A 374,262-nucleotide genomic window follows, 5' to 3' on the forward strand; every position below is an offset into this window, starting at 1 on the left:
TTTTTTTATTTAAGTATTTTCAACTATTCCAATTCTATTGTAATATCAGAATTTAAGTAATTTGGTACAGAGACTCCATTTACCATTGTTGAAGGTACTACTAGAGTGTGTAATGTATACGTTCCATCTAGCTCCGCCTCGATACTAATAAAAATTTCATCTGCTGCTGCATTAGCTGTAAAATAAGCTTTGGCTTCTGCTTTAGTCATGAATTGATTTGTACCATCATCCTCATATTCTTTTTGTTGAACTTCATCTCTAGTTAGCACACCATCACCATCGTCATCATTATCTATAAAGTTTACTAATAAATCACCATCTATATTATCTTCTTCTCCTGTAATATCTCCATCCGGATGCTCTATGTGTGATGGTACTCCATCTAAATCATAATCCGTATTACTTCTCGAAATAACTCTTAAATTAAAAATTAAAGGGTTATATTGAGCTATAACAGTCGACGCTGGTGAAGCAAAATAACCTAAACCTGAAGGCATTATTACAGTACCAATACCATGCCCATTATAAACCAAAGAACCATCTCCATTTTCTGTGTATCCTGTAGATGTTTTAAACTCTATAATACCTTCCCTAAATCCAGAAACTACTCCTCCCGCTGTCCCTACAGCTGTTAAACTAAAAGGTTGACCTACTCCTATTGAAACCTGACTATCAAACACTGTCCCATCAAGTATCATTCCTTCATATAACACAGCTGCTAAATCTAAAGGATTAATAGAATCTCCATCTCCTTCTCTAATTTTTAATGTATATAAATTGTAATCTACATCATCACCTATATCGACTACTTTAACTTCTAGTCTTGGATAAACACCATCTGCTTGATTAAAGTAATTAGAAATGGGTGTTTTATCCTGAGTACCGTTGATTGCTGATATTGTATCTAAAACAATAATAAATTCGTCATTAGCAGGGTTTGAAGCATCTGCAAAGTCGAAATCTTCATAATTAAAAAAATGAGTATCTAAATATGTAAGAATTTCTTCATCATTCTCATCTGAAACTTCTTGCGAATCTCTAATTTCAGCTACTAAAATATCACCATCATCATCATCTTTACAAGAGAAAGCGATAAAAAACAACGATAAAATTGGGATTAAAAATTTTCTTAAATTCATTTTTGCTTATTTTTGGGTGCAAGATAAACTATATAATAACTTTGCACAATATCATTAACGTAGAATTAAGTTAAATTATATGCGGATTGACAAGTATTTATGGTGTGTTAGATATTTTAAAACAAGAAATATCGCTACAACAGCATGCAAAAAAGGACATATTAAGGTTAATGGCCAAGTTGCCAAACCAAGTAGAGAGGTGTACCCAACGGATAAAGTTGAGTTAAGAAAAAATCAAATTAATTACACTATTTCTATTTTAGATGTACCACCAAACCGTGTAGGAGCTAAACTAGTTGACATTTACAGAGTGGATACAACTCCTAAGTCAGCCTTTGAATCTCAGGAATTACTTAAATACGCAAAAGATTATTATAGAAAAAAAGGCACAGGAAGACCTACTAAGAAAGATCGAAGAAACATTGACGATGTTTACAGAGAAAATGAGGAAGAAGAATAATTACTCCTTTAAATTATATAAAAAATTATGACTACTTTAAAAAACCGCATTCTTTCTCACGACGAGATAACTCATAAAATAAGAAGAATTGCATATCAAATTTATGAAGTAAATAGTAATGAAACTGAAGTGATTTTAGCTGGAATAGATTCTAATGGCTACATTTTAGCAAAAAAACTAAAATCTGTTTTAAGTAAGATATCACCATTGGAACCTATCTTATGTAAAGTAATTATTGACAAAAAAAATCCATTAGAAACTATAAGAACATCCATACCAAAGGAAGAATACAAAAATAAATCGGTTATCCTTATTGATGATGTTCTAAACTCAGGCACTACACTTATTTATGGTGTAAAACACTTTTTAGATGTACCATTAAAGAATTTTAAAACAGCTGTACTAGTTAATAGAAACCATAAAAAATATCCTGTTAAGGCCGATTTTAAAGGCATCTCTCTTTCGACATCTTTAAAGGAACATGTTGAAGTAATATTAGAAGGCAAAAAGTATGAAGTAAATTTAAAATAATTGGAGTATAAGATCTTCAACAATATCTTTCACTTTTCCATTGGCATTAATTTTAACTTCCGATTTATTATAAAAAGAAGCTCTTTCGAAAAGATGTTTTCCAATAAACTCTGCTAATAAGTCATCTGTCTTTATATGAGATATTAATGGTCTTTTAGATTTTTCGTTATTAAGTCTATTTACTAATACAGGAATACTAACATTTAGATATACTGTTTTTAAACTAGTATTAGCTAACAAACTATCCATGGTATCAAAATAACATGGCGTACCACCTCCAAGCGAAATAACGGAGCTAGTAGAGTCCTTGATTAGAGATTCTAAATATTCTTTTTCTTTTTTTCTGAAATACAATTCACCAGAATCTCTAAAAATCTCACTTATACTCTTCTTTTCTCCTTTTTCGATTACATGATCTAAATCTTTGAAGGTGTAATTTAACTTTTTTGATAGCTCGATACCTATTTTAGATTTTCCAGATGCCATGTATCCAATTAAAACAATATTCATTTTGGGTCTTATTATTTGATTATTAAATAAGTAGAATTTAAGAAGACAAAAAAACAAAAAAAAAATAGAATACACTTGGAATACTAATAAAAGGTTCTATATTTGCACCCGAATAACGAATGACCTGGTAGCTCAGTTGGTAGAGCATCTCCCTTTTAAGGAGAGGGTCCTGGGTTCGAGCCCCAGCCCGGTCACTAAGAAGTTAAGCCTAGCTTAACTTTTTTTATTATTTTTTTTAGTAAGCATACTTTATGCATATTATAAAAAATGACTGAAAATAAACATTCGAATATTAAAATGACCTGGTAGCTCAGTTGGTAGAGCATCTCCCTTTTAAGGAGAGGGTCCTGGGTTCGAGCCCCAGCCCGGTCACTAAAAAAAAGTTAAGCTTCGCTTAACATTTTTTTTTATTTAAATTTTAAATGCGCACGTGGCGGAATTGGTAGACGTGCTGGCTTGAGGGGCCAGTGATCTATTAGATCGTGGAAGTTCGAGTCTTCTCGTGCGCACATTAAAAAGATCTTCTTAAATAAAAACACTTCTCTATTTTTAATTTAATAATCAATAAATACTTTCATTAAGGTTATTATTTTGTTTTGTTTGACTATTTTAGCAATAAGATGAACAAAATAAAAACAAAATTTAGTATTAAAGACCTAGAAAATCTATCTGGAGTCAAAGCGCACACTATTCGAATTTGGGAAAAGAGATACATGCTCCTTGAACCTAATAGATCTGATACTAATATTAGGAACTATAACCTTGAAAGCCTTCAAAAGCTATTAAACATAACGTACCTCAATAATAATGGTATAAAAATATCGAAAATAGCTAAGCTTAATGCGGAAGATATATTAGAAAAAGTCAAAGAGATTGCGCTAATACAGAAAACTGAAGATAACGTAATAAACGATTTAAAGATTTCAATGTTAAATTTTGACCAAGTATTATTCAACAATACTTACAATGACCAATTAGCTCTAAAACCTTTTAATACGCTTTTCTACTCTATTTTTATACCACTATTTAATGATATTGGTTTATTATGGCAAACTAATACGATAATGCCAGCTCATGAGAATTTTATTTCCACTCTTATAAAGCAGAAAGTACTAATTAATATAGAAAAATTAGGAACTATTGAACCTGATAATGATACCAAAACATTTGTTTTATTCTTACCTGAGAATGAAATTCATGATATTGGTTTATTATTTGTTAATTACGAATTAAAAAGAAGAGGCTTCCATACCATATACTTAGGAGCAAGTGTTCCTATAGATAATTTAAGTAATCTTAAAACCCTATTTAAAGATATTACGTTTATAACTTACTTTACTGTTGAACCCGACAATAAAGAGATCTATTCTTATATAAATGATTTCAATGAAAAGATTACAAATAATAAAGGCGTAAGTCTTTCCATTTTAGGTTACAAAACACATATTATTGATAAAGAAAAGTTACCAGAGAACATTTCCAAATTCAACTCTATTGAACACTTATTAGAGTCAATTTAAATAAATAATTAATTATGTTTAATTATTCTGTATATTTGTTAAACAAATGAATAAAACTATACATATTATCGGTTCAGGATTCTCCTCATTATCTGCTGCATGCTATTTAGCACAATCAGGTAATAAAGTAACCCTATTTGAAAAAAACAAAACTATTGGAGGTCGTGCTAGACAGCTAAAGAGAGACGGATTCACTTTTGACATTGGACCAACATGGTATTGGATGCCTGATGTTTTTGAGCGCTTCTTTTCAGATTTCAATACCAAACCTTCAGATTTTTACACATTAGAAAAACTAAACCCTGCCTACAGCGTCTATTTTGGTAAAGATGATTACATAACCATTGAAGATACAATAGAAAAAATATATTCAGCTTTTGAAAAAGAAGAACCAGGAAGTTCTAAAAAGCTAAAGAAACTTATTGATAATGCACAAAACAACTATGATGTTGCTATTAAAGATTTAGTTTACAGGCCGGGAGTTTCGCCTTTAGAATTAGTGACTCCTGTAACTATAAAAAAGATAAGTCAGTTTTTAAGTACAATAAAACGAGACGTAAGGAAGGAATTTAAAAATGATCGATTAGCACAAATACTGGAATTCCCTGTTCTATTTCTAGGCGCTAAACCAAGTAAGACACCTTCATTTTATAACTTTATGAACTATGCCGATTTTGGTATCGGGACGTTTCATCCTAAAAAAGGAATGTATCAGGTAGTACTTGCAATGGAGTCTTTAGCAAAATCATTAGGTGTCATTATTAAAACCGATAGCCCAATTGATAAAATTATTGTAGATAATGGAAAAGCTACTGGTATTATTTCAAACGGAGAAACACATAATGCAGATATAATTTTAAGTGGTGCAGATTACCACCACAGTGAAACCTTACTTGATATAAAGTATAGGCAATACTCTGAAAAATATTGGAGTAAAAAAACATTCGCTCCGTCTTCTCTATTATTTTATGTTGGTTTCAATAAAAAATTAAAAAACGTTAATCATCATACTTTGTTTTTCGATGTAGATTTCGATGTTCATGCCCAAGATATTTACGACAATCCTAAATGGCCTGAGAACCCATTGTTTTATGCAAGTTTCCCGAGTATTACAGATGAAAGCTCTGCTCCTACAGATAAAGAAGCTGGAATATTTTTAATACCACTAGCTCCTGGGATTGAAGATACAGAAGCATTAAGAGCTCTCTATTTTGAAAAAATTCTAAAAAGATTTGAAAATTTAACTTCACAAGATGTTAGAGAATCAATTATCTTTAAGGAATCATTTTGTGTAAATGATTTTTTAAAGGATTATAATTCTTACAAAGGTAATGCATATGGTATGGCCAACACCTTAATGCAAACTGCCTTTTTAAGACCTAATTTAAAGAGCAATAAAGTAGAGAATTTATATTTTACTGGACAATTAACAGTTCCTGGTCCCGGAGTTCCTCCAGCCCTAATATCTGGAAAATTAGTTGCAGGATTAATTAAAAAACACCATAATTAATTTATGAAGGCATTATTCGATACGGTTTCAAATAGCTGCAGTAAGATTGTTACGCAATCTTACAGTACCTCTTTTTCTATGGCCACCAAAATGCTTGCTACTTCTATAAGACAAGATATTTACAATATTTACGGTTTTGTAAGATTTGCAGATGAGATTGTAGATTCGTTTCATGACTATGATAAAGACACATTATTTAAAAGATTTGAAGCCGATTTAGAAGCTTCTTTATTAGATAAAATTAGCCTAAATCCTATTCTAAATGCTTTTCAACATACATATCATAAATATAATATAGAAAAACATATGGTCGATTCGTTCATGCAAAGTATGAGACTTGACCTTTCTAAAACCACTTATTTAACGGAAAACGAATACAATGATTATATTTATGGCTCTGCAGATGTTGTTGGACTTATGTGCTTAAAAGTATTTGTTAATGGAGACAATGATAAATATAATGAATTAAAAGCATCTGCTATGTCCTTGGGATCTGCTTTTCAAAAAGTAAATTTTCTTAGAGATTTAAAAGCAGATTTTGATGTTCTTGAACGTACTTATTTTCCAAATACAGATTTAAATAACCTTGATGAAGGTGCTAAGGAGTTAATTATAAAAGATATTGAAAGCGATTTTTCAAAAGGATTAGAAGGTATTAAACTATTACCAATAGAAGCAAAATTTGGTGTTTTTATGGCTTATCGCTATTACAATCAATTATTAAAAAAATTAAAAAAGACACCCGCTTTAGAAATAAAAAACACCCGTGTAAGAGTTCCAAACTATAAAAAAGTAGAGCTTTTAACTAGGAGTTATGTAAAATATCAATTAAATTTATTGTAATGCAAATTCTATTCTGGATACTCGTTTTTTTAGCTACATTTAGCGCCATGGAATTTATGGCGTGGTTTACACATAAGTATATAATGCATGGATTTTTATGGTCTTTACATAAAGATCATCACCATAAAGAACATGATAGTTGGTTTGAACGTAATGATGCTTTTTTTATTTTTTACGCTATAGTTAGTATGACCTGTTTTTATCTTTGGAGCTATGAAGGCGTTTGGTATTGTCTACCAATAGCCTTAGGAATAATGGCTTATGGTGCTTCCTATTTTATTGTCCATGATATTTTTATTCACCAACGTTTTAAATTATTAAGAAATTCTAATAACTGGTACGCCAAAGGCTTGAGACGTGCTCATAAAATGCATCACAAACATTTAGGAAAAGGTGATGGCGAATGTTTTGGAATGTTATTTGTTCCTTTTAAATATTTTAAGCGCTAAACTAAATGCCTAATAACAAGTCTTTTGATTATATTATTATTGGTAACGGTCTTGCTGGTTTACAATTAGCTTTAGCATTAGCAAAAGATTCTTTTTTTGTTGGAAAACAGATTGCTTTAATAGATAAGTCTACTAAATCTACAAACGATAAAACGTGGAGTTTTTGGGAGAAAGGCATCGGGAAATGGGATAATATCGTTGAAAAATCTTGGAATAAAGCCCTATTTTACTCTTCTAAAAAACAACTTACACTAAACCTAAGTCCTTATACTTACAAAACGGTACGTGCTTTAGATTTTTATTCTGAAGCTAAGCGAATACTTTCTAAAAACCCCAATGTTCATTTTATTATAGACAATGTTATTTCGATTGAAGACTCTACGAAACCATTAATAAAAACAGAATCGAACTCCTACTCTGCGCATCATATTTTCGATAGTAGAATTACTGAAGACTACTCTTCAGAATTAAATAATTACACAAAAATTACTCAGCATTTTAAAGGTCTAATTATTGAAACAGAAAATCCGGTTTTTAATCCGAAGCAATTTACTATGATGGATTATAGGCTTAAAGATGGAGAACAAACTACGTTTACTTATGTTTTGCCTTTCTCTAGGACTAAAGCACTTATAGAGTTTACGTATTTTACTCCTAATTTGGTAGATGAGGCAACCTACGACGCTTTTATAAAGAAATATGTAAATGATATTTTAAAAATTGAAAATTATAAAATATTAGAAACTGAAAGCGGAAGTATCCCAATGACGAATTTTCCTTTCGAAAATTATTCGACTAAAACCATTACAAAAATTGGTACCGGTGGTGGTTGGATTAAAGGTTCTACAGGTTATTCGTTTAAAAACACAGAAAAGAAGGTCACCAAGATTATTGAGAATTTAAAGCAAAAGAAACAGCCATCTTATGGGTTATTTAAGAAAAAATATAAATTCTACGATAAAATATTTCTAAAAGTTTTACTTGACGAAAATGACAAAGGAGAGTGGATTTTCGAGCAGTTTTATGCTAAGAACTCAATAGAAACTATGTTTCGGTTTTTAGATGAGGACTCTTCATTTTTAGAAGAATTTAAGATTATGAAGTCTTTATTCTCTTTAGCATTTATAAAAGCATTTTTTAAGACCTTGTAATTTTTAAATCTTTAGTAATTCATCTATAGTATTACGAACAGTTTCACTATTCCAATTCGCAGCACCAGACTCATCAATAATAATATTTCCGTCTCGATCTAGCAAAAAAGTTCTAGGGATACTTTTTACATTAAATGTTTCAGGAGCTTCTGTTAATGGCGAATACGTTTTTAAATTATAATTCTTTTCCTTAAAAAAAGCTTTTATAACTTTCTCCTCTTCATTAGATACTAAAACAAATTCAATTTTATCCTTATAATCGTTGTATAATGCTTGAAGTGAAGGCATCTCGGCAATACAAGGAGGACACCATGTTGCCCACATATTCACGAGTGTTACTTTTCCTTTTGCTTGATCTAATTGAAAGCTATTTCCTTCTAAATCCTGTAATTGCCAATTATAGCTACTAACCTGTTCTAAATCATCTTCCTGCTCTACTTTAGGGCTCATTTTTGCCATTACAGTATGTAATGCTATTTGAATTTGCTGACGTGTTTGCGGAATAACTAACAGAGCTATAATTATTATAAAAATAATATTTTTAGTTGAAATTTTTCTTTTTGCCATAACCTATATCAATATTTAATTTTACTTTAACTTTCCTTAAAATAATGAAGCGCTAACCTTTCGATTAACGCTTCAAATCTAATAAAAACAAACTATACTATAGTACCTTATAAACTCTATTTATAGAGGGAGATATAGTATTCTGAAATATTTTATCTCGTTACTGTTCCTGTTGGTAAAGAACTTAAATTTAGTCCTAAATCATGTGTTGTTGGTGCCGTTTCTGTTCCAGCTACTCCTAACAATGGCTTCATAGCAAATGGCGCAGGAGAATCGTCTGGAAAAGGCTCAATAGAAATTACAGCTGTGCGTCCTCTAACATCTAATGGAAAAGTAACACCTACTGGTGCGTTTAAGAAAAAATCTTCACCTGGAATTGGAGGTCCTACATTACTCTCTATTCCACTAAAATTATTAGAATCATCTACTTCTGTTAAACCTGTAAACGTTCCTGTTGATATTGGACCAACTCCATCGACAACTACCCATCCTTCATATTTCCAACCTGGAGCTAATGTAGGTAAACCTAAACCTGCTGTTGGCGGAGCTCCTGGAGTTCCAAACCAAATACCATTTTCATCGTTTCCATTATTAGTTCCCGTCTCATCCGTAGGTGTTCTTAAAAAGAATCTTCCCCATGAGTCTGTAAACATATCTGCATTTACTGTTACTGGCGCAACCCAAACACTAGCAGAGTTGCCAGAGAAATCGCCTGCTAATACTTTAGTATCTGCTGGTGTAGGATCTGGATCTACTGCTGGTTCTATTGATAATACAAATTTTGTCGCTGCCTCTAATTGCACTGTATTTACTTGAAATGTTTGTGATTCTACAGAAGTAAACGTTCCTGTAGACACAGGAGAACCATCCACTATTATCCATCCTTCGTATACAAAATCGGCTCCTAATTCTTCTAAACCATTAAACTCTACTGTTAAAGGTGAAGTTGTTGATACTGCCGTGGCAGCGTCGTCATCATTACTACAAGAGGTGGCAAAAAAACCTAATGCCAAGGCTCCTAAAATCATTTTTTTAATCATTGTTTTGTTTTTTAAGTTTGTATTTGTTAATACAAAATTAAGAGACTCACTTCTTATGAAATGTTAGCTAGCTAACATAACTTGATTTTTATAAAAAAAATTATTCCTATGGATTAAAATAAAAAAACCATAGTAAAGACTATGGTTAAAGTTTGCGCTCCTATATTTAAATAAATATAATTAGTATGACTAAGCTATTCGTTTGTACATTCTAATTTCATTTCTATTAAAATCTAAAATTTTATCCTCTTTAAGTTCATTAATTAAAATGTTTAAAGTTGGTCTAGAAGTACCAATTAAGGAAGCTATATCTTTTTGAGTATAAGGATGATTAACAACATGATCTCCAGTATTTGGGCAGTCGTATCCATAATCTGTACATAATTCGTCTAAAAAATCTAACAATCTTGTTTTAGTATCTTTAAACATTAAAAGCTGAAGACGTCTTTCTAGTTTTTTAAATTTAAACCCAATAAACTTATAAACCTTAAAACTAAACGTTTGGTTATCTCTCATAAGCTCATGCATTGTATCAACACTTATTGGACAAATTGAAGTACTATTATCTATTGATTGTGCAAACTCATCTCGTTTTAACTCACCTAAAATCGCTTTTTCTCCAAACAATTGTCCTTTTGATAATATAGCTTTAACTACCTCTTTTCCATTTTCACTATAATAGCCCACCTTAACTTTACCTTGTTCTATTAGGTAAACTTTATTCGCTGAATCTTCAGTAAAATAAATATAATCCTTCTTTTTATAAGCATCAAAATCGTGATTTTTCTTGTATGCTTTAAACTTGTGAGGGCACAATACTTTAAAAAGATTAGTGTCTTCGAAAAACCAAAGTGAATTCATTTTATATGAAGTTATTATTAATGAAATTTATTAGTCGAATAAATTATAATCTCCTTACTAAACTTTATAAATGAAAATGAGATGATTGAATATTGATAAAAACACTTACACAAATGTATTTCGTCGAATAAATATGGTTTTAAACTATTAATTAGTAATTATTATTATATTTACAATGCTATTTCCAATTAAGTTAATTGAAGTGTTGTTTTTTTCAAAAAAGAAACTAAACACCATGAAGTTAACCATTTTATTATTTTCATTACTAAGTATTACTGCCTACTCACAAGTAGGAATCGGAACAGACACTCCAACCGCTACGTTAGACGTAAATGGTAGCTTAAGAGTAAGATCTATTATTCACGAAACTAATGAAGACACAATTAGTGACTCAATATTAGTTATTTCAAACCTTGGTACTATTAAAAGAGTTGAAGCTGCACAAATTATACATAGCGTAATTAAGTCTGCCGTTAAAGGAAAGTTCTCTTCCGCAAGTTTAGTTAATTTAACTTTAGTTTCAGGTTTGGCTACTATGCCTTTTGATAGTGAAGATTTTGATTTAAATGACGAATATGATACTACAACACATTCTTTTACTGCTAAGCAAGATGGCATCTATAGTTTGCATGCACAAATAAAAGCGAGCTCGGCTATTTCAGTTAGTACAGACTTCGGCATTTCTATTTACAAAAATAACGTATTAGAGTGCAAAAATAGTTTTGCCAATATTGGTATACTATCTATTAACGCAACACCTCCAATTAGATCGGTAAAAACTTTAGTTAGCTTAACCGCTGGAGATATAATTACATTTAAAGCTACTAGCTCGTTAGTAAATCTAAATATTATTGGAAATACTGCCGAAAGTTATTTTACAATACTACAAGTAAGATAACTAGAATTACTACTCTCTTTTATTTAGCTCCCAATCCTAATCATAGAAGTAAACACAATATTATTAATAATTGTTCAACTATAAATTCTGTTTCAAAATAATTTAACCTACTTATTAATCTCTAAATTTTAACACCATGAAAAAACAATTACTACTTATCTTAACCTTGAGTATTAGCGTAGCCTACTCTCAAGATGGCAACTCGATTAGCAACCCTATTATGATTGATGGTACAGACATGGCCACAAATGTACTAGACTACAATTCTGCAACGGCTTCGGGCTTAACACCGGCCTGCTCTACAAACGAAGACGTGTTTTACAAACATATTGTAGCGCCTGGAAACAATAAAATGACTGTTGGTATGATTAGCGCTGGCACGTCGTTATTTACGAATGTACAATACCAGCTTTTTAAAGCTCCTAATGACGATATGAACTTATTGGAAGAAATGGTTTGTGACTCTTATCCTGTTATAATATTTGTTGGCGGAAATTTTGAATTGAAAATTAGTGAAGTAAACTCTGCAGATACTTATTATCTAAGAGTATATAAAACTAATGGGCTGGGAGGAGCATTGACTAACTTACTAAATAATACAGCGGTAACTATGAGAAGTGAATTTGACTCTACATTATCAACCATTAGTACTGATTTAAAAGATATTAAATATACTATTGATAGTGAGAACATTAAATTTATAAATCAGAATGAAGACTTACACTACAAAATATACGGTATGGATGGTAAGCTAATAGAGACTAATAAAAGACCTACTAAAGTAGAATCTGTAGACATTTCAGCATTAAGCAATGGGATATATATTTTAACTCTATCAAATAATAACGCAAATGAATCTTTTAAATTTATTAAACATTAATACTATTTATTAATATTTTAAAACTAAAAAAACTCTAGATGATATACTCAAGAGTTTTTTATTATAAACGAGTAATGTAACAATTACATGTTTTCTTTCTTTATTAAATTTAATGCAGAACCTTCGTTATACCAATCTATTTGAGGTTGGTTATACGTATGATTTAACATAATTACATCTTTACTTCCATCTGCATGAACAGCCTCTAAAGTTAATTGTTTTTCTGGTGCAAAATCGGCCATATCAACAAAGTTAAAAGTATCATCTTCCTGAATTAAATCGTAATCACTTTCAGTTGCAAATGTTAAGCCTAACATACCTTGTTTTTTAAGGTTTGTTTCATGGATACGTGCAAAAGATTTTACAATTACAGCTGCAACACCTAAATGTCTTGGCTCCATAGCTGCATGTTCTCTTGAAGAGCCTTCACCATAGTTATGATCCCCAACAACAACAGTATTTATACCTGCTGCTTTATATGCACGCGCTGTATCTGGTACGCCTCCAAACTCTCCTGTTAATTGGTTTTTAACAAAGTTTGTTTTCTTACCGAAAGCGTTAACTGCACCAATTAAACAATTGTTTGATATATTATCTAAATGTCCACGGAAACGTAACCATGGTCCTGCCATAGAAATATGATCTGTAGTACATTTACCAAACGCTTTTATAAGTAATTTAAGTCCGTTTAATTCATTACCTAAAGGTGTAAATGGCGTTAATAATTGTAAACGCTCTGATGTTGGGCTAACAACAACTTCAACACCACTTCCATCTGCCATAGGTTCTAAGTAACCATTATCTTTAACTTCGAAACCTTTTGGAGGTAACTCCCATCCTGTAGGCTCATCGAACATGACTTCTTCTCCGTTTTCGTTAATTAACTTATCGGTTAACGGATTAAAATCTAATCGACCTGCAATTGCAATTGCAGCAGTTATTTCTGGAGATGCTACAAAGGCGTGTGTGTTTGGATTACCATCGGCACGTTTAGCAAAGTTTCTATTAAAAGAGTGTACAATACTATTTTTAGGTGCGTTTTTAGGATCGCTATATCTTGCCCATTGCCCAATACATGGTCCACAAGCATTTGTAAATATTTTAGCGTCTAATTTTTCGAATATTCCAAGAATACCATCTCTATCGGCAGTATATCTTACTTTTTCTGAACCAGGATTAATTCCTAATTCTGATTTCATTTTTAAACCTTTGTCTATAGCTTGTTGTGCAATAGAAGAAGCACGAGATAAATCTTCGTAAGAAGAGTTTGTACAAGACCCTATTAATCCCCATTCTACATTTATTGGCCAATCGTTTGCTTTTGCAGCCGCCCCCATATCTTTACCAATTTGAGTTGATAAATCTGGTGTAAAAGGTCCGTTTAGTAATGGTCCTAATTCTGATAAGTTAATTTCTATAACTTGATCGAAGTATTGTTCTGGATTAGCATAAACTTCAGCATCAGCAGTTAAATATGGTCTAATTTTATTTGCTTCATCTGCAACATCTGCTCTATCTGTGGCACGTAAATAACGTTCCATTGAATCATCGTAACCAAAAGTGGACGTTGTTGCTCCTATTTCGGCTCCCATATTACAAATGGTTCCTTTTCCTGTACAAGACATAGAAATTGCGCCTTCTCCAAAGTACTCAACTATAGCTCCAGTTCCTCCTTTAGCAGATACAATTCCTGCTACTTTTAATATCACATCTTTTGGAGCTGTCCAACCAGATAATTTACCTGTTAGCTTAACACCTATTAGTTTTGGAAATTTAAGTTCCCAGGCCATTCCTGCCATAACATCTACAGCATCTGCTCCACCAACACCAATTGCAACCATTCCTAGTCCACCAGCATTAACGGTGTGCGAATCTGTTCCAATCATCATTCCTCCTGGAAATGCATAATTTTCTAAAACTACTTGGTGAATAATTCCTGCTCCTGGTTTCCAGAAACCTAAACCATATTTATTTGATACGGATTCTAAAAAATTAAAAACTTCACTAGACACATCGTTAGCATGTTTTAAATCTGTAGAAGCACCGTCTTTTGCTTGGATTAAGTGATCGCAATGTGCAGTCGTTGGCACAGCCACTTTGGTTTTTCCTGCTTGCATGAATTGCAATAAAGCCATTTGAGCAGTAGCATCTTGTAATGCAATACGATCTGGCGAAAAATCTACATAGTCTTTTCCTCTAGTAAAAGCTTTCGTTGCTTTACCATCCCAAAGGTGATTATATAAAATTTTCTCTGAAAGTGTTAATGGTTTACCAACAACTTCACGAGCTGCATCAACGCGTTCTGCCATTTGGCTGTAAACCTTCTTAATCATGTCAATATCGAATGCCATACTATTTATTTTTTTAAATTTTATTCTACTAATATACAAAATAGAGATTGGCTTTAAAAGCTGCAAAGCTATTATAGATTGATTCTAAAATAGGTTTTTTCTATACCTGAATAACCTGAGGTTAAAAATGGTTTAATTAACGTTAATTGAATATAGTTTTGAAGCGTGTTGGACATTACTCACTTATTTTATTAAATAGGTATTCGTGAGTGTTTCACAATTGTAGTGGCACCCTTTTTTCAGGAATAAAAGACACTAAATTATATTAAAAAAGGTATTTGAAAAGATGGATTACCTCTTAGCCTTTTTTATGACGTTAAAAAAGATATAGCGAAGAACCCGACCCTTCTGCCAACGCCCAACTTCTCGATACATCCCAATTTAAATATGGACTACTAGAAGTGACATATAAAAAAATCCCAAGCCTAAGGCTCGGGATTTTGAATTATTATAATGTAATCTATTTATTATCTAACTAATTGCTTTGTAGAAGGTTTGAATTTTGTTAAAACAATACCATCTACTGCTGCTTCGTATTCTGCCATAGTAGGCGTTCTACCTAAAATTGTAGATAATACTACTACTGGTGTAGATGATAATAATGACTCCCCTTTTTTCTCACCAGAATCTTTTACAACTCTACCTTGGAATAAACGTGTTGAAGTCGCCATAACAGTATCTCCTGGTGCAGCTTTTTCTTGGTTACCCATACATAAGTTACAACCTGGACGCTCTAAGTATAACATGTTTTCGTATCCTGTACGTGCTTCTCCTTTAGGCGCATTGTCATCGAACTCGAAACCTGAGTATCTTACTAAAACTTCCCAATCGCCTTCTGCTTTTAACTCATCTACAATATTGTATGTAGGAGGAGCAACTATTAAAGGTGCTTTAAATTCTACTTTACCATATTGAGCTTCTACGTTTTTCAACATTTGAGCTAATATTTTCATATCTCCTTTGTGAACCATACAAGATCCTACGAACCCTAAATCTACTTTTTTAGTTCCGCCGTAGTAAGATAATGGTCTAATATTATCGTGTGTGTAACGCTTAGAAACATCATCGTTATTTACATCTGGATCAGCAATCATTGGTTCAACAATTTCATCTAAATCGATAATAACTTCTGCATGATATTTAGCGTTGGCATCTGGTCTTAAAGAAGGTTTCATACCTGTTTTAAGCTCTATAATTCTAGTTTCTGCTTTATCTACTAAACCTTTAAGCACTTGTTTAGCATTATCCATTCCTTTTTCAATCATGATTTGGATACGACCTTTTGCAATCTCTAAAGATTCAATTAGCGTATCGTCTTCAGAAATACAAATAGATGCTTTAGCTTTCATTTCTGCCGTCCAATCTGTAAATGTAAAGGCTTCATCTGCAGTAAGCGTACCAATGTGTACTTCGATAACACGACCTTGGAATACGTTTTCACCACCAAATTGCTTTAACATTTGAGATTGTGTTGCATGAACAACATCACGGAAATCCATATAAGCTTTCATTTGTCCTTTAAAGGTTACTTTAACCGATTCTGGAATTGGCATTGAAGCCTCACCTGTAGCAAGTGCTAATGCAACAGTTCCTGAATCTGCTCCAAAAGCAACACCTTTAGACATACGTGTGTGTGAATCTCCACCAATAATGATGTCCCAATCACCAACTGTAATATCGTTAAGTACTTTATGGATAACATCAGTCATTGGAAAGTAATTTCCTTTAGGATCACGACCAGTAATTAATCCAAAGTCGTTCATGAAGCTCATTAATCTTGGAATGTTAGCTTTAGACTTATCATCCCAAACTGAAGCTGTATGACAACCAGATTGGTATGCACCATCAACAATTGGAGAAATAACTGTAGCAGCCATCATCTCTAATTCTTGAGACGTCATTAATCCTGTAGTATCCTGAGAACCAACAATATTAACTTCTGCTCGCACATAAGAACCAGCATGTAAAATTGCTCCTGAAGTTCCAACAGCATTTTTATTAAATATTTTTTCTACAGCCGTTAAACCTTGTCCTTCAATAGTTATTTCTTTTGAAGTTGCATATACTTGAGGTGCTTCAACACCTAAAGCTTTAGCAGCAAATGTTTGTAGTTTTTTACCAAAAACAACTGCATAAGAACCACCGGCTTTCATAAACTCCATTTTTTGTGGCGTAAATGCTGCAGAGATATCTTTAAGTTCTTTATCTCCGTTATATAATTTTTTCTCTTTTGTATTAATTGTAAGAATTGTACCTGTAGCTACAGAGTACGTTTCTTTTAATATTGGCTCTCCATCTTCATCTCTAACTGTATTTCCTTCAGCATCTTTTTGCTGTACCCAGTTTTTAAGATCTAAACCAATACCACCTGTTACACCAACTGTTGTTAAGAAAATTGGAGCAATACCATTAGTACCAGCAATTACTGGTGCAAAATTAATAAAAGGTACATATTTGCTAAAAGGAACACCTGTCCATAAAGCCACGTTATTTACACCAGACATTCTAGAAGAACCAACTCCCATTGTTCCTTTTTCGGCAATTAGCATGACGCGCTTATCTGGATATTGTTTTTTTAAAGCTAATAATTCGTTTTGCATGTCTTTGTTATGCTCAAACATACATTGACCATGTAACTCACGATCCGACCTTGAATGCGCATCGCCACCTGGAGATAATAAATCTGTAGAAATATCACCAACTCCGGCAACATAAGTTACAACATCGATTTTTTCATCTATTTCAGGAAGCTTTGTAAAAAATTCTGCTTTCGCGTAACTTTCTATAATATCTTTAGCGACGCTATTTCCGCTTTTAAGCGCTTCTTCTAAACGCGCTGTATCTGCTTCGTAAAGGAAGACTTGTGTTTTTAAAACATCTGATGCTGATTTTGCTAAATCTGCATCTGTACCTAAAGCGATATCTAGAAGAACTTCTACTGATGGTCCTCCTTTCATATGAGACAACTGTTCGAAAGCAAATGCAGGTGTAATTTCTTTTACTACTGATTCACCAAGAATAATTTCCTTTAAAAATTTTGCTTTAACACCTGCAGCACTAGTAGTACCAGGTAAAACATTATAGATAAAAAAGTTTAGAGACTCTTCTCTCTCTGTGTTATCTATATCTTTAATTTGCTCAATGATTTTGCTAAGTAATTCTGCACCATCAATTGGCTGTGGATGAAGCCCTTGTTCTTTTCGGTTCTCGATCTGCTTAAGGTAGTCGTTATAAATGTTCATATAATAGAATTAGTTCTGTTTTTATGCAGCTTTAAAGGCTGTGTTAGTAAGCTTTGGTGTTTTCCATATTCTAAATATATTTAATGTTTAAATAACATTAAATGTTTGATTAAAATTGGAACTCAAAAGTACGAAATATTGAAGAATTTAAAAATTTGTAACGCTTTTCAGAAATGTTTACGAATTATTTAATAAAATGAAATCATTAAGATAAATACATGTCAAAATGATATTTTTTTAGACAAAAAAAGAACAAATTAATAAGTGTGCACTAATTATTTCTTCAAGTAACAAAAGTCTAAAAGATAATATTTTGCTATTTGATAATAATAAATAGTTATTTTACAATCAAAAGACAATTAAGCTATGCCTATTAAATGTGAAATATCTAATTGTTTTTAATTTTGAATCTAATTTATATTTCTATATTTTTACTAAGCTTTAAAATTTTACTCAAAACATAAAAAAACCTTCTATTGACAGTAAAACATACAAAAAAAAGATTCCCAATTGTATCTTATGAAGATGCGGATTCACGAGTAAAAGCTATTTACGACGACTCGAAAAAAACATTTCAACTCCCGTATGTAATGAATTGGTTTAAATGTCAAGGTAATAATGCTATTTTATTAGAAGGTAATTGGGCAAAATTAAAGGCTACTTTAATACAAGGAAATATTCCGAATGTACTAAAGCAACTTATTATATATAATGTTTCTAAAGAAAGAGGCTGCGATTATTGCTCTGTAGCTCACGGTCTTTTTGCAGATAATATGAGTGAAATATTTTCAAAAAATGAAGGTTTTAAAGTCACAGAAAACTTAGATTCCACTCTTATTCCTGAAAGCTATAGAATTGCAATTAAAGTAGTAACAAAAGCTGCATTACATCATTCTGAAATAACTGATTTAGATTTTAAATCTTTAGAAGATGCTGGTTTTGATGATGCTGAAATACAAGAGTTAATGGCTCAAGCAGATTTAGTAAATATGCTTAATACTATTGCTGATATTTCTGGAATAACAATAGATAAAGAATTGATGGAGTAAGAAACTAATTAAAACATATAAATATTGAATCTTTTAACAAGTAAATATCGAATTACATATGAAGCTTTTTCTAAATTATCAGGAAGCATTAGTAAAGCGTTTGATACTAAAGAATTGGTCTCTGTTACCAGTAAAAACTTAAAATATTTAATAGATTCTCGTCTTTTAAGAATATCAATTTTAATGAATGACGATTCGTATTCGTTCACGTTTTCTTCTAATGGTGGCTCAAATATAGAGTCTAATAAACTATATGATTTTGAAACTAGACTTTTAGACGAGAAAGTGCCCATAATTAATTCTGACATACCACAAGAACTCGACCAATACATAGACCTAAATGCATTAACAAACCCTCTTCATTGGGGATGGTTGTTTGAGCGTGCAAATATTAAAATTTGTGTTTCAATTTTATCTGATGACAAAAAATTATTTACAAAAACTGATATTAATATTCTACACTTACTTGTAGATAGTTTTACAACTAAATTTCAACAATTACATTTATCGAATCTATTATTAGAAAAAAATAAAAACCTCGAAAATGCCTTGAAGTTAATTGCTAAAAAAAATAAAGAAATTGAGAAAATATTAGAGTACCAACAGGATATTATTAGTAATAAAACTAAAGAGGTAAAATTAAAAAACAGTGAACTCCTTGAAATATCAAAAATAAACGCTCATGATTTAAGAGAACCCTTAACTAGGATTCTTGGTTTGATTGAGATTTCTCAATTTTATAAGCCGGAGCAATTAAATGATGCTATATTTGTGCATTTAAAAACCTCTGCTATGGATCTCGACCTCGTACTTAAACAAGTTGTTAAAGTAAGTACTAGCTCAATTAACGCTCCATTAAAAACATAAGATGGAGAAAAAGACATCACATATTAAAATTTTTTTAGTGGATGATCAAGCCATTACAAATTTAATATCTAAAAAACTTATTGAGGTTTCTGGGTTGAGTGATTGTGTTTACGACTTTATATGTCCTAAAAAGGCCCTTAACGCTATATCAGAATATCATCCAGATCTTATTCTTCTTGATTTAAACATGCCCGAAATTGATGGTTGGGAATTTATAAAGCGTTTAAATACCATAACACATAAGTCTAAAATTGTTATAGTTACTTCAAGCACAAGTATTATGGATAAGCAAATGGCAAAAAAAGAGAAAAATGTTATAGATTTTTATAGTAAACCTTTAAATCTTAAAAGCATGAAAGAAATATTTAATAAATTAGCTTTAGACTAAAGCTTTTAGATTAAATAATCCTTACTTGGGAGTCTACTTTATTGATAAGAATTTACTTCTTAAAAAAGTATTTTATTAAAATCACCATTAATACTACTAAACTAACAACTTCGATTAAGACACCTAAAGTTAGTAATTCTGGCGCAAAAGGCCAATGTTGAATTTTAAACAAAGCACCAAGTATATTAAATATCACTCCAAATATGAAAATAACTAATGGAAGAATAAACTGTTTAGCTTTCATTTAAAACAGACTTTTAATAATCTGTTCTTCGCTTACGCCTTCAGCTTCAGCTTTATAGTTCTTAATAATTCTATGTCTTAAAATGCTAGTTGCCACAGCTTGTACGTTTTCAATATCTGGAGAAAACTTACCATTAATCGCTGCATGCGTTTTTGCTGCTAAAATTAAGTTTTGAGAGGCTCTAGGTCCTGCTCCCCAATCTATATACTGCTTTACTAAATCTGCAGCTGTATCTTTATTTGGTCGTGTTTTAGCAACCATTTTAACAGCATATTCTATAACATTATCTGCTACAGGAATACGACGAATTAATTGCTGAAAATCTATAATTTCTTGTGCATTAAACAATGCGTTTACAGTTGGTTTAGCATCGCTTGTTGTTGCTTTTACAACTTGTACTTCTTCATCAAACGTTGGGTAGTCTAAATTAATAGCAAACATAAAACGGTCTAATTGTGCTTCTGGTAAAGGATAAGTTCCTTCTTGCTCAATTGGGTTTTGAGTTGCTAAAACAAAGTATGGTAAATCTAATTTGTAATTATGTCCTGCAACCGTTACTGATCTTTCTTGCATGGCCTCTAATAAGGCTGCTTGCGTTTTAGGTGGTGTACGGTTTATTTCATCTGCTAAAATAATATTAGCGAATATTGGACCTTTAATAAATTTAAAGTTTCTGCTTTCGTCTAGAATTTCACTACCCAAAATATCACTAGGCATTAAATCTGGTGTAAATTGAATACGTTTAAAATCTAATCCTAAAGTTTGTGCAATGGTATTTACCATTAACGTTTTTGCTAAACCTGGTACACCTATTAATAAGGCGTGACCTCCCGAAAAAATGGAAATTAATATTTGATTTACAACATCATCTTGACCTACAATTACTTTTGCAATCTCTTGTCTTAATCCGTTATACTTTTTTACTAATTGATTTATAGCTGCTACGTCTGACATTCTTTTATTCTATATTATTTTTTAAGCCAATTGTTAGTAAAATCACAATCTCTATAATCTCCACTTATTTTAATGTAAGTATCTAATATTTTCTCTTCTTGCCATTTACCAATAGCATCTAAACGTTTTTCGTTAAGCGCTAATTCTTTTATTTTAAGATAATCACGAGAGTAATTTGCCTCATGTTCATCAATTCTATCTGTAACTGTTAATATCTTGAATTGTACATTTCCAATTTCATCTCTATCTACAAGAACATCAGATACTGTATTGTTATCCAAATCCTGAATTTTAACATAGATTTCAGTATCTATTTTAGTTAATTCAAAATTATAATCTTGGGTTGCAGGATTAATTAATTGACCACCTTGAAACTTAGTTTCAATTTCGTCACTAACTTCTCTTGCTGCATCTGCGAAAGTAATACTACCCTCTTCAATGTTTTTCTTAGTCTCTTCAATTTTCTCCTTTGCTGCTTTTACAGAACTTTCTGCTACTTCTGGAATCATTAAAATGTGTCTTACATCATATTCTTGACCTCTAATTTTCTCAAGTAATATAATATGGTAACCATATTGTGTTTTAAAAGGTTCTGAAATCTCACCTTCCTGCAAAGAAAAAGCAACTTCTCTAAATTCTTTAACCATTCTTGGTCTAGAGCGATTCATTGGAGGTAATGCACCTCCATTTTTCTTAGAACCTGGATCGTCTGAATTAAATAAAGCCTTAGATCTAAAATTGGCTCCATTTTCTTCAACATCTCTCTTTATTGCTTTAAGCTTATCAAGTACATTATCTATTTCTATTTGTGTTGGCTCTGGCTTAAGTACTATTTGCGCAACTTTAAGTTCTGTACCAAAAGTTGGACGTTGATCTTTAGGAATTTTATTAAAGAACTGACGTACCTCTTCTGGAGTTACTTCAATCTCGTCAATAATTTTACGTTGCATTTCCGAACCTAATTTCTGAGACTTATTAATTTCGAACATTTCGTCTCTTAAACTCTCCTCATCTGCTTTCTTATAAAAGTCTAAAACATCTTGCATGTTTCCACCAACCTGCTGCTTAATTTGCTCTAATTGCTGACTAACATAAGAACGAATTTCGGCATCATTAACAACAATACTATCTTGTATTGCATGGTGAGCATATAACTTATCTTCTAAAAGCTTTCCAAATAATTGACATCTAGAAATAGCAGATGGATCTCCACCTTGTGCTTTTAACTGTAGCAATGTTTTATCGATATCAGATTCTAAAATAATATAATCTCCCACTACTGCAGACACACCATCTACTTTTATATTTGTTGTTGGTTTAATACTGTCTACAACTTTTTCAGCTTTAGGTGTTTCATCAATAATCTCTTGAGCTAATATTCCATTAGCTACAAAAAGTGTTAAGCAAACTGCTATTATGTGTTTCAAATTAATTGTAAATTTCAAATTGTTTATTTTTAATTGCATCTTTTGTAATATCCTTTTCTAGTTGTCTTACCAGTTCTAACTTACGTTTATTTACTACTATCTGCTTAATTGTTGGTCGCACATACTCTAAAGGAGCCTCTGCATTTCTAAGTAAGACGTCGTTAATTTGCATCAAATATAGTCCTAATGAATCTTTGCTTTGTATAAAATTAGATTTTTTTAACAGTTCATTTTTATTATCTGTAGTAACTGTTGGTATTTTTGTAATTACTTGATCTAATCTTATCCAAACTGAATCGTTTAATGAATAGGACTTAAATTGAATTGCTATGGCATTTAACTCATGTTTATCCTTAGCATTAAAACGTTTAAACTTTTCCTTAACCTCACTAAAATCGAGTCTATTTTCATCTATATTAATATATCTAAATTTCACCAGGTCTTCATTAAGTTTAAAAGCCTGCTTATTTTTTTCGTAATACTTAGTCGCCTCAATTGTTGAAACAACAGTATCTAAGTTTTTATACACTAAAGCCTCTAAATAAGCTTTACTATACAAATCGTTTTTGTATTGCTCTATTAAAAGCTTAAATTCTTCCTGAGTCCTATCTTCTAAATTTAAAGTAGCACCTTGAACTAATAATTGTTCTGTAGCCCAATTATTAATAAAATTATTAACTATAACAGTACTATCCTGTTTTGTATAGTTTTCTGGGAGTATAGTTTTTATATCCTCTTTATACAAGTAAGTTTCATTTACTCTAGCAATTGCATCTTCAGTTTCAACTTGCCTAAAATATTCGCAAGAAGAAAAAGTAAAACCAATAATTACACAAAATACAATTCGCTTTAACATATTAGTTTTTTAAAGTTTGTTTTATACTCTTTAGCACCTCTGGATTAACTTTTACCAAATATTTATCTTGCAACTCTTTAAGCCAGTTCTCTTCTTTAAAAATTTGGTAATCGCTTGTTACAAGTCCTTTAGCTTCTTCAAACGTTTTTGGTCTTTTAGGTAAAACCTTACTAACATTAACAACTACAAAAGCATCATTGTGCTTATAAACTTTAGAAACTCCTATTTTAAAGCTAAAATCTTCTGGTAACGCTTGATGCTTTTTATCCATTTCTCCTGAAGAAAAACTAACATTCACCTGACCTTTAGTATTTACTAAGTTTTTCATGCCTTCAATATCGACATCTTTCTCCATTAATTTTGCGATTTTTTTTACAATATTTTTTTTAACTGAAGAAGCCACTACTGCGTTTATACGCTCTGGAAAGAAATAACTACTTTCATGCGTACTATAGTAGTTCTCTAGTGCCACAGAATCGTTTTTGGCAACATTCCATATTTCGGTTTCCATTAAATCGAACAACAACAAACCGTCTCTATATTCACCAACAATTTGGGCATAGTCTATGTTTTCGATTATGAGATTATCTTCTTGATATTTTTGTAGTTCGTTTTCTAAGAAACTTTCATAAGCACTATCTACAACATTAGCTATTTCAGTGATCTTATTATAATAATTGCGTTGGTTTTTGATTAAAAACTCTCCAAAATCATTATAAGTTAATATACGTTCTTGAATCTTAAAAAATGTTTTTTCTGCTTCAAATTTTAAAGGCAGGCTCCAGCTATTATTAAAATAGTCTTGACTTACAATCTCTTTAAAGTAGTTTAAATCATTAGTGTTTTCTGTTATTGTATATCTTTCTTTTAACCCTTTTATTCTAGAATCGTTAATTACTTTAGATCTTGAATCGCGTTTAATTTTTGATTCTAACTGTTGCTTCATTTCTTCAAAAGATGCAATTCCTTTTTTTGCCTTCAGTTTAACTATATGCCATCCAAACTGAGTTTTAAAAGGCTTAGAAACATCATCAATATTTTCTAATCCGAATGCTACTTCCTCGAATTCCGAAGCACTAATCTCTCCGCTAGAAAACGGATTTAACATTCCTCCTTTACTTGAAGTACTTTTATCTTCAGATAATTGTTTCGCTAAAGCATCGAATGCTTCACCTTGTTGGATGCGTTTATAGATTTCTTTAATTTTAGTTTCACTTTCTTTATCATTCTTCTTATCTGTCTTAATCATAATATGTGCTACAGACACTTCTCCTCTAGCTTCACGCTTATTAAAAACGTTTACTACGTGGTATCCAAAACGTGTTCTAAAAGGCTGAGACACTTCACCTACATTAGTATTAAACGCCGCATTTTCGAAAGGGTAAACCATTTTAAATGCTGAAAAATAACCTAAATCTTCAGCAAAGATTGTTTTGCCATTATGTACCTCTTTTTGTACAGCCTTATAACCTTCATTTAAAACACGATCGCGTAATTTTAAAATTTGATTGTATGCTATTAAGGTATCTTTAGGACTCGCACTTGGCTCAATTCTTACTAGTACATGACTTGCATTAACTTCCGTTTTTAATCTATTATGTGCTTCCTTAATCAAAGCATCCGTTACTTTATTATCTGTTAAATAATTTGCAGCTAATTGTTTTTTATAACTTTCAAATTCTCTTAAATAACTTGTTTTTTTATCTAATTCTAAACGCTTTGCTTCTTTTAGCTTTAGCTTATAATTTATAAAGAGTTTTAAATAGCCATCAATATCTTTTTGAGATTCGTCCTTTACTAAATCTAGATTTTTATTATAAACCCTAATAAAATCCGAAGCATAAACCTGCTCATCATCAATTGTAAAAAGCACGTCTTGAGTTTGAGCTTGAGCTTGAACTAAGGAAATTGACGTGAAAATAAAAGTAAAAAAGAATGATAGGTATCTAATTTTCATAATTGTATATAAATATTATAAAGTGATGCAAAAATAACAATATTAGCCTATAAAGCAAGCACAATACCAAACGATAGATGAAGAATATTTATTGTAGAAAAAATGTTTGTTTATTATGTAAATTACTTTAGATGCTAGTAAAGACGATCCTTTTAACGAATAAAAAAATCATTTAGCGACACTTTAATAACTGCTGCTATTAAATTGTATAATTTTGCTGTATTAACTTTTACATAAAATGAAATACACTTCGCAGATAATTATAGAAGTTCCTCTTGAACACTTTATAAAAAAATTCGATAGTCATGAAAACATGAAACATTGGCAACGTGGGTTAGAGAGTTTTGAACACGTTACTGGAGATCCTGGAGAAATTGGTGCAAAAATGAGGTTAAATTATAATTTTGGAAAGCGTAAAATAATACTGTTAGAAACCATTACCGAAAGCCAACTTCCTAAAAAGTTACACATGCACTACGACACAAAGGGCATGCACAACATACAACAAAACTATTTTGAACAAACTCCTGAAGGTTTTACTAAGTGGGTGTGCAAAAGTGAATTTATACCTACAAATTTCTTCATGCATTTTATGATGGTATTAGCTCCAAATTCTTTAAAAAAACAATCTATTACCTACCTTAACGATTTTAAAAATTTTGCCGAAAAAGGCATTTCTGTAAAACATGCGTAAACTAAAATTAATATGGGATTTTAGAGGCCCTGATGGCTTAAAAATAGCCCAACATCACGAAATTCATTTAAAAGAATACATTTCTATTGAAAACCTGACTTTAAACGTTACTGGTTTTGAAATTATTAGTGATTTACACGCCATTGCTTTTATGGTAGTAAATGAAGATGAAATGAAACCCGTTAGAGATGCTTTAAAACCTCATCGCGGTCAAATTTATAATGCCGACTTATTACAATAGAATACAATGATTAGAGTGCCATAAATATTTAGGTTTAAAATGGCTCCATGAAAACTCCTCTGTGCGGTAACTCTAATTCAATTATTTTATATAAAATACTATATACTAAATAGTTAGAATACACTTTAACGAGAAACAATAAGCACTCATTCATATTTATCTTTTAATCTATTAAAACTACTTTTTAACGAGTTTAAGTACTCTTAATAGAAAACATTCGCTTTTACATCCTTAATATTAGCGTTTTAACCGTGTTTAATGTATTTTTACCGAGCTATTCAAATATATTACACCTAAATCCTATGATAAAATTATCTACATTTTTGACGCTATTTTGTATCCTAAATCTTAATGCTACATCCACAACATTAGAAAATACATCCGCAAGTTTTGAAATTAACGACTCCACTAATAACCACACCAATCCTGTATTAGTTCACAATGCTAACGTTGGAATATTTCCTGGAGAATCTAATAATGGAAGAAAATTTGTACCTAAAACAAGGTTTTTATCTCTAAATCAAGATGTTATTGTTTCAGGTATAAAAAAAGCTAGCCATGGTAAAAAAATATTAGTTGTTGCAACTAATGGCTCTATTACATTTTTACATAACAGTAGTGGCTCTTCCAATTCAAATAGAATTGCTTATAGTTCGAATATGACTATTGCACAAGGAGATGCTTTTGAATTAACATATAATGCTAATATTGGTAAATGGGTCATCACAAATACAAACCCATAATACTAAAAAGCTTTACTAACAGAAAAAACCAAGCCATATAGCTTGGTTTTTTTTTGTTTAATAGTCACTTTTCTAATCTCTTATCTAAACAGTTTATAAACACATCACTTTAACTGAAAACCTCCGCAAAATCAACACATTAAAGTCTCAGAATGTTTTTACTATAATTTTTACCTGAATTAAATTTAGAGATTATGATCTACACATTCTCCTTGATATTTTAAATACAAATTTCTACGTAAGAAACTTTTACAAGAAATTATGAATCTCAATTAAGAAGTCTTTAAATATGTTTTAAAATAGTTTCTACGAAAACAACTTCGTCATAAGGTTTTATAATAATGTCACATATTGTCGAATTTTGAATGCTTTCTCGCATTTCTTCAATTTCCACTGCAGTAAGCGCAATAATAGGAACATTTTTATTGAAAGTCCTAATGGCCTCAGTAGCCTCTAGTCCGTCCATACCTGGCATGTTAATATCCATTAAAATAAGATCGACAGCTTTCTCTTTCACTAGTTTTATAGCTTCAATTCCGCCTTCTGCAACTAAAGGATTTGCCTTATATTTTTCAAGCATTTTTCTGGTAACGATTCTATTAATTCTATTATCGTCTACAACTAAAATCGTTTTATTATTTATAGAAATTTTAGACTCCAACTTAATGTCCTGTTCCACCTCATAGCTTTCTTTAGCTATATCATAAGCAATTTCAAAACTAATCTCCGTGCCTTTGCCTTCCTCACTAATAAGATTTATTTCAGATTTATGTATCTCTAAAAGTTTCCTTACAATAGGAAGTCCTAATCCTGTTCCTTGGTATTCTCCTCCTTCATTTTTTACTTGAGCAAACTCATCGAATATTATTTGTTGTTTATTTTTAGCGATACCAATACCAGAATCTTTAATCTTAAAATTAAGATTAACACGCTCATTTTCTATTAAAACAGCTTCAACATCTAACACAATGGTTCCGTTTTCTGTAAATTTACAAGCGTTACCAATAACATTAATTAGTATCTGAGATAACTTTACATCATCTCCTATTAAGATGCTAGGTATGTCTTCAGAAATCTTAACATTAAAGGTATTCATATTCTGAACTTTCAAAAATTCAAAAGATTTCATTATCCCAAAAACAAGCTCCTTTAAGTTAAAAGCAACCTTGTTTAGACTGTTTTCCTGTTTAGAATCTAATTTGCTAATTTGTAATACGTCGTTAATTAATGATAAAAGATAGTCTGCAGAAAATTTTAACGATTTAACATCTTCCTTATGTTTATCTAAAGCCTTATCATCCATTAAAATAGATGAAAGTCCTATAATTCCATAAAGCGGCGTTCTTAACTCGTGACTGATATTTGAAAAAAACAAACTTTTTGCATTTGCAAGTTCTTCACTTTTTTCTTTTGCCACTAGGTATTTAACATTCTCTTCTTTAAGATCGTTAAGTAGTTTCTTTCTTTTATAATAGGAATATAATAACGATAATAACAACAGAAGTAATCCCGAAGACCCAACCGAAACTCCTATCAATCTATTTTCATTTCTCTTTGCCTCTTGCTCAATTAGTCTATTTTCTAGTTCCTTCCTTTTTATGTCTTGCTTATATTGTTTTATATTAAATTTCGCAGTGACTGTTTCTACTGCATTTATTTTATCCTTATTATATTTTTTTTCATTATAGAAATCTACCTGCTGCTGTAACTTATAAGCCTCCTCAAATTCGCCAAGATCTGCGCTAGCCAATGCATGATATTTAGAGCCTTTAATTAAAACTTCGGTATAATTTATTGGTTTTGAAATTTCAATCGCTTTTTTTAAGTGCTCGATTGCTTCCTTAGGTTTATTTTGAAGATATAATAACCTCCCAGCGTTTAACTGGTAACCTGCGTGATAATGAGCCGCCTTAAGTCCTTCTATATATTTTTCTGTTTCGGATAAATAATAAACCGCATTAGCCTCTGATTTTTTATCTAGGTAAAGCTCTGAGATATTACAATTTAAAATAAATAAACGTATTGTATCTTTAGATTTCTTTGCATAAGGTATTACAGACTTAAATGATGAAATTGCCTTATCGTTTTCTCCTTGATAAAAATAAATATTTGCTAAATCGATACTTGCTCCCAAAAAGTTAGCCGAATCTTTTCTTACTTCTGCTTGCTCTAACTGGTCCTTAATAATTTTTATTGCAGAAATAGTATCCTTTAACTGCATAAAAGTGTTTCCTAAAATACTAGAAACTGTATATTCACCAGTGGAATATTCGGACGCCACAGCTTGTTTTATTATCGCATTAGCATCATCAATTGTCTTTACGAAGTCTTTAGCATAGTAACGATCTCTCAAACCTTTAATTAAAGTATCTATATCTTTATGAGCTTGAGGCTTAACCTTCTTTTTATTAATAGACTGAGATGACTCTTTACTAGATTGAGCATTAATATTTACGAACTGAAAAAATAGCACCAGTATAAGTAAAACAGTTTTATTCAAGGTATAGACTTTATAAGTAGGTTGATTTTAGTATTACAATAATAATAAGATATTTTGAAACTAACTAAAATATAGATAGGTAAAATATCGTAAAAAAACTTTAGAACTTCAGTATTTAAAAGAAAAAGAGCAACATCTAATTCCCTTTTAATGTTAAAGTATTTAGCTTAAAAGTTAAATGGTTTGCTATTGTATTATTATCTATTATCTTAAAAGTAAGATGAAATTTAAACTAATTATTTTACTATTAATGACTAACACTCTCTACGCACAATCAACTATACCCGAATCTATAAAGGAAGAAATTGAAATCGCGCTGTCTTATTACCCAGATTTAAAAAACACTCCAATAAATTTTGAATTTAAAAAGAAGATTAAAAAATCTACAATGCAAGCGCAACCTTCAATTGGTAGCTTTTTTAGAAAAAAGGGAAACCGTTCTTATAATATTTATATAAGTGAAACTGTTAATATTTCTGGAGAAGTACTCTTTACTAAAAACATGCCAAGAGACGTTTTAATTGGCTGGATTGGTCATGAACTTGGCCATGTAATGGACTATCGAAATAGGAGCAATTTAAACCTAATATGGTTTGGATTTAAGTACTTATTGTCAGACAACCATATTGCTGAAGCAGAACGATCTGCAGATACTTTTGCCGTAAAATCAGGAATGGAAAAGTATATTTTAATAACGAAAGACTTTATTTTAAGCCAAGCGAACATCGACAAAAAATATATTGCTCGTATTAAAAAGTACTACTTATCTCCAGAGGAAATTATGGATATTATAAATAAAAGAGATTCAGAATTATCTAAGTCTTAATGGGCGTTTGCAAAAGCTTCCCATTCCTTAAATTTATCTTCTCCCATAACGCGTTCCATTTTAACTTGACCGCCTTTCTTCTTGCTAGCACCACTCCAGTCTGTAAAAACATCAGGCGCTGTAACCTCAACCTTTACACCTTCTAAAGCTTTACCTCTGGCAACATTATAGTTTTTGTTGGCATTTTTTAAGAAATTATCTAAAGCATCCACAATAGTTTTATTATCTTCTTTTAAACCTGTAGAACCTAAATACCAACTGTGGTAAAAACCATCATCAAATCGTTTTGCACACAATGTGTATTCTGGAATTGTAGTATTAAATTTCTCTTCCAAATGACTTATAGCATCATCTAATTTATTAACCGATAATTGAGAACCAACAGTGTTTAAAAAGAACTTAGTACGACCGGTTATTTTTATTTCTGCTCTTTCAATATCTGTAAACTCAATAGTATCACCTATTAAATAACGCCAAGTACCACTAACAGTACTTATAATTAAAACATAATCTTGATTTAGCTCAACATCTTTTAATGTCATGCTTGGCGCATTATCTTTTAAAGAACCATCTTCATTAATGTACTCTGGTTTAAATGGTACAAATTCGAAATAAATACCACCATCTGTCACCAATTGCATAGCATCAGTTTCTGGCCTTGCTTGAAACGCTACGAATCCTTCGGAAGCTAAATACGTATCGATAACTGTAACAGGTTTACCTAGCAAGGCATTAAAACTCTTCTTATAAGGCCCAAAAGCCACACCTCCAGAAGTAAACACTTGTAAGTTTGGCCAGACATCGTGTATATTTTCTACATTATGGTATGCTATAACTTCCTTTAGCATTAACTCCATCCACGATGGTATGCCGCTTAGTGCTCCAATATCCCATTGTTTTGCTCGTTTTGCAATTGTTGCTACACGTTTATCCCAATCATCTATTTTAGCAATATCTTCTCCCGGCTTATAAAAACCTTTAAACCATGATGGAATGTTGCTAGCTGTAATACCGCTAATCTCGCCTTCTAAATGATCATCCTTTTCAATTAAATCTGTAGAGCTACCTAACATCATTGCTTCTTTACTAAAGAAATCTGCAGGCAAGTTAAAGTTGCTTAATGCGGTAACTTGATCTATTCCTGCTTGTTTTATAGCGTCTAACATTGCATCTGTTACAGGAATTCGCTTACTAGTCTTTCCGGTTGTACCAGAGCTTAATGCAAAGTAAGACGGATTTCCTGGCCAAGTTACATTCTCTTCTCCAGCGTGTAGTTTACTCCACCATTTAGCGTTGATTTCGTTATAGTCGAAATAAGGAATATTTTTAGAAAATAAAACAGAAGGATTTTCGGCTTTCAAAATAGCTTCAAAATTATAATGTTTACCAAACAACGTGTCTTTAGCCGTTTCTAACAAGCTATTTAGGACTTTTTCTTGTGCTTCAATTGGTTTAATTTCTGGTGTTAAAGCATCTTTTAAGTTAATAGCTCCTTTTATAATATTTCCTATAATTTCCATGTAATTTGGTTTTGATGTTTTTCTGAATTAGTAATTAAAAGTTATTACGTTTTAAAATAACCAATAGCTCCAATTTAATTCTTGGTTTAAAATAAAAAAAAATCATAAGTATTTTGGACTCTTTAGAATAATATTAACACTCTTTACATAAGGAAACTTAGACTTGACTTTGTAAAAAAAATCTGCTAACTTCGAAAATAATATAACGTTGAATATAATTCATTGAAACGGAATCATATTCTAGTGACATTACAAATAATACAAACCAAAATATAGAAAAATAAGTTTATTCTTAATTATAAAACTAATAAGTGCTTTTTCCATCAGTTATGACAGCGATCTTTGCGATGATGAATATACTCAACTAGATAATGGAATACGGCCTCCTGATTCTGTTGTTGAAATAGAAAAGAGTACTAACCTAGTAAGTGTTTTTACCATTCTGAATATGGTGCTATTACATACAAAAATGATAATTGGTATGATGAAAACAATTAATGATTGAAAATATAAAGAACTAGATATTATGAAGAATATTTTTTTAATTATTATAATCTTTTCGTGTTCATTAGCTAATGCACAATTCAACAAGGGAACTGTTTTTTTTAAAGACTCTACTGATCAAAAAGGTCTAGTCCGAATTAAAATATTTGGTGGAATTAAGTTTAAGACTGAAAAAGATTCTAAATCTACATTTTATGATTACAACAAAATTATTGGATTTGATACTGATGGCAACAAATATAGATATGTAAAAAATCAAGACGGATTTCCACCCAAATTATTTAAGGAAAATATAAAAGGGAAGATTTCTTTATATAGTAAGGAAGTATCTAATCCCGGAGTCCCAAACGGTTTTGGAGGAGGCGGAATGACTTTTGGTGGTGGTTCTGCAACAATTTATTATATTCTTGTAAAAGACAAACTTATAAGGGTTGGAACTAGAATAAAAAAGAAACATTTAAAGATTTTAAAAAATTGTACAACCTTAATTGAGAAAATTAAAAGAAAAGATTTTAAAAAAAGAGATGTGTTTGACATCATCAATTATTACAATAATAGTTGCGATTAATAAAATAGTATTTTTAATACCGTATATAATTTATTGCTTGTTCTCACCTACTTATGAAAATCCGTGAGAATTTCCTATTCGTTTTGACGTTTTTCTGAATTAGTAATTAAAAGTATTTTAGACTCTTTATAATAACATTAACACGCTTTACATAAGGAAACTTAAACTTGACTTTTAAAAAAAAATCTGCTAACTTCGAAAATAATATAACGTTGAATATAATGCATTGATACGGAACCATATGCGAGTGACATCAACTATAATAATGAAAAACTGTTCTGAATTCAATAACTTAACACAATAATTTATTTCCCTTCTATGACACACATGCCAAAATTTATCTCAGTTCTAATATTACTATATTGCCTTACAAATCCAAGTCAAATTGTATCGCAAAACGAATTCATTACCACATGGAAAACTGATAATTCAGGAACTTCAAGCGATGTTCAAATAACAATCCCAACTTTTGGTGAAGGGTATAATTACGACATAGATTGGGAAAATGATGGAGTATTTGATGATTTTAGTGTTACGGGAAACATAACACACACTTATGCCAGTGCTGGAACATACACAGTAGCTATACAAGGTGATTTTCCTTTTATTCACTTTAATGATGAGGGAGACAAAGATAAAATACTAAGCATAGACCAATGGGGAATGCAACAATGGCTTAGCATGAGAGATAGTTTTAAAGGCTGTAGTAATCTACTAATTAATGCAACTGACGTACCGAATTTATCAATAGTTACTACAATGAGTCATATGTTTCATAATGCGGTAAATTTTAATGGAGATATTAGCACTTGGGATGTGAGTAATGTAAGTGATATGAGTTGGATGTTTGACAATGCAAATGGCTTTAACCAAGATATAAGCTCTTGGGATGTGAGCAATGTAACTGATATGAGATTTATGTTTCATGACGCTTGGTCCTTTAACCAACCTATTGGAGTTTGGAACGTTAGTAGTGTAATCAATATGGAATCAACGTTTAATCGTGCTTGGGCTTTTAACCAACCTATTGAAGCTTGGAATGTCAGTAATGTAACTAATATGGAATCCATGTTCGGAACTACAGGCTTTTTTAATCAACCTATTGAAGCTTGGGATGTAAGCAATGTAACTAATATGCATGAAATGTTTACAGCTTCTTATGCTTTTAATCAACCTATTGGAGGTTGGGATGTAAGTAGTGTAACAGATATGTCCTTTATGTTTGCATCGCAAGTATTTAATCAACCTATTGGTGATTGGGATGTTAGCAGTGTTACAAATATGACTCAAATGTTTAGTGGAGCTATAATGTTTAATCAACCTATTGGCAGTTGGGATGTAAGTAGTGTTACAGAAATGCACGGAATGTTTAGTGGTGCAAAAATATTTGATCAACCTATCGGAAATTGGGATGTTGGCAATGTAACTACAATGGTCTTTATGTTTGATGGTGCAAAAATATTTAACCAAGATATAGGGAATTGGGATGTGAGCAATGTTATTAATATGAATGGCATGTTTTTACGTACAGATAATTTTAATCAGGACATTGGCAATTGGGATGTAAGCAATGTTTTTTACTTAGGCGTAATGTTTTATAAAGCTAATGTATTTAATCAAGATATTGGTTCTTGGGACGTTAGTAGTGCAATTAATACAAAGTACATGTTTCGTGAGGCACCAAATTTCAATCAAGACATAGGATCTTGGGACGTGAGTAACGTAGCAAACATGGAATTTATGTTCACAGATGCTACCTCATTTAATCAAGATTTAGGTAATTGGAATGTTAGCAACGTCACAACAATGGAAGAAATGTTTAACGGGGCTGCATTATCTATTGAAAATTATGATAGTTTATTAATTAATTGGTCTGCTTTACCATTAAACAGTAATATCAATTTTCATGCTGGCAATAGTAACTATTGCAATGGAGAAGATGAAAAGCAGATTATAATAAATAATTTTAATTGGACCATAACAGACAATGGGTTAGACTGCTCAACGCTTAGTAATTCTTCAAATAGTATACAAGATAAAATAGTTTATCCAAACCCAACTACTGGAAAGATTACTATTCAAGGATTAGATGGTGTGAATTCAAGTATTAAAATATTAAATATACATGGTCAGGAGATCAAAGAAATAAGCGATTATATTAATGGAACTTATATTGATTTGACGAACTTTAGTAACGGAATGTATTTTATTAAAATCAACTCAAAGCATTCAATTACAACAAAAAAATAGTTAAGATTAATTAGTTTTTCTTACTAAACCTTACTAAAGTCAGCAGTAAGTGATTACTCAAGTATAAAAAAAATTTGTATCATTCTTTGACTTATGATGATGTTCTAAATACACGTTCACCATTTTATCTGAATGTGCAGGTTGTAAAAACTGAAAAGAAGAATTCTCAAAATTTATAGCGGTATTTAAGCCATCTGATTTTCTGATTATTGATGATGACAAATCTCAAAACGGTTTGGAAAGTGGAATAAAAGAAAAACTAATTCTAACTGATTTAATAAAAGGCCTTGACTTAGAAAAGCTAAGTGGATTAAATTAAAAACTAAATAATCATGAAAAAAATTATATGTTTTTTATTGATATTAACAATATCAAGTTGTGTTAAAGAACTTGAAATATATTCTACACAATATATTGTTTAAAACGAGACTGAAACTCCAATAAAACTAAAGTTTTATCTAACGTCTACTAATGAATTAGTAGATGTTTAAACAAAAAATAATACTCTACAAGGAAAATTATTTAGAAGAGGCTCTACATCTCCTTTAGATTATTCAGATGATAGTTTCGCGAGAAGCGAATTTAGTGTTGGAGATTCTTTAGTAGTTATCTTGAATAACGAAAAACAAATGACAATGCAAGTAGGTTCTAATGGTTATTCTGAACCTAATAATAGAAATATATACAGATATGGAAGCTATAATTATATTGGAAATGATCAATTCCTTTACACATTTAGTAAAGAAGACTACAATAACGCAGAAGATTGTAATGGAGGTTGTGAATAAACACAATTGCCAACCACGTATATAAAAACGTTATATTATTTTCGAAAACATAAAAAAAGCACAACCAATGGTTGTGCTTTTTCAATATTATATAAACCTATAATTCTATCTAGAATAATTAGGAGATTCTTTAGTAATAGTAACATCATGTGGATGACTTTCATTAATTCCAGAAGCTGTAATTTTTACAAATCTTCCAGTTTCTTTTAGTGTTGCTACATCTTTAGCACCACAATAACCCATTCCTGCTCTTAAGCCTCCAATAAATTGGTGGATACTTTCATCTAAATCACCTTTATATGGTACACGACCAACAATACCTTCTGGTACTAATTTTTTAATATCATCTTCTACATCTTGGAAATAACGGTCTTTACTACCTTGTTTCATAGCTTCTACAGAACCCATTCCACGGTAAGACTTAAATTTACGTCCTTCGTAAATAATTGTTTCTCCTGGAGATTCTTTTGTTCCTGCTAATAAAGAACCTAACATTACTGTATCTGCTCCTGCTGCAATTGCTTTAGGTATATCTCCTGTGTATCTAATACCTCCATCTGCAATTACTGGAACTCCAGAGCCTTTAATAGCTGCTGCAACTTCTAATACTGCCGAAAACTGAGGAAAACCAACACCTGCAACTACACGAGTTGTACAAATAGAACCTGGACCAATACCAACTTTTACAGCATCTGCTCCTGCTGCTACTAAATATTTTGCTGCTTCTGCTGTTGCTATATTACCAACAACAACATCTAAATCTGGAAATTTAGCTTTTACTTCTTTTAAAACGTTAACCACACCTTTTGTGTGACCGTGCGCTGTATCTATAATTATAGCATCTACTCCTGCATTTACTAAAGCTTCTGCTCTATCTACTGCATCTCCTGTTACTCCAATTGCTGCTGCAACACGTAATCTACCGTAAGTATCTTTATTTGCGATTGGCTTCTGAGTTACTTTAGTTATATCTCTAAACGTAATTAAACCAACAAGAATTTCATCTTTAACTATTAAAAGTTTTTCGATTTTATTTTTCTGAAGAATAGTCTCTGCACCTTTTAAACTTGTTCCTTCTGGAGCAGTTATTAGGTTTTCACTTGTCATTACCTCAACAATAGGTCTATTGTTTTCATGTTCGAAACGTAAATCTCTATTGGTAACAATTCCCTTTAATTTACCATTATCATCTACAATTGGAATACCTCCAATACTATGCTCACGCATGGCATTTTTAGCATCTGAAACCACAGCCGTAAGTGGTAATGTAACAGGATCGATAATCATACCGCTTTCTGCACGTTTTACTTTACGCACTTTCGCCGCTTGCTCTTCGATAGTCATGTTTTTATGCAAAACACCTATTCCGCCTTCGCGAGCCATAGCAATTGCCATTCTACTTTCTGTAACTGTATCCATCGCTGCAGATACAATAGGAACGTTAATGGTAATGTTACGTGTAAATTTTGTTTGAATATTGACTTCTCTTGGAAGAACTTCAGAAAAAGCTGGGACTAATAATACGTCATCGTAAGTTAAACCTTCACCTACTATTTTATTTTCGTGTGCTGTCATTGCAATTGGAATTAATTGCGAGTAAAGATATATATAATTATATAATAAATACTGTTTTTCAATTTAGAATGTAAAATAAATAGTATATAATTAGATTACTTTAACACTTAGCGTTTAAATATGAATGCAACGTTAAAAAATTACTTGTCATTATTAAAACTAGAAAACAAAAAAGACCACTTAAAAAGTGGTCATTTTTTATTTAAACTATTATTAAAATTAAGCTTGAGCATTTTGTGGAGCCCATTGCGAACATAACATTCCTGGTGCTGCTTTTTGTGGGTTTGCACAGTTTGAAGATTCAAAACGTGCACAAGAACTACAATTAGGATCATTTTTTAAAGAAGCCTTCATTTCAAAACTATCACAAGTATAATTATCACTTACTTTTACGGCATGTACTTTACAAACTTCGTTAGCAGTTAAACTCTGACAATTAACACAACTATTTCCTATTCTTATCGACATAATTTCTTGTTTTAAAGGTTAATACTTCTTAAATATAAGAAAATCACATCTCAAAAACACTTAAAACACACTGAAAGTCAATAGTTTGTATTTAGACTGTTTTAAAATAAGCTCGGTTTTAGAATTTAATCTCTAACGTTGTATAAAAGTTTCTGTTAGCTGATGGTATAATTCCTGGTCCTGGATATCCTGTTGCACGTCTAGTAAAATACGCAGTGTCTAAAAGGTTGTTTACACCTGCTTCTAGCTTAAACTTCTTGTATTTATAAGATAGTGATACATCTAGAATATTGTAAGCAGGAATCTCTCCAATAACTCCGCTTAAATTACCTTCGACAGCATTTGTGGCATCTGTAAATTGAGACGACAAGTATGTATATTGAATATTAGATAAGAAGTCTTTATAACCAAGTCTTATTCCTGTTTTTATGTTATAATTAGGTATAAATTCTACTTTATTACCTTCTACTCCATTCTCATCAGACTTAGTGTATTCTGAGTCTACAAAAGAGGCATTAACAAAGTAATTAAAGATATAATCTTTATTATTAAGGAATAAACTTTCTAAATTAAATTCTACTAAACTCTCTACACCATATAAAACAGCATCACCAACATTACCACGTTCGCTCTTTACACTTGTATCTGAACCTACACGTTGTACAAATCCAATTCTATCGTTATAAAAAAGACTAAAGGCACTAACATCATAAGATATTTTATTGTTTAACTTTCCTCTAATCCCGGCATCTAAGGTTAAACCATTTTCATCATCAATATCTGGATTAATGGTAAATGCAGGATTAACAATACTAATATCGGAAAACGTAACAGAACGGTAGTTTTGAGACACGTTTCCGTATAACTCAAAATTAGTTCCTGGTTTGTAACTTAGTCCTAAACCTAATAACACAAAAGAACGCTCTCTAGTTAATGCATCTTCATTTTTTTCATTTAAAATAACATTACCAGCTGCATCTGTATTTATTTGTCTAAAAAAACCATCACTTTGCGTGTTTATATATTCAAATCTAAAACCTGGTGTAACCGATAATTTATCGTTTAAATAGATAATATTCTCACCAAAAACAGCAACATTTAAATTAGGATACGTAAAGTCTGACTGATTACTATAGTTCGGAAACGTATCGTATTGAAAATCGAAATTAGGATCTGAGCCAGCACTTCCCGGACCTTGTTCCGATGTGTTTTCTGCCTTGTAAAACTTAGCACCAATTAATCCAATTGACTTTTTATTAAAAAGACTGTAATTGGTTAGTAATCGTGTTTCGAATCCATAATTATTAAACTCTCCTTTTATTAAATCTCTTACACCATTAGCATCTGGTTGGTCTACACGGTTACTTCTAAAACCTAAAGCATTTCTAGAGGCATTCAATCCGAAGGCATTAAAAGTAAAATTAGTATCCTCAGAGAATTGGTGAGATAATTTTAAATTATACAACAACCAATCTACTTGAAACCAGTTACGTTCTCTGTTACTTTGGTAGGGATCTTCTTCAAATTGAGAATCGTTTAATCCTCCACCTTGTTTTGCTAAATATCTTAAATAAGAAACTTCACCTTCTACCTTAGTTTTATCATTAAACTGATAGCCTAAATGTGCAAATACATTTTTAGATTCGAAGTTAGAATTATCTCTAAATCCATCTCCTTTTTTGTAATTAAAATAAGTGTAATAACTAAACTTTCCTTTTGTGCCACTCGCACTAGTAAAGTTAGTATACAAGCCATTACTACCAATAGTATTTCTTGTAATTACCTCTAAAGGCTTTTTAGTATTTGGTGTTTTTGTTTTAAAATTAACCAAACCTCCAAACTGTGTTCCGTATTGCAAAGAAGCCGCACCTCTAACAATTTGAATTTCTTGTAAAGCTTCCGCTGGTGGAGAATAATAACTCTCTGGGTATCCTAAAACATCGGCACTAATATCGTAACCATTTTGGCGTGTATTAAAATTAGCTGTTCTATTAGGATCTAAACCACGACCACCAATATTTAACTGCAAACCAGCATCGTCGTTTTGGTAAATATTTAAACCTGCTACTTGGCTGTATAATTGTCTTGCATTGTTTGTACCTAAACTGGCCATAGACTGGTCTATTAAAACCACCTCTGTTTTTTTACCAGCATAAATAGCAGTCTCTTCTACATCTTTTAAGCGTTTTAAACTAAATGCTTGTGCTTTTCTAGAGGTTAATTCTACTTCAGATAGTGTTGTTTCAGCAAAAGGCAATAACGTGATTTTTACATTCTTATTTTCGCCAACATTAATGGTTTGCTCAAGTACATTGTATTCATATGTAAAAAAAGTTAAAACAATGCTTTCTTCTTCTGTTTCAACTTTAAAAAATCCATTAGCATCAGACTTTGCTAAAAGGCCTAAGTTTTTACTGTAAACCTCAACGTCTTTAAGTTTCTCTCCTTGCTCATTTACTATCACACCTGTAATTTGCTCTTGAGCAAGTGTTACAAAAGTGATAAGTAATGTTATAATTAGTAAGCTATAGTCCTTTAATTTCATCTGTAAATGGTAAAATCCAATGTTTATGTTTAAACGATTCTTTTTCTTGGTACAAATCTACGCTTTCATCAATAAATAATTGACTTAATCTGCCGTTTAAAGCCACATAACTTTTAGCATATACTTCTACGCCTTTGTGACCTTGTTTGGTAAAATGATTGCCTAAATAATGTGCATACTCTAAAATAAAATCAGGTTGAAAACTCATTTGTTTTTCCTGTAAAGGCGTTAAAAAATCTGAGTTATTAACTAGAAACGCGTTGCCTTCTTCATCTTTTATTTTAAAAGTAGTGTTACCCATTTTCTCCATTAGCATTACACGCCAAGACAAACGGTAACCTTCTTCTGTCCAAAACAATTCGCCAGGATATAACAGGTATCTAAACGGAAACACCAATTGCACCACAAAAAACAATCCTAGCATTGGTAGCAATAACTTGCTATACCTTACTTTGTAAACGGTTTTATAGTCTATTTTTTTCGCTTTCGCGGAAGTAAATGCCAGTAACGACTTGATTTTGCTTAATATTTTATGATGAAATGAAGCATCAAAAAAGATTAATGCACTAACAATCATTACAAACGGAAACATCCCGATTGGAAACAATATTCGTGTAAACACATGAAAAAAGATAACCATTACAAAGGCTGCAACTCTAGTACGTTTATACAATAAGAAAAACGGAATCAATAAATCATACAACATACCTGTCCAACTCATAGCATAATAAAACCATTCTTGTTGCATTAGCGTATCGCCTATAAGTGGTAAATCGTATTTAGAAGGCAACCATATTTTTAAAGGCTGTGCTTTTAGTAACCAATCGCTATTTATCTTAGCTAATCCTGCGTAAAAATAAACGATGCCTAAAAGTAGTTTTATACCATCAATAGTCCATCTCGGAATAGTTTTATAACTAATCTTTGAAGTATAATTGTCTAGTGAGAAAGTGGCATTCGCTGGTAAAAAAATCATTAAAAAGCTAAGTATGCTTATAAAGTAATAATGATTTAAATACGTGGTTTTATCCATGAGCTCTATATACGTAAAGCTGATGAAAAAGGTAATAATTGCTAATCTATATTTATAACCTATAGCTACAAAGAAAGCAGACAAGCCACAGATTAAAAACAGCAAATAAGTATAATCGCCTAAGGTTTTAACCCATTCGAATCCGTAGTATTTAAAATGAAATTTTGGTTGAATGTAAATGGTGTCAATCCATCCTTTTAACCAATAACGAATCATGCCGTAACACATCATTAATCCAAAACCAATCCTGAACACAGCTAAAGGCGCTGCATCTGTAGTTTTATTTAAATATGTTTTTATGCTAAAATCCATAATGCAAAAAAAAGGTTGATTTATAAAATCAACCTTTAATAAAATTAGTGTTCCTTAAAATTAATCTCCATCAGCATCTACGTAATCTACGCTTACATTAAATGCTTGTAGCATATCTACCTTAAAAGATATTACTACTAGTTGTAATGCATCGTAAGCTTCAGTCATTTTTGTATTATCTGTTTCAACCTGCGTTTTTAAATCTGCATTTAAAACTTGTATTTTTTGTCTAGCATTATTAATTCTTGTATTAATTAATGTTGCTAAATCTGCTCTATCCAATTCAATTAAATAGTTATAAAAACCTTCTCCTGTTGGAGACGTACTTGTTGCTTTACCATTAAAGATATTTTGCACATTATCCAATGCTATAATAGATAAATCTCTAGAGATTGTTCCGTTATAAACAGCTTCAGCTTTATCTGCTAAAGGATTTGTAGAAAACACACCTGCAGGAATACCGAATTTATTCGCTCTTAATCCTTTTTCGTAATAAAAAATATAATCGTTTATAAACTTATTTACTGCGCTAGATACAGTATTACTTGTACTGCTAATAAAAACAGCTCTGTAATTAGTTGTCCAATCTGTTAACACAGTTTGTGTTAAGCTATTCATTTGTGCAATTAAATCTGTTAAGTAAGCTGCGTAATTTGAAGTTGCATACTTATTTAAGATTTCAGTATCTGTAGCAGCGATACCGTGTAACATATAATCTACAGCAGGAAAACCTACAGCATCATTATTACCTACTGCTGTTAAATCGTAAGTACCATTAGCAATATTTGCTTCAATGTCTGCAGTAGTTGTAGGATACACATTCATTTGAAAACTGTATTGTAGCACTTCGGCTTGACCGATATTAAAAGGCTCTACTAATTGCCAATCTTTATATGCATTAACAAAAGCAGCTCTTAAATTATCTAAATTAGTTTGGTTTGGTGTTGCTGTAAAAGTATCACCAAGAGTAGCTAAAGTTTCTAATCCAGTTTTTAAATCTTGATATCTTGGAATAATTATATTATCTGCCAAGTTAGTTTGCATAGCAGCTCTATTGTAATTATCCGGAGTACTGCCACTGCCATTGTCAGAATCATCAGACCCAGAACAAGCCGCAACTATTAGCATTAAAGTAAAAATGTAAGCTAACTTTTTCATAAATATTTTTTTCTTTTTCAGTGTGCAAAAATAAGAATAGTAGACGTTTATAACAAACGTCTACTATTTTAAAACTTATAAGTTATTAACTACCAGCTTGTGCTGTAGTAAAACTAAACTCTGCAGAAATTGTATCTGAGATTGTATCTAATGTCGCTGGTGTAATATCCCAGAAACCATTTCCTGTCATTAACTGGTCTGTTAATAATAGTACTTCGTCTTTTGTTAAGTAAGGCTCTGTAGTACCAGGCTTTCTTGTAAACTGTAAGCTATAAACAAAACCGTAAGCTTCAGATAATGCATGAAATGCTGATGCCATATCTGTACCTAAATTCGCTTTACCTTGTTGTAAATAGTAAATACCTCTTACAGCTATTACTTGAGAAATTTTAGCTCTAATAATTTCAGCTTGAGCATCACGTACATCATAATCTTTAGCTACAATTGCAGCACGACCTAATTTAAAAGCATTGAAAACATCTAAAGCAATACCTGAAAAATCATCATCTCCATCTACTTTTGCTAAGTATTCACTTAAAAACTTATCTGCTTCTAATACAGGAACAGCAGGATTATCTTCGTTACCATATAAGTAACCAAAAGCCTCATCCCATTTGTGCTCCATAGTTGTGTAATTATTAGTACCATCTAAAACGTCTGCATTGTTATTTGCAACGTTATCTCCTGCATCTAAAACAGCAGTACTTAAGTAGTTGTTTAAAATTTGATCAACCATTAAGGCTCCTATTAAACTTTTAGCAAATGCTTGGTTATACTCTAAACCTTTTGCATTTACATAACGTGTAGAACCTCCACCTGCTTGTTGTATTTGTCCTGCAACACCAGAAGTTGCTGTAGTTGCCCAATTTGGGAATACATTATTTACTTGATCTTGTATGTATAAATCGAATGTTGATTTAATAACACTAGCGTCTGTAGTATTAGCTGCAAAATAATCTGTTGATGCTGCTACTTTACTTCTTACACTTTTATCTGAAGCATTAAGAGCTGCATCACTAAAATCGTTAGCGTTTTCAACGTGAGCAAACATATTATCTAAAGTTAACTCCGTGTTCGCAGTATTAACTAATCCTGAAACAATTTCTTGAGCCATTTGGATACGTGTTGTTTGTCCTCCAAAACTAACTGTACTTGCTGCATCTCTTTCAAACACATAAGTATCTGGAGCTGTTACATTGTTTGTTACTACAGGTGTTCCTCCATCGTCGTCACTGTTACAAGATGTGAATCCTAATGTTGCTAAAGTGGCTAATCCTAATACGAATTTCTTCATTTTAATTTCTTTATTATTATTTAGACTAATTACAAATAGACTTGTAATTCGACTGCAAAAATAAAAATGAAAAGTAATTTAAACAAGTTTATTTAGACTAAATTTAAATAAAAAATGAAATAAATTTTAACGGACTATTGCACAAGTAGTTACGCGCATTGTTTTTTAATGATATTTAGTAAAAATCTTTGTCGCTTCATTATAAGAGCTCTCAAATGACATTGCATTTAAGTTTGAAGCCTTCTTTGTCGTTAGGTAAGACAGTACTTTTTCTGTAGGCATATTACCCGTTAAATCATCTTTTGCCATTGGGCAACCACCAAAACCTTGGATGGCTCCATCGAATCTTCGGCATCCTGCATTATAAGCAGCATCTACCTTCTCAAACCATGTAGTTGGCGTAGTATGTAAATGTGCACCAAATTCTATATCCTTATATGCAGGAATTAAATTAGAGAAGAGATAATCTATATTTTCTGGGTCCGAAGTACCAACAGTATCGCTTAAACTCAAAATCTTAACACCCATTTTACTTAAGCGCTCTGTCCACTCTCCTACTATTTCTACACTCCATGGATCTCCATAAGGATTACCAAAGCCCATAGAAATATAAACCACAACCTCTTTATTTACTTGGTCTGCTCGGTTTAAAATCTCTTGTAACGTTACTACAGACTGCGCTATCGTTTTGTGCGTATTACGCATTTGAAAATTCTCTGATATAGAAAACGGATAACCCAAATAATCTATTTCTGGGTGTTTACAAGCATCTTCTGCTCCACGAGTATTAGCAATAATAGCTAGTAGTTTACTCGTTGTTTTACTTAAATCTAATTGAGATAACACCTCTCTTGTATCTACCATTTGCGGTATTGCCTTTGGAGATACAAAGCTTCCAAAGTCGATAGTATCGAAACCTACGCGAAGTAAAGATTGAATGTATTGTACCTTCTTTTCCGTGGGAATAAAAGTTTTTATGCCTTGCATGGCATCTCTTGGACATTCTATAACTTTAACGTGGTCTTTCATATTAAATTCAAAGATAAAAAAGATTAGTCGTTTACAAATCTTTATTCTTTATAGATTATGGTAAAATTAACGCGCCTAAAAAGCCAAACCAAATAGAAAACACTAAATTAGAGACTATTAACCCATAAATTATAAGACTCTATTTTTCCGAAAATAAAATAAAAACTGCAATCCCTACAAACACAATTATTTGTAACCATTTTAAAACAACGCCTATGTTTTTATGAGATTTTAAATATGAAGAGATTGAACCTGCTAAGATTGCTATTATTGAAAAAATTATAAATGACGTTGCCATAAACAATAAGCCTAAAACATAAAACTGTTTTACAGAACTTGTAGTTTCAGAATATAAAAAACCTGGAAAAAAAGCCAAAAAGAAAATGGAAACTTTAGGGTTAAGCACATTCATAATTACACCTTGCTTAAACAATTGCAACATGCTTTTTTTGGGCACTGCATCACTATTTAAATCAACTTTGGCATCACTTTTATATACCTTATAGGCTAAGTATAACAAGTAACCAGCGCCAAAAGCTTTAATAATAAAAAACAAGGTATCGTTTTCTTTTAATATTGCAGACACTCCAAAGGCTACTAAAGTGGTATGAAACAAACATCCAAAAATAAGTCCGCAAACAGTTGCTAGACCATACTTAGTTCCGTTTACAATGCTTTGCATTAAAACATAAATATTATCTGGTCCTGGCGATAATGATAATACGGAAGTTGCTATTATAAACGCTATGAGTGTATCGTAATTCACTTAATAAATTTTGATAAAAATAGCTTTTTATTGATGTATAATAATATTATGTAAGTTTTATTTTTCTTTACGACCAACTAAATATTAATCAATGACATATGAAAAAAACTACTCTATTAACATATTTAGCATTCAGTCTTGTTATACTTTTTAGTATTAACAGTCATTCACAAAGTTCTGCTATCTACGATGTTACTTTTAATAGTACTTGGAATGCTAGCGAACACACTTCTATTCCAGCAAACGATCACTATTCTAATTTGGTTGGAGCGACACATAAAAATGAAAATGAATATTTAGAGCTAGGTCAAAATGCCTCTACAGGTATTAAAAACATGGCTGAGTTAGGAAATAATGGTACTTTTATGAATGAGGTACAGAGTTCTACAAACACAAAAGAATGGCTTGATAGTGCTTTCTCTCCAAACAATGCTGAAAACGGAAGTGCCACAATTACTAATATTGAAGTAACTGAAGAACACCATTTATTAACTTTGGTCTCTATGATTGCACCAAGTCCAGATTGGTTTATAGCCATAAATAGTTTAGATCTTAGAAATGATTTAAATACAGACTGGAAACCATCTTTTACACTAGATGTTTTCGTGTATGATTCTGGTACAGATAGTGGAAGCAACTATAATTCTGCCAATGCACCAACAAATCCAGCAGTAGCTATTTCCATGATTACTGCCGCACCATTTAATAGCAATAAGGTTGGCGAATTGGTTATAACTTTTAAATCTTCGACTTTAAGTACTCCAGAATTTGAAAGCGTAGAAAAACTAAAATTATTTCCTAATCCGTCTTACGGTAACGTTAGTATTTTAGGCAGCTCAATTGCTAAATTAAAATCTGTAGAAATCTATAATATTCTTGGGAGTAAAGTTAAAGACATCTCTATTTCTACTTCTAATAATCGTTTTGAACTGAATACCTCAGACTTAAATAAAGGTGTTTATTTAGTTAAAATGAATGATAATAAAGGAAACTCTAAAACTCAGAAATTAGTCTTACAATAAGGCCTTATTAATGCGTTTTACAAGCGAAGGTCCTTCGTATATAAAACCTGTATAAATTTGTACTAAATCTGCACCTGCTTCAATTTTTGCTAAGGCATCTTCTGCAGAGTGTATGCCTCCTACTCCAATAATTGGAAAGGATTTTTTACTCTTATCAGATAAATATTTAATAACCTGTGTAGACTTTTCTAAAACTGGTTGTCCGCTTAAACCTCCGTTTCCTATTTCAGTAAGTCTTTCTTCAGATGCTTTTAAACCTGATCTATCGTTAGAAGTGTTACTGGCAATTACACCATCAAGACTTGTCTCGGCAACTAATTCTATAATTTCATCTAACTGTCCGTTATTTAAATCTGGAGCGATTTTTAAAAGTATTGGTCTTTGTTTATCGAATGTTTTATTCGCAGCTTGCACTGCACCAATCAATTCTAACAAATAATCTTTATCATTTAATTTTGCATGACTCCCAACATTTGGGCAACTTACATTCAATACAAAGTAATCTACGTACGGATGTAAAGCGTTAAAACACTCTAGGTAATCTTTAGTATAATCTTCTGGTTTTGTCTGCGTGTTTTTACCAATGTTTCCACCAATAATTAGCTTGCCTTTATTATTTTTAAGTTGTGTTATAGCAGCTTGGAGTCCTTCATTGTTAAAACCCATTCTATTAATAATCCCTTTATCGTCTTTAAGTCTAAACAAACGCTTTTTAGGATTCCCTGCTTGTCCTTTTGGTGTTACTGTACCTATTTCTATAAAACCGAAACCAAAGTTTGCTAATTCGTTATACAAAACCGCATTTTTATCGAAACCTGCTGCTAATCCTACTGGGTTTTTAAAGGTTAAACCGAAGAGTTTACGTTCTAGTTTAGCATCTTCAATAAGAAACATGCTTCTATACAAAGCTGCTACTCCAGGAATTTTTGAAGTGAATTTTATTAAAGAAAAAGTAAAATAATGAACCTTCTCGGGATCGAAAAGAAAAAATAATGGGCGTAGTAATAATTTGTACATCTAATAATGTTTGCACAAAAGTACTTCTAAAAAAAAAGATGAACAATTCAAAAGCCAAAAAACTTAATATTTGTAACTTTGAAACTTAGAGGATTATTAAGTTTACTCACTCGAATTCATAAAATAAAACATTGATAAAATGATTTCAAAACAAGATATAATAAAACGCTTTGTAGGTTACGTAACAGTTGATACAGAATCGGATCCAGAAAGCGACACAACACCAAGTACTGCAAAACAATGGGATTTAGCAAACATATTAGTAGACGAGCTAAAGGCTATTGGCATGAGCGATGTAACCATAGACGAGAACGCTTATATTATGGCAACTTTACCTAGTAATGTTGACCACGACACACCAACTATTGGTTTTATTTCGCATTTTGATACAACTCCCGATTTTACAGGAGCCAACGTAAAACCTCAAATTATTGAGAGTTACGATGGTAAGGACATTATGCTTAACGAAGCTGAAAACATTGTGTTGTCTCCAGACTATTTTGACGATTTATTATTATACAAAGGTCAGACCCTAATTACTACGGACGGTACTACGCTTTTAGGAGCAGATGATAAAGCTGGAATTACAGAGATTATTTCTGCAATGGAATATCTTATTGCTAATCCGCAAATAAAACATGGAGACGTTAAAGTTGGCTTTACACCAGACGAAGAAATTGGTCGTGGTGCACATAAATTTGATGTTAAGAAATTTGGTGCAGATTGGGCTTACACAATGGATGGTAGCCAAATTGGAGAACTAGAATACGAAAACTTTAATGCTGCAGGAGCTGTTGTTACAGTAAAAGGTAAAATAGTACATCCTGGTTACGCTAAAGGTAAAATGGTAAACTCTATGTACATTGCTACAGAGTTTATAAACTCTTTACCACGCATGGAAACACCAGAACATACAGAAGGTTACGAAGGTTTCTTTCACTTATATTCTATTAAAGGAGAAGTTGAAGACACTAAATTAGAATACATTATTCGTGATCATGATCTAGGACATTTTGAAGCACGAAAGGAAGTGATGCAAAAATTAACTAATGAATTAAATACGCAATACGGCAGAGAGGTTATTGAAATAGAGATTAAAGATCAATATTTTAATATGAAAGAAAAAGTAGAGCCTGTAATGCATATTGTTGATATTGCCGAAGAAGCCATGAAACAAGTAGGTATTAAGCCATTAATTAAAGCCATTCGTGGTGGAACAGATGGTTCTCAATTAAGTTATATGGGTTTACCTTGTCCTAATATTTTTGCTGGCGGACATAATTTTCATGGACGTTACGAGTACGTTCCAGTAGAAAGTATGATTAAAGCGACCGAAGTTATTTGCAAAATTTGTGAGCTTACTGCAGAGAAAAAATAAACAGAATTTTATTACTATAAATTTAACAGCCAAGACATATTTTGTTTTGGCTGTTTTTGGTTTTTACGAACTTGACTTTGTAAAATAAATAGTCGAACTTCGTTTAACGTACGATATAAAACATTGAAACGCTTTTATATTAGAGAGACATTAAACGAACCTCTTCAAAAATTATAAAACATTAATTCTGAAGAAAAAAAGTAAAACCAAACAATAGCCAAAGCATATTTTGTTTTGGCTGTTTTGGTTTTACGAACTTGACTTTGTAAAAGAAATAGTCGAACTTCGTTTAACGTATGATTTAAAACAATGAAATGCTTTTATATCAACGAGACTTTGCAACAATATGAGAACAGTACTTATTTTAATGTTTATTTTAAGCTTCAACGTAGGTTTCGGTCAAGAAATTTTTGATTTTGAAAAAGAAATTGATTCATTAGAAAATTATCATTCTCAAGAGATTAATTTTCTTGATACAAAAGAAAATATTAAATTAAGTGGAACCTTAATAACTCCTAAAACAAATTTCTCTAAAATAGTAATTATAGCACCAGGAAGTGGAAAAGATACAAGACATTCGCATTACGTTATGGCTGAGAGATTTTTGAAAAACGGAATTGCTGTATATAGATATGATGATAGAGGAATTGGGAAATCTGAAGGTAAATATAAACGAAACATAAAACAGAATATTTCCGATTTATATTATGCATTCAGAAAGCTAAGGCAAGTTGATTCTTTATCTAACAAAACTATTGGGATACTTGGTCATAGTAATGGTGGTTATGCAAGTGTAAATGCTTTGCAAAAAGGATTGAAAATTGACTTTTTAATTTTAATGTCAACACCAATTGAAAAAAAAGGAGAATTTTTAAATCATAAATTTAAAACTAAAAAAGGAAAAACAACTTTTAAAGAAGTTTATGAAAGTTTAAAAATTCCTGTTTTATTTATTACAGGAACTAATGATACAGTAGTTAATAGTGTAAACACATACAAACTTTTAAAAGAATTAAACAATCCGAAAATTGAAATACAAATTTTGGAAGGCTTAAATCATTTTTTAAGAATTGGAATTGATAACTTTTATAAAACTAAAGATTATAATTCACTTTATGAAATTGATGAAAATGCTTTGAATATTATAATCAAATGGACAACAAATACTGTTGCCAACACTGTATAAAAATAATGCTTAAATTAGTGCTTAATTAAAGGTTAGTGCTCTTTTGTTACGTCTGATTTTCCTTCGGAAAATCCTCGCACACAAAACCGCACTATTCTTATACAACAACGTAAAACGAATCTCTTCAAAAATTATAAAACATTAATTCTGAAGAAAAAAAATAAAACCAAACAATAGCCAAAGCATATTTTGTTTTGGCTGTTTTGGTTTTACGAACTTGACTTTGTAAAATAAATAGTCGAACTTCGTTTAACGTATGATATAAAACATTGAAACGCTTTTATATCAGCGAGACATTAAAAACGAAAATCTACAAATGAAACGTACACTATTCTTTTTATTATTGTTTTTTATAATGAATACTTTGAGCGCTCAAATTCAAAAGACATATTACGAAAATGGTCAAATAAAGCAAGTTGGAGAATATTTAAATGGAAAACAAGTAGGGATTTGGAAAGCTTATTCTGACAATGGAAAACTAAATGTATTCGCTCAATTTGAAAATGGCAAACCAACAAACGAATGGAAGTTCTATCATTATAATGGAGCATTAAAAGAAATTGGAAAATTCCATAACGGATTGAAAATTGGAGAATGGAAAAGCTTTTATGATAATGGCAAACTAAAAGAAATCGGAAAATTTAAAGATGGAAAGTTTCAAGATAAATGGAAAGTATTTTATAAAAATAGTATTTTAAAAGAAGTTGGGAATTATAAAAATGGTGAACCAATTGGCAAATGGAAAGAATATCATACTAATGGAAAAATAAAAAGTGTAGGGGAATTTATAAACGGTAAAACTTCAGGTGAATGGAAAGGTTATTACGATAATGGAAAATTGTCTTCAATTGGAAAATATGATAATGGAAATAGAAATGGAAAGTGGGTATTATATTATGAAAATGGAAAAATAAAGGAGACTGCAACATTTGAAAATGGCACAATGATAGAAAGCTCTGAAAACAACTAACGTTTGCTAACAAAGCATATAACTTATTGCTAGTTCTACCTTGCTTACGAAAATCCTCGCAATTAACCATAAACTAAACGTTAAACGAACCTCTTCAAAAATTTTAAAACATTAATTCTGAAGAAAAAAAGGAATCCCAAACAATAGCCAGAATACATTTTGTTTTGGCTGTTTTGGTTTTTAGAAACTTGACTTTGTAAGATAAATAGTCGAACTTCGTTTAACGTATGATATAGAATATTGAAACGCTTTTATACCAACGAAACATTAGCACAAATATGAAAAAACGCATCCTGACAATATTAACTTTTCTGATTTCAGCTATAACTTTTGCTTGTAGTTGCGATATACCAAAGCCGATTCTTGAATTTGAATCTGCTGAATATGTTTTTGAAGGTAAAGTTGTCTCTAAAGTTTATGCGATTGACTCTTTGACTTACACCGTTACTTTTGAAATTTCAAAGCACTATAAAGAAAGTGATAAGCCAAAAATAATGGAATTCACTTTCAAATCTGAAGGAAAATATACTGGCGAATGGACTTCGTGTGATTGGAGTGTAAATCAAGACGAAAACTGGCTTGTGTATGCAAACTATTGGAATGAAAAACTGACTTTTGGCTACAATTGTTCAAATTCAAAACCTTTATGCAGAAGAACTATTTCAAAAAGTGAGCAGAAAATTTTAGACAATGGAAATTCTTTCAAATTGGAAAATTACATTTATCAATTTGAACACGATTTTAATTACACAAAACCGATTTCTAATATTGATTCTATATTAAAAACTGGAAAAATTAAAGATTACGAAAGACCTTTTACTTGGTTAAAATTATTTGTTGATAAAAACGGTAATCTAAATTCGGTAACTACACACATTGGTTATCAACTTAAAACAGATTCAATATTCAACCTTCCAACTGAATTTAAAATAAAGTTAAGAAAACCACTAACTGAATTTGAGAAAGACGCAATTGAATTAGTGAAAAAAATCCCGAAATGGGAAATAAAAAAGCATAAAAAAACGAATGTTCCTGTTCCTTATATTCGACATTTAGCGATTGAATTTAATAAAGAAAAAAAGGAATGGAAATACGAATTATAAAATACTTGTGCTAACACCGTGTATAATTAATGGCTTGTTTTAAGCCTACTTACGAACATTCCTGCGGAATATTCTATCTGTGATTTATTTGCTAACTTAGTTGCCTAAATCACGCAACCAATCATACACAACAACGTTAAACGAACCTTTCCAAAATCAAAGAAAACATACGAAACTCAAATCAATAACCTTAAAGGTTTTTATTGAAAACTACAATCCCAAAAAGAACAGTTTTAATGCAACATTTGTAATAAATGTTACAATAAAATCGCTCTATCTGTCGTATTTTTATAGTCTAAATCAAGGCTATGGAAGACATGCTCTTTTACGATAGATTGCAATTCGCATTTACTATCACTTTTCATTATATATTTCCACAATTAACCATGGGATTATCTTTATTGATAGTCTATTTTAAATGGAAATACCTTAGAAATAACCTTGAAAAATATAACAACGCTGCAAAATTTTTCATGAAAATTTTTGCTATCAATTTTACAATGGGCGTTGTAACAGGTATTCCTATGGAATTTCAGTTCGGTACTAATTGGGCTAAATTTTCTGAATTAACCGGTGGTATTATTGGCCAGACTCTAGCTATGGAAGGCATGTTCTCTTTCTTTTTAGAATCTTCTTTTTTAGCACTCTTTATTTTTGGTGAAAAACTAATGGGACAAAAACTACATTTTTTAACCGGATTTTTAGTCTTTTTAGGCTCTTGGGCAAGTGGATGGTTTATTCTAGCAACCAATGCTTGGATGCAACATCCAGTAGGTTACGAAATTTTAGACAATGGTAAATTTGTATTACAAAACTTTTCGGCATTATTTACAAACCCGTGGCTTTTGCCAGCTTTTCTGCATAACCAACTAGCCTCTGTTGTAACGTCTTCTTTTGTAGTAGCTAGTATAGGTGCTTTTTATGTTTTAAGAAATAAACAAACAGAATACGGACAATTATTTTTAAAAACCGGAGTTGTTTTTGGATTAGTTTCTAGTATTTTATTAGCTTTTCCGACGGGAGATTGGAATGCTAAAAATGTAGCAAAGTACCAACCTGCATCTTTTGCAGCTATGGAAGGAATTTTTGAAACCGAGGACGCAGGAGCCGAAATTGTATTGGTTGGGCAGCCAAATATGGTAGAAAAGAAGCTTGATAATAAAATTGCTGTACCTAATGTATTAAGTTTTTTAACGCACCAAGAATGGGATAAACAAATTCCAGGAATGGATCAATTTAAAGAAGACGAATTACCAGACAATATTCCTGCGCTTTATTACTCCTATCATATTATGGTTGGTTTAGGCACTATATTTATTGGCGTAATGGCACTAGCACTTTTCTTTTTATGGCGAAAAAAACTCTATAGTTCTAAAACGCTCCTATGGACTATTATGTTTTTGGTTCCGTTTCCATACATCGCCAATATTACTGGTTGGTATGTTGCAGAATTAGGTAGACAGCCTTATTTAGTTTATGGCTTATTAAGAACAAGCGACGGTATTTCTCCAACAGTTTCTTCTGGTAACACCTTATTTACATTACTTGGCTTTGTTGCTTTATACATGTTACTAGGCTTATTATTTTTAGTCTTGGTTGGTAAAACTATTAACCAAGGTCCTAAACCTCAAACACATTAAATCATGGAAGTATTTTGGTACATAATAATCGCAACTGTTTTAGCCATGTTTTTTATTCTAGATGGCTACGATTTTGGAACAGGAATTATTCATTTATTCTTTGCCAAAAAAGAAGAAGACAAAGAAGTTATTGCAAAATCCGCAGGTTTGTTTTGGGATTCTAACGAAGTATGGCTAGTGGCTGCCGGAGGAATGCTATTTATGGCTTTCCCTACGTTTTATGCCTCCGTTTTTAGTGGTTTTTACCTGCCACTAATAATAGTATTGTGGCTAATTATTTTTAGAGCTATTGGCTTAGAATTTAGAGGTCAGTTTCATTATCAAATGTGGAAAGATATTTGGGACAAATCCTTTGGAGTAGCAAGTTTATTATTAGCCTTATTTTTTGGTATTGCATTAGGCAACATTGTTAGAGGTGTAAATTTAGGTGGTGTAGAAAACGGAGTCTCTGTTTACGAAGGTCATTATTTTTTCCTACCCTTATGGGATAGTACATTTAGTCCATTAAGCAAAACTCCTGGGATTATAGATTGGTTCACAATTATTATAGGCTTAATATCTGTTGTAACTTTAGCAATACATGGTGCTAACTGGATTATATTAAAAACAAATTCCTCTATAAACAACAAACTTAAAGGTGTTATTTTTAAACTAAACATTGTTTTAGTTATACTCACACTATTTTCTATAATTGTATGGCAGATAGTGAACCCAAATGCCTTAGATAATTTTATTAATAGACCTTATTTAATCATTTTTCCGATTATTTATATTACTGGATTAGTTGGGTTGTTTTTTATTAAGAAACTTAAAAAAGATATTTATGGTTTTACCTTCTCAACCTTATTAGTGTTAGGTGGTATAACCTCCTCTTTGGCTTCATTATTTCCAGTAATTTTACCATCAATTAATAATATTAATGAGTCTTTAACTATATATAATACTTCGGCGTCAGAATATGGTTTATCGGTAGCCCTAAATTGGGGAATTATAGGTTTTATTCTTCTTTTTGTCTACATGATTATTCAAAAAAGATTAATGGGTGGAAAAGTAGATAAAATGGATTATGGACATTAGTAAAAAGATACTGTTATGACAGATACTTTAATTTCTCTAATTAGCATTCTTATAGGTATAATTGGCTCTAATAGTGCTGGTTATATTCTAAAAAAATATTCCTTTGGTTTAATCGGTAATACAATTGCTGGTGTTTTTGGGAGCATATTCTTAATTAAGACCTTAGGAAGGTTCGGTTTTAATCCGTTCTCTATAATGGCAGATGGAATGTTTCATGTTTGGCTATTTATTATCAATTGTATTGTCTCTCTTTTAGGAGGTGCTTTAGCTGTTATTCTTATAAAAAAGTTAAAGAATAAAATGAATAACAATAATAAAGTGTAAATTTAAATTCTATTAGTTAACCTATTCTATTATATAAGACCTTAAACTTGAAAGCACCAAATTCTGAAAACACCTATATAGAAACCAACACCATTGAAGCTTCTGAAGAAGACTATCTCTACATTAAGCTTTCGCAAATACAAAATGCGGGTAACGGATTATATACTGCCATAAATATTTATAAAAACGAAGTAATAACTATATTTAAAGGAGAAATTTTAAATGCTAAAGAAGCAGAAGAAAGGACGCAACAAAATAACGACAAGTATTTTATTAATCTATTAGATGGCACCATTTTGGACAGCATGCATATAGATTGTTTTGCAAAATATGCGAACGATACTAAAGGCTTAAGTGATAGTCCTTTTAAAAATAATGCAAAAATAACTCTAGACGATGATAATAATGTTTGCATAAAAGCAACTAAAAAAATTAAATCTAGAGAAGAAATATTTTGTGGTTATGGTAAAGCGTATTGGAAAAGGCATGGCTAATAATTAACGAAAATATTAAGAGGTAAAAATAATTATAATGTAAATTTTACCTAAAGCTGCTCTATAAAATATATCTATTTATTACAAATTATTGGCAATAACAACTCCTTATAGACTAGAGAGTTGTTTCTCTTAAATTTAAAGAAAAATCTATTGTTCGAATAACCGTATCTGTAGGTTCTTTAGACTCTAAACGGTTCACTAATATTTGTACAGAAGCTTCGCCTATAGCATCACTATGTTGTGCCACTGTAGACAATTTAGGACTTGTAAAAGGCAACACATTATCATCACTAAAACCAATGATAGACATCTCTTTAGGAATAATGTAACCTTTCTTTTTAGCCGAATTTAAAGCAACAACACCAGATATATTGTCGATTGCTACAATTCCATCTATTGTTTTATGAGTATTTAAAAATGCTTCAATTTCAGCTTCTAAACATGAAATTTTAGCTATTTTCATTTCAATTAAACTACTGTCATAATGTTTAGCATCTTCTATAGCTTTATAACAACCTTTAGCTCTAAGTTTTCCTACACTAAGTCCATCTATATTATTTATCAAAAGAATATTTTTCCGCCCTTCTTTTATAAGCTGCATTGTTGCATCATAAGCAACTTGAAAGTCATTCATAATAACTTTATCACAATCAATTTCATCTGCAACACGATCGAACATTAGAATAGGAATTTTTTGGTCTAGAATATCCTTGAAATGATCGGTTTTCTTTTTAATTTGGGTTTCTTCAGCAATAGACATAATAAAACCGTCTACACTACCATTAGCTAAAAGCTCAAGACTATTTGCTTCTTTTTCATATAACTCATTAGAGAGGCATGTAATTATATTATAACCTTGCTTTGCAGATTCCTTTTCAATACCATATAGGACTTTAGCAAAATAGTGATTTAAGATATCTGGAATAATTACACCAATAGTTTTTGTCTTACTATTTTTAAGACTTAAAGCCACACGATTAGGCTTATAATTATACATTTTAGCTGTTTCCTTAACGCGTGCTACTGTTGCTTCACCAATTTCATTACTTCCGTTTAAGGCTTTTGAAACTGTTGAGATAGAAACATTTAGTTTTTCGGCTAATTCTTTTAGTGTAATCATATTGCGTATGAATGATAAGTAGAACAAGATAGAAAATATACTTATTAAAGTATAATAGAATGCTTATTTCCTTTTAAAATGAAGTAAATTCTCAAGATTCCACGTTAAACACCATCAAATGCATATTTTGATACGTTATGCGCTCACACTTCTATTTTAGATAATAGTTTTCCTGTTTTAGGATATAAATCTTACTACACTATTACCATTCCATAAATCAACACAAAGCATATCTTCTTCCTCTATTGAAAAACCATCGCCAAATCCCATACTATTAGATATTTCTACTGCTACGCGTTCGTTACTTATTCTTGCATTACTATTATCGAAATCGAAAGCCTTAATTTTTCCTGTTAGTGTATCTATATAATACATGGTAGATTTATCTTTAGCCCAAACAATACCATTAAAAAGACTAATACCATCTAACCTTTATTTTACATTACCTGCTTTATCTATTTTATATAAACTATCCTTGTTCTTTTTTTTGATTAAGATGCATAGAGCCAACCCAAAGATTTCCTAATGGATCGCATTTACCATCGTTAAATCTATTTTCTATAAGTTTTGATTCGACATTAGATAATACCGAAAAAATACTTGCTGTTAAATCTAATTTACAGACATCATGTTCTAATGCTACAACAACTTCTTCTTTTGTAAAAGGCTCTACCATAACAATCTACGATGGTGTTTGAAATGCAATTTTAGTTTTTGTTTTTGACTCCTAAATTAGGAAAGACTTTTCCTATAATATCAATCAAAAAAACTCATATATTTTATAATTCCAAAGTGCACCTTCCACAAGTGCCAGTCCAGCTCAATATTCCAATTTAGCAACATGAGGATTATTACTTACTTATTTATTTAGTAGTCACTCTTTTTGAAGACTCTTGAGCTGCTAGTTTTCCGTTAAATTAAATACAAAGTCATAGTATTAGGTTACTAGCAACAATTAGGCGGTTTTAAGCACATAGCCCTCTATATTTAGAATTGATGGTAAAATATAGTGGGTTAAAAATAAAAAAAACAATACTATAAGTTAGAGCAAAAAAAAACCTCAAGCATAAGCTTGAGGTTTTAAATATGTAATTAAATAGAATTACTTTTTTATTTTTGCTGGTGCATTTAATGCTCTACTGCTTTCCATTGAAATGGCAGCACGATCGAACTTTAGCTTTCCAGACATAGTTTCTATAATGCAACTACTATCTTTTTCGTTAAGCTCTGCAATTTTACCATGCATACCGCTTTTAGTAATTACTTTATCTCCTCGTTTTAATTCTGAAGCGAACTTTTTTTCATTTTTAGCACGTTTCATCTGCGGTGCAATCATAAAGAAATACACTACAGCAAACATCGCTACTATAGGTAGCATACTCATAAGATCTCCCATTACTTAATAACTGGAGATAATGGAGTTGCTTTTGCTGGTGCGTTAGGATCTGGCTTAATAAAAGCAGAAATTTTAACAACTTCTCTACCTTTTTCTGTGTTAGCAGTTACTGTAATTGCTTTAGATATCTTGTTGTTTCCTTTACCATTAAATTTAACTGTAAACTTTCCTTCTGCTCCAGGAGCTAAAGGTTCTCTAGACCAATCTTTAGGAATAGTACAACCACAAGAACTCTTTACATCTGTAATTACTAATGGAGACTCTCCTGTATTTTTGTATGTAAATACTGTTTCAACTGGAGTACCGTTAATAATTTCACCAAAATCGTGCTCTGGTCTATCAAATTGAATTACAGGAAATTTAGATGCCGCTTGATCTCTTACTGCTGCTGCTGCAACCTTTGTATCGTCTACTGCGTTTGTTGCATCTTCTTTACATGAAGTTAATGCTATCATGCATAATGCGCTGAATAATAATACTACTTTTTTCATAATTTAATTTTTTAAATATTTTGGTATTTCAATGCAAAAATAAGAATATTTTTGAACTACATCAAGCCACGACCAATTTTATTTAGTTTTCCTTCAGTTTGATATTCTTTAACAAGTTTATCTAAAATACCGTTAATAAAAACGCTACTTTTTGGTGTTGAATATTCTTTAGAAACTTCTAAATATTCGTTAATAGTTACTTTTGTAGGTATCGATGGAAAACTTTGAATCTCACAAATTCCCATTTTAAGCAACATAAGATCTATACTTGCAATACGATCACTATCCCAATTGGTAGTTTTCTTAGAAATCTCTTCGGTTAAAGCAGTTTGATTTAACAACGTTTTTTTAAACAACTTAATTGCAAACTCTTTATCCTCTATATCCTTATACAATTTTGGTAAAAAATGAAACGCACTAGAATCTTTCTTAACTTTACGTAATAACTTAAGTATAGTCGTGTTAACGGTAGGCAAATCGTCTAACCAAGTTAAATGTTTGTCTTCTAAATAATTATAAAGTTTGTCGTTAGGTGCAACTATTTCTTTAAATACATCTACAATAAAATTACGATCTGTATTAAAAGTTGTTGTTGTTGTTTCTAGATATTCTTTATAAATATCGCTAGCTAACAATTCTTTAAAAATAACATCTACGTACTCTGTATCAAGCTCCCAATTATTAATATGGTTCGCTTCAAATTTTGCCTGCAATTGCTCATTGTTTTTAAGCATTGCGAGTACTTCGTTATTTACAAATTTACGATTTGGATTTTTTTCTTCCGCTGTAGCTAAATGCTTTTGCGTAGTTTTCTCTAAATGACTTTCGGCACGTTTTTGTACCTCTATCATTAAAGAGAGCATTAGTAAATATAGATTGTACATATTATCTATACTATTTAACAAAAATCTTTGATCTTTTGAAAAATCATCACTTTCACTACCACTAAAGGCATAAAGTACTTGCATTACTTTTATTCTAATGTGTCTTCTACTTAGCATCTTTACAAAGAACTTAAAAAAATTAGAGCGAAAGTGATGGTCACTTTCGCTCTGCAAAAATAGTATATTTTATGAATACTAATACCAATTATTAATTAATATTAATTGCTAGAATTTTCTTTTTTTCTTGCATCAATTCTTCCTTGTGCAATATTTAATGCTGCTTGATGTGTTGTAAGGTTATTTAAATCAGCATTATTTAATATTTCTAAAGTGGTATTATAGATATTTTCGGTTTTACGCATAATTTCAGTTTTGCCATAATTCTCTAATTCTGCGTAAACATTAATAATTCCGCCGGCATTAATTAAGAAATCTGGAGCATAAACAATACCATTACCTTGCAGTATTTTACCATGAATATTTTCGTTTTCCAATTGGTTGTTTGCAGCTCCTGCTATTATTTTTGCTCGTATTTTATTAACAGTTTGATCATTAATAGTCGCTCCTAATGCACAAGGTGCATAAATATCTACATCTTCAGAATAAATATCGTTTCCTCTATAAATTTGTGCTCCATATTTTGAGCTTACCTCGTTAAGGCGTTCTTCATTTATATCTGTAATAATAACTTTTGCTCCTTCATTTGTTAAATGCTCTACAAGTGTTTCGCCAACATGTCCAATACCTTGAACGATTACGCTTCTATCTTCTAAAACATCCGTTCCAAACTTATACTTTGCGGCAGCTTTCATTCCCATAAAAACACCATAAGCAGTAATTGGAGAAGGATTTCCTGCTCCTCCTTTACTTTCCGATATTCCTGTAACATAAGGTGTAACCTCACGAACTAGATCCATATCGCTCGTTTCCATACCTACATCCTCTGCAGTAATGTATTTTCCGCTTAAGGAATGAACAAATTCACCAAAACGCCTCATTAATTCTGGCGTTTTTTGGGTTTTAGCATCACCAATAATTACAGCTTTTCCGCCTCCAAGGTTTAATCCTGTAATGGCTGCTTTAAAACTCATACCACGAGAGAGACGCAGGACATCGTTTAATGCTTCCCATTCGTTATTATATTGCCACATTCTTGTTCCTCCCAAGGCAGGACCTAATACAGTATTATGTATACCAATTATTGCTTTTAATCCACTATCTTTGTCGTTGCAAAAAACTATTTGTTCGTGATTATCGAATGATAATTGTCCAAATACTGGATCGATTTTATGTAATTCGTTTGTGTTTAAAACTTCTGAAACCATAGATTATTCGTTTAATTAATTTAGGTTACATTTTACAGATTCCATAAAATGAACACGCTAAAATAACAAATATTGATATTATTGCAAAAATAAAGCGATTAAATTATGTATTTCATAATTGAACTTATAACACCAAAACTGTAAATGAAAGAATTACAGCATCTTAATAAATATTTCTTAAAATATAAAACGCAATTATTAATTGGAATTGCAATTACAATTATCTCAATTCTCTTTAAGGTATATGTGCCAAAACTAATTGGGTCTATTATAGACATTGTAAATAACCAATTACAACATCCTGAAAATTCGCTTGTAGATTTCAAGAGCCAGTTACTAAATAATATTTTGCTTATTATAGGTACTGCAATTATAGCAGGCGTATTAACTTTTTTTATGCGCCAATACATTATAAATGTATCGCGTTATATAGAGTTTGATTTAAAGAATGAAATCTACCAACAATATCAAAAACTCTCTCTAAACTTCTACAAAAAAAATAGAACTGGAGATTTAATGAATAGAATTAGTGAAGATGTTGGGCAAGTAAGAATGTATGCAGGACCAGCAATTATGTATAGTATAAATACCATTACTTTATTTGTTGTTGCTTTAGTTTTTATGTTTAAACAAGCTCCAATACTTACGCTTTATACTATTATTCCATTACCTATTTTATCTGTTTTAATCTATTTAATTAGTAAAGAAATCCACAAACGTAGCACAGTTGTACAAGAATATTTATCTAAACTTTCAACCTTTACTCAAGAAGCGTTTAGTGGTATTTCTGTTATTAAAGCTTATGGTATTGAACCACAAACACAAGCCGATTTTAATACACTAGCCAAGACCAGTAAAGAGAAACAATTAAGTTTGGTTCGTGTGCAGTCGTTCTTTTTTCCAATGATGTTGCTACTTATTGGTATTAGTAACATTATAGTTATCTATATTGGAGGTAAACAATATATTAATGGTGAAATCTCCCTTGGAAACATTATTGAATTTATAATTTATGTAAATATGCTAACTTGGCCGGTAGCAACTGTAGGCTGGGTAACATCTATTGTTCAGCGCGCTGAAGCATCCCAGAAACGTATAAACGAGTTTCTAAAAATTGAACCTGAAATAAAAAACAATAGTCCTGAGCCCTCTCTAATAACAGGTAACATTGAGTTTAAAGATGTCCATTTTACTTACGACGACACTAATATTAAAGCCTTACAAGGCGTTAGTTTTAAAGTGAATTCTGGTGAAACACTTGCTATAATCGGTAAGACCGGTTCTGGAAAATCGACTGTACTAGATCTAATTGGAAGACTTTACGATATTGATAAAGGTGAATTATTAATCGATAATAAACCAATCGATAAACTTAACCTTACAAGCTTAAGAGATGCTATTGGTTATGTGCCGCAAGATGCCTTTTTATTTAGTGACACTATAAACAATAATATAAAATTTGGTAAAGAAAATGCGTCTAACGACGAGGTGATTGCTGCTGCAAAAAATGCACAAGTCCATAAAAATATTGCAAAATTCACTAATGGTTACGAAACCATTTTAGGAGAACGTGGTATTACTTTATCTGGCGGACAAAAACAACGTGTTTCTATCGCTAGAGCAATTATTAAAGAACCAAAAATACTATTATTTGATGATTGCCTTTCAGCTGTAGATACAGAAACCGAAGAAAAAATTCTAAACAATCTTAAAAATATATCGACTGGAAAAACGAGTATAATTGTAAGTCACAGAATCTCTTCAGCTAAAAATGCAGACCATATTATAGTATTAGACGATGGCAAAATTGTACAGAACGGAACACATAACCAACTTATTGACAGCGATGGCTACTATAAAGACCTTTACTTAAAGCAATTGAGTGAAAGCGCTTCTATTTAGGTAATAAATCTATTAAAAGAAAAACCTTAAAATGTTGCGTGGTTTTATTTTTTTTATATTTTTGAAACACAATAACAACAAACTACAATTATGCATAATAACGAGATGATGGAGAAAGAGGAGATTTACTCTAAGGTTTTAAGAGCTGGAAGGCGTACTTATTTTTTTGACGTTCGAGCTACTAAAGCTGGAGATTACTACTTAACAATTACGGAAAGTAAAAAGTTTACAAATGATGATGGCTCGTTTCACTACAAGAAGCATAAAATTTACCTATACAAAGAAGATTTTAAAGAGTTCAATACTATTTTACAAGAAATGACAGATTATGTTATTGCTGAAAAAGGTGATGAAGTCATTAGTGATCGCCATCAAAAAGATTTCAAAAAAGAGTACGATACTCCAACTGAAACAATTACACCTGATGCTGCCGAAGAAGGAACCTCTGCAGAAAGTAGATTTACAGATGTAGATTTTGACGATATATAAAACAAACCAATAGCCTTGGCTACTAATTTTAAAAACACTGTTTCTTACGAAATGGTGTTTTTTTTTTACTTAAAGTTTAACTGCCAATAGAGCTATTATTAATACTGAAATAATAAAACAAACAGCAATACCTACAGAGAAGAAAACAGACACCACGATAGCTAATAACGCTATCCATAATGGTGCAAGCGTAATAGCAATGGCAAACCTAAAAGTACCTGTAAACTCTATCTCTTTAATTTTTGGTTGCGCAACATATTTCCAAATAAAATAAGGAACAATACAAACAGTTTTTAAAAACAGTATAAAAAACAACTTTAGGAAACCAAAGCTTTTTTTCTTTTTAGGTTGGCAAGATTTAAAATTTGATGCTACACACTTATTAACCTCTTCTGGCTCTAGAAAATCAACATTTAAACGCTCTAAATTTAAAAGCACCTTATTATAATTCTCCGTTTCAATATGGGTTGTTAAGCTTGTTAATTCCTTATAGACATCTTCCTTTAACATTTTTACAGCTTCGTTTTCAGTACTAAAATTATATTTTGAAACTGGAATAGGTTCCCCAAACCAAATTAATGCTTCATCGGCAAATGAAGTCGCATTTAGATAGTTAAAACCTACAGGAACTAATAGTAGTTTAGTACTTGGGTTTTCATTTAAGACACCTAAAACAATTCTTGTAAAACCTTTACTTAAGGGTCTAACCGTACGCTTTAAATTATGACTTCCTTCTGGAAAAATAGTAACCGCATCGTTAGCGTTTAATAACGATACACATTGTTTAAAAATAGCGTTATTCTGCTTAATACTCTGCCAACCATCGCGTACACGATATACCGGTATTAGTTGCAATACTTTTAAAATTTTACTGACTAAAGGTTTTTTAAAAACTTGAGCTCGCGTTAAAAAATGAGTGTATCTTCCAGATGTTATTGCTAGCAACAAAGGATCTAATAAAGCATTTTGGTGATTTCCTAGAAATAAAACAGGTGCACTTTTAGGAATATTTAATGGTTTTCTAACTTCAATTTTTTTGAAATAGAAAAACAGGCCAATACTTATATACGTTTTAACACAAAAAAGTAAAAGTGATTGCAAGAAGTCGGTTTTAGTTAGCTTTTAATTAGAATTTCGAGACCAATATAAGGATAAAATTAGACCTGATACAATATGCCAAATTCCCCAAAAAGCCGCAATTATTGCCATACCTCCCAATCCATCAAAAAAAGTAAAAATTAACAGTAATCCTAAACCCGAATTTTGAATACCTGTTTCTATCATTATCGTCTTTTGATCTTTAAGCGATAAGCTGAATAATTTTGAAACGAAAAAGCCTAAGAGTAATGCTATTATATTATGAATTATTCCAATACTAGCCACATGCTTTACATAGTCCATAAATACATCTAAATTTTTATAAAACGCAATACACACTATAGCAATAAAAACAATTATAGATAAAGGCTTTAATAGTTTTGAAAGCTTAATAGCTAAAACTTCGTATTTATTTCTAACCAGCATACCAAGTAATAAAGGCACACCTAATATAAGAGACACTAGTTTTAATAACTCTAAAAAACTAATATTTACAGTTTGTAATAAATTTGCTGTTGGCTGATATAAATTGCCATACAATTCGAAGTTTAATGGTGTTAAAAACACAGCTAAAACAGTAGCAAAAGCAGTTAAACTAATGGATAATGCAGTATTGCCTTTTGCTAAATGTGTCATAAAATTAGAGATATTCCCACCAGGACAAGCTGCGACCATAAACAATCCTAAAGCAATACTTGGTTCCGGTTCTATTACTAAAACAAAAAGAAAAGTTACAAAAGGTAAAAGTATAAATTGAGATAAAACGCCAGCAATTAGTAATTTTGGCTCTTTTAAAAGCAATTTAAAATCTGTTATTGTGATATTTAAAGCTACACCAAACATAACTACTGCCAATGCAATATTTAAAACCCAAAGGCCATTGGCATCAAAGTTTATGGACACGCTATCTAAGTCTTGCATCCTTAAGAAACCGTGCTTCCGTTTTTAACTGGGATTTCCGGATTTAGTAAGATTACATCTTTCCCATCTACTGCTCCAAGAACCAAACACTCACTCATAAATTTACCAATTTGCTTTTTAGGAAAGTTTACTACTGCCAGAATTTGCCTGTTTAGTAAGTCTTCTTTTTTATAAAGCGTTGTTATTTGTGCAGATGTTTTTTTAACGCCCAAATCTCCAAAGTCTATTACTAATTGATATGCTGGATTTCTAGCTTCCGGAAAATCATTAACTTCTGTTATTGTACCTAAACGTATATCTACTTTAGTAAAGTCGTCGAATTGAATGGTTTTGCTCATGAGTTAAAGATAATGAAGTTGAATTGCTCCAACAAACTCAAAAAGTAAAAACATATATTTGTTACTTTATTTATAACAATTAAGTCACAAACTAACATGAAACAATTACAAGGAAAAATAGTTTTAATTACAGGTGGAGCATCTGGAATTGGCAAAATTCTAGCGCGCTTGTTTCTTGAAAGACACGCAACGGTTATTATTTGGGATATTAATGAAGAAAGTCTAACCGAAACCGTTTCAAAGTTCTCTTTAATAGGGAAAATTGTAGGCCAGAAAGTAGATATTTCTAATAGTGAAGAAATTAAAAATACAGCTAAAAAAGTAAGACAAGACTATGGTAATATTGATATTTTAATAAATAACGCAGGAATTATTGTTGGTAAATATTTTCATGAACATAGCACATTAGACATTACTAAAACAATGGATATTAATGCCAATGCACCAATGCTTATTACCCATGAGTTTTTGGAAGGCATGATAACCAAAAACTCTGGACAGATATGTAATATTGCATCTTCTGGCGGATTAATATCTAATCCAAAAATGTCGGTTTACGCAGCAAGTAAATGGGCTTTAATTGGTTGGTCGGACAGTTTAAGATTAGAAATGAAAAAACTAAAAAAAGACATTTACATTACCACCATAATGCCTTACTACATAAATACAGGAATGTTTGACGGTGTAAAATCCAAACTACCAATACTTGAACCTGAAGCCGCGGCACTCACCATTTTAAAGGCTATTGAAAAAAAGAAGAGAATGGTTACTATTCCTGGATATATGTACAGATTAGCAAGAATAGGACAAGCTCTTTTTTCTGTTAATTTTTTCGATTGGTTTGCTGGTAGCTTTTTAGGTATTTATGATACTATGGAAGCATTTATTGGACGTAAAAAACAGTAGTTTACAATAGAATAAATTGAAATTCCTAAAACAGTATTAACTTGACTTTGTCATCAAAAACAACTAACTTCGAAATTACTATAACGTTGAATATAATTCATTGAAACGGAATGATATTCTAGTGACAGTATAGTAATTTTAAAATTTCAATTGAAATAGAAGCAATTCAACAACTACCAATTCTCTCTTTCCATCAACTGCTCTATATGTGTAAAATGATGATTAGAATGCCAAGCATAAATACCTAAGTTTTCGTTTAAAGCTACAACTTCATTACCATCTGGATGAATAAACGTACGTTTTAAGTCTTGAAAAGAAAGACCTTTTACAAAGTGTACCAATTTAGCATGTATTACTTTAATGTGTAATAGTGAGTTTTCAATTGGCTCATTATAATCATGCTGTTGTGCCCAAGCATTTTCATTGTAAGCTTTTATTAGAGGATTATCTTCTGTCATTGCCCATTTAAAGCGTGTGTAACTATTATGATGACTATCACTAATATGATGTACAACTTGCCGTATTATCCAGCCTTCTGGTCTATATGGTGTGTCCAGTTGTGTAGTGTTTAGATTCTTAACCAAGGCTTCTAAACGGTTTGGAAGTTGCTCTAAAATAGAAATCCATTCTTTAATATGAGTTTCAGTTATTTCCACAGGACAATCGAATTTTCCTATAGGGTATTTTAGAGATTCTAGTTCTTGGTTTGTCATTTGTTAAATATATAGTTATTATTCATGAGGAGATAACCTCGCAAAAAAGCGCATTGTATGTCTATTACTTTTTATTGTAAGCAGCAATAAAACTTTTAGCACGTCTATTTCCTGTATTATACTTTAGGGCTTTTTTATAATTCTCTAAAGCTTGTAGACTATCTCCACTTTTTGCATAAGCTTCGGCTAAGCTATCGTAAACATTATCACTTGTTGGATGTAATGCTGAATTTAATTTAAAAACCGCAATAGCATCTGTATAATCTTCATCATTAAGAAACTGATAACCAAGCCTATTAAAATCATATTGATTTAAAAAAGCACTTGTAGAATCTTCTTTTTGGATGGCTAAATAACCTTCTAATGCCTTATCATATTCTTTGTTTTTTAAATAAGTACTTGGTACTTGAACAGAGTCTGGTAATTTTTTATAGTTATAAGTTGTTTCTGCTTTTTCTTCTTCAGAAATTTGAGAAATATAAAACACTTCGGTTTCAGGATGCTTCAAAAATTGAATCTTCTTATTCATTTCTTTAATAAAATAGGTGTTTTCATCTAAATACATAGGCTCTATTTTATCTGCTCCTCTCCATTTTAAAAACATCTCGTTGTTTTTAAAATAAACCTCTATCACTTCATTTGCATTAAACAAATAGCGTCCAGTGGTATTTTTAACAAATTCTGGAGAGTACTCAGCAGACTTACCGCAGGCAAATATTATTGTAAATAGTATGGTGTAAATAAAGAATTTGGCTTTCATGGTTAGTTGTTTTGGTTAATAGACTCTACTTTAAAATATTAAATATGGCGCATAAAAAAACGCCTCATATATATGAGACGTTTTAGAATTATATTTGTTACTAAATAATGTTACTTATTTAACATTCATTAACTCTACATCGAAAATTAAAGTTGCATCTGGTGGTATTGCTCCTCCTGCTCCTCTAGATCCATATCCTAAATCGCTTGGTATAACAAAACGTGCTTTATCTCCTACTTTTAGTAAGCTAACACCTTCGTCCCAACCTGCTATAACCTGTCCCATTCCAAGAGCAAAATCAATTGGTTCGTTACGTTTGTAAGAAGAATCGAAAACAGTTCCATCTGTTAAACTCCCTTTATAATGTACAGAAACTGTTTTACCTTTTTCTGCTTGAGCTCCAGTTCCTTTTTGAATAATTTGGTAACGTAAACCACTTTCTGTTTGTTCGAAACCTTCCGAATACTTATTTAATTCTGCTGCTTTTGCTTCTCTTTCTGCTGCTACTCTTTTTTCACGAGAACCTTCAAAAGTTCTAAATGCTTCAATAGCATTAAACTTTTCTGCTGCTTCACCAACTCTTACTATTTCCATCGTTTCAATAGAATCTCCTTGGGCGATAGCATCAACTATATCTTGTCCTTCTATTACATTACCAAACACAGTGTGGTTACCATCTAACCAATCTGTAGCGATGTGTGTTATAAAAAACTGACTTCCGTTAGTTCCAGGTCCTGAATTTGCCATAGACAATATTCCAGGTCCACTATGTTTTAAATCTGGATGAAACTCATCGTCAAATTTATAACCTGGATTTCCTGTTCCTGCTCCTTGTGGACAACCACCTTGAACCATAAAATCTGCAATTACTCTATGAAATTTTAAACCATCGTAATAAGGAGTTCCTTGAGGCTTAGCCGTGTTCTCCATGTTCCCTTCTGCTAAAGCAACAAAATTACCTACTGTTCCAGGAGTTTTTTCAAATTCTAGATTTACTAAAATAGTACCTTTATTCGTGTTAAATTTTGCGTATAAACCGTCTTGCATTGTCTTGTTTTTTAATGAGCTGCAAAGATAGGAAATGATTTGAGATTTACGAATGATGAATAACGATTTTTGATTCTAGGTGTTACACAGAGACTCGTGGAGGTTGCGCTGAGATATACTAAAGTATTACTTTAATGCTTTTTTTTGACACGGATTTCACAGATTTACACTGATTCTGTGGTGTGTGATTATTACCAATTACAAAAGTTATTGCGCTTAGACGTGCAGCCTTATCGAAAAGATGTACTGCGATGATTACTCTTATTTGATTATTAGAAACACTAATACTAGTAGTTTCTTTCACATACTGAAGGAAGATTGTTTTACTTTATTGAAATAAGAAGGCTTAACGAAAAAGACGAAGCTCTTATATTAAATGCATATAAATTTTAGTAGCTTTGAATTCAATTTAAAATTATAATATGGGTGTTTTTGGAAAGTTATTTGGTACAAAACAAAATGATAATACAATAGAAAACGAAAAATATATTGAAACTATAATTGAATCTAGTGATGATGAGCCTTTAGGCATTTCTAGCAGTAACGTAATGTATGCTGGATATAACGAACTTGGTGGTTATTATTATTTACAAACGTTTATTATTGGACGTTTAAAAATAAAAACAAAAGACGGTGCAAAACTATTAATTGAAGGTAATGATTATACTTTAGAATTAAATTCTGATATGCCGGAATTAGAGTCTGATGCTACAAGTCCTCTAAAAGGTTATGCTACAAAAATTGATTTTGAAATTGAAAAGTCTGCTGTTGAAAAATTAAAAAAATCTACAATGAAGCAGGTTACGCTTTGCATAAAAAAACAGAAGATTGTTTTTAATATTCACAAAACAGATATTTAAATATGAAAAAAAACCTTCTATTAATTTTAATTATTTTTACGCAACAATTATTTGCTAATAATTGTTTAGATCTGGATGAGAAAGAATTTTTAACCGACCTTATTGCTCAAAACCCAAGTAGATTAATTGAATTAGGATGGTCTTTCGATAATGATATAAAGCAATGGAAAGGTATTAAATTTAAAAACTGCTCAATTATAGAGATTGATCTTACCGATATTTATATTAACAACATACCCAACTCTATAATTTATGCTAAAAATTTAAAAGTATTAAAAGTAAAGATTGGAAGGAAGATTTCTAGAAATCTATTTAATCTTCAGTACTTAGAAACACTTCATATTAACGATTTTTACAGCATAGAAGATATTTTTCCTTTTTTCGAGCGGTTACAAAGTCTTAAAGAGTTAAAACTTAATACTCACTTATCTCAATTTCCCAACGCTATTTTTAAATTAAAGAATTTAGAGTATTTAGATTTAGCTCATAATAATATTAAGGACATGCCAGAAGATATTACGCGCCTTAAAAACCTTAAACATTTAGATATATCTGATAATGAATATTTAAAAGGCAGATTAGACGATTTTTATGAATTTGAAGACTTAAATTATTTGAATATTGAAAACACTAAGCTATCAGGAAATCTTATCACTAATTCTGAAAACTTAAATTACCTAAATGCTTCAAATGTAAACTTAAATTATAGCACAGTTAATATCTCTAAATCTAGTAACCTCGAAATAATTAAACTTAAAGACTCTAAACTAAAAGAGTTAGTTGGTCTTAAAAACCAGAGCGCTTTAAAGGTTATAGATTTTACAAACAACTTATTTAATACTAATGAGAGCTTTACATTCAAGAATTGCAAAACATTAGACTCTGTCAATCTTAGTAAAAATAGTTTAATAGCTATTCCCGAATTTGGCAATTACCCTAACTATGTCAACCTTTCCTCTAATCCAATATTCGATTTAACAACTGAAGATTTTAAAAAACTATCTGGTGTAAAATCTGTAGATTTATCTTTTTTAGTAATGGAGCGTGTTTCAAAAGATATTATCTATTTAAAAAATTGTGAAGTTTTAAGTTTAGAAAGCAATAAGTTAGAAACATTACCTGAAGAAATTGCGAAGTTAAAGACGCTTTTAAACTTGAATTTAAACAATAACAATTTAAAAGCATTACCTAAAGTTATTAATCAATTACAGTCACTTTCTATTCTAAATGTACAAGGAAATAACCTTTCAGAATTTTTAATGGAGTCTTCAAATTTAAAAGAACTTAATTTAATTGAAAATAATTTTTCTAAAATACCAGAAACTATATATGGTAATACCAACTTAGAAGTATTTTACATCAATAATTTTGAACTGAATAAAGTGCCTCAAGAATTTTTAAATTTTAAAAATCTTAGAGCACTATATTTACCATTTGAAGGCTATACAGATCCCGTACTTTGCGCTCTTGAAAAAAGAAACGTAAATATTGAGCAAATGTATATTGAATGCAAAAACTAATTAAAATGAAACTTAAAGCTTTAATATTTGCCTTTTTTATATGCTATTTCGGCAATGCCCAAACTGAAATAACTCTAAAAAGAAATCCATACTCAGATCAAAATCATAAACTTACACTTTTAAGAGAAGGTTCTCAAGAAGCTAATGGTGATTACTACGATATAAAGTCGAAAAAAAGGATTGAACATTATAAAAGTGTTAAGATTTCTATAGTAGATTTTAAATCTTTAATAATTGATAAAAATTCTTTAACAATTAAATTAGATGCAGACGGCATATTAGCACTCGACAAGATATCTAGCGATTATATAGACGGTACTTTAGCGTTTGTTTTTAATGATACTATATACCAAACTAAAAAAATAAAAGAGCCTATATATAATGGCCTTTTTAAGATTGAAAATATTAGTAAGAAGCAACAAAATAATATTGTTAATTATTACAAGAGCTTGCCTTCTTACGATTTGCAAAAAGAATTATATAGCGCTATAAGTTCTGGGAAATTAAAAAAAATTGATTCTCTCTTAGACAAAGGTGCCCAACTCGTTGATGGTGGTTACAAAGTAGGACCCAATAATTTTAAACATGTAATTTATGACGTGTTTAAAAATAAAAATTCGGAATATGAAAAATATCCAAATACAGTTGCTCTTCTTTTAAAGAGAGGTTTTGTGCCCAATCCAAAAAACATTTATCAAGCAATTGCTTTTGAAGATGAAGCTTACGTAAAAAAATTCTTCTTGAAAGAGAAAAACATAGCAAACAGACAAAAGCTGTTGAGAAAATATGTTCGTGAAATACTAGAAAAAGGTTCGTTAGATTTATTACTGCTCGTAGAGGATTTAGGTTTAAACCTAGAGCAGGTAAAATTTGGAAAACACAACCTATTACGTAAAGCTATTTTAGTAGGAAATGATGAAATGATAGGCTACTTATTAACTAAAGATATACCGTTTGAAAAAGCTAGTTTGATGACGTATGCTACGATGTATAATAAAATTGAAACCCTAGACGTAATCCTACAAAGTGGCGTTGATATTAATTCGTTATATACTGATAAATCTAACATTGCTCAAGGCATTATAGAAATAGAGTTTAGCGACGATTATTTTATGGGAAATATTTCTTTAAAAAAGATTCCCTTACTTATAGAACGACATTTAAATGTAAATAATACAGACAATAAAAATGAAACTGTTTTACACGCTATTTCCTATAATCTAAAACATTATTTAACGTTTAGGTCTGGAGTTTATGCTATTTACGACCCAAGTAAAATAGCTAAAGAAATTATAACACTGGTGTCTTTATTAAAATCTAAAGGTATTGATACAAGCATTAAAGACAACAAAGGTTTTACTGCTTACGATTATGCTTTAAAAGATGCTGAGATATATAAAATTGAACCAGAAGAATTAAAAGAGCTTTTAGCTGCTTTTAAATAAGCAATCTACTTTCCTGGTATTAACTTTATAGTTTTATTAACTGTAATAGTATTTTCTGCTTCAAAAACAGTAATATATTCTATTGGCTTTTCAAAATAATAAACTTCACTATCATTTTTAACATCACCAAAAACACCATCATAAAGAAAATTATCTCTTTTAAAATAGTTTTCTTTTAAATAAGGTATTCTATCTTTTATATCTGAAGAAAAAGTATTCAACTCAATTTTACTTATTGGCACTATTTGGCCATCAGCATCGTAAAAAATTTTATTATATAATTGCGCTTTTGTTTCTATTGTATTCGTTTTCCAAGCAATAATACCTTCTTTATCTTCTTTCTGTATTTTCCTCTTTTTTACAGATCCATAACCCGAGTTTAACTCAACCTCAATTTCTATATAGTCTATAGAAAAATCACAAAGTTGACTATGAATAGGAAAAACTATAGGCTCACGAAAGTCGAAAAGCACTAATTTGTTATTTATAAAATTTCGAGAATAAACAATGTTATTATTATGATACGCTATAATTTTATTTATGGATAAAAAAACCGGCTTTTTAGAAGAAGAAATATCAACATCTATACCTAAGCAATTTCTATACGCATCAAGACTAAATGGATTAAGAGATTTTAAATAAATTTGGGCGTCTGTTTTAGATTTGAAATTTTCTTTAATCACTCTTAAGTTTAAGGTGTCTATATTTGGTTCTAATATTGTTAACGGCATATTTAATTCAAAACTACTTTTCTCAAAGTCCGCATTCAATCTATTATTAAGATATTTAGATAAATTAGGTTTCGGACTCCCTTTAATCTGCTGGCTTACAAACTGTTTTACAGAATTATTTTCGTAAACCATTCGCATACTTAAAGGCATACCGTCATCCATAGTGACTGCTAATACAACGTCTAAAAAGTTTTTCTCTTTATCAACAATTTCTCTTTGCCTATTTCTAATTGGTGTATAAAACTCAGTGTATAATCTAAATATTGCCTTATTATTTTCAATTGCTATTAGTTTACCTTCGAGCTTAGGTGCTAAATTAAATAACGCTGATTTTTTTGTATCAATTATAAACTCTTCATTTAGAACAAAGGTTCTATTATTAAAAAAATTTACGGTATTAACATTTAAATTATTAATATACTCCTTAATAATGGCCATTCTGCGCTCACTTATATAAGGAGACTTAATAAAAAAATCGGTTTCATTTTTAATAAAATTCCCATTCTTATCTAAATGAGAAATAATATCTTTTCGAGATAACAACTTTTTAAGGTAATGTAATCTATAAGATTTAGCAGAATCGACCTCTTGATTTAAAGAAAACGTAAGTTTATTTTTATTTATAAACTCCGCTTCTTTAAATTCTTGATGTACTTTAAAACCATTATCTGTAGGATAAAATGTAAGTTCTGAGGTTGCTTCAGATTTCATTTTATCAAAATCGTTGTCTATATAAAACTGCGTTTCATAAACATATTTTTGATTAATTTTTGGCTGAAATTTAATTTCAATTTCTTCTTGACTAAAAGCAGAGAAAGAAAAGAAAGTAATAAAAAAAGTATAAACGTATACTAGTTTCGACATGTTAAAAATCAATAATAATTTATAAAATCTAATTAGCGACCTCACTAATAAATTTAATACGGTACAAGCGTAATTCCTCATCATCATAATCACCATCAAACTCATCTATCGCTACATCTATTTTATCGGTTTCAGATTCCATAAAATAATCATGAAGTTCTTCTTGCTGATCTTCATCTAACAAATCGTCAAGCCAATAATTAATATTAAGTTTCGTTCCAGAAAAAACAATAGCTTCCATTTCTTTAATAAAATCCGTCATTTGCATTCCTTTTGCCGAAGAAATATCTGTAAGTGGTAATTTTCTATCCACATTCTGGATAATATATAATTTTAATCCAGAATTTGTACCAGTAGATTTAACGATAAAATCGTCTGGTCTCATGATATCGTTTTCTTTAACGTACTTATCTATAAAAGCAACAAAATCTTTACCATATTTTTTAGCTTTCCCTTCTCCAACACCATGAACATTAGAAAGTTCTGCTACAGTAATCGGGTATTTTAAAGCCATATCCTCCAAAGAAGGATCTTGAAATATAACAAAAGGAGGAACACCAAGTTTTTTAGCATTCGTTTTTCTTAAATCTTTTAGCATTTTCATTAGCGCCACATCCACTACTGCTCCAGCTCCTTTTTCTGCTGTAATAATATGGTCGTCATGTGAGCTATCGAACGTATGATCTTCAGTCATCATAAACGAAACAGGTTTTTTAATATAAGCCTTACCTAAATCTGTTAATTTAACAACTCCATAAGTTTCAATATCCTTTTTAAGATAACCTGCAACTAAAGCTTGACGTAACAATGCCATCCAATACTTATTATTTCTATGACTTCCTCTTCCAAAAAATGGTTGGTTATCCGTTTTATGCGAGCTTATCATTGCATTAGAAACACCTGTAATAACGCATACCAAATCTTTAGATTTATATTTTTCGTTTGTAGATTGCACCACTTCTAAAAGTATAGCTGCATCCTCTTGTGCCTCATTTTGCTTTTTTGGATGACGCATATTATCATCCATATCACCACCACCTCCGGTTTCGTTGTCAAATTCTTCTCCAAAATAATGAAGAATAAATTTTCTTCTAGAAATAGATGTTTCGCAATACGCTACAACTTCTTGTAATAAAGCGTGACCAATTTCTTGTTCGGCTACTGGCTTTCCAGACATAAACTTTTCAAGTTTTTCTATGTCCTTATATGCATAATAAGCTAAACAATGTCCTTCGCCTCCATCTCGTCCTGCACGTCCTGTTTCTTGATAATAGCTTTCTATACTTTTTGGAATATCATGATGAATCACAAAACGCACATCTGGTTTATCTATTCCCATTCCAAATGCAATGGTAGCCACAATAACATCTACATCTTCCATTAAGAACATATCTTGATGTTTCGCTCTTGTTTTTGCATCTAATCCCGCATGATAAGGCAGTGCTTTAATACCATTAACCTGTAAAACTTGTGCTAATTCTGTAACACGTTTTCTACTTAAACAGTAAACAATTCCTGTTTTACCTTCGTTTTGTTTTACAAAACGAATAATATCTGCATCGACATTTTTAGTCTTCGGGCGAATTTCGTAATACAGATTAGGTCTATTAAATGACGCTTTAAAAGTTGTAGCGTCAGGCATTCCTAAATTCTTAAGTATATCTTCTTGAACTTTTGGAGTTGCAGTAGCTGTAAGACCTATAATTGGAATATTATCTCCAATACGCTGAATTATAGTACGCAAATTTCTATACTCCGGCCTAAAGTCATGTCCCCATTCACTAATACAATGGGCTTCATCAACAGCCATGAAAGAAATTTTTACAGTACGTAAAAACTCTACATTTTCTTCTTTTGTTAACGATTCTGGTGCTACATAGAGCAACTTTGTAATTCCGTTTGTAATATCTTCTTTTACTTGTTTTATTTCCGTTTTATTTAAAGACGAATTTAAAACATGAGCAACACCATGATCATCTGAAATACCACGAATGGCATCCACTTGATTTTTCATTAATGCAATTAAAGGAGAAACCACAATAGCTGTTCCTTCTTGCATAAGAGCAGGAAGTTGATAGCATAAGGATTTTCCGCCTCCAGTTGGCATAATAACGAATGTGTTATTTTGAGATAGAATACTTTCGATAACGGTTTCTTGTAATCCTTTGAATTCACTAAAACCGAAATACTTTTTTAGGGCAGCACGTATTTGACTTTTCACTTTACATTTTAAGCTATTAATTATTTACACAAATGTTTTAGGTAAAACAACTTCTAAAATCGACACTAATAGTACGAAGAATTAAAGCTTTACTTTTAATTTTTCGCTAAATTTGTCGAGATTATCAACAATCACGAAATCGAAGTTATTTTACGCAACTTTTTAAAGATAACAAAATCTTTTCAATTGCTACCTAATCTTAAAATGATAAATTTTGAAAACTAAGGATTCTATACTAAAAATCGCTAAAGAAACCATAGCATTGGAAAGTGCTTCTATTAGCAATTTAGCCACTTTAATTGACGAGGACTTCGCTGATGCTGTGCAACTTATATACAAATCTAAGGGTAGAGTTATTATCACAGGAATTGGCAAAAGTGCTATAATTGCAACAAAAATTGTAGCTACAATGAATTCTACAGGAACACCTGCTGTTTTTATGCATGCTGCAGACGCAATTCATGGAGATTTAGGCTTAATTCTCGAAGATGATGTTGTTATTTGCATTTCTAAAAGTGGTAATACTCCTGAAATTAAGGTACTTGTGCCCTTAATAAAAAATGCAAAAAATAAAATGATTGCCATTACTGGTAATAAAGACTCTTTTTTAGGAACTCAAGCAGATTATGTATTAAATGCATATGTAGCGAAAGAGGCCTGCCCAAATAATTTAGCACCAACAACAAGTACAACTGCTCAATTAGTAATTGGAGATGCTTTAGCTGTTTGCTTATTAGAAATTAGAGGTTTCTCTAGTAAAGATTTTGCAAAATATCATCCAGGAGGTGCATTAGGGAAAAAATTATATTTACGTGTACACGATTTATCATCGGTAAATAACAAACCACAAGTACAAATAGATACAGATGTAAAGAAAGTGATTATAGAAATCTCAGAAAGCATGCTTGGTGTTACTGCTGTAGTTGATAATAACAAGATTATTGGTATTATTACAGATGGAGATTTAAGACGTATGCTTACTAAGGTTGATAATTTTTCAGGCTTAACTGCTAAAGATATTATGAGTAGCAATCCTAAAACCATAAATGAAGATGCAATGGCTGTAGATGCTATGGAACTTATGGAAACAAATGGTATTTCTCAATTATTAGTAGAAAACAATGGCGATTATGCGGGTGTTGTACATATTCATAACTTAATAAAAGAAGGTATTCTTTAATGGCAAAAACAGATGTAAACAGCATGTCGTTTTTAGATCACCTTGAGGATTTAAGATGGCATTTAATTAGAATTTTTATAGCCATCGTACTTTGCGGTATTGTGGCCTTCATTTTTGGCACCTTTATAATGGACAACATTATAATGTGGCCAAAAAAAATGACGTTTCCAACCTACCAATGGTTATGTAGTATGTCTACTTTTTTTGGTATTGAAGACACTACATTTTGCCAAGCAGAATTCCCTTTTATTATTCAGAATAGAACGATGGCAGGACAGTTTTCGGCACATATATGGACGTCTTTTTATGCCGGGTTTATTGTTGCATTTCCATATATAATTTATCAGCTTTGGCATTTTATAAGTCCTGGAATGAAAACAAATGAGCGTAAAACCTCTAAAGGCTTCATTATTATTTCGTCACTTCTATTCTTTATTGGCGTACTATTTGGTTATTTTATTATTATCCCACTATCTATTAATTTCCTAGCTAATTACATAGTAAGTACAGAGATTTTAAATGAAATAGATATTAGTTCATACATTTCCTTAATTAGATCTTCTTCTTTAGCCGCAGGTTTTGTATTCGAGCTTCCTATTATTATATACTTTTTAACCAAAGTTGGTTTAGTAACACCCGAAATATTAAAAAAATACAGAAAATTTGCACTTGTAATTGTGCTTATTCTTTCTGCAATTATAACACCTCCCGATATTGCTAGTCAGATTATTGTAGCAATACCAATATTGATATTATACCAAGCTAGTATTTTTATATCTAGAATGGTAGTAAAAAAACAGAATAAGAAAAATAAAAAAGATGTCAGAGTCAGTTAAAGAATTTAATGATTATCGTACTAAAATGAACGATAAAATATTATCAGGAAATAATAAAGTAATAAAACGTATCTTTAATTTAGATACTAATGCATTTGCTGAAGGTGCTTTAGATGTTCCCACAAAAGAACTTTTAGGCCTAGTTGCCTCTACAGTTTTACGTTGTGACGATTGTATAAAATACCATTTAGAATCTTGCTACAAAGCTGGATTATCTAAAGAAAAAGTAGAAGAAACACTTAGTATAGCAACCTTAGTAGGTGGAACAATTGTTATTCCTCACCTAAGAAAAGCTTATGAATACTGGGATGAATTAGAATCTCAAAGTTAACTGTATTTGGAATATTAGTTTTTTTTAATGAACTTTACCTTAATACAACTCTATTATGGACACACTTAAAAGCATAAAAAACAGGTTGATAGATCAGATTTTAACAACCAAAAATGAAGCATTATTAAAGGCTATTGATTCTATTTTTACTTCAACTCAAACGGAAGAAAAAATATTAACACTTAGCTCTGAACAAATAGAAATGCTTTTAATGAGTGAAAAAGACATTAAACAAAATAACATAGTAGCAGAATCTGATTTAGACACATTACTTTCTGATTACTTATAATGAATATTGTTTGGACAGATACAGCAGTAAAACAATTAAAAAGCATTTTTAGTTACTGGAATAATAGAAATAAGAGTAGAAACTACTCTCAAAAATTATATATCGCTATACAAGAACGCGTGCAAGTTCTTAAAATCAATCCTAAAATTGGTGTTTATACAAATTTTAAAAACACTCAAGCATTATCTTTAAAACACTATAGTATTATATATAAAATTGAAGATAACACTATATTTATAACAGCTTTCTGGGACAACAGACAGAATCCAAAAAAGCTGTTAAAGTTTTTAAAATCAGAATAAAAAATACGTTATTGAGCATATGAAATTAAAAGCCGAACATTTAATGAAGTCCTACAGCGGACGAAAAGTTGTAAAAGACGTTTCTCTAGAAGTAAATACTGGAGAAATTGTTGGATTACTAGGACCTAATGGTGCAGGAAAAACAACGTCTTTTTACATGATTGTTGGCTTAATTAAACCTAATGGTGGTAATATTTTTTTAGAAGGCACAAACATTACTAAATACCCAATGTACAAGCGTGCTCAAAATGGTATTGGCTACTTGGCACAAGAAGCTTCGGTTTTTAGAAAACTAAGTATTGAAGATAACATTTTAAGTGTTTTACAATTAACAAAACTGAGTAAGAAAGAGCAATTACATAAAATGGAATCGCTTATAGACGAGTTTAGTTTGGGACATATTAGAAAAAGTCGTGGCGATTTATTATCTGGTGGTGAACGTAGAAGAACAGAGATTGCTCGTGCCTTAGCAACCGATCCTAATTTTATTTTATTAGATGAACCTTTTGCTGGGGTCGATCCTGTCGCAGTAGAAGACATTCAGCGTATTATTGCGCGTTTAGCTAAAAAAGACATTGGTATTCTTATTACCGATCACAACGTACAAGAAACTTTAGCTATTACAGATAGAACCTATTTAATGTTTGAAGGTGGTATTCTAAAAGCTGGTGAACCAGAAGAACTTGCCGCAGACGAAATGGTGCGTAAAGTATATTTAGGACAGAATTTTGAACTGCGAAAAACTAAGATTGATTTTTAACAGCCTAAGGTCGTCAAGCACATTTGGCATTTTCTCACTCTTAATTAAATGCTATATGACTTAATTATAAAATGCTAATCCCTCTTATTTTTATATTCCAATATTTCACAATTCTCTTTCCATAACTCCAATGACTTTAGTAGGATTATTCGGCTTTTTTAGAGTATCAGAGGTAAACGTATCAAAACTAAATGGATAATCGTAATATCTTAATTCTACAAAATTCTCAGAATTAAAATGAATTATGTACTCTATTCTTCGGTTAAATCGAACTTTCCAATCTATTTTTAGAATACCATTCTCACAATTGCATTCTCCGTGATCTGCAACTACTCCATTTGGATTATAATATTTAATTGAATCTTCATTTATTGTATACCATCTACTAGACATTCCTCCTCCAAAAACACCTTCATCCATCAAATTCTTATGTAATCTTGATTTGATTTTTAACTTGCCAATAATTTTATTACAAGCTTCATTGGAAGGGTAAAACGATGCAGAGTCTATACCGTTATTATCTCTCCATTCTGAAAATTGTTCATTGTTTGATTGCTTAACATTTCCGCAATTAAAAAATAAAAACATAATAGAGATACTTAAAAACATGATTATTTTCATTTCTACTTGTTTTTAAATTCACTTTCAACTTCTGTTTCAATTTCAAATTCCTAACCTCTTCGTCTTTCCAATAGAACCATCATCATTAAACTAAGCATAATACGATCGTCGTCATCATTATCTATTGGTTTAACTAGTTCTACTTTAAACTCTTTTCCAAAGAAAGAAGGCTCTTTTTTTAACTGTACAATAACCTCACCTCTTAAGTTTGTTACGTTATAGGTAGGATGAAACAAATAACCTGTAAAGAAACCTAAAACAGGAATTTCGCCTAAAATAGAGTCTAATACTTTTACCCAAGGATTTTTTTCTTTTATATGGTATTGTAATTTCTCATGCTGATCTATAATTTCGTAATTGGCTTTCCAAATTGAAGCCCAACCTTTTCTAGCCACTTTACCAATTATTGAACCATCTGCATCCTTTAATGCATAGGCTGCAGAAAAATCTAACCATTGGTTCGCCGCAATAGTATAAGCAACCTCTTTTTTACTACTATCTGAATATATAGTAATTGCTTCTTTAAGCTTAAACATTTTCTGTTTTACGTAAGCAACTGTACTTCCTCCCGCATCTTTTGCTGTGAAATCGTTAGACAACGTACCTATATTGAAACTAAAATGTATTGGAAATTTTAAATCTTTCATATTATAAATTATGTTTAGCTTATTATTTTTTTGAAACCGTATTCTCCTTTAAAAGTTTCTTTTGATAACGTCCTTGCACTACATCAACAATAACAAGAATAGCAATTACAAAATAAAATGTTGTTTTACTCATAGGTACAATTTCGTTTCCAAAGAAATATAAATGAGCCAAATGCCCTCCTTCGGTAATCAACATAATGCCAACTATAAATAAAATGAATAAACCCAAGACTTCGTACATTCTATTTTTAGATAAAAAACTAGAAATCTTATCTGCCATAAATAGCATTAATAATCCACTTGCAACAATAGCAATGGCCATAACTATAAAAGCTACTGTAGAATCTTCAATCTCTCTTGTTAAACCAATGGCTGCCAAAATTGAATCGAAAGAAAATACCAAATTCATAATCACAATACTCGTAATTGCTGCTTTTGCGGTTTTTGTACCACGCTCTGCATCTTCCACTTCATGGCTGTTTTCTTGAAGCGAAATCATGTGCCAGATTTCTTTTATAGCAGTATAAACAATGAAAGCTCCACCAACAAGTACAATAATACTGTGACCGTTAAATGAAAACTTTACAATATCTTCTATTTCTCCTGTTAGCCAAGAAAAAGGTTCTTGAAAGAAGACGATAACTTTTACTAACACAAATAATAATATTATCCTTAGAACAATAGCGATTAAAATTCCTTTTTTACGCACACTTTTTTGTTCGGATAGTGGTGCTTTTTTAGACTCTAAAGAAATGTATAATAAGTTATCGAAACCTAAAACAGCTTGTAAAGCCACTAGCATAATAAGTGTAAAAATAATTTGACCCATTAGTTTTTGTTATTTTGAATTAAAGAAAGTAAAATGTATAATAATATGATTACTGGTATTGCAGCAAAATGAAGCACAATTAACAATACCAAACTTAGTATAATAAAAACATAGCGCATTGCATTATTTTTAAAACTATAGTCTTTAAATTTTAAAGCGAATAGTTTTATACCCGAATTAAGTAAGTAACAACTTAAAAGTGCAATCCCTATTAAAAACCATTTATTTAGTATAATAGCATTAATAGCATCGTTATGTTGAAACTCCATAATTAATGGTAACGACATAATAAGCAATGTGTTTGCTGGTGTTGGTAAACCTTTAAAATAAGTTTGCTGGTCTTCGTCTAAATTAAATGTTGCTAATCTATAAGCTGATGCTAAAGTAACAAACAAGCCAATAACAGGAATAAAAGACATTGAAAAACCAGACCAATGTAAAGACCACTCGTTCGATGCTGCCATTGGAGGAGCATCCACTGCGATTGCTATAAGTTTGTATAATATAATTCCTGGTACTAAACCACTAGTAACCATGTCTGCCAAAGAATCTAATTGCAAACCTAGTTCACTTTGCACATTTAACTTACGAGCCAACAGCCCATCGAAAAAATCGAAAAATATACCTAGAAACACAAATAATGCCGATGTAACAAAAAGGTTGTTAACTGCAAATATTACAGCTATACTTCCACATAACAGATTAAGAAGTGTTATAAAGTTTGGAATGAATTTTTTAATTTGCATTGGTTAGTTTTTGGTAAAAATAGTAAAGAATTTTAATTAAAAATAACACTATACAATATAGTATTAAATTTGAAGTTTAATATATAGAAAAAATATACCATCTTTGTAAAAAAATTGACCTTGAAACTACAATTAACACTTGCGCTAACCATAGTGTCGTTCTCACTTTTCGCTCAAACTAAATATTCTAACGAATTTATGAATATTGGTGTAGATGCTGCTGCTCTAGGAATGAGTAATGCTGTGTCTGCGACTACTAGCGATGTTAATGCCGGTTATTGGAATCCTGCTGGGTTAGTTAACGTTAAGGATAACGAATTAGCACTTATGCACTCTAGCTATTTTGCAAATATTGCTAACTACGATTATGCCGCTTTTGCAATGCCTCTAGATGATAGGAGCACTATTGGATTCTCGTTAATTCGTTTTGCAGTAGATGATATTTTAGATACCACACAATTAATAGACGATCAAGGAAATGTAAATTACGATCGTATTAGTTTATTCTCAACTGCAGATTATGGTTTTACTTTTTCTTATGCTAGAAAATTGCCTATTCAAGGTTTAAATTATGGTATAAATGCCAAAGTTATACGTCGTATTATTGGTGATTTTGCTAATTCTTGGGGATTTGGATTCGATGCAGGAATACAATTTGAAAGTCAAAACAATTGGAAGTTTGGTTTAATGGCTCGAGACATAACAACAACTTTTAATTCGTGGAGTTACGATGAAGAAGCGTTTGCACGAGTACAAGGCGCTGTAGAAGGTCAAAATCAAGAATTACCAGAATCTTCTGAAATTACTATACCTAAATTACAAATTGGTATTGCTAAAAGTTATGTTTTTCACTATGATTATAGTTTAAAAGCTGAATTTGATTTGAATGTCCGTTTCGAGCAGAATAACGATGTTATTTCAACATCTTTTGCAAGTGTAAATCCTGCTTTAGGTTTTGAGTTTGGCTATATTGATATGATATACTTAAGAACTGGAGTTGGTAATTTTCAAAATGAATTACAAATTGATAATTCTGAAAGCTTAAGTTTCCAACCTAGTTTTGGTCTTGGTTTTAAATACAGAGGTATCCATGTAGATTATGCCTTTACAGATATTGGAGACCAAAGTGCTGCATTGTACTCTAATGTATTTTCTTTAAAATTAGATTTTAGTGCTTTTAGATAAAAAAGCATTTTATATATGAAACAATTTTTACTTACTTCACTACTACTCTCTTTTTTTACATCGTTTTCTCAAGTACCTCAACTTACAGAAAATACAGAAATTAGTATTATCACTATTGGACCAGGAAACAATTTAAACGATAGTTTTGGCCATAATGGTTTTAGAGTAAAAAACGAATATCTTGATGTTGTTTACGACTATGGAAGATACCCTTTTAATGACCCAGATTTTTATCTCAATTTTGCTCAAGGTAAATTAAAATATTTGATGGGAGCTGCTAATACCAGAGATATAGTCGGCTTATACAAACAACAAAACAGGACTATAAAAGAACAAGTACTTAATTTAAACCAAGATCAAAAAGAAGTGCTTTTAAATTATCTTGGCAATAATTACAAACCAGAAAACAGACCATATCTCTATGACTTTTTCTACGATAATTGTGCAACAAAAATGCGTGACGTTTCTGAAACTGTTTTAAATGGAGATATTGAATATAAAACATCTAAAATTTATAAAAAAGAAACGTTTAGAGACCTTATTCAGAATAAATTATATTGGAATTCTTGGGGAAGTTTTGGTATTGACATTGCCTTAGGTTCTGTTATCGACAAAACAGCAAACCCAAGAGAGTATATGTTTTTACCCGAAAACATCTTTATCTTTTTTGAAGAAGCTTATTTTAAAAGTTCCAATAAACCTGTTATAAAAGAATCTAAAATACTTTACACACAAGAAGGTGATTTTGAAAAAGGTAGTTTTTTTACGAGTCCCATTTTTATACTATCAATTGTAAGTTTAGGTATTCTATTTGTCACTTTTAAAGATAATAAAAGCGATAAACGTACTAAATGGTTAGACGCTGTATTGTTTACATTAACCGGTGCCATTGGTTTACTATTACTGTTACTTTGGTTTGCTACAGATCATTCTGCTACTGCATACAATTACAATTTACTTTGGGCTTGCCCAATTAGTTTAATTGCATTATTTCAAGTATTAAAAAAGGCTCCTAAACGTTGGTTTATTAGTTATTTAAAGTTTCTTGTGATTTTGTTATGCTTAATGACGCTTCATTGGTTTATTGGAGTACAAGTCTATGCTTACGGACTTATCCCTCTACTTATTGCATTAGCTGTAAGGTATGTGTATTTAATTCGCTTTTTTGGACGTGTAGATTTAGAAAGATAGAAGATAGAAGATAGAAATTCTAGTGTCAACTTAAGCTATTATTTTTACTTTAAACCTTTTAACCATTCTACTGACCTCTAAAGAAAATAACCGTACTAAAGGTCTTTACAATAATATTAAAATCCATCAAAAAACTACGGTGTTTTATGTAGAACAAATCGTATTCTAACTTTACAAGACTATCGTCAATACTAGATCCATAACGTGCCTTTACTTGAGCCCAACCTGTTAAGCCTGGTTTTACAATATGCCTAGTATGATAGAATGGTATAACTTGAGATAACTCGTTTACAAACATAGGTCGTTCTGGCCTTGGACCAATAATACTCATATCTCCTTTAATTATATTAATTAGTTGTGGTAGTTCATCTAAACGTGTCGTTCTTAAAAAGCGTCCAAAAGCAGTGACTCTAGCATCATTTTTCTGTGCCCAAACTGCTCCTCCAGCTTCAGCATTAGTAACCATACTTCTAAATTTAAAAATTTTAAAAGGCTTTCCATTTTTCCCAACGCGTACTTGAGAATATAATAATGGGCCTCTATTTCCAATAATATTTCCTATTACTATAAATGGCAATACTAAGAGAGAGCACATTATTCCAAAGACCGATAATAAGAGATCAAAAGTACGTCTATAAGCTAGATATAGCTTATTCTTATTGTTTCGGCTAAACGGAAAATACTTATAAAAATCTTTCCCAATAAACTGTACAGGTACTCTGTAAGACATCTCTTCATAGACCTGTGTATATTCTCTAATTGGGTAACCTCGTTCTAAAAGTGTAATTAAATCTACATACAATAAGGATGAAATAGTTTCAGAACTATAACTAGCCATAACAACTTCCGAAATATTTTCGTCTACAATAATTTGATGAATTTTATTTGCCTCGTATTCTGTTATCCCTTTAAATATTATAGGCTCTTCTTTCTCTTCTTCACAATTAATAAATCCGATAACTTGATAATTTGGATCAGCTTTCTTTAAAGATAGCACTATGGCTTCAATACTCGATACTTCACCAACTAACAATGCTCTTTTATAAAAGCGAGGAGAAGCAATAAAGGTAATATAAGCAAGTCTCCAAATAAATAGCGGTAATAATATTGCCAAATAGAAGTATAGAATTTGAATACGCTTTTCGGGTAATATAGGTGTGTAATACGGTGTTAAAAGGTATACTAACACTGTAATAGAAGTTGTAAGTATTATTGCACTTGTAACGGTCTCTATTTTACTAGATTTTTTTAAATCGTAGAGTTCGAAAACTGTTCCAAATCCCATAATATAAATAGCTAGAACAACTAACCATCTCCAATGTGTCTCATCTATTTTAATGTAATCGAATCCTGAAAAATAACTAAAACCATATAAGGATAGACCAATAGATAAAACATCGAAGAGTCTTAATAAGACTTTTCTTTCAGACATTTCAAAATGAATACTAGACTGTTTAGTCATGAATTAGTTGGAGTGGTTTTTGGTAAAGATAATAAGTAATCTATTGATTGCAAGATTTAAACTAAAATTGAATTCCATTTCTCTTTAATTACCTGCCAACTAAACTGTTCTGCTTTTTTTCTCGCTTGGTATGTTAAGTCTATTATTGTCTGCTCATTCTTTGCTAGAGATAAAATCTCACTAACAAAAACATCTGCATTATTTGGAGGGACTAATAAGCCATCTTCGTTATTCTCTATTAAAAAAGGTAAGCCTCCAACATTTGTTGAAATAACAGGTAATCCTAAAGCCATCGCTTCAATTACGCTTACTGGCATGTTATCAAAATTGGTTGTATTTATAAAGACATTGTAATCTTTAGAACGTTCAATCCATTCTTTTTTCGATAATTTTCCAGTAAAATCAACTTTTACATTTAAAGATTTTGCGAATGCTTTGGCATCACTTAAACTACCATCGTTATCTGGACCAACCATTGTTAAGCTCGCCTCAAGACCTTTATCTTTAAGTGCTTTTAAAATAGAAACTGCTAATTTAGGGTTGTAAATATTTGAAAATGAACGCACCCAAAGTAATCTAACATCTACTATTGCTCTTTGCTTAAATGGATAGTTTTCTATGTCTATAGCATTAGCTATTATTATAATATTCTTATACCCAAAACTTTCGAAATTAGATTTTAAATATCCAGAAGGCGATACATTTATATATGCATTTTTAAAGATTGATTTACTAAGATTTGGGCTATACTTAAGACGATTAGGTAAATTACCTCCATGGAGAATTGGAATATATTTAAGTTTAAAAAAACGACATAATCCACTTGTTAAATAGGCATAATAAAAGTTTTGAGTACTATAAGTATCTATTAAAACATAATCTGCCCAATTTTTATTTTTAAGTATTGACCATAACATGTCTAACAACCTAAACACTTTATGCTCCTTGTTAGATACTGCTTTTACAGTATAACCTTCAGTAGAAAACGCGTTACCAAGCGTATCGATTGTTGTAGCCGTTTTACCTTTAGTTGATAATTTATTTCCTATGTAGAGGAGGTTTTTCATTGCAATTTGTACAATTTTAAATCACCTTCTCTATGAATAACCTCTAAAGGAAAGTCACGTTTAGTCACGATATAATTAATTTCTAAACTTTTTAAAACACTTAATTTTTCTTCAATTGTAGTGGCCTCAGCAAGTTTCGTTTGGTCTTTTTTCCATTGAATAAATTGAGAAGGATTACCTTCAATAATCATCGATGCGCCTTTAGAATCAAGAACTACAGATCGTTTTGAAGCTCCCCTAAAATGATGCCCTCCAAAAATTACTGCATTTTCATTTGTGTTTTCTAAGATATAGTTAGCCATTTTATCTATCGCTAATATCTTTGAGTTCTCCTGACCTCCTATACTTAAATTATTTGGTAATATAAGTCTTGACACGTCATCGCCAACAAATGGAATACCATTACATGATGGCGATTTACTAACGATTAAAATCAAAAAATATACTGAAAAAAGTGTCGGTAAAAAATACTGTTTATTGATTTTTGTGTTAATATACTCCAGGACATAAGCCAATGCAAAAAAGGAAGGGATGATTGCTACTTTTTGAGCTCTAATAAGCTGAAATGATAATCTTAAATTTAAATCAAGAATCGAGTTAATAAACGTCTCAACATAGACACTAACCGATGGTAAAATTATCAACAGTAATGTTAATGTGATTATTAATTTAGCACGCTTAAAGTGAGTTTTATCTTTTTTAGATATAAAAAAATAAGCTGCAATTGGAATTATATATAAGAGTGTTTTAAAATGTAACCAGTCTTTTAAATATAGTAATGGTTGCGTAAAAAACTGAGGTATCCTTGCATTAAACGCTTCATTAAAAGCATCCATATTATAATTAATACTACTTGAGGTTTTTCCAAAGTAGGTTAACACAAAAGGTAACATACCTAGTAATAAAGCCAAAATCACAAATAGTATGTTTTTTGTACTTACAAGGCCTTTCATTTTGAAAAAAACCACCATTAATATCAAGAAAACTACATATAACAAAACACCACCTAATCCAGTAATAGGATGAAAATTAAAAACCAAACCTATAAAAAACGAAGATAAAACAAGACCTTTAAAGCTTTTATTTAGCAATAAAAAGGGTACAGGAAATAAAGTAATATATAATGTTCGTGGCATCATTGCCCAAAGATCTGCAATACCCCAAATCTCGAATCCTGGCAACCACACAATACCTCTCACTAAAAACGAAACGAGTAATGCTATCCAAAATTTTGGAACAAATCGATACATTAAAAGAAACCATAGAACCCCAAATAATAGATGACAAACAGTATTCATTACGTTAACTGCTTGCACATAGTGTCCATTCGTAAATTTAGCTATAAACCTAAGCGATTGTACATAAAAAGGTGTGTAATATTTTACATTATTTATATCGTTTAAATATAAATCTTTTTTAAATAATTCTGGATTATCAAATTTTTGAGCGACAGGAATAATATTTTGAATATCTGAAGACAACTCACTATAATTAGCGTCTAAATTACCAATATAATAAGCAAAAGCTATAATTATGTTTAGTGCATAAACGATATAAAATTTCCGATTTATAGTTTTAAACATCTAGAGTCCTTTTGGCGCTTTCGTAATATCGTAATGTACAGCTTGTAATAATAATTGAAAACCAATAATAATAGTTAAAGTCACTAACATAATGGTTCCTGTAGGTGCAAATAATGCTTGACTAGAATAAAACCACCAAGTATAGATACCGTATATTAAACCAAATAAAAACAAAGGCGTACCTATTAAAATATAGATTGACGACATATTAAAATCGTAAACAAAATAGGATTTAAACAGCCTATTAAAAAATGTTTTTACCAGTTTTGGAAAAAAAACAAATGGCATTTTCCAAACATTCATACTTGATTTTTCATCACCATAAATTGCTGGCATTGGCACATCTTTTATCACAGCATCTTGAAAATATAACTGTGAAATTAAAGATGTTTCAAAATAATAACGATTAGAAATTTCTTCAAAATCCAAGCGCTTTAATGTTTCTATTTTTATAGCAAAAAAACCATTGGTAGGATCAAAATTATTCCAATAACCAGTAGCTGCTTTAGTAAGAAAAGACAACCCTAAATTCCCTATTTTTCTAGTAAAAGGCATTTTTTTTAATGCTTTAAAATCTCTAAAACGATTACCCTTAGCATAGCTAGCTTCTCCATTTATTAAAGGATTAATAAGCGCTTTAATATAAGTTGTATCCATTTGGTCGTCTGCATCTACTTTAACCACAATATCCATCTTATCTTCTATAGCCTTAGAGAATCCTGTTTTTGTTGCACCTCCAACTCCTAAATTACTAATGTTTTTTATATACACCACATTTAAGAATCTAGACAAGACTTCTTTAGGTAGTACTTCTGGGCTACAATCGTCCACAATGTAAACTTTAGTTACCAAAGCAGGTAGTTTACTTAAAACGCTCTCAATGTGTTTAGCTGCATTATAATACGGTATTACAACTGCTATTTTATTTTCGTTTTGCATTATTAAAATAATATCGTGGGACTATAAGTAAAATAGTTATGAGTATAAAATATCCTAAGATAGTAAATACAGAACGGTAAAGGTACAAATGCTCTCCAAAATACAAGGTCACCAACATGGCAAATACAAGTCCGTTAAGCACCATTTTTAAGGAACTCATTTTTCCAAATTTAAGATATAAAAAGGAAGTCAGCCATTTTAAATATAAAAATAAACCAACCAAACCTACTTCGTTTATTAAACTCAAATAGATGTTATGAGCAGAAGACCCTATAAGCAATCTATTGTTTACACCTATTCCAAAAGGAATTACGTAAGGATTTCTTGCAATATAATCAAGGTACATCAATACAATCCTATCTCTACCTGCACCAAGATCTTGATAAAGCTGTTCTACATCAACGTTTGCACTCGCTGGATTAAAAGCTTCCGGATTACTTACCTTATTAATAACTCTATTTTCAATTGTGGTTACAATCGTATCTATAAGTTCTAAATTAAAAAAGAAAGCAACAATTACCGCTAAAGAGAGCAATATTGATAGAGCTATAAATTTTCTTGTTTTCATTATAAAAAGGTAACAGAGAAAAATAAGTAATGCTAAATAGGTTGTTCTAGAACCAGAAATTCCGATAATAGCTAGACTCATTAACATAGCCACTATTATTAAAATCTTATTCACTTTTATTTGGCTTTGCATAAATAAACCTATAGCGTAAACCAAGCTAATAAACATGGTCATGCCTAAACATATTTTGTTTGGACCTAAAGTTCCAGACAAGAAACCACCATAAGCTTCTTCGTAAACAGAGTTCCATAGAAAAGGAACATACCCATAATGCTGGATAAACACAAGAACAGATTCTAATATTGTAAATATTAGGACTAAATGTGCTACTAATTTATAGCGCTTTTTATCTCGCAAATACATAGCCATTAATACTCCTGTATAAAAGAATGCGAGCATGTGATAATAGTATAATAGCGATTTAATAAACCACAATGGTCTTCCCATAAAAACACTAAATAACAACGTAAAAATTAAAGTAACAGCACACCACATTACAAAATTATTCATCGTATTTAAATACGTTTTAGAACGTATAAAAAATAACACTATAGGTTTATTTATATAGATAATGTAAAGTATTACAAGTCCAGCGATATCGAACAAACGAAACTCATTATCACCTTGAACGCTATACTTTAAAACCGGCAAATTATAAAAATAAGACACAACCATTAATAACAAAGCCACTCTTACGTATACGGGCTTGAATATTAATGCTAGACGCTTATTTAAGTAATCGGTATTTGTCATTTAATTTAGAATACGCTTATAATCGGCAACAAGTACTTTCGCTATTGCTTCTACTGAAAAATTTACTAATACGTGAGATTTCAAATGCTCTCCTTTGCATTTAGCCTTTTCCATATTGCTAATATAATTTATTAAAGCTTGAGTTACCGATGATGCACTTTCCGACGGAATTAACTGTCCTAAAGTTTCATTAGCAATCACCAAATTACAATTCCCAACATTTGTTGCTATCGCAGGTAAACTAGCTAATCCATATTCTAATAAAGCAATTGGTAAACCTTCAGATTTCGAAGATAAAACAGCAATATCTGCTTGACTTAGTATGTTAGAAACATCAGACTTACTTCCATAAAAAAAGACATTTTGCTCTAATTGCAATGTTTTTATTTCTTGCTTTATAGCTATCGAATAGTCATCATTAAAATCCTTACCTACACAATGCAAAGTCCATTTTGGAAATTGTTTCTTTACCTCACTAAATCCTTTAAGTAAAGTAAAATGGTCTTTCTGTGCTCTTAAATTTGCTAAATGAACAATGCGATTATTTAGAAGTCCTTTTAACTCTGTTTTTCCTTCATTTACATTTTCTATTGCAAAATTTGGAAGGTAACTTACATTTTTACAATTTAGATTTATAATTGCCCAATCTTGTAATTCTTTATTTACACTATAAATTTTAGAAAAATACTTGGAGCATTTTTTCAACATCTTATAAGAACGTCCCTCTAAAAACGCACTGTTCCCATAATGATCGTGCCAAACAATTTTAACTTTTTTATTTAACTTTTTTATTATTGTTGCAAGAAAAAATGATGTAGAATGTGCATGAATAATACTAATATCATTACGTTTAACGAAACTATTTATTCTCTTTATAGCTTTAAAATCTATTGTTTTCTTTTTATCTAAAAAAAGGTAATTAACACGAGTGTCTATACTTTCTTTTAACAAACCTTCTTCACGCGTAGCACACAAGTAAGATACTTCTACTTTAGAGACTAAAGCATTAGCTATATTTACAGCTACGCGCTCTGCTCCTCCTGTTTGTAAAGAATCTATTAGTTGTAAAACTTTCATTTATACTTTTAATAATTTACATATTTCATTTTCGAATACATCTAAAGTGTAGTTTTGAGACCATTGCAATGCCGCCTCAGATTGTAATTGTAAAGTTTCTCTACTTTCTAAAGCCGTAATTATTTTATTAGTTGCAGACCGTAAATCTGGTTCTATTAAAATACCTCTAGTGCCATAATCTAACATAAAAGGGACACAAGAAATTTTAGTAACCACAGGTATGCAACCAAAAAACATGGCTTCTGCAATCGCCTTTGGCCAACCTTCAGATTGAGATGGTAATATAGAAAAATGAGCCGTTTTTAAAGCTTTTTTTACTACTTCCTTTTTTTGATTACCATGAATTTTTATAATATGTTCTATCTTTTTTTCTGAAACATATTGCATTAACTCCTCTTTTAAAATACCATCACCAAATAGCTCAAGACTAACATTAAATCCTTTTAGTGTTAAGTCTTCTATAATTTGAATCGCTAGTAAAGGCCTTTTCCCAATCACTAAACTACCTATAAATACAAATTCTAACTTCGATCTATAATCACGTTTATTTACTTTTTCAATTTCAGAACTTCTATAAGTCGCTGTAAAAAATGGTTTAATATTCTTAGTTTGATTATCCCAATCTCCATAAACCAAAACCTGCATGTTTTTAGTTAAAGTTGTATTGCTTAATATCCATTTCTGTATACGATAACTTAGAGGTTGTTTAGAAGCTGGATCCCAATTACCGGCATACTTTGCGGTTTTTGTTTTCTCCGGAAAAAATAGTTGCACAAAACAGCCTAATAAACCTATATTTCCAGGGCATCTTAAATGAATGTGGTCTGCCCAAAACATCCCTCTAAATAGTTTAAAGATTATTACTGGTGTTAAAATAAAACTAATGAACGCAGAAAGTACACTCGAAAAATTTAAGCTAGGAATAGAATCAACAATTGGTTGTTTTTTAAAGGATATTGTTAATAGTGGTTGATTATACTTGGTTGGCGAAATTATTTTAAAATCTTGAACATAATCACTCCAAATATCCATTTCTCTAACATAAGGCGCATACGCCTTATAGCAATTATCTTCTAGTAATGTTGGAGCATTTGTTACAACTAAAAACTTCATTATATATAGTCTTTAGAGCTATTGTAATTAATAATTTCACAAGGAACACCAACGACTACCGCATTGTCTTCTATAGATTTAGTTACTAAAGAATTAGCCGCAATAACACAATTATCGCCTATTGTTATTGGTCCAGCAACGACTGCATTAACTCCTATATAAACGTTATTTCCAATAGTTGGAACACCTCGTTTTTCTCCTCTTCCACTTATGCCAATAGTCACACCTTGAGAAATATTACAATTGTCTCCAATTTTTACTTTTGAATTAATAATAATGTTTCCAAAATGTCCGATATAAAAACGCTCTCCAATATCTACAGCATATGGAATGCTAATACCAGTAATGATTTCAATCCATTTTTGATTGATTACTGCAAAGCCTAATAAAATTGTCTTTAAAGGTTTTAGCAAAGAACTCTTATATATTTTATTAGAAATTCTATATACTGTTAAAGCCCATAAGCCTTGCTGAGTGCATAGTAAAATCAATGAAGACTTATTACCACTATATTTTTTATATTTTATGAAATCGGACTTTAAACTCAAAACAGTTATACTTCTTTAGGTTTGTTAAAGATAAGGGAAAACCATCCAATAGTACGACCAATGGATTCAGTTAGCGCTTCTTTTCGTTCGTTAGTAGTTATTACATTTGTAAACCGAATACAAGTTAATAAAAATGCAGTGGCATGCCATTTAAACCGGGCTTTAAATGTAGGATTAGCATACTTAACACGCCAAACATACCAACCATTTCTAACGACCATTTTACCATAATTGTATTGGTTTGGTCGTCCAGAACCATCATGATAATGGCACAATTGCGCATTCGTGTTTATATACAATTTTCCAATTTTGGCTAAACGTAATGAAAAATCGGCATCTTCATACAGGCCATAACCTTCAAAATAAGTAGAAAAACTTATGGTTTTAAATACTGAAGCTTTATAAGAAGAAACACCTCCCATCAGTTGCTCTACCTCATAAATTTTACGTGATGGCGGTAAAAAACCAATAGAACGACCATGAGAAAATGTAGGTAAAAAACCAGGAGCTGTATCAGGTTGTAAACCAAATACTTTACGGAGTTTAAAACGTGAGGATTCTGTACGTTGCCAACCATCGCAATAGAATTTAGAACTATCATTACTAGATTCAGTTTTCTCCCATTGTGCTTCATTTGTTATATAACCACCAACGGCTAAAGCTTCTGGAAAAGTAGTATAGGTTTCTATTAATTTTTCAAAATATTTAGGATCTAAGACGGTATCGTCATCTAGAAAACAAATAATTTCTGATGTTTTAGCAGCTTTGCTTATTCCGAAATTACGTTGCTTTGTAAGCCCTCTATTTGTTTCATCTACTTTAAAATAATCTAAATTATCAAAAATATTCTCACTTAAAACAGATTCCGTTTTAGCATCTGTAGAACCATCAATAATTAAAATTTGGTTTGGATAAAGTGTTTGTTTATTTACAGACTTTAACAACGTCAACAAAGGTTGCGAACGCATATATGTGCATATTATTAATGAAAATGATTTAGGCATTTGCTTTCCTTTTATTAATAAAATCATCATGAATAGCAATAAAATACTGATGTCGTTTAAGTGTGCTTTCCCATAATAATCTATTATTTTTTTGAAGCTTAAAAAACTGACCTTCGTCTTTAGAATTATGGAATTTTAAAATGGTTTCAGCCATTTTATTAATTTCCTTTTCTTCAATAATAACACAATGTTTCGTCCAATCTATAGTATCACTTAATGGCAACCTACAATCGGTATTTAATAAAACAGGAATGCGTCCCATGGCTAAAGTTTCATAAAAACGCACAGAAAAATTACCAACACCTCGACTGCAAAAAGTATACGCATTAGCATACATATTGTTGTAAAACTCTAAAGTAGTTTCCGCTTTTGCTTTCTCTGTCGTTATTCCTGCTCTATAATTATCTCTAAAAATAAAATTGGTGTTTAAGCCATCGGCTTTAGACAGTATATTTAGGTAATTTATACGGTTTACACTTGACGGATAAAAACTTTGTTTGTCTGCTAAATCTTTTCTGTATTCTCTTTTAAAATGACTAAATAATTCTTTACCATACTTAGCTAGACCTGACTTTGCATGACCTACAAAACCAATACTTGGTTGTTTTTCTTTATTTAGTGCTAAAAAATCTTTTTTTAACGTCTCATAAGGATCATTAATAAATGAAGGAACAATAAAAGTAGAATCACTTAATTCACTATCAAAACCTCCTAGTCTAAAAGTAGAACTGTTAGGTATATAATTAGTAAAACCAAAATCACCAGAACTATAAATCCATAGCAGTTTGTTATTACTTTTTGCTTCAGCTAATAGGTTTTTAAAGGCCTCTTTATGTTTATAAAAAGAAGTATAATCTATTGGAAGAATTACAATATCTGAAGCTTCTGCACTATCTACCAAATTAAAATGCTGTTTCAACTTAACAGTCTTTAGAAAATGGATGTCGAACAACAACGGAAATACTTCGCGACGATGTGTTTCGGTTAAAAATTGTGTATCTGTATATATCTTAAGCATTATTTTTTTTCTTTAACTCGTTACTCCAAAACACACTTTGGTTCCATTGTTTAGCAAACTGACTCTTAAATAAAAATGGTTTCTTATAACCAAAAGCCTTAAACTGTTTTAAAAACAATAATAATTGATAACCTTGTAATTGTCTTTTTGTATAATAGGTTTGATACAGTAATTGTATTGTTGGCGATGGTTTTGGTTGTATAACCTCATCTTGCCAAAGCTGTTTTATTTTTGTTCTGTAACCTCCAAAAGGCGCTTTTAAATGCGTTATTTTAAGATTTGGAATAAAAACAACATCTTCTCCTTTGTGTCTTAATTGCATTCCAAACTCTGAATCTTCACCAAAACCAAACTCGTAAGCTGTATTAAACTGTAAGTTCTTTAAAGCACTAGATTTTACAAGACTTGAACCAGAACCAAAAATAGTGGTTTGATGCATCTTAAAATAGGTTTGTTTTTGATGTGGCTGTAAACATAGATAATTTAAAACCGAGATTCCATTTTTTTTAATAACACTTAAAGAAGCTTCAAAAAAATCAGTATCAAATCGTATATCATCATCTGCTAAAAACGCCCATTCACTTTCAATTTTAGCCAATGCGATATTTCTAGCATTACAAACACCTGCTTGTTTTGTAAACTCGTGTTTAATAATAAATGGCCAAGTTTCAGTAATTAAATAATCTAACTCAGAAACAGAATTTGGTTGTGGATTTTGCTCCACAATAATTACATTTTTTGGCAAATGTGTTTGCTTAGCCAAATCTTTTAAAACGTCGTATAAGTATTTTTTTCTTCCTATGGTGGGAATAATAACATCTATACTTCCTTCTTTAATTTGCGCTTTTGTAGATTGTATTGTTATTGTTTCCAAATCAACACATTGCCTTAACTGTTTATAAAACAAACTTTTAATTAAACTAAAAACAGCTGTTTTTTTCTCATAAATAGCATAACACCAAGCCATAAAAAATACCCAAACCCATTTGTAGTGTTGTTTTACAAACTTAAATAGTTCGTGTTTTGAGGCTTGCAATTCTTGAATATCTCTAACAGATTGCGTTGTTAGCAATCTTGGATCTGAATAACAAAACAAACCTTCTGTTATATTCTGTTTTGCTAAAGACGTTAAAAAATAATCGAAACTTACCTTATAATTTAAACTTGTATTTAGCGCTTGTAAAACCTGTGAATGTATACCGCCAACATAACTACTCATTAGCCAAGTTGGAAAAACAACCTCCTTTTTAGTTTTAAAAAAAAATGAGCGTTCTACATAACCCAATTGTTTTTGAAAATAATAAGAATCTGTTGGATTAAAGCTTGCTAAAATACGTTTATGATGAAAAATCTTAGAAAACGAATCTGTTTTTAAATGTGGTACTAAAGCGTTGTAACACCATACTAATAAGCCATCAAAATCACTATTAACAACATTTTGTATGGTTGTAGTAATGTTTTGACCAAGCGTAACCGTTTGAATTGGCTTTAGTGTTTTATCTAAAACCGAAGTAACCTTAAAACCATTATGTACTAAAATCAACATTTAATCTGTAATGGTTTTAAATGGTGTGTTTCCAACAATAGCAGCGTATTTACTAAAACTACTATGATACATTTTACCTACTTTTAAAAAATAAACAGTATCACTTTCTGAAAGCATAAAGAAATCTAATAATGTTTTTAAGTGGCCTTCTAACGAAGCATTAGTATCGAAATTATCCATATGAAACGGATTACCTTCTACAAGACAAATAGGTTCTTTCTCTTTTATTGTGTTTAAAAACTTAATACTATCTGAAAAGCCATAACATTTTGTGTCATTATTTCGCAAAATTGATTGTATTTTTTTCTGTAACTGAAGTATTAGAGCTTCTTTTTCATCCTTAGGTAGCACTAACGCTGTGGTATCTTTAAAATCTCCCATTAAAGTTGTAAATCGTGTATGAAATGCAATATATTTATCGTTCTCAACACCTTTTAAACTTGACTCTAATAAGTCTGTTTTTTTAAACAACGCATTAAAACTTGTTCTCCATTTAGATTCTAAATCTGTTGCAGTTATTTCTGGATGAATTTTATTTAAATAATCGATATTGGCATACACCAAAAAAGTATCGGCTTTAGACTCTTTTATCAGCGTTAACGGATTTACATTAAAATTATTAATAACGTAAACTAACTTTGTGCTTTTAGAATTATAAGTTACATCTTCGTCTTTTATTTGCCACTGTACTTTATTAGGCTCTAAAAAAGTATCTAGTGCAAACGGATTATTAAACTGAATAAAAAAATCATAATCCAACACTTTTGCAATTTCATAAAAAGACACAATACCTTTTAATCTATCTACCAGTCCTCCATGAGGTATTTGTCCATTAAAACAGATAATAATGCGTTTTTTATCAAAACGTTTATTACTTTTTTGCTTAGCATGAAAACGTAACAATTTTAATTGTTTCACTTTCTTACCTGCCCTTTTCTTAATGCTTTTTAAAATACTCAACGTTTATTGTTTATCTATTATTTGCGTATAATATGCTATATTTTTATCGGCTTGTTTATCAATATTAAAATCGTTTTCAACTTTTAACCGTGCTGCTTTTCCTATACTTTTACACAAGGCTTTATCATTTAAAAGCAGATTGATTTTTTCTGCATACAACTCTATATTTTTCGGATGCACCAAATAACCATTTACACCATTATCTATTAACTCTTGTGCCCAACCAATATTTGTATTTACAACAGGTTTTTGTAACGCCATAGATTCTATGGTAACCATGCCCAAAGTTTCTGCAAACGATGGAAAGACACAAATATGTGCTTGTTCTATTTGTGTTTTTACTTCGGTATAAGGTATTTTACCAATATAACTTACTTTGTTTTTTGCTGTTTTAGAAAATAAACCTTCCATTAACTTGTAAGTAGATGTACTTCCTGTTTTAATATCAGGCGCATCTGCTCCTATTAATATTAATTTAGCTTCCGGATTAGCTTCTACTACTTTATTAAAAATTTCAGCTAATTCTAAAACACCTTTTTTTCTAATAATTGTACCAATATAAAGAATGGTATTGGCATTATATTGCTCTACCGTTTTATTAATAAAATGCTCTAATTGTAAACCATAATGTATAGTTTTAATTTTATTTTTATCTAAACCAAAAATCTTTTGTGTTTCTAAACCTGCAAATGTTGTTGGAGCAATATAAGCTACTGCTCTTTTTAAGGCCTTTTTCTCGAATACAAAGTTTTTAAATTTTTGTTTTCTTTTATCTAATTTACAGAAGTATGCATCACTTCCATGAAACCTAATAACTAAAGGAACTTTAAACCTAATAAAGGCAGTAATCCCTGTCCAATCGGGTGCTTCCAGTAAATCAATACTATTATTTTTCACAACAGTATTAATATAATATTGCAAGTGTTTTCTGTATAAATACCACCCAAATACTCGATACGTTCTCTTTTGTATTAAATGTATAGTAACACCTTGATCTTCTATAATTACATTTTTATTTTGATGGTAAACAAACACAGTAACCTGTACACCTTTTTTCACTAAAGTAATTGCTAAATTTTTTACGCTAGTCGCGATACCCGCAGCATGTAATACTTTTGGGTGTGGATATTCTGATGTTATTAAACCTATGTGCATGTTAATTTACGGCATCGCCATTTAGTTTTAGTATAATACGTTTTCCTAAATTCATAAAAGGTTTTTCAACCAAAGTAAATGTAGCATATGAAATAATAACAGTAAAAAACAAAACGATTAAGAATCTAATTAATAAATTTATCAAGGAGTCTACTTGCGTAGTTATTTCAAAATAATCTACTAAATTATATTTTTTTAACCAAAACAAAACCGCAAAGTGTACCAAATATGCACTATAACTTATTTTCCCTATAAATTGAGTTATTTTATTTACAAAAAATAGAAAAGGATATTTAGCTATAAAACAAATAAAGATTAAAAAAAACACACTAATTAATATGTGCCCAGGAATGTACTGTTTCAATAAAAACTGACTTAAAAACATCAAGCTAATTAATATAATATTTAATGTAGATAATGTTTTTTGTTTTTCAATAACAATATAATAAGCAATCATTCCTAAACCGAAAACAGGAAGTTGACTAGGGAAAAATAGGAATAAAAATTCTTCCCATAATCTTGAAGATGAAATTAATGGATTCCCAACTAAAAAGAATTTAATAAGAAACAAAAAGAGAAGGCTTAATATTGTAAAGTTTAAAGCCGAACTTAATGATTTTATTCTAAGCATGAGAATAGGAAACAAGGCGTAAAAAAACATTTCTACGGTTATAGACCAACCGCCAGGAACTAGGCTTGTTATCCAATATGGGTTAACACCATGCACAAATAAAATATTTGCCAAAATATTACTGAATGTTATTTCTGACACATCAGCTAACCAATATCTTGGACCTAGACCATTTTGAAAAATATAATATACTATTCCTAAATAATACATTGGAGCTATTCTAAAAAAGCGACGAATAAAAAAATTCCTAGTAGCTTGTTTTTCTTTACCTTTTCTATAATTATATGATAATAGTAAAGTAAAAGCGCTTGCCATATAAAAAAGTTGAACACCTCTTGCTCCTTGACCTAAAACTAATCCTATTGTACTATTATATAAACTTTTACCATATTGCGAGGTATGCACTATAATCACCATAATTATTGCAATTCCTCTTAATGCATCTATGTATTTTAGTTTCATCTATAAAATAGTAAGTACTAAAGTCTCTCAAGACTAATTTCGATACACTTAGGTTGCCCGTTTAAAAAACCTCCTGCAGGATTAATGTTTAAGTGTACCATTTTAAAATTACTACTACAATCCTTTAAGAAATTCAAAACCAATTCGTGTTTTTCATCTAAATCATGAAACTCGAAAACCATAGCTTTAAACGCTTTTTGGTTATTTACTATTTCATCGATAAGATCATACTCACCTCCTTCTATATCTAATTTTAAAAGTATGTTTTTTTCTATCTTAAAATTTGTTTTCAATAAACTAAAAATAGACTGCTCTTTATTTAACCATAATTTTAAATGCGTACAACGTTCTGTTCTCACCAAATAATTAAATAATAGGGCATTAAAAATATATCTTATTTTATCTCTTTTCTTGAAAAATAGTCTTGCAAAACCTTTGATTAAAAGTTTAGATCCTGAAATAGTAGGATCCACCATTACTATTTTAATATTTGGATTAAAACGAAACGCATCGTATTCAAACTCTAGGTTTGAAGAAATACCGCCACTAAACAATACTTCTGCATTTTTAAGTGTTTTTGGTTTTAAAAAGTAGCCGCCATCTTCAATACTTCCAAATCTAAATAAATCTTGATCTTCAACTAGAAAATCATTTTTCAATTTTTGATAATAATCAACTGTATTGTTTTTCATTTAATTATTATTTTAAAATTCTATACACATTATAACCTCCTATATTTACCTCTAAACCAATTTTATTGTTTTTTACAAACTCTAAAACCTTCACATTCTCTTTAGCTGTCTTATTTGGTCTCATTTTATTGTAAACTCTTGAAACTAGATAATTAGATTTATTAAAAGAATTATCTAGTTTATACAAATGAATGTTTCCAATAAAATAATTATCTGTAAAAATATTAAAATTATCAATAGCCTTCTTCGTATTCTCTGTCAAGTAAATTGAACTTTCATTTTTCGAATTAATATAGTTATAAACAGACATTACATCATTTTCTTTATAAGAAATATAAGAAAGGTAAGTAGAAAATAATATTACAGAAAACGTAATACTAACTCCTCTAATATTAATTTGTGATTTCCTGACTAAAAAACTTAAAGAAGAAGTTAATAGTAATATAAAAGGTATAATTAAATACAGATATAACCTATCTGATAACGGGTAAAAATGAAAAATATTTAGCACTAAGTGTACAAGAAATATACAAAAACATAATATAATTTCATTTTTAAATTCAATTTCTTCTTTTTTTAATAATTGATAAAAAAATGTATTAAAACTTAGCAAGAATAAAAGTATTGCTAAAATTATATTCATTGAATAGAAGTAAGACCAAAACCCATGTAACTGAAAAAACCAATATTTAAAAAATGAAGAATCGAATGGCATAAATGAACCAGACCAATACAATCTCATATACTCTTTAAGGTCTGAAGCTCCCGGCTGAGACATAAACCATACAAAGTAAAAAACATAAGGAAATAAACTTAAAATTAACAAATAATTCATCTTTAAGAATACCATGATTCTATTTGGTAAACTTTTTAAAGATTTATAAAACTGCGAAATGAATATAAATAATAACAATCCTACACAAGCGAATATTGCCACATTAGACAGAAAGCTCCATATTAAAAAAAAAAATGGTGCTGCTTTTTTGAATTTGTTTGATTTGAAATATGTAATCAATACTACAATTCCAAATAAATCAAAAGGATATTGTTTTAAGGATAACGAATGATATATTACATATGGATTGAATAATAATATTGTAAAAGGAACTAAAAGAATAATGTTGTATGCTTTTTTTTTATAAACTTAAGAAACACAATCACTACTAAAATTGAAATAAAAAATGAAACAAGTTTAAAACCAATCCAATTTGGAATAGGCAAATTGCTAATAAACTTTTGAAGCCATAAGAATAAAGGAGGAGCGCTTTGTCCTCTACTCATAGGTTGTAATAATTGACTGTAATTTAATTCTTTTATATTGAGACCTAAGGAAATTTCATCTCCATTAAAAGAAGGAATTAAGAATTGATAATAAAACCTATATAAAACACCTGCAAAACATAGAATATAAAAAACTATTCTGTTTTTCATGAAAATTTATATTTAAGAATACAATAAATGGCTCTAAAACCATCTTTCCAGCCAATTTTTTTACCTTCTTCATAAGTTCTTCCATAATAAGAAATTCCGACTTCATACACTCTAATATTCTTTATTCTGGCTATCTTCGCAGTTACTTCTGGTTCAAAACCAAATCTTTTCTCTTTTAAATTTAATGATTGTATAATTTTAGTATTAAATAATTTATAACACGTCTCCATATCTGTTAAATTTAAATTCGTCATTAAATTAGATAAAAAAGTTAAAAACTTATTTCCTAATGTGTGCCAAAAAAACAAAACTCTATGTGGTTTCCCTCCCATAAACCTAGTGCCATATACTACATCAGCAAAACCATCTAAAACAGGCTTCAATAAAATATTATATTCTTCTGGATCGTATTCTAAATCGGCATCTTGGATTATTAAATAGTCTCCTGTTGCTTTTTTTATCCCAGAATGTAAAGCAGCTCCTTTACCCTTATTTTTCTCGTGCTCGTAGTATTTTATATCTAATTCCTTATTTGATTCAATATATTTTTTTACAGATGCATTCGTATTATCCGTTGAACAGTCATTAACAATAATAACCTCCTTTTTAATGTTATTGAGTAATTTTACCTGTTTAATTTTATTGAGAATTAGATGAATTGTATTTCCTTCATTAAAAACAGGGACTACTATTGTTAGTTTTTTAATTTCCATATCGATTAGGTAAATCCTATTATTTTATTAGTAAATTATTGATAGCGGTCCAAATGTTTTGAGATGCTTGTGTTGGTGTTTTACCAGCCACAATTTCAAACCATTTTAAACCTTCATTCACATTAGAAACTTCACCATCTAATATATTTTTCACTATTCTTTCCAAATCCTTTTTACCTGTGCAAAACACAGCAGCTTCTTGGCTTGGCATAGATCTAAAATGAACGTATTTATAATTCTGTCCAATATCACGAATACCTTTTTTAAGTTGTGGCTGTTCGTAATTATAGTAAATACATGGTTTTTTATGAGCCACAAAATCGAAAACGGTAGAGGAGCATACATTGGTTACAAACTCGCTATGTTCGCACACATTATATAATAGTTTAAAATCTTCTTTTGCTGGTAATATTTGATTCCATTGGTTGCCAACAGGTTTCCAAATTGGGTCTATTACTTCAATAATATCTTTATTCGCTTCAATTACCGCTTGGTATCTCTTGGTGAAATCTACAGGACATTTACGGTAAATAATGGCTAAATTTTCTCCTTTTCTATTTAAACTTCGCACGGCATGTGCCAAATCTTCTAAATAATATTGGTCTAAAGGCGATGTGGTTTCATCGTCTCCAGAATAACAGATATACTTTTTATTGACATCTAAATTATATTCTTTAAAAAAAACATCTCGAGATTGCTTTAAACTGTCATCAAAATGCGGTTCGAACTGTGGTGTTCCAGTAACTATAACTTGATTTTCTTTTACAAATGGATAGTATTTAAGCATTTCTGCTTTCATTAAATCACTCCACACAAAATAATAATCGGTTTCAACCACTTGCATGGCTTTGGGTACATTATCCCAAGAATAAACAAAAGCGACTGTTGGTATACCTAAATCTTTAGCCGCTAATAATGCGCTAATAGATTGTGTAGCACGTTGCGTTGTACAAAAAACAAGATCTGGCTTATGCTGTTCTAGCTGTGCTTTACAATATTTGTATTTTGATGTTGATCGCTCTAGAGCATTGATTTTATCTCTAAGTTTTACGATTCCTTTTTCTGAAGAATGTAAACCGACAAGACATTTTGTATATATTGTTTTAAAACCATTTTTCAAGCCTTTATAACTAAACGGAAACTTATAAGTAGAATAAACTGCGTCATTAAATTTGTCTCGCGATACATTTAATTCGGCTCGTTTTCTTGCTCTTGTATATACAGGTAATAATTTGTGAGCGGCATGATCTTCAATCTTAACTTCATTAAAACCAAGATTATCTTTTAAAGAAAAAACGGTATTATTCCAATAGGTAATATCGAAATCCATTTCTTCTCCAATTTTTTTAAAATTGGTAAATGCGAAGTTTCTCAAGCCTACGCCATCCGGAAAAAAAACGAATACTTTTTTAGACATTTTTTTCTTCTTTTTTAAAAGGACAAACCTCCATTAATCCATTGCACAAAGCTTCTATTGCTTCCTGTTTTGGCAAACTAGGTTTTTTGTCTATTCGCATTTGTAAATCTTCTATTGTACTATTTTTAGCTAATAAAGAAGAACCATAAGGCTCTATTGCTACAGATTCAAAATAATCTTGATATTTTATATCGTCTCCAAACACATTGTTAGAAAACTTTTGCCATACCGCAGGAATACCGTAAGCATGTGCTACAATTATACCATGTAATGAAGATGAAACAATCGCTTCGCATTTTAAAAACTGATTTGTTGTTGCTTCAATATCGTTAGTCATTAAATCTATAATTAGCACCTTTTCATGCCTTCCAAATTTTTCTGTTATAAAATCGAAATCTTTATAATGTGGTATAATTCCTAAAGTATATTCTTTTTTAATTTCAGGCTTATAATAACGTGGTAATAATAACGCTGGATCTCCATAAACTTCTGGCACATGATAACCTTGTTTAATTAAATGCAGCCTCGTTTGCGGTCCACGAACGGCTAAAAATGTTGCTTCTTTTATTTCATAATCTTTAGAAATAATTCCTGATCCCCAAACCATACAATTAGTTGTCACATTTGTTAATATGCTTCCTATTGTGACAAAAATTGGACTAAAAAAATTGGAAATCGCGAATTTTGAAGGATTAGCCCAAATCACCTTTTTACCAGAGATTTTTTCAACCAAATATTGTCCTAAAAGATCACCATAATTTTCTTTGGTTTTACCTTGTAGTTTTTTTTCGTTCCACCAGAACAATCGCAACGATTGGCTTGAAAGCATACTATCCTTTTTGATTTTTAAGCTTGTCGCGTTGTACTTGCTCGATTGGCAAAATATCTTGGCTTTTAAAAGCTAAAGCACTATGTACTGCTCTTAAATCTCTAGAGAGCTTACGTAATCCCATAGGTTCTAAAGAAGCCGCGTGATCTGTACCTTTCCAGGTTCTATCTATTGTGTAATGACGCTCTATAATATTAGCACCTAAAGTGTACGCTGCTACATCTACTGCAATACCTAAATGGTGACCAGAAAAACCAATGTGTTTTACCTCATCTTTATACTTCTCAATTAACAAATTAATATCTAATAAACAGACATCGTTAAATGGTACAGGATAACCAGAAGTACAATTATAAAGCACTAAATCTTTATTTCTATTGTGCTTTTTAAACAAATTGACTAAATCTTCAATTTCGTCTTTAGTTGTCATTCCTGTAGAAATATGAAGTTCTCCTTTATAGTTCTCACACAACCATTCTAACATGGCGACGTTATTATTACAAGCTGATGGTATTTTTATAAATTCTGGATTAAGTGATGCTATTTCCTTTGCAGACGTTACATCCCAAACTGAAGTAGAATAGGTAATCCCAATTTCTTCACAATACCCTTTTAATTCTTGGTGCTGCTTGACATCGAACTCTAAATACTCTCTATGTGCACCATAAGTATCGCCATAAGAATTTATAGGATTTGGATGAGGATCGTTATACTGTGCTTCGGTTAATAATTCTTTATTATTACGTTTCTGAAACTTTACAGCATCTACGTTACAAAAAATTTTAGCCACTTTAATTAGCTCCTTTGCCAATTCCATTTCGCCTTTATGGTTACAACCAATCTCTGCAATAACATATGGCTTTTTATAGGTATTCATATATCTTAAAATCTTTTATTATAATTCATTATAAATTGGCACGCTTCTCTAATCGCTCCAGCTCCTGATGGTTTAGACAACACAACATCTGCATGTTGTTTTACACTATCTGTGGCATTGTTTGGTGCTATAGACCATCCAACACTACATATATTTGTTAAATCGTTTACATCGTCTCCAATGTAAGCGAAATTATTAATCGATAAATTATCTTCTTTTATTATATTTTGAAGTAAGCTGTACTTGTCTTTTACACCTAAATACACGTTTTCAATTTTAAGTTTCTGCATGCGCTTGGCAACCAACTCAGAATTTTCTGAAGTCATAACCAATACTTTAACATTAAACTGTCTTAAAATCTCTAATCCCATACCATCTCGCATATCAAAACCTTTAGTATGTTCTCCATCTTTAGTGAATGTTACTGTTCCATCTGTAAACACACCATCGACATCTAAAACAACATGTGTAATTTTGGCCGCTTGCTTTGCTCTTTTTTGACGTTCGATTAATAATTGCTCTACAGCAACCCAATCGGTTTCGGTATCTATTTCTAATAGTGAATCTTCAGGCATTTTAACAACAGCTGTTTTTTCTCCTATTCTATTTTTATGTTTTTTAAGTGCTGCTTTTGTGGTGGTATAAACGGCACCGTTTTCTATTAATAAGCCATCAAAATCTTGACGTCTAGGGCGACTATGCGGATTATAATTTAAAGCTTCTCCATTGTCGTTCCATAAAAAACGATGTGTATTTACCACTGTTAAAGCAGAATCGTAATCGCCATTTACTTTTTCTAAACAAGCATTTATATTTTCACGTTTTGTAAAAGGAGAGGTTGCTTGCAATAAGCAGAATACCTCAAAGTTATAATCTATAGACTCGCAATACTCTAACATTGCCATTTCTGTAGATGCAGTATCGCTGGCGCTTTCAGCACTACGTAATTGTGCTTTAACTTTAGTAGTCCATTGGTATTCTTTACCTATAAAATCTATAATATCTTCATCGTCTGTATAAACAATAACCTCATCTAATTCCGAAAAAATGGCTTCTCCTAAAACCCACGTAAACAAAGGTCTTCCAACCATTTTACGTTTGTTTTTATTAGGAATACCTTTAGACCCTTTACGCAGTGGAATAAATCCTATTTTTTTCATTTAGCTGAAAGTGTTGGTTTTTTGAATAACAGCTGCTAAAATACATTTTTTAGCGATGAAACAACTAAAAATTAGGACAAAAGGTATTTTTAACTACTTTTGATTAAAACATTTATTAACAACTGACTAAATATAAATAACATATGTCCATTAAAATACAAAAGCAACAAGAGTCAAATATTAAATTAGACTATATTGATGCTTTAAGAGGTGTAGCAATACTTATGGTTGTATTAATCCATACATCTCAATCATTTAGTCAATTACCATATTATATCACTTTTTTCACCCAATACGGAAGAATGGGTGTACAGTTATTTTTCATTCTATCATCTATAACCTTATGCATGTCATTAGATAGAAGTAATAAAAACAAAGACAATATTTATTCCTTTTACATTAAACGTTTCTTTAGAGTTGCTCCATTATATTACTTTGGTATTCTATTTTATTCTATTTTTTATAGCTTTATGCATTATATTAAAAAAGGTTCATTTGCATTAGGAAATGAATTCTCATTTAGTAATATACTATATAACTTAACCTTTACACATGGATTTATACCATATGAAAGCAGAAATATAGTACCCGGAGGATGGTCGATTGCTACAGAAATGTCATTCTATTTGATATTTCCTTTATTATATATTTTATTAAGCTCAAATAATAAGTATTTAAGGTACTTTTATTTAATATTAATTCTACTCGCCTCATTTATGCTTATTTATTTGATGATCTACATAATAGATCTTGAATATTCGTTTATTTATCATAACCTTTTTAACATGCTACCAGTATTTCTTATTGGTATAATTTACCACAGAACTTTAAAAAGAAAAAAAACTTTAGTTTTATTTAAGAACAAAAAAGAATGTTTAGCTCTATTCCTTTCTTCTTTTTTAATGTCAATACTACATTTCAATTATTTTTTTCACTTAACCTTGACTCCCTTTTTATGTGGAATAACATTTATAATGCTTATCGAGTTATTTAAGCACTATAAATTTTTGAACATTTTGCCACTTATTAGAATTGGAAGAGTTTCTTATTCGGTATATTTATTTCATTTTATTTTTGCAAGTCAGTTTTCTAATTTGGTATATATTAATTTGAGAGACGTATTAAATTATAAAATCATATTTGTTGTTTGTCTTTTCTTAACAATTTCAATCACCTATTATCTGGCAATACTTACAGAAAGACTAATAGAAAAACCAGGTATTATTTTAGGCAAAAAAATAAACAATCGTCTATTTAAAAATATTAATTTATCTAATGAGCAACGTTAGTATTTTCAACTATAGAACTACGCCACAACATTCGTGGTAATATTTCTAAACAAAATTAAGGGAACAATGAAAATCAGGAAAAATAAAAATCCTACAAACTAAAATATTTTTTTTCAATAAACTACTCAAATGAGCACTATCGAAATAAGTCAAAAAATAAAGAGATTGTTTTAGAAGAAAACGGAAACGGTTATTGGCTATGGAAACAATATTTTATAAAAAAACTTTAGACAATATAGAATGGAATGATTCTCTAGATTTACTAAAAGATTCCTATTTTATTAATACATTCTAAATTTCTTATAGGATCTTACTCTAGTAATATATCTCGTTTTTTAGTACTCCAAAGAGATAGCATTAATTGTTACAGCATGGATTATGAGTAGCAACCAAAATTAGTTGTTTTTATACCAACTGTGTAATTTCGAAACACCTTCTTTTAAAACCACTGTATATTTCCAACCTAGGCCATTTATTTTAGAGCAATCTGTTAATTTTTTTTGTGTACCATCTGGTTTTGTATCATCAAAACTAAAATCGCCTTTATAACCAACAACCTCTTTAATTAATAAAGCTAAATCTTTAATAGAAATATCTTCTCCTGTTCCAATATTAATGTGTGTATTTCTGACTTCTTTTGGGTTATTAATACAGTCCTTAAAATTAATACTTTCCATAACAAACACACAAGCTTCAGCCATGTCTTCAGACCATAAAAACTCACGCATTGGCTTACCACTTCCCCAAATACCAACTGATGTTTTTGTAATCTTGTAGTCCTTTAATATTGCTTCAGCTTCAGCGAAATTAGATACTTTTAAATCTTTTATTATTTCGGCATCATTACCTTCAGCATATAACTTTGCTAAATGGATTTTACGCAGTAAAGCAGGTAAAACATGAGAGGTTTTTAAATTAAAGTTATCGCCAGGACCATATAAATTAGTTGGCATTACAGATATAAAGTTAGTGCCGTATTGTAGGTTATAACTTTCGCACATTTTTATACCTGCTATTTTTGCTATAGCATAAGGCTCATTTGTGTACTCTAAAACATCCGTTAATAAATAGTCTTCTTTTATGGGTTGCGGACAGGATTTTGGATAAATACAAGTACTTCCTAAAAAGAGTAATTTCTTTACTTTATGCACATGACTTAAGTGAATAACGTGATTCTGAATCATTAAATTCTCGTATATAAAATCACCTCTACGTGTTGTATTGTCTAAAATACCTCCAACTTTTGCCGCTGCTAAAAACACATACTCAGGTTGTTCTGCTTTAAAAAAAGTATCAACCGCATTAAAATCTAACAAGTTAACGTCTTGACGTGTTTTGGTTATTAAATTGGTATAACCACTAGCTTTAAGCGTTTTTACTATTGCGCTTCCTACCAACCCATTATGTCCTGCTACAAATATTTTAGAGTCTAATTGCATATTAATGTACGTTAGCATTATATTTTACAACATAGTCTAAATCATGAGCCATCATAATTTTAACCAATTTTGAAAACGATGTATTTAATGGATTCCATCCTAAATTGGTTTTCGCTTTTGTTGGATCTCCAAGTAAGGTTTCTACTTCTGCTAATCTGTAATAATTAGGGTCTATTTCTATTACTGTTTTTCCCGTTTTAGTACAAATTCCTTTTTCAGTTTCATTTTGCCCTTCCCATCTTAAAGTAATATTAGCTTCGGCAAAAGCCAACTCACAAAACTCTCGAACACTATGTTGTTCTCCTGTTCCAATTACATAATCTTCTGGCATATCTTGCTGTAGCATTAACCACATACATTCTACATAATCTTTTGCGTAGCCCCAATCGCGTTTTGCATCTAAGTTCCCTAAGTATAATTTTTCTTGAATACCATGCGCTATTCTTGATGCTCCTAAAGTAATTTTACGTGTTACAAAGGTTTCTCCACGTCTCTCGGACTCGTGGTTAAATAAAATACCATTAACAGCATACATATTATAAGATTCTCTGTAGTTTTTAGTTATCCAAAAGGCATACAATTTAGCCACTCCGTAAGGAGAACGCGGATAAAAAGGTGTGGTTTCCGTTTGCGGTGTTTCTTGAACTTTACCGTATAACTCTGATGTGGACGCTTGATACACACGTGTTTTATGTGTTAAACCACAAATTCTAACGGCTTCTAATAATTTTAATGTACCAATACCATCTGTTTCGGCGGTATATTCTGGCATGTCGAAAGACACTTTTACATGAGATTGCGCTGCTAGATTATAAATTTCGTCTGGTTGAATTTCTTGTACCAAGCGAATAAGGTTTGTAGCATCGGTCATGTCACCATAATGCAATTTTATATTCTGTTTTTTATGTTGGTCTTTAAGTAAAGTATCTATATATAAATGCTCTATACGTTGTGTATTAAACGTAGAACTACGTCTTATAATACCATGAACGCTGTATCCTTTTTCAAGCAGCAGCTCTGCAAGGTAAGAACCGTCTTGACCGTTAATTCCTGTTATTAAGGCTTTCTTCATTATTATATTTTCTTTCGTAAAGATAATTAGGATAGGTTATCTATACTATTATATGCTTTTTTATTTATAGAAATTTAAAACCATCTTTCTTTACTTAAATAAGTTTTAACTTATAAAGTATTGATTTAAAAAGTAGTTTTAAATACATTTTCACTCTTCCTTTTCCTAATCTAAAATTTTTGTGTTCATTTATTTTCTCAAGGTAATGCTCAGGATGAATACAATTTTGAATGCTATTAGCACTTTTCAATTCTAATAATCCTATTTTCTCTTTTTTAACTAACAAAAATATATTCTGCTTATACCACCAATTAACCTGAGGTTTATTCCATAATTCTGCTCTAAAAACATCTAACACTTCAAAACCTTGTTTATGAAATTTAGCGAGCCAGTAATCGAACCATTGTTCATTTATATGATTTTGACCTCCTTGATGCGGAATTGCAGCAGAAAACAATATCATGTCACTAGAATTAACAAGATTCTCTATAAAAGTTTCTGCAGCACTTTCTTTTAAATGCTCAGCTACCTCAAGAGAAATAGCTAGATCATACTTTTTATCTAACAAAATAGGTTCTTCTAAATTCGCTTCCTTAAACTCTTTTTCTGACAAGAAATTTTGCAACATTTCTCTATTAACCCAACTACCATCCATGCCCAAAACATCAGTAATTCCTTTTTCTTTAAAGGCTTTTAAAAAAGTTCCAATACCACATCCAAAATCTACAACGCTCGTAGGTTTTATAAGCTTTAAGCATAAGTCAACTATTATTTTTGGCGCAGTCATATTATGAATCTTTGCAGTATGCACGTATTTTTCGCTTTCCATATTAGTCCTTTTTATTTAATATTCTTATTACTTGAAAAGTTGCAATAGCTTTTTTTATATCCAAAATTGCAGTACCAAAAAACACTTTAGTATTGCTGAAAAATATTCGTTTTACTAAACCTAGAATTACTTTTATACGCGACGGAGGATTTGTTTTAAACAGTTGGTGATTAGCTAATGTTTCGTTTTTATGCCTCTTTACTAAAGACGATTTACTTCTATTTATAAAATAAAAGAATGTTTCATTAAAATCGTAAATTTTAAACCCTTCGTGCATAACGCGATATGACCACTCCTTATCTTCACTAAAGCCTAAGTCCTCATTTACTTTATGTTGTTCCCAAACACTTTTTACTACAACACAACATGCTGCCATCAATCCATATCTTAATGGATCTTTAATTAAAAAATTATTTTCTAAAGCTCTCTCATAATTATTAAACGAATTAATATAACGTAATCCAGCAATGTCTTTTTTTGTTTTCAAAAAAGAGAGCGTAGATTTAAAAAAATGATTTCCAATTGGTATTGCATGTGCACTTAATAACAAAACATAATTATTTCTAGAGGCTTCTATTCCCATATTAATTGCTCTACCGTAAGAAAAATTAGTAATGCTTATTATTTTACAATTATAGCTTTTGGCAACTTCGAGACTACTATCCGTAGAAAGATTATCTACTAAAATAACCTCATCAATATCTTCTTTATAAAGCGTATCCAGAATATGCAATACTTTTTTCAAGTATTGCGATTCATTTTTATTTCTAATTACTACACTTATCATCCTGTTAAATTAGTTATCACAAATATATTGGACTTTAGACACTATATTATTTAACATACGCTCTCTTTCTGCTCGCTCAAAATTAGCTCCTTTACTACTAATAGTATTATAAGTAGAAATGCATTTATTAAGCCTATTAATAAACTCAGCATCTTTCATTGAATTGATATAATTAAATAATTCTTCTGTATTATTAAATTTAGAATAATCAATAAAGCTATTCTCAGGAAATAAGGCATAAGCATTAGTATGTTCTCCAAAATAAATTGGCAAACAATAATTCTCTATACTATCCCAAATTTTTTCTGTCATATAATTATAAGCAGCAGTATTCTCGAAAGACAAATTAAAATGGTAATTATCTAATAATTGTTTTTTTCTTTCTACCCAATTACCTTCACGGGAGTCTTCTTTAGAAATACCTTTAGGCCATCCCTTTCCGTAGACGTCTAAAACACCTTTTTCATTTCCCTTTAAACATATTTTTGTTCGTAAAGCTATTAAATCTCTATTCTCTCCATCTTTAATTAATGTTTCAGAATCTAATCCCTTATAAAAAGACATTAAAGCCACTATTTTTCTTGATTTTATCTCAAAACCTTGCTTTAAAAGTGGTAAATCCTTGTTAATTAGAGTACAATGTAAAGATGTATTGGTCGCAAATACATCTTTAGTATAAACATTCATTATGTTACAAGTTACCAAGTTAAAAAAGGTTTTTACTTTACTTTTAAAATGCGTATCGAAGCGCGACTCTGGTGTCCAAATCAGGAATTTTTTTCCAAATAACCCTCTCCAGAAATGTTTTTTTAAATGTTTGAAATTTTGAGAGATAACAATATCTGCCTCTTGAATATTTTCAACTATTTCAACTCCATTTTTATTTAAAAATTCTAAATCTCCTTCTTGAAAACCATCAAAAGGTGTGTATTTAAAACTTGATGCTTTGTATAGTTTAGTTGTCATTATTTTGAATTGATTGGTAAGCTTTCAATACCTTGTTTTTAATATGATTAATTTCTAATTTAGGTTTCACAAAACGTTGGTTATAAGCAAATGCTTCTTCTATTAACTCAACATTCTCCAATGCTACTTTTATTTGTTTTTTTAGATCTTCAATATTATAACAATCTTGAATAAGCAATCCATTTTTATCATGAATAATAATATCTTCTGTTGCTCCTCCTGGATTAGATTGAATAGGAAATGCACCAAGCACAACAGCTTCTAACAAAGTATTTGGCAAACCATCGCTTTCGCTGTTTCCAATATATATTTTCGCTTTTCCCATAAGCTCTAAAATTGCTTCATGAATTAAAAACTGAGATTTTGCATGAACAGTTATATTTAATTTATGAAGCTTTTTATTGTTAGTAACATAGGCTTCTACTTCTATGTCTGCACCAAAAACTATAATTTTATAATCTAATAATTCTGAAACCAATTGCTCTAAAGCTTTTAACACCTCTATTGCTCTTCCAGATCGTCCTTGATAGCCTTTTACTAAAATAGTATTACGAGTAGATACTGGCATTTTAATATATTTATCTGAAACTAAAAAATTGTAACCTCCTCCTCCTGGAAAAGTTCCTAAAACTTCTCCTTTGAAACCTAGGTCTTTAGCCAACTGCACATCACGCTTACAATCTGTAAACAAATAATTTAGTCTTGGCAACACCTTTTTAATGTCTATTTTATATTCTGGTAGGTTTTTAAAATGATACAAATCACTTCCCCAAGAAGAATAGATCCATTTTATAGCATTATACTTTCGCATAACTTCTAAAATAGGCGTACACGAAATATAGAGCACAAAACTATGTATAACATCTGGTTGCACTTCTGAAACTACTTTTTCGAATACTTTTGCTGTATCATTCTCTAAGGCTTTGTATAATTTGGGAAGCTTATTTTTTATAAAATGCTTTCCTTTTATATTTGGTAGCTTTTGTTTCCAACCTTGATATGTTGTTACCCAAGACAGACTGGGTACTTTTGCGCCATCTTTAATGTCGAACCAAAAAACCTCGTGACCTGAATCTTTTAATTGATTTGTCCAGCGTTGAAAATGGATAGAATTCATAGAAACCATTAAAATTCGCATAGCTTATAATTTAATGGTTAATGTTATACTATTTGTATTTCTATTAAATTGGTATTGATATGCTTGGTTTCTAAGGTTTCTAATAATGGCTTCTAACAAACTATCGTTAATACTTTGCATGCTCTCAAAAACCAAAGTTTTTTTGCCTAGCAACGCTTTTGTTTTCTGCTTTGCAGACTTATATTCTTTATGTTCAGTTATTAATAGTGTTATAACATGGTCTTTTTTTATTAATAACACACCATTAATAAACGCTGCAAGCTCTCCTATTTTATTAGTAAGATTATAGTTTGTATCAACTATTTCAAGTTTGCTGTAATTCTCTTGATTATAAATTCCCCAATTATTTGCTGTATTCGCTTTAATCTTTTTTGTGATTGGAACTAAATCTAAATAAGCAGTATTAACCTGTTCTAAAGTAGAATGAAATGGAGTAACATCATTTTTTGATCTATAATTTTTAGGATGCCATTGGTGCAGCATTAATAGTTGTTTTGCATAAAAATTAACTTGGTGTCCAGCGTTTTGTAAACGCATGTGCACATCTGTATCTTCACTTCCCCAACCATTATAAAACTCATCGTAACCATTAATAGATTTTAATAGATTTGTGTTATACAGAGTCATGCCTGTTGCATCCTTACTAGATTTAAAAGCAACATTGTAGTCTTTAAACTCTTTTTCTTTTTTAGATTCTGTTTCACTTAAAAAACCTACTTGAAAATAAGTAGTTTTCGTTTTATTTACCTCTTCTTCTAATACATTAATAAACTCTGGATGGTATAACATATCTATATCTCCAACAAAACAATATGATGTTTCTATTGTTTTTAGCGCAATATTTATTGCTCTTGATTTACACCATAATTGTAATTCTGTTTTACAATGTATTAAAGTTACAAAACTGTAATTTTCTAATAATTGTATAAGATCATTATAGTATTTAGAAACACTCCCATAATCTACTAAAACAACATCAAAAATTTTATTGTTTTGTATAGCAAAAGATTCTAAACAGTTTTTTACAATGTTTAGATCTCTATTTCTATATGTTAGAATTATACTTACCAATTTACAGTTTTAATAAAGTTTTTAATTTAGTGTCTCCTCTTCCAAAAAACTTAAAAATTTTATAAAAAAAGAAAATTCTTTCTAATTTTAATCTAATCAAAAAAGTACTATTTCTAGCACGTAAAAATAAAACAACCTGCTCTGCTTGTTTGTACTTTTTTGAAACAACACATACTCTAAATATGCTTAAAACATCTTTTATTACAGCTAAATTAATTTCTGCATTTTTTGGATTTAATAATAAAATACGTCTTCTTACTTCTAAAAAAGAATCTAAGAACGTAGCTATATTATCATTTAATTGATTTGAAATTGAATTTCCATCAACTCTATAATACACTAAAACTTCGTTAATTGTACATGCATTACTATTATTATATATCATTCGTGAATTAAATTCTAAATCTTGAGATTGATTTAGGTTTTCATCAAAAATATTGTTCTCATCTATAATACTTCTTCTCCACAAAACAGTTGGTGTTCCAATAGCAATTTTCCTTTTAATATAATCTAAAAAAATATCAGCAGATTCTATATTACTAGTATTTCTAATATTCATTTTAGAATTCTTTATATAAAAAGCACCCATTCTGCATAAACAATAATCATAAGATCTATTTAATAACTGTTTCGATTTCTTTTCTAAAAGTTGATAATGCATTATATCATCACTATCAAACCATTGAATCAACTCCCCAATACTTTTTTCAAAGCCAAAATTTCTTGCAGCATTACCTCCTTTTTTTCTATCTTTTGGCCTATTATAAAAGCTAAAGCGTTTATCTTTTTTTATATAATTTTGAAGTAGACTCTCCGTATTATCTGTAGAACCATCATCTACAATAATGCATTCCCAATTAGTGTAGGTTTGCGCTATTATACTATCAAGAGTTTCTTCAATTAAATGAGCTCTATTGTAGGTTGGAATTATTATGGAAACTAATGGAGAATTCATGCTTCCTTTAATTCTTCTTTAAAAAATACTTTATTTTTTAAAAGTTCCTCCTCACTCCAATCCCACCATTTCATTGTTAACAACTCTACAATCCGTTCTTCACTAAATCTATAACCAATTATTTTTGCTGGACTACCAGCAACTATTGCATAAGGAGGTACCGTTTTAGTAACAACAGAATTGGCAGCTACTACTGCACCATTACCAATGTTAACACCTCCAAGAATTACACAATGAGATGCTATCCAAACATCATTTTCTATTATAATATTTCCTTTAGATTTTTTTTCGTTTTGCCACGTTTCGTTAAAAACATTTTTCCCTATAAAATACGTGGTAGCTTTTTTATGATTATGGTTAAAACTTTGAAAAGAAACATTTCTAGCTATAGAGCAAAAGTTACCTATTACTATAGATTGCTCATCCGAAATTAAATCTAAATTTGGCCCCCAAATTGATGTGTATCTACCAATATTTATATTTCCAGATAAATTACAATGATAAAGTTTACAATTATTTTTAATAGAAATAGCTCCTTGTATGACTGAATGCTGAATCGAGCATTTACTGCCAATTAAAACTTTCCCGCCTATTTGAGAAAAAAATATACTTGACTGGTTCTTTATTACAACGTTTTTATCAATTATAGATCCCTGTATGTGTACATTCATTTCTATTTTACGACTACTAATAGAACTATAATTATCTAACCATAATTTCAACCTACCTATTATCTTCGATTTTATTCCCATGATGGTAAGATGTCAATTAGTTTGTTTATTTGCTCATCAAAATTTTTAGTCTCATAATTTACAAATTTTGCACTACCATTCTTAATTAAATGTGGATAATATAATAATCCCATTTTATTTATTAAAATAGTCTTTATATTAAAACAATTAGCTTCTAATGTGGAGCCAGAACTATGCGTAATATGAACACAGCAATTTAATAATAACTGCGGTAAAGGATCTTGAGTAGCATTATCAATATTAACTAAATGTAAAATATTATTTTCCTTTAAGGTTTTTTTTATTTTACCTATATCATTTAATTGCCTAGGATGAAGCCTAATAAACCAGGTTTTACTACTGTTTTTTATAGTTTTTATTATTATTGGGGTGAATAGTACATTATATGGAATTGGTTCTGGTTGCAAACTATAAAGCACATAGTTTTTATAGATATAGTTGTTGTTTTTTTCTTTCCAATAGTTTACCCATGGATTTCCAGTAACAATAACATTATATAACGTGTTGTTTTTAGTCCAAGATTTAATTTCATTTTTACTAAAATCGTCCCAGCACCAAAATGTTCTTGGCAAAATATCGTAACCTTCTTTTGGTACTACAGACCAACTTCCATAACTTAAGTGTAATTTGTTTTGTGGTCCATGTTGCATTTCTATAGTTTCTATACCTAATTCGTTTGCTGCTGCAATAAGCGGATAAATATCCTCAGAATAATAACATAATATAGCAATTTTTTTAGGCTTTATTTTTTTTAATATTACGGTAAAAAATTCCTTTTTTGAAAAAAAAATATTTTGACACCAAGTAGTTAATTTGCCAACACTATAAGTTTTAACAAACTCATTAAAAATAGTTTGGCTTTCTAAATAACTTAAAAATTCAGGATAGCCATCTAAGGAAAAAATTATTTCTTTTTTCTTTTTTAAAATTTGAAATCCATTTAATGCTTCTTTAAATTTGAGTACATTTTTAGGGTTATATTGATTATCAAATTTAGAAGCATATTCAAAATAAATTGAATTTAATAACCAATTATTTTTTTCTATTAAAACATCAAAATACCTATTAAACCGTGCTCCTCTATAGTCTACTCTATGAGAATCTGCTCCAACAAAAATAATATCTTTAGGTTCTAATTTATTTTTCCAAGAATAATATGCTATTATTTTTTGAACTTGTCTAAACTTAATACCTAATGCTCTTTTTACTTGTTTTAAAATAGCTTTTTTTTTAAATTGGTTATCCTGTAAAACGTAATTTTCTGGTTTAACTTCTAACGTTTTTATTAAGTAAAAGAACAGTTTTATTCTTAAATATGGCCATAAGTGTATATTGTTGGCTTTCCAATTATTTACTGGAAAATCACATTCAATATTTAATATTAAATCCTTTATGTAAGTTCTACTCTCGGTCAAATACTTTGTGGTTTTACAATTCTTCTATTTAAACTAAGCAATATTAATAGATGCTTCTTGTATAAAGCCTTTTGGTCTATTTAATATTCCTGATTTCCAATAATCTCCTTTTAAGACTTGCATTGCGAAAGCGTCTTGTAAGTAATCTATTACAACGTGTGGCGTGTTAAAAGATGGTTTCTCACTTATCATGTAATTCATAGAATAGTTACCTTCTCTAAATTGTAATTTAGGAATTTGTATTTCTATTCTACCTTCATCCTTAATATGATTAAACACAGTTCCTATTTCATCTGTAGCTATAGTGTTTACAATTTCATCATTTTCATTTTTAAATTGAAGTACAATTGTAAACTGTTTAGGAATTATATCTTTAAACTTTTTGTATTCAAAAACAATTTTATATTCTTCTCCAGAATGTAATTCTCCTACTCGAATAGCTTGATGGTTTTCTGCATAGATATCCTGAATTTTTAATTTAAAGTTTCCTTTTCTATCCTTTCTTTCAAAAATAGGTTTAGAAGACATTTTATAGGCGTTATCAAGATAAAAATTAATTGATGCGTTGCTATCTCCTTCAAATACAATCTTACCATTTTCTAAAACAATACCTCTTGTACACAAACTTTTTACAGCTGCCATATTATGGCTCACAAACAACACCGTTCTACCTTCTCCACGAGAAATATCTTGCATTTTCCCAATCGCCTTTTTTTGAAACTCTACATCTCCAACTGCTAAAACCTCATCAATCACCAAAATTTCTGGCTCTAAAAATGCTGCTACTGCAAACGCCAGACGCACTGTCATTCCAGAACTGTATCGTTTTACAGGAGTATCTATATAGCGTTGGCAACCTGAAAACTCTATAATTTCGTCTATTTTAGATTTTATTTCTTTCTTGCTCATGCCAAGAATAGCTCCATTTAAGAAAATATTTTCACGACCTGTCATTTCTCCATGAAAACCAGTACCAACCTCTAATAAGGATGCTATACGACCACGAGTTTTAATTTCTCCAGTAGTTGGACCTGTTACTTTAGATAGTATTTTAAGCAAAGTAGATTTACCTGCTCCATTTTTACCAATTACACCTAAAACTTCTCCTTTTTTTACTTCAAAATTAATGTCTTTTAAGGCCCAAACGTATTCACTTTCACCTTTGGTACTGCGATCGTTACTCTCTCCTACTTTCAAATAGGGATCGTCTTTACCACGAATACTACTCCACCAACGGTTTAAATCGTGACTTATAGTACCAGTACCCACAACACCTAAACGGTATTGCTTAGAAATGTTTGTGGCCTTCAGAATAATATCTTGTTCTTTCATATTAAACGGTATCTATGAAACTCTTTTCTGTTTTATTAAATATAATTAATCCTATTAAAAAGAATGTAATACTTATTAATCCCGCATACATAAAATTTGACATTGAAAAATCCCCAATACCTAAAGTCATATACCTAAACAATTCTATAATTGTTGTCATAGGATTATATTCTACTAGCCAAGCGTATTCTGGCACCTTTTCTTTAAAATAGGATAAAGGATACATAACTGCCGACGCGTACATTAACAATTGTACACCAAAGCCAACCAAGAAAGTTAAATCTCTATATTTAGTAGTTAGAGAGGAGATAATCATCCCGAAACCTAAACCAAATAAGCCCATAAACATAATAAGTACTGGCAATAAAACTATGGCCAATTGTGGTACTGCATTTTCGGCTTTATCTGTAAAAAACACAAAATAAAGATAGAAACACGTGAACACCAACAACTGAATACCAAACTTTATTAAATTTGAAACTACCACAGATAGCGGCGTAATAACTCTAGGAAAATACACTTTTCCAAAAATGCCTCTATTTGCAGTAAAGGTATTACTTGTGCCTGTTAGACACGAACTAAAGTAATTCCAAGACGTAATGCCTGCTAAGTTGAACAAGAAAGAAGGAATACCATCTCCTGTAGGAATTGCTGCCAGATTATTAAATATAAGTGTAAAAATAACACTAGTAAATAATGGCTGAATAAAATACCAAAGTGGCCCTAAAACGGTTTGTTTGTATTGCGTAATAACATCTCGTTTTACAAATAAAAACAACAAATCGCGATACCTCCAAATTTCTTTGAAGTTTAGGTCTATCATTTTCCGTTTTGGAGAAATGGTATACAACCAATCTTGTGTGGTTTCCGTTTTATGCACTACTCTTTGTTTTTAAAATTATCCCAAGTTGTTTTTAAACCTTCTTTAACAGAAAATTTAGGATGATAACCTAAGAGTTTTTTAGCCTTACTAATATCGGCTAAGGAATCTTTTACATCTCCTGCTCTATCTGGCCCAAAATTAGCTTTAATATTTTTTCCTGCAGAAGTATTAATCATATCCCAAAGGTTATTAATACTTATTCTTTCGCTGCAAGCAATATTAAACACTTCATTCTTTGCGTTCTCTGAAGCAAAAAATCCTTTAACATTAGCTTGGACAGCATTTTCAACAAAAGTAAAATCTCTTGTCTGCTCTCCATCTCCATTAATATGAGCTGGCTTATTATTTTTCATAGCTTCCATAAACAACGGAATAACCGCTGCATAGGCACCATTAGGACTTTGTTTTGGTCCAAATACATTAAAATAGCGTAAGCCTATTACATCTGTATTATAGGTTTTCCCAAAGACATCTGCATATAATTCGTTTACATATTTAGTTACTGCGTAAGGTGATAAAGGCTTACCAATAGTATCTTCTACTTTCGGTAAGCTTTTGCTATCTCCATAAGTAGAACTCGATGCTGCGTAGACCATACGTTTTACTGTAGTACTTTCTTTTAATGCAACCAACATGTTTAAAAAGCCAGATACATTAACGGCGTTAGTAGTAGCAGGGTCATTTATAGATCTTGGTACAGAACCTAAAGCTGCTTGATGACTAACATAATCCATATCCTGCATAGCTTGCTTACAGGTATCAAGATCTCGAATATCACCTTCTATAAATTCGAAGTTAGGTAACGCTAAGAACTCTCTAATATTAGCTTTATAGCCATTAGATAAATTATCTAAAACGCGTACATGCTTCGCATTATGCCTTAGCAAATACTCGACAATATTAGAACCAATAAAACCCGCTCCTCCTGTTATTAAAAATTTTAATTGGGATAAATCTGTATCGTGATAAATATTCGTCATTATAATTTAACTATGTTCTTAATACGTTCTAAAATAGTTTTCTTTTTCGCATCATTTTCATGATAACCATTACTATAAGCTCCATAGCCATAACCGTAACCATAGCCATACCCATAACCTCCCGTTTGGTTATAGCCATTATAAATAAAACTTAGATTTTTAACCTCTCTCTTTCTATGCTTCTCGTTAATAATGTTTAGCATATCTTTTTTAGTATAATCTTGCCTTACAACATATAAAGAAGCATCTGCGTACTCTAACAACTCTAAAGCATCTGCTACCAAACCAACTGGAGGTGTATCGAGAATAATATAATCGTACGTTTCTTTTAACTCCTTTATTAAGGAGTCCATTTTATCACCTATAAGAAGTTCTGATGGGTTTGGAGGTATAGGTCCAGAGGTTATAATATCTAGATTATCTACTTCTGTTTTTTGTATTACACCTTCTAAATCTTTTTGTCCAATAAGATAATTAACTGCTCCAATGTCATTTTTTATATTAAAATCTCCGAAAATTTTCGGCTTTCTTAAGTCCAATCCTACTAACACTGTTTTTTTACCACTTAAAGCAAAAACAGTGGCTATGTTGATAGAACAATAGGTTTTACCTTCTCCACTAACTGATGAAGTAACCATAACTATTTTTGCGCCTTCCAATTCATGCTTTTTATACATGTACTGTAAACTAGTTCTTATGCCTCTAAAAGATTCTGCTATTGTAGATTTTGGTTTTCTATGGACTACCAAGTTATTGTCTAAAGTATTAACACCAACAACTCCTAATACTGGAATATTAGACTGCGATTCTAAGTCTTTTGGATTATGTAATTTATTATCAAAAAAAGTGATTAAAAAAGCAAGTAATAATGGTGGTATTATACCTCCAAAAATAGCAAGCATGTAACGCGAACTCAATTTTAAGTCGTTAGGTGCTTTACCAGTATCTTTTGCAGGATCAATAACTAAAACATCGCTTACACTCGCGGATTTAATAATATCTGCCTCACCGCGTTTTGCTAAAAACACATTATAGGTTTGTTCGCTTAACGCATATTGTCTCTGGATACCTAAAAGGTTTTGTTGTGCTTTTGGGAGTTTTCTAATTTTAGAGGTTGCAATTGCTACTCTATTATTTACTTCGTTTAATTCTCGTCGTAATCCATTTGTTGCTGAGCTTATATTTTCCAAAAGCACACGTTTTAGGGATTCGATACGTTGGTTTAAATCTGAAAAAATAGAAGCATCACTTCTTACTGATTTCTCGTAATTCGCTTTTTGTACTGATAACCCATTAATTTTAGAAATATTAGATAATATATTACCATCGTCTACTCCAGCAATTGAAGGTGCTGGTAGTTCTGTAAAACTATTACTTGTTTCCAAATATTTTTTTAAGCCTGCGTAGTACGCTAATTTTCTATTAATACCATCTTTTTCTATTTCTAAAACAGACAACTTAGAGTTAATTGATGTACTTTCTTCATCAAGGTTATAAATTTTATTTTTACTTCTATAGTCATTTATAGAATCTGAATTGGATGTTAATTCCGCCTTAACCCTATTAAGTTGGCTGTCTATAAAATTAATAGTATTAGTAACAAATAGGTTTTTTCTAGCTAGTTGATCTGCACTTAATACCTCTACAATTTCATTTAAATAATCAACAATTTTACCTTTATTAAAATCGGTCATACTTAAATTAAGTATCGCAGATCCTTTTGGATTATTTACAGCAATTCTCCCTTTGTAACTTGCTACAACAGTATTAAAATTACTAAACTGAATAAAATATTCTTTTGCATCTGTAATAGTGCGTTCTGCGTCTATAACAAGAACACCATTTAAATAGGGTAGATTAATTGGTTCACCTACTTTAAATCGTTTTGTAAAAACGCCTATATTAACATCTAAAGGCTTTGTTTTTTTATTTGTATAATTCTGAGTAGAGATAACATTTGTTACAAAATCACAACTAATTTCAAAAGTTTCGTTATCGATAAAAGTCACTTTTATGGGTACATTTAAAACCTGGTAGTTGTTAGGTGTTAGTTGAAAACTAAAAGGCGCAGCTTTATAAATATCATCTTTTCTAAAACGAGATTGTTTTAGGTAATTCATATAAAACTGTAAACTATCTACAACTTTCTCATGAATAGATCGCGATTTTAAGGACGTTTTAATAGTATTTACTTTTCCTGAAACACCTCCCCAATTAAAGGTTAAACTAGTGTTTGAAGTAAATAAAGGATTAGTCTCGTCTTCAACAGAGATTTGAGTCCCTAAAGTGTAAGAATATTGCTTTCTAATATTTTGCTGATGGATGATAAATAAGCCTACACAAATGCATAATACAAACAACCACCAATAACGTAAAGCTCTAAACAAAAATGCCTTAATATCGAAGGCAGGTTGTTGCGACTCTAAAACATCAAATTCGTCATTCATATTCTTTAATTGTTTTAGAGGTTTTTAGCCAAGAAATAAGTAGAGACCAATACCGAAAATATAGAAGCAATAGTAGTTAATGTCTGCGTTGCCGTCTCTCCACCACCCAAAGCCTTTCTTTTTAATGGTTTTACTAAAATAATATCATTAGACTGAATATAATAGTAAGGCGATTGCATAGCAACAATATCTGTTAAATCAATACTGTGTATTTTCTGTCCTCCAGGATATTGCCTAATAATTTTCACATCTGTTCGGTCTCCTGTATTTTTTATATCACCAGCATTGGCTAGAGCTTCAATAATATTTACACGATCTTGAAATAAGGTATACACTCCACTTCCTCCAGTCTCACCTGTTATTGTATAGCGTAAACCTGCCATTTTAATCGTTATAAATATTTGAGAAACGTCTTTAAGGTATTTATCTAACAAGGCTTGTTTTACTTTACTATTGATCTCGTCTGTAGTATAACCCAAAACATTTATTTTTCCTAAAATAGGAAACTCTATATTACCATGTAAATCGACTGTAAAACCACTAAAATAAAGTGCTTCTTGTCCTCCTCCTGAACCTTGTTGTTCAACAGGTTGAAAAATGGCTAACAATTCTGTAATTTCACTGTTAGTCGATTTTATATTTATGCTTAATATATCGTTAATTTGAAGTCGATAGGGCTTACCCATTTCTTTTAACAATAATGAATCATTAACAACCGTACCTTTATCCTGAAGATAAACCACATCTTTGTTAGTAATACAAGAAGAGCATAATACACTGAATAGTATAGCAATAGCTACTATAAATTTATTCATTTTTAGGTGCTTTGATTTATCACAAATATAGCCTTTCGTCGTGAATAACAAAACTTTTGTCGGATTTTATGGTTTTTTATCCGTTATTTCAAAAATGACCGATAGTTTTGAATACAATCCGTTCAAATTTTGATTTCTTTTTTTAAGAATGAAGAGCCAAACTTATACAAGCTCTTTTAGTTTTTTGTCCGTTATTTGTAAAAAAACAACCATTGACTTATTTAACTGTTGAAAGTATATCGAAATCTTATGGAGAGTTAACACTCTTTGAAGACATCTCTTTTAGTATCCATAAAGGCCAAAAGGTCGCATTTGTTGCCAAAAATGGCACAGGAAAAACATCTATTTTAAATATTCTTGAAAAAACTGACGAGCCAGATTCTGGAAATGTTATTTTTAGAAAAGATATTAAAGTCTCTTTTTTACCTCAAGAACCTTACTTAAATAGTGAACTTTCTGTAGAAGACACTATTTTTAATAGTGACAATCCTATTCTTGATGTTATAAAAAACTACGAGAAAGCACTTTTAAATCCTGAAGATGCAGATGCTTATCAAATAGCATTCGAGCAAATGGACATACAAAATGCTTGGGATTTTGAAACACAATACAAGCAAATTCTTTTTAAACTGAAGTTGGAAGACTTACAACAAAAAGTAAGTAGCATGTCTGGAGGCCAAAGAAAACGTCTCTCTTTAGCTAATGCCTTAATTAATAAACCAGACCTTTTAATTCTTGATGAGCCTACAAACCATTTAGATTTAGAAATGATAGAATGGCTAGAAGAGTTTTTTGCAAAAGAAAACATGACCTTGTTTATGGTAACGCACGATCGTTACTTTTTAGAGCGTGTATGTAATGAAATTATAGAACTTGATCAAGGCGAATTATTCTCTTATAAAGGAAACTACTCTTATTATTTAGAGAAAAAAGAAGCTAGAATAGAACAAGAAAGTGTTGAAGTTGGCAAGGCCAAACAACTTTTTAAAAAGGAATTAACCTGGATGCGTCGCCAACCAAAAGCACGTACTACAAAGTCGAAATCAAGAATAAGCGATTTTACAGAGATTAAGCATAAAGCTAGCCAACGTAGAAACGACCATGAAATTCAACTAGAATTAAACATGGAACGCTTAGGTAGTAAAATTGTAGAGCTTAAAAAAGTATCTAAATCTTATAAAGACAAAGTAATACTAGACGGCTTTAACTACATGTTCCAAAAAGGTGAACGTGCAGGAATTATTGGAAAAAACGGAACGGGAAAGTCGACATTTTTAAATATTTTAACGGAAAGTGCACAACCAGATTCTGGAAAGATAGTTATTGGAGAAACGGTAAAGTTTGGTTACTATACGCAAGGTGGTATTACTCCAAAACCCAACCAAAAGGTTATAGATATTGTTCGTGAGTTTGGTGACCATATTCCTTTAAAAAAAGGAAAACAAATTAGTGCACAACAATTACTAGAGCGTTTTCTTTTTGATAGAAAAAAGCAATATGATTTTGTCGAAAAACTAAGCGGTGGAGAGCGTAAGCGTTTATATTTATGTACTGTTTTAATACAAAATCCCAACTTTCTAATTCTCGATGAGCCAACAAACGATTTAGATATTGTAACCTTAAACGTATTAGAAGCTTTCTTATTAGATTTCCCTGGTTGCCTTTTAGTAGTCTCCCATGATCGATATTTTATGGATAAAATTGTAGATCACCTCTTTATATTTAGAGGAGAAGGCGTTGTAGAAGATTTCCCTGGAAATTATAGTGACTTTAGAGCTTACGAAGACAGTAAACCTGTAATATCCGATGTTTCTGAAGAAGAGAAAAAAGAAAAGAAAAACTGGAAAAAGAACAACAACGTAAAGCTATCGTATAACGAACAGAAGGAATACAAAAACTTAGAAAGCAAAATAAAAACGTTAGAATTTGACAAAGTTGAATTAGAAAAAAAATTCTTAAACCCAGAGCTTTCTACTGAAGAGATAAATAAACTTTCGAGTAAACTACAGTCCATTATTGATGGTATTGAAGAAAAAGAAATGCGTTGGTTAGAATTAACAGAGAAACTGGAAGGTTAAAATAAGTTTTCAGTGCTCAGTAGGCAGTAAACAGTCACTTACTCTTGCTTAACATTCTTTACAGTCTTCAGTAGCCGTTTATAGCTACTTACTCACAAGTAATAACTTAATGTTAGATATTTAATTGAAAATAAAAACTTTAATAACAGAATATTAATCATTCCCGATTAAGTGCTCTCCTCTTATTTTAAGAGGAGAATGAATTCAAATTTCCACAAGAAATTTCAAGAAAGAGGAGTTAAAACATAAAGATTACCGCTGGAGTTTATCTTGAGCGCAGTCGAAAGACGAAATAAAAATGCTAAACCAAATAATAGCCTACATAAAATTCTTACTGCGTTCTACCAATCAACATGGCGTACACTCTCCATTTGTGTACAACCTGATTACTAAATGTTTTTACGACAAATCTAAATACCCACAGTATAAAGAATTAGCATTCTACAAGAAGGTTCTAAATAAAAGTAAACAAAATATTGATGTTACAGACTTAGGTTCTGGTAGTCGCGTTTTTAAATCCAATCAGCGGTTAGTTTCTAAAATAGCACAGAAAGCAGGCGCTTCAAAAAAAGAATCAAAACTTCTGTTTCGCTTAGTAAATTACCTTCAAATTAATACTATTTTAGAATTAGGTACTTCTTTAGGTATTGCAACGCATGCTATGAAATTGGGTAATCCAGAAGCTAAAATTACAACTATAGAAGGTTGTCCTAGTATTTCTGCTTTTACTAAAGATACATTTGGGCAATTCGACTTAAAAAAAATTGAGATACTTACTGGTGATTTTAGCGACGTTATTAAACCTTTGATATCAAATACATATCAATTAATTTATTTTGACGGCAACCATAAAAAAGAAGCAACTTTAAATTATTTTGAAACTTTACTTCCTACAGCAACTAATGATACTGTTTTTATTTTTGATGATATTTACTGGTCTAAAGACATGACCGAGGCTTGGGAAATCATTAAAAAGCACCCACAAGTAACCGTTACAATAGACACCTTTTTCTGTGGCTTAGTCTTTTTCAGAAAAGAACAGAAAAAAGAACATTTTAAAATAAGAGTTTAATTATGTTAATACCTATTCTCGCATTATTTGGATTATTGCTATTAGCTAAAGCATTTGTTTCTGTTATTAATCGCAAACGAAAATTTAGAAACAATAAAACTAAATTTAGAAAAAAAATGAACCGTAAGTAGTCTCATTTATTTTAATCAAACTCATTAACATCCCTTGACTTCTTATTATAATTATAATTGGTTTGATATTGTTTTACTTTTATAACAAAAAGTTTAAATAATTTCTGCTCAAAACTTTTAACTTTTCAACTTATAACTTTTAACTTCGTAGATATGAACCTTCCGATCTAAAATCTTTGAAATTTAACAAAATGATCAAAAGGAAGTAACATGTGACCAATCGTAAATAAAAAAAATAAAAACACATGAAAGTATATACAAAAACAGGAGATAAAGGCACCACTGCCCTATTTGGTGGTACTCGTGTTCCAAAACATCATATTCGAATAGATAGCTATGGTACTGTAGACGAACTTAATTCACATATTGGGCTTATTCGTGATCAAGATATCAATCAGCAATACAAAAACATTTTAATTACTGTTCAAAACAAACTATTTACTGTAGGTGCTATTTTAGCAACAGATCCAGAGAAATTAGTTTTAAAAAACGGAAAAGAGCGTTTAAACATCAATAAAATCTCAGCTGAAGATATTACCCTATTAGAACACGAAATGGATGCTATGAATGAAGCACTTCCACAAATGACGCATTTTGTATTACCTGGCGGACATCAAACAGTGTCATTCTGTCACATAGCACGCTGCGTCTGTAGAAGAGCAGAACGTTTAGCAAGTGCATTAAACGAATTAGAGCCGTTTTTACCAGAAGCTCTAATGTATTTAAACCGTCTATCTGACTACCTTTTTGTATTGGCACGAAAGTTGTCTCATGACTTGCAAGCAGACGAAGTAAAATGGGTTCCTGAAAAGCATTAGAGCTATACAGCAGCACAATCTTGAGTACTGTGATTAAATAACACTGCAAGATATTTAGTATCAAATAGTTTCAGTGAGAAATGACGTTCTTTTTTATTACTGAAAAATAATTCACTTTTTTCTTGCCTATCAAAACTAAAAATTTATTTTTGCAAAAAATAAACCTATTAAGAAATGTATTGGACATTAGAATTAGCATCTCATTTAAGTGATGCACCTTGGCCTGCTACTAAAGACGAACTTATCGATTACGCGATTAGAACTGGAGCACCTTTAGAAGTTACTGAAAATTTACAAGCAATTGAAGACGAAGGAGATTCGTACGACTCGATTGAAGAAATCTGGCCAGATTACCCTACAGATGAAGACTACCTCTGGAACGAGGATGAATACTAAACACGTTGTAACACAACCAACTAGTATTTATTAAGACGAAGCACGACTTTGTCTCTACATAAGAAAAGAAAAAAAGTCTCAATTTGAGACTTTTTTTGTGCTTTAAAATTTAGCCAACCACAGCTAAAAACGTATATTTAAGCCCTTAATATTTAGATGTAAATAACATTTAAAAACGAAGGCACTTCGACTGCGCTCAGTGAGACAGTTGGCAACATAATTAAAATAACAAATGTCATGTTGAGCGCAAGCGAAGCACTTATGACAAACAAATACAAAACTAAGTTTTACCTAGACTAACAATCGACAGGTAATATTTAACCAAATAAAATAAAACTATGAGTTTTTTAGATTCCGTACTAAAGCTATTTGTTGGAGACAAATCCAAACAAGATGTGCAAGCCATATCACCTTTAGTAGATAAAATTAAATCCTTTGAAGCTGCTTTAGAAGCATTATCTCACGATGAGTTAAGGGCAAAAACAGCAGAATTTAAAGCTATTATTGCTGAAACACGCAAACCTTTTAACGCCCGTAAAGATAAATTAAAAGTCGAAGCAGCTGCTACAGAAGATATAGACAGACGTGAAGACATCTATCAAGAAATTGATAAAATCGAAGACGAGTCTTACGAAGCTGTTGAAGAAACTTTAAATACTATTTTACCTGAAGCTTTTGCCGTAGTAAAAGAAACAGCTAAACGTTTTACAAATAATACTCAAATTACAGTTACTGCTAGTGCATTTGACAGAGAGATTTCTGGAACTGGAGACTATGTAACTTTAGATGGAGACCAAGCAACTTGGGCTAACTCTTGGGATGCCGTTGGGAAACCAATTACTTGGGACATGATCCATTACGACGTGCAACTTATTGGTGGTATTGCCATGCACCAAGGTAAAATTGCAGAAATGCAAACTGGTGAAGGTAAAACCTTAGTAGCAACCTTACCTGTTTACTTAAATGCTTTAGCCGAAAAAGGTGTGCATTTAGTAACAGTAAACGACTACTTGGCAAAACGAGATATGGCTTGGATGGCTCCAATTTTCCAATTCCATGGTATGACAATTGATTGTATCGATTACCACAAACCAAATAGTGACGGCCGTAGAAAAGCATATAATTCAGACATTACTTACGGTACAAATAACGAATTTGGTTTCGATTATCTACGTGATAATATGGCAAATTCTCCAGACGATTTAGTACAACGTCCACACCACTACGCCATTGTAGATGAGGTAGATTCTGTATTAGTAGATGATGCTAGAACACCATTAATTATTTCGGGTCCAATACCAAAAGGTAACGAGCATGAGTTCGATGCTTTAAAACCAAAAGTTGAAGACATTGTTTCTGTACAACGTAAACAATTAACACAAACTTTAGTTGAGGCTAAAAAGTTAATTGCAGATGGTGATACTAAAGAAGGTGGTTTTCAATTATTAAGAGTTTATAGAGGTATCCCTAAAAACAAAGCATTAATTAAGTTTTTAAGTGAAGAAGGCGTAAAACAAATTCTTCAAAAAACGGAAAACCAATACATGGCAGACAACAATCGTGAGATGCCAAAGGTTGATGAAGCTTTGTATTATGTAATTGAAGAAAAAAACAATCAGATAGAGTTAACAGATAAAGGTGTAGAATACATCTCTGGAAAAGACAATCCAGATTTCTTCGTGATGCCAGAAATTGGTATTGAAGTTTCTAAAATTGAAGCTAAAGGCCTTTCTTCTGAAGACGAGGCGAACCTAAAAGAAGATTTATTTAGAGAGTTTGGTATAAAATCTGAACGTATTCACACATTAAATCAGCTATTAAAAGCATACGCTTTATTCGAAAAAGACAACCAATATGTTGTTATGGAGAATAAAGTAATGATTGTAGATGAGCAAACTGGTCGTATTATGGATGGTCGTCGTTATAGCGATGGATTACACCAAGCGATTGAAGCAAAAGAAAATGTAACAATTGAAGATGCAACACAAACTTTTGCCACTGTAACACTTCAAAATTTCTTTAGAATGTACCGCAAACTGTCTGGTATGACAGGTACTGCTGTAACAGAAGCTGGCGAGTTATGGGAGATCTATAAATTAGATGTTGTAGAAATTCCTACAAACAGACCAATTGCAAGAAAAGATAAAGAGGATTTAGTTTATAAAACTAAGCGCGAAAAATACAATGCAGTTATAGACGAAGTAACACGATTATCTCAAGCAGGTCGTCCTGTTTTAATTGGTACAACTAACGTTGAGATTTCAGAGTTATTAGGAAAAATGTTAAGCATTCGTAAAATAGACCACAATGTCTTAAACGCAAAGCAACATAAAAAAGAAGCAGATATTGTAGCACAAGCTGGTAATGCAGGACAAGTAACTATTGCTACAAACATGGCAGGTCGTGGTACAGATATTAAATTAAGTGAAGAAGTAAAAGCCGCTGGTGGACTAGCCATTGTTGGTACAGAGCGTCACGATTCTCGTCGTGTCGATAGACAGTTAAGAGGTCGTGCTGGTCGTCAAGGAGATCCAGGAAGCTCTCAGTTCTATGTTTCTTTAGAAGATAATTTAATGCGATTATTTGGTAGCGAACGTATTGCCAAAATGATGGATAAAATGGGATTACAGGAAGGTGAAGTGATTCAGCATTCTATGATTTCTAAATCTATTGAACGCGCACAGAAAAAAGTAGAAGAAAATAACTTTGGTGTTCGTAAACGTTTATTAGAATATGATGATGTTATGAATGCGCAACGTGAGGTTGTTTATAAACGTCGTTTCAATGCCTTAAATGGAGAACGTCTACGTGTAGATTTAGCAAACATGATTTTCGATACGTCGGAAGGCATAGCTGAAACTAATAAAGGAGCAAGTGATTTCAAGAATTTCGAATTCGAATTAATTCGTTACTTCTCAATGCCTTCTCCTATTACTGAAGCTGAGTTTGGAAAATTATCTGCTACAGAATTAGCAAAACGTGTTTACACTGCTGCTTTCGATCATTACAAAGCAAAAATGGAACGTAATGCAGAAGTTGCTTTTCCAGTAATTAAAGATGTTTACGAAAACCAAAGAGACAAGTACAAGCGTATTGTAGTTCCTTTTACAGATGGTGTAAAAACATTACAAGTTGTTACAGATTTAGAAAAAGCATACGAATCTCAAGGTAAAGAACTAGTTAACGATTTTGAAAAAAATATTACACTTGCCATTATTGATGATGCTTGGAAAACGCATTTACGTAAAATGGATGAGTTAAAACAATCTGTTCAATTAGCTGTACACGAACAAAAAGATCCTTTATTAATTTATAAATTTGAAGCTTTTGAATTGTTCAAAACAATGATTGACCAAGTTAATAAAGATGTTATTTCTTTCTTATTTAAAGGTGAATTGCCAAGTGAAAACCAAAGTGCAATTAGCGAAGCTAGAGAAGTAAAGAAAAAAGATAATTTACAAACTCAAAAAGACGAGATTCCTAATCTCGATGAGCGTTCTGCACAAAACAGACAAGCAGGGAATACACAACAACAAAGACAAGTTGTAGAAACTATTGTTCGCGACCAACCAAAAATTGGACGTAACGATAAAGTAACTATTAAACATGTAATGAGCGGTGAAAACAAAACCGTAAAATACAAACAAGCCGAACCTTTAGTGGCTAAAGGAGAATGGGTTATTGTTAATGAGTAACACAACTCCTGCAAAGGCAGAAATTTTAAAATTAAAAACCCGAAACATAAATGTTTCGGTTTTTTTGATTTTAATAAGTTAGTGAAATTGTCAATTATTTTATTACTAACTTTGTTTTCCCAAATCAATAAACCTATTATGAAAAAACATTACTTTTTTACAATTGCTTTTAGTGTGCTATTGTTAGTATCACAATTTACAAATGCACAAGGCACAGAAACCTTTGACAATGAAAATGCTGGCTCTAGCTCCTTTTCTGAAAACGGTGGATTAACATTCAATATTACTAGTTCCACAGGAGAGGATTATGATGTTTTTGAAGATGGCTTCGCTAATAGTGACACTTCTCCTGGATCATCAGACCAATGCTCTAATTGCGGTTGGAACGGAACAGCTTCTGATCAAAAATTTGTTGATCTAACTGGTACCAACAATAATAATGGAGATGGAAATGGAAGTAGTTTTACAATAAGTTCTGCAGACGGAACAGACGTAACAATTAAATCTCTTTATTTATTTTGCTCTACTAATGCCATAGGTGTGCACTCTGGAGACTTAACAATCACTGGAAAAAAAGATGGAAATCCTACTCCTGTTTACGAATTCGTCTTTTCTGGAACTTATGCAAACCCAACTACTTTTACTCCTAACAATGGTTTTACATTTATAGATATGGCTTCAACAGATAGCGTAGACCATAGTAATACAAATGTAGATGAAATTACATTTACGTCTTCTGGGAATTTAGACTATATGGCATTAGACACTTTTACTTGGGGAGCATCAACTCTTTCTAATAATGACTTTAAAATAGCTAATAAACCTAGTCTTTTTCCTAACCCAGCTAAAGAAACAATAACAATCTCTAATTTAGAAACTCCTACTAGCTACTCAATAATTAATATTTTAGGTAAAACCATATCTACTGGTAACATAAACAATAACGGTACTATTAATATATCAAAACTATCAAATGGTGTTTATTTTATAAAATTAAAAACAAACGAAGTGATTCGTTTTATAAAACAATAAATAATTTTATTTTTAAAAATAAAAAATCTCAATTAAATAAATTGAGATTTTTTTTTAACATTCCGTTAAAAAGTTGATGCACAAATAGCTCCTCTCCTATTTATGAAGTATTCATTTTTATTTCGTAATTTTATTAAATCAACTAACTAAAAAAACATGATTAGAAACATACTCGCAACTATAGTTGGCTTTATAACTGCAGGAATAGTAGTCTATATATTTGAAACCTTAATTGGCCACAGTCTATTCCCATTGCCAGATGGTGCAAAACCTGAAGATATGGAATGGATTAAAAACAATATGACCAAATTACCAACAGGAGCAAAAATATGTGTTGTAGTTGGGCACTTTATGGGTATTATTAGTGGTATGTTTATAGCTGGATTTATTTCTAAAACAAGTATGATTCCTGCTTACATTGTAGCTGTTATTATGATCTTAGCTACTGCATTTGTAACCTTTCTATTACCAAAAGAAACATGGTTTATTATTGCTGAAGTTATTGGTGTAATTACTAGTTTTTATTTTGGAAAAACATTGGCACAACGTAATGTTTTTAATTAATGTTAGACAAAAATATATAGTTATAAATATAGTATCTAATTGCGTAGCAACTTATAATTGAAACATTCTAAATTAATATTACCCATAATTGTAATCTCTCAGTTTTGTTGTACATCACTCTGGTTTGCCGGAAACGGAGTAATAAACGATCTCATAGTAAACTTCAATCTTAAAGCGACAGCTTTAGGACATTTAACTTCTGCTGTACAATTTGGTTTTATTATTGGTACACTCCTATTTGCTATATTAACCATTGCAGATCGCTTTTCACCTTCCAAAGTCTTCTTTATAAGTGCGCTACTTGGTTCTTTATTTAATTTAGGTGTAATATATGAAGGCAACACATTAACAAGCTTACTTATACTGCGCTTTCTAACTGGTTTTTTTCTAGCAGGCATTTATCCTGTAGGTATGAAGATAGCTGCCGATTATTACGAAAAAGGACTTGGCAAATCGCTCAGTTTTTTAGTTGGCGCCTTGGTTTTAGGCACAGCTTTACCACATTTATTAAAAGAAATAACAAATACATATCCTTGGGAATCTGTATTAATTACAACATCTACACTTGCTTTACTTGGCGGTTTATTAATGATAGCCCGAGTTCCAAATGGTCCATATCGTAAAGTGAGCCAGAAAACAGACTTATTAGCCTTTTTTAGCATTTTTAAAAACAGAACATTTAGAGCTTCAGCCTTTGGTTATTTTGGGCACATGTGGGAACTGTATACTTTTTGGGCATTTGTTCCTTTTATGTTAAAAAAATATAGCGAATTTAATACTTCAGTAGTATTTAATATTCCCATGCTATCATTTGTTATAATTGGAATAGGAGGATTAGCTTGCGTAATAAGTGGTTTTATCTCTATAAGAATAGGCGTAAAAAAAACAGCGTTTATAGCTTTACTTTTATCAGGTATATGCTGCTTAGTATCTCCCATAGTTTTTACAACACAATATGAAACCCTATTTATTGCTTTTCTTATTTTTTGGGGCATGGTTGTTATTGCAGATTCTCCACTATTATCTACATTAGTAGTAAAAAATGTGCCAGCAGAAATAAAAGGCACAGCACTTACTATTGTAAATTGTTTAGGGTTTTTAATTACAATAATAAGTATTCAATTTATTACTGTACTCACCGAATTTACAGACTCCAATAGTATTTTTTTAATTTTAGCAATAGGACCACTTTTCGCTTTGGTTTCATTGAGAAAAAAAAGCAAAACCGTCTTTTCACAATCTTAACAATGGGTAATATTAGTTTAAAAAAATTAACTTAGCACATAATAGTACTCATAATAAGTCTTTTAAAAGTAAGTACATTTAATTAATCTAACCCTAATGGACAAGAGATTAAACCCTCAAACTACTGCTATAATAGCAATAAATAGTGATGAGATTATATACCAATTTAACGCAGGAGCAGAAACCCTATTAGGCTACTCTGCTTCTGATATGATTGGCTTAAAGAAAACTAATTTCTTTTTAGTTGAAGAAGAGTATCAAAATTTCAAAAAAGATATTGCTTCTCGATATAGTATTAAAGATTCAAATTTTGATCCTTATCAAGTTTTAGCTAAAAATAATGATTATGATTCTCGTGAATGGACTGTTGAAAGAAAAGATGGCTCTACATTTATTGCACACTCTACATTAATACCCTTAAAAACGGATAGTGGAGAATCCGTTGGATTTATGCGAATATTAAAAAACGTAACTGATCAAAAGCAAATTGAATCGGAGCTATTGCGAAAAAATCAAGTTTTAAATACCGCTGAAAAAATAACCATGACAGGTAATTGGCAATGGGATACTGTGATTAATAAAGTAGAATGGTCCAGTAACCTATTTAATATTTTTGAAGTAGACCCAAATGAAAGTTTAAACTTTGAGACTTATTTTAGTTTTGTTCACCCGGAGGACAAAGAAATTGTTAGCATATCTTTTGAAAAATCTATAAACGATAAGAAATTTTACGATCTGTTGCATCGTATTAAATCTACAAGTGGTAAAACAAAAACAATTCAACTTCTTGGAGAGGTTATTACAGATAACAAAGGCCATGTTATTGAAATTATAGGAACCTGTCAAGACGTAACTGAGCAGCGTATGGCAGAAATTAAGTTTAAAGGACTTTTAGAATCTGCTCCAGATGCTATGGTAATAGTTAATGATAAAGGTAAAATACAGTTAATTAATAAGCAGGCGGAGAAATTGTTTGGCTACCAATCTGAAGAATTAATAAATAAACCAGTAGAATTACTAATTCCAAAAAGATATAAAGATAAACACACCTCCCATCGTGATCTATTTTTCAACATACCAAAAACAAGAAAAATGGGACAAGGAAGAGAACTTTATGGTATTAATAAACAAGGTCTAGAAATACCTATTCAAATAAGCTTAAGCCCTCTTAAAACAGAAGAAGGTTTACTTGTTTCTGCAGCAATAAGAGATATCACATTTCAAAAAAAAGCAGAAAAGAAAATATTAGAAGCCAATGACAGCTTAGAAGTATTGGCAAAAAAACTTACTACGCAAAACATACAATTAGCCGATTTTGCACACATAACTTCACATAATTTACGTGCTCCTGTTAGTAATCTAAATTCTTTATTAGATTTTTATAAAACAGCAGAATCAGAAGGTGAAAGAACTATTTTATTCGAAAAATTTGAAATTGTTATAAATCACCTTACAGAAACTTTAAACACATTAATTGAAGCATTAAAGACAAAAGACGACAGTGATATCGAAATAGAAATGCTTACATTTAATGAAGTCTTAAATAAAACAAAAGAAATTCTTTCTGGTCAAATTTTAAAAACTGACACAAAAATAACTAGTGATTTTACAACAAATCCAAATATTAAATATAATAGAGTTTATTTAGAAAGTATTTTTCTTAATTTAGTAGGCAACGCTATTAAATATAAATCTGAAGATAGGTCACCAGAAATTTTTATTTCTTCTGCGTTAGAAGATGGTATTCAAAATCTCAAGTTTAAAGATAATGGTCTAGGCATTAACCTAGAAAGGCATGGACATAAAATCTTTGGATTAAACAAAGTGTTTCATAGACACCCAGACGCCAAAGGCGTAGGTTTATTTATGACAAAAGTACAAGTCGAATCTATGGGAGGAAAAATATCTGTAGAAAGCGACGTTAATGTAGGTTCAACTTTTAAAATTAATTTCAATGAATAAAGTAATGACTAAAAATTTTAATTTTTGTATTGTTGATGATGATGATATTTATCAATTCACTATGAAAAAAACTATAGAATCTCTTAATCTAGCAAAAAGCATCATTGCTTTTTCAGATGGTGAAGAGGCTTTAAATTTCATGATTGAAAATCTTAATAAAGATGACGAACTTCCTGATATTATTTTGCTTGATATAAACATGCCTATAATGGATGGGTTTCAGTTTATGGAAGAGTATATTAAGATTAAACCCAACTTAGGAAAAAAAATAACGATATATATGGTGTCGTCTTCTGTTGATATAGCAGATATTGAAAGAGCAAAAAGAATAAGTGATATTTCAGATTATATCATTAAACCTATTAAAAAAGGGAAATTACAATCTATTATTTCAAAATTACTTAGTGAGTAAAAGATAACAACTATTAAGCAATACAACTTACCAATAATTAGAAACGTAAATAAAGTTTACAATCCCAAAATAACTTCAGGATTAACAGTGTTTTTCTTATAAAATTCTAAATCTGTTATAGAACACACTCCTGGATAGTCACCAAAATTATCTTGCAAGTCTTCAATAATTTGAAAATGTAAATGTGGTGCATAATCACCGTTTACCTCAGCTGCACCTAAATAAGCAATTGTTTCGCCTTGCTTTACCTTATCTCCCAATTTTAAGCGCTTCAAAGATTCGCGAGACAAATGTCCGTAAAGTGTATAAAACACAAAACTATCTAGCTCATGTTTTAAGATTACTGTTGGTCCATAATCGCCATAATTAGTATTATCCTTAAAACTATGTATTTCGCCATTAAAAGCTGCTAAAACCGATGTTCCTGCTGCTATCCATAAATCTAAACCAATATGAATGTTACGTTCGGTTTCAGGATTTGGGTTATTAAAATAATCGCTACGATTATAAATACCACGTTTTTCAAGGTAACCACCAAAAGCTACTTTTTTGTTTCTTTTATTAAGGTAATTGGTAATATAGGTGTCCCAATCTTTAGAAGATGAAATATCGAAGTTTTGTAAGTCTGTATTAGCTTCAGATAAATCGATTGGTGTGTAGTCACTTTTAGAAATAGAAGCATCGATTACACATATATTTTGTGTACCGAAAGCTGTCAAGCGTGTTTTAAAATCTTTTGAATTCATATTTAATACGTAAAAACGATCATTCATATTGAACTCAAAAATAAAATTTATTCAGCAATAACGTTGCTATACTTTGCATTAATTACAATGGTTTTATTAGAATCTCCAGTGTTTGGGTTATGCTTAATTGTTTTATTGTTTGTTTTCTCCTTATTAAATTTTGATTGATTACCTTTAAAATACAGGTTATAATTTATTGATTTTGGTAAGTTTAAAAGCGCATCGCTATTTTCTAAAACAATATTAAGGTTATTAAAATCTTCTGTAATATTCTGTACATACAAATCTCCAAAACTACCATCTATAACCGAGTTTCCGCTTAAATTCTCAATATCGATATTAGAAGATACCGCATTAAGCATTAAATCTTTAGCAGACTTAATAATGGTTTTAGAAGCATAATTCAACTTTAAAGCACCTGCATTCCAAGATTGAATAGAAGCATTAGAGTAAGAAATATTGATGGAAGCGTCGCTTCCATCAATACTATTAGCTAAAAATTTACCGTGAGAAATAGTAATGTCTGGATTACTAATTACTGAAGCCATTTTAAGTTCTCCATGCCTAACATTAAGCTTTAATTTTGCTTTTTTAGGCATTTTAATCTTTATTATTTTTTTAAAATCTTGAGTTTTTTTCGAGTCATCAAAAAGGTTTTTAGATTTTGAATCTCCAAACGCAGCTTCCATCTTTTCCTCGAAAGCCTTACCAAACTCCTCTCCCCATTTTTCCATTGCCGGCGCTAATTTTTCTTCAAACTGCTTACCAAAGTCTTCTCCCCATTTCTCCATTTTCTTTTCAAAATCTTTACCAAAACCTTCCTCAAAAGCTTTTTCAAAATCTTTACCAAAGTTCTCTCCCCAATCCTCCATTTCCTTTTCGAACTTATCCAAATCAGATTGCTTGATGCTTTTAGCCCATTGGCGCATTTCATTTTCATAATCTTCACCATATTCTTTTCTGTACTTTTTACTCCAAGAGTTTAAATATGGCTCACCTTCTTCTTGGTATTTATCAAAATCGAAATCCATATTATAGTTACCATCTGGAGATTTTGGAATACGCAATACTTTTAAAGCTTCTGGTAAATCTTTTAAAGATTCTAAACCACTTAAACCTTCTAATAAAGGACCTAAATTCAAGTTAAAATCCATATTTGATAAAGCCTCAATAGACTCTTCATCTAGAATATTAATACTCATGTCGTCCGTCCACAATCCTTGAGAACCTTTAGAGTTAATTGTTATTTTATTTCCGTTTCCATCGATATCTAAATCCCAAGCTTTCAACGCTAATTTAAGATCTTCTTTACTCAATTTGTTACTTTCAATATAAGCTTCAATCTCAACGTAGTCTTTATTCCAAGTATCTACCTCGATATTGGTGTGGCTAGCATCTAAATAGATTGTAGATTGATTACTTGCTTTTAATGTTTCCTTTGTTTTAGTCAATCTGTTTTGCGCTAAGGCACTACAGGTTACAAATAAACAAAGCATGCTGATATATATATGTTTCATGTTTTTATTTTTTTGATTTGTTGAAAAAAATTTCAACTTTAAAATTGATTAGCATTTACCGTATTCAAGTCTTTTAATTGTTCTTTTAAACGATACATTAAGTTTAATCTTAATTTTAAATTACTAATAAGTGCATCTACAGTTAACTCGTCTGGACCTTCGTTTGTAAGCTCTATATTTAGACGTTTGTATTCTGATTTAAGCTCGTCTAATCGTTTTACATAACCATCAAACAGTTCTTTGTTTTCTGGTGTTAGTTTTACTTTAGACAGTTCTATATTAATATTAGCGAGATAATAATCTTCAACCTTTTTTAAGTCTGGAGAAATATCCCCAATTGTTTTTGTTTCAATAGGTGCTACATCTGTAACGGTAATACCTTGGGTATTTTCGGCATTAAAAAACTGAAAACCTCCAAAACATAAACCTAAAAACACGACAACACTTGCTGCGATAGACAGCCAATTAAATTTCTGTTTTTTCTTTTCTGGCAAAGCCGTTTCTAGTTTGTTTAGAAAACGTACTTCGTGACCAGATGGCATGCGCTCTGTAGACTGTTTGTTGTCTGCTTCAAAAAGGTCTCTAATATCTTTCGCCATAACTCTTATGTTTTAGTAATTCTTTTAATTTCACTTTTCCTCTAGACAATTGTGTTCGTGATGCGACTTGTGTTATGTTTAATATTTCGGAAATCTCCTCATGGTCGTAACCTTCTACTAAAAACAACATTAACACATACTTGTACTTGTCTGGCAGATTCTTAATTGCTGCCTTAATTTCGTCTAGAGTTGTTGTATCTTCTACTGTCCAATCGTTATTATCAATAGCATCAATTACTTTTAAATGAACGTCTTCTAAGGCAACCACACGCTGCTTTTTTAGTTTGAGATAATCGATACTTTTATTAATAACAATTCGTTTTAACCAAGCTCCAAAAGTAACGTCGCCTTTAAATTGATGCAGTTTCGAAAATGCTTTTATAAAAGATTCTTGTACTACATCTTCTGCCTCTGCGGTGTGGTTTACAAAACGTTTCGCAATACAATACATACCATCACAATACTGGTTATATAGTTGCAATTGTGCCTTGCGATTGTTTTGTTTACACAATTCAATAATATTTAATTGAACGACTTTCACTTAATGGTTTTTGGTTAGTTTATTTTCGAACTCACACTAAAGACGAGTCAAAACTTAAGATGTTGCAAAAAACTTATATTATTTTTTAAAGATAGCAACAAAAAATATTAAAATCGCGTTAAGGTATTGACCATCCTTAGCATTTAAAGTATCTTTACCACCTTGAATTAATCCTAATAAATTTCCCTATGAAACGGTTTATCGTTTTTTTACTTGTTATTATTTTCGCTATTGTTGGTTATTTCTATTTTACTAAAACTGGTATTTTTGAAGAACGAAAGAGTCCTAAAGACACCGTTGCTTTTAATTTGAACGATTTAAAATTAAGAATCTTTTATAATAGACCATCTAAACGTAATCGTGAAGTTTTTGGCGCATTAGTCCCTTTTAACGAGGTTTGGAGAACTGGAGCAAATGAGGCTACTACTTTTGAAACGAATAAAGCTTTAAAAATTGGTAACGATTCGCTTCCGGCAGGAAAATACACCTTATGGAGTATCCCAAACGATACCTCGTGGAATGTAATGTTTAATGCTAAACAATATAAATGGGGCGTTGACGAGACTATGAAACCTATGCGTATTCCAGAATTTGATGTTGCTAGCCTATCTGTACCGGTTCAAAAATTAGATAAACCTGTAGAGCAATTTACTATCGCTTTCGATAATTCTACAGATAACTTATCTTTAACCATGGCTTGGGATGTCGCAAAGGTTGTTGTGCCACTTAAATAACCACAGTTTTTAGATTTCCTCAAATTCTCGAATGTCAATTATAGCGCAATCGAAATCATAATAAAACAAAAAATATAAAATATAAAATAATAAGTTTTTCGCTTTCGCGGAAGTAATAAGAAATGGCTAATAAAAAATCAGCATTAAAAGAAAACGATGGTATTCCTACTCCAGAAATAACCAGCGATAATGCTATTTCGAAAATTAAAGAAAGCCGGAGACAGAAAAAATCGACTAACGATTTAGTAACAGCCATATTAAAAGGAAACATTACAGCATTAAGCCAATCTATTACTTTAGTAGAAAGTAAAAACACCAAACATTTAGAACAAGCCAATGCTATTATAAAAGCATGTTTACCGCATGCTAACAAATCTATACGTATTGGAATTACAGGCGTTCCTGGTGTTGGAAAGAGTACTTTTATTGAAGCTTTTGGTTCTTATTTAACTAGCATTGGCAAAAAGGTTGCCGTCTTAGCAGTAGATCCAAGTAGTTCGATTACTAAAGGGAGTATTCTTGGAGATAAAACTAGAATGGAAGATTTAGTAAAAGACAAAAATGCTTTTATTAGACCAAGTGCTTCTGGCACATCGCTTGGTGGTGTTGCTAGAAAAACACGCGAATCTATTATTTTATGTGAAGCCGCAGGATTCGATACTATTATTATTGAAACCGTTGGTGTTGGGCAAAGTGAAACTGCTGTGCATAGTATGGTGGATTTCTTCTTGCTATTAAAACTCGCAGGTGCTGGAGACGAATTACAAGGCATAAAACGCGGTATTATAGAAATGGCAGATGCTATTGCTATTAATAAAGCCGATGGCGATAATGCTAAACGTGCCAAACTAGCGAAAGTTGAGTTTAATCGTGCATTGCATTTATATCCAATAAAAGCCTCTAAATGGCAACCAAAAGTGATAACATGTAGTGCTATAGAAAATCAAGGTATTAAAGATATTTATAGTATGATTTCGGATTACTTAAAACTAACAACCGACAACAACTACTTCTATTCTAAACGAAACGAACAGAATAAATTCTGGTTAATACAAACTATTGAAGACCAACTTAAAAGTGATTTCTTTAATAATACTGAAATTAAAAAAGAACTTAAAAAACAATTAGAGCTTATTGAGGCTCATGAAACGACACCTTTTGTGGCAGCTGAGTATTTATTAGGATTAGGAAAATAATAACCGAAGTGGATAAGGCTGAAAACAAAATAGCACACTGGACCACTTGCCAAGAATGCAATGGACAAGGCAAAAAAAGCAGAAAACTAAGTAAAAAAGTAAGACGCCTTCACCAGATTGTTCTTAATGATTTTAAAAAATCAAAAACCACAAAACAAGTACCTACTCTACCCAAACGTACACTATACACTTGTTTAAACTGTTCTGGTTCTGGATTAATTTCATCTATTAACCCAACTAATGTAGACACAGAAAACTATCCACATGTTGCTATTATTGGTGCCGGAATTGGTGGAACTGCTTTAGCGGTTGCTTGCCTGCATCGTGGTATTCCTTTTACACTTTTCGAACGCGATAATAGTTTTAATTCTCGATCTCAAGGTTATGGCCTGACTTTGCAACAAGCCAGTAAAGCAATGAAAGGATTTGGTATTTCAAAACTAAAAGAAGGTGTCGTTTCTACAAAACACATAGTCCATACTACAGATGGAAAAGTAATTGGTGAATGGGGAATGCGAAAGTGGATGCCAACAGATACCAAAACAACCTCAAAATCTACAAACATACATATCGCAAGACAATCTCTACGTTTAGCCTTACTAGAGCAACTTGGAGGAGAAAAAGCAGTACAATGGCAACACCAATTAATAGATTTTGAAACACCAAAAGACGAAGGTGTTTCATTAAATTTCAAGGTTAACGGAAAACTAAAAAATATAAAAGCAGACCTTGTAGTTGGTGCAGATGGTATTAGAAGTACTATGCGAAAATTATTAATTGGTGAAGACAAAACACCTTTGCGCTACTTAAATTGTATTGTAATATTAGGCATTTGTCCATTAGAAGGCATTGAAGATAGAGATAATGCCTTATTAGATTCGGCTACGGTATTTCAAACGGCCAATGGTAACGAGCGTATTTATATGATGCCTTACACGACAAATTCAATAATGTGGCAACTTAGTTTCCCTATGCTTGAAAAAGATGCTAAAATATTAAGCGCCAAAGGACCTCAAGCATTAAAAGAAGAAGCTTACCGAAGAGCACAATGGCATAAACCTATTCCTCAAATTCTAGAAGCTACAGAAAGCATTCATATTTCTGGATATCCTGTTTACGATCGTGCATTATTAAAACCAAAACACTTAGAAAAAGAAAAACAAATAACACTTATTGGTGATGCCGCTCACCCAATGAGTCCGTTTAAAGGTCAAGGTGCAAACCAAGCATTGTTAGATGCACTTGCACTTGCTAGAGGCATCTCTAGAGGATGCAGACCGTTATCGCAATGGAGAACAGCTGGAATACGAGAAAGTGTATTAACAGACTTTGAAGCAGAGATGCTAGAACGCAGTGCTTCTAAAGTAAAAGATTCTGCTGAAGCTGCAAAGTTTTTACATTCAGATACTGTACTTGATAAAAGTGATAAACCTAGAGGCCGAGATTAGAAAAAACAAGCCTAATTAATAGATTACAATAACATAAACCTTCGCTAAAAACATAGTAAATATTTACTATTTACTAAAAACTTCCGCATCTTTGTTTAAAAATAAATACCTGTGGATTTTACAAGTAAAAAACTAATTATATTCGATTTCGACGGCACACTTATTAACAGCATTCCCGATTTAACTTTGGCTGTAAATAAAATGTTATTACATTATAATGCATCACCATTAACAGTACAAGAAGTTACACCATTTATTGGTAATGGCGCAATGCCACTTGTAAAACGTGCTTTAAAAAAAGCACTACCAAAACAAGAACTTACAGATGTCTTTTTAAAAGAAGCATTTACTATTTATTTTTCGGCATATACAGCAGTCACTTGCGATAAGACTTTTATGTATCCTGGTGTTTTAGAGACGTTAACCAAACTTGATAAAAAAGGTTATAAAATGGTAATTTGTACAAATAAACCATTTAGTTTTATTGCTCCTATTTTAGAAAAATTAGAGATAAAACACTTTTTTAAATCTTGGATTGGAGAAGACTCTTTATCTACAAAAAAACCAGATGCAGCTCCGCTTTTGCACTTAGCCAAAACACAAGAAATAGCTATTAAAAACTGCATTATGGTTGGTGACTCTAAAAATGATATTCTTGCAGCCCAAAACGCAAATATGGAAAGTATTGGAGTAAGTTATGGTTACAATTACAACGAAAACATTGCCGATTATAATCCAACAGTGGTAGTTGATTGTTTTTCGGACTTAGAAGCCCTTTTTTAGTATGACTATTAAACATGATGTAGGTATTATAGGAGGTGGTGTTTCTGGCGTTGTAATCGCACTACAGCTATCTGAATATGGTATAGATAACATTTTATTCGAACAAGAAGAAAGCGTGGTAAATGGTCCGCCATTTTGCCATTTGCATGCTGGTGGGAATTTGTATCCAGATATCTCCGACGAGCAATGTAGAATCCTCTTAAAACAATCGATAGAAATGGCGCGACTATTCCCGCAGTCTATTGATGAAAGACCTACATTTATAAGTATTCCTAAAACTGAAAAATACGCCGTTTCTCAAATTGAAAACCGACTAGATATGTTGGTGGATTATTATAAAACATTAATTGCTGACGATCCAGAAAATGAAATTCTTGGTGCTCCAGAAAATTATTATAAACTTTATAATAAAGAAGATTTACAAATTTTAGCAGAGCAACCTACAACAGCTGTCCCAAATACGGCAGATGAATGGATGTGTAACGCTATTAAATTAATAGATTATAAAAAATTAAAAACGCCTGTAATTTTAGTACAAGAATACGGATGGAATTTTTTTAGACTGGGAGCGCAAGCGCAATTAGCTTTAAGCAGCTCTAAGAAATGTACTTTAAAAACAAATACCGCTGTTACCGATATTAAAGATTTTAGAGATAAAAATCTAAATCATAATTGGGAAATACACACTAAAGACAACGTCTACGAGGTTAAATACTTAGTTAATGCTTCTGGCTTTAAAACGGGAGAAATTGATAATGCATTACATTTAAAATCCGAACGTTTAATTGAGTTTAAAGCTGCTTATGTTTCAAAATGGCAGCCTATTCCTGGATTAATTCCAGAATTAATTTTTCATGGAGAACGCGGTACACCAAATGGTATGGCACAACTTACGCCCTACCGTGATGATTATTACCAAATTCATGGTATGACTAACAATATCACCTTATTTAATGAGGGTATGGTACAGTCTAAAACCGATGATGCTCAGCCTGAGTTTAATTCTGAAATCGAACAAAAACTGTCTCGTGACTGGAGTCAAGAAGATATAAATACAAGAACGAATAATGCTATTGCTTTTGTGGGTAAATTTGTACCTTCATTTACAAGTGCAACTGTTGGAGGACCTCCTTTATATGGGGCACAACAAATTTTTGGTGACGATCCAAATTTAAGAGTTGGAGAAGTTCATTTTCCAAGTAAATTTTATGCGCGTAGCGAAATTATTAAGGCCTCTTCTGCCTTAACTGTTGCAAATCAAATTATAGAAAAAATTGTAGAGGAAGGCATTGCTAAGAAACGAACAAAGGAGTTACCAACTACTTTATTAAAAAGTATCTCGAAAACAGACATTGATGTTTTAGCAACAAAATTTGCCGTAGATAGAGGTTATCCTGAAGCACTATCGAAATTGGTTATTGATAAATAGTAACGGTTTTTGTTATAGATAGGTTTTAATTAAGGTTAAATTGTTTGCTTTGCTAGGCTTTTGTTTTACTTGACTTTGTCAGAAAAAACAACTAACTTCGTTTAACATCTGATATAAAACATTGAAACGCTTTTATATCAATGGAATATTGTATGCAATTTGACAACCAATGAACAAAGGATTAAAATATGGACTTCTGATTTTCGGAATTGTAATAATTACAGTTGTCGGATTTATTGGATTTGGACTTTACTCAATGGAAATTGAAGACCATTATGGCGACCTAAAAGAATTATATTATGATTCAAAAAGTGGAGATATAATACTGAATAAATCTACTTCTGAATTTGGAATAATCGAAAAAAACTGGAAACGTTTAAATATCCGAACTCATAAAAAAGATTCTACGGATTTATATAATTGGGTTTATCAAAACGGAATTGAAACCAAGGCGGAAATTTACAGACCGATAATTGAAACGGAAAACATAAATAGTTTGAATTATTCAGAGGTTGTTGACAAAATAAATGCTTCTGAAATGACTTTTATAAATGGAAATAAAAAAGAATAAAAACTGCATACAACACCGTATAAAAATAATTGCGGCTTAGTGCTTAATCAAAGGTCGTTGCGTGTTTGTAACGTCTGATTTTCCTTCGGAAAATCCTCGCATACAAACCCGCAACTATTCTTATACATAAACGTTAAACGAACCTTTCCAAAATCCATAAAAAAGCACAGTCTCAAAACTGTGCTTTTCACTTTTCTATTTTTACACTTAAGAGCTATTAATAAAATTCTTGTTACCTCTTGTACATTTTAGTCAACCATAAAAAACGGCCTCATACTAATTCTTTTGAGCTCTCATATCTTTTAATACAGTTGTTTATATACTGAAGCAAAACGAGTATTAGTAGGCTACAATTAAAGTACAATCACCTTCTTTTCTATGCTTTCGTTTTGCTTGACTTTATCAGAAAAACAACTAACTTCGTTTAACATCTGATAAGCAATATTGAAACGCTTTTTTATCAATGGAACTTTTCACTTAATGTCTAAGCATAGCCGAAAAAATAATAAATGAATATAATTGACTCTCTTTTTGGAAAAAAAAAGACTTTTAATCATCCTGTAATTGGGATTTTAAAAAGCCAAAGAATTAAAGGTAATAACTCTACTAAAAGTTACACTTGGCATGGAAATATAAAATTAAGTAACAAATTACTTGTAACAACTATTATCCTAGAAGGAAATAATTCAAGTCCTTTTGCTAATCACTTAAATTTTATAAGTCAGTTAATTCAGAATTGGGAAAGTGCGTATTTACCGAAAATTGAAAATGAAATTAACAAAATCGGGATTAATAAAATTGAAAAATATTCTAATTGGAAAAATGATTTTTACTTATCTGCAATCTATCCGATGAATGATAAAAGTAATGAATTTGAATTAACATTGGAACCGATAAATACAGATATTACAAACTCCATAAGCATCGAAATTAAAAATAATATTATTACAAAAGTTGAAAAATACGAGTAATAAAAAACGTAAGCACAACACTGTATATTAAAAATTACTATTTTATGCTGAACACTGTCAGTTGCTGTACTTGCTAGCTTCCAATTTTCCTATGAAAAACCTTAGCACACAAACACACAACTTTTTATATACATAAACGTTAAACAAACTTTCCTAAAACCCACAAAATAAGAATACTAAGAAGCAAAATGAATAACAACAGACTGTCAATAAGGTTAAATTGTACGCTTTGCTCTTCTTTTTTTTCTTGACTTTGCCACAAAAATCAATTAACTTCGTTTAACATCTTATAAAAAACACTTGAGCTTAAATTGGTTTAGTATTTAAACAATTTTTAATCAATAAAATAGTGTGTTTCATAAACAAAACAAATATGAAAAAACTGATATTTATATTCTTTTCTTTGATTTATTTAACAACTTTTGCTAATGACGGCGCTTATTACGCCTCTGGAAATCAATTAATTCCAATTTCGGAAAATGACGTTTCAATAACAAAGGAAATATTAACTCTTGAAAGAAGGATAGTTAACGACATTGAATATGTGTATGTAACCGTAAATTATACTTTTTACAATCCTAACTCTGAGAAAACAATATTGGTAGGTTTTGAAGCTCCATCTCCTGCTGGTGATGTTAATGGATTCCCTAAAAATGGAGCACATCCATATATGTCCAATTTTAAAGCAATTATGAATGGAGAGGTCTTAAAATTTGAAACCTCAATGGTAAATACAGAAAACTATTATATAGATAATCGCATCGATGCTAAAACTGAAAAGGAAGTTATTGGTGACGATTTTAATGCAAACGAACCTGATTTCTATTATGTTTATCATTTTAACGCGACATTTAAACCTGGTGAAAACAAAGTCATTCATACCTATAGATTTGAAATGTCTGGGTCAATTTCAGAAAATTACAGCTTTGATTATATTTTAACAGCGGCAAATAGATGGGCAAACAATCAGATTGACGATTTTACATTGAATATTGATATGGGACCTAATCAAGGTTTTGAAATAAGAAATACTTTTTTTAAAAACGAGAATGAATGGCTCCTTAATAATGGAAGAGCTTTAAGTACAAATAATAATTCTCTTAAATTCATTACAAACAAAAATGGAATCACTTTTAAAAAGAAAAACTTTCATCCAGAAGGTGAATTGTTTATAAAATCAATAAATGGTCCTATGAAGGAACACTATACCTCTTTTGATTCAAATTCTCATAATTTACCAAAAAAAATAAATTTAAAAAATACAGGCACAAATTCTATTAATGAAAAGTCCTTTAAGATTTTAAAAAATCTTCCTTTCGCTATTAGAGGTTACGTATTTAAGACTGAACTAATTCAAGATTATTATTTATCGCAAAGTTGGTATCAACCAAAAGTTGAATACAAAGCTAATTTGCAATCATTATTGTCTGAAGAAAAAGAATGGTTGAAAATAGTTAAATCGAAAGAATGGGATAAATAAAGAAAACACAACAGTGTATAAAGTAATCACGGTTTAAGACTAACTCCAAAACTCTATATTTACTTACTAAGTTTTGTAAAATAAAATGTGACATTTAAGGTTAAATCAAAATGCAGTGTTTATCTCTTACCCTTCGTTTCTTACACTAAACATTAAACGAACCTTTCCAAAATCCATAAAAAAAGCACCTAAGCTCAAAATATTCAGAAGTAAAACGAGTAATAATAGTCTGTAATTAAAGCTCGATTGTCTGCTTTGCTATGCTCTCGTTTTGCTTGACTTTATCAGAAAAAACAACTAACTTCGTTTAACATCTGATAAAAAACATTGAAACGCTTTTTTATCAATGGAATAGTTGTGCATAATTTGACCAAACCAAAATCTGAACTGATTGAAAAGAGTATTAATTGTTTTTGGAATTATAATAATTAGTTTAGAAATAGCTCTATATTTTTATTGGTACAAAGAATTAAAATTTATGGAATTCTTTGTTACACTAGGACTTTGTCATTTAGCTAATACAGCCATTTTTTTCGGATTTCTGACTGAAATACTAGCAAAAGAGAAAAGGGAATTGATAAAAAAACTATCAATAATTTTAGGCTTATCTTTTTTTTAATCCTTTATTTTAATGGTTCTCGAGTTCAAAACCGGATTGACAATGATGGAATCTTAACAAATGGAATTGTAATCGAAAAAAAGTATGGTGCGAAAACATCACCTTACTTGATAACTGAATTTAGCCATAATGACTTAAAATATGAATCACAATTAACAATACCTGATTCGCGAGAATTTGAAAAAATAAAATTAGGAGATTCTGTCTTAATTAAATTTGTCAAAGAATATCCAAAGATGATGAACAGAACAGAAAAACTATTGAAATAATAAAAACTATGCACAACACAGTATAAAAATAATGCTTAGTTTAGTTCTTAATCAAGAGTTCGTGAGCTTTTGTTACGTCTGATTTTCCTGCGGAAAATCCTCGCATACAAAACCACACTATTCTTATACGTAACCGTTAAACGAACCTTTACTAAATCCATAAAAAAAGCACCTAAGCTCAAAATATTCAGAAGTAAAACGAGTAATAATAGTCTGTAATTAAAGTTACACGGTCTGCTTTGCTATGCTCTCGTTTTGCTTGACTTTATCAGAAAAAACAACTAACTTCGTTTAACATCTGATAAAAAACACCTGTGCTGAACTTGATTCAGTATTGAAATGATTTTTTATCAATGGAATATTGTAAACAAGCAAAATGAACATTGAGCTAAAAGAAATATCAACCTTTTTTGAAACTGAATATCCATTAAATAAAGATGGGTTACGGAAACTACTTTCATCGTTCAAAATGGAAAATTTTAAGAAAGGAACGCATATTCTAAAGGCTGGAACGGAAGAAAAACATTTACGATTCCTAAATAAAGGCGCTATCCGAGAATATTATGCAACTTCTGATAAAGAGACAAATATTAACTTTTATACCAAACCTCAATTTATTACAGATTTATCTTCTTTTAACGCAGATTCCAAAACTAAAAAGCATCAAGAAACTTTAAGCCAAACCCAACTACTATCAATCGATAAAAGTGCCTTTCGTGAATTGCTGAATGAATATGATTGCGGAAAATCATTCATAGATTTATCATTTCAACAATTATTAAAGCAAAAAGAACTTTTTGAATATAACAGAATAACCAAAACTGCGGAGGAGCTTTATAATGAACTTTTTATTTATAGACCAAATTGGCTTGAGAAAATTCCACAATATCATATTGCGTCTTACTTAAATATTACACCAGAAACTTTAAGTCGAATTCGTAAACGTATTTCTTGATTCAAATCAATGAAAAATAAGCTGTAGTATTCTAATTTTACTTCTTAAAGCAAAATTATGAAAATACATCACTTACGAAATGCCACAATGGTCATAGAAACTAAAAATGAATTTATTTTGGTTGACCCAATGCTAGGAAAAAAAGCAACTGCTGGACCACCTTTTACTCTTTTTAGATTTAACCCCAAAAGAAATCCAATTCTCGATTTACCGTCTAATGCAAAGGAAATAGTAAATAAAACAACGCATTGCCTTATTACTCATTTACATCCTGACCATTTAGATAAAGAAGCAGAGACATTTTTAAAGTTAAATAACACACCGATTACTTGTAGTATTAAAGACGAAAAAACACTAAAAAAACGAGGTTTAAATATTGTTAACACAGTAAATTACTGGGAAGAATCCAAATTTTTTGATGGAACTATTAGAGGTATTCCTGCAAAACACGGTTACGGCTTTGTATCTAAACCAATGGGCAATGTAATGGGATTTTATATTCAACTTCCAAATGAAAAAACTATTTATTTAAGTGCTGACACCATTTACACAGATGACGTAGCTAAAGTCCTAAAACAATACAAACCAGACATTAATGTTGTTGCTTGCGGAACTGCACAGTTAGATATTTTTAAGCCATTATTAATGACAATGGATGATATTATTAAATTTACCAAAAATGCAACAGGAACTGTTATTGCAAATCATTTAGAAGCTGTTAATCACTGTCCGACAACTAGAGAACAATTAAGTAAAGAATTGAAAAAACATGGACTTATGGAAAAAACAAAAATTCCGAATGATGGAGAAACTATTGATATCGAATAAAGCAAGTTGCCAAAACCGTTAAACGAACCTTTCCAAAATCCATAAAAAAGCACCCAAGGCTCAAAATATTACGAAGTAAAACGAGTACTAATGGTCTGTATTTAGAGTTGCACTGTCTGCTTTGCTAAGCTCTAGTTTTGTTTAATTTGTTTTAGAAAAACCATTAACCTTATTTAACATCTAATTAAAAACAGACAGACTTGTCTGTTTTTAATATTTTTTTATATATTTGCAGTATGAAACATAGTGAAGTAAAAAATAGAATTACTGAAACAGCCTCATTTTTATTTTATAAGAATGGGTATAATTCTACAGGTATAAACCAGATTATTGCAGAAGCTGGTATTGCTAAGGCCACGCTTTACAATCATTTTAAATCTAAAGAAGAGATTTGTTTGGCTTATCTTCAATTTAAGAATATCAATTTTATTGAAGATTTTGAAAAGTTTACAACATCAAAACCAAAAGGAAAAGATCAGGTACTGGCTATATTCGATTTCCTTCGATTATTTTATCAAGATAAAGATTTCAATGGATGTTGGTGTATAAAAACGGTTTCAGAAATACCAAAAGACAATGAAATTATTAGGAATGAAATTCAGTCTCAAAAAAACGAATTTATTGCGCTTATAACAAGACTGATTACTAACAACCTTGAAGACGTAAAAAGCGAACAAGTGAATTCACTCGCAAGACAAATCTATTTACTGTACGAAAGCGCGGTAGGAGAAAGCCACTTACATCAAGAAGATTGGCCTATTATAGAGTCTAAAAATTTATGTGAAAAAATAATAGCTTAAAAAAATTTAAACAAACAAAGACAGACCTGTCTGTCTTTAAACAACAATTGATTATGAAAGAAAACAAAACATCAAGCGATTACTCAAAACTAGAATTAGGTGAATTCTCAAATTTGACTGAAAACGTTTTTCAACCAAGTCCAGATTTTAAACTAGAAGGCAAAAGGTTTGTAAAAGACGAATTAGGATTAACCAGCTCCGAAATCTCATTTAATACCATGGAAGCGCATACGGCCATTCCTCTCCTTCACAAACACAAAGAGAACGAAGAAATATATATTGGTGTTAAAGGGAAAGGACAATTACTTCTCAATGATAATTATGTAGATATAAAAGAAGGAACGATTGTAAGAGTCGCGACAGATACCGAAAGAGCTATCAGAAATAATTCGGACGCACTTTTCTCTTTTATAGTAATACAGGCCAAAGAAAATTCATTAGAAGGAAGTACTGTTTCTGACGGATACTTAATTGAGAAAAAACCAAATTGGAATTAATTAATATAAAAATAATAAATAAAATGAAAGAATTTGCAAACAAAGTAGCCTTAGTCATTGGCGGAACAAGTGGTATTGGTAATGCAACAACACATGCATTATTAGAAGGTGGTGCAACGGTACATGTTGTAGGAAGAAACACGGATAAAATTGCCGATGCAACAAACTTAATTAAACACACAGCAAACATCTCTAACACAACAGAGGTTGAAGCGCTAATAGCTAAAATTGATGGTCTAGATAACTTAGATTATTTAGTAAATGCTTCAGGAATTTTTGGTCCTAAACCATTTTTAGATCATACATTGGAAGATTATAATTCCTACCAAGATTTAAACAGAGGCTTCTTTTTTATCACACAAAGTGTTGCTAAAAAAATGAAAGCAACTCAAGGAGGATCGATTGTAAACGTAGGCTCTATGTGGGCAAAACAAGCTGTAAAAGCAACACCTTCTTCTGCATATTCTATGCAAAAAGCAGGTTTACATTCATTAACTCAACATTTGGCTATGGAATTAGCAGACGATAACATTCGTGTAAATGCGGTCTCTCCTGCCCTAGTAAACACGCCTGTTTATCATGGTGTTTTTGGTGGAGAACAAGCTGCTAAAGAAGCATTGGTTGGTTTTAACGGTTTTCATCCAATAGGTCGTTTTGGTGAATCGGAAGATATTGCTAACAGTATTGTCTTCTTATTATCAGACAAAGCTGCTTGGGTAACTGGTGCTATTTGGGATACCGATGGTGGTGTTATGGCTGGTAGAAATTAAAAACACAACAAAAAAATAAGTCATAATCTACATCTTTATAGGTTATGACTTATTTATTCACATCTCACAAAAACTAATTTGAGACTAAAATTAAAATTATGAAAAACCTAGTCCTAGCCTTAAGTATTGTTTTCCTTTTCAGCTCGTGTAAAGAACAGGTATCATTAGACACCAAAAGCACTTCTATTACGACACAATCTAGTATTGAAAATCAAAAATCAACATTAAGATATAAAACATTAGAGGTTAATGGCATTAATATCGCCTATAGAGAAGCTGGTAATGTTAACAACCCAACCATTGTTTTACTGCATGGTTTTCCTGCATCATCCTATCAATATAGAAAAGTATTAGCGCAATTATCTAACGAGTTTCACTTAATTGCTCCGGACTATCCTGGTTTTGGTAACAGTGATTTTCCAGATGCTGAAACGTTTAAGTATACCTTTGATAATATTGCAACCGTTGTAGATTCCTTTTTAGAACAAAAGAAAATTGATTCTTACGCTATAATGATTCAAGATTATGGTGCACCTATTGGTTTTAGATTAGCCACAGCACATCCAGAAAGAATTACCGCAATAATAAACCAAAACGGAAATGCTTATGAAGAAGGTTTAGGTGAAGCTTGGTCTGGAATAAGAGCACTTTGGAAAAATAGAACAAAACAGGCAGAAGATGCTTTGTTACCTGCTTTTTCTTTAGAAGGTTTAAAATGGCAATACACACATGGTGTTAGAGATACTGAAACTGTAGATCCGGATACTTACAATTTAGATTTCTTAAGATTGTCGAGACCAAACGCACATGCCGTAAATTTAGATTTGTTTTATGATTATCAGAATAATATAAAACTATATCCAAAATGGCAACAGTATTTAAGAGACAATCAACCACCATTATTAATCGTTTGGGGTAAAAATGATGCTTTTTTTCCTGAAAGTGGTGCAGAAGCTTTTAAAAAAGACGTAAAAAACATAGATTACAACATTTACGATACAGGTCATTTTGCCTTAGAGGAATACGGTGATGCCATTATTGAAAACATTAGGGTTTTCATGAGAAATCAGAATAAATAGAAATACAATATGAAACAATTTGCGTTAATTTTAGTGATTACAGCCTCTTTATTTGGGTGTCAAAACGCACCAAAAGAACATGAAAAAGAATTCTTTTTACCGCCAGCTACAACGTATAATTATGCAGAAATTGATAGTGTAAAACTGTTTTATAGAGAAGCAGGAGATAAAACCAATCCAACCATTGTGTTGCTACATGGTTACCCGTCGTCTTCACATTCGTATAGAAACCTAATTCCTATGTTGGCAACGCATTATCATGTTATTGCACCAGATAATTTAGGTTCGGGTTACAGTACGCATTTAGATCCAGGGACTACAACCTATACTTTTGATGTATTGGCAGATTATACAGAAAGGCTTATCGATACGCTTAAAATTAAAAATTATGTGATGTACATGCAAGATTTTGGAGCGCCTGTAGGTTACCGAATGGTGATGAAAAACCCAAAACGGATAGAAGCTTTAATTATTCAAAATGCAAATGCTTATTTGGAAGGATTAACGCCTAAGCGACAAGATTTTTTTAGAACGGCACAAACAGATACGTCGCAAGCAAAGCACGATTTTTTATATAGCTTAACAAGTAAAGAAGCTATAATAAACAAGCAGTATTTATTTGATTTAGACAGCACAAATATCAATATTCAAAGTCCAGATGCTTGGACACACGATTTGGCATTTTTGAGTTCTAAAAAAGACAGAGAAATTCAGGTGCAGCTATTTAAAGATTACAATACTAATTTGATTAGATACCCTAAATGGCAAAAAATGTTGAGAGAAAATCAACCAAAAACGTTAATTACTTGGGGAAAAAAGGATTTAAAATTTAATGCCAATGGAGCAAAGGCATATTTAAAAGATTTACCTAACGCTGAGTTACATTTATTGGATGCAGGTCATTTTGCTGCTGAGGAAAAAACGAGAGAGATAGCTAAACTGATTTTAGAATTTTTATCTAAAAACGACATAGAATAATTAGCAACAGAACCTTAAATCGTTTATTGATAACTCTAGCCTACTTTCCAAAACTCTGATAAGTTTTTCAATTATAAAAAATTAGCCTTATACCATTCCACTTGAGCTTTCACGCCTTCTAATAAAGTTGTTTGCGGCATCTTTATTCAAAAAAAATGAAACTAAACATCAAATATTAAAAGGATAAAAGAGTAACAGTAGTGTTTAATTAAGATGAAATTATTCGCTTTGCTATGCTTTCGTTTTACTTGACTTTCTATGAAAAAACAACTAACTTCGTTTAACATTTGATAAAAAATACCTGTGCTGAACTTGATTCAGTATTGAAACGATTTTTTATCAATGGAATATTGCCATTAATTTGAATGAACTACACAAACGAGAAAATAATTGAACAATTTGAATCAGGCGAAAACCTGAAATTCCTACTATTTTCGGGACATACGAAATCTGAAATAATAACTAAATCTTGTTTCAGTCAATGGTACGAATCCAAATTTGAAGTTAACGGAATTGAATTTCAAACTGCCGAACATTTCATGATGGCAGAAAAGGCTTTGTTGTTTAATGACAAAGTTATTTACGAACAAATAATTAAGAGTTCTAAAGCTGGAAAAGTAAAAGAACTTGGTAGACAAGTTAAGAACTTCAACCAACGGGTTTGGGAAGAAAATAGATTTGAAATAGTTGTAAGAGGTAATTTTCACAAGTTCAGTCAAAACCCAAAGTTATCGGAATTTTTACGAAACACGAATGACAGAATTTTAGTTGAGGCAAGTCCTGTTGACAATATTTGGGGAATTGGACTCGCACAAAATAATGAAGATGCTGAAAACCCTTATTTTTGGAATGGACTGAATTTACTCGGTTACGCTTTAATGGAAACAAGAGACATTCTCAATAAAATTGGAGAATTTAAAACTCTAAAAAATCCGATTTTACCACCTTGGTTAGCTTATCCCGAAATAGAAAAATATAGCATTGGTTGGAGAATGGGTTATGGAGAAACTCATATTATGGAGTTAAGTAAATATTTGGACAGTTTAAGCGAATCGGAAAAGAGAATTTACGAACTGACTTATCCAGCAACTGGAGAATGGAAAAGTTGGTATGAAGAATAAAAAACTAACGGTAACACCGTGTGTAATTAATTGCTTGGTCACTGCCGACTTACGAACATTCCTGCGGAATATTCTATCTGTGATTTATTTGCTAAATTACGTGCTTAACCATGCAACTAACCATACACAATCACGTTAAACGAACCTTTCCGAAATCAATAAAAAAAGCACAGTCTTAAAACTGTGCTTTTTACTTTTCTATTCTTAATACTCAAGAGCTATTAATAAAACTCTTATTACCTCTTGTATATAACGCTAACTACAAAAAATTAGCCTTATACCATTCCACTTGAGCTTTCACGCCTTCTAATAAGGTTGTTTGCGGCATCTTTATTAAAAAAAATGAAACTAAACATCAAATCTTAAAAGGATAAAAGAGTAACAATAGTATTTAATTAAGATGAAATTGTTCGCTTTGCTATGCTTTTGTTTTACTTGACTTTCTAAGAAAAAACAACTAACTTCGTTTAACATCTGATAAAAAACATTGAAACGATTTTTTATCAATGGAATATTGTAAAACATTTGACCAATCTGAGACCAATAGAAAAAATAATATTAGATGTTATCATTAAGTTCGACTCAAAAGCGAATGAATTGATAAATATTCTTGGAAATGAATTTGACCTTGACTTATCAAAAGAACATCCTTTTGGAAAATTAATAACTCGACAAAATGATTTATGGAAAGGTTCTTTACCTGATAACTGGAATTACCACTTTCACGGAAATCATTGCAAATTTGAGAATGAGATTACTAACCAAATTTTAGATGTAACAATAAATCGTGGAAAGAATTACGGAATTTTTCAGGACTCAAGTTTATATTGGTTCATCGAAATTACTATTGACCTAAAGCATATTTATGAAAAAATTAAAACACGTGAAATTCTAACTGATTGCTTAAACACGTTAGAGAAGGAAAAATATATAGTTGATATTGGAGAATTCGGATACAAAGCACTAATTCTGAATAAGGAAAGAAATAATGCATAAAAAACGTTTTACAACACCGTATAAAAATAATTGCGGTTTAGTGCTTAATCAAAGGTCGTTGCGTGTTTGTAACGTCTGATTTTCCTGCGGAAAATCCTCGCATACAAACCCGCAACTATTCTTATACAACAACGTTAAACGAACCTTTCCGAAATCAATAAAAAAAAAGCACAGTCTTAAAACTGTGCTTTTTACTTTTCTATTCTTAATACTCAAGAGCTATTAATAAAACTCTTATTACCTCTTGTATATAACGCTAACTACAAAAAATTAGCCTTATACCATTCCACTTGAGCTTTCACGCCTTCTAATAAGGTTGTTTGGGGATTGTAATCTAGCAACTCCTTAGCTTTATCAATATTCGCTTTAGTACGTAATTGATCTCCTGCTCTTGCAGATACATGATTTATTTTAATAGACTTACCAATAACTGCCTCTACAGCCTCAATACCATCTTGTGTTGTATGTTCTACTTCTGTTCCAAGATTAATAATTTCACCATTAACTTTAGCTTCATTACCAACAACACTTACAATACCATCTACAATATCGCCAACGTAAGTAAAACTCCTTAAATGCGTCGCGCTACCGTCGTATAACGGAAACTCAGTATTATTATAAGCACAAGCAATTAACTTGGTGTACATTTTTTCTGGACGTTCTCTTGGTCCTATTACAGAATATAATCGCAAAGAACACGATTGAAATAATTTCTCTCTACTCTTTTGAAGCACTAATTGCTCGGCTGCTAACTTTGTAACTCCGTAATGAGATGCAGGTTTTGGTGCAACACTCTCTGGAAAAGTGGCTTCTAAACCATAAATAGACGATGTTCCTATATTAACCAAAAGGTTTAAATTGGGAAGCGTTGAAGCGTAATCAATTAAATTTTTGGTTCCTAAAATATTATTCGTAAAATAATCTTCGAAAGTTGATGAAGCCGAAATTCCTGGCTGTGCTGCAAAATGAAAGATATAATTAATATCTTTTGGCAGCGCATCAGTTAAATCCTCTGCTCTTAAATCATGCTTAATAATGGTAACACCAATAGCATTTAGGGCTTTTTCATTTAAATGTTTAAGCTCCAAACTATAATAATCATTAAAATTATCTAAACCTACCACATCATGCCCTAAACGCTTTAAACGTTCGCATGTGTGAGAGCCAATAAATCCTGCTGCTCCTGTTACTAATATCTTCATATTTAATATTTATTATTACAAAGAAACATATTTTATTTGATACTCATTTTCAATTCTTAAAAAAACAATACATTTGCAGTAATATTAATACTATTTATGACTTATCAATTTACCATCGTTGTTCCTGTTTATAACGAAGAAGACAATCTTTTACGTGTAGAATCAGAACTTTTAGCATACGCTAAAATGGCAACAAAAGTTACCAAAATATTATTTGTTAACGATGGCTCTAAGGATAAAAGTCAGCAAATTATTGAGGATATTTGTAAAAGAAATCCTGAGTTCTCATTTATTACTTTTAAAGAGAACCGCGGCTTAAGCGCTGCTATTAAAGCAGGTTTCGATTATACGGAAACAGAATTGGTTGGTTATATAGACAGCGATTTACAAACTGCTCCAAGCGATTTTAATTTACTATTAGAACATATTGGTGAGAACGATTTAGTAACTGGCGTTCGTGCGAATAGAAAGGATAGTTTTGTAAAAAACATGTCGTCTAAAATTGCAAATGGTATTCGTAGAAGTTTTACACACGATGGTATGGACGATACTGGTTGCCCTTTAAAAGTTATTAAAACAGATTTTGCAAAACGTATTCCAATGTTTAAAGGTTTACACCGCTTTTTACCTGCTATGATTTTGTTGCAAAACGGAACTATTAAACAAATTCCTGTGCAGCATTTTCCTAGACTTGCTGGTGAAGCAAAATTTGGAGTTTGGAATAGACTCGTTGGACCTTTAATGGATTGTTTTGCTTATTTATGGATGAAGAAAAAGTATATTAATTACGAGGTAGCAAAACAAAATTAATGAGCGATTGGATTATATATAGCGTTGGGTTTTTAGCTCAAATTTTATTTTCCTCGCGTCTTATTATACAGTGGATTTCAAGCGAAAAAACAAAACGCGTAGTTACTCCTACTTTATTTTGGACCCTAAGTTTAATAGCATCATTTCTACTTTTTATTTACGGTTATTTACGTGATGATTTTGCTATAATGATGGGACAAGCGCTCACCTATTTTATTTACATTAGAAATTTACAGTTACAAAACCAGTGGAAAAAAATTCCAGTAATTCTAAGATATATATTACTCTTTATGCCACTTTTTATTGGTGTATTTTATTTTAACAACAATAGAATAGACATTAACATATTCTTTAAAAATGAAGACATTCCCTTCTGGTTACTATGGTTAGGTATTGTCTCTCAAATTATTTTCACTTTACGTTTTGTTTATCAATGGTTATATTCCGAAAAACAAAAAGACTCCTCTTTACCTTTTGGCTTCTGGGCTTTAAGTTTAATTGGCTCGCTGCTAATCTTAGTATATGCTATTTTTAGAAAAGATCCTGTGCTGTTTGTTGGGCATATTTTAGGAACTATAATTTACGTTAGAAATTTAATTATTCTAAAAAATCAAGATGCCAAAACTGTTTAAAAACTATCCTATACTTGCCATTTGTTTATTTATAGCCATTATGCTATTGCCTAATTTAGAAACTTTACAAGTCTCTATAATGGAAGCGAGAAACTTTATTACTGCTCGCGAAATGCTTAACAACGACCATTGGTTTTTAACAACAATGAACAACGTTGCACGTTACCAAAAACCTCCTTTACCGGCTTGGCTCTCTGCTTTAAGTGGTATTATTTTTGGGACAAATAGTCTTTTTGCAATGCGTTTACCTGCTGTTTTTATGGTAATGCTTGCTGGTAGCTTTATGTATTTTTTATCAAGTACTATTTTAAAAGGAAGAACACATAGCATGATAAATGCATTGGTTTTAATTACTTCTTTTTACGTTATTGGAATTACTTTTGAAGCACCTTCAGATATTTTTACACATGCCTTTATGCTGGTGTCTATTTACTTTTTATTCAAACTTTTTAAAACTGAAGAGAAAAAACTAAAGCACACCGTTTGTGCCGGAATTTTCTTAGGGCTTTCCATATTAGCAAAAGGTCCTATTTCTATTTACGCTTTATTATTACCGTTTTTAATTGCTTATGGCTTTGCATTTAAATACAAAAACATAAAGCAAAAATTACCGCTTATTTTAAGTGCAATAGTGTTAGGTTTACTTATTGGTGGCTCTTGGTATTTGTATGTTAAATTACAAGACCCACAAACATTGGATGCCATTGCAAATAGAGAGACTAGTACTTGGACAGGTTATAATACAAGACCAATTTATTACTATTGGAGTTTCTTTACACAAAGTGGCATCTGGACTATTCCTGCTTTTATATCCTTACTATATCCTTACTTAAAAAAACGTGTAAGTCATTATAAAGCATATAAATTTAGTTTTATATGGACTATTACGGCCGTTATATTATTGTCTCTAATACCAATGAAAAAATCGCGCTATTTAATGCCTGTATTAATTCCTTTAGCTTTTAATATTGGTTTTTATATTGAGTATTTAATTCGGAAATTTAGAATTTTAAAAGACAAGCGAGAAACACTACCTGTCTATTTTAATTTTGGGCTAATTGGGCTTATAGGCATTGCTTTTCCAATTATAATGTTTGTGCTTTTTAAGACTGAATTACAGAACCATTTATTTCAATTTGTACTTGCCTCGATTGTATTATTTACTATTGGTGTGTTCATTTTCCTTCAGCTGAAAGCTAAAGCTATAAAAAACGTATTTCTACTTACTGTATTATTTTTTGCTTCGGTATTTGTATTTGTACTGCCACTTTCTGAAGCTTTTAAAAATGAAACTTACAATGGGCTTTCTAATTTAAATGAAGAAAACCAACAGCGTGATATAAGACTTTACGCAATTAATTATATCGCTCCAGAAACGATATGGGAATATGGAGACATTATACCTGAAGTTAAAAGAGAGTCTAAACGCTATGTGTTTCCTAAGGACAATAAATTTGGAATATTGGTAAACGCTATGAGTCCAGAAAATGAAGCAGAAATACGTTCTAATTACAACGTAAATAAAATAGCTACGTACGATCTTAATCACTTTGGAAGCGATTCTAACCAAAACAATCCACGATTAAAAAGTGTTTTTTATATTCTCGAAAAGAAGTAAAAAAAAATTAGTCTTCTTTATTATATACAAATCGTTTTTGAAGGTATTTATCCAATCTATAAAAACCGAAACCAGATAAAGCACCAAAGGTAAAACCACTTAAAACATCTAATGGAAAATGCACTCCAATATATATGCGACTATAGCCCATTAAAGCTGCCCAAAAAATAAGTATAAAGATTAGATATTTATAACGATCTCTTAGCGTTAACCCTGTAAATATAGCAACTGCCATAGAGTTACTTGCATGCCCAGAAAAGTAACCAAATTGTCCACCGCACCAGGATTTAACTAAACGCATGTGGTCTGCTAAATTTGGATTATGGCAAGGTCTTAAGCGCTCAACACCATGTTTAAATAAATTAGTTACTTGATCTGTAAATGTTATCATAAAAACAATAACAATTAACGTAAGAATAAACATTTTACTGCTTAATCGTTTATACATAAAGAAAGCTAATAGCGCATAGAAAGGAATCCAGTGCTTTTTATCTGTATAAAATAGCCAAAAACCATCCCAGATTTCGCTACCTAAACCGTTTAAGTACAAGAATAATTCGTGATCTAATTCTACTAATTGTTCTAACATATATTATTTTTGGCTTATTCTAGTTATTGTTAAGTCGTAAAAAACAACCTCACAATTAAATATTATTTAATCGTCGTAGCGTGCCACTTCTCTATCGTAAAAAGCGGTTGCCTCTGCTATCATATTCTCAGTTTCCATTTCTAATTCCTTTTGATCGTGTTGATCGAAATCTTCTAACCATTCTACCTCATCATCTTCCAGGTTTATAATAAACATTGGAAATTCTGTATGGATTACAAAAATAGCATTTGGTAGATCGGTATTATCACCTAATATAAATTTTGGAAGTGTCATTTGTAATATCTCTTTAATTGTTTGTTGTTGCGTCGTTAAACAAAATTAACTTTTTTTGTCATTACTATGCAGACAGGAATGTGTTTTATATTTATTTTGTAATTCCTACGAAGGCAGGAATCTAATTTCATGACTATTCTTTTAATTATTGTTTTCAGATGCTATCAACTTTTTTGTAAGATAGTTAAACCTAATAAATAATAAAATTGAAGCACTAGTTAAACCAGTTAATAAACCTAACCAAATACCATAACTACCATAAGCATCCTCTTTACCAAGAAACCAACTTATTGGAAAACCTATTAACCAATAGGCTATAAAAGTAATTATAGTTGGTATTGTAACATCTTGCAAACCACGTAAAGCGCCTAAAACAACCACTTGAATACTATCACTAATTTGAAATATTGCTGCTGCCAGTAATAACTGAGAGGCTATTGAAACTACTTCCATGTTATCGTCGAAATTTACAACATCATCAAAATCGACATAAATGCGTGGTAAGTAGTCATGAAATACTGCAAATAATATGGCAAAACCAATAGCAAAAATGATTCCTAAAAGGAATAATGAAAAGGCAATACGGCGTAACTCGAAATATTGTTTTAATCCTTTTTGGTTACCTACTCTAATCATAGAAGCTACACTTAATCCCATAGCTACCATAAACGTCATAGAGCTTAGGTTTAAGGCTATTTGGTTTGCCGCTTGAGGATTTTTACCTAATAAACCACTTAACCAAATAGCGGCTGTAAAAATGGCAACTTCAAAAAACATTTGCATAGCACTTGGTGCTCCTAAGCTTGTTATTTTTCTTAGCATTAATTTATCTAAAACAAATAACTTTATATTGGTTACAAAGGCTTTCGATTTTTCTTTTTTCTTCAATAAATACCATAAGTACCATAACATAACAAAACGTGAAACTAAAGTTCCATAAGCTGCTCCAACCATTCCCATTTCTGGGAAACCAAATTTTCCAAAAATTAATAAATAGTTTAGTATTACATTTATTACGTTACCTATAATGGTAGCATACATTGGATATTTTGTCATAGACAAACCATCGCTAAATTGCTTAAACGCTTGAAAAATAATTAACGGAATTAAAGAGAATGCAACTAAGTTTAAATAAGGAATAGCTAGCTCTACAACAGCAATAGGCTGTTTCATTAAATACATTAATGGTTTAGCAAAAAGAACAAGTAAAAATAATAAAACGCTTAAAACAGAACATAAAAAAAGACCATGTTTTAATACCGATTTTCCTCCCGAAAAATCCTTAGCAGCATCTGCTTCTGCTACCAAAGGTGTTATAGCTGTACTAAAGCCAATACCTATAGACATAGCAATAAACATAAAACTATTACCAAGTGATACTGCTGCCAATTCTGCAGTACCTAATTGGCCAACCATAATGTTATCTACAAAACTTACAAAAGTATGACCAAGCATACCTAACATAACAGGTGCTGCTAGTTTCCAGTTGTATTTAAATTCTTTGGTGTAGTTGCTTAAAACCATTTAGCAAAAGTAATACTTAGCTTTTGGTTTGTGAATTTTATTTTTGGAGAATTTTACAACAACTGTTTGGAGTAATTAAGAATCCTTTTAGAAGCAATAGCATATTCAATAAAAGGCAGATATTTCTTTTAAAGTCATTAAATTAAATTTAATTCATAATATTTTTAAAAAGGCATAAACTAATTATGAATTATTAAAAATTTAGAATAAAATTATCTAAGTCTTGCTCTTGAGTTAAATTAAGCTTTTTTCTAAGTCTATATCTTGATGTTCTAACAGAAGCGGGACTTATATTTTGTAAAATAGCAATTTGTTTTGTTTCTAATTTCATCCTAATTAAAGAACACATTCTTAAATCTGTTTTCGATAGATTAGATATTTGTTCATTCAATTTATTATAAAAACTACTACTTAAAACATCTACCTGATCATGAAAATCGCTTACTTCTACATCAACCAGCATTTTGCTTTTAATTTCATTACCAAATTCAATTAATTCAGTATCTCTTTCCTGTCCTTGTAACTTTGCTAAATTTTTAAATTTTTGAAATAAAACATTAGCCCATTCTTGATTTTGCGTAATTTCTATTGCTAAATTAACTAAGTCTTTCTTTTTGTATTCTATTTCTTTATTTAATAAATGATTTTCGAGTTTGGTTGCTTTTATTTTATGTTGATCTAAAGTTTGTTTGTTTTTATTTATCTCAGCTTTTTGCTTGCTCTTAGTTTGTACTAAATACAACGCTATTAAAATAATTAGTATTGATAATGCTAATAATAATATCCACTGGTATTGAACTTTAGACTTTTCGTCTAATAGCTCTATTTCTGATTTTTGACTGGTTATTTCTGCATCTCTCTTTTCAGTCTCATAAAGTGTTTGGTAATATGATAAACCATTTACTTTAAGCACACTATTTATAGAATCATTAATACGGGTATGTTCTTTAAAGTACGAAAATGCAATAGAATCATTTCCTAAAATAGCATTGGCTTGATACAAAATATTAAGAGTGGACAAAATATTTTCATAGTTTAATGCCTTCCTTTGCATCTTTAATAATTTCTCTCCGTTTACAATAGCTTGAACATAGTCTTTTTTAGCAAAAAGAAGATGACTTTTTGCTTCCAAAAAATAAGACTCAAGTTGCTTGTCTGGATTATTAATTAATTTCTTTTCCATTTTTTTTACAACTAGACTAGCCGCCTTTAAACTATCTAATTTTGAGTAAGATTTTACAAGAAACGTGTAATCATGCGAAGAATTATAAGAAAAAAAAGGTAGTTTTTCTGATAACTTAATATTCTTTTTTAAAACTTTAATGGATTGATCATACTGTTCAGAATTATAATAGTTGACGGCAATATTAGACATGGCAATGCTAAACAATGGAGAGTTCTTTAATGCCAAAGCCATATCTCTTACCTTAAATAATTCCTCAAAAGATTCTTTATAAAATTCATTCTTACCATAAACAACAGATAATCCAATTCGGGTATTTAGGGCATTTATTGTATCGTTATGTTTTTCAAAAAAAGACAGTGATTCTTGATACCCTTGAGAAGCTTCTGTAAAAAATCCCATTTCAAGAAGTGTAAATGCTTTATAATTATTAGCAACAGCAAATCTTGAAGAGTCATTAGCCATTAATGCCATTTTCATGGATTGGGTATAATTGTTTTCAGCCTCTTTCATTTGTCCCGATCCGAAGAAGCTATTTCCTCCTTTTAAATATAAATCTGACATTAACAAAGTGTCTGTTACCTTTATATCACTATTTAAAAATTCTATAAATAATTCTAAGCCCTTTTCGGAATGTTCAGAAATATTGGTATGAAAATTTATTAAGTCTACAGTGTGTTTTGCTGCGATATTAGAGAAACCTAATTCAGCAGCTAAATCTATAGTTTCTTTAGCCAATTCCTTATAACCAAAACCATATCTGGTACTTAAAACTAACGAGTCTAAAGTATAAAGCTCTAAGGTGCGACTAGACAATTTTACTTTCGCTTTTAAATCCTCTGTTATAACTCTATCAGCACTTTGTTGAGAAAAACTTATAGAAACATAAAATACAAAAACACAATATATAAGGAGAGTTTTCATTTAAAAAAAAATAATTAAACACATGTAAATCAACACTTTAAAGACCTGTCTATACTTTGTCTATGGCTAAAATAAGAACTCTTTGATTCATTATCATAGATTTGACTATAAATTTTTAAAAAAAATCAATCATGAAACTATTATTACAATTCTTGACCCTTTGTATACTACTAAACACTACTTATACTAAAGCACAAGTTGATGTCTCAACAAATATAGGAAGCCCTGTTCAATTAAAATTAAATGGGAACGACTTATATATAGTTGAATTTGGTGGCGAAAAAATAAGTAAAGTGGATATTACAGCATCCCTTCCTACAACGGCTACTACAATAATTGGGAACCTACAAGGCCCCGTTGGAATGGCAATAAAAGGTAACTTCTTATACTACTCTCTTCCTTTTCTTCATACAATTGCGAAAATTGATTTAACCTTAGCAAACCCAACTCAAATTGTTGTTTTAGCTAATGAAGGTTTAAGCATTCCTTATTGCTTAGATTTTCATGGGAATGATTTATATATAGCAAACTATTTAAATAATGAAGTATTAAAAATTGATGTAACAGCTGCAACTCCAACTGCCACTACAGTAGTTAGTAACATCACCAGCCCTTATGGACTAAAAATTGATGGTAACGATTTATATGTTAGTTCTGTTGAAGATGAGAAAATCTATAAAGTAGATCTTACAGCTACCACTCTTACCGCTACTGAATACGCAACAAGTTCAGGCTATACTACACAAATTGATGTTTCAGGTAATAAAATATATTTAGCACAATATTTTGACGAAACTGTTTCAACTATAGACATGACAGACACTACTCATACGGTTAGTACATTATTAAGTTATGACACAGATAACGCTACAGACCCTTTAGAAGGAGGTCCTTATGGCGTTGCTATAAATGGTAACGATATGTATGTTGCAGAGCTTGTTAATGGTAAAATATCTAAACACAGCACTACATTATCCATAAACGAGTTTACTTATAACTCAAACACTAGCCTTTACCCAAATCCTTCAAGAGAAGAAATCAAAATTAAAGGTTTAACAACAACAGAAAAATACAATATATATAATACTATAGGTCAAGTTATCATGTCTGGTAACATTACAAATAACAAATCTATTAATGTTCGTAATTTAAAATCTGGAGTATATTTCTTAAAAATAGAAAATAAGAATACTTTAAAATTTATTAAAGAATAAAACACTTTTTATTATTACTTAGACCTAACTCTAAAAAGAGATTTTCTATGTATTATGTATAAAAAAAGCCTCTCAACAATTAGTTGCAGAGGCTTAAAACTTTATAGTAACAAATTGTTAAGAGACGTTAAGTATCATCTTTAGCTTAAAAAAAGCCTTAGCAGCATCTGCTTCTGTTACCAAAGGCGTTATAGCTGTACAAAAACCTATAGACATAGCAATAAACATAAAACTATTACCAAGCGATACTGCAGCTAATTCTGCTGTACCTAATTGCCCAACCATAATGTTGTCTACAAAACTAACAAAAGTGTGCCCAAGCATACCTAACATTACAGGTGCTGCTAGTTGCCAGTTGTATTTAAACTCTTTAGTGTAATTACTCAATATCATTTGGCAAAAGTAATGCTTAGTTTTGGTTTGCATATTTTATTTTTCAGAATTTTACATCTAAAAATTATAGCAACACAAAAGCTCTTTTCTAATCAAAGAAACAAACATTTTAGGCCTATTTACATTGCTATAAAAGATTATATAACAATAATGGTGGTAATTTACCTTTCAGTAAAATACCACCATTAAATGTGTTTAAATATTTATAGTCTTAAATGCTTTCTACAAACTTTAAAAAGACCTTTTTATGAAGCTCTAAATCCATATTAGCAGATAATGCAACTCTTGCTATATAATCTTTATCGCCTTCTTTGGTTGTACCTTGAGTAGACGTTGCCGGAATTGTCCAGTAACAACCTTTTAACTGTCCGTAACTAACACAGTATTTACTCTCGTTAGGAATTTCGGTAATCATTAAGTTGATTAACTTTAAATTCAATGCTCTTTTGTAAGTCTCTCTTTCTTCGTCTGTATTTCCTTTTGTAGGAAGGTCTAATGAAAATACCGAAGGTGTAAAGCCTTGTGCTGCTAGCGCTTCTGAAACAAAATTAATTTTTGCACCAGGAAGCGATTCGTGAATAAAGTTTACAAATTCGCGAGTGTTTTTATAAGCATCATTAATTCTTTGATTCATAGACGGCAATTGCTTCGCTAGAATTTGATATTGAAAAACGGTTGCTTCATTATCGCAAAGATCAAGATGCTTTTCTATTTTCTCCATCAATGTAGTAGTACTTTTATTTCCTACGCAATATCCAGCAGTACATTTTCCACCACTAGGAAACTTAGAGCCACTTGCAAATGAAATGGTTCTTACTGTTGATAGTATATCGTCTTCACCTAAAAAGTGCACATTAGGGCAAAATGTTTGATCTAAAATAAATACTGGATCAATAGCAATGCTACCTGAAGGTGTTTTACGTTCTTGACTTAAAATCGCTTTTAACTGTATTAAATCTGGCACCTCAACTCTTGGGTTTGTTGGAATTTCAGCAATAATATATGGTATAGCATCTTCGTTAGCAATTTTAGCTAAAACGGTATCAATACTTTGTACCATATCGTTGTCTCCATCTACTAATAAATCTACAATCTCAACATTATCAACACAAGCAGCAACACGTCTGGCTTGGTCATTTGTACCTCCATAACAATTTGGTGGCACCACAATTTTAATAGCTTTCCCTTTATGTTTTTCTAAGGCGTCATCAATTAAACCCATTAAAATAGCGTACTGTATAGATAATCCGCTTGATGCTACAAGTGGTGTTATGCTCGTATTTGTAACGGTTTTAATAGCCTCTAAAACCGATGCTTTATTTGCTTCTTTGTTATGGTCTTCGGTTTTAATTGAAGCATCTTCTGTTAAAGCCTTCAAAGCAACAAGTGCATTATCTGGTGTTGTGGCAACAGTTTCTCTTCGTCTTACATGTTGAATATCTGAAATATAACTTTCATTTTCTTCTCCATTTACTATTAAAACACTTCCTAATTGACCATAAAGATTAATATAGAAGTCCACGTTTGAATGAAGATTGGTTGCTTGAATTTTATCGTCTTCAGAAATAAAAATTGTACTACCACTAAACTTAGCAATATCTTCTACTTTTTCAACTTTATTAAGTTCGAATTTATAACCGTAAACCGTTTTTAAAACTTCAGTATCAAAACGTTTTGGCAAGTTTCCTGTGTAAACAATTTGCGTGTTTTTATTCGCTAACAAATTCTTTCTTAAAATAGATAAAACAGGAATGGTTTGAGAATCGAAACCAATAACATTATTAGATTCTACATTATTTAAATTAGCTATTGCCCATTCTAATACACAAGATAATGGATGGCCTAATCTAATATAATCGTAAGCTGTTGGTAAATTATTTAGTGCAGCAGTCTCAAAATTATTAGCCTTATACAAAGCTTCAAACTGGTTTAAAAATTGAACTTTTGCCAAAGACTCATCGTAAATATCTAATCGGTGAGTTGTTAGATTTAGCCAATCGGTTGGCATATTCGTTAATACATTTTCAATATAACTTAGCATTTTATTCTCTTTCATAATTTTCGTCCTTTAATTAGGAAGTTTTATAGTAATGTGATTACTCAGTAAAATAGTCTCTACAAAATTAATAGCTTACAAATTAACAGCATTAACCTTAGCTGCCTCAAATTCTAAAACCATCTCTTCTACTATATCCGCAACTGGTTTTATATCGTGTATTAATCCTGCTATTTGTCCGATTTCTAATTCGCCATCTTCCAAATCACCTTCAAACATACCGCGTTTTGCTCTTGCTCTACCTAATAACTCTTTAAGTTGCTCAGGTGTTGGTGCGGTTTTATATAATTCTTGTAACTCGTTAAAAAACTTGTTTTTAACTAAACGCACAGGCGCTAATTCTTTTAAAGTTAACTGTGTATCGCCTTCTTTAGCATCTACAACCACTTGTTTAAACGCTTGGTGAGCGCTAGACTCTGTACTTGCTACAAAACGGCTTCCAACTTGTACACCATCTGCGCCAAGAACCATACAGGCTAACATGGCTTTTCCGGTTGCAATGCCTCCTGCTGCAATTAATGGTATTTGCAATTGTTCTTTTACCATTGGTATTAAGGTAAGCGTTGTGGTTTCATCTCTACCATTATGTCCTCCAGCTTCAAAACCTTCGGCTACAATAGCATCTACTCCTGCTGCTTGTGCTTTTAATGCAAACTTTACACTACTTACCACATGTACAACTGTTATACCTTTATCTTGTAACCATTTGGTCCATGTTTTAGGATTTCCTGCGGAAGTAAATACAATGGTGACACCTTCTTCTACAATAATATCCATAATCTCGGCTACGTTAGGATATAACATAGGTACGTTTACACCAAAAGGTTTATCTGTTGCTTTTTTGCATTTTTGAATGTGTTCTCTTAACACGTCTGGATACATACTTCCTGCTCCAATAAGACCAAGAATACCTGCATTACTTGCTGCAGATGCTAGTTTCCATCCACTATTCCATATCATTCCTGCTTGGATTATTGGGTGTTTTATGTTGAAGAGTTTTGTTATTTTATTTTGGGTATTACTTTTTATTTCTTTCATTTAAAAAATCGTGAATTTTAACAGACTAATTAATTATAAGTTTTAATGTTTTTAAGAAACCATCGGCTTCTACCTTAAGTAAATACACACCTTTTGAAAAATGACTAACATTCACTTTTCGGTTGGCTTGAGACACTTGGCTTTCTAGTACTTTTTTCCCAAGAATATTATATAAAGTAATATTACCTACTTCATATGTTGATGGTAAATGCACATTTAATTCATTATTTACCGGATTAGGAAATACAATTAAATTAGTGTCTATAGCTGTAAAATTTTCTACAGACAAGCCTTGGTTTAATGCTAGAGACAAATCTGGAATACCATAACCTAATAAATAATCTGGATTATTAAACTGAGAGGCAGATTCCCTAACCAATTGCATTATTTCTGCATTATTTAGATTAGGTAATGCTTGCCATAAACAAACTATACCTCCAGCCATAATTGGTGAACTAAAAGAAGTACCATTAGCTGTAGAAATATTATTATTTTGTGAAATAACATAACTTGCTTGTCCTTGTGCTGCTACATCTGGTTTTTGAGTAAGCTGTATATTACTACCTTGCGAGCTAAAACTAGCATAATTACTATTTGCATTTACAGCCGCAATAGTAAAACTTCCTGGTGCATCTCCTGGCGCTGCAATACCACTAGCTCCTGAATTTCCTGCCGATGTTACCATAAGCATTCCTTTTTCGAAAGCAATATTTGCACCTTTAGAAATATAAGTTGTTAATCCATCTAAATCGGCATCACTATGAGAATAGTTAGCATTGTCATAACTCTTATAACCTAATGATGTATTAACAACATCCACACCTAAACTATCCGCACGTTCAACCGCTTCAACCCAATAGCTTTCTTCTACTGGATTTTCGTTTGGTGCATCTTCAGTAATAAATAAATAATATTCTGCGTCTGGTGCTGTACCTACAAAGTTGTCTTGTACAAACCCAGCCATATCACTTAAAACTAAAGTCCCATGATTACTGGTTGTGTTTGTATAAACATCAACATCTCTAGCAACAAAATCGTAAGTTCCTAGAATATTTCCAGCATCTCTAACATGCGAAAAACCTGCTATATTATCTACTCCCGGAAAACCGGCATCAATAACTGCAACTGTCATACCAGCGCCTGTGTAATTGGCAATATGTAAATCGTCACCATTAAACATCTGTATTTGGTTTAAGGCATTCCCATAATTATAAGTTGTTCTAGCACTTTCGAATTTAAAATCGGATTTAGGTTTACTTATTACTGTTTTAGAGTTTAAATTATTATCTGCATATATAATTTCATTTACAAAAGATAAGTTAATTAAAGCCGAAATATCTACTTGCAAACCACGAACATGTATAGCATTAAACCATTTAGATTTAGCTAAAACCGTTATTCCTGTTTGTGCTTTTAGTTGTATTATATAGTTTTCGTTTACAGGTACATCTCTCTCATCTATAGAAACACTATGCATGCTTTTTCTATCGATTGCTTTTTGAGTGAGTATTGTAATAGGATTCGCTATTGAGGCCTGTACATTCTCTTTATCTACTAAATAAACCCACGCATCTTCTTGAGCGATAGCATTAAAATGAAAGCATAAAATGACGAGTAATCCTATTTTTTTAATCATATAAACTGTTTTTATTCCAAGTTACGAAATTACACCAGAACCAACCAATTCGTCTTCTAAATACCAAGCTACAAATTGACCTTCGGTAATTGCGGATTGTAAGTTTTCGAACTCTACATATAATCCAGATTCTACTTTATGTAACGTTGCGTTATCTAAAGGTTGTCTGTATCTAATTCTAGCTAAAACGCTTAAAGTTTCACCTGTTTTTAAAGCTAAATCTGGTCTTATCCAATGCAATTCTTCATTAGAAACAAACAATGCTTTTTTATACAATCCTGGATGTGCTTTACCTTGACCTGTGTAAATTACATTCTCTTTTACATCGGTATCAATTACAAATAAAGGTTCTACTTTACCTCCTACAGATAAGCCTTTTCGCTGACCTTTTGTAAAGTAATGAGCACCTTGATGCTTACCAACTACTTCACCATCTTCTACTTTATAATTTGCCTTTCTAGACAAATACTCTAATTCTTCTGTTTTTGTATTGAAAGACTTTGGTCCTGCTTTATAATGCTCGTTATCCTTAGGTATTTCAACTATAACACCTTCTTTAGGTTTAAGCTGTTGCTGAAGGAAATCTGGCAAACGTACTTTACCAATAAAACATAAACCTTGGGAATCTTTCTTATCTGCCGTAATTAAATCTGCTTTTGCAGCAATTTCACGTACTTCAGGTTTTTGAAGCTCCCCAATAGGAAATAATGCTTTTGCTAATTGTTCTTGAGAGAGTTGACATAAAAAATAAGACTGATCCTTATTATTATCTTTTCCTGCTAATAACTGAAACGTTTCTTCTCCGTCTTTCTCTACAATTCCTTTTCTGCAATAATGACCTGTTGCTACATAATCTGCACCAAGATCTAATGCAATTTTCATGAAGACATCAAATTTTATTTCTCTGTTACAAAGGACATCCGGATTTGGTGTTCTTCCTTTTTCGTATTCATTAAACATATAGTCTACAATACGTTCTTTGTATTGCTCGCTTAAATCTACCGTTTGAAACGGAATGCCTAATTTTTCAGCAACCAACATGGCATCGTTACTATCGTCTAACCATGGACATTCGTCTGAAATGGTTACGGTATCGTCATGCCAGTTTTTCATAAAAAGACCAATAACTTCGTAGCCTTGCTCTTTTAACAAATAAGCTGCAACGCTAGAATCTACGCCTCCTGAAAGTCCTACTATTACTCTTTTTTTCATCTTTGGTTTCGCCTTTCGACTGCGCTCAAGGTAAACTTCAGCGGTAATCTTAATGTATTACAATATCATTTTTTTAGATGATAAAGATAAATGTTTTTAATATTATTTCCTTGAGGTTCTCTGAGGTTAACAGAGCATCACAGAGGATTTTTTTGTAGCTGAAATATTTAAAATGCAAATTGTGTTTTAGACACGGAATACACAAATTTTCACGGATTAGTATCGTTCTAAATACTCAAACTGTATACTAATCAACTTCTATTTCTTTCTCCCTTTTGCCTTCTAAATATTAGTTTTTATTCTTATAAGGATTCTTACTTCGTCTAGTAAAATCTTGTTCTTTTATAAGTTTTCCAGCAGTATAGAATTTCCAAATACCATGACGTCTATCCTTTTGATAAACACCTTCTTGTTCAATCCTACCTTTTGTATCATAGATTTTAGCTTGCCCATGCAGTTCACCATTTTGGTAATGAAAAACTTTAATAAGAATTCCAGATTCTGAAAACCATCTCGATTCTCCGTCTACAATTCCTGAACTATAATTTTCTTGTTGTGCTAATTGTCCACTTAAGTAAAAAGTTTTCTTTAAACCTTCTAGCTTACCTTTATTGTCGTAAAATTCTTCAGTCATTACAACTTTAGATTTATTATGATAATATAACCACTTACCAATATAGGTTTTACCTCTCATTTTACCTTCGCTAATTAAATTTTTAGTTGAAGAAAAAAACTTCACCTCTGCTAAATCACTAGTTTCACTAAAGGTTCTTGTCGCTGTAAGTACAGACTGGCCATCTATGTTTTTGTAAAACTTAAAGGTTCCTATTTCGCTTCCGTGGTTAAATGCTCCTTCGTAGCGTAATACTTTAGTGCCTTCAAAGTTTTTACTCCATTTACCATGACGGTTTCCATCGGCATCGTTTTGATTAATATCCTGCGCAAAAGTTATACTTGATACTAAGGCTAAAACTATAATTAATAATTTGTTCATATTTTGAATTTTGTTTTGGATTCCTACCTGCGTAGGAATGACAAATAAGAGTTTAATAAACGATTTTTACACTACGAAATTGTACTAATACTATTACTGACGTTTTATAGAAATAGTACAAACAAAAAAGCTGCCAAACTCAATATTGAGTGGCAGCTTTTCTGAAAATTAAAATATTTTATTTTTTATTTTTCTTTTGTTGCTCTGCCTGCTCCATCATATCTTTCATTTTCTTCTGAAATTTACTTTCCTTCTTAGGCTTCGCTTTCTGTACTTGTATTTTAGCATGAATTTTATCTTCATCTAAAATATAATTTTTGATGACTAATAAAATACCAATACTAATTAAGTTAGAAATAAAGTAATATAAACTCAATCCAGAGGCATATTTATTAAAGAACACCATCATCATAATTGGTGCAAAATAAATCATGTATTTCATCATTTTAGCCATATCTGGCATACCTTCTTGTTGTGGTGCAGACATTTGTTGTTGCCCAGTAGTCATTTTCATATAAAAGAAAATTGCAATTGCCGCTAATATTGGGAACAAACTAATATGATCTCCATAGATAGGAATATCTATTGGTAATTTTGCTATAATATCGTAAGACGATAAATCGTCTGCCCAAAGAAACTTTTTCTGTCTTAAAGCGAAAGCTGTTGGAAAAAACATAAATAAAGCATAGAATACTGGCATTTGAATTAATGCTGGTAAACAACCTGCTAACGGGCTCGCGCCTGCTTTATTCTGCAAGGCCATAGTTTCCTGCTGCGCTTTCATTTTATTGTCTTTATACTTCTCTTTAATAGCTTCCAATTCTGGTTTCAGAATTTTCATTTTCATTTGAGATAAATACTGCTTGTATTGTACAAAAGACATGGCCAATTTAATAAGCACTGTCATTACTATAATTGCGATACCAAATGGTAAATACGAGCTTAAGAAACCAAATAACGGTATAAATAAAAATTCATTTATCCAACCAAAAAGTCCCCAACCAAGTGGAATACTTTCTTCTAAGTTTTTATCGTAGCTACTTAAAATACCACTTTCTGTAGGACCATAAAATAATCCGTAGTTTTCATTTAACTCATTTCCGCTTAACGCTAAAACCGTTTTAGCTCCATATGTTTTAGTGAATAAAGTGTCTATTTTTTCGTCTTCTACTAAATCTTTAGATGTTAGTACTACCGATTTTAAAGGTTTATCATTAGCTACTAATATAGAACTAAAGAAATGTTGTCTAAAAGAGAACCAATCTACATCTTCAACCATTTCGTCATCCTCACCAGCTTGAGAGAGCTTATCTATATTACCACCATCGTGTTGGTATGTTAGACGCGTATAACGGTTTTCGTAACTAATACTTTGATCGTGACGTTTACTGGTTTGAGACCAGTCTAATTTTATTTCTTGAGAACCATTGATAACATCACTTAAACCTTGAGATTTAATAGTAAAATCTATCATGTAATCGTTGGGCTTGATAACATATAAGTATTCTAAGAACTTAGTTTCTGAAACTTTAAGCTTCATAGAAACTAGAGTGTTTTCTCCGTTTTTAGTTACTTTAGATTGAAATGGTAGCGTTTTAGTATTAAAAACACGATTATCTGATGTTCCTAAATTAATATTAAAACTCGCATTATTATCTTTTACCAAATAAATTGGAATAGAATCGAAATCTACAAATTGACTAAGTTTTACTTCAGATAAATGACCACCAATTTTAGAGAATGTTAATTCTAACACACCATTATCTACTACTGCATCTTTAGAAGAAGCATTTGCTGAATATGCAAATGGGCCCAATTTATTATTAAGTGCTATTTGTTGTAAAGAATCTCCAGGCACAATATTAGAGTAATCTTCTGGTGTTGTTACTTTAGTATCTTCTTGAGCAACACTAGTGTCTTTAGCTTTATTGTCTGCTGCTATTTGCTCTTGTTTAGCTTTATCTGCGGCAACCTCTTCTGGAGAAGGTTGGTTTTGCCACATCATGAATAATAAAATCCCAAATATAAGTACGAAACCTATTATCGATTTTACGTCTAATTTCTTTTCTTCCATATTATTTATGCTATCTCGAAGTTTCGAGAGGTAATCTAGTTAGTATTCTCATATAAAAACCTGAATGTTAAAAAACAAACAGGTTTTATGTTTTAGAAAAATTACTCTTCAAAAAGTAATCCGTTATCTTTTTTTATGCCAAACTGACATCTTATTTACTTTTTTTATGCTTTAAAGCGGCTGCTACAAAAGCTACAAAAAGCGGATGCGGATTTGACACTGTACTTTTATATTCTGGATGATATTGCACTCCAACAAACCAAGGATGGCTTGGTATTTCTACAATTTCTACAAGATTTGCTTTAGGATTTAAACCTGTTGCAATCATACCTTTTGCTTCAATTTGCGCTTTGTAGTCACTATTAAATTCGTAGCGGTGTCTGTGACGTTCTTTTATAGTATCTGTATCGTAAAGTTGACCAACAATACTGTCCTTTTTAAGTTTACAGTCCCAAGCACCTAAACGCATCGTCCCTCCTTTATCTGTAATCGTTTTTTGCTCTTCCATTAAATTAATAACAGGATGCGGTGTATTCTCATCCATTTCTGTTGAGTTGGCATCTTTTAAGCCTAATACATTACGAGAAAACTCGATCACTGCCATTTGCATACCTAAACAAATACCTAAAAATGGTATGTTATGTTCACGCACGTATTTTACAGCATCAATTTTACCTTCTATACCACGTTCTCCAAATCCTGGTGCTACTAAAACACCATCTAAATGAGATAACATTGCTTTAGCGTTGTCTCCATTTAAATATTCAGAATGTATAGACTCTACATTTACTTTAACCTCATTTTCTGCTCCTGCATGAATAAAAGATTCTAATATAGATTTATAACAATCTTGAAGTTCTACGTATTTACCTATTAAACCAATAGTAACTTCAGACTTAGGGTTTTTATGACGATCTAAAAAGGCATTCCAATCGGTTAAGTCTGGTGTATTACTTTCTAATCCTAATTTTCTTAAGACTACAGTATTTAAACCTTCTTCTAACATTAAATTAGGTACATCGTAAATTGTAGATGCATCAATAGATTGCATTACAGAATCTGGTGTTACATTACAAAAACGTGCTAATTTATGACGAATATCTTGAGACAATTCGTGCTCTGTTCTACACACCAAAATATCTGCTTGCACACCACTTTCCATTAGTGTTTTTACACTATGTTGTGTTGGCTTTGTTTTTAATTCTCCTGCTGCAGCTAAATAAGGGATTAATGTTAAGTGAATTGCTAATGCATTATTCTCACCTAATTCCCATTTTAATTGTCTTACACTCTCTATGTATGGTAACGACTCGATATCGCCAACAGTTCCTCCTATTTCTGTAATTACAATATCGTAATCTCCAGAACGTCCAAGAATTTGAATTCTGCGTTTTATCTCGTCTGTAATATGTGGAATAACCTGAACTGTTTTACCTAAAAACTCACCACGACGTTCTTTTTGAATAACGCTTTGGTAAATACGTCCAGTCGTAACATTATTTGCCTGACTTGTAGGTACGTTTAAAAAACGTTCGTAGTGACCAAGATCTAAATCTGTCTCTGCTCCATCATCTGTAACGTAACATTCACCATGTTCGTACGGATTTAAAGTTCCTGGATCTACGTTAATGTAAGGATCTAATTTTTGAATTGTAGTTCTGTAACCTTGTGCTTGAAGAAGCTTCGCTAAAGATGCTGCGATGATACCTTTTCCAAGTGAAGAAGTCACTCCTCCTGTTACAAATATGTATTTAGTTGTTGTTGCCATAGTGCGTTGTTAAACGCGAGCAAATTTACGATATTTTATGGAAGTTATAAGCGTTTGAAGTTTTATTTTTTTTAGATTGATTTAAACAAAAAAAACAAAATGCCTCCATTTATTTTTTTGCATATTAAACAGCGCTTAACGCGCTTACAAAATACTTAATAAAACATAAAGCAAACCATGTAAGATATCACTAAAAAGAAACATTAAGCGTAAGTAGAAAAGCGACTGAATTTACACACGTGCTTTTACCAAAGATGACACTACTCTATAGCGATAAAAATATACTTGCTTTTAGATTAATTTAAGGCTTGTGTTTAATGACTTAGGGATTTTAGACACTTGACTTTGTCGTTTTTTTAGGCTAACTTCGTTTAACGTATGATATAAAACATTGAAACGATTTTATATCAATGAGACATTGGCAACAAGCTGAAGAAACAGAATGAATAAACTAAAAACAGGAGAGTTTTACGGAACACATTTCCAAAAATCAGCTTTTGAAAATCTAATAATTACAGATACAGAATATACACATAGTAAAGTTGATTGGCATTATCACGAAAATCCATATTTCACTTATCTACTTCAAGGAAAACTATTTGAATCTAACAAAAATGAATCTTACTATTTAGAACCTGGAAATCTATTATTTCATAATTGGCAAGATGCACATTACAATATCAAACCACCTGAATTTACAAGAGGTTTTCACATTGAATTAAATGATAAATGGTTTTCAACTTTTGATATTCAAATAACAGATTTTGAAGGAAGTATCAATTTAAAGAATCCAATAATAAAAAACTTGATGAACCATATATTTGTCGAAACTAAAATTAACGACCAATATTCAAATTTAAGCATTGAGAGCAACTTGATTGATATATTTAACACGATAAACGAATCAAAAAGAGAAAATTCAAAAAAACCAATTTGGGTAAAGCACTTAAAAGAGTTATTGTTTGAGGAAAAAACAGACTATTCTTTAAAAAGCTTGAGTTCAAAATTAGAAATCCATCCCATTCATTTATCTAGAGAGTTTAACCGGTATTTTGGAACAAGCCTTGGCAACTATATTCGATTGATGAAACTGAATAAAGCGTTTTACTTACTTACATCAAACAAATTTTCAATGACGGAAATTTGTTATCAGTGTGGCTTCTACGACCAAAGTCATTTCATTTCAAACTTCAAACGAATATATCACACAACACCAACTAAATTATTGAGAAAAATTGTCTAATGTTAATATAATACAATTTCAAAATGGTTAGAGATCTTATTTTTACAGCTTATTTAAAATCAATCAAAAAATGAGAATTAAAAACCTGTTGATGTTACTTATTGTTCTTTTGTCATTTTCGACCTATGCCCAAGATATGAAAGATTACACAAGCAATTGGGAAGGCAAAATTGAAAGTTCAAGAACATTCAATATAAAAGTTGAAATAGAAAATCTAGGACTTGAAAAAGCTAGATTCAAAATTTCGAATAATAAAAGTATTATTGACTATCCATTTGATTCAAAAAGCACTTCAATATTAAAAATACCATTTGCAGAAAATCATTCTTTTGAAGGTGTACTTTCTGAAAATGAAAAAGAGATTAACGGCTTTATTAAATCGGGTTTATTACTCTATCATTTGAAATTGACACTATCAAACCGCAATTCGTTTGTAGGTGTTTGGAATATATTAATGGTAGATAAATTAAAGTCTGAAAAATTCTACTTAAGTCTAGAAAATGGATCAGGAAACAACTATGAGGCTTATCCTTTTTTTGGCGATAATACATTTACAGGAACTTGGTGTACTAATTTTCAAAAAGAAAATGATAGTTTATTTTTTGAAGATTTTAAAACAGGATTAAAGTTTAAAGGAAAATTACTTCCTCAAAAAATTAATTTAGGAATTTATATAGGCGATGGTTTAGTTTCTCAAATTGATTTAAAAAAATCTAACACAGATTGGGAGATAGGCTTATTTGATACCATTAAAATTGATAAAATTACTGGTAACCTTCAATTTGAAGAAATGGAAAAGCTTATCGCAAAAGACAGCTTTCCAAATACACATTCAGTTTTAATTTCAAGAAAAGGCGAACTTATATACGAAAACTATTTTGATGGTTATAACTCAAATATTCCTCATCAGATGAAATCTGCTTCAAAAAGCATATCATCTGCAATTGTGGGAATTGCAAAAGATAAGTCATTATTTATAAATGTTGAGCAATCAATTTTTGATTTTTTACCTAAAAAATATCAAACTTATAAAGACAGTTTAAAGTCGAAAATAAATCTAGAAAGCCTTTTAACAATGAGTTCTGGAATAGATGCTGTTGACTATGGTATTAACGCAAATGCAGAATCACCTGCTGTAGAAGATAATTTTCAAATGACAAAAGACTGGACAGAAACAATATTAAATTCTAAAATGATTAATCGTCCAAACACGAAAGCCAATTATGGTTCTGCAAATCCTTATCTTCTTGGTGTGGCTATTGACTCAATAGTTTCAGAATCTTTAGCATTATTTATTGACAAAAATTTATTTCAACCACTTAAAATTTCAAATTATGTAATTCAATCAGATTTAAAAGGAAAGCCATACTTTGGCGGTGGAATGTATCTAACGCCAAAAGATATGCTGAAATTTGGGGAATTATATCTTGGAAAAGGGAAATGGGAATCAAAACGAATTCTATCAAAAAAATGGATTAAAAATTCATTTAAAAATTATAGAAATTTAGAAAACGTGCAAGAAAAAAATGGCTATGGTTATTTATGGTGGCACAACACATACGAAACTAAAAGAAAACGCATAAAATCTATTGAAGCTAGAGGTAATGGAGGTCAGTATATTTTTGTTCTTCCTTCTTTAAAAACGGTTGTTGTTATAACTGCTGGAAATTACAGAAATGGAAAAACACAACAACCTGAAATGGTTTTTGAAAAATATATTTTACCTTACCTTGAAAATTAAATATAGCTAGTAAGCTCCTTATCAAAGATTTGTGTTTATTTATGAAGTCCGCCAAATCGCAGATTTGACTAAGTTATAATCCGAAACTTCGTGCATATTTATACGTTACATATACTAGCAAACATTAAACGAACCTCATAAAAAAGCTAAATCTTATCGAAGTTCTTCTGTATATTCTTTATTAGTCCTTCTAGACCATTTAATTTTAGCATATACACAGTTTCTAGCATTTCGCCTAGTTTTCCTTTTGGAAAACCTTTGTTATGATACCAAACCACATAGTATTCTGGCAAGTCTATTAAAAACCTACCTTCGTATTTACCAAAAGGCATTTTAGTATGTGCTAATTTAATTAGAAAGGTTTTATCTGGTTGCAATTCCATTATTTAGATTTATATTCTTCTAATTGTTTTAATTCTTTATTTACAAAAGCAATCCATCTTGCCTGTTCTTCTTTATTAATAGAATAATTACTTTCGGCATCGTAAAGCTTTTGCATTTTTTGCAAATCTGTATTCGCTCGATCCTTTAATGCGTTAAGTTGCATCCCTATTTTAGAAGACGGTTTTAATTTAGAAATGTTTTGTCGTAAATACCTAACATGTAATTCTGTTATATTAAAATGAAACTGCTCGTGCTTGAGAATGTGATTATTAACGACTTCTTTTTTATGCCAAGAATGCTCTGGATAAAAATGAGCAAATACTTTGGCATTAAAACCTGTAACGCCATGAACACTGCTTTTCTCTATAGAATAACTAAAAGTAATCCCAGACGCCGTAACTGCAGCCGCACTAGAATCCATGTCTGGTTTACCCTTAAAATCTAACCACTCCAACTGATCGTTTTCATGCCATGGAAATTCTTTAGTATCACCTTGAAAAACCAACAAGAAGCTAACAATTACCAAAAACTTATTCATAGTATACCATTAATTCTTATTGAAAACGAACCAGCTGCCTTCCTTATTGCTTTACTTCTTCAATAGTTAAGTCGTTATACTGCACCAAGTAAACACTTTCGTTATAATAACCACCAAACAATTTCTTTTTATAAGCAAACTTATTCTCTATGTAAGACGTCATTGGACTATCGCTAGTAGACTGATATAAGTCTGGAGAGGTTGCTAAACGTAACACCACATCCATTGTTAAATCGAAACCACGAATAGCATATTCATTTGGTGAAATATTGTATTGTTGCTTGTATTGTTTTACAAATGAATTACTCGTTTCCGAATTCAACATTTTAGAAATTGAAGGATAAGTAAAATGAAGATTAGATAAATGGTAATTATCTACTTCCTCATTTTCAAATGCTTTATTTTGGTTTGTTGTTGTTAACGTAATTTTAGTTCCTTCTTTCTGTAAACCGTTAAGAAGACTTGACACATTAGACACAAATCCTGCATTATTGGTTTCTAAAAACACAACATTATTTCCAGGCTTGAGCGCATTAATTAAATCACTATCTAAAACATAATAGGCATCTTTTTTAGTTTTCTTATCTAAACGAGAACTAACTAATTTTGCATTAGCAAATTTATTCTTAAGCATTGTACTTGTCGCTTTTCGCTTAACATCTGAAATTATGATAATTTGCGCTGTAGAATCTGCTTTAAAATAGTTTATAATTTTATTCTTTAAATTACCATCATTTGGCCTAGATTGAAATACGTTACGACCTACTTTTACCGTCTTTTGTAATGGCGAAACTACAGGTACGTTATCACGTTCTAAAGCACTTGCCGCAGCATTAAAATTACTGGTAAGTAATGGCCCAATAACCGCTTGAGTATTCGAAAAGCTATTACTGCTTAAAATAGAATTTACTTGACTTAATCTATTTTGTGTATCGTAAACATCTACTTTAAGGTTGATGCCTAATTTTTTAAGCGAATCGAATGCTACTAAAACACCAGAGTAAAAATCTAAAGTAATATTTAGGGTTCTATCATTTTTAATTTTCGATTTAGCATCAAAAACAGAATCTGTATTAATTTTATTAAGCGTAAAAGGTAACATTACAGCTATATTTTTAACACTAGTATCTGTTACGTTATCAGATAATTTAACAATTTCTGAAACGTTATCAATAACACCATTTAAAGCACTTATACTTTCGGTATCATCTACAGACGTATCGAAAGGTACTTTTAAAATCATACCTTCTTTTAAACCCGTAACTACTAAATCTGGATTTAAGCTCTCTAGTACTTTTTGCTCTACACCTAATTTTGTTTTTAGCCTATAAAAACCTTCTTTAGGTAGTACTTTATAATAACTATATTTTGTATCAATTGTCTTAACTTTATCTTTTTCTAAATTAGGAACATTAATAGTTTGCCCTGTTTGTAACATGCTAGCCATGTTTGGGTTTAACGCTTCTAATTCTTGAACAGTAATACCAAACTTGTATGCAATACGCCACTTCCCTTCTTTTGGCTGTACAACATAGCTTGTACCTTCCGATGTTGCTTGTGCATCTTCGTATGTAATCACTTTGTTGTATACTGGAATTTGTAGTCTATCTCCTTTTCTAAGATTATTAGCATATAAAAATTTGTTATGTCTTTTAATCTCTTCTATTTCTACATCATACTTTTTAGAGATACTAAATAATGTTTCTTTTCTTCTTGTTTTATGCTTGATGTAGCGATCGAAAGTTTTATCCACAACTTTTACCTTTTCTGGCTCTGTTGTAGTTGTTGTAGTTACACTTCCTGCTTTTGGAATTATTAAAATTGAATTTGGACTTAATTTTTCTCTTGCATCTGGATTCAGTTTAAAAATATCTGAAGTAGAAACTTTATATTTCTTAGCAATGGCTTCTACTGTCTCTCCTGATTTAACTCTATGTGTATTATATTTCTGTGCATTTGCAGAGGCACAGCTTAATATTACGAATAGGCTAAGGATGTAAATTATTTTCTTCATATGTTTATTATACGTTCAAAGTTGCGTTAGCGGTTGTAGTGGCATCCTTTTTTAGCGAATTATTTAAATATCCCTTACTCTTAAATGAAAGAGAACGTTTAAAAAAGATCCCAAATCTAGTTTAGGACTACTTCGCAAAAAAGATATAACGGAAGACGCGACCCTTGTGGTAACGCCCAAGTTATCATTACTATTTGTTCTCTCGATAACTATCGGGATCGAAAATTACTCGCAGTGACCTTTTTTATTCCCACTCTATTGTTGCTGGTGGCTTACTACTAATGTCGTAAACTACTCTATTAACGCCTTTTACTTTGTTTATTATATCGTTACTGGTTTTTTGCAGAAATTCGTAAGGTAAATTTACCCAATCTGCAGTCATACCATCTGTACTTTCTACTGCTCTAAGTGCTACACATTTTTCGTATGTACGCTCGTCTCCCATAACTCCAACACTGTTTACAGGTAACAAAATTGCACCTGCTTGCCATACTTTATCATATAAACCAGCGTCTCTTAATCCGTTAATAAAAACAGCATCTACTTCTTGTAATATACGCACTTTTTCTGCTGTAATATCTCCAAGAATTCTAATGGCTAAACCAGGTCCAGGAAATGGATGACGCCCTAATAAGGTTGGATCCATATCCATTGATGCACCTACTCTTCTTACCTCATCTTTAAATAAGGCTTTAAGTGGCTCTACAATTTTAAGCTTCATAAAGTCTGGCAATCCACCAACATTATGATGGCTTTTTATGGTTGCACTTGGTCCTCCTGTTGCACTTACACTTTCTATAATATCTGGATATATTGTGCCTTGTGCAAGGTATGTTACATCTTCTATTAAATTTGCTTCTTGATCGAAAACCTCAATAAAAGCATTCCCTATGGCTTTACGTTTAATTTCTGGATCGCTCAGTCCTGCTAATGCATCCAAAAAGCGTGCCGAAGCATCTACTCCTTTCACATTTAAGCCCATACCTTTGTACTGCTCTAAGACTTCGGTAAACTCATTTTTACGTAACAAACCGTTATTTACGAAGATGCAATATAAGTTATCGCCAATGGCTTTATGCAATAGCATTGCTGCTACTGAAGAATCTACACCTCCTGATAAACCTAAAACGACTTTATCGTCTCCAATTTTTGCTTGTAATGCTTCTACTGTTTCACCTACAAATGCGTTTGGTGTCCAATCCGGATTTACATTTGCAATGTTTACTAAGAAATTTTCTAGTAATTGTTTTCCGTCTGTAGAATGGTAAACTTCTGGATGAAATTGTATAGCGTATGTTGTTTCGCCTTCTATTTTATAGGCTGCATTTTTTACATCGTGTGTACTTGCTAGCAGTTTTCCGTTTGTTGGTAAGCTTTTAATGGTATCACTATGGCTCATCCATACTTGACTTCCTGCAGAAATACCTTTAAAAAAGGCATCGTCTTCTACAAAACTTAAGTTTGCTCTACCGTACTCGCGTGTGTTAGATTCTGCTACTTCTCCACCAGAAAAATGTGCCAAATATTGTGCACCATAACAAACCGAAAGCATTGGCTTTACTCCTCTAATACCTTTTAAATCTGGATGAAAAGCATCTTCTGAACGCACAGACATTGGACTTCCCGAAAGAACCACTGCCTTGTATTCGTCTAAGTTTTTTGGTATTTTATTGAATGGAAATATCTCTGAATAGATATTTAATTCTCTAACTCTACGCGCAATAAGTTGTGTGTATTGCGATCCGAAATCTAAAATAAGTACTTTGTCGTGTTGCATACGCAAAAATAGTAATTGCTTTTTAAATTACGAACGCAGAATTGCCTATTTTTTTCTTAAAATGTTAACACTGTAAACTCGCCTTTTAATGGCTCTAAATTTTCGATTAAATTTGGTACTAATTGATTGCCAAACTCGAGATAAAGCTCACTAAAATTGGTGTTTCTTTCTTGTAAACTGTTATTAGGAAATAGTTGATTTTGAAGATCGGTCATGCGCTCGACCTGATCTTTTAACTTTCTTTTTTGTGCTGTTAACAAACGTTTTTCAAGATTCTGCAAGCCATTAACTTGCTTTTTCTCTTGGGCTGACACGGCTCCAACAAAAGACTCGTCGGTTTGTTCGGCTAATGTGTACAACTCCTTAAACTGATTTTTTAAATGCTTTATTTGCTCTGAAAAATCAATATCGATATTAGAAATGGCTCTCACTTTTTTATTTATGAAAGACTCTCTTTTTAAGAAAATATCTTTATTCGAAATATTTAGATTCACTAATTTATCGGCTTGTTGCTTTGTTTTTATTAACACTGAGTTTCGTAATAACAACATAGGAAACACCACGTTATGAACCTTAAAATTAGATTTTAATTGAAACCAGTATGCTAATTCTCCGCCGCCGCCAATATAACATAGGTTAGGCAAAATGACTTCTTGATATAATGGTCTTAAAATAACATTAGGGCTAAAACGCTCTGGGAAGTCATAGACTTCTTTTAGTATTTCACTCTTACTCCAGCTTATGTTTGTGTTTAGTACTTTATAAACATCATTTTCTAAAACAATGCGTTCTCTTATATCTTTAGTGATATAAAAAAGGTTTATGGCTCTTGGATTTACTTGTAATCCAAAATCTAAAGCTTCAATTTCAGCATTTGTTTCTAGAACTTTTTGTTCTGAAATTTGTTCTAACAATTCTCTCTCTATATGAGGAACAAACAAGCGTTTTAACTCTGTATTATTTGCTTCTACTATTACCAGTCCATATTCTCCAAAGAGTGCGTTGGCAATATATTTTGTAGCGTCTGCAAGGTTATCGTGTTTTAAATATCCGTTTGTAAACAGTTCACGAAGTGCCTCTGCATTTTTACCAAGACCTAATTCTTGTGAAAAAATATTAAATACATCCTGTAAGCCTTCGGTGTTAAGCTCGCCTACTGCTCCTGAAGATTCTCTATTCCATTGAATCTTTTTTCCTTTAAAATTGAAATAATTAATTTCATCGAAATCATGATCTTCGGAAGCCATCCAATAGATTGGTACAATGTTATTATCTGGGTATTCGTCTTTTAATTGTTTCGCTAAATTTATAGTCGATACAATTTTATGTAAAAAGTATAATGGACCCGTAAATAAATTTAACTGGTGACCGGTAGTTACTGTAAATGTTTTGCTGTCTTTAAGCGCTTCAATATTACTTAAAGTCGCTGAAGACGTTTCGTTTTTTTGATATTGTTTTTTTAAAACCTCAACCAAAGTGTTTCTCGTTTCTTGTTTAAAAGAAGCGCTTTTTTCTTCAATTTGAGCTTTAAAATTTTCTAATTTAGGAAAACGATTATAGAATGGCTTTAGCGTTTCAGCTTCAGCTAAATAATCACAAATAAGTTTAGAAAAATATCCAGTGTCTTTAAACGAAATACAGTCTGATGGCATATATAATTTATAATGAAGTGTAAATATAAGATTCTTTATACTAACTATAGTCTTAAAAAAAACATAAAAAATGATCTTAAATCGGTTAGAATTAATCAATTTTAAATGAATTTATTACCGATTACAAACTACTAAAGACCTAGTTATTAGTCCGTAAAAATCTAAATTCCTTACCGTTATTCTGTTACTTAAAACTTGTGTTTTTTTCAAGAAAGCACACTAAACCAAAGCGTTGTTAACTCAGTATTTAAATGCTAAAGATACTCTCTGTACTGAAGCACTCTAAAATCGAAAGTATTAAACTTAGGATCACTAGCTTTTAGTTGTTTGTATAATGAATTACTGCCTATTGAGATATTTGCAGCTCCAGAGGAAGAGGTTAATGATACTGTTTTTATTACACGTTCCAGTGAAAGAGATTCCCGCGCTTCGCTCGGAATGACGAATTGATGAACTCTTGGTGTCGCCTTAGAAACTAATTCTAGCTTTATATTGTAGTCTTTTATATGTTTCCTGAAGAAGTACTCAGGACCATTTTTAGAGTTTCCGCCTGTAAAAAGAATAGTATCTATACTTGGATAATGTTTTAAATAACCAATAACATCGCGAAGTTGTATGTTTTGCATACCAATATCTGAGGCATCTATTTTCTCGCGTTCGCAGCTGTCTACAATATCGCAAACGCCAATTTTGTGTTTAATTAAAAAGTCTTGTCTTTCTTTTATAGCTTGTGTGGAATGATCGTAACGTAAATTAAGATTGTGTATTTTATCTATAAACAACCACAAACTATTGTAATAACTACCATAACAGAAATCGACATCTTTTTCTAAAAGATTTCCCGTGCTAAATCTTGGTGGTGGCAATGTGCCAACAATTAGTTTTTTAGTGTCGTTTTTTATGAATGGCTGGTATGGATGTTTGTGTTTGAACATATATTTCCTGCGCAGGAAGGAATCTTTTAACTGTTATGTTTTCTTGTAAAGTTCCAAAGCTTACTAGTTCTGGTTTTTTAACACGAATTTCACTAATTTTCACTACTCTTACTTAATTCTGAAACTACTAACCGATACAGAGATCTTGAATTAAATACTCTTCAATAACTTCTCAACCTCGTTAATTGTTTTACTATACTTGCGTTTGTTTGGCTTTGTCATGTGTTGAGATTCTATTGTTATCTCGTTTAGAATTTCTTTTGCAGCTTCTATGTTATCTCTTTCAATATAAAATTTAGCTAATATTAATCGTTCGCTATAATTAGAATAGCGTTGATCTATTGCTTTTAAATGTTTTTCGGCAGCTGCGGACTGTTCTGTTTTGTCTAGTGCTAATCCGTAAATAAATTCTGATTTCGATTTATTAAATTCAGGATACTTTTTTAGTGCTTCTGCGTAAGTGATGGTTTTATTATAATCCTCTAAACCATAATAAGAGGCTATTAAGTTTTCTAAAATGAAATACTTATTCTGAGTTTCATCTTTTAAAGCGACTTCATAATGTGTGATTGCATTTTTATAGTCCTTCATTTCAAAAAAAGCATCTGCTAAATCTAATCTGTTTTGAAACGTTTCGGCAAACTGAAGCTTTTTCTCTAAGTCTTTTACCTTTTTAGTTGGTATTAAAACTGAGGTTAGATTTTCTTTTATAATACTCGCATCTCGTTTATTATAAACCTGCGTGACTAAATATATAATAGAGCCAATTACAGGAATGAATATGATTATAAAAATCCAATAATATTGGCTTCTATTCTTTATTAAATGGTAAATACAAAAACCTTGTAAAGCGATTGTTAGGTAATAAAACATGTGTTAAAATTAGTTTAAAGTGTTAAATATAGTAAAGAATGCCTCAAAATATCCTTACCTTAAAGGAAATTGATAATAGAATTTAAATGGGAAGAGGAGATAAAAAGACAAAACGCGGAAAAATTAATAGAGGCACTAACGGTGCTAGAAGACCTAAAATTAAAAAACGTGTGAGACCTGAAACTAAAATTGAAATTACTAAGAAGGTTAAGCCTTAATTAAGTGGTTTTGCTTTAGTATTATATTTAAAAAGCGCTTCGCTCTTTTTCTTCAAACCATCCGAGTTTTACTGATATAAAACACACCTTCCTTTAACTAAAGGAAGGAGCTGCTAAACACTATAATTCTATCTTGTAAAGACTAAATGGTTTTCGGTAGATAGTTCGTCGCTTAAACCGTAACCTTCTAATGTAAATCCTTTTAAGTCGTTTATTGTTTTAGCATCTGTATCTACAATATATCTTGCCATTAAACCTCTCGCTAATTTAGCATAAAAGGCAACAATTTTATATTTACCGTCTTTAAATTCTTTAAAATCGACAGTAACAATTGGTACTTTAAGAGCTTTAATATCTACTGCTTTAAAGTATTCCTTACTTGCTAAGTTTACAAAAACCTCATCGTCTTCTAATTCTTCGTTTAAAGCTGATACGACATCTTTTTTCCAGAATTCGTAAAGGTTTTTATTGTTTCCAACTGGGAGTTTTGTTCCCATTTCTAACCTGTAGGCTTGCATTAAATCTAATGGTTTAAGCACACCGTATAAACCTGAAAGGATTCTAACTTTATCTTGTAAAACTTTTATTTTATCGCTTGATATTGTATAGGCATCTAGTCCTTTATAAACATCACCACTAAAGGCATAAACAGCTTGCCTTGCGTTTTCTTTTGTAAATGGTAATTCCCATTCTTGATTACGCTCGTAATTTAACTGCCCTAAAGCGTCGCTTACATGCATAAGCTCCGAAATTCCTTTAGCTGATTGTTTTTTAAGTACTTTATTTAAACGCTCAGATTGTTTTAAAAACTGAGCTTCTGTTGTTTGTTCTGTTGGTAATTCTGTTTTAAAATCTAACGATTTTGCTGGTGATAATACTAGTTTCATAAATTCTTTTTTCTGTTACGAATTTACAATTTACACTGTAAACAATAACCGCTATAAAAATGAATTGTTCTATACAATTATAGGTATTCATTATAGATTGTCTGCGTTAAGGATTGATGCGGCATCCTTTTTTGAGGCACGAAAAAAAAGATATAGCGGAAAGCCTGACCTTTAGGTAACGCCCAACTAAGCCTCTAAATGCGTACTATAACCTCTCCACTTCTCTATACATTCGTGCATGTCTTGAGGTATGGGAGCTTCGAAACTCATAAACTCATTTGTTTCTGGATGCACAAACCCTAAGGTTTTTGCGTGTAGTGCTTGGCGTGGTAATATTTTAAAGCAGTTGTCTACAAACTGTTTGTACTTAGTAAATGTTGTGCCTTTTAGAATACGTTCGCCTCCATAACGCTCGTCGTTAAACAACGTGTGACCAATATGTTTCATGTGTACACGAATTTGGTGTGTTCTACCAGTTTCTAGTTTACATGCTACTAAGGTAACATAGGTTAAACGCTCTAAAACTTTATAATGCGTTACTGCGTGTCTTCCTTTGTCTGCATCATCGTCGAAAAAGACAGTGTTTTGTAATCTGTTTTTAGGGTGACGACCAATGTTACCTTCTATGGTACCTTCGTCTTCTTTCATGTTTCCCCAAACAATTGCAACGTACTCGCGCTCGCTAGTTTTGTCTTTAAATTGCTTAGATAAATGTGCCATTGCCTTTTCGGTTTTAGCAACTACTAACAATCCGCTAGTGTCTTTATCTATTCTATGTACTAAACCTGGTCTATCGCTTGAATTTTTAGGAAGATTTTCGAAATGATAAATTAAACCATTTATTAATGTTCCAGAGTAGTTTCCATGTCCTGGATGTACTACAATACCTGCTGGTTTATTAACGACTAATAGTGTTTCGTCTTCGTAAACGATATCTAAAGGCATGTCTTCACCAACCAATAAATTCTCGAAAGGAGGATGCGCTAATAGTACACGAATTTTATCTTCTGGTTTAACCTTATAATTAGATTTTACAGGAACATCGTTTACATAAATATTGCCTTCTTTTGCAGACTCTTGAATTTTATTTCTAGTTGCATTTTCTACTTTATTCATTAACCATTTATCGATACGTAAAGGTGATTGCCCTTTATCTGCAATAAATGAAAAATGCTCGTAACGCGTTTCTCCAGCTTCGTTTTGCTCTGGTAATTGTGGTGTATATTTATCCATTTATAATTTAGTTAGGACGGTTACCGTTTCCTAAAACAACATCTATTTTAGAGTGTTTTGGTAGTAAAGTCCCAGGTTTTAAAACCTTGCCTTCAAATCTTAAGCTTAATACTTCGTCTTTACCAATATTATCTATGTATGTTTTCTTTCCAATTTCAAAATTCAAAGCCTCTAAAGTAGGTCTTCCTTGACGAAACGTACGGTTAATAATATTTGGTACAGGAATTTTTCTATATCCTGAAGGATTAAGTGTTAGGTATATTTTTCTATTTTCTTTTACATTCTCTCCAGCTGGAGGATCTTGCTCTATTACAGAGTATCTAGGATAGTCTGGATTAAAATTTGCCGAATCTTGAATTTCCATAACTAGGTTATTTTCGTTTAATTCAATTTTAGCAACATCAATAGACTTTCCTGTTAAATTTGGAACCGTTTCAAAGTCACCATGATTAGTAGTGATATTAAGCCATTTAAAAATAATGAAGCACAAAATTAATAATGCAACTAAAGCTAAACCTAGTTGCTTAAAAAACGTTTTACTCGTTAGAAATTTAATAATACTCATTGGTTGATTTTAATTAAAAAGAGTTTAAACCTTTATTGTTATTTTTATAACTAAAAAGGTATGCAAATATATAAAAACAAAAAGGTTTTCGTTTGCTATAAAATAAATGATATTTTAGCTAAACAAATAAATTTTGGCGTTTAATAAATTGCGTCCTATAATTTATACGAAGTTTAACGGTTTTAGGACTACCGCTGGAGTTTAAATTAAACGATAGTCGAAATACAGAAAACTAGAGATATTAAAATAAATTAATAAGATTTTCCGTCTACGCGGAAATAAAAAAAATATAACATTGAAAAAAAATATTGCCATAATAATGGGTGGTTATTCTAGCGAGTACCAAATTTCTTTAAAAAGTGGAAACGTTGTTTACAATACTTTAGACAAGGAAAAGTATAACGTGTATCGCATTCATATATTTAAAGACAAATGGGTTTTTGTTGATGCTTACGATGCTGAATTCTCTATCGATAGAAATGATTTTTCTGTTTTAGTAAATGAAACTAAAATTACATTTGATTGTGTTTTTAATGCTATTCATGGTTCGCCGGGAGAGGATGGTTTTATGCAATCTTATTTCGAGCTTATTGGTATGCCACAAACTAGCTGTAATGCTTACCAAGCCGCATTAACTTTTAATAAGCGTGATTGCTTAAGTGTACTAAAACCTTATGGCATTTTAACTGCCGAAAGTTATTACCTTAATTTAGGAGATGTTATTAACGAACAAGAAATTATTGCAAAAGTAGGTTTACCTTGTTTTGTAAAAGCCAATAAAGCTGGTAGTAGTTTTGGAATTTCTAAAGTGCATAAAAAAGAGGCATTACAAGCTGCAATAGAAAATTCTTTTAAAGAAGACGATGAGATTATTATAGAATCTTTTCTAGACGGAACAGAGGTTTCGGTTGGCGTAATTACTTTTAAAGGTGAAACTAAAGTATTACCAATTACTGAAATTGTAAGCGAAAACGACTTTTTCGATTATGAAGCGAAATACCTTGGTAAGTCTCAAGAAATTACGCCTGCAAGATTATCTAAAGCACAAGAAGACAAAGTAAATACACTTGCAAAAAAGGTTTACGAGGTTTTAAAAATGAAAGGCTTCTCTAGAAGTGAATTTATTTTTAAAGATGGAGAACCGCATTTATTAGAAGTAAATACTGTTCCTGGTTTAACCAACGAAAGTATTTTGCCACAACAAGCTGCAGAAGCTGGTATTTCTATGGCTGAATTATTTGAGAGCGCTATAGATGAAGCTTTGAAATAATCAAGATAGAGGCCTGCTCTTGGCTTGAATAACCATTTAATCCTTATTTTTGAATATGAAAAAAGCTCTATTTCCAGGATCCTTTGATCCCTTAACATTAGGTCATTATGATATTATTAAACGAGGTGTCACACTTTTTGACGAAGTAATTGTAGCTATAGGTGTTAATTCTGATAAAAAATATATGTTTTCTTTAGAGGAACGCAAGGAATTTATTGAAGATACTTTTAAAGATGAACCAAAAGTAAAAGTGGTTACTTATAAAGGATTAACTGTTCATTTTTGTCAAAAAATTGGTGTTGATTTTATATTACGTGGTTTAAGGAATCCAGCCGATTTCGAGTTTGAAAAAGCAATTGCGCACACTAATAGAGATTTATCTACTATAGAAACTGTGTTTCTTTTAACAGCAGCACGTACAAGTTATATTTCATCTTCTATAGTTCGTGATGTTATTCGAAATGATGGAGATTATACTAAGCTGGTGCCAAGCAGCGTAAGGGTTAAATAATTATTTAATTAATTTACTAATAGTTATAATTAAATCTTTATTAAAGAAAGGTTTTAAGACATAGTCATCTATTTCAGAATCCTTAATTTTAACCTCTACCTCTTCTAATGACGCAGCAGTAAGAGCTACAATGACAATGTTTTTATTAAATTCTCTTATTAATTTAGAGGTTTCATAACCATCTAATTGCGGCATATGTAAATCCATTAAAACGCAATCAAAACCTCCATTTCTAATAAGTTCAATTGCCTTTCTACCACTATCAACAACTTCAGACTTTAAATTAAAGTTTTCTAGAACTTTTCTGGTAACTAGTTGATTGATTTTATTATCGTCTACAATTAAGAACTTACAGTCTTTAATTTTCTCTAACCCTCTTTCGACATCTAATTCTACACCATTTGAAGTTGCAATTTTATCAAAACTCAAATCAAAAGAGAAAGAGGAACCCACGCCTAATTCACTTTTTAATAATACATTACCTCCCATTACAGAGACTAGCCTTTTAACAATTGACAAACCTAATCCTGTACCTTTGTGTGTTTGATCTTTACTCGCGTGTTCTTGATAAAAATCTTCAAATACCTGAGACTGTTTTTCTATAGGAATACCTTGACCATCATCTGTAACATTAAAATGGAGTTTAACTATACCCTTGTCATTTTTAAGCAAGAATATCTCAACAGTTATATTTCCATTATTAGTAAATTTTATTCCATTAGATATTAAGTTTATTAAAACCTGTGAAAGCTTGAACGAATCACCTCCTACTGTTTTAGGAATATTATCATCATATTTTAAATGAATTTTATTATTACTAGACCTAAGCGCATATTCTAAGCTTTCAATAACATTTGTAATTAAAAGTTTTAATTCAAAATTTAGAGACTCTGCTCTCATCTTTCCAGATTCTACTTTATTTAATTGAAGCACATTATTAATTAATGCTAATAAATGATTTCCTGAAAACTTTAATGACTCTAAATACTCTTCATGCTTTGCATTCGTATTTTCCCTTAACAAAATGTTAGACAACTCAACAACAGCATATAAAGGCGTTCTTAACTCATGGCTAATTTCTGAATAAAAATCGCTTTTAACACTCGACAAATGCTCTGCAATGTCTTTAGCTTGCTTTAACTGTGTATTTCTCTTTATTATTAAATAAGTAGTGAGCAATAATAAGCAAGTTAACAATATTAAAAGCAGATTATAATTATAAAATTTAGATAATTGGGCTTCTCTAATGTTTTTCTCTTTTGTTAAATAACTAAGCTCTTCTTCACTCTCCTTCACCTTATATCTTGCCTCTATATTTTTAGCAAGCGCCATATTATCTAACTTATTAATAGAATCCTTAATCTCAAGGTATTTATCCATCATAAAAAGAGCGTGTCTATAGCTTTTGTCCTCTTTATACAATTTTGTTCTTTTACTATAGATTTCTTCTTTTGAATGCAAATACTTTTCATTATTTGCTAAATCTATTGCTTTTTGAAAATACAATTCAGACTCCGTAAATCGTTTTAATTTATGAAATGCATAGCCAAAACTTAAATAAATCTCTCCATAAATATGATCACTTTTTGGATCTAAACCTAAAATTATAGCAGAGTCCAAAGCGTCGTACAAATACTCTAATCCTTCTTTATAATTATTGGAATGCTCTATTAAGTTTTTACCAATGTTAACTTTTGCGTAGATTACATACTTATGCGGTTTATCTAACTCTAGCACATCAATTGCCTTTTTGTATGCTTTGTTGGCTTCGTCAATCATGCCAAAGTCTTCATAAGTCACTCCAATATCATTATATATCAAAACAATATTTAATGTATCTTTTGCTTTTATAAAATAATCACGTGCTTTAAAAGAGTATTCGAAAGCCTTATCTTTATCCTTTAATTCTGCATAAGAAAATGCTAAGCCATTAAAAGATTTACCTATTAGCTCATACCTTTCCGAACCTTCAATATATTCTAAAGTTTGTGTTGCTATCTCTATAGCCTTACCATATTCTCCCTTATTATTTAATTCGTTTACGTATTTGAGAACCGTATTGATTGAATCATTTTCTCTTTCTGTAATCTCTTGTGCTTGAAGAAATAAAGACGTATTTAAAAGGAGTATTATAATGTATAATACATATTTCATAAGTTAAATTTAGGGGCTAACAATATAGTAAACCTAAATCAAAAAAACAACTTAACTTCCAAAAACGACACTTAAGCGATATGTTAAAAAAATGTTCAGTTATTAGAATTTATATTCAGAAAGTGGTTTTGGAAACTCTTCCGGATTTGCAGCTAGATGATATCTTGGATCTTCGATATCTTCTATCACTACCTCTCTAAACTTAGGATTTGCCTTATACATAAGGATCTTACAATCTTCGCTTAAATGTTTAAGTTTTATTGTTTTGCCTTCAGCTTCATATTTTTCGACTAAATTAAAAATAGCTTCTAAAGCAGAATGATCACTAATACGAGATTCTACAAAATCAATCTCTACATTTTCAGGATCGGTTTTAATATCAAACTTATCGTTAAAGGCTTGAATACTTCCAAAGAATAATGGACCCCAAATTTCGTAAACCTTAGTTCCATCTTCTTTAACACGTTTTCTTGCTCTAATTTTCTTAGCACTTTCCCAAGCAAATACTAAAGCCGAAATTATTACACCTACAAATACTGCAACTGCTAAATCTACAAACACTGTTACTAAAGATACTGTAACAAGCACAATAGCATCAGACATTGGTATTTTTTTAAATATTCTAAAACTCGACCAAGCAAAAGTTTCTATAACCATCATAAACATGACACCCACTAAAGCCGCAATTGGTACCATTTCTATTAATTTATCTGCAAATAGAATGAACGACAGCAAAGTAACTGCCATCATTATTCCAGATAAACGTCCACGTCCACCAGCATTTACATTAATTACGGTTTGACCAATCATACCACAACCACCTGTTCCACCAAATAAACCAGAAACAATATTACCGGCTCCTTGCGCAACGCATTCTCTATTCCCGTTTCCTCTTGTTTCGGTTAACTCATCGACTAAATTCATAGTCATTAAGGACTCTATTAATCCAACAGAAGCGGCTAAAAACGCTGGTAAAGCGATAAATTTAAGTGTATCTAAGTTGAATGGTAACTTCTCCCAAAGCTCCATATTTGGTGTTGGAAATTCACCTTTTAAACCTGTTCCTCCGCCTTCAACAATATAAGATCCAACTGTAGAAACGTCCATATTAAAACCAATCACTATAAGACTGGTAACTAATATAGCTGTTAATGCAGCAGGTATTTTTTTAGTGATTTTTGGTAAACCCCAAATTATTGCCATGGTTAATAAAACAAGACCAATCATGATATATAATTCTGATCCTTGCATATAAGTACTTACATACTCTTTAACTCCTGCCGATGAAACTTGTAAAGATTTATGCGAAAACATTTTTACTTGCGCCATAAATATAACGATAGATAAACCGTTAACAAAGCCCATCATTACTGGATGCGGAATTAAACGCACAAAACGGCCTAGCTTAAATACACCTGCGAAAATTTGAATGATTCCCATTAGCACCACACAGGCCATTAAATAGAAGAAACCCATATTTTCTATAGGTATATCCATTAACATTCCCTTAGTGTGACCATCTGCAATCATAGTCACAAAAATCACCGCAACTGCACCAGCTGCTCCAGAAATTAAACCTGGTCTACCTCCAAAAATAGCAGTAATTAATCCTATAATAAATGCTCCAGACAAGGCCATTAATGGATCTATTTGTGCAACAAAAGCAAAAGCTACAACCTCAGGAATCATTGCTAAAGACACCGTTATTCCGGCTAAAACATCATCTTTTGCATTTGGTACTATTTTTCTAATAAACTCTGTCATTATCTAATTTTTGAAGCTGCAAAAGTACGTTTAATTAATAGATACACAAAGTTGCAATTCCTATATTTGTTACATAATCTACTATTAAACCGTTCAAAATGAATAAAACATTTATACTCCTACTAGTCCTTTTTGCTTTTAACTGTAAGCCTAAATCCAATTATAATTTTACTACCGTGTTTGAAAAAACTAATGGTTTAGAAACTGCTACTTACAAAGAAACTATTACCTATTACAAAAACTTATCTCAAGAATATGCAGCTATAGCAATAGACTCAATAGGTGAAACCGATTCTGGGAAACCGCTACATATTATCACACTCAATAAAGATAAGAACTTTAATTTTTCTGAAATTAGAAAGAACAAAAGCATTCTTTTAATAAACAACGGTATTCATCCCGGAGAAAGCGATGGTATCGATGCCACTATGATGCTCTATCGAGACATCGCTCAAGGCAAAATAAAAATACCTGATAGCACTGTAATTGTTACTATACCTATTTATAATATAGGAGGAAGTTTAAATAGAAACTCTACCACACGAACCAACCAAAATGGCCCGAAAGAATATGGGTTTAGAGGAAATGCTAGAAATTACGATTTGAATAGAGATTTTATTAAATGTGACACAAAAAATGCTAAAACCTTTGCCGAAATATTTCATTTAGTCCAACCAGATGTTTTTATAGATAACCATGTTAGTAATGGTGCAGATTACCAATATACGTTAACTCATTTATTCACCCAACACAATAAACTTGGTGGAAACTTAGGAAACTATTTACATACTGAAATGATGCCTAATCTTGAGAAAAAGTTAGCAGACAAAAAATGGGACATAACACCTTATGTAAATGTTTATAATAAAACTCCTAATAACGGATTCTCACAATTTAAAGACTCTCCACGCTACTCTACAGGCTATACAACACTTTTTAACACCCTAGGAATGATGGTGGAAACGCACATGCTTAAACCCTATAAACAAAGAGTTGAAAGCACTTATGAGCTAATGAAAAGCATGATTGAAATAACAGAAAGCGATGGAAATAAAATTAAGCAACTGCGTAAAGAAGCTAATACTAATTTAATGACTAAAAAAACTTATACTTTAAATTGGACAGTAGATACTTTAAAACAATCTATTCTAAACTTTAAAGGATATGAAGGTGAAATGATAACCAGTGAAATTACAGGTGAAAAACGCTTAAAATACAACCAACAAAAGCCTTTTGAGAAAGCTGTGAATTATCAAAATTATTACAAACCAGAAGTTGAAGTTGTAATTCCAAAGGCATATGTTATTCCGCAAGGCTGGTACAATGTTATTGAGTTATTGAAGTTGAATACTACTGAAATGTTTCAGCTGAAAAAAGACTCGGTAATTACAGTAGAAAGTTATAAAATTGAAGACTATAAAAGCAAGCGAACTCCTTATGAAGGACACTACCTTCATTCCAATACGATTGTTTCTTCAAAAGAAAAAATAATAACATTTAAAAAAGGAGATTACATCATTAAAACCAACCAACCAAGTTTTAGATACATTATAGAAACTTTAGAACCGCAAGCATCAGATTCATTTTTTAATTGGAATTTTTTCGATACTATACTACAGCAAAAAGAAGGTTTTTCGGCTTACGTCTGGGAAGACATAGCATTAGAGTTACTAAACAATAACCCAGATATTAAAAAAAGTTTTGAAGCTAAAAAAAACAAAGAAGAAGCCTTCTCTAATAATTGGTATCTACAACTAGACTGGATCCATAAGCACAGTGAAAACTATGAAAAGGCACATCTACAATACCCCATATATAGAGTACTCTATTAATTGCTAAATTTAATAAGCTATAAACAAAAAAGGCCACTACAATTGTAGTGGCCTTTTAAAATATAACTAATTAGTTCTAATTAGTGATTAACTTGAATCTTCTTACTAAAAGTTCTAAAGTTAGATCTAAATGTAATTATGTATAATCCATTAGCTAGATCATTAACATTAACACTTGTTTTTCCAAAAGTAGAATTATCGAAAGCTCCTTTAAGCACTTGTCTTCCGTTTAAATCTACCATGTTATAATTCATAACCTCAGCGTCTAATAATAATAACTCAACGTTTAAATTATCTGACACAGGATTTGGATACAATTTAATATCAATACTATTCTTAGTACTTGGTAACTCTGTCGTTTCAACAACCGCTATCTCTAACACATCACCTTCTATAATAGGTGTAGTTGTATTATTACTTTCACCAGCAGCAGCCTTAGGTAACAATAAAGTAATAGAAAATGGCACACCATTCTGCTCTAACGAAGCACATAGACCATTTGATACTATTGTGTTTTGAACATCTAAAGCTGTAGTTGCACCCAATTGAATAGAACTTAAATCTAAAGTTGTAGCATTAAACACTAATACGTGAACTCTGTAAGATCCTACTGTACTTACGCCATTAAACTCGAAAGAACTATCTGATGTTGTATAATTTTGAATTACCAAATTATTATTTACATCTGGTTTAGATAATACAAAAGCAGTTTCAAATCCTGCTGGTACAACTGCATCACCATTTAAAGCAACATTTACATTTACTATAGAATTTAAGTTAACAACAGGCAATATACTATTATCTAATGTTATTGATCCAGAAGCAGCAGTACATAAAGTGGTAGCTTCGGTTAGTGTAAACGTAATCGTTTCTTCATCACAAAGCGTACTACTACAATAATTACCACTAAACATAGATGCTTTAACTTCAAAAGTACCTAACCCTAAATCCCAAGCTCCATTTCCTGCTGGAAAAGTATAAGGAATATGGTTTTCTATAATAGAATACTCTTCATTTGTATCTAAGTTTTCAACCTCAAGTCTTACGCTTTCAGATTCACCATTAATGATTGCATCTATGTAAAAATTAGATGGTAAACTACTAAGCACATAGGAACCTCCATCTTCAATGGTAAGATTTTCTGTTCCATTTGAGAATTGAAGTTCTGCTATATCTCCACAATTTTGCTCGTAAATAGTAAATGTATAACAAATATGATCACATCTTGTTCCTGTACAGTTGTCGTACTTAAATATTTCAGAAAAAAATTGAAAAGTTCCAGTGCCTAAACTCCAAGCTTGATTTCCACTTGGATATGTATAAGGAAGAGCATTAGCCCCATTATTATAGACTTCTCCAGTATCTAAGTTTGTTATTTTATGAGAAGCGCTTTCGGTCATTCCAGACACTACAACATCCACATAAAAATTATATGGTAATGAGGCAACATCGTAACTTCCTCCATTTGCAATAGCTACGGTATTAGTACCATTAGAGAATGTTAAACCATCAATTTCACCACAAGAAGGCGTATTTGTTATTGTGAATTTAATTCTTTCCTTATCGCAATACGATCCTGCACAATTACTGTATTTAAATATCTTAGCTTCAATTTCATACTCAGCTGCAGGTAGATTCCAAGCACCATTTCCTCCTGGAAAAGTATAAGGTAAATAATTTTCGCCAATTGTATATTGCTGACCTGTATTTTTGTTTTTAACTTTAATGCTGGCACTTTCAGAAAAACCATTTACAACAACATCTACGTAAAAATTGTTTGGTAGTTGATCTAAAGAATATTCTCCACCTTCAACTATTGCTACAGAAGAATTTCCGTTTGAGAATTCGAATCCAGAAATAGTACCACATTGGGGATTCTTAGTAATAGTAAACTTAGTCACTTCTTTATCACAATACCAGCCATAACAATTATTATATTTAAAGATTTTAGCTATAACTTTAAAATTGCCAGTTCCATAACTCCATGCTCCATTTCCACCAGGAAATGTGTAAGGCAACGAGTTCTCCCCAATATTATATTGCTGACCACTATCTAAGTTAATTAGTTTAAAACTTGCACTTTGAGTGTAACCAGATACTATAAGATTTACATAAAAATTATTTGGTAAATCTGACACAAGATACTCAGCTCCATATTGGATTGCTGTGGATGAACTTCCGTTAGTAAATTCAAAACCAGAAATACGACCACAATAAGTGTCTTCTCTAGATTCTAATGTGTCAGAAATTGTCGCATAAGATTGCATTGAAAAACACAATACAAATAACAATAAAAGATCTTGTAACCTTTTAATTCGAGGGAGTTGAATAGGTAATTTTTTTTTCATGATTAATTAATTTTTTTAGTTAGAAATAACCTTCAAAAATAATTAATCAATTTGGTATCGTAAAATAATTTAGTCATAATACAATAATCGCCTACAAAAGGTTAATAAGTTGTTAATTTTAAGAAAAAACAAAGAATTTACTCAAAATCACTTTATGTTTTTAAACTAAATTAAACTCTTAAACCAACCTTCTTATATTAGCATAAGAATTAACCAAAGCTAGCTTAGATTTTTCATAATCCAACCATTCTACTTTAGTAATACCTTCTGCTTCTTGAGGAAGTAATTCTCCATTAAAATCGGTAATCATTTCAAACCAATACGTAATTTTAATTTTCAGTTTATCATTTCTTTTAAAAATATGATATGTAGTCTCTAAGGGCTTTACAATTTTTAATCCAGAAACGCCAGTCTCTTCTTCTACTTCGCGTAACGCAGTATCTTCTATAGATTCTTTCTTTTCAGCTTTACCTTTTGGCAAATCCCATTTATTATTTCTATAGATAAACAACACCTCCTTATCCTTATTATATACTTTACCTCCTCCAGCGATTACTGTAGGTAACTTTTTTAAGAATTTTTTTAAAATACCCTTTTCGTTATGGTGTATAAACCTAACTGATTTTATTTTTTTCTTTTTTAAAACTTTTAAAGCCTGTTCTATATCAACATCTTTTAAAAGGAAGTTTTTAAAGTCTGTTTCCTTTTCAACTAAAGTTGTTAAAATAATTGGCTTATCGTTTACAAAAATGTAATGCATATTTCGGAGTATTACGAATAGTTAGCTTTTGTAAAAATATTATTTTTATTTTACTAAGCACGTCTTAAAAAAAATTTTTTTAGCATTATAAGTAAGCTAATAAAATTAAATTATTGTTTATTTTTGCATCTATGATTTTCGACAAACACATCGCAAGACAAGCTGCCAAGGTATTATTACAAATTAATGCCATAAAATTAAGCCCTAAAGATCCATTTACATGGGCTTCAGGATGGAAATCGCCCATCTACTGCGACAACCGTATTATTTTATCATTTCCACCAGTAAGAAATTATGTTCGTGAAGAAATGGCTAAATTTATAGAACAACATTATGGAAAACCTGATGCTATTGCAGGTGTAGCAACAGGCGCTATTGGTATAGGTATTTTGGTGGCCGAATATTTAGGCTTGCCATTTATATACGTTAGACCTGAGGCTAAAGGCCATGGTCGCCAAAACCAAATCGAAGGTTTTATTGAAAGCGGTCAAAATGTTGTTGTAGTTGAAGATTTAATAAGTACCGGAAAAAGCAGCCTTAATGCTGTAAAAGCTCTAAAAGAAGCTAATGTTAATGTAAAAGGTATGGTTGCCATTTTCACCTATGGGTTTGATGTTGCTAAGGCTAACTTTGAAGCAGAAAACATTGATTTACAAACCTTAAGCAACTATGAGACATTACTTATAGAAGCGGCCGAAACAAATTATATAAAAGAAGATCAATTAGAAACTTTATCTGCTTGGAATAGTAATCCCAGTGAATGGAACGCTTCTTGATATCTAAATACAGAGAATAGCTTTTACTAAAAACAATTAACAACACTACTCTAATTATGAATTTAGAATCACAAAAAGTAACATTAAATAAATCTGCCGAAGATGCTTTCAATTTTTTAAATGACGTTAAAAATTTTGAATCATTAATGCCAGAAAATATAAGTAAATTTGAAATCCTAGGAGAAGATAAGTTTCTTTTCGCTCTAAAAGGAATGCCCGAAATTGTACTTAAGAAAAAAGAAACAACACCTTACAGCAAGATAGTACTTGGTGCTGCTGGAGGGAAACTAGATTTTTCTTTAGTAGGAAATATAACAGAAATAGACAGTAACACTAGCGAAGTTCAACTTAATTTTGAAGGTGAATTTAATGCTATGATGGCTATGATGATAAAAGGACCAATAAGTAAGTTTATTGATACTTTAGCAACCAACATGGTTACTGCTGTTTAATATAGTAATGTAATTTCGTTTAAATTAAATTCTTCAATAACCTCGTCTTCTAATAAGACTACTAAATTACCGTTTGAAGAAATACCTTTTATAAAACCAGAAAATAAAGAGCCTTCAGCATTTTTAAATGTTGAAGGTTTATTTTTTCTAAAAAGTTTAGATTCATAATCTATTTTTAAGAATTCAAAAGCATCTGACTCTAAACTTTTATAAGCAATCTTAAATTCGGTTAAAAACTTATGGAGTACTTCATCTAAATTAAAAGTTTTACCCGTGTTATTTTTTAGAGAAGTTGCAGAGCTTAGGTTATTAAATTCGGTTTGATTAACATTTAAACCAATACCAACAATAGAATATTCTAATCTATTCTGCTTAACAACATTTTCGATTAGAACTCCAGCAATTTTTTTATTCGCTGACAAAATGTCGTTAGGCCATTTTACAAATAAATTTGGAACATTGTAAGATTTCAAGGTATTATAAAGCGCAAGAGCAGTAACAATACTAAGGTAGAATTGATTAGAAAACTCTAAACCTTTAACACGCTTAAACACACTAAACGTAAGGTTTTCTCCAGATTTAGATTGCCACACCTTCCCCATTTGTCCGCGTCCATTCTCTTGTTTATTCGCTACAACTACTGTGTAATCTTCAAGTGTCTCTACACTGCTAATTTCCTTTAGGAAAGTATTTGTAGAATCGATGGCATCAAGTTTGATTATACGCATATAAATTGGTTATCTTCGTGATTAAATTTTTATAACAAATGTTTATAATAATTTTAAAGTATAAAGAACCAAAAAATAATAACTTTGCACAAATTAAATTTGATTAATGACTAAAAAACAAGCAAACATAGATACACTAATAGCAACAATTATTAGTGGTATTGAAGATGTAAAAGGAAAAGAAACAGTTATTCTAGACCTAAGAGAGATTGATAATACTGTTTGCGATTATTTTATAATTTGCGAAGGAACTTCTAACACTCAAGTTAACGCTATCGTTGGTTCAATACAGAAAAAAGTAAGTAAGCAACTAAAAGATAAGCCTTGGCATATTGAAGGTGAAGACAATGCGGAATGGATTCTAATGGATTACGTAAACGTTGTTGTTCATGTTTTCCAGAAGCATATTCGCGAATATTATGATATTGAGAGTCTTTGGGGAGATGCCAAAACTACAATTATTGAATCTAAATTTTAAAACCATTCATGGCAGAAAATAAAAAACCTCAAGCTCCAAAAAAACCTAAGTTTAATCCGTATTGGATTTCTGGAGCTCTTTTAATTGCGTTAATCGCTTTTCAAGTTTTTGGCAGTAGTGATACTAATGATAACAAAAAAATTACACCAATAGAGTTCTTTCAAACTCTAAAATCTGGTGAAATTGATCATTTCGATATTATTAAAAACACTGGATATGTAAAAGTCTATCTTACAGATGACGCAGCAAAATTAAAAAAACACGCAAAATCTGTTTCTACAGGTTTTAGTCTTGCGTCGACAAAAATGCCCAACTATATTTTTCAATATGGTGATTTAAGCAATTTTGAAGATAAGTACACTCAAATTATTGATGATAATAATTTAACCACCGAATATGACAATAATAGAGAGGAAAACATATTAGCAGATATACTAATAAGTGTATTACCTTTCTTATTACTAATTGGTATTTGGCTATTTATAATGAAAAGAATGTCTGGTGGAGCTGGTGGAGGCGCAGGTGGACAAATTTTTAATATTGGAAAATCTAAGGCTAAATTATTCGATGAGAATACTAAGGTTAAAACGACTTTTAAAGACGTTGCAGGTTTAGAAGGAGCAAAAGAAGAAGTACAAGAAATTGTAGATTTTCTTAAAAACCCAGAAAAATACACCTCTTTAGGTGGTAAAATACCTAAAGGAGCATTATTAGTTGGACCTCCAGGAACAGGTAAAACCTTATTAGCTAAAGCCGTTGCAGGTGAAGCAAAAGTGCCGTTTTTCTCATTATCTGGATCAGATTTTGTTGAAATGTTTGTAGGTGTTGGAGCTTCTCGTGTTAGAGATCTATTTAAACAAGCTAAAGAGAAATCTCCTGCCATTATTTTTATCGATGAAATTGATGCGATTGGTAGAGCGAGAGGAAAAAATGCAATGTCTGGAAGTAATGATGAGCGTGAAAACACTCTAAACCAATTATTAACAGAAATGGATGGTTTTGGTACAAATACAAATGTTATTGTATTAGCTGCTACAAACAGAGCAGATGTTTTAGATAAAGCACTTATGCGTGCAGGACGTTTTGACAGACAAATTCATGTGGATTTACCAAACTTAACCGAGAGACGTGCCATTTTTGATGTACACTTAAGACCTCTAAAAAAAGTTGAAGGTTTAGACTTAGACTTCTTAGCTAAACAAACGCCAGGATTCTCTGGTGCAGATATTGCTAACTTATGTAATGAAGCAGCATTAATTGCAGCAAGAAACAATAAAAAAGCAGTTGACAAGCAAGACTTTTTAGATGCTGTAGATCGTGTTATTGGAGGTCTTGAAAAAAGAAGTCATCTTTTCTCTGTTGAAGAGAAGAAAACAATTGCATATCACGAAGCTGGACATGCAACTGTAAGCTGGTTCTTAGAGCATGCAGATCCTTTGGTAAAAGTAACTATCGTTCCTCGCGGACGCTCTTTAGGTGCCGCATGGTACTTACCTCAAGAAGCTTACATCACTAGAACAAGTAAGTTTTTAGATGAAATTTGCGTAACTATGGGTGGTCGAGCTGCTGAAAAAATAATCTTTAATGAGATTTCTACAGGAGCATTAAGCGATTTAGAAAATGTAACCAAAAAAGCAAAAGCAATGGTTATGATTTATGGCTTAAATGAAAAGGTTGGAAATATTACTTATTATGATCCTGCTGGAGAAAGCGGTTTTGTGAAGCCTTACAGTGAAAGTACCGCTGAGCTTATTGATAATGAGATAAAAAACATTGTTGAGACAGAATACACTCGTGCTTTAGAACTTTTAACCTCTAAGCGTGATGTATTAGAAAAGTTAGCAAATAGGTTAATGGAAAGAGAAGTTATCTTCAAAGATGATCTTGAAGAGATTTTAGGTAAACGTCCTTTCGATACCATTGAAGACAAGCCTTCTCAGAAACTTGTTTCAGAAAACAAAGAAGAAAAAAAGGAAGAAGAATAGATTCCTAATTATAAAATAGTCTTAAAATCTCAAATTAACGCTTATGTTAGTTTGAGATTTTTTATATTTGGTAATTGGCCTAAAGGTGTCGGTTAATAGCAAAACATAAATGAGCATTTTTAAAAACATTTTCCGTTCTAAATCCGATAAAGAGAAAAAGGAAATTAGCAGCGATAATCGAGGTAAACACATGCCTCAAGTTGAATTACCAATAGACGAAAGTTTTACTATAAACTTTAAAGCTAATGGTGGTAAGTTTCTATATTGTGAAAACTTAGACGAAGTCTTCGAAAACACTAATCTTATTTTTAAAGAAAATAACTGGACAGATAAATCTGGGTATTTTTACGATGAAAATTTAAAAGAACGTTTTAAAGGTTTAAATTTAAAAATTGATAGCTTAAAGGAGGCAACTTATTTTTTTACGACTTGTGAGAATTTAATTGCCAACGATGGTTCGTTACTTATATCATCGCACCAAATTGCAGAATCTAAACTAATCGAGTTTCCAAACAACTTTATCGTATTTGCAACCACAAGCCAGATTGTTCCAAATATTGGAGAAGGATTACGCCAAATAAAAAACAAAAATGTACAAAAAATACCAACAAATATCACCACTATTAAACACTTTAAAGATATTGATGAAAAAGACTTTTTAACCTACGGTAGTGCTTCAAAAAACCTATATTTGTTGCTTCTTGAAGATTTATAATTAATGAAAGAAACTACTACTAGAGCACTTTCAGGAATACTTTTTATTTCGTTGCTTGTTGCATCGTTATTAAACCAACATGCATTAATAATCTTATTTTTTGTTTTTGGTATTATTGCTATTGCAGAATTTAAGAAGCTTATCAATTTAAAAAGCTTTGTTCCCTACATTATATTTACAATACTCTACTTTATATTTGGGTACTGGCAGTTACTAATGAATTCTTCGGAAGGCTTAGACGAAGCCACACAAATTTTACAAGTCATTACTATATTTGTTCAATTACTATTAATTAAGGACTTGTTCTCTGAGAAAGTAATTCCATTATTTATTACAAAACGTTTTATATTAACAACATTCTACATTTCTAGTGCCTTTGTATTTTTAATTTTAATTGCGAATTATAACCATTCTTTTTCTCCAAAACTTCTATTAGGCTCTTTTATTCTTGTTTGGGTTAATGATTCTTTCGCTTATTTAGTTGGAAAGAACTTTGGTAAACAAAAACTTTTTCCAAGTATTTCTCCAAAAAAAACTGTTGAAGGTTTTCTTGGAGGCTTACTATTTGCCTGTATTGCAAGTTATTTTATTGCAATTTATACTGAAACTCTAAACTTTAATAACTGGTTAATTTTAGCAGTAATTATTAGTGTTATTGGCACTATTGGAGATTTAATAGAGTCTAAATTTAAACGTCAAGCAAACGTAAAAGACAGCGGTGTAATTATGCCAGGTCATGGTGGTTTGTTAGACCGTTTTGATAGTATTATATTTGCAGCACCATTCATTTATTTATTTTTAAGAATACTACACTATGTTTCATAAAGAAGGCCATAAAATTATTGTCATTACTTTTATAATTATAATTGCATCTTACTTAGCGGTAGATAACTTTATTGATTTAGCATGGCTTAAATACATTGTATTTGCAACGTTAGCAGTGTTATTGTATTTAATACTTCAATTCTTTAGAAACCCAAAACGAAACACTGTTAATAATAACAATCATGTTTTATCTCCTGTCGATGGTAAAGTAGTTGTTATAGAAGAGGTTTTTGAAAAAGAATATTTCAAAGAAAAGAGATTACAAGTAAGTGTTTTTATGTCTCCTTTAAATGTACATGTAACACGTTACCCAATTAACGGAAAAGTATTATTTAGCAAATACCATCCTGGAAAATACTTAGTTGCTTGGCATCCTAAAGCAAGCGAAGAAAACGAGCGTACAACAGTTGTTGTTGAGAATGAAACCTATGGCAAAGTATTATACCGACAAATTGCCGGAGCGCTTGCAAAACGTATTGTAAACTATGCCCAGGTAGGAGATGATGCCATTCAAGGTAGTGACTCTGGTTTTATAAAATTTGGTTCTAGAGTAGATTTATACTTACCTTTAGGTACTAAAATTAAAGTAAACTTAAACGATAAAGTAAAAGGCGGCGAAAGTATTATTGCTGAATTATAAAAATGACTTCAGAAGAAATAGATATCACATTCAATGAAGCTGTAGAGCGTGTAAACGCCCATACGGAGCCTTTTCCTGCAGATTTTCTTCTACGTTTATACGCTTACTATAAAAAAGCAACAAATAATTACGAAAGACCTAGTAGTCGTACTCCAATTATTAATGCTTTTAAAACCAATGCGCTTTTTCAAATTCAGGGCATTACAAATGATGAAGCTAAGCAGACTTATATAGAACTGGTTGACAACTATTTTATTTATAGAAAGTAGACTCTTAAAGAAAAGTCTAGAATAATTAAAACACTCAATTACCATGATTTTCTCAAGTCGAATTCTAGACTAATTTGTTGGAATTATTATACACCTATTTAGAGTCATATTACTTCTAATTTAACTGAAGTTCATTTAACAATCTACAAAAAGCTCATTATAGGTTTTGTAATACTTCCTTTAACTATTAGTCCTATTGTAGTTGTCAAGTATTCGATGTTAGTCGATTCTTTTTCCTTAACTAGATTTATGGCTCAATTTACTCTCAAGGAATGAAAGTATACTAGAACAAATTCTAAAGAGTATTAAACCTCTATGTATAAGAAGTTCTTACTTTCCACGCCTATAAAATATAGGTATAAAAAGTAAAAACTTAATCATTATCTAATCTATTAAAAACCCTAAAACATTTCCTGTAGCACCGTTAGGATAACTTATTCCTAATAAAGCAGAAATTGTTGGTGCAATATCAATAATTTCAGTTTTAGTTAACGTGCTTCCTTTTTTAATTCCATTACCATAAAACAACAATGGAACATGCGTATCGAAAGTAGAACCAGAACCATGTGTCGAACCTGTTTTACTGTAACTAATTACTGCAGGATCTTTAACTAATATAATATCTCCAGAGCGTTTTTGGTGGTAACCATTTTGTAATAAGGCCTCAATTCCTCCCGAAAAAGTTGCGTTCTGCATAGTTCTAGAAGAATACACTTTATCAATATGCTTATAATTTATCACCTCGTTTACTATAGCATATTGCACATCTTTTAAATCTAAATCCCATTGTTTTAAACTTGTTCTATTTAGAAATATTTGATCATTACTTATACTCTCAATTAAATCTGAAGCCTGAAATTCTTTTTTCAAAAAGGCATTCAATTGCTTTTTAAATTCATCTTTATTAAAATAGCCGGCAGGAATTTTTGCACTTTGCAAATAAGCTGGCACTTCTACTGCTCCATGATCCGCTGTTAAAAATAGTGTATACTCTCCTACTCCAACCTGCGCATCTAAAGCTTGAAATAAACGCTCTAAATCTTTATCTAAACGAATGTAAGTATCTTCAATCTCCTTCGAATTCACTCCAAAATTATGTCCAACATAATCTGTACTAGAAAAACTAACCGTTAAAACATCTGTTATATTATCTTTCCCTAATTCCTCTGCTTCAATTGCTTTAATCGCAAAATCGGCAACAATACTATTTCCAAAAGGAGTTGCTTTAATAATATCGAATCCTTTATTTGAATCTTTCAACACAGCTAAATCATATGGGAAAGTCGCATTTTCCTGACCTTTAAAACCACCTTCAAAAACATTTAAATCACTTCCACTTTCGGTGTAAGTATCAATATCGTAAAGCGTATTCCATTCGCGTAAATAACTTTCTGCTGTATTAGTTGCATTAAATTCATTAACCCAACTAGGAAGACTGTTCATATAATATGAAGACGTTATAAAATTACCTTCATCTGCTCCTCTAAACCAATATGCAGCATTTGCAGAATGACCTGCAGGTAAAATTGCACCACGATCTTTTATAGAAATACCAATAGTCTTTCCTCGCATTTGTGTAAATAACCTGTTCTCATCTGCAAAGGTTGTTGTTTTCATTCTATGTGGAGACATTCGATCGCTATCCGTATCACTTCCAACGGCAGAAACGCTAGAATCCTCAGCACAATAAACCGTTTCTTTACTAAACTTATCATACCAATAATTAGCAATTATTCCATGATTTTTAGGTGAAGTTCCTGTGAAAATAGAAGCATGACCTGGTCCTGTAAAGGTAGGAACGTAGTTGTAATGATTGTTTTTACAATTAAAACCTTCGTTTATTAAACGTTTAAAACCACCATTACCGTACTTGTTGTAAAAACGTGTTAAGTAATCGTATCTCATTTGATCGACAACAATACCAACCACCAGTTTAGGTTTAGCATTTAAAGCAACCTCATTTTGAGTATTAGATTGGATAACTTTATTTTGGGCTGTACAATTAAAAAGAAATGATAAAAAAAATATACTTAATAGAAATCTCATGTTATGCGCTTTTGTTTTTCATTACAAAAATAAACTATTTTGAATATCTTAATTTAAAATTAGCGTTAAATACATCACACATCTATGTAAATATATTATTCTATTTTGTATAAAATTGGTTTTAGATTTTTATACTTTAGCAATTAATACAATTGGGTCCTAAAATTAATAATAAAACCCTAACTGTTTCAATACTTATATGCAATATCTACATAATATTGGTACCTATTTTTTAATGATTATAGAGCTATTTCGCAAACCAACGAAATGGTCTGTAATGAAAGAACTTATTCTTAAAGATATAGACGATTTAATAATTGGCTCCATAGGTATAGTTGCCTTTATTGCTTTTTTTGTTGGAGGTGTAGTTACCATTCAAACAGCATTAAATATAGACAATCCTCTTATTCCTAAAGAACTAATAGGTTTTGCTACACGACAATCTATCCTTTTGGAATTTGCTCCTACCTTTATGTCTATTATTATGGCTGGTAAAGTAGGATCGTTTATAACATCAAGCATTGGAACTATGCGTGTTACAGAACAAATTGATGCCTTAGAAGTTATGGGAATTAACTCTTTAAATTATCTTGTTTTCCCAAAGTTAGTTGCCATGGCATTTTATCCGTTTGTTATATCTATTGCAATGTTTCTAGGTGTTATTGGAGGCTTAATGGCCTGCATTTATGGAGGATATGCTTCTGCAGACGATTTTATAACAGGTATACAACAAGAGTTTGAACCTTTTCATATTGTTTATGCTTTTATCAAAACATTTTTATTCGCCTTTGTTTTAGCTACCATCCCTTCTTATCATGGATATTATATGAAAGGCGGAGCACTCGAAGTTGGAGAAGCAAGCACAACGTCTTTTGTTTGGACTAGTGTTGCTATTATTATTATAAATTATTTAGCAACTCAATTACTACTAAGCTAATGATAGAAGTAAAAAATTTACATAAATCGTTTGGAGATGCTCATATTTTAAAAGGTATAAGCGCAACATTTCATAAAGGAAAAACAAATCTTATTATTGGACAAAGTGGTTCTGGAAAATCTGTTTTCCTAAAATGTCTATTGGGATTATATGATTATGAACAAGGTCGTATTGAATATGACGGTGAAGTTTTCTCTAATTTAAGTGAAGACAAAAAAAGAGATATGCGTGCTAAAATAGGCATGGTATTTCAAGGCAGTGCTTTATTCGATTCTTTAACAATTGAAGAAAACGTCATGTTTCCGTTACGCATGTTTACTAAGCTTAAAAAAGATGAAATGCGCGATCGTGCAAACATTGTACTAAAGCGTGTAAACCTTGAAGATGCACATAACAAAATGCCTAGTGAAGCTTCTGGCGGAATGCAAAAGCGTGTTGCAATTGCTAGAGCAATTGTAAACAATCCCAAATATTTGTTTTGCGATGAGCCAAATTCTGGTTTAGATCCTAAAACTGCTATTGTTATCGATAATTTAATTCATGAAATTACTGAAGAAAATAATATTACAACGGTAATTAACACACACGATATGAACTCTGTTATGGAAATTGGAGATAATATTATGTTTTTAAGAAATGGTTTGAAGGCTTGGGAAGGTAGTAAAGACACAATCTTTAAAACAGACAACGAAGTCGTTACCGATTTTGTTTACTCTTCAAATTTATTTAAAAAAGTGAGAGAAGCTATTTTAAGAGAGCATAGTTAATTTTACTCCCTTACTTCAATTACTAAAGTGTCTAATTTTAACTTATACTTTAACCAAGTCTCTAATTTCTTCTGTTGATATCTATTTAAGCTATCATTAGAATTCTTCCATTTAATACTAAAGACATTAATAGTATCTATAGTCTTAAAGTTGGAGTTTAGCTTTGATGCATAACCAAAAGCTTCAAGGTTTTCATAATTAATTCTAACCTCCTCCGTTAAGCTTTCAAAAGGCATTTGACTACGTTCGAATTTTGATAATTTTCTAACTCTATCCTCTAAATAAGTGATTTTTTGTTGTTGAGACATCAAATCTAAAGAGTCGCGTGTTCGCAATTCTTCCATATAAAGCAGATTATTAACAATTCTATTTTTAACTTGGTTAACTTTTAATGTCGTGTTTTTTAATGCAGTGTAGTTATTAAAACGCTGCTGTAAGACCGCTATTGTTGCTTCTGGAATTTCATCGGCCCCAAAAGTGGTTAACTCAATAGTCGATGTTTCGTCTGGATTGTAATTAGGTTTTGCATTCGCTTTAATATAGTTTGCATTTGGCAAAGCTTCTAATTCATTATCTATAAAAGCGAGGGCATCTTTATTAAAATTACTTTTATCTAAAACATTAATAAAGGTAAGTATTGCAGGAATCATAACTAAAAAAGCAACAAAAGAGGCTAATCTAGAGATACGTTTACGCTTCGCAGAATTAGCATATTTAAGCATTGGAAAACGCAAAATCTTTAAGATTAAAAACGTTGAAAGCGCTATAAAAATAGTATTTATGGTAAACAAATACATGGCTCCCAGAAAATAATCCATGTTTCCTTTTGCCAAACCATAACCAGCTGTACACAAAGGTGGCATTAAAGCAGTACCAATAGCAACACCAAAAATTACTGAAGCTATTGTACCTTTTTTCGTACGCGCAATAATTAATGCGGCTCCACCAAAGAATGCAATTAATACATCTCGAATATCTGGACTAACACGACCTAATAATTCTGAAGTTTCTTCACTTAAAGGAAAGAAATAAAAGAATAAGAATGAAGTTAACAAACTAAGCACTAACATGGTTGCTAAGTTTATTAAAGAACGTTTTAGGGTATCAATATCATTAATTGCAATAGATAAACCAACACCCAAAATTGGTCCCATTAAAGGAGAAATTAACATGGCTCCAATAACCACAGCAATAGAATCGGCATTTAAACCTACAGAAGCGACAAAAATAGAACAAATTAAAATCCAAGCTGTTGCTCCTTTAAAAGGTATATCTGCTTTTATCGCTTCTATTGTAGCATCACGATCTGTATCGTGTCTAAAATCAAGCAACTCATTAAAGAATTTTTTAATACTTTCAAAAAAGCTTAATGCATCTTTTTTTACTGTTTCTTTAGATTCCTTTACAGCCTCGTCTTTTTTAGCAGCTTCCTCTTTTGCTAATTGTGCTTTGGCTGCTTCATCTTTAAGAGTGTCTTCAGCGAAATTAAATTTGTTTTCGTCGCTCATATATTATCCTAAATGGTCTCCAAACTGGTCTTTTACCTTTTGAAGCACTTTTTTAATATCTTGTTCTTTTCTCTTTGGATAGATAAGTAAAACATCATCTTTATCCACAATTATATAATCTTGTAAACCATCTACAACAACAACTTTACCAGCTTTGGTACGTATCATGTTACCAGAAGCATCTTCCGCTAATGTTTTCGCATTCACTATAGCATTGTTATTCTCGTCTTTATCTAATTTATCGTATAAGCTCCCCCAAGTTCCTAGATCATTCCAATCGAAAGTTGCAGGCAATACAAATACATTTTTAGTTTTTTCCATAATGGCATAATCCACCGAAATATTCTCAGCTTTACTGTAATTATCTCTTATAAAATCGTCTTCAAAATCTGTATTATAAGTATCCATCCCACTTTCAAAAAGTTGAAACAATTCTGGTTGATTATTTTTAAATGCTTCTACTACACTTTTAACACTCCACATAAAAATACCTGCATTCCATAAAAAATTACCTTGAGCAATAAAGCTTTTGGCAGTCTCATAATCCGGCTTTTCACGAAATTGATTTACAGATTTAATAGCATCTTTAGAAGCCTTATCGTATTCTATATAACCGTAACCCGTATTTGGAAATGTTGGAGCGATACCTAAAGTCATTAAGGCATCGTTATTCTCACAAAAATTAAATGCCTGTTGCACATTATCTACAAAAGCCATTTCATCTTCAATCCAATGGTCACTTGGTGCAACTATCATCACTGCATCCTTATTTTCTTTCTTAATTTTTAAAGAGGCATATAAAATACAAGGTGCTGTGTTTCGCATTGCAGGTTCTAAAACCACTTGTCTTTTAGAAACTTCAGGAAGCTGCTCGAAAACTAAATCCTTATAGCATTCGTTAGTTAAAATAAAAATATTCTCTTTAGGTATTAAAGTCGCCAAACGGTTAAACGTTTTTTGAATAAGCGTATCTCCTGTTCCAAGCATATCGTGAAATTGCTTAGGAAAATCCGTTGTACTTACTGGCCAAAACCTTGAACCTACACCTCCCGCCATTAATATAGCGTAATAATTTTTATTCATCATATCTGTTATTCCTCAATAATATCTATTTCTGCATTAGGACTGAAAAGATACACTTTTCCTGTACTAATTTCAACACATTCAAAACGTTTTACACGTTTATTCACTTTTCTAAACACCTTTTTATTCCTGAATTTAAAAACAGTACCAAATGGCACCTCAAAAATATAGGTTTTATCGTTATTTACATCAAATTGTTTTAAAGCATAAGCTAAATCCGAATCGGTATCACTACTTGCTTTTGGGTTTTTAAAATGTCGTGCCAATAATGGTAATAAATCTAGTGGAAAAACCTCTGGATTTATAAAAGGCAACATTAAATGTTGAAATGTTCGCTTCCACTCCAATCCATGTGGTTTTATAAACCTGCCAAAACTATTATACGCTTCAAAATGAGCGATTTCGTGCACAAGTGTTATTAAAAAACGATAAATATTAAGGTTATTATTTATGGTAATTTGATGTTTCCCATTAGGTAATTTTCTATAATCACCATGCCTCGTTTTACGCTCTTTTTTAATTAAAACCACTAAATTATCATGTTCTAAAAGTTCTAAAACTCTTGGAATAGCTTGACTTGGAATGTGATTTTGAATTGTTTTATGCATTGGCGCAAAAATAAGAAAATGGAATCAACTTTATAGAATTTTCCCACTAACTTCCTACATCTTCTAATCCCCATTTATCTAAACCTCTTAAAACAACCTCAAGCGATTCTCCTCTTTTGCTTAATTTATATTCTACTTTAGGAGGAACCACAGGATACACTTTTCTAGAAAGCAGTCCATCTTTCTCTAACTCTCTCACTGTTTGGGTGAACATTTTATTAGAAATTCCTGGAATTTTCTTTTGTAATACTCCCGAGCGTAATCCACCTTCTAGTAAGTGAAATAAAACCAAAGGTTTCCATTTTGTACCTATTAAATTCATTGTATAATTTAAAGGACAAGTATTATTTTTATTCAAATTAAATATTTAATGTATTGATAAATGACAATTTACTCTTTTAGGTAACTATATTACTTTTTAGTAAGTTATTGCCTATAAGACAAATATAAATTAATTTTGGAACTTAAATTAAAAATCATGACAACTAATAAAAATTACCCTAAATCATTTTCACATATTGGTATTACTGTTCCAGATATAAAAGAAGCCATAAAGTTCTATTCGGAAGTTATGGGTTGGTATGTAATTATGAAACCTTCTACAATTAAAAAAGAAAAAGAAACTGCTATAGGACAAATGTGTATTGATGTTTTTGGAAACGATTGGACAACTTTTGAAATTGCACATTTAGCAACGTCAGATGGTATTGGTATTGAGTTATTTTCTTTTCCGAATGGAATTAAAGAAGCTCCAGAATTTAATCCTTTTAATACAGGGCTATTCCATTTTTGCGTACAAGACCCAAATATTGAAGAATTAATTGAGAAAATTGTTACTTATGGAGGAAAACAAAGAATGCCTATAAGAGAATACTACCCAAAAGACAAGCCTTTTAAAATGTGTTACGTTGAAGATCCTTTTGGTATTGTTTTCGAAATCTATACACATAGCTATGAGTTAACTTATTCTTCGGGTGCTTATTCAAAATAAAGGTTACAGTCTATTTAAAAACATAACTCTTGGTTAAAATGACAACTTGACTTTGTCATTTTTTTCTTCTAACTTCGTTTAACGATTTTATATCAACGGAGCATTGTGCATAATACTAAAATCGTGCTAAAATTGAACATTTATTTTTTTGCCAAACGCGCAATGCCAACGCGCGAAAAAATGAAAGGGCTATTTTTTTTTGCCCACGCACAAAACGAAACAATGAACACATTCAATGACATAAAAGAATTGGTTACCGCTTTGAAAAGAGAGGAAAAACTGATATCTGAAATGTTTAGTAAAAGAAAATCCATAGACTACAGATTGAGTGACGCATTAGAACTCGTTGATTACGAAGAAAATCGTATTGATAAGTTAATAGAAAAATCTGTAATAAGAGAAAATGGAGGCTTATTAGAACTTGATGGTCAATTTTTGGAATTCTTTGAACAAGTCCTTTATGTTAGTGAAGAAATCAACTTGTCTTACATTGATGATAATGTCAAAACTATAAAAGAACATATCCTTTATTTTTTAAATGAGCCTAACGAAAATCGAAGATATACATATTTAAGACTAATAAAAAAAACGTTTAGAAATATGGGACTTGTCACACTGCGAAGTGTGGTTGATTTAAGAAGAAATATTGAAAACACCTTTAAAAACGAATCTAATTACAAGAACAAACAATTAAAGTTAGAACACCTTGATGAGAAAAGAACAATAGTAACAAATTTGATACAGCAAACATTGACTCTTATTAACGAGGAAGAAATAACTTTTTTTAATAGAGCCTTAGACGAAGAATTGAATAGGATTATTATTGAATTAAAACATCAGCTAGGAGAATGTTCACACAACCTAATTGAAATAGAAAAACAGATAATTGATTTTCTAAATCAAATAAAACAGCAAGGGAAATTCTTAGAGAAATTACGAAAACTAAAATACTTAAAAGATAATTTTACTATTGAAGCAGAAACTGACATTAGACAAATAGTATCAACCAAAAATGAAGTGATTTTTGAGGTAAGAACAAGTCAGCCTTTAAATTTATCTATTGATTTTCTAAGAGAAAGTGAGAAAGCTTTTGAAGCAATTAAACGAATTGCTAAACAACATAAAGATAGGTTACTCTTCAAGCCAGAAATAGCAGATAGTATTTCTAATGAATATCTTGAAAATAATATTGAGGAAGAAGTAATGATAAATCTAGAAGAAGTACGAAATCGTTTTGTTGCTACAAGTGATAATTTATTCAATTTTATTTTAAATTATGATTTTTTAAAAGATGTAGATTTTAATGAACGAGTGACAATATTTTGTCAAATAATTTCACAATATGAACAAGAATTAAAAATAAAGGACAATTTCCAAATCACCAATGGCGTTGAATATGCTATGGTATTTTCAAAATAAATTTTAATGATTACAAAATATACATCTGAAATATTTGACGTCCTTCGCAAAGGACAATTCATCTGCTCAAACAGCCCTGAAGATGACATTCAAAAACTTTATAAGATTTTAGAAGATGACGAAACTTTTGAAGATTTATACGAATACTTTTATCAAATAAACTACATATTAGAACAAGGCAATGAATATTTCTATTTCAGTCGAATAGAAAATAATGCAGACTTAGATAGGAAACTAGAGAAAGCATTTAATTGGATTGACATACTAGACTTTTTTAAGACTTTTGATTCTTCTTTTGATGTAGGCTTTAGGTTTTCACCATCAGACATTGTAAATCAACTAAAAAATAATGCAGATTTAAAAACCAAACTAGAACAATTAAAAAAAATAGGTGTTGACAGAAAAAGTTACTCAGATAGAATAAGAAAAATAATTGAGAAACTTGAAAAAGATAATTTTATAACATTGGAAAATGAGATTTCTGAAACTTACAAAGTACTTACCTCATTAAATTATTTGAAAGACATTATAACAACTATTAATATTCCAGAAGAAATAGAAAATGAGATACCTGAATAAAATAGTTTTTATAAATAGTGCATCTGTACAATATGCAGAAATTGAATTAGACGGAAATGTTCACTTAATTGGAACGCAAGGTGTCGGAAAAAGCACCTTACTTCGTGCTATTCTATTTTTCTACAATGCAAATAAAACAAAGCTTGGGATACCCAGAGAAAAAAAGGGATTTGATGACTATTATTTTCAATATCAAAACTCATATATTATTTACGAAATTATAAAAGACAACATTCCTTTTTGTGTTTTAGCTTACAGAGTAAATGGAAAAGTTGCATTCAGGTTTTTTAATTCTGAGTATAAGCGAGAATTATTTATCGATAAAGATAATAGAGCTTTTGAAAGTTGGGATAAAATTAGAAATGCTTTTGGTAAAGAGATTTATTACACAAATTTAATAAAAAGTTATGAAGATTTTCGTAGAATTATTTATGGAGACAATAGTGGCTTAAAGCCTGAACTTAAAAAGTATGCTTTAATAGAAAGTAAGCAATATCAAAATATACCAAGAACTATTCAAAACGTACTTCTCAATACTAATTTAGAAGCGAAATTCATTAAAGACACTATAATAAATTCTCTAAATGAGGAGGAATTTGTTATAGATATTGAGAATTATTCTAAAAATCATTTACGTGATTTTGAAACTCAAATTAACGATATTAAAATATGGTTTAAAGAAAATAGAAAAGGGCAAATTGTTGTTAGGAAACAAGCTGATAAAATTATTGATAGATTCAGAGTGTACAATTTTCTAAAAAGGGAAAAGAAAGAGCTAGCTTATGAATTAGCATCTAGAATAAATCACATAGAAAATGAAAAGCCACTTTTATCCTCTAGTTTCAAGAAAGAAAATAATGAGTTAATTATCTTATATAAAAGTAAAGAAAACTTAAAAGAGCTTCATTTAAAAAGAGAACAAAAGTTAATTTCGAATATTGATTATCTCAAAAAAGTATTAACGAAATCAAAAGAAAAAAAGGTTGATTATGACAATAAAAATATCAATCAAATAATTTCAAAAGTTACCAAGAAAGATGCTTTAACTATTGAGCAAAAAACTTTAGGAGACGAAAAAAATCTGTTAACCTCTAAGTTCGCAGAAATTAGTCAAAAATTTCAAGCTCTCATTTCCCAAATTCAAAATCAACAACAAGAGTTTACCAATACGCAAAACGCAGAAATCAACAAAATACAGCGTGCTTTTGGAGAAAATAAGACTTCAATATTTGATGCCTATCAAAAATTGATAAATCAAATTAAAGAAGAAAACAAAGATGAAGTTGATAAAGGCTATAATGTTTTAGAAAAAATAAAAGAAAATGAAAATAGCCTAAAGAGAAACAAATCAGAATTAAAACATAAAACCTTTTTCTCTACCGAAATTGAGAAGAGTAAAAACGATAAAAAAACACTTGAAGATAAAGTTTCAAGTTCGAAAAGCATCATACTAAATTCGACAAATCAAACAGCTACAATTCGTAAAGAATGGGAATTAGAGACAAAAGAAGTTGAAAGAATTAATAATTCATTAGTTGAGAAAGAAAAAGAAAAAAGTGAAAAAATAGCATTTGAAATCGAGAAAATTGAAAACAAAATTCAACAAAGTAAATCTTCTCTTTATGGCTGGCTAAATGACAATAATATTCCTAATTGGCAAAACACCATAGGTAAAGTAATTGATGAAGATAATGTATTATTCAACACGGAGCTAAACCCAAAACTAATTGATAGTACTTCCTCTACCCTATTTGGTATAGAGTTAAACTTAAACACCTTAAAAAACAGTATTAAAACTGTCAAAGAATACAATCAAGAAATTGAAGAATATAAAGGTAAGATTGTTAAAGTTCAAAATACTATTAAGCAACTTAATGCAAATAAAGAGGATAGTTTAAAAAAGTTGAAAACTAAATTTAAGAAAAAACTAAATAGTCTTAAAGAAGTTATTGCAGAAAATGAATATACAATATCCCAAAACGAAGAAAAGTTAAAGAAAAATAAGATTGATTTAGATGACTGGATTTCAAAAGCTAAATCGGAAAAAGAAGCTATTTTACAAAAATTAGAAAATGATTTAGACGAGGTTGCATCAAAGAAATTAAAAGCTGAAGACAACCTAGAACTTATTAAGAAAGGAATAAGACGTAAAACAAGCTTAAAAGAAAAGGAACGGGATTCTGAAATTAAATCTTTAGAGGAAATCAGAAACAATACCATTTCCGAAATAAAAACTTCTATATCAAACAGTAAAGAAGTATCAGATAAACGTATTCAAGAGCTTAAAAAAGAACAAAACTCAGAATTAGACAACAAAGGAGCTGACACGAAAAGACTCAATATAATTGATGATAGATTAAACGATATAGTAAATGACTTAGATTATATAAAAGAGAACGAAACAATTGTTATTGAGTACAACAAAGACAAAAGAGAACTCTTTGACAAAGTGCCTCAACTAAAAGTTGAGAAAACTAGTTTAGAAAAAAAACAAGCTTCAATAGTTAATGAACATAAAATTGAGTTGAATAAAATCAATTCAAAATATTCTAAACAAGAAGATTTTGTGAAATCAATACAATCTAAAATTGATGAATTTGATAATGACGAAAAGAAGTTTATTGAATTTAAAGAAAAATCAGAAACCTATAAAAGCGTTCATATGTATTTTTCTGAGCCAATTAGAGAAATTATTGAGACAAAAACTGCTATCTCAAGTATTGCAGAAATAAATGACAAACACTATAAAGGAATCGAGACTTTTAAAGAGTTACAACAATCTACAAATGCATTTACAGGTAATTTTAGCGAACAGAATATATTTAGCTTTAAGGTAAAATTAAATGAAGATATTGAATATTTAAACTTTGCGTCTGAACTTAAAGAGTTTATCGAATTGGATAAAATTAACGAATATGAAAAACGTGTAAATAACAGATTTGCACATATTATTCGTTTAATCGGGAGAGAAACAACTGAACTGAACTCTAAAAAAGGAGAAATTGAGAAAATCATTAAAAAAATTAACGATGATTTTATTGGTAAAAACTTTGTTCAAGCTATCAAAGGAATGGAAATGAAAACTTTAGAAAGTTCTAATCCAATAGTGAAGTTGTTGATTCAGATAAAAGATTTTAACGATGAAAACAGTATTGCTTTAGGAGAATCAAATCTTTTTACTTCGTCAGAAAGTAATTCAAAAAATCAAAAAGCTGTTGAGTTATTAAAACAACTTGTCAAAGAATTAATAAAGTCAAAAAGCACAATGTTAACACTCTCAGAGTCTTTTGATTTACAATTTAGAATAATAGAAAATGATAATGATTCTGGATGGGTTGAAAAACTTTCTAATGTTGGTAGTGAGGGAACAGATGTTTTAGTAAAGGCTATGATAAACATTTTACTTCTAAACGTTTTTAAAGATAGTGCTTCTAAAAAATTCAAAGACTTTAAATTACATTGTATGATGGATGAAATAGGAAGACTTCACCCAAATAATGTTAAAGGGATTTTAAGATTTGCGAACGAAAGAAATATTTTACTAATTAATGGTTCACCAACAAGTCAAAATGCTACAGATTATAAATACACCTATAAACTTGCAAAAGAACAATCTAAAAGTAACACTAAAAAATACATCACAAAAATTAATCGATTGGTTAAAGTAAATACCAAAGTTCTTAATTAATGAAATTAACATTAAAAATAGCAAAAGTATTAGTACAACTAATCAACGGAGAATCTATTCCTAATCACTCTGCAAAAAGTAGATTAATTGACGATTTAGTTTCTGAGAATATTATAACTCGAAAAGGAAAACACAAAAAGTCATTAGAATTAATAAATAAAGTGGATTTACACACCTATTTAGCAAATCAATTGCAAATTAATAATTTGAATAAATACATTTTAGCATTAGAAAATGAAAATTCAACTCGTGCAGAACTTGTAAAAATTACAACAGATTCTAAAAAATCAAAAGAGAGAGCCTTTAAAGGCTTTTTAGTGAATAGTTATAGTTCTATAAAAGCTGAGCTGAATAATGAAACCATAATCATCAATCCTACTAACGGAAGCTTTGTTTTTGTGTATGATTTCGAATCTTTCAAAATTCCAAAGGAAATAACAGTTATAGGAGTTGAGAATGCTAAAAATTTCAGTCAAATTCAAGAACAGAAATATTTATTTAAAAATCTAAATCCTTTGTTTGTTTCTCGTTATCCTCAAAACCAAAATAAAGATTTTATAAAATGGATGAATTCTATCCCAAATAATTATTTACATTTTGGAGATTTCGATATCGCAGGAATTGGAATTTACTTAAATGAATATAAAAAGCATTTATCGGGGAAATCGACATTCTTTATTCCTGAAAATATTAAAGGTACTTTAAGAAAAAATGGAAATAGAGAACGGTTTGACAACCAAAAAATAAATTTCCAAATTGACAGCATACAGGAATCAAAAATTTTAGACTTGATTGAGATAATCAAAACAGAAAAAAAAGGTCTAGACCAAGAGTATTATATAGAAACAGATAGCCAACGCTAAAAGCCATACACATTTGCAATTCGCACCAGCCAACGCCACACCAAAAATTGTAAAAGAGTATGTCTTGCCAACGCACACTTCCGAACTAAATAAGAAACATCGGAAAACCAAGCAGAACGTGAAAAGCACTATGTACAACAATGTATATAAAACATAGCTATTACAGGCTTTCCGAGAGGTTTTTACTTCTTTATTAAGTCCGCCAAATTTTTGTTTTTGTATATTTACAAAAATAAAAGATAAATAGAAAAAATAAAAATTCGGCTCGTGTATAATCCGAAACGATAGTGTCTTTTTACACGCTACACTTCATATACGTAACCGTTAAACGAAACTTTAAAAAAAATCCCAAAACTCAAAAGCTTTGGGATTTTTACATTTATATATATAATAACCTACATTCTTTCAGGAACACTTATCCCTAATAAACCAAAGGCATTTTTAATTGTATTTCCAACTGTTTTAGACAACTGCACTCTAAAAGCAATAGATGCTTTATTATCGTTACCCATTACAATTGGCAAGTTTTGAAAGAATGAATTATATTCTTTTACCAAATCGTATATATAATTTGCTATTAAAGCAGGACTATAGTTTTGGGCAGCACTTTGTATTATTTCTGGAAAAAGTTGTAATTGTTTTAGTACTGCTTTTTCTTTATCTTCTAATTTATAATTTGCTTCGACTGCACTTAAAGTAACATTATCATTCTTTAAAGTTGTTTCGGCCTTACGTAAAATAGATTGTATTCTAGCGTACGTATATTGTATAAAAGGTCCTGTATTACCTTGAAAATCGATAGACTCTTTAGGATCGAAAAGGATTCTTTTTTTAGGATCTACTTTAAGGATGTAATATTTTAAAGCACCTAAACCAATAGTATTATATAATTCTAATTTTTCTTCTTTATTATAGCCATCAAGCTTCCCTAAGTCTTCAGAAATTTCTTGTGCTGTACCAGACATGTCTGCAATAAGATCATCGGCATCTACAACGGTTCCTTCTCTACTCTTCATTTTTCCGCTAGGTAAATCTACCATTCCATAACTTAAATGAAATAAATTTTTAGCCCAATCGAAGCCTAATTTCTTCAGTATTAAAAACAAAACTTGAAAGTGGTAATCTTGCTCGTTCCCAACAGTATAAACCATACCTCCAACATCTGGAAAATCTTTTAAACGTTGTATTGCTGTACCAATATCTTGCGTCATGTAAACCGCTGTACCATCGCTACGTAGTACTATTTTCTCGTCTAGGCCATCTTCTGTTAAATCGCACCATACAGAACCATCTTCTTTTTTAAAGAAAACGCCTGTTTTTAAACCTTCGTCTACAAACTCTTTCCCTAATAAATAAGTTTCGCTTTCGTAATACAGCGTATCGAAATCGACACCAAGATTTTTATAAGTAACATCGAAACCTGCATAAACCCATTGGTTCATGGTTTTCCAAAGCGCAACAACCTCTTTATCTCCTGCTTCCCACTTTTGAAGCATTTGTTGTGCTTCAATTAAAATAGGTGCTTCTTTTTTTGCTTCGTCATTAGTTTTACCTTCAGCAATTAAAGCCGCTATTTCTATTTTGTATTCTTGGTCGAACTTTACATAGTAATTACCAACCAGTTTATCTCCTTTTAAACCAGTAGATTGTGGAGTTTCCGCATTTCCATAACGCTCCCACGCTAACATACTTTTACATATGTGAATACCACGATCGTTAATTATCTGTGTTTTATAAACTTTCTTACCCGAAGCTTTAATAATTTCGGCCACACTATAACCTAATAAATTGTTACGTATGTGCCCTAAATGTAACGGTTTATTTGTGTTAGGTGAAGAATACTCAACCATAACCGCTTTATCACCTGGTTTAGGAGATGTAAACCCAAAGGTGTCTTGATCTTTAATGGCATTGAAAAAAGCAACATAATGCGCATCTACAATTTCAATATTTAAAAAGCCTTTTACTACATTAAATGCCTTTACTTCATCTACATTATCAACTAAAAATGCACCAATAGCTTCTCCTATTTGTACGGGATTTCCTTTTACTACGCGTAACATTGGAAATACAACTATAGTAATATCTCCAGCAAATTCTTTACGTGTTGCTTGAAATTCTACGGTTTCTAAATCGGCTTTATAAACTGTGCTAATAGCTTGTTTTACGGCTTTTGTTAATATTACTTGAAGGTTCATTTTAGTTATAATTTTAGACCCACAAATATAGCACATATTGCCTAAATTTAATTAATTATCTCTTGATTTATCGATTTGGGTTAACCTTGAAACTAATCTTCTTTTTTAAACCTATAACTGCTGTTATATTAATTACTTTTATTCTCCATTTCTTCACCTTATTTCTTAGTAAAAAACAGTAAAATGCATTTCGTCGAAAAAGCGAATGCTTTTGTATTACATTTCCTATTTATCGATATCTTACATACATGTATTATAGCTTTATCATTTCAACTAGTATTTTTGCTTTAAAACCATTAAATTAGTATAATAGAAGGCTTTTTTTAATTTTTGCTAAGCTATTTTTCAACTTAAATTAATCCCGAACTAACCAATGGTTAAATCTATTCGTAAAGAACTTTTACAAAACCATAGAAACCTTTAGTTAACTTTTGTTGCTTCGCAACAAGTACTTATGAGAAAACTAATTGTTCTTTTATGTTTTATACTTTCTTTCACTGCTTTTTCTCAAGAAAAAGAATTGGACAGTTTGCGTATACAATTAACTTTCCAAGATTTAGACTCTTCGAAAGTTGAAACCTCTCTTCAAATTATAAAATTACTCTACGAAACTAAGGATTATGATAGTGCTTTAAAGTATATATCAAATGTCGAAAAACTATCGGAGAATTTAAAGCACAAAAAGGGACTTGCATATACTACTTATTATAAAGGATTAATCTTTAATAAAAGAGATGATTACATTAATGCTTTTAACCAATTTAACAAAGCAAAAGAACTATTTAGCGCTCTTAAAGATACACTAGCACTTGCTAGAGCAAAAAATCAACTAGGCATTTTAGAAATTGAGCATGGTAATTATAAAAAAGGTTTAAAATATACTCACGATAGTATTGATGCCTTAGAAAAAGGAGCCATGTATAGTGATTTAGCTTATAGTTATCAAAACTTAGCCAAAGCCTATTTAAATACTGGTGAAATTGAAAAAGCTATAGATTATGCTTTAAAAAATTTGGAGGTTGAAGAACATGTTAACAATACTATTGGCATAGTAGAATGTAATGTTAATTTAGCGAAATTAAATTTAATAAAGAAAGACTACCAAAAAGCAATACTTCATTACCAAAATGCACTTGCTAATATTAACACCAACAACAATGAACTTAAAGCTAATATTCTTCCAGGATTAGGCGGAGCGTACGTAAAAACTAAAGAATACAAAACTGCTACAACATACTTATTTGAGGGTTTAAAACTTAACAAGCAACTAAAAAACGAACAAGGTATATTACAGTCACTTAATAATTTGGGTGAATTAAATATATTAAATAGTAATTTTAAAACTGCAGAAGAACAATTATTAGAAGCAGGATATTTAGGAAGAAAAATTGACGATAAACCTGAGTTATTAGAAAGTTACAGGCTAATGAAATCTTTAGATTCTACAAAAGGAAATTTAAAGAATGCATCTGCATGGCAAAGAGAATACAATAAAGTAAAATTAATCTTTGACGCCGAAAAACAAAAACAGAAAGACATTACTTTTGAAGAAACACCTTTAATTGAGGAAGCGCCTTTAATTGAAGAAGCTATAACAGAATCTAAAGCACCTATAGAAAACTCGTCTTCAATTAACCTAATAGATGATGCTGAAAGTAAAAAGAAACTTGATCGTTTAAAGTTAATCTTCTACGCAGTTTTAGCGGCATTTGCAGTGGTTTTAATATTCTTCGTTTTATTTTATTTAAAACGAAGTGGTAGAGTAAAATACACTAAAGACCTTGAGGATAAAAATCAAAAAATAAAATTACAAAACGAAGCTATCCTAGAACAAAGTAAGAGATTAGAAAGCATTAATAATGTTAAAGACAAACTGTTTTCTATTGTTTCTCATGATTTAAAGGATTCGCTCACCTCTACAAAAGGCTTTATCGATTTACTAAAAGATGGTCAATTATCTCAAGAGGAATTCCATACGTTACTCCCTGAATTGAGTGAAAATGCAAATAATGCTTCTCTTCTATTATTTAACTTACTTAATTGGTCTAAATCGCAAATGCAATCGTTGGAGCCAAAACCATCGTTATTTGATATTCAGGACGTATTTCATGAAAAAGTAAAATTAGTAGAACGAAAAATGCAAAATAAAGGTATTGTTTTAAGAGACATAACCGTACTCGACTTTGTTTTTGCAGACAGAAGCATGATAGAGATAATTATACAAAACCTACTAGCCAACGCAGTTAAGTTTTGTGTAAAAGGAGACACTATAACTATATCCAATAGAGTAAGTGGTACTAACGCGATAATTAGTGTAGCAGATTCTGGTGTTGGTATTACTGTAGAAAATCAACACAAACTATTTGGTAATAATACATTTAGTACCGTTGGCACAAGTAACGAAATAGGTACTGGTTTAGGTTTAACTATTTGTAAGGAATTAGTTGAATTAAATAAAGGCCGTATTTGGGTAGATAGTGAATTAAATGTAGGCAGCACCTTTTTTGTAGAGCTGCCTAAATCTAAAACTGAAGATCCTGAAAATACTTGAACTACGCCATCGGTAGAAATACCTCAGCCATCATACAGCGCGCACTCCCTCCACCACAAGTTTCAATAGTTTCTAAAGAACTTGATAATATTTCGCAGTGCTTTTCTATACTTATTATTTGAGCTTGAGATAAAGAGTTATGAGCAGCTTCACTCATTACCAAATATAATTTATTGTCTTTACCTTTTACTTGTAACATGTTACCGGCAAAGTTTGCCATTTGAGATTCTGTAATTTTTATTATTTCCTTACCATCCTCCTTAAGATTATTAATTACATTTTTGCGCTCTTTTTTATCATCTATAGTATCCAAACAAATTACTGCAAACGTTTCGCCCAAACACATCATTACATTGGTGTGATATATTGCCATACGTTTACCCTCAACAGTTTGGTTTGCCGTAAAAACAACTGGAGTGTATTCGAAATCTTCGCAAAATTCTATAAACAAATCTTCATCTGCTCTTGGTGATAATGCACAATACGCTTTATCATTTACACGATCTAATAACAAACTTCCTGTGCCTTCTAGAAATACACCTTCTTCTTCTGCTGCTGTATAATCTACAATATTATTTATTTTAAAGCCTTCTTTTTCTAAACGTATAAAAACCTCGTCGCGTCTTTCTTTTCTTCTATTTTCTGCAAACATAGGATATAATCCTACATTTCCATTTTCGTGAAAACTCATCCAATTATTAGGAAAAATTGAATCTGGTGTATCCAATAAGATATCATCTTGCTCCACAATAACATTAACACCGACAGCTCTTAATTTATCTACAAAGGCATCAAATTCCTCTTGTGCTTTTGCATTAATTTCTGCGTTTTGTATATCTAAATTTTCTTGAAAATAATTATTTACTGCTGTTTGTTCGTTCATTCTAAAACTGACTGGACGAATCATTAATATAGTATTTGTTGTTTGTTGCATTATCTGTAATTTTTAGAGTGTAAAAATAGAGAATCTGCAAATCAAATATTCTATTTTTTATAAAATTATATATCTCTTATTTTTTAATACGTTTTCTTACAAAAAAGAAAGTAAAAAATCCTATAATTAATAAAGGCCACAAATTAATTAATACAATAGTAAAAGTCTCTACATACCACCAACCGTTAGCTAAACCTTGCTTAGTTTTATCCCAGAACGTTTTAGTATATGCTGCTGGCTCTGTTTTATACTCTACAGACTCGTATAAGTCTATTTGTATTGTACTAAAAGCGACTTTACTGGTTAGGTATTTTAAACGTCCTTGAGCAGATTCTATTTCCTCTTGAATAATGCGTAACTTATCTTCTGTTAATAAAATGTCCTCAACTGTTTTTGCATTCTTGCGCAAAATAGTTTCGTATCGTGCTTTAACTTCTAATTTCGTTTTAAGTCTAGTTTCTATATCAATATATTCTTCAGTAACATCCTTCGTGGTTATGTTTTCGTATTCTACAAAATCTACCACTGTGTTTACAGAATCCATAACGCTATCAAAATACTTTTGAGGCACTTTAATAGTGAATCTATTTTCCTTCTTGTACAAATCGTTTTGGAATCTTAAATCCGAAATATACGCGCCATGCTTTTGTGCTATTGCTTTAATTTTACGTGTAGCATTCTCTATATTTTTTACCTTATATCTCGAAGAAGCTGTTTTAATTATCTTTAAATCTAAAGGAATATTTGTTTGGTCTGATGTTAACTTAGAAACCATTTCTTTTTCCTCAACTATGGCATAGTCTTCAGAAATTTCAACATTCTCTGTTGCTATTGATTCTTTATAATTATTTTGCTTACATCCACACATGAATAGGAACACTATAATTACTGAAATTTTTAATCCGTTTTTTACTCTCATTGCTTTCATAATTTTATATTTTTAAGAATTACTAAAGCAAACCTATTACCATTAGTTGTTTTTCTTCTGAAAAACTCTTGTAAAGCCATTGTAAAACGTTTTACAATTATTAAAACACTAATTATTAGACACATATACTAATTTGAATAATGAAGACCAATATCTCTTTAAGCACTTAAAAAAAACAATTGAAGTTGTTTTTTCTAAGAATAATAGCTGTAATTCTCCTATTTCGGATTGGAAAGGAGAAGAGATTGTTGCGTTTCAAAACGATTTATTCGATAAAGTGAAAGGTAAGGTTAGCGAAAAATGGTTTTATACCTACATTAAAAATGAACCAAAAAAATTACCAAGAATAGATGTTCTCAACTTATTAAGCACTTATGTCGATTATAAAAATTGGAATGCATTTAAAGCCGAAAATAGTGTTATAGACGCTTCAGTTAAAAAGAAAAAAACATCAAAATTATGGTTCTTAGCAACTTTACCTCTTTTACTTCTCCTATTTACTATAGACTCTAGAAATACTTTCGAATTTTGCTTTATAGATGCTATTAAAAATGAAAATATAACTTCTATTCCTTTAGATATAAAAATACTTAAGGATAACGAGTCTCCAATGCATTATAAAACCGATAGCTTGGGTTGTTTTTCATTTAAAACAAAAAACGATGTAATAACATTTGTAGTTCAATCGCCTTACCATAAAACAGATACCATAATTAGAAATATAAATTCTAACTACAACCAAATTGTAAAAGTAAAGCCAGATGATTATGCATTAATGTTACATTATTATGCAAATGGTAATATTAAAGATTGGAAAGCACACATCAAAAAATTAGATGCACTCATTGCCAGTGATGCTAAAATTTACAGACTTTTTAAACAGAATATGGATATTGAATTATACTCTAAAGATGAGTTTATTCGTATGTTAACGATACCTACAAAAAGTTTGAAAAAAATTGAAATTCTGGATAAAATTGTAGAAAACGGAAAGATTGAATCTCTAAAATTTATAGTAAAATGAAAAAAATCCTCTTTGTTTTTATTGTATTCATTATGGTTTCATGCAAAAATGAGGCTACAAAGAGCTCTAGTGAAATAGAAACTACTACAGAAGGTGTTAGAATGGATATGGAGCGTGAAGAGTTCTATATTCCAGAAAACACAATTAACGACACTAAATATTTTGAACACAAAGAGTTAACCACTGAAAAGCTTCAAGAATTATACGATGTATTAACTCTTATACAAAAACACCCAGAATTTAGAGAGTCTTTAAAATCTCAATTAAAAACTTTTACTGAAGACAGTTTAACAGTTAATACTAATTCAGAAATTATAATAAATAATTTAAGAATTAAAGGTCCTGTTTCAAAACCTAATGATTCAACGCAGCGTATGAAACTACTGTATAATGCAACTTCGAAAACTAATAGAATTCAGGATTCTATTTTAGCAGAAGTAACCTTTAAAACCATTATAATTGATGGCAAAGAATTGCAATCTAAAAAAGTAAAATTTAAAAGAATAAAAGAACTCTAAATCTAGATTACTTCCATTTTATATTACAACCTATACTTGGTTTTTGGTTTTCTATAGGTTCTTTATTATTTAATAGCATATCTATAGCTTCTCGTAAGTCTTCACCTGTAACTGGAACACCGTTTCCTGGTCTCGAATTATCTAATTGTCCATGATAAGTCGCTTTTAAATCAGCATTAAAAACATAAAAATCTGGAGTACAAGCAGCAGCATAATCTCTAGCGACTTCCTGAGTTTCATCATATAAATAAGGAAAAGGATATTTTAAATTTACGGCAACCTGTTTCATTAATTCTGGTTTATCCTGAGGATAACTTTTAGCATCGTTACTGCTTATAGCAACAAAACCAATACCTTTATCTAAATAATCGTTAGCCATTTTCACTAATTGGGTATTTACATGTACCACAAAAGGACAATGATTACAAATAAACATAATCACAGTTCCTTTTTCTCCTTTAAGCTGCTGAAGGTTTATTGTTTTATTTGTAACAACATCTTGTAAAGAAAATTCAGGTGCAAGTGTTCCATTTTCGAAACTATTAGATTCTGTTAATGCCATATTTATTAATTTTTTTTGAATTTAAATTTAAACGAAAACTTATAGAATAACAACTTTTACTCTTATAGAAATAAACTTCTTAGCGTTTTTCATAAATAATTATCAAAAAATTAGATAAAGTGAATATTTCTTAGTTTATTGGTAAAGATTAATAGCAACCCTTAAACATTATCCCTTAAATGAAGTATTCCCTTATACTCCTATGCCTTCTTGTGGCACCATTTATTTCAGCACAAAACAACCACGACAACTTATTGCAGGTCACACGTTATAAACTTGATCCAACAGAGTTAAATATTGAGAATGATGTTGAAGCTGAGAAAATAAACCTTAAAATTTATTTTTTAAAAGAAGGTAACATTATAGCAGATTACCACTTTTTTAAACCAAAGAAAAATGAAATATTATTTTTCTACGGTATCGATAAAGAAACGGATACTACACAAATGTTCTTTAAAGTAGATGAAAATTTAAAACATGTTTACAAACAAAAAAACTTCGATAAACTAATGAAAGTTATTGAAGTTTTAGAGTATAATGTATTTCCTAAACAAACTAATTTCTCAAGTATAGATGCTTATACAGCTTTAGCTGCATTGTAAAACAGGCTTATTCCTATTTAATAACCGGTTCTGCGTATAAATCGAAATCTGCAGCTTCAGTAACTTTTACTGTAGTATATTCTCCTGTTTTTAAATAGGTATTTGTTGCATTAATTAGCACTTCGTTATCTACATCAGGAGAGTCAAATTCTGTTCTTCCAACAAAATATTCACCTTCTTTTCTATCGATAACTACTTTAAATTCTTGACCAATTTTTTCTTGATTTAACTCCCAAGAAATCTGAGATTGAATTTCCATAATTTCGTTAGCACGGTCTTGCTTCACATCCTGAGGCACATCATCCACTAAATTAAAAGCATGTGTGTTTTCCTCGTGAGAATAAGTAAAACAACCTAAACGCTCAAAACGCATCTTGCGAACCCATTCTCTAAGCTCTTCAAACTGCTCTTGAGTCTCTCCAGGATAACCAACTATTAAAGTCGTACGAATAGTCATTTCTGGCACTGCTTTTCTAAATTTCTCAAGTAATTTAGTTGTCTTTTCGTGAGTAGTACCACGACGCATACTTTTTAAAATATCGTCATTTATATGTTGTAATGGAATATCTAAATAGTTACAAACCTTAGGCTCTCTATTCATAACATCTAAAACATCCATAGGAAAACCTGTTGGAAATGCATAATGCAAACGAATCCATTCGATACCTTCTACTTTTACTAAGTTTTCAAGTAACTCTGCTAAGTTTCTTTTTTTGTAGATATCTAATCCGTAATACGTTAAATCTTGAGCAATAAGTATTAATTCCTTAACACCATTCGCAGCAAGCTTTTCTGCTTCGATAACTAAGTTCTCAATAGGTGTACTTTTATGCTTTCCTCTCATTAAAGGGATAGCACAAAAACTACAAGGTCTATCGCAACCTTCAGCAATTTTTAAATACGCATAATTTTTAGGCGTTGTTGTTAAACGCTCACCTATTAGTTCGTGCTTATAATCTGCACCTAAGGCTTTTAATAAACCTGGTAACTCAGTCGTTCCAAAGTATTGATCGACATTAGGGATATCTTTTTGTAATTCTGGCTTATACCTTTCAGAAAGACAACCTGTAACAAATACTTTGTCCACATCTCCATCTTCCTTTTTCTGCATGTATTCCAAAATGGTATTCACACTTTCTTCCTTGGCGTTATTAATAAAACCACAAGTATTAATCACAACAATATTTCCTTCTTCTTCATGTACAACATCTTTACCACTGGCTTTTAGTTGTCCCATTAACACTTCGCTGTCGTAAACATTTTTACTACAACCAAGAGTTATTACATTGATTTTGTTCTTCTTAAGTGACTTCGTACGCATATCTTAATTTTGGATTGCAAAGATACGTAATGATTTAAGATATATGAATAATAGTGAAACATTAAACTTTTAGTTTTCTTTACAGTCTAAATAGAAACCAGCAATTATGAAAGCTTTAATACCAACATTTTATTTAGTGCTCTTTCTACTAGTTAGTAATTGTAGTACCGTAGAAACAATATCTCAAGACGATACTGAGCCAGAAATAGAATCTGTTTATTTTCCTCCATTAAACAATACATTATGGGAAACTAAATCTATAAGTGATTTTAACTGGAATGAAGACCAACTACAACCACTTTTAGATTTCTTAGAAGAAAAGAATACCAAAGGTTTTATTGTACTACACAATGGTAAAATTGTTATTGAAAACTATTTTAATAATCATGACGCAACAACAAACTGGTATTGGGCGAGTGCTGGAAAAACATTAACAACTGCAGTTTCGGGTATTGCTCAAGACGAAAACATAATAAACATTAATAATAAAGTATCAGATTATTTAGGCACAGGATGGACTAGCGCTATATTAGAAAAAGAGAATTTAATTACGTGTAAAAACTTATTGTCTATGACCTCTGGTTTAAACGATACTTTAGGAACATCAGTTTCGTCAGAAAACCTACAATATTTAGCAGATGCAGAAGAACGATGGGCTTACCATAATGTGTATGCAAAAATGCAAGATGTAATTGCACAAGCAAGTAACCAAACATGGACTACCTATTTTAACACAAAACTAAGAGACAAAATTGGCATGTCTGGAAGTTGGATTCCTCTAGATGATTTAAGTGTATATTGGAGTAACATAAGAAGTATGGCCCGTTTTGGTTTACTCATGTCTGCCAATGGAAAATGGGAAAACTCACAAATAATTTCAGAAAATTTTATAAACGAAGCTTCTACTACTTCTCAAAGTATTAATGAAGCCTATGGATACTTATGGTGGTTAAATGGTAAGAACTCTTATCGTTTACCACAAACTCAATTTGAATTTACTGGAGCCTTAATACCAAATGCACCAAGCGATATGTATGCTGCTCTAGGAAAAAACGATCAAAAAATATACATTGTCCCAAGTAAAAACTTGGTTATTATTAGAATGGGAGAAGCTGCGGAAGATTCTGACTTTGCCTTATCCTCTTTTGACACTCATTTATGGGAAAAACTAAATTTGCTAATGGATTAATCGCAAGATTCAAAACGAATAATTACACCTTCCTCGATATCTATTTGCAATAATTCCAAACATTTTATTAAATGCTCCCGTTGTGTAAAAGCCATGAATGCGTTTTATTATGAAGTATTAATGATTAGGTCGACTTGAAAATTATTAACTATAAGGATTATAACTTTGAATGCATTGATAAATATATGCTCCAAAAAAGAAATACAATATTAACGTACCAACTATGGGTAAGACTATATTTGGGATGTATACTTTGGATCTAATTAAACAATAACAAACTATAGAAATCACTAAAAATATTGGAAAAATAAAATAAATAGGAAACCGTACGAAAGCTACAAGCGCTTTAGGAATCAACGGATTATCTATACTATATTCAATATTAAAATAAGAAAACAACCAACGTATTGACTGAAGAACTGAATAAACCAATGACACTATTGTAAGTATCCTTAATGTTTTTTCATTTTTCAAAATCACAAAAGTTGATACGTAATTAATAAAATTATTTCGGTATAAACACAATGCTATTTAAAAAACGAATCTACAAACTCATGCTTATTAAAAACCTGTAAGTCTTCAATCCCTTCTCCAACACCAATATATTTTACCGGAATTTGAAATTGATCGCTAATACCAATTACAACACCACCTTTTGCAGTTCCATCTAACTTTGTGACAGCTAACGAGGTTACTTCTGTAGCTGCAGTAAACTGCTTTGCTTGCTCAAATGCATTTTGACCAGTTGAGCCATCTAAAACTAATAAAACATCGTGTGGCGCATCTACTAGCACTTTTTGCATAACACGTTTTACTTTTGTTAACTCGTTCATTAAGTTAATTTTATTATGTAAACGTCCTGCGGTATCAATAATAATAACATCTGCATTTTGGTTGACACCAGACTCTAAAGCATCGAAAGCGACACTTGCTGGGTCACTTCCCATATCTTGTCTCACCATTGGTACATCTACTCTATCTGCCCAAACTTGTAATTGTTCTATAGCTGCTGCTCTAAAAGTATCTGCGGCACCTAAAACAACATTTAAACCTTGCTTTTTAAATTGATAAGCTAACTTACCAATAGTTGTGGTTTTACCAACACCATTTACACCAACAACCATTAATACGTAAGGTGTTTTTGTTCCGTCTGCTTGCGGTGCTAATTTTGGTATAACGTATTCCGTTTCATTACCAGAGTTTGTTTTACTTAATAATCCAGCAATTTCTTCACGAAGTATTTTATTAAGCTCATCGGTTCCAAGGTATTTATCCTTAGCAACACGCTCTTCTATTCGTGTTATTACTTTTAATGTTGTATTTACACCTACATCACTAGAGACAAGCACTTCTTCAAGATTATCCAGTACATCTTCATCTACTTTAGATTTTCCTGCTACTGCTTTACTTAGTTTACCTAAAAAGCTTGTACTTGTTTTCTCTAGACCTTTATCTAAAGTTTCCTTTTTTTCTGAAGAGAATATTTTTTTAAAAAAACTCATTACTGTTTGTTATTTGTTGTTGGTTTGCGAAGTTGATGCTTCACGTTATTTTAGTGTTAAAGATTGCAGCCATTAAACTATTCCTCACTAGTCTTAACCATCTTGCTTTTTCTGCAAAGAGATATAGCGTAAAGCTCGACCTTTAAGTAACACCAAAATTATAATAACAATAGTTAAGCCTTTTTTACAAAACTGCTACTTTGTCATTAACAATTGTAAAGTAACACAATATTTTGCAATTATTGAAGATATTTTATTGCTGTGCACAAAAGATTCTGTTGTAGAAACAGAATAATTAAAATATTAAACAACTAAAAAAGCCGCTCTCTATAAGAAAGCAGCTTTAATAAAAGTGTATAAGAAGTAAAACTTATTTCTTGTTTAAGAAATCTGCTACTAATTCTGGTGCCATGATTTTTTCAACAAACATGTAGGCTCCTGTTTTTGGAGACTTTTCCATTCTGATTGCTTTTGATAATCTTTTTGACGATGTCTGTAAAGACGCTACGGTTTTCTTTGCCATGGTTCCTTATTATTTAATTTCTTTATGAACAGTCATTTTCTTCAAGATTGGATTAAATTTCTTAATCTCCATTCTATCTGGTGTGTTCTTTTTATTCTTAGTTGTAATATAACGTGAAGTTCCTGGTTGTCCAGAATCTTTGTGCTCTGTGCACTCTAATATCACCTGTACTCTGTTTCCTCTTTTTGCCATTTTCTTATTCCTTTATAGCTTGGCTATTATTTTATAAATCCTTTAGCTCTTGCATCTTTTAACATTGCTACGATCCCAATCTTGTTGATTGTTTTTAAAGCAGAAGTAGAAACTTTTAAAGTTACCCACTTATCTTCTCCAGGTATGAAGAAACGTTTTTTGATTAAATTTGCATCAAACGTACGTTTAGTTCTATTCTTTGCATGCGACACGTTGTTTCCAACCATTGCTTTCTTTCCTGTAAGTTCACAAACTCTTGACATTACTTATAACTTTAAATTGTTATTAAAATTCGAGGTGCAAATATAGGAAATGTTTTAGTATTGACAATCTGTTTTTTGTCAATTTTTAAAAATTTCTTTTTGAAGTTGCTCTAAAGCCTTATTAACCGCCTTGTTTATTACTCTTGTTCGATTATTCCCTAAGTCATATTTTTTAGAAAAAACACCTTCCTTTGTCGCTAATGCAATAAAAACCGTTCCAACTTCTGCATTTGAATCTCCTTTTGTTGGTCCTGCAGTGCCTGTTGTTGAAATAGCATAATCGCTTTTGTATAATAATCGACATTGCACAGCCATCGCCTCTGCAACTTCCTTACTTACAACTGAATGCTCATTTATTAAAGCTTCTGACACGCCTAAAATATCAATTTTAGTTTGCGTTGCATAGGTAATCATCCCACCTTTAAAAAAAGAGGACGCTCCAGCGTGTTGTGTAAATATTTCGGCTAGTTTTCCACCTGTGCAGCTTTCAACAATAGCTAATGTTTTACTGTTTTTAGTAAGCTGCTTAGCTATTAACACCTCTATATCTCCATCTTCTTCAAAACCAACAAATACATCTTCTATTAATGGTAAAACGCTTTTAATCTGCCCTTCTATTTCATTTTTTAATACTTCTTCATCAAATCCTTTTCCAGAAAGTCTTAATCTTACTTTACCTAAATTTGGTAAATAAGCTAACTTTATATGTTTTGGTAAATGATCTTCAAAAGACTCTATTCTTGTTGCCAATCTACTTTCTCCCATACCATAAGTTAGGAGTGTTCTATGTAAAATAAATGGTCGTTTGTATTTTATTTTTAACTTCGGAAGGACTTCTTCTTCCATTAATGCTTTCATTTCGAAAGGAACGCCTGGCATTGAAACAAATACTTTATCGTCCTTTTCAATCCACATTCCTGGAGCACTACCAACCAAATTCATGAGTACTTTTGCTTTTGACGGCATAAAGGCTTGATCTAAATTCACTTGCTGTATAGGCTGTTTTACATGCTCTCTCCACAGTTTTTTAATATTCTCTGTTACTGAGTCATTGCGAACTAAAGTATCGTTAAAATAGTCGCAAATAGTGTGTTTTGTAATATCGTCTTTGGTTGGCCCTAAACCTCCTGTAACAATAATAATATCTGCATTTGCTTCGGCTTCTGCCAATGCTTTTAGAATATGTTCTTTATCGTCTTGTATGGAAGTTATTTGGTAAACAGAAACACCAATACTATTGAGTGCTTTACCAATAAATGCCGAATTAGTATCTACAATTTGCCCAATGAGAATCTCGTCTCCAATGGTAATAATTTCGGCTTGCATGTTTTTTTTGTATTATAAATTGAAATCAGCTTTAATTTCGTTTGCTGCGTTTTCAACAGCTGCTAAAACATCTGCCAATTGAGACGAAACATCTTCACCTTCTTTCTCTAGTTTTCCCCAATCTTGAACAATAATTAGCTTATCAAGTACACCTAATTCGAAAACATCGATTGTAGGCTTCATCTTATGTGCTGTTTGATACGTTTGAAGAAAATCACCACTCTCTACAGCTTCTTTCAAAACTATGGCATCCGCAGGTACTTCTTCTAAAAAGGTTTCGGCTAAAGCTAAGATAAATTCTTCATCATTATCTGCTAACTCTCTTAATCTATGTAGTTTATAATTTTCTTCCATTTACTTTACTGTTATAGAAAACAATTGCTTGTCTTCTATGAATCCTTTTAATTTATCATTGGCAACAACTTTGCCAACTCCTGCTGGTGTTCCCGTAAAGATAACATCTCCTATCTTTAAAGTAAAATATTTTGACACATATTCTATGATTTCGTCAATTTTCCACAGCATTAGACTTGTATTTCCCTTTTGCACGACATCGTCATTTTTTTTCAGGCTAAAATCCAAATTGTTTAAATCTTTAAAATCTTCTTTTGGGAGCCAACTACCTATTACCGCAGCACCATCAAAAGCCTTTGCTTTTTCCCAAGGCAATCCTTTAGCTTTTAATTGCGCTTGCAAATCTCGTGCGGTAAAATCTATTCCTAACCCAATTTCACTATAATATTTGTGTGCAAATTTTTTATCTATATATTTTCCTACACGATTGATTTTTATCAAAACTTCTACTTCGTGATGCACATCATTAGAAAATTCTGGTATAAAAAACGGTTGCTTTTTTAATAAAATAGCAGTGTCTGGCTTTAAAAACACGACAGGATCTGTTGGTTTTTCGTTTTCCAACTCTTTAATGTGGTCTGTGTAATTTCTTCCTATGCAGATTAATTTCATTTTTTCTTAGATTCAAGAAAAAAGATCGCTTCGCTGTAAGAAACAAGACTTTTACTCTTGTGAATTATAATTATTAAAAGAATATAGTCTTTTTTCTTACCTCAATTCTCTCTTTTCTTTTTTTTAAATCTTATTATTAAAAGCTCTCAATTTAATAGCTGTTAATACCTTTTTAGTATACAAAGGAAAATCGGCATTTAAAAGCCATCCAAAATATCCTGGTTCTTTATCTAAAACGTCTAATACTTTTTTGTTTTTATGCTTTCCAAAAGAAAAACACTCTTCTCCATCTTCGTTAAAATTTATAAAACCTGCAAAATCGGCAAACTTTTTATGCGAACTAAACTCTGCTAAAAACTTAGTGTCGTTTTCTAAGTCTTCGTAACGGTCTAATTGTGCTTTTAACACTTCGTAAGTTGCTAACGTATCTGCTTCTGCTGTGTGGGCATTTTCTAAACTTTTATCGCAATAGAATTTATATGCTGCACCAAGTGTTCTCTTTTCCATTTTATGAAAAATAGTTTGCACATCTACAGCAACTCTACCTTTCATATCAAAATCCATATCCGCACGCAACATTTCTTCAGCTAATAATGGAATATCGAAACGGTTAGAATTAAATCCTGCTAAATCGCAATCTTTAGTCATTACACTAATCTCTTTCGCTAATTCCTTAAATGTTGGCTCGTTTGCAACACGCTCGTCTGTTACACCATGAATAGCAGAAGTTTCTGCAGGAATTGGCATTTCTGGGTTTACTAACCATGTTTTACTTTCTTTATTCCCGTTTGGAAACACCTTTAAAATAGAGATTTCAACGACTCTATCTTTAGAAATATTAATTCCTGTTGTTTCTAAATCGAAAAAGCAAATTGGTTTTGTGAGATTTAATTGCATCTAATTGTTAATTTTGCACCAAAACATGGTACGATTTATGCAAATATAAATGTATTATATTATTTTTACTTTGATATCAATTATAAATATGAAGACATACCTTACTCTAATTGCTTTCCTGCTGCTTACAATAAACAGTTTTGCTCAAAATAATCATAAATTTGTTAAACTTACCGAAGAGAAAAAAGGTAAGCGCCTAACACTTTATGCTACTAATACAGACTCTATATCTTACGATATATTTTTAAAAGTAGATACCAAAGATTTTAGACGCAGTAGCAACAGGCCTATTATAAGAAACGTTGCTGCTAATAGCAAAATAAAACTAGCTACACTTATCCAATTAGCCGGAACCGAAGGTAATTATAATTCTATTTTTGTTGTTAATGAAGTAGCATATGCCTTAGATGTGGATAAAGATTTTGAAGCTTTAGATTTTAAACTAGACCGCGCTATTAAAGATAAAAAAGTAATCCTTTTTACTAAAGACGATTGCGTTATTTGCCCAGATACTAAACGCATTTTGGAGAATAATAAAATTACTTATACTGAGTATAACATCGACAAAGACAGTACTACTTATATTAAAATTATTAAAGAATTTCAAGCCAATAAAGAAAGTAGTTTCGAAAATAATATCCCGCTTTTAAAAGTAGAAAGTAAGATCTATAACAATATAGAAAGCATTGAGGATTTTATTGGTGCGTTACGCAAGGCTTTTAATTAAATACTATAAAAGTAATTTAAACATAAACACATTTTACAATACAATATTAAAAAAATGAAAGATTTAAAAAGTAAAAAAGCAATAATTACTGGAGGCGGAAGAGGATTAGGAAAAGCTACTGCCATGGCATTTGCAAAAGAAGGTATAGACGTTGCTATAACAGGAAGAAATGAGATTGCTTTAAAGGCAACCGTTCTAGAATTAGAATCTCTTGGAGTTAAAGCTACCTACTCTGTATTCGATGTTGGAAATTACGAAGAAGTTAAAACTGGAATACAAAGCATTATAAAAACATTTGGTACTATCGATATTTTAGTAAATAATGCTGGAATTGCTGCCTTTGGTTCGTTTAACGATATGGATGTTAAACAATGGAGTCAAATTATACAAACCAATCTTATGGGAATGTATTACGTAACTAAAGAGATTCTACCTTATTTAATAGACAAAAATGAAGGTGATATTATTAATGTTGCTTCTACAGCTGGATTAAACGGAAATGCGAATACATCGGCCTATTCTGCTTCTAAGTTTGCCGTAATTGGTATGTCTGAGTCGTTAATGAAAGAAGTACGTAAAAACAATATTAGAGTTTGCACATTAACGCCAAGTACAATAGCGTCGGACATGTCTGTAGAATTAGGTATTGCAGATAAAGATTCTCAAGATAGCGTTTTACAACCCGAAGATTTTGCAGAACTTGTAGTTGCAGGTTTAAAATTACCAAGAAGAGCAATGCTTAAAAGTGCAGCTTTATGGTCTACAAATCCTTAATATTATAGTTTAACACATCGTTTTAGAGTTTTAAACAAGACTTGCTTTAATAAAAAAATAGTCGACCTTCGCTAAATCCTGACGTTCGGGAATAAAAACACTGCCAACAACCTTAAGAAATGAAAATAAAAATTCTAAAATCAGAGATCCAACTTGAAAACGACAGCGTCTTACTTCTTCCTTTTACCAATAAAAGAAACGAAGAACTTAAAGACATCATTTTCGATAAAGAGATTTGGGAATTTATGGGATCGAACATAAATAACGAACAAGGTTTAAAAAACTATATCGCAAAAACAATTAAAGACAAAAACAATCGCCTTTGCTATCCTTTTTTAATTATCGATAAAGAAACCAATAAAGTTGCAGGTTGCACAAGATACGGAAACGTAGATGCTGCAAATAAAAAATGTGAGATTGGCTGGACTTGGCTTGGAGTAGATTTTCAAGGCACAGGACTAAATAAAGCATGCAAGCACGAATTATTGCAATTTGGGTTTGAAACTATTGGCTTTAAAAGAATACAGTTTTGTATCGATAGTAAAAACCTAAAAGCTCAAACTGCAATAGAGAAAATAGGTGCACAAAAAGAAGGTGTTTTTAGAAACAACAACGTTGCACCAAGTGGAGATAGTAGAACCGATATTTACTACAGTATAATAAAAGACGAATGGAAGGCTTTAAAAGATGAAATTTTTCCTGAGTTTTTAGTATATTAAAAACTTAATACAACATTATAGCCTTTTGGCTAAATATTTAAATAAATACAAAGGCACAGTTTTACGACTGTGCTTTTCTTGTTTTATCGCACTTGACTTTGTCGAAAAAATAGTCGAACTTCGTTTAACGTATGATATAAAACATTGAAACGGTTTCATATTAAAGTCATTCTACACCATTTAAAAAAAAAACATCGTGCAATACAATAAACATACAGATGCGGAAAATTTCGCAGAGATATTAAAAAATGTTGTCTTGCCAAGTAAAATTTCAATTGGAATGTTTGAGTTAAAGGGAAAACGAATGCCCGAAACTTCTCAAAACTACGCTGAAAATGAGAATGACCATTTTGAGAATAAACATCAATATATTTTCCCTTTACTAACTGGAAATCTCGAAATTAGTTTGCGCCTTTATGAGAATGTTGACAACCATTTTCGTCTTTACTGTTTGACTCATAACGCCATTAATACAACGGATTCAAATTGGACAAGACTAAAATTAGACAAAGATGGATTACTTGACGACTCACAAGACTGCAACTAAAAACAAAACTATTATGAAAAATATATTATTAATTATAACTGCTATTTTAACATTTATTTCGTGCAAAGCACAACAACCAATTATACCTTTATTCAATGGTTCAGATTATTTAGATACGTCAAATGCATATTATAAGGATGTAGATGGAGATTTCACTAAACTGATAGGTACTTGGCAATATACTAATGGAAGTGAAGTTTTTAAAATTACACTAAAAAAGAAAGAACAAGATTTATATAACGAGACTAATGAAATTTCTTATTATGAAGATGTGATGTATGGAGAATATCAATATATAGATTCTAATGGCATTGAGATAATAAATTCAATTAGTAATATTGATTCTTTTACAGATGTTTCCGAACATTTTATATATGGAGGATATATTATAGACAATAATAATTTGCCAATCTGCGATGATTGTTCAGATAACGAAAGAAGAGTAAAGGTCTTAATTGAAGACCCTTTAAGGCCATATTTAAGTTATAAGATGATTATAAGACATATTCCTGGAGAAGTGCTATTGGGTACTACTGAACAAATTAAAATAAAAATAAAAAGAAGTACTACAGCAATTGTTCCTGAAGGTCAACCAGATAACGATAGAATTGATTTTGATGAAATAACATTAGACAAACAATAAAAAACTAACCACAACCACGTATATAAAAAATAGCAGTTAAGTGTTAAACTCAAAATTTAATTCTTTTCTGCTATTTTTGCTTTAAACCGAAAAAAGCACATATAAATCTGCTACTTTCTATATACAATCACGTTCTTGTTGATTGCTTCGCTTCGCGCTAAACAAGAACGTTAGGCTATAAGTCATTTTTTGAAATTTAAAAATACTTCGTATATTCAAATTTCAAAAAACAACTCATAGCCGCTAGGAGCTAAACAAACTTTCTAAAAACATAAAAAAAAAGCACAGTCGTAAAACTGTGCTTTTCTATACTTTTATAACTTTATGTAATTCCTGAGATACTGAAACAAGTCCAGCACTAGAGGAGTTTGTTAAATCTCACGATTAATATCCCAAGCTTCTAAATAATCTTTTACTGCTTTTACAAACTGTCCACCAAGTGCACCATTTACAACTCTGTGATCGTAAGAGTGCGACAAGAACATTTTGTAACGAATACCAATAAAATCACCATCTGGAGTTTCTATAACCGCAGGTACTTTACGTATTGCACCTAAAGCTAAAATCCCTACTTGTGGTTGATTAATAATTGGTGTTCCCATAATACTACCAAAAGTACCAACGTTAGTTACTGTATAAGTACCGCCTTGAATATCGTCTGGTTTTAATTTATTATCTCTTGCTCTACCTGCTAAATCGTTTACCGCTTTCGTCATGCCAACTAAATTAAGTTGATCTGCATTTTTAATAACAGGTACAATTAAATCACCATTACCTAATGCGGCAGCCATACCAAGATTAATATTTTTCTTTTTAATAATTGTATCACCTTGAAGAGAAATATTCATCATTGGGAAGTCGCGTAATGCTTTCGCAATAGCTTCCATAAAGATTGGTGTAAACGTAAGGTTTTCGCCTTCACGCTTCATAAAATCGCTCTTTACTTTCTTTCTCCAATTCCAGATATTTGTAACATCTGCTTCTATAAAACTCTGTACGTGTGCACTTTTCTGTACACTTTCAACCATATGATGTGCAATTAACTTGCCCATTCTAGTCATTTCTATAATTTCGTCACCTTCTGCAGAAACCACTGGAGCTGCTACTTGTTTAGCTGCAGGTTTTGCAGGTGCTTTAGTTACTGGAGCTGCAACTGCTTTCGCTGGCTGCGAACCTCTAGTTTTTAAATACGCTTGCATATCTGCTTTAGTAACACGACTATCTTTCCCAGAACCAGGAATAGTATCTAATTCTGCTTGCGCAATACCTTCGGCTTTAGCCATATTTTTAACTAATGGCGAATAAAAACGTTCTCCATTAGAACTAATTGGTGCCGCAGTTTCTTGAGCAGCAACAACTGTTTGTGCTACATCTGCAACAGCAGGAGCCGTTTTCTCTTCTACAACTTCTTGTGCTTTTGGAGCTTCGGCAGAGGCATTACCTTCACCTTCTGTTTCAATTACAGCGATAGTTTGCCCAACTTGAACAACATCGTCTACATTAAAAAGTATTTCTACTAAAACGCCATCTACTTCACTTGGTACCTCGCTATCTACCTTGTCTGTTGCAATTTCTAAAATCGCTTCATCCTGTTCTATAGTATCACCAATTTCTTTTAACCAAGAAGTAATTGTTGCCTCAGCAACACTTTCTCCCATTTTCGGTAACTTTAGTTCAAATCTTGCCATATTAATAAAAAATGTGTCTTTTTGTAATTTCAGAGTGCAAAATTACTAAAAAATAGTCTATTTATCTGATTATTCAATATAATTTTAAAATCTATTTTTGTAATACTTTGATACTTAAAAGTGTATCACTTCTCCTCTACTTTTCGAGGAATGACTTCCGAGTATAAAATTAGCGTTTTTTGGAAGTATTTTGAATGATATATTTTTATTTTTTTCTGAAGTTTCCATTTGCTGGATAACCTCTTGAAAACTAATATAATTCGCGTCGAAAATAATTTGAGTATTACTTTTCACTTCGGAAGAATTAGAAACTTGTTTTACGGGTTTCAATAGCTTAATAGCTAATCTTTCATTTTTAGCATTCGAAATCAAAGTATAATCTTGAACCGTTAGTCTCTTAACTGAAACTTTACTTTTAAATAATTTTGCAGATTGTATTCCGAAGAATACCAAAGCATCAAAAACCAAATTGCTTTTAAAATGCTTTTTGTAAAAAATTTGCATCGCACCATAAAAACGCTTCGCATAAGTTTTATCTTTTAATGTACTTTCTCCTTTATAATGGATAACTGAAGTTTCTCCAAAATAGAAACTCTGGTAACCTGATTTTTTAATTTTATAACTTAAGTCTATGTCTTCGCCGTACATAAAGTAATCTTCGTCGAAACCTTTAACCTCATTATAAACACTACGTTTTAATAACATAAAAGCACCAACAAAGACATCTACTTTACCAATCTCATTTTCTTTTAAATGGTTTGCGTAATAATGTTTAGAATTACCTAATGCTTTATTAATTGCAATTTTAGTTACAGGAACATTGCGTTTACTTTCTGGCAAATAGTTTCCGATGCCATCTATTAATTTACAACCAACGATTCCGAGATTGTTTTGTTTTTCGGCGAAAGCCAAAAGTGTTTTAAAAGTATTTTCTGCTACAACAGTGTCCGGATTTAATATGCAAAGGTATTCACCTTTGGCTTGTTTAACGCCAATATTATTTCCTTTCGAGAAACCTGAGTTTACTTTATTCTCTATAAATTTTACATTTGGAAATTGCTCTTTCACCATCACACAACTACCATCTTGAGAGTTGTTGTCTATTACAATAATTTCAGCATCTAAACCTTGAATAGCAGCTTCTACGCTTTGCAAACACAACTGTAAAAAGTAGTGTACGTTATAGTTTAATATGATGACAGAAAGTTGCAAATGCAATTAGTATTTTAGTGAAGCTTCAAACGGAATTCGGTTTAATATACTACGGCCAAGTGTAATTTCATCGGCATATTCTAATTCATCACCAACTGAAATTCCTCTCGCAATTGTAGACGTTTCAACTTCTAAACCGTTTAATTGTTTAAAGATATAGAAATTAGTTGTGTCGCCTTCCATAGTTGGACTCAATGCAAAAATGAGTTCTTTTACATTTCCACTTCTTACTTTTTCGACAAGACTTACAATATTTAAATCGTGAGGACCGATACCTTCTATAGGATTAATTTTCCCTCCTAAAACATGATACAATCCTTTATGCGATGCTGTGTTTTCTATTGCCATAACATCGCGAATATCTTCGACCACACAAATAATATCGTCTTTTCTTAATGGGTTTGAGCAAATTTCACATAACTCGACGTCGCTTATATTATGACACGATTTACAAAATTTCAAATCTTCTCGCATATGTGATAATGCATTAGATAGATTTAGTGTTTGCTCCTTTGGCTGTTTTAGTAAATGTAATGCTAAACGCAATGCTGTACGCTTACCAATACCGGGTAATTGTGCGATTTCGCTGACTGCATTTTCCAAAAGTTTTGAAGAGAATTCCATAGCCTGCTAAATTAATCTTTTTGTTACGAATTGATGCATTTATTTATTTGATTTTTATGTGATTATTCTTGTAGGTTTTAGACATGGGTTTCATTTATTATCACGAATTACCATTATTATATTTGCTTACTCTTCTGTTTCTTTGACACGGATTTCGCATATTTTTACGGATTACCGCTAACTTGGCTTGGAGTACTCTTGCGTTTCTAGACACGGATTTCTCAGATTTTCACGGATTATCACTCTTCGCTGATTACTCCTATGTTTTATCATAAACTCTATTCTCTTCATTCCATTCTCTTTCTTTTCTCTTTATTCTATTCTCTTTTCTCTTTTCTCTTTTCGCTATTCGCTATTCCCTATTCTCTTTCTTCTTTTCTCTTTCTTCTTTTCTCTTTCTTCTTTTCTCTTCATCCTATATTCTTCATTCTTATAACTAGGACACAACTTTAAATACTTATAACTTATAACTCTTAACTTTTTACTTTTCCGTATTTTGGCTCTCAGAAAATAATCTACATGTCAGCAACTCTAATATTACTACTAATTGCAGCCTATTTTGGCGTGCTTATACTAATCTCATATTTTACTGGAAGAAAGTCCGGAAATGATGCCTTTTTTAAAGGTAACAAACAATCTCCTTGGTATGTTGTTGCTTTTGGAATGATAGGCGCATCACTTTCTGGTGTTACTTTTATTTCGGTTCCTGGTTGGATTGAAGCCTCTCAGTTTAGCTATATGCAAGTTGTTTTAGGATATATTGTGGGTTATTTAGTAATTGGAACCGTTTTACTGCCTTTATACTATAAACTTAATTTAACTTCGATCTATACCTATTTAGAAGAACGTTTTGGTAATTACTCCTACAAAACAGGAGCTTCATTTTTCTTAATTTCTAGAGTAATTGGAGCGAGTTTTAGGTTGTTTTTAGTTGCTAATGTTTTACAAATTGTTTTGTTTGACGAACTTGGTGTTGAATTCTGGCAAACCGTTACTATTACCGTACTTCTAATTTGGCTTTACACGTTTAAATCTGGAATTAAAACTATTGTCTGGACCGATACTTTACAAACCTTATTTATGCTTATTGCAGTTGGTGTAGCCATTTATTTTGTGAGTGATGAATTAGGATTAAACGGTAGTAACGTTTTAACTTTTGTATTAGAAAGCGATTTAAGTAAGACTTTCTTTTTTGATGATTTTAAATCTGGAAACTACTTCTGGAAACAGTTTATTTCTGGTGCATTTATAGCGATAGTTATGACTGGTTTAGATCAAGATATGATGCAAAAAAACCTAACCTGTAAAACATTAAAAGATGCACAAAAAAACATGTTTTGGTTTACTTTGGTACTTACAATTGTAAACTTTGTTTTTTTAAGTCTTGGTTTACTATTGACCGTTTATGCTCAGAAAAATGGGATTGATGCCCATAAGGATGATCTATTCCCTATTCTAGCAAAAAACCATTTAAGTGTTGGTGTCTTTGCTTTTTTCTTATTAGGTTTAATTGCTGCCGCATACAGCAGTGCAGATTCTGCTTTAACTTCTTTAACGACTTCTTTTAGTATTGATATTTTAGATATAGAAAAAAAACATACGCCGCAAGAACAAGTAAAAATTAGAAAACGCATACATGTTGCAATTTCTTTTATTTTAATACTTGTTATTGTTGCTTTTAAATATATTATTAAAGATGCCAGCGTTATAGCTAAACTCTTTGTTTTTGCAGGTTACACCTATGGACCTCTTTTAGGATTATATGCTTTTGGCTTATTTACAAAATGGCAAATTAAAGATAAAATTGTACCAATTATTGCTATACTTTCTCCTATCCTATCTTACATAATAAGTGTGAATAGTTTAAAATGGTTTGGTTTTGAATTTGGTTTCTTTATTCTAATTTTAAACGGCCTAATTACATTTTTAGGATTACTAATTATTAGAACAAAAGAAACTTCTAATACTGATTTGTAGATAATAAAACCAAAGTACAAGCAACTTCAAACTCAATATCGTTTTTCTTTAAAATAGTATAAAATTCAGGATTCTCTGTTCCCGGATTAAAAATAACGCGCTTTGGCTTTAAAGACACAATGTAATCATAATACTGTACTTGTCTTTTTGGGTTTAAATATAAAGTAACTGTATCTATATCCTTATACGGCTTCAATTCTGTATCTATTGTAACACCATATTCTACGCCTTCTCGCAAACCAAAAGCTACAGTTTCATGATTGTAGTTTGTTAATTTTCGCATAGCCATGTTAGAATAACGCTGCGTTTTTGTAGATGCTCCTATTACTAATGTTTTTTTATTCATATAAATTTTATTTAATACTGGGTTAATTCCGCGAAAGCGAAAACTTCTTTTTTGTTAAAACAATGTTAACGTTTATTAAAAACAGTAACACAATATAAAATTAATCGTCTTAATAATAACACCAAAACAAAATCAATCAATCAATCAATCAATCAATCAATCAATCAATCAATCAAATGAAAAAAATCATCTTCCTTTGTTTGTTACTAGTAACCACATTAGTGCAAGCGCAAACTTCAGTAAAACAATTACCCACATTTAAAACTGGTATTATTACAGGTACTGTTTTAGACGGTGTATTTAACGAACCCTTACCATATGTAAATATAGTTATTCGCGAATTGAGCGGAAAAATTATTACTGGCAGCATTACTAAAGACGATGGTACTTTTTACATGGAAAATATTCCAGAAGGCACCACTAATGTAAGTATCGAGTATTTAGGATACAAAACGGTAAGTAGAGAAATAACGATAGACAAGAAAAATAGTAAAATAGATTTTGGCGAAATCAAAATTTACGAAGCGGCTACTAGCTTAGACGAAGTAGAGCTTACTGGCGAAGTCTCAACAATACAACAAAAAGTAGATAGAAAAGTAATTACGGTTGGTAAAGACTTAACTACTTCTGGGCCTACAGCAAGCGATATAATGAACAACTTACCAAGCGTAAGTGTAGATTCTCAATCTGGAGCTATTAGTTTAAGAGGAAATGCTAATGTGCGTGTTATGGTAGATGGCAAACTGTCTAACATTCCTGCGGCACAATTACTAAAACAAATACCGTCTACGTCTATAAAAAGTATTGAGTTAATTACCAATCCGTCTGCTAAATATAATCCTGAAGGCATGAGCGGACTTATAAATATAATCTTGAAAAAGAATATAAAAATTGGTTTTAACGGTAATATTAATTTAGGCTTAAACTACCAAGATAATGCTAAGTTTAATAGCTCGATAGATATGAATTACCGTAATGGTAAATTAAATTTCTACGGTAATTATGGTAATAATATTTCTAAAAACGACAATAGTGGTTTAATAAGTAGACTAGCAAACAACTCGGAACAAGCTTTTGCTTTTAAAGACAATAATAAGAATCACTTATTTAAAGCTGGAGTTGATTTTTATTTAAATGATAAGAATACCATTTCGTTTTTTACGAATCAGAATATAACAGATGCTAAAAACGGAGGTACAACTGATGCTTTGTTTTATGATATGCCTAGCTTAAACCAATATCAAGTTTTCGATAGTAAAAACGATAATAATTCGTCGCAATACAATTTTGATTACAAACTAGAATTAGCAAAAGAAGGCTCTAATATAGAATTAGAAGTAGATTACAATGTATTTGACCAGCAAGAAGATGCCGATTTTAGATTTTCTGGAAATACAGATTTAAATAACTACTTAGATTTTGTAACTACAGATAGAGACAGAACTACTATTAACTTAGACTATGTGAATCCGTTAAGTGATTCTGCAAAATTAGAATTAGGAGTACAAGCTCGTTTATTTAACACCAATATAGATTATAATTCTACAGGAATTTCTTTAAATAATATGGGTGTTTTTAGACCAACACCAAGTACGGTTTTCGATTATTCTAGAGATATCTATTCTGCTTATGCAACTTATGGTAAAACTTTTGAAAAATGGACCTACCAAATAGGTTTACGTGCAGAGAATGTAAAAGTTAATGCAGATGCGTTATCTACTGAAGCTACAAATGAAACAGACTTAATAGCTTTTGATAATGATTATTTTCAAGTGTATCCTTCTGCTTTCTTTACGTATTCACCATCAGAAAAAAATGCGTACCAATTAAGTTTTAGTCGTCGTGTAGATAGACCTGGAATAGGACAAATAAATCCTATTAGAGAATGGAGTACGCCTTTAATATCTTCTTTTGGAAATCAAAATTTAGAACCACAATTCACAAATTCTATAGAGTTAAATTACACGAGACAATTAAAAGCAGGAAGTGTTACAGCAGGTGTTTTCTATCGTGCAATACAAGATGAAATTAACCAAGGTATTACTATAGACAGGACCGATGTTACTTCTGGTCGTCAAATTTTAACTCATAATAATTATGATGACACCTCAGCTTACGGATTAGAATTATCAAGTAATTATAGACCAACTAAATGGTGGAGTTTAAATGCTAGTTTTGATGCTTATATGCAAACTCAAAAAGGAATTACAGAAATACTAGATGCACCATTAGAAACCGCAACTTTAAACGATATCCAAACTAATGTAGTTGAAGTTGATAATTTTGCATACAATTTTAGAGTATTCAATAATTTTAAAGTCACAAAAAAAATAAGCTTATCTGCATTTGCTTTTTACCGTGGTTCTGCCGAAGATTTACAATTTAAAAGTGAACCAATGTATTTTGTAAACCTTGGCGCAAGACATGATTTTGCAGATGGTAAAGGTTCTTTTAGCTTAAACTTTAATGATGTGTTTGGAACACAAGAATTTGGATTTACAGGAAACAGACCTTACAAACAAGTAGGAACCTTTAACTGGGAGAGCCAAACTATTTTTGCCGGCTTATCTTATAGATTTGGAGGCGAGAAATACCAAGCTAAATCAAGAAAAAACAGAGATAATAACGAAAAATCTGGTGGTGGATTTTTATAGACGTTAGATTTAAAATACTAATTAGTGTTTTAATAGCCTTATTAATAGTTAATGGTTAGTGTTATACAAGGTTATTAAATAAGAAAACCCAAAGCTTGATCAGTTTTGGGTTTTTGATTTTTTTGAAAAACGCCTCTTATAAATAAGTCGATTATAAGTTAAATAAATACTAATTATTTTAAACGTCTAAATAACGTTAGTATATTTGCCCCGATTAATTCTTTAATCCGATTTTCTAATCGATATAGAGTTGGTTAATAGCGATGAAATCCTGAGACTTATGTTTCAGGATTTTTTTTATAAAAAAATAGGCCTAGAATGTTAAAAACGTGTTAAATACTGATAATCAGTGTAATAAATTTACTTTTGCATCGTCTATATAGAAACACAACACAGTTAACGAATATCTTTTATTTGAATTAGTCTTCCATTAAAACGTTCGTAAACACGTTAAGTTTATATGATTAATAGCAGAGAATCCCAATGTTGACGCGTTGGGATTTTTATTTAAAATTAACCTCGAATGTTAAACTATGTTAAAGCCTCATTTTAAGCGCAATTAAGATAAAAAAGACACATCTAAAGTAATATACAACTTAGAAAAACGAATCGTTAAATTTGAATTAGTCTTCCACTTTAAAGGTCGTAAAAAAGTTAAGTTTTCATGATTAATAGCAAAAAATCCCAATGTTAAATACATTGGGATTTTTAGTTTCTGTTTATATGTCATTCTGCGCATTGATGCAGAATCTAGCTTAATTATTTATTACTTGTAATATGAGATTGCTACGTTCCTAAAAAGTAACTCGCAATGACAAAAAAATTATGAGTTTCCTTTTTTCTAAGGAATTTGTTACCATTTAATAATAACACTTCCCCAAGTAAAACCACTACCAAAGGCAGCTAAAACTACATTATCTCCTTCTTTTATTTTTCCTTCTTCCCAAGCTTCGGTTAAAGCTATTGGAATAGAAGCAGCGGTTGTGTTTCCGTATTTCTGTATGTTATTAAATACTTGATCGTCGCTTAATCCAAATTTCTTCTGTATAAACTGTGCAATACGTAAATTCGCTTGATGCGGAATTAACATATCTATCGCTTCTTTATCTAAATTATTTTTAGCCAAACCTTCCATAATAACTTCACTAAAACGAACCACTGCATTTTTAAATACAAATTGCCCATTCATGTGTGGAAAATAACTTTCGTCATCCGGATTGTTTTCTGCTAAAATATCGTTTACCCAACGTTTTCCCATTCCGGGTGCAACAAGTACCAATTCTTCGGCATGTTCTCCTTGAGAATGTAAATGTGTAGATAAAATTCCTTTTGTATTATCTTCTTCTCTACTTAATATTGCAGCACCTGCACCATCTCCAAAAATAACGGTAACTCCTCTTCCTCGAGTAGTTTTATCTAGTCCACGAGAATGCAATTCACTTCCAATAACAAGAATGTTTTTATACATTCCAGTTTTTATAAAATTATCTGCCACAGACAATGCGTATACAAAACCAGAACACTGGTTACGCACATCTAGCGCACCAACAGTTTTAATACCTAAAGCATGTTGCACTTGTACTCCTGGCCCAGGAAAATACATATCTGGACTTAAGGTTGCAAATATTATAAAATCGATATCATCTTTATCAATTCCAGAACGCTCAATAGCTTGCTTGGCAGCTTTTACTCCCATTGTAGCTGTTGTATCTCCAGACCCATCTTTTACCCAACGACGTTCTTTAATACCGGTGCGTTCGGTAATCCACTCGTCATTAGTATCCATCAATTTAGATAGATCGCTGTTGGTTACTACATTATCTGGGACATATTTACCAAGTCCTATTATTTTTGAATTGTACATAGAATGCTATTTTATTTCTTCCGCGAAGACGGAAATCTCAAGACTGTATTATTACAAGTAATCTGAAGCGCAATTTAAGTTTTTCAACTATAATGTATCTCAAATTTGTTTTAATTAATTATGCACGCATAATAACTTGCTTTAATTATGAAATCCTCAAATTTTTTTTACAACAGTGTCATCTTGTCACTTTTAATCACTTGGCATTTTTGTTGACTATTACAAAGAAGAAATTAATAAGAAATTTTCGCTTAAGCGGAAATAAAAAATAAATATTATAATTATGGCAAAAGGAAATATTAATGTTTCAGTAGAAAACATTTTCCCATTAATTAAAAAATTCTTGTATAGTGATCACGAAATATTTTTACGTGAACTTATAAGTAACGGTACAGATGCTACTTTAAAGTTAAAGCATTTAGCTAGTATTGGTGAATCTAAATCTGAATACGGAAATCCTGTAATCGAAATTAAAATTGATAAAGAAGGTAAAAAACTTCACATTATCGATCAAGGTTTAGGGATGACGGAAGACGAGGTTGAAAAATACATTAACCAAATTGCTTTTTCTGGAGCCGAAGAATTTTTAGATCAGTATAAAGACTCAGCAAAAGATTCAGGAATCATTGGTCATTTTGGTCTTGGTTTTTATTCTGCATTTATGGTAGCAGAAAAAGTAGAAATCATTACTAAATCTCACAAAGAAGGAACAACTGGTGCACACTGGACTTGCGATGGCTCTCCAGAATTTACATTAGAAGCTTCAGATAAAACAGATAGAGGAACAGAAATTATTCTTCATATTGCAGAAGATTCTACAGAGTTTTTAGAAGAAGCACGTATTAATACTTTATTATATAAGTATAACAAGTTTATGCCTATTCCAATTAAATTTGGAACTAAAGAAGTTAACGATCCAGAGCACACACCTGCAACTACAAAGGATGCTGAAGGTAAAGAAACAACTGAGCCTCAACAAAAAATTACTGTAGATAACATTATCAATAATCCTAATCCAGCTTGGACAAAACAACCAACAGAATTAGAAGATACAGACTATACCAACTTTTACAGAGAGTTATATCCTGCACAACACGAAGATCCATTATTCCACATTCATTTAAATGTAGATTATCCGTTTAACTTAACAGGAATCTTATATTTCCCAAAGATGTCTCAAGATATGAGCATGCAAAAGGATAAAATTCAGTTATACCAAAACCAGGTTTATGTAACGGATAATGTAGAAGGTATTGTACCAGAATTTTTAACCATGTTACGTGGTGTAATCGATTCTCCAGATATTCCTTTAAACGTATCGCGTTCTTACTTGCAAGCAGATGGTGCTGTAAAAAAGATTTCATCTTACATTACACGTAAGGTTGCAGATAAATTAAAATCGTTATTTAATACTAATCGTGAAGATTTTGAAGCAAAATGGAACGATATTAAAGTGGTTATAGAATATGGAATGCTATCTGAAGATAAATTCTTCGAAAAAGCAGATGCCTTTACTTTATACCCAACTGTAGATAATAAGTATTACACATACGAAGAATTAGAAAACACTATTAAAGCCAACCAAACAGATAAGGATGGTAAAATGGTAATTCTTTATACAAGCGATCAAGATGCACAGCACACGTATATTGAAGCTGCAAAAGCTAAAGGTTACGAAGTATTGTTATTAGACTCGCCTATTATTTCGCATTTAATGCAGAAATTAGAAAGTACTAAAGAGAACATAACATTTGCTCGTGTAGATGCAGATTCTATAGATAAGTTAATTAAGAAAGACGAAACAACGATTTCTAAATTAGACGAAGATCAAACTAAAGTATTAGACGAATTATTGAAAAGTGTAATACCTTCAGAAAAATTCATGGTACAATTAGAGCCTCAAGATAGTGATGCTTCTCCATTTATGATTACGCAGCCTGAGTTTATGCGTAGAATGAAAGAAATGCAAGCTTCTGGTGGTGGCGGTGGAATGCAAATGTTTGGTGCTATGCCAGAAATGTATAACTTAACAGTGAACACAAATTCTGAATTGGTAGGCGAAATTTTAAATACCGACAACAAAGAGATTCAAGAACGTTTAATAAACCAAAGTTTAGACTTAGCAAGACTATCTCAAGGTTTATTAAAAGGAAAAGAACTTAGTGATTTTATAAAACGTTCTTACGCGATGATTAAGTAAGTTATTCTTTTTAACCAGAAACTACTTAAATAAAACTATTTTTTCGCTTTCGCGGAAAGACTAAAACCACCTTTCGAGGTGGTTTTTTTATGCTTGACTTTGTCATTTTTTTAGGCTAACTTCGTTTAACGTCTGATTTATAACATTGAAACGATTTTGTGTCAACGAAATATTGACATTCATTAACACCATACCAAGAAACCTATGAAAAACATTTTAATTTTAGTATTACTAATAATATTTTCGTCTTGTAAAAACGGAGAAAAAAATGAAGAAAATATCGTAGAGAAAACACCTACTTCAGAAGAAAGAGCAAAATATGCTGAATTGAAAAGTCAAGCTTGGAAACTTTATGAAAACGAAAACTATTTAGAATCAGCAAAGAAATATTCAGAGGCATTTACAACTCTTGGTAATAAGGGAAATACATCTGATAGATATAATGCTGCTTGTTCTTGGGCTTTAGCAAATCAAATTGATTCATCATTTGTTCAATTATTCAGAATTGCAGAAAAAGGTAATTATAAAAATTATGCGCATATAACAACAGATAGCGATTTATCTAGGCTACATTCTGATAAAAGATGGAATGAAGTTTTAGATTTAGTCAAAAGCAATAAAGAAAAAGCAGAAGAAGATTTAGATAAACCTTTAGTTGCAATCCTTGATACAATATATCAAGAAGATCAAGGATTAAGAAGACAAATTAACGAGGTTGAGGAAAAATATGGTAGAGATTCGGACGAAATGAAAGCTCATTGGAAAACCATAAACGAAAAAGACTCTATCAATCTCATAAAAATACAAAAGATACTTGACGAAAGAGGTTGGCTCGGTCAAGACATAATTGGAGGACAAGGAAATTCGACATTATTTTTAGTCATTCAACATTCACAGATAGAAATACAGGAAAAGTATTTACCAATGATGAGAGAAGCAGTTAAGAAAAATAATGCACGCCCAAGTAGTTTAGCATTATTAGAAGACAGAGTATCTTTAAGAACTGGAAAAAGACAAATTTACGGTAGTCAAATTGGGAGAAACCAAGAATCAGGTGAATTTTATGTCTCACCAATCGAAAATCCTGAAAAAGTTGATGAAAGAAGAGCCGAAGTCGGACTTGGTACTTTACAAGAATATATATCAAATTGGAATATAACTTGGGATGTAGAAAAACATAAGGAAATGACTGCAAAATTCGAGGCTGAAAAAAAATAACGAAATGCCAACACCGTATATAATTTATTGCTGGCTTCTTGCTTACTTGCGAAAGTCCTCACAGACTTTCTTGGTCGGTAATTATTTACTAAAATAGATGCTTAAAACACACAACAAACCATATACAACAACGTTAAACGAAAATAAAAAAACACCTTTCGAGGTGGTTTTTTTATGCTTGACTTTGTCATTTTTTTAGCATAACTTCGTTTAACGTCTGATATAAAACATTGAAACGATTTTGTGTCAACGAAATATAAGGCAATATTATACTCACTCAATCGGCGAAACGAAACGGATAAAAAAAAGAATAAAAACATGAGTTTCAAAGCAGTACTAATTATTAACGACGAAAGGCGAGTAATACTCAATGCAAGTCAATTCTTTTCAAGGTATTTTGACACAAATGGAAAACCTACAACAAAACCAATTGGTGGAAAATTAATGTTTTCAATAGAATCTACAGTAGAAGACAGTTTCTTTTACGAAAATATGTTTTCACCAACAGACAAGTGTAAAGGAGAAATTATATTTTATAAACGAGATGGTTTAAGTGTACTTTTTAAAATAGAATTTGCTAACGCACAAATTCTAAATTTATCAGAACATTTTGATGCTAAAAATAATCTCCCTTTACATATGAATATTGAAATTGGTTGGGGAATTGCAAGAATAAGAGGAGTTGTTTTCGAAGAATCTTGGAATCCAAATAATCCGTTTATTGAAATTGAACCAACAATACGTGAAGAAGAAGAAGAAGAAGAAGAAGAAAACGATGAATTTGGAATTAGCATAAAACACATAGCAGATAAAAAAACATTTGTTCCACTTGGTGTTCCTGCGTTTTCGGGAACTCCCGAAAACAAAAATATAGAATTTGAAATAGAAATTACAGAAAATGATATTGACGATTTTCAAGTAGAGTTTCTACACAATAACAAAGTTATACAAACCTATTATTCAAGAAAACAAACTCTAGATGAAGTAGTTGTAACAGCAAAAGGCTCTGGGAATTCTTCAAACTCTAATACTACAGATAATGAAAACGAGCAAAGTAATTATCCAAAAGGTAAATATAAATTAGAATGGGACGGTTTTGATAGTAATGGTATTTACCACAACACTAATTTTATATCAGGAAAATTCAAAGCACGTGTAAAAGGTAGTAAAAATGGAAATGAAAAAACCGCAGAAAGTACAGAGTTCTCTTTTAAATATAAAGAAGTAAATTGGGTAGATGCTAAGATTGACAAAAACAATAAACGTATTGATATTACACTTCGTGTAAACCTAAAAGATGGTGGTGCTAAAGGTTTAAGAAATTGGAATAAAATTCCAAAGAAAGATTTAACCTCAAAAGAACCCATAAAAACAAGAACAAAAAGTTTTGAAGATTTAGAAAAATTAGCAATAGATGGTTTAAACTATCATTGGGGAAGAAATAAAAATCATTACATTGCTAAAAATGTAGATATTAATGGAGAAGTTTATGAAATATTTATTAATACAATAAACACCACAGAAAATGTAATGGATGATGTAAGTTTAATATTTAATACTAATAGAAAATGGATGCGTTCTGGGAATCCAGGAACCGTTGAAGACCCTATTTCAGCTGTTGGAAATCTTATTTCAAGAGAAGCAGTATGTTATAATGTTGGATATCTTAAGTATTCCAATGGTTGGGGTTATCAAAATAGTAATGACGAGAATATCGAGTTTAAATTTACTTCTGCTCACGAAATTGGGCATACAATTTTAAAAGCTTATGGTGGCACTTTCTATTCTTATGGTCATAAAGGAAGTGTTAACACAATAACTCAAAAAATGAAATCTGATGCCTCTAATTATCCTGCTGATGAAGAGATTGACATAATGCCTTATTACCCAATAAGTCCACCTCCACATCTTTATAATAGATATATTGCTTCTGAAAAAGACGTTTTAAGTCTAATTTGGTTAACTAAAATAACGAAAGAATGAAACTAATAAAACTTCTATTTCTTATTTTTTTAATATCTTCTTGCTCAAATAAGATATCATATTATCAAGGCTATATCTATAAAAATAATATGCCTCTAGAAAACATAAAGGTTGTGGCAAGAGATCATCCCGACACTATATCTATAACTAACGAAAAAGGTTATTTTAAATTAAATAAACGAGCTACTTGGATAGAAAAATATTTATATCTTTATTCTAAAAACAAAAAAATTGATTCTATATCTATTATAAGAACGCATCCAGAATATGGAGTGAAATATTATTTTATTGAAGGTAGAAATGATACTCTATTTCTAAAGATTAATAATAACGTAATAAAAAAATAACGTTGCCTAACCTCGTATAATTTATTGCTAGTTCTAGCCTGCTTACGAAAGTCTAAACGGACTTTCTTAGTTAGGATTTATTTATTAAATTAGTTGCTTAATACACGCAACAAACAAGATACAACAACGTTAAACGAAATTTCAAAAACCACCTTTCAAGGTGGTTTTTTTATACTTGACTTTATTATCTTTTTTTAAGCTAATTTCGTTTAAAATTATTTTACATTTATTCTTTAACAGCTAAGCCTAAAACTAGCTTAAATAATATCAAAACAACTTAATACAAATGGAGATTACAGAGTGGATACAACATTGGTTTAAAAACAATTGTGATGGAGATTGGGAACATGGTGACGGAATACATATTTCAACACTTGACAATCCAGGTTGGGATGTAGAAATTGATTTATCAAATACTTCATTAAAAAATATAGAAATACCAAGGATTCTTAATGAGAATAGTAAACAAGATTGGTATAGTGTGAAAATTGAAAACCAAGTATTTAACGCTTCTGGAGATTCCGGGAAACTAGTATTTTTGTTAGGCTTATTTAAGGAGATGATAGAAAAGTTCGAAAACTCATAACACTCTTTTTTATTCGCTTCTACCAAGTTAAAAAACAGCTTCATTTTCAATAGAATTGACTTAAAATTTGAAAATACATTTTTTAAAGACAAGACTTTACAACTGCTTTTTAATAAATAGAAATATTCTATATTGTAAAACTATAGAGTATAAAAAAGATCGAAATTAATTTCAATCAACCAAAACTAAACAGTCATAAAAAATAAAGTGCTAATAAAACATGAACGATAAAATAGGATTAAAAGAAGCCATTTCAATTGGAATTGGAGGCATGGTTGGTGGTGGTATTTTTGCTGTTCTCGGCCTTGCTGTTTCTTTAGCAAAAGGCGGAACACCAATAGCTTTTCTTTTCGCTGGTTGTATTGCGTTGTTAACTGCATATTCCTATGCCAAGTTATCTAAAGCATTTCCTGAAGATGGTGGTACTGTAAGTTTTGTACATCAACAATTTGGTAATGGTGTATTTGCTGGTAGTATTAATAATTTACTTTGGATAAGCTACATTGTTATGCTAGCATTATATGCTTCGGCCTTTGGCTCGTATGGTGCCGAATTAATTCCTATTACTGGCGAAAAATCTGTAGATGCTCATATCTGTCAAACCGCAATTATTGTTCTCGCTCTTGTAATTAATTATCTAAGTATAGCGCTTGTTAGTAAAATTGAATCTGTGGCTGTTATAATAAAATTAATCATTTTAATAGCATTTATAGGCGTAGGTTTTTACGGCTTTTCTATCCATTCTGAAAACCTGAACCAACTAAAACCTAGCAATTGGGAAAGTCCAATACTTTTATTATCCGGTGGAATGGTAATATTTGTAGCCTATGAAGGCTTTGAGTTAATAGCCAACTCCATTTCCGATTTAAAAGATAGAGAGAAAAATACCGAAAAAGCCTATTTTGGAGCCGTTGGTTTTGTAATTGTACTATATATATTAATTGCTATTGTTACGGTAGGCTCTCTTCCTTTTGCAGAAATTGCCAATGCCGAAGACTATGTATTAGCCAAAGCTGCTGAGCCCATTCTTGGTAAAATAGGATTTACAATCATTACTATCACTGCTTTAATTTCAACGTTCTCAGCAATAAACGCAACTATTTTAGGTAGCGGAAGAGTAAATTATAATATTGCTAAGGATAACGAGTTACCCAAATACTTTTGCCATATGTTTTGGGGCAAGCCAATAGGTTTATTGTTAACAGCTATATTATCTATTCTGCTAGTAAATATCTTTAATTTACAAAGCATCTCTACGGCAGGAAGCGCAGGTTTCCTTTTAATTTTTTCCATTGTCAATTATATTGGCTTTAAAAAACACAAGGAATTAAAATCTAAAAAATGGATTCATTTTACAGCGAGCTTATTCTGTTTTATTGCTTTTGTAACCTTAATAATTCAGCAATTTTCAAGTAACAGAACTGGCGTTTTTATTGCACTTGGAATTATCTTATTTTGTTTTATACTTGAGTTAACCTATAAAAAGGTAATTCTAAAAGAAGCTTAATTAAAATCTCTATTAGATTACTTTTAGTATAGGTATTGAAATTTTCAAATATTTAATCAAAAATCAAATCTATACTATTCTATTATTTATATTTTTTATCGTTTTCACGTTCTGCACAACTGATTAAAAAAAAGAAACACCGCTCTATAGATGTTTCTTTTTTTTAAGTTTAAATAGATTCTGTATTAGATTCTAATGCACTAATATTAGCATCGGCATCCACACTATAGACAACGCTTTTAATAGCTTCTAACTGTTTAGCATTTCTGGTTATTAATATTAACTTTCCTTGAGAATCATGATGAATCAGCTTTAAAATAGTATTGGTATATTCTTCAAAGTTTAAAAAAGCTTCTTGAATAAGTAAGTTCTTTTTAGAGAACACAAAAACCGTCATATGCGTTGTCGATTTTTTAATATAATATCCTATTGTTTTACTAATAGCAATAATAGCGACAATACTATAGGCTGCCATTGTAAAATCTTTAAACACAAAAATTCCAAGTAAAATAACGACACCATCAACTATTAAAATAAGCTGACTAAAAGGAAGTTTTATTTTGGTTGCCAGAATACGAACTAAAATATCGTTTCCTCCTGTGGTCGCTCCTGCCTTCATTACCATAAAAACAGAAAAACCAACAATAACACCGCCAAATAAACAAGAGACCAAAACGTCTTCAACAAAAATTTTATCTCCTAAAATTTTTGAAAAAATATCGATATAAAAAGAAACCAATACCATAGAAAAAGCAGTTTTAACACCTGTTTTTCCGCCCAATACTTTTGTTCCCCAAAGTAATAAAGGAATATTTATAAGTAAAGCAACTACACCTATAGACATACCTGTAAGCTTATTAATAACAATACTTAATCCCAAAATACCGCCTGGCACTATATTGTGCGGTATAATAAATATTACATAGGCTATAGATAATATAAACGAGCCTATTAAAACGTTTGTATAGCTTTTAAGCTCTGTAAGCACTTCTTCTCTTTGTAATAATAATGTGATTCTTTTTTTCATAATACTAGGTATAAAAAAATCCCTTTGATTTAAAAGAAAATCAAAGGGATTAAAAATTTAAGTTTTAACTCAATCTAAATACTTTGATATCGGGACATATAAGACTTCTTACACATATAAATACGTGCAATCTTACTGGTATTATTCGAAATTAAGTTTAAAATATTCATTCAGTTTTGTGTAAAAAAAAAGCGTTCTATAAAAAAATAGAACGCTTATTAAATATGTAATAATAGTATACGCTCTAGCTTCCGGAATTTGACATCCAGGCCTGTTTACAAATACTATTTAAATTGTTGTTTTTCATAATTATGAGGCAAAGGTATAATTATTTTTAATAAACAAACCATTCTAATACAGAAAATTAGAGATTATAAAAAATCCACTTCTATTTCAATTTCGTATTTACTATAAAGCTAATTATCAAAATATATTATGCATGCATTGTATTTTACGTAATTTTTAGCTAACTTATAGACTTTCCAATATAACTATGAACGAAAAATTAATTTCTAAAAAAAAGCCTGCCTATCCCATTACTGCTCAACTCTCTAACTACTTAACTGTACAAGGACGAAATATAAAAATACCAATTTTCTATGAAGACTTACTTCGCTTTCAAGGCGCTATAGAAATTTTCGACGAAAAAGATGAAGACACACTTTGGATAAGCTGCTATTATGCAGAGCACGAACGTGAAGAAATACAAAATAGCCTAAAGCAAATGTATTCCATTTTACATTCCGATGGAAGCGATAGTATTCTACCTTATTTAAATATTGATAGTATCGATTTTTGCACCTTTGGGAATACAAAACCATTTCGTGTTAAAGTTAGAAATGTATTAAACGACAATTATATTTTTCTTTACATAAAAAAAGCGGATGCTTCTCGTATTTATGGTTTAGAATTAGAGGATATTCTATCACCAAATCACATTAATTTTCTAGTTCATAAAGACACTTTAATCGAAGAACATATTTCTGGAATTCCAGGAGACACCTATATAAAAGATCATTTACATACCATTACAGAGCAAGACAAAAGAGCCTTAGCAAAGGAGTTTGTTAAATTTAACGAACGTTGCTTTGTTAGATTATTGGCAGATATGCGTTCGTATAACTACGTTATTGTAATTACACACGATTTCGACCGTAAACAATACCGTATTCGTGCAGTCGATTTCGACCAGCAAAGTTATGAAGGCAACCCTAAAGTATATAAACCTCAGTTTTTAAAAGAAAACAATGCTCTTGTTCAAATGAGTATTGAAGTTTTAGCCAAAGGTTCAATAAAACAATACAGAAAAGAGGAGCGCTCCTTACTTGCAAAACGCGCAAAGAGTGAACAAAAACGTTTGCGTCATCTAATTCTTTGTATGAAGAGAGATACGATTTCTTCACCCGAAAAAATTAAACAATTAAAACTTGGCTTGTTCGATTTAACAGGAGATGTTAAGTTTAAACGTGCTAGAAACATGGGAGAATTACTAAAAGCAGCACTAGATTTTGTAATGCGTAATTACCAAAACGAAAATCCATATATCATTAAATAACACACAACTACTAATGAAAATTAAAAAGGTTCTTGTTGCCAACAGAGGAGAAATTGCTATTCGCGTTTTACGTGCGTGTACAGAGTTAAATATAACTACTGTTGCTATTTATACTTACGAAGACCGTTATTCTCAACACAGAAATAAAGCCGATGAATCTTACCAAATTGGAGAAGACAATCAGCCTTTAAAACCCTATTTAGACATTGCTCAAATTATAGATTTGGCAAAAGCTAAAAACGTAGATGCCATACATCCTGGTTATGGTTTTCTATCCGAAAACTCTGAGTTTGCAAGACAATGTGCTGCAAACGGTATTATTTTTATAGGCCCAGAACCCGAAGTTATGGATGCTTTAGGCGATAAAATTACAGCTAAAAAAGTAGCCGTAAAATGTAACGTTCCTATTATAGAAAGTAACAAGAAAAAATTAACCTCACTTAAAGTCGCTTTATCTCAAGCGGCAACTATTGGCTATCCATTAATGCTAAAAGCCGCCTCTGGTGGTGGTGGTCGTGGTATGCGAATTATTAGAAAAGATGAGGATTTAGAATTCAATTTCGATTCTGCAAGAAACGAAGCCTTAAATGCCTTTGGAGACGACACCATGTTTTTAGAAAAATATGTAGAAAATCCAAAACATATAGAAGTACAAATTGTAGCAGATAATCATGGTAATATTCGTCATTTACACGAGCGCGATTGCTCTGTACAACGTCGTCACCAAAAAGTAGTAGAAATTGCACCATCGCATAATGTAAGCGATTCTGTAAAACAAGATTTATACAAATACGCCGTTGCCATTGCAAAAGAGGTAAACTACAATAATATTGGTACCGTAGAATTTTTAGTAGATGGAGACGATAATATCTACTTTATAGAAGTTAATCCAAGAATACAAGTAGAACATACCGTCACCGAAATGGTAACAGGAATAGATTTAGTAAAAACACAAATTTTTGTTGCTGGTAATTACGCATTAGACAGTCAGCAAATAAAAATATACGGTCAAGATACTATTGCAACCTATGGGTTTGCACTACAGTGTCGCTTAACAACCGAAGATCCTTCAAATAACTTCACGCCAGATTATGGTAACGTAACCACGTATAGAAGCGCCTCCGGAATGGGCATTCGTTTAGATGCTGGAAGCATTTATCAAGGCTACCAAGTGAGCCCGTTTTTCGATTCTATGCTAGTAAAAGTATCTTCTCATGGTAGAACTTTAGATGGCGCAACACGTAAAATGGTGCGTGCTCTAAAGGAGTTTAGAATTAGAGGTGTAAAAACCAATATTCATTTTTTACAAAATGTCATTCAGCATCCAACATTTAAAGATGGTAAGGTCACTGTTAATTTTATTCAGAATACTCCTGCCCTATTTAAAATTAAACTTCCGCAAGATAGAACCTCTAAAGTGGTTAATTTTTTAGCTGAAGTCACCGTTAACGGAAATTCGGACGTAAAAAACATTGAAGACAATAAAGTCTTTAGAAACCCTAAAGTTCCAAAGTTCAGTTTATCTGAAGCCTATCCAAAAGGCACAAAAGATATGCTAACAGAATTAGGTCCAGAAAAATTCTGTGCTTGGTTAAAAGACGAGAAAAAAATTCATTTTACAGATACTACAATGCGCGATGCGCACCAATCGTTATTAGCAACCAGAATGCGTTCTTTCGATATGCTTAAGGTAGCCGAAAGCTTCGCGAAAAACCATCCAAACACCTTTAGTATGGAAGTTTGGGGAGGTGCAACTTTCGATGTTTGCTTACGTTTCCTGCACGAAAGTCCCTGGACACGTTTAAGAGAATTGCGTAAAGCAGTACCAAATATATTATTCCAAATGTTATTGCGTGGCTCTAACGGTGTTGGTTACAAAGCGTACCCAGATAATTTAATCGAGAAATTTGTAGAAAAATCTTGGGAGAATGGTGTCGATATTTTCAGAATTTTCGATTCCCTAAACTGGGTAAAAGCCATGGAGCCAAGCATTAGTTATGTACGCAATAAAACTGGCGGAATTGCAGAAGCAGCATTAAGTTACACTGGCGATATTTTAGACGTAAACGAAACAAAATACAATCTAAAATATTACACACAACTGGCTAAAGATTTAGAAAACGCAGGTGCACATATGATTGCTATTAAAGACATGGCAGGATTATTAAAACCGTATGCAGCAACAGAATTAGTTGCAGCATTAAAAGATACTGTAAAGGTGCCAATACACTTACACACACACGACACCTCTTCATTACAAACAGCAACGTATTTAAAAGCTATTGAAGCCGGTGTAGATGTTGTAGACGTAGCATTAAGTGGTTTATCTGGTTTAACCTCGCAACCTAATTTTAATGCGGTTGTAGAAATGATGAAAGGCCAACCAAGAGCAAACGATTTCGATATGCCTAAACTAAATCAGTTTTCTAATTTTTGGGAAGATACACGCGAACTGTATTATCCGTTCGAGTCTGGTTTAAAAGCAGGAACTGCTGAGGTTTTCGAACACGAAATTCCTGGCGGACAATATAGTAATTTGCGTCCGCAAGCCACTGCTTTAGGTTTAGCAGATAGATTTGATGAGGTTAAAAAAATGTATGCCGCAGTTAATAAACTCTTTGGTAATTTGGTAAAAGTAACACCAAGCTCGAAAGTGGTTGGAGACATGGCCATTTTTATGGTTACTAATAATTTAACGACAGAAGATGTTATGGAGCGTGGCGAAGAAATTTCGTTTCCAGATTCTGTAATTAGTTTCTTTGTTGGAGATTTAGGTCAACCATCTGGTGGTTTCCCAAAAAAGCTTCAGAAAATAATTCTAAAAAACAGAAAACCATACACAAACAGACCAAACGCACATTTAGAACCTATAGATTTTGATGAAGAGTTTAAAGCTTTCAAAAAGAAATTCCAAAAAGGCTTTACTCGTGCTATCGAAATGGAAGATTTCTTATCGTACACCTTATACCCAAAAGTATTTGAGCAAGCGCACGAAAACTATAAAACCTATGGTAATTTAGCTTTAGTACCAACAAAAAACTTTTTCTATGGCATGAAACTTCGCGAGGAGATTTTAATAGAATTAGAACCTGGAAAAACCGTTATTATTAAATTACTATCTATTGGTATTCCTAATGAAGAAGGTATGAGAACCGTCTTTTTTAAAGTTAATGGCGAAAATCGTTTTGTTGAAATTTTAGACAAATCTCTAAACATTAAAATTGAAACCAATACCAAAATAGATCCGGCAGACACTAACCAAATTGGAGCACCTTTACAAGGTTCGCTTTATAAAGTATTGGTTAAAAAAGGACAGGAAGTAAAAGAAAACGATCCGCTTTTTATTATCGAAGCCATGAAAATGGAAACAACGGTAACTGCCTTTAAATCTGGAACAGTAAAATCGGTGAGCCTAAAAGAAGGTAATATGGTAAAACAGGACGATTTAATTGTGACTATAGAGTAGTATTTTTTTAATTAAGAATAGAACTGCAAAACAAGACTGTCATTCAGAACGAAGCAAAGAATCTCTAAATAACAAACACTAAAAACCGCCTAAATCAGGTGGTTTTTTGTTTTTATAAACAATACTAAAAACCTTATAACAAGTATAATATAAATTTCTTACATTTATAAAAACTAACCAAACATGAAAAAACTAGCCATCCTCCTATTCTTTATCACAGCAAGTGTTGTGGCACAGAAAAAAGAAAAAATAGACAGAGACCAACTCTATAGCTATTCCGAAAACTTAGAATTTACTATCTACAAAATTGGCAGAACACGCATGACCGATAGAGGAAACGTGAGTTATATTGCTGAAAAAGGAAAACGGTTTATCTCAATGATGTTTCAGTTTAAAAATAACAGTAGCGAAAAACAAATTATAGATTTCGCAAACATACAATTAGTCGATAAAGACCAAAATCTAATTAAAATAGATATGGTTGTAAAAGCTTTAAAACTAACCTCAAAATTAAACCGTTACGAGCAGAGTTTAAAAGGAAACAAAAAGCGAATTTTTGCCGTAGAGTTTGAAATCCCCATAGATAAAAAAGAAAAAATAAGTGCTCTAAAAGTAAAAGATAAAATTATTGAACTCGTTTATAAATAAGCGTTTATCGCTTTCGCGGAAATAAAAAATAATGACAAAACTTAATTTTAAATTTATTTTTCAGAACGCATTCGATTCCTTCAAGGCTTTCGAAACGATTCCGATTGAAATAAGCGGAATTTTAATAGAAGGACACTCTAAAACTATTTGGCAGACTTTAAATCATTTAATAAAATGGAGAGAATTTCAAATATTAAAAATTGCAGATATTGAGAAAAAATCTGATTTTATAGAATCTGAATCTTGGATTACCGAATTAGAACCAAATAATCCCAATGATTGGAAAAAAAAGATAAGCATATTTAAAAGTCAGTCAGAACAAATTGAAAATCAAATTAAAAATCTTGATTTATCAGATTTGAGATTAGAGGAAAAACTCAAGTTGATTCAAGATTCAAGCACGCATTTATCATTTCATTTAGGAGAAATAATACTAATTGCAAGACAGAAGAACAAATATCCTCAACCGAACGAAATGAACGAATTTCTGGCTGAATAAAAACCGCTTACAACACTGCATATAAAAAATAGCACAAGTTATTGCTAAGACTAAAGTTTGCGCTTTTTCAGAAAACCCACAAAACCTTTCAACCCAAAACCCAATATAAACAATTAACAAAACATAAACATACCAACTGGTATTTTTTATTAAATTTGTAGCATGCAACAAGAATTAAAATCGGAAATTACTAAACAGCTAATTATTGATAAGGCCTTTAATTTATTTTATCAGAATGGTTTTAAAACAACCAGTATCGATAAAATAATGAAAGAAACCACATTAAGCAAAGGTGCATTCTATCACCATTACAAAAGCAAGAAAGAGCTAGGTTTAGAGGTTATTAGTTTAAAGGTTGAAAAAAGAGTTGTTAAAGGCATGATTGCGCCTTTAAAGGAACCCGGAAACGCCTACCAGATTATTAAAGATGTTTTTACAAATAGATTAAAAGAATTTTCTACAAACGAAAAACAACAAGGTTGCCCAATGAACAACCTAATTAATGAAATCGGAAATAACGAACGCGCTTATCAAAACGCTCTAAAAAATATTATAGAGCTCTGGAAAACCGCTTTAGTACAAATACTAGAAAGAGGTAAACAAGAACATTCAATAAAAGAAGGCGTCTCAAGCCAAGCGGTTGCCACCTATTTAATAAGTGCTTTCGAAGGCATTAGAGGCATCAGAAAATTATATACTAACGACACTGTTTTAGACGAGTATATTTCTGGCCTTACTTTTTACTTAAATCAAATAAAGAAATAATTTTTTTTTAACCCAAAAACATACCTATTAGTATGTTTGTTTAAATACACACTACAATGAAAAATAACAGAAGAGATTTTATTAAAAAATCGACCTTATTAGGATTAGGACTTGCCACTACCTCTCAATTTGCAAATGCGGCAACGGCAGTCAATGCTTCAGATGACACTATTGGAATTAACAAAACAAGACCTAAAGTGTTATTTTTCGATGTAAACGAAACACTTTTAGACCTAACAGCCATGAAAGATAGCGTTGGTAAAGTACTTGGTAATAGAAGCGATTTACTACCACTTTGGTTTACAACCATGCTACAATACTCTCTAGTATCTACAGTTGGTAGGCAGTATAACGATTTTGGAATTATTGGCGCAGCCGCTTTACAAATGGTAGCAGCAAACCATAACATTAAAATAACCGAAACCGAAGCTAGAGAAGCTATCCTTACGCCTATTCGCTCTTTACCGGCACATCCAGAAGTAAAAGCATCGTTACAGCGATTAAAAGATGCTGGTTATAAATTGGTTTCATTTACAAACTCGTCTAATAAAGGTGTGGAAACGCAATTTACAAACGCTGGATTATTGGAGTATTTTGACGAAAGATTAAGTATTGAAGACATGGGCAAGTTTAAACCAGATCAAGATGCATACGCATGGGCTTCTAGAAAAATGGGTATTCAACCTAACGAGTGCTTATTAGTAGCAGCACACGGTTGGGATATTGCAGGTGCCATTTGGGCCAACTGGAGAACGGCGTTTATTAGCAGACCTGGAGCACAATTATATCCGCTTGCACCTAATCCAGAAATTAATGCGTCCGATTTAAAATTAGTTACAGATATTTTAGTATCGTATAAATAAAAGTCCAATTTTTATAAATTAAAACAAACGCAGAATCATGAAAAAAGTAGACAACAAAGTTATTATTGTTACAGGTTCTTCTAAAGGCATTGGAAAAGAAGTAGCTATACTATTAGCTAAAAACGGAGCTAAAGTTATAGTAAACCACTCTAACAGCCAGAAAGAAGCAGATGCGACTGTAAACACAATTATAGAAAATGGTGGCAAAGCAATTGCCGTAAAAGCAGATGTTAGCGATAGAGAGCAAGTGACCCAACTATTCGATAAAGCCATACAAGAATTTGGTAAAATTGATGTTTTAGTTAATAATGCTGGAACAATGATTTCTAAACAACTAAAAGACAATACACAAGACGATTTCACAAAGCAATTTAATGTTAATGTAAGAGGCATTTTTAATACGTTACAAGAAGCAGATAGTAAGCTAGCAGATAATGGTATTATTATAAACTTCTCCTCTAGTACTACTAAATTAATGTTACCAACTTATGCGCTATATTCTGCAACAAAGGCAGCTGTAGAGCAAATAACAAGAGTGTTTTCTAAAGAAATAGGACGCGGCATATCGGTTAACGCCATTGCACCTGGAGCTACAGAAACAGAATTGTTTTTAACCGGAAAATCTCAAGAACAAATAGATAAGTTAAGTAGCATGAATGCTTTTAATAGATTAGCAAAACCTATAGACATTGCAAAAGTGGTCTTGTTTTTAGCTAGTGACGATTCTAAATGGATTTCTGGTCAAGTTATAGGCGCCAACGGTGCTTTGGTTTAAATAACGCTTTCGCGGAAATACAAAACCACCTTTTTAGGTGGTTTTTTTATGCTTTTATTTTACGATTACGGAAAACCGTAAAATAGATTGGTTTACTTGTTTTAACTTGACTTTTGTTAGAGAAAAATACGTAGTTCTACGTATAGATTTTCTAGCTTAAAACGATTAACTTCGGTGAACTTTTGATGAAAAATTAAAATGATTTTTTATTAGAGGAACATTGTACACAATTAAAACAAAAATTATCGCCATGGAAAAAGAAGATGAAAAAAATAATGAGGAAATAGAATCTTCTGATAGAAATATTGATGAAAAAATCGAAAAAGAAAAGAGTGAATTACTCAATAAGGTTTTGAGCGGAAATCTCGAAACTAAACGAGATAAAGTTGGTTTTATTCTTAATAACAACACATCAGCCAGAAACTCAGACATTGAGTTAGCTTGGAGTTATTGGAATACATTTGAAGACCACCTATTTAATGGGAATTCTATTACAAAAGAAGTACTGAAACAATTAACTAGTATTAATTCTTTGACTCGTTCTAGAGCTAGAATTCAAAACGAATACAAACTATTTCAAGCTAATCATGCTGTAAAAAAGCATAGAGGTGTATTAGCTAACGAAATGAAAAACTTAGCCGTTGAAGAAAAACCTGAAGGATTAGAAACGTATTCTGTATATATAGATGAGACAGGTAAAACTCAAAACTATTTATCTGTAGGTAGTTTATGGGTTGTAGATGGTTTTAAAGCATACCAAGCATACAATGAAATCAAAAAATGGAAAGATCAAAACAATATTAAATATGAATTTCATTTTTCACAATTAAGTAAAAATAAATTAGAAAAATACAAAGAATTCTTTTTGACTTTTTTAAAACTAAATCCGACGGTCGGTTTTAAGGTTATAATACTAAATAAGAAAGGAATAACTAATATAAACTCTGCAGTAACTGACTTAACATTCCATATAATTCACAAAGGTATTAACCATGAACATAGTACAGGTAGAGCTCCTTTACCTAGATTATTACAAGTATGGATTGATAATGAAGAAAAAGGAAGTGATCAACTCAAAATAGAAAATTTAAAAGAAAGAATAACAGGTCAATCTATATCTAACCTGTATCTTGGTGATTTTCAAGCTGTAGATTCCAAAGAAAATTTTGGTATTCAGATTGTAGATATTTTTATAGCATCAATTAATAGAAAAATACATAATCCTGAAAGTAGCGGAAACCATAAGGATGAATTAGCAAATTATGTTTTAGAACTTCTTAAGTTTGACTTTAAAAGTATTAATCTTGAAAATAACAAGACAGATAAGTCAACTGTATTTAACTTGAATTATTAATAGACCTGTCTATAACAAAATGTATAAAGCATAGCTAATAAGTGTTTAACCGAAAAACTCGTGTTTATTTGCGAAAATCGCCAAATTTTTAATTTGGCTTAAAAACTGAAAAGTTAAAAGTTAAAACAAAATATAAAAAATTGGCTCTGTGCTAAACCCGAAATATAGTATATTTTTAAACGCTACGTTTCATGTATAGACCGCTCAACGTACAAACCAATATTACATTTCTTAACTCCCACAATTCTCTTAAAGCTTAACGACTTCTTGATATCGAATTAAAAAAGACTATAACCAACAAATTATTCCTATCAGTTAATATAAAAAACAACCCAAAAATAATTTTTAAAGCAATGTAAAACCAATTAAAAAATAATATACATTTACTTAAAATTATAATAGCGTTATGCGCTCTAAATGAACAAATACATTGTTGTAAATCAACCTGAAAAATGGAATTTTTCAATTGATAATATTACAGTAATTTCTCCTCAAGATTATCTTACAAATCCTAAGTATTCCCTATTAAAGAATGCGCGAATTTTCAATTTGTGTAAGGATTACTCGTACCAATCTAAAGGGTATTACGTGTCGCTTTTGGCAGAAGCTAGAGGCCATTTACCAATACCAACTACTAAAAACATTGTAGATTTAAAAACATTAAAACTGGTTAGAATAGTTTCCGATGAGTTTGACGATGTTATTCAGCAAAGCTTAAAAAATATAAAGTCGCAAGATTTTACTTTAAGCATCTATTTTGGGCAAAACGTAGCGCAAAAATACAAGACCCTAAGCGCCATGTTTTACAAGCATTTTCAAGTGCCTTTTTTACGTGTAAATTTTAACCATACTACAAAGTGGAACATACAGAGTATTAAAGCGGTTTCGGAAGCCGAAATTCCTGTAGAACACATACCAAGTGTTCATGAATTTGCAAACCAGTATTTTGCAAAAAAACGTTACGATACTGCTAAGGTTGCTAATTACGATTTCGATTTAGCAATATTGGTTAACCCAAACGATCCTGCGCCACCAAGCAATACAAAGGCTTTAAAAAAGTTTATAGAAACAGCAGAGAAAATGAATATCTATGCCGAAATTATAGAACCTAAAGACTTATCGCGCTTATCGTCTTTTGATGCTTTATTTTTAAGACAAAGCACAGAAGTAAACAACGAAGCTTACATGTTTGCCAGAAAAGCACAACAAGAAGGCATTGCTATTATAGATTATCCAGATGCTATTTTAAAATGCTGCAATAAAGTGTATATGGCAGAAGCCTTAAACAATGCTAATATTAACACACCAAAAACAGTAATTGTACACAGTAATAATAGACATGCTGTTTTAGAGCAAACAGGATTACCTTGTGTTTTAAAAGCACCAGATTCTACTTTTTCGTTTGGCGTAAAAAAAGCCAAAACTGTTGAGGAGTACGATGTTTTGGTAACCGAAATGCTAAAGGAATCTGATCTCATTATTGCACAAGAGTTTTGTCCATCGGATTACGATTGGCGTATTGGCATTATTGACAACAAGCCTTTTTTTGCTTGTAAATATTACATGGCAAAAGGCCATTGGCAAATTTACAACTGGAAAGCAACCAACAAAAACGAACAAGATGGAGATGCAGATTGTTTACCTATTGAAGACGTACCAAAAAACGTTATCGATATGGCTTTGAAATCGGCTAAATTAATGGGATTAGGTCTTTATGGCATTGACATTAAAGTGGTAGATAATAAATTAATGGTCATAGAAATTAACGACAACCCAAATATTGATTTTGGTGTAGAAGACGCGTATTATGGCGATTTAGTTTACACTGAAATACTTTCAGCATTAAAAAAACGCTTAGCATAATTATGAAAAAACCTTATCACTTATTCGATGTTTATGGCATTGAATTAGAATACATGCTTGTTAATAAAAAAACGTTTAAAGTCGCTCCACAAGTAGACGAACTCCTAACAAAAAAAGCTGGCAAACTAAAAGCAGACTTAGAGAATGGCGATATTGCATGGAGTAACGAATTGGTTGCACATGTAATCGAATTAAAAACCAATGGTCCTAAAAAAAGCACAGACGACTTGGCTGCAAAATTTCATGCCAATATTTTAGAGATTGATACACTTTTAAAACCATTAAATTTGCAACTTTTAGGTTCTGCTTCGCATCCATTAATGAATCCTGATGCAGACACGCAACTTTGGAAACACAGTTATAGCGAAGTCTATGCGCTTTACAATACTATTTTTAATTGCAAAGGCCATGGCTGGAGCAATGTACAAAGCACACATATAAATTTACCGTTTTATAATGATAAGGAATTCGAAAAACTGCATGCAGCCATTCGTATTATTCTACCATTATTACCAGGGCTTTCTGCGAGTTCTCCAATTTTAGAAGGAAAAATTACAGGCTTTAAAGACACACGATTAGAGTTTTATAAAACAAATCAAAAAGAGATTCCGGAATTAACAGGACTTGTAATTCCAGAACGTGTGTTTTCGAAATTAGATTACCATGCTACTATTTTCGAGCCTATAAAAAAGGCCATTACACCTTACGATAAAGACAAGATATTAGATCAGCATTTTTTGAACTCTCGTGGTGCTATTGCGCGTTTCGATCGTAATGCTATAGAAATTAGATTAGTAGATATTCAAGAATCTCCTAAAGCAGACATTGCCATTTGTGCATTAATTATTGAAGTTTTAAAGGCTTTGGTTAAAAAAGAGTTTTGTTCTTTAAAAGAACAAAAAAGTTGGACTAAAGAAGATTTGTTTCTAATTTTAAATGATGCCATAAAACACGCAGAATATTCTAAAATTGAAAATGAAGCTTATTTAAAATTATTTGGCCTTAAAGCTCCTGCAACTATACATGATGTTTGGAATCATTTGTACCAAACGGTTAAACCTAAATTACATGCTTCGCATTATGAGGCTATCGAACTTATTTTAGATGAAGGTACTTTGGCAACGCGCATACTAAAAGCAGTTGGCGATGACACTTCTAAAAAACATATTATTACTGTGTATCGCGAGCTTCAAGCGTGTTTAATAACAAACACAATGTTTAAACCGTGACACTTATTTTAACCTGCGAACATGGTGGAAATGCTATTCCTAAAATTTATAAAAAATATTTCGAAAATAAAGCTGTTTTAAAAACACATCGTGGTTACGATTTGGGCGCATTAGATGTCTTTAAAAATTTAGAACCGCTATCTCATGCTTCATATTTTAGCACAACCAGTCGTTTGTTAATTGAATTAAATCGCTCGTTACATCATAATCAGTTATTTTCAGAATTCATTAAAAATAGATCTAAAACCGAGAAAGCTAAAATTATTGAAACGTATTATGTACCGTATCGTTCTTCCGTAGAAAAAAAAATTAAAAGTGTAATTGGTACTGGTCATACTGTGCTTCATTTATCCATTCATAGTTTTACACCTGAGCTAGACCATATAACCAGAAATTGTGATATTGGTTTATTATTCGATTCTACAAAAAAAGCAGAACAACAGTATTGTAAACGCCTAAAAACAGCACTTTTAAAACAAGATTCTAAATTAAACATTCGTTATAACTATCCTTATTTAGGAAAAGCTGATGGATTTACTACCGCCTTAAGAAAGCAGTTCTCAACGCATTATTTGGGTATTGAAATTGAAATAAATCAGAAATTTGTTTCAAAAAACAGTACAGATTTAAGCATAAAGGCAATGCTTTACAAAGCCATCCAAGGCTTGCAACTTTAAAAATTTTTAAAGCGTACAAACAGTCTTTATCTAAGTAAAAAATGCAATCATCAAAAAAAATATAAGAATTTAACTACTTATTATATTTTAACTAAATTTGCGTAATTGAACAATAGTTACCCAATGACTATCAATAACCTACAAAAGACCAACGAAGTCCACGTACTTCTAAGCAACGCCTATTCTGGGCGTACATCTAATCTGCTCGAAAGTATCGTGCTTGCAAAAAAGGCACTTTCAATAAGTAAATTTTTAGAGAACAAATCTTTAATTGGAAAAAGCTTAAACCAGCTTTCTCTGTATTATATGATTAATAGCGACTTTAAAAAATCTAAGATACATTCTCAAGAAGCAATTATCTACTTTAAAGCTATAGGAGATGAACGAGGTGTAGCAGACGCAAAGTACACTATTGGTAGTATTAATTATAAAACCGATAATTATCACCAAGGTTTAATTCACTTAAAAGAATCGCTTAGGCTATACAAGAAATTTGCTGATTTCGAAAGTCAGTCTAAGGTAGAAAAAGCTATTGGAGCTATCTACGAGTATATTGGTGACCAAGAAAATGCATTTTCATCGTATAAATGCGCTGTAAGAAATGCTAGGAAGGTCAAAAATCTTAATTTAGAATCTAATGCATTCAATAATCTATCAGGTTTATTATTAAAAAAACAGAAACCTAGTATTGCAATGAAAATGATAGCGTACGCTATTAAATTAAAAAAGCAAACAGGAGATACTCGAGGACTTGCTTTTGCTATTTATGGGCGCGGAAAAATTTATCTTAAATTAGGTGAATTTAAAAATGCTGAAATCGATTTTTTAGACGCTATAGACATACATAATAAGTTTGTTGAAATTATAGGAGCTTGCATGAGTTATAATAAACTAGGCCAAGTTTATTATGAAGCTAAACAACTCAAGAAGGCAAAAAAAGCAGTAAAAGAAGGCTTAAAACTATCCCATTCTTATAATATTTTAATGTCTACAATAAAAGGATACCTATTAATGTATCGTATTTATAAAGGTCAAGACAATATACCTAAAGCATTTAAATACATAGAATTATACCTTGAAAAGAAAGAGGCTGTAATGGACAAGCAAACACAACAAGTTATGGAAAACTATAACTTAATTAATAAAATGAATGTGTTAGAAAGTGATGCTTTGCTGCAAAAAGAAAGACAAAAAATTATAAACAAAAAAAATCAAGATAAATTAAAAGCTGTAAAAGTAAAGCAAGAATTCTTATCTGTAATGAGCCATGAGATTAGAACACCTTTAAATGCCATTACAACTATAGTTTCTATACTTGACGATCAATTACAAGGCGAAAACAAATCGTTAATAAACAGTCTACAATTCGCATCAGATAATCTTATTAATATTGTTAATAATGTTCTCGATTATACTAAGCTCGATTCTAAAAAAGAATCGTTAGAATTACAAAGTACGAACCTGTTTAATCTTTCTACTAAAATTCTAAATTTGCATCTTAATATCGCAAAAACAAAAAACTTAAAATTAGCTTTAGATAATAACATTCCAAATAACAGAAATTACCTTTTAGACCAAACTAAACTCTCTCAAATACTTAATAACCTTATTGCAAATGCCATAAAGTTTACAGATAAAGGTGAGGTAAACTTTAACTTAAAACTAATAAAAGAAGATCCCGAATTCGATACCATAAAAATTAGCATAAAGGATACAGGCGAAGGCATTACCGCTTTAGATGTAAAAAAAATATTTTTAAGTTTTTCGCAAATTAGACCTGTAATGACACGTAAGCAAGGTGGAACCGGATTAGGTTTAGCTATTGTTAAAAAACTTATCGAGCTACATGATAGTAAAATTCAAGTAAAGAGTAAAATCCAAGAAGGCTCTGAGTTTTATTTTACGCTTAAACTTAAAAAATCGTCTGGCACTTTAATAGAAGCCAAACCAGTTTACCTTCAACTAACAAACAAAACAGTGTTATTGGCAGAAGATACAATCATGAATGCCATACTTATTAAAAAAGTCCTTTCTAAATGGGGAGTTACAACAGAGCACGTAGTAAATGGCAAGCTTGCAGTAGAAGCCTCTAAAAAGAAAAAGTACGATTATATTTTAATGGATTTACACATGCCTGAATTAAATGGTATAGATGCTACGCGATTAATTAGAAAACCAAATAACTTAAACACAGCAACTCCTATTTTTGCAATAACCGCAGATGTGATGACGTGTCAAAACAGTGAAACTAATCAGCTGTTTAATAAAGTCCTTTGGAAGCCTATTGAAATCCAGAAACTGTATGCTGCTCTCGCAGAAAAAACATAACCTTCTAATGGAAATAATTAGAACATAAAATTATTAAAACAAACAAAATCTATTTTTCGCTTCCGCGGAAAGACGAAACCACCTTTATATTAGGTGGTTTTTTATACTTTTATTTTACCTTTACCCATAACTACTAAATAGATTTTAACAAAAAATCTACATTCGCACTTTAATAATAAACACACTATTATTTTTTTAACCACAAACTAAATATTAAACATCAATTTATGAAAAAAACTACTTTATTAATTATGGCAATTACCATTTCTTCTTCATTTTTACTTTCCAGCTGTGGAGTCATGTTTGGAGGTAGTAAATACAATGCCGAAATAGAAGTACAAAATCATCCTAATGCAGAAATATATGCCAATGGTGAAAAAATTGGAACTGGAGAAGCCACTAGTGCTTTTAAAAGAAATCAACCATTAAAAATTGAAGTAAAACAAGAGAATTGCGAATCTAAAACTGAAAATTTCGAAAACAAATTTAGAACAGGAAATTTTATCCTGAGTGCTTTCTCTTTTGGACTAGTTGGTATTGCTGTAGATTTAGGTACTGGAGCATCCTACAAACCTGACCATAAAAATGATTCTAATATTGAAAAATTATCTGATAAGAATTATAAATTCACAATCGACTACTCCGAATGTAAGCAATAGTATCAATCATTACCATTCACTTTTACAAAATATTAAACCACCATTTATGGTGGTTTTTTTATACCTAAATTTTTGCCTTAACGGATAACCATAAAATGTAATAATTAAGTTATTTCACATTAGCAAATCAATGCTTTTTACTTAGTTTACTGCATTTGACTTTGTTAAAAAAAATAGTCGAACTTCGTTTAACGTAGGACACAAAATACATGTACTGAAATTGATTCAGTATTTAAACGGTTTCATATTAACTACATTGTATTATACTGTATTCCATTGCTCTACAATACTAAAAATGAATGATTAACGAGATTTATAAATAACAAAGCTAAATGATTCAAGCCAAACATTGTGATCTATGTGATTACCCTAAAAGGAGTCTAAAAAACGGATTAACTTGTGGTTTGACTAACAAAAAACCTGATTTCAAAGTTGCTTGTTCTGAAATAAAATTCAGTAATTCATTTAAAGAATATCTACTTGAATTATTGAATGAAATTGAACAAGTAAAAAAGAATAAAACATATGTGTATGTTAATTTCACTATACTCGGAATAATTGGTTTAATAATAATATTAGGAAATTATTCGCGCTTAAAAGAAAATTTTGAAATGGAATTTAACCATTCAAGTTGGATATATTTTACAGGAACATTATTACTCTATGTAGTTGGATTTCTATTGATAGCAATGGCTTTCCTAAAGCTAATTCAATATAGAAAAACATTAAACAAACTGAGATCGAACAAAAGAGAAATAGATTTGATTCTTAAAAACTATAACAACGATATTGAAACACTATTAAATAGTAAAAACACAAGTTCCAATTAAAAGCATTCCGGTAATCCGCAACTAAACTATTGCTCAGAATAAAATAGCTTCTTAAAGCTAAAACTTTTATCGCTTTCGCGGAAAGACGAAACCACCTTTTCATGTCTTTAATTTCACGTTTACGGAAAACCGTAAAATTTAATAATTAAGTTAATTTACATTAGCCAAACAATACTTTTTACTTAGTTTACTACACTTGACTTTGTCAAAAAAACAGTCAAACTTCGTTTAACATATGATATAAAACACTTGTACTGAAATTGATTCAGTATTGAAACGATTTTATATAAACGAAACATTGGCAACAAGGCTGACTCACTCTAATGGTTTAAAATGTATGAAAAACAGAAGACAAAAATTATTACGAATAAATAGCCCTCAAAATTATTTTTAATAGATTAGTAGAATATAAATCAATTATGAAAACAACAAAAATTATATGCATCATGTTTTTTGCATTAATAATAAATTCTTGCAACAATGATGATGATAATGGAAACAGTGATTCATTCTGTGTAATAGAAAGAACTTTAAATGAAAGTATAACAGAGAAAACAGCTCAACTAATTTACTTAGATTCAAAAAACAAGTATGCTTTAAAGTTTTATCCCAATTCCTCTTCAATTGATGAAGTTACATTTTGTGTGCTTTGTAATAAACCTGAGGGAGTAGCAGTTGATGATGCTGTGAAATTTACTGGCGAATTATTTTTTTTTAATTCTAATGAAAACTTTAATCCTCCAATTGGTGGGCTAAACTATTATTTTACAAAAATTGAACAAATTCAAAAACTAACCTTTTAATTATGAAAAAAAAATATATTTTTATTACTTGCGTTTTTATTAACGCATAGTATTTCAGCACAAATATTATACGATAATGGAGCAATAGATGACTCAAATAACAACTTTACATTAGATGGTAGAAGTTGGGATCATAAAAAAACGTATGCCAACAAAGTATATAATTAATGGCTGGTTTTAGCTTGCTTACGAAAATCCTCGCGGATTTTATTTGCTAAATTAGGTGCTTAAATATGCAACTAACCATACACAAACACATTAAACGAACCCTTCCAAAAACCAAAACATTTACAATACTCTTAACACTTCACTCCTACTTTATTAAAAAAAAGATAATTAAATTGTAGCCTACAAATACCACAATTAATTATCATGATAAAAAAGTACAATACATTAGGCTTATTTTCCATTTTATGTTTAACAGTAACACTTGGTTTTGCACAAGACAAAACCGTTCCTGTTTTTGCAGATGGAGAAGCGCAACCCGTTCAAGGTTTCACAGATACTAACGATTGGGTGAGACACGATCTTTGGGTAGAAACAACTTTCGATACAGACGAAGATGGTAAACCGGACCGCATGCACGTTGCAGTTACGCGTCCAAAACAAACAGATACCGAAGGTTTAAAACTACCAGTAATTTATGTTACAAGTCCTTATTTTGCTGGCGTAGCAGCAGATGTTCCAGGCGTGATGTGGAATGTAGAACACGAACTTGGAGAGATTGGAGAAGAACGTGCACACCCAGAAGTAATACGTAGAGGTGAACGCCCAATTATATCCAATTCTCATCTTAGAAAATGGGTGCCACGTGGTTATATTGTGGTACACTCATCGTCTCCAGGAACAGGTTTAAGCGATGGCGCACCAACTATTGGTGGACCAAACGAAGCGTTAGCACCTAAAGCAGTAATAGACTGGTTATGTGGAAGAGCAAAAGGCTACACAGAAAGAGATGGAAAGGAAGAAGTAACTGCTTTTTGGTCTACAGGAAAAGTAGGCATGACAGGAACATCGTACAACGGAACATTACCACTAGCTGCTGCAACAACAGGAGTTGAAGGTTTAGAAGCTATTATACCTATTGCTCCAAACACCTCATCATATCATTATTACAGATCTAACGGTTTGGTACGTTCGCCAGGTGGTTATTTAGGTGAAGATATCGATGTCCTTTACGATTTTGTACACAGTGGTGCCGAAGATAAGCGTCCAGGAAATAACAAACGCATAAGAGATACCGAAATGAAAAACGGTATAGACAGACAAACAGGAGATTTAAACGACTTCTGGAACGATAGAGATTACTTAAACCAAATGGCACCAATGAAAGCCGCTTTGTTAATGTCTCATGGTTTTAACGATTGGAACGTTATGCCAGAACACAGTAACCGTATTTACCAAAAAGCGAAAGCTATGGGTTTACCTACGCAATTGTATTATCACCAAAATGGACATGGTGGACCACCACCAATGATTATGATGAACCGTTGGTTTACACATTATTTACATGGTGTAGATAATGGCGTAGAAAACGATAAACAAGTTTGGATTGTTAGAGAAAACGACACACACGATAATCCTACGGCTTACGATGCGTATCCAAACCCAAAAGCACAAGACGTAACCTTACATTTAAACAAAGGCGGAACTGTTCTTGGTGCTCTATCTACAAAGCAAAATAAGAGACAAAAAACAGAAACTTTAGTAGACGATTTTAATATTTCGGCTAAAGAGCATGCACAAATCTCGAGTTCTAAAAACAGACTATTATATGCAACACCTCATCTTACAAGAGATCTTCACCTTTCTGGTGAAGCAGAAGTAACTATTAGTTTATCGAGTAGTAAAGCCGCAGCAAATTTATCTATTATGTTAGTATCTTTACCTTACGAGAACGATGCTAAAGTAATTACAGATAATATAATTACAAGAGGTTGGGCAGACCCACAAAACCATAAATCGTTAAGAGAAAGTGAGCCTCTTAAAAAAGGTGAATTTTATAATGTAACGTTTAAATTACAACCAGACGATCAGATTATTCGTGCTGGACAGCAAATAGGTTTACTAATCTTTTCTAGTGATAAAGAATTTACATTACATCCAAAACCTGGAACAGAATTAACTATCGATTTAGACAAAACAAGTTTAACATTACCTATTGTTGGCGGTTTAGAAGCTTTCGCAAAAGCAACCAAGTAAAAGAACAAAAGCATATTTTTTTTTAAAACCACTTCTATTAGAAGTGGTTTTTTGTTTTTAAACTATATTTGCCCAACTCAATATTACACATGGCAATCACCTTACTTTCTTCACCTTTACAAGGCTTTACCGATTTCAGGTTCCGTAACGCGTTTCATCATTATTTTGGTGGCATCGATACTTTTTACGCACCTTATATTCGATTAAACGGAAAGTTGAAAATTAAAAATTCGTATCAATTAGATTTACAACCAGAAAACAATACAACGCTAGAAGTTATACCTCAAGTGATGACTAACGATCCAGACGAATTTTTGTTTGTTGTAAAATACGTGCAGAGTTTAGGTTATAAAGAGTTGAATTGGAATTTAGGCTGCCCATATCCTATGGTTACAAAATCAGGAATGGGTTCTGGTATGATTTGTAATCCTACTAAAATTGATGACGTTTTAAAAAAAGCACACAACGAAAGTGATATTACAGTCTCTATGAAAATGAGAATGGGCTACGAACATGCTGGCGAAATTTTAGACACCTTTCCTACTCTAGATAAGTATCCACTTAAAAACGTTGCTATTCATGCTAGAATTGGTAAACAACTCTACAAAGGTCCTGTAGATTTAGAATCTTTCGAGCGCTGTATAACAAGTACAAAGCACAAGTTGTATTACAATGGTGATATTACGAGTGTAGCATCATTTAAAAAAATGGAAGCACGCTTTCCTAGTATCGATCATTTTATGATTGGTCGTGGCTTAATAGCAGATCCATTTTTACCAAGCATGATTAAAAACAACACGACAGAATATCCTAAAAACAGATGGGAGATTTTTAGTGAGTTCCATGATACTATTTACCAACAATACGACGAATACTTATCTGGACCAACACCAATAAAAATGAAAATGCTAGGCTTTTGGGAATTCTTTTCTCAGTCATTTTCAAATCCTCAAAAAACTTATAAAGCTATTAAAAAGGCTGGTAATCCTGTGAAATATAAGCAAGCGGTTGCTGCTATTTTAAATAATGAGAGTAAACTCTAAACTACAGAATAACATAATTAAGTTCAAATTTATTTGTTAAAAATGAAATTGACTTAATATTATACACTGCATTTTAAAAAATACCTGTCAGGTTTTTAAAACCTTACAGGATACAACTATCTTTGTAATCGTATTAAAAATTTTCAATTGAAAGACCTATTACTAATAACACCACCTTTTACCCAATTAAACACACCTTATCCTGCGACTGCATATTTAAAAGGGTTTTTAAACACTAAGGGCATTTCTGCATTTCAGATGGATTTAGGTATTGAGGTTATCCTGGAATTATTCAGTAAAACAACATTTAATAAACTTTTCGATTTAGCTATTGAAAACGAAAGTATTTCAACGGAAAATTGCCAACGTATTTACACATTAAAAGACGATTACTTACAACCTTTAGATGCTGTAATTCTATTTTTACAAGGCAAAAACCAAACTTTAGCAAGACAAATTTGTACTACAAATTTTCTACCACAAGCTTCTCGTTTCGAGCAATTAGAAGATATGGATTGGGCTTTTGGCGAAATGGGAATGCAAGACAAAGCCAAACATTTGGCAACCTTATATCTTGAAGATTTATCCGATTTTATTATAGAATGTATCGATCCTAATTTTGGTTTTAGCAGGTATGCAGAACGTTTAGGGCAAAGTGCCAATGCGTTTGATGAGTTATACGATAGCTTGCAAGAAACACCAACATTTATAGATACTATTACACTTGCGCTTTTAGAAGATAAACTAAAAGCGGTACAACCAAAACTGGTTTGTTTTTCGGTGCCTTTTCCTGGTAATTTATACAGCGCCTTTAGGTGTGCACAATTTATTAAAGCTAATTATCCTGAAATTAAAATTGCTATTGGTGGTGGTTTTCCTAATACCGAATTACGACAAGTAACAGATAAACGTGTTTTCGATTTCTTCGATTTTATTACGTTGGATGATGGTGAGTTACCAGTAGAATTACTCTATGAAGCAGTCTGCCATTCAGAGCCTTTCGACTGCGCTCAAGATAAACTCCACGAAAGTATCTCTGAAAACGAATTCAAACGTACTTTCATCCTAGAAAACGATGTCGTTACTTATAAAAACAATACCAAAAGACCAGACTACAAACAGCTAGAGGTTGGCACACCAGATTATTCAGATCTGTTATTAGACCAATACGTTTCGGTTATAGAAATTGCCAATCCAATGCACAGTTTATGGAGCGATGGCAGATGGAACAAGCTCACAATGGCGCATGGTTGTTATTGGGGAAAATGTACTTTTTGCGATATCTCTTTAGATTATATTAAAATTTACGAACCTATTGCTGCTGCACTTTTAGTAGACAGAATGGAACAGTTAATTGAACAAACTGGAGAAAATGGTTTCCATTTTGTAGATGAAGCTGCGCCTCCTGCTTTAATGAAAGCCTTGGCTTTAGAGATTATAAAACGACAGCTAACAGTTACTTGGTGGACTAACATTAGATTCGAAAAAAACTTTACCCAAGACCTTTGTTATTTATTAAAAGCATCTGGTTGCATTGCTGTTTCTGGCGGTTTAGAAGTGGCTTCAGATCGACTTTTAAAACTTATAGATAAAGGTGTAACCGTTGAGCAAGTAGCGCAAGTAACGCGCAATTTTACACAAGCCAACATTATGGTACACTCTTACTTAATGTATGGTTATCCAACACAAACAGAACAAGAAACTATTGATAGTTTAGAGATGGTAAGACAGTTGTTTGAATTGGGTATTATACAATCTGGATTCTGGCATCAGTTTGCATTAACAGCACATAGTCCCATTGGTTTAAATCCTTCAGAATATGGTATTACACCAAATTACAAATCGATTTCGTTTGCTAATAATGATATTGATTTTACAGATAGTACAGGTATTGATCACAGTTTGTTCAGCTTCGGATTAAAAAAATCATTATTTAATTTCATGCACGGCATTGGCTTTGACATGGATTTACAAGAATGGTTCGATTTTAGTATTCCGCAAACTTCAATTACACCATATTATATTGAAGACTGCCTTAATACCGAGACTACGTTAAGCACAAAGCCTACAGCAAAAATTGTTTGGCTAGGTCATTTACCTCTAGTTGCAGAACGTACAAAAACTAAAAAAGGATTTACAAATGAGTTACTAGACTTAACGTTTCATGATAAAATAGAACGACTAGAAATCACTTTAAATAAGCCTGAAGGCGAATGGTTATTAGATCAGCTCGAAATATTAAAACCTACAAATGGTAAGGCGCAATCTTTTTCTGCATTAAAAAAAGACTTTGAAACCCAATTTGAAGATTTTGAATTGTTCTGGTTTTCGAAATCAATACAAAAATTAAGAGATTTTGGATTGTTACAATTATAAATAACACAAGATTAACCTCAATAAAAGGCATTAAAAACTATCTTTGAGTTACTATGCAGAACAAGTTAAAGGCGTACCTAAAAACTACCGAATTATTTCTTAAAGGCTCAAGCTTTTATAGAGGTGTTGTACTTACAGTTGCAGTAATTTTACCCTTAATTGTTTTTAATGCTATAGATTTATTTGTTTTTGCTCCGGCAATTGCTTTAGGTACTTTTTTAAATGCTCCCAGCGATGTACCCGGAAGTTTAAGGCGCAAAATTAACGGTATCTTTATTAGTATTGCATTAACCATGTTGGTTACGTTTATAATATTATTAACCAAACCTATTTTTGCTTTACTAGTAATCGCTATTACTATTTTAAGTTTTGGTATTAGTTTAATATCTGTTTATGGTTTTAGAGCTTCTTTAATTTCTTTTTCTGGTCTACTGGCAATTGTTCTAGCTTTAGCAATAGACAAACCAGATATAAAATCGATTGCAATACATGTTAGTCTTTTAGGTTTAGGAGGTTTATGGTATTTAAGCTTTTCACTATTTGCAAATTGGATTTTTCCTAAAAAAGACGACGACCAATTACTGTCTGACACCTTACAACTTACCGGACAGTTTTTAAAAGTGAGAGCTAAGCTTTTAGTAAAGCCTAATAAGCGTGAAAAGTTTTCTAAAAAAGCATTAATTCTACAAACGCAAATAAGCGAGAAACACGAAACATTAAGAGAGTTACTTTTAGAAGGTAGAAAACGTTCTGGAAGGTCCCACTCTAACGAAAGACGTTTATTAATATTTATATCTTTAGTCGATATTTTCGAATTGGCTTTAGCAAATTCTTTAGACTATTCTAAAATAGATTCTTTATTTGGTTTACGAAAAAAGCATTTGAATAGCTTTAAGAAAATGAATAAAGAAATGGGAAAACACCTTATTGCTTTATCCGAATTATTAATAAAAAAAGGAGAATTACCCAACATAGAAATATTTAACGACATCTATAAAGAGACCGACAAAGCCATATTAGATTATGTAGCCGAAATATCTTTACCAAAGGCTCGAGAAGGTGCTATTTCTTTAAGGAACCTTCAAGATTACCAAAAACAACTACTCCAAGAAGTAAAAGCAATTAGACGTGTTTTAACAAAAGTTAAAAACAACTCTAAAGCCTTTTTAAAAACAAAAGAGTCTGTTCCTTTTTTAACCTCTCAAGATTATAGATTTAATATACTATTACAACATTTTAGTTTAAAATCGCCAATGTTAAGGCATGCCTTAAGATTAACTATTGCTATTATTTTTGGCTTTTTACTCGGTAGTTTATTAGATCTTAAAAACGCTTATTGGATTATTTTAACCATTATAGTTATTATGCGTCCTAACTATGGATTAACCAAAGAACGCTCTAAAAATAGAATTATAGGTACCATAATTGGAGCTGTAATAGCAACAGCAATTGTTTTAATTACACAAAACACAATTATTTATATGGTGTTGGCTGTTATCTCACTAACCTTCGCCTTTTCTTTAATACAACAAAGCTATAAAGCTGGTGCTGCTTTTATAACCTTAAACATTGTTTTTGTTTACGCACTTATAGATCCTAATGCCTTTACCGTTATTCAATATCGTGTTATCGATACCGTTTTAGGTGCCGGAATTGCGGTTTTAGCAAACTATTTATTATTCCCGAGTTGGGAGTATAAAAACTTAGATTCTGTAATATTAAATGTTATTACCACTAACAGCGATTACTTAGAAGCCACAAAACATCTATACCATAATAAAGAAGAAAATAGCTTAGAGTACAAAGTCTCAAGAAAAAAGGCTTTTCTAGCAATGAGTAATTTAAATGCAGCTTTTCAACGTTTAACACAAGATCCAAAATCTAAACAGAAAGAATCCGCTTTAATTTACGATATGGTAACCTTAAACCATACTATACTATCGGCGATAGCATCTATTGGGAGTTATGTATTAAATCATAATACAACTCCAGCTTCAGAAGAATTCGATACTATTATTAAAGATATTACATCGTCCTTAAAACATGCTGCTTCAAAATTAGGACATAATGAGACGGCTCATTTTTCCGAAGAAAAAGAAATACACAAAGCGCATGAAAAGCTTCAAAAACGTTACAATAATTTATCTCTAAAACGTGATAGCGATATTGAAGCCGGACAAACCGAGATAGACAATAAAACGCTTTTAAACTTGCAGGAAGCCCATTTAATTAGCAATCAATTATTGTGGTTAAAGTCCCTATCTGTTAATTTAAACAATGTAACATTGAAGTACAAATCGGTTTTTAATTAACTTGCTTAATAGTTAATAAGCGCATCGAATCTCAATATTATAATTTCTTAGACTCATTAAAAGTAGTGTTTCACTCATTGAAACGTAGCGTTTACTAGTTCTGTGTTTTATAATGTTATTGTTAAGTATATGTTTGATGTATATTAACACATAAAAACGGATACCATGAAAAATCAAATCAGTTTAAAAATTAAAACACCTTGCCAAGAAAACTTTAAAACATTCGCTTCCACTCCAAATGGTGGTTTCTGCAATTCTTGCGAAAAGGAAGTTATAGATTTTACAAAAATGAACACTCAAGGTATTACTGAATACTTCTCTTTAAACTATAAAGAAAACACTTGTGGAAGGTTTAAAGCAAACCAACTTAATACCTTTAAAGCAGAACCTTTACCTCCAAGAAAATATGGAATACTAAGTGGTGTTGGCTTAGCATGTTTGGCTTTATTTTCTATGTCGTCAATGCACGCACAGGATACGACACAAACGTTAGGAAGTGATACAAAAACTAACATTTCAAAATTTCAAAACAACATTCTTGTAAAAGGAACTGTTTCAGATTCAGAATTACCTTTACCTGGAGTAAACGTTATGCTAGAAGGAACAGAAACTGGAACTGTAACAGATTTTGATGGCAATTTTGAATTTCCGAAGAGACTAAAAAAAGGCGATGTATTAGTTTTTACTTCAATAGGCATGGATTCTCAAAAAATGGTTGTTGAAAATAATGGAACGACTTCTAAAATAGATTTAAAAGTAAGTATGACAACAGATACTGTTATTTTAATGGGCAAAATAGCTGTTAAAGAAGTTTACAAGTCTAATAGAAATAGATAATCATTAATTTTATGAAAAATACACTTCTTTTATTCTTGTTATTGATAGTCAATAATGCAATCGCTCAAATCTCAGATTTTGAAGCTACAGACTTTACTGTTGCAGATAATGTGGCGCAATTATATAAAGGAAGTGATTTAGATAATTTACAATTACTGGCATATAACCTCACTTTTAAACTCCCAACAGACGCTGAAAAATTTAGAGCCATTTACACATGGGTTTGTAATAATATAAAAGGAGATTCTTACCAACACGAAAAAGTAAGCAGAAAACGTAAGAAACTTAAAAATGATAGTCAAGCCTATTTACAATGGAATAATAAATACAAAAAAACCGTTTACAAGAAGTTATATGAAGATAAAAAAACCATGTGTACTGGTTATGCTTATTTAATAAAAGAATTGTGCTTTTTTGCTAATATAGACTGTAAAATAATTGATGGTTACGGACGCTCTACCAAATCAAATATCGAAACTCTTAACAAACCTAATCATTCATGGAATGCAGTTAAACTACATAACAAATGGTATTTAAGCGATGCCACTTGGTCTAGTGGTTATATGATTGGTGAAGGATTTTTTCTTAACGATTATAACGACGGTTACTTTTTAACAGAACCTATATTGTTTGCCAAAAACCACTTCCCATTAGAAAAAAAGTGGTTATTAAATGAAACTTTAATACAATCAGACTTTATTGCTTCGCCTTTAGTTTATGGCGAAACGTTTAAACATAAAATAATACCTGTAAGTCCTGAAAAAATGGACTTTACAATACAAAATGAAACTGAAATTACTTTTAGTTTTAAAAGATTAAAAAATAATACTGAAGACAAAATCTCATTAGTTCATTTCTCAGGAAGCAATGAACATACTTATAAAATTCAGGATCTTAAAACCGAAGATGGAATAACATCTTTTAAGCACCAGTTTAATAGAAAAGGCTTTTACGATGTGCACTTAAAAATTAATAATGATATTGTTGCTACTTACACTATTGAGGTGACTAAAAGTTAAATTATAGAACTACCTTTGCAGCAAACATTTTTTACATGTCATTTAAAGACCTAAAACTAAACAGACCATTACTTCGTGCCATTGCAGAGAAAGGCTACGATAACCCAACACTTATTCAAGAGCGCACGATTCCGTTAGTTTTAGATAAAAAAGATGTGATTGCTTCTGCACAAACAGGAACAGGAAAAACAGCTGCTTTTGCATTACCTATTTTACAATTGTTGTATGATAAGCAAGAGTCTGCAAAGAATCAAAAGAAAATACGTGCACTTATTATTAGTCCAACACGTGAATTAGCAATACAAATTCAACAAAATTTCGAAGATTACGCTACGCATACCAATTTAAAGTCTGCTGTAGTTTTTGGAGGTGCGTCTATAGATCCACAAAAAGACCTACTAAGAAAAGGTGTCGATATTTTAATTGCAACACCTGGTCGTTTACTCGATTTACATAAACAAGATACTGTAAACCTAGATTATGTTGAAACATTAGTTTTAGACGAAGCAGATTTAATGCTTGACATGGGCTTTATTGACGATGTTAATAAAATTGAAAGACTGTGTCCTAAAGAAAAACAAACACTATTATTCTCTGCAACCATACCTTACAAGGTCGAGCAATTAGCAGAAACGATATTAAATAATCCATATCGTGTTGAAGTGTCTCAAAATTCTTCAACCTCTAAAAATGTAAATCAAGCGCTATATTACGTACCTAAACCACAAAAAATTGAATTGTGTTTGCATTTACTACGTAGCACTATAAATGGTCGTATAATTATTTTTCGCCGTACAAAATATGGTGTCGACAAATTAGAACAAACACTTCTTAAAAATAATTATAAAGTAGACAGTATTCATGGTGACAAAAGTCAAACATTAAGACAAGAAGCTTTAAAAAATTTTAAAAAAAACAAAGTCGATATCCTAATCGCAACAGACGTTGCTGCACGTGGTATTGATGTAGACGATGTAGATGCTGTAATTAATTTCGATTTACCAAGCGTACCAGAAACCTACGTGCATAGAATTGGAAGAACTGCAAGAGCAGGAAATACAGGAACTGCTTATTCTTTTTGTTCTGCAGACGAAAAAGAATATGTAAAAAACATCCAGCAACTAATTCATTTACAATTAGATGTTATAGAAGAGCATCCTTATCCTTTAGATCCAAAAGCAAAACCTGTTGTGCATAAAAAACAAGGTTCTAAATATAAAAAGGGACGTAAAAGTGAGGCGTCTAAAAAGAAGAAAAAACGTTGGTATTAATTTTCATATATTAATAGCATGACTAAATTATATTATTTTATTATTCTTTGTGTTTTAAGTTTTAGTGTAAAAGCACAAAACACAACCATAATTTCGGAGACTGAAGAACCCGTTTCTTACGCAACGATATCTTTTGGTAATGGTAATGGATTATTTGCAGATGATGCCGGTCAGTTTTATTTCACAAAAAAATTATATAAGGATATCGATTCGTTATTTATTTCTGCCATTGGCTTTAATGACCTTAAACTAGCAACTCAAGTTTTATCTGCTACAATTATAATGAAATCAAGTATAAATACACTTGATGAAGTCTTTTTAAGTAAACCAAAAGGAAAGTTTAAGCTCGAAAAAATAAAACCAACCGTTCATGAGGATTATTTTAAATGTTGGCTCCCAACAATAGAAAGTGAAATTGCAGTCTATTTCCCTAACAACTCTACTAAAACACAGCGTTTATCTAGTTTACAAGTACCTATAAAAGTAGAAGCTAAAGATTGGGATAAACGCAAAAGAAAGACCTCTAAAAAAAGACCATTTTCTACATTATTTAAAGTTAATTTTTATGAAAACAATAACGGCTTACCTGGCGATGTTTTAACCTATGACAATGTTGTTTTTATTGCAAATGAAAAAAATGAAAAAATATTAGAAGTTGATATCACTAAATACGATGTCTACATGCCTAAAAACGGCTTATTTATTTCGCTCCAAGTATTAGGCTATACAGATGCAAAAGGAAAGCTATTACCAAATAAAAAATATCAAGAAATTAAAACAAAGCGTGGTGTTGTAAAAGTATCAACAACGTTTAGACCTCTATTACCTTTTACAGACGAGATTACCGAAAAAAGAACCTTTGTAAGACGCATTTTCTTAAATGGTGGACAATGGACACTTTTCGATAAGCAGAATGTAGAAAAATCGAACCTCCTTAAAGCCGGCTTAAACAATTACGGACTAGGCTTAAATATAGAGACTTACAGGGATAATTAATCTAAATCACCTCTTTTTAATTAGCTATTATTTCTTCATTTAAAAAATGAAAAAAAACGCCTTGCGCATTCATATTTAATTCTTATTTTTATTTATATGACGGAAGCAGAGATAGAGAAAGAAAACGCAACGATTGCAAAAGCCTATAAAGACTTATTAAAGGTTAGTTATACGTCTTTAACAGATGACGATAAAAAACTAATTCGGAAAGCTTTTGATGTTGCTGTAGATGCACACAAAACACAGCGTAGAAAAAGTGGTGAAGCCTATATATTTCATCCTATTGCTGTAGCACGTATTGTGGCTTCAGAAATAGGAATGGATGCTACCTCTATTGCTGCTGCTTTACTACATGATGTTGTAGAAGATAGCGACGATTATACTGTAAAAGACATTGAAAAACTATTTGGTGAAACCGTTGCAAGAATTGTAGATGGTTTAACCAAAATCTCATCTTTAAGTAAAGAAAAAGACATGGATGTGTCTCTTCAAGCAGAGAATTTTAGAAAAATGCTGCTAACACTTAATGATGATGTTCGTGTTATTATTATAAAAATTGCCGACAGACTCCACAACATGCAAACCATGGACTCCATGCGTCCTGATAAGCAAGAAAAAATTGCAAGCGAAACACTATACATTTATGCACCATTAGCACATAGAATTGGCCTTTATAATATAAAAACAGAGCTTGAAGATTTAAGTTTAAAATATACAGAACCGGAGATTTATAACGAGATTCTTCATAAAACAAAAGAAAGCAAGCAAGATCAAGATGCTTACATTCAAGAATTTAATAGCGTTATAAAAACCTCTTTAGATAAAGAACAATTAAATTGTGAAATAAAAGGACGTCCAAAATCTATTTTTTCTATTAAACGAAAAATGGAAAAACAAGGCGTTGCTTACGATGAAGTTTACGATAAGTTTGCCGTTAGAATTATTTACAGATCGGATAAGGAAAATGAGAAATTTCTAGCTTGGAAAATTTACTCAGTCGTTACAGATCACTTTAGACCAAATCCAACACGATTACGAGATTGGATTTCATCTCCAAAATCTACAGGTTACGAAGCGCTCCATATTACAGTAATGGGTCCTAAAGGTCGATGGGTAGAAGTACAAATTAGAAGTGAACGTATGAACGAGATAGCCGAAAAAGGTTATGCGGCCCACTATAAATACAAAAATAACGACGATAAAGAAGATAATCTCGACATGTGGATTAATAGACTTCAAGAAGCGCTAGAAAACCACTCTACAAATGCTGTCGATTTTGTCGAGCAATTTAAACTGAACCTCTACTCTAAAGAAATATTTGTTTTTACACCAAAAGGAGATTTAAAATCTTTACCAAAAGGCGCAACACCTTTAGATTTTGCTTTTAGTATTCATACGGAAGTTGGTATGAGAACACGAGGTGCAAAAGTAAACGGAAAACTAGTACCATTAAGTCATGAACTTAATAGTGGTGATCAAGTAGATATATTAACAAGTGAAAACATAAAGCCTAATCCTAATTGGCTGGATTATGCCACCACATCACGCGCACGAGGTAAAATAAAATCATTACTTCGTGAAGACGAAAAAATTGTTGCCGAGGATGGTAAGGAGATTTTACGTAGAAAATTAAAACAACTTAAAATTACGCTCGATGAGAAATCGGTTAACGAAATGGTTAGCCACTTTAAACTTAAAACCAGCTTAGATCTTTTCTATCGTGTAGGAATTGGAACTATAAGCAACCCAATGCTCAAGGACTACGCAGCATCAAGAAGCAATGCTTTAGTCAGTTTTATTAAGAATAAGATGAATCGTAAAAATTCGATTTCAAAAGAAGAACTCGAAAAAGATGAAATTACAAGTAGCTACGACATGCTTGTTTTTGGTAAGGAGGAAGAAACCTTGGACTACAAACTAGCAACCTGTTGCAATCCTATTCCTGGAGATTCTGTTTTTGGTTTCCTTACTATTAACGAAGGTATTAAAGTCCATAAAAAAAACTGCCCAAATGCATTAAGCTTGCAATCTAATTATGCGTATCGCATAATGCTTGCTAAATGGATTGACTCTTCTAAGCAAGAATACTATGCTAATATTAACCTTTCTGGAATCGATAATTTAGGATTGGTAAATGATATTACTAAAGTTATTTCGGAAAACATGCATGTAAACATGACGAGTATTAGTTTTCAAAGTAATCATGGTGTTTTCTCTGGAAAAATTAATGTGAGTGTTAAAAATAAAACCTTACTTAAAAAGCTAATCGATAATCTTAAAAAAATCAATGGTATCGAGAAGGTTACAAGGGCATAAAATCAACCTTGTTAATAACTGCGTGATAACACTTTATTCTATCTCATAAAATTGTAGAATTACCCCAAAAAAAGATGTAAATTTGTTCCTTAAATTATGAGCGCAAATACAGACACAAAAAATCAAGAGATTGTAAAAAATGTTTTTACAGCTTTTTTAGAAGGTAATGGTCACAGAAAAACACCTGAACGATACGCTATACTTCAAGAAATTTATAATAACAAAGAACATTTTGATATAGAATCTTTGTATTTAAAAATGAAAAACAAAAAATATCGTGTTAGTCGCGCTACACTTTATAATACCATAGAATTACTTTTAGACTGTGGTTTGGTTAGAAAACACCAATTTGGAAAAAACCAAGCACATTACGAAAAATCATATTTCGATAAGCAACACGATCATGTAATTTTAACAGATACTGGTGAAGTTATCGAATTTTGCGATCCAAGAATACAATCCATAAAAAAAACAATCGAAGAGGTTTTTGATATTACAATCACTAACCACTCGCTCTATTTTTATGGAACAAAGAATAAAACAGAAGACAACTAAAAAAAACTTACTACAATGGCAGTAGATTTACTACTAGGTTTACAATGGGGAGACGAAGGCAAAGGAAAAATTGTTGATGTATTAACCAAGAATTACAACATTATAGCACGCTTTCAAGGTGGGCCAAATGCAGGACACACACTTAAATTCGATGGCATAAAACATGTGCTTAGAACAATTCCTTCTGGAATTTTTCATAAGGAATCTATGAATGTTATTGGAAATGGCGTTGTTGTCGATCCTGTAGTATTTATTAAAGAATTAGAAGGTTTAGATCAATTTGATATTGATTATAAAGCAAAACTGATTGTATCTCGTAAAGCACACTTAATTTTACCAACGCATCGCTTATTAGATGCTGCAAGTGAAGCTTCTAAAGGAAAAGCTAAAATTGGTTCTACTTTAAAAGGTATTGGACCAACTTACATGGATAAAACGGGTAGAAACGGTATTCGTGTTGGTGATTTAGAGATGCCAGATTGGAAAGAAAAATACAGAGCTTTAGCCAATAAGCATGAAGCTATGATTGCATTCTACAATGTGGATGTACAATATGACTTAGCAGAAATGGAAGTTGAGTTTTTCGAATCTGTAGAACGTTTAAAAGAATTACAATTCATAGATAGTGAAGCTTATTTACACCAAGCGCTAAGAGATGGTAAAACTATTTTAGCAGAAGGTGCTCAAGGTTCACTTTTAGATATCGATTTTGGAACCTATCCATTTGTAACATCTTCTAACACTACTGCTGCTGGAGCTTGTACAGGTTTAGGTATTGCACCAAACCAAATAAAAGACGTTTTTGGTATTTTTAAAGCATACACTACACGTGTTGGTTCTGGACCTTTTCCTACTGAATTATTTGATGCAGATGGCGAAGAAATGGCTAGAGTTGGTCAAGAATTTGGAGCAGTTACAGGTAGAGCAAGACGTTGTGGTTGGTTAGATTTAGTAGCTTTAAAATACACATGTCGTGTTAATGGTGTTACAAAATTAATGATGATGAAAAGTGATGTGCTTTCAGGATTTAAGACCTTAAAAGTAGCAACAGCTTATAAATATAAAGGTGAAACTATCGAACATTTACCGTTTAATATAGAACCTGAAAACGTAGAGCCAATCTATTCAGAATTCAAAGGTTGGAGTGAAGATTTAACAGGTATGACTGAATATGCTCAATTACCTAAAGCATTAAACGAGTATATAGATTTCCTTGAAAAAGAATTAGAAATTCCTATTACTATTGTTTCTGTTGGACCAGATAGAAAACAGACTATTTTTAGAGATTAATTCTAATTAATTACAACATATAAAACCTGCCAAGTTTAATCTTCGGCAGGTTTTTTCATATTAAATATTTCCTAATAGATAATGCCAACTCATTTTAATCGTTATTTTTGCTCAAACACTAATTACAAGATGTTTAAAAACATATTTATAGTATTTCTTCTAAGCCTAATATCTTTCAACACTTTCGCGCAAAAACGCAAAAATATTGAAATTAAGGACTCCGGTGCTTTTGGTGAAATAGACGAAGAAAAATATCCAGGCGCAAGAATTCTTACAAGAAGTGATGCAGGGCAAGTACATGTTTACCATGATGGTATCGATATGTATTGCGATCAAGCTGTTTTGTATGGTAAAGAAAATTTTGTAGAAGCTTATGGCAACGTAAAAATGGTTCAAGGTGATACCATTACTATGGTTTCCAGATACGCCGAATATAGCGGAAAAACGCAATTAGCCTATGCAAAAGGAGATGTTGTTTTAACCGAGCCAAGTTCAGTTTTAACAACAGACAAGCTCTTCTTCGATCGTGCGAAGCAAGAAGCTTTTTATAATGAAGAAGGTATGGTGGTTAGAGATTCTTCCGGGACTATAACAAGTACTATTGGTCGCTATTATATGTCACAAAAGAAATACCGCTTTTTAAACACTGTAAAACTGGTGAACCCTGAGTATGTATTGACTACAAATCAATTAGATTTCTTTTCGGAAACCGGACATGCTTACATGTATGGACCTTCTAAAATTGTAGGAGAAACAAGTACTGTGTTTTGCGAACGTGGATTTTACAATACAAATAACGACACAGGCCACTTTACTAAAAACTCAAGAATAGATTACGATAATCGTGTTGTAGTTGGTGATAGTATGTATTTTGATAGAAATCGCGATTTTGCTTCTGCTACCAACAATATTACTATTACAGATACTATTAATAAAAGTATTATAACAGGTCATTATGCCGAAGTTTACAAATCAAAAGATTCTGCTTTTGTAACTAAGCGCGCTTTAGCAGTTACCGTTCAAGAAAAAGACTCTATTTATATTCATTCAGACACGTTAATGATTACTGGAAAAGAAGATAATAGAATTACAAGAGCTTTCAGAAATGCAAAATTGTACAAATCTGATGTCAGCGGAAAATCAGACTCCATTCATGTTAATCATCAAACAGGCTTAACACAACTTATTAATTTATCGCGTTTAGATTCAAAAGATGCCTTTGCTGTAAAAAGAAGACCTATACTTTGGAATTTAACAAACCAAATAACAGGAGATACTATTCATTTAAAATCTAATACCGAAACTGAAAAAATAGATTCACTTATTGTTTTCGAAAATGCTTTTGTTATTAGTAAAGATACTTTAAGCACTGACTATTACAGTCAAATTAAAGGAAAAAGACTTGTTGGGTTATTCGATGAAAATAACCAAATGAAACAAGTTAACATCTACAAAAATGCCGAGTCTGTTTTTATTCTTAGAAATGAAGACGATGAATTTATTGGTTTAGATAAAGCGAGATCTGCAAATATTGAAATCTATTTCGAAGAAGGTGATATTTACTATTACAAACGATTAGTTAATCCTGATGCTAATACATATCCCGAAGCCGATATATTAAAAGGAGCTTTGAGATTAAAAGATTTTGATTGGAGAGAAGACGAAAGACCATTAAGCGTTGAAGATTTATTTAAGGACGATCCTCCTTTAGAATTACCAATAATAAAAGGCTTAGCTCCTGCTGTTCCTGAAGAAGAGTTTTTTGATGCAGACCTGTTAAATCGTGTTGACAAAGCAGATGACGAAAGCAAACCAAAGGTTCGTTTTGGAGACGCTAGAGATGACCAACCTTTAAAAGCATCAAGACAAATTCCTACTAAACAGGTTAAGCAAGAAATGATAAAAAAGAAACCACAAGAACAACCAAAGCTAAAAAGCCTAAAGTCTTCTATTGGAAAAGCAGTGAAATTAGAAGAAAAAAAGTAATGAAAGACCAGTTCTTTAAATACCAAGCACAAACAACACCACACCCTTTAGCTATGGAAATTTCTCACGCTAAAGGTTCTTATATATACGATACCAACAACAAAGCCTATTTAGATTTTGTTGCAGGTGTATCGGCTTGTTGTTTAGGACATTCACATCCAAGAGTTGTTTCAGCAATAAAAAACCAAGTAGATCGCTATTTACACGTTATGGTTTATGGTGAATACATCCAGAAACCTGCTGCCGAATTATGCGAGTTATTAGCGAAAAACTTACCACATCCACTTGAGAAAACATACCTAGTTAATTCTGGAACAGAAGCTATTGAAGGTGCATTAAAACTTGCAAGACGCGCAACAGGTAGAAGTCAAATTATTGCTGCGCATAATGCGTATCACGGCAACACAATGGGCTCACTTAGTTTAATGGATTTTGAAGAACGTAAAGCGCCTTTTAGACCGTTGTTACCAGAGATTAGCCACATTACTTTTAATCACGAGCCACATTTAAAACACATTACCACAAAGACAGCTTGTGTTATTTTAGAAACCATTCAAGGTGGTGCAGGGTTTATTGAACCCATAAATAGTTACCTACAAAAAGTTAGGAAACGATGTGACGACGTTGGTGCATTATTAATATTAGACGAAATTCAACCAGGAATTGGTAGAACAGGAAAATTATTTGGTTTCGAGAACTATAATTGTATTCCAGACATTTTAGTTACAGGTAAGGGACTTGGAGGCGGTTTGCCAATTGGAGCATTTACGGCTTCTGCTAAATTAATGGAAACCCTACAAGACAATCCTAAACTGGGTCACATTACTACTTTTGGCGGAAATCCAGTTATTGCCTCGGCAGCTTTGGCTACATTACAAGAAATAACAGAAAGTGACTTAATGTCACAAGCTTTAGATAAAGAACAACTTATTAGAACCCATTTAAAGCATCCTTTAATACAAGAAATTAGAGGAAAAGGCCTCATGTTAGCAGCAATATTACCATCTACAGAAATAGCTAATCAATTGATTTTAACAGCTCAAGATAATGGCCTAATTCTTTTTTGGTTATTATTCGAATCTAGAGCTATTAGAATTACTCCTCCACTTACCATTAGCAACGAAGAAATTATAGAAGGCTGTGGCATTATTGTTGAAGTATTAAACAATATACAAAGTAAATAGACCATTCTAAACTATTAATTGTCAATAGCAAAGCTATTGAAAGCAACCTAATGTTTTATAGTTGTTCATTACTTTGTTAAAAACATTTGCTTGTAACACATTAAAAATAGCGCTTTGAGCGTTACATTTATTACCAGCAAAGCTGAATTAATGCCTATGGATTTTAGCCAAGAAGAAGAAAACAATAACGTATCGCTTACTAAATTTGAGTCTATGCTTAAAACAAACAACGTTTTGTTTTTTGACTCTAGTGAGTTTGAAAATATTATTCACCATTACCTTAATCAAGGTAAGGTTGCGCTTGCAAAAAAAGCAATAAAATTAGGATTGCAACAACATCCTAGTTCTATTAGTTTAAAACTTTTTAAAGTTGAAATTTTTGTTTTTGAAGATGATTTAAGCAAAGCTAATGAGCTTTTAAACGAATTGTATATTCTTGAGCCTTCAAATGAAGAAATTTATATTCAGAAAGCTAATATTTTATCTAAAGAAGATAAGCACGAGGAGGCTATAGACGTTTTAAAACGCGCATTAGTTCTTGCTGAAGATACTGCCGACTTATACTCTCTCATAGGAATGGAATATTTATTTCTAGACCAATTTGACATGGCAAGAGATAGTTTCATGAAGTGTCTTGAGGCAAATCCAGAAGATTACGCTTCTCTCTATAATATTATTTATTGTTTCGATTTTTTAGACAAAAATGAAGAAGCTATAGAATACCTAAATATCTATTTAGATACAAACCCTTATTGCGAAGTTGCTTGGCACCAACTTGGTCGTGAATATTACGAGTTAAAAGATTACGATAAGGCGTTAAATGCTTACGACTTTGCTATCATTTCTGATGATACTTTTGTAGGTGCATACATTGAAAAAGGCAAGGTTTTAGAAAAGTTAAACTTGTATAATGAGGCTATAGAAAACTACAGTATTACATTATCTTTAGAAGACCCGACATCTTTTGCTTTATTAAGAATTGGCAATTGTCACGAGATATTAAGAAACAATGATTTAGCATTACATTATTACTACAAAACAGTACATGAAGATCCACTTTTAGCCAAAGGTTGGATTGCAATAACTAAGTTTTGTTTTAATCAAAAAGAGTACCAAAAAGCACTGCATTATATTAACAAAGCGATAAGTATTGATAGCGAAAATGCTTCTTATTGGAAACATTATGCAAAAATTAATCATAGATTAAATTTTCTTGAAGAGGCTGAAAGCGGCTACAAACAAGCTTTGGAACTTGGTAATCACGAACTAGAAACATGGTTAATTAGAACTGATATATTAGCAGAATTAGGAGAACAAGAAGCCGCAGCTTTTAATTTAATTCAAGGTCAAGAATTTTACCCAGAAAACGCTGAAATAGAATTTAGATTAGCAGGGTTATATTTTCAATTATTAGAAACAGAGAAGGCAACTTATCACTTAAGAAATGGATTGCGTTTTGACGCAGAACATGTTATTGTTTTAGAAAGTTTATTTCCAGACGTTTATGAGTCTTTGCTTATTAACAAACTAATTTAGAGATGGTTTTACTTCTCGTAGAAAAAAGACAAATAGCATCAATTAGTTAAAATCGATAAATGGTACCCGAACTACTATTCCTAATTAAATTAATTGTTGCTATTGCATTCGTTATTGGTTTATCCCTTCTTGCTGAAAATGTGAGTCCTAAAGTTGCAGGTGTATTATCTGGATACCCAACTGGTTCTGCTATAACTTTATTTTTCTTTGGCTTAGAAGTCAACCCTGAATTTGCTGCAACAAGTGCTGTCTATAACATGATTGGATTAAGTGCTGCTCTATCATTTGTCTTTATTTACTACATAGCATCAAAGTACTTCAAAAAATATAACATTCTATTTTCTTCTTTATTTGCGATACTAGGCTATTTAGCAATTATTGGGTTATTACATCTTATTGAAATTAATAAATATATAGCTATAGTAATACCAATTGCATTTTCACTGCTTTGCGTCTACCTTTTTAAAGATATTAAGAATATTAATATACAAACTAAAGCAAAACTCAATTATAAAATCCTCTTTGTAAGAGCCTTTTTTGCTGCTTTAATTATTTTGTTAATTACAACTGTTCCAAAATTTGTTGGACCAAGTTGGGCAGGCCTTTTTTCTGCCTTTCCAACAACGCTATTTCCATTAATGTTAATTATTCACTTTACGTATTCAAAAGAGCACGTGCATACTATTATCAAGAATGTACCCATAGGCATGTTCTCATTGATAATCTATTCTTTATCAATTTCCATTGTATACCCTTTATATGGAATATATTTAGGAACAATTATTTCATTTGGAGCCGCAACACTGTATCTAATAGTATATAACAAAATTAAAAGTGCAATAAGCAAACATTAACGATGGAGCGCATATTTACTGAATGTTTAACCCATTTAGACAACCTACAACTATCCAGTTATTCAGATATACCTTTACAATATCAAATCAGCGAATAACAAAATAGAAATAGTTAAGAAACAAAATTGAACCATCTTTTCTCACCTATTCAAAATGATTCTTGCATGCAAATATCATTTTACTCGTCTCTACCCTATTTAAATATTTAATCAAATAAAGATCGAGAATTTCAAAACTACAAGGTTTCAAAAAACTTGTAGAATTATTAAAATTCCATACCTTTGATTTGATAGAAAAATTAAAATATGCAAAGAAAACTTAAAGACTATTTTATAATCGCATTTAAAGGCATTGCTATGGGAGCAGCAGATGTTGTTCCTGGTGTTTCTGGAGGTACAATTGCCTTTATTTCTGGAATTTACGAAGAACTTTTAGAGAGTATAGATAATTTGAATCTAGCTTTTTTTAAATCCTGGAAAACCGAAGGGTTTAAAACAGCATGGCATAAAATTAATGGTAATTTTTTGCTTGCCTTATTTTCAGGAATTGCCATTAGTATTTTCTCTTTGGCCAAAGCTATTAAATGGCTTTTATTCAACGAACCAATTTTGTTATGGTCCTTTTTCTTTGGCTTAGTTTTATCGAGTATTCTCTTTATTGGAAAACAAATTAAATCATGGAATGTTCCTGTAATTCTATTATTAATATTGGCCGCAGTTGGCTCTTATTTTATTACAATTGCAGAACCTTTTGCCTCTCCAGACAGCAACCTTTATCTACTGTTTTGTGGAGCAATTGCAATTATAGCTATGATTCTTCCAGGAATATCTGGTGCATTTATATTACTAATTTTAGGTGCATACCAAACAGCAATTAATACTGTAGACGACCTTCTTCAAAGCATAATAACTCTCAATTTCGAATTGTTTAAAACCGCTTTTATTAAATTTTTAATGCTAGCAATTGGAGCAATTATCGGAATAAAATCTTTTTCAAAAATATTAAATTGGATGTTTAAAAATTATAAAAACATAACACTATCCATTTTAACAGGATTTATGATAGGGTCCTTAAATAAAATTTGGCCTTGGAAAAAAGTATTAGAAACCCGTATAAATTCTCATGGAGAAGAAGTTCCTTTTATTGAAAAAAGCATTTCTCCTTTTATTTTTGAAGGTAACAACCAATTACTACTCTCATTAGTTTTAATAATTTTTGGTTTCCTAACCATTTTTATTTTAGAAAAAGTAGGTTCAAAAAAAGCATAATGCAAAGCACACGTACATTTAAAGACAAGTTATTCTTAATCTTAAAAGGATTAGGAATGGGAGCTGCCAATAAGGTTCCTGGTGTGTCTGGCGGTGTTGTGGCTTTTGTTGCTGGTTTTTATGAAGAGTTTATTCATTCTCTAAAACGTGTAAATTTAACGGCGTTTAAACTTTTATTTAATGGCAGGTTTCGCTCATTCTTTAGTTATATAAATGGTAAATTTTTAAGTCTATTATTTTTCGGAATGCTTGTTAGCTATTTTAGTGTTTCAAAAATATTAGATTATTATATTAAACATTACGAATTGTATGTTTGGAGCATTTTCTTCGGGATGATTATTGGGTCTATTTATTACATAAGTAAAGATTTTAAAGACTGGAAACCTACAACCTACTTAGCAATACTAATTGGAGCCATTATTGGTATTAGTATTAGTTTTCTTGATCCTGCAATGGAAAACGATAACCTTTGGTTTGTATTTATTTGTGGAATCATTAGTGTTTCAGGTATGGCTTTACCCGGTTTCTCAGGATCCTTCATTTTAATTCTATTAGGAAATTATGTTCTTCTTTTGGTAGACTCTGTTAATGCCCTTTATGATACTTTCTATGAAATTCTCGGAGGTAATTTCAGCTTTATAGATAACATAGAACGCCTAAGAACTCTAAAGGTTTTAATTGTTTTTACCTTAGGTTCTATTATTGGCTTAGTTAGTTTTTCGCACGTATTAAGTTATATTTTAAAACACTATAAAAGTGTTACAACAGCATCGATTATTGGATTTATTGTAGGCTCACTAGGTGTTGTATGGCCATGGAAAGAAACTGTTTTTAAAACAGATATTTCTGGTGCTAATATTTTAGATAAACGCGGTAAATACATTATCGAAAATTATAGACGCTATATTCCCGAGTTTGAAAGCGAAACTTATATTGCTATATTTTATATTTTAATTGGAATTGCTACTGTTCTTGGTTTAGAATGGTATGGCAGAAAAACACGACAAACACATGCGTAGATTTGGTTTAATAGGTAAAGACATATCATATTCTTTCTCAAGAAATTATTTTAAAAATAAGTTTGAAACTGAAGATATAAAGAATACAACCTATGAAAATTTCGATCTTGAAAACATAGCTCTATTTCAATCTAAACTAAAACAAGAAAAAGACATTAATGGCTTTAATGTCACCATTCCCTACAAGGAAAGCGTCATGCCTTTTTTAGACAAACTAAATAAAAAAGCAAAAGCTATTGGTGCTGTTAACACTATAATAATAACAAAAAAAGGGAAATATGTTGGTTATAACACAGACTATTACGGATTTAAAAAAACATTAAAACCGTTTCTAAAAAAGCGTCATAAAAAAGCATTAATTCTAGGTACTGGAGGTGCTAGCAAAGCAATAGCTTATGCCTTAAAATCGCTAGGCATAGACTACTATTTTGTATCTAGAAATCCAGGCGAAAACGTAAAATACACATACCTTGAACTTACTGATGAGATTATAGAAACGCATCAAATTATCATTAATAGTACACCTTTAGGTACATTTCCAGATATCGATGTTTGTCCAAACATTCCTTATCAAGCAATTTCTAAACAACACATATTATTTGATTTAATTTATAATCCTTCCGAAACAAAATTTCTAAGATTAGGCAAACAAAACAACGCGACCATTGTTAATGGCGAAAGGATGTTAGAGTTGCAAGCCGAGAAATCTTGGAGTATTTGGAATAAAAAATAAGCACATTTTATTCGAAAAATAATTTGAAACAGCTATTAAAACACAAGTTTTAGTATCTTTAAAGTCTAAATTTTTACCTAATAAAAACATTTTATAAAATGTCAGAGCAAGATAACCTGCCAAAAGCAGACGGAAACGAAGAGAACAAAGCACTAGAAAACACAGCAATTGAGAATGTTGAAGAGACTGTTAAAGAAACAGTTAACGAGCACACAACAGACTCTCAAGAACCTCAAAATGAGAACACTAATGATGCTGTAATTAATGAAATCGACGACTCTAATGCAGAAGATGCTGAGGATGAAGGCACAAGCGATCGTCATAATATTGAAGACAAAGATTATAGTGAAATGTCTTTAGATGCTTTAGTTATCGAACTTGAAAAGTTGGTAGAAAGTCAAAAAATACAAGCTATCAAACAGCATGTTGAAGCCATAAAAAATGAGTTTAACGAAAAATTTAATGCCCTTGTAGAAGAAAAGAAGCAAGAGTTTTTAGATGGCGGAGGTAATGAAATAGATTTCCATTACTCTATTCCTGTAAAACGCAGTTTTAACGACATTTACAAAGAATATCGCAACAAAATTTCATCGCATTACAAAGGTTTAGAAAAAGGCTTAAAAGATAATTTATCTACGAGACTTCAAATTATAGAGGACATCAAGCAACTTACAGAACTTGATGAAACGATGAATACAAAATATAAGCAATTTAAAGATTTACAAGATCAATGGAAAGCTGCTGGATCAATACCAAGAGACAAGTATAATAATGCTTGGAATAGCTACCACTTTAATGTTGAGCGTTTTTACGATTTATTGCACTTAGATAGAGATTTACGTGATAAAGACTTTGAACATAATCTCGAAAAGAAAACGAAAATAATTGAACGCGCCGAAGAATTAGCTAAAGATGAAAATAACAATCGCGCTTTTAGAGAATTACAAGCTTTACACAAAATGTGGAAAGAAGAATTAGGTCCTGTTGCAAGAGAACATAGGGAGCCAATTTGGGATCGTTTTAAGGAAGCTACAAAGGTTATTAATGATAGACGTCAAGAGTACTACGAACATTTGGATGCTGTTTACGAAAAGAACCTAGCCTTTAAAATTGGGGTTATTGGTATTATTGAAGAAAAAACTAATGATCCAGGAAATTCTCATAAAGATTGGCAAACAAAAATAAAGGAAGTAGAAATGCTTCGTGAAGAGTTTTTTAAAGCAGGAAAAGTACCTATTAAAGTCAATGAAGCTACATGGACTAAATTTAAAGTTGCTGTTCGTGAATTCAATCACAAAAAGAATTCCTACTACAAAAGCCTAAAGAAAGATCAATACGATAATCTAGACAAAAAACTAGAATTAATAAAAATTGCTGAAGCTAATAAAGACAGTGAAGACTTTACAGCTACAACGCAATTAATGAAGAAAATTCAAGGCGATTGGAAACACATAGGCCATGTACCTAGAAAAGATAGTGACAAGATTTGGAAACAATTTAGAGGTGCATGTAACCATTTTTTCGATCGTATTAATGCTAAAAGAAACGAAGCAAGTGCTGAAGAAGAAAAGGCATTTACAGAAAAAGAAGCATTCTTACAAACTGTTACAGAAACTAAATTATCTGGAGAACAGAAAGCAGATTTAGAGACTATTAAAGGATACATTGCAAAATGGAAAACACTTGGTCGAGTTCCTGGAAATAAGCGCAAAATCGAGAGTGATTTTAATAAAGCACTAGACACTTTATTTGGAGCTTTAGATATGAATAAAAATGAAGTTGAAATGATGAAGTTTGAAAACAAACTCCAAGATTTATCTTCTGCTAAAGACCAAAGAGCACTTGAAAATGAATACACGTTTATTCGTCAAAAAATTAGTGAAATCAATGGTGAGATAAACCAATTAGAAAACAACTTATTGTTCTTTAAGCACGCCGATGAAAAGAACCCATTAGTAAAATCTGTTCTTGATAATATTAAAAAGCATAAAGAGTCTCTAGTAATTTGGAAAGCTAAACTTAAAAAAATAAAGGTAATGGAAAATGCTAAAGCTAAAGCAGAGGCTGAAGCCAAAGCAGCTGCGGAAGCGGAGAAAGATAAAGCTGCTGACACAGACACAGATGAATAGAACATGCTTTATAACCATAGCTTTATTTTACTTTTCGCTAACAGCGCAAGCACAAGATGCAAGTGTAGAAAAATCAGTTTTTGGTATACAAACAGGAATATTAGGTGTTTGGGTTCATAATGAGGCGAAATTATCTAATGCGATTGCTCTTCGATCTGAACTAGGAGTTGATTTTGGTTTTTATAGTGGTAGTTTCTATAATGATTCTGGACTTTTAGCAGTACCATCATTAACACTAGAGCCTAGATGGTATTATAATTTGAATAAAAGGGTTAGAAAATCTAGACGTATTGATGGGAATAGTGGCAATTTTGTTTCTATTAGAATCAATTATCATCCTGATTTATTACTAAACTCTATTAACGAAAACTACAATTTTATAAGCGATCTTTCTATAATACCAACTTGAGGCATTAGAAGAAGTATTGGTAAACATTTTAATTATGAAACTGGCATTGGTGTTGGTTATATAAAATATTTTGAAGAAGCAAATACTATTTTTGAGGAATCTGATGTTGGTGTTAACTTACATTTAAGGATTGGTTATCGTTTCTAATTCGGACTAAATTAAAAATTATATAAAAAATACGCTCGTCTTAGACGAGCTTTTTTTTTCCCGCAAAGACAGGTAACATAATAATATTAAAGACTAAGTTTTATCTTTTTGGTGTTCTCTTAAAAGTTCGCAGAACGTGTTTTATAAAACAAAACTATTAGAAAAACCAAATCCTGCTCGATTTGCATCAAACAGGATTTTGGCTCCTAACTAAACTAACCAATTATTTCTATTTCGCTTACTAGAAATAATTTTATGCAAAATGACCTATAAAAAGTTTACGCTATTAACCAATTATCCTATGAAGAAACAAGGCCATTTGATATTATATACGCAGAGAAGTTAATTTTGGATTACCATGACTTAAAAAAAATAGTCTTTTTTTTATTTAATAGCTTAAACCCACAAATACAAAGGGTTAAGCAACGTTATTTTTTTTCAAAAAACTTAAATAACGCAAACCTAAAGTAGATTTTTCTAATTACATTTTTTTGGCTTCCTCCCAAAAAACTAGGGTATTTGAAAAACCTGAAAGTAGATTTTTCCAATTACATTTTTTTGGCTTCCTCCCAAAAAACTAGGGTATTTGAAAAACCTGAAAGCAGATTTTTCTAATTACATTTTTTTGGCTTCCTCCCAAAAAATATCCATTTCAGCCAAAGTCATTTCTTTTAAATCTTTGTTTAATGCTTTTGCTTTAGATTCTAAATATTGAAATCTTTTAGAGAATTTTTTATTAGTTCTTTCTAAGGCGTTCTCTGGGTTTATATTTTTAAATCGAGCATAGTTTACTAAAGAGAATAAAACGTCACCAAACTCATCTTCCATCGCGTCTGCATCGTTTTTAGCAACCTCAACTTTAAATTCATTCAACTCCTCTTCTACTTTTTCCCAAACTTGTTCTGGTTCATCCCAATCGAAACCTACTCCTGCTACTTTATCTTGAATACGACTTGCTTTTACTAAAGCTGGTAAACTTTTAGGCACACCTTCTAAAACACTTGTTCTGCCTTCTTTTAGCTTTAGTTTTTCCCAATTACGCTTTACTTCGGCTTCGTCTTTTACTTTCACATCTCCATAGATGTGTGGATGCCTATGTATTAGTTTTTCGCAAATAGAGTTACAAACGTCTGCAATATCAAAGGTGTTGGTTTCGCTTCCTATTTTTGCATAGAATACGAGGTGTAATAGCAAGTCTCCAACTTCGTTTTTTACTTCTTCTAAATCATTATCTAAAATAGCATCGCCAAGTTCGTAGGTTTCCTCGATGGTTAAGTGACGCAAGGTTTCCATGGTTTGTTTCTTATCCCAAGGACATTGCTCACGAAGCTCGTCCATGATGGTTAATAAACGATCGAATGCTTTTAATTGATTAGCTCTAGAATTCATGAAATAATATTTTTGTAAAGGTATTTAAAAACAAAAAAATCCAGCTAAAAAGCTGGATTTTAATTTATAGTATCGAAATTGAATGTCTATTCTTCTTCGTCTGATTTTTTAGGATCTTCTAAATCTAATAAATCATTTTTTTGAAGCATGTTGTACCATTGCACTACTTTTTTGATATCGCTTGCATATACTCTATCTTCATCGTAATCTGGTAAAACCTCGAAAAAATACTCTTCTAATTTATCTTTAGATTCTTTGTGGCTTATTGAAGTTTGTCCACCATTTTCTTTAGCTTTAATTTTTGCTAAAACAGCACGTAAAGGTACTTCTTCTGTTAATGTATAAATCGCAATTTCGCTTAATATGCTAACGTTTTGCTGGATACCAACAGAAATTTTACGATTATCTAATAAAGATTTTGCAATAAAGCCACCTCTGGTTTGTGTGATTAATTCGTATAAACCTGGTTTTCCTGAAATTGCTAATATTTTATCTAATGCCATATTTGTTTTTTATTAAGGAGCGCAAATATCTTGTACTCGATTTTGTTTTGCAAGTTTTTAACGCTTCTTTTTCATATTAGGAAATTTCATTCTGTAATCTACAGCAATCTTTCCTTTAGAAATGTTAAGCAACTTCCCTTTTATTAAACGTTTTTTTAGACTTGATAATTTATCTGTAAACAATACACCTTCGATATGATCGTACTCATGCTGAAATACTCTTGCAGCCAAACCATCTAACTCCATGGTGTGCTTTTTAAAGTCTTCATCAAAATATTCTACTTTAATGTTTGGCTTTCTAAAGACATCTTCACGAACGTCTGGAATACTTAAACAGCCTTCGTTAAAAGCCCATTCGTCTCCAGATTCTTCTAGAATAGTTGGATTAATAAAAGTGTGCTTGAAATTTTCTAAGAAAGCGCGTTCATCGTCATCAAGAACATCATCGTCTGCAAAAGGAGAAGCATCTACCAAAAACATACGTATTGGCAATCCTATTTGTGGTGCTGCTAAACCAACTCCAAAAGCACCATGCATGGTTTCTTCCATGTTTGCTATTAACGCTTTTAAATTAGGATATTCTTTTGCGATTTCTTTCGCTTTTATTTTTAAAACTGGATCGCCATAAGCGACTATTGGTAATACCATATTATTATTTATTGTAAAGGTAACTTTGTAATATTATTGTTGCACTAATCTCATCGACCAATGCTTTGTTTTGTCTTTGCTTTTTCTTTAATCCGCTATCTATCATGGTTTGTACTGCCATTTTAGAGGTAAAACGTTCGTCTACACGCTTTACTGGTATGTTTGGAAAAAAGGTTTTTAACTGACTAATAAAAGGAATTATTAAAACTTCGCTTTCGCTAGCTTGGTTGTTCATTTGTTTAGGTTCTCCCACTAAAAACAACTCTACGTTTTCTTTTTTAGTATAGTCTTTTAAAAAATCTAACAGTTCTTTTGTGGGGACAGTGGTTAAACCAGAGGCGATAATTTGCATATCGTCTGTAACAGCTAATCCTGTTCTTACTTTACCATAATCTATTGCTAGAATTTGAGCCATTGTTAATTTTTATGCAAATTTAGTTATTCTATACTACATACATAAATATTATGCCAAATTATAAATAGAGGTTATATTTGCGTGAAGGATGGAACGGTTTGTTTGAAATCCTTTTTTATTTTTTGATTACGCATAGCGGAATTAACAAATAAAAAAGATTGAGTAGTGACAGCCTGACCTTTAGGGCACGCCAAAAAAAAATATTAAAAATAGATTTAAGATTAGATTTCTGTCTTTGTTGAAATAAATTCTGCATAAACACAGAAATGAAAAACACACAATTAATGAAAGCATTACAACAAACCATTGAAAACGCTTGGGATAACCGAGACTTATTAAAAGAAGACGCAACACAGGCTGCTATTAGAAAAGTGGTAGATTTACTTGATGAAGGTACTTTACGCGTTGCGGAACCTGTTGCAGATGGTTGGCAGGTAAATGAATGGGTTAAGAAGGCTGTGGTGTTGTATTTTCCTATTCAGAAAATGGAAACATTGGAGGTTGGTATTTTTGAATATCATGATAAAATCCCTTTAAAAACGGGTTATAAAGAAAAAGGAATTCGTGTGGTACCAAATGCGGTTGCAAGACATGGTGCTTATATTTCTGCTGGTACTATTTTAATGCCTAGTTATGTTAATATTGGTGCTTATGTAGATGAAGGAACTATGGTAGATACTTGGGCAACGGTTGGTAGTTGTGCACAGATTGGTAAAAATGTACACTTATCTGGTGGTGTTGGTATTGGTGGTGTTTTAGAGCCTTTACAAGCTGCTCCAGTAATTATTGAAGATGGTGCTTTTATTGGATCGCGTTGTATAGTTGTAGAAGGAGTGCATGTGGAAAAAGAAGCGGTTTTAGGTGCTAATGTTGTTTTAACAATGAGTACTAAAATTATAGATGTTACTGGTGATGAGCCTGTGGAAATGAAAGGTCGTGTGCCTGCGCGTTCTGTGGTAATCCCAGGAAGTTATACTAAAAAATTCCCAGCAGGAGAATTTCAAGTACCTTGTGCTTTAATTATTGGTAAACGTAAAGAGAGTACAAATAAAAAGACGTCTTTAAATGATGCGTTACGTGAGTATAACGTGGCTGTTTAATATAAATTTCAGGATTTTTAGATTATAGTTGTTTTAAACTATTCTAATTTTCTTTGTAAATTTCGAATAAAAAAAACCAAATTCTAATGTTATCTAATGACATTAAATTTGTTTTTTTATTTTTTACCTTTTTTCAAGTATTTCCGTTTTAAATACTTTTTCCTATTAATCTTTCGTTTAAAATCTTGAGACGATGTTAATAACTGATTATAAACATCTTCAAATGAATAGTCGCTAATTCTAGCATATTCTGTTGCTATAATTCTAATCATTTTTTTAGATAACCATAAACGTTTTAGGTTCCCCATACGCTTTGTTAAATCCATAGTTTCAAACTGCATACGGTTTAAATCTATTAAGTAAAAATCGTATTTTGGTCCGTTTTCGATAATTAATGTATTACCTGGAGAATGGTCTAAAAAATTAATATTGTTTTCGTGTAACTGATAGGTAAACTGAGTAAATTGTTTTAAAATTTCATCTCGATTATCAAATAACGGATTATGAATTAATACTCTAAAATCGAAATCGTAATCTACATGTTTACTTATATAATAACTTGAAGTTAAACCGCTCACCGTGGTGTTTTCAACATAACCTATAGGAAAAGGTGTAAGAATATTACAATCTTTTAATTTTATAGCATATTCGAAAGAGCGCTTTGCTTTGCTCTTTCTAATATGTTTATACACAAAACTATTTATTAGCTTTGGTGTTTTAAACGACTTTATGTTTAAGGTCTCTGCTCCTATCTTATAACTCTTAATTACATTTCTCTCTCCTTTAGTAACGTAATTACCTTTAGTATTAAAATGCGCAATGCACTCTAAAATATCGGTTTTTAAATGTTCGTAATTTTTATGTAGGTGAATGTTTTGCATTAAGTCTTATTATTTATCAAAGATATATGAATCTAAATTTTAATAAAAGCCGAAAAAACAATATTTTGCATTCATATCTTAAATAAAGCCTCTTTAGTGTTCATTATCTTTTATAATAGATACTAAAATGAGTTCAGCATACATGAAAAAAATATTAGTTATACAGAATAAACGTATTGGAGATGTGCTTATAGCATCTGTTATAGCGCAAAACATGAAAAAAATCTATCCTAATAGTTTGATAGATTATCTTGTTTACGATTATACTGTTGGTGTTATTGAAAATAATCCAAACATAGATAACATTATTGCTGTAAATGATGCCGAACTTAAGAAATTTGGTAAGCTTACATCGCTTATTAATAAGCTTCGTGGTAATAAATACGATATTATTTTCGATCCTTACGCAAAATTACAGAGTCGATTAATATGTTTAGCTTCCAATGCACCTATTAGAATTGGATTTAAAAAACGTGATAAAAATCCGCCATTACCTTTTTACTCTCATAATATTCCGTTTTTAAGAGAAAAAACTAAAAATTGTGGTAAAGCGATTGAAGATCGTATAAATATGGTGACTTCTGTTTTTGATATTAATGAAAATGATATTGATTACGAACCTAAAATCTATTTAACCGAAAAAGAAAAACAATACAACAAGTTAGACAGCTATAATAGGCCTTTTGTTATGCTTGGCGTCTTAGGAAGCACGCCTCAAAAATCGATGCCTTACGAATATATTGTTGCCCTTATAGATTACATTACTAAAACGTACGATGTTAATATTCTATTTAACTATGCTCCGCACCAAAAAAAGGATGCGTTGGATATTTATGAGCAATGTGCAGATAAAGACAGAATTGTAATGGATATTTATGAAGACAGTATTCGCGGTTTTGTAAAACTAATGAACAAATGTGCACTTTTAGTTGGTAACGAAGGCGGCACAATACATATTAGTAAAGCTTTAAACAAACCCACTTTTACTATTTTCTCTCCTTATGTTTTAAAAGAACATTGGGCTAGTTTTGAGGACGGAAAAATGCATACTTCTATTCATTTACTTGAAGAAAAACCCGGTTTATTTTCTACAGACAGAGATGAAAGACGAAAGATTGAAGAAGATCCATCTTATATGTACAAGCAATTAACTCCAGAATTAATTTTACCTAAACTTGAAACATTCCTTTCTCATAATCTAAAAAACAATTAAATGAATACAGTAGATAAATTTCATAACTGGAGACGTAAACAACGCTGGAATAAACAATACAAAAAAGGAAGATGGGAGAATTTAAAAGGCGAAAAAGAAAGAGCACGCTATGAGAAAATTGTAGAGTTTACAGAAAATCATTCAAATAAAAATCCTGATATTTTAGATTTAGGTTCGGGTGAGGGCGTATTATTTGATTACTTTAATCCTGATAATATAAATGCTTTTTTAGGTATGGATTTTTCTTCAGTTTCAATTAAAAAAGCGAATGCGGTAATTAGAGAAAAAGCTACTTTTATTTGTGCAGATCTCCACAGTTTTAAACCTGTAAGGAATTATGATGTTATTGTATTAAACGAAGCTTTTTATTATATACATGAAACTAAAAAGAGTGAAGTTATTGACTTAATAGTGAATCACTTAAAACCAGATGGCATAATCATAGTCTCTATTTACAGAGAAGGATTGGGTTGTTGGGAATATTTTAAAACTGAACGTTTTAAAGAATTAGAATTCACTACAGTAAAAACAGAAGAAGAAAAAACCTATTGGAAAATTGGTGTTTATAAAATGGCTTAACTACTTACTCTTTAACCTCTAACTTCTCAATACCATAAGGTGTTTTTATAACTTTACTGTCTTTAGTGTTTTTTCTAATTGCTAAATTTCTATCTAAAGATTCTTTGGTTTTATAACCTCTTGGATGCTCTAAATGAAGACAAATTGCTTTGTAACGAATTTGCTTTGTCTTGATTCCTAAGTTTACCAAACGTTCTCCTAATTCACGATCCGGACCACCATATTGCATGCGCTCATCGTAACCATTAATTTCTATTAAATCGGTTTTCCAAGCAGAAGAGTTACAATTATTAAAGGTTGCTCCTGTTGGAGTTACTACATCTAAAAAATTAGCTAAACTATCGCCTACGCTTAATTTAAGTTGTTGTTTTTTACCTAAAACACCTTGTTTTTTTAACCAATTGGGTTTAAAACAATTTTGATTTTCAATATCTTCTAAACTAATAGCATCACTTGAAGGTTTATCAAGTTTGCAATAACCACCAGAAAGAAAAAATCCTTTTTCGGCATATTTAGCGTGTGTAGACACAAAATCTGGCCTTGCAATACAATCACCATCTGTCATTAAAATATAATCGTATTCTGTTTGTACGATACATTTATTTAATAACTCTTGCCTTCTGTACCCTTTATCTTCATGCCAAATATGGCGTAAGTTCACAGGATAATCTGCAGCAAATTTTTCTATAAGCGCTTTTGTAGATTCTTTAGAACCGTCGTCTGCAACAATAACTTCGTAATTATCATAATCTTGATGCTTATAGCTTTCTAAGACTTTACTTAAATAGTCTTCAGAATTATATGTACTTACAATAACAGTTATCGGTAATCCACTCATAGTAATAATTTTTGCTTTACAAAGGTAAACATAATTCATGTGTTTGCACATATTGTTTTCTTGTGAGATGTCGTTCACTATTATTATTCCTTTATCAAATATGTTTTTAGCCTACCGGTATCATAACATAATCGAATTTTTAGTAAGTTTGCACTAAGCAATTATTATGATAAAACTCTCTGTAATTATACCTACTTATAACGAGGAAATGTACCTCGAGAAGGCACTGCGTTCGGTTAGGTTTGCAGACGAAATTATTGTTGTAGATTCTATGAGTACAGATAAAACTGTTGCTATGGCCGAAAAATACAATTGTAAAGTTCTCCATCGAAAGTTCGACAATTTCTCTAACCAAAAAAACCACGCCTTACAATATGCAACAGGTGAATGGGTTTTATTTATTGATGCAGACGAGCGTATTCCTAATCCATTACAACAAGAGATTTTAGCTGCCATGGCTTCTGGTAAACATGCTGGTTACAAGCTTAATTTTCCTCACTTTTATATGAATCGTTTTCTTTATCACCATAGCGATAGTGTAACACGATTGGTAATTAGAGAAAAATGTCATTTCGAAGGCTCTGTACACGAAAAACTAATTGTAGATGGAACCATTAGTAAGCTCGAAAACCCAGTGCTTCATTTTACATATAAAGGCTTACAGCATTATATAAGTAAGAAAGATAGTTATGCTTGGTTTCAGGCTGAACAAATGCTTAAAAAAGGAAAGAAAGCGACTTATTTTCATTTGGCTTTTAAACCATTTTATCGTTTTTTTAGCAGCTATGTTTTACGTGGTGGCTTTAGAGATGGCGTTCCTGGATTAACTGTGGCAACTATTAATGCTTATGGTGTGTTTTCTAGGTATGTTAAATTGATGTTATTGGAGCGCGGAATTAGGTAGGTTAAAACCAACTTTTTCCTTTCTTCAACTTTCTCTCAAAAGCTTTCAAACCATCCTCTCCTTTAATATCTAGACGTTGTACTTCATAATTATTTTTAAACGGAAAGGTATTTACCCGATTTCCAATACGTAAACCGTATGCTATTTTATTTTCATTTAGGACATCAAAAAACACTTTTCGCACCTCTCCTTTTTTAGGATAACTCCCGTAAGGATAAGCTAGTGTATTATGTATATTCAAATCATTATCTACTACAAACGCTTTACACTTATCGAAATCTTCTTGTATTGTTTCAACAGATAAATCGCTATAACGTCTATGCTCAAAAGAATGTAAACCCAATTCTATAGTTTTCGAATCCATAGTCTTTAATTGAGCAACAGTCATAATAGCCTCTTTACCTTTATCCCATTCGTTTACTGCTCCAACATATTTAAATGGAATATAAAAACAGGCTTTCAATCCGTATTTCTGCAATAATGGATATGCATATTCTAATTGATTTACGTAAACATCGTCAAACGTTATAATAACAGCTTTCTCTGGAAAATCTGCGGGTGTTTTTAAAGTCTGTAAATCGCTAAAATGTAAACTCGTATAACCGTTTTCTTTTAAAAATTTGAATTGTACTTCTAGGTTTTTAGCAGAAATAGTCAAGCCTTTGCTATTATTAGCATTAGCCGAAACACTGTGATACATTAAAATAGGAAGCTTAGCCATTTCGGTTTTATTATTCTAAAATAAATGAATGTAAATTGTTTACTTTTGACAAAGATAAAAAGGAGCTACTAAATACTTAGTAAAAAACCAATTTTTATAAATGATAAGCGCGTTAGCAATAACTTACAACGAAGAATCTCACATAGAAAGCTATATTGAAAGCTTATCTTTTGCCGATGAAATTATTATTGTCGATTCGTTTAGCACAGACAATACTGTTGCTTTAGCCAAGAAACATGATGTAACTATTATACAACGTAAATTTGTTAATTTTTCTGATCAGAAAAATTTCGCTATTTCACTAGCAAAAAATGATTGGGTTACTTTTTTTGATTTAGACGAAAAAATATCTCCAGAATTAATTAACGAAATTGTTACTACTGTAAAATCTAAAAACCCATTAAAAGCTTACAATATAAAGCGAAGCTTTAATTTTATGGGTAAACGCATAAAATACAGTGGTTTTCAAACAGATGTTGCGGTACGTTTATTTAATAAAAACTATTGTAAATATAACGGTAAAGCGGTTCATGAATCTATTGAAACAAGTGAGAAGGTAGGTCTATTAAAGCACGCTTTAGACCACCAAACGTATAAAACTTTCGATATTTACAACCAAAAACTTAATCAATATAGTAAGCTACAAGCCGAGGAATTATACAAGAAAAATGTGCGTCCGAATTTGTACCATTTTCTATTTAGACCTTGGTATCGCTTCATGCATCAATACTTTATAAGATTAGGTTTTATGGATGGCAAAGAAGGTTTTATTATAAGTTACGTTCATGCTTTTTCGGTTTACAAACGCTATATCCAGCTTTGGGCAATGTATAGAAATATAGAATAAATGAAGAACGTCTTTTTAGAATCTCACAATATAAAAAATCAATTTAATGGTTTTGGGCAGTTTAATCACCACCTCATTAAAGGACTTTATAATGCTGAGATTTCAGATTTTAAAATAACTTTAAACGCCAAAGATACTTCTGCTTTAAAAAAAGAGTTTGGCGACTATTATAATTACAACAAATACAAATCTCTATCTCGTAAGCCATTGTTTCGTATTCGTAAAAAGTATGATGTGTGGCATTGTTTAAATCAGAATATAAAAGTAGAGCCTTATCACAACATTCCTTATGTATTAACGGTTCATGATGTTAATTTTATAGATGAAGTATCTAACGATTTAAACCACGAAACGAACAAACGTTTTATAGAAAAACTAAATCGTAGTAGTGCTATTACGTACATTTCGGAATTTGCCAAAGCTTCTACTCACAAATATTTTAAAGTCCCAAAAGTTCCAGAATATGTTATCTATAATGGTAATCCTATTAAAGCGCTTTTAGACTTAAGCCAAACAAATATAAAACCAGTTACTAAAAGGCCTTATTTGTTTTTTATTGGCGGACTAACTAAGCGCAAAAATGTACATACTTTAGTGCAAATGCTTGAGCATTTACCAGATTACGATTTAGTGCTAGCTGGTGACGATAGTGACAACTATGTAAAAACAATCTTAGCTAAAACCTTAAAACAAACTAAAACAAACAATAGAGTGCATTGCATTGGCAAAGTTAACGCTGAAGAAAAGCAATACTATTTACAACACTGCGCTGCTTTTGTATTCCCATCTTTGTTAGAAGGTTTTGGTATTCCACCAATTGAAGCGATGCGCTTTGGTAAACCTGTATTTTTATCTAACCTAACGTCTTTACCTGAAATTGGAGGAGATTACGCTTTTTATTGGGATAATTTTGAGCCTAAATATATGGCCGAAGTATTTAAAAAAGGCATGCATACTTTTGAAACTAATAAAGCAACTTACGAGAAAGCTTATATTGAGCGCGCAATAAGTTTTAATTGGGATAAAGCAGCTTTAGAATATGCTGCTGTTTATAGGAGTTTATTGTAAATTAAGAACACGATTAACCCAATGTTCTATTCTGTATTTTTTTAGAATAGCTTCATCAACTTCTTGATAAGGAGAATTTACAAATTCGTCTGAAATCTCGAAATTATTTTCGTCTAAAAGCAAAATATTATTAGGATTGTAGAAATCGAAATTTACAATATCTTTATTTGTAGTAATTAGCTTTTTTTGAAGACCTAAAGCTTCAAAAACTCTAAAGGTTAAACCTGTTTGTTGTTTTCTTTGAAATTCTACAACTATTTTAGACTTTTTTGCAAGTTTGATTGCTTCATTAACATAAATAACTTGATCTACAACCTCAACAATCCCTCCTTCTGCAGCTTCTAGCTTTGGGTGAACAGAAATAAACTTAGAACTCCACCCTTTATTCTTTATGTATTTACCTAAATCTTCCAGCTGTTTAAATCTATAATCATCATCATTTCCAGAAATATTAAAAAATAGATATTCTGGATTTTTATTTACAGGACTCGTTTCAAAAATGTAATTGGTTATAAAATCGAAATTATATTTTTCAACATCAATTTTATCGAAGCTAAATATTTTATCGAAAAAAGGAATAATGTCTTGCTTTCTTGTTAAGCGTTGTGCACTATCCCAATAATACGCAACCAATCGCGTTGTCATCGTTTTAAGCTCTTTCAAAAACTTATTTGTTAAAAAGTCTGGGCGAATTATTAATATTTCATCTTGTTTTCCGATGGCACGAATATCATCTTCCATAAAGTAATAAGCCTTTTTTAAGTTTACACCTAAAAAGGTTTTAGATAGAACATTCTGAAGTTTTTCGTAAGGATTTTTAAATCCATTAAACTCCAAATAAGCAATATTTACCTCAACATCTTCTCGTCCTTTTAACTCTTGATAAAGGTATTCAACGTAACCAAAAGCTTTAGGACTAATTATAAGTATTTTTTTTTTACTCATTTTTAGTATTGTATTTACCTTACAAAGGTATATTTTTTTAACGATTTCTATAAAAGCTTAGTAAACAAGATTAAAAATCTTTAATGATTATTTACATTTGCTGTACTTATGAAAAATATTTCTGTAATTATAATAAATTATAACACTGCATTCTATACTTTAGAATGTATTCAATCTGTTATAAAATATACAAACAAGAGTATTAGTTACGACATTATAGTTGTAGACAATAATTCTGCTGTTAAAGATTATAATATTTTAAAAGAGAACTTTCCAATACAAGATAATATTTCACTACACAGAAGTAATATTAACACTGGTTTTGGAGGTGGAAATATGTTTGGAACCCAGTTTGCAAACTCAAAATACATATTGTTTTTAAATAACGATGCGATGCTACAAAACGATTGTTTGGGCATATTGCATAGTTATATGGAAATGCATCCAAAAGTTGGCGTGAGCTCTGCTCAAAATTACGATGAGCATGGTAAACATGTTATTTCTTTTGATCATGATAAAGGGATTAGAAAACTTATTTTTGGCCGTAGTTTTTTAGAAAATAATTTTCCGGAAACGTATCCAAAACGCAAAAAAGAATATACCGAACCTGTAACTGTAAACTTTGTTAATGGTGCTTTTATGTTTTTTAGAAGCGATGTGTTTTCAAAAATTGGAGGTTTCGATACTAATATCTTTCTTTATTTTGAAGAAATGGATACTTGTTTTAGACTAAGACAGCACAATTACACTAGTGTTTTAGTTCCCGAAGCTAAAATTTTACATTATCAAGGTGTAAGTACTGGAAGTAATAAAACCATTAGTAAAGAAGGTTTTATTTCGCATTTATATGTCATTAAAAAAAATTACTCTTTTGCTAAATATAGTTTTATACGTTGGTATTATTGTCTTACTTTTTTAATAAAACCTAAGAAATGGTTTATGTTACCATTGGCTTTAAAAGGAGCGCCTTTAGGCGAATCGTTAAAACAAAAACAGGAAATTAATTTTTAAATTTCTTTTTTAAATATAAAAAAAGAGAATATTTACTATCAAAAATCTTCTTTTTAAATTTTCTTTTAGTTCGCTTCAATCCTTTTTGTTGAGAATCGCTTAAAGCAATATTATCTAAAATATAATTAATAACTGTAACACTTGTTTTCCATCTAAAAACCTCCGATTTTGAAGACCAAGAGCTTTTTTCATGGACACGATAAACAGACATAACTTTTTTTAATTTCTTAATTTTTCTATCCTTTAAAACAGACACATACAATGGCCAATCCCCTATTGGCAATGTACTAAAAGCTTCAGGTAGAGTAAAATCATTTCTTATCATTACCGTTGGTGTATGCATAAAGTTTCCTTTAGAGAAATCATCTAAGTTATAATCCTCTTTTGCTGCACTTGTAATATTATCATCGATCAATTCTAGCTTTGTCTGATCGTAAATTTTAGCTTCATGAAAACAGATAGCATAATCACTATTAGTCTCTAAAAAACTTGCTTGAATTTCAAGTTTTTTAGTATCAAGCATAAAATCATCTCCTTCACAAAAAGCTATATATTTACCTTTACAGCTATTAATAACATTTACAAAATTAGGAACCATTCCAATATTTTTTTTATGGTATGTAATATTGAATTTGTTAGGATTTTTTTCTTGAAATGCTTTTAATATTTTCTGCGTATTATCTGTAGATGCATCATCTCCAATAACAATTTCAAAATCGAAAGTGGTTTCCTGAGCTAAAAAACTATCAATAGCTTGTGCTATAAACTGCTCATGATTATAAGTTAGTACAGCTATAGAAACTAATGGCTTAATCATATTTATTTTTAATTTGTTTTCCAGGCACACCAACTACAGTTGTATTTGCCTTCACATTTTTTATCACTACTGCTCCTGCTCCAATTACGGCATAATCGCCAATAATTACATCTGGAAGAATTGTACTACTCGCTCCAATAGATACGTAATCACCAATCTTACATCTTCCTAAAACAGTTGCTCTTGGAGATATTTCACAGAAATCACCAACTATTACATCATGGTGTAAAGCTGCATCAAAATTAATTAAATTCCCTTTTCCAATACTTACAGAATTACTAATAAAAGCACGTTGCATGACATTAGAACCTTGGCCAATAAAAACTTCAAACTCACCAACATGAGCATTAGTTGCAATAACAGTTGTAAATACGCCTCCTAATGCTTCGACTTTATTTACTAAGTTTTTTTTTATTGTTGTTGTACCAATTCCAGTACAAAATGCTGTACTTACAGTTTCAAAGTAATTTTTCAATTCTTGAAAACTAGTAATTATTTTAAACTTATTATAAAGCAATTCCGAAGTTTCGTTAGTCGAAATATTATCAAAAAAAACTAGAGGATTTACAGATTGATCTTGTAATATTTGTAGCATTTCTTTAGCATGACCTTTAGCTCCAATAATAACCATTATAAGGAATTAATTATGTTACAAATTATAGTTACTTCTGCTTTTTCTAGCTCATAAAAAAGAGGTAAACATAAAATTCTTTTACTAATATCTTCAGAAATAGGCATACTTACAGATGTTACTAAATAGGGTAATTTATTTAGTGATGGATAGAAATAACGTCGTGGAAAAATTTCTAATAGCTCCAAATGCTTTAACACTTTTTCCAAATGCTCCTCTGATTTTAAAATAACTGGCATGTAAGAATAATTTCTCTCTGTTGAAGCTCGAAAACTAAAGAGTTCTAAATTTAAATTATCTTGTAATAACGTCTCATAATGCTCTGTTAGCATTTTTCTTTTATCAATAATTTTATCAATATATGGCAAAACACTTAAACCAACAGCTGCTTGCATTTCTGAAGCTTTTGCATTGATACCTAACCCATGGTAATCTAAAGGTCCATTATGTCCAAAATTATGATGATAATAACACTTATTATATAATGTTTCATTAGGAATAAAAACAGCACCACCTTCTCCTGTATGGAATAATTTAGTGGCATGAAAACTGGTTGTTATAATATCACCATAAGAAAATATAGATTTCCCCTTATACTTTACGGCAAAACAATGGGCACCATCATAAATAACTTTAAGGTTGTGTTTTTTTGCAATAACCTCAATAGCATCAATATCGCACGGGTTTCCAAATACATGTGTTGCTAAAATAGCTTCTGTATTTTCTGTTATAGCAGCTTCAATTTTTAGTGGATCAATAGTTAACATTTCTCGTTCAATATCCACAAAAACAGGTGTGCAATTTTCCCAAATAATAGCAGATGTTGTAGCTACATAGCTAAATGGCGTTGTAATAACTTCCTTTGTAATACCTAATGCTTTTAAAGCTATTTGTATGGGCAAAGTGCCATTAGTAGTTATAAAAAAATTAGTAATCCCTAAATATTTTGACAACTTATTTTCTAGATCTAGAAGTAACTCACCTCTATTAGTTACTCTCTTCTTATCCCAAGCACTTTTTAAAATTTTTTCAAATTCTTCAATTGGCGGCAAAAAAGTTTGTGTTACATTTATCATATTAACAAAATTAGAAAACTTAAGTCTTTAACTACTATAAAAATAAATTATTTATAATATAAGATAGTTACATCATAAAATGCATAATTTTACATTATAATAGTTGAAAGTATGCAAAAAAAATACTAGTTATTCCTTCTTGGTATCCAAGCAAGGACAACGAGTTAGTTGGGTCTTTTTTTAGAGAACAGGCCAATTTATTAAATAATAATGGATTTAATATTAAAGTGCTTTATGGCGTTGAAAAAGAGGTTGGGCTATTTAGGTATTTAATAACAAGCTTTATAAGCTTCGTTAAAAGTAGCAATAGTGTTAATCTAAATTATCTAGAACAAAATCCTGAAGCTCATTCTTTTTCTATTCTTCATTATAAAAAAACCTCTCCAAAACTAAAACTAAAAAAAAGTAAACGTTTATATAATAGAGCTTTTAAAAATATAACCACAAATTGGCAGCCAGAACTTATTCATGCTCAATGCAGTGCTAATGCTGGTATTTACGCGCACTTTATATCTAAAACCAATAACTTGCCATTTGTAATTATTGAACACCAAGTCTTTTTATTAAACCATTACAATATTAAGGTGCAAAAAGGGATAAAAAAAGCTATGGAAAATGCTTATAAAGTTGGTGCAGTAAGCTACCACCAAAAGCGTTGTATTTTAATGAATGGAATTGATTGTAATCCAGAAATTATATGGAATTTAATGGATGAAAATAAGTTTAAAATTGCTGTTAATAATACTGATAAAAAATTCACTATTACGACCATTACTTATCCCGGATTAATTAAAGATTCTGAAACTTTTTTTAAAAGCTTAGAACTGTTTCAGACTATTTGCAAATCTGATTTTGAAGCTGTAATCATTGGAAACGATTCCTTTAGCGATATTTCCAAAGCAAACAGTTCTCACTTTGAGCTTTTAGCAAAAAAACACAATGTCTATGATAAGTGTCTATTTTTACCTCAGCTTAGTCGAAAGGAGATAAATACCAAACTGCAAGCTTGCGATGTATTTATATCTACAAGTGTTGCAGAAACTTATGGAGTTGCAGTACGTGAAGCTATGCTATGTGGTAAACCAATAATAGTTACTAAAAGTGGAGGTGTTGAAGATTCAATAACTAGTGATACTGGCATTTTAGTAAATCTTAAAGATGCACAATCTATAGCCGAAAACTTATTGAAAATAAAAAACAAGGAACACTCCTATAATCCCGAGAAAATTAGAGCCCATATAATTAACCAAAGTGGAACTGCTGCATTTATCAAAACAATGACACGTTTTTACAACTAAACTTTAATAAAAAAAGAACATATTTAGAACTATTGTTATAAATAGAAGTATAAAATATAGTTTTATGTCTATTAATTAATACTCCCAAATCGGCATTTATTATCTTTGAAAATTCAATATTAGAATCACTGAGTTAATAATATCAACTGAAAGGCAAATTAAAGAAATATTAGGAAGCTACAAGTCTAAAGTTATGCTACTTACAATTATAAAAAAGACATGAAAGAAGAAATAAACAAAGCTATAGAAGTTTTAAAACGTGGAGGCCTAATTTTATACCCAACAGATACTGTTTGGGGAATTGGTTGTGATGCAACAAACGCTGAAGCAGTACAGAAAATATATAAGTTAAAACAGCGAAAAGATAATAAATCGTTAATATGTTTGGTAAGTAACTACGGTATGCTTGAAAGACATGTGGACAATGTACCTAAAATGGCTTATACTATTTTAGATATTGCAGATAAACCTACAACAGTTATTTATGATTCTCCAGCAGGAATTGCTGAAAATTTAATAGCAGAGGATAATACTTTAGCTATAAGAATTGTAGATCATGATTTTTGCAAAAAAATGATTAGATATTTGGGACGACCAATAGTTTCGACATCTGCAAACTTAGCAGGTAAACCAACACCTAAATCCTTTAAAGAAATAGATGAAGCGGTTATAAAAGGTGTGGATTATGTCGTAAATTTGCACCAACAAAAAAATGGAGGAAATCCTTCGACTATTATAAAATTAAGTAATAGTGGTGGCGTAAAAATTATACGTGAATAGATAGTTAGTAAAGAGAATGAATCACAAAGAAGCACTAAAACATAACATATTTAAAATAATCTCAAAATCTGCTTTAGAGCTTAACATTGACAGTTACGTTATTGGAGGTTTTGTTCGCGATTACTTATTAAAACGCGGTGATGCAAAAGATATAGATATCGTTGCTATTGGAAGCGGTATTGCGTTAGCCAAACAAGTCGCTAAAAATTTACCAAATAAGCCAAAAGTTCAAGTTTTTAAAACCTATGGTACTGCAATGCTTAAACTCGATGATATTGAGGTTGAATTTGTTGGTGCAAGAAAAGAATCTTATAACGAAGACAGTAGAAATCCAATAGTAGAAAACGGCACATTGCAAGACGACCAAAACCGTCGTGACTTTAGTATTAATGCTTTAGCTCTAGATTTATCTGAAGCCAATTTTGGTAACTTATTAGACCCATTTAATGGTGTAGAAGATTTGGGAAATAAAATAATTCGCACACCTTTAGATCCAGATATTACATACAGTGATGATCCATTACGCATGATGCGAGCTATTAGGTTTGCAACACAATTAGGTTTCATTATTGAAAAAGAATCGCTTAACGCTATTACAAGAAACAACGAACGTATTAAGATAATCACCAACGAACGTATTGTTGTAGAGCTTAATAAAATTTTAGAAAGCAAAACACCATCTATTGGTTTTTTACTATTAGAAGAAACAGGGTTATTAAAATACATTCTTCCAGAATTAACAGCCTTAAAAGGTATTGATGAAGTAGAAGGACAAAAACATAAAGATAACTTTTACCATACTTTAGAAGTTGTAGATAATATTGCCAAACATACTAATGATGTTTGGTTACGTTGGGCCGCACTACTCCATGATATTGGAAAAGCACCAACCAAGAAATTTAGTAAAAAAGTAGGTTGGACTTTTCATGCTCACGAATTTGAAGGTTCTAAAATGGTGTATCATTTATTTAAGCGTTTAAAAATGCCTTTAAATGATAAAATGAAATTTGTACAGAAACTGGTATTTATGAGTTCGCGACCAATTGTATTGGCTCAAGATATTGTAACCGATTCTGCTGTGCGCCGTTTAGTATTCGATGCTGGAGATTATGTAGACGATTTAATGACGCTTTGTGAAGCCGATATTACGACCAAGAACCCAAAAAAGTTTAATAAATACCATGACAATTTTAAAATTGTTAGAGAGAAAATAATTGAAGTTGAAGAAAAAGATCATGTACGTAATTTTCAGCCACCAATTTCTGGTGAAGAAATTATAAAGACTTTTAATTTAAAACCTTCAAGAGAAATAGGAATTATTAAAGAAGCGATAAAAGAAGCCATTTTGGAAGGTATTATTCCAAACGAGCACGAAGCAGCTTTTAAGTTAATGATAGAAAAAGGGAAAGCTTTAGGTTTGAAAACTTCAAGTTAATTATGCTAAAAATTGTAAAAACAAATTCTGAAAATCCAGATTTTATTGCATTAGTAAAATCTTTAGACAGCTATCTAAAAATTACAGATGGTGATGAGCACGAGTTTTACAATCAGTTTAATAGCATTACTCTTTTAAAACACGTTGTTATTGCGTATCACAACAATATTGCAGTGGGTTGCGGAGCATTTAAACCTTTTAACGACAGCACTGTAGAACTTAAGCGCATGTTTACAGTACTTGACTATCGAGGACAAGGTATTGCAGGAGAAATTATAAAAACGTTAGAACTTTGGGCTCAAGAAATTGGTTTTACTACTTCGGTTTTAGAAACTGGCACAAAACAAACCGAAGCCGTTTCGTTTTATAAAAAATGTGAATACCGTATAACTCCTAATTATGGGCAATACAAAGACATGGAAAATAGTTTGTGCTTTAAGAAAATACTAGATTAAATGAAAAAGGATAACAAAAAAGTAATTTACTGGCTTTTTACGGGCTGTTTTTTAATCTTCATCATGGTAATTGTTGGAGGTATTACTAGACTAACAGATTCTGGTTTATCTATTTCTAATTACAAATTAATAACAGGCACAATACCTCCTATTGGAGAAGCTGCCTGGCAAGAAGCTTTTGCATTGTATCAACAATATCCCGAGTTTCAAAAATTGCATGCTCATTTTACTTTAGAAGATTTTAAAAGCATCTATTTCTGGGAATGGCTACATAGAGTAATTGGTAGATTAATTGGTATGGTTTTTATTATTCCATTTTTATACTTTTTAGCGACTAAACAACTCACAAAAAAAACAATAAAAAAATGTATTATCCTTCTTGTTCTTGGAGGTTTTCAAGGTTTTTTAGGCTGGTACATGGTAAAAAGCGGATTGGTAGACAAGCCAGATGTAAGTCATTTTAGACTAGCAGCACACCTAACAACGGCATTCTTAACGTTTGCTGCAACACTATGGGTTGCGCTAGATATAATATTCCCAGACAAAAAGACTATCGATAAAAAGTTTAAAAACCTTATTGTTGTTGGTTATATAGTATTAGTTTTTCAAATTATTTATGGTGCTTTTGTTGCCGGTTTAAAAGCTGGATTATTACATAATCATTGGCCTTTAATGAACGAAGGCAAATTTATGCACGAAACCGTTTATGTTCTTAATCCTTTTTACAAGAACCTTATAGAAAACCCTAGTGGCATTCAGTTTGTACACAGAACATTTGCCTATCTTGTAGTTATTATAATACTAATTATTTGGGTTCAATCTAAAAAATTAACACGCACAAGCTACCAAATAAAAGGAGTTAACTCATTACTAATTTTAGTTGGTTTTCAATTTTTATTAGGTGTTTTAACTATTATATACCAAGTTCCTTTATGGTTAGGTGTAGCACACCAAATTGGTGCTTTTTTCTTATTAAGTGCCATGACATTTACTTTACACAGATTTAGCAAGTAAGTATAAAAACGCATACCTTTGCAAACCTATTTTATATTAGCATGATTTACAGATTTAGAGTCATTTTAGACAACGATACAGAAGACGATATATTTCGCGATTTAGAGATCAAGGAAACAGATACACTAGAAGATTTGCACAATATTATTACGCAGTCTTTTGGTTTTGATGGCACAGAAGTGGCTTCCTTTTATTTAAGTGACGACCAATGGAATCAAGGAGAAGAGTTCTCTCTTTTTGACATGAGTGAAGGCATGAATCAAGTGCGTTTAATGAACGAAACTTCGTTATCCGATACTATTCACGAAGCGCAAACTAAACTTATTTATGTCTACGACTTTTTAAACATGTGGACATTTTATGTGGAACTTGCTGAAATTGCCGAAGAAAATGAAGGTGTCGATTACCCAAACTTAATGTTTGTACAAGGCCAAGTGCCTGATGATGCTCCGGAGAAAATATTTGAAGCAGAAAAGGATGAAGATTACGATGAGTTTGATGACGACTTTGATGTTAACGATTACGACAACTTAGATTTCAACGAAAACTGGAACTAAAGATCTTTAAGGTTCACGTCTTCATAATTACGCTTTACAAATTGTAAAGCACTTTTTAGAATGTGTCCCATATTATCACTATTCTTAAACTTTACATCTAATGTATGGTCGTAGATTCTACTTTTAAGTAACTCTATATTTTCTTGCGTAGAAATGCTATCGTTTATCATACAATCTAAAAGTGCATCTATTCTATCGTGAAAGCTTATCATTCTTTTAGCGATCATAGAGCGCTCTTCCATTTTATATTGATCTATGGATTCTTTTTGAAACCTTCCAGAAACCAATTGCACCATTTTAAAATTCTCTTTAAAAAACTGTGGTCTGTAGACGTTAAACTTACCTTCGTAGCATTGCTGATCGAAATCTATAGCGCGAATATTATAGATAACCTGATCAAAATCGTGCGTTGGCACAATAACGTAATTGTAAGCTCGCATATCTCCAAGTAGCCTAATCATACAACGCTCGTTAAACTTTACAAACTCTTTAGCTATTTGCGACTTCTCTGCTGCGGTACAACTTGATAGCTTTTTCGCAATAAATTCGTCACCAGGAATCCCTGTAATATGCTCCTCTATAAGCGTGTCTTTATATACCATAAAGTTAAGATTATAAGGCGACAACATATGCTCTAACTCCAGCCCATAAATACGCGAAGCATCAGCTTTCTTTACATAAAAATAGGAGTAATTATCGTTTAATATATTTCTAACTTTTACCCTAAAAGGTTTAGAATTACCAAAAGTGCAATAGTCTACAGCATCTACATTTAAAAATGGAATAGTCTTTTCATTTCCATCACTATGTAATTTTGTATATACGCGTTTAAGACTTAAATCTATCTCTGCTCTATCAAATTCGCTATAATACACACGAATCCAAAGTGTATCATTATCATCTTTATCATAAACGGTAATAGAACCTTGAAACCTCAATAGATCATCATAATCCATAGAAGCACGCGTGTTTCTATTATATTCATCTAAATAACCATGCAATTGACTATTGATAGTGTACGATGGCTTTTTTCTAGAAATTTTTAAATCTTTCATAACTTTAAGAATACTCAAATTTAAAACATTTAATACAAATGTTGTAACAAAAGTTTGCTAGCTTCGTCTTACTTTTAAACCAATTTATACTGCGTATTTATTTAAAGACGTTTAGTATCTAAAAATCAATCATCTTGGAAACCATTCTTCAAATTAGTAATCTTACAAAAAAATACGGTAATCTCACTGCTGTCAAAAATTTATCTTTTACAATAAAAAAAGGTAATGTTTATGGCATTTTAGGCCCAAACGGAAGTGGTAAATCTACAACCTTAGGCATAACCTTGAATGTTGTAAATAAAACAAGTGGAGACTTTAAATGGTTTGATGGTGCGATTTCTACACATGAAGCTTTAAAGAAGGTTGGAGCTATAATCGAGCGTCCTAACTTCTACCCTTACATGTCTGCTTACAAAAACCTAAAATTGGTTTGTAAGATTAAAGATATTGACTATTCTAAAATAGATGAAAAACTGGAAATTGTTGGACTTACAGAAAGAAAACATAGTAAATTTAGCACCTATTCGCTAGGAATGAAACAACGTCTAGCAATTGCCTCTGCATTACTTAACGATCCAGAAATATTAATTCTAGATGAACCTACAAATGGTTTAGATCCACAAGGAATCCATCAAATTAGAGCGATAATACAACAAATTGCGAGCCAAGGGACTACTATACTTTTAGCTTCTCACTTATTAGATGAAGTTGAAAAAGTTTGTACTCATGTTGTAGTATTAAGAAAAGGAGAAAAACTTTATTCTGGTCGTGTAGACGAAATGATTTCTAGTGAAGGTTTCTTTGAATTAAAGTATGAAGACGAACCTAAACTACTTCAATTTTTAGAGCAACATGCTTCAATAGAAAAGACAACTCAAAAGGATGGTTTAATTACAGCTTTTTTAAACACACCTTTATCTGCTTCAGAATTTAACAAACAATTAGTTGAAAGTGGTATATACATTTCTCACTTAGTCATGAGAAAAGAGAGTTTAGAAGAACAATTTCTTCAGCTTACTGATAACAAATAAAACCAACCAATTATACTGAACTTCTTTCAGTATTAAAATAACCACTGAAACATTTCAGCATAAAAACAAAAGATCATGTTAAGACTTTTAAATATAGAATTTATTAAACTGTGGAATAATAAGGCGAGTAAAATATTAATACTAGCTTATTTTATTCTTTTATCATCTATTGCATTAATCTCTGCTATAAAATTTGATTTTGGAATGTTTAAATTTCATTTGGCAGAACAAGGCATTTTTAATTTCCCATACATTTGGCATTTTAATACCTTTGTTGCAGGATTATTAAAATTTTTCTTACTTATTGTAATTGTATCTATGGTTGCAAATGAATATAGTAATAAAACCATTAAACAAAATTTAATTGATGGTTTAAGTAAAAAAGAATGGATTTTATCTAAAGTCTATACTGTTGTTGTTTTTGCATTAATTTCTACTGTATTCGTCTTTGTTATCTCTTTAATTTTAGGTCTTATTTTTTCAAGTTATACAGAAATTAATATCATTTTTTCTGATTTAGAATATCTCGTAGCATTCTTTATTAAACTCTTTGGTTTCTTTTGCTTAGGCCTTTTTGCCGGAATGTTAATTAAGCGTTCGGCATTTGCAATAGGCGCAATTGTTGTCTATTTCTTTATTGAATTTTTTAGCTACTTAATATTTAAAGGTTTTTACAGAGATTCTGATATTGTAGACAACATCTATAATTTCTTACCATTTAAATCGCTTTGGAATTTAATAGATGAACCCGGTTCTAGACTTGGTGCTGTTAAAGAACTTGCTAGTGCGGCAGGACAAGACTTAAGCTATGATTATGCTGTACATTGGTACGAAATTGCAATTGTGTTAGGTTGGTCTGCACTATTTATCTACTTATCTTATAGACTCCTATTAAAAAGAGATTTATAAGATAACACTTAACAATCTGTTTTATTTTAACACATAGACTATAGATATCTCAAAGTATTTACGATATCTTTGATAGCTATTGCTTATAGTAAATGAAAAAGATTGTACTCATACTTATTATGCTTTTATGCTGCGCATTTTCTAATGCGCAAAAGGAAGCCTCTAATTGGTATTTTGGTGATAATGCCGGCGTAAACTTTAATTTAGGAACAGATACTGTTTCGGCTGTTAGTAATGGACAATTGGCTACCGAAGAAGGTTGTACTAGTATTTCAGATTCAGATGGTAATTTATTACTTTATACAGATGGTAGAACTGTTTACAATGCCAACCACGGTGTTATGCCTAATGGAACTGGTTTAAAAGGTGATGCTTCAAGTACACAATCTGCTATAATAATACCAAAACCAAACGATCCAAATATATACTATATTTTTACTGTCGATTCTCCTTCGTTGGATAATATAGATTATGGTTTTAATTATTATGAAGTTAACATGACACTCGATGGAGGATTAGGTGATGTAACAAGTAATAATGGTGTTAACTTGTTACCAAATACTTCCGAAAAATTAAGTGCAGTACTTAAAGACTGTAATACTAATAATATTTGGGTAATTACTTTTGCAGCTAATAATGGTGGTGAAAATAACAATACTTTTTATGCTTACGAGGTAACTAGTGCAGGAGTAAATACAACACCTGTAGAGTCTACTTTTAACATTAACATTAACGAACCAAGAGGTTACTTAAAATTCTCTCCAGACGGGACCAAACTGGCTTGTGCTAACATAGCAAAACCTATGTTGTTATTAGATTTCGATTTGGTAACTGGTATCGCGAGTAATTTAATTAGTTTTACTCCAAATCTCACTTCTCCTAGTGGTAATTTACAACAAGCTTATGGCGTAGAATTTTCTCCTAATAACGAATTATTATACGTCTCAACTTTTTTTACAACTGGTAATAACATTAATGATCCCAACAGCCAATATGGTGCTTTATTACAATACAACCTATTAGCTCCTAATATACTTGGATCTCAACTTGTACTTGACGAGAGACAAACGTATCGCGGTGGTTTACAGTTAGGACCAGATGGTAGATTATACCGTGCTATGAGTGATTCGTACAGTGATGGTGCTTCATTTTTATCTGTTGTAAATAACCCAAATCAATTAGGACTGGGATGCAACTATCAACATAATGCAATAACTTTATCTGCTAATAGCAGACAAGGCTTACCTCCTTTTATCACTTCTTTTTTTAGTGAAAATATTGATATCATTCAAGACGGCAATAGCACTACCGAGTTATCATTGTGCGAAGGCGACATTTACACTTTAATGGCTGAAGATATTCCTGGAGTAACATATACATGGACGCAAGACGATTTACCTTTACCAGAAAGCGATTTCGACTTAATTATTACAGAACCTGGCTTATACAAAGTCGTAATAGATGTTAATGGAGATGCTTGTGGTTTACTTGAAGGAGAAGCTAAAGTATCTTACTTTAGCGTACCACTTGCTAATGCTCCTGCAAGTATGGTAATATGTGATGATGATAATAATGATGTCGTAAATTTTGATTTCTCAACTCAGACTAATGCAATATTAAACGGTCAAGACCCGACAGTTTATGGTGTAACATACTACACATCATTGGCAAATGCTAACGATGTAACCAATGGTATAATTGGTGCGTTTGAAAACACTAGTAATCCCCAAACAATATACGCTAGGATAGACAACTTAGACAATACTAACTGTTTTGACATTACAAGTTTTGAAATTACAGTATTCGATACACCCATAATTGCAGGTTCTAATGATTTGTTTGCTTGCGATAGTGACACAAATCCAATGGATGGGCAAACAACATTAGACCTATCAAGTTTTGATGCCATTATTCTTGGCTCTCAAGATCCAGCACTATTCGGTATTACGTATTATGGGTCTCAGAATGAAGCCGATACTGCAACGAATAATCATCCAAATAATTATTTTGCTACAAACGAAACATTATTTATTAGAATTGAAAACAATAGCAATACAGATTGTTTTTCTACAGGAAGTTTAAATTTAATAATTAACCCACTTCCTGAAGCATTTGATGCGGAAATCTACCAATGCGATGAACAAACAGCGATTGATGGATTTACAACCTTTAATCTTACACAAGCAAATAATGATTTAACTGGAAACGCAACAGATAGAGTTACGCAATTTTACCTAACACCAACTGATGCTCAAAATGACATAAATGAATTAAATGGGAATGCTTACAATAACATTAATAACCCGCAAACCGTATACGTTAGAGTTACCAACTCCTTAACAAATTGTTTTAGTTTTAGTACACTTGTTTTAGAAACTAGTGATACTCAAATTAATGATTATACTGCACAACCCGAATGTGATGAATTAGGAAGTGAAGACGGCTTAAACTCTTTTAATTTAGACACCTTTTCTACAAATATTTTGGCAGGTTTACCAGCTGGTTTAGATATTACGTATTATGAAAACTCCAATGATGCGCTTCTAGAAAACAATCCATTAAGTTCTCCATACGAAAACACTGTTCCATACTCACAAACTATTTATGTTCGTGTTGAAAACGATAATGCATGCTATGGTATAAATGAAGTGCACTTAACTATAGAACCATTACCTCCATTAAATAATAATGAAACACTATTGTATTGTTTAAATGAATTCCCAAACACGATAACCTTAGATGCTGGGTTAAACGATAATTCTGCAAACTATAGTTTTAGCTGGTCTAATATGGAAAACACAGAAACTATAGAAATAAACACAGTAGGAACCTACACAGTAACTGTTTCAAACAGCAACACTTTATGTAGCAACACAAGAACTATTATTGTTGAGCCATCTAATATCGCAACCATAGAAAATATAAATATTACCGATGGTAGTATAAATAACAACTTAATCACTATTCTAACGAGTGGAGAAGGTGAATACTTGTATGCATTAACAGATCAAGAAGGAAATACAACACCTTTTCAAGCTAGTAATGTTTTTACTCATTTATCACCAGGAATCTATAGTGTAGCTATTAGAGATATCAAAAATAATTGTGGCGTAATTACCCAGAATGTTTCTGTTATTGGTTTCCCTTTATATTTTACTCCAAATGGAGATACAATTAATGACACATGGCAGGTCTATGGTGTATCAGAAATATTTCAACCAAACTCTGAAATATTAATTTTCGATCGCTATGGTAAACTCATTACACAAATAAAAGCTTCGGGCCCTGGATGGGATGGCACATATAATGGAAAACCCTTGCCACAAAGTGACTATTGGTTTTCTGTAACTTTACAAGATGGCCGTTTATATAAAAATCATTTTACTTTAAAACGTTAATAAATGACTAATACCTTTAAAATATTCACCTTTTTTATAGCAATCGCATTTTCTTCTTTTGCATTAGCGCAACAACAAGCTTCTAATTGGTATTTTGGGAATAATGCAGCTATTAATTTTAATTTAACAAACAACTCCGTATCCTCGGTAGATAATGGACAATTAATTACTGCTGAAGGTTGTACAAGTATATCTGACGAAAATGGAAACTTAATTTTATATACAGATGGATCTACAATTTACAATGCTGCCAATTCAATTATGGAAAACGGTAGTGGTCTTTTAGGAGACGATTCTAGTACGCAATCAGCTATTGCTATTCCAAAACCTGACGATTCAAACATATATTATGTATTTACGGTTGGATCCAATTCTAATTCTACTGGACTAAATTATTATACAATCGATTTATCTTTTAATAGCGGCTTAGGAAAAGTGGTTGGCAGCCATACTAATTTATTAATTAAATGCGCTGAAAAAATTTCTGCAGTCTTAAAAGACTGTGCGACAGGAAATATTTGGGTCATGGCATTTTCTAATGCTGATGGTAATAGTGCTAATAATATGGATACCTTTCATGCTTTCGAAATTAGCTCTACCGGTGTAAACACAACGCAAGTAAAATCGACCTTAGATATGTCTATTTCTGATTTTAGTGGAAATTTAAAATTTTCACCAAACAGTTCTAAATTAGCTAGTGCTAATGGTAATGCTGGTGTATTTATTGCCGATTTTGACGCCAATTCAGGATATGTTTCTAATCCAGAATTTCTGGATACGCAATCGACCTCTGACATATCTTACGGAGTAGAATTCTCTCCTAATAGTCAATTGCTTTATGTTTCGACATATACATCTGGAATAGATCTTAGTAATCCCGATGGAGCTCCTGCAAATTTTTCTGATTTATTACAATACAACGCTTTTGCTCAAGACATTTCAGCGAGTAAACTAGTTATCGATCAACGACAGCTTTACCGAAGTAGTCTTCAATTAGGACCTAACGGAAAAATATATCGTTCTTTAAGTTTAAATTATTCTGAAGGTATTCCATATTTGAGTACCATTGAAAATCCTAATAGCCTAGGAAGCGCATGTAATTATCAACACGAAAGTGTAGATCTTAATGGAAAAGATTGCAGACAAGGTTTACCTCCTTTTATTCAATCGTTCTTTACCCAACAGATAGATATTATTCAAAACGGCAATAACACATCAAACCTTACTCTCTGTATAGGTGATACTTACACTTTAACTACAGAATTTATTCCTGGTGCAACTTATTCGTGGAGTCAAGATGGCAATCCTCTTTCAGAGGCAAGTAATGAGCTTGAAATAAGCACACCCGGAGACTACCATGTACTAATTGAAACAAATACCAATTGTGGTGACCAAAACGGGCAAGCTATAGTCAATTACACAAGTGGTCCTGATGCTTATGACGCTAGTTTAATTCAATGTGGTTCTTCAGATTTTTCTACTTTTAATTTAAATCAAGCAAACGAAGAGCTAACTGGCAGTATTCCTGGATTATCTACTCAGTTTTTCTTAACACAAATAGATGCAGACAACAATACAAATCCTTTAAATGCATCTTCCTACACCAACATCTCTAATCCTCAAGACATATATGTTCAAGTTATAGATACTAATATTAATTGCTTCAATACTTCAACCCTATCAATTGGTATTAGCACTTCTCAAGTTGAGAACTATAATGCTCCAGAAGTTTGTGATGAAATAGATTCTCCCGATGGGATTAATACATTCAATTTAGATGACTTTTCTCCGCTTATTTTAAATGGTTTACCTGGGTTCAGCATTAAATACTTTGGCAGCTATAATGATGCTTTATTAGAACAAAACGAATTACCTTCAATCTATAATAACATTACACCTTACACTGAAACCATATATTCAAGAATTGAAAACGGAAATATTTGTTATGGTATAAATGAAGTCCTTCTAACTATAAACCCACTTCCTAAAATTGGTGTAGATGAAACAATACTCTACTGTATAAATGACAGTTCGCTGTCTATAGTTTTAGATCCTGGATTAGTAGACCCTAATACTTCTAATTACACTTTTTATTGGAACACTGCTGAAAGCACCCAAACTATTGCTATTAACTCTATAGGCATATACACAGTTACAGTTACAAATAACATAACAAATTGCTATAATACTAAAACTTTTAATGTTGAATCATCAAATATAGCAACAATAGAAGAGATTATTATCAGTGATGGACAAACACAAAACAACAGCATTACCATTTTAACTTCTGGTGAAGGCAACTATGAGTATGCCATAGAAAATGAAGATGCCATTTCAACTCCTTTTCAAACCTCAAATACATTTACAAACCTAAAAGCTGGCGTTTATAAAGTTTCTATTAGAGACATAAAAAATGATTGTGGAATTATTGAAAAGGAAGTATCTTTAATAGGTTTTCCTTCATATTTCACTCCTAACGGAGACGGCAAGCACGATACATGGCATTTTTATGGGGCCAGTAGAAAATTTCAATCGAACGCAAAAGTATTTATTTACGACCGTTTTGGTAAATTAATTACACAAATAAAACCTAATGGACCAGGTTGGGATGGCACATTAAATGGTACTCCTTTACCACAAAGCGATTACTGGTTTTCTGTAACTTTACAGGACGGTCGACAATTCAAAAACCACTTCACTTTAAAACGTTAATTATGCTCTTATTTGTTTAAGTAAAGAACCTCCATATATTTTAAGTTAGGGTTTCTCTTGTTTCAGTTGTTATAATAATGGTAAATTTACCCGGGAAATTATATTTCAACTTAAGTTTCCTCTCAAATTAAAATATCTCTTTAATGTTAAAAAATACTTTTAAAGTACTACTTACGCTTGTTTTATTATTTCAATCTACTAATGCAATAGCCCAACAACCTAACGACTGTATTGACGCCGTAGTAGTTTGTGGTGATTCAAATGTTGTACTAGATGTTAATGGCGCAGGAACGACTGGAGAATTTCCGCAATCATGTAGTAGTAATGAAACAAACAGTCTATGGCTAGAAGTAACAGTGGTTACTAATGGAACATTAGCATTCACCTTAACTCCTAATAGCACAAACATTACTGAAGATTATGACTTTTTTGTCTTTGGCCCTAATCCGCAATGTGGAAGCCTAGGACAAGCTATTCGATGCAACACCACTAACCCTCAGGCTTCTGGACAAGGTAACAACTTAACAGGAATGAATAACACCTTAGCATCAGGCTCTGGATCTCAACCTACTGGTGGGCCAGGCGCTCAAGGAAACAGCTTTGTAACTGAAATTAATGCTATTGCAGGAGAATCATATTTTGTGGTTATTGACAGACCTGTTGGTAACAGTCCTTTTAGCTTAGACTGGACTGGAACAGCTCAATTTAGCGACGCTCCAACAAGTGAAACAGATCCGTCAGACAACTCCTTAGATATTACCCTATGTAGTGCTGGTAATTCGTCTTCATTTAATTTAGAACAAAACACACCACTTATTATTGGTTCTCAAACAGATGTTGAAGTCTTTTATTACGAAAATGAAAGCGATGCAAATATTGGTTTAAATGCTATAATGAGTCCATATCCAAACTTAACCAATGGTCAAACCATATATGCAGCAATTACAAATACCAATACAGGTTGTTTTACAATCCAAGAATTCAATCTATTTGTAGATTCAATGCCTGTAATTAATATGCCATCAGACATGGAAGTATGCGATGATGACCTAAACGACCAAATTGAACTTTTTGATTTAGACTCGCAAACAAATACAATTTTAGGCACTCAAAATCCTGCAGATTTCACAGTAACATATCACGAAAGCGCAACAGATGCAGATTCAGGAAATAATGCCTTGGTAAGTCCTTATCCAAATGTTACAAATCCAGACGAGGTATTTATTCGTATCACACCAAATACTACAACTAATAGCTGTTACGCTTTTTCTTCAACGCCTTTTAACCTAATAGTAAATGCAAAACCGCTAGTAAATGTAATTCCAGATTATGGAATTTGCGATGTAGATAGTGATGGTTTTTCTGAATTTAATTTACCATCCCAGGACACCTCCTTAATTAATGGGCAAGCAAATGTGGTAGCTTCTTATTTCGAAAATCTATCAGACGCCATTGGGAATATTAATGTTATTCCAAACCCTACTAACTACACTAATATTAATGTTAATACGCAAGAAGTTTTTGTGAGGTTAGAAAACACAACTACTAGTTGTTTTACTACAACATCTTTAAATATCGTTGCGCAAGCTCAACCTGTAGCTACCACAATATCAGATTACAACATTTGTGACAATGATACAGACGGTGATGACACTAATGGATTCACCATATTTGATTTAACCACACAAGATTCAGCAATAATTAATGGTCAAGCAAACACAACCGTTACCTATTTTGAAAACTTAATAGACGCTCAAAATAGTACTAATCCAATAACAACTCCAACATCTTTCACTAATACAACCGTTAATACCCAAGTAATTTTTGTTAGACTAGATGGTTCTGTAATGGATTGTTTCTCGGTAACACAGTTTAATATTGTTGTAGATGAATTACCCGAAGTACAAAATGCAACTTTAGTTCAATGCGACGAAGATGGAACACCTGATGGTTTTACAGAATACAATTTAAATGAAGCCAACGAAAACGTAATGATTAGCGGTAATACTTCAGGTTTTAATTATACACACCATTTAACTTTAACTGATGCTCAGGGAGCCGTAAATGCAGTAAATCCGTCTCCATTTACAAATACAACAAATCCACAAACTATATATGTTCGTGTTGAAAATGGAATTACTGGATGTTTTCGCACAGCAGAATACGTTTTAGAAGTAACCGCTACAGATATTAATAATGCAGGGTTAAATGAATGTGATGATGATTATGATGGTTTTGCAGAGTTTACACTTTCTGATGCTGATTCAACAATATTAGCAACTTTACCTCCAGGTTTAACCGTTGCCTATTATGAAACTGCTAACGATGCGCAATTAGAGATTAACCAACTTCCAAATCTGTATACTAATACAATACCTTTTTTACAAACTATTTTTATTCGTGTAGAAAATGCTAATGACTGTTTTGGTATTGCCAATATGGCTATAACTGTAGATCCTCTACCAGAAAACAATACCGTAAATAACTTAATCGTATGCAACGATACAGCAACACTTACAAACATTAACTTGTCTCAATTTGATGCTGAAGTGCTAGGAACACAAAACGCAACTAATTTCACAATTAATTATTTTGAAACACAAACTGATGCCGACAATAACACAAATGCATTAACAAGCCCATATACAAACTCAACTAACCCACAATCTATTTTCGTTAGAATTGAAAATAATATAACTGGATGTACAATTACGACTATTAACTTTGAAATAATAGTAAACATCAATCCAGAATTTGTTATCCCTACTCCATTAGAAATTTGCGATGATGAAACTACTGATGGTATTAATGAGTTTGATTTAACCCTAAAAAACAACGAAATTTCAGGTGGTAATCCAGCGTACGCTGTAACGTATTACTTTACGCAAGCCGATGCTGATGGACAAGTAAACCCATTAGTAAGTCCATATACTAACGTTGTGCCAAACATGCAAACTATTTATGTAGGTGTGCAAAATACAGACACAGGTTGTTACGATACAACTTCATTAGATTTAGTAGTAGAGCAAGCACCAGTAGCTTTCACACCAGCCGATTTAGAATATTGCGATCCAGACAGTGATGGCTTTGGAGAGTTCATGTTATCGGATACCGAAGCAGAAATCACAGGAGGTGCACCAGGACTTACAGTAACTTACCACGAAACTATGGCGGATGCCGACAACAATGTCAATGCTTTAGCAAGTCCATACAACAACATTGTAGTAGACACACAAACCATTTATATACGTGTAGAAAGTTCTACAATAGCAACAGATTGTGCAACATTTGTAGACTTAATACTTACTGTCAACCCAACACCACAAATAACAACAGCAGCAGTATTAACACCGCTAGAAGTTTGTGATGACAATGCAGACGGTTTTGCAAGTTTTAATTTACCAACAAAAGAACTAGAGATTTTAAACTTATTAGATGCAGATGCAACTAACGATTTAGATCCTACATTATATACTATTACATATTACACATCAGAGGCTAATGCCGAAGCACCAACCAATGCTATCGCAACGCCAAACGCTTATGTAAACACAACCGTAGATGCACAAACCATTTGGGTACGTGTAGAAGATAATGCTACAGGTTGTTACAAAACGGTGGCTTTAGATTTAATAGTAAATCCATTACCAGTATTAGTACAGCCAACAGCACTGAATTTATGTGATGTTAATAATCCCGGCGACGAAGTAGAAGCTTTTAACTTAGAAGATGCTAATGCAGAAATACTAGCCGGACAAACAGGTATCACTTTAACTTTTTTTAGCACACAAGCTGGAGCAGATACAAACGACGGTGCTGTAGAAATTTTTAGTCCATACTCAAATATAAGTAACGCACAAACGGTTTACGTAAGAGCAACTAATAATGTTACAGGTTGTGTAAGTACAATTACTTTAGATTTAAGAGTAAACCCATTACCATCACCAATAGCTTCACCAATGCCATTAGTAGCCTGTGATGATGATAATGATGGTTTCTTTGATATGTTCGACTTAGAGAGTCAATCTACAATTATCGAAAACGGAGAGCCAAACGTAAGCACTCAATATTACGAAACACAAGCTGATGCTATGAGTGGTACTAACCCATTAGCAAGTCCTTATGCAAATATTGTAGAAGACCTACAAACAGTTTTTGTAGTAGTCACTAACGATTTAACACTTTGTAGTACAATCGTAACTTTAGATTTAGAAGTATTACCTTCACCAGTAGTACCAATAGCTATCGCCGATTATATTATTTGTGACGATGATAACGATGGTGTTAATCAATTTGATTTTGATGCCGTAATTACACCACAAATTTTTACAGCAGGACAAACAGCAGCAGATTTCACACTAAGCTACCACACTACACAAGCCTTAGCAGACTCAGGAAACAACCCAATAGTAAACACCAGTAATTATACTAATGTTTCTAATCCACAGACTATTTACATTCGTTTAGTAAGCGTTGCCAATGGTTGTGTAACAACAGGAAGTTTTGTTATTCGTGTAGAATTTCCACCAGTAATCGATACTAACTACGATAACATCTTAACGCAATGTGACGATTTAGATGCCAATTACATGGAAGCTAATGATGGCTTTACATTCTTCGATTTAACGGTTGAAGATATCGAAATCACAGGCGTAGCCAACGTAAGTTGGATTGTTACTTATTACGAAACATTAGCCGATGCGCAAGCAGATACTAATGCGATACCAGATCCAACAGCGTATGAAAATACAATGACAGGTCCACAAACACTTTACGTAAGAGTAACCGATAGTGATACAGGTTGTTTTAGCTTTACAACAGTAACTATTCGAGTAATCCCAAATCCATCACCAAGCCCAGATCCAGTAGATTTAGAACTGTGTGATGATATAGAGATTGTAGGACCAAACGATTTATTAGAAACCTTCGATTTAACACAAAACGAAGCTTTCATTATAAATGGAGAAGTTGGTGTAACAGCAAGTTATTACATCACACAAGACGATGCTATTATGGCAAACAATGCGATAGTAGATCCAACAATGCATATTAACGAAGATCCTGCAGCTCCAGGCGTAGCAGTAACACCGCAAACTATTTTTGTACGTCTTACCAATGGAACAGACCCAACAGGATTAGCAGGAACAGGTTGTTATAGTTTAGTAAGTTTCGATGTTATTGTAAACCCATTACCAGTGGTTACACCGGTAAACGATTATGTTATTTGTGAACTGAATACAGACAACGTTGCAGATTTCGATTTAACAACAATGACTGCATCAATATTAAACGGACAAGATCCAGCAATATTCACAGTTACTTACCATGAAACGCAAGCAGAAGCAGATGCTTCAATGAACGATTTAACAGCAAGTGGAGATTACACTAATACTAGCGACCCACAAACTATTTACGTAAACATTACAAATACCGTAACAGGATGTGATACTACTGTATTAACCTTCAATTTAGTTGTAGATGAAGCAGCACAAGCAAATCCAGATGGTGTAGCAATTGTTTACGAAGTCTGTGACGATACTATGGAGTTCGATAACGATACCACAAACGATATGGTAGAGTTCGATTTAGCAACACAAAATCCTTTAGTATTAGATGGTCAAGATCCATTAAATTACACGGTAACGTATTACGATAATCAAGTAGATGCAGATGCCGGTACAAACCCATTACCATTTATTTATACAAATACTGTAAACCCACAAGTGATTATAGTAAGAGTAGATAATGATATTCCGGGCACATTAAATTTAGACCTTACAACATTAACTGCTGGATTAGATGTTAATGGCGATGGTACAATAGATACTATCGACACGAGCACACCAGCAGATGGTATTTTTGATATTATAGATATCAACGGTGATGGTATAGCAGAAGGCTTTGATACCGATGCAGATGGTCTTATCGATTACATCGACTTAGATGGTGATGGAAATGGAGACTTAGTAGATTTAAACAATGATGGAGAAGTAGATAATGATACTTCAGCATGTTATGAAACAGCAACACTTACATTACAAGTAAACCCAATGCCATCGTTTACATTAGAACCAGAGTATTTATTATGTATTAATACTAATGGCAGTGAAATCGTTAATTCACCAGTGGTAAACACAGGATTAGATCCTGCATTATATACTTTTGAATGGAACTTAAACGGTACAGTGCTTCCAGGAGAAACGGCAGAGTTTATAGAGCCAACAGAAGGCGGTACCTATGGTGTTGTAGCAACAGATATTGCAACAGGATGTTCAAGTATTGAAGTGAATACTTTAGTAACAGTAAGCGAGCCACCAGTAGTAACATCAGAAATAACAACACTAGCCTTTGCCGATCAACACGATGTAGTAATTACCGCAACAGGAACAACAAGTACTTCAATAGCAGTATACGAGTTTAGTATTGATGGCGGAAGTTGGGAACTAGGAACGTTAAATGCAGCAGGAGAATACACGTATACTTTTACAGATATTGAAGCAGGAGAACACACTGTAACGGTAAGAGACACGATAGGTTGTGGAGAAACAACAATACCAGTTATGGTTATGGATTACCCATTATACTTTACGCCAAACGGCGATGGTTACCACGATACATGGAATGTTTACGATATTGGAACACAGCCAGACGCAGTAATTTATATATTCGATCGTTATGGTAAACTCTTAAAACAATTAAGTCCAACAGGCGCAGGATGGGATGGAACCTACAATGGTAACCCAATGCCTACAAATGACTATTGGTTTACATTAGAGTATAGAGAACCTAGTACTAATGCTAAGAAATCTTTACGTAGCCACTTTACGCTGAAACGTTAGAAAAGTAATTATATTAAAAAACGCCCGAACAAATGTTCGGCGTTTTTATTTAAAATAAAATATAAACAAAAATATTCGTAAGTTTATGTCATTATAAAACTGGAATGAGAATTATAAATTCACTCTTATTAATTGCTATATTTTTTCTTCATTTTGAAGTAAAAGCACAAGACATTTCCATTTTTCAACAGTTTAATGGCCGTTATGATTATTTAGCAATAGGAAATACATTAAACCAAGCGGAAAATAATATCTCAGGAGATTTTTGTGAAACTTTGCCTTCTTCCCAAGCAAACCTAAACATAAACAGTACTTACACGGTAATAGCCGCATATTTATATTGGGCAGGTTCTGGGTTAGGAGATAATGAAATTTCTTTTAATGGCACTCAAGTTATTGCTGCAGATACCTATAATACTACTTATTCCGATTCTGGGTTTGGTGATTTAAATTACTTCTCCTGCTATGCAGATGTAACAAATCAAATTATAAATGAAGGCAACACTACATATACTCTTTCAGATTTAGACATCTCTGAAACTTTAGCAAATAATCCTGGGTACTGCAGTAATCGAACAAATTTTGCAGGCTGGAGTTTATACGTCATATTCGAAAATAGCGCGTTACCATTAAACCAGGTAAACCTATTCCAAGGTTTAGAAATTATAAATAGAAATGTAACAGAAAAAATAATTTTACTTGAGAATGTAAATGTACTTGATAACGACAATGCTAAAATTGGTTTTTTAGCTTGGGAAGGAGATAATGCTCTAAACTTTGGAGAAAGCCTCTCTATAAATGGAAATGTTATTTCTAATCCACCATTAAATTTAGCAAATAATGCTTTTAATGGTACTAATACTTTTACTAATTCTACAACATTTTATAATGCCGATTTAGATGTTTATAGTATAGAAAACAACATTGCAATTGGAGATACTCAAGTCGAAATCAAACTAACAACTGGAGCCATAAACCCAAATACTGGTGTTTTTAATGCCGATTTAATAATAATTAACAACATAATTACTGTTTTAAACAGTCAACTACCAGACGCCACAATAAGCATTAATACCACCGAAGTAAGTTGTGCTACAAGAGTAATAAATATTAGTTATACTGTTTACAACACTAATAGTACAAATCCTCTACCTGCAAATACACCAATTGCAATTTATGCTGAAGGCCAATTAATAGCACAAACAGCAACTGAAAACAACATACCAATTAACGGCAGCGAAAATGGTATAATCACAATTGAATTACCATCATCAATTCCAGATGACTTTTTTTTAAATATTGTAGTTGATGATGATGGAACTGGAAACAGTACAGTAATTGAGATTATAGAAACTAATAATAGCAATGAAACAGTAATTTCGTTATTGCCAGAACCTACAGTTACCAATTTATCTAATTTAGAGTTGTGCGATATAGGATTTAATACTGCAATTTTCAATTTATTCGATGCGCTATTGGAGATTGATGAAACTAATTATATTAGTTTCACTTTTTATGAGTCGCTTGAAGATTTGCAACAAAATACAAATAGTATTATTAATTCAGAAAATTATCAATCCTTAACAACGCCGCAAATCATATTTATAAACGCAGAGAAAAATAATTGTTACGATATTTTCACTTTCCAACTAAACACCAAAAACTGCCCTCCATATATTCCTGAAGGCTTCTCTCCAAACAACGATGGTTATAATGACTTTTTCAATATTCAAGGCCTCTATGGTATTTTCGAAAAGCATGAATTATTAATCTACAGCAGATATGGGAATCTTATTTTTAAAGGCAACGACGAATTAAAATGGTATGGCATTTCTAACCAAGGTTTTAACAAAGGTAAATTAGTGCCAACAGGAACTTATTTTTACGTATTAAAGCCAAATGACCCTAATTATGGCAATTATACTGGATGGATTTACCTAAATCATTGAAAATGAACATGTATTTCGTCGAAATATTTTGCACTTAAACTAATAATCGTTATTTTTGCACAGTTAAACCGTTTTATTGATCAGCGGCTGATTAATTTTAAAGGTATTAACGCCCCAAAAATGAAATACAACCTACCTACATTATTACTGTTGTTTTTTGCTTTGCAATTAACTCAGGCACAACAGATTTCAATAGACGACACCCAAACTCCCGAGCAGTTAATTAATGCACTAATTGAAGGTTGTGTGGAAGTCTCTAATATATCAAGCACTATCAATGGTAGTGTTAATGGATTTTCTAGTTATGGATTTTTCGAAAAAGGGAATTCTAATTTTCCTTTCGAAAATGGAATTGTACTTTCTTCTGGAAATGTCAATTCTGCAGGAAATGCACAAAACACAAATGCTCTAAATGAAGGAGACACTTCATGGCAAACAGATCCCGATTTAGAAATAGCCTTAGGTATTAACAATACCCTGAATGCCACTTCAATTCAATTCAACTTTATTTCAGCAACAAGTAGCATCAATTTTAATTACATATTAGCTTCCGAAGAATATTTTGCCGACTATCCATGTAACTATTCCGATGGTTTTGCTTTCTTAATAAAAGAAACTGGCACAACTCAACCTTACCAAAATCTAGCCATTATTTCGGGTACACCAACTCCTGTAAACACAAGTACTATTCATGAAGAAATTGTTGGTTTTTGTGATGCAGAAAATGACACCTTTTTTGAAGGATACAACCTTGGAGACACCAATTTTAATGGAAGAACAACAGTAATGTCTGCATCGGCGACTATTACGCCAAATATAGAATATAGTATTAAACTAATAATTGCCGATCAAACCGATAGAAACTTTGATTCCGCAGTATTTATAGAAGCCAACAGCTTTACAAATAGCGTAGATTTAGGTGCAGATCTTTCTACATGTAACGCCTCCACTACCTTAAATGCAGAAACGAATAATCCTCAAGCTAGTTATGAGTGGTTTATAGACAATACAATTATTAACGGTGAAACTACTAGTGCTTTAACAGCAACAAGCTCTGGAACTTATTCTGTATTAATTACAGTACCTTTAAACGGTACGAATTGTACTTTTCAAGATGAAATAGATGTCGTTTTAAATTCTATACAAACTGCTCCTCAACTAAATGATTTCACTCAATGTGATGATGTAAGCAATGATGGTGTTGAAAATTTCGATTTAACAACGCTAAATACCGAAGTTGAGACCAATTTACCTACATCAAATTACACTATTACTTATCATGACACTAATCAAAATGCAATAGATGGAACAAACGATTTTAATTCTACAAATAATACCACAAACCCAGAAACCGTTTATATTCGTGCAATAGACACTAATTCTGGTTGTGTTTATATCTCGTTAGTAGACCTAGTTGTAAATCCAGCACCAACGGTAACAACGCCTGCTAATTTAGAAATCTGTAATAATGGAAGTGGAGACGCGATATTATCAGATAGTGATTCTGAAATAACAAATAACAATGCTAATTATGGTGTAACCTACCATTACTCTCAAGTAGATGCAGATAGTGGTGCAAATGCAATTCCTTCTCCATATACACCTACCAATACAACAGAACAATTATTTATACGAGTTATAGATCTTACAACAAATTGTGTAGCTTTTACAAGCATAACAGTAGAAGTATTAGAAAGCCCAGATGTAGACAACACACCTCAACAAATAAATGCATGTGAGCAAGATGATGATGGATTAGAGATTTTCGATTTAACAAGTGTTATCACAGACGTTTTACAAGGTGCTACAAATGTTACTGTAAGCTACCATATTGCTCAAGAAGATGCTAATAATGGTACAAATCCTATTACAAATCCTTCACAATTTCAAAATACAACACCAGATTTACAGATTGTATATATTAGAATAGAAAACGATAATAACTCGTGTTACGAAATAGTCCCAATAGAATTACATGCCAACATTTTAGAAACGGGAACAAACATTAGAAATTTTGTTGCATGCGATGAAGCTCCAGATGATGGAGAGGCTTCTTTTGATTTAACAGCCATTACGGACGTTATTGCAAATGGTTTACAAGATATTATAATTACATATTATGAAACTGAACAGGATTTAAACAATAATACTAATCCAATTGATGACACGATACTTTATGAAGTACAAAACAATTTTCAACAACTATATCTTTTAATTGAAAATCCAGATTGCACAAACACTACCGAAATACAATTAAATGTTAACGATTCTGTTACGATATTAAATGATGATCCTGTAACATATTGTGATACAGACGACGATAATTTAACATCTGTAGAACTCTCAACTTTTAACTCGGTAGTAAACACTGGTATTCAAAGTCCTGCTGTCTCTTATTTTGAAACTGAAATAGATGCAGAAACTAACAGTAATATACTACCTCCTTTTTACGATAACACTGTCAACCCATTTACTCTATTTGTTAGGGTTTCAGATGGACTAACAGGTTGTTACGATGTAAAACCCTTACAAATAGAGATACTTCCTGCTCCGTCTGTTAATCCTGCATCAGATTTTGTAATTTGTGATGACGATCAAGATGGTTTTTATCAAATCGATTTAACTTCAAGAAATAATCAAATTAACACAGATGCAACAACTGTTATTTCTTATTACCAAACGCAGGCAGATGCAAATAATTCTAATAATGAAATTATAGATAGTACAAACTACAACGCGTCCACTTCAACTGTTTTTGCTAAAGTTGAAAACAATATAACGGGATGTTATGGTTTGGTGCCAATAAGCATTCTTATAAACACATTACCCGATTTTCCTGTAATTTCAAATTTTAGAAACTGCGAAACAGACGGAAACCAGATTTCAGATTTTATTCTTATAGATAAAGATGCAGAAATTCTAAATGGACAAACAGGCAAAGAAGTCTTTTATTTTGAAAACCAAAATGATGCTTTAAACAATACAAATAGTATCGATAAAAATGTAGTGTATAATAACACGTCGCAAATGCAAACGATACATGTTCGTGTAGAAAACACATCAGATATTAGCTGTTTTGGAGTGTCTACTTTTATTTTAGAAGTTGGCTCAGAGCCTATTTATAATGCTCCTAGTGATGTTAATGTATGCGACGATAATTCTAATGATGGTTCTGAAACCTTCAGTTTAAACGATAAAACACAAGAAATTACAGCAAATAGCTCAGATAATTTAATGGTTACTTATTATTTATCTTTAGAAGATGCACAAAACGAAACAAATGCTATTGTTGGAGATTCGTTTACAAATACAGTTAATCCTCAACAACTTTTTGCGAGTATAGATAATGGTACCTTTTGCAAAGGCATAACAACATACGAGTATAATGTTATTCAAGTGCCTATTATTGGAAACGCTCCAAATCTAACGCAATGCGACACAGATACCGATGGTAATGTTGTATTCGATTTAACAGAGGTTGAAGTAGATGTCCTTGCTATTAGACAAGATAACACCATAGTAAACTATTATGCTAACGAGACCGATTTATTAGCTAGCACAAACCAAATTACAAATCCAGAAACGTATACTAACATTTCTAATCCACAAACAATTTATATAGAAGTTTACAATACTATTTCTAATTGTGGAGCATCCGTTCCTTTTGAGTTGATTGTTAATTTACCTCCAGTAATTGATCCCATTACAGAATATAATATTTGTGTTACAGCAGATAGCTCTTTTGATTTAACAGAAACTACTGAAGTTTTAATTGGAACACAACAAGGCGTAGAACTTACCTTCTACTCTAGCTTAGTAGATGCGCAAACCTCTCAAAACACGTTAGACACCAATTATATTTACAATACTAATAACGATACTATTTTTACTAGAGCCGAGTTTGCTGCTACTGGATGTTTCAATACAAGTTCATTTACCCTAAGAGTTAATGCCTTACCAACTATAACCACACAAGACCTAGAGGCTTGTGATGATGATTTTGATAGCTTCTTGGTTTTCAATCTAGCACTACAAACTCCAATTATAATTGGCACTCAAAACCCAAATAATTTCACAGTTAATTACTTTGAAACAGAAAACGATGCGCTAAACAATACTAATGCTATTACAGATTTAAACTACAATGCAGAAAACGAACAAGTAATTTATGTCCTTGTAGAGAATACAACTACAAATTGTTTTTCAATAGGAAGTTTTAATGTCTACGTAAATAGAAAGCCGGAAGTAGATATTACAGATCAGGTAGTTTGTATCGATAATTTACCGCTAGTAGTTACAGCAGAAACTAATGAACCATCTGACGCCTATTTATGGTCTACAGGAGAAACTACTGCTCTTATAGACATTACAACGGTTGGTAATTATTCAGTTACTGTAACCACTGTTTTTGGCTGCACAACAACCTCTAACTTTAGTGTAACAGCCTCCCAACAAGCTTTAGTAGATTTTGAAGTTTCACCTGCTTTTCAAGACCCACATACTATAATTGTTGAAACTTCGGGAATAGGAAATTACGTATACCAACTAAACGATAACGATCCGCAAGCATCTAACACCTTTTATAACGTACCAATTGGCGTACACTACATTACGGTAATAGATCTTAACGGTTGCGAACCAACACCTCCAAAAAAAGTATTTGTAATAGATGCTCCACAATTTGTAACTCCAAATAGTGACGGTTATTTTGACACGTGGCACATTACTGGTGTTAGCCAACTAGAAGGTACTATAGTTACAATCTTTAATCGCTACGGAAAGATTTTAAAGGTTTTAAAACATAATGACTATGGATGGGATGGGCAATACAATGGACACGTAATGCCTGCCAGCGACTATTGGTATGTGGCGGATGTTGTTAATGGTAACGAGAAATTTCAAGTTAAAGGACATTTTGCGCTACGTTTGTAAGTCCTATTTACACCACAATTTACACACAGTAATCGTTAAAGATTCCAATTCAAACAGTAGAAATTTAACTTTAACACCTTCCCTCCAAACGAACCAACAATAGAGAGTTTAGAGTTTACAGAATTAACATCAAATAATACAGCTACAATTACTATTTATGGAGAAGGTAATTATGAATTTGCTATAGACAACGAGTTTTCTTTTTATCAAGATATAAATACTTTTTCTAGTCTTCAACCTGGCTTTCACTCTATTTATATCCGCGATAAAAATGGTTGTGGAAACGATTTTATTACATTTTAATTATAGGCTTCCCTTAATATTTTACACCTAATGGAGATACTATTAACGAGATCTGGAAACCTTTTGGAACCTACAGAGATTTCAATTATAATTTACAACTTCAAATTTTTAACCTTTACGGTAAGTTATTAAGCCAAACCATTTCTATAAAAGGCTGAAATGGCACTATTAACGAATATAATCTACTAGCGATGATTATGGTAGGTTATTAATTATCCAAATGGTAAACAATATAAAGGCCATTTTGCCTTGGTGAGATAAATTGAGTTATGTATTTTAGTCGAAACTCCAACTACATAAAAGTATTGTGTATAATAAGAACATAAATTGAAACGATGTGTTTAGACATCAAGGAAAAAGCAGAACTTTAAAACATAATCTGCGTATAGCTATTGTTTTATCTTTTGTTGCTGGAATAGTTAATATCACCGGATATTTAGCTTTCAAGCAATTAACAACAAATGTAACAGGACATTTTGCATTATTTATTTACGATGTTGCAGATTTTAATTTTTGGAAAGGCACCATCTATTTTCTCTACATATTCTCGTTTCTTTTTGGCTCCTTTCTATCTAGTTTTTTAATTGAAAAATATAGAGAGAATAAACAACTTAATGTATTCTTGTTGCCTACAATAATAGAATGTATGGTTTTAATATCCATAGGAATTGTAAGTAATTTCATTGAAATTAAATATCCTAATTTAATTGTTTGTTGCCTTCTGTTTGCAATGGGACTTCAAAACTCATTTGTAACTAAAATTTCTAACGCAATAGTTAGAACAACACACTTAACAGGTCTATTTACTGATCTAGGTATAGATATTTCACAATTATTTTTTCTAAAAAAAGATTTAGAAAGGCAAAAAATAAAAGCCAATATGAAATTAAGAATTTACATTATTTCATTCTTTTTTACTGGTGGTTTAGTTGGCTGGATTTTTTATTCTAAATTTAATTTTAAATTAAACACCTTAATTTTGGGAGCCATTATTTTAATTGCTAGCTTATTTTATGACGATTTAAGATACAAATTAATAAAAACTAAAAGAAAATTTAATCAAAGAAGAATAAACAAATCTCAATCGTGCACAAATTAGTAAACTCTATTATTATTCTATTTATTTTTTGTTGCATTAGCTGCTCAAAACAAAAAGGAACAGCTCAACTTTCTGATGAGGAGTTTTTAGAAACAATCTCTAATCAAGACTTTAGAGCATCTATACAACAAATAGACAGCCTAATTAAAAACGGAAAACAATCTAGCCACAGAAAAGCCATTTTATTATATGAAAAAGGAAGACTACTTGCTAATTTAGAAAAAGACATTGAAGCTATTGGTAGCTTTAATGAAGCTTTATTTCTTTTTAATCAAGATAGTGACAAAAAATTACTAGCAAAAACAAATATGTTACTTGGAGATTCTTATGCCATACTTTCTAAGCAAGACACTGCCAGTTTCTATATCAATTCAGCGTATAAATTATATAAAGAAATTAGCAATAAACGAGGTGAAGCAAGAACTCTAAACTCATTAGGTCATTTATCCTTTTTAAAAGGCGATTTTTTAACCTCTGCTAATAATGTAAAAAAAGCTATTGCCATACAACTAACACTAGATGATAATGAAACCATTGCGGCTTCATACAACAACTTAGGCTTTATTTTAGAACAAACCGAAGATTACGACCAAGCCATATTATATTATAAAAAAGCGATTCTACTTAATAATGAAGCCTCTATATTAGACTCCAATCCCATAAGAAACTTAGGAGCTGTTTATTTAATTAAAAATGATATAAATAAATGCATATCTCTATACAAAGAAGCATTAATTATAGAAGAGCAAACAGAACAGTATAGTATTCAAAAAGAGATTTATGATGTTTTAATTGAAGCTTCAATAAAAGATAAAAAAATCGATGAGGTATCTCAATTTATTAGTAAAAAAGATTCAATAAGCCGCCTTTTAAATGCTTATGAAAATAAAGAAAGAACAAAATTAGTCAATACTAAATATAAGCAATTAGTTACTCAAGAAAATTTAAAACGAGAGCTTGAATTAAATAAAAAAAACAAAATTATATTAGCCTCTGTATTAGGTTTGTTTCTTCTTTTTGGTTTATTTCTTTATCAAAAAAACAGAAACTCCCGCTTAGAATTAAAACAAGAAAAATTAGTATTAGAACAAAAAATGTTGAGAATACAAATGAATCCACATTTTATATTTAATACACTAACTGCAATACAGAAAAAAGTTTTTGATAATGAACCTTTAGAGCAAATGACCTACATTTCTAAGTTCGCAAAATTAATTCGTCAAAATTTCGATTTTGTAAATAAGGAAGAAATTACGTTAGCCGAAGATTTAGATGCCTTAATTAACTATATAGAAACACAACAATTTAGGTTTAACAATAAATTCGATTACACAATACAAATTGACGAAAACATAGACCCAACAAACGTTAATATACCACCAATGTTGCTTCAAATATTTGTTGAAAATGCTATTGAACATGGATTAAAACCAAAAACAAAAGAAGGAAAACTAGTTATTAATATTAATCGAGAAAACGAGTTTATAAAATTTGACATTATTGATAATGGCATTGGCTATAAAGAAAAAGAAACACCTGAAGAACACGCTACAGACATCTTTAAAAAACGTTTAACTTTAAGACGTTTAGGAGAAGAAAAATTATTCTCTATCAAATCGCTTGGAACTAATTTAGGTACTAAAGTTACCTTTTTACTAAATTTAAAATAATGACAAGAATTGCTATTATAGATGATGAATTTAATGTTAGAGAATTACTAAAAAAACTTATCGATATTCTATATAAAGACATTGAAATTGTTGGAGAGGCGGCTTCTATAATGGAAGCAAAAAAAATGCTTAATGCAACCCAACCAGATATTGTATTATTAGATATAGAATTAGAAGATGGTACTGGTTTTAGTTTGCTAGATCAATTAGAATCAATAGATTTTAAGCTTGTTTTTATAACGGCTTTTAATCAATACGCCATTAAAGCTTTTAAATATAATGCTATAGATTACTTACTTAAACCAATCTCACCAGAAGAGTTTAAAAACACGCTAGACAGAGTAAAAGACCAAGTATTTAAAGAAAATGAAATACAATTATTATTAACACAGTTAAAAGAAGGCGAAAATTTTGAATATAAAAAAATAGTCATTAATACTGTAAAAGAAAAGCACATTATAAACATAGAAGATATTTTATACTGTGAGTCTGAAGGTGCTTATACCAATATTGTTACCAAAACCTTAACTATACTCGCGTCTAAAAACTTAAAACATTTTCAAGAATTACTTCCTGAATTCCAATTCATTAGACCTCATCAATCTTTCTTAGTAAACAAAAAAGTTGTTATTAGTATAAAAGACAATACGCTGTTGTTAACTAGCAAAATCGAAATACCTATTTCTTCACGTAAAAAAGCGGAAATAAAAAATATTCTATTAAAAAAGGATTAACTCTTTTTGAACTTTATAATAAATCAAGAATAGCTCTTAAAATTTTTCAAAAGTAAAATCGAATATAAAGTACAATGATACAGTTATAAATTACTTATAAATAGTAAATACATTGTTATCTATATTTACGTAACAAAATGATACTATTTATAAAGTACTAAAATAGAGTTATCTATTTTTTCTACTTTCTTTATATTACAAATTTTATTCGGTTACATTAAAACCGATAATAAAAAGCAACACAATGAAAAGTACAAACTCATTAATTTACATCGGTTTTATAATCCATGTTAGCATCACTTTAATTGCAGGATTAGACGAAGAGTTTGTTCTATATTTTATGTCGGTTCCTTTATTAGGTAACTTTGTAGGTTTATGTTTATTAACTTTTACAGACAAAACGAAACTAGGAGCACAAATTTTCATGATTAGTAGTTTTCTATTTGTACCTATTGGCCTTATAGGGATCTTTGGCTGTAGAAAAGTATTAGATAGTATAAACGAAGAAGCCTTTTTTAAATCAGACAATAAAAAAACTGAAGAACCTTATATTACTAAAATCAATGATTAAAGAATTTAAATCTAGCAACACTCAATTTAATATGTTTATTGGTATAGCTATATTTGCTGCAATAGGAACCATCTTTACCTACATAGCATTAAACACAATTATTATGATGCTACCTGTCTTTGCAATCCTTTGGACAATAATAGCTTTTTGGGGAAAAGACAGAGTAATTATAACAATGCACAAAGATTACTTTGAAGCAAAAGAAGCAATTGCAGCAAAGAAAAAGTTAATTCGTTATAAAGACGTAGTCAGTATTAAAGTAAATAGTAATGGAAAAATAGTAACTGTGTATTTAGAAAACACGAATAAGAACAAAGAAAGAATAAACTTAAATATTATTGAGAAAACGGAAAGAAATGAGTTTATAGAATTACTAACTGCTAGAATAGCTTAAAAAGCTTTTGAAGCAATTTCGTTTTATTAAGCATATCAAGTATACTATATGGCATCCTTAAAAGACCTTAACACATTTTGGAGTGTTTTAATTTGTGCTAATATTCTTATGTATTTGTTTACAATATTAATTAGTTATAGTTGGTCTAAAATAAACAAGTATAAAACACTAGAATTAACAAAACACGATATATATAATAGCCTTATTGTTGTTTTTATAAATATTTTAGTTGCAATACCCGGATATCTATTATTTAAAAATGGAGTTATTAATTTTACAATAAACTCTAGTTATATTCGAGATTTAATGTTTCTATTTTTCTTTCTCGATTTGTTAATGTATTTATTACATTTAGTATCGCATTACATTTGGCCTTTTAAAAAATTTCATAACAAGCATCATTCTCATAAATATTTTAATGCTATTAGTCTTTATGTTATGGAGCCTGTAGAGGCTATTCTATTCGGAGTTTTAATAACAATATGTGCTTATTTATTTCAATTTAACTTCTATAGTTTTCTAACTTTTCTGTTTTTAAATTGGGCTTTAGGTGTTATTGGACATTTAAACACAAACTCTACAAAGCAGCCAATTCTTTTTGGCAATCATGTTTTTCATAAAACACACCATCAACAAGCAAATAAAAACTTTGGCTTTTATACTGTTATTTGGGACCGAATTTTCGGCACTTTTTATAAAAAATCAATAAAAAAGGCTAAAACCTAACGCATATAAATTTGCATCCCGCACTTATAAACTAGTATCATACTATTTAAACTTTCATTAGTACTTTTATGGTGATTTTAATTTTCAACATAAAATAAATTTCTATTATACCTTTTTAAAAACCAATAAAATAGTTATTCTGTTTTTATACTAAATGTTGAATTAGTTACTTTTATTACAGAAACGCACTTTGTTAAAATATATTAATAGTTCTTTTATTTCTCAAGAAAAAATCATTTAATTTATTTATCAAAATATATTAAAAATGAAGTGCTTTCTGTAGTTAAGCTAAACATGAACACATTAATCCTACTATCAAAATAATAGCTTAAATGAATATAAAGTCTCTATTTAATCTGCATTCATTTATGTGTTTATTTTTATTAAGCACATTTGCTATTGCCCAAATTACAGGTATAGAAAAAACTTTTCCACAAGCTATTTACAACACGCCTGAAAATCTAAATTTAGATAACCAAACTAATAATAGTTTACTATACAGTTCTTTTCAATATTCAATAAACTATATGTCAACAGTAAATGGCGCTATAGTTGGAGATGGCACAACAAATACAAACTATTTTGGACCAAATAATTGGGGAGGAAGCTATGGTGAATGTTCTTCAGGAAATTGGAAATGGATACATGCTTTGTGTTCTGAATGTTCTATTAACAACAAAGACATTTCGGTAAAACAGAACAATGCTAATGGCTCTACTTGGTATGCTGGAGGAGGTGCTTCAAGATATATGGTAATAGACTTATCCATGCCTCGAACTTTTAACGAGTTAAGAGTTTTTCAAATGTTTAGTGATGGAAAAGTTACTAGTTTAAAAATGTATTCTCATTTAAACACTACAACTGTACCTTTTTATACTGATGCTAATTGGACACCCATTTTCATAGAAACCTCTATATCTGCTGGCGTAATTACTGGAGATACTGTTAGCATCCCTACTATTATAAATTTCCCATACACAACGTCAAGATTTTTATTAATAGAAGCAAAAAATGATGGTTCATTGGGTAATCCTTCGTATACAGAAATAAGAGAATTAAAACTCTTTGATAATAATAGCAATACTCCAGCACCAATAGACTCTATGCAAACACCAATATTTACACAAGTTACTGCTATTTGCGAAGGTGATGCATTAAACACTTTGCCCGCAACTTCTAATAACGGAATCATAGGCTCTTGGTCACCAGCCTTAAACACAACTGCAACTACAGAATATACTTTTTTACCAAGCTCAGGCCAGTGTGCTGAAACAGCTACAATGATTATTATAGTAACTCCTACTTCAACTGAACCAACAATTGAATGCTGGGAAACAAACATCTGGAACGCAACAACATGTTCTTGGATTACTAGCGGAACGCAGCCAATAGAACCAACTAATATTGAATGTTGGGAAACCAATACTTGGGATGCAACAACTTGCGACTGGATTACAACTGGAACGCAACCAATAGAACCAACTGGTTTAGAATGTTGGGAAACCAATACTTGGGATGCAACAACTTGCGATTGGATTACAACTGGAACGCAATCAATAGAACCAACTGGTTTAGAATGTTGGGAAACCAATACTTGGGATGCAACATCATGCGATTGGATTATAACTGGAACGCAACCAACTGAACCAACTGGTTTAGAGTGTTGGGAAACCAATACTTGGGATGCAACAACTTGCGACTGGATTACAACTGGAACACAACCAACTGAACCAACTGGTTTAGAGTGTTGGGAAACCAATACTTGGGATGCAACAACTTGCGACTGGATTACAAACGGAACACAACCAACTGAACCAACTGGTTTAGAATGTTGGGAAACCAATACTTGGGATACAACAACTTGCGACTGGATTACAACTGGAACGCAACCAATAGAACCAACTGGTTTAGAATGTTGGGAAACCAATGCTTGGGATATAACAACATGCTCATGGATTACAAACGGAACGCAACCAACTGAACCAACTAGTTTAGAATGTTGGGAAACCAATACTTGGGATGCAACAACTTGCGACTGGATTACAACTGGAACACAACCAACTGAACCAACTAATATTGAATGCTGGGAAACCAATACTTGGGATGCAACAACATGCTCATGGATTACAAACGGAACACAACCAATTGAACCAACTAATAACGAATGTTGGGAAACAAATACTTGGGATGCAACAACCTGCTCATGGATTACAAACGGAACGCAACCACAAGCTGATATTTTAGCAAATGTTATAGAATGTGAAAGCTATACACTACAAAACATTTCCAACGGAAACTATTTTACGGCTCCAAACGGAACAGGATCTCCTCTTTTTGAAGGAGATATTATTACAACAACGCAGACTATTTATATTTATGCTGAAGCGAACACAACTTCTAATTGTTTTGCTGAAAGCAGTTTTACAATAACTATAAATCCATCTCAAGACTTTACGCTAACACAAGCAAATCTAGATATTGAAGAAGACGAAATAACAGTAACTATGTTTGATCCTTCTATAGATTACATATATTCAATCGATGGATTTAACTACCAAAACAATAACTATTTCTCAGGATTTACAGATGGCAACTACACGCTTTATGTAAGAGATATTAATGGTTGTATTGAAAACACAGTAAATTTCACAATTGAAATAAAACAATTTTTAATACAAAAATACTTTACACCAAATGGTGACAACGTTCACGAAACTTGGAATATTATCGATAATAAAAATGAAATAAAACTAACCTCTATTTTTAATCGTTACGGAAAACTACTAATACAATTAAAAGCAACAAAACGTTGGGATGGTACTTTTAAAGGTAGACTAATGCCAACCTCAGATTACTGGTATGTTATCGAATTAAAAGATGGTACTCTTTTAAAAGGACACTTTAGTTTGGTTAGATAATTTGGTTTTGTATTTTAGTGTTCAACTTCTATATATTTTGAGAGTTATGCCTAATATGAAGAAACATTGGAACTGACTAAAACAAAACAGGTTTGTAACAGTCTGGATGATATTCCAGATTTTAAGACCATCAAATCACTTAAAAGAGGAATTGAATGGAAGATTGTATTTGGAAGTAAGATTAAGTCCAAAAGAGAAAAAATAGGAAGTCAATGGAAATTTGAACACCCTGAATTTCTAATTTCAATTCACACAATAGAATCTGAAATAAATATTGTCAAGTTAATTACGGACAAAGAAATTGAGGAATGCCAAGACTTCTTTGAAAAATGCGCAAAAGATTATCGGAATTTAGCAACTAAATTGATAAATGAATTTTCTGAAAAACATGATGTAAAAATAGATCCTGAATATCCTATGAACACTCTGCGTCACACTGAGAGTTTTGGATATAAACCTGTTGGAGAAATGAACGGATGGAGGTATGCTTTTCACGGAATACATTGCGGCCTAACCAACACTAAAACAGGTCAACGAATTGAAGTTCCTTTGACTTATGGGTTAGAATTCGGACTACTTGACCCGTATTTTTTTATGAGATTTATTAAGTCGACTAAAGAATATCAACCTTTACCTGTTGGAATCTACTGCGATTATGCTGATGGCAATAGAATTTTAGAAAAAATGGTGAAAATTGGAAAATTTGAATTTCTGAATTCTAATTGGCCAAATGAAAAAGGAATTGTAGTTTCCGATAGAGAAAAAATCGAGGTCAAAGTTTATAATCCTAATTTGGAATTGGAAGAAGAAGGACAAGGAGCAATAGCGTATAAAAATAATAGCAAAAACGCTCCTAAATCAAAAGATAGTAACATGAATATACTTTGGTCTAAACTGAAAAACTTGTGGTAATGCACCCAAAACCGCCAATACATAAGACCGTAGACAAAAGCTCTAAAACGATACAACATGGAGGAAAATGATATAATAAAAGAACAGATTTCGGAAATAGTAAAAAATCAAACAGAAAATAATGATCCTCCGGAAACAAAAATCACATTTAAGCAATTAACAAAAAACGGCTTTAGTGACGTCCAATCCAGACAAATGATTGCACAGTGTGTAGCTTTAGAATTATTTGAAATTATTAAAATGAAAAAAACTTTTGATAATGACAGATATGTAAGAAATTTAAAAAACCTTCCAAAAGAACCAACCGAATAAAAACATGAAAATAGAACTAACAAAAGAAGAATATAAGACGCTACTAACCTTATCCTTTTGTGGAGAATGGGTTATAAACAGCCATAAAACAAAAGTTGATCGTATGTCTAAAAAAACAGAACAGTTTGAACAAAAAATATTTTCCTTTGCTAAGGACTTTGGTTTAGAAAAATGGATAGAATATGACTCTGAAATGGAACAGTATTTCCCTACCTCGGACATGGAAGATGAATTACACAAATTTATAGAGCAATATAATTTAGATTGAAAAAAGATAAAAAACAGTTACTATCTAGTAATTAACTAAGAGGTAATTGCGTGTTTGCACACATCTAATTATCATTAAAAAAACCATTACTATAACTCTACTTTAAAGTATCAAACAAAATGAATCTAATAGACTTTATAATTGGTGGATTATTAGCCAATGCAATGCCTCATCTTATTTTCGGACTCACAAAAACGCATTTTCTTGGACTCTTTGGTTATAGTCCAAAAGGAAATATTATGTATGCAATTGTTCAATTTATTTTATGCATAATACTATTCTGCTTAAATTATGGATATAAAGAGCTTATGGAGAATGGGTATCTAGTTGGTGCAATTACTGTGCTTGTACTCTATTTTATTTTCGGAAAATTTCTTGTGACGTTTTATGGTAAAAAAGAATAAATTTTTCTTGTAAAACCTTAACGCTTCATTAAAATAAAACTACCATTTTATTCCGTAATTTTGTTTTATGCAATTCAAAATAAAATCAGAATTTAGTCCAACAGGAGATCAGCCTTCAGCTATAAAAAAATTAGTAAACGGTTTAAACTCCAACGAAAGATACCAAACATTACTTGGTGTTACTGGTTCTGGAAAAACATTTACGGTTGCCAATGTTATAGAACAAACACAAAGACCAACATTAGTACTAGCACATAACAAAACTTTAGCTGCACAACTATACAGTGAATTTAAACAGTTTTTTCCTGATAATGCTGTCGAGTATTTTGTGTCTTACTACGATTATTACCAACCAGAAGCCTACATACCAACCTCTGGTGTTTATATAGAAAAAGATTTATCTATTAACGAAGAGATTGAGAAAATGCGTTTAAGCACAACCTCTTCTCTACTCTCTGGTCGTCGCGATGTTATTGTAATAGCATCAGTTTCGTGTTTGTATGGTATTGGAAATCCTGTAGAATTTCAAAAAAACGTCATTTCAATAGAACGCGATCAGCAAATTTCGCGTACAAAACTATTGCATCAATTAGTACAAAGTTTGTATTCGCGTACCGAAGCCGATTTTAAACACGGTAATTTCAGAATAAAAGGAGATACTGTAGATATATTCCCGAGTTACGCAGACAATGCTTTTAGAGTTCATTTTTTTGGAGATGAAATTGAATTGATAGAACAATTCGATATACAAACAAACGCCGTTATTGAGGAATACGAAAGACTAAATATCTATCCTGCAAATATGTTTGTAACCTCGCCAGATATTTTGCAAGGCGCCATAAAAGGCATTCAAGACGACTTGGTAAAACAATACGATTACTTTAAAGAAGTTGGCAAACATTTAGAAGCCAAAAGATTGAAAGAACGTACAGAATTCGATCTCGAAATGATTAGAGAATTGGGTTACTGTTCTGGTATCGAAAATTACTCGCGTTACCTTGATGGTAGACTACCAGGAACACGACCTTTCTGCTTGTTAGATTATTTTCCAGACGATTATTTAATGGTTGTAGACGAAAGTCACGTTACCGTATCGCAAGTGCATGCCATGTATGGTGGTGATTACAGCCGTAAAGTAAACCTAGTGGATTATGGATTTAGACTACCAGCTGCAATGGATAATAGACCTCTTAAATTTGAAGAATTTGAGTCGTTACAGAATCAGGTGTTATACGTAAGTGCAACGCCTGCAGATTACGAGCTCCAGAAAACAGATGGTGTTTATGTAGAGCAAGTAATTAGACCAACAGGTTTACTAGATCCTATTATTGAAGTACGCCCAAGTTTAAACCAAATTGATGATTTAATTGAAGAAATACAACAACGCATAGAAAAAGACGAACGTACTTTAGTGACCACGTTAACCAAACGTATGGCCGAGGAGTTAACTAAATATTTAAGCAGAATTAGTATTCGCGTAAATTACATACATAGTGATGTAGATACTTTAGAGCGTGTGCAAATTATGCAAGATTTACGTAAAGGTATTTACGATGTTTTAGTTGGTGTAAACTTACTGCGTGAAGGTTTAGATTTACCAGAAGTGTCTTTGGTTGCTATTTTAGACGCAGATAAAGAAGGTTTTTTACGTTCGGCAAGATCATTAACGCAAACCGTTGGTAGAGCTGCAAGGAACTTAAATGGTAAAGCCATTATGTATGCTGATAAAATTACTAAAAGTATGCAGAAAACCATTGATGAGACTGAGTATCGTCGCGAAAAACAAATAGCTTACAATACAGAACATAACATGGTACCAAAAGCTTTAAATAAAAGTTTAGATAGTGCTTTAGGCAAAAACTCTGTAAGTACTTATAGTTACGAATTGGAAGCTGCTAAAGCTGCCGAACCTGAAAGTGAGTATTTAACCAAAGGCGAATTAGAAAAGAAAATACGCGAGAAACGTAAAATAATGGAGCAAGCCGCAAAAGCATTAGATTTTATTGTTGCTGCGAAGTTGCGTGATGAAATTAAGAGTTATCAAGGGAAGTTAGAAACATTGAAGGCTTAAGATTCTGAGAAGAGTTTGATTATTGTTGTTTTGTGTATAGAAAGTAGCAGATATGTATGTGCTATTTTTCGGATTAAAACAAAGATAGCAGAAAAGAACCAAATTTAAGTTTAGCTCTTAACTGCTATTTTCCATATAACTAGTTGACGGTAGTTTTTATTTAAGCATCTACAAAAATTACTTGACCTGTAATAAATCCATCAACCGAACGTTCAAAAGCTTTACCAACTAACCTTCCTGGAACTGGCTCAAAACCTGGCATCATTTCACCATAAACATCCCAAGCCTCTTCTAAAACAGTTGGGTTTATTGAGTTTACTCGGATTCCTCTTGGCATTTCAAAAGCAACACATTTAACAAATGTATCAATAGCGCCACTAGTAGTAGCATCAGCAATAGCAAAAGGTATAGGCTTAGTATTTAGAATTCCTGTGATTAAAGTAAATGAACCCTTATCTGCAATGTATTCTTGACCAATACGCACAATGTTTATTTGTCCCATCATTTTGCTTAAAATAGTGCTCATCCATTGCTCTTCGGTCATTTCAGTAAAATTTGCATATTCACAAACACCAACAGTGTTTACAACAGCATCAAAATGGTCAACATCTTCGTATAATTTTCTTAAAGATACTTCGCTAGTAATATCGACTTGAAAGTCATAATTATCAACAGATCGTCCAGCAGTTATAACTTTGTGTTTTCCAAGACCAGTTAAGGCTGCTTGTCCCATTTTTCCGTTTGCTCCAATTAAAATTATTGTTTTCATATAATATCTGTTTTTAAATTATATGCAAATTTATGAAGCACTAAAGGTTTATGAAGAGGACATTTGTCTAAAAAGAAATATTCGCTCTAATTCTACTAAGGTGTCTTTGAGTAACTCCTAAATACGAGGCAATATAATGAAGAGGAATCTCTTTGATATATTCAGGTTGCGTTGTAATTAAATCTAAATAGCGTTGTTGAGCTTTATCTTTTTGATGATTAAATATCCATTTTTCTAACTCAACATATTCTTTTTCGGCAATAATTTTTAAAAAACTTAACCAATTATTATTTGATTTGGCCAAATTTTCTAAAGTTGCTTTTGGTATTGAAATTATTTCAGCGTCTGTTAGCGCTTGAATATTTTCTTCAGATTTTTTTTGCGAAATAAATGACGAATAAGCCATTAATAGTTTATTTGGAAAAGTGAAACAATAAGTGATTTCATCGTCATTGTTTGAAAAGTAATAGGAACGAAAAATTCCACTTTTAACAAAAGCTATAGAGTCGCAAATTTCATTATTATCAATATATAAATCACCTTTTTTTAATAAAATGGTTTGAGATAATTTCAAGAAATCATTAATTTCAATCTCTGTAAATAAATTAAATGATTTTAAATATTCGTTCATTTCTTTCTTTAATGTTAGGTATGCTGAAATTACCACCAATGTTTCGTTGATATAAAATCGTTTTAATATTTATATCAGGCTATAGACGAAGTTAGCGAAAAAGAATAAGAAAGTCCAGTTGAAAGTGATCCATAAAACAAGAGTTACTAAGGTAATTACAAGTTCCTATCACAATTAATATAACAAAAAACTATTACTAAAACTAAGAGATTCAACTCTTAAGTCGAATACGTTCAACTAGCTAAATTGAATGCGCTAAAAGGCTTTTCAATTTAGAGTTTCACTTAATTATACTGTACCTTAAAGATATCAATTAGTACTTCGGCAGGAACCATCATATTTGGAAAACCTTCCATTAAGTATAAAACTTTGTTTATAGATTCATGACTTAATCCCATTCTAAGTCCGTAATTATAAAGCTTTACAATTTCCGTTTGTGTACGCTCTTGATCAATATCTATTAATAACACCAAACGGTGAAATTGTACAATGCGCTCACTATACGATTCTAAATTCACATAATTAATAGGGTGTTCGATTAAGTAATCGAAATCTGCTCTAGAGATATTTAATTGTTTGGAAATACCTAAGAGAAAATTACACTCTATTCTCTTTAACTTTTTATCTGTTTTAGCAAAAGCTATCATTTCAGATAATAAACTTAGCTTTTCTACTCTGTTAGGCATAATAAAGGATAATTTTCTTTTTATAAAATTACATAATAATGACAATTTATAATCGTAGAAAGCACGTCGCTTGTCGAAAAATGAGTAGTTTTACATCGAATTTAAACGCTGTTTAACACTTACGCGTAGATTTAAACACAAAAAATAGGATTCAAATTACTAATTATCAATACTTTACAACATGACAAATAACGATATCTTTAAAAAACTAAGAGTTGCGCATAAACTTAGAGACACTGATATTATTGCAATATTAGATTTAGTAGATTTTAGAATTGAGAAAACAGAATTAAGTGCCTTTTTTAGAAAAGAAGATCACCCAAATTATGTAGAATGTGGTGATCAAATATTAAGAAACTTTTTAAACGGTTTAATTATTCATCTTCGTGGACCAATGCCTAAAAAAGGTGAAGAACCTAAAAAAGAAGCTGCTAGGAAAGTAAAACCAAATCCTTATAATAATAAAAAGAACTTTAATAAACCAAAAGACAAAAAAAAAGAGCAACGATTAAGTT

The 374,262-nt window shown here is 31.3% G+C and carries 331 protein-coding genes, 3 tRNA genes and 1 pseudogene; 185 read left to right on the forward strand and 150 right to left on the reverse strand.

Translation table 11 applies throughout. The annotated features are described in order from the left end of the window. Positions 1 to 23: 23 nt before the first annotated feature. On the reverse strand, positions 24 to 1,139 hold the full coding sequence (locus tag ASC44_RS15980; RefSeq protein ID WP_055448629.1) for an FKBP-type peptidyl-prolyl cis-trans isomerase: 1,116 nt from the start codon (positions 1,137 to 1,139) through the stop codon (positions 24 to 26). A gap of 79 nt (positions 1,140 to 1,218) precedes the next feature. Here ASC44_RS15980 and ASC44_RS15985 point away from each other — a divergent pair, with 79 nt between their 5' ends. Together ASC44_RS15985 and ASC44_RS15990 are read left to right on the forward strand one after the other, a co-directional pair. Further along, complete coding sequence (locus tag ASC44_RS15985; protein WP_055448630.1) at positions 1,219 to 1,599, forward strand: RNA-binding S4 domain-containing protein; 381 nt, start codon at positions 1,219 to 1,221, stop codon at positions 1,597 to 1,599. A 27-nt stretch (positions 1,600 to 1,626) separates the two neighbouring features. Beyond that, positions 1,627 to 2,130 carry a phosphoribosyltransferase family protein gene (locus ASC44_RS15990; RefSeq protein WP_055448631.1) on the forward strand — a complete coding sequence of 168 codons (504 nt, stop codon included), beginning with the start codon at positions 1,627 to 1,629 and terminating at the stop codon, positions 2,128 to 2,130. On the opposite strand, the gene ASC44_RS15995 is transcribed toward ASC44_RS15990, so the two are convergent. Further along, positions 2,122 to 2,640, reverse strand: a complete 519-nt coding sequence (locus ASC44_RS15995; protein ID WP_055448632.1) for a shikimate kinase — start codon at positions 2,638 to 2,640, stop codon at positions 2,122 to 2,124. The genes ASC44_RS15990 and ASC44_RS15995 overlap by 9 nt on opposite strands. Before the next feature lie 121 nt (positions 2,641 to 2,761). Between ASC44_RS15995 and ASC44_RS16000 the strand changes: the two genes are divergently transcribed. From ASC44_RS16000 to ASC44_RS16035, 8 genes are all read left to right on the forward strand, one after another. Continuing rightward, positions 2,762 to 2,834: transfer RNA gene (locus ASC44_RS16000), tRNA-Lys, on the forward strand. A gap of 105 nt (positions 2,835 to 2,939) precedes the next feature. Next, a tRNA-Lys gene (locus ASC44_RS16005) sits at positions 2,940 to 3,012 on the forward strand. A 52-nt stretch (positions 3,013 to 3,064) separates the two neighbouring features. After that, a tRNA-Leu gene (locus ASC44_RS16010) sits at positions 3,065 to 3,149 on the forward strand. A gap of 111 nt (positions 3,150 to 3,260) precedes the next feature. Continuing rightward, positions 3,261 to 4,160 carry a MerR family transcriptional regulator gene (locus ASC44_RS16015; protein ID WP_055448633.1) on the forward strand — a complete coding sequence of 300 codons (900 nt, stop codon included), beginning with the start codon at positions 3,261 to 3,263 and terminating at the stop codon, positions 4,158 to 4,160. 46 nt (positions 4,161 to 4,206) lie between these two features. Beyond that, positions 4,207 to 5,670: a phytoene desaturase family protein gene (locus ASC44_RS16020; protein WP_055448634.1), complete on the forward strand. Its 1,464-nt coding sequence runs from the start codon at positions 4,207 to 4,209 to the stop codon at positions 5,668 to 5,670. Positions 5,671 to 5,673: 3 nt separating this feature from the next. Then, positions 5,674 to 6,513 carry a phytoene/squalene synthase family protein gene (locus ASC44_RS16025; RefSeq protein WP_055448635.1) on the forward strand — a complete coding sequence of 280 codons (840 nt, stop codon included), beginning with the start codon at positions 5,674 to 5,676 and terminating at the stop codon, positions 6,511 to 6,513. After that, positions 6,513 to 6,962 (forward strand): sterol desaturase family protein, encoded by a 450-nt coding sequence (locus ASC44_RS16030; protein WP_055448636.1) that lies wholly within the window; start codon positions 6,513 to 6,515, stop codon positions 6,960 to 6,962. The genes ASC44_RS16025 and ASC44_RS16030 overlap by 1 nt, the downstream gene beginning before the upstream one ends. Before the next feature lie 5 nt (positions 6,963 to 6,967). Next, on the forward strand, positions 6,968 to 8,113 hold the full coding sequence (locus ASC44_RS16035; protein ID WP_055448637.1) for a lycopene cyclase family protein: 1,146 nt from the start codon (positions 6,968 to 6,970) through the stop codon (positions 8,111 to 8,113). A 3-nt stretch (positions 8,114 to 8,116) separates the two neighbouring features. Here ASC44_RS16035 and ASC44_RS16040 read toward each other — a convergent pair whose 3' ends face one another. The 3 genes from ASC44_RS16040 to ASC44_RS16050 form a co-directional block, all read right to left on the reverse strand. Further along, the gene (locus tag ASC44_RS16040) at positions 8,117 to 8,680 is read right to left on the reverse strand and encodes a TlpA family protein disulfide reductase (RefSeq protein ID WP_055448638.1); all 564 of its coding nucleotides are present in this window, start codon (positions 8,678 to 8,680) and stop codon (positions 8,117 to 8,119) included. Positions 8,681 to 8,832: 152 nt separating this feature from the next. Next, positions 8,833 to 9,720 carry an anti-sigma factor gene (locus ASC44_RS16045; protein ID WP_055448639.1) on the reverse strand — a complete coding sequence of 296 codons (888 nt, stop codon included), beginning with the start codon at positions 9,718 to 9,720 and terminating at the stop codon, positions 8,833 to 8,835. Positions 9,721 to 9,909: 189 nt separating this feature from the next. After that, positions 9,910 to 10,581, reverse strand: coding sequence for a Crp/Fnr family transcriptional regulator (locus tag ASC44_RS16050; protein ID WP_055448640.1), 672 nt, complete (start codon positions 10,579 to 10,581; stop codon positions 9,910 to 9,912). Positions 10,582 to 10,816: 235 nt separating this feature from the next. On the opposite strand from ASC44_RS16050, the gene ASC44_RS16055 reads away from it, so the two are divergent. Beyond that, positions 10,817 to 11,479: a hypothetical protein gene (locus tag ASC44_RS16055; RefSeq protein WP_152973358.1), complete on the forward strand. Its 663-nt coding sequence runs from the start codon at positions 10,817 to 10,819 to the stop codon at positions 11,477 to 11,479. 136 nt (positions 11,480 to 11,615) lie between these two features. Next, on the forward strand, positions 11,616 to 12,359 hold the full coding sequence (locus tag ASC44_RS16060) for a T9SS type A sorting domain-containing protein (protein ID WP_055448642.1): 744 nt from the start codon (positions 11,616 to 11,618) through the stop codon (positions 12,357 to 12,359). 83 nt (positions 12,360 to 12,442) lie between these two features. Here the strand turns inward: ASC44_RS16060 and ASC44_RS16065 are convergent, their stop codons facing one another. Both ASC44_RS16065 and ASC44_RS16070 read right to left on the reverse strand, forming a co-directional pair. After that, the gene (locus ASC44_RS16065; RefSeq protein ID WP_055448643.1) at positions 12,443 to 14,710 is read right to left on the reverse strand and encodes an aconitate hydratase; all 2,268 of its coding nucleotides are present in this window, start codon (positions 14,708 to 14,710) and stop codon (positions 12,443 to 12,445) included. Positions 14,711 to 15,177: 467 nt separating this feature from the next. Beyond that, positions 15,178 to 17,952 carry a bifunctional aconitate hydratase 2/2-methylisocitrate dehydratase gene (locus ASC44_RS16070; protein ID WP_055448644.1) on the reverse strand — a complete coding sequence of 925 codons (2,775 nt, stop codon included), beginning with the start codon at positions 17,950 to 17,952 and terminating at the stop codon, positions 15,178 to 15,180. 476 nt (positions 17,953 to 18,428) lie between these two features. On the opposite strand from ASC44_RS16070, the gene ASC44_RS16075 reads away from it, so the two are divergent. The 3 genes from ASC44_RS16075 to ASC44_RS16085 are packed head-to-tail and all read left to right on the forward strand — an operon-like array spanning position 18,429 to position 20,256. Then, positions 18,429 to 19,001, forward strand: coding sequence for a carboxymuconolactone decarboxylase family protein (locus ASC44_RS16075; protein ID WP_241491443.1), 573 nt, complete (start codon positions 18,429 to 18,431; stop codon positions 18,999 to 19,001). Positions 19,002 to 19,025: 24 nt separating this feature from the next. Next, a complete protein-coding gene (locus tag ASC44_RS16080; protein WP_055448645.1) occupies positions 19,026 to 19,868 on the forward strand; it encodes a phytochrome family protein in 843 nt (280 codons plus the stop codon). Between the two features lies 1 nt (position 19,869). Beyond that, entirely contained in the window at positions 19,870 to 20,256 is a 387-nt protein-coding gene (locus ASC44_RS16085) for a response regulator (RefSeq protein WP_055448646.1), read from the forward strand. A 52-nt stretch (positions 20,257 to 20,308) separates the two neighbouring features. Here the strand turns inward: ASC44_RS16085 and ASC44_RS16090 are convergent, their stop codons facing one another. Genes ASC44_RS16090 through ASC44_RS16110 form a run of 5 tightly spaced genes read right to left on the reverse strand, consistent with a single transcriptional unit; the run spans position 20,309 to position 25,694 of the window. Continuing rightward, the gene (locus ASC44_RS16090; RefSeq protein ID WP_055448647.1) at positions 20,309 to 20,500 is read right to left on the reverse strand and encodes a GldL-related protein; all 192 of its coding nucleotides are present in this window, start codon (positions 20,498 to 20,500) and stop codon (positions 20,309 to 20,311) included. Then, positions 20,501 to 21,454, reverse strand: a complete 954-nt coding sequence (locus tag ASC44_RS16095; RefSeq protein ID WP_055448648.1) for an AAA family ATPase — start codon at positions 21,452 to 21,454, stop codon at positions 20,501 to 20,503. It abuts the gene before it with no gap. 14 nt (positions 21,455 to 21,468) lie between these two features. Further along, positions 21,469 to 22,881, reverse strand: coding sequence for a peptidylprolyl isomerase (locus tag ASC44_RS16100; protein WP_338035200.1), 1,413 nt, complete (start codon positions 22,879 to 22,881; stop codon positions 21,469 to 21,471). Position 22,882: 1 nt separating this feature from the next. Then, positions 22,883 to 23,737 carry a hypothetical protein gene (locus ASC44_RS16105; RefSeq protein WP_055448650.1) on the reverse strand — a complete coding sequence of 285 codons (855 nt, stop codon included), beginning with the start codon at positions 23,735 to 23,737 and terminating at the stop codon, positions 22,883 to 22,885. Between the two features lies 1 nt (position 23,738). After that, complete coding sequence (locus ASC44_RS16110) at positions 23,739 to 25,694, reverse strand: peptidylprolyl isomerase (RefSeq protein ID WP_055448651.1); 1,956 nt, start codon at positions 25,692 to 25,694, stop codon at positions 23,739 to 23,741. 238 nt (positions 25,695 to 25,932) lie between these two features. Here ASC44_RS16110 and ASC44_RS16115 point away from each other — a divergent pair, with 238 nt between their 5' ends. From ASC44_RS16115 to ASC44_RS16125, 3 genes are all read left to right on the forward strand, one after another. Beyond that, the gene (locus ASC44_RS16115; RefSeq protein ID WP_055448652.1) at positions 25,933 to 26,388 is read left to right on the forward strand and encodes a hypothetical protein; all 456 of its coding nucleotides are present in this window, start codon (positions 25,933 to 25,935) and stop codon (positions 26,386 to 26,388) included. After that, positions 26,381 to 26,629, forward strand: coding sequence for a hypothetical protein (locus tag ASC44_RS16120; RefSeq protein ID WP_055448653.1), 249 nt, complete (start codon positions 26,381 to 26,383; stop codon positions 26,627 to 26,629). Before ASC44_RS16115 ends, ASC44_RS16120 begins: the two co-directional genes overlap by 8 nt. A gap of 302 nt (positions 26,630 to 26,931) precedes the next feature. Further along, on the forward strand, positions 26,932 to 27,372 hold the full coding sequence (locus ASC44_RS16125) for a hypothetical protein (RefSeq protein ID WP_055448654.1): 441 nt from the start codon (positions 26,932 to 26,934) through the stop codon (positions 27,370 to 27,372). A 283-nt stretch (positions 27,373 to 27,655) separates the two neighbouring features. Here the strand turns inward: ASC44_RS16125 and ASC44_RS16130 are convergent, their stop codons facing one another. After that, on the reverse strand, positions 27,656 to 29,872 hold the full coding sequence (locus tag ASC44_RS16130; RefSeq protein ID WP_055448655.1) for a tetratricopeptide repeat-containing hybrid sensor histidine kinase/response regulator: 2,217 nt from the start codon (positions 29,870 to 29,872) through the stop codon (positions 27,656 to 27,658). Positions 29,873 to 30,092: 220 nt separating this feature from the next. On the opposite strand from ASC44_RS16130, the gene ASC44_RS16135 reads away from it, so the two are divergent. Beyond that, positions 30,093 to 30,698 carry a hypothetical protein gene (locus tag ASC44_RS16135; protein ID WP_241491444.1) on the forward strand — a complete coding sequence of 202 codons (606 nt, stop codon included), beginning with the start codon at positions 30,093 to 30,095 and terminating at the stop codon, positions 30,696 to 30,698. Here the strand turns inward: ASC44_RS16135 and ASC44_RS16140 are convergent. Continuing rightward, positions 30,695 to 32,218, reverse strand: coding sequence for a GH3 family acyl-acid amido synthetase (locus ASC44_RS16140; RefSeq protein ID WP_055448656.1), 1,524 nt, complete (start codon positions 32,216 to 32,218; stop codon positions 30,695 to 30,697). The genes ASC44_RS16135 and ASC44_RS16140 overlap by 4 nt on opposite strands. 526 nt (positions 32,219 to 32,744) lie before the next feature. Between ASC44_RS16140 and ASC44_RS16145 the strand changes: the two genes are divergently transcribed. From ASC44_RS16145 to ASC44_RS18135, 3 genes are all read left to right on the forward strand, one after another. Beyond that, on the forward strand, positions 32,745 to 33,290 hold the full coding sequence (locus tag ASC44_RS16145; protein WP_055448657.1) for a hypothetical protein: 546 nt from the start codon (positions 32,745 to 32,747) through the stop codon (positions 33,288 to 33,290). A 327-nt stretch (positions 33,291 to 33,617) separates the two neighbouring features. Next, positions 33,618 to 35,540, forward strand: coding sequence for a BspA family leucine-rich repeat surface protein (locus ASC44_RS16150; RefSeq protein WP_161805033.1), 1,923 nt, complete (start codon positions 33,618 to 33,620; stop codon positions 35,538 to 35,540). A 629-nt stretch (positions 35,541 to 36,169) separates the two neighbouring features. After that, on the forward strand, positions 36,170 to 36,328 hold the full coding sequence (locus ASC44_RS18135) for a hypothetical protein (protein ID WP_161805034.1): 159 nt from the start codon (positions 36,170 to 36,172) through the stop codon (positions 36,326 to 36,328). A gap of 105 nt (positions 36,329 to 36,433) precedes the next feature. Here the strand turns inward: ASC44_RS18135 and guaB are convergent, their stop codons facing one another. The 8 genes from guaB to ASC44_RS16190 all read right to left on the reverse strand — a co-directional run bounded on the left by guaB (position 36,434) and on the right by ASC44_RS16190 (position 46,508). Further along, the gene (gene guaB / locus ASC44_RS16155) at positions 36,434 to 37,903 is read right to left on the reverse strand and encodes an IMP dehydrogenase (protein WP_055448659.1); all 1,470 of its coding nucleotides are present in this window, start codon (positions 37,901 to 37,903) and stop codon (positions 36,434 to 36,436) included. 219 nt (positions 37,904 to 38,122) lie between these two features. After that, entirely contained in the window at positions 38,123 to 38,371 is a 249-nt protein-coding gene (locus ASC44_RS16160; protein WP_055435337.1) for a hypothetical protein, read from the reverse strand. Positions 38,372 to 38,489: 118 nt separating this feature from the next. Further along, positions 38,490 to 40,916, reverse strand: a complete 2,427-nt coding sequence (locus ASC44_RS16165) for a TonB-dependent receptor family protein (protein ID WP_083476330.1) — start codon at positions 40,914 to 40,916, stop codon at positions 38,490 to 38,492. Next, positions 40,897 to 42,261, reverse strand: coding sequence for an HTTM domain-containing protein (locus ASC44_RS16170; protein WP_055448660.1), 1,365 nt, complete (start codon positions 42,259 to 42,261; stop codon positions 40,897 to 40,899). The genes ASC44_RS16165 and ASC44_RS16170 overlap by 20 nt, the downstream gene beginning before the upstream one ends. A 60-nt stretch (positions 42,262 to 42,321) precedes the next feature. Further along, positions 42,322 to 43,419, reverse strand: a complete 1,098-nt coding sequence (locus ASC44_RS16175; protein ID WP_055448661.1) for an imelysin family protein — start codon at positions 43,417 to 43,419, stop codon at positions 42,322 to 42,324. An 85-nt stretch (positions 43,420 to 43,504) separates the two neighbouring features. Beyond that, positions 43,505 to 44,713, reverse strand: coding sequence for a DUF4856 domain-containing protein (locus tag ASC44_RS16180; RefSeq protein WP_055448662.1), 1,209 nt, complete (start codon positions 44,711 to 44,713; stop codon positions 43,505 to 43,507). Between the two features lie 165 nt (positions 44,714 to 44,878). Next, a complete protein-coding gene (locus tag ASC44_RS16185) occupies positions 44,879 to 45,742 on the reverse strand; it encodes a hydroxymethylglutaryl-CoA lyase (protein WP_055435341.1) in 864 nt (287 codons plus the stop codon). Positions 45,743 to 45,881: 139 nt separating this feature from the next. After that, positions 45,882 to 46,508, reverse strand: a complete 627-nt coding sequence (locus tag ASC44_RS16190; RefSeq protein WP_055448663.1) for a LysE family translocator — start codon at positions 46,506 to 46,508, stop codon at positions 45,882 to 45,884. 98 nt (positions 46,509 to 46,606) lie between these two features. Here ASC44_RS16190 and ASC44_RS16195 point away from each other — a divergent pair, with 98 nt between their 5' ends. Further along, positions 46,607 to 47,530 (forward strand): T9SS type A sorting domain-containing protein, encoded by a 924-nt coding sequence (locus ASC44_RS16195; protein WP_055448664.1) that lies wholly within the window; start codon positions 46,607 to 46,609, stop codon positions 47,528 to 47,530. On the opposite strand, the gene ASC44_RS16200 is transcribed toward ASC44_RS16195, so the two are convergent. After that, positions 47,522 to 48,547 carry a quinone-dependent dihydroorotate dehydrogenase gene (locus ASC44_RS16200; RefSeq protein WP_055448665.1) on the reverse strand — a complete coding sequence of 342 codons (1,026 nt, stop codon included), beginning with the start codon at positions 48,545 to 48,547 and terminating at the stop codon, positions 47,522 to 47,524. The genes ASC44_RS16195 and ASC44_RS16200 overlap by 9 nt on opposite strands. A gap of 139 nt (positions 48,548 to 48,686) precedes the next feature. Between ASC44_RS16200 and pepT the strand changes: the two genes are divergently transcribed. The 8 genes from pepT to ASC44_RS16240 all read left to right on the forward strand — a co-directional run bounded on the left by pepT (position 48,687) and on the right by ASC44_RS16240 (position 56,719). Next, complete coding sequence (gene pepT, locus ASC44_RS16205; RefSeq protein WP_055448666.1) at positions 48,687 to 49,925, forward strand: peptidase T; 1,239 nt, start codon at positions 48,687 to 48,689, stop codon at positions 49,923 to 49,925. 346 nt (positions 49,926 to 50,271) lie between these two features. Then, entirely contained in the window at positions 50,272 to 51,111 is an 840-nt protein-coding gene (locus ASC44_RS16210; protein ID WP_055448667.1) for an alpha/beta hydrolase, read from the forward strand. Positions 51,112 to 51,427: 316 nt separating this feature from the next. Further along, on the forward strand, positions 51,428 to 52,081 hold the full coding sequence (locus tag ASC44_RS16215; protein ID WP_083476331.1) for a toxin-antitoxin system YwqK family antitoxin: 654 nt from the start codon (positions 51,428 to 51,430) through the stop codon (positions 52,079 to 52,081). A gap of 278 nt (positions 52,082 to 52,359) precedes the next feature. Further along, positions 52,360 to 53,184 carry a hypothetical protein gene (locus ASC44_RS16220; RefSeq protein ID WP_055448669.1) on the forward strand — a complete coding sequence of 275 codons (825 nt, stop codon included), beginning with the start codon at positions 52,360 to 52,362 and terminating at the stop codon, positions 53,182 to 53,184. A gap of 308 nt (positions 53,185 to 53,492) precedes the next feature. After that, complete coding sequence (locus ASC44_RS16225) at positions 53,493 to 54,824, forward strand: cytochrome ubiquinol oxidase subunit I (protein ID WP_055448670.1); 1,332 nt, start codon at positions 53,493 to 53,495, stop codon at positions 54,822 to 54,824. A 3-nt stretch (positions 54,825 to 54,827) separates the two neighbouring features. Continuing rightward, the gene (gene cydB, locus ASC44_RS16230; protein WP_055448671.1) at positions 54,828 to 55,901 is read left to right on the forward strand and encodes a cytochrome d ubiquinol oxidase subunit II; all 1,074 of its coding nucleotides are present in this window, start codon (positions 54,828 to 54,830) and stop codon (positions 55,899 to 55,901) included. A gap of 15 nt (positions 55,902 to 55,916) precedes the next feature. After that, on the forward strand, positions 55,917 to 56,225 hold the full coding sequence (locus tag ASC44_RS16235; RefSeq protein WP_055448672.1) for a hypothetical protein: 309 nt from the start codon (positions 55,917 to 55,919) through the stop codon (positions 56,223 to 56,225). 47 nt (positions 56,226 to 56,272) lie between these two features. Beyond that, positions 56,273 to 56,719 carry an SET domain-containing protein gene (locus ASC44_RS16240; RefSeq protein WP_241491445.1) on the forward strand — a complete coding sequence of 149 codons (447 nt, stop codon included), beginning with the start codon at positions 56,273 to 56,275 and terminating at the stop codon, positions 56,717 to 56,719. A 115-nt stretch (positions 56,720 to 56,834) separates the two neighbouring features. Here the strand turns inward: ASC44_RS16240 and ASC44_RS16245 are convergent, their stop codons facing one another. The 7 genes from ASC44_RS16245 to ASC44_RS16275 all read right to left on the reverse strand — a co-directional run bounded on the left by ASC44_RS16245 (position 56,835) and on the right by ASC44_RS16275 (position 61,938). Further along, on the reverse strand, positions 56,835 to 57,842 hold the full coding sequence (locus tag ASC44_RS16245; protein ID WP_055448673.1) for a LacI family DNA-binding transcriptional regulator: 1,008 nt from the start codon (positions 57,840 to 57,842) through the stop codon (positions 56,835 to 56,837). Positions 57,843 to 58,019: 177 nt separating this feature from the next. Then, entirely contained in the window at positions 58,020 to 58,262 is a 243-nt protein-coding gene (locus ASC44_RS18460) for an SMP-30/gluconolactonase/LRE family protein (RefSeq protein WP_083476332.1), read from the reverse strand. 49 nt (positions 58,263 to 58,311) lie between these two features. Then, positions 58,312 to 58,518 carry an SMP-30/gluconolactonase/LRE family protein gene (locus ASC44_RS18465; protein WP_055448675.1) on the reverse strand — a complete coding sequence of 69 codons (207 nt, stop codon included), beginning with the start codon at positions 58,516 to 58,518 and terminating at the stop codon, positions 58,312 to 58,314. Between the two features lie 426 nt (positions 58,519 to 58,944). Next, the gene (gene yajC, locus ASC44_RS16260; RefSeq protein WP_055448676.1) at positions 58,945 to 59,238 is read right to left on the reverse strand and encodes a preprotein translocase subunit YajC; all 294 of its coding nucleotides are present in this window, start codon (positions 59,236 to 59,238) and stop codon (positions 58,945 to 58,947) included. Further along, positions 59,238 to 59,729 carry a DUF1573 domain-containing protein gene (locus ASC44_RS16265; RefSeq protein WP_055448677.1) on the reverse strand — a complete coding sequence of 164 codons (492 nt, stop codon included), beginning with the start codon at positions 59,727 to 59,729 and terminating at the stop codon, positions 59,238 to 59,240. Before ASC44_RS16265 ends, yajC begins: the two co-directional genes overlap by 1 nt. A 56-nt stretch (positions 59,730 to 59,785) precedes the next feature. Then, entirely contained in the window at positions 59,786 to 60,697 is a 912-nt protein-coding gene (gene nusB, locus ASC44_RS16270; protein WP_055448935.1) for a transcription antitermination factor NusB, read from the reverse strand. A gap of 134 nt (positions 60,698 to 60,831) precedes the next feature. Beyond that, entirely contained in the window at positions 60,832 to 61,938 is a 1,107-nt protein-coding gene (locus ASC44_RS16275; RefSeq protein WP_055448678.1) for a Glu/Leu/Phe/Val family dehydrogenase, read from the reverse strand. 144 nt (positions 61,939 to 62,082) lie between these two features. Here ASC44_RS16275 and ASC44_RS16280 point away from each other — a divergent pair, with 144 nt between their 5' ends. Beyond that, positions 62,083 to 63,840: an ABC transporter ATP-binding protein gene (locus tag ASC44_RS16280; protein WP_055448679.1), complete on the forward strand. Its 1,758-nt coding sequence runs from the start codon at positions 62,083 to 62,085 to the stop codon at positions 63,838 to 63,840. Positions 63,841 to 63,930: 90 nt separating this feature from the next. After that, entirely contained in the window at positions 63,931 to 64,329 is a 399-nt protein-coding gene (locus ASC44_RS16285; protein WP_055448680.1) for a PUR family DNA/RNA-binding protein, read from the forward strand. 69 nt (positions 64,330 to 64,398) lie between these two features. Here ASC44_RS16285 and ASC44_RS16290 read toward each other — a convergent pair whose 3' ends face one another. The 3 genes from ASC44_RS16290 to ASC44_RS16300 are packed head-to-tail and all read right to left on the reverse strand — an operon-like array spanning position 64,399 to position 66,686. Next, positions 64,399 to 65,430, reverse strand: a complete 1,032-nt coding sequence (locus tag ASC44_RS16290) for a 1-acyl-sn-glycerol-3-phosphate acyltransferase (RefSeq protein ID WP_241491446.1) — start codon at positions 65,428 to 65,430, stop codon at positions 64,399 to 64,401. 21 nt (positions 65,431 to 65,451) lie between these two features. Continuing rightward, the gene (locus tag ASC44_RS16295) at positions 65,452 to 66,348 is read right to left on the reverse strand and encodes a bile acid:sodium symporter family protein (RefSeq protein WP_055448681.1); all 897 of its coding nucleotides are present in this window, start codon (positions 66,346 to 66,348) and stop codon (positions 65,452 to 65,454) included. A 2-nt stretch (positions 66,349 to 66,350) separates the two neighbouring features. After that, the gene (locus ASC44_RS16300) at positions 66,351 to 66,686 is read right to left on the reverse strand and encodes a tRNA-binding protein (protein ID WP_055448682.1); all 336 of its coding nucleotides are present in this window, start codon (positions 66,684 to 66,686) and stop codon (positions 66,351 to 66,353) included. A 96-nt stretch (positions 66,687 to 66,782) separates the two neighbouring features. Between ASC44_RS16300 and ASC44_RS16305 the strand changes: the two genes are divergently transcribed. Next, the gene (locus ASC44_RS16305; protein ID WP_055448683.1) at positions 66,783 to 67,592 is read left to right on the forward strand and encodes an SDR family oxidoreductase; all 810 of its coding nucleotides are present in this window, start codon (positions 66,783 to 66,785) and stop codon (positions 67,590 to 67,592) included. A 173-nt stretch (positions 67,593 to 67,765) separates the two neighbouring features. On the opposite strand, the gene ASC44_RS16310 is transcribed toward ASC44_RS16305, so the two are convergent. The 3 genes from ASC44_RS16310 to ASC44_RS16320 all read right to left on the reverse strand — a co-directional run bounded on the left by ASC44_RS16310 (position 67,766) and on the right by ASC44_RS16320 (position 70,112). Next, a complete protein-coding gene (locus ASC44_RS16310; RefSeq protein WP_055448684.1) occupies positions 67,766 to 68,305 on the reverse strand; it encodes a YfiT family bacillithiol transferase in 540 nt (179 codons plus the stop codon). A 64-nt stretch (positions 68,306 to 68,369) separates the two neighbouring features. Then, positions 68,370 to 69,065 (reverse strand): tetratricopeptide repeat protein, encoded by a 696-nt coding sequence (locus ASC44_RS16315; RefSeq protein WP_055448685.1) that lies wholly within the window; start codon positions 69,063 to 69,065, stop codon positions 68,370 to 68,372. A 114-nt stretch (positions 69,066 to 69,179) separates the two neighbouring features. Then, positions 69,180 to 70,112 carry a peptidylprolyl isomerase gene (locus tag ASC44_RS16320; RefSeq protein WP_055448686.1) on the reverse strand — a complete coding sequence of 311 codons (933 nt, stop codon included), beginning with the start codon at positions 70,110 to 70,112 and terminating at the stop codon, positions 69,180 to 69,182. Positions 70,113 to 70,534: 422 nt separating this feature from the next. Here ASC44_RS16320 and ASC44_RS16325 point away from each other — a divergent pair, with 422 nt between their 5' ends. From ASC44_RS16325 to ASC44_RS16335, 3 genes are read left to right on the forward strand one after another with little or no spacing between them, the layout of a single operon-like run. After that, a complete protein-coding gene (locus ASC44_RS16325) occupies positions 70,535 to 70,972 on the forward strand; it encodes a hypothetical protein (RefSeq protein ID WP_055448687.1) in 438 nt (145 codons plus the stop codon). 2 nt (positions 70,973 to 70,974) lie between these two features. Then, positions 70,975 to 72,492, forward strand: coding sequence for a leucine-rich repeat domain-containing protein (locus ASC44_RS16330; RefSeq protein ID WP_055448688.1), 1,518 nt, complete (start codon positions 70,975 to 70,977; stop codon positions 72,490 to 72,492). A 5-nt stretch (positions 72,493 to 72,497) separates the two neighbouring features. Continuing rightward, positions 72,498 to 73,937 carry a hypothetical protein gene (locus tag ASC44_RS16335; protein ID WP_152973359.1) on the forward strand — a complete coding sequence of 480 codons (1,440 nt, stop codon included), beginning with the start codon at positions 72,498 to 72,500 and terminating at the stop codon, positions 73,935 to 73,937. Between the two features lie 5 nt (positions 73,938 to 73,942). Here the strand turns inward: ASC44_RS16335 and ASC44_RS16340 are convergent, their stop codons facing one another. Then, complete coding sequence (locus tag ASC44_RS16340; protein WP_055448690.1) at positions 73,943 to 75,532, reverse strand: hypothetical protein; 1,590 nt, start codon at positions 75,530 to 75,532, stop codon at positions 73,943 to 73,945. 28 nt (positions 75,533 to 75,560) lie between these two features. Continuing rightward, positions 75,561 to 77,753 (reverse strand): RecQ family ATP-dependent DNA helicase, encoded by a 2,193-nt coding sequence (locus tag ASC44_RS16345; RefSeq protein ID WP_055448691.1) that lies wholly within the window; start codon positions 77,751 to 77,753, stop codon positions 75,561 to 75,563. Positions 77,754 to 77,967: 214 nt separating this feature from the next. On the opposite strand from ASC44_RS16345, the gene ASC44_RS16350 reads away from it, so the two are divergent. Genes ASC44_RS16350 through lptB form a run of 6 tightly spaced genes read left to right on the forward strand, consistent with a single transcriptional unit; the run spans position 77,968 to position 81,451 of the window. Then, the gene (locus tag ASC44_RS16350) at positions 77,968 to 78,933 is read left to right on the forward strand and encodes a KpsF/GutQ family sugar-phosphate isomerase (protein ID WP_055448692.1); all 966 of its coding nucleotides are present in this window, start codon (positions 77,968 to 77,970) and stop codon (positions 78,931 to 78,933) included. After that, on the forward strand, positions 78,933 to 79,769 hold the full coding sequence (gene tatC / locus ASC44_RS16355; RefSeq protein ID WP_055448693.1) for a twin-arginine translocase subunit TatC: 837 nt from the start codon (positions 78,933 to 78,935) through the stop codon (positions 79,767 to 79,769). Before ASC44_RS16350 ends, tatC begins: the two co-directional genes overlap by 1 nt. Continuing rightward, entirely contained in the window at positions 79,753 to 80,100 is a 348-nt protein-coding gene (locus ASC44_RS16360) for a carboxymuconolactone decarboxylase family protein (protein WP_055448694.1), read from the forward strand. Before tatC ends, ASC44_RS16360 begins: the two co-directional genes overlap by 17 nt. A 55-nt stretch (positions 80,101 to 80,155) precedes the next feature. Further along, positions 80,156 to 80,389 carry a hypothetical protein gene (locus tag ASC44_RS16365; protein WP_055448695.1) on the forward strand — a complete coding sequence of 78 codons (234 nt, stop codon included), beginning with the start codon at positions 80,156 to 80,158 and terminating at the stop codon, positions 80,387 to 80,389. Beyond that, positions 80,389 to 80,691 (forward strand): type II toxin-antitoxin system RelE/ParE family toxin, encoded by a 303-nt coding sequence (locus ASC44_RS16370; RefSeq protein WP_055448696.1) that lies wholly within the window; start codon positions 80,389 to 80,391, stop codon positions 80,689 to 80,691. Before ASC44_RS16365 ends, ASC44_RS16370 begins: the two co-directional genes overlap by 1 nt. Before the next feature lie 19 nt (positions 80,692 to 80,710). Further along, positions 80,711 to 81,451 (forward strand): LPS export ABC transporter ATP-binding protein, encoded by a 741-nt coding sequence (gene lptB, locus ASC44_RS16375; protein WP_055448697.1) that lies wholly within the window; start codon positions 80,711 to 80,713, stop codon positions 81,449 to 81,451. Between the two features lie 105 nt (positions 81,452 to 81,556). Here lptB and ASC44_RS16380 read toward each other — a convergent pair whose 3' ends face one another. Genes ASC44_RS16380 through ASC44_RS16395 form a run of 4 tightly spaced genes read right to left on the reverse strand, consistent with a single transcriptional unit; the run spans position 81,557 to position 84,294 of the window. Further along, positions 81,557 to 82,072: a hypothetical protein gene (locus ASC44_RS16380; RefSeq protein ID WP_152973360.1), complete on the reverse strand. Its 516-nt coding sequence runs from the start codon at positions 82,070 to 82,072 to the stop codon at positions 81,557 to 81,559. A gap of 50 nt (positions 82,073 to 82,122) precedes the next feature. Further along, on the reverse strand, positions 82,123 to 82,719 hold the full coding sequence (locus tag ASC44_RS16385; RefSeq protein WP_055448699.1) for an LURP-one-related family protein: 597 nt from the start codon (positions 82,717 to 82,719) through the stop codon (positions 82,123 to 82,125). A gap of 22 nt (positions 82,720 to 82,741) precedes the next feature. After that, positions 82,742 to 83,548 (reverse strand): TerC family protein, encoded by an 807-nt coding sequence (locus ASC44_RS16390; RefSeq protein ID WP_055448700.1) that lies wholly within the window; start codon positions 83,546 to 83,548, stop codon positions 82,742 to 82,744. Continuing rightward, positions 83,548 to 84,294, reverse strand: a complete 747-nt coding sequence (locus ASC44_RS16395; RefSeq protein WP_055448701.1) for a CDP-alcohol phosphatidyltransferase family protein — start codon at positions 84,292 to 84,294, stop codon at positions 83,548 to 83,550. The genes ASC44_RS16390 and ASC44_RS16395 overlap by 1 nt, the downstream gene beginning before the upstream one ends. A gap of 120 nt (positions 84,295 to 84,414) precedes the next feature. Between ASC44_RS16395 and ASC44_RS16400 the strand changes: the two genes are divergently transcribed. Beyond that, positions 84,415 to 85,479 carry a putative type IX sorting system protein PorV2 gene (locus ASC44_RS16400; protein WP_055448702.1) on the forward strand — a complete coding sequence of 355 codons (1,065 nt, stop codon included), beginning with the start codon at positions 84,415 to 84,417 and terminating at the stop codon, positions 85,477 to 85,479. Positions 85,480 to 85,494: 15 nt separating this feature from the next. Next, positions 85,495 to 86,670 carry a lipoprotein N-acyltransferase Lnb domain-containing protein gene (locus tag ASC44_RS16405; protein WP_055448703.1) on the forward strand — a complete coding sequence of 392 codons (1,176 nt, stop codon included), beginning with the start codon at positions 85,495 to 85,497 and terminating at the stop codon, positions 86,668 to 86,670. A 67-nt stretch (positions 86,671 to 86,737) separates the two neighbouring features. Here the strand turns inward: ASC44_RS16405 and ASC44_RS16410 are convergent, their stop codons facing one another. The 22 genes from ASC44_RS16410 to ASC44_RS16515 form a co-directional block, all read right to left on the reverse strand. Beyond that, positions 86,738 to 88,132, reverse strand: coding sequence for a sugar transferase (locus ASC44_RS16410; protein WP_055448704.1), 1,395 nt, complete (start codon positions 88,130 to 88,132; stop codon positions 86,738 to 86,740). A 56-nt stretch (positions 88,133 to 88,188) separates the two neighbouring features. Continuing rightward, positions 88,189 to 89,199: a glycosyltransferase family 4 protein gene (locus ASC44_RS16415; RefSeq protein WP_055448705.1), complete on the reverse strand. Its 1,011-nt coding sequence runs from the start codon at positions 89,197 to 89,199 to the stop codon at positions 88,189 to 88,191. Further along, positions 89,196 to 90,782: a hypothetical protein gene (locus ASC44_RS16420; protein ID WP_055448706.1), complete on the reverse strand. Its 1,587-nt coding sequence runs from the start codon at positions 90,780 to 90,782 to the stop codon at positions 89,196 to 89,198. The genes ASC44_RS16415 and ASC44_RS16420 overlap by 4 nt, the downstream gene beginning before the upstream one ends. Beyond that, complete coding sequence (locus ASC44_RS16425) at positions 90,783 to 91,721, reverse strand: glycosyltransferase family 2 protein (RefSeq protein WP_055448707.1); 939 nt, start codon at positions 91,719 to 91,721, stop codon at positions 90,783 to 90,785. It lies immediately after the preceding gene. After that, on the reverse strand, positions 91,705 to 93,042 hold the full coding sequence (locus ASC44_RS16430; RefSeq protein ID WP_055448708.1) for an O-antigen ligase family protein: 1,338 nt from the start codon (positions 93,040 to 93,042) through the stop codon (positions 91,705 to 91,707). Before ASC44_RS16430 ends, ASC44_RS16425 begins: the two co-directional genes overlap by 17 nt. Continuing rightward, positions 93,043 to 94,119: a glycosyltransferase gene (locus ASC44_RS16435; RefSeq protein ID WP_055448709.1), complete on the reverse strand. Its 1,077-nt coding sequence runs from the start codon at positions 94,117 to 94,119 to the stop codon at positions 93,043 to 93,045. It abuts the gene before it with no gap. Beyond that, positions 94,120 to 95,232: a glycosyltransferase family 4 protein gene (locus tag ASC44_RS16440; RefSeq protein WP_055448710.1), complete on the reverse strand. Its 1,113-nt coding sequence runs from the start codon at positions 95,230 to 95,232 to the stop codon at positions 94,120 to 94,122. It abuts the gene before it with no gap. After that, positions 95,232 to 95,645 carry a serine O-acetyltransferase gene (locus ASC44_RS16445; protein WP_241491447.1) on the reverse strand — a complete coding sequence of 138 codons (414 nt, stop codon included), beginning with the start codon at positions 95,643 to 95,645 and terminating at the stop codon, positions 95,232 to 95,234. Before ASC44_RS16445 ends, ASC44_RS16440 begins: the two co-directional genes overlap by 1 nt. A gap of 140 nt (positions 95,646 to 95,785) precedes the next feature. Further along, positions 95,786 to 96,814 carry a glycosyltransferase family 2 protein gene (locus ASC44_RS16450; RefSeq protein WP_275044231.1) on the reverse strand — a complete coding sequence of 343 codons (1,029 nt, stop codon included), beginning with the start codon at positions 96,812 to 96,814 and terminating at the stop codon, positions 95,786 to 95,788. Beyond that, positions 96,777 to 97,802 carry an exostosin domain-containing protein gene (locus ASC44_RS16455; protein ID WP_055448712.1) on the reverse strand — a complete coding sequence of 342 codons (1,026 nt, stop codon included), beginning with the start codon at positions 97,800 to 97,802 and terminating at the stop codon, positions 96,777 to 96,779. Before ASC44_RS16455 ends, ASC44_RS16450 begins: the two co-directional genes overlap by 38 nt. Further along, positions 97,795 to 99,348: a glycosyltransferase family 2 protein gene (locus ASC44_RS16460; RefSeq protein ID WP_055448713.1), complete on the reverse strand. Its 1,554-nt coding sequence runs from the start codon at positions 99,346 to 99,348 to the stop codon at positions 97,795 to 97,797. The genes ASC44_RS16455 and ASC44_RS16460 overlap by 8 nt, the downstream gene beginning before the upstream one ends. Next, positions 99,349 to 100,266, reverse strand: a complete 918-nt coding sequence (locus tag ASC44_RS16465; protein ID WP_055448714.1) for a hypothetical protein — start codon at positions 100,264 to 100,266, stop codon at positions 99,349 to 99,351. A 45-nt stretch (positions 100,267 to 100,311) separates the two neighbouring features. After that, the gene (locus ASC44_RS16470) at positions 100,312 to 101,463 is read right to left on the reverse strand and encodes a glycosyltransferase family 4 protein (RefSeq protein ID WP_055448715.1); all 1,152 of its coding nucleotides are present in this window, start codon (positions 101,461 to 101,463) and stop codon (positions 100,312 to 100,314) included. A gap of 1 nt (position 101,464) precedes the next feature. After that, entirely contained in the window at positions 101,465 to 102,556 is a 1,092-nt protein-coding gene (locus ASC44_RS16475) for an acyltransferase family protein (protein WP_055448716.1), read from the reverse strand. Positions 102,557 to 102,573: 17 nt separating this feature from the next. After that, positions 102,574 to 103,248, reverse strand: coding sequence for an FkbM family methyltransferase (locus tag ASC44_RS16480; protein WP_055448717.1), 675 nt, complete (start codon positions 103,246 to 103,248; stop codon positions 102,574 to 102,576). A 7-nt stretch (positions 103,249 to 103,255) separates the two neighbouring features. Next, entirely contained in the window at positions 103,256 to 104,083 is an 828-nt protein-coding gene (locus ASC44_RS16485) for a hypothetical protein (RefSeq protein ID WP_152973362.1), read from the reverse strand. 272 nt (positions 104,084 to 104,355) lie between these two features. Continuing rightward, a complete protein-coding gene (locus tag ASC44_RS16490) occupies positions 104,356 to 104,679 on the reverse strand; it encodes a hypothetical protein (RefSeq protein WP_055448719.1) in 324 nt (107 codons plus the stop codon). Continuing rightward, a complete protein-coding gene (locus tag ASC44_RS16495) occupies positions 104,676 to 105,392 on the reverse strand; it encodes a glycosyltransferase family 2 protein (RefSeq protein ID WP_055448720.1) in 717 nt (238 codons plus the stop codon). The genes ASC44_RS16490 and ASC44_RS16495 overlap by 4 nt, the downstream gene beginning before the upstream one ends. Before the next feature lie 19 nt (positions 105,393 to 105,411). After that, positions 105,412 to 106,809, reverse strand: coding sequence for a glycosyltransferase family 28 protein (locus tag ASC44_RS16500; RefSeq protein WP_055448721.1), 1,398 nt, complete (start codon positions 106,807 to 106,809; stop codon positions 105,412 to 105,414). After that, a complete protein-coding gene (locus ASC44_RS16505) occupies positions 106,802 to 107,638 on the reverse strand; it encodes a polysaccharide pyruvyl transferase family protein (protein ID WP_055448722.1) in 837 nt (278 codons plus the stop codon). Before ASC44_RS16505 ends, ASC44_RS16500 begins: the two co-directional genes overlap by 8 nt. 1 nt (position 107,639) lies before the next feature. Continuing rightward, positions 107,640 to 108,515 (reverse strand): N-acetylneuraminate synthase family protein, encoded by an 876-nt coding sequence (locus ASC44_RS16510; RefSeq protein ID WP_055448723.1) that lies wholly within the window; start codon positions 108,513 to 108,515, stop codon positions 107,640 to 107,642. A 5-nt stretch (positions 108,516 to 108,520) separates the two neighbouring features. After that, on the reverse strand, positions 108,521 to 109,675 hold the full coding sequence (locus ASC44_RS16515; RefSeq protein ID WP_055448724.1) for an acylneuraminate cytidylyltransferase: 1,155 nt from the start codon (positions 109,673 to 109,675) through the stop codon (positions 108,521 to 108,523). Between the two features lie 143 nt (positions 109,676 to 109,818). Between ASC44_RS16515 and ASC44_RS16520 the strand changes: the two genes are divergently transcribed. Then, positions 109,819 to 110,964, forward strand: coding sequence for an acyltransferase family protein (locus ASC44_RS16520; RefSeq protein WP_083476333.1), 1,146 nt, complete (start codon positions 109,819 to 109,821; stop codon positions 110,962 to 110,964). A 395-nt stretch (positions 110,965 to 111,359) separates the two neighbouring features. Here ASC44_RS16520 and ASC44_RS16525 read toward each other — a convergent pair whose 3' ends face one another. The 15 genes from ASC44_RS16525 to ASC44_RS16595 form a co-directional block, all read right to left on the reverse strand. Next, a complete protein-coding gene (locus ASC44_RS16525) occupies positions 111,360 to 112,403 on the reverse strand; it encodes a GDP-L-fucose synthase family protein (RefSeq protein ID WP_055448726.1) in 1,044 nt (347 codons plus the stop codon). Between the two features lies 1 nt (position 112,404). Next, positions 112,405 to 113,475, reverse strand: a complete 1,071-nt coding sequence (gmd, locus tag ASC44_RS16530) for a GDP-mannose 4,6-dehydratase (protein WP_055448727.1) — start codon at positions 113,473 to 113,475, stop codon at positions 112,405 to 112,407. A 94-nt stretch (positions 113,476 to 113,569) separates the two neighbouring features. After that, entirely contained in the window at positions 113,570 to 114,304 is a 735-nt protein-coding gene (locus ASC44_RS16535; RefSeq protein WP_055448728.1) for a class I SAM-dependent methyltransferase, read from the reverse strand. A 1-nt stretch (position 114,305) separates the two neighbouring features. Further along, positions 114,306 to 115,091 carry a glycosyltransferase family 2 protein gene (locus ASC44_RS16540; protein WP_055448729.1) on the reverse strand — a complete coding sequence of 262 codons (786 nt, stop codon included), beginning with the start codon at positions 115,089 to 115,091 and terminating at the stop codon, positions 114,306 to 114,308. A 9-nt stretch (positions 115,092 to 115,100) separates the two neighbouring features. After that, positions 115,101 to 116,057 (reverse strand): glycosyltransferase family 10 domain-containing protein, encoded by a 957-nt coding sequence (locus ASC44_RS16545; protein WP_055448730.1) that lies wholly within the window; start codon positions 116,055 to 116,057, stop codon positions 115,101 to 115,103. Next, entirely contained in the window at positions 116,047 to 117,195 is a 1,149-nt protein-coding gene (locus tag ASC44_RS16550; protein WP_055448731.1) for a glycosyltransferase, read from the reverse strand. Before ASC44_RS16550 ends, ASC44_RS16545 begins: the two co-directional genes overlap by 11 nt. Positions 117,196 to 117,198: 3 nt before the next feature. Then, entirely contained in the window at positions 117,199 to 118,266 is a 1,068-nt protein-coding gene (locus tag ASC44_RS16555; RefSeq protein ID WP_055448732.1) for a glycosyltransferase family 2 protein, read from the reverse strand. Between the two features lies 1 nt (position 118,267). Beyond that, on the reverse strand, positions 118,268 to 119,221 hold the full coding sequence (locus ASC44_RS16560) for a glycosyltransferase family 2 protein (protein WP_055448733.1): 954 nt from the start codon (positions 119,219 to 119,221) through the stop codon (positions 118,268 to 118,270). Further along, positions 119,218 to 119,973, reverse strand: coding sequence for a xenobiotic acyltransferase family protein (locus ASC44_RS16565; protein WP_055448734.1), 756 nt, complete (start codon positions 119,971 to 119,973; stop codon positions 119,218 to 119,220). The genes ASC44_RS16560 and ASC44_RS16565 overlap by 4 nt, the downstream gene beginning before the upstream one ends. Then, positions 119,964 to 121,388: a hypothetical protein gene (locus ASC44_RS16570; RefSeq protein ID WP_055448735.1), complete on the reverse strand. Its 1,425-nt coding sequence runs from the start codon at positions 121,386 to 121,388 to the stop codon at positions 119,964 to 119,966. The genes ASC44_RS16565 and ASC44_RS16570 overlap by 10 nt, the downstream gene beginning before the upstream one ends. A gap of 33 nt (positions 121,389 to 121,421) precedes the next feature. Further along, positions 121,422 to 122,720 (reverse strand): ABC transporter ATP-binding protein, encoded by a 1,299-nt coding sequence (locus tag ASC44_RS16575; protein ID WP_055448736.1) that lies wholly within the window; start codon positions 122,718 to 122,720, stop codon positions 121,422 to 121,424. A gap of 1 nt (position 122,721) precedes the next feature. Further along, the gene (locus ASC44_RS16580) at positions 122,722 to 123,543 is read right to left on the reverse strand and encodes an ABC transporter permease (RefSeq protein WP_055448938.1); all 822 of its coding nucleotides are present in this window, start codon (positions 123,541 to 123,543) and stop codon (positions 122,722 to 122,724) included. Positions 123,544 to 123,599: 56 nt separating this feature from the next. Then, positions 123,600 to 124,583: an SDR family oxidoreductase gene (locus ASC44_RS16585; protein WP_055448737.1), complete on the reverse strand. Its 984-nt coding sequence runs from the start codon at positions 124,581 to 124,583 to the stop codon at positions 123,600 to 123,602. Beyond that, positions 124,583 to 127,030: an exopolysaccharide transport family protein gene (locus tag ASC44_RS16590; protein WP_055448738.1), complete on the reverse strand. Its 2,448-nt coding sequence runs from the start codon at positions 127,028 to 127,030 to the stop codon at positions 124,583 to 124,585. Before ASC44_RS16590 ends, ASC44_RS16585 begins: the two co-directional genes overlap by 1 nt. Before the next feature lie 14 nt (positions 127,031 to 127,044). Continuing rightward, the gene (locus ASC44_RS16595) at positions 127,045 to 127,845 is read right to left on the reverse strand and encodes a polysaccharide biosynthesis/export family protein (protein WP_055448739.1); all 801 of its coding nucleotides are present in this window, start codon (positions 127,843 to 127,845) and stop codon (positions 127,045 to 127,047) included. A 212-nt stretch (positions 127,846 to 128,057) separates the two neighbouring features. Here ASC44_RS16595 and ASC44_RS16600 point away from each other — a divergent pair, with 212 nt between their 5' ends. From ASC44_RS16600 to ASC44_RS16645, 10 genes are all read left to right on the forward strand, one after another. Further along, positions 128,058 to 129,923 carry an ABC-F family ATP-binding cassette domain-containing protein gene (locus tag ASC44_RS16600; RefSeq protein WP_055448740.1) on the forward strand — a complete coding sequence of 622 codons (1,866 nt, stop codon included), beginning with the start codon at positions 128,058 to 128,060 and terminating at the stop codon, positions 129,921 to 129,923. A gap of 298 nt (positions 129,924 to 130,221) precedes the next feature. Continuing rightward, positions 130,222 to 130,995, forward strand: a complete 774-nt coding sequence (locus ASC44_RS16605; protein ID WP_055448741.1) for an O-methyltransferase — start codon at positions 130,222 to 130,224, stop codon at positions 130,993 to 130,995. 376 nt (positions 130,996 to 131,371) lie between these two features. After that, on the forward strand, positions 131,372 to 131,944 hold the full coding sequence (locus ASC44_RS16610; RefSeq protein WP_055448742.1) for a cob(I)yrinic acid a,c-diamide adenosyltransferase: 573 nt from the start codon (positions 131,372 to 131,374) through the stop codon (positions 131,942 to 131,944). Positions 131,945 to 132,118: 174 nt separating this feature from the next. After that, a complete protein-coding gene (locus tag ASC44_RS16615) occupies positions 132,119 to 132,340 on the forward strand; it encodes a DUF2795 domain-containing protein (RefSeq protein ID WP_034057512.1) in 222 nt (73 codons plus the stop codon). Positions 132,341 to 132,678: 338 nt separating this feature from the next. Continuing rightward, entirely contained in the window at positions 132,679 to 136,035 is a 3,357-nt protein-coding gene (secA, locus tag ASC44_RS16620; protein WP_055448743.1) for a preprotein translocase subunit SecA, read from the forward strand. 138 nt (positions 136,036 to 136,173) lie between these two features. Next, positions 136,174 to 137,067, forward strand: coding sequence for a T9SS type A sorting domain-containing protein (locus ASC44_RS16625; protein WP_055448744.1), 894 nt, complete (start codon positions 136,174 to 136,176; stop codon positions 137,065 to 137,067). 156 nt (positions 137,068 to 137,223) lie between these two features. Further along, entirely contained in the window at positions 137,224 to 137,631 is a 408-nt protein-coding gene (locus ASC44_RS16630) for a hypothetical protein (protein WP_055448745.1), read from the forward strand. A gap of 57 nt (positions 137,632 to 137,688) precedes the next feature. Next, positions 137,689 to 138,876 carry an MFS transporter gene (locus ASC44_RS16635; protein ID WP_055448746.1) on the forward strand — a complete coding sequence of 396 codons (1,188 nt, stop codon included), beginning with the start codon at positions 137,689 to 137,691 and terminating at the stop codon, positions 138,874 to 138,876. Between the two features lie 96 nt (positions 138,877 to 138,972). Then, positions 138,973 to 140,838, forward strand: a complete 1,866-nt coding sequence (locus ASC44_RS16640; RefSeq protein WP_055448747.1) for a PAS domain-containing sensor histidine kinase — start codon at positions 138,973 to 138,975, stop codon at positions 140,836 to 140,838. A gap of 4 nt (positions 140,839 to 140,842) precedes the next feature. Beyond that, positions 140,843 to 141,250: a response regulator gene (locus ASC44_RS16645; RefSeq protein WP_055448939.1), complete on the forward strand. Its 408-nt coding sequence runs from the start codon at positions 140,843 to 140,845 to the stop codon at positions 141,248 to 141,250. 56 nt (positions 141,251 to 141,306) lie between these two features. Here the strand turns inward: ASC44_RS16645 and ASC44_RS16650 are convergent, their stop codons facing one another. The 4 genes from ASC44_RS16650 to ASC44_RS16665 are packed head-to-tail and all read right to left on the reverse strand — an operon-like array spanning position 141,307 to position 144,653. Beyond that, a complete protein-coding gene (locus ASC44_RS16650; protein ID WP_055448748.1) occupies positions 141,307 to 141,996 on the reverse strand; it encodes a peptidoglycan DD-metalloendopeptidase family protein in 690 nt (229 codons plus the stop codon). Between the two features lie 47 nt (positions 141,997 to 142,043). Further along, entirely contained in the window at positions 142,044 to 143,513 is a 1,470-nt protein-coding gene (locus ASC44_RS16655; protein ID WP_152973363.1) for a DUF4097 family beta strand repeat-containing protein, read from the reverse strand. 38 nt (positions 143,514 to 143,551) lie between these two features. Continuing rightward, positions 143,552 to 144,112: a hypothetical protein gene (locus ASC44_RS16660; protein ID WP_055448750.1), complete on the reverse strand. Its 561-nt coding sequence runs from the start codon at positions 144,110 to 144,112 to the stop codon at positions 143,552 to 143,554. Further along, positions 144,096 to 144,653, reverse strand: coding sequence for an RNA polymerase sigma factor (locus ASC44_RS16665; protein ID WP_055448751.1), 558 nt, complete (start codon positions 144,651 to 144,653; stop codon positions 144,096 to 144,098). The genes ASC44_RS16660 and ASC44_RS16665 overlap by 17 nt, the downstream gene beginning before the upstream one ends. Positions 144,654 to 144,841: 188 nt before the next feature. On the opposite strand from ASC44_RS16665, the gene ASC44_RS16670 reads away from it, so the two are divergent. The 17 genes from ASC44_RS16670 (at position 144,842) to ASC44_RS16755 (ending at position 162,177) form a co-directional block, all read left to right on the forward strand. Beyond that, complete coding sequence (locus ASC44_RS16670) at positions 144,842 to 145,387, forward strand: DUF2911 domain-containing protein (RefSeq protein WP_055448752.1); 546 nt, start codon at positions 144,842 to 144,844, stop codon at positions 145,385 to 145,387. Between the two features lie 122 nt (positions 145,388 to 145,509). Continuing rightward, complete coding sequence (meaB, locus tag ASC44_RS16675) at positions 145,510 to 146,583, forward strand: methylmalonyl Co-A mutase-associated GTPase MeaB (RefSeq protein WP_055448753.1); 1,074 nt, start codon at positions 145,510 to 145,512, stop codon at positions 146,581 to 146,583. A gap of 8 nt (positions 146,584 to 146,591) precedes the next feature. Next, a complete protein-coding gene (locus tag ASC44_RS16680) occupies positions 146,592 to 148,031 on the forward strand; it encodes an FAD-dependent oxidoreductase (RefSeq protein ID WP_055448754.1) in 1,440 nt (479 codons plus the stop codon). Positions 148,032 to 148,142: 111 nt separating this feature from the next. Next, on the forward strand, positions 148,143 to 148,814 hold the full coding sequence (locus ASC44_RS16685) for a phosphoglycolate phosphatase (RefSeq protein ID WP_055448755.1): 672 nt from the start codon (positions 148,143 to 148,145) through the stop codon (positions 148,812 to 148,814). Position 148,815: 1 nt separating this feature from the next. Next, positions 148,816 to 150,243, forward strand: coding sequence for an FAD-dependent oxidoreductase (locus ASC44_RS16690; RefSeq protein WP_055448756.1), 1,428 nt, complete (start codon positions 148,816 to 148,818; stop codon positions 150,241 to 150,243). A 169-nt stretch (positions 150,244 to 150,412) separates the two neighbouring features. Beyond that, positions 150,413 to 150,814, forward strand: a complete 402-nt coding sequence (locus ASC44_RS16695; protein WP_055446226.1) for a hypothetical protein — start codon at positions 150,413 to 150,415, stop codon at positions 150,812 to 150,814. Between the two features lie 509 nt (positions 150,815 to 151,323). Then, positions 151,324 to 151,785 carry a hypothetical protein gene (locus ASC44_RS16700; RefSeq protein ID WP_055448757.1) on the forward strand — a complete coding sequence of 154 codons (462 nt, stop codon included), beginning with the start codon at positions 151,324 to 151,326 and terminating at the stop codon, positions 151,783 to 151,785. A 373-nt stretch (positions 151,786 to 152,158) separates the two neighbouring features. Continuing rightward, positions 152,159 to 153,265, forward strand: a complete 1,107-nt coding sequence (locus ASC44_RS16705) for a YARHG domain-containing protein (RefSeq protein WP_083476335.1) — start codon at positions 152,159 to 152,161, stop codon at positions 153,263 to 153,265. Positions 153,266 to 154,529: 1,264 nt separating this feature from the next. After that, positions 154,530 to 155,108 (forward strand): Crp/Fnr family transcriptional regulator, encoded by a 579-nt coding sequence (locus tag ASC44_RS16715; protein WP_055448760.1) that lies wholly within the window; start codon positions 154,530 to 154,532, stop codon positions 155,106 to 155,108. 57 nt (positions 155,109 to 155,165) lie between these two features. Beyond that, complete coding sequence (locus ASC44_RS16720; protein WP_055448761.1) at positions 155,166 to 155,936, forward strand: MBL fold metallo-hydrolase; 771 nt, start codon at positions 155,166 to 155,168, stop codon at positions 155,934 to 155,936. A 236-nt stretch (positions 155,937 to 156,172) separates the two neighbouring features. Beyond that, positions 156,173 to 156,736: a TetR/AcrR family transcriptional regulator gene (locus ASC44_RS16725; protein ID WP_055448762.1), complete on the forward strand. Its 564-nt coding sequence runs from the start codon at positions 156,173 to 156,175 to the stop codon at positions 156,734 to 156,736. A 53-nt stretch (positions 156,737 to 156,789) separates the two neighbouring features. Next, entirely contained in the window at positions 156,790 to 157,233 is a 444-nt protein-coding gene (locus tag ASC44_RS16730) for a cupin domain-containing protein (protein WP_055448763.1), read from the forward strand. Between the two features lie 23 nt (positions 157,234 to 157,256). Beyond that, the gene (locus tag ASC44_RS16735; RefSeq protein WP_055448940.1) at positions 157,257 to 158,003 is read left to right on the forward strand and encodes an SDR family NAD(P)-dependent oxidoreductase; all 747 of its coding nucleotides are present in this window, start codon (positions 157,257 to 157,259) and stop codon (positions 158,001 to 158,003) included. 98 nt (positions 158,004 to 158,101) lie between these two features. Further along, positions 158,102 to 159,082: an alpha/beta fold hydrolase gene (locus ASC44_RS16740; protein ID WP_083476336.1), complete on the forward strand. Its 981-nt coding sequence runs from the start codon at positions 158,102 to 158,104 to the stop codon at positions 159,080 to 159,082. 9 nt (positions 159,083 to 159,091) lie between these two features. Then, positions 159,092 to 160,060, forward strand: coding sequence for an alpha/beta fold hydrolase (locus ASC44_RS16745; protein WP_055448764.1), 969 nt, complete (start codon positions 159,092 to 159,094; stop codon positions 160,058 to 160,060). Positions 160,061 to 160,425: 365 nt separating this feature from the next. Beyond that, positions 160,426 to 161,181, forward strand: coding sequence for an NADAR domain-containing protein (locus tag ASC44_RS16750; RefSeq protein WP_083476337.1), 756 nt, complete (start codon positions 160,426 to 160,428; stop codon positions 161,179 to 161,181). Between the two features lie 525 nt (positions 161,182 to 161,706). Continuing rightward, positions 161,707 to 162,177, forward strand: a complete 471-nt coding sequence (locus ASC44_RS16755; RefSeq protein ID WP_055448765.1) for a DUF6896 domain-containing protein — start codon at positions 161,707 to 161,709, stop codon at positions 162,175 to 162,177. A gap of 260 nt (positions 162,178 to 162,437) precedes the next feature. On the opposite strand, the gene ASC44_RS16760 is transcribed toward ASC44_RS16755, so the two are convergent. After that, positions 162,438 to 163,379, reverse strand: a complete 942-nt coding sequence (locus ASC44_RS16760) for an NAD-dependent epimerase/dehydratase family protein (RefSeq protein ID WP_055448766.1) — start codon at positions 163,377 to 163,379, stop codon at positions 162,438 to 162,440. 96 nt (positions 163,380 to 163,475) lie between these two features. On the opposite strand from ASC44_RS16760, the gene ASC44_RS16765 reads away from it, so the two are divergent. Genes ASC44_RS16765 through ASC44_RS16775 form a run of 3 tightly spaced genes read left to right on the forward strand, consistent with a single transcriptional unit; the run spans position 163,476 to position 166,439 of the window. Next, entirely contained in the window at positions 163,476 to 164,189 is a 714-nt protein-coding gene (locus tag ASC44_RS16765; RefSeq protein ID WP_055448767.1) for a glycosyltransferase family 2 protein, read from the forward strand. Further along, positions 164,189 to 164,821 (forward strand): lipid-A-disaccharide synthase N-terminal domain-containing protein, encoded by a 633-nt coding sequence (locus tag ASC44_RS16770; RefSeq protein ID WP_055448768.1) that lies wholly within the window; start codon positions 164,189 to 164,191, stop codon positions 164,819 to 164,821. The genes ASC44_RS16765 and ASC44_RS16770 overlap by 1 nt, the downstream gene beginning before the upstream one ends. After that, on the forward strand, positions 164,805 to 166,439 hold the full coding sequence (locus ASC44_RS16775; RefSeq protein WP_055448769.1) for an ArnT family glycosyltransferase: 1,635 nt from the start codon (positions 164,805 to 164,807) through the stop codon (positions 166,437 to 166,439). Before ASC44_RS16770 ends, ASC44_RS16775 begins: the two co-directional genes overlap by 17 nt. A gap of 7 nt (positions 166,440 to 166,446) precedes the next feature. Here ASC44_RS16775 and ASC44_RS16780 read toward each other — a convergent pair whose 3' ends face one another. From ASC44_RS16780 to ASC44_RS16795, 4 genes are all read right to left on the reverse strand, one after another. After that, positions 166,447 to 167,028 (reverse strand): phosphatase PAP2 family protein, encoded by a 582-nt coding sequence (locus tag ASC44_RS16780; protein ID WP_055448770.1) that lies wholly within the window; start codon positions 167,026 to 167,028, stop codon positions 166,447 to 166,449. 66 nt (positions 167,029 to 167,094) lie between these two features. Then, positions 167,095 to 167,322, reverse strand: coding sequence for a hypothetical protein (locus tag ASC44_RS16785; RefSeq protein WP_055448771.1), 228 nt, complete (start codon positions 167,320 to 167,322; stop codon positions 167,095 to 167,097). 141 nt (positions 167,323 to 167,463) lie between these two features. Then, the gene (locus ASC44_RS16790; RefSeq protein WP_055448772.1) at positions 167,464 to 168,846 is read right to left on the reverse strand and encodes an MATE family efflux transporter; all 1,383 of its coding nucleotides are present in this window, start codon (positions 168,844 to 168,846) and stop codon (positions 167,464 to 167,466) included. A 193-nt stretch (positions 168,847 to 169,039) separates the two neighbouring features. Continuing rightward, positions 169,040 to 170,953 carry a helix-turn-helix domain-containing protein gene (locus ASC44_RS16795; protein ID WP_055448773.1) on the reverse strand — a complete coding sequence of 638 codons (1,914 nt, stop codon included), beginning with the start codon at positions 170,951 to 170,953 and terminating at the stop codon, positions 169,040 to 169,042. A 131-nt stretch (positions 170,954 to 171,084) separates the two neighbouring features. On the opposite strand from ASC44_RS16795, the gene ASC44_RS16800 reads away from it, so the two are divergent. After that, positions 171,085 to 172,167 carry a T9SS type A sorting domain-containing protein gene (locus ASC44_RS16800; RefSeq protein ID WP_055448774.1) on the forward strand — a complete coding sequence of 361 codons (1,083 nt, stop codon included), beginning with the start codon at positions 171,085 to 171,087 and terminating at the stop codon, positions 172,165 to 172,167. Between the two features lie 138 nt (positions 172,168 to 172,305). Here ASC44_RS16800 and ASC44_RS16805 read toward each other — a convergent pair. The 8 genes and pseudogenes from ASC44_RS16805 to ASC44_RS16840 all read right to left on the reverse strand — a co-directional run. After that, positions 172,306 to 172,560, reverse strand: a pseudogene (locus tag ASC44_RS16805) (MATE family efflux transporter); the annotation flags it as partial. Between the two features lie 211 nt (positions 172,561 to 172,771). Beyond that, a complete protein-coding gene (locus tag ASC44_RS16810) occupies positions 172,772 to 174,616 on the reverse strand; it encodes a PLP-dependent aminotransferase family protein (protein WP_055448776.1) in 1,845 nt (614 codons plus the stop codon). A 75-nt stretch (positions 174,617 to 174,691) separates the two neighbouring features. Beyond that, entirely contained in the window at positions 174,692 to 175,654 is a 963-nt protein-coding gene (locus ASC44_RS16815; protein ID WP_083476339.1) for an NAD(P)H-dependent flavin oxidoreductase, read from the reverse strand. 25 nt (positions 175,655 to 175,679) lie between these two features. Beyond that, a complete protein-coding gene (locus ASC44_RS16820; RefSeq protein ID WP_055448777.1) occupies positions 175,680 to 177,290 on the reverse strand; it encodes a S8 family serine peptidase in 1,611 nt (536 codons plus the stop codon). Between the two features lie 21 nt (positions 177,291 to 177,311). Next, positions 177,312 to 178,502, reverse strand: a complete 1,191-nt coding sequence (mnmA, locus tag ASC44_RS16825; protein WP_055448778.1) for a tRNA 2-thiouridine(34) synthase MnmA — start codon at positions 178,500 to 178,502, stop codon at positions 177,312 to 177,314. Positions 178,503 to 178,791: 289 nt separating this feature from the next. After that, positions 178,792 to 179,496: a toxin-antitoxin system YwqK family antitoxin gene (locus tag ASC44_RS16830; protein WP_055448779.1), complete on the reverse strand. Its 705-nt coding sequence runs from the start codon at positions 179,494 to 179,496 to the stop codon at positions 178,792 to 178,794. Between the two features lie 178 nt (positions 179,497 to 179,674). Continuing rightward, the gene (gene yidC / locus ASC44_RS16835) at positions 179,675 to 181,570 is read right to left on the reverse strand and encodes a membrane protein insertase YidC (protein WP_055448780.1); all 1,896 of its coding nucleotides are present in this window, start codon (positions 181,568 to 181,570) and stop codon (positions 179,675 to 179,677) included. A gap of 151 nt (positions 181,571 to 181,721) precedes the next feature. Further along, a complete protein-coding gene (locus ASC44_RS16840) occupies positions 181,722 to 183,338 on the reverse strand; it encodes a CTP synthase (RefSeq protein ID WP_055448781.1) in 1,617 nt (538 codons plus the stop codon). 442 nt (positions 183,339 to 183,780) lie between these two features. On the opposite strand from ASC44_RS16840, the gene ASC44_RS16845 reads away from it, so the two are divergent. Then, on the forward strand, positions 183,781 to 184,581 hold the full coding sequence (locus ASC44_RS16845) for a helix-turn-helix domain-containing protein (RefSeq protein WP_055448782.1): 801 nt from the start codon (positions 183,781 to 183,783) through the stop codon (positions 184,579 to 184,581). 136 nt (positions 184,582 to 184,717) lie between these two features. Further along, positions 184,718 to 186,322, forward strand: coding sequence for a serine hydrolase domain-containing protein (locus tag ASC44_RS16850; RefSeq protein ID WP_055448783.1), 1,605 nt, complete (start codon positions 184,718 to 184,720; stop codon positions 186,320 to 186,322). 146 nt (positions 186,323 to 186,468) lie between these two features. On the opposite strand, the gene ASC44_RS16855 is transcribed toward ASC44_RS16850, so the two are convergent. The 7 genes from ASC44_RS16855 to ASC44_RS16885 all read right to left on the reverse strand — a co-directional run bounded on the left by ASC44_RS16855 (position 186,469) and on the right by ASC44_RS16885 (position 194,495). After that, the gene (locus ASC44_RS16855) at positions 186,469 to 186,705 is read right to left on the reverse strand and encodes a DUF3820 family protein (RefSeq protein ID WP_055448784.1); all 237 of its coding nucleotides are present in this window, start codon (positions 186,703 to 186,705) and stop codon (positions 186,469 to 186,471) included. Then, complete coding sequence (locus tag ASC44_RS16860) at positions 186,705 to 187,244, reverse strand: DUF922 domain-containing protein (RefSeq protein WP_055448785.1); 540 nt, start codon at positions 187,242 to 187,244, stop codon at positions 186,705 to 186,707. Before ASC44_RS16860 ends, ASC44_RS16855 begins: the two co-directional genes overlap by 1 nt. A gap of 43 nt (positions 187,245 to 187,287) precedes the next feature. Then, entirely contained in the window at positions 187,288 to 189,258 is a 1,971-nt protein-coding gene (locus ASC44_RS16865; RefSeq protein WP_055448786.1) for a LysM peptidoglycan-binding domain-containing protein, read from the reverse strand. Positions 189,259 to 189,502: 244 nt separating this feature from the next. Further along, entirely contained in the window at positions 189,503 to 191,035 is a 1,533-nt protein-coding gene (gene guaA / locus ASC44_RS16870) for a glutamine-hydrolyzing GMP synthase (RefSeq protein WP_055448787.1), read from the reverse strand. Between the two features lie 56 nt (positions 191,036 to 191,091). Further along, positions 191,092 to 192,687 (reverse strand): bacillithiol biosynthesis cysteine-adding enzyme BshC, encoded by a 1,596-nt coding sequence (gene bshC / locus ASC44_RS16875; RefSeq protein ID WP_055448788.1) that lies wholly within the window; start codon positions 192,685 to 192,687, stop codon positions 191,092 to 191,094. A gap of 254 nt (positions 192,688 to 192,941) precedes the next feature. After that, complete coding sequence (locus ASC44_RS16880; protein WP_055448789.1) at positions 192,942 to 193,622, reverse strand: uracil-DNA glycosylase family protein; 681 nt, start codon at positions 193,620 to 193,622, stop codon at positions 192,942 to 192,944. Between the two features lie 150 nt (positions 193,623 to 193,772). Beyond that, positions 193,773 to 194,495, reverse strand: coding sequence for a TRAFs-binding domain-containing protein (locus tag ASC44_RS16885; RefSeq protein WP_055448790.1), 723 nt, complete (start codon positions 194,493 to 194,495; stop codon positions 193,773 to 193,775). 86 nt (positions 194,496 to 194,581) lie between these two features. Between ASC44_RS16885 and ASC44_RS17805 the strand changes: the two genes are divergently transcribed. Then, a complete protein-coding gene (locus ASC44_RS17805; RefSeq protein WP_083476341.1) occupies positions 194,582 to 194,713 on the forward strand; it encodes a 30S ribosomal protein THX in 132 nt (43 codons plus the stop codon). Between the two features lie 128 nt (positions 194,714 to 194,841). On the opposite strand, the gene yaaA is transcribed toward ASC44_RS17805, so the two are convergent. From yaaA to ASC44_RS16900, 3 genes are all read right to left on the reverse strand, one after another. Continuing rightward, entirely contained in the window at positions 194,842 to 195,600 is a 759-nt protein-coding gene (gene yaaA / locus ASC44_RS16890; RefSeq protein ID WP_055448791.1) for a peroxide stress protein YaaA, read from the reverse strand. Between the two features lie 186 nt (positions 195,601 to 195,786). Next, on the reverse strand, positions 195,787 to 196,833 hold the full coding sequence (locus tag ASC44_RS16895) for an RluA family pseudouridine synthase (protein WP_055448792.1): 1,047 nt from the start codon (positions 196,831 to 196,833) through the stop codon (positions 195,787 to 195,789). Positions 196,834 to 196,840: 7 nt separating this feature from the next. After that, positions 196,841 to 197,398 carry a PASTA domain-containing protein gene (locus tag ASC44_RS16900; protein WP_055448793.1) on the reverse strand — a complete coding sequence of 186 codons (558 nt, stop codon included), beginning with the start codon at positions 197,396 to 197,398 and terminating at the stop codon, positions 196,841 to 196,843. A gap of 295 nt (positions 197,399 to 197,693) precedes the next feature. Between ASC44_RS16900 and ASC44_RS16905 the strand changes: the two genes are divergently transcribed. Then, complete coding sequence (locus tag ASC44_RS16905) at positions 197,694 to 198,668, forward strand: D-alanine--D-alanine ligase (protein WP_083476342.1); 975 nt, start codon at positions 197,694 to 197,696, stop codon at positions 198,666 to 198,668. A 55-nt stretch (positions 198,669 to 198,723) separates the two neighbouring features. Beyond that, complete coding sequence (coaD, locus tag ASC44_RS16910; protein WP_055448795.1) at positions 198,724 to 199,179, forward strand: pantetheine-phosphate adenylyltransferase; 456 nt, start codon at positions 198,724 to 198,726, stop codon at positions 199,177 to 199,179. Here the strand turns inward: coaD and ASC44_RS16915 are convergent, their stop codons facing one another. Then, a complete protein-coding gene (locus ASC44_RS16915) occupies positions 199,180 to 201,333 on the reverse strand; it encodes a tetratricopeptide repeat-containing hybrid sensor histidine kinase/response regulator (RefSeq protein ID WP_055448796.1) in 2,154 nt (717 codons plus the stop codon). A gap of 102 nt (positions 201,334 to 201,435) precedes the next feature. Next, on the reverse strand, positions 201,436 to 203,097 hold the full coding sequence (locus ASC44_RS16920; RefSeq protein ID WP_055448797.1) for a SulP family inorganic anion transporter: 1,662 nt from the start codon (positions 203,095 to 203,097) through the stop codon (positions 201,436 to 201,438). A 98-nt stretch (positions 203,098 to 203,195) separates the two neighbouring features. Here ASC44_RS16920 and ASC44_RS16925 point away from each other — a divergent pair, with 98 nt between their 5' ends. Then, positions 203,196 to 204,929, forward strand: coding sequence for a M14 family metallopeptidase (locus ASC44_RS16925; RefSeq protein ID WP_055448798.1), 1,734 nt, complete (start codon positions 203,196 to 203,198; stop codon positions 204,927 to 204,929). Positions 204,930 to 205,009: 80 nt separating this feature from the next. Here ASC44_RS16925 and ASC44_RS16930 read toward each other — a convergent pair whose 3' ends face one another. Beyond that, on the reverse strand, positions 205,010 to 207,277 hold the full coding sequence (locus tag ASC44_RS16930; protein WP_083476343.1) for a T9SS type A sorting domain-containing protein: 2,268 nt from the start codon (positions 207,275 to 207,277) through the stop codon (positions 205,010 to 205,012). Between the two features lie 178 nt (positions 207,278 to 207,455). Continuing rightward, the gene (locus ASC44_RS16935; RefSeq protein ID WP_055448800.1) at positions 207,456 to 208,037 is read right to left on the reverse strand and encodes an NUDIX hydrolase; all 582 of its coding nucleotides are present in this window, start codon (positions 208,035 to 208,037) and stop codon (positions 207,456 to 207,458) included. Positions 208,038 to 208,168: 131 nt separating this feature from the next. On the opposite strand from ASC44_RS16935, the gene pyrE reads away from it, so the two are divergent. Further along, positions 208,169 to 208,813, forward strand: coding sequence for an orotate phosphoribosyltransferase (pyrE, locus tag ASC44_RS16940; protein ID WP_055448801.1), 645 nt, complete (start codon positions 208,169 to 208,171; stop codon positions 208,811 to 208,813). Between the two features lie 56 nt (positions 208,814 to 208,869). Further along, on the forward strand, positions 208,870 to 209,265 hold the full coding sequence (locus tag ASC44_RS16945; RefSeq protein WP_055448802.1) for a hypothetical protein: 396 nt from the start codon (positions 208,870 to 208,872) through the stop codon (positions 209,263 to 209,265). Here ASC44_RS16945 and ASC44_RS16950 read toward each other — a convergent pair. Beyond that, positions 209,262 to 209,993: a biotin--[acetyl-CoA-carboxylase] ligase gene (locus ASC44_RS16950; protein ID WP_055448803.1), complete on the reverse strand. Its 732-nt coding sequence runs from the start codon at positions 209,991 to 209,993 to the stop codon at positions 209,262 to 209,264. The genes ASC44_RS16945 and ASC44_RS16950 overlap by 4 nt on opposite strands. A gap of 106 nt (positions 209,994 to 210,099) precedes the next feature. On the opposite strand from ASC44_RS16950, the gene rsfS reads away from it, so the two are divergent. The 6 genes from rsfS to ASC44_RS16980 all read left to right on the forward strand — a co-directional run bounded on the left by rsfS (position 210,100) and on the right by ASC44_RS16980 (position 214,905). Next, positions 210,100 to 210,471 carry a ribosome silencing factor gene (gene rsfS / locus ASC44_RS16955; protein WP_055448804.1) on the forward strand — a complete coding sequence of 124 codons (372 nt, stop codon included), beginning with the start codon at positions 210,100 to 210,102 and terminating at the stop codon, positions 210,469 to 210,471. Between the two features lie 8 nt (positions 210,472 to 210,479). Beyond that, entirely contained in the window at positions 210,480 to 212,456 is a 1,977-nt protein-coding gene (gene ftsH, locus ASC44_RS16960; RefSeq protein WP_055448805.1) for an ATP-dependent zinc metalloprotease FtsH, read from the forward strand. Between the two features lie 109 nt (positions 212,457 to 212,565). Next, positions 212,566 to 213,171, forward strand: a complete 606-nt coding sequence (locus ASC44_RS16965; RefSeq protein WP_055448806.1) for an LUD domain-containing protein — start codon at positions 212,566 to 212,568, stop codon at positions 213,169 to 213,171. Between the two features lie 3 nt (positions 213,172 to 213,174). Further along, a complete protein-coding gene (locus tag ASC44_RS16970; RefSeq protein WP_055448807.1) occupies positions 213,175 to 213,996 on the forward strand; it encodes a phosphatidate cytidylyltransferase in 822 nt (273 codons plus the stop codon). After that, positions 213,986 to 214,636, forward strand: a complete 651-nt coding sequence (locus ASC44_RS16975; protein ID WP_055448808.1) for a phosphatidylserine decarboxylase family protein — start codon at positions 213,986 to 213,988, stop codon at positions 214,634 to 214,636. The genes ASC44_RS16970 and ASC44_RS16975 overlap by 11 nt, the downstream gene beginning before the upstream one ends. A gap of 2 nt (positions 214,637 to 214,638) precedes the next feature. Next, positions 214,639 to 214,905 carry an acyl-CoA-binding protein gene (locus ASC44_RS16980; protein ID WP_055448809.1) on the forward strand — a complete coding sequence of 89 codons (267 nt, stop codon included), beginning with the start codon at positions 214,639 to 214,641 and terminating at the stop codon, positions 214,903 to 214,905. Between the two features lie 384 nt (positions 214,906 to 215,289). Here the strand turns inward: ASC44_RS16980 and pafA are convergent, their stop codons facing one another. Then, positions 215,290 to 216,951 (reverse strand): alkaline phosphatase PafA, encoded by a 1,662-nt coding sequence (pafA, locus tag ASC44_RS16985; protein ID WP_055448810.1) that lies wholly within the window; start codon positions 216,949 to 216,951, stop codon positions 215,290 to 215,292. Between the two features lie 199 nt (positions 216,952 to 217,150). Between pafA and ASC44_RS16990 the strand changes: the two genes are divergently transcribed. Both ASC44_RS16990 and ASC44_RS16995 read left to right on the forward strand, forming a co-directional pair. Beyond that, complete coding sequence (locus tag ASC44_RS16990) at positions 217,151 to 217,888, forward strand: MlaE family ABC transporter permease (RefSeq protein WP_055448811.1); 738 nt, start codon at positions 217,151 to 217,153, stop codon at positions 217,886 to 217,888. Then, positions 217,888 to 218,655 (forward strand): ABC transporter ATP-binding protein, encoded by a 768-nt coding sequence (locus ASC44_RS16995; RefSeq protein WP_055448812.1) that lies wholly within the window; start codon positions 217,888 to 217,890, stop codon positions 218,653 to 218,655. The genes ASC44_RS16990 and ASC44_RS16995 overlap by 1 nt, the downstream gene beginning before the upstream one ends. Positions 218,656 to 218,657: 2 nt before the next feature. On the opposite strand, the gene ASC44_RS17000 is transcribed toward ASC44_RS16995, so the two are convergent. Genes ASC44_RS17000 through ASC44_RS17015 form a run of 4 tightly spaced genes read right to left on the reverse strand, consistent with a single transcriptional unit; the run spans position 218,658 to position 222,176 of the window. Next, the gene (locus tag ASC44_RS17000; RefSeq protein ID WP_055448813.1) at positions 218,658 to 220,163 is read right to left on the reverse strand and encodes a DUF389 domain-containing protein; all 1,506 of its coding nucleotides are present in this window, start codon (positions 220,161 to 220,163) and stop codon (positions 218,658 to 218,660) included. A gap of 3 nt (positions 220,164 to 220,166) precedes the next feature. Then, positions 220,167 to 221,246 (reverse strand): mannose-1-phosphate guanylyltransferase, encoded by a 1,080-nt coding sequence (locus tag ASC44_RS17005; protein ID WP_055448814.1) that lies wholly within the window; start codon positions 221,244 to 221,246, stop codon positions 220,167 to 220,169. 8 nt (positions 221,247 to 221,254) lie between these two features. Further along, positions 221,255 to 221,854, reverse strand: coding sequence for a SprT family zinc-dependent metalloprotease (locus ASC44_RS17010; RefSeq protein ID WP_055448815.1), 600 nt, complete (start codon positions 221,852 to 221,854; stop codon positions 221,255 to 221,257). Positions 221,855 to 221,900: 46 nt separating this feature from the next. Continuing rightward, entirely contained in the window at positions 221,901 to 222,176 is a 276-nt protein-coding gene (locus ASC44_RS17015; protein WP_055448816.1) for a winged helix-turn-helix transcriptional regulator, read from the reverse strand. 156 nt (positions 222,177 to 222,332) lie between these two features. On the opposite strand from ASC44_RS17015, the gene ASC44_RS17020 reads away from it, so the two are divergent. The 5 genes from ASC44_RS17020 (at position 222,333) to ASC44_RS17040 (ending at position 229,394) form a co-directional block, all read left to right on the forward strand. Continuing rightward, on the forward strand, positions 222,333 to 222,845 hold the full coding sequence (locus ASC44_RS17020) for a VOC family protein (protein ID WP_055448817.1): 513 nt from the start codon (positions 222,333 to 222,335) through the stop codon (positions 222,843 to 222,845). 162 nt (positions 222,846 to 223,007) lie between these two features. Continuing rightward, a complete protein-coding gene (locus ASC44_RS17025; protein WP_241491449.1) occupies positions 223,008 to 224,264 on the forward strand; it encodes a hypothetical protein in 1,257 nt (418 codons plus the stop codon). A gap of 6 nt (positions 224,265 to 224,270) precedes the next feature. Next, positions 224,271 to 224,843: a condensin complex protein MksE gene (locus ASC44_RS17030; protein WP_083476344.1), complete on the forward strand. Its 573-nt coding sequence runs from the start codon at positions 224,271 to 224,273 to the stop codon at positions 224,841 to 224,843. Then, a complete protein-coding gene (locus ASC44_RS17035) occupies positions 224,827 to 228,531 on the forward strand; it encodes an ATP-binding protein (RefSeq protein ID WP_055448818.1) in 3,705 nt (1,234 codons plus the stop codon). The genes ASC44_RS17030 and ASC44_RS17035 overlap by 17 nt, the downstream gene beginning before the upstream one ends. Continuing rightward, entirely contained in the window at positions 228,531 to 229,394 is an 864-nt protein-coding gene (locus ASC44_RS17040) for a DUF7281 domain-containing protein (RefSeq protein WP_055448819.1), read from the forward strand. Before ASC44_RS17035 ends, ASC44_RS17040 begins: the two co-directional genes overlap by 1 nt. Positions 229,395 to 229,789: 395 nt before the next feature. Here the strand turns inward: ASC44_RS17040 and argS are convergent, their stop codons facing one another. After that, positions 229,790 to 231,592 (reverse strand): arginine--tRNA ligase, encoded by a 1,803-nt coding sequence (argS, locus tag ASC44_RS17045; RefSeq protein WP_055448820.1) that lies wholly within the window; start codon positions 231,590 to 231,592, stop codon positions 229,790 to 229,792. Positions 231,593 to 232,046: 454 nt separating this feature from the next. On the opposite strand from argS, the gene ASC44_RS17050 reads away from it, so the two are divergent. Further along, entirely contained in the window at positions 232,047 to 234,143 is a 2,097-nt protein-coding gene (locus ASC44_RS17050) for a tetratricopeptide repeat-containing sensor histidine kinase (protein ID WP_055448821.1), read from the forward strand. Between the two features lies 1 nt (position 234,144). On the opposite strand, the gene ctlX is transcribed toward ASC44_RS17050, so the two are convergent. Beyond that, entirely contained in the window at positions 234,145 to 235,077 is a 933-nt protein-coding gene (gene ctlX, locus ASC44_RS17055) for a citrulline utilization hydrolase CtlX (RefSeq protein ID WP_055448822.1), read from the reverse strand. Between the two features lie 76 nt (positions 235,078 to 235,153). Further along, a complete protein-coding gene (locus ASC44_RS17060; RefSeq protein ID WP_055448823.1) occupies positions 235,154 to 236,005 on the reverse strand; it encodes a DUF4349 domain-containing protein in 852 nt (283 codons plus the stop codon). Between the two features lie 133 nt (positions 236,006 to 236,138). On the opposite strand from ASC44_RS17060, the gene ASC44_RS17065 reads away from it, so the two are divergent. Both ASC44_RS17065 and ASC44_RS17070 read left to right on the forward strand, forming a co-directional pair. Continuing rightward, positions 236,139 to 237,029: a hypothetical protein gene (locus tag ASC44_RS17065; protein WP_055448824.1), complete on the forward strand. Its 891-nt coding sequence runs from the start codon at positions 236,139 to 236,141 to the stop codon at positions 237,027 to 237,029. After that, complete coding sequence (locus ASC44_RS17070; RefSeq protein ID WP_152973365.1) at positions 237,026 to 237,547, forward strand: hypothetical protein; 522 nt, start codon at positions 237,026 to 237,028, stop codon at positions 237,545 to 237,547. The genes ASC44_RS17065 and ASC44_RS17070 overlap by 4 nt, the downstream gene beginning before the upstream one ends. A gap of 7 nt (positions 237,548 to 237,554) precedes the next feature. Here the strand turns inward: ASC44_RS17070 and ASC44_RS17075 are convergent, their stop codons facing one another. Next, complete coding sequence (locus ASC44_RS17075; RefSeq protein ID WP_055448826.1) at positions 237,555 to 238,109, reverse strand: thioredoxin family protein; 555 nt, start codon at positions 238,107 to 238,109, stop codon at positions 237,555 to 237,557. A gap of 179 nt (positions 238,110 to 238,288) precedes the next feature. Here ASC44_RS17075 and ASC44_RS17080 point away from each other — a divergent pair, with 179 nt between their 5' ends. Beyond that, positions 238,289 to 238,711, forward strand: coding sequence for a hypothetical protein (locus tag ASC44_RS17080; protein WP_152973366.1), 423 nt, complete (start codon positions 238,289 to 238,291; stop codon positions 238,709 to 238,711). Between the two features lie 13 nt (positions 238,712 to 238,724). Here the strand turns inward: ASC44_RS17080 and rimO are convergent, their stop codons facing one another. Next, positions 238,725 to 240,032 carry a 30S ribosomal protein S12 methylthiotransferase RimO gene (gene rimO, locus ASC44_RS17085; protein WP_055448828.1) on the reverse strand — a complete coding sequence of 436 codons (1,308 nt, stop codon included), beginning with the start codon at positions 240,030 to 240,032 and terminating at the stop codon, positions 238,725 to 238,727. A 106-nt stretch (positions 240,033 to 240,138) separates the two neighbouring features. On the opposite strand from rimO, the gene ASC44_RS17090 reads away from it, so the two are divergent. Beyond that, positions 240,139 to 241,221, forward strand: a complete 1,083-nt coding sequence (locus ASC44_RS17090; RefSeq protein WP_055448829.1) for a serine hydrolase domain-containing protein — start codon at positions 240,139 to 240,141, stop codon at positions 241,219 to 241,221. A gap of 527 nt (positions 241,222 to 241,748) precedes the next feature. On the opposite strand, the gene ftsY is transcribed toward ASC44_RS17090, so the two are convergent. The 8 genes from ftsY to ASC44_RS17125 all read right to left on the reverse strand — a co-directional run bounded on the left by ftsY (position 241,749) and on the right by ASC44_RS17125 (position 246,890). Beyond that, complete coding sequence (ftsY, locus tag ASC44_RS17095; protein ID WP_055448830.1) at positions 241,749 to 242,723, reverse strand: signal recognition particle-docking protein FtsY; 975 nt, start codon at positions 242,721 to 242,723, stop codon at positions 241,749 to 241,751. A 370-nt stretch (positions 242,724 to 243,093) separates the two neighbouring features. Beyond that, positions 243,094 to 243,246 carry a DUF4295 domain-containing protein gene (locus tag ASC44_RS17810; protein ID WP_083476345.1) on the reverse strand — a complete coding sequence of 51 codons (153 nt, stop codon included), beginning with the start codon at positions 243,244 to 243,246 and terminating at the stop codon, positions 243,094 to 243,096. 9 nt (positions 243,247 to 243,255) lie between these two features. Continuing rightward, positions 243,256 to 243,438 carry a 50S ribosomal protein L33 gene (gene rpmG, locus ASC44_RS17100; protein ID WP_055448831.1) on the reverse strand — a complete coding sequence of 61 codons (183 nt, stop codon included), beginning with the start codon at positions 243,436 to 243,438 and terminating at the stop codon, positions 243,256 to 243,258. A 26-nt stretch (positions 243,439 to 243,464) separates the two neighbouring features. Further along, positions 243,465 to 243,701, reverse strand: coding sequence for a 50S ribosomal protein L28 (rpmB, locus tag ASC44_RS17105; RefSeq protein WP_055448832.1), 237 nt, complete (start codon positions 243,699 to 243,701; stop codon positions 243,465 to 243,467). A gap of 78 nt (positions 243,702 to 243,779) precedes the next feature. After that, positions 243,780 to 245,027, reverse strand: coding sequence for a CinA family nicotinamide mononucleotide deamidase-related protein (locus tag ASC44_RS17110; RefSeq protein ID WP_055448833.1), 1,248 nt, complete (start codon positions 245,025 to 245,027; stop codon positions 243,780 to 243,782). A 12-nt stretch (positions 245,028 to 245,039) separates the two neighbouring features. Beyond that, positions 245,040 to 245,381 (reverse strand): hypothetical protein, encoded by a 342-nt coding sequence (locus tag ASC44_RS17115; protein WP_055448834.1) that lies wholly within the window; start codon positions 245,379 to 245,381, stop codon positions 245,040 to 245,042. Continuing rightward, positions 245,382 to 245,993 carry a fumarylacetoacetate hydrolase family protein gene (locus tag ASC44_RS17120; protein WP_055448835.1) on the reverse strand — a complete coding sequence of 204 codons (612 nt, stop codon included), beginning with the start codon at positions 245,991 to 245,993 and terminating at the stop codon, positions 245,382 to 245,384. 123 nt (positions 245,994 to 246,116) lie between these two features. Next, positions 246,117 to 246,890, reverse strand: coding sequence for a 3'-5' exonuclease (locus ASC44_RS17125; RefSeq protein ID WP_055448836.1), 774 nt, complete (start codon positions 246,888 to 246,890; stop codon positions 246,117 to 246,119). A gap of 88 nt (positions 246,891 to 246,978) precedes the next feature. Between ASC44_RS17125 and ASC44_RS17130 the strand changes: the two genes are divergently transcribed. The 5 genes from ASC44_RS17130 (at position 246,979) to ASC44_RS17150 (ending at position 250,300) form a co-directional block, all read left to right on the forward strand. Further along, a complete protein-coding gene (locus tag ASC44_RS17130) occupies positions 246,979 to 247,617 on the forward strand; it encodes a glutaredoxin family protein (protein WP_161805035.1) in 639 nt (212 codons plus the stop codon). A 54-nt stretch (positions 247,618 to 247,671) separates the two neighbouring features. Continuing rightward, positions 247,672 to 248,391, forward strand: coding sequence for a 3-ketoacyl-ACP reductase (locus ASC44_RS17135; RefSeq protein ID WP_055448838.1), 720 nt, complete (start codon positions 247,672 to 247,674; stop codon positions 248,389 to 248,391). 119 nt (positions 248,392 to 248,510) lie between these two features. Beyond that, positions 248,511 to 249,110 carry a GNAT family N-acetyltransferase gene (locus tag ASC44_RS17140; protein WP_055448839.1) on the forward strand — a complete coding sequence of 200 codons (600 nt, stop codon included), beginning with the start codon at positions 248,511 to 248,513 and terminating at the stop codon, positions 249,108 to 249,110. Between the two features lie 196 nt (positions 249,111 to 249,306). Further along, positions 249,307 to 249,657: a hypothetical protein gene (locus ASC44_RS17145; RefSeq protein ID WP_055448840.1), complete on the forward strand. Its 351-nt coding sequence runs from the start codon at positions 249,307 to 249,309 to the stop codon at positions 249,655 to 249,657. A 13-nt stretch (positions 249,658 to 249,670) separates the two neighbouring features. Then, on the forward strand, positions 249,671 to 250,300 hold the full coding sequence (locus ASC44_RS17150; RefSeq protein ID WP_055448841.1) for a DUF6705 family protein: 630 nt from the start codon (positions 249,671 to 249,673) through the stop codon (positions 250,298 to 250,300). A gap of 371 nt (positions 250,301 to 250,671) precedes the next feature. On the opposite strand, the gene ASC44_RS17155 is transcribed toward ASC44_RS17150, so the two are convergent. The 3 genes from ASC44_RS17155 to recR form a co-directional block, all read right to left on the reverse strand. Beyond that, entirely contained in the window at positions 250,672 to 251,988 is a 1,317-nt protein-coding gene (locus tag ASC44_RS17155) for a dihydrolipoamide acetyltransferase family protein (protein WP_055448842.1), read from the reverse strand. A 114-nt stretch (positions 251,989 to 252,102) separates the two neighbouring features. Continuing rightward, positions 252,103 to 253,200, reverse strand: coding sequence for a glycosyltransferase family 2 protein (locus ASC44_RS17160; RefSeq protein ID WP_055448945.1), 1,098 nt, complete (start codon positions 253,198 to 253,200; stop codon positions 252,103 to 252,105). 6 nt (positions 253,201 to 253,206) lie between these two features. Next, positions 253,207 to 253,824 (reverse strand): recombination mediator RecR, encoded by a 618-nt coding sequence (recR, locus tag ASC44_RS17165; protein ID WP_055448843.1) that lies wholly within the window; start codon positions 253,822 to 253,824, stop codon positions 253,207 to 253,209. Between the two features lie 519 nt (positions 253,825 to 254,343). Between recR and ASC44_RS17170 the strand changes: the two genes are divergently transcribed. Further along, positions 254,344 to 255,801 carry a sodium:solute symporter gene (locus ASC44_RS17170; protein ID WP_055448844.1) on the forward strand — a complete coding sequence of 486 codons (1,458 nt, stop codon included), beginning with the start codon at positions 254,344 to 254,346 and terminating at the stop codon, positions 255,799 to 255,801. Here ASC44_RS17170 and ASC44_RS17175 read toward each other — a convergent pair. Next, positions 255,785 to 256,147, reverse strand: a complete 363-nt coding sequence (locus tag ASC44_RS17175) for a CoA-binding protein (RefSeq protein WP_055448845.1) — start codon at positions 256,145 to 256,147, stop codon at positions 255,785 to 255,787. The genes ASC44_RS17170 and ASC44_RS17175 overlap by 17 nt on opposite strands. A gap of 176 nt (positions 256,148 to 256,323) precedes the next feature. Here ASC44_RS17175 and ASC44_RS17180 point away from each other — a divergent pair, with 176 nt between their 5' ends. Beyond that, the gene (locus ASC44_RS17180) at positions 256,324 to 258,801 is read left to right on the forward strand and encodes a TonB-dependent receptor (protein WP_055448846.1); all 2,478 of its coding nucleotides are present in this window, start codon (positions 256,324 to 256,326) and stop codon (positions 258,799 to 258,801) included. Between the two features lie 853 nt (positions 258,802 to 259,654). On the opposite strand, the gene ASC44_RS17185 is transcribed toward ASC44_RS17180, so the two are convergent. Further along, positions 259,655 to 260,665 carry a 3-oxoacyl-ACP synthase III family protein gene (locus ASC44_RS17185; RefSeq protein WP_055448847.1) on the reverse strand — a complete coding sequence of 337 codons (1,011 nt, stop codon included), beginning with the start codon at positions 260,663 to 260,665 and terminating at the stop codon, positions 259,655 to 259,657. Positions 260,666 to 260,948: 283 nt separating this feature from the next. On the opposite strand from ASC44_RS17185, the gene htpG reads away from it, so the two are divergent. The 6 genes from htpG to ASC44_RS17215 all read left to right on the forward strand — a co-directional run bounded on the left by htpG (position 260,949) and on the right by ASC44_RS17215 (position 268,506). Then, positions 260,949 to 262,865 carry a molecular chaperone HtpG gene (htpG, locus tag ASC44_RS17190; protein ID WP_055448848.1) on the forward strand — a complete coding sequence of 639 codons (1,917 nt, stop codon included), beginning with the start codon at positions 260,949 to 260,951 and terminating at the stop codon, positions 262,863 to 262,865. A 204-nt stretch (positions 262,866 to 263,069) separates the two neighbouring features. Next, complete coding sequence (locus ASC44_RS17195) at positions 263,070 to 264,083, forward strand: DUF6624 domain-containing protein (RefSeq protein WP_055448849.1); 1,014 nt, start codon at positions 263,070 to 263,072, stop codon at positions 264,081 to 264,083. Between the two features lie 318 nt (positions 264,084 to 264,401). Next, the gene (gene tssD / locus ASC44_RS17200) at positions 264,402 to 266,066 is read left to right on the forward strand and encodes a type VI secretion system tube protein TssD (RefSeq protein ID WP_055448850.1); all 1,665 of its coding nucleotides are present in this window, start codon (positions 264,402 to 264,404) and stop codon (positions 266,064 to 266,066) included. Further along, positions 266,063 to 266,413 carry a hypothetical protein gene (locus tag ASC44_RS17205; RefSeq protein ID WP_055448851.1) on the forward strand — a complete coding sequence of 117 codons (351 nt, stop codon included), beginning with the start codon at positions 266,063 to 266,065 and terminating at the stop codon, positions 266,411 to 266,413. Before tssD ends, ASC44_RS17205 begins: the two co-directional genes overlap by 4 nt. A 286-nt stretch (positions 266,414 to 266,699) precedes the next feature. Beyond that, on the forward strand, positions 266,700 to 266,999 hold the full coding sequence (locus tag ASC44_RS17210) for an immunity 53 family protein (protein WP_055448852.1): 300 nt from the start codon (positions 266,700 to 266,702) through the stop codon (positions 266,997 to 266,999). 220 nt (positions 267,000 to 267,219) lie between these two features. Then, positions 267,220 to 268,506, forward strand: a complete 1,287-nt coding sequence (locus tag ASC44_RS17215; RefSeq protein ID WP_055448853.1) for an APC family permease — start codon at positions 267,220 to 267,222, stop codon at positions 268,504 to 268,506. 169 nt (positions 268,507 to 268,675) lie between these two features. On the opposite strand, the gene ASC44_RS17220 is transcribed toward ASC44_RS17215, so the two are convergent. Next, positions 268,676 to 269,533: a YitT family protein gene (locus ASC44_RS17220; protein ID WP_055448854.1), complete on the reverse strand. Its 858-nt coding sequence runs from the start codon at positions 269,531 to 269,533 to the stop codon at positions 268,676 to 268,678. 493 nt (positions 269,534 to 270,026) lie between these two features. On the opposite strand from ASC44_RS17220, the gene ASC44_RS17225 reads away from it, so the two are divergent. The 35 genes from ASC44_RS17225 (at position 270,027) to ASC44_RS17395 (ending at position 315,182) form a co-directional block, all read left to right on the forward strand. After that, the gene (locus ASC44_RS17225) at positions 270,027 to 271,088 is read left to right on the forward strand and encodes a hypothetical protein (protein ID WP_055448855.1); all 1,062 of its coding nucleotides are present in this window, start codon (positions 270,027 to 270,029) and stop codon (positions 271,086 to 271,088) included. 13 nt (positions 271,089 to 271,101) lie between these two features. After that, a complete protein-coding gene (locus ASC44_RS17230; RefSeq protein WP_055448856.1) occupies positions 271,102 to 274,554 on the forward strand; it encodes a pyruvate carboxylase in 3,453 nt (1,150 codons plus the stop codon). Positions 274,555 to 274,737: 183 nt separating this feature from the next. Further along, positions 274,738 to 275,202, forward strand: a complete 465-nt coding sequence (locus ASC44_RS17235) for a hypothetical protein (protein WP_055448857.1) — start codon at positions 274,738 to 274,740, stop codon at positions 275,200 to 275,202. A gap of 31 nt (positions 275,203 to 275,233) precedes the next feature. After that, complete coding sequence (locus tag ASC44_RS17240) at positions 275,234 to 275,701, forward strand: hypothetical protein (RefSeq protein ID WP_055448858.1); 468 nt, start codon at positions 275,234 to 275,236, stop codon at positions 275,699 to 275,701. Between the two features lie 162 nt (positions 275,702 to 275,863). Further along, positions 275,864 to 276,466 (forward strand): TetR/AcrR family transcriptional regulator, encoded by a 603-nt coding sequence (locus ASC44_RS17245; RefSeq protein ID WP_055448859.1) that lies wholly within the window; start codon positions 275,864 to 275,866, stop codon positions 276,464 to 276,466. 56 nt (positions 276,467 to 276,522) lie between these two features. After that, positions 276,523 to 277,329, forward strand: coding sequence for a haloacid dehalogenase type II (locus ASC44_RS17250; RefSeq protein WP_055448860.1), 807 nt, complete (start codon positions 276,523 to 276,525; stop codon positions 277,327 to 277,329). A 37-nt stretch (positions 277,330 to 277,366) separates the two neighbouring features. Then, positions 277,367 to 278,104, forward strand: coding sequence for an SDR family oxidoreductase (locus tag ASC44_RS17255; RefSeq protein ID WP_055448861.1), 738 nt, complete (start codon positions 277,367 to 277,369; stop codon positions 278,102 to 278,104). A 250-nt stretch (positions 278,105 to 278,354) separates the two neighbouring features. After that, positions 278,355 to 279,458 carry a DUF3800 domain-containing protein gene (locus tag ASC44_RS17260; RefSeq protein ID WP_152973367.1) on the forward strand — a complete coding sequence of 368 codons (1,104 nt, stop codon included), beginning with the start codon at positions 278,355 to 278,357 and terminating at the stop codon, positions 279,456 to 279,458. A 417-nt stretch (positions 279,459 to 279,875) separates the two neighbouring features. Next, positions 279,876 to 281,321, forward strand: a complete 1,446-nt coding sequence (locus tag ASC44_RS17265; RefSeq protein ID WP_055448863.1) for a RimK family protein — start codon at positions 279,876 to 279,878, stop codon at positions 281,319 to 281,321. 2 nt (positions 281,322 to 281,323) lie between these two features. After that, positions 281,324 to 282,550: a glutamate-cysteine ligase family protein gene (locus ASC44_RS17270; protein ID WP_055448864.1), complete on the forward strand. Its 1,227-nt coding sequence runs from the start codon at positions 281,324 to 281,326 to the stop codon at positions 282,548 to 282,550. Further along, positions 282,547 to 283,227 carry an N-formylglutamate amidohydrolase gene (locus tag ASC44_RS17275; RefSeq protein ID WP_055448865.1) on the forward strand — a complete coding sequence of 227 codons (681 nt, stop codon included), beginning with the start codon at positions 282,547 to 282,549 and terminating at the stop codon, positions 283,225 to 283,227. Before ASC44_RS17270 ends, ASC44_RS17275 begins: the two co-directional genes overlap by 4 nt. Positions 283,228 to 283,350: 123 nt before the next feature. Beyond that, a complete protein-coding gene (locus tag ASC44_RS17280; protein WP_055448866.1) occupies positions 283,351 to 285,555 on the forward strand; it encodes a tetratricopeptide repeat-containing hybrid sensor histidine kinase/response regulator in 2,205 nt (734 codons plus the stop codon). Between the two features lie 227 nt (positions 285,556 to 285,782). After that, positions 285,783 to 286,214, forward strand: coding sequence for a hypothetical protein (locus ASC44_RS17285; RefSeq protein WP_055448867.1), 432 nt, complete (start codon positions 285,783 to 285,785; stop codon positions 286,212 to 286,214). Positions 286,215 to 286,546: 332 nt separating this feature from the next. Continuing rightward, the gene (locus tag ASC44_RS17290) at positions 286,547 to 287,044 is read left to right on the forward strand and encodes a hypothetical protein (protein WP_055448868.1); all 498 of its coding nucleotides are present in this window, start codon (positions 286,547 to 286,549) and stop codon (positions 287,042 to 287,044) included. A 419-nt stretch (positions 287,045 to 287,463) separates the two neighbouring features. Then, complete coding sequence (locus ASC44_RS17295; protein WP_055448869.1) at positions 287,464 to 287,847, forward strand: hypothetical protein; 384 nt, start codon at positions 287,464 to 287,466, stop codon at positions 287,845 to 287,847. A gap of 372 nt (positions 287,848 to 288,219) precedes the next feature. Next, the gene (locus ASC44_RS17300; protein WP_055448870.1) at positions 288,220 to 290,049 is read left to right on the forward strand and encodes a Xaa-Pro dipeptidyl-peptidase; all 1,830 of its coding nucleotides are present in this window, start codon (positions 288,220 to 288,222) and stop codon (positions 290,047 to 290,049) included. Positions 290,050 to 290,138: 89 nt separating this feature from the next. Further along, positions 290,139 to 291,092: a tRNA dihydrouridine synthase gene (locus ASC44_RS17305; protein WP_055448871.1), complete on the forward strand. Its 954-nt coding sequence runs from the start codon at positions 290,139 to 290,141 to the stop codon at positions 291,090 to 291,092. Positions 291,093 to 291,239: 147 nt separating this feature from the next. Continuing rightward, positions 291,240 to 293,468, forward strand: a complete 2,229-nt coding sequence (locus tag ASC44_RS17310; RefSeq protein WP_055448872.1) for a B12-binding domain-containing radical SAM protein — start codon at positions 291,240 to 291,242, stop codon at positions 293,466 to 293,468. A 53-nt stretch (positions 293,469 to 293,521) separates the two neighbouring features. Beyond that, a complete protein-coding gene (locus tag ASC44_RS17315; RefSeq protein WP_055448873.1) occupies positions 293,522 to 295,780 on the forward strand; it encodes an FUSC family protein in 2,259 nt (752 codons plus the stop codon). Between the two features lie 165 nt (positions 295,781 to 295,945). Further along, on the forward strand, positions 295,946 to 296,617 hold the full coding sequence (locus tag ASC44_RS17320; protein ID WP_055448874.1) for a carboxypeptidase-like regulatory domain-containing protein: 672 nt from the start codon (positions 295,946 to 295,948) through the stop codon (positions 296,615 to 296,617). A gap of 11 nt (positions 296,618 to 296,628) precedes the next feature. After that, positions 296,629 to 297,636 carry a transglutaminase domain-containing protein gene (locus ASC44_RS17325; RefSeq protein ID WP_055448875.1) on the forward strand — a complete coding sequence of 336 codons (1,008 nt, stop codon included), beginning with the start codon at positions 296,629 to 296,631 and terminating at the stop codon, positions 297,634 to 297,636. A 35-nt stretch (positions 297,637 to 297,671) separates the two neighbouring features. After that, positions 297,672 to 298,907 carry a DEAD/DEAH box helicase gene (locus ASC44_RS17330; RefSeq protein ID WP_055448876.1) on the forward strand — a complete coding sequence of 412 codons (1,236 nt, stop codon included), beginning with the start codon at positions 297,672 to 297,674 and terminating at the stop codon, positions 298,905 to 298,907. Between the two features lie 18 nt (positions 298,908 to 298,925). Continuing rightward, entirely contained in the window at positions 298,926 to 299,903 is a 978-nt protein-coding gene (locus ASC44_RS17335; RefSeq protein WP_055448877.1) for a peptidase associated/transthyretin-like domain-containing protein, read from the forward strand. Between the two features lie 96 nt (positions 299,904 to 299,999). Then, positions 300,000 to 302,219, forward strand: a complete 2,220-nt coding sequence (locus ASC44_RS17340; RefSeq protein ID WP_055448878.1) for a RelA/SpoT family protein — start codon at positions 300,000 to 300,002, stop codon at positions 302,217 to 302,219. A 96-nt stretch (positions 302,220 to 302,315) separates the two neighbouring features. After that, the gene (locus ASC44_RS17345) at positions 302,316 to 302,774 is read left to right on the forward strand and encodes a Fur family transcriptional regulator (RefSeq protein ID WP_055435529.1); all 459 of its coding nucleotides are present in this window, start codon (positions 302,316 to 302,318) and stop codon (positions 302,772 to 302,774) included. Between the two features lie 15 nt (positions 302,775 to 302,789). Further along, positions 302,790 to 304,064, forward strand: a complete 1,275-nt coding sequence (locus tag ASC44_RS17350) for an adenylosuccinate synthase (RefSeq protein WP_055448879.1) — start codon at positions 302,790 to 302,792, stop codon at positions 304,062 to 304,064. Between the two features lie 129 nt (positions 304,065 to 304,193). Beyond that, the gene (locus ASC44_RS17355) at positions 304,194 to 306,050 is read left to right on the forward strand and encodes an OstA-like protein (RefSeq protein ID WP_055448880.1); all 1,857 of its coding nucleotides are present in this window, start codon (positions 304,194 to 304,196) and stop codon (positions 306,048 to 306,050) included. Beyond that, the gene (locus ASC44_RS17360) at positions 306,050 to 307,234 is read left to right on the forward strand and encodes an aspartate aminotransferase family protein (protein WP_055448881.1); all 1,185 of its coding nucleotides are present in this window, start codon (positions 306,050 to 306,052) and stop codon (positions 307,232 to 307,234) included. Before ASC44_RS17355 ends, ASC44_RS17360 begins: the two co-directional genes overlap by 1 nt. Before the next feature lie 156 nt (positions 307,235 to 307,390). Beyond that, complete coding sequence (locus ASC44_RS17365) at positions 307,391 to 308,770, forward strand: tetratricopeptide repeat protein (protein ID WP_055448946.1); 1,380 nt, start codon at positions 307,391 to 307,393, stop codon at positions 308,768 to 308,770. A gap of 59 nt (positions 308,771 to 308,829) precedes the next feature. Next, positions 308,830 to 309,624, forward strand: coding sequence for a hypothetical protein (locus tag ASC44_RS17370; RefSeq protein ID WP_055448882.1), 795 nt, complete (start codon positions 308,830 to 308,832; stop codon positions 309,622 to 309,624). Between the two features lie 305 nt (positions 309,625 to 309,929). After that, positions 309,930 to 310,892 carry a DUF368 domain-containing protein gene (locus tag ASC44_RS17375; protein ID WP_055448883.1) on the forward strand — a complete coding sequence of 321 codons (963 nt, stop codon included), beginning with the start codon at positions 309,930 to 309,932 and terminating at the stop codon, positions 310,890 to 310,892. After that, positions 310,892 to 311,911: a DUF368 domain-containing protein gene (locus ASC44_RS17380; RefSeq protein WP_055448884.1), complete on the forward strand. Its 1,020-nt coding sequence runs from the start codon at positions 310,892 to 310,894 to the stop codon at positions 311,909 to 311,911. The genes ASC44_RS17375 and ASC44_RS17380 overlap by 1 nt, the downstream gene beginning before the upstream one ends. Next, positions 311,880 to 312,644 carry a shikimate dehydrogenase family protein gene (locus tag ASC44_RS17385; protein WP_241491450.1) on the forward strand — a complete coding sequence of 255 codons (765 nt, stop codon included), beginning with the start codon at positions 311,880 to 311,882 and terminating at the stop codon, positions 312,642 to 312,644. The genes ASC44_RS17380 and ASC44_RS17385 overlap by 32 nt, the downstream gene beginning before the upstream one ends. Positions 312,645 to 312,742: 98 nt before the next feature. After that, positions 312,743 to 314,773, forward strand: coding sequence for a DUF349 domain-containing protein (locus ASC44_RS17390; RefSeq protein ID WP_055448885.1), 2,031 nt, complete (start codon positions 312,743 to 312,745; stop codon positions 314,771 to 314,773). Beyond that, positions 314,766 to 315,182 carry a hypothetical protein gene (locus tag ASC44_RS17395; protein ID WP_241491451.1) on the forward strand — a complete coding sequence of 139 codons (417 nt, stop codon included), beginning with the start codon at positions 314,766 to 314,768 and terminating at the stop codon, positions 315,180 to 315,182. The genes ASC44_RS17390 and ASC44_RS17395 overlap by 8 nt, the downstream gene beginning before the upstream one ends. A 762-nt stretch (positions 315,183 to 315,944) precedes the next feature. On the opposite strand, the gene mazG is transcribed toward ASC44_RS17395, so the two are convergent. From mazG to ruvX, 4 genes are all read right to left on the reverse strand, one after another. After that, on the reverse strand, positions 315,945 to 316,718 hold the full coding sequence (gene mazG / locus ASC44_RS17400; RefSeq protein WP_055448886.1) for a nucleoside triphosphate pyrophosphohydrolase: 774 nt from the start codon (positions 316,716 to 316,718) through the stop codon (positions 315,945 to 315,947). A gap of 86 nt (positions 316,719 to 316,804) precedes the next feature. Next, a complete protein-coding gene (locus tag ASC44_RS17405) occupies positions 316,805 to 317,221 on the reverse strand; it encodes a DUF5606 family protein (protein ID WP_055448887.1) in 417 nt (138 codons plus the stop codon). Between the two features lie 57 nt (positions 317,222 to 317,278). Then, positions 317,279 to 317,869, reverse strand: coding sequence for a peptide deformylase (gene def / locus ASC44_RS17410; protein WP_055448888.1), 591 nt, complete (start codon positions 317,867 to 317,869; stop codon positions 317,279 to 317,281). A gap of 4 nt (positions 317,870 to 317,873) precedes the next feature. Beyond that, positions 317,874 to 318,284 (reverse strand): Holliday junction resolvase RuvX, encoded by a 411-nt coding sequence (gene ruvX, locus ASC44_RS17415; protein ID WP_055448889.1) that lies wholly within the window; start codon positions 318,282 to 318,284, stop codon positions 317,874 to 317,876. 284 nt (positions 318,285 to 318,568) lie between these two features. Between ruvX and ASC44_RS17420 the strand changes: the two genes are divergently transcribed. Continuing rightward, the gene (locus tag ASC44_RS17420) at positions 318,569 to 319,384 is read left to right on the forward strand and encodes a 2,3,4,5-tetrahydropyridine-2,6-dicarboxylate N-succinyltransferase (RefSeq protein ID WP_055448948.1); all 816 of its coding nucleotides are present in this window, start codon (positions 318,569 to 318,571) and stop codon (positions 319,382 to 319,384) included. A gap of 116 nt (positions 319,385 to 319,500) precedes the next feature. On the opposite strand, the gene ASC44_RS17425 is transcribed toward ASC44_RS17420, so the two are convergent. After that, on the reverse strand, positions 319,501 to 320,265 hold the full coding sequence (locus ASC44_RS17425) for a lipopolysaccharide kinase (RefSeq protein WP_055448890.1): 765 nt from the start codon (positions 320,263 to 320,265) through the stop codon (positions 319,501 to 319,503). Positions 320,266 to 320,392: 127 nt separating this feature from the next. On the opposite strand from ASC44_RS17425, the gene ASC44_RS17430 reads away from it, so the two are divergent. Both ASC44_RS17430 and ASC44_RS17435 read left to right on the forward strand, forming a co-directional pair. Beyond that, positions 320,393 to 321,478, forward strand: a complete 1,086-nt coding sequence (locus ASC44_RS17430; protein WP_241491452.1) for a glycosyltransferase family 9 protein — start codon at positions 320,393 to 320,395, stop codon at positions 321,476 to 321,478. Continuing rightward, positions 321,479 to 322,057 (forward strand): class I SAM-dependent methyltransferase, encoded by a 579-nt coding sequence (locus tag ASC44_RS17435; protein WP_055448892.1) that lies wholly within the window; start codon positions 321,479 to 321,481, stop codon positions 322,055 to 322,057. 4 nt (positions 322,058 to 322,061) lie between these two features. Here the strand turns inward: ASC44_RS17435 and ASC44_RS17440 are convergent, their stop codons facing one another. Continuing rightward, positions 322,062 to 322,895, reverse strand: coding sequence for a glycosyltransferase family 2 protein (locus ASC44_RS17440; protein WP_055448893.1), 834 nt, complete (start codon positions 322,893 to 322,895; stop codon positions 322,062 to 322,064). A 166-nt stretch (positions 322,896 to 323,061) separates the two neighbouring features. On the opposite strand from ASC44_RS17440, the gene ASC44_RS17445 reads away from it, so the two are divergent. After that, entirely contained in the window at positions 323,062 to 323,799 is a 738-nt protein-coding gene (locus ASC44_RS17445; RefSeq protein ID WP_055448894.1) for a glycosyltransferase family 2 protein, read from the forward strand. 1 nt (position 323,800) lies between these two features. Here ASC44_RS17445 and ASC44_RS17450 read toward each other — a convergent pair whose 3' ends face one another. Continuing rightward, the gene (locus tag ASC44_RS17450; RefSeq protein ID WP_055448895.1) at positions 323,801 to 324,520 is read right to left on the reverse strand and encodes a polysaccharide deacetylase family protein; all 720 of its coding nucleotides are present in this window, start codon (positions 324,518 to 324,520) and stop codon (positions 323,801 to 323,803) included. A gap of 100 nt (positions 324,521 to 324,620) precedes the next feature. Here ASC44_RS17450 and ASC44_RS17455 point away from each other — a divergent pair, with 100 nt between their 5' ends. Both ASC44_RS17455 and ASC44_RS17460 read left to right on the forward strand, forming a co-directional pair. Continuing rightward, positions 324,621 to 325,367 carry a glycosyltransferase family 2 protein gene (locus ASC44_RS17455; RefSeq protein WP_055448896.1) on the forward strand — a complete coding sequence of 249 codons (747 nt, stop codon included), beginning with the start codon at positions 324,621 to 324,623 and terminating at the stop codon, positions 325,365 to 325,367. After that, on the forward strand, positions 325,368 to 326,435 hold the full coding sequence (locus ASC44_RS17460; protein ID WP_055448897.1) for a glycosyltransferase family 4 protein: 1,068 nt from the start codon (positions 325,368 to 325,370) through the stop codon (positions 326,433 to 326,435). Here the strand turns inward: ASC44_RS17460 and ASC44_RS17465 are convergent. Further along, the gene (locus tag ASC44_RS17465) at positions 326,427 to 327,380 is read right to left on the reverse strand and encodes a WaaS/CpsH family glycosyltransferase (protein ID WP_055448898.1); all 954 of its coding nucleotides are present in this window, start codon (positions 327,378 to 327,380) and stop codon (positions 326,427 to 326,429) included. The genes ASC44_RS17460 and ASC44_RS17465 overlap by 9 nt on opposite strands. 108 nt (positions 327,381 to 327,488) lie before the next feature. Here ASC44_RS17465 and ASC44_RS17470 point away from each other — a divergent pair, with 108 nt between their 5' ends. Further along, positions 327,489 to 328,391, forward strand: coding sequence for a glycosyltransferase family 2 protein (locus tag ASC44_RS17470; protein ID WP_055448899.1), 903 nt, complete (start codon positions 327,489 to 327,491; stop codon positions 328,389 to 328,391). Here ASC44_RS17470 and ASC44_RS17475 read toward each other — a convergent pair. Genes ASC44_RS17475 through ASC44_RS17485 form a run of 3 tightly spaced genes read right to left on the reverse strand, consistent with a single transcriptional unit; the run spans position 328,381 to position 330,915 of the window. After that, positions 328,381 to 329,208 (reverse strand): glycosyltransferase, encoded by an 828-nt coding sequence (locus ASC44_RS17475; protein ID WP_055448900.1) that lies wholly within the window; start codon positions 329,206 to 329,208, stop codon positions 328,381 to 328,383. The genes ASC44_RS17470 and ASC44_RS17475 overlap by 11 nt on opposite strands. Continuing rightward, positions 329,201 to 329,839: a NeuD/PglB/VioB family sugar acetyltransferase gene (locus tag ASC44_RS17480; protein ID WP_055448901.1), complete on the reverse strand. Its 639-nt coding sequence runs from the start codon at positions 329,837 to 329,839 to the stop codon at positions 329,201 to 329,203. The genes ASC44_RS17475 and ASC44_RS17480 overlap by 8 nt, the downstream gene beginning before the upstream one ends. Further along, entirely contained in the window at positions 329,839 to 330,915 is a 1,077-nt protein-coding gene (locus ASC44_RS17485; protein WP_055448902.1) for a DegT/DnrJ/EryC1/StrS family aminotransferase, read from the reverse strand. The genes ASC44_RS17480 and ASC44_RS17485 overlap by 1 nt, the downstream gene beginning before the upstream one ends. A 227-nt stretch (positions 330,916 to 331,142) precedes the next feature. On the opposite strand from ASC44_RS17485, the gene ASC44_RS17490 reads away from it, so the two are divergent. The 6 genes from ASC44_RS17490 to ASC44_RS17515 all read left to right on the forward strand — a co-directional run bounded on the left by ASC44_RS17490 (position 331,143) and on the right by ASC44_RS17515 (position 336,454). Continuing rightward, positions 331,143 to 332,213, forward strand: a complete 1,071-nt coding sequence (locus ASC44_RS17490) for a glycosyltransferase family 4 protein (protein WP_055448903.1) — start codon at positions 331,143 to 331,145, stop codon at positions 332,211 to 332,213. A 219-nt stretch (positions 332,214 to 332,432) separates the two neighbouring features. Further along, positions 332,433 to 332,993, forward strand: coding sequence for an L-threonylcarbamoyladenylate synthase (locus tag ASC44_RS17495; RefSeq protein WP_055448904.1), 561 nt, complete (start codon positions 332,433 to 332,435; stop codon positions 332,991 to 332,993). A gap of 16 nt (positions 332,994 to 333,009) precedes the next feature. Then, positions 333,010 to 334,428 carry a CCA tRNA nucleotidyltransferase gene (locus tag ASC44_RS17500; RefSeq protein WP_055448905.1) on the forward strand — a complete coding sequence of 473 codons (1,419 nt, stop codon included), beginning with the start codon at positions 333,010 to 333,012 and terminating at the stop codon, positions 334,426 to 334,428. 2 nt (positions 334,429 to 334,430) lie between these two features. Next, entirely contained in the window at positions 334,431 to 334,883 is a 453-nt protein-coding gene (locus ASC44_RS17505; RefSeq protein ID WP_055448906.1) for a GNAT family N-acetyltransferase, read from the forward strand. After that, the gene (locus tag ASC44_RS17510) at positions 334,884 to 335,897 is read left to right on the forward strand and encodes a COX15/CtaA family protein (RefSeq protein ID WP_055448907.1); all 1,014 of its coding nucleotides are present in this window, start codon (positions 334,884 to 334,886) and stop codon (positions 335,895 to 335,897) included. 41 nt (positions 335,898 to 335,938) lie between these two features. Next, entirely contained in the window at positions 335,939 to 336,454 is a 516-nt protein-coding gene (locus ASC44_RS17515; RefSeq protein ID WP_055448908.1) for an IS1096 element passenger TnpR family protein, read from the forward strand. Here ASC44_RS17515 and ASC44_RS17520 read toward each other — a convergent pair. Beyond that, positions 336,451 to 337,509, reverse strand: coding sequence for a hypothetical protein (locus ASC44_RS17520; RefSeq protein ID WP_055448909.1), 1,059 nt, complete (start codon positions 337,507 to 337,509; stop codon positions 336,451 to 336,453). The two genes, ASC44_RS17515 and ASC44_RS17520, sit on opposite strands and share 4 nt — an antisense overlap. Positions 337,510 to 337,643: 134 nt before the next feature. Between ASC44_RS17520 and ASC44_RS17525 the strand changes: the two genes are divergently transcribed. From ASC44_RS17525 to uvrB, 20 genes are all read left to right on the forward strand, one after another. After that, a complete protein-coding gene (locus ASC44_RS17525) occupies positions 337,644 to 338,540 on the forward strand; it encodes an ABC transporter ATP-binding protein (RefSeq protein ID WP_055448910.1) in 897 nt (298 codons plus the stop codon). A gap of 75 nt (positions 338,541 to 338,615) precedes the next feature. Next, positions 338,616 to 339,449, forward strand: a complete 834-nt coding sequence (locus ASC44_RS17530; protein ID WP_055448911.1) for an ABC transporter permease — start codon at positions 338,616 to 338,618, stop codon at positions 339,447 to 339,449. Between the two features lie 92 nt (positions 339,450 to 339,541). Further along, complete coding sequence (locus tag ASC44_RS17535; RefSeq protein WP_055448912.1) at positions 339,542 to 342,847, forward strand: T9SS type B sorting domain-containing protein; 3,306 nt, start codon at positions 339,542 to 339,544, stop codon at positions 342,845 to 342,847. 3 nt (positions 342,848 to 342,850) lie between these two features. After that, complete coding sequence (locus ASC44_RS17540) at positions 342,851 to 345,559, forward strand: T9SS type B sorting domain-containing protein (RefSeq protein WP_055448913.1); 2,709 nt, start codon at positions 342,851 to 342,853, stop codon at positions 345,557 to 345,559. Positions 345,560 to 345,702: 143 nt separating this feature from the next. Then, a complete protein-coding gene (locus ASC44_RS17545; protein ID WP_055448914.1) occupies positions 345,703 to 352,398 on the forward strand; it encodes a T9SS type B sorting domain-containing protein in 6,696 nt (2,231 codons plus the stop codon). A 104-nt stretch (positions 352,399 to 352,502) separates the two neighbouring features. Continuing rightward, positions 352,503 to 354,347, forward strand: coding sequence for a T9SS type B sorting domain-containing protein (locus ASC44_RS17550; RefSeq protein WP_055448915.1), 1,845 nt, complete (start codon positions 352,503 to 352,505; stop codon positions 354,345 to 354,347). Between the two features lie 120 nt (positions 354,348 to 354,467). Next, complete coding sequence (locus tag ASC44_RS17555) at positions 354,468 to 359,279, forward strand: T9SS type B sorting domain-containing protein (protein ID WP_055448916.1); 4,812 nt, start codon at positions 354,468 to 354,470, stop codon at positions 359,277 to 359,279. A 353-nt stretch (positions 359,280 to 359,632) separates the two neighbouring features. Further along, positions 359,633 to 359,740, forward strand: coding sequence for a hypothetical protein (locus tag ASC44_RS18475; protein WP_338035201.1), 108 nt, complete (start codon positions 359,633 to 359,635; stop codon positions 359,738 to 359,740). 179 nt (positions 359,741 to 359,919) lie between these two features. Further along, a complete protein-coding gene (locus tag ASC44_RS17560; RefSeq protein WP_055448917.1) occupies positions 359,920 to 360,681 on the forward strand; it encodes a YoaK family protein in 762 nt (253 codons plus the stop codon). Next, positions 360,669 to 362,351, forward strand: a complete 1,683-nt coding sequence (locus tag ASC44_RS17565) for a tetratricopeptide repeat-containing sensor histidine kinase (RefSeq protein ID WP_055448918.1) — start codon at positions 360,669 to 360,671, stop codon at positions 362,349 to 362,351. The genes ASC44_RS17560 and ASC44_RS17565 overlap by 13 nt, the downstream gene beginning before the upstream one ends. Continuing rightward, positions 362,351 to 363,085, forward strand: coding sequence for a LytR/AlgR family response regulator transcription factor (locus ASC44_RS17570; protein ID WP_055448919.1), 735 nt, complete (start codon positions 362,351 to 362,353; stop codon positions 363,083 to 363,085). The genes ASC44_RS17565 and ASC44_RS17570 overlap by 1 nt, the downstream gene beginning before the upstream one ends. A gap of 244 nt (positions 363,086 to 363,329) precedes the next feature. Continuing rightward, positions 363,330 to 363,656 (forward strand): hypothetical protein, encoded by a 327-nt coding sequence (locus ASC44_RS17575; RefSeq protein WP_055448920.1) that lies wholly within the window; start codon positions 363,330 to 363,332, stop codon positions 363,654 to 363,656. Then, positions 363,649 to 364,050, forward strand: coding sequence for a hypothetical protein (locus ASC44_RS17580; protein ID WP_055448921.1), 402 nt, complete (start codon positions 363,649 to 363,651; stop codon positions 364,048 to 364,050). Before ASC44_RS17575 ends, ASC44_RS17580 begins: the two co-directional genes overlap by 8 nt. A 48-nt stretch (positions 364,051 to 364,098) precedes the next feature. After that, a complete protein-coding gene (locus ASC44_RS17585; RefSeq protein WP_055448922.1) occupies positions 364,099 to 364,776 on the forward strand; it encodes a sterol desaturase family protein in 678 nt (225 codons plus the stop codon). 332 nt (positions 364,777 to 365,108) lie between these two features. Further along, on the forward strand, positions 365,109 to 367,694 hold the full coding sequence (locus tag ASC44_RS17590) for a T9SS type B sorting domain-containing protein (protein ID WP_083476346.1): 2,586 nt from the start codon (positions 365,109 to 365,111) through the stop codon (positions 367,692 to 367,694). Positions 367,695 to 367,760: 66 nt separating this feature from the next. Continuing rightward, a complete protein-coding gene (locus ASC44_RS17595; RefSeq protein ID WP_193787274.1) occupies positions 367,761 to 368,606 on the forward strand; it encodes a DUF6896 domain-containing protein in 846 nt (281 codons plus the stop codon). Between the two features lie 57 nt (positions 368,607 to 368,663). After that, positions 368,664 to 368,918, forward strand: coding sequence for a hypothetical protein (locus ASC44_RS17600; protein ID WP_055448924.1), 255 nt, complete (start codon positions 368,664 to 368,666; stop codon positions 368,916 to 368,918). A 4-nt stretch (positions 368,919 to 368,922) separates the two neighbouring features. Then, positions 368,923 to 369,186: a hypothetical protein gene (locus ASC44_RS17605; RefSeq protein WP_055448925.1), complete on the forward strand. Its 264-nt coding sequence runs from the start codon at positions 368,923 to 368,925 to the stop codon at positions 369,184 to 369,186. Between the two features lie 119 nt (positions 369,187 to 369,305). Beyond that, positions 369,306 to 369,590, forward strand: a complete 285-nt coding sequence (locus ASC44_RS17610; protein ID WP_055448926.1) for a hypothetical protein — start codon at positions 369,306 to 369,308, stop codon at positions 369,588 to 369,590. 67 nt (positions 369,591 to 369,657) lie between these two features. After that, a complete protein-coding gene (uvrB, locus tag ASC44_RS17615; protein ID WP_055448927.1) occupies positions 369,658 to 371,661 on the forward strand; it encodes an excinuclease ABC subunit UvrB in 2,004 nt (667 codons plus the stop codon). A 160-nt stretch (positions 371,662 to 371,821) separates the two neighbouring features. Here uvrB and ASC44_RS17620 read toward each other — a convergent pair whose 3' ends face one another. The 3 genes from ASC44_RS17620 to ASC44_RS17630 form a co-directional block, all read right to left on the reverse strand. Then, the gene (locus ASC44_RS17620; protein WP_055448928.1) at positions 371,822 to 372,430 is read right to left on the reverse strand and encodes a short chain dehydrogenase; all 609 of its coding nucleotides are present in this window, start codon (positions 372,428 to 372,430) and stop codon (positions 371,822 to 371,824) included. A gap of 67 nt (positions 372,431 to 372,497) precedes the next feature. Beyond that, on the reverse strand, positions 372,498 to 373,061 hold the full coding sequence (locus ASC44_RS17625) for a Crp/Fnr family transcriptional regulator (RefSeq protein ID WP_055448949.1): 564 nt from the start codon (positions 373,059 to 373,061) through the stop codon (positions 372,498 to 372,500). Positions 373,062 to 373,345: 284 nt separating this feature from the next. Further along, positions 373,346 to 373,747 carry a hypothetical protein gene (locus ASC44_RS17630; protein ID WP_055448929.1) on the reverse strand — a complete coding sequence of 134 codons (402 nt, stop codon included), beginning with the start codon at positions 373,745 to 373,747 and terminating at the stop codon, positions 373,346 to 373,348. Between the two features lie 181 nt (positions 373,748 to 373,928). Here ASC44_RS17630 and ASC44_RS17635 point away from each other — a divergent pair. Continuing rightward, positions 373,929 to 374,262, forward strand: a 334-nt coding sequence (locus ASC44_RS17635) for a DUF1456 family protein (RefSeq protein ID WP_055448930.1), incomplete at its 3' end; no start/stop codon positions are given.

The organism is Lacinutrix mariniflava (assembly GCF_001418015.1).
GTDB classification, from domain to species: domain Bacteria; phylum Bacteroidota; class Bacteroidia; order Flavobacteriales; family Flavobacteriaceae; genus Lacinutrix; species Lacinutrix mariniflava.

Coding starts and splice junctions, on each gene's coding strand:
- ASC44_RS17060 (WP_055448823.1), bottom strand. CDS start 236,005: ATGAAAGCAATGAGAGTAAAAAACGGATTAAAAATTTCAGTAATTATA.
- ASC44_RS16475 (WP_055448716.1), bottom strand. CDS start 102,556: ATGAAACTAAAATACATAGATGCATTAAGAGGAATTGCAATAATTATG.
- ASC44_RS16040 (WP_055448638.1), bottom strand. CDS start 8,680: ATGGCAAAAAGAAAAATTTCAACTAAAAATATTATTTTTATAATAATT.
- ASC44_RS16225 (WP_055448670.1), top strand. CDS start 53,493: ATGGAAGACATGCTCTTTTACGATAGATTGCAATTCGCATTTACTATC.
- gmd (WP_055448727.1), bottom strand. CDS start 113,475: ATGAAGAAAGCCTTAATAACAGGAATTAACGGTCAAGACGGTTCTTAC.
- secA (WP_055448743.1), top strand. CDS start 132,679: ATGAGTTTTTTAGATTCCGTACTAAAGCTATTTGTTGGAGACAAATCC.
- ASC44_RS15995 (WP_055448632.1), bottom strand. CDS start 2,640: ATGAATATTGTTTTAATTGGATACATGGCATCTGGAAAATCTAAAATA.
- ASC44_RS16775 (WP_055448769.1), top strand. CDS start 164,805: ATGCCAAAACTGTTTAAAAACTATCCTATACTTGCCATTTGTTTATTT.
- ASC44_RS16845 (WP_055448782.1), top strand. CDS start 183,781: ATGAATAAACTAAAAACAGGAGAGTTTTACGGAACACATTTCCAAAAA.
- ASC44_RS17505 (WP_055448906.1), top strand. CDS start 334,431: ATGCTAAAAATTGTAAAAACAAATTCTGAAAATCCAGATTTTATTGCA.
- ASC44_RS16855 (WP_055448784.1), bottom strand. CDS start 186,705: ATGGAATTGCAACCAGATAAAACCTTTCTAATTAAATTAGCACATACT.
- ASC44_RS17050 (WP_055448821.1), top strand. CDS start 232,047: ATGAGAAAACTAATTGTTCTTTTATGTTTTATACTTTCTTTCACTGCT.
- ASC44_RS17035 (WP_055448818.1), top strand. CDS start 224,827: ATGAGATACCTGAATAAAATAGTTTTTATAAATAGTGCATCTGTACAA.
- ASC44_RS16200 (WP_055448665.1), bottom strand. CDS start 48,547: ATGTACAAATTATTACTACGCCCATTATTTTTTCTTTTCGATCCCGAG.
- ASC44_RS17600 (WP_055448924.1), top strand. CDS start 368,664: ATGGAGGAAAATGATATAATAAAAGAACAGATTTCGGAAATAGTAAAA.
- ASC44_RS16965 (WP_055448806.1), top strand. CDS start 212,566: ATGAGCATTTTTAAAAACATTTTCCGTTCTAAATCCGATAAAGAGAAA.
- ASC44_RS16385 (WP_055448699.1), bottom strand. CDS start 82,719: ATGAAAGATTTAAAATTTCCAATACATTTTAGTTTCAATATAGGTACG.
- ASC44_RS17395 (WP_241491451.1), top strand. CDS start 314,766: ATGAATAGAACATGCTTTATAACCATAGCTTTATTTTACTTTTCGCTA.
- pepT (WP_055448666.1), top strand. CDS start 48,687: ATGATTTCAAAACAAGATATAATAAAACGCTTTGTAGGTTACGTAACA.
- ASC44_RS17570 (WP_055448919.1), top strand. CDS start 362,351: ATGACAAGAATTGCTATTATAGATGATGAATTTAATGTTAGAGAATTA.
- ASC44_RS16215 (WP_083476331.1), top strand. CDS start 51,428: ATGAAACGTACACTATTCTTTTTATTATTGTTTTTTATAATGAATACT.
- ctlX (WP_055448822.1), bottom strand. CDS start 235,077: ATGCAACAAACAACAAATACTATATTAATGATTCGTCCAGTCAGTTTT.
- ASC44_RS17265 (WP_055448863.1), top strand. CDS start 279,876: ATGAACAAATACATTGTTGTAAATCAACCTGAAAAATGGAATTTTTCA.
- ASC44_RS16135 (WP_241491444.1), top strand. CDS start 30,093: ATGAAATTTAAACTAATTATTTTACTATTAATGACTAACACTCTCTAC.
- ASC44_RS16380 (WP_152973360.1), bottom strand. CDS start 82,072: ATGAAAATAATCATGTTTTTAAGTATCTCTATTATGTTTTTATTTTTT.
- ASC44_RS16440 (WP_055448710.1), bottom strand. CDS start 95,232: ATGAAGTTTTTAGTTGTAACAAATGCTCCAACATTACTAGAAGATAAT.
- ASC44_RS17330 (WP_055448876.1), top strand. CDS start 297,672: ATGTCATTTAAAGACCTAAAACTAAACAGACCATTACTTCGTGCCATT.
- pafA (WP_055448810.1), bottom strand. CDS start 216,951: ATGAGATTTCTATTAAGTATATTTTTTTTATCATTTCTTTTTAATTGT.
- ASC44_RS17250 (WP_055448860.1), top strand. CDS start 276,523: ATGAAAAATAACAGAAGAGATTTTATTAAAAAATCGACCTTATTAGGA.
- ASC44_RS17485 (WP_055448902.1), bottom strand. CDS start 330,915: ATGATAAATGTAACACAAACTTTTTTGCCGCCAATTGAAGAATTTGAA.
- ASC44_RS17040 (WP_055448819.1), top strand. CDS start 228,531: ATGAAATTAACATTAAAAATAGCAAAAGTATTAGTACAACTAATCAAC.
- ASC44_RS16790 (WP_055448772.1), bottom strand. CDS start 168,846: ATGGTTTTAAGCAACTACACCAAAGAATTTAAATACAACTGGAAACTA.
- ASC44_RS16025 (WP_055448635.1), top strand. CDS start 5,674: ATGAAGGCATTATTCGATACGGTTTCAAATAGCTGCAGTAAGATTGTT.
- ASC44_RS17535 (WP_055448912.1), top strand. CDS start 339,542: ATGAAAAAGATTGTACTCATACTTATTATGCTTTTATGCTGCGCATTT.
- ASC44_RS16185 (WP_055435341.1), bottom strand. CDS start 45,742: ATGAAAGACCACGTTAAAGTTATAGAATGTCCAAGAGATGCCATGCAA.
- ASC44_RS16860 (WP_055448785.1), bottom strand. CDS start 187,244: ATGAATAAGTTTTTGGTAATTGTTAGCTTCTTGTTGGTTTTTCAAGGT.
- ASC44_RS16630 (WP_055448745.1), top strand. CDS start 137,224: ATGATTAGAAACATACTCGCAACTATAGTTGGCTTTATAACTGCAGGA.
- ASC44_RS16435 (WP_055448709.1), bottom strand. CDS start 94,119: ATGAAAGTTTTACAACTAATAGATTCTTTACAAACAGGAGGAGCAGAG.
- ASC44_RS15985 (WP_055448630.1), top strand. CDS start 1,219: ATGCGGATTGACAAGTATTTATGGTGTGTTAGATATTTTAAAACAAGA.
- ASC44_RS17300 (WP_055448870.1), top strand. CDS start 288,220: ATGATAAAAAAGTACAATACATTAGGCTTATTTTCCATTTTATGTTTA.
- mnmA (WP_055448778.1), bottom strand. CDS start 178,502: ATGAAAAAAAGAGTAATAGTAGGACTTTCAGGAGGCGTAGATTCTAGC.
- tssD (WP_055448850.1), top strand. CDS start 264,402: ATGAGTTTCAAAGCAGTACTAATTATTAACGACGAAAGGCGAGTAATA.
- ASC44_RS17255 (WP_055448861.1), top strand. CDS start 277,367: ATGAAAAAAGTAGACAACAAAGTTATTATTGTTACAGGTTCTTCTAAA.
- ASC44_RS17020 (WP_055448817.1), top strand. CDS start 222,333: ATGACAACTAATAAAAATTACCCTAAATCATTTTCACATATTGGTATT.
- ASC44_RS17390 (WP_055448885.1), top strand. CDS start 312,743: ATGTCAGAGCAAGATAACCTGCCAAAAGCAGACGGAAACGAAGAGAAC.
- ASC44_RS16930 (WP_083476343.1), bottom strand. CDS start 207,277: ATGAAAAAAAAATTACCTATTCAACTCCCTCGAATTAAAAGGTTACAA.
- ASC44_RS16590 (WP_055448738.1), bottom strand. CDS start 127,030: ATGAATGACGAATTTGATGTTTTAGAGTCGCAACAACCTGCCTTCGAT.
- ASC44_RS17240 (WP_055448858.1), top strand. CDS start 275,234: ATGACAAAACTTAATTTTAAATTTATTTTTCAGAACGCATTCGATTCC.
- ASC44_RS16160 (WP_055435337.1), bottom strand. CDS start 38,371: ATGTCGATAAGAATAGGAAATAGTTGTGTTAATTGTCAGAGTTTAACT.
- ASC44_RS17530 (WP_055448911.1), top strand. CDS start 338,616: ATGTTAAGACTTTTAAATATAGAATTTATTAAACTGTGGAATAATAAG.
- ASC44_RS17245 (WP_055448859.1), top strand. CDS start 275,864: ATGCAACAAGAATTAAAATCGGAAATTACTAAACAGCTAATTATTGAT.
- ASC44_RS16535 (WP_055448728.1), bottom strand. CDS start 114,304: ATGGAAAGCGAAAAATACGTGCATACTGCAAAGATTCATAATATGACT.
- ASC44_RS17130 (WP_161805035.1), top strand. CDS start 246,979: ATGAAGACATACCTTACTCTAATTGCTTTCCTGCTGCTTACAATAAAC.
- ASC44_RS16970 (WP_055448807.1), top strand. CDS start 213,175: ATGAAAGAAACTACTACTAGAGCACTTTCAGGAATACTTTTTATTTCG.
- ASC44_RS16625 (WP_055448744.1), top strand. CDS start 136,174: ATGAAAAAACATTACTTTTTTACAATTGCTTTTAGTGTGCTATTGTTA.
- ASC44_RS16095 (WP_055448648.1), bottom strand. CDS start 21,454: ATGTCAGACGTAGCAGCTATAAATCAATTAGTAAAAAAGTATAACGGA.
- ASC44_RS17080 (WP_152973366.1), top strand. CDS start 238,289: ATGAAGTATTCCCTTATACTCCTATGCCTTCTTGTGGCACCATTTATT.
- ASC44_RS16575 (WP_055448736.1), bottom strand. CDS start 122,720: ATGAAAGAACAAGATATTATTCTGAAGGCCACAAACATTTCTAAGCAA.
- ASC44_RS16175 (WP_055448661.1), bottom strand. CDS start 43,419: ATGAAAAAGTTAGCTTACATTTTTACTTTAATGCTAATAGTTGCGGCT.
- ruvX (WP_055448889.1), bottom strand. CDS start 318,284: ATGGCTCAAATTCTAGCAATAGATTATGGTAAAGTAAGAACAGGATTA.
- ASC44_RS17280 (WP_055448866.1), top strand. CDS start 283,351: ATGACTATCAATAACCTACAAAAGACCAACGAAGTCCACGTACTTCTA.
- uvrB (WP_055448927.1), top strand. CDS start 369,658: ATGCAATTCAAAATAAAATCAGAATTTAGTCCAACAGGAGATCAGCCT.
- ASC44_RS16750 (WP_083476337.1), top strand. CDS start 160,426: ATGAACTACACAAACGAGAAAATAATTGAACAATTTGAATCAGGCGAA.
- ASC44_RS16510 (WP_055448723.1), bottom strand. CDS start 108,515: ATGAATACCTATAAAAAGCCATATGTTATTGCAGAGATTGGTTGTAAC.
- ASC44_RS17370 (WP_055448882.1), top strand. CDS start 308,830: ATGGTACCCGAACTACTATTCCTAATTAAATTAATTGTTGCTATTGCA.
- ASC44_RS17115 (WP_055448834.1), bottom strand. CDS start 245,381: ATGGAAGAAAATTATAAACTACATAGATTAAGAGAGTTAGCAGATAAT.
- ASC44_RS16585 (WP_055448737.1), bottom strand. CDS start 124,583: ATGACGAATATTTATCACGATACAGATTTATCCCAATTAAAATTTTTA.
- ASC44_RS16280 (WP_055448679.1), top strand. CDS start 62,083: ATGAAAGAATTACAGCATCTTAATAAATATTTCTTAAAATATAAAACG.
- ASC44_RS17125 (WP_055448836.1), bottom strand. CDS start 246,890: ATGCAATTAAATCTCACAAAACCAATTTGCTTTTTCGATTTAGAAACA.
- ASC44_RS16840 (WP_055448781.1), bottom strand. CDS start 183,338: ATGGCAACAACAACTAAATACATATTTGTAACAGGAGGAGTGACTTCT.
- ASC44_RS16340 (WP_055448690.1), bottom strand. CDS start 75,532: ATGTCGAAACTAGTATACGTTTATACTTTTTTTATTACTTTCTTTTCT.
- ASC44_RS17345 (WP_055435529.1), top strand. CDS start 302,316: ATGAGCGCAAATACAGACACAAAAAATCAAGAGATTGTAAAAAATGTT.
- ASC44_RS17425 (WP_055448890.1), bottom strand. CDS start 320,265: ATGCAAAACATTCACCTACATAAAAATTACGAACATTTAAAAACCGAT.
- ASC44_RS16780 (WP_055448770.1), bottom strand. CDS start 167,028: ATGTTAGAACAATTAGTAGAATTAGATCACGAATTATTCTTGTACTTA.
- ASC44_RS16760 (WP_055448766.1), bottom strand. CDS start 163,379: ATGAAGATATTAGTAACAGGAGCAGCAGGATTTATTGGCTCTCACACA.
- ASC44_RS16820 (WP_055448777.1), bottom strand. CDS start 177,290: ATGATTAAAAAAATAGGATTACTCGTCATTTTATGCTTTCATTTTAAT.
- ASC44_RS17540 (WP_055448913.1), top strand. CDS start 342,851: ATGACTAATACCTTTAAAATATTCACCTTTTTTATAGCAATCGCATTT.
- yajC (WP_055448676.1), bottom strand. CDS start 59,238: ATGGGAGATCTTATGAGTATGCTACCTATAGTAGCGATGTTTGCTGTA.
- ASC44_RS16220 (WP_055448669.1), top strand. CDS start 52,360: ATGAAAAAACGCATCCTGACAATATTAACTTTTCTGATTTCAGCTATA.
- ASC44_RS17230 (WP_055448856.1), top strand. CDS start 271,102: ATGAAAATTAAAAAGGTTCTTGTTGCCAACAGAGGAGAAATTGCTATT.
- ASC44_RS16325 (WP_055448687.1), top strand. CDS start 70,535: ATGGGTGTTTTTGGAAAGTTATTTGGTACAAAACAAAATGATAATACA.
- ASC44_RS17420 (WP_055448948.1), top strand. CDS start 318,569: ATGAAAGCATTACAACAAACCATTGAAAACGCTTGGGATAACCGAGAC.
- ASC44_RS16865 (WP_055448786.1), bottom strand. CDS start 189,258: ATGAAGAAAATAATTTACATCCTTAGCCTATTCGTAATATTAAGCTGT.
- ASC44_RS16830 (WP_055448779.1), bottom strand. CDS start 179,496: ATGAACAAATTATTAATTATAGTTTTAGCCTTAGTATCAAGTATAACT.
- ASC44_RS16170 (WP_055448660.1), bottom strand. CDS start 42,261: ATGGATTTTAGCATAAAAACATATTTAAATAAAACTACAGATGCAGCG.
- ASC44_RS16050 (WP_055448640.1), bottom strand. CDS start 10,581: ATGAATTCACTTTGGTTTTTCGAAGACACTAATCTTTTTAAAGTATTG.
- ASC44_RS17025 (WP_241491449.1), top strand. CDS start 223,008: ATGCCAACGCGCGAAAAAATGAAAGGGCTATTTTTTTTTGCCCACGCA.
- ASC44_RS16945 (WP_055448802.1), top strand. CDS start 208,870: ATGAATTTAGAATCACAAAAAGTAACATTAAATAAATCTGCCGAAGAT.
- ASC44_RS16915 (WP_055448796.1), bottom strand. CDS start 201,333: ATGAAATATGTATTATACATTATAATACTCCTTTTAAATACGTCTTTA.
- ASC44_RS16850 (WP_055448783.1), top strand. CDS start 184,718: ATGAAAGATTACACAAGCAATTGGGAAGGCAAAATTGAAAGTTCAAGA.
- ASC44_RS17495 (WP_055448904.1), top strand. CDS start 332,433: ATGAAAGAAGAAATAAACAAAGCTATAGAAGTTTTAAAACGTGGAGGC.
- ASC44_RS16660 (WP_055448750.1), bottom strand. CDS start 144,112: ATGGCGAAAGATATTAGAGACCTTTTTGAAGCAGACAACAAACAGTCT.
- ASC44_RS16370 (WP_055448696.1), top strand. CDS start 80,389: ATGAATATTGTTTGGACAGATACAGCAGTAAAACAATTAAAAAGCATT.
- ASC44_RS16115 (WP_055448652.1), top strand. CDS start 25,933: ATGAAATACACTTCGCAGATAATTATAGAAGTTCCTCTTGAACACTTT.
- ASC44_RS17440 (WP_055448893.1), bottom strand. CDS start 322,895: ATGAGTGGATTACCGATAACTGTTATTGTAAGTACATATAATTCTGAA.
- ASC44_RS16525 (WP_055448726.1), bottom strand. CDS start 112,403: ATGCAATTAGACTCTAAAATATTTGTAGCAGGACATAATGGGTTGGTA.
- ASC44_RS16395 (WP_055448701.1), bottom strand. CDS start 84,294: ATGCAAATTAAAAAATTCATTCCAAACTTTATAACACTTCTTAATCTG.
- ASC44_RS17140 (WP_055448839.1), top strand. CDS start 248,511: ATGAAAATAAAAATTCTAAAATCAGAGATCCAACTTGAAAACGACAGC.
- ASC44_RS18465 (WP_055448675.1), bottom strand. CDS start 58,518: ATGGTAGAGCCTTTTACAAAAGAAGAAGTTGTTGTAGCATTAGAACAT.
- ASC44_RS16415 (WP_055448705.1), bottom strand. CDS start 89,199: ATGAAAAACCTCCTCTACATAGGAAATAAATTATCAACTAAAGGTAAA.
- ASC44_RS16090 (WP_055448647.1), bottom strand. CDS start 20,500: ATGAAAGCTAAACAGTTTATTCTTCCATTAGTTATTTTCATATTTGGA.
- ASC44_RS16305 (WP_055448683.1), top strand. CDS start 66,783: ATGAAACAATTACAAGGAAAAATAGTTTTAATTACAGGTGGAGCATCT.
- ASC44_RS16770 (WP_055448768.1), top strand. CDS start 164,189: ATGAGCGATTGGATTATATATAGCGTTGGGTTTTTAGCTCAAATTTTA.
- ASC44_RS16110 (WP_055448651.1), bottom strand. CDS start 25,694: ATGAAAATTAGATACCTATCATTCTTTTTTACTTTTATTTTCACGTCA.
- ASC44_RS16070 (WP_055448644.1), bottom strand. CDS start 17,952: ATGAACATTTATAACGACTACCTTAAGCAGATCGAGAACCGAAAAGAA.
- coaD (WP_055448795.1), top strand. CDS start 198,724: ATGAAAAAAGCTCTATTTCCAGGATCCTTTGATCCCTTAACATTAGGT.
- ASC44_RS17185 (WP_055448847.1), bottom strand. CDS start 260,665: ATGTACAATTCAAAAATAATAGGACTTGGTAAATATGTCCCAGATAAT.
- ASC44_RS16650 (WP_055448748.1), bottom strand. CDS start 141,996: ATGAATTCAAAAGATTTTAAAACACGCTTGACAGCTTTCGGTACACAA.
- ASC44_RS16895 (WP_055448792.1), bottom strand. CDS start 196,833: ATGGATAAATATACACCACAATTACCAGAGCAAAACGAAGCTGGAGAA.
- rpmG (WP_055448831.1), bottom strand. CDS start 243,438: ATGGCAAAAAGAGGAAACAGAGTACAGGTGATATTAGAGTGCACAGAG.
- ASC44_RS16455 (WP_055448712.1), bottom strand. CDS start 97,802: ATGCTTAAGATATATACAGATACACAATTTTTAACCGAAACACATCGT.
- ASC44_RS16935 (WP_055448800.1), bottom strand. CDS start 208,037: ATGCATTACATTTTTGTAAACGATAAGCCAATTATTTTAACAACTTTA.
- ASC44_RS16295 (WP_055448681.1), bottom strand. CDS start 66,348: ATGCAAGACTTAGATAGCGTGTCCATAAACTTTGATGCCAATGGCCTT.
- yaaA (WP_055448791.1), bottom strand. CDS start 195,600: ATGAAACTAGTATTATCACCAGCAAAATCGTTAGATTTTAAAACAGAA.
- ASC44_RS16275 (WP_055448678.1), bottom strand. CDS start 61,938: ATGGTTTCAGAAGTTTTAAACACAAACGAATTACATAAAATCGATCCA.
- ASC44_RS16980 (WP_055448809.1), top strand. CDS start 214,639: ATGACTTCAGAAGAAATAGATATCACATTCAATGAAGCTGTAGAGCGT.
- ASC44_RS16550 (WP_055448731.1), bottom strand. CDS start 117,195: ATGCGAATTTTAATGGTTTCTATGAATTCTATCCATTTTCAACGCTGG.
- ASC44_RS16030 (WP_055448636.1), top strand. CDS start 6,513: ATGCAAATTCTATTCTGGATACTCGTTTTTTTAGCTACATTTAGCGCC.
- ASC44_RS16145 (WP_055448657.1), top strand. CDS start 32,745: ATGAAGAATATTTTTTTAATTATTATAATCTTTTCGTGTTCATTAGCT.
- ASC44_RS16655 (WP_152973363.1), bottom strand. CDS start 143,513: ATGAAACATATATATATCAGCATGCTTTGTTTATTTGTAACCTGTAGT.
- ASC44_RS17000 (WP_055448813.1), bottom strand. CDS start 220,163: ATGAGCGACGAAAACAAATTTAATTTCGCTGAAGACACTCTTAAAGAT.
- ASC44_RS17575 (WP_055448920.1), top strand. CDS start 363,330: ATGAAAAGTACAAACTCATTAATTTACATCGGTTTTATAATCCATGTT.
- ASC44_RS16505 (WP_055448722.1), bottom strand. CDS start 107,638: ATGCTTTCAAGCCAATCGTTGCGATTGTTCTGGTGGAACGAAAAAAAA.
- ASC44_RS16360 (WP_055448694.1), top strand. CDS start 79,753: ATGTCAGAGTCAGTTAAAGAATTTAATGATTATCGTACTAAAATGAAC.
- ASC44_RS16880 (WP_055448789.1), bottom strand. CDS start 193,622: ATGTTCAAACACAAACATCCATACCAGCCATTCATAAAAAACGACACT.
- ASC44_RS16785 (WP_055448771.1), bottom strand. CDS start 167,322: ATGACACTTCCAAAATTTATATTAGGTGATAATACCGATCTACCAAAT.
- ASC44_RS16085 (WP_055448646.1), top strand. CDS start 19,870: ATGGAGAAAAAGACATCACATATTAAAATTTTTTTAGTGGATGATCAA.
- ASC44_RS16885 (WP_055448790.1), bottom strand. CDS start 194,495: ATGTTTTATTACCTAACAATCGCTTTACAAGGTTTTTGTATTTACCAT.
- ASC44_RS16485 (WP_152973362.1), bottom strand. CDS start 104,083: ATGAATTATTTGTTAATTTTAAGTTTATTTCCTTATGTTTTTTACTTT.
- ASC44_RS17470 (WP_055448899.1), top strand. CDS start 327,489: ATGAAAAATATTTCTGTAATTATAATAAATTATAACACTGCATTCTAT.
- ASC44_RS16715 (WP_055448760.1), top strand. CDS start 154,530: ATGAACATTGAGCTAAAAGAAATATCAACCTTTTTTGAAACTGAATAT.
- ASC44_RS16615 (WP_034057512.1), top strand. CDS start 132,119: ATGTATTGGACATTAGAATTAGCATCTCATTTAAGTGATGCACCTTGG.
- ASC44_RS16690 (WP_055448756.1), top strand. CDS start 148,816: ATGACTATTAAACATGATGTAGGTATTATAGGAGGTGGTGTTTCTGGC.
- ASC44_RS16580 (WP_055448938.1), bottom strand. CDS start 123,543: ATGATAGACCTAAACTTCAAAGAAATTTGGAGGTATCGCGATTTGTTG.
- pyrE (WP_055448801.1), top strand. CDS start 208,169: ATGATTTTCGACAAACACATCGCAAGACAAGCTGCCAAGGTATTATTA.
- ASC44_RS17430 (WP_241491452.1), top strand. CDS start 320,393: ATGAGTTCAGCATACATGAAAAAAATATTAGTTATACAGAATAAACGT.
- guaB (WP_055448659.1), bottom strand. CDS start 37,903: ATGACAGCACACGAAAATAAAATAGTAGGTGAAGGTTTAACTTACGAT.
- ASC44_RS17480 (WP_055448901.1), bottom strand. CDS start 329,839: ATGGTTATTATTGGAGCTAAAGGTCATGCTAAAGAAATGCTACAAATA.
- ASC44_RS16055 (WP_152973358.1), top strand. CDS start 10,817: ATGAAGTTAACCATTTTATTATTTTCATTACTAAGTATTACTGCCTAC.
- ASC44_RS16990 (WP_055448811.1), top strand. CDS start 217,151: ATGCAATATCTACATAATATTGGTACCTATTTTTTAATGATTATAGAG.
- ASC44_RS17385 (WP_241491450.1), top strand. CDS start 311,880: ATGGCAGAAAAACACGACAAACACATGCGTAGATTTGGTTTAATAGGT.
- ASC44_RS17010 (WP_055448815.1), bottom strand. CDS start 221,854: ATGCATAAAACAATTCAAAATCACATTCCAAGTCAAGCTATTCCAAGA.
- ASC44_RS16695 (WP_055446226.1), top strand. CDS start 150,413: ATGAACAAAGGATTAAAATATGGACTTCTGATTTTCGGAATTGTAATA.
- ASC44_RS16285 (WP_055448680.1), top strand. CDS start 63,931: ATGCATAATAACGAGATGATGGAGAAAGAGGAGATTTACTCTAAGGTT.
- ASC44_RS16765 (WP_055448767.1), top strand. CDS start 163,476: ATGACTTATCAATTTACCATCGTTGTTCCTGTTTATAACGAAGAAGAC.
- ASC44_RS16035 (WP_055448637.1), top strand. CDS start 6,968: ATGCCTAATAACAAGTCTTTTGATTATATTATTATTGGTAACGGTCTT.
- ASC44_RS16430 (WP_055448708.1), bottom strand. CDS start 93,042: ATGACAAATACCGATTACTTAAATAAGCGTCTAGCATTAATATTCAAG.
- ASC44_RS16105 (WP_055448650.1), bottom strand. CDS start 23,737: ATGTTAAAGCGAATTGTATTTTGTGTAATTATTGGTTTTACTTTTTCT.
- ASC44_RS16120 (WP_055448653.1), top strand. CDS start 26,381: ATGCGTAAACTAAAATTAATATGGGATTTTAGAGGCCCTGATGGCTTA.
- ASC44_RS17520 (WP_055448909.1), bottom strand. CDS start 337,509: ATGAAAGATTTAAAAATTTCTAGAAAAAAGCCATCGTACACTATCAAT.
- ASC44_RS16950 (WP_055448803.1), bottom strand. CDS start 209,993: ATGCGTATAATCAAACTTGATGCCATCGATTCTACAAATACTTTCCTA.
- ASC44_RS17465 (WP_055448898.1), bottom strand. CDS start 327,380: ATGAGTAAAAAAAAAATACTTATAATTAGTCCTAAAGCTTTTGGTTAC.
- ASC44_RS17235 (WP_055448857.1), top strand. CDS start 274,738: ATGAAAAAACTAGCCATCCTCCTATTCTTTATCACAGCAAGTGTTGTG.
- ASC44_RS15990 (WP_055448631.1), top strand. CDS start 1,627: ATGACTACTTTAAAAAACCGCATTCTTTCTCACGACGAGATAACTCAT.
- recR (WP_055448843.1), bottom strand. CDS start 253,824: ATGGAATTCTCTTCAAAACTTTTGGAAAATGCAGTCAGCGAAATCGCA.
- ASC44_RS17005 (WP_055448814.1), bottom strand. CDS start 221,246: ATGAATAAAAATTATTACGCTATATTAATGGCGGGAGGTGTAGGTTCA.
- ftsY (WP_055448830.1), bottom strand. CDS start 242,723: ATGAGTTTTTTTAAAAAAATATTCTCTTCAGAAAAAAAGGAAACTTTA.
- ASC44_RS16730 (WP_055448763.1), top strand. CDS start 156,790: ATGAAAGAAAACAAAACATCAAGCGATTACTCAAAACTAGAATTAGGT.
- ASC44_RS16265 (WP_055448677.1), bottom strand. CDS start 59,729: ATGAAAAAAGTAGTATTATTATTCAGCGCATTATGCATGATAGCATTA.
- ASC44_RS16410 (WP_055448704.1), bottom strand. CDS start 88,132: ATGACTAAACAGTCTAGTATTCATTTTGAAATGTCTGAAAGAAAAGTC.
- meaB (WP_055448753.1), top strand. CDS start 145,510: ATGGCTAATAAAAAATCAGCATTAAAAGAAAACGATGGTATTCCTACT.
- ASC44_RS18135 (WP_161805034.1), top strand. CDS start 36,170: ATGACAATGCAAGTAGGTTCTAATGGTTATTCTGAACCTAATAATAGA.
- ASC44_RS16995 (WP_055448812.1), top strand. CDS start 217,888: ATGATAGAAGTAAAAAATTTACATAAATCGTTTGGAGATGCTCATATT.
- ASC44_RS16500 (WP_055448721.1), bottom strand. CDS start 106,809: ATGTCTAAAAAAGTATTCGTTTTTTTTCCGGATGGCGTAGGCTTGAGA.
- ASC44_RS16565 (WP_055448734.1), bottom strand. CDS start 119,973: ATGGGAATAAAATCGAAGATAATAGGTAGGTTGAAATTATGGTTAGAT.
- ASC44_RS16540 (WP_055448729.1), bottom strand. CDS start 115,091: ATGATAAGTGTAGTAATTAGAAATAAAAATGAATCGCAATACTTGAAA.
- ASC44_RS17360 (WP_055448881.1), top strand. CDS start 306,050: ATGAAAGACCAGTTCTTTAAATACCAAGCACAAACAACACCACACCCT.
- ASC44_RS17605 (WP_055448925.1), top strand. CDS start 368,923: ATGAAAATAGAACTAACAAAAGAAGAATATAAGACGCTACTAACCTTA.
- ASC44_RS17450 (WP_055448895.1), bottom strand. CDS start 324,520: ATGGCTAAGCTTCCTATTTTAATGTATCACAGTGTTTCGGCTAATGCT.
- ASC44_RS17150 (WP_055448841.1), top strand. CDS start 249,671: ATGAAAAATATATTATTAATTATAACTGCTATTTTAACATTTATTTCG.
- ASC44_RS17270 (WP_055448864.1), top strand. CDS start 281,324: ATGAAAAAACCTTATCACTTATTCGATGTTTATGGCATTGAATTAGAA.
- ASC44_RS16335 (WP_152973359.1), top strand. CDS start 72,498: ATGAAACTTAAAGCTTTAATATTTGCCTTTTTTATATGCTATTTCGGC.
- ASC44_RS17365 (WP_055448946.1), top strand. CDS start 307,391: ATGGATTTTAGCCAAGAAGAAGAAAACAATAACGTATCGCTTACTAAA.
- ASC44_RS17805 (WP_083476341.1), top strand. CDS start 194,582: ATGGGAAGAGGAGATAAAAAGACAAAACGCGGAAAAATTAATAGAGGC.
- ASC44_RS16925 (WP_055448798.1), top strand. CDS start 203,196: ATGAATAAAACATTTATACTCCTACTAGTCCTTTTTGCTTTTAACTGT.
- ASC44_RS16720 (WP_055448761.1), top strand. CDS start 155,166: ATGAAAATACATCACTTACGAAATGCCACAATGGTCATAGAAACTAAA.
- ASC44_RS17435 (WP_055448892.1), top strand. CDS start 321,479: ATGAATACAGTAGATAAATTTCATAACTGGAGACGTAAACAACGCTGG.
- ASC44_RS16800 (WP_055448774.1), top strand. CDS start 171,085: ATGAAACTATTATTACAATTCTTGACCCTTTGTATACTACTAAACACT.
- ASC44_RS17555 (WP_055448916.1), top strand. CDS start 354,468: ATGAAATACAACCTACCTACATTATTACTGTTGTTTTTTGCTTTGCAA.
- bshC (WP_055448788.1), bottom strand. CDS start 192,687: ATGCCATCAGACTGTATTTCGTTTAAAGACACTGGATATTTTTCTAAA.
- ASC44_RS17205 (WP_055448851.1), top strand. CDS start 266,063: ATGAAACTAATAAAACTTCTATTTCTTATTTTTTTAATATCTTCTTGC.
- ASC44_RS16180 (WP_055448662.1), bottom strand. CDS start 44,713: ATGAAGAAATTCGTATTAGGATTAGCCACTTTAGCAACATTAGGATTC.
- def (WP_055448888.1), bottom strand. CDS start 317,869: ATGGTATTACCAATAGTCGCTTATGGCGATCCAGTTTTAAAAATAAAA.
- ASC44_RS16520 (WP_083476333.1), top strand. CDS start 109,819: ATGTCCATTAAAATACAAAAGCAACAAGAGTCAAATATTAAATTAGAC.
- ASC44_RS17320 (WP_055448874.1), top strand. CDS start 295,946: ATGAAAAATCAAATCAGTTTAAAAATTAAAACACCTTGCCAAGAAAAC.
- ASC44_RS16300 (WP_055448682.1), bottom strand. CDS start 66,686: ATGAGCAAAACCATTCAATTCGACGACTTTACTAAAGTAGATATACGT.
- ASC44_RS17135 (WP_055448838.1), top strand. CDS start 247,672: ATGAAAGATTTAAAAAGTAAAAAAGCAATAATTACTGGAGGCGGAAGA.
- ASC44_RS16640 (WP_055448747.1), top strand. CDS start 138,973: ATGGACAAGAGATTAAACCCTCAAACTACTGCTATAATAGCAATAAAT.
- ASC44_RS17455 (WP_055448896.1), top strand. CDS start 324,621: ATGATAAGCGCGTTAGCAATAACTTACAACGAAGAATCTCACATAGAA.
- ASC44_RS16810 (WP_055448776.1), bottom strand. CDS start 174,616: ATGAAAGAGAATAAAATGCTAAGTTATATTGAAAATGTATTAACGAAT.
- ASC44_RS16595 (WP_055448739.1), bottom strand. CDS start 127,845: ATGAATAAATTTATAGTAGCTATTGCTATACTATTCAGTGTATTATGC.
- ASC44_RS17620 (WP_055448928.1), bottom strand. CDS start 372,430: ATGAAAACAATAATTTTAATTGGAGCAAACGGAAAAATGGGACAAGCA.
- ASC44_RS17090 (WP_055448829.1), top strand. CDS start 240,139: ATGAAAGCTTTAATACCAACATTTTATTTAGTGCTCTTTCTACTAGTT.
- ASC44_RS16310 (WP_055448684.1), bottom strand. CDS start 68,305: ATGACAAACCAAGAACTAGAATCTCTAAAATACCCTATAGGAAAATTC.
- ASC44_RS17290 (WP_055448868.1), top strand. CDS start 286,547: ATGATTCAAGCCAAACATTGTGATCTATGTGATTACCCTAAAAGGAGT.
- ASC44_RS16320 (WP_055448686.1), bottom strand. CDS start 70,112: ATGCAAGACGGTTTATACGCAAAATTTAACACGAATAAAGGTACTATT.
- ASC44_RS17515 (WP_055448908.1), top strand. CDS start 335,939: ATGATTTACAGATTTAGAGTCATTTTAGACAACGATACAGAAGACGAT.
- ASC44_RS16210 (WP_055448667.1), top strand. CDS start 50,272: ATGAGAACAGTACTTATTTTAATGTTTATTTTAAGCTTCAACGTAGGT.
- ASC44_RS16365 (WP_055448695.1), top strand. CDS start 80,156: ATGGACACACTTAAAAGCATAAAAAACAGGTTGATAGATCAGATTTTA.
- ASC44_RS16975 (WP_055448808.1), top strand. CDS start 213,986: ATGTTTCATAAAGAAGGCCATAAAATTATTGTCATTACTTTTATAATT.
- ASC44_RS16405 (WP_055448703.1), top strand. CDS start 85,495: ATGAAACAATTTTTACTTACTTCACTACTACTCTCTTTTTTTACATCG.
- ASC44_RS17015 (WP_055448816.1), bottom strand. CDS start 222,176: ATGAATTTAATAGGTACAAAATGGAAACCTTTGGTTTTATTTCACTTA.
- ASC44_RS17030 (WP_083476344.1), top strand. CDS start 224,271: ATGATTACAAAATATACATCTGAAATATTTGACGTCCTTCGCAAAGGA.
- ASC44_RS17220 (WP_055448854.1), bottom strand. CDS start 269,533: ATGAAAAAAAGAATCACATTATTATTACAAAGAGAAGAAGTGCTTACA.
- ASC44_RS16515 (WP_055448724.1), bottom strand. CDS start 109,675: ATGAAAAAAATAGGATTTATTCCACTGCGTAAAGGGTCTAAAGGTATT.
- ASC44_RS17810 (WP_083476345.1), bottom strand. CDS start 243,246: ATGGCAAAGAAAACCGTAGCGTCTTTACAGACATCGTCAAAAAGATTA.
- ASC44_RS17215 (WP_055448853.1), top strand. CDS start 267,220: ATGAACGATAAAATAGGATTAAAAGAAGCCATTTCAATTGGAATTGGA.
- ASC44_RS17175 (WP_055448845.1), bottom strand. CDS start 256,147: ATGAATAAAAAAACATTAGTAATAGGAGCATCTACAAAAACGCAGCGT.
- ASC44_RS15980 (WP_055448629.1), bottom strand. CDS start 1,139: ATGAATTTAAGAAAATTTTTAATCCCAATTTTATCGTTGTTTTTTATC.
- ASC44_RS17590 (WP_083476346.1), top strand. CDS start 365,109: ATGAATATAAAGTCTCTATTTAATCTGCATTCATTTATGTGTTTATTT.
- ASC44_RS16150 (WP_161805033.1), top strand. CDS start 33,618: ATGCCAAAATTTATCTCAGTTCTAATATTACTATATTGCCTTACAAAT.
- ASC44_RS16460 (WP_055448713.1), bottom strand. CDS start 99,348: ATGTTGATTTTAGTACATAATGGTTTTAAGGTTACTTCGGTTTTAGAT.
- ASC44_RS16740 (WP_083476336.1), top strand. CDS start 158,102: ATGAAAAACCTAGTCCTAGCCTTAAGTATTGTTTTCCTTTTCAGCTCG.
- rpmB (WP_055448832.1), bottom strand. CDS start 243,701: ATGTCAAGAGTTTGTGAACTTACAGGAAAGAAAGCAATGGTTGGAAAC.
- ASC44_RS17510 (WP_055448907.1), top strand. CDS start 334,884: ATGAAAAAGGATAACAAAAAAGTAATTTACTGGCTTTTTACGGGCTGT.
- ASC44_RS16560 (WP_055448733.1), bottom strand. CDS start 119,221: ATGAATTCTCCATTAGTTTCCATAATAATTCCAACCTACAATAGAGCT.
- ASC44_RS17335 (WP_055448877.1), top strand. CDS start 298,926: ATGACTAAATTATATTATTTTATTATTCTTTGTGTTTTAAGTTTTAGT.
- ASC44_RS17405 (WP_055448887.1), bottom strand. CDS start 317,221: ATGGCATTAGATAAAATATTAGCAATTTCAGGAAAACCAGGTTTATAC.
- ASC44_RS17550 (WP_055448915.1), top strand. CDS start 352,503: ATGAGAATTATAAATTCACTCTTATTAATTGCTATATTTTTTCTTCAT.
- ASC44_RS16795 (WP_055448773.1), bottom strand. CDS start 170,953: ATGAAAACTCTCCTTATATATTGTGTTTTTGTATTTTATGTTTCTATA.
- yidC (WP_055448780.1), bottom strand. CDS start 181,570: ATGGAAGAAAAGAAATTAGACGTAAAATCGATAATAGGTTTCGTACTT.
- ASC44_RS16015 (WP_055448633.1), top strand. CDS start 3,261: ATGAACAAAATAAAAACAAAATTTAGTATTAAAGACCTAGAAAATCTA.
- ASC44_RS16735 (WP_055448940.1), top strand. CDS start 157,257: ATGAAAGAATTTGCAAACAAAGTAGCCTTAGTCATTGGCGGAACAAGT.
- ASC44_RS16330 (WP_055448688.1), top strand. CDS start 70,975: ATGAAAAAAAACCTTCTATTAATTTTAATTATTTTTACGCAACAATTA.
- ASC44_RS17375 (WP_055448883.1), top strand. CDS start 309,930: ATGCAAAGAAAACTTAAAGACTATTTTATAATCGCATTTAAAGGCATT.
- ASC44_RS17210 (WP_055448852.1), top strand. CDS start 266,700: ATGGAGATTACAGAGTGGATACAACATTGGTTTAAAAACAATTGTGAT.
- ASC44_RS16140 (WP_055448656.1), bottom strand. CDS start 32,218: ATGGAAATTATAGGAAATATTATAAAAGGAGCTATTAACTTAAAAGAT.
- ASC44_RS16725 (WP_055448762.1), top strand. CDS start 156,173: ATGAAACATAGTGAAGTAAAAAATAGAATTACTGAAACAGCCTCATTT.
- ASC44_RS16705 (WP_083476335.1), top strand. CDS start 152,159: ATGAAAAAACTGATATTTATATTCTTTTCTTTGATTTATTTAACAACT.
- ASC44_RS17260 (WP_152973367.1), top strand. CDS start 278,355: ATGGAAAAAGAAGATGAAAAAAATAATGAGGAAATAGAATCTTCTGAT.
- ASC44_RS16920 (WP_055448797.1), bottom strand. CDS start 203,097: ATGACAGAGTTTATTAGAAAAATAGTACCAAATGCAAAAGATGATGTT.
- ASC44_RS16815 (WP_083476339.1), bottom strand. CDS start 175,654: ATGAAAGAAATAAAAAGTAATACCCAAAATAAAATAACAAAACTCTTC.
- ASC44_RS17315 (WP_055448873.1), top strand. CDS start 293,522: ATGCAGAACAAGTTAAAGGCGTACCTAAAAACTACCGAATTATTTCTT.
- argS (WP_055448820.1), bottom strand. CDS start 231,592: ATGAACCTTCAAGTAATATTAACAAAAGCCGTAAAACAAGCTATTAGC.
- ASC44_RS16700 (WP_055448757.1), top strand. CDS start 151,324: ATGAATATAATTGACTCTCTTTTTGGAAAAAAAAAGACTTTTAATCAT.
- ASC44_RS16020 (WP_055448634.1), top strand. CDS start 4,207: ATGAATAAAACTATACATATTATCGGTTCAGGATTCTCCTCATTATCT.
- ASC44_RS17585 (WP_055448922.1), top strand. CDS start 364,099: ATGGCATCCTTAAAAGACCTTAACACATTTTGGAGTGTTTTAATTTGT.
- ASC44_RS17120 (WP_055448835.1), bottom strand. CDS start 245,993: ATGAAATTAATCTGCATAGGAAGAAATTACACAGACCACATTAAAGAG.
- guaA (WP_055448787.1), bottom strand. CDS start 191,035: ATGCAACACGACAAAGTACTTATTTTAGATTTCGGATCGCAATACACA.
- ASC44_RS16745 (WP_055448764.1), top strand. CDS start 159,092: ATGAAACAATTTGCGTTAATTTTAGTGATTACAGCCTCTTTATTTGGG.
- ASC44_RS17285 (WP_055448867.1), top strand. CDS start 285,783: ATGAAAAAAACTACTTTATTAATTATGGCAATTACCATTTCTTCTTCA.
- ASC44_RS17305 (WP_055448871.1), top strand. CDS start 290,139: ATGGCAATCACCTTACTTTCTTCACCTTTACAAGGCTTTACCGATTTC.
- htpG (WP_055448848.1), top strand. CDS start 260,949: ATGGCAAAAGGAAATATTAATGTTTCAGTAGAAAACATTTTCCCATTA.
- ASC44_RS16245 (WP_055448673.1), bottom strand. CDS start 57,842: ATGATTACACTAAAAGAATTAGCCGAAAAACTAAATGTTTCTATCTCA.
- ASC44_RS16060 (WP_055448642.1), top strand. CDS start 11,616: ATGAAAAAACAATTACTACTTATCTTAACCTTGAGTATTAGCGTAGCC.
- ASC44_RS17460 (WP_055448897.1), top strand. CDS start 325,368: ATGAAGAACGTCTTTTTAGAATCTCACAATATAAAAAATCAATTTAAT.
- ASC44_RS17630 (WP_055448929.1), bottom strand. CDS start 373,747: ATGCCTAACAGAGTAGAAAAGCTAAGTTTATTATCTGAAATGATAGCT.
- ASC44_RS16425 (WP_055448707.1), bottom strand. CDS start 91,721: ATGCAAAACGAAAATAAAATAGCAGTTGTAATACCGTATTATAATGCA.
- rsfS (WP_055448804.1), top strand. CDS start 210,100: ATGACTAAAAAACAAGCAAACATAGATACACTAATAGCAACAATTATT.
- ASC44_RS16045 (WP_055448639.1), bottom strand. CDS start 9,720: ATGATTAAAAAAATGATTTTAGGAGCCTTGGCATTAGGTTTTTTTGCC.
- ASC44_RS17155 (WP_055448842.1), bottom strand. CDS start 251,988: ATGGCAAGATTTGAACTAAAGTTACCGAAAATGGGAGAAAGTGTTGCT.
- ASC44_RS16195 (WP_055448664.1), top strand. CDS start 46,607: ATGAAAAAAACTACTCTATTAACATATTTAGCATTCAGTCTTGTTATA.
- ftsH (WP_055448805.1), top strand. CDS start 210,480: ATGGCAGAAAATAAAAAACCTCAAGCTCCAAAAAAACCTAAGTTTAAT.
- ASC44_RS17110 (WP_055448833.1), bottom strand. CDS start 245,027: ATGCAAGCCGAAATTATTACCATTGGAGACGAGATTCTCATTGGGCAA.
- ASC44_RS17355 (WP_055448880.1), top strand. CDS start 304,194: ATGTTTAAAAACATATTTATAGTATTTCTTCTAAGCCTAATATCTTTC.
- ASC44_RS16495 (WP_055448720.1), bottom strand. CDS start 105,392: ATGGAAATTAAAAAACTAACAATAGTAGTCCCTGTTTTTAATGAAGGA.
- ASC44_RS16900 (WP_055448793.1), bottom strand. CDS start 197,398: ATGAGTATTATTAAATTTCTAACGAGTAAAACGTTTTTTAAGCAACTA.
- cydB (WP_055448671.1), top strand. CDS start 54,828: ATGGAAGTATTTTGGTACATAATAATCGCAACTGTTTTAGCCATGTTT.
- ASC44_RS17445 (WP_055448894.1), top strand. CDS start 323,062: ATGATAAAACTCTCTGTAATTATACCTACTTATAACGAGGAAATGTAC.
- tatC (WP_055448693.1), top strand. CDS start 78,933: ATGGCAAAAACAGATGTAAACAGCATGTCGTTTTTAGATCACCTTGAG.
- ASC44_RS16490 (WP_055448719.1), bottom strand. CDS start 104,679: ATGAAAAACAGAATAGTTTTTTATATTCTATGTTTTGCAGGTGTTTTA.
- ASC44_RS16610 (WP_055448742.1), top strand. CDS start 131,372: ATGAAAGTATATACAAAAACAGGAGATAAAGGCACCACTGCCCTATTT.
- ASC44_RS16235 (WP_055448672.1), top strand. CDS start 55,917: ATGACAGATACTTTAATTTCTCTAATTAGCATTCTTATAGGTATAATT.
- ASC44_RS16420 (WP_055448706.1), bottom strand. CDS start 90,782: ATGTTTAAAACTATAAATCGGAAATTTTATATCGTTTATGCACTAAAC.
- ASC44_RS17625 (WP_055448949.1), bottom strand. CDS start 373,061: ATGAACGAATATTTAAAATCATTTAATTTATTTACAGAGATTGAAATT.
- ASC44_RS17225 (WP_055448855.1), top strand. CDS start 270,027: ATGAACGAAAAATTAATTTCTAAAAAAAAGCCTGCCTATCCCATTACT.
- ASC44_RS17170 (WP_055448844.1), top strand. CDS start 254,344: ATGTCAGCAACTCTAATATTACTACTAATTGCAGCCTATTTTGGCGTG.
- ASC44_RS16670 (WP_055448752.1), top strand. CDS start 144,842: ATGAAACGGTTTATCGTTTTTTTACTTGTTATTATTTTCGCTATTGTT.
- ASC44_RS16065 (WP_055448643.1), bottom strand. CDS start 14,710: ATGGCATTCGATATTGACATGATTAAGAAGGTTTACAGCCAAATGGCA.
- ASC44_RS17500 (WP_055448905.1), top strand. CDS start 333,010: ATGAATCACAAAGAAGCACTAAAACATAACATATTTAAAATAATCTCA.
- ASC44_RS16315 (WP_055448685.1), bottom strand. CDS start 69,065: ATGAAAGCCAAATTCTTTATTTACACCATACTATTTACAATAATATTT.
- ASC44_RS16125 (WP_055448654.1), top strand. CDS start 26,932: ATGATAAAATTATCTACATTTTTGACGCTATTTTGTATCCTAAATCTT.
- ASC44_RS16390 (WP_055448700.1), bottom strand. CDS start 83,548: ATGGGTCAAATTATTTTTACACTTATTATGCTAGTGGCTTTACAAGCT.
- ASC44_RS17350 (WP_055448879.1), top strand. CDS start 302,790: ATGGCAGTAGATTTACTACTAGGTTTACAATGGGGAGACGAAGGCAAA.
- ASC44_RS17475 (WP_055448900.1), bottom strand. CDS start 329,208: ATGATTAAGCCATTAGTTTCTATAGCTGTACTAACTTATAATCATGAG.
- ASC44_RS17380 (WP_055448884.1), top strand. CDS start 310,892: ATGCAAAGCACACGTACATTTAAAGACAAGTTATTCTTAATCTTAAAA.
- ASC44_RS17545 (WP_055448914.1), top strand. CDS start 345,703: ATGTTAAAAAATACTTTTAAAGTACTACTTACGCTTGTTTTATTATTT.
- ASC44_RS17195 (WP_055448849.1), top strand. CDS start 263,070: ATGAAAAACATTTTAATTTTAGTATTACTAATAATATTTTCGTCTTGT.
- rimO (WP_055448828.1), bottom strand. CDS start 240,032: ATGCGTACGAAGTCACTTAAGAAGAACAAAATCAATGTAATAACTCTT.
- ASC44_RS16545 (WP_055448730.1), bottom strand. CDS start 116,057: ATGACAACTAAACTATACAAAGCATCAAGTTTTAAATACACACCTTTT.
- ASC44_RS16605 (WP_055448741.1), top strand. CDS start 130,222: ATGCTAAACCAAATAATAGCCTACATAAAATTCTTACTGCGTTCTACC.
- ASC44_RS16450 (WP_275044231.1), bottom strand. CDS start 96,814: ATGATGATTTTATTAATAAAAGGAAAGCAAATGCCTAAATCATTTTCA.
- lptB (WP_055448697.1), top strand. CDS start 80,711: ATGAAATTAAAAGCCGAACATTTAATGAAGTCCTACAGCGGACGAAAA.
- ASC44_RS17075 (WP_055448826.1), bottom strand. CDS start 238,109: ATGGCATTAACAGAATCTAATAGTTTCGAAAATGGAACACTTGCACCT.
- ASC44_RS16470 (WP_055448715.1), bottom strand. CDS start 101,463: ATGCACATAGGTTTAATAACATCAGAATATCCACACCCAAAAGTATTA.
- ASC44_RS17580 (WP_055448921.1), top strand. CDS start 363,649: ATGATTAAAGAATTTAAATCTAGCAACACTCAATTTAATATGTTTATT.
- ASC44_RS16165 (WP_083476330.1), bottom strand. CDS start 40,916: ATGAAATTAAAGGACTATAGCTTACTAATTATAACATTACTTATCACT.
- ASC44_RS17340 (WP_055448878.1), top strand. CDS start 300,000: ATGACGGAAGCAGAGATAGAGAAAGAAAACGCAACGATTGCAAAAGCC.
- ASC44_RS17070 (WP_152973365.1), top strand. CDS start 237,026: ATGAAAAAAATCCTCTTTGTTTTTATTGTATTCATTATGGTTTCATGC.
- ASC44_RS17295 (WP_055448869.1), top strand. CDS start 287,464: ATGAAAACAACAAAAATTATATGCATCATGTTTTTTGCATTAATAATA.
- ASC44_RS17610 (WP_055448926.1), top strand. CDS start 369,306: ATGAATCTAATAGACTTTATAATTGGTGGATTATTAGCCAATGCAATG.
- ASC44_RS16480 (WP_055448717.1), bottom strand. CDS start 103,248: ATGAAAAACAATACAGTTGATTATTATCAAAAATTGAAAAATGATTTT.
- ASC44_RS17180 (WP_055448846.1), top strand. CDS start 256,324: ATGAAAAAAATCATCTTCCTTTGTTTGTTACTAGTAACCACATTAGTG.
- nusB (WP_055448935.1), bottom strand. CDS start 60,697: ATGCAAGTACTTTATGCCTTTAGTGGTAGTGAAAGTGATGATTTTTCA.
- ASC44_RS16645 (WP_055448939.1), top strand. CDS start 140,843: ATGACTAAAAATTTTAATTTTTGTATTGTTGATGATGATGATATTTAT.
- ASC44_RS17325 (WP_055448875.1), top strand. CDS start 296,629: ATGAAAAATACACTTCTTTTATTCTTGTTATTGATAGTCAATAATGCA.
- mazG (WP_055448886.1), bottom strand. CDS start 316,718: ATGAATTCTAGAGCTAATCAATTAAAAGCATTCGATCGTTTATTAACC.